This is a genomic window from Schaedlerella arabinosiphila (genome assembly GCF_003885045.1).
In the GTDB taxonomy this organism is placed as follows: Bacteria; Bacillota; Clostridia; order Lachnospirales; family Lachnospiraceae; genus Schaedlerella; species Schaedlerella arabinosiphila.
Window position 1 is genome coordinate 5,016,652 of sequence record NZ_RHJS01000002.1, and the last position, 461,373, is coordinate 5,478,024.

A 461,373-nucleotide genomic window follows, 5' to 3' on the forward strand; every position below is an offset into this window, starting at 1 on the left:
ATAGTTTTTTACTTTATCCTCGAAGTAAATAAATGTTTCACGTGAAACATTTCAAATACTCCTTTCTAAATTATAATATTATTTGTTGGTCAGTGTTCTACTACTCATCATTTAACGTTACAAAAGATTAATAAAAGTAGCTTATGCCTTCACATTTTCATATTGGAATAGATTAATTATAAAAAATACAGTATCAGATTTACCAACTCCTTATATTATTGATATGCATATGCACCTTTCCGTTTAGCTAAGTATATTCTTAAAATATTCACTATATAATCTTGATTTTTCTCCCCCAATCCACATCTTTGGTATAATTTATTTTTTTGCAATATTCCCTTAAAAAATAGTTTTGTTATACTATTTATAATCACATAACATAAAGAGCAATTATATATATAATATAATTCAATTTAATATAGATATAATTATCAATCTAAAATTCATATAGGTATTATAATTTAATTATTGTTCAAAACTAATACTACTTATTAAAATTTCTCAAATACTTTAATTACTCAATAAAATTTTAACAAAACACAAATAAAATCATCAATTTAAAATTATATTAATAAGAAATATTATTATTTAATCAGATTATACTTGTAGATAATATTTTTAATAATTAAATTGCCTATAAACGGATAAAACATATATCATTTATATATTCATACTACTTAACCAAATCTTCATAACTCACTTATTAGTCCGCACAAAAAATCAGCTCATATTTTTTAATTTACTAATATGCAATTATAATTATATATTATGTATTATATATTTTTTAACTGCCACTACTCATTTTATAAATTCATAAATATTTTAATACATCTAATATATTTCCTTATAATTGGTTATAAATTATTATTTATACTTTTTTAATAATAGAAATACACATCCATTTCATATTATCTGAATATCTATATTTTTAATAAAATTTCCATTCCATTATAATATTACTTCTCCTTCCCCTATAATGTATCAAAAAGGAACCCCTAATGTGTGTTTTCTCCCCTTACCAGAGCGAAAAATTTTATGATAAATACTTATGCTTTTCAAAACATAAAATCTATACCATATTTAATGAGATAAATAAGTTTTTAATGTTTCACGTGAAACATTTTTTAATACGTATATTTTTTTGTAGATTATATCTTAGAATATTTACATTATAGAACTTAAGCTCTATACTTTTTAGTTTTCAATCATTAATCCAAAAATTTAATATCTTAGAAAAAAATAAAATTAATAATTATTTTATATCCAGATATTTTAACTCATAGAGTCGTTTCTATTTTTATAATATATACTTTTATAACTATATATCAATTTAATCATCAATCCAAAAATGAATCAAACTAATTCTATCAAAAAGTGGAATAACAAATAGTCAATTTTTTTCAACAAAAATAATTAAGTATCTAATATCTAATAATCTTTATTCTTTTATTTAATTATATTGTAGTTACGCCTGGTTTTCAAAAAAATATCTCAAAATAAAATATAAGCAAATTATATTATTATTTTCTATATTTGCAAAACTAATAAAGTATTTAGATAAAATGTTTCACGTGAAACATTCATTATTTCAAAATGTATAATACTATTACAGATTACAAAAAACCATGAGAAATCTAACGAGAACTAAAAAAGACAACATAAATCTACTAAAAAAGATTTATAAAAAGGACTGTAATGCAAATATCATATTGCTAAATACAAAGTTCAGAATCACCAATTTGTGGAAACTAATTGTAAATAAATGAACCTCAAATAAAAAGTAACTCCATGTAGAACATGAGTTACCCCAGATAGGATAAAAATTGATATGCATGGGCAGGAGTACAGATTTTCTCCTGCTTTTGCCTGTATTCAGGCTGTTTGTAGATTGGTACGCTGCATATATTACCGTTCCATTGCCCACATTTCCTCGCCGGTGAAAACATCCAAAATCCCGACATAGGAATAGTAAATATCAACTGCCTGCGTCCGTTTCCCGTCCTGCTTCACACGCTCATAAATTACAATTTAATCCACAAAGGCATTATGGATTTCGGGCGTCAGTTCCTCAATGCGGGTATACTTCTTAGTAACGGCTATCAGCTTGGCAACATTGGTCACTTCCGTATCTGCTTCGCCAACCTGGGCAGTCAGCATTTCGATTTCCTGATCCAGTTGCTTCTGCTCTGCTTCATACCCGTCGGACAGCTTGTAAAAGCGTTCATCACTCAACTTCACGTTGACATTATCCTCATAGATTTTACGGAACAGGCGGTCAAACTCTTTCATCCGCTTTTCCAGTAATTTTCTTTGTATAAAACAGACAAGTTAAAGGAACTTGCTTTTTATCCAAATCAAGCACAACTTGTCGTTCTTCTGTTCGTTCAAAGCCTCTATGCTCATAAAATTGATAAGTGCAAGCATTATCGGTGTATAAATAAACAAGCTTTCCGCTTTCGCCTTTTTCAAATGCAGACAATAATGCTGTTCCAATACCTTTAATTTTACAATCAGGGTCAGCAGCAAGAAAAATTATCTCTCCATCAGGATTATTCTTTTGGCAAAAAGACTTATACATATCTTTATTCGCTTCATCATATTCTTCAACACCTTTTCCAGCCACAAGATGTTGAAGCCAGTCAAATATCTTCACATAAATTGCTTTTGACACGCTGTGATAACGTTTTGGCTCGTTCTTCATTTCTGCAAGTAAAACACACACAAAAATATCATCAACATAAGCGCCATAAACTTTTGTTGCACGATTTAATTCCATATACCAAAAATATTTTGCATACAAATCTAAAATAACTTTGCTATCCATATACCAATCTAAGTGCATTCCTTGGATTGCGAATTTCTGTGCTTTTTTATAATCTTGCCTGCGAATTTCTTTTATCTCAATCAATAAATTCACCTCTACAACTTCCGATTTGTCGCTTTATTATTCAGCTATGTGATTTCGTTCCAAATAACTGTTACCCTTAAATCCTTTGCATCAATCAAACTTTCCTGCATGCATTTCGGACAGTAGAGGAGATAATTCTTCAAAACCGTATCTTCTCTAAGCCTGTCACGGGTTTTATTACCGTAAACAGGACAATATATCCATTCTGATTTATTCAATTTATTACCTGTCCTTCTGCATTTCTGATAACTATTTTTTCAAAAAATCCATTAATGGGATTAAATATTTTTTATCTGTCCAGTCACAATCTTGTCCTACCGCACACATAAGAGCTTTCATCCACGGTTCGTATGTATTTGGGTCTTTTTTTGCTACAGATTTTTGTAACATTTTGCATAAAGTTCTGTCCATAAATTTCATTTTACTTTCGTTCCATGCACCTCGCCCATAAAAAAGTGGAATATCTCTTAAATTACCCGTCAAATTATGCTCTTTAATTGCTGTAAATGCACCCTCGTCATAAGGAGACGCACCTACACATAATATAGCAATTTTTTTGTTTTTCAGCTTATCTATATTCTTTTTCAAAAATGATAATCCAGCTATTCCAGAAGCATATATGCCGCCGCACAATATGATTGTTTCATACTGTGCCACTTCATTTACCGCTGCTTTTGATGTTTCTACACAATGATAATCCGTCATTGCTTGAAGCCACTCGGCATATTTTTTTGTTGCCCCATATTTTGACTGATAAACAATAATTCCTTTTTCCATAATAATTTCCTTTCAGTGTAACACTTATATTTTATTTGCTCCCACTTTGCAATGCGTTCTCGATAGCTTTTATAATACATTTACTGCTCACGGTAGCCCCAGATACCGCATCGACTTCTAATGATTGCCTGCTGATTACATCATCAACAATTTTTTCGACTTTACCACCTAACCCGTTTTCATGTTCGATAATTTTTATATTGGTTATCTTATGCTCTGTTACCGTTACTTCTACTTCGACATAAACAGGCGTAATAGAATATTTTCCCACATATATTCCGTCTGTAATATTAGCCATATTGAGATTTGAAACCGTAATACTATTAACATCATTAACTAACCTCTTTAAATAAAGACTTGCACCTATCAAAACAAACAGTATGGTACATAATAGTATTATGAGTATTTTCTTCTTCATCACTCCTCATTTCTCAATGCCTGTTTTAAAAACGCCTCATAAGCAACTTCCTGTTGTGTATATATTTCGTCCGTTGAAATTCCCGGCGTCGTTACTGAGAAAATAGTACCAATACCAATCGTATAAATTAGCATATTTAAATGTAACTGTTTTGCTCGCTCTACACTAATGTTTAACTCCTTAGCAATGACCTCAGCAGTATGTGGATTAGCTTCTGATTGATATAAATCATTTAGTGAAGAAATTCCCACACGCTGATGTAAAATAAAAATCCTAAATAAATGAGGTTCCTCTTGCGCTAATCGAATATAGGATTTGCCCGTACTGTGAAACAAGTCATCCTTGTTTATATGACTCACTACATACTCTTGTATAAAGTGATTAACCTGCTCAATTACATCTTGTCGTAAGCCATTCATATTTTTGCAATAACTATAAATCGGCTGTACGGAACATCCTATTTTATCTGCAATATTTTTTACCATAACCTGCTCCATACCGCTGTTTCTTGCAATTTCAAAAGCGGCATCAACAACCATTTCTTTTGTAATTCTTTGTTTTGGCATTGTACTCCTCCTTATAATCAGGTTATATAAACAGTTTATATAACCTGATTATAAATTTCGCAATGGATTTTGTCAATCACCATAATACAAAATGCGGCAAAGATTTTTCTTTTTCGGCGGGTAATGTAAGGCGTGAGATTAAATAGTCGCCCTGTCTTTCATATCTACCGCCCATTTCCTCAAATAATAATTTTGCAATTCCTCCAAATAAGATTATTCACTCCACCTTATTATATCTGCTGTCTTAAACACAATTTTAAGTTTACTCCTTATCTGGGCTCATTCATCAATTATAAAAAAATAAAACGATGTTATTTCTTTACACTACATATCTCTCCTCACCTAACATAAATATAAGGAGTAGGTAAATCTGATACTGATATAAAGAAAATTTTCCACTACCAACTTTTCTACACACGAAAATATACAAAAAGCCCCATGTAAAAACACAGGGCAAAAACTCTCTCAAAAATCAATAAAATGATTTAATACCATGAACAATCTAACAAAACCTAAAAACTCCGACTCAATAAACCACAAAATATCTAACCATCGAAGCATTCAAATTCCACATAATCACAACACTATTCTTCTGCTTCAAAAATAAACAATTCCCCTTCATCCACCCACTACAAAATAGGATTCTTCCCAGGAACTCCCGCCTTACGCGGATATTTATTCTTTGTACTGCTCTCCTTACATATCTTCACAAAAGACCTTTCAATCTCACTCTGAGGCAAGCAAAACTTTTCAACCGCCTCCAGATTCCCACCCAACACACGAATCGACGTTCCGGCCTGTTTGATTTCCTCATCTATATTCCCGCTCTTATAAGATACAAAATAACCTCCGACACAAACATAAGGAATACAGTACTCACTCAAAACTGCAAGATTCGCAACTGCCCTTGACACACACAGATCAAACTTCTCACGATACTCCGGCATCCTGGCATAATCTTCCGCACGGCCATGCAAAGTAGAAATCTTCTGAAGTCCCAGCTTCTGTATCACCTCATCCAGGAAATGAACCCTTTTCCGAAGGGAATCCAACAGCACCACTTCCAAATGAGGAAATACAATCTTCAAAGGAATCCCCGGAAACCCGGCACCCGTTCCAATATCTATAATCCGATCCACCCGGCGCAGATCCATCACCTTTGCAAGAGCCAGACTATCTACAAAATGCTTTTCATTCACTTCCTCATAATCCGTAATACCGGTCAGATTCATTACCTTATTCCACTCAACCAGCAACTCATAAAAATGAAAAAACTGCTCCTGCTGTTCTTCCTCTAACTGTACTCCCAATAAATCCAACTGCTTTAAAAATCTATCAGACAAAACATCTCCCCCTTCTATCAACCATCAAAAAAACCTATTCACCACATCACCTATTATTTCCCCTGCAAATAAACCAGCAGCACAGAAACATCCGCCGGCGACACACCGGCAATCCTGGAAGCCTGCCCAATAGATGAGGGTTTCATCTCCTTCAGCTTCTGCTTCGCCTCAATCCGGAGACTATGCACTTCATCATAATCAATATCCTCCGGTATCCTCTTATCCTCAAGCTTTTTAAACTGCTCAACCTGCCGCTGCTGTCTTTTAATATATCCCTCATACTTAATATTGATATTAACCTGCTCTGCCACATCATAGGGCAAACTCTTCCGCTTCGGATCAATAGGCGCAAGGCACTGATAATTCAATTCCGGCCTGCGTATCAATTCAGAAAGCTTTATCCCTGAGACAAGCGGCGTGCTCTTATAAATATCCAGCAGCATCTGAACCTCTTCCGACGTTCCGATATTCGTATGCTCTACCCTCTCAATCTCCTCCTGAATCTGCTTCTCTTTTATAAGTAGCTTCTGATACCTTTCCTCATCAATCAGCCCAATCTCATACCCCAACTTTGTCAGGCGAAGATCTGCATTATCCTGACGAAGCAAAAGCCTGTATTCCGCACGGGAAGTCATCATCCTGTAAGGCTCATGATTCTCTTTTGTCACAAGATCATCAATCAATACGCCAATATATGCCTGGGAACGGTCAATCACAATCCCTTCCTTCCCCTGAAGCTTTCTTGCCGCATTGATTCCGGCGATCAAACCCTGCGCCGCCGCCTCTTCATACCCGGAACTACCATTAAACTGTCCGCCGCTGAATAATCCTTCCACATTTTTAAATTCCAACGTACTCTTCAACTGTCTTGCATCAATACAATCATACTCAATTGCATACGCATTTCTTACTATCCGCGCATTTTCCAGACCCGGCACGCTGCGGTACATGGCATACTGCACATCCTCCGGCAGAGAACTGGACATACCTCCCACATACATCTCATTCGTATCAAGCCCTTCCGGTTCAATAAAAACCTGATGCCTGTTTTTATCTGAAAATTTAACCACTTTATCTTCAATTGACGGACAATACCTCGGTCCTGTCCCCTCAATGGCACCGGAAAACAAAGGCGACCGATCCAGATTATTTCTGATAATCTCATGTGTTTTTTCGTTTGTATAAGTAAGCCAACAAGAAACCTGTTCAATCTGTACATCCTCGATCTTTGTTGTAAACGAAAATGGTACAACAAATTCATCCCCTTTTTGTTCCTCCATTTTCGAAAAATCAATCGAATTTTTATCTATCCTTGCCGGAGTTCCGGTTTTAAATCTGTACATTCTGATCCCCAGGCTCTTCAGGCTGTCCGTCAGATAATTTGCGGCCTGCAGCCCATTCGGACCTGTCTGCGTACTCACATCACCATAGATACATCGGGAACAGAGGTATGTACCAGTGCACAGCACTACCGCGCTGCAGTGATAAATTGCACCGGAATAAGTCTTTACACCTGTTACCTTCCCGTTTTCCGCCAAAATATCCGTCACTTCCATCTGCCGGATCTCCAGATTTTCCTGATTCTGAAGTACTCCCCGCATCTTCCTGCCGTAATCCGCCTTATCCGCCTGAGCGCGGAGAGAATGTACCGCAGGCCCTTTGGACTGATTCAGCATCTTCGACTGAATAAATGCCCGGTCAATGACCTTGCCCATCTCGCCGCCCAAAGCATCCACTTCCCTCACCAGATGCCCCTTGGAACTTCCGCCGATATTCGGATTGCAGGGCATCATAGCGATGCTTTCAATATTAATTGTAAACAACAGCGTACGAAATCCAAGCCTGGCCGACGCCAACGCCGCTTCACATCCGGCATGTCCGGCGCCGACCACAACGATATCATAGCGATCCTTATTTTCCCATACAGAACTTGCTGAATATTTCATTTACCAAATCTTCTCCAATCGTTTCACCTGTAATACTTCCCAAAGCCTCATACGCATCCATCAGATCAATCGAATAAAAATCCTCCGGCATCTGATCGCGGATACTCTGCCGCACCCTCTGCAATGCATCATATGCGGCGGCCAGCGCTTCCTTCTGTCTCAGATTCGTAATATGAATCTCCTCGTTCGAAGAAATATCCCCTTCCAGAAACATTTCCTGCAAAACCAAACCAAATTCCCTAATTCCCTGCTCCATCTTCACGGAAATGTCAATCAGCGGGATACGCTCAACCAACCCTTCCGCACTTTCTTCCTCCGGCAGCCTGCCGCCGACTTTTGAAAAAATCTCTTTCAGGCAGTTCTTCAGATCCGTTTTGCTGACCACAGTAATCAAATCCGATTTATTCAATAAAATGATGCACTTTTTTCCATAGATCAGTTCCCCGATCCGCATATCATTTTCATCCAATTCTCTCGAAGCATCCGCCACATAGATGATCAGATCCGCCTGGTCCGCATATTCCTTCGCTTTCTCCACGCCCATTTTTTCTATCATATCATGGGTGTCCCGGATGCCGGCAGTGTCGATCACATTCAGATTCAGCCCCTGAATCTGCACCTGCTCCTCCAGAATGTCCCGGGTCGTCCCCGCAATGTCCGTCACAATCGCCCTCTCCCTGCCGGAAAGAATATTCAGGAGCGAAGATTTTCCCACATTCGGCTTTCCCAGGATGACTGTCTGGATTCCCTCCTTTATGATCCGCCCGCTGTCATAGGAACGAATCAGCTTTTCCAGCTTTGCCGTCAGCTCATCCAAAACCTGCTCCAGCTCTTCTCCGTATCCGTCTATGCTGATATGCTCCGGATCGTCCAGCGCACTTTCAATAAATGCAGTATGATAGAGGATCTTTTCCCGAATCCCGCCGATCTTCCTTTTCACATTTCCCCGAAGCTGCCCCACAGAGCTCTTCAGAGCATAGGAATTTTGAGAATGGATCACATCCATCACAGCCTCTGCCTGCGAAAGATCCATCCGCCCGTTCAAAAAAGCCCTTTTAGTAAATTCTCCCGGCTCCGCAAGTCTCGCCCCGTTCTCCAAAACAATTTCCAATACTTTTTTTACAACAAACATACCGCCGTGGCAATTGATCTCCACCGTGTTCTCACCGGTAAACGTCCTGGGCGAACGCATCACGGATACGAGAACCTCATCCGCCGTATCCTCTCCATCCATTATAAACCCATAGTGGATCGTGTGGCTTTTCGCCCCCGACAGCTTTTCTTTCCCATGAAAAATGCGGTCGATCACCTCAAAAGCCTGCTCTCCGCTGATCCGCACGATCCCGATCCCGGAGGCCGACATTCCCGTGGAAATCGCGGCAATCGTATCTCTATTCAACATTGACCTCTCCTCACCTGGATCAACCAGATATAAAACAGGACTGCCGCATTAAGGATACACTCTTACTTAATACGGCAGCCCCTGCCTGCAGGATTCATTTAAAAATCACTTTCGCAGATCAACCCATACCGTCCGCTCAAGTCATTTCCATCCTGTCCCTTATCTTTTTAATGTTACAACAACCTTCCTGTAAGGATCTTCCCCCTCGCTGTGCGTAGTTACATAAGGGTCTGACTGCAGGGAATAATGGATGATTCTTCTCTCATAAGGATTCATCGGCTCCAACGCAATCGGCTTTCTGTTCCTCTTCACCTTATGCGCAATATTCTTTGCCAGATGTCTGAGAGTCTCCTCTCTCCTTACACGATAATTCTCCGTGTCAAGCTTCACCCTGACATAACCCGCCTGATGCTTATTCGCAACACGGTTTGCCAGATACTGAAGGGAATCCAGAGTCTGTCCGCGCTTACCGATGATAATTCCCATATTGTCGCCTGCCATATCCACACAAAGCACGCCGTCCTTATCGATATCCGACTTGATCTGAACCTCCATTCCCATCACCTTGAATACATCTGTGAGAAATGTTTCGACAGCCTGCTTTGTCTCCTCCGTAACCTCGACAGGTTCTGAAGACCTTCTGGATGAATTCCCCTCTTTTGAAGAAGTCTCCTTCGAAGCATGATCATTCAGAGCAGCTTCCTTTTCTGTGGAAATAGTTTCCGCTGCTTTTTCTTTCGGCGCTTTCTTTTCATTCACTGCTGTTTTCTCTTTCGCGGCAGCGTTTTCCGCTTCTTTTTCAATAAAGCTTTCTTCCTTTGCAGCAGTGTCTTTAGAATCTTTTACATTTCCGGTTTCTTTTGTGTGTTTCTTAGTATCCTTTTTTGTTTCTTTTTTAGCTTCTTTCTTAAACTCATTCTTAAAGGATTTCTTTTCTTCTAATTTGGCTTCTTTTTTGATCTCTTCTAATATATCATGCTCTTTTTCTACACCTTTTTTTCTTCTGGCTTCGATCACAGCCTGCTTCATACCGATTCCAAGAAAGCCCGGGCTTCCTTTTTCAATTACTTCATATTCCAGCCTGTCACTGGTTACTCCCAACTGAATCATTGCTTCTGTGATCGCGTCATCCACAGTTTTTGCTGACACTCTGATACTGCCATCCATTTCCGACCCCTGCCTTTCTTCCATAAACCAACATTAAAAAATAATTATTACTGCTTTTTCTCTTTGTTTTTTCTTTTGCCGGAACTCCGGTTCTCACTGCTGTCATTGCTGCTGTCAGACTCATTGGCCGCAGGCTCATCCACCTGCCCGGTATTGTAGCGGCTGACCATATTTGCCATATCCGCCAGGCTTCCCTTCTTCGCATTTCTATTCAGCTCGGAAGCTCGGTCCAAAAGCCTTTGTCTCTCTTCCTCGGAGATATTGGACTTTCTCTCCACACGTCTGGTACTTGTCGCTGCCATCTGATTGATCTCTTTAGCTGAAGTCCCCTTCTTCTCCCGCTTCTTGGCAGCCTTTTTCTGATTCTCCGCAATCAGCTCTTCCGTAGATTTCTTATTCAGATATCTGTTGATCGCAATCTGCTGTACAGATCTGACTGCCGCGCTTGCCGCCCAATAAAGGCCAAGTCCTGCCGGAAGTGAAAATCCGATAAATACAGAAAACAGCGGCATCGTATAAATCATGGTCTTCATGGAGTTTGCCATCGGATTATCCGTATCAGCCTGGGGCTGCTGGGGCATCAGTTTCGCGCTGATAAACTGGGTCAAACCTGCCATCACCGGAATGATCACCGCCAGGATGATCCCGCCGATGGTAAAGTTTCGAATAGATTCCATCAGCATTGTCATGGGAGTCTCACCGATATTGATTCCCAAAAAACTGTTCATATGTCCGATTGTCTCCGTGGTGGAATTAGCCATGCTTTCCAGAGAAGGCATCTTATCCACAAGCGCATTCCATGTAGAATCCGGAAACTTGTACAATACATTGACCAATGTATCTGCCTGTGAATAATCATAAGACTTCGGATTCATCAAAATCGGAGACTCGGAACCAAACCCCTCCATGATCTTCTGAAAACCGTCAATGGACATAATCTTTTCCACAACCGGCATGTAGACATCTTTTACTCTCTGTACGTGATTGGGAATAAACTGAATCACAGGATACAGTCCAAAGAGTATCGCAGTTGAGGCAAACATCGGAAGACATCCGCTCGACATGCTGGTACCGTATTTTTCATACACAGCATTGGTTTCCTCCTGCTGCTTCATCATAGATGCCTGATCTTTTTTCCCTGCGTACTTTTTCGCAATCTTCTGAATCTCCGGGCTCATTACAGACTGCAGCCTGGACCATTTCTGCTGCTTGATTGTTAGAGGAAACATCAGCGTATAAGTCACAATTGTAAAAATAATGATGCAGACACCGATATTCTGTATACCTAATCCCCCGTCCATCACATTATATATTACATTCATTACCTTGCCAAGCAGCCATGAAATCTGCTTGATGATAGGCCAATCATATATTCCTGCAGCTAAAATACCATACATTTCTCATCCTCCTTAAGGTACCGGATCAAATCCGCCTTTTGCAAATGGATTGCACCGAAGAATCCTCCAGACAGCCAGAATCCCGCCTTTTATCGCACCGTACTTCTCGATTGCCTCGATCCCATACTGTGAACAGGTCGGTATATATTTACAGCAGGAACCTGCCTTCATCCCGGACAAATACTTTTGATAGAATCGGATCAATCCGATAAGGAGCTTCTTCAAACGCACCACTTCCTTTTTCAGCAAGCTTCATCCTCGCTGATATATATTTTATGAAGTTTTCCCAGGTGGATCAACGCACTTTTTATGTCTGCAAATGTACTATTCTTCGCATTGACTCTGACCACGGCAATAATGTCATATCCACAGAGGAAATGTTCTTCTTGAAGTCGATAGCCTTCCCGGATCAGTCTTGTGAGGTGGTGCCTTACAACACTGTTCCCTACTTTTTTACTTACGGAAATCCCCAACCGGTTCCGGTTCATGCAGTTCTTCCTTATATACATGACCAGAAACCTGTTGGCATAGGATTTTCCCGTACGATACACAATTTGAAAATCTTTATTCTTCTTTAAAGATTCGGAATACAACATAGATTCTCTTCCTATTATATCTCTTCCTATTATAATAGAAGAAAAGGCCACAATAAATGCGGCCTAAGCTGATAATTGCTTTCTTCCTTTTGCTCTTCTGGCAGCCAATACTTTTCTTCCGCCTGCTGTTCTCATTCTTGCCCTGAATCCATGAACTCTGGCTCTGGATTTCTTTTTCGGCTGAAATGTCATCTTCATGATCTATACACCTCCCTTATAAATACTATCCTGCCCCGGACAAACCGGAAAAGATGCCTCAGATAGAAACTATTATCTTTCTTATAATATAAAATCAATCAAAAACACCCTAATAACTATATATATTACAAAAAGATTCTCATAAATTATATGCAAAAAACCCCTTTAAGTCAAGCTTATCCAGCCATTTTATCACATTTTTTTCGATTTTTATTCTTTTCACAGAGTTATCCCCAAAATGTGAATAACTTGGTGAATATTTGTGGATAACTGCAAAATATCGTGTGGATAAAAACTTTTTTATTCAAAAAAGCATTCTCTACTCTTCTAAAAATCAATATGAATAATCTTTCCTTCAGTTATGCACATCTTTTATGATTGCGTACAATTCCTTTTTGATGTAGAATAGATAAGGAAGAGACTTTCTTTTCACGCTCTTTAAATTCAATTGATCAGGAGTTATTATTGATGAACATTGTAGAAGAAAACTGGCCCCAGATCCTGAAAAAGATGAAAACGGAATACTGCTCATCTAACATTGCTTACACAACATGGATCGAACCGCTTACCGTATACGAGCTTTCTGAAGATACCGTATACATACTTGTAAAACTGAAGGCAAGCCTGGAGCATATCGAAGAAAAATATATGCTTCCTTTTAAGGTCTGCATTGCGGAGGTGACAGGATATGAGTACGAGGTATCCTTTGTCACAGAGGACAATGCGGTGATCCACAGAAAAAAAGCAATAGCAGCCAAAAAGCAGAAAAGCAGCGCTGTTTTGGAATCGGCCAATCTGAATCCAAAATACACCTTCGACACCTTTGTGGTCGGAAGCAATAATAACTTTGCACATGCTGCATCCCTTGCAGTTGCGGAATCTCCCGGAGATATCTACAACCCGCTTTTTATATACGGAGGCGTAGGACTTGGAAAGACGCATCTGATGCATTCCATTGCCCATCACATCCTTGAGAAGGACTCCTCCAAAAAAGTTCTCTATGTAACCAGCGAGACGTTTACCAACGAACTGATCGACGCTCTGAAGATCGGTAAGAATGGAAATGAGCTTGCTATGACGACCTTCCGTGAGAAGTACCGCAACAATGACGTACTCCTCATCGACGATATTCAGTTTATTATAGGAAAAGAAAGTACCCAGGAAGAATTTTTCCATACCTTCAACCACCTTCACGTGTCCGGCCGGCAGATCATCATATCCAGTGATAAACCGCCCAAGGACATCGAGACGTTGGAGGCCCGCCTTCGGACAAGGTTTGAGTGGGGGCTGATCGCTGACATCTCCTCCCCGGACTATGAGACCAGAATGGCTATCCTCCGTAAAAAGGAAGAGCTGGACGGCCTGGAGCGCTACCACATTCCGGACGATGTTATGCAGTACATTGCCAACAACATCAAGTCCAACATCCGTGAGCTGGAAGGCTCCCTCAACAAATTGATCGCGCTTTCCAACCTGGAAAAGAAGCCTATTGATATCGCCCTTGCAGCAGAGGCTCTGAAGGATATGATCTCACCGGACAATATCCGTGAGATTACGCCGGAACTGATCATGGACATCGTTTCCGAGCATTTCAACGTATCCATCGCGGATCTGAAGGGCAGAAAGAGAAACGCGGAGATCGTACTTCCCCGTCAGATCATTATGTACCTCTGCAGGGAGATGACTGATACCCCCTTAAAGGCAGTCGGCGCCCTCCTTGGAGGGAAGGACCACGCGTCCATCAGCCACGGTGTAAAGAAGATCGCCGCGGATCTTGAGACAGACGAAGCGCTCAGCAACACAGTGAGCATCATCAGAAAGAAGCTGAACCCATTATAATGCTGTCTGAAGATAAGGGATCACTGTCTCTGTAAACTTTGTGAATAACCTTGTGAAAACAATGTAAACAGCATGTGGATATTGAGAAATACTACAGTTGACAGGAACAGGCGGATTGATTGGAAAGGAAATTTTTTCCCCACCACCCCCCTTCGCCTCCCTCCTGTTTCAACAGACTTATTCATACGGACAACCCGTGATGACGTCTGGGACGGACGCACTTTTAAACATATCTACAGCCCCTACTAAGACGAAGTCGGAAGTGAATTTATATATAGATACATAAAACGCGCATGGGGAAATCCTTTTCAACCATCCGATTCTCCATGACAGACGAAAGGAGTTTTCAACATGAAGATCATCTGCAGCAGAAACAATCTGGTAAAAGGAGTAAGTATCGTATCAAAAGCAGTTCCCTCCAAAACCACAATGCCGATCCTGGAATGTATCCTGATCGATGCATCCTTAGATACGATCAAGCTGACAGCAAATGACATGGAACTTGGCATAGAGACAACCATTGAAGGTGAGGTCGTTGAACATGGTATCCTTGCCCTCAATGCAAAGATATTTTCAGAGATCGTCAGAAAGCTGCCGGACAGCGATGTAGTCATCGACGCAGAATCAGACAATCAGGCTCTTATTACCTGTGAAAAAGCGAAGTTCAATATTGCGGCCCAGTCAGGAGAGGATTTTTCCTACCTTCCTGCCATCGAAAAAGAAAACTTTTTTACGATTTCCGAGTTTACGCTCAAAGAAGCGATCCGTCAGACCATCTTTTCCATTGCGGACAATGATTCCAACAAGATGATGACGGGAGAATTATTTGAGATCACGGATGATAAGCTCCGTGTTGTATCCCTGGACGGACACAGAATTTCAATCCGCAAGATTGAATTAAAGGATTCCTATGAACCGAGAAAAGTGATCGTTCCCGGAAAGACCCTGCAGGAGATCAGCAAGATCATAGGCGGGGAGGCTGAAGAAAATGTGGATATCTCGTTTACAAAGAATCACATTGTGTTCGAATTTGATAAAACCGTCGTTGTATCCCGCCTGATTGAGGGAGATTATTTTAAGATTGACCAGATGCTTTCCAGTGATTACGACACAAAAATCACTGTGAATAAGCGGGAACTGCTGGATTGTATTGACCGTGCCACGCTTCTGATCAAGGAAGGGGATAAAAAGCCGATCATCATTGATATCGGGGATGAATCCATGCAGCTCAAGATCAAATCACAGATCGGGTCCATGGATGAGGATATTTTTATTTCCAAAGAGGGAAAAGACCTTCTCATCGGCTTTAACCCGAAGTTTTTGATTGATGCTTTGCGGGTCATTGACGATGAAGAGGTGGAGCTGTACTTCATGAACGCAAAAGCTCCCTGCTTTATCAAAGACAAACAGCAGAGCTATATCTATCTGATTCTGCCTGTCAACTTCAATGCGGTGGTATAGTATTTCGGGAGCAAAGGCGGCGTATTGGCGCGGAAGCGCTAAATTTCGATAGGAGAAAGGACAGATGGAGACTTTTTATTTGAAAGATTCTGAAGATCATATCAAGCTTGGGCAGGCTCTGAAGGCAGCCGGCCTTGTGGAGTCCGGGGCTGACGCAAAACAGGCGGTGCAGGACGGAAGCGTGAAAGTCAATGGAGAGATTGACACCAGAAGGGGCAGGAAGCTCCGTGACGGAGATCTTGTGGAATACGGCGGTGAGACTGTCAGGATTGCTGTGGGAAAATAATCAAAAGACAGCAAAAAGCCCGCCGTTTGAAGCTTTTTTGTTTACGATAGGTAAGGGCCGCAGGTTATCCTGCGGCTTGTATGACATTTTTGATACAGTTTACGGACAAAAAGCATGAGAATTTTATGATTGTTTTTTCACACGTGTGATGGGAATCATAAAAAATAAATTGAAATATTGGACAAAACAGTGTAAAATATATACATTGGATATATTTTGGATGATGTTGATTTTGGAGAAGATATGATAATCAAGTCTTTGAAACTAAAGAATTACAGGAATTATGATCTGCTTGATCTGCATCTTGACGCGAATACCAATATCCTGTATGGGGATAACGCACAGGGAAAGACCAATGTTCTGGAGGCTTTATATCTGTCAGGAACTACAAAGTCACACAGGGGAACGAAGGACAGAGATTTGATTCGGCTTGGATATGACGAGTCCCACATAGAGACGGTCATCGAGAAGCAGGGCATGGAGTATCAGATTGATCTGCATCTGAAGAAGAACAGCCCGAAGGGGATTGCGGTAAATAAGATTCCCATACGGAAGGCAGTTGAGCTGTTCGGCATCGTCCATTTTGTATTTTTTTCTCCGGAAGACTTGAATATCATTAAAGAAGGGCCTGCTGGCAGAAGGAGATTCATTGACCTTGAGCTCTCGCAGCTTGATAAGGTATATCTGAGTGATCTTTCTAACTATAATCGTATTATTAATCAAAGAAATTCCTTGCTAAAAGAAATTGTATATCAAGAAAGCCTGATAGAGACATTGGATATCTGGGATATGCAATTAATTGAGTATGGAACAAAGATCATTGACCGGAGAAAAAAATTTGTTGACCAGGTCAATCAAATCATTTCAGGGATACATTTCCGGCTGACCGGAGGAAAGGAACATATATCCTTATCCTATGAGTCCTCTACCGGTGATCTGTCCCTGGAACAGGCGGTAAAGAGGTATCGGCAGAGGGATCTGAAGTTTAAGAGTACGTCCGTCGGTCCCCACAGAGATGATATGGGATTCCAGGAAGGAAGCCTGGATATCCGGAGATTCGGTTCCCAGGGACAGCAGAGGACAGCGGCATTATCCCTGAAAATGTCGGAGATCGAGCTGGTTCGATCAGTGACAGGGGATACCCCCGTGCTTTTGCTGGATGATGTTTTGTCTGAACTGGACAAAAACAGGCAAAACTATCTATTGGATAATATCCACGATATACAGACAATCGTGACCTGTACAGGGCTGGAAGAGCTGATCAGCCACAGGTTTGCTGTCAATAAAGTTTTTTATGTAAAAGATGGAAGCATTTCAGAAAAAAGAGCATGAATCCGGAAGGTTTTGTGTTGTTTTACAGTTTGAGGAGGTTATTGAATGAGTATGACTGGTACGGAATTTGATGCGGAATATGGAGCTGACCAGATACAGATCCTGGAAGGGCTGGAAGCGGTCCGAAAACGTCCGGGCATGTATATAGGCAGTACCTCTTTGAGAGGACTTCATCATCTTGTATATGAGATTGTGGATAATTCGGTAGATGAGGCATTGGCAGGGCATTGCGACACGATTGATGTGACGATCAACAAGGATAATTCGGTCACTGTGTCGGATAACGGAAGAGGAATCCCCGTAGGGATTAATCACAAATCAGGACTTCCGGCGGTAGAGGTTGTCTTTACCGTGCTCCATGCAGGCGGAAAGTTCGGCGGAGGAGGATACAAGGTATCCGGCGGACTTCACGGCGTGGGGGCTTCAGTCGTCAATGCGCTTTCCGAATGGCTGGAGGTGGAGATCTGCCACGAAGGCAAGATTTACAAACAGCGCTATGAGCGCGGCCAGGTGATCTACAAGCTGAAGGTGGTCGGAGATTGTGATCCGGAAAAAACAGGGACGAAAGTCATTTTTCTTCCCGATAAGAGTATATTTGAAGAGACAATATTTGACTACAGCATTTTAAAACAAAGATTCCGCGAGATGGCATTTCTCACAAAGGGGCTGAAGATCATCCTGAGAGACGTGCGGGAGGAGGAGGTCAAAGAGCAGACCTTCCACTACGAAGGCGGAATCAAGGAATTTGTCACATACCTGAATAAAAGCAAGACCCCCCTGTATGACCAGATCATATACTGCGAGGGGGAAAAGGACAATGTCTACGTGGAAGTGGCGATGCAGCATAACGATTCCTACAGTGACAACACTTATGGATTTGTGAATAACATCACCACGCCGGAGGGAGGAACCCACATCGTAGGATTCCGCAATTCCCTGACCAAGACATTTAATGATTATGCGAGAAAAAATAAACTGCTGAAGGACAACGAGCCGAACCTGTCCGGCGAGGATATCCGGGAGGGGCTGACCGCCATCATCAGCGTGAAGATCGAAGATCCCCAGTTTGAGGGCCAGACCAAGCAGAAGCTGGGCAACAGCGAAGCAAGGGGCGCTGTGGACAATATCGTCAGCAGCCAGTTGGAAGTCTTTCTGGAGCAGAACCCCAATGTGGCCAAGCTCACTGTGGAAAAATCCGTTATGGCACAGCGTGCCAGAGAGGCGGCCAGGAAGGCAAGGGATCTGACCAGAAGAAAGTCCGCGCTGGAGGGGCTTTCCCTTCCGGGAAAATTGGCGGACTGCTCCGACAAGGACCCGGTGAACTGTGAGATCTATATCGTAGAGGGAGATTCCGCCGGCGGATCTGCCAAGACGGCCAGGGACCGCGCGACCCAGGCGATTCTTCCCCTGCGCGGAAAGATTTTGAATGTGGAAAAGGCGCGGTTGGACAAGATCTATGCAAATGCGGAGATCAAGGCCATGATTACGGCGTTTGGTACCGGAATCCATGAGGATTTTGATATCAGCAAGCTGCGTTATCATAAGATCATCATTATGACGGATGCCGACGTGGACGGGGCGCATATCAGTACGCTGCTCCTGACATTTTTATACAGGTTCATGCCCGAGCTGATCAAGCAGGGATATGTATATCTGGCCCAGCCGCCGCTGTACAAGCTGGAAAAAAATAAAAAGATCTGGTATGCGTACAGTGACGAGGAATTGAACGATATTCTGACGGAGGTTGGAAGGGATACGAATAATAAGATCCAGCGTTATAAAGGTCTGGGCGAGATGGATGCGGACCAATTGTGGGATACGACCATGGATCCTGAGCACCGGATATTGTTAAAGGTTACCATGGATGAGGAGACATCCTCCGAGCTGGATCTGACATTTACCACTCTGATGGGAGACAAGGTAGAACCAAGGCGGGAGTTTATAGAAGCAAACGCGAGGTTTGTGAGAAATCTTGATATATAGCACTTTAGCAGCAAGAGGTAAAATAGAATTTAAAATTGTCTGCCGCAGACGATATATTTAAACTGGTTTACCCGTAACAAAAATGAAAAAGGAGACAGTATGGAAGATAATATTTTTGATAAAGTCCATGAAGTTGATCTGAAGAAGACCATGGAAAATTCTTACATCGACTATGCCATGAGCGTTATTGCCGCCCGTGCGCTGCCGGATGTAAGAGACGGCCTGAAACCAGTTCAGCGCAGAATTTTATATTCCATGATCGAACTGAACAACGGTCCGGACAAGCCGCATCGTAAATGTGCGCGTATTGTCGGTGATACGATGGGAAAATATCATCCCCACGGTGACAGTTCAATCTATGGCGCTCTGGTTAACCTTGCCCAGGAATGGTCTACCAGATATCCGCTGGTAGACGGCCATGGAAACTTCGGTTCTGTGGACGGCGACGGCGCGGCAGCCATGCGTTATACGGAAGCCCGCCTGAGCAAGATTTCCATGGAAATGACGGCGGATATCGGCAAAGACACGGTAGACTTTTCACCGAACTTTGACGAGACAGAAAAAGAACCGGATGTGCTTCCGGCTAGATTTCCGAATCTTCTGGTCAACGGAACAAACGGAATTGCCGTTGGGATGGCTACCAATATTCCTCCCCACAATCTGAAGGAGGTAATCGCCGCGGTCGTAAAGATCATAGACGATCAGATCGACGATAACGGCGAGACATCCTTAGAGGATGTCATGGAGATCATCAAAGGACCCGACTTTCCTACGGGCGCGGAGATTCTCGGCACAAGGGGCATCGAAGAATCCTACCGTACCGGCCGCGGAAAGATCCGGGTACGCGCGGTTTCCAATATCGAGCCCATGCAGAACGGAAAGAACAGGATCGTTGTGACAGAGCTGCCTTTCATGGTAAATAAAGCAAGGCTCATTGAAAAAATCGCGGATCTTGTAAAGGATAAAAGAATCGACGGGATCACAGAACTCAGCGACCAGTCCAGCAGGGAGGGGATGCGCATCTGCATCGAACTCCGGCGGGATGTGAACCCGAATATTATCTTAAACCAGCTCTATAAGCATACGCAGCTCCAGGATACATTTGGAGTGATTATGCTTGCACTGGTCAATAATGAACCGAAGGTCATGAACCTGCTGGATATGCTGAAGCATTATCTGAAGCACCAGGAGGAGGTCGTTACCAGACGGACAAAGTATGAGCTCAACAAAGCAGAGGAACGCGCCCATATCTTGCAGGGATTGCTGATCGCTCTGGATCACATTGACGAGGTCATTCAGATCATCCGCGGTTCCAAGACCGTCCAGATCGCAAAGGAAGAGCTGATAAAACGCTTTGAACTCTCAGAGGTACAGGCACAGGCAATCGTAGACATGCGTCTGCGCGCTCTGACAGGTCTGGAACGGGAGAAGCTGGAAGCAGAATACGCGGAGCTGATGAAAAGAATCGGCGAATTGAAGGCAATCCTTGCCGACCGGAAGCTTCTTCTGGGAGTGATTAAAAAAGAAATCCTGATCATTTCCGAAAAATATGGGGATGAGAGAAGGACAAGCATCGGATACGATGAATTTGATATTTCCATGGAAGATATGATTCCAAAGGAAGATGTAGTGGTCACCATGACAAAGCTTGGCTATATCAAGCGTATGACCATTGACAACTTCAAGAATCAGAACCGGGGCGGAAAAGGGATCAAGGGAATGCAGAAGCTGGATGACGACTTTATCCAGGAGATGTTCATCACCTTTACCCATAATTATATCATGTTCTTTACAAACAAAGGACGTGTATATCGGATGAAGGCCTACGAGATTCCAGAGGCCGGAAGAACCTCCAGGGGGACGGCCATCATCAACCTGCTTCAGTTGATGCCCGATGAAAAGATCACGGCCATGATCCCGATTAAGGTCTATGACGATAACCAGTATCTGTTCATGGCAACAGAGAACGGCCTTGTGAAAAAGACCCCTTTGTATGAGTACAACAACGTCCGCAAAAAAGGTCTGGCTGCAATCACGCTGCGCGAGGACGACAATCTGATCGAGGTCAAGATCACCGACAACGAGAAGGAGATCCTCCTTGTTACAAAATACGGCCAGTGTATCCGCTTTGATGAAAAGGATGTCCGCTCAACCGGAAGAACTTCTATGGGAGTCCGGGGAATCAACCTGTCCGACGGCGACGTTGTGATCGGTATGCAGGTTCACACCCAGGGCGACTGTCTGCTCATCGTATCGGAAAATGGAATCGGAAAACGCACCATCATGGGCGATTTCACCATACAGAACCGGGGCGGAAAAGGCGTAAAATGCTATAAGATCACAGAAAAGACCGGCGATGTAATCGGAATGAAGGCAGTCAATGAAGACGACGAGATCATGATGATCAACAGCGAAGGCATCATAATCAGAATGTCCTGCGCCGATATCTCCAAGCTCGGCAGGATCACTTCGGGCGTGAAGCTGATCAATCTGAAAGAGGATGAAAAGGTGGTAAGCCTTGCAAAGGTCAGGAAGGCATCCGCGGAGATTGATGGGGAAGAGATTGAGATTGAAGAGGATGAAGAAGAAGTAAGTGGTGAGATAGAGGAATAGTAATATCAAAATATAAGACCGATAATCTGTAAGAACAAACTTAGATTATCGGTCTGTTTCCTTCAGAATATCAGTTTGATTTTTTATTATGAAAAACTTCTGATTTATGTAATTGTGAATATTTCAGATAAGTGGTATAATATCTATGCAAAAAAAGCCTAAAAGTACAAGAACGAAGGAATTTGACTTTTTAGATAATAAAATATACAAAGACAGTATCTAGTGATAAAGTAAAGAGAATAGTTGCTTTAGAATCTTTCAGTGTTTTTTGTTTTCTAAAAAAGATTATTGTGACATAATTCTATAAAAAGTGACATAAGAAAATAATTCGTTTACAATAAACAATTTTTAATAGATTCATACTTATATCAATATTAAAACATTCGTATCTGTGAGTATTCTATATAGATACGAATATTTATAGTAAAAACAGCAAAGGATAAAGACGATATGAGACGAATTGTATTGATGGTAATCAGAAATATCTTATTAGTACCGATCATGTGGTTTAAGCTATGTTATTATGCCTCTCATGTAGATAAATATACTGAAGAAGAACGCTATAAGATGTTAAGATTCATAGATCACCGGGCAAATATAGGAGGGAATGTTGACATAGAGATCCATGGACTCGAAAACATTCCGAAAGAAAGCGGATTTATGTTCTTTCCAAACCATCAGGGGTTATATGATGTTCTTGCTATTATAGAAGCTTGTCCGGTTCCTTTTTCTGTTGTAGCCAAAAAGGAAGTGGAGAATATTCCATTCCTAAAGCAGGTATTTATATGTCTGAAAGCCTATATGCTGGACCGCAATGACGTGCGCCAGGCTCTTCAGATTATCAACAATGTAGCAAATGAGGTTCAGAATGGAAGGAATTATCTCATTTTTGCAGAAGGCACCCGGTCAAAAAATGGAAACCGTGTCGGAGAATTTAAAGGCGGCAGCTTCAAATCAGCCACCAAAGCAAAATGTCCGATTGTCCCGGTTGCCCTGATTGATTCATTCAAGCCATTTGATACAAAATCTATCAAACATGTAAAAGTGCAGGTACATTTTCTCAAGCCGTTATACTATAATGAATATAAAGAAATGAGAACGACTCAGATTGCCGCGCTGGTTCATGACAGAATCCAGGATACGATCGACAGACATGAGTATCAATAATAGAAGAATTTTGCTTATCATTTTACAAAGCATCAATAAAATTTAAGAAAAATAAAAAAAGCGTTGACATTCTTTATTTTGTTATGTATAATAAGCAATGCATTGTTGCGTATACCTTATTGAACAGAACTTCGATAAGCGTAGCATTTGAATAATATGAATAAGAACCTGTCCCATTGACAGGTCATAATTCAGAATCCGGAGAAATACTCAAGAGGCTGAAGAGGCGCCCCTGCTAAGGGTGTAGGTCGGGGAACCGGCGCGAGGGTTCAAATCCCTCTTTCTCCGTTCGATATTCAATCAACAAACTACTGGCCATCCAGTAGTTTTTACATTTGACTAGATGATGTAGTTATGATTGAATATCAAAAATTGCAGTAAATTATAGTATCAAAATGCGGCAGACGAAAAAAGTTGAAAAAAATCGAAAAAAACTATTGACATCTGATCAAGCAAGTGATATTATATGCAAGCTGACTCGTGAGAGCCAGCCAAGTAAAAAGGAGTTCGAAAAAAACTTCAAAAAACTTGAAAAAAGTTCTTGACAAGCGAAAAGCGATGTGATAATATATATAAGCTGTCGCTTGACAGAGAAAGAAAACGAACCTTGATAATTAAACAATAGACAACGATCCTTGAAAATTTCTTAAAGAGAGAAATTCAAAGAACGAGCATCAAGAGAGAAATCAAAGGATGCACCTCCGCTTCATAAGGAAGCGGGAGACAGTAAAAAAGGATGGATTAGCCAGAAAGGTTGATCCTGACGGAAAGAACTTATAACGAGAGTTTGATCCTGGCTCAGGATGAACGCTGGCGGCGTGCTTAACACATGCAAGTCGAGCGAAGCACTTTTTTAGAACTCTTCGGAGGGAAGAGAGGGTGACTTAGCGGCGGACGGGTGAGTAACGCGTGGGCAACCTGCCTTACACAGGGGGATAACAATTAGAAATGATTGCTAATACCGCATAAGACCCCAGTACCGCATGGTACAGAGGTAAAAACTGAGGTGGTGTAAGATGGGCCCGCGTCTGATTAGGTAGTTGGTGGGGTAGAAGCCTACCAAGCCGACGATCAGTAGCCGACCTGAGAGGGCGACCGGCCACATTGGGACTGAGACACGGCCCAAACTCCTACGGGAGGCAGCAGTGGGGAATATTGCACAATGGGGGAAACCCTGATGCAGCGACGCCGCGTGAGTGAGGAAGTATTTCGGTATGTAAAGCTCTATCAGCAGGGAAGAAAATGACGGTACCTGACTAAGAAGCCCCGGCTAACTACGTGCCAGCAGCCGCGGTAATACGTAGGGGGCAAGCGTTATCCGGATTTACTGGGTGTAAAGGGAGCGTAGACGGATAAGCAAGTCTGATGTGAAAATCCGGGGCCCAACCCCGGAATTGCATTGGAAACTGCATATCTAGAGTGTCGGAGAGGCAAGTGGAATTCCTGGTGTAGCGGTGAAATGCGTAGATATCAGGAGGAACACCAGTGGCGAAGGCGGCTTGCTGGACGATGACTGACGTTGAGGCTCGAAAGCGTGGGGAGCAAACAGGATTAGATACCCTGGTAGTCCACGCCGTAAACGATGACTACTAGGTGTCGGGAGGCAAAGCCTTTCGGTGCCGCAGCCAACGCAATAAGTAGTCCACCTGGGGAGTACGTTCGCAAGAATGAAACTCAAAGGAATTGACGGGGACCCGCACAAGCGGTGGAGCATGTGGTTTAATTCGAAGCAACGCGAAGAACCTTACCTGGCCTTGACATCCCGGTGACAGCGAAGTAATGTTCGTTTTCCTTCGGGACACTGGAGACAGGTGGTGCATGGTTGTCGTCAGCTCGTGTCGTGAGATGTTGGGTTAAGTCCCGCAACGAGCGCAACCCTTACCTTCAGTAGCCAGCATATTAGATGGGCACTCTGGAGGGACTGCCAGGGACAACCTGGAGGAAGGTGGGGATGACGTCAAATCATCATGCCCCTTATGGCCAGGGCTACACACGTGCTACAATGGCGTAAACAAAGAGAAGCGACCACGCGAGTGTGAGCGAATCTCAAAAATAACGTCTCAGTTCGGATTGTAGTCTGCAACTCGACTACATGAAGCTGGAATCGCTAGTAATCGCAGATCAGAATGCTGCGGTGAATACGTTCCCGGGTCTTGTACACACCGCCCGTCACACCATGGGAGTCAGTAACGCCCGAAGCCGGTGACCCAACCTAACCAGGAGGGAGCCGTCGAAGGCGGGACGGATGACTGGGGTGAAGTCGTAACAAGGTAGCCGTATCGGAAGGTGCGGCTGGATCACCTCCTTTCTAAGGAAGAAAGAAGTAAAGTGCGTTGTCTATTGTTTAGTTATCAATGAGCGAGTGCCAAAAGGCACAAGCGAAATACAACAGAAGATAACTAAGACATTTCTGGCGGCGATGCGCCCGGGGGCAACACCCGTACCCATCCCGAACACGATGGTTAAGGCCCGGGCGGCCGATGGTACTACACTGGCGACGGTGTGGGAGAGCAGGTGGCCGCCAGATTAAAAAAGAGAGCTGTGGAAGGGGAGAGCGGAAACAGCACTGATGCACCTTGAAAACTGCATACGAAGAAATAAAAAACTTATAGATAGAGATATCGATAAGAAAGAGCAGGATTAATATAGAGAGGAATTGATATATTGATCCACTCAAGACATCCGAGGTAATGTTAACAAACATGACCAGACCCGAAAGGGTCACTGGAAGACAACCAGGAAAAAAATGAGTCAACCACCAACGCATGCAACGCTATGCATGTGTAGCCCAGCGCCTCACCCGTAGGCGAGAGGGCGAGTTGGTTATGCTGATAAGAGCGTATGGCGGATGCCTTGGCACTAAGAGCCGATGAAAGACGTGATAAGCTGCGAAAAGCTTCGGGGAGGAGCAAATATCCATTGATCCGGAGATATCTGAATGGGGAAACCCACCTGAGCAGACCTCAGGTATCCCTGACCCAATCCATAAGTCAGGGAAGGGAACCCGGTGAACTGAAACATCTAAGTAGCCGGAGGAAGAGAAAACAACAGTGATTTCCAAAGTAGCGGCGAGCGAAATGGAAGGAGCCCAAACCGGGATGCGTGTCATCCCGGGGTTCGGACCGCGGAATTGATTCAGTGAGCTTAGCAGAATGGTTTTGGGAAAGCCAGCCAAAGAGGGTGAAAGCCCCGTAAGCGAAAGGTGAACTGACAAGGCGGTATCCAGAGTACCACGAGACACGTGGAACCTTGTGGGAACGTGCGGGGACCACCCCGTAAGGCTAAATACTACTTAGTGACCGATAGCGCATAGTACTGTGAAGGAAAGGTGAAAAGGACCCCGGGAGGGGAGTGAAAGAGAACCTGAAACCATACGTTTACAAGCTGTGGAACCACGATAGATGTGGAACCGCGTACTTTTTGTAGAACGGTCCGGCGAGTTGCGCTGGCTGGCAAGGTTAAGGACTAAAGGTCCGGAGCCGAAGGGAAACCGAGTCTTAATAGGGCCGGAGTCAGTCGGAGCAGACCCGAAACCGGGTGATCTATCCATGTCCAGGCTGAAGTTGCCGTAAAAGGCAATGGAGGGCCGAACCCACATCCGTTGAAAAGGGTGGGGATGAGGTGTGGATAGGGGAGAAATTCCAATCGAACCCGGAGATAGCTGGTTCTCCTCGAAATAGCTTTAGGGCTAGCCTCATACAAGTCTTGCGGAGGTAGAGCACTGAATTCCTAAGGGGGCGTCAAAGCTTACCAAGGGATATCAAACTCCGAATGCCGCGTAGATGGTGTATGGGAGTCAGACTGTACGAGATAAGTTGGACAGTCGAGAGGGAAAGAGCCCAGACCTGCGGCTAAGGCCCCAAAATGTGTGTTAAGTGGAAAAGGATGTGGGATTTCAAAGACAACTAGGATGTTGGCTCAGAAGCAGCCATACATTAAAAGAGTGCGTAATAGCTCACTAGTCGAGAGGTCCTGCGCCGAAAATGTCCGGGGCTGAAACACACTGCCGAAGCCTAGGAACCATCGAATGATGGCTGGTAGAGGAGCATTGGGTACGGGAAGAAGCAGTACCGAAAGGAGCTGTGGACTGTACCGAAGAGAGAATGCCGGAATGAGTAGCGAGAGGAAGGTGGGAATCCTTCCGGCCGAATATCTAAGGTTTCCAGGGTAAAGCTGATCTGCCCTGGGTAAGTCGGGGCCTAAGGCGAGGTCGGGAGACGTAGCCGATGGACAACAGGTTGAAATTCCTGTACTGCCATATGACAGAACTGTGGGGACGCAGAGAGGAGAGCACGAGCCGGGATTGGAAAGACCGGTGTAAGCGAAGTACCAGTACATCAGGCAAATCCGGTGTATAATGGGAGAGCGTGATACGGACCGAATTAAAGTAGGGAAGCGTGTGGCCGAGCTGCCGAGAAAAGCCGCTATTGTTCATATGGTACCCGTACCGTAAACCGACACAGGTGGATGAGGAGAGGATCCTAAGGCCGACGGGAGAAGCATTGTTAAGGAACTCGGCAAAATGACTCCGTAACTTCGGGAGAAGGAGTGCCATAGAGATGTGGCCGCAGAGAATTGGCCCAAGCAACTGTTTAGCAAAAACACAGGTCTATGCGAAACCGAAAGGTGAGGTATATGGGCTGACGCCTGCCCGGTGCTGGAAGGTTAAGGGGAGAGGTTAGCGCAAGCGAAGCTTTGAACTTAAGCCCCAGTAAACGGCGGCCGTAACTATAACGGTCCTAAGGTAGCGAAATTCCTTGTCGGGTAAGTTCCGACCCGCACGAAAGGCGTAATGATTTGGGCACTGTCTCAACAATGCACCCGGTGAAATTGAAATACCAGTGAAGATGCTGGTTACCCGCGCCAGGACGGAAAGACCCCATGGAGCTTTACTCCAGCTTGACACTGGGACTCGGTATTGCATGTACAGGATAGGTGGGAGGCAAAGAAGTGGCGACGCCAGTTGCCATGGAGCCGACGTTGGGATACCACCCTTGTAGTGCTGGGTTTCTAACCAGCGGCCGTGATCCGGCCGTGGGACAATGTCAGGTGGGGAGTTTGACTGGGGCGGTCGCCTCCGAAAGGGTATCGGAGGCGCTCAAAGGTTCCCTCAGAATGGTCGGAAACCATTCGAAGAGCGCAAAGGCATAAGGGAGCTTGACTGCGACACCGACGGGTGGAGCAGGTACGAAAGTAGGACTTAGTGATCCGGTGGTATAAAGTGGGATTGCCATCGCTCAACGGATAAAAGCTACCCTGGGGATAACAGGCTTATCACTCCCAAGAGTTCACATCGACGGAGTGGTTTGGCACCTCGATGTCGGCTCATCGCATCCTGGGGCTGGAGTAGGTCCCAAGGGTTGGGCTGTTCGCCCATTAAAGCGGTACGCGAGCTGGGTTCAGAACGTCGTGAGACAGTTCGGTCCCTATCCGGCGCGGGCGTAGGATATTTGAGAGGAGCTGTCCTTAGTACGAGAGGACCGGGATGGACCGGCCGCTGGTGAATCTGTTGTTCCACCAGGAGCATGGCAGAGTAGCCAAGCCGGGCGGGGATAAACGCTGAAGGCATCTAAGCGTGAAGCCCCCCTCAAGATGAGATATCCCATGAAGTTAATTCAGTAAGACCCCTTGAAGACGACGAGGTAGATAGGGCGGAGGTGGAAGTGCAGTAATGTATGCAGCTGACCGTCACTAATAGGTCGAGGGCATAACCAAGAGGTGGTTGATGCTTGAAAGAGCAGTAAGGATAGGATAAATGATTATTTCTTTCTTCGTGTGTAGTTTTGAAGGTGCATTTTCAAAATGAATAATATGGCCCAGTGGCTCAGTTGGTTAGAGCGCCGCCCTGTCACGGCGGAGGTCGAGAGTTCGAGTCTCTTCTGGGTCGTTTTATGGGGTCTTAGCTCAGCTGGGAGAGCATCTGCCTTACAAGCAGAGGGTCATAGGTTCGAGCCCTATAGGCCCCATTTAAAGAAAAAACGGATGGATTCCCGAGTGGCCAAAGGGGGCAGACTGTAAATCTGTTGCAAGTTGCTTCGGTGGTTCGAATCCACCTCCATCCATCAGCCGTGAGGCTTGTTTATAGATAATTTGCATGAGGAATTACATGTACCCATTTTGGGTACAATGTAATGACGTGCAAGCAGTTAGCTTGCCGATGTGGCTCAATTGGCAGAGCAGCTGATTTGTAATCAGCAGGTTATCGGTTCGAGTCCGATCATCGGCTTTGTTCCAAAAGGAACACATAATTGAATATCGCGGGGTGGAGCAGTCTGGAAGCTCGTCGGGCTCATAACCCGAAGGTCGCAGGTTCAAATCCTGCCCCCGCAACTCATGACGATAAGTCATATGCCCAGATAGCTCAGTTGGTAGAGCAGAGGACTGAAAATCCTCGTGTCACTGGTTCGATTCCGGTTCTGGGCATTTTTTGTTGTTTAAAATACCGATTTTTCGGTATTTTTTTATACCACGGAAATAGAGGGAAGTGAAAAATGAAGGGAGTATGATGTGGAAAACTTATATGAAAAATTAAGTTCATATGCGGAATCGGATTATTATGGTTTTCACATGCCGGGGCATAAAAGAAATCGGAACGTAACAGGTGTTAGCCTTCCATATGGGATTGATATAACGGAAATAGAGGGATTTGACGATCTGCACCATGCGAAAGGTTTTTTGAAGCAGGCTCAGGAACGGGCGGCAGAGGTATTTCATGGGGAGGAGACTTGCTTTTTAATCAATGGGAGTACGGTTGGAATCTTGAGCGCGGTTCTGGGCTGTACACAGCGGGGAGATAAAATTCTAATGGCAAGAAACTGCCATAAATCTGTGTATCATGCGGTATATATGAATGAACTGGAAGCGGAATATTTATATCCGGTGTTTGATCGGGAGCTGAACGGCGAGGTCAGACCTGAAGATGTGCAGCGCATTTTAGAGGAAGAGAGGATTATTGCTGAAAAAGGGAAGAGAACTAATTCTGAAATGAAGAAAAGAGTTAATTCTGAAAGGGAGAAGAGAACTGATTCTGAAATGAAGAAAAGAGTTAATTCTGAAAAGAAAACAAGAATTAGTTCTGAAAAGGAGAAAATCCGGGCGGTTGTGATCACATCTCCTACCTATGACGGTGTTGTTTCTGACGTGGCGCGGATTGCGGAAATCGTACATGCTTATGGGATTCCTTTGATTGTGGATGAAGCGCATGGGGCGCACTTTGGATTTCATCCGTATTTTCCGGAAAACTCGAATGTAAAGGGCGCGGATGTTGTAATTCACAGTATCCACAAAACGCTTCCGGCTTTGACACAGACAGCGTTGATCCACATGAATGGTATATTTGCGGACAGAGAGAAGATAAAAAAATATCTGCATATTCTTCAGACAAGCAGTCCTTCTTATATTCTGATGGCGGGAATAGACGCGTGTGTTGGCTGGCTTGGCAGTGAAAAAAAGGATGCTGCATTTGATGATTATGTTAAACTGCTTAAGGAAACCAGGAATCAGTTGAAAAAGCTGCGGCATCTTCAGATGATTGAGACAGAGAATTTTGATTTTTCGAAAATTGTGATTTCTGTGAAGGGGACAAGATATTCGGGCAGGGAATTATATAAGCTCCTTTTGGAAAAATATCATTTGCAGATGGAGATGGCCGCGGGGACTTATGTGCTGGCAATGACGTCGGTTGGGGATATAAGAGAAGGATTCCAGAGACTTGTACAGGCATTGCATGAGATTGACGGGAATCTGGAGAAAGAAAATGGGTTGCCATTAAGCGGGATTGATCGGAATTTGGAGAAAGAAAATGAGCCGATCTTAAGTGTGATTGTCAAGAAACTGAAGGAAGAAAATCCGTGGCCGTTAAGCGAAAGTGAACTTACGTTGGATTCGGAGAATGGCGGAATCGGATTGACTGCCGCCGGGATTCCCAGACTGGAACAGGTTTTTTCGAGTTCGAAGGCAGAACAAGCAGGGAAGCAGAATCCGGAAAGTGTAAGTGCATTGCCGTGGTCTTGCTGTTGTGGGAAAATTTCTATGGAATATGCATATATATATCCGCCAGGTATTCCTCTGATTGTTCCCGGCGAAAGGATTTCGGAGGAGGTTATTGCAAGGATTGAGGAATACAGCAGAATGGGATTTGACATTGAAGGGATGAATAAGAGCGGATATATAACGATCATGGATTCGACGTAATAGGTAAACTGCAATTCTTGTGTAAAATGGAAAGATTTCCACCTGTACAATTGGATGTTCTTTGAGCATCCAATCCACCTCATTCATTCGTAAAATCCGTGCTTCTCACATTTTACGAATGAATGAGGTGGGTTGCTAATCCAAAGTCGCATTTTCATTGCAATAGATTGCATAAAAATGTGACTTCGGATTGCAACCGTATAGATGGAAAAATTTTGGTTTCGGTTTATCCGGGTTAGGAAAAAGGAGATATGGGAAAAATTTACTATATTATGGGGAAAAGTGCATCGGGGAAGGATTCGATTTTTAAGGAAGTAAAAAAAAGGATGCCGGAATTGAAGGATATTGTTTTATATACTACAAGGCCGATTCGGGAAAATGAGACTGAAGGGGTGGAGTATCATTTTGTGGATGAAGAATTTTTGCGGGGGATGCAGGAGAAAAAGCGTGTGATTGAGCTGCGGTCGTATAATACGAGATGTGGAATCTGGAAGTATTTTACTGCGGATGACGGACAGATCGACCCGGAAAAATTTGATTATCTTACGATTGGTACGCTGGAATCTTATGCCGCGATGAAAACGTATTTTGGAGAGGAGCAGGTGGTGCCGCTTTATGTGGAAGTGGAGGATGGACTGAGGCTTGCCAGGGCTGTGGAGCGGGAACGGAGCCAGACAGATCCGAAGTATGCTGAGATGTGCAGAAGATTTCTGGCTGATTCTGAGGATTTTTCGGAGGAAAACCTGGAAAAGGCGGGAATAAAAAAAAGATTTGAAAATGTGGAATTTGGGGAATGTGTGGATAAAATCTGCCGATATATAAATTGAATATGCAGAACAGATTTTTTCATGGAAAATATATAAAAAAGTATGTTAATAAGAAATTATATGTTATACTTATAGAGCGAACAAAAGATCTGCCGTGTATTTTGCATGGTATCTGATCCGCAGCAATCAGTAAAGGGATGGAAGGTTATTTTTTACTTGAAAAGATAAAAGAGACAGCAGGTGATAAAAATGAGTGGGTTTAAGGAAATTATTGGACATAAGAATATCATCCAGTATATAGAAAAGGTTTCCGCTTCGGACATGGTTTCTCATGCGTATATTATGAATGGGGAGAAGGGCTCCGGGAAACGGCTTCTGGCGGATTTTTTTGCAATGGATCTGCAGTGCGAGAATAGAGATCCTGACGGGGAAGCCTGCGGGAGGTGCAGGTCCTGCAGCCAGGCTATGAGCGGCAACCATCCGGATATCATTTTTATCAGGCATGAGAAGTCGACGACCATCAGTGTGGATGAGATCAGAACGCAGTTGAATAATGATATTGTGATCAGACCATATTCCAGTAAGTATAAGGTTTATATTGTTCCACATGCAGATATGATGAGCGTACAGGCGCAGAATGCGCTTTTGAAAACGATAGAAGAACCGCCGGAGTACGCGGTGATCATTCTTTTGACGGAGAATGCGGAAGTGCTGCTCCCGACGATCCGTTCCAGGTGTGTGATCTTGAAGCTGCGCAATATCAAGGATCAGCTTATCAAAAAATATCTCATGGAGCAGATGGAGATTCCGGATTATAAAGCGGATATCTGCGCGGCATTTGCACAGGGGAATATGGGGAAGGCAATCTCACTTGCAAGCTCCGAGCATTTCAATGATATCAAAGAGGAGATTGTGCATTTGCTTCGGGATATCAATGAGATGGAGACGGCGGAGCTGATCGAGGCTGTGAAAAAATGTTCGGAATTTAAGCTGGATATCAATGATTATTTTGATATGATCGCGATCTGGTATCGGGATGTGCTGATTTATAAGGCGACGCTGAGCGTGGACAGGGTTGTTTTTTCGGATCAGCTTAAGTATATTAAGGAGCGGGCGAGCAAAAGTTCTTATGAGGGGATCGGGGTCATCATTAGTGCTCTCGAGACGGCAAAGGCACGTTTGAAAGCGAATGTAAACTTTGAACTGACGATAGAGCTGCTGCTGTTGACAATCAAAGAGAATTAATTCAGAACAGCAGGCCGCATGACCCGTTTTCAGTAAAAATCAGATTATTATACATTTTAAGGAGAATAGAAAGTATGGTAAAAGTAATTGGCGTGCGCTTCCGGACGGCGGGAAAGATTTATTTCTTTTCACCGGGAAAATTTCAGGTCGAGCAGGGGAGCCATGTGATCGTGGAGACTGCCCGCGGCGTGGAATATGGCTGGGTGGCCAGCGGTCCGATGGATGTCAAGGACGAGGAAGTGGTGCAGCCGCTCAAATCTGTGATCCGTATTGCGACGGAGCAGGACAGGCGAACCGTGGAAAAAAATAAGGAAAAAGAAAAGGAAGCATTTCGTATCTGCCAGGAGAAGATCCAGAAGCACGGGCTTGATATGAAGCTGATTGACGCGGAATATACGTTTGACAACAATAAGGTTTTGTTTTATTTTACGGCGGACGGGCGGATTGATTTCCGGGATCTGGTGAAGGATCTGGCTTCTGTGTTCCGTACCAGGATTGAGTTGAGACAGATCGGGGTGCGGGATGAGACGAAGATCAGGGGCGGTATCGGGATCTGCGGCAGATCATTGTGCTGCAGCACCTATTTGTCGGAATTTTCCGCGGTGTCGATTCGGATGGCAAAGGAGCAGAACCTGTCCCTGAATCCGACGAAAATTTCCGGGGTGTGCGGAAGGCTGATGTGCTGTCTGACAAATGAGCAGGAGATTTATGAGGAATTGAACCACCATCTTCCGTCTGTCGGGGATTCTGTGACGACCTCGGACGGGCTGAAGGGAACGGTGCATTCTCTGAGCGTACTGCGTAAACTGGTGAAGGTGATCGTGAATCTGGAAAATGACGAGAAGGAGATCCGGGAGTATCATGTGGACGACCTTCGTTTTAAACCGAGACGCAGGAAACAGAAGATATCCAAGGAAGAACTGAAGGAACTTGGGGAGTTGGAGAAGGAATGACGGATGCATATTTGAAGCCCGGGGAACGTCTGGATGATCTGCAGCTCAGCGGGTATATGATCATCCAAGATCCGGAGCGGTTCTGTTTTGGTGTGGACGCGGTGCTTTTGACGGATTTTGTGAAGGTGAAGACGGGGGAGCGTGTGCTGGATCTGGGTACGGGAACCGGGGTGATTCCTATTTTGCTGGAAGCGAAGACGAAAGGGGCGCATTTTACCGGGCTGGAGATCCAGGAGGAAAGCGCGGATATGGCGAGACGCAGCGTGCTGTACAACGGGATTTCGGAAAAAGTCGATATAGTGACGGGGGATATCAAAGAGGCGGCGGAGATTTTCAAAACGGCCTCTTTTGACGTCATTACGACAAATCCCCCGTATATGCGGGGGCAGCACGGCCTGGAAAATCTGTCGGATGCCAGAACCATCGCCAGACATGAGGTGCTCTGTACGCTGGAGGATATCCTGCGGGAGAGCGCCAGGATACTGCCGGAGAGCAAGGGCAGATTTTATATGATACATAAGCCGTTCCGGCTGGTGGAAATCCTGAATATGATGTGCCGGTACAAGATTGAACCGAAGCGGATTCAGTTTGTGCATCCCTATGTGGACAAGGAGCCGACCATGGTGCTGATCGAAGGCATGAAAGGCGGAAAATCGCGGGTTACGATTGAGCCGCCGGTGGTGATGTATTAGTGTAGTGACCGCATTATCTCGTTCAGCCCCCTTGCAGTCTGGAAATCCATTCTGCGTCATTTGACAGAAAGTAAATGTGTCAGTACACTAGACAATTGCCGAAAACGGGAGCTCTGACGGCATTTCCAGATCATGATACGGGAATTTTTTTCAGGCGGCTGTCCAACGGCAGATAGTTTATTTGATTGATAAGAGGGACGATTATGTCAGGAACGTTATATTTATGTGCGACTCCCATCGGGAATCTGGAGGATATTACTTTCCGGGTTGTGCGGACATTGAGGGAAGTGGATCTGATCGCGGCGGAGGATACACGCAACAGCATCAAGCTTCTGAATCATTTTGAAATACAGACGCCCATGACCAGTTATCACGAGTATAACAAGTTTGAGAAGGGCAGGAAGCTGGTGGAAAGGCTTCTGGGCGGGGAAAATATCGCGCTGGTGACGGATGCGGGGACACCGGGGATTTCTGATCCGGGGGAAGAGCTGGTGAAAATGTGTTACGACGCGGGGATTTCTGTGACTTCTCTTCCGGGGCCGGCTGCGTGTATCACGGCGCTGACCATTTCCGGACGGGAGACGAGACGGTTTGCATTTGAGGCATTTCTTCCCAGTGATAAGAAGGAAAGACTTCAGGTTCTGGAGGAATTGGAGCGGGAGACCCGGACGATGATTCTGTATGAAGCGCCCCACCGGCTGGTGAAAACGCTGAAGCTGCTGGCGGAACACCTGGGGGAAATGCGGCCGGCGACGGTGTGCAGGGAACTGACAAAACGGCATGAGACGGCATTTCTTACGACGCTGGGCGAGGCGGCGGCCTATTATGAGACAAATGAACCGAAGGGCGAATGTGTGCTGGTGGTGGCCGGAAAAACCAGGGAAGAGGTGGCCGAGGAGAAAAGATCCCGCTGGGAAGGAATGGGGATTGAGGAGCATATCCAGATGTACCTGGATCAGGGGATGGATCGGAAAGAGGCCATGAAACAGGCGGCTAAGGACCGGGGAGTGCCGAAGCGGGAGATTTACAATGCTTTGGTTCAGCGTTAGAGAAGGGACGCCGCAGGCGCGGCCAGCTTATTGATATGTAAAAACGTGCTGGCGCAGACGATTGTTTCATATCAATGAGCTGATGCAGGCGCTTTCTGCGGATAGATGCATTGTCGGATTGCTGCCGTACTGTTGGAATGTGTTTGTTCCGCTGGGATATGTAAGGGATATTTCGGCGGAGTTTTTTATGTTTTCCTGAATCAGACTTCGTATTCTTCTGCCGGGATGATTTCTCCGTCTTTCATGAATATGATTTTTTTCTTCAGGTTGATGGCCTCCTGATAGTCGTTGGTAATGTACAGGGTGGTGAGTTTTAATTCCTGGTTGATGCGCAGGACGTCCCGGAGCATTTCCGCGCGGCGGCGGGCATTTCCTTTGGAAAAATCTTCATCCACAAGAAATACTTTCGGATGGCATACGATGGCCCGGGCAAGGGCTGTTTTTTGTTTTTGCGCTTCTGTGATGGAGCGGATTTTTTTATTTAAAATATCTGGAATTTGTAAAAATTCTGCGGCCGACTGTACACGGCTGTCGATGATATTTCTCGGAAAATCCCGAAGGGTGAGGCCCAGACCAATGTTTTCGTAGACGTTGAGCCCGGGGTAGAGCGCGTAATTTTGAAATGCCATGGACAGACGGCGATCCCTGGGTAATACTTCGTTCAGCAGAACATCCCCGAGATAGATCTCGCCGGAGGTGATCTCTTCCAGACCGCCGATCATACGCAGTATTGTGGATTTGCCGCATCCGCTGGGGCCGTGGAATGTGACAAATTCTCCGTCTTCAATAGAAAGAGAAACATTTTTTACGGAAAGAAATCCGTTTGGGTAGGTCTTGTTGAGATTTTTGAGTGTTATGCCGGACATAGTGGGAGTCCTCCTTTTGTACGATTCTTTTGTCAGAATATCGTATCTTTAATAGATTCATTTTATCATATCAGACACTTTTAGACAAGATGGATTCAAATGGTTACTGTTTACGCTTCAATGGGCCGGATGGGTTGCAGTTCGCGGCCGGTCAGTACGTGAACCGCAACTTCAAGTGGGATACTGCATTGCCAGGAATACGCTGGCTGCCAGTCCGGCCAGGGTGGAAATCAGGGCGCCGGGCAGGGTGTAGCGGGTTTTTGTGACTTTTGCGGTCATGAAGTAGACGCTCATGGTATAAAAAATGGTCTCGGTACAGGACATGGAGATGGAGGCGATCCGTCCGCAAAGGGAATCTGTGCCGGAATCCTTGTAGATGTCCAGGAGCAGGCCGGTGGCTGCGGAGGAGGAAAACATTTTCACAATGGACAGGGGCACCAGTTCTCCGGGAAAACCGATTCGGGCGCTGAAATGTCCGATGATCTGGGAGATAAAGTCGAGAAATCCGGATGCGCGCAGGATTCCTACGGCTACCATCAGGCCGATGAGTGTGGGCATGATTTTGACAACGGTGAGAAAACCATTTCGAGCTCCGATGATGAAATTGTCGTATACATTGACTTCACGCAGAATGCCGTAGGCTACGATGGCGAGGATCAGGAAGGGGACGATAAAATCGGATATGTACAGGAATAGCTGCATGGGAAACCTCTTTATTTTGAAAGTCATTCTTTTATTTTTATGAGACTTTGGGGGAAATTTAGAACAGGGGGATATGGGGGTTACGGCAGATGATATCAGATTTGTCTGCTGGGCTGAAGGATTCTCAAAAATACAGTTTGTCTCAACAGAATAATCATTTTTTCGCGGGCATAGATATGAATTAAAGAAAAATCTCGGAGTGTCTATGTCGAAATTTCAAAAATACATATTTGATTGGGCGGAGTCTGCATGTCCTGTGTGGAAATCCACTATGGGGAGAAAATTTGTCAGGCTTGTTTTTGTCTTTTTTGCTGCATTTTTGATTTCATTTTTTTTGCAGGGATGCCGGAAACAGACGCCGGAAGAATCAAATCTGGCCTTTGAAAAATTTACAAACGAGTTATTTTGTCAGGAAACATCGTCGAATACGATCAGCCTGCACTATACTCTGCGGAATCCGGAGGACTACGGAATCCAGAAAATTCCGATTACATACGGGATGTATGAAACGGATGAAAATATGGTGAGGGCTTCGGTGGAAAATATTCAGCGTGCATTGGAAGCATTTGACCCTGAGGAATTGTTTGTCTCGAATCAGCTGACTTATGATGTCCTGGATTATTATATGGAACGGCTGAAGGAGGACGCGGAGTTTACTTTATATGAGGAACCTCTGGGGCTGGTCAGCGGGATACATACGCAGCTTCCGGTATTGCTGTCGGAATATCAGTTTTATGACCGGGAGGATGTGGATATTTATCTGGAGCTGATGAAAAAAACGCCGGATTATTTCCAGTCGCTGATCGAATTTGAGCAGGCAAAATCGGATGCGGGGCTGTTTATGTCGGACAATGCGGCAAATCAGGTCATTGAGCAGTGCAGAGTATTTATGAATATGGGGGAGAGTAATTATCTGATTTCTACATTCGTAGACCGGATTCAGCAGTTAAGCGGGATCAGCGAGGAGGAGAGGAGTACTTATATCCAGAGAAACGCGCTGATGCTCAGCAGTTATGTGCTTCCGGCGTATTCGAAGCTCAGCGCGGAGGTGCAGAGGATGATGGGGAGCGGAAAAAATGAACAGGGGCTTTGTTATTTTCCGGAGGGAAAGGAGTATTATGAGCAGGTCGTGAGGATGTCTACGGGATCCGAGAGGTCGGTAGCGGATATGAAAGAGCTGACGAAGAAGCAGATTGTAGAAGATTTGGAGGCCATGGAACGCGTCCTGGGAATTACGGAAAATGAAAAAATTGGGGATTTACCGCGGAGGGGGAATGCAGAGAACAGTGGAAGTGCAGCGCAGGGGGAAAGTGTGGATAATGACGGAAGTGCAGCACAGGGGGAAAGTGTGGATAATAGCGGAAGTGCGTCACAGGGGGAGAATACGGAGAACAGCGGAAATGCAGCACAGGGGGAAAGTGTGAATAATGGTGGAAGTGCGTCGCAGGGGGAACATGTGGATTTAAGGGAGCAGGTATCTCAGGAAGCGGCGGCCTTGATTGGGAATCCGGAATTGGCGCATGAGGCGGCGGCTATGGATACCGCGAATCCGATCAGTATTTTGAATGGACTGAAAAAGGAGATTGGGAAGGCATTTCCTGCGGCTCCGGATACTACGGTCAGTGTGAAATATGTGCCAGAGGCTCTGCAGGGAAATTTGAGCCCCGCGTTTTATATGATTCCGGCGATTGACAGCTATAAGGAAAATGTGATTTATGTCAACCAGGCCCACATGGGAAATCCGCTGATATTGTTTACCACACTTGCGCACGAAGGATTTCCGGGGCATTTGTATCAGAATGTGTATTATGCGGGGACGGACCCGGACCCGGTGCGCAGTATGTTCAGCATTGGAGGGTATATTGAGGGGTGGGCGACTTATGCGGAGATGTGCAGCTATTATTTGGCGCCGATCACGAAGGAGCAGGCGGTTATTTTACAGAAAAACAGTTCTATCATTCTTGGGCTGTATACGCTGGCTGATATCGGAATCCACTATGAGGGATGGAGCCGGACAGATCTTCTGGCATTTTTTTCCAATTATGGAATCCAGGATGTAAATACGGTGAACCGTGTCTATGACCTGATTCTTGGATCTCCGGGAAATTATGCAAAATATTATATTGGTTATGTGGAATTTCTGGAATTGAAAAAGAAGGCCGCGGCGGAAAAGGGGACGGATTTTTCACAGAAGCAATTTCATGAGGATGTACTCAAGACGGGGCCTGCGCCATTTGAGCTGGTGGAGAAATATATGGGGAAATGTGAGGATGGGGGAGAGTGAAAGAGATGGCTGATCGACGGTGGTCAGCCGTTTTTTTGTTGGAAAGCCTGCGATAGTGAACAGTTTAAAATTTGGGAAATATGATATATACGGATTCGGAAATCATGAATCTGCTGGCTAATGGAATTGAGAAGAAGCATTATATGGAAGACGGGACGTTCGGTTATTCGGAGGGAGTGGATGCGTTACAAGAAAAACAGGTGGTCAGGACGGAGATATAATACAGGATAAGCATATGGGACAGGCAGAAGGAAATATATTGATATAGGGCTGCAAAAAGAGCGGCTGCCGCGCCGGATATTACGGGGTGGATCTGTTCTGTATATGCGCGGCCATGACTATAACATTCGGGAGGGGCTATGAATTATCTTTGGGCTGGTATGATCATTGTGGGAATTATTTTCGGCGCGTTTAACGGGAAGATGCCGGAGGTTACCAATGAGGCGCTGGATTCCGCGAAGGAGGCGGTGACGCTGTGCATTACCATGATGGGAGTGATGTCGTTCTGGGTGGGGATGATGGAGATTGCCTCCAAGTCCGGGGTGATCGAGCTTGCTTCTAAAAAAATGGGGCCGCTGCTCAGGTTTTTATTTCCCGGGATTCCGGAGGGGCATCCGGCAAAGGAGCATATTGCGGTGAATTTTATCTCGAATTTCCTTGGGCTTGGGTGGGCGGCTACCCCTGCAGGATTGAAGGCTATGGAGGAATTGGAGAAGCTAGAGGAGGAACGGAGAAGGTATGACGGGAAGAGGACGGCAGGAAAAAGGCGGGCGGTTCCGAGAGGGGTGGCGAGCAATGAGATGTGTACGTTTTTGATACTGAATATCTCGTCGCTGCAGTTGATTCCGATGAATGTGATTGCTTATCGGTCACAATATGGGAGCGTGAATCCGACGGCAATCGTGGGGCCGGCGATCGCGGCGACGGCGGTGAGTACGGCGGCGGCGGTGGTGTTTTGTAAGGTCATGGAATGGAAGCGGAGGATATAAATTCTCCGCTTTTTTTGGTATGACACGCTATTGTTGGAAAAATCTATAAAGGATTATGGCACATAAAGCTAAATCTCACATGTTTCCTTTAAATGATATATTTCTGATAATGGCAGTTTGGTGATCTCCGCAATCTCTTCGGGTGTATCTTTTCCTCTGATAATTAGGCGGAGAGCAAATTCCTTTGTTGTTTTCAATGCTGTTTCCAATGCTGTTTCATTACGCATTTCTTCTAACATCCGGCACATAATCAACACTCCTTCCTCATCACTTTTAAAGTAGCGCACTCTGTAGGCCAATATCTTATAATTCATATCAGACGGGTCGGTACATGAGAAATCATGCATAAGCCGTCCTAAAGTAGTTTCATCCTGAATCTGTGAATTTACATAAATGATATGGGCATCATCCCAAAAATAATTCCCGGTTCCGTGACATTTACATCAATCAAACTAGAGTGGTATCTTGCCCGTTTTGGGATTGAACCCCGATCACTGCGCTGTATTTCGATGTTCAGTACATTTCCAGCACTGTCAATAGAAAGTATATCGAGCCTTGCGGAACGCCCTTGGAGATTTTTTATATTATATTAACTCTATTATCCATATAAAATTATCTATGTAATAGTGTTCGTATAACGATACTAAAAATACAGAAAAGGGGAAAGAAATTTTTGCGTTGAGTTTGTCTATGTTTTCCTGCCCCGTTCATTTTGCCCAATATTCTTTTTTCACCACTTTCCGTTCTGCTGGGGTGAGAAATCTATCTGGTGCAGATTTTCACGATGGCACATATCCATGACAGACTGCTTTAAATAAATCAGATAATTCTTTGTAAGGTGATGGAATGGAAGCGGAGGATATAACATCTTCCGAAAGTATATTGAGAGAAACTGCTTTTTAGGGTATACTAAGTAAAAGAGTATAGAAAGGTGGTAATGGAACTTGTCAATTTACAAAGACAAGTAATACAATCTCTTAATGGCTTGTCGGATAGATGAATGATAAACAATGAGGAGCGTGCAGGCATGGGTATATACTTAAATCCGGGAAATGAACAGTTTACGGCTTCTATCAACTCTGAATTGTATGTGGATAAGACGGAACTGATAAAATATACGAGCAGCCGTATCGGAAAAGACAGGCCATTGATCTGTTCCAGCAGACCGAGGAGGTTTGGAAAAACAATGGCGGTAACTATGTTGTCAGCATATTACAGCAAAGGATGTCATTCTGAAAGGTTGTTTGCTGGGCTTAAAATAAGTCGGAATGAATTTTTTAAAGTACATCTAAATAAGTATAATGTAATTTTTTTGGATATTCAGTGGATGTACGGGAATGCACTTGAGGAAATGAAAAGAAATTCTTCTGTTAAGGTGGTGAGTTATATTCAGGAACAGGTGATATCCGAGTTAAGAAAGGAATATCCAGAATGTGTCTTGGACACGGACATTTCATTGCCTTCTGTATTGGCTAAAATTAATGCTGAGACAAAGGAACAGTTTATCATTATGATTGATGAGTGGGACTGCCTGTTCCGAGAGGACAAAAATAATGAGAAGCTTCAAAAAGAATATATTAATCTATTAAGAGGTTTATTTAAAGGGACACCATCAGGGGCATTTTTAAAGCTTGCATATATTACGGGGATTTTGCCAATTAAGAAGTACGGCACACAGTCAGCTTTAAATAATTTCCGAGAGCATACAATGGTCAGTCCCAGACAGATGGCGGAATATGTTGGTTTTACAGAGACAGAAGTAAAGGCTATTTGTAAAGAACATGATATCCCATTTACAGAGATGCAAAGATGGTATGATGGATATTATTTTGAAAAGGCAGGACATATTTATAGCCCTAATTCTGTAATTGAAGCCGTAGACAGCGGGGAGTTCGGAAATTATTGGTCTGGAACAGAGACGTATGAGTCTTTGATGGCGTATATTGCAATGGATTTTGATGGACTAAGACAGATGATTGTAGATATGCTGGGAGGTCAGGGATGCAGTATTGATGTAGAATCATTTCAAAACGATATCACTTCATTTAACTCTGCAGATGATGTAATTACGCTGCTGATTCATCTGGGATATATGGCTTATGACGGTAAAACAAAAAAAGTTTTTATTCCGAATGATGAGGTAAGGAGTGTTTTTCTGCGGGCAATTAGAAATGATGGGTGGGAGGAGGTAATGAAGGCAGTCAGCGCATCAGAAGCCTTGCTTAAGGCGACTTTGGCGATGGACGAAAAAACTGTGGCGCAGATGATACAAGAAGTCCATATGCATAGTTCTTCCAGTTTGATATATAACAATGAGATTTCTTTGAGCAGCGTGATTGCGTTGGCATATTACAGTGCTTGCAGAGATTATACTCTTATAAGAGAACTGCCGGCAGGAAAGGGGTTTGCTGATATGGTATTCCTTCCTAAACGTACATCTTTAAATCCGGCGTTGGTTCTGGAACTAAAATGGGATAAAACTGCTGAGGGAGCGATAAGCCAGATTAAAAGTAAAGGATATGTGTCAGCCCTTAAAGAGTATAAGGGAAATATTTTGCTTGTTGGAATAAATTATGAAAAGAAAAATAAGAAGCATGAATGCAAAATAGAAAGGTTTAAAATGTAATCAGGCCGGGGATTAAGCAAATGGGCTTCCTGAGATTTTGTATATTGATCAGAATGGAAATGATAGAATAAAAAATAAACGGAGGTATGAAAATGGAATATAAGGAGTTTGTCAGCGAACTGCAAAAAAAAATTGAGGAAAAGAAACAGGAACTGGGTTATAACAAAATGGTCTTCATTGAGGATGGAGCCACATCGACGGATGAAAAGGAGCTTTCTATTATACGTGAAACAAACATCAAATATCACAAAACGGAGTCGGATGTGCTGATTGGTGATTATATCATCCTGTACCAATATAAGGATCAGAGAGAACAGATGTGCAGGTTTGACTGCGGGCAGTTGTATCAGAAGTATGAAAATGACAGTTGGGAGGCTGTGTGGGAACAGATTCTTTCTTCGATGGATTCCAGCAGAAAATTTATGGAACTGGGAATTATAAATCTGATCGAAAAAAATGAGTATGACCTGTTGAAAGACAAGCTTTTTATCCGACCGCTGAATTTCAATGACCACCGATATGAACTGAAAAACCATATTTACAGGCGCGTCGGCGATATGGTGCTGGTGCTCTATATTCTTGCAAGTGATGAAAATGACGGCAAAAGACATGATGTAATGTCTATTAAGATACCTAAATCTTCCATGCAGGCATGGGGGATAGCTGAAGAAGAAGTGTGGGAGAATGCGCTGAGCAATACATACATCATGGCGCCGCCGCGTATATACTTAAATGCGATGGACATCGTAAATCCACCTTATCACAGAGGCGCGTTCATGGCGTTGAACAGTGATATCACTTCACTTGCACCGAATGCAGTGCCGACTGTGACAACGACAGCGCAGATAAACGGCGCAATTGCCATGTTTTATCCCGGAGTAATGAAGCGTATAGCAGAGCTTTTCGGAGACGATTATTATATCGCTTTTACAGGCACCAGCGAAGCCAGACTTCATAAAAAAGGCACGATCCAGCCACGAAATATACTGATGCGGATCAAGCAGATGAACAAAGCCTTCGATCCGTCAGAAGTCCTGTCGAACAAGGTCTATTTGTACGAAACAGCGAATCAGGAGATGAGACAACTGGAGCTTTGATCAATCCGACGGCTATAGCGGTTCACAAAAAAATCACAAACCTGAGAAACGGTTCCATAAGAGGCAAATATTACAAGAAAAATTTTTGTTACAGCACTTGTATAACAGATCATCCGTCTGTATAATAAGATTCCGGCAGAGAAATGAATGCCGAAACAAAACAGACAGGAGAAAAAATGAATGACAAAATGGAAGAAAAATGCTAAAAAAGTACTGGTATTTTTTCTTGTTTTTGGATTCATCGGCGGAATGATGGATCATTTGCGGGTAACTGCGTCAGCAGCGGGAACAGAAGGAGAACAATTTCCAGGCACAGCAGCCGGCGTGACAGAAGATGAAACTGACAAATCCGAATGCGTATGCGTGCTTGCATGCACGGAAGAGGCAAAGTCGGCGGACTGCTCTCTGTGCAGGGAAGACGTTTCGGCCTGCAAAGGCCGGTCTCCGGAAGATCAGACGGGAAAACAGCCGGATGAAAACGGGGGCATGGAATCAGAAGATACAAAACCAGAGGATACGGATTCAAAAAACCCGGAATCAGAGGATACAGAGTCAGAGAATTTGGATTCAGCGGATCAAGATAAAAATGAGTCCGCAGGGATTTTGGCAGATTTGGAGGCGGCCCGGGTGGAAGAAATGATCAAAGAGCTTCCTTCACTGGAAGAGCTGAAAGCATTTGACCAGGAAGCGTTAAAGGCGGCTTATGAGCAGATCCAAAATGCGTTTGACGCATTTGAAAGTCTGGATGACAGCCAGAAAGCGATGCTCCCCGGAGCGGAGGAGCAGTTGAAAGAACTGCTGGAATATTTTACAACATTGATCATGCCGCTCTCAGCAACAGACGAAGATATAGAAAGAGCGCGGGACGCGATGACAGAGGCGATGGTCAACTGGGAGAGTGAAATTGATTTATCCGGCTATAACCTTACGGAAGAGGACATGAAAAAGATTTGCCCGGAGGTGATAGAGGATAACCCGGATCTCTTTTATGTGATGGATTACATTTACTTTACGGAACCAGGCACCGGGATTGTCCAGAATTGCAAGTTTACTTACAGTTCAGAGTATGACCGGAGCAGCGTTGCGGAGTACATGGCCGCTATCGACAAGGCATTTTCCGAGGTCATTGAAAATAATATGACCGATGAGCAGAAAGCCACGGCGCTGCATGATTATCTGGTGCAGCATATGGTTTACGACCAGAACGCGAACAACAATCTGGGGATTGAAAAGCGAAATGCATACGAAGCGCTGGTCAACGGCATAGGGGTCTGCCAGGGGTATACCCTTGCTTATGCCGCACTGCTGAACAAAGCAGGGATTGAGGTGGATTACTGCAAAAGCAAATCCATGAACCATATTTGGAATTACGTGAAACTGAACGGAAACTGGTATCATGCGGATCTTACATACGATGATGCAACTTCCGCCAGCCAGACCGGGGAGACCGGACATGTAAAGCATGATTATTTCCTGCTCAGCGATACAGCTATGAGCAGCAAAAACCATAGCTGGGATGCCAACGATATCACATGCGCGGATCCGTCCTATGACAATTCCTGGCATAAGACCGCGCCTATAAAGGAATCTGCGATTTATACGGTGAATGGCAGTTCCTATTATCTTAAAAAAGAAACGGTGGTCAACAACGCGGATATTTGCCGCGGCGCATCGTTGATCAAAAGAGACGCCAATGGAAATGAGACCCAGGTGGGAAGCTACGATATAGAAAATCTGGGAAATGGATGGCCCATGTTTCCGATGAGCTTTTCCAGACTTTCCTGCTCCAGAGGAATCTTATATTTTAATGTAGGAAATGCAGTCTATTCCTTCCAGCCATCCGTAGATGCGGAGCCGGTGAAAATTTACCAGTATGCGGATCAAGGCGGCCGGATCGTGACCGGACTGCTGGCGGAAGGAAACAGGATGACGCTGGAGATTTCTTCCAAGGCCGGAGCGATTGAGGAAAAGATCGTTGTATCTGCAGAAGGCGGGGAAGAACAGAAGGATTTTGGTTTCGCGGAAGATGCAAAGGCAGTCACTTACGGAGAACCGGAATTTACCATGACCGCCCAGGGAGCGGCGGAAGGAGCGGCTGTCAGCTACAGCAGTTCAGACCCTTCGGTGGCGTCGATTGATCCGGCATCTGGACTGGTCAGGATTCTGAAAGCAGGCAGCACAGTGATCACAGCCACGGCATCAGCCATCGGAAACAATCCGGAAGAAACGAGCACCTGCAGCCTGACAGTTTCCCCGAAGGCATTGGAGTGGGATACAGGCGCACTGGAAGCGGCGGACAGGCTGGATCTGATCAAAGACCTGAAAGCCACCCTTTACGGGGAACTGAGAGTGAAGGGAATCCTGGAAAAGGATGCTGAAGAGGTTTTATTCGACTGCCCGGCAGATAAGCTGTCCGGCGTCTATGAGACCGCGGCGGCAGGCAGCCAAAAAGTAACGCTTTCCTGGAAGAGCGCCCAGGACGAAGCGTCCCTCCAGGGAAATGGAAAAGAAAATTATACCATGCCTGTGGCTCTGCCGGAGATCACCGGCAGGATCAGCGCGTCCCAGGAGTTTCCCATGGATCCCGTGGATGGAAATGATTTCAAGATAGACGTGGAGAGCAGCATTACCCAGGTTCCGGATTCTTTTCAGAATAAAGAACATCTGAATACGCCCGGCAAGATCGAGCAGGGGATGAAGCTGAAGATCCGGGAGAAGGACAGCGGCATTGCGGAAAAGGATATAGCAGTTTACGATGTGGAGCTTCTTGTAAATATCAACGGAGCAGGATGGGAGAAGGTGACGAAAGACAATTTCCCGTCAGAGGGATTGACAATGACACTTCCTTATCCGTCCGGTACGGGAGAAAATACACATGATTTCATGGTAACCCATATGTTTACTGAGGATATGAATGGATTTCTCGCGGGGGATGTGGAATATCCTGCAGCGGATAAGACAGAGAAAGGAATTACATTTAAGGTAAACGGACTCTCACCGATTGCCCTAGGATGGAAGGCGGCGGACAATGGTTCTTCAGATGGAAGCGGAGACGGTGAAGGAGAAGGAAGCGGCGGCAGCGGTAACGGAAATGGAAACGGCAGCAGTGGAAATGGAAGTGGAAACGGCAGCAGTGGAAATGGAAGTGGAAGCGGCAGCAGCGGGAATGGAAGCGGAAGCAGTGGAAATGGAAGTGGAAACAGCGGGAATGGAAGTGGAAACAGCGGCAACGGCAATGCGTCCAATACGCCCGCAGTTCCCGGTACGCAGATAAACAGTCCTGTGACAGGCGATACTTCCCCGATGATGTTCTATGTCCTGCTGGCGGCAGCGGCATTCAGCGTGATACTTGGACTGTATATTAGAAAGAAAACGAACAAATAGGAAAATAGTTTTCCTTCTATTTGATGATGGTGTTGAGGCAGCAGAAGCGTTTTAAAAGAGAATGGAAGAAAAGCGGAGAGTGTGGAGGGCTCTCTGCTTTTTTTACTGGCCGGATGCTTTGCAGCAAAGTGCAAGGCACCGTGAACAGTAACCAGTTGCTTCTGTCTGAGACTGCAGAGATTTTCTATAAGCGCCCCTCCATCAGATCCTCCAATGTAATCCCATAGAAAAAATCATGGATCAGCGTATCATATTTTTTCCATAACGGCAAAGTGATGCAGTCCCCGCTTCTGGGGCAGGCTTCCGCCTCCGGCATAAGACAGGCAACCGGGGCGAGGGTACTCTCTGTCAGTTCTATAATTTCGCCCACGGTATATTCTCCGGGTAAGCGGGTCAGCCTGTACCCGCCGCCCTTTCCGCAGAGTCCCTTCAAAATATTGCCCTTCACAAGGATTTTTAAAATGATTTCCAGGTATTTTTCGGAGATTTCCTGCCGCTTCGCGATTTCCTTCAGCGGAATATACTCCTCTTCCTGGTGCTGCGCAAGATCAATCATGACCCTGAGCGCATAGCGTGCTTTTGTTGAGATCATAAAAAAATACCTCCAGCCTTTTTCTAATTATATGGTTAATTGGAAAAAATTTCAATAAAAATATATAAACCTATTGACATAGTAGGTAAATGGTAGTAATATACATTCGATGATTGATAAAGTAGAAATGGAATGTATGCTTATCACTTCATTCTGGTAAAGTGACAGAGTATGAAGAAATCCTTCTGAACAGGAAAAGGAGAATAAAATGGCAAAATATTACAAAGGTTCATTAGGGCTGATTGGACACACTCCGCTGGTAGAGATTGTGAATATTGAGAAGGAGCTAAGCCTGAAGGCATCTGTTCTGGTGAAGCTGGAATATTTGAACCCGGCAGGAAGCGTAAAGGACAGGATTGCGAAGGCAATGCTGGAGGATGCCGAGGATAGGGGACTCTTAAAAAAGGGTTCTGTGATTATTGAGCCTACGTCAGGAAATACGGGTATTGGTCTGGCTTCGATCGCGGCGGCAAAGGGTTATCGGATCATCCTCACCATGCCGGAGACCATGAGTGTAGAACGGAGAAATATTTTAAAGGCATATGGCGCGGAGGTTGTCTTGACGGAAGCAGCGAAGGGAATGAAGGGGGCGATTGAAAAGGCGGATGAGCTGGCGAAGGAGATTCCGAATAGCTTTATCCCCGGGCAGTTCGTCAATCCGGCAAACCCGGCAGTCCACAGGGCGGCGACAGGACCGGAGATCTGGGAGGATACGGATGGGAAGGTAGATATCTTTATCGCGGGTGTGGGCACCGGCGGTACGGTTACAGGAGTCGGCGAGTATTTGAAAGAACAGAACCCGGATGTAAGGGTCGTGGCGCTTGAACCGGCAGATTCTCCTGTATTGTCGGAAGGAAAAGCCGGAGCACATAAGATCCAGGGGATCGGAGCGGGATTTATACCGGACGTATTGAATACCTCAGTATACGACGAGGTATTCCAGGCGAAAAATGAAGATGCTTTTGCAGCGGCAAAGCTGCTTGCCAAAAAGGAAGGCATTCTGGTCGGGATTTCTTCTGGAGCCGCGCTGCACGGCGCGATCGAGCTGGCAAAGCGCCCGGAGAATGAAGGCAAACTGATCGTGGCATTATTGCCGGATTCCGGTGACAGATATTATTCAACGCCCTTGTTCTCATGACATTTTCGTGGCAGAATAAGAAGGCAGGACAAATAAAACATAGTGTGTAAAAAGGAATCCAACTGTGCGGCTGCATGCAGGTGAGCTGTCGGATTATCCAGCCGGTCAGTTGGAAATGATTATCGAAATGGATGAAGGAGGACAATCAAGATGGCAGATATTAAAGATTCTAAAAACTGGGGATTTGAGACAAGGCAGTTACATATCGGGCAGGAGCAGGCGGACCCGGTGACAGACGCCAGGGCGGTTCCAATCTATGCGACGACTTCCTACGTATTCCATGATTCACAGCACGCGGCAGACCGCTTCGGACTCCGTGACGCAGGGAATATTTATGGAAGGCTGACCAATCCGACCCAGGATATCTTTGAACAGCGCATCGCGTCCCTGGAGGGCGGCGTGGCAGCGCTTGCGGCGGCGTCGGGCGCGGCAGCGATCAGCTATACATTTCAGGCACTGGCAAAATCAGGGGAGCATATTGTGGCGTCCAAGACGATCTACGGAGGAACCTACAATCTGCTGGCGCATACGCTCCCGCTGACCAACGGTGTGACCACGACCTTTGTGGATCCGGAAGAGGAGGGTTCCTTTGAGGCGGCGATCCAGGAGAATACAAAAGCAATCTTTGTGGAAACGCTGGGGAATCCGAATTCCAACCTGGTTGATCTGGAAAAGCTGGCTCAGACCGCGCATAAGCACCAGATCCCGCTGGTCGTAGATTCTACATTCGCGACGCCGTACCTGATCCGCCCGATTGAGTATGGAGCTGATATTGTGATCCATTCCGCGACAAAATTTATCGGGGGCCATGGGACAGCAATTGGCGGCGTGATCATTGACAGCGGCAATTTTGACTGGAAGGCATCCGGCAGATATCCCTGGATTTCGGAAGCAAATCCAAGTTATCATGGGGTATCCTTCTCCGAAGCGGCGGGGGCGGCAGCCTTCGTGACCTATATCCGTGCGGTGCTCCTGCGGGATACCGGCGCCACCCTTTCCCCGTTCCATGCGTTTCTTTTCCTGCAGGGACTGGAGACATTGTCACTGCGTGTAGAGCGCCATGTGAGCAACGCGCTGAAGATTGTTGAGTACCTCGCAAACCATCCTCAGGTGGAGGCGGTGCATCATCCGTCGCTGGCAAGTGAGCCAAGCCACGATTTATATAAGAAGTATCTACCCAATGGGGGCGGCTCGATCTTTACGTTTGAGATCAAAGGCGATGCCAAGACAGCCCAGAAATTTATCGACAACCTTGCCATCTTCTCATTACTGGCAAATGTGGCGGACGTGAAGTCGCTGGTGATCCACCCGGCAACCACCACCCACAGCCAGAGCACGGAGGAGGAGCTTGTGGAACAGGGAATCCGGCCGAATACGATCAGGCTTTCCATCGGGATTGAAAAGGCAGAGGATCTGATCGCTGCGTTGGAGGCGGCGTTTGAAGCGGTGAAGTGAAATAGCAGAAGTATATGACGAAAACGGAGAGCTTGGGCGCCCTCCGTTTTTTTCTGCAAAAAAATGAATCTGTTGATTGGAACGTAGGGCTTCGCAGCCGGATGCCCTTGGGTATATTCAATGAAACACTTTTCCACTCTCATTTGTCTATCTTATAGAAAAGGAGGTAGACAAATGAGTAAAAAGATCACAAAGTTCATCTGTTTTCTGGTCACGGCGGTTATGCTGTGTTCCTGCTCCGCGAAAGGCGGGGATGATGTGGAAAAAGGAAAGGACCCTGCAAAATCCGGAGAAAAAACAGAAGCAGCTGCTGAGGGACAGGCATCGTCCGGGAAGCTGTCCTGGCGGAAGACGGAGATTCAGATTCCTGAGGGCGCTGCATATATCAATTCGCTGAATTATCTGGCGGACGGAGCCATTCGGATCAATTCGACAGATCAGGACGGCCAGAATGCGGCGGTGTGGGACAGCCGGGACAATGGGGGAACCTGGGAAAATGCGGATGCGGACATGAGCCTGACCTCGGAATACGGTTATCATTATTCCGCGGAAGGGAACCTGTATATATTTGACAATGAAAGGCTGGCCATATCCGCAGGCGACGGTACGGAATCCCAATCCATCCATGCGGGCGAGAAAGAGATGCTCTTTGATGCGGCGATGGCGGGCAACACATTGGCGGTACTGGTTTCTGATCAAAATAACCGGCTCCGTCTGGATATCTACGATCTGGACACAATGTCCTGCAGGACGCTGGAGAACGGGGAACTTTCCCAGTACCTGAACTCACAGTCCGTAGGAGGTATTGCGCTGGACAGCTCGGGAGAAATCCTGTATCTGAAGATCGAAGAAATCAAAGGGATAAAGCTTGCACGGTATGACCTGAAACAGGATCAGCTTGAAAGCCTGGCAGACCAGGATACAATGAACCGGCTGCTGAACCGGGAAGAAAAAAACGGACTGCCCAATCCGAGGGAAGAGGTTTTTCTCTCCTTTGCGGTAAATGACGCGGAGGACAGGATGGTTGTGTGCATGATGGACTTGGTGAGCAACCAGACAAAGCTTTATCTGTGCGAAAAGGGAACCTGGGAGGAGGAGAGGAAAACCGCTTCCGAGGGAGGTCTGCGGATCTACAGCTTAGATTTACGCGGAGGAACCTCGGTTCGCCAGGCGGCTGCACTGTTTCAGGAAATGCACCCGGAGCTGGAGGTCAGCTATGAGACAGGATATACCGGGGAAGACGGGGTGACCCTTTCGGATGCGATCAGGACGCTGAACACGGAGCTGATGGCTGGGGAAGGGCCGGATCTTTTGATATTGGACGGACTTCCTGCGGACAGCTATGCGGAAAAAGGGATTCTGGAGGATTTGACGGATATCGTGGAGCCGGAGAAGGAAAAGTATTTTTACAATATTATTTCCGCCTATAACGGCGGGGGAAAGATCTATAAGGTGCCGACCGCCTTCAGTGTGCCGGTGCTCCTGGGAGACGGGGAGATTTTGGCCGCAGAAAATATGGATCAACTGATGGATGTATTTGAAAAGAAGGCAGACACCGGAATCCCCTTTATCACCCCGGAAAACTTTGCCGGGACGGCAGGCAGCCTCTTTATCACCTCTGATATTCTGCAGGAGACTGTGGACGAAGGAAAGCTGGCGGATTTTTATAAGGATCTGGAAAAGCTGGCCGCTCAGAGCATGACGGACGGGGAACGGCAGGAATTGGAGGAGTATAACCGGATGACCTATTGGGCAGAAAATTATCCCATATGTTCACAGCCGGAGCTGGAGTTATATTATGGAGAGGCCCAGGCCGGGGCAGACAAGCTTTCTATATATGAGGATTATATAAGGATTCTTGCCCTGCGCCGGGACAAAGGGCTGACATACCAGTACCTGAACAGGGAAAAAGGAAATTACTTTATAGCGGAATCTGTGCTTGGAATCAACAGCGCCGGAAAAAATCCTGAAGCGGCCAGGCAGTTCCTGACATATTATCTGTCAGGTGAAGCCCAGAGAACCGACCTTTTTTCAAGCTTTTCCGTCATCCGCAGTGTGATGGAAGGCAGGGATTATGACAAGTACATTTCAGAAAGCGGGGAGTCTACCGGATCAATATCCAGAAAAGATACCCCGGATAAGATGATGTACCTCAATAAGATAAGGCCCGCGGAACTGCAGGAGCTGACCGCCTTTTTCGAGGGCTGCAGCCTGCCGGTCAGGGACGATTCGGTGGTGCTGCGAAAGGTGATGGAGCAGGCGGACGCCTGCCTGTTCGAAGGAAAAGATCCGGAGAGCGCGGCAAAAGAAGTGTGCAGCGAGGTGAATCTGTATTTGAGCGAATAGCGTTATAACCATTATGGAAAAAGGAGCGCCCTTTTTAGGCGGAAGCCCATAAGGAAGTATATCAAGTCTCCGGCAAAACCGGCGTGGCATAGGTCATGCCGGTTTTTCTGTGCCGCTGACTGGCTCCGGTTTGTGAATCAGCTCATTCACTGTGGAAGTATTCAGTTCCTGCAAATCAGAATATCTGTCTGCTAACTGGAGGAAACGCCCTACATCGGTAATCTGTCCGGCCTCGTTCTCAATGTAAATAAGCTGCATATAAGTCCGGGCGCATGGATACAGCCTGCGACATAGTTTCTCCGCCAGGGGAATATCCGGCAGCATATACTTTGTCGCAATCCACCGGAAAATTATCAAGAAAACAATCTGTTAGTTCAATAGCTTGTCTAGCGAATGTTTCACCCCAATCGGCAAGCTGCACTGAAACAACAATCATATCTTTTGCGTTACTGTTCACACCCTCGCCGGGTGCTCACAGCAACTCTTTTGTTACATTGTCAAGTGGTGAATTCAATTATTAGGACAGGTTTTCTCAACTTCCTGAAATTAATTCAATATCTCAAAGGAATGATGTTATTCGGGATTTAGCAAAAATCCGGTATAGAATGATTTCAGCGGAAAGTTCCGCCTGATTTGACAATTCCGTATAAATCTGCTAAGATATATTTACATAAAGGTACTGCCGATAGACGGCTAGTCCGAATTTAAGCAAACAAAAATAGTCGCCTTAGTTTTGCGGACTGGGGGCGGCTATTTTTGTGGTTTATTATTATCCTTGCTTCCGATGGCGTATCCGAGACCGAAGCAGGTCAGGCATAAGCCAAGCACTGAAATCAATCCTTCAATCGTCAACATCCACTCAGCCCTCCTTTCCCAGATTCCTGCAAGCAGGTTTCTATGTAATCGGAGGGTCACAGTCCCTCCGTAGAAGAACTAGCCGCCTACCGTTATGGCAGTACCCGTATGAATATTTTATCAGAAAATGTCGGACGCTACAAGATGGTTTTCCGGCTTTTTTATTTTCCCACTTGCCAACCCGCCAAAACAGAGAAATCCGGCTGCTGATTGACCGGTACGTCAGCGAGCAGAACGCGCTGGGCTCCCGGTTTGGGATGTCGCCTACCTGTTGGGGTTTTCCGACTGCAAGGCCATGTTTTTGGGGAAATGCCTGCCGACAGAAGTAAAAGAAATGACCGCAGAACTTAACTGAAAAAAGTGCCAGACAGGACGGAAAGGCTGCCATGCAGCCCTTCCGCCCTGTCTCTTTCGTTTAAATGAATATCCATGCCTCCAGATCCGCTTCTGTATAAGGTTCCTCCGGGACAATCTCATAAAGGTCTGCCGTTCAGACCATCCTCACATTTGTTGGGCTACTGCTTTTACTGCGGCACTCCTTTTTCTATGCAAATTTTTCTGGAAAATTAATCTTTTTTGAAACGCTTTTGGCCCTCGGGTTGTCTATCATATATAATAGATAAAAAAGGTAAAAAAGAGGAAGGCAGAGAGAATGGAAAGGGATCTGATCAAGCGTGCAAAGCAGGGGGATCAGGACGCGTTTTTAAAACTGATGGATTCCCAGATGCAGACCATGTATAAGCTTGCGTGGACTTATCTGAAAAATGAGGACAATGTGGCGGACATTGTTCAGGACACGATCCTGACTTGCTTCGAAAAGCTGCCCACATTGCGGGATGAAAAATATTTTAAAACTTGGATGATGAAGATCGTGATCAACCACTGCAAAAATGTATTAAAGAAAGAGAAGAGGATTGTGCATATGGAATCGCTGCCAGAAGAGGCGTTTGTGGAGCGGGAGTACAGCAACAGGGAGTGGAACGAGATGCTTGATTCGCTGGGCGAGAAGTATCGGACAATCCTGCTGCTTTATTATCTGGAAAATTTTAATACGCGGGAGATCAGCCAGATCCTGGATATGAACGAAAGTACGGTAAGGGTCCGGCTGAAACGGGGACGGGACAAGCTGGTGAAGGAGTACAGCTTCGTGTCTCCGGCAGTCAGTGTTTTATGAAAGGGGGCTGAGAGAAGATGTCTGATTTTCGCAGAATCCATTTTGGAAAAAAAGGGAAGATAGAGGAGCAGATCCGGGCGCAGATTCAAAAGGATGCAAAGATCCCGGATCAGGTATATAAAAGCGCCGAAAATGCGTACCGGATGATACTGGAAGGCGCGGTTCGCCAGGAACGGCTGGAGGAGAAGGCAAATGCGGAGCATGTCTCAAAAAGCCTTTCGACCGTGTGCCGCCGAACCGGAGAGGATGCGCTGCATGATAATAGGAAGAAGGTTTCTCCATTGCTCCACAGGCTCGCATACGGGATGGCGGCGGTTCTGGCAGTCTGCGTGCTTGCAGGCGCGGCATTTCCGATGCAGGTTCGGGCGCTGCCTGTTGTGGGCAGTATTTTTGAGCGGATACAGAAAGCGGTGGGATATGAAAACCTGTCGGAGTACGCCAAACCGCTGACAGGGGATGGAGAACCGGATGAGGCGGATTCTGATGCAGAGGGCCATAAGAACACAAGAACAAAAGACCGAGCAGAGCCGGATGCAGAGAACGTTCCAGGTGCGGGCACAAAGAACCGCACAGAACCGGATGCAGAGAACGTTCCGGGTGCGGGTACAAAGGATCGCACGGATTCCGCCACGCAGGGCTATACGCAGACAAACGGAGACATGACCGTGTCCGTTTCCGAGGTATATGCAGATCCGGAGGTCATCTATCTGTCCATGATGTTCAAGAGCAGGGAACCATTTCCGAAGAGCTTCTACTATTCGGGCGGCGATGAAAAGATTGACGGAAAAGTGGCTATGACTTTATATGCAAATAAGAAATACAGCTTTATGAAGGATGTGGATATGGAATTTTGGTGCGGCCGCAATATTGAGACAATTGTAGAGGGGCTCATGGTCAATGAAAACACATACGAATTTTTGTGGCGGATTGATCTGGCCAACGATCTGGGACAATACCGGAGAAATGTGGACAAAGATGCCGCCGTACCCGAAGAATTTTCACTGGACATAGAAATCGACCAGATTGATTCACTGCGTTCTATGGAAAAATCGTACTTCGGGCCATGGAATTTTAAAATTCCAGTCCAGGTGGACGACAGCTCCAGGGAAACCATGGAGGTTCATGAAACCGGTGAGACGGGAGCGGGCCTGATCTCGGTTGAAAAGACGCCCTTTGAGATTACCACGCGGGCCGTGAAACCGACGAAGGCAGGATATAAGGTAGTAGTCCTGGACGCAAAGGGAAATAAGCTGCCCAATGTTCTGCAAAATGAGTTCTGGTCTGATCAGGCAGCGGACGAGATGCGTGAAAAATGGAGAATAGAGGGGCATGACGTTTCTTCGGTGGAGGTATTTGTCCTGGGAAAAGATTTTTATGAAAATGTGTACTCGACAGGCATCTGGAGCCGGGCCGACTGGGAGGGCAATGAGAAGAAACCGAAGGAAGAAAAGCTGGGAACCCTTCTGAAGCAGTATGCGGAGTACCATAAGGTGATCCGGTTTGGTTCCTGACAAAGCGCATGAGCAGGCAATCATCTGCTGCGCAGATGGTTACAAAGGAGGAATTAGTTTGAAGAGGAAAATATCAGGACTTTTGGTATTTTTTATAGCGGCTTTTATATGTTCTTGTTCCTTAAAAGGCAGCACCGGTGCAGGAAAAGACGGGGCTGCGGGGGAACAGGGGCAGGAAGGCGGGGCTGCGGAGGATGGGGTGTCCGGAGAGGAGGCCTGGAATCGGACGGAGCTTCAAAACCTGGACGGTGCGGCGTGGAGCGGCGCGTTAAAATATCTGGCGGACGGGACGCTGCGGCTTTCGGTGATGGATCAGGAATATGAGAATGCACAGGTATTGGACAGCAGGGACAACGGGGAAAGCTGGCAGGCGGCGGATGCCGATATGAGTCTGACAACGGGACAGGAATATGAATATACCGGGAAATATTATTCCGCAGAGGGAATCCAGTATGCCTATAGTGAAACGAAACTGATTTTACAGGGCGGGAAGGGAACAGAAACAAAAGAAATCCATGCGGAGAAAGGCGAAAGATTTTACAACGCAGCCGTTTCGGCAAATACATTGGCGGTTACGGTTTTCAACGATGAATACCAGCAGTTACGTGCAGAGTTCTATGACCTGACGGAAATGGAGCGCAGGCAGCCGGACAACCCGGAGCTTTTGGAATACATGAAAACTGCGGCGGATTTTGCAGGGGGAGAGATCGCGCTGGACAGCAGCGGGACAGTCCTTTATATCTATGGGGACGGGATTGGACGCTATGATCTGGTGGAGGACAAGTTCAGCCTTCTGATCGAGAGAGACTTGTATGATAAACTGATGAATCCGAATGAAAAAAACGGTCTGATCCATGATGTTGGGTTACTGACTTCATTTGCGGTAAATGATTCGGAAGATAAAATTGTCATGACCGTTTGGGACTCCATATCACAAAAACCGAGACTATATCGGTTTGACAGGGGAATCCGGAAGCAGGAGAAGCAGGCTTCAAAGGACAAACTGCGAATCTACAGCCTGAAGCCAAGTTCCATCCGGTATGCGGCTACCTTTTTTCAGGAAAAATATCCGGAGCTGGAGGTCATTTATGAAACAGGCTGTACCGGGGAGGACAGTGTGACGCTCACGGATGCGGTTCGGACTCTGAATACGGAGCTGATGGCAGGAGAAGGACCGGATATTCTGATTCTGGACGGACTGCCCGGGGACAGCTACCGGGAAAAAGGGATATTGGAGGATGTGACGGAAATCGTGGAGCCGGAGAAAGAAAAATATTTTTACAATGTGATTTCTGCCTGCAACGAAGGAAATACAATTTACCAGATACCTACGTATTTCAACGTGCCGGTGATCCTGGGAGACGCGGATGTGCTGGAAGCAAAAAACCGGGACGAGCTGATGGAGATTTTGCGGACGAAGTCTGGTGTTGGAATCCCGTTTTTGTCATCGGAAAATCTTGCGGAAGCTGCAGTTCAATTGTTTGCTGTATCCGGTATTCTGGAGGAAACGGCGGACGAGGAGAAGCTTTCGGATTATTACCGCGACCTGGAAACCATCGCCGGGCTGTGCTTTTCAGACGGGGAGAGGGAAATTTTCAGCGCATATGACAAAATGACCTATTGGGCGAAACAGTATCCGGACGCGCTATTTGACCCGGAGCTGGATATTTATTTTGATAAGGCGCAGGCGGGGATCGGCAGGATCAGAGATCTTGGAAATTATATGAAAACCCTCTCCGTATGTAAGGAAAAAAATCTGTCATACCAATATTTGAACCGGGAAAAAGGAAATCATTTTATAGCGAGGGACGTGATCGGAATCAACCGCGGCGGAAAAAATCCAGATGCGGCCAGGCAGTTTCTTCAATATTGTTTGTCCGGGGAGGTACAGAAAAAGCAGGAGCTTCCGGATATTTCCATTGTCCGGGATGTACTGGGAGGAGAAAGGTATGTTTCGGAAAATGGTGAATATGCGGGCCGGGTATCCAGAAAATATACCCCGGATGAGATCATGGACCTGTACAAGCTGACGCCTGCGGAGCTGGAGGAATTGATCACATTTTTCGAGGGGCTTGATACCCGGGTGAAGGACGACGCGGTGGTGATGCAGAAGGTGATGGAGCAGGCGGATGCCTGTGTGTTCGATGGGAAAGATCCGAAGAGCGCGGCGGCGGATGTCTGCAGAGAGGTGAACCTGTACTTAAATGAGTAGAAAGAGAAAATAAATGAGTAGAAAGAGAAAAGGATGCCGCAGGGCTGCGCCGGGGGTTGGAGAGCGGTGGGGACTGGTGTTTGTCCTTCCCAGCCTTATGGGGGTGCTGGTATTTTATGCAGTCCCGTATCTGGATGTGATCCGCAGGTCATTTGTCCGGACACTGACGGGAGAATTTACCGGAATCGAAAATTTCCGCCTGGTGCTGGGCAACCCGGCATTTCGGCTTGCGGCGGCGAATACGGGAAAAATGATGGCGGTCAGCGTTCCGGTTTTGGTTGTATTTTCACTGATGCTGGCGGTGCCCCTGCAGAAAGGGGTCCCGGGGGGAAGGTGGTTTAAGAGCGGACTACTGATCCCTATGGCAATTCCGGTGGCGTCGGTGGTACTGCTCTGGCAGTGCATTTTTGCGAAACAAGGGTTTTTGAACGGGTTTCTGAACCTGTTTGGAATCCCGGGGACGGACTGGATGAATACAAAGTATGCCTTTGCAGTCCTGGTGTTCAGCTATGTATGGAAAAACCTGGGCTACAGCGTCATACTCTGGATCGCGGCGCTGGAAGGGATTCCGGCGGAGATCAACGAGGCGGCGCGGATGGACGGGGCGGGGGAATGGGTGATATTTTTCCGGATTACAATCCCCAACCTGTTCTCTGCACTTTTTACGATCACGGTGCTGTCGCTGATCAATTCCTTTAAGGTGTTCCGGGAGGCGTATCTGGTGGCAGGAGATTATCCGGATGAGAGCATTTATATGCTGCAGCATTTGTTTAATAACTGGTATCGGAACCTGGATGTGGATAAGATGGCAGCAGGCGCGGTGCTCAGCGGGACGGTGCTGCTTATTCTGGTGTGTCTGTTTTGGAGGAAATGGGAAGGGGAGGAAGTGTGATGCTGTCATTTTTTCTGGGGGCGCTGGCTTTTGTCTGCTGCTATCCGATTATTTTTTTGCTGACAGGGGCTTTGATGGGACAGGGGGAGGCGGCGGAAAATCTGAGGGCGATATTTGCAGGGGGCGGGGGCTTTGCGTCCTGGTCATGGATTCCGTTTCAGCCGACGCTTCGATCCTATGTGGAACTGATCTTTGATACTCCGGATTTTTTTGTGATGTTCTGGAGTTCCATGAAGATTACAGTCGGAATCCTGCTTGGGCAGGTGTTATTTAGTATTCCGGCGGCATGGGGATTTGCCAGGTACCGGTTCCGGTTTCACAGAGGGCTGTTCTTTTTATATATCGTTATGATGATGATGCCGTTTCAGGTGATGATGCTTTCGGATTATCTGGTGATCCGGCAGATGCAGCTTATGAATACGATGGGGGCGGTCATCCTTCCGGGGATTTTTTCCACCCTTCCGGTGTTTATCATCTGCCAGTTTTTCAGGGAGATACCGGAGGAGCTGCTGGAGGCGGCGCGGATTGACGGAGCCGGGGAAGGGGCGATTTTTTTCCGGATCGGTCTGCCCCTTGGAAAGGCCGGGATCATCTCGGCGCTGGTGCTGCAGTTTCTGGAATGCTGGAATATGCTGGAACAGCCAATGGCATTTTTAAAAACGCCGTCCTTGTGGCCCTTGTCTATGTTTCAGCCACAGATTACGTCGGAGACAGCGGGGGCGGCATTTGCGGCGTCGGTGTTTGCGCTGCTTCCTGCAATCTGGGTATTTTTGGCCGGATATGATTTTTTGGAGCAGGGGATTCAGGCGTATTATGGGAATTGCCCGCACGAGAAAGCTGCTCAGGATGGGTGAGGTGGAGAGATGAGACAGAGGATGATGAAGGCAGGTGTTTTACTTTTGGGATTGATGATCCTGTTTACAATCATTTCCAGAACTGCCTACAATATGAGTACTGCCCAGGTTTCTACGAAAAAACCGGAGCCTCAGACATTTACCCCGGATGTGTCGGCCCGGGGGACTGTGACCGGCCGGGAGGAAATCGCCGTATCTGCGGAGGAAAGCCTGCGGGTGAAAACGGTGCATGTCACGGAGGGCCAGGCTGTGGAGGCCGGGCAGCTCTTGTTTGAGGTGGATCTGCAGGATTTGATGGAGAAAATGAAAGAGAAGCAACAGGAGTTGTATTCTCTTGACCTGCAGATCCAGGGGGCTGCGGAGTCAGTAGCATTTTCAGAGAAAAGCCGTCAGTTGATATTGTCCCAGGCACAGGAGGATTATAACCGTACTGCGGCCAGGGAAAATGCGGCGGTGGACGGGGCGCAGGCTGAACTGCGGCAGGCACAGGAGGTATATCAGAATTTTATTGCAGGTTCCTCGCAGACAGGCGCTGCCGAGCTGTACAGCGGTTCGTCAAACTCGGATCAGGCGGGCGTTGTCCAGCCGGATTCCAATCAGACAGCGGAGGAACTTCTCGCCGCCGTGCAGGAGAAGCAGGCGGCGTTTGACCAGGCCGTGCAAACCAGGGACGAGTCTTTGTATCAGGCGCAGAAGGCGTTGGATTCGGCGAATCTGGGAGAGGCAAAGGATTATTCCGTGGAGCAAAGCCGGATTACACGCGGGCAGAAGGAGGAGGAGATTGCCAGGCTGCAGGCTCTGATGGATGTCCAGGGCAGAGTGACGGCTCCGTCAAAGGGAATGGTGACGGAAGTAGGCGTGAAGGCGGGCAGCACGACGTCGGGAGGGGGAGATATCCTGCTGTCGGATCTTTCAGGCGGAGCAAGCCTGACCGTGACATTTTCCGAAGATATGCGGAAATATATCCGGGAGGGCACGCAGGCGGTTGTGACGGCTGAAAACGCTCTGCCCGGGCAGCAGGCCGCCGCAGAGCGGGTAACCATTCAGACGATAGCGGACAGCAATATGTCCGGCAGCGCAGCAGGCGGCATGGAAGCAGGAGCCGCAGCCACGCAGCAGCCGGGAGGCAGTTTTAGGGTGACGGTTCATTTATCATCGGAGCTTTTTTCGGCCGGGGAACCGGCAGTTTTGAAGGTGGAAGCACAGGTAAGCGATTATGATTCCTGTGTTTTGGCAGAGGCGCTTCATCTGATGTCAGGAGATCAGTATTATGTAAATGTGGCTGAGAAAAGGTCTACGATTCTGGGGGAAGAATGGGTGGTGCGCCAGGTCAGTGTGAAATTGCTGGAGAAAAATGAAACGTATGCTGCGGTGGAAGGGATTTCATCCGGGCAGGAGGTGATAACAGAATCCTCCCGTACCCTGGAGGAAGGGAGCAGGGTGAAGGTGGACCATGAAACGGATTGAAACCGGGGGCGGAAAAAAATGGAGAGAATGGTGTCTGTTTTTCTTTTTCGGCGTCGTCACTCTGCTGTGTTTTGCAAATGCGGTCCGCTCTGCAGAGTTCGTAAAGCTGCAGATGTCTGAATTGGAGTTTGTGTCTCCCGGCCAGAAGGGTGCGTTGGACTACGCAGGAGCCAGGTCTGTCTGGGAAGAGAACCAGAAACGGGAGCATCCCCTGGAATATGTGAACTGGACGCAGACAGACGGGGTGCAGGTATCTGCGCCAGGCCTTGGAACGGCGGAAGAGTGCAGCGCGCTGTTTCTCTGCGGACGGTCGGATCTGCTGTTTCCGGGCTATGCCGTGCTGGATGCGGAGTCCCGGTACGGCTGCCTGCTCAGCAGTGCATTGTCCGGTAAGCTGTTCGGCGGGAAGGATACCCGGGGACTTACGGTAGAAGCGCAGGGGAGGACACTGGAAGTACTGGATGTGATCGAGAGCAGGGAGGTATTTCTGGTCTGTGAAGCAGGAGAAAATGATCCATGCAATTTTGACCGCGCGGCAGTGAACTGCAGGTCGGGAGAAATCGGTAAGACGGAGGAAAGCTATCAGCAGTTATGCGGCGGCTGGAAACGAATGGAGAGCAGGGTGCTTGTCTGGGTCACCCAAAGTGCCTGTTTTTTGATTCCTTGTATATTGTGGATCTATCTGGCGTATTATTGCGCGGAAATGCTGCGGACAGCCAGGCGGTCCGAGCGGGCTGACAGGATGGAAAAAATAATCTGGACATTTCTGCTGTATCTGGTGCTGGCCGGGGGAATCCTGGTGCTGATCCGGGGAGTGCAGATTCCTGAGGATATGATTCCCACAAAATGGTCGGACTTTGAATTTTGGACGGAATACGGAAAAAAGCTGGGGGCGTCGTGTCGGCTTTTGATTTGGTCAGAGAAAAAAATACCGGATTTCCCGATATGGAAAGAATTTGCCCGGACACTGCAGTGGGCGGCGGGGGCAGCTGCGGGGGAGACGGTATTTCTGCGGGGATTTTGGAGAATGCAGCGGAGTAAAAAGAGTTAGATGCTCAAAGAGCATCTAACTGCGAAGCTGGAAAGTCTTTCGTCGAAATTCCTGGTTACAGAGACTCCCTCAGCACTTCGATTTTGCACCCATGCACCTTTGTCTTTCTGTCATAAGCAATCCCAACCCCGAGGATTCTTCCTGTATACCTGCTTTCTTCTCCAAGCGTTCCTTCAAATTTTAACGCATATTTTTTATCCCTGATTTGCTGGATCGCCTCTTCCGGCGTACGATCTACCTTCAATTCCAGAATGATCCCATCCGCATGTCTGTCAATCTCCGGATAAAAAATGTAATCCACGTACCCGATCCCTGATTTATCCTCACGTTCAATCCGGTAAAAATCTCTGGCGGCAAGGTATACAAGATTCACTATGGCAGTCAGATCCGTTTCATGATTATACGTCAGTAAAGGGACTTCTGTATTATGCGCAAATTCCAGGATTTCAAGCACAGTTCTACGTAAGGCTGGTCTTTCAGCAGGTTGCTCAGAAAATCAATGTATTCCGCCCGATTTTTGTCTGTTACAAAATCCCTGTGAAAAATGACAGCAATGAATATCTTTGCTGCATAAAAATGGTGATTGCATTTTATATGGAGATTCGTATACAATGGATATATATTGCAAAGGAAGTTGATGAATCTAATTATATGCGGAAGGGGCAGGAATATGGGCATTGGAATGAAACAAAAGAATGTGCTGCCGATAGGAATAGAAAACTTTGAAGAAATGCTGAAAAGCGGATATTATTACGTCGATAAAACAATGTTCATAAAAGAACTGTTAGATTTAAAAGGAAAAGTGAACTTGTTTACCCGTCCCAGACGATTTGGAAAAACATTGAATCTGAGCATGCTCCGCTACTTTTTTGAGGATACCGGGGACGCAGGAAAAAACGTGCGGAATAAAGAGCTTTTCCGGAATTTGAAGATCATGGATGCCGGAGAAAAGTATACCGGTCAGATGGGAATGTATCCGGTGATCAACCTGACCTTGAAATCAGCAAAGCAGCCGGTTTTTGAATCTGCATACAGCAAGATGAAACTTGAAATTGCCGATGAATTTAAAAGGCATTCCTATATACTGGAAAGCGATAAAATAGACGATGATGCGAAAAGTTTATATCATAAAATCGCAAACGGAACGGCAGAATATGACGACTATTCCGGCGCATTGAAATTTTTGAGTAAATGTCTTTATGAAGCAGCCGGGAAGAAGACGGTTATTTTGCTTGATGAATATGATGTTCCGCTGGAAAATGCTTATTTCAGAGGATTCTATGACCAGATGGCAGATTTTATCCGCTCTTTGTTTGAATCAGCTTTAAAAACAAATGATTTCCTGCGGTTTGCCGTGATTACCGGGTGTCTGCGGATTTCAAAGGAAAGCATATTTACAGGATTGAATCATTTGAATATCATTTCCGTACTTGACAAAAAATATAGTGAACATTTCGGATTCACGGAGCCGGAAGTATTACAGATGATGAAGTATTATCAGGTAGAAAAGCGTTTTTCGGCAATGAAAGAATGGTACGATGGCTATAGATTTGGATCTGTTGAGGTTTACAATCCCTGGAGTGTCATAAAGTTCCTGTATGATTTGTGTTCGGATATCAATGCCTTTCCTCACCCTTACTGGATCAATACCAGCTCGAATGATATTATAAAGGATCTGATCGTAAGGGCAGACAGGGAAACGAAGGGGCAGATTGAAGTACTTTTGAGCGGAAAGACGCTGGATATTCAGGTGCATGAAGAGGTAACCTATGAAGATATGCGTGGCAGCAGTGAAAATTTATGGAATTTCCTTTATTTTACAGGGTATCTGACAAAGGAAAGCGAGTATTTTAAGGATAAGTATATTTTCCTGAAGGTTCGCATCCCCAATACGGAAGTAATGACGATTTATGAAAATACCATTCTCAACTGGATGAAGGAAATGATAAAGAAAGAGAATTATCATGAGCTGTACCGCGCGATGGAAGAGGGAAATGCAGAGAGGGTAAGGGATATTTTAAACGGGCAGCTTTTTAGTACGATTAGTTTCTTCGATAACGCAGAAAATTATTATCATGGTTTTTTGACCGGTATTTTGAGTCAAAGCGAGAATTATTTTGTAAAGTCGAACCGGGAATCCGGAAAGGGCCGTTCTGATATAATGGTAAAAAGCCCGTCCCTGCGGGGCAGGTCATTTGTCGTGGAGGTAAAAGTGTCCGCATGTATTGATGATCTGGAAGACGATGCGGAAAAAGCGTTGCAGCAAATATATGAAAAGGACTACAAGGAAGAGCTGCGTTCGGAGGGGTATAAAAAAATTGACTGCTATGGAATCTCTTTCTTCCGGAAAGACTGTGAAGTGCGGTTCGGAGCTGACTGAGCGCAGCAGACGGGTTTGCGGACTGCCGTTCTGAACAGTTATAAATAATGATTTTGAGGGTATAACGGCGAAGAACTGTGAGCCGTGTTAGAGAAGCAAGGCTTCAGGGAGGTGAAAATGATGAAAAAACCGTTGCCTGTAGGTGTTGATAATTTCGAAAAAATAATAACAGAGGGCTATTGTTACATCGATAAGACGATGATGATTAAAGAACTGCTGGATCTGAAAGGGGAAGTGAACTTGTTTACCCGTCCCAGACGATTTGGAAAAACATTGAATCTGAGCATGCTCCGCTACTTTTTTGAGGATACCGGGGACGCAGGAAAAAACGTGCGGAATAAAGAGCTTTTCCGGAATTTGAAGATCATGGATGCCGGAGAAAAGTATACCGGTCAGATGGGAATGTATCCGGTGATCAACCTGACCTTGAAATCAGCAAAGCAGCCGGTTTTTGAATCTGCATACAGCAAGATGAAACTTGAAATCGCCGATGAATTTAAAAGGCATTCCTATATACTGGAAAGCGATAAAATAGACGATGATGCGAAAAGCTTATATCATAAAATCGCAAACGGAACGGCAGAATATGACGACTATTCCGGCGCATTGAAATTTTTGAGTAAATGTCTTTATGAAGCAGCCGGGAAGAAGACGGTTATTTTGCTTGATGAATATGATGTTCCGCTGGAAAATGCTTATTTCAGAGGATTCTATGAACAGATGGCAGATTTTATCCGCTCTTTGTTTGAATCAGCTTTAAAAACAAATGATTTCCTGCGGTTTGCCGTGATTACCGGGTGTCTGCGGATTTCAAAGGAAAGCATATTTACAGGATTGAATCATTTGAATATCATTTCTGTACTTGACAAAAAATATAGTGAACATTTTGGATTCACGGAGCCGGAAGTATTACAGATGATGAAGTATTATCAGGTAGAAAAGCGTTTTTCGGCAATGAAAGAATGGTACGATGGCTATAGATTTGGATCTGTTGAGGTTTACAATCCCTGGAGTGTCATAAAGTTCCTGTATGATTTGTGTTCGGATATCAATGCCTTTCCTCACCCTTACTGGATCAATACCAGCTCGAATGATATTATAAAGGATCTGATCGTAAGGGCAGACAGGGAAACGAAGGGGCAGATTGAAGTACTTTTGAGCGGAAAGACGCTGGATATTCAGGTGCATGAAGAGGTAACCTATGAAGATATGCGCGGCAGCAGTGAAAATTTATGGAATTTCCTTTATTTTACAGGGTATCTGACAAAGGAAAGCGAGTATTTTAAGGATAAGTATATTTTCTTGAAGGTTCGCATCCCCAATACGGAAGTAATGACGATTTATGAAAATACCATTCTCAACTGGATGAAGGAAATGATAAAGAAAGAGAATTATCATGACCTGTACCGCGCGATGGAAGAGGGAAATGCAGAGAGGGTAAGGGATATTTTAAACGGGCAGCTTTTTAGTACGATTAGTTTTTTCGATAACGCAGAAAATTATTATCATGGTTTTTTGACCGGTATTTTGAGTCAAAGCGAGAATTATTTTGTAAAGTCGAACCGGGAATCCGGAAAGGGCCGTTCTGATATAATGGTAAAAAGCCCGTCCCTGCGGGGCAGGTCGTTTGTCGTGGAGGTAAAAGTGTCCGCATGTATCGATGATCTGGAAGACGATGCGGAAAAAGCGTTGCAGCAAATATATGAAAAGGACTACAAGGAAGAGCTGCGTTCGGAGGGGTATAAAAAGATTGACTGCTATGGAATCGCTTTCTTCCGGAAAGACTGTGAAGTGCGGTTCGGAGCTGACTGAGCGCAGATATTCACCGGGATTTTATACCTTATGACCGGCCGAATGGCCATGATGGGGTGCCCTTGGGTATAATTTTCAAAATGGAGCGATTTGATAATATGTATTTAGATGGGACAAAAGAATATGGTGATCAGGTTTGCAGAAAACAAAGATTTAGATCTGCTCATTCAATATGACAGACATATTTCAGATGAAGAAATCAAAAATTCCATATTGCGGGATCATATTTATATTGCGGAAGAAAACGATCAGTTTATGGGATGGCTCAGATACAATCTGTTCTGGGACAGTATCCCCTTTATGAACATGCTGTATGTTTTGGAAAATTACAGAGGAAGGGGAATCGGCAGGCAGATCGTCATATTTTGGGAGGAGGAAATGAAACGGCAGAGATATAAAACGCTTCTGACTTCAACCCAGGCAAACGAATATGCACAGCATTTTTATTTCAAACTTGGGTATGAGGCCGTGGGCGGCTTTCGGCTGGGCAGCGATCCTTATGAAATGATATTTTCGAAGAGTATGTCCAGGGAAGCGGAGAATTTAGGGCAAGTTAATAAATTATAGACCGTATAGATGAAAGGATTTTATATGGGAAAACTAAATGTTGACGGAACAGAGATACAAGTCTTACAGATTGAAGAAGATGATTATATCTCTTTAACCAATATGGTGGAACATATGCATATAAAGATATTGCGTTTGAATTTGCAAGCTGGGTATCTCCGCAGTTTAAATTGTACCTTATCAAGGAATTTGAGAGGTTAAAGAAAGAAGAACAGGCTTTACTTGGATGGAGTGCTAAGAGGGAATTGGCAAAAATAAACTATTGGATACATACTGATGCAATCAAAGTTAATCTTATTCCGTCAGAACTTACGCCACAGCAGACTTCTATCATTTATGCATCAGAAGCTGATGTGCTCAATATGGCATTATTTGGCATGACAGCGAAACAATGGCGGGATAAGAATCCTGACAAAAAGGGTAATATCAGAGATTATGCGAGCATAAATGAATTGATATGCCTTTCAAATATGGAAAACATCAATGCAGTACTGATTGAAGATGGGGTGAACCAAAAAGAACGTTTAATAAAACTTAACAAAATTGCCATACATCAGATGTCTATTTTAGAAGAGCAAATTACAAAGGTCTTAAAGTGATTTAATTCCCCCGAATTCGGGGGAATTAAAATTACTACAGTTCAAGGCTGTCTCCTGCTGTATGGAACAGTATTGGCATAATAGCTATACAGCCGAAGTGACTGATTCCAGTCAGATAAAAACTGTTAATCAGCTTCTTACAAGCTTCGCTTGACGAATCTGACTGTGAATAGTAACAGATGGAGGAAAAAATGAAGAATCATAATTTGGAATTTGAATGTACAGGACTGGAACACGGGGGAAGATTTCCTGTAGAAAATACAGGACGGGGCGAAGATATTTCACCGGAATTTGTGATAAAAAATTTGTCTGCGCACGCGGTTACTCTCATGATCACCCTTGAGGATCTGAGCCATCCGATCAAAGATTTTACCCATTGGGTTATCTGGAATATTCCGGCGGCAGATAAAATCGGCAAAGCGATTCCGGCGGGGAGAACGATCCCTTCCCTGCAGGGGGCGGTACAAGGGATCGGGTACGGATTTCACCGCTATGCGGGCCCAAAACCGCCGAAAGGAAAAAAACACCAATATCGTTTTACAGTGTATGCGTTGGACTGCAGGCTGGACTTGAAAGCGTCCTCTTTCAAACGAAAGGTTCTCAGGAAAGCAAGAACCCATATCATTCAGCAGGGAAGTATCTGCGGATATTTTGAATGAAATATATGATACAGTGCACACCCTGACCGGACGTGCACTGTATTAGAATCCGGCTTGTGTGAAGGTTATCTGCGGGAAGGAGCCGGATGTATCCGCGGAATTTCAAAAACAGTGTCTATGCTTCAATTTTTCAGACACGCGATAGGAATGATTTTCACCCCGTCCTCTCTGGTATAGGCCATATTGCCCCCAGTTATAATCATCAATAAATCAGGCTCCCGGAGCTTACATTGCTGTTCTTTTTCGTTATATTTTCGGATCAGTTCCTTTAACTGCAGCAAATGTGCAGCACCTTCTTCAATTTCCCGGCTTCCAAGCTTAAATTCAATCAGCGCGTATTTTCCATTGTCCAAATGGAGCACTGCATCAGCCTCCAACCCATAGCGGTCATGATAATAGGATATCCGCCCTCCCAAAGCCTGAGAATATATTTTCAGGTCGCGAATGCAGAGACATTCAAAAAGGAAGCCAAACGTCTTTAAATCCAGCTGCAGTGCATCCGGAGTCAGGCCCAATACCGCGATTGCGATAGAAGGATCGACAAACTCCCGCTTTTTGCCCGCACGGATTACCGTTGCCGATCTGATTGCCGGGCACCATGCTTCCAAATCTTCCAGCACAAATAAACGTTCCATAGCATTGATATAACTATCCATTGTTGCCATGGACATGCTGTCTGCATTTGCGGAAACGTCTTTGTATATGTTTGTTTTTTTAGCCAGCGTTGAAATGTTTCTGGCATAGGAACGCAGGATGATCCGTGCCCATTCGGGATTTCTCTGTATTCCGTCTACGGTAGAAATATCAGATTCGCAAATATTATTTACATAATCTTTCGCCGTAAGTAATGCGATCGCTTCGCTTTTTTTTCGGAGTGTTGCCGGCCAGCCGCCTCTGGAAGCCGCATAGATTAAATCTTCGATTTTCATATCGGACATGATTCCATCAATGTCAAGAGAAGGATCTTCGAATAATTCACTGACGGATATCTGCCCATTGGATTCCCCGGATTCATACAGGCTCATGGGGTACATTTTTAACCTGGTGATCCTCCCGGTTCCTGTATGCAGAATCTGGCTGTTATCTACGGAAGTTGAGCCTGTCAAAATAAATAATCCTTCCTGTTTCTGTCTGTCCACTTCCATTCTGACCGAGTCCCAGAGGACAGGTGCATCCTGCCACTCATCAATCAGCCGGGGCTTTTCACCCTTTAACAATAAAGAGGGCTTTGTATTTGCAGTTACAAGATATCCCTCACGCATGTCAGGGTCCTGCATCCGAATAACGCTTTTTGCCTTTTGTTCTCCTGTTGTCGTTTTCCCGCACCATTTTGGGCCAACGATCAAGGTGGCTCCAAATGCCTCCAAACGTAAGCCTAATTCTGCATCCACGATTCGATTGATATAATTCTCCATGCGATCCCTCGTTTTCTATTATTTTTCTCAGACAGACATATTATTTTATATTTTTATAATACCACCTGCCTTTTATTCAGTCAATTCTGTTTTGCGTTTTTGAGGTGTTTTGTTTTATGTTTTTGAGATATTTTGATTTGTGTCTTTGTTATGTTCTGTTTTGCGCTTTTGATATATATGAATTTATGTTTTTGAGGTATTTTGCTTTGCATTTTTGATATAACCTGCTTTGTGTTTTTGAAGCTGTTTCATTTATGTGTTTGATAGAGATTTATTTGCGTTTTTGATATGTGTTTTACAGGAAGCTGCCGGAATCTATAACGATTCATTTATCTCTGGCTGCCGTTAATATGAACTCACGGTCAGGGTGTCAACAGCGACACCGATCTGGTTACTGTTCACACGGCATCGTGAACCCTGCTGCACGGCGTCCGGCAAATAAAGTAACATTTTGCCATAATATCTGGATAAAAAAATATGGTTGTCAGCACATCATGTTGTAAAATCAGTTTAGTTATGTTAATTTATTCATTGAGGCAGCCTTATGTAAAAATGAGGGAAAGATATAATAATGAAGCATGTTGAGATAATCATGCAGACGGGAGACGGATAAAATGCCTATTACTGAATTGATTGAAAAAGTTGCCGCAATATGTAAAGCAAACTCTGCTGGAGGATATAAAAGCATATGGAAAACAAATTTATTAACCGCTATCGTACATTTTGCAAAAGCCTGAGCAATCTGGAGAAGAGTCTGAGAGCCGATCCGAAAGCCGATTTTGTGCTGGAAGGTACCGTACTGAATTTTAACCTGACCTTCGATATTGCATGGAAGGTGATGAAAGATATTTTGATAAAGAAGCTTGAAATTCTCGACTTTGCAGTTGGATCACCGAGGGAAACCCTGCAGCAGGCATTTACAAACCGTATCATTGCGGATGACCTATGGATGCAGATGCTCCGGGTTAGAAACCAGCTTGCTCACGATTATGACGGGACATTTGCGGCTGAAAAATTTCAGGATATAATAAAGGTATATTACCCATTATTTGAGGAATTAAGGGAGAACATCAAGAAATATTATGAATGAGGAGCGGACGGAAAATGGACATGTGTCACGAAGAGGACTTCAAAGGAAAAATCCTGATTGCCGACGACGAGCCGGGTATCATCCGGCTGATCCGGGATTTTTTTGAAATACAGGGATACCAGGTCATCGAGGCGGCCAATGGGCTTGAAGCGCTGGAAAAGCTTTCCTCAAAACCGGATCTGATCCTTCTGGATGTGGGGATGCCGATGTTGGACGGATTTGAGGTGTGCGAACGCATCCGCGCCCATGTGTCCTGCCCCATTCTTTTTCTGACCGCGAAGATCGAAGAGAAAGACCGGATCAGGGGCCTTCTGTCCGGCGGGGACGATTATATCCTGAAACCGTTCAGCATTGACGAGCTGGGGGCAAGGGTGGAAGCCCATCTAAGGCGGGAACGCCGCAAAAAATCCGAAGGCACCGTAAAAATATTTGACCGGCTTGCCATTCATTATGAAGAGACCGGCGTATATTTTGGAGAGCAGCCGATCACATTTACAAAGACGGAATTTGGGATTCTGGCATTTTTGTCACTGCATCCGATGCAGGTATTCAGCAAGGAACAGCTCTATGAAAATGTCAGGGGCCTGGAGGGGACCGCGGACAGCAGCATTGTCATGGAGCACATCCGCAGAATCCGAAAAAAACTTGCGGGATACACGGACAGGGCCTATATTGAAACCGTATGGGGGGTGGGATACCGATGGATTGGGTAGAAGAAAAAGCACAAAATCTGTTTGCGTATATCCGGAATCTTTCTTTTAGAAAAGCGATGATTGCGTATATCCTGGTGGTTGCCGCCGTTGTGTGGGGACTGTCTTATCTGACGATGAACTTCTGCCTGCAGTGGGAGGCCGGGATCTGGGAAAAGCTGGGGGAAACGAAAATCGCGGAGGCTATGCTTTATGAAAAAGATTTGCTGCACATATACTGGGACATTACATTCATTGAGCCGGAGACAGCCATTCTGCTGTTTGTCAAATTCTTACGGGCATGGTGCCCATTTCTTTATGCGTTTCCCGGTATTATCCTGGCTATTTTCCTGTTTTACAAAAAACGGCTTGCCCGCCCGCTTTCCATCCTGGAAGGCAGCGTAGAAAAAATAGGCGGCAATGACCTGAATTTCCACGTTGCCTATGAAAGCCGCGACGAATTGGGAAAGCTCTGCGATTCGGTGGAAGAGATGCGGACGGAGCTGCTCCGTGACAAGAAAGAAATGTGGCGGCTCATTGAACGGCAGAAGGAATTAAACGCCGCCTTTGCCCACGATCTGCGGACTCCTCTGACCGTACTTCGCGGCTACACGGATTTTCTGGCAAGATATATTCCGGAGGGAAAGATCAGCCAGGAAAAGCTGCAGGCCACGCTGGAGCTGATGGCGGAGCACCTGAAACGCCTGGAAGAATACAGCCGCACCATGAAAGGAATCCGCAGCATCGAGGAGGTTCCGTTCGTACCGGAGAAAACTTCATTTGAGAGCATGGACCGGAAAATAGAAGCGGTTGTTTTTGCTTTGAACCAGGTGCGGGACGTGGAGATCCTTTATAAAAAAAATATGCGCTGCAGAAACGATCGGGATTGGACAGAGGAAACGGGATTTCGCGGGGCCGGCACTCTTGCTGAAAAAGTCGGGGAACCCCTTGGCGGACCTGGCGCTCCTGCCGGGGAAGAATCTTCTTCAGACTGTCCGTATATGGACGACAATTTAGTCATGGAAGTATTGGAAAATCTGCTTTCCAACGCCATACGCTACGCCGGAAAACGGATCGAAGTCTTGTCCGACTATGATCCCCGGCGGCAGGAATGGTCCCTGGCTGTGCGGGATGACGGCCCGGGATTTTCCGAAGCGCAGTTGGACAGGGCAACAAAGCCCTATTACAAAGAGCCGGAAGCCGGCGGGCCGGACGAGCATTTCGGCATCGGTCTCCACATCTGCCGGGAATTATGCAAAAAGCATGGCGGAACCCTGGACGTGGCAAACAGTATACAGGGGGGCGGGATTGTTACCGCTTCGTTTCGGGTGTCATCCATTGAAACAAAAAAAGAAAGTTGAGGTGATTTTAGATATGAAAGCACAACGTGGTGAATTTATTGGGTTGGTATTGATGAGGTCATAATAGACATCGGTAAGAAGCTTGTGGTATACTGAAAACAGCCATTTTATTGTGCAGTTTCAGTATCCACTCCAGTAAAAGCGGCTTGAAAAGAGGTGTGTAATATGTTGTATTCGTCGAAGCAGTGCTTTAATGAAATAAGTAAGCTGAGATTTGAGGGCAATCTACCTGCGGCAATTGAATGCTGTCATGATGCCATACTTGCCTATTCGGAAGATAATTTTTTCTATAAAGTATTGGGCGATTTGTACTTTCAAGAAAAAAACTATGTGGCTGCTTCCCAAGCGTATTTAGACCACTTAAAACGTCTATCAAAGAAGCCTGAGCATTTTAAAGCATTTGCTCGTTTTTACAGGCAATTTAACTCTGAAGCTGCCGCAGACGTATGCGTTCAGTTTAACGAGAAAATCATCAATGCAATCAAAAATAAAGAAGTAGCGCCTAACATTCATCAACTATTGGTGGAGACATTTGGTGATATGTTTGTTGTTGACGATTATTTGAAATCTATACTGCACAAAAGTGAAAGTGATTATAATCTTGGTGAGATAAAAAGGTTTATTAAGTCGGCTTCTACTAACGACGTGTGTTCCATCATTTTTCATCAAATACGCCAAGAGAGTTACTATGCAAATCCAAAAACAAAAGAATATCTTATTTCGGTGGCAGAAAAGAAATCACTATATTTAGAAGCACAAAAGCTTGTGGAAAAAATAATTGCAAGGCAGGAGTCACCCAATCCAACTTTGATCCGTACTCTCTTACGGATGAGCCGTAAGCAGCAGAATTATCATTATGCTGAACAGACCCTTGTGATTGATGAAGAACTTATCGAAAAAAGCGATTTCAACATTCAATATGAACTTGTGCATTACTTTGACAGCATTGGTAACATCGAGTTATTGGATAAAACGCTCAAGAAAATGCGTAATAGCGCAGAGAGTAGCATCCCTATTGCAAGAACTCTTTATAATTTTTATCTCACGTTTGACCGTTTTGAGGATGCGCAAATTCTATCTGAACATATACAAAATCTCCTTGATCGAAAACGTACAGAGGAAAAAAAACATCAACGTCAAGATCGCAGCGAGGAGCAGCTTGAATCTGAACAGATTGTGTGGCAGCGGGTAAAAGACCTTGTTTCTGAAAAAGAGCATAACCGTCAGATGCTGGCTCTACGAGATTTGCTTAAAGGTTTTTCGCATGAATTAGGGCAGCCAATCACAAATATCCGCTATAAAGTACAGCTGCAACAGTTACGTATAGAACGCGGACTAGGAACTATGGATGAAATACAGGAGCTGTTTGTTACGATCCTGGCTCAAACTGAGCGTATTGGCTCTATGCTTGACCGCTTCAGGCCAATTGTATCAAGTAAAAGCGTACAAGAGTTTTTCAGTGTCAACGATTGTATTAAACAAGTATTTACTGACTTATCAGATCGCCTAATCCAAAGCAGGATTACGTATAGCTTCCGAGAGGACTCCAAAGTCAGCTTGTTTGGCGATAGAATTCAGTTTTCCCAGATATTTTATAATTTGGTGCTGAACTCTATGCAGTCTATTTTAAGCAAAGGAAAAATTGACATCAGAATTTCAATAGTCAAGAATACTATATGGATAGTTTTTTCTGATAATGGTTCCGGAATACCAGAGAAATACAGAAAAAAGATATTTGAACCCTTTTTCTCCACAAAAGATCCTACTTCTGGAAATGGTGGTGAGGGTCTTGGATTATTTGTCGTATGGAATATTTTGAAAATGTATAAGGGTACAATACAGTTAAATCATAAGTTTAAAGAGGGCGCAGAATTCATAATCAGAATACCTATTGAGGAGGAAAATCATGAACCGAGTTCTAATAATCGAAGATGAGACTGCTACAGCAGAAGCCGTAAAAGAAGCGTTGGCTTTAGATGATATTTCAGCGGATATTGCATCCGATGGCGAGTCTGGATTGGAAAAATTAAAATCCAATAACTACGACTTAATTCTTCTTGATTTAAAAATGCCGGGACTTTCCGGAGATGAGGTACTTAGCGAAATCCGAAAACAAGATCCTTTTATTGATGTAATTATCTATACTAATTATACAGAATTTGCCGATATAAAGAAATTGGCAAATATTGGAATAGATGGCTATATCAACAAAGGGCCAAAAGCTGACTTGGCGGAATTAATCAGTGCAATTAAAGAGAAAATAGCACCCCTTAATGATGAAACGATTTCAGCATTATTAAAGGATATTCCTAATGCAGAAGAATAAATTGTGTAAAAAATACAGAGGTAAACTATGAATCAAGAATTTTTACTGGACACAAATGCTTTTTATAATTTGCTGAAAGCTATGAACCCTGAGGCACGTGAACAAGGTGTGTCAGTTGATTTGGTTACTACGCTGAAAAATACAAAGCTGATTGTTTCTTCTATTACTGAAGTTGAAATTATTTCAGTATTAGGAAAATATGCGAGAGGGTCTAGTGGAAGCGTTTCTCAATGCAATTGTCAAATTTCTCCGGAAGGGCATATTTGTCAAAACAACAGATATACAGCGCCTCGAAAAAAATGGAATAAAAAGCGAATTAAGGCATGGCTGCAACTCATTGATGATATTTTTGAAGGGAGATCACAACTTCTTACTGTGGGTATCGAGCCATTCGATTTAACAACAGTTGCGGAGGCAAAAAATGTAATAACACATGCCTTGATACATAATTTTGCTTCTATGGATGCCATGATAGCTGCGACTGCAAAACTGGCACGTGACAATAGCCGTGATGTAACAGTTGTAACTTCAGACAAAGGGCTAAAGGCATGCCTTTCAAAAATAGATGTTCCCTACAATGATATTTTTGCTGTGAATTAATAAAACTATAAAAAATCTTAATTTTTTATAGGGAAAATATAGAGATTTGCGTTGTATCCTATCCTTACCAGGCAGGAAACTGCGGCCGCGGTCCGCGCCTGAGAAACAAAGAACAGGAGGACGGCTGCGGGCGCCGGGGTGCAAGCAGCACAGGAAGGATTATGACTGCAAGAATCGAGATAGAGAATCTCAATCAATTTTATGGAAAAAAGCAGGCTCTAAAGGAGATCAACCTTACCATTGAGACCGGGATGTTTGGGCTTTTGGGGAGAAACGGGGCCGGGAAGACGACGCTTATGAAGGTGCTTTCAACCCTGCTTCCGAAATCAGAGGGGCAGATCACGGTCTGCAAAAGGAAGGTGGAGCATGCCCAGGCGGTGAGGAATATCACGGGATATCTGCCCCAGGAATTTTCCATGTACCCCAATATGTCGGTTTATGAAGCCATGGATTATCTGGGCGTGCTCTCCGGCCTGCCGAAATCACAGCGGAAGCAGCGGATTCCGGAGCTTCTGGAACGGGTAAACCTGCAGGACAGCCGGAGGAAAAAGGTGAAACAGCTTTCCGGTGGAATGAAGCGGCGGCTGGGGATTGCGCAGGCCATCCTCCACGATCCGAAGGTGCTCATTGTAGATGAGCCGACAGCCGGGCTGGACCCGGAGGAACGGGTGCGGTTCCGCAATCTTCTGTGTGAGATCGCGGAGAACCGGATCGTGATCCTTTCCACTCACATTGTCGGGGATATTGAGGCAACCTGTGAACATATCGCCGTTCTGGACCGGGGCGAGATCATTTACCAGGGAACGGTATCGGAGCTGATCGGACAGGCGGAGGGCAGGGTATACCAGGCGGAGATCAGCAAGAGCGAGCTGGAAGACCTGAAACAACGATGTATCGTGACCAGTATGCTGACGCTGGGCAACAACGTCATGGTGCGGTTTCTCTCGGAGGAAAAGCCCTTTGCGTCCGCCAGGCCCTGCGACGCGGGCGTTGAGGATGCGTATATGTATCTGATGCAGGGAAGGGGAGGTGAAACCGGATGTTCGGACAGTTATTGATCAAGGAATGCCGTCAGACCGCCCGGAGCCTGATCTACTGGCTCATTGTACTGGTTTTGATATTCGACTATACCTCCCAGCTTGGAAGCACGAAAATGGAGCCAGAGCCGGAAAAAGGGCTGGAGAGCTACGGGTATAAGCCCAGTGACGATGAAAATATCATTATGGAAGCCACTCTGGGAATGCTGACGCAGGAATATGGCGGGGGCGGCTTTGCCACCTATCCCATTGGTTTCTATAAAAGAGTCACATTGAATGAAAAAGAAGAACAGAGGATCGAAGAGATCCTGCGGGAAACCACCGGGATTTCCGGCCGGGATGAGGCAGGGAAGCTTCTGATGGAATGGTATGAGGCCCAAAATGCTGCCTCGGGGGAGAACCAGATGTACTATGCCATGTCTCTGACTGTAAAACCGGCGCAGGGCCTGTCCTATGACCGTTTCTGTGAATTGATGGATGAGACGGACCGCATTCTGGGCGGCGGTTCCAGCTATGGAGAACACCGTCGGGGAGGTTCGGAACCCAAGACATATGAAGACGCTCTGAAGGAATATCAGGATCTGACAGAGAAAGACCGGCTGACCGGAGGATATGCAAGGCTTTTTTGCGATTATATGGTGATTTTCCTGGGGATTCTGCCCGTATTCCTGGCAGTCACAAGGGGGATGCGGGACCGGCGCTGCGGGATGCAGGAGCTGGTCTATTCCAGAAAAGGCTCCTCCGCCGTGATTATTTTCAGTCGTTTTGCAGCTATGCTGCTGATGCTGCTCATCCCGGTGCTGCTGCTTTCTGTCCCCCTGCTCACGGAGTGTCTCAGACATGCTTCCGCGATCGGCATTTCCGTGGATCTATGGGCTTTTGCAATATATACCCTGGGCTGGATTATGCCGACTGTCATGGCGGTGACTGCCGTGGGAATGTTTTTTACAGAGCTTACCGATACGGCGCTGGGGGTACTTGTGCAGGGCGTGTGGTGGTTTGTCTCCGCCCTTACCGGAGCTGATGCTGCCATCCGCGGCGGTATGTACGGCTGGAACCTGATTCCGCGGCACAATACGGAGCTGAACCGGGCAGGATTTGAGGAGGGCTTCGCGCAGCTTGCGGCAAACAGGATTCTGTATGTGGTGCTCGCATTGGCGCTTGTCGCCCTGACCACCTTTATTTATAGTCAGAAGCGGAAAGGACGGTATCGTTTGGCATGGAAAAATACTTCCAGATTGAAAAAGTAAATTTAAAATACCACATTCCCATACATGTTTTCGTATGCATCCTTCTGCTCGCCGTTTCGCCGCTGCTTATGGGCGTGGCAAACCTTTCGGCGGAGGATACGGCAAAGGTGCTGGAGCGGTATGCGGCGCTGACCGGCATCATTATGCTCACTCCCGTATTTCTTCCGGAGCAGGATCAAAACCTGCGGGAGCTGGTCTGCGCCAAATATGTGAGCAGCACTTCCGTTTATCTGGTGCGCCTTCTGGGAAATGTGATCCTTCTGGCGTTCCTTCTGGGAATTTATATGTGTATGCTGTACGCCGGAGGATGCGCCTTCCCGGCTGTAAAATATTTCCTGGGGACTCTGGCGGAAATGCTGTTTTTCGGCGGGCTTGGAGTTTGTTTTTACGGTGCGGCAGATAATCTTGTGGCAGGATATATGGCGCCTATGGTCTATTACATCGCCGCCATCGGAAGCGGGCCGAAATATCTGAAGCTTTTGTATCCGTTTTCCATGTCGATGGGAAGCTTCAAAGAGAAATGCTGCCTGTTTGCGGCTGCGGTCCTGCTGGTCATGGCCGGAATATTGTTCCGCTGCAGAAGAAAATAGAAAAGGCGGCCTACACCGATGCCGTGTATATGCTCCGCGGCATCGGTGTGAAAGGGCGGCGGAGCAGAAAAAATACGCCGGATTCGGTTTCTGAAAAAATCTTATTCTTTCGACTATCTTTTTATCATTCCCATTCGTTATAAATTATAGAAAGTATGCAGCGGTTTGAAACGGCAGACGGATTTGAGGTCTGCGGTTTGAAAGCGCTGACGGGCAGGCGATCAGTTTGCCGTGCAAATTAGTTACAGAAAACGGAGGAAATGCAGATGAATCAGTATGCCAGGCGGAGAGTGAGAGGACACAGAAGGTCATATTACGGGAATTTACTTATGGCGGCCCTTATTTTTTTGATTGTGGCGGTGATCGTATTGGCCGCGAAAATGTTTTCAGCTACCATTTCAATGGGGGGCTTTTCCAGGTTGGAAAGGTTTGAGCTGCCGTCCCTGCTGTCGGAGGCGGAAACGGCCGATCTGGAACGCGGATGGAATCTGATCCTGGTAAATTCCAAACACCGTATTCCGAAGAGGTATGAGGTGGAGCTGATACGGCTGTCAAACGGAAAGCAGGTTGATGAGCGGATCTACCCTGAACTGCAGGAAATGTTTGACGCGGCGAGGGCGAACGGGCTCCACCTGTTTGTAGCGGAGGGTTACCGTACCCAGAAGGAACAGCAGCAATTGCTGGACGAAAAAATCGAGGAATATAAAAACGAGGGATACCCGGGGGCAGAGGCGGAAGAGCTTGCCAGGCAATGGGTGGCTGTTCCTGGGACAAGCGAGCATCAGCTGGGGATCGCGGTGGATATCAATGCGGACAACGCGGGAAGCTCCGATGATGAGGTCTATACATGGTTGGCCGAGAACAGTTGGCAGTACGGATTTATCAGACGCTATCCGCCGGACAAGACGGAGATCACAGGGACGATCTATGAGCCGTGGCATTACAGATATGTGGGAAAAGAAGCCGCCCGGGAAATTGCTTCGAGCGGGGTCTGCCTGGAGGAATATCTGGAAAATCTGAGGTAGAAGGCGGGGGGATTCGGAATTTGCTGTAATTGGCTTATGGGCAGGCGGTCGAAACAGCAGGCATGCCCGCCGCCTGCTGTTTCAACCAAATCAGAAGTTGTTTCAAACTTTTTCTATAATACAATTTTCTCTGCCACTTTATCGGAATCCAAAGCCCATGTTGCTTCCAACAATTCTCTGGAATCGGAAAATATATTCACGATTTTCTCCCATCCGCTGTTTCTTACGGCCCGGATAAATTCTTCCCGAATCTCTTCATTCGGAATATACACTTCCTTACAGCATTTATCATATGCCAGATAACCTAAATGCACCAGAAGCGTAAGTATATCGTCTTTACTCCGAAAAGAAGTCATATCATTTTGAAATGCTCCTGTGTCAATTTCGCATCGTCCTCCCCCTATCATATATATGATTGCATCCTTTAAACCATCAAAATTCAAATCTATATAAGATTTCAAACCCTCGTAGGTCTCAGTCTGCGTCCAATAATTTTCAAATTCGCCATTAACCATCGCCTGTACAATCGATTTGGGATTATAAATATGAATTTTTCTCTTGAAAAAATATCCGTCATACCAATGTTTTGCTTCAGAAAAATCCATCTCATACTTCCTGCAAAGTCCTTCTACCTCAGCTTCTGTAAAACCAAAATAATCCGTCAGCCCTTTTGGATGAATCATGGTATATTCATCAAAATTGTTTAATGCCGATTCCGTCCCATACTTTTTGATAGGCAAAATTCCTGTAATATATGCCAGATGAATACATTCCTCTGCAGCGGCCCCTTTAAAGAGACTTCGAAGAAAAGTAATATATTCTTCCTGTAATTCCCGATTTTCTTTTTCCTCCCGGAAGATGCAGTCCCATTCATCAATGATAACAATAAATTTTTTGCCGCCTGATGCATGGAGCTGCTGAAAAGCGCCTGCTAAGGATTTTTCTTTTCCTGTCAAAAATTCTCCATATACCTGCGTCAGTTCTTCTATCACTTTTTCCTGCAGATAAAAAAGCAGTTTATCCCGGCATCCTTCGTTCATTGCCGTACTGCGGATCAACTGCATGTCCAGCCGAATTACATCATATTTATTCAAATTCTGCAGAAAGGAATCCTTTTCTGCAATTTCATAATTTTGAAACAGCTCATGAGAATTGCAGCCACGGCTATAATACGCGATCAACATCTTTGCTGCCATTGATTTTCCAAAGCGCCTGGGACGGCTGACACTGATAAATTTATCCTCCGTATCAAGAATCTGATTCATATAATCAATCAGACCTGTTTTATCTATATAAATTTTAGACCTTACAGAAGTAGAAAAACCTTCATTATCCGGATTCAAATATATTCCCATAGCTGTTCCTCCTGCGAAATATTATGTTTACAGTATATCTGCTTCCATAAATAAAATCAACCTGATCATATTTTCCGCAAATCATCCACACAAATAGAATAAAAACACAACATTGCGGGATATTGATGCATTGCACAGTGGAAAAAATAATATTTATAAAAGATTGTTGAGAAGCAAAGTTTTTTGGGATATACTTATAAAAAGAGATGGATGTTAGCATTTAAGAATTATATTTCAAGTCCTTTAAAGGAGAAAAATCATGGCAATTGAGCAAAAATGGAAAAAGTATGCACAGGAGACCATGTTTAATTTTTTTATCCTTCCGGAGTATATACAACAGAAGGGAAAAGAAATGACTTTCCAGCAGAAACAGTTTATTGTGTTCAGAGGAGATCCGCTTCAGTATGTCTATTTTATCAAAAGCGGTTCTGCATTGGGAACCAGAAATTATGCGGATGGAAATGAATATAACTATTTTATGATTGACAGTAAGAATGGAAGTATCGGTTTACTGGAACTGTTTGCGCGTGAGGCGGAATATATTGCCTCCATTTTGTGTATAACGGAGGTCAGGACAATTCGGATAGACGCGGAGATCATCTATGATTATGTAATGGGGAATCAGGAAATGCTGCGCCGCTGTATTACGCTGATTGCACAGGATCTCTATAAACGTTCGGCAAATGACGGGAGATTCTATTATCTCGACGGAATAAACCGCGTCCGGCATTATTTTGTCGATTATTACAATGAGCATTTGAAAGAAAACAGAAAGAAGATTACGGTTTATGCGGAATACCGGGATATTGCTGCAAGTGTGGGGATCAGCGTCCGGACAGTGGGAAGAAGTATCCGGCAATTAAAGGATAACGGTGAAATACAATCAAAGGATAAAAAGGTAGTCATTGATGAGAATAATTACAAATTGCTGCTGTCATCAATGACTTTATAACAGAGGCCGGAAACGGCTTCTTTTTTTTGGGCATTCTTTGGAGGAAAGGCCAAATGACCTTTTCTGTTTCGTGTGGAAAGAATATAATCAATATACAAATCAAACAAAAATATTTTTGTGAGCAAAGGAAAAGGAGGCAAAATGACGAAGGTATCACCAAAAAAAATTTTGATCGATACAGATCTGGGCGATGATATAGATGATTCCGCGGCTCTTATCATGGCTCTGAACTCACCGGAACTGGAAATTGTAGGAATTACAACTGTCTATCTGGATACAGTAAAAAGGGCAGAAATGGTGTTGGAACTGTGCAGTAAATATGGAAGAAATGATATTCCTGTCTGTGCAGGCTTTGGGCGGCCGATCATCGAACGCCCGGATTCCGGGGCTTTTCCGCTGCAGTATGAAATTCTGGAAGAAGACAGGAAGGACAAGGTCATTACAGAAACTGACGGGGCAGATTTTATCATTCAAAAGGTAAAAGAATATCCGGATCTGACAATCGTTGAGATGGGCTGCATGACAAATCTGGGAATTGCTTTTTACAGGGAACCGGATTTGATGAAAGACATTCCGGTGGTTGCTATGGGAGGTGTTTTTTCAGGAAGCTTTCCTGAATGGAATCTGAAATGTGACCCGGAGGCAGCACGAATGGTCATGAATTATGCAGAGCATCTGAAAATGTTTGGACTGGAAGTAACGAAGCACTGCCTGATACAGGATGCTTTGGCAGAAATACTGTGTCCGGAAAATAATGAAAGGATGCAGTATTACAAAACCGGCCTTCAGATTTTTCGGAAAAAGATGGGATATGTATACACATTTCACGATGTACTGCTGATCGCATATCTGCTTGATCCGACAGTTGCGGAAATGGAACAAAGCGACTTCACGGTAGAGCTGTGCGGATATCATACCAGAGGTGCCATCGTTTTGAAAACAAACGCATATGATCTCAATGCAGATGTGGAAAAAGATTTTTATTATGCGAAATCAATGGATGAACAGAGATTTAGAAAACTTATAGAAGAACGTATATTTTGAAGAGGAGGTACAAAATGAAAAAAAGAATCGCTTTATGGGTAATGTGTCTGGCTATGGGTACTGTATTTTACGGTTGTTCCGCACCGGAACCGGAGGAAAGTACGGATACAGGGGCCGCGTCGGAGGAAACTGCTGAGACGGAGCGGTATGAAGGCAATGCAGAGGATTATAAGGCTGCGCTTTTGATTCCGGGAAGTCTTGGAGATAAATCATTTTTCGACGCTTCATATCAGGCAGTCGGACTTCTGGAAGAGGAATACGGCATGGACGTAGATTATGTAGAATGCGGGACAGACGCATCCAAATATTATCCGGCTTATGTGGATCTTTGCCAGGGAGGATATGATTTGATCCTGACGGTTTCCAGCAACGGGGATGATGCTTTGATTCAGATTGCAGAAGAATATCCGGATCAGAAGTTTATCAGCCTGGATGGAGAACTGGACGACATCCCTTCCAATGTCTATATTATTGCGCCGAAGAACAATGAAATGAGTTATCTGGCAGGCGCTGTCGCAGCTTTGAAAGCACAGGAGCTTGGAGACAAAACAATTGGATTTGTCGGTGGCATGGATATTCCCGGTATCAATGAATTTCTGGTTGGATATATTGAAGGAGCCCAGCAGATCATGCCGGACATTCAAGTACAGAGCTCGTATGTGGGGAGTTTTACGGATACTGCAAAGGGTAAGGAAAACGGCCTTCTTCTGTACAATTCAGGAATCTCAGTTGTATTTACCGCCGCGGGACAGTCAGGAATCGGAGTTTTGGATGCAGCAGTACAGACAGGAAATTATGTGATCGGGGTGGATTCAGACCAGGCAGAGGCATTAAAAGATTCCCAGCCGGAAATGGCAAATGTAGTGATTACCTCCGCAATCAAGAATATCCCTGAAAATGCGCTGCATATCGTTCAGAAAGCAATGGATGGCGAAGTGAACTATGGAAAGAAAGAGTATTATGGGCTGAAGGAAGGGGCTGTCGGACTTGCAGAGAATGAATTTTATCAAAAACTGATGTCTGAAGAGGATCGTCAGACCATTTCGGACTTAAAAGAGAAGGTTATGAACGGAGAGGTGGAACTTACGGAAACCATGGGGCTTTCGACAGAAGAATTGTCAGAAATCAGAGACAAGGTTCGTCCATAGGTTTATACAGAGATAAAGGGGCCGGATTCTTATGAGTGATTATATATTGGAGATGAATCATATTGCTAAAATTTACGGAAATGGCGTGGTTGCCAATTCAGATGTAAATTTTAATCTGAAAAAGGGAGAGATTCATGCGTTGGTGGGCGAGAACGGGGCCGGCAAATCCACGCTGATGAAAATCCTTTTTGGAATGGAACAGCCATCCAGAGGTGAAATCGTACTGAGGGGAAAGAAAACCGTTTTTTCAGGATCAAAAGAAGCCATTGCAAGCGGGATCGGAATGGTGCATCAGCACTTTATGCTGGTTGAATCATTTTCAGTGGCACAGAATATCGTGCTCGGGATGGAACCGAAAAAGGGGCTGTTTATAAATCATGAAGAGGCTGTCCGTTTCACGAGGGAAATGGGGGAAAAGTACAATCTTCCGGTTGAGCCGGAAGAGATTACGAAAAACCTGCCTGTGGGACTGAAACAAAAAGTGGAAATTTTGAAAGCCCTGGCACGGGGGGCGGAGATTTTGATTTTAGATGAACCTACGGCTGTATTGACACCCCAGGAGATCGACCAGTTATTTGAAGAGTTAGAACAGCTAAAAGCTCAGGGACATACCATCGTATTTATTTCTCATAAAATACCGGAGATAAAGCAGATCTGCGACCGGATCACAGTTATGAGAAGCGGCAGGACAATAGATACCTACCTGTGCGATGAAGTCACAGAACAGCAGATATCCAATGCCATTATGGGATGTGAACTGAATACATCAATTGAACGCAGAAAAAAGGAGTATGGGGAGGCAAATATTCAGGTGGCAAATCTTTTCTATACGGATAAAAGCGGTGTTCAGGTTTTGAAAAATATTTCTTTTTGCGTAAGAAAAGGGATGATTTTCGGAATAGCGGGAGTACAGGGAAACGGGCAGGTAGAGCTGATCGACATTTTAACAAGGCGCAGGGCCGTGCAAAACGGAGAAGTCCGGTTTTATGGACAGGATATTTCCGGAACAGATCAGAAGGGGATTCGGGGAATTTCTTTCGGATATATTCCGGAGGACCGCTTGGAGCAAGGGGTTGCGGCATCGGTCTCCATCAGCGAAAACATGATTTCCAATAACCTGGAAAATCAAGATTTTCAGAAATGCGGGATGCTGGATTTCAAGAAAATAGATGAATTTGTAGACAAAAATATCAAGGGCTATGAAATACGGTGTGCGGGCGGTTCCCAGCCAACAGGTATGCTGTCAGGCGGAAATATGCAGAAGGTTGTCGTGGCAAGGGAGTGCGAGCATCATCCCGGTATTTTAATTGCGGAACAGCCGACCAGAGGGGTGGATGTGGGCGCTGCCTATATCATCCACAAGAAGCTCGTACAGCTTTGTGAGCAGGGAAGCTCTGTGCTCCTTGTATCGGCAGATTTGGCTGAGATACTGAAGCTCTCCGATGTGCTTGCCGTGATGTATGAAGGTGAGATCGTGGCATTTTTTGAAAGCACGGAAGGGCTCAACGAAGAAAAACTGGGGCTCTATATGCTTGGAATTGAGCGGCATACGCCGGAGCAGATCAGAAAGGCGGTGAACTGGTGTGAATAGAGAAAGATCATTTAATATCCTTCGGACGGCGACAGCGATGCTGGCAGCAATTTTAGTTGCGTTTATTATAATTATCCTGATCAGTGACCAGCCGGTGCAGTCCATCTTAATTTTTCTGCTGCAGCCGTTTTCATCAGGACGTTATATAGGAAATATTGCGGAGACGGCAATTCCGCTGATTTTTTCGGGGCTTTCCATGGCAGTACTTTTTCAGGCAGGGCTGTTTAACCTGGGCGGGGAAGGCGTGTATTTTATGGCAGGGATCGCAGGCTCTATTGCGGCAATCTGGCTGAAGCTTCCCATATTTATTTTTCCGCTGCTGTGTCTGGCTGTCGGAGCAGGAACCGGGATTCTGGTTATGCTGGTACCGGGGGTTTTAAGAGCCAAATTCAATGCAAATGAAATGGTTACGTCACTGATGATGAATAATATATGTTATGGGGTCGGATGCTATATTCTCAATAATATGATGCGTGATCCAACGGTTTCTACACTGGTTTCATATAAATACCGTTCTGCGGCACTGCTTCCGACCATCATCAAAGGGACAAGGGTACATGCGGGCATTTTGGCGGCCATTCTCTGTGCGGTTCTGGTGTATATCTTCCTGTATAAGACAAAATGGGGACTGCAGGTAAGGGCAACCGGCGCAAATTCAAAATTTGCAAAATATTCTGGAATGAGCGTTACGAAGGTGATTATTCTGGTTCACGTGATCGCCGGCGCAATAGCGGGATGCGGCGGTATTGTGGAATGCCTGGGATTACATAAGAGATTTGAGTGGACAGCCCTCCCGGGATATGGTTTTGACGGGGCGATGATTGCAATGCTGGCAAATAATAATCCTCTGGGGGTGATCGGAGCGGCGGCTTTTGTGGCATACCTCCGGGTAGGCGCTGATTTGGTAAACCGCTTTGCAGATGTTCCGACAGAAATGATTTCCATTTTGCAGACATTGATCATTCTGCTGATTTCTGCTGAAAAGTTTTTGCATAAATATAAGCAGAAATGGATTGAAAAAGACATTTACATTGGGGAGGTACAAAATGAAGGAGTTCATTAATCTTATATTTTCGACGGATTTCGTATACTCGATTTTTCGCGTAATGACACCGCTTTTATTTGCCTCTATGGGTGCTGTTATCTCTGACATTGCGGGCACTCCCAATATTGCTCTGGAAGGTCTGATGCTTATGGCTGCATTTTCAGGCATGTATTTCAGCTATTTGACTCAAAGCGCGCTGATCGGACTGGTGATGGCATTGCTGACCGCAGTCCTGTTTGCAGGAGTACTTGCTTTTTTTACATTGTATTATAAGACAAATATCATTCTCGGCGGTATCGCTTTAAATAGCCTGGCAAGCGGCGGAACTGTGTTTTTGCTGTATCTGGCTGCAAAGGATAAAGGAACCAGCGTTTCCCTCGCAAGTAAGACGCTGCCCAATATCCACATCCCGATTATTGAAAATATACCGGTGCTTGGAGGCATTGTATCAGGGCATAATATATTAACCTATGTATCTGTTTTGGCTGTTGCTTTTACATATTACTTGTTAAAATCCACAGATCTGGGATTTCATATCCGGGCTGTGGGAGAAAAGAAAGCGGCTGCGGAGTCTGTGGGAATCAGTACAACGAAGATACAGGCGGTCGCGCTGCTGTTAAGCGGGGTAATGTGCGGATTTGGCGGAGCATTCATGTCCATGGGATATGTGTCCTGGTTTTCCAGGGACATGCTGAGCAGCCGGGGGTGGATTGCCCTGGCGGCAGAAGCAATGGGGCGGCAGACAGCGCTTGGTTCAGCAGCGGCTTCCTTCCTGTTCGGAGTGGCAGACGCGGTGTCAAATGCGGCCGCGGCGCAGGGGCTTCCGTCTGATTTGGTAAAAACGATCCCATATGTGGCAACGCTCGCCGGCCTTACCATTTTCTCTGTAAGGTTATATAGAAAGCAGAAGGAAGTATAAAATATCAAAATGACGGGGCAAGAAAAGAGTCTGCGAAACGGCAGGCTCTTCTTTCCAATTGTCTTGAACATCTACTTTCTTTTATGTGATTTTGCGAATTAATAATTTTTCAAAACATATGTGAGAGAGCCGGGTGGTTCGTTTGGCAATTATTTTTATATCTTCCTCACAATTGTGAGATAACCATTTTTTATAAATTGCGTAATATCCTGAAACGAGAAACAATATCAAATCATTAAATTCTTCTTCGTCCATGTATTTTGGCAATTGATAAATCTGCAGAGTTTTCATTTTAAAAAGCCGGATTATTTTTTGATTAATCTCTTCCCAAATTGTATGTTCATTCATTTTAAAGATAAAGAGAGTCAGCAGCTCTTTTGTATTATAAATATATGAAAGAATCATTTCTGTAACTTGTTCAGGCTCAAGCGTATGGTTGGCAATATATTCTATATGTTCATCCATTTCCTGAAGGCAGCTTTTTTCTATATCATCCAATAGTTCGTAAATATCACAATAATGGGAATAAAAAGTGGAGCGGTTAATATCCGCCAATTCACATAATTCTGTTACCATGATTTTCTCAAGTTCCTTTTGCTTTAATAAATGAATGAGTATCTGCTTAATAGAACTTTGTGTTTTTTTTGCTCTGCGGTCTGATTTGTTCATTTCAGGTATCCTCGTAAGTTAATCGACATTTCGAAAAAAAATGTTGTTTAAGCAACAATACAAAAATAATTGCGGGTTGTCTTTGCTGCCTGATTGACATAATATTAACATAAGGTGAAAACGATGACAATGAAATAAGGAGAAAGATATTATGAAAAATTATATGGACTTAACAGGAAGAATTGCAATCGTTACTGGCGCTTCATCTGGTCTGGGTTATGAATACTGCAAAGCTTTTGCAGAAAATGGGGCTAAGGTTGCCGCATTTGCGAGACGTAAAGAAAGATTGGAAAAGCTAAAAGAGGAAATTGAGTCAATGGGCGGGACATGTCTGCCGGTTCAGTGTGATGTCGGCAAAGAAGAACAGGTTACCGCAGGAGTACAGCAGGTAATTGACAATTTTGGAAAGGTTGATATTCTGGTAAATAACGCAGGCATGATGGCTTATTGTCCAACGGTTGAGTTATCATTGGAGCAATGGCAGAAAGTAGTAGATGTCAGCCTGACAGGGTACTTTTTGATGGCGCGGGAATGTGCGAAGAATATGATTCAGAATCAATATGGACGTATTATCAATACCGCTTCCATGTATGGACACATTGCAGCTTTTCACCATCCGATTCTTGCATATAACGCGACAAAAGGAGCGGTTCCTAATTTCACAAGATCACTGGCACAGGAGTGGGCAAAGTATAATATCACAGTCAATGCGATCGGTCCGGGGGAATTTCCATCGGAGATGATGCAATTTGATGAAACTGCATTGGAGGAACTCAAAAAACGCTGTCCGTTGGGAAGACCCGGAAAAATAGATGAATTATGTGGACAATTGCTTCTGTTTGCTTCAGAGAATTGTTCTTACACAACAGGTCAGACCATTTACATTGACGGCGGGTGGACAGCGGTTTGATAAGGCGGATATATAGATTTACCTGCCGGTATTTATGGACAGCAGTAAATAGCGATACCTCAAATTTATTTAATAAAAGCAAACGAGGAATATCCATTACTGCTGTCCTTCAGCAAATGTAAAGATGATATAATATAACATTTTGTCTCTTGTTACTGTTCACACCCTACGGGTACTCCAGTAACAGTATCCAGCCCATTTTAAGTCGCCTTCGGCGAGGGGCTGGATGCACGCAACCGCTATTTTACTGGCCGGATGCCTTGCAGCAGAGTGCAAGGCACCGTGAACAGTAACTGTCTCTTTTCAATCTCTTCTCAATGCGGCAAAAATAAGTTTACATTTTCCATATTGTCTGATATACTAGACAAGTGAATACAATTCGGAGAATGCCTTTCTGGCTGTCCGGCAATTCTGGCGTCTCGCCATAGTTCACAGGAATTATAACCCATTAACCCACATTTTACGAAAGAAAGGATTTCTATTTTATGACAAAGAACCCAGAATTCAATGACAAAAACTTATGGGATGAGATCTTCAATACGATTGTGGATGTCATGCCGGAGCAGTTGTTTCCGCTCTTCAAGGAGGTGTACGGGAAGGAATACCCGAAGGGAGCGCCTGTGGTGCGGCTTAACACGGTATCCTCAACCTACCTTGAGGATACCAATACACCGCCCAGTTCCCGGCGTTCCGATATAGCGGTTCTGGTAAACGGCACGGATTATTATCATCTGGAATGCCAGATGAATAATGATGAGGATATGGTCATACGCATGATTATGTATGACATACATTTTGCGGTGCAGCATTTGACTTCCATGGATGAAAAGGGAGGCGGGTTTATGATGCATTTTCCGCGTTCCGCAGTGATCTATCCGGAAAAGAACCAAAAGCTTCCGGAAAAACTAAGGTGCCGGATCATTTTTCAGGATGGCAGTGAGCACATTTACCAGATTCCGACGGTCAGGATTCAGTCTTATTCCATGCGGGAAATTTGTGACAAACATCTGTTGATCTTTATACCTTATGTACTGCTTCGATTACGTCCCAAATTAAATCCGAATCGGAAACATCCGCTGACAAAAAAGGAATTGACAGGACTTGTGAAGGAAACTATATTAATATTAAAGCAGGAACTGAAACAGGGATATCTGACGCAGCAGGAATATGAGGACTATTTCAACCTTTTCCGATTTGCTGCCGATAAGATATTTAATAAAAAGTACTCCAAATTCCGAAAGGAGGTAGACCAAATGATGAGTTTATATGACCAGATGCCCAGCGTTCGTGAGAAAAGGCTGCGTGCTGAGATGGAAGAGCTGCGCATCCAAAAGGATGAGGCTCTTGCTGAGAAAGATGCTGAGCTTGTCCGGCTGAAAGAATTATTGGAAAGACACCATATTGCACTGACACCGTAAAAACGTCTGATACATTAAAGGAGAACAACAACTGACTTTCGGTTAGCTGCTGTTCTCCTTTCATATTTAACCCTGCAAAGCTGGGTCATCTGCATAAGTTATTGAAACCATTGAATTGTCCCCTCAGGTGGAATATAATAGCAGCAAAGAATCTCCACTAAATAGACGGCAGATAAGGAGCAATGCGGCAATGAATGGAAAAAATATATACGGGTTTACCTCCCCGGAAGAGCAAAAACAGGTTCTCGCCCGGCTTCGGGCGGCGGCATGGATGAATCAGGCCGATTCACAGGGCCTGGAGGCGGTGGAGGAACGGAGAAAGAAGAAAAACACAGAAATAGAAAAGCAGCTTGCAAAAGGCGAAACCGTGTATGGCCTGACCCACTATACGCCTGCCATGTACCTGCAATATGAACTGACCCGTTTTAAACTGGACTATACGGTTTCTGCGGAAATATGTCTGGATCATTTTTCGAAAAAGATATCCCGCATCCCGGCTTTTTGCGGTGCAGGCCAAAACCCGTCGGCGCGGTATTCCTTCCGGGAGATCACAGAGGAAGAAAAACAGGCTTTTTACGAGGAAAACAGGGATATGTTTACCAGGTATTCAGGGGACAGCTTTTCCTGCGGCGAGGTAAGCATGATTATTGAAAAGAGACTGCGGGAGCAGGAATATGAAAAGATTGTGCAGGCCTGTGACTCTGTGCAGGGTTGTGACTCTGTGCAGGGTTGTGATTCTGTACAGGCCTGTGACTCTGCGCAGGACGGTCGTTCCGTACAGAGTGATGCCTTTCCAAAGCCGCGGGCAGAGAAGTACGGGAATTTAAAAAGTGAACAGGCTCCCCGGGCCTGCAGCCAAACGGATGAACATACAGGACAGATCCACAGGATTTATTATGTCAGTTCCTTAAACGGAAACGACGATAACGACGGAAGCCGGGATATGCCTTTTGCAACACTTTTTGCGGTCAGCCGGCTGCAGTTAAATCCGGGCGACCAGGTACTGCTGGAGCGGGGCTCCGTATTCCGGGGGCAGTTTCTGCACCTGTCGGCATGCGGCACAGAGGACGCACCCATTCTGATCGGGGCTTACGGTGATGGGCTGCCGCCGAGGATCGAAGCCATGGGGCAGGGAATCTGGTATCAGGATTACGGGACGGAACTGGATTCCAAAACCCACACCAGAGAAGGATACGTGTCCTCCGCAGTGCTTCTCTACGACTGCGCCTGGCTGACGCTGCGGGATCTGGCGGTCACCAATCAGGGAAGCATCATCGGTGAAACCTACGAGGCCCCCCGCAAAATGAACCGCACCGGTGTAGCGGCAGCGGCAAAAAACAAAGGCACCCTGCGGGGGCTCTGCCTGGAAAATCTGGAGATCCGGGACGTAAACGGAAATGTCTATGACAAGCACATGAACAACGGAGGAATCTATTTTACCTGCCTCAAGCCGGACAACGAGGAAGCCACCGGAGTGGCCAGGTACGAAGGAGTCACCATCAGGGGATGCTTTGTACACCGGGTGAGCCGCTGGGGCATCGCCGTGGGCTACACCTACAAATGCAGGGAATTTATGAAGGCGGAGCTGGAGGAAGAGCTGTTTGAAAAATACGGCCATCCGGACATCCGGATCACGGACAATTATGTGAAAGAGGCTGGCGGGGACGGCATTACGGTGATGTACGCCCTGCGTCCTTTGGTGGAGCATAACACGGCAGACTCCTGCGCGGGAGAGATGAACGACCGCATTTATCGATATCCGGAGAACCGGGGCGGAAAGGTAGCCGCGGGGATCTGGCCCTGGAAATGCAAAGACGCGTTATTTCAGTATAATGAGGCGGCAGACACGCGGCTTAACCAGGACGGTATGGCCTGGGACGCGGATTCCGGCGACGGCACGATTTACCAATACAATTACAGCCGGTTAAATGAGGGCGGCTGCGTGATGTTCTGCCTGGAAGAATCCATCCACAATACATTCCGCAATAATGTGAGCCATGACGACCTGGGTGGAACGATCAGCCCGTCCGGAAATCCGGATGCCTATATCCATCACAATACATTTATGAAACGAAAAGGCGTGCCGTTTGTGCGGGAACATATGGACGGCGGACATTTTACGGAAGAGGAAAATGAGTTCCTGGAGATATAGATACAGCCCTCACGGACTGCAGTAAAAACAGGCATATAAAAGTAACAAAAAAGTATACCCAAGGGCACCCCATTATGGCCATCCGGCCGTTTCACAATGTATACCCAAGGGCACCCCATTATGGCCATCCGGCTGTTTCACAAGGTATAATTTTATGACAAAAATATTAAGATCGGTCTTGTAATATTTCAGATTCTGTATATAATCAGAATAGAGATATTTTTATTTTAAAGATTCGTCTCCTTTAAGATAAAAACCCTCCGGGGGATCGCACTGCGGCGGAAAGGAATGATGCCGTTTATGCGGCCCGCCGCAGGCGGAAAATCCTGCTGTGCAGGATTATTATCATCCTGCCGACGGCTGCGGAGAGGGAAAAAATGAGTCTGTGGCAGGATGATATAAACTGTGTTGTGAGGGGGATCATCATGAAAATGCTTATCAATCAAAAGCTTGCTACACGAATCAGTATTATTACTACAGCAATTACCCTGGCGGGGATGTTGCTGCTATGGCTTATAGTATCTACCAACGCAGCGTCTATGGTCAAGAACGATATCACGAACCAGATGACAGACGCCGTAGAATCCAGGGCGGCCATTATCAATGACTATGTGACCTCTGCGGAGGAATATATGACTGCCTTTGCTCTGGGCAGTGAGGTTCGTGATCTTCTGGAAGATCCGGAGGATCCGGAGCTGCTGAAAAAGGCTCAGAAGTATACGGAAGAATTTGCCGCGGTCAAGGGCATTTTTGAAGGGCTGTATATTGCCACACCGGATACTTACGTCCTGACTCATACCTCAGAGGGCGCCATCGGGATTACGACACGGAAAGGCGATTCGCTGAAAACCTTCCGTGATACCATCCTGGCAAAGGAGGAGCTGACCAATCTGGGGATTATGGAATCCCCGGGAACCGGGAGCATGATCCTGTCCATGTACTATCCCATCTTTAACGGGCAGGAGTGCATCGGCTATGTGGGAGCCGGAGTATATGCCAGCCATCTGATGGATGCGCTGCTGAATCTGAATATTATGGGTTTGCCAGACAGTGAATATGTATTCCTGAACGTGGAGACCGGAGTGTACCTTTATCATGCGGACGAAGAACTGCTGAATACCAAGACGGAAGACGCCGGCTATCAGGAGATCATCAGCCGGATTCAGAAGGACGGCAGCACCGAGGCCGGTACATATTCCTATAAAGACGAAAACGGCGTGAAGCAGCTTGCCGTTTACAAATATCTGAAAGACAGGGGCTGGGTATTTATGGTTCGTGACAGCGAATCGGATGTCTACGGCTCCGTAGGACAGGTGCGCGCAGTCGTGGGTCTGCTGTGTGCCATCGTGGCTATAACCGTTATTTTCGTTACAGTATTGATTCTGCGCCAGGTGGGGCGGGAGCTTATGGCTATGGAAAATGCCATCGGACACCTGGGCAATCTGGATCTCTCGGCGGACCGGGAGCTGGAATCATTTTACGGAAGGACGGATGAGATCGGCATGATCGCGCAGACGATCCACCATGTCTGCGGCTGCCTGCGCAAGACCATTGAGGACGTGGGACGGATACTTAGGGAGATGGCGGACGGCAATCTTGCGGTAGACGTGGTTAAAAATGAAGATTATTATATCGGTGATTTCACAGTATTGGCGGACAGCTTAAAGACCATCCGCGCAGATCTGACCAATGTAATGCGCAACATTTCCCAGATCGCGGGCCAGGTTGATTCCAGCGCGGATCAGGTGTCTACGGGTGCGCAGACACTTTCCCAGGGGACGCTGGAGCAGTCCGTCTCCATCGAAGGGCTTGTGTCAAATGTAACCACCATTACGTCCCAGATTCAGAACAGCGCCGTGCGCTGCGGTGATGCCAGCGAGCTGGTGGATAAGGCGACGGGCTTCGCGGACGAGGCGGACGCGAAGATGCAGCAATTGACGGAGGCGACCAGGAACATTGACAGGTCATCCACCCAGATCGGCACGATCATAAAGACCATCGAGGACATTGCATTTCAGACGAATATCCTGTCCCTGAACGCATCCATTGAAGCCGCCCACGCGGGAGACGCGGGGAAGGGCTTTGCCGTAGTAGCGGATGAGGTTCGGGATCTTGCGGCGAAGTCTTCGGAGGCAGCGAAGAATACAGGCAGCCTGATCGGCCGTTCCATTGAGGATGTGAAAAACGGAACAGAGTCTACAAATGATGCCGTGTCCGCAATGAAAGTCATTCACGACTGTATTCAGTCGATCAAAGCGCTGATGGACGAGATCGCCGCTGCCAGCGTGCAGCAGTCCGAGATGATTGCTTCTGTGGAAAAGGGAATCCGGGAGATTTCCGGGGTGGTGCAGACCAATTCCGCAGCCGCGGAGAAGAGCGCCGCGGTATCCGAAGAATTGTCCACTCAGGCAAAGACGCTGAACAGCCTGCTGGGGCAGTTCCGAATCGAGTAAAATACTTCCAACCGCATGGCTGCTGATGGGGCTGTCGGGAAATAGCTGAGTTTTCACAATATATTGTGTATAAATTCTATTTCCCGGCAGCCCCTTTGTAATATCATCGTATACAGAAAAGCAGTTGGCGGCAAGTTTTCTGTATACCATCGTATGCAGAAAAGCTGCCAGTGGCAGGTTTTTTGTATTGTACAGTTGAAATATTTCAGGAAGTTACTATGTTAAAGTCACTTCAGAAAGGAGATTTTTGATTTATGAAATTTACATCAGGTTATTGGCTGATCCGCAGGGAGATTACTCCTCTGTACGCCGTGGAATATGCGGATCACCGCACGGAAGGAAATGTATTGACGGTCTATGCGCCCGGAAAGCAGATTGAAGGCCGGGGGGATACACTCAATATCGGGATGCTGACAATCTGTCTGAGCAGTCCCATGGAGGATGTGATCAAGGTTTCCATCCGTCATTTTGAAGGGGCGGCTTACCGGGGGCCTTTTGCGGAGGTACGGCAGACAGATCCGCAGGTGCAGATCGAAGAAACGGATACACAGATCATTTACCGGAGCGGGCGCACCAGTGCGGTGATTGACAAGCGGCCCGGTTCCTGGGGAATCCGTTTTCTGGACGGGGAACGGGAACTGACAGAGACCAGCTACCGCAATATGGCATATATGCAGAACAGCGACACGGGCAGAAATTATATGGTGGAGCAGCTTGCGCTGGATGTGGATGAGTCCATTTACGGCCTGGGCGAGCGGTTCACCCCATTTGTCAAAAACGGACAGGTGGTGGATATGTGGAATGAGGACGGCGGGACGGCCAGCGAGATCGCTTACAAAAATATCCCCTTCTACATTTCCAATAAGGGTTACGGCGTACTGGTGGACAACGAAGGGGATGTTTCTTTTGAGATTGCCAGCGAAAAGGTGGAGCGGCTGCAGTTTTCCGCGGAAGGGGAGCGGTTGGATTATTATGTGATCAACGGCTCCGACCCGAAACAGACGGTGAGCAGGTACACGGAGCTGACCGGAAAGCCCGCGCTTCCTCCGGCCTGGTCTTTCGGGCTTTGGCTGACCACATCATTTACGACAAATTATGATGAGGAGACGACCTCCGGTTTTATCCAGGGAATGGCGGACCGGGATATCCCGCTGCATGTATTTCACTTTGACTGCTACTGGATGGAAGCATACGAGTGGTGCAATTTTACCTGGGATGCGAAAACATTTCCGGAGCCGAAGGAAATGCTGAAGCGGTATCATGACAGAGGGCTTAAGATCTGCGTCTGGATCAATCCGTACATCGGCCAGAAATCCCCGCTCTTCCGGGAAGGCATGGAGCATGGATATCTGCTGAAAAAATCCAACGGCGATGTGTGGCAGAGCGACCTGTGGCAGGCGGGAATGGGGATCGTGGACTTTACCAACCCGGCGGCCGCCGCCTGGTATCAGGAAAAGCTGAAAACCCTGCTGGATATGGGCGTGGACTGTTTTAAGACAGATTTTGGCGAACGGATTCCGGTAAAGGATATCGTTTATTATGACGGTTCAGACCCGGTGAAGATGCATAATTATTATCCGTTCCTTTATAATAAAGCGGTCTTTGAACTGCTGGAGCAGGAACGGGGCGTAGGAGAGGCGGTTCTGTTTGCCCGCTCCGCGGCGGTGGGCGGACAGCAGTTTCCGGCACACTGGGGCGGCGACTGTACCGCGTCCTATCCGTCCATGGCGGAAACGCTGCGGGCAGGTTTGTCCCTGTCCTGCGCGGGATTTGCTTTCTGGAGCCATGATATGGGCGGATTTGAAAATACGGCTTCCGCGGATGTGTATAAACGCTGGTGCCAGTTCGGGATGCTCAGCTCCCACAGCCGTCTCCACGGTTCCGGCTCTTACCGCGTGCCGTGGCTGTTTGACGAGGAAGCCTGCGATGTGCTCCGAAAATTTGTGAAAGTAAAATGTGCCCTGATGCCCTACCTTTACCGCCAGGCAGTGAGGGCCCACCAGGAAGGCATCCCCATGATGCGGCCCATGTTTCTGGAATTTCCCGGGGACCGAACCTGCGAAACTCTGGATCGGCAGTATATGCTGGGGGATTCCCTGCTGGTGGCGCCGGTATTCAAGGAATCCGGCGAGGTGGAATATTATCTGCCGGAGGGAACATGGTACAACCTTCTGACCGAAGCCCAGGCGGAGGGCGGCAGATGGCATAAGGAGCGGTTCGATTATTTTTCCCTTCCGCTGATGCTGCGCCCGGGAACGATCCTCCCGGTGGGAGCCCATACGGAACGCCCGGATTATGCCTTTTACGAGGGCGTGAAGCTGTTGGTGTATCTGCCCGAGGATCGAGGGAAAGCGCAGACAGAAGTCACCGATCAGAGCGGAAATGTGGTGATGCGCGTGTATGCTGAACGGGAAGGCAGTACGGTGAAGGTCCGGGTGGACAGTGAATACCGGGATTATCAGATTCAGGTGCTTGGGAAGGAAGCGCTGCGTGTGACGGAGATGGAGTAGAAGAGGATAAGCAGGGTGAATTTATGAAAAAAGACTGGCCGCTCTGGAGGGATATCCGGGGCGGACAGTCTTTTTGGATTTCATATTTTCCGTTCATGGATATTCAGCCTCCAGCAGATCCTGCATGATTACTTCACGGACAAACTCGGTCTGGTTTCTGACGACTTTTCCAGTGTTCACAATGTCAACCTCAAAAGGATCATTGCCCAAGTGCATCAGATATCCCAAACGGACAGTGATATCCTTCATCGCGCCCAGTTTTAAAAGCCATGGAGCACAATTTTCACCGCAGGCAGATGCGTTAAAAATATGCTCCGGGTCATTTCCGATCAAAATCAATGTCTTTACGCCGTCGGACAGACGGCTCGGCGGAATTGCCCCGAGTACAGGACTTTGAACCAGGTTTGGGCCGACCAGCTCCGAACGGTCAATATTTCGAACTATTTCTTGCTGAGAGGATCTGTCAGCCATTCGTCTTCATATGCATTATCAAAATAGGTGTTCGGGTCAAAGATATAATTTTTTCCTTTGTAATCACCCAAAATTATATGCAGCATTGTCGCTTCCTCCGATATCTATTCCCTGCTGCTTCATCGAACGGATGCCTTGCAGGAAGGCACAAGGCACCGTGAACAGCACCGGGAATCTGCAACAACTATAGCAGATTTGCCGGATGATTTCAAGGGTATTGGAATAGGAGCAGTGGGTTTAAAGCAGCCCCAGCAATTCCCCATGTATCTTTCCATTTGTGGAGACGATGCTTCCGCCCTTTTTCGTGCTTGGCAGATTGCCTTCAAAATTACTGACCCTTCCGCCGGCCTCACAGACAAGGAGAAGACCTGCCGCATAATCCCACGGATTCAGATAAGGCTCAAAGAAGCCGCCCTGCCGTCCGCAGGCTGTGTATGCCAGCTCCAGCGCGGCGGAGCCGATCCTGCGGATATCCTGGCACTGGTCGAACACGCGGCGGAACCTGGCAAAGTTGGCATCGGCCAGCTCCCTCCGATAAGCATATGTCCCGAAAGCAATGATGGTCTCGGAAAGGGTTTCTGACTCCGATACATGGATGGGCTGTCCGTTGAGAAAGCTGCCCTTTCCCTTTTCAGCCGAAAATAATTCTTCGTGATAGGGATCGTAGATGATGCCCATTACGATCTCATCCCGACAGCAGAGCCCCAGGGAAATCGCGCTGTGCCTGTAGTCATGGATCAGATTGGTGGTTCCATCCACCGGATCCAGAATCCAGCAGCGGTCGCCGCTTATTTCCTGCAGCCCGGTCTCCTCCCCGAGAAACTGGATATCCGGGGCAAGGGAATACAGTTCCTTCTTCAGATAATCCTGTACCGCAACGTCTACCTGGGTCACATAGTCTGACCGGCCCTTTTCCTTTACGTGGCCGGCCATTTCACGGTTTTCAATCAGATCCTTCGCGGATCTTACCAGGTCGATGACCTGTCTTATGTCCAATGCGGAATGCTTTTGCTCGCTCATGTTCTGTCTCCTTTCAGCTTTTCATTTTGGGTTGCTCCGAATGACAGCCCAAAATCCCGGGGGGCTGTGCATCCTGTTATCGTGCGGATGATCTGCAGCAGGCTTGTGAGTGATTCAAAAGAGCGTAAAAGCAGTTGTGTAGAATAGCTGCTTTTACGCCCTTTGAGTTTTCAGGATAAATTCTATAGTTCAGTTCCTTTCAAAGGAAACCCATACAATGCCTGCAGATATTCAAACGAAAGCACATACAAGGATTTTATTTTGCCTTATCCTTTTCTACCGGAAATTCGATACCTAAAATTTCCATAAGATTTCTATATGCTTCAAGTTCTGCAGTTCCTCTCTGTGCTTCTTTAATTAAAAATCTCTGCATTTCTTCTTTCGTCATCCTGATCTATCTCCTTTCTTACCCTGTCCTCCTATAATCAGACATTTCTTCGGACAGTTTCTTATAAAGCAAATAACTGTATTGTTAAATATATAGTACAATAAACCGGCGCGGGACGTCAATACTATCTTTTTGCCAAACTGCGAGGAGACTGATGCTGTGCGGCAAGTGCCCGGCACCGTATGAACAGCATCTACCCTGTTACGACTCCGGAGCCCTTTTATGATATTTCCAGAAATCAATCGTTTCCTGGAGATCCGCTTCATCCTCGAAGAGATCCAGCTCCTTTGCCGTCTCAACCGCAAAATCCACATATGCATTTGCCCGCGCGGTGATGACATGGCGGTCATTTACCACATCCAAGTCCTCCGAACGGATGGATTTCCGCCCGTCCAGGGAACAGAAGGCCATCTCACAATCGGTCAGGCTCATAAAATAATTCAAGATTGTTTATAGTAATTCAGGAATTATGGATATATTGTATACTATAAAAAGAGAAGATATGAGGGCGTTTGAAATAATATTATAAAGGGAGATAAGGCTAGAACAGTATAGTTCTTTATACATTCGGAGTAGCGGATACGGAACATGGCGATAACAGATACGATAAACGAGTTGTAAATGAGGCGATAAAAAACTGCGGTACAGTAGAAAGAAAAGGCTGCTGTACCGCAGAGTGTTTTATATACTTTTTTAGGATTGGATGTGGAACATGAAAGATAAGACTTCTATTTGTATTTTGGGAGGAACCATTCAGAGGGTAAAGGAAATGGTAGGAATGGGAATCCTGTGTGCTTTTATCATCCTGTTGTGTATGCTGTTTGCCGTTGTTGGCATTGTATGGCTTTTGGCAGATTGTACGGTCAGGGAATTGGAGAAGGTTGGATGCCTATGAGGAGAAAGCTGAGGAATCCGGATTTGATCCGGACGGTGGCTGGTGGAGGTTATCGGTTTGTGGGATGAATAAGAGCCGGTAGCATAGTATCTGGAAACAGATGGGGCTATTGACTATACAGATTTTAAGATAGCAATCACGAAATAAGACCTTATTTTTCATCCTTTTCTGGAGTATAATATTGCAAAAGTTTTCAAACAGGAGATTTTAAGGTAATGGATATAGAACGAACGGTGCTTTGCGAGAATCTGAAAAAATTTCGTCTTGCAAAAAATTTTACGCAGGAACAAGTAGCTGATATTTTAAATGTTAATACGCAGACTGTTTCAAGATGGGAATGCGGGACAACTTTACCGGATGTTTTATCACTTCCGGTTTTAGCGGGGATTTATGGGGTAACGATTGATGATTTTTATAAAAAGAACCCGGAAGCCTATGATAATTATGCGCAACGTCTGGCGGCTGTCTATGAAAAGACAAGAAACCCCGATGATTTTATGAACTGCCTTTATGAGTATAAAAAGCTCATAAAGGAAGGAACACTTTCTATAGAAGATAAGTGGAATTATGCGGCCATTCATCAGTGGATGCTTGAATACTGCCAAAATGAAGCAATGAAGTGGTATGACAACATTCTGAATGGAGGCCCTGATTTGGATGAACATTCCTTTTACAGAGCCTGTGCCTGCCGGATATCTTTACTTTCTACACTGGGGAAAGGGGAAGAAGCAATTCTTCAGCAGAAAGCACGGGCAGACGCAGATCCTGAAAATCCCCAGGAGATGGATTTGCTGCTTGATGCATATATTTGTGCGGGAAAAATTCAGGAAGCGTATGACTGCTTTTTGCGGGCAATCGAAAAATTCCCTGATGCCTGGACACTGTATATTAATGGCGGAGAGGTTTGCGAGAAACTTAAAAAATATGAGGAAGCGATCTGGTGCTATGACAAGGCGGGGGAAATAGGAACCTTTTTCTTCGATGAATTATATAGTAAGGCAATGCTGTATGAGAAAACAGGAGATTATGGAAAAGCGTGTGAACTGTATGGGGAAATTGCGGAAAAACTCCGTCGGAAAGGGTTCGATGTTGAAGCTGACATGGCACAGAGAAGCGCAGAAAAAGATGGATTCATGGCTAAAGAGAAAGAAGATCATGAATCAGAAGAATAAAAGTATTTTTTGGATGGATTCAAAGCGGGTATGTTATGAAAGTATTGTGATAAAGACCGTGTCCATACCTGTGGCTTTTCTTCATGCACAGATGCTGGCGATGGTAGTCAGCCAGGCAACTTCTGGAAACGTAGAGGGGGTTGTCCGGTATGCATTTATCCTGATCATTTTGGTGGTGTTATATGCCCTTTTCCAATTGGCAGCAAATATTGATCTGCGGAAAAAAGCGGCGCATGCGGTGCATTGCTCCAAAATTCATTTTCTGGAAAGCTTTCTGGAAAATACGCCCGATCAGTTGTTCAGAACAGATTATGGAGAGTTAATCGAAAACATTACCAGAGATATGGATCAGGTGACTGGAAGATATATTGAATTGTATCCAGGCATTGTTTCCGGAACGATGGAGGCAGTTGGATACTTTTTATTCTTGTTCATCCAAAGCCCCGCCGTAGCTGCAACTTTGGCTGTTATTTCGTTGACCCAGCTGCTTCCTCCGATGATCGTAAAGAAGTATATGCAGATCAGCTATGAGAAATGCGAGGAAATAGAAGCTGAGATCACGAATCATGTGGTTGAGGCAGTAGAAGGTTTTGAGACGATAAAACTGTACGATTTAAAAGCATGGTGGCAGCAGAAACTGTCCGATTATCATAGAAAATATGTGTTGATTGGGAGAAAAGCGGATGCTGCTGCGGCGGCACAGAGATCCATGTATCGGTTGATGGATCATATTTTGCAGTTTGGAACTTATGCGCTGATTGGATTTTACGTGATAGCAGGTTACTGTTCGACTGATCTTGCAGTTCAGGCAGTCTATCTCTCCAAAGGTTTTTTCCGTTCAGTCCAGGGTATATTTGCTGCCCTTCCCCAAATGGCGGTATCAGAGAATGCAGAAAAACGGATCAGAAAATGGATCTGTCAGGATGAGAAGCAGAAGAGCCCGGTGAGCCATTACAAAATAAAGGGAATACGGATGGAGCGTGTATCCTGTCGTTGTGGGGACAAAGAGATATTGAACAGAATCTGCTACCAGTTTGAGCCTGACAAAAATTATCTGTTAATAGGAAACAATGGCGCAGGAAAGACCACTTTGCTAAACCTTTTGGCCGGGCTTATCCTTCCGGATGACGGTGAAATCTGTATGAAAGGAAAAACAGCTTTTTCGGAGACAAATCCGGATATTCTGTTTTATATTCTGCAGCATGATCCCCGGTACCACTATGATGCGGATACTTTGTTTCAGATGTTTGGAAAAGAGAAACAGGAAAAGATCGTCCGGATTGCTGAAAGGTTTGGCCTGACAGAAGAGATCAGGAGCTGCAAAGCGATTTGTGACCTTTCTGGAGGAGAAAGAAAAAAAGTATTTCTGTCAATCGGCTTTGCCATGGAGCCGGTCTGGCTGCTGCTGGATGAACCATCCAATAACCTTGACAAAAAAGGCAGGGAGACACTTTTTGAATTGATCAGAGAGAGAAAAGGAACGGTTCTGGTCAGTCATGATCCTTTATTTCGTGATGCGGCGGACCGTATGATTAGAATTGAGAATGGACAGATCTATGATGAGGAGAAAGAATTACAGGATTAAGAGAACAGTCATGCAGGAAGTCATCCGGGAATGCGCATATGCAGTGAGGATCCCCCTGCTGATGAATGTACTTACGGCAATCCTGACGGGAACTCTGGGGGTGATTACTGCGGATACGCTGGGAAAATTCGCAGATTCCGCTTTTGATTTAAACTTTTCCATGGGGATAAAACATGCGGCAGCTCTGCTCCTGTGTCTGTTTTTCGTAGTATTTGCCGTACCGTTTACGGGAATGCTTTCAGATTTCGTGATGTTTAAAGAATCACTGCGTCACGATCAGGTTATTTTTGGGCATTATCTGAATAAAGAAATCCAGAAAGGAGTGTCATTAGGCAGCGGCAATCTGCAGTATGAACTGGAAGATGCGCCGAACCTTCTGCGTATTCAGTGGGTAAGGCTTTTGGGGAAAGCTGTTTCTCTGCCTTTTTGCCTGGGATATTTCCTGTATTATGTCGGAAAAATCAGTTGGGGTATGGCAGGATTACTGTTTGCCATAGCGGCAGCAAAACTTACCGTACTTTTTTTCTTTAAAGAAAAGCTGGCTGAATATGACAGACAGGAAAAAACTTATCAGGCAAAGCGTAGAGATTATGAGGCGGATATTGTAAGCCTGCCGTACATCATAAAAATGTGGGAGATCTGGCAGGGAACCAGAAGCCGCGTAGAGGAGCTGTTTTGGGAATATTATCATAAAAGCGCGGTTCATCAGATTGCCTGTAAGGTGTCTTCGGAGCAGGCACAGGAACTGACGAACCAGGTCACCATGGTACTGCTTCTTTTGGCAGGGGCCGTAATGGTGGCTGGGGGAAGCGTGACTCCAGGTGAATTTGCCTCTTTGTTTATCTATCTTACGGTTGCTCAGGGGTTTTTAAATGATCTTGGAGAAATCATTCAGAATTATCCGTTACTGAAGAATGCGGCAGAACGGGTATGCGGGTTTTATCAGGATGAAGAAATAACAGGAGGAGAACCAGTGAAGCATTTCCTGGGTATTTCGGGAGAGAAGATCAGTTTTTCTTATCCTGGGAAAAAAGTTTTTGAAAATTTGGATTTTCAAATCATGGCAGGAGAAAAGATCCGCATCTGCGGGGAGAATGGCAGGGGAAAATCTACCTGGATGAAAATTCTTTGCACTTCATTGGAAAGCTATGAGGGCAGGGTCGAGATATCAGGCCATGATTTTTGCGTCATTAATAAAACGGATTGGAGAAAGCTGATTGCCTGTGCGCCGCAGACGCCATTTTTGTTCCACGAAACAGTGCGGGAAAATATCCTTATGGGCAATAACAAGGCGGGGGAAGAAGATGCGGATTGTCTGATGCGGGAGTTTGGAATTTGGCATCTTGCCGACCGGAGAATGGAAGAAGATACCAGCTTTTCCGGTGGTGAAAAGCAGAAGATATCGTTGATCCGCGCATTGCTGAAAGATTCGGAAGTTCTGCTCCTGGATGAACCTACAAACCATTTGGATCAGGAGAGCATCCGTGTTTTGAAGAAATATCTGCGGGAAACAAAGAAAACAGTAATTTTGATCACGCATGATACGATTTTGTTTGATGTGGCAAGTCGGTGTATCCAGATAGGATGAAAAAAATAAGGAACTGGCTTTACAACGGGTAGAGCAAGCGTTACGAAGCATAGTAAGAAATAAAATAATCACACAGGAAGAAACCGACAGGATAGAGTTAGGCAATTAAGACGGTTTGGTAAAGAGGCGGGAAATTTTTTCTTCGCACTCAGGATAAAAGAGCCGTTGGATGGAACAAAAAGATGAGCCATGAAACACCAGGGGCTGTTTCATATGTTGCTCTTTGGAAACTGGTGTACCGCCTGCCGCGGAGCAAGGCGTTCCAAGGGGCGCGAATTGTATCGTATACAAGGTTGCGGGAGGGAATACAACGATTCTTTCATGTAAAGATCATTATGACGATAAATAATGCTGATTGAATGGCGGGGAGAAATCTCCGCTTATCTTTTTAAAAAAAGGTATTGACTTTTTGGAACGCAAAAAGTGAGGTGAGAAGAGTGTCGCCACGCACAGGAAGACCGAAAAGCGAAAATCCCAAAAATATTGATGTGAAAGTTCGATTTGATGAAGAAAGCAATAAAAAACTGTTGGAGTATTGTGAGTATCATCATATAACACGAACAGAAGCAATAAGAAAGGCGGTTGATTTGCTTTTACAACAAAAGTAAGGATTGCTCCCCTACCACGGTTCGCAACCCTTACTGGTCACCAATACAGAAAAGTATTGATAAATCTGCCCTGTTACGATTCCGGAGCCCTTTTATGATATTTCCAGAAATCAATTGTCTCCCGGAGATCCGCTTCATCCTCGAAGAGATCCAGCTCCTTTGCCGTCTCAACCGCAAAATCCACATATGCATTTGCACGCGCGGTGATGACATGGCGGTCATTTACCACATCCAAGTCCTCCGAACGGATGGATTTCCGTCCGTCCAGGACCCCGGCATGTTCCAGCAGATCGACCCCCGCGCAGATCCCGCCGATCAGGACATGCCTGCGTTTCAATTCCTGCAGACAGGTGTGCACCTGGTCAGTATCAATATGGGAAATATCTCCGCCGGGGACAATGAAGCAGCGAACCTGTTCCGGATCTACGTCTTTGAGAGCCATGTCCACATTCACGGAATACCCTTCCATCGCCCGGATGGGCTGCCCGTCCAGGGAACAGAAGGCCATCTCACAATCGGTCAGGCTCATAAAATAATTCAAGATTACAATTTCAAAAAAACAGCTTGTATCATACAATAGAAAGATGTGTTTCATTGGGGGCACCTCCTGATTATTTGACTGTTGATTTATATTTTTGGTTTCGGCTATTGGGTTTATCTGGCTATGTCATCTGTAGCTGCTTCTTTTTTTGTGTTACTAACTTGGTCAGTGACTAAGCCGGTAACTTGGTCAGTGACTAAGTCAATTTGAGAAGGTCTTACTTTTCCAACAGAAACAGCAGTTAACGGAATCATGGTTTTAAACACATTTCCTTGTCTCAGTATACCATTATTTTATAAAGCTGAAAAGAAGCATTTTTATACACTCCGCATAACCTGTAACCAATTTGCGAAGCAAATTGATTGCCTTCTGAATGCAACCACTTACACAGCAAGTGATTGCTTGCCCGCCATCTGCGAAGCAGATTTTAAATGCGGGCAATACCCGTATCATTTTTTCATACGATACTTTACACTACCTATTCAAAAATTCCCAAAATTTCAAAAAAATGTCGCAGAGTGTTCTACTCTGCGACAGGGCCCCAACCTTCTTATTTGAGTAAATATTAACACAGATTTCGCTGGTTTTCAATACCAATCTATGCATTCCGCTTGATTCCTGATATTCAAAATGCAGAAAATAATCCGTTTTTTTGCGAAAATCCACTCTTACGCAGTCAGCCCGGCAGTCAGAGACACATACCGGAGCATAAACATTCGCATTTCGGCCTGCTTCGCGGCAAATGAGCCGTGTGCCGGGAACGTGTGTGGGCGTGGGAAACCTCTTTTTTAAACAGTCAGATTTTAGTAATCAAGTCCGGCAAACATCCGACAGGCTTGCATTTTTTTCTGGGTTATCGTTGAGTAGAACACTTTATGTCAGTCAACCTTCTTTCGGAAATTCGATTTTTACGCAATTTAACAGCAGTTTTCGTTACTGTATTGGCTGGATGCCGTGCAGCGAGTGTACGACACCGTAAGAACAGTAACCATTTTTCACCTCATTCATTCGTAAAATCCGTGCTTCGCACTTTTGTGCCTGCTAACGCAGTCACATTTTACTCATTAATGAGGTAGGTTGCTAATCCGAAGCCGCACTTTCATTGCAATAAATTGCATAAAAATGTGACTTCGGATTGCAACCGTACAGGTGGAATAAATTCCGGTTTATCCGGGCCAGGGAGGTCGGTGAAGCAGTGCGGAACAGACAATGGAATGACAACAATACAATAGAACCCAGACTCAGCCTGGAAAAAGCAGAAGAAATCTTAAGAAATGTATACCAGGCGGTCGGTATATCCCAGCCTGAGAACTGTGCGGAGATACTCCGCCGGGGGGCAGAAAAGAACGTGTAAAACACAGTTCCGGCAGTTTTTACGCGGTTTTGAGAGGAGGTGTTATGATGCATCCGGAAATTCAGGCGGAGCCGTGTCCGCCGTACAGCAAAGCCCTGCAGTCTTTTCCATCGGGTCCGCAGGGCAGAAGCGTATGCGGGAAGGCACGCAGACAGTACGATGGGCAAACAATGATTTAGCAAACTATCGGAAACGATGGGACGCAAAGCAAGGGGGCTAAGGCGCCGAAGTGCTAAGCCAGCCCAGCCGCCGGATACTTTGCATCCGAATTAACCGCAAAGAAAGGAATGGTTATATGAAAAAGAGTAAGATCAAGGGCAGAAGGGCTATGGCCCTGGTACTCGCCCTGATGCTGTGTCTCAATCCTCTGATCGCATATGCCGAAGAGGGGATGGACGGCATAACGGAAGAAATATTGATACAGGAACAGTCGGAAGCAGCTGAGCCGGCTGCCGAACCTGTGCAGGAACAGCCGGAAGTATCCGAAGCAGCAGCCGGGTTTGCGCAGGAACAGCCGGAAGTATCCGAACCGGCCGCTGAACCTGTTCAGGAAACATCGACGATACCTCAGCCGGAAGAATCCGGGCTGACGGAGATTCAGGCGGAAGCGTCCTCAGAGGACGTACAGGAATTTACGGAGGACACCGCAGACCAGGAAATGATACCGGAGCAGGTGAATAATACGTTCGCCGTCAGCTTCCAGGTCAATGGAACCGGAAGCGGAACAATCCTGGTTGACGGCCAGCCCGTCAATGCAGCTTCCTTTGTAAAATATGTGCAGGAAGGCAGCAGCTTTTCCTTCAGCGCAGTTGCCGATGAAGGCAGCCAGGTTGCCGGAGTCAGTGCAGGCAGCACAGGCGGGAATGGATACAGTATCCCTTATGTTGCCGCTGATACCATGATTTCGGTTACGTTTCAGGCTGTTGAGATTGTAACGGCCGATCCGGCGGAACCGGAAGATACAACGAATGAGGCGGACGACCCGAATGCAGAGAATGCCGAAAATGGGGCAGACGATGCAGACCAGGAAGCGCCCGTGAAGGAAAACGCAGACCAAGAATCATCGCCGAACGGCGCCGCGGACCAGGAAACACCCGTGAAAGACGCCGCGGATCAGGAATCACCAGCAAACAGCGCCGCGGATCAGGAGCCGCCGGCGAAGGGCGAGCCTGCAGGCGATCCGGTCTCCAAAGCCCCGACGAAAGCCGAGCTTGAAGAAAAGACCGTGAAAGACTCTGCACTCAAGGCTCCCGCAGCCGCGAAAGAAGCGGACAGCAAGCCGGCCGCAAAGAATGAGAAAAGCGCAAAGACAAAAAAATCTGTAAAAGCAGCCGCTGATAAAGCGCCGTCTGCAGTACAGAAATTTTTGGATGCGGTTCGAAAGCTGGAAGATTTTGGTGAGATCACCGAAAAAAACATGGAAGAATTTATGGCATTAGGCCAGAAGGCAATGGATGCCTATGAAGCAGTACAGGATGCAGACCTTGAGGACTATGAAGGCGTAGAAGCTGCGCTGATGGTTCTTATGGGAATGATCGACGATATCACCGGCGGCGCAGATTTGACAGCGGCAAAATGGCATACCATTACGCTTGTCCCGGCAAGCACAAATAGCTATAGTTCAAAAATAACCAGCGCTAAAGTCAGAATCGGCCAGAGAGTAAATGGTTATGAAGTTACTTCTGTTTCCGGTACGACCATTAAGGTTAAAGCATGGGGCGATTTATATGGTGACTTCTTTCTTCCAAAGGCAGCGGATCTTTGGAACGGAGCCGTGAAGTCGGATTATGTTATTTGGGCTGGAGTTGGAAGTTCAAATAAAACAGAGGGTGCTTCGGCAATGCTGCCTCAAAGTAATGCGTCAGCCTACTACTATTTTAATACCCCCGGGAGCGTAAATACGGATGGATATTTTTGGAAATTTACGCTAAAGTATGATGCAAATGGAGGAACAGGTGCTCCTGAAGATCAAACGTATGGAACAGATAGTAAATATACAAAAAGCCACACGTTTACTATTCCAACGGATGTACCTACTCGTGAAGGCTATACTTTCAAAGGATGGGCTGATAAGCGATCGGCAACTGTACCAGATTATGCTCCTGAAGACTTTTGTTTGGTAAAACAAACCGTATCTGGTTATAATGGTGGATCAGTTACAAAAACACTCTATGCCGTATGGGAAAAGAATACCAGGAAAAAGGTAACTTTAACCTATATAGATAGAGGAGAACAATGCGGTGAGGTAGAAAAATATGATTATGGCGAGGATGCCGAGATAAAGAAGTGTGATCATGAGAATCCCGGCTATACATTTAAAGGCTGGGATGAAGATTCATCAGCAGATGTCGACATGGTAGCACCAGGAGACACGCTAACGATGAGAGAAGACACGATCCTCTACGCAGTATGGGAAAAAGATGAATCCGTAAGTCCCGATCCGGTTGAAACCAGCTATCAAGTGAAGTGGCTTGATACCGATGATAAAGAACTTGCAGATCCGGAAAGCCGAAACGGCTATGTAGGAGAGCCGGCAGAAGTGACTTCGGAGGATGAAGAGAAATATATTCCGGGCTATACATTTGATAAAGAATACTACCGCAACGTTTTATCTCTGGATTCTTTAGACGAAGACCCATCCAAAAATGTGCTGAAGCTCTATTATACAAGGGATGCTGAACCGGAAAAACCTGCTTCTTTGGAGATCATCGGAAACTACACTTATACGCTGAATAACGGGAACAAGCCTGAGACAACGGAGAAGACAGATGTCTCCCTGCAGGGCAGTTACGAAATCAGCGGCGGGAAGCCGATCACGATTGATGCGGCCTCATTTACAGACTACACGATCAACGATACGATTGGCGGCAAAACATATGATATTACAGAAAAGGCAGTAATAGAACCCGTAGGCGGAGAAGGAAAAGATGCGCCGGAGTATACATTTACTGGCGGCAAACTGACTTTCACGCCGGAGAAAGGCGTATCCTATAAAGTAACGCTGTATTTCGAACTGGAAGAGAAGGTGGAAGAGAAACCGGAAAGCCGAAAGATCACTATCCTGTATGTTGATGAAAACGGCGATACAATCCATACGAAAGCGGTCATTGAAGAAAAAGAAGACGGTACGCCCTATATAGACGGAGACAGCTACGATGTAACTGACGTGGTCAGGGATGATGATACCTTTGATTATAATGGAACCCATTATATCCGAAAATCCGAACCAAAAGATATAGAAGGAATAAAGGGCGAAATAGATGGAGATATCGTAGTGATCGTACCCTATATTCTGCCTGATCCCGATCCAACCCCGGATCCCGATCCTGATCCGACCCCCGATCCTGATCCGACCCCGAACCCCGATCCGACGCCCGATCCCGATCCAACTCCGGACCCTGATCCGACGCCTGATCCCGATCCAACTCCGGATCCTGATCCGACGCCTGATCCCGATCCAACTCCGGACCCTGATCCGACGCCCGATCCCGATCCAACTCCGGATCCCGATCCGACGCCCGATCCCGATCCAACTCCGGATCCCGATCTGACGCCCGATCCTGTACCGACCCCGGAACGGACTCCGTCTGAGACACGGACCCCGGCACCGGATGATCCGGCGCCGACACCGGAGACTATGCTGGTGCCGCCGATTCTCGTTCCGCCGACAATTCCGGACACGCCGACAACACCAATGGCGCCGGTTCCGCCGACGACACCTGCAGCTCTGCCTGTACCGACGCCGACGCTGGTGCAGACACCGCAGGTACCGTTGGCAGATACGCCGGCAGTTACGGATACACCTGTGGTAAACCTGGCAGACAATGACGTACCGTTAGCGCACGGAGACCAGGGGCACAAGTGCTGTATCCTGCATTTCCTGATCCTCCAGATTGCTCTTCTTGTAGAACTGATCTACACCAAGAGTATGAAGAACCGTCAGAAAAAAATCTTCAGGATCAGAACCAAGATTGCCGACTATGACATAGAACAGGCACGGCAGAACGAACAGGAAAAAGCGGCATAATAACCCGGTGAAGGAAGGAGAAAAAATATGTTAGATTCATTGTTTTCATACAGATTTCTGGATTATATATTTACACATAGCTTCTTTGGGTTGTGCGCATGGGATTTACCGGCGCTGATTGTGCTGGCTGCGATGATCACCGTATTTGCGGTTCATCGCCACAATATGAAAAAGAGGGAAAAGGATTTTGAAAAGGAACTGGCAGACAGATTGGAAAATGAACCTGTAAGCGCCGCGGATGCCGACAAGGCGCCAGGTCTTCGGGTCGTCCAATAAGACTGTCGTCCGGCAGGGTGCACGGCCCCGTGTAAACGGTAACGGGCAAAGCACGACAGCACCCGGACGGATACGGAAAGCCCGCTTCCGGCAGTCTTTCTGTTACTGTCACTCCCTGAGCGGGGCTCACAGTAACGTCTTTCTGCATATATGATTCAAACACGGACCGGGATGTAAAAACTGCATCCCGGTTTTACATGCTGTAATATACAGAAAACCCGCCGGCACGGTTTTTCTGTATGTGCAAAAAGAAAGGAATGAGAAAAGTGAACATACATTTACTTCTAAGCCAAATAGTTTCAAAGGGCTTCGGCCCGGTTGGAGCGCATGGAATTGCGGTGCACGCCCAGTCTGTTGATCCGGGCGCCATGGAGCCGGATGCATTTTTGAGGTATCTCCGGAACGCGGATTTTGCAGCAATGCTCCGGCAGATTCTGGAGTCCTGCGGGCTGACAGGGGCCGCCGCGCTTACGCTGCCTGCCATAATCCTGCTGGGAATCCTCTGGTGCTTTTTTGGACTAAAGCTGATCCGCATATGGTCGGCCATGACAGGTCTGGCGGTGGGACTGGCAATCGGGCTCTGGGACGCGGAGATCTTCGGCCTGGAAACTTCGACAGGCTGGGTACTCGGTATCATCCTGGGCGGACTTCTGGCGCTCATTGCCGTCAGGCTTTACCTGGCAGGTGTATTTCTGGCCGCATGGTGCGCAGGCAGTATACTTGCTGCCGCCTTCCTGCATCCGGCTGACTGGATCAAAGCCCTGATCTGCGTAGGGATTGGACTGCTCATTGCCCTGGTCGCGCTGCGTTTTGCAGAAATAACCACGATCCTGCTGACAGCGGCGCTGGGAGGGGCCTGCGCTGTATCCGGTATCGCTGCCCTTATGCCCTCTGCCGGCCGGACAGCCCGGATCGCAATGACGGTTTTGCTTGCCGCCGCCGGAATCGCCGTACAAATTGTGATGGAATATAAGAAACGTAAAAAGATGGCGTGTGATCAGATCGGTAAGCCCCAGGGAGGGGAAGGCGGTGTGGCAGGAGAAGCAGAGCCATCCTTGGCACCGGAAATTGTGTCGGATGAAGCAGGGGCAACTGCCGCACCGAAAGCTGTGTCGGATGAAGCAGGTTCGGCCGCCGCAATGGACGCTGTTTCCGCCGAACCGGAAGCCGTACAAACCGAACCAGAACAATTTTCATAAGCTGTATTCAGCGAATCTGTCAGTTCATTTGTATTTGTAAAAAGTATTGACAAGAAAACTTGGCTATGATATGATGATATGCAAATAAAACTTGGCGAAAAGGAGACAGAATATCAATGAATAAAGAAGAAATTTTATCGAAGAGCAAAAAAGAAAATATCTATGGGGATGAATACGAAAGAATTGTACGCACAAGAAGAGACGCCTTTTCCGTATGGGGATTTCTTATTTTAGGAATTGCAATCATGACGATCAAATTGTTTCGGACTCAATCGCCGGCAGATATAATCTGCATGATGTTCTGCACGTCCGGCCTTGGTTTTGCTTACGAAGGCATACATTTGAAAAAGAAATGGCAGATCATTGCCGGCAGCGTGCTGCTGCTGTGCGCGGCTTACTTTTTTTACAAGTTCTGCATGGGAGTATTTTGACTGAATAATAGACGGATACGAATATACTGATTCATAAAGAAGGATTATATTTTCTGAGGGAAATCTGATCCTGATCCATGCGCCGCAGTTTCACAAAAAAGTAATGATTTGGTGCTGCGGGGGTTTTCCAAACCGAAAAATCTGCCGATAAATTTTATATGGAAAAAATAGAGAGGCGCAGCCTTGACAGACAGCTTTGCCGGCTGTTTTTGCGCATGTGTGTGAAGTGGCTGTGAAATAGTAACAATAGATGGCTGCCGTTTATGAGCAGGCAGCCGAGTTCATGTAAATACAGATGTTTGGCAGAAGGAGGATTCGGTGATGTTAGAAAGCTTGAACTATAATATGTTTTTTCAGCAGATGTTGGGCTCGTCCGCGAACAGCGCGGGAATCGGAGGGAACATGGTTCCCATGTCAGACCTGTCAAGTCCGGCTGTGCAGTCACAGTTAAAGGCGGCAGGGATTGATACAGGAAGCAAGCAGTATCAAACGGTTGTAAAAAGCATGATGGATGCCGGCTCCGGCGGCGGATATGTCAGCATCAGTGCATTGAAAAACAGGATGCGCCGTTATGATAAGGACGGCGATTATATCAGCCCATTCTCAGGTATGGCCGGTCTGGTTGTAACAGACAAAAACCGTGCGGAAAAGAACCGGATTATTTCCATACCGGAGAGCAGCCGGGAGGAAATGTTCGAACTGACCAAGAGAGAATTTCTAAGGGAAAACGGTGTCGGCAATGGCGACACTACAAAGCGTACAGATGTATATTTGAATCTTTACCGAAAAATGCCCAAGAAAGACAGACTGGCAGCCGGGAATACATTGGATCAATATGAACGTGCCTACACACAGGCGTTTGTCGATGCAGTGAAAGCCGCTGATCCCAAATGGGAACCGGGAAAACAGATCCCCTTCGGGGCGCTGGACGGCATCACGAGAGAATCTGTTGAAAGCACGCTTGTGAAGTCAGGAAATTCTCTCGTGAGAAAGAGTTCTGCATCTGGAAGCGCATTGGACCTACACGCATAAAATAGGAAAAGTACAAAAATAGCGGTCAGCCAATGAAGTGATAGTTGTGAAATAATAAGGAAACAAAAAAATTTCAGAAGAAATAAATAATGATTGTATATTTTCAAAAAATATAGTAAACTATACCCAAGGGCATCCCATTATGGCCATGCGGCCGTTTCACAAGGTATGCCAGAGCAGCAAATTCAATATTTTACTGACCCGATATTATGATTCGCCCGTCAAAAGGTTTTACTTCCTTTGCTGGCTGATTTTACGAACCTTCGTGCCATAATATATGTCAACAATGCAATTTATTGCAGCACGAACCTTCAAAAACCAACCTGAGCATCGGAAACAAGACCCTTGACGGGCGAATTTTATACGGTATAAAAAAGTGCTGCTTGACAATATTGCCAGGTGAGCCGAAGGAGCAGGTCACATACAAAATGATTAAAGAGTACATAGAAGCGAAATATGAACTGTTTTCTGAAGTCTTAAAAGAGAAAGTAAATGTAATTAAATCGTGATATGAAATTTTGAGAAAATATCAATTAATGGTTTGGAATGATAGGATGGTAAAAAAATGAATAGATCAGGAGACAGATTGCATACGGTAGAGAACGAAATCCTCATCTATCAAACTGAAGATGGGCAGACGAAAATAGATGTTCAATTTGAGGGGGAGACTGTTTGGCTTACACAGGCACAATTATGTGAGCTTTATCAAACCAGTAAATCTAATATCAGTGAGCATATTAAGCACATCTTTGAAGAAGGCGAGTTAGAGGAAAATGCAGTTGTTCGGAAATTCCGAACAACTGCTGCTGACGGAAAAAGCTATAATACAACGCATTATAATCTTGATATGATTATTTCTCTTGGATATAGAGTGAAATCCAAGATTGCCACAAATTTCCGGCGTTGGGCTACTGAACGATTAAAAGAGTACATGATAAAAGGCTTTACAATGGATGATGAGCGTCTGAAAAATCTGGGCGGTGGTAATTACTGGAAAGAGTTATTAGACCGTATCCGGGATATCCGTTCATCTGAAAAAGTTATGTACCGACAGGTACTGGATCTTTATGCAACAAGTGTTGACTATAATCCCAAGAGTAGTGAATCCATTGCGTTTTTTAAAATGGTACAAAATAAGTTACACTATGCAGCGCACGGACATACAGCAGCAGAAGTTATATATAAGCGTGCGGATGCCAGTCAGCCTTTTATGGGACTAAAAAGTTTTTCTGGTGATTTTCCTATATTGAAAGATATCAGTATTGCAAAAAATTATCTCAATGATGAGACAAATAAGAGATTTTTAAGATGTTGGTGAAAATATGAGTTTGGACAATGATGGGCATGTGGACCAGATGTTACCTGCTAAAAAAAGTACAGTATGTGAAAGGATCGGAAGTATGGGAACAAAGAAAAAGATAGTTTACACGTTTCTGGCGGTTTGCTTTATGTGGATAGTTCAGCCGGAGACAGCAGCGGCGGCTGGGGAGATCAAGGTAAAAGGAATCGACATCCTTCAGGAGCAGGATCATACCGTGCAGTGCGGCAGCGGGACGGCCAAATATGAACCGGATACAAACACACTGACGCTGAATCAGGCAGTCATAGCTGATAATGGAAACGCACTTGCATTTGGGATTGAGATTGGGAAAGAGGGAGTGACGGTCGAACTGGTCGGACAAAATACCATTGACGCCCATATAGGAATCAGCAGCGAAAGTCCGTTACATATAAAAGGGACGAACGGCGGCAGCCTTGCCATTCATGCATACAAAAATCAGAGCCTGGGAACAAACGCCTGCTGTGGAATCAAGGTTCATGGAGGCGGGCTGACCGTTCAGGATGCGGACATCCAGATTCGAGTCAGCGATTTAACCGCGGCGGTCGGTGGTTTAAATACAGTGGTCAGCGGCTATGCGATAGATATTTGCGGGGGTGAAAACCAGATCAGCAATTCCAACATAGTGATTGATATGCCAAATAATTTTGACACTGATGAGAGATGTACAGGAATAAATGCAACCGATGCAGTTTCACTTACAATATCAGACAATTCCAGCGTGACCATGAACTCAGTGGATGCCGGGATCGGTATGTATGGCGGGAAACTGGTCATTTCCGGCAGCAGTCTGACGATTGCCAATGCAGATCAATATGGAGTCTCCTGTAAAAGTGTGGAAATTCTGAACGGATCGGATGTATCAGTGCTTGCAAACAGGTATTCGGCACTTCAGGCAAATGATAATATGACCATTTCCAATTCCACTGTCAATGCGGAATCAGAGAAGAACAACAGTATAATCTGTCAGAACCTTGCAGCCACAGATTCTGCGAAACTGACAGCCAAAGGCTACTGGCCGGCTCTTTATGTGAAGGACAGCGTAATCAAGGACTCTGCTGTGGAGGCGGAATCCAGTACAAGTGTAGGGATTTTCTGCGAAGGAGGAAACATAGAAATCGCAGGTTCAGAAGTGAAATCTACGTCGAAGAACAGCAATCAGGGCGGAATGCTTATCGAGGGAAATCTGACTATGACGGATTCAAATATCATTTCTCCCGGCAGCGCCGGCGTGAACGGTATCCGCGCCACGGGAGATATCTCAGTGACCGGAGGCAGTATAGAGATCGGGGAGGGAAAAATTTCCTCGGGAAATCAAATGCTCATCGGCGGCACCATCACATCCAACGGCGTACCGTCCTACGATAATGTAGAGAGCGGCCAGTCAGGCGGACAGGTTACTTTTTTAGGTGCGGATTACAGCGCGGTGGACGAAGCCATCGCCAAGGCAGAAGCATTGAACAAAGCGGATTATACCAATTTTGATGCGGTAGAAGCGGCGGTAAATGCAGTTGTCAGAGGAAAGGATATCAGGGAGCAGGCCATCGTGGACGGATATGCCGCAGAGATCCAGGCTGCAATCGCGGCTCTGAAGCCTGTGGAAAAGCCGGAAGAGCCCGGGGAGAAGCCGGAAGAACCTGGGGAAAAACCAGATGATCCTGCAGAGAAACCGGATGATCCTGTGGATAAGCCAGAGGAAAAACCAGAAAAACCCGGGGGAAAGCCTACGGGAAAACCGGATGGCTCGTCAAATGAAACCGGACAGAAACCATCCGTCAACCCATCGCAAGACCAGACGCAGAATCCGGCCCAGACCCCGACGCAGAACCAGGGAGATGGGGAGAAGTCCCCAAAGACAGGCGACAATATACCGCTGCTGGGGTGGCTGACGGTTCTTGCGGTGATCTCCGCTGCGGGAATTTCGGTGGGAAAGCTTTGGAAGCGGTGACGCGGCGAATGCTCCGGTAATATCATAATGCCTGATGAAAATAACGCGGATAGATCCGGATCGGTTTTATCTGCGTTATTTTTGCGTCTCCTCAGGTTGCGGATGCATTCTGCCGTATGCTATAATGAATTACGCTGAAGCGCAGGCAGGTCATCAGTTTTCTTAGGAAAACGAGTGACAACTTATCATTTTCATAACTACTCAGAACGGGACAGTATGAAAAAAGAGAAAGGGGCGAAACAGGATGGCAAGACCAATAGGTATTGGGAAGCAGGATTTTGAAAAAATCATTTTGGCCAAAAGCTTTTACGTAGATAAAACAATGTTTATCAAGGAATGGTGGGAGAATCAGGACGATGTTACATTGCTCACCCGGCCCCGGAGATTTGGCAAGACACTTACGATGAATATGGTGGAGAAGTTTTTCTCCGTGGAATATGCAGGAAGAGGAGACCTGTTTGGGGGGCTTTCCATATGGCAGGAGGAGAAGTACCGTAAGCTCCAGGGAACATATCCTGTGATCAGTCTGTCTTTTGCAAATATAAAACAAAGGGATTGTAAGTCTTCCATACAGAGAACCTGCCAGCTTCTGACAGATCTTTACCGTAAAAATTCGTTCCTTCTGAAAGGAGACTTATTGTCAGAGAAGGAAAAGGAAGAATACAGTAAGATTTCGATGGATATGCCGGAAATAGTTGCCGGGATGGCAGTTCATAAGATGTCAGAGTACCTGTTCCGTTACTATGGTAAGAAGGTGATCATTCTTTTGGATGAGTATGATACGCCGCTTCAGGAAGCCTATGTGCATGGATACTGGGAAGAACTGGTGGGCTTTACCAGAGATTTGTTCAGCGCCACATTTAAGACAAACCCTTATTTGGAAAGCGCGGTTATGACGGGGATAACCAGAGTCAGTAAGGAATCCATTTTCTCAGATTTAAATAATTTGGAAGTGGTGACGATTACTTCGGAAAAATACCAGGATTGTTTTGGTTTTACCCAGCAGGAGGTATCAGATGCATTAAAAGAATATGGGCTGGCGGATAAGGAAGAAGAGGTAAGAGCATGGTATGATGGATTTACTTTTGGAAATCAGACAGACATTTATAATCCATGGTCTATTATTAATTATTTGGATAAGAGGATATTTAACACATACTGGGCGAATACCAGCAGCAACGGACTGGTGGGAAAGCTGATCCGTGAAGGAAGTACGAACATGAAGATGGTCATGGAGGATCTCCTGAAAGGCGGAAGCCTTCATACGTATGTCGATGAGCAGATTGTATTCAACCGTCTGGACAGCAGAGAAAGCGCAGTATGGAGTCTGATGCTGGCAAGCGGATATCTGAAGATGGAGCGGTTTATACAAAATGAAAAGAGGGGGAAGCATGGATATGACCTTGTACTGACAAATCAGGAAGTCCGCATCATGTTCGAACAGATGATAGAAGAATGGTTTTCGGAAGCTACTCCGGCATACAATGATTTTATCCGGGCGCTGCTTAAGGGTGACATCAAGAGTATGAACGGATATATGAATAAAGTCGCTCTGGATACGATCAGCTATTTCGATACAGGAAAGAGGCCGTCAGAGACAGCGGAACCAGAAAAGTTTTATCACGGTTTCGTCCTTGGACTGATCGTAGATCTGGCAGATAGATACACGGTCACTTCGAACCGGGAAAGCGGTTTTGGACGCTATGATGTAGTACTGGAACCATGCCGCAGGGAAGACGATGCCATGATTCTGGAATTTAAAGTGCATGATCCCGAGGAGGAAGGGACGCTGGCAGATACGGTGAAGTCGGCATTGGTACAGATTGAAGAGATGCAATATGCGGCAGATTTAAAAGCCAGGGGGATTGCTCCGGAACGAATCAGGAAGTATGGATTTGCATTTGAGGGAAAAAAGATTTTGATAGAAAAAGGATGACTGCCGTTCATCCTTTTTTTGTTGACATAGATACACTACTGTGGTAGTATAAAAGAAAAACTACTACAGTAGTGTGAAAGGGGCTGTGGATATGGACATAAAATTATTCGATTCGGAACTAAAGGTAATGGACGTGCTGTGGCGGGAGGGAGATTCCACGGCCAAGAACATTTCCAACGTATTAAAAGAAGAGGTCGGCTGGAATATGAACACCACCTATACGCTGATCAAACGCTGCATCAAGAAAGGCGCCATTGAGCGGTCGGAGCCGAACTTCATGTGCCATGCGCTGATCCCCAAGGAGGAGGTGCAGGAGGCGGAGACCAATGAACTGATCAACAAGATTTACGATGGCTCGGCGGATAAGCTGTTCGCGGCCCTGCTGGGGAGGAAAAAGCTCTCCCCCGAGCAGATCTCGCAGCTAAAACAGATCGTAGGCGAATTGGAGTGAGGTGAGAGAGATGAGTCTAATGGCAATGAGTATTTCCGGCGCGGTATTGATCCTGGTAATCCTGGCAGTCAGGGCGGCCCTGAAAGACCGGCTGCCGAAAAGGACATTTGCGGTGCTCTGGACAGCCGCCCTGCTCCGGCTGCTGATCCCGTTTTCCGTGCCCTTCTCATGGAGCGCATATACCCTGCTTCAAAATGCGGCATCCGATACAAGAGCAGTCTTGGAGAGCCACTCCGCCGGGAACCCGCAGTCAGAATCGGGAACTGGCTCACAGGGCAGTTCCGCCCGTAATCTGCATTTAGAATCGGAACCTGACTCACAGGACAGTTCCGCCCGTACCCCGCAGTCAGGATCAGAAGCCGGCGCGCAGAGTATTTTCGGGCAGAGCCGGCAGACAGATCCAGGAGCCGAATCCCCGGGCAATTTGGCATCCGATGCCCAGGTCGGCGGGCAATTGGATTTGCCAATATCCTCCGAAAGCATTTCAGAAGAAGCGCTTCCCCTTGCGGAGCAGCTTGCAAAAATACTTCCGGCTTTAAAGGGAATCTGGGCAGCAGGCTTCCTGGCCTGTGCAATCTTTTTCGGGTGGATGTATTTCCGGTGTTACCGGGAATTTCGGATGTCGCTGCCTTTCGAAGACCATTTCCTGGATATCTGGCATAACAGCCATCCTTTGTGGAGAAAGCTGTCCATACGCCAGTCAGACCAGATCGTGTCCCCGCTGTCATACGGAGTCTGGCATCCCGTCATTTTACTGCCGAAGTCCGCAAAATGCGGAGACAGATTCCGGCTCCGCTACGTGCTGGAACACGAATACGTGCATATCCGGTATTTTGACGCGGCGGTAAAGCTGCTGATGGCGGCGGTTCTGTGCATACACTGGTTCAATCCATGCGTGTACCTGATGTATAGATTCTTCAACCGGGATCTGGAATTAGCCTGCGACGAAGCCGTTGTACACCGATTCGGCGAAGAGCAGAAATCCGCATACGCCATGGCGTTGATCGAGATGGAAGAGGAAAAGAGCGGCCTGCTCCCCCTGGGAAACAGTTTCAGCAAAAACGCAATCGAAGAAAGGATTGGTGCGATTATGAAAATGAAAAAAACTCCGCCCTTTGTCCATGGACTGTCGGCGGCGCTGGTTTGCGGAATCATCCTGCTCTTTGCAACCTCCTGCGGTTCCTATGGAGAGGCGGAAAAAAGCAGGGAAACAACCCTCCGGGCGGAGGCGGTGGATGCAGAGGAAACAAATGCGGATAACCGTGTCGTTACGAAATCCCTCTCCGCCGCATTGAAAGAGTCAAAACAGAGCGGTGAGGCCATTCACGAGTCTGCACTGGATCTGACAGAGGAAAGCAAAGAAAGCACCGCTAAAAACGAGGAGGAAAATGTGAACAAGCTGGTTCAGGATACTTCCGCGATGGATGAAAGCGCACTGAGTTACAGCAGGAAAGAGCTTGCGGACCGGATTGCAGATCTGGATCAGTCCATAGAAGAAATAGAAAACGAACTGGACAGACTGGATTATCTGCATATAGATATCCTGGCATACAAGGCGATGTTAGATCAAACCACAGAACGGAATCAGGAGATTCAGGATATCAGGGCGAATGCAGGACAGAACACGGATCAGGAGAAGCTGCGCCGGGAACAGGAAGAGAACACAAAGCAGATCGAGACGTGGAAAAGGATGATCGAGGAAAAAGAAAAGGAAGTGGAACAGTTCCGAAGCAATGCAGACGACCTTACCCGGGAGATCGAGCAGATGCAGGAGGAGAGAGAACGCCTGCTGCAGATCGAATCAGTCCTGGAGCTGGAGACCTTTTTTGAGGAGCATTACGGAAAATACGGAATCAGCTTCAGCCAGTCCGAAGGCAGGCTTTATAAGGGAAAGACTCCGGTCCGCTTTTTCATAGACGAGAAAGAAGGCGGCGTACTGTGGGCCGACAATGATGGTGAGGTCGTGGTTCGGGCTGTCTACGATAAAGAAGGAAAGGTCAGCGGGGTATCCGTGAGAGAAGCAGACGAGGATAAGATCGGAGTGCATTTTGCGGAGGACACGGAAGAAACCGCAGCGAAAACCTACGCCGGCAATCAAGAAACCCACACCGGGGACAATTCATACCGCAGCGCAGCCTACGTCATTTCCAAGGGAGAGGAATTTGAGGAATATAAGAAATTCGGCCTGTCCTACGATGAAAAAACGGATTTCCTGATGTATAAGAACCAGACTGTAGGATACTTTAAAGATGAGACAAAGCCAAACGTTTATACAAGGCTGGCAGAAGGTTCCGGAAAACTGGGGATCACCGTGAACCGGGACAAAAACGGGAAGATCACCGACTTTTCCGTATTTCCGTTCGATGAAAGCAGCGTGCCGGATTCGTCTGTAAGCGAAGGCGTCGATGTCAAAGAAGGCTCCGGCCTTATCAGGTGGGACGACTCAGGGAATATAGTCAGCATGGTTACATTTCCTGCCGCGGAACGGGGCGATTTGGAAGCGTATGCCGCGGAACAGGGAGACACAGATGAGGCGGAAGGGGAAGCCACATCTGGCGAAGGCGCCTATTCCGAGGGAGATCCGAATGAAACAGAAACCAGCCTGCCAAAGGAATATGAAAAGCTGGGCATAAAGGCTTCCAAGGAAAAAAACAGCGGATGGATCTATCAGGGCAAAGAGGTCGCCGTCATCTACGACAAGGATCATTGGATCTATACAAATGGCACCATCCCGGAAAAGAAAGCGGTCTACCTTGAAGTGGTGCGGGACAAAAAAGACCGCGTGACCGAACTGAAAGAAGTCTCGAAAAAGGAAATGCAGAAGCTGATAGATGAGAATTAAGGGGCCGGGCAGACATACCCCGCAAGGGAAATGTTTACTCGACCAAGTAAGGAGCAGCATGTTCACCGCAAAAAAGATGTTCATAAATATCGCAAGAAACAAAGCCAGGAGCCTGATCCTGGCTGCGTTTTCCTTCCTGGCGGTTCTGTTTGCCGGGATCTGTTTTGGAAATCTGGAACAGAACGAAAGCCTGCTGGCCGCGCTGGGGGAAAAGATCCCTGTGACGGCAGCCATTGCAAATTCCACCGGAGACAGGCTGACAGGGCTTGACATTACGGAAAAACGAATCGAATTGTTTCTGGATCTGGGGCTGGAAGACTATACGGTCACGGCAGAAAGCTACGGAAACATCGGATTCGGCCCGGAAAATACGGAGCAGAGGGCCAGCGTCCATCTGATGGGAACCAATACAGTATCGGCCATGGATGCATGGAAGCCGGAACCACCTATATCACATACATGGGTATGAATCCCGTAAATGCAGATAGGCATGAAGGCTTTGAAGGAATCGAATATATGCCCCTGCGGATTTATGAAAACCAGACCCGGCTCTGGTATGAGGCAGGCGACGGCTTCTATGATACCGCGGAAGGTGCAGTCTGGGAACGCATCGCCGAAATGCTGGAAACCTGCAAGGAGAAAATGATGCCCGTGACGCCGGTCAGCGACCTGCAGCTTCTGCGGCCATTTCATGACGGGGAGGCGGCGCTTGCAGAGGGACGCAGGATCACCCCGGAGGAATATGAAAAGGGCGGCAGGGTGTGCCTGATCCCGCAGACATTTGCGCAGAAAAACGATCTGCAGGTAGGGGATACGCTCCCGCTGCAGTTTTATTTCGCTGATTATAAATATCCCCTGTGCCAGGTGGCCTTCGTCACGGGAGGGATGGATATGGAGGCAATAGACGCCGACGGAAATATTCTGAACCCGTTTTGGGAAGGCGGATATGAGATCGTCGGTATCTACTCCTATTCGGTTACCCTGACAAATGATCCTCACGCATTTGCAGAAAACCAGATCTTTGTCCCGGAACGCTCCGTTTCGAAGGATTTCAAAGACCATGTGACAGCTCGCGGGCCGATGCAGGTATACAACACTTCCTTCCGCATCAAAAACGGCTCTATCGGCAGATTCATGGAAGAATTTTCGAAGCTTCCCGAAAGCAGTCTCCTGGAGATCGAATTTGACGACGGCGGATACGAAACATTTGCATCCAAAATGAAAAATACCCGCATCGTGGCAGCCGCCCTCTTTTTTGCGGGACTCGCGCTGCTGCTTGCGACCATTGCGTTTCTCATGTATTTTATGATCCTCAAACAGAGACGGCGCACCGCCGTGGAGCAGGCCCTTGGCATGACAAAACGGCAGTGCGTCATATCCCTGCTGGGCGGAATCCTGGTGCTGACGGCAGTCTGCTCCGCAGCCGGCGCGGCCGCCGGAATGCAGATGAGCCAGGCGGTGCGGGAAGCGGCGGAGAGCAAGGATGAAGGATTCAGCACGGCTTATACAAAGGGGATGCCGGATAGCCGCGGGGAAGAAGAGGCTTCGCCGGATGATGCGGGCGGGGTGAAAAATGAGGATGGAGTAGAAAACGAAGCCATATCGGAGAATCCCAGTGTGGATCAGCGGATACTGGTCTGCCTGACTGCCCTGTGTGAAACTGGGGTTGTCAGCCTTCTGTCGCTCTTTTTTATCAGCCGGAATCTGTGCGCGGCGCCGATATTGGTGTTGTCTGAGAAGGAGTAAAAACATGGCGGGATTACGGATGTGAAAGCTGCCGCGGTATATCATGAGGTGACTTTTTTCACACAAATTTGTAACGTTCCAGCATATAAATCGGCAGAGTTTCAATTTTACCATCAATGCCGCCCTTCGTATCTCCCTTTAGATAAAGCAGTTTATGTGCTTTCCCCTGTTCCAGCGCTTTCAATGCGGTGGCAGCCGTTCCTTTGCCGGATTTTACTTCTACCAGATAGCGGGTAGATGAATGGACGCTCTGCGCAATGAAATCAATCTCGCCGCCCCGGTATGTGGCAAATGCCGGTGTTTCAAAAACAATCTCTTCCGGAAAATCCTGCCTTTTTTTCAGGTTGATGTAAACATAGTTTTCATTCAGCGTACCTGAGATGGACCTGGAATCTATACCAGTCCGGGACAGATAATAGTTAGCCAGTCCGGGGTCCATAAAATAGCAGCGGCTTGCCGGTTTGAAATCAAGGACATCCATTTCCGTGATCTTGGCGCAGAAACCAATGATGCCCGAGAAATACAGCCAGCTGATCGCCCGGTTGCAGGCAGCTTTTGAAAGATTACTGGAATAATCCCTGGTTACCAGCTTCTGCAGTTCTTCGCTGATACTGCCCTCTGCCAGTCCCCTGCTCTCCCGGCATAAAATACGGCTGACAGAAAGAAAAATCTGGGTAAACACCCTGGTATCCAGGATATCCGTAAAATACCGGGTAGATTCATTCGTGAAGGTATCAATGATTTTTACAAGAGCTCCCCTGGCTTTTTCAATATCCTTTGTTTCCAGATAGGTTTTGACTACATTTGGATATCCGCCGATCTGAAGATAGATGTCATATGCCGTTTTTAACAGCTCGTATACATCGCTATCCTGTGGAGAATCTGACTTCAGACTGAGATATTGTGTATACAGGTTCCCGTCAAATGCCTGGAGGAACTCACCAAATGACAGGGTATAAATGGAAATCCGCGTCATATCCCCGCTGGAATATCGGAATTCCGGCTCTAAAATCTGCCCCAGATAGCTTCCGGTTACAATAAAATGCGCCTGAAAGTGCCGGGTAAATTCCCGGATGCAGTTATAGATTTCGGCAGACTCCTGTATTTCGTCAATAATGATTACGGTATCGTCAGAATCAGAAAAGTCAGGTTCAAAAAGCCGGAATGCGTCATGAAGGGGGTGCTCCGGACGTTTTGTGCCGGGTATCCATGACGTAGCCTGTTTATAGCATTCCAGGAACTGTTTTCCGCTCTGTTCAAAAAAGTTGATATAAATTTTATATTTAAAATGTTCATCTGCAAATTTATTGATGATATATGTTTTTCCTACCTGCCTGGCGCCGTTTACTTCTAAAGTGCTTCGGTTTTGTTCACTTTTCCATTCCAAAAGTTTATCATAAACGGTTCGTTTGAGATACATTGCTCTGGCTCCTTTCATAATAAGGTTTGTCCGGATATTGAATTACCAGTTACTATTCACAGCCATATAAAAATCAGCAGACAGATTCGTCAAGCGCAGCTTGTAAGAAGCTGTTTGATGATTTTTATATGACTGAAATCAGTCACTTCACCCACATAAGCAAAAAATTAAGATGCGCAGCATCGGCAGACGGCTTTACCGGCTGTTTTTGCGCATGTGGGTGAAGTGGCTGTGAATAGTAACAATTACCAGCCTTGCCCAAAATGCACGGCTGGTAATCATATGGATTGTTTCCTTTTCTATTTTATCATGCTTTTTATAGTTACTCAATTCTTATTCAAACTATTTTATTCCTGTGAACAGTTCACACGGTCCCGGTTTAAAATGGCAGATAGACGAAAAGGAAGGAGTGTGATATATTAGTTTATATAGCCTGGAAGCAATGATTTTTTGGAAGGAAATATGACATGTATTTATCAAATATTCATATTGAGAATTTTAAAGGTATAAAAAATGCGGATTTTGATTTTGACAGAACAGTCAATATTATAATTGGAGATAACGGAACAGGAAAGACATCTGTCCTTGAAGCAATTGTAGTTGCTCTGGGCGGTTTTCTTTCCGGGATTGACGGTGTAAATACAATTCATTTTTCAAAAGATGAAATCAGGCGGGAAAATCAGCTTACAGGAAGAGGTTCTAATAACATTGTGTATAAAACGCCAATCCGGGTAGATGTTTGTCTCGAGTTGTGTGTTCATAATCATGGGAAGACGGAACTTCATCCATTCAAATTTACCAGACAGAAGAAGAGTATCAAAAGCGTACGTTCCACAGTAGAGCCCAGGGACATTTGCAGAGAAGCTCAGTGGATGGCAGAAGACAGGCAGGCCGTACTGCCGGTCATCAGCTACCAGAGCTTTTCCAGAGTATCGAATCAGAAGAAGGATAAATGGGAAAATCCATTTTCAAAGGAGGACTATTCCAGGGCGGTGGGGTATGTAGACTGCCTGGAAGAGGCGGCGAACGAGAAAATGCTTGCCAACTGGTGCAAAAAAATGGAACAAGTCGCATGGCAGCAGGAAGAAACGATTCCGGAATATGAGATTGTAAAAAAGACAGTATCAAAATTTATGCAGCTTATGCAGGAGGATGAACGCATCCGGGTTTATTATGACAAACGTACGGAAGAATTGGTATACACAAATGAAGAAGAAATTCTGCCGGTACGTATGTTGAGCTCAGGTTTCAGGAATTTGCTCGGGATGGTATTTGACATTGCTTACAGAATGGCAGTTTTAAATCCGGATTTATTGGAAAATGTTGTGGAGATGACCCCGGGAATCGTTCTGATTGATGAAATAGACCTGCATCTGCATCCCAGGTGGCAGTGGAAGATAATAGATGCTTTAAAAAATACATTTCCCAGGGTACAGTTCATCGTCACTACCCATTCGCCGGTGATTATTGCTTCGTGTAAGGAGGAAAAACTGATCACGCTGCAATTGGAGGATATTTTTTTAGACAAACCGTCGGAGATCATGCATGGAAAAACCGTAAAGGGCTGGATGGTGGACCGGGTTTTGACAGAGCATATGCGCACAGAAAACCGCGACCCGGAAACTACTGAAAAATTAAAGCATTTATCTTTGCTTGCCAAAAAGAAAATTTCAGGATACATGTCGGATGGGGAAAAAGAAGAGTACAGAAGGCTGATCCGGGAGCTGAGCAGTTTACTGCCGGAAGACGATATTGCAGTGGAAGAGGCTGCTTTTATGTCGGTGGATGAGATATTGGGGAACAAAGAATGAGTTTGTTAAGACTAAGATTACTTGCAGATGTATTCAACAGGCTCGGATATATGGAGCGAAAAGGCAGCGGATTTGGAAAGATTATCAGTGGATATGAATTTCAAATCAATTATAATGAGAGCAAAACACCATCATTCCGTTCGGACAGATATCAGTTTACTGTGGTGATGCCGAACCTGAATTCTAATGTCCCTTAAGGTGTCCCCCAAGATGTCCCTTAAGGTGTCCCCCAAGATGTCCCTTAAGGTGTCCCCCAAGATGTCCCTCAAGGTGTCCCTCAAGACAAACTGGATGCCCAGATTATGGATTTGATTCGTAAGGACAGCAAAATTAGTACAGAGAAAATGGCGATTGCGTTAGGCGTAAGTTCTATCATAGAAAAGATATTTTACCGATACGGTTTTTGGATGAGGAGTGACCCTTTAAATAGGAGGAAATAATGATGTTGAAATGGAAACGGGCGTTGATATTTTCCCAATCGTAAAGAATGAGGAGCATTATATGTATTGGGCGGATACATTGCCTTTTTATAAAAATATTAAAGATGAAGGGGTACTGATTGGTGAATAAAAAAGAAAGAGATTTGTGTATTTATAGATACCGTGATGCGATGGAGACATTTGAAGCAGCAAGCCTTTGTTTTCGAAATAATCATTTTAAGGATGCCATTAATAGAAGTGATTATGATGCATTTTATATTGCTTCAAGAGAGGAGGCGCAAGAACAAATATGCGCTGCACACGCTGAAAAGACAATTATAAAAGGTGGTAAGGTAAATCCTTGCCACCATTGTACTATTATCTGCTGGCAGGTATATTCCTAAAAAATTCTTCGTATTCTACATTAAAGATTTCTTTCAATCCGACCAAATCGCTAATATAGATATTCCCTCTGCCAAGCTCAATCAATGAATATGTGCTGCGACTCAATGGCGATCCTAAAACCTGTAGTTTGGCAACGGTCTGTTCCTGGGTTAACTGACAGGAATTACGGATGCGCTGTAGATTTTGTCCAAATAATTCATTACATAATATCTTCATGGCTATAAATCACCTTTCTAATTTCAATGGAGTTGAAATTTGTCGTTAAGGTTTTTCCATGCCGTATTTATTTATAGGTTTGCCAATAAGTACAAGCAATAAACTGTACTATATCAAACAACAAAAAGAAAAATGCTTATAGATATAAGCGAAAACAAATAAAAACTTCCCTTGCTATCTTGATACAGAAATATCTTTAAAAAAATCGGAATAATTCGTTTTAAAAATTTGTTTTAGACCAACTAAGTCACTAACAAAAATATTTCCACGTCCCAGTTCAATTAAAGAGTATGTACTACGACTAAGAGGCGAACCAAGCAGCTGTAGTTTAGCAACAGTCTGTTCTTGTGAGAAATTGCATGAAAGACGAATCTGTTGCAGGTTACGTCCAAATGTTTCATTGCATAATAATTTCAAGACTATGCCCCCCCCTTTTTTTGCTTATATCTGTAAGCTATATCTTGATTTTACCAATATAAAAAGCTATAATTGCTTATGGATATAAGCAAAATAAATATTGAAAAATGGAGGTATAAATATAAGAAAGATAATGGCTTGTTAAGTGAAAAGTGGAGGTGTTAGAGATAAGAGGATTGTGGAAAAAAATAAGGATAAAATGGGATGATTTCTGGATAGGGGATGAACACGATGATTCTAAGAAGAATTTAAGCCATTCAGATAAGCGTTCCCTTTTATATGGCTATTTTATAATAGGAACTCTTACGGTTGCCTTCGTGATATTCCTTATCAAAATGAATGACTTTCGGATAAACCGCCGGAATGACGCTGCTATGGAAGAACTTCTAAACATGGTTATATCTTACGTGGAATCTGCCACACAAGATGAATATGATGAGATTGCTCAGACCATAAGGAATGACTTAGTATTTCGCAAATATGAAAAGGATATAGAGAAATACATCCGGTATATTCCGAACACATCTGAGAAATGTCGTGCCTGTAAGGGGAGTTATCCAGCCCAGGCAGTTCTTATCAGCTTAAATACCGGAGAATCTTATTCGTTGGACTTGTTTGAACGAGGAATAGATCCAGAGGATTATCAGGGAAATACGCTGTTGACATTTGGTTATGATGAAATAAGCCAGACAAGTATTCACATTTCCAAAAGTCCGGGTGAAAACAAAGGTCTGGCAGAAATAGAGCGAGGAAACGGGATTGTCAGCATCCACAGGATGAAAAAATTATTTTGTGATGACTGTATCAAAGCGATGTTGGATACAGTTGAGAATCAGATTATAGGAGAAGTTGTCATTTGTGATACGAAAACGAATACTTTTTATCCCTTGGAAGATGAAAGCAAGGCGCAGATTGAAGATTATGCATTAGAAACAGAATATAAAGATGGAAATTACGAGATAGCAGTTAAGTCTGTCAATGAAACGGAGTGATTCAGGAATTGAGAACAGGAAGGAGAGCAAAGTAATATGTAGCCGAATTATATATAATTACGGCCAATGCCGTCTGATGGATAATGGGACAAGTACTCTATAATCAGTACTAGTCTCATTTTTTGTATATATTACACAAATTTACTTTCCCGCACAAACCAAAACACCATAAAAATTATGCGCTATGCTGAAAGTCAAAGAGCATATTGACATTCCATTGTCTGGAATTTATAATACATGTTGTAATAACAAGTTGATATGGAAGGAGAGAAAAATGAGGAACAGAATTGCAGGAGCGCTGTATGGAATGGCGCTGGGCGACGCGATGGGGATGCCGGCAGAGCTGTGGGCAAAGGAGCGGGCCCGCAGATTCTTCAGAAAAAAGATCGACCGTTTTCTGGACGGCCCGAAAGAAAACGAGGTTGCCTTTAATTACAAGTACGGACAGTTTACAGACGACACAGGACAGGCCTTGGTTCTTCTGGATTCCATTGCGTCCACCGATTACGTGCCGGACGTCAGGGACATTGCCCAGAGGATGATCGCATGGGCCGAAAAAGAAAACGCATGGGAAAACAACATTCTGGGCCCCACCTCCAAGATTGCGCTGGCCAATTTCCGGGACGGGATCGAGGATACCAGACCCACGGACAAGGCGCTTTCCAACGGCAGCGCCATGAGGATACCGCCCATTGGCTGTCTGTTTACCCCGGATCAGAAGCAGGAACTTGTGAATTATGTATACGGCGTATCCCGGGCCACCCATACCAGCGACGTGACCATTGCCGGGGCAGCCATGATCGCCATGGGGGTCAGCTCCGCAATTGTAAATGACGATTTTGAACAGGTCATAGAAGACATTCTCGGAATCGAAGAAATGGGCTACCAAAAAGGCTGCGAAAGCTACAGCCCGAGACTGGCGGAGCGCACGAAGATCGGCCTGCAGTTAGCGAAACAATTTGCGGACGACGAGGATACGTTCACCCAGAAGATCTACGACATTGTAGGGACTGGAGTATGCATCATCGAATCCGTTCCGGCGGCGGTTTCCGTAGCCTATTATACACAGGATCCCAACCGGGCATGTCTGATGTGCGCGAATCTGGGCGGGGACACGGATACCATCGGAGCAATGGCTTCAGCCATCTGCGGCGCGTTCAAAGGAGCGGATTCTATCAGGCCGGAATATATCGAAACACTGCAAAAACAGAATGATACGGATTTTGACGCATACATCGAGATTCTTCTGAAAGGAAGGGAAAAGCTGAAATGAAAACGCTGGTAGTCGGAGCAGCGATGATCGACATGCTCATGAAAATTGAAGCCCTGCCAAAAAGCGGCGAGGACGTGCTGTGCAGCGAGTCAGGGATCGTGATCGGCGGCTGTGCCTACAACGCGGCAAATACCCTGCGGAATCTGGAGAGCGCCGCAGACCTGTGCGTCCCCGTGGGAAAGGGCCCCTACGCCGATATGATCCGTTCGGAGCTGGAGCGGTGCGGTTATGACATTCTGATCCAGGACGACAGCCAGGACAACGGATACTGCCTGGATCTGGTTGAGGCAACCGGGGAGCGGACCTTCATTACCGCCCAGGGGATTGAGGGGGCTTTTCAGAAAAAATGGCTGGATTCCCTGGACATGGATCAATATGACAGCATTTATGTGGCGGGCTATCAGGTCTGCGGCCAGGGCGGCCAGGCAATCGGAGAATGGCTTTGCGGACATGGGGACAAACAGATTTTCTTCGCCCCCGGCCCTGTGATCTGCAGCATTGACGCAGCGGTGATGGAACAGATTTTTTCCGTACATCCCATTCTCCATCTCAACGAAAAAGAAGCGATGGACTTTACCCGGGCATCCCATCAACCAGATCCGGGAAACAGCGGCGGTGCGGACGGATACGTCCCGGCGGAAGATATTTTGGACGCGGTACGGGAGTTGTACAGCCGCACAGGCAATCTGGTGATCGTCACTCTGGGCGAAAAAGGAACCGTTTATTATGAGGGAGACGAGCTTCACACAGTACCCTCTGTAAAAACAACGGTGGTGGATACGATCGGCGCAGGGGACAGCCATATCGGGGCCGTGATCGGCGGGCTGAAAAAAGGGCTTGGCCGGGAAGAGAGCATCCGGCTTGCAAACCGTGTGGCCGCCGCAGTCGTAAGCGTACAGGGCCCGGTTATAGACAAAGAAACATTTGAGAAAAGGATGGAGGAGCACTTATGAATAAGATCAAAGAATTTTTTAAGGACTGGAGCATCTATGAAAAAGCATGGCTGGCATTTGTACTGATCTTTCAGACGGCGGCATGGTTTATCAACAGGCAGGACCTGTTTATGCTGGTGCTGACCTTATCCAGCAGCCTGAACCTGGTTCTCGGCGCAAAAGGAAAGGTTGCGGGTCTGTATTTCGCGATCATCAACAGCGCGCTGTATGCGATTAACTGTTTCAGCATTCCGCTGTACGGGGAAATCATGTACAACCTGCTGTATTCCATTCCGGTCAGCGCCACAGCCATTTTCATGTGGAAAAAGAACTCTGCTGACAGCGGGGAAGTAAAATTCCGAATCATGACGCCCCGGTTTGCAGCCGGCACGGTTGTCGTAACGATCGCCGGAACCCTGATCTACGCGAAAATCCTCGTATGGCTCGGCGGAAACTTTGCGTTCATGGATTCTCTGACAACGGTTGTATCTGTGATTGCAAGTATGTTATACTTATTACGTTATTCAGAGCAATGGCTCATGTGGGTGATCGTCAATGCACTGTCTATCGTAATGTGGATCATGGTATTTATGTCCGGAGACAAGAGCGCCATCCTGATCATTATTATGAAATGCGTGAACCTGTGCAATTCTTCTTACGGATACTGGAACTGGAGAAAGATTGCGAAGAAGGTACGGACAGAGGACAGGTAAGGCTGCTGTTTTGTACCCCGGCCGGACCGGACAGTGTACATAGAACCCCACAGGAACAGGGGGACATATGGGAAACAATGTTTCAAAATATGAAGTGATAAAAAGGGAGCTTCTTCAGAAGATAGACTCAATGGAATATAAGCCGAACCAGGTACTGCCTTCTGAGAGCGAGCTCTGTGAAATGTATCAGGTAAGCCGCATCACGGTGAGAAGGGCGGTTGATGAATTGGTAAAAGAAAATAAGCTGTATAAGATCAAGGGAAAAGGCTGCTTCGTGAGGGAACATTCCGTGGAAAGCCTCTCCCGCATCCACAGCTTTACCGAGGCGATCGTGCATGAGGGAAAAAAACCCGGAAGAAAGCAGCTTTATTTTTCCCGGGAACAGGCCGGGGAAGAGAGCGCGAAGCTGCTGGAGCTTGCGCCGGAGGACGAGGTATACAGGCTGAAATGCCTGTATATGGCTGACGAAAATGTATGCTGCGTCAATACTTCCATTCTGCCTGCAGCCATGTTTTCCAAGCTGGAATCCTTCAATTTTAACGTATGCTCCTTATACGATATCCTGAAATCCTTCTATGCACTGAATATCTCCCGGGTAAAGCAGAACATCGTCGCAACCATGGGAAGCGAAGAGATCCGAAAGACCCTGGGACTGCAGGAGGCACAGCCGCTGCTGCGGATTCACGCAACCTCCTACTGCCTGCACGAGAACCAGGAAAAGCCCTTTGAGATATATGAGAGCTATATCCTGACCGATATCCTAAGCTACACGGTGGAGAAGTATAATGTTATGTAGAAATTCTGCAACAGCAGCAATATAAAAAACTATCCCTGCGCAAGTTTACTTGTGTAGGGATAGTTTTTTATATTGATATTGGTCGGAACGACCAAAAGCCAGAGACAGGAGCTGCGCAGCAACGGTTATCCTTTTGCCGTACTCAGATATTCTTTCATCTGCAGATATTCCTCTATCCCATATGTAATCTTCCCTTTTACCAGAGAAAAATATCCATCCTTATGCATGGAGCGGATCGTCCGGTCCAGTGTCTTGGTGTTCATCCCCAGCTCTTCCCCCAGCCGTTCCCTGGTCTTCTGCAGCGTAATCGGGCGGGGAGCTTTTGATTTTCCAGAAATGTTTTCGCTTTCCGGAAAAACCTGCTCATAGAGACGCACAAGATAATCCGCCACAAGGAACATGGGCGGATAGTAAAGCTTCAGGCCGTTATTATAGGAAGAACGGTACAGCTTAAAGGCGGTACGTTCTGCCATCTTGCGGAGAATATGCGTATCGGAATTGACCCACTTTTCCGCGTCCTTCCGCGGAATATAGACGATCGTGTTGGCGGTCAGGGCTTCAATGGTGACGGAAGCCTCCGGTTTATTGGCCAGAAGCGCCACCTCTCCGATAAAATCAATGGCTTTGTTGGTCTCGATCATATAGATCTTGCCGTTTTCAAATTCGTTGATCACCCGGTTTTCACCCTTGGCCACTATCCCAAGGTATCTAAGTTCGCTGTCCTTCTGGTGGATCAGTCCGCCAGGGGGATGGACTTTTACACGGGCGAGCCGCCGAAGTTCAGCAGGCATGGTTTCGGTATAGTCTGCTAACTCCGGCACTTCTTTTTCCAGTTCACTTAATGTCATGAATTGGTACCTCCCGCGTATGCCTTTTGGGCATGTTCTATGTTCAGAAAGAACCAGGAAAATCATATTTCATAACAATCAGCAGAAACTGCGTTCCAGAACTGCTGATCAAATATTTTCTGAAGCAGGCGGCTTAGAACTGGAGCAGCCCCATTGTCTGCTGTCCCTTCTGCGCCATGTTCCGCTTCTGCAGCATCATGGAAACACTCTGCAGCGTCTGCTGGTGCTGAAGCTGCATCAATGCCTTCGCGATATCCGTATCTCCCATGCGGCTCTTAGATGCCGTCAGATTCTCGGATGCATATCCGTTGTAATCAATCGCGTATTCCAGCTTATTGTACTGAGCCCCCAGAGTACTGCGGTCTCCGGTTACTTTTTCCAGGGCCTTGTCAATATCCTGGATATTAAAATTCTTCGTAACATCAAAATCTGCCAGTCCCAGCGCGTCCAGCGTGGAATTGATGGAGTTGTTGACGTTGATGGAGCTGCCGTCGGCATCCCCTACCAGCTCAATCCCATTGGTCTGGCTTCCGTCAAGCAGGCTGCGGCCATTGAAGTTGGTCTGCTTTGCAACCTGGTTGATCTGATTCTTCAATTGGTCAACCTCTCTCTGGATATCCGCGCGGTTCGCGTCGTTCAAAATACCGCTGGAAGCACGGACTGCCAGCTCACGCATCCGCTGCAGGGCGCTTGTAACGCTGCCCAGTGCAGAATCAGAGGTCTTCAGCAGACTGACACCGTCGCTGAGGTTCTTTGTACCGGTGTTGATCCCGGTGATCTGCGCATTCTCCTTCTCGGTGATCGCCAGTTCAGCAGCACCGTCAGCCGCGGACATCAGCCGATTTCCGCTTGCGATATGCCCATACAAATAAGGGGATGTGGTACTAATTCCAGAAATTGCGCTCATAATAGATTCCTCCTTTTAAGATAAAAATATATAACGCCTGTAAAGGCTTCCGGTCTATGAGACTCGTAATAATCAAGGTAAACAATATCTGAAAAATTTTTCCCATCGGAAAAACCAGTAAATTTCAAAATAGATTCTTTCAAAGTAAATTTTAAAGTGACTGACAGAGAAAGTAATTCTCTTCTCTTATATATCATATCGTTCAAACTTTAAAAATGATTACAATAAATTGCAAAATTTATGAAAAAATTTCCAAAACACCTCATTTGTCCTGTTTTTAAAATTTGTTTTTCGGTAGAATCACATTATCAACAAAAACGGACACTCAATTTTCAGGCCGGCCCCGCATCCACAGGGGAAACTGGTCACAGGAACGGGAGGTAATCAAGGATGAAGAAACAAAAAGAAAACTTTGCCTACGAATCGCTGGGGCAGAGGATCAAGGTGGAATGGAAGGTGTATCTGCTGGCATTTGTATTTATTCTGATCGCGGACACGATCGGACAGATCCAGATTCCGGTGGGGAAAGGGATGTTTATTCTGTTTCCGATATTTTATGCCATTATCTTAGGTGTGCTCAGCGGGCCGGAAGTGCTCAAAATCGTGAAAAATGAGCAGGTCAGGGCAGCGTCAAAGCTGGTGGTAGTCGGAATCGCGCCGTTTATCGCAAAGCTGGGAATCACGGCAGGAGCGAATATCGAGACCATCCTGAGCGCAGGCCCGGCGGTGCTGCTCCACGGATTCGGAAATTTATTTGCCATTGTGCTGGCTCTGCCGGTGGCCATCCTGCTGGGTATGAAGCGGGAAGCCGTGGGAGCATGTTTCTCCATCAACCGGGAATACCACATGGCTCTGATTAACAACATTTACGGGTCAGATTCGGCGGAGGCGAGAGGAAGTCTTTCTATTTATATAGTAGGCGGAATGATCGGAACCATTTACTTCGGAATCCTGGCTTCCGCAGTGGCCATGACAGGGCTTTTCCATCCGGAAGCACTGGGGCTGGCGTCCGGCGTGGGCGCGGGAATCATGATGGCAAGCTCCAGCGCGTCGCTCTGCGCCATGTATCCGGAATCGGCGGAGACCATCAAAACACTGGCGAGCGTTGGTGAGACCATGGCGGGAATCACCGGAATCTACATCAATATGTTTCTGGCAATCCCGCTCTGCGACAGGCTTTACCGCATATTAGAGCCCAGGCTGGGAAGGTTTGCAAGATCAGGAAAAACGGAAGCATGACGGCAGGTACGCGAAATGGATGAAATGAAGGAGGATTTGGAATGAGATATATAGAATGGTTGTTTTTATTAGTGATCGGCGCCTGTGGAACAGGGCTGGCAAATTTTATCGGGCATGATGTAGGGTTTTTGGATTCTCTTCCGGGACTGGTGGTTCTCGTGGCGATCTCCATGCTGGCGGTTGTCTGCATCAAGCTGATTCCTTTGAAGCTTCCCATCGTGGCGTACTGCGCGATCATCGGCCTGCTCCTTGCATGCCCGCTGTCCCCGATCCGCACCTTCGTGATCGACGCGGCGGCAAAGATCAACTTTACGGCGCCGTTTACCATGGTCGGGGCGTATGCCGGGCTGGCCATCGGCGACCAACTGAAAGCATTTATCAAACAGGGGCCGAAGATCCTGGTGGTCGGACTGCTGGTAATGACGGGAACATTTCTCGGCTCCTGTATGTGGGATTCCCTGATTCTGACGCTGACCGGAGCTATCTGAGGCAGCAGCTTCGGCGGAAATGCAGGGATACAGATGGTGTACATATGAAATAGCAGGCTGAAAATTGTTGGAATCATCAAAGAGGAGAAAATATCATGGAAAAATGTGATTTGTTGATCAAAAATGCAGTTGTTATGACAGACTATGAAACGGTAGAATATGGAATGGACATCGCGGTATCAGACGGCAGAATCACGGCGGTGGCAAAAAGCGGCGCCAGGGAATTTTGCGCGGAGAAAACCATTTCCGGAGAGGAAAAACTGTTCATGCCGGGGCTCATTGACAGCCATATGCATACCGGACAGCAGCTTTTGAAGGGGCTTGTGCTGGATGCGAAGCCGATCATCTGGACCCGGGTGATGCTCCCCTTTGAGAGTACGCTGACCCCGGAAAAAATGAAGCTGTCCGCCCAGGCGGCGGCCCTGGAAATGATCAAGTCCGGTACAACGGCGTTTATAGACGCAGGCAGCTACTACATGGACGCGGCTGCGGAGGTCTATGAGAAAAGCGGCCTGCGGGGATGCCTTTCCTATTCTACCATGGACGAGGACGGTCTGCCGGAGAGCATTGCCATGGACGCGGCGCAGGCTGTGACGGAAACAGACCGTCTATATGATGGATGGAACGGAAAAGGGAATCTGAAGGTGTATTATTCCCTGCGCGCGTTAAATTCCTGTTCCCATGAGCTGACCGAGCTGGCGGCCGGCCATGCACGGGAGCGGGGGGCGATGCTGCAGGCCCACATGAACGAGTACCAGGGCGAGGTTGACGGGATCATAAAGCGGGAAAATATGCGGCCTTATGAATTTTTGGAAAAAATGGGCGTCCTCTCGGATCGTTTTCTGGGAGCACACAGCCTGATCCTCTCCGAAACGGAGAAGGAACTGATCAAAAAGCGGGGCGTGAAGCTCTGCCACTGTCCATTCAGCAACTGTGGAAAGGCCGTGCCGGACACGCCGGATCTGGCGGAGCGCGGAATCATTCCCGGCTTTGGAACGGACGGGGCGGCCCACGGTGGGCTGAGCCTGTGGAACGAGATGCGGATTTTCCGGTCGCTGATGAACATTTACCACGGAGTCCCCAACCGCAACCCCAAGGTTATGCCTGCGGAACTGCTGTTTCGGATGCTCTGGGAAGGCGGCGCGGCGGCGGTCGATGAGGCGGGGCAGTGCGGAAAGATCGCGGAAGGCTGTAAGGCCGACTTTGTCAGCATTTATCTGGATGCCGGACGGCTGATTCCCAGCGGAAATCTGCTGCATACGATGTTTGAGTGCGCGGAATCCGGGGATGTGCGGGATATGGTCGTGGGCGGAAAAGTCCTGATGGAAAACCGGGAGGTTCAGACGCTGGATGAGGAGAAAATCCGGTTTGAAATGAAGGAATATATGAAGCGGATGTAGAAGGAGTTTTATCATGATCGTGTGTTTGATGACTGCTGCGGCCAACCTGGTGGTCGGCGGCCTGGTGGGGCTGTGCGGCGTGGCGGGGTTTTTGCTCCCCATGTTCTACACGGCCGGCCTGGGGATGAACGTTTCCGAAGGATTGGCGCTGAGCTTCGCCGCATTTATCGTGTCGGGGGCGCTGGGCTCCTGGAATTATAAAAAGGCCGGAAACCTGGATCTGGCCTTTGGGCTGCGGCTCAGCGCCGGAAGTCTGGCCGGGGCGATTCTGGGAGTTGTTTTGAACCTGGTCATTCCGGAGGAGCAGGTGAAAATGCTGCTGTATCTGGTGGTGCTGCTCTCCGGGATCTCCATTTTACTTCGGAAGGACAGCAAAAGAGGAACCCAATTCGGGGCGGCAAAATTTTCCATTGAAAAAAATCTGCCTATGACCCTTTTGCTGGGCTTTTTGACCGGAGCGGTCTGCTCCATGTCCGGAGCCGGAGGTCCCGTACTGGTTATGCCGCTTCTGGTGGTGTTCGGGATCTCCATCCGAACGGCGGTGGGCGTGGCCCTGTTCAATTCCATTTTCATCGGAATCCCGGCAGTAGCGGGCTACCTGGTGCAGTGCGACATGAAAAAAATCCTGCCTGTGCTGCTGGCCGCGCTGGCGGCCCATGCAGTGGGGGTATACTATGGAAGCAAGAACGCGGAACGGATCAACCAGGGGATACTGAAAAAAGGTGTGGCGGTGTTCTCCATTGTGATTGCGGGATGCCGGCTGACCGGGATAATGTAGGGAATGCAGGAAGTTGTGATTCAGTCATAATCCGTCACGAAACTGTAACTTTTTTCCACCTGTACGGTTGCAATCCGGAATCTCAGTTTTATGCAATTTATTGCAATAAAACTGAGATTATGGATTAGCAACCTACTCATGAATGAGCAAAAAGCGGCTGCGTTAGCAGACGTAAGAGTGCGTTAGCACGGTTTTTGCGAATGGATGAGTCGGTTGGAGGCTCTTTAGAGCATCCAACTGTACAGGTGGAATTTTTTCTGATACAATAAAAAGAAAAAAGGCGGAGACGGATTATGACTGATTTATATTATATCGAAGACGATCCCGACATTGCATGTACCGTAAAAGAATATCTGGAACAAAAAGGCTTCGCGGTGACAATCTGCGCAACCCTCGCACAGGCGAAGCATGCCTTAAAAATGCATGTGCCCGTGCTTGTCCTGCTGGACTGGAACATGCCGGACGGCCGCGGGGACAGCATGTGCCGGTGGATTCGCGGGGGCTGGAAGGAGCTGCCGATTATGTTTCTGACTGTCCGGGGCGATTCCAGCGATATCGTTTTCGGCTTTGAAAACGGCGCAGACGACTATGTGGTGAAGCCCTTCGCGCTGGAAGTACTGTATTCCCGAATCCTTGCGCTGCTGCGCAGGGCCGGCAATGTGTCAGAACAATATCTTTCCTGCGGCGGATTTCGGATTGACCAGAACCGCCGGAGCGTTTTCGGCAGTTCCGGGGAAATCAGCCTGAGCGCAGCCGAATATCAACTGCTTCTGTACCTGATGGAAAACAAGGGAAAGACCGTGACCAGAGAAAAAATCTTAGAGCAGGTATGGGATGTAAACGGCAATTATGTTAACGACAATACCCTGACGGTTACGATGAAGCGGCTGCGGGACAAGCTGAACCAGCCGTCTTGTCTGAAAACGGTCAGAAGCGTGGGGTACCGTATGGAGGACACAATATGAGCAGAAGGCACAACGGAATCGTTACTTTGGGGATTGTATTGTCCGTCAGCCTGATTGCGGCCGCGGCTTCGTTTATGCTCGCTTCCTGCCGTTACAGCCGGATGCAGTATAACCTGTTAAATGCGGTCTGCGGGGAAGTGCTGGGGCGCGAGCCGGAAGCCAGAAACATCCTTTTGTCTGCGCTCAAAGAATACAAAGACGGAAATGCCGGGGAGAAAACCGGGGAAAAAGCAGAGGAGGATGTTTTATTCGCATTGGGATACCGCAGATCTGATTTTTCAGATCCATTTGCCGGGCAGAACGCGGCTCTTGCGGCAGCAGGGGCTTTGCCGGGCTTTTTTCTTTTTATTATGACTTTTTTCTATCGGAACCAGAAGGAAACCCAGCGGATTCAGGCTCTGGCGGATTATCTGGAACAGGTGAACACCCAAAAGGCAGCCATTCTCTGTGCTTCCGGGGAGGATGATTTTTCAAAGCTGGAAGACGAGATATACAAGACGGTGACATTTCTCTACCAGACAAGAGATGCGGCGGTGCAGGCAAAAAATGATTTTGCGGAAAACCTGTCCAATATTGCCCATCAGATCAAGACGCCGATCACAGCCCTTTCCCTGTCTGTCCAGATGATGAAGCAGGATCTTGCCGGTCGGCCTGGCTGCGGCGCGGTATGTAATGCGGTGGGTTCGATGGATGTCAGGAGGCGGGAGGGCGGAAGTTTCCGAGCGCCAACGTCCGTTTCGGAGCAAGAAAGTGAAAACTTTCAGAGCTCTGCGTCCAGATCTCCGGGCCGCCATTTGGAACAGGCTGAGAAGCAGATTTTGCGTCTGACGCATTTGGAGGAGGCCCTGCTCGTATTGTCCCGGATTGATGCCGGAACGATTCTTTTGCAAAGAAAAGAAATAGATGTCTTTACTGTGCTTGTCCTTGCGGCAGATAATCTGCAGGAACTATTTGCCGGTTCCGGGGCTTCCGTTGATATCCCGGAGCTGGGGGAAATGATGATCACCGCAGATCTGGACTGGACGATGGAAGCCATTATGAACCTGATGAAAAACTGTATGGAGCACAGCGATGGAGGAACCGTCCGCTGTTCCTATGCGCAGAATCCCTTATATACGGAAATTCTGATCTGGGATGACGGAGAAGGGTTTGCAAAAGAGGACCTCCCGCATCTTTTCGAACGATTCTACCGCGGGCAGAATGCCGGGGAGGGCGGAATCGGAATCGGTCTGGCCCTGGCAAAAGAAATGATCGAGCGTCAAAACGGGACAATACGGGCAAAAAACAGGCTCGACGGCGGCGCCCTTTTTGAAATTCGTTTCTATAGTCACTGAGTTGTAACTTTCATCTGCTATAATTGTATAAGAACAAATGGCAGGAAAGGAGAATCTCAGGATGGAGATTTTAAGATGCGAAGGAGTCAGGAAGGTATACGGTTCAGGCAGTAATCAGGTAACGGCGCTGGACGGAATTGATCTGTCCGTCAGCAAAGGGGAATTTGCTGCAATTGTGGGGGCGTCCGGTTCAGGCAAATCCACCCTTTTGCATATTCTCGGCAGTGTAGATAAACCCACAGAAGGAAAGGTGATCGTAGACGGAACCGACCTTTCCACGTTAAACCAGACACAGGCGGCAATTTTCCGGCGCAGGAAGGTTGGATTGGTCTATCAGTTTTACAATCTGATTCCCACCCTCACCGTGCGGAAAAATATACTTCTGCCTCTCGCGCTGGATCATAAAAAACCGAATCAAGAATATTTTGAAAAAGTGGTCAGTTCCCTCGGCCTTTCGGAAAAGCTGGAAGCGCTGCCGAGTCATCTCTCAGGCGGGCAGCAGCAAAGGGCCGCGATAGCGCGTTCTCTGATTTACCGTCCGGCGCTGCTTCTGGCAGACGAGCCTACCGGTAACCTGGATCAGAAAAATTCCAGGGAGATCATAGATATGCTGAAAATCTCCAACCGCAGCCTGGAGCAGACGATTTTACTGATTACCCATGACGAAAAGGCCGCTTTGGAGGCGGAACGGATCATTACGATTGAGGATGGACGCATCGTCCGCGACGAGCGGAGGAGGTGAGGGGCATGTGGAGAGACTATTCATCGGGCTTGCTTAAAAACAACCATACCTCCGTTTTATCCGTCAGGGTGTCCGCATTTATTTCCGCACTGCTGTTATCGCTGCTGTGCGGATTGTTTTACAATATGTGGAAGTATGAGGTGGAAAGGATCGAGCGGGAGGAAGGCGGCTGGCACAGCCGGCTGATCGGCGAGATCAGCGATAAAGACCTGGAAGTGATAAAAAATTTCGGCAATGTAAAGGATGCAGTGAGAAACGAAAGCGGGAAGGCAGGAATATCAACGGATATCGGGGATGCAGAAGCGTTAACAGATATAGAAGGGGCAGAAGCGTTAACAGTGAACGAGGGCGCGGAAAACTCGGCGGATCTTTATTTTTATGATCTGAGGAATGTTTTCTCTGATACCCCGCGAATTGCGGAGCTGGTCGGGATTTCTCCGGAAAAAGCAGTTTACAACTACCCGCTTCTGGCAATGTACCTGATCCGCGATTCCCGGGATACGGCTCCAAGGCTGGTGTTTCCGATGTTTATTATAATCATGGCAATGGCGTCGATGTCGCTGGTCGTGATCATACACAATGCTTTTGCGGTATCCATGAACGCACGGGTTCACCAGTTCGGTATTTTTTCCAGTATCGGAGCTACGCCGAGACAAATCCGGACGTGCCTTCTGCAGGAAGCCGCCGCCCTTTGCGCCGTACCGGTCATAGCCGGGAATCTGCTGGGGATCGCAGGAGCCATGGGACTTCTGCATATGACAAATGTTCTGTTGGCAGGCGGAGCCGCAGGGCGGCACAAAGCGGTTTTCGGCGTTCACCCCCTGGTTTTGGCAGGGGCATTAGGTGTGACTGTTGTCACGATCTGGATTTCCGCATGGCTGCCGGCCAAAAAATTAAGCAGGCTGACACCGCTTGAAGCAATCAGGAGCACGGATGAATTACAGCTAAAGCGCAGGAAAAATTCTCCCATACTCGCGCGGCTGTTCGGCGTGGAAGGAGAGCTGGCCGGAAATGCATTAAAAGCGCAGAAAAAAGCCCTGCGGACCGCGTCGTTTTCCCTGGCCCTTGCATTCATGGCATATACGATGATGCAGTGCTTCTTTTCCCTTTCCGGAATCAGCACAAGGGAGACCTATTTCGAAAGATACCAGAATGTATGGGATATTATGGTTACGGTAAAGGACGCCGGGGCAGATATTTTTGAGGAAACAAAAGCCGTCCGAAATCTTGCCGGGGTAAAAGATGCCGCTGCATATCAAAAAGCATCCGCCAAGAGAATCATCACAGAGGAAGAAATGAGCGAAGATATGAAGGCTTTCGGCGGATTTTCCCATGCTTCCGGGGAGTTTGTGACGAAGGTCGATAGCGGCTGGCTGGTAAATGCACCGATTCTGGTTATGGATGACGAGAGCTTTTTGGATTATTGTAAGCAGATCGGTATTGCACCGCGGCTTGACGGGGCCGTGATTCGAAACCAGATCCGCGATGTGACAAACCCCGATTTCCGGCACCCGGATTTTATGCCTTATCTAAAGCAAGATGATCTGGAAAAAGAATCTGTCAGCATTTTAAGGCAGTCAGGGAATGAACAGGTGACTGCAGAAATCCCGGTTCTGTCCTATGCGGAGGAGGTTCCTGCCTTACGGGAAGAGTACGCAGCCCTGGACTACTATGAGCTGGTGCATTTTATCCCGGTTTCTTTATGGGAAGAAATCAAAGGGCAGACAGGGGGCGGGGAGAGCGATTTTTACATTCGTGTCATTGGGAAGGAAAATGCTGCGTTAGAAGAATTGAACGCACTGCAGGATCAGATCGAACAGCTGCTCAGTCGAAAATATACCGTAGAATGCGAAAACCGTATTCAGGAATATGAAACGAACCGCAGCCAGATCTGGGGAGTGATGACCTTTTTCGGAGCTTTATGCGTTCTGCTTGCGCTGATCGGCATTGGCAATATCTTTTCCAATACACTGGGATTTGTGCGCCAAAGAAAAAGAGAATTTGCAAGATATATGTCTATCGGGCTGACTCCGGAAGAACTCCGCAAAATGTTCTGCATTGAGGCGCTGGCCATCGCCGGCCGGCCGATCCTGATCACCCTCCCGCCGGCGGTCCTTGCGGCAGGGTATATGCTGAAGCTGAGTTATGTCGATGCAGGAGAATTTTTAGCAGAGGCGCCGCTGATGCCAATTATTGCTTTCATGCTGGCGATCCTGGGGGCTGTGGGGCTGGCGTACTTTCTGGCCTGGCGGAATGTACGCAGGATCAGTCTGGCGGAGGTGCTCAGGGATGATACGATGATGTAAAAAATGGGGCGTAAAAAGGTTCTTAAGTATTTTTTCTGATCAGTAAAAAAGTGATTGCACATAATAACGATATATCGTATAATAAAAACGATATAATGAACTAAATATAATTTATGAAAGGAAGTAGTTACAATGAGAAAGTGGAAAGGGCCTGGGAAAGGCCTGGGTGTCCTGCTTTTGACTGCGGCGCTTGTATGCGGCTCAGTTCAGCCTGTATTTGCGGACGGGGATGGAGCAGACAGCCCAAGTACAGAAGTACAGGAGAAAAAAGCGGACGGTGAGATAACACCCGGCGGAGACCTTACGGGTGGGACAAACCCAAATGCGGAAGTCGTAGCTGCGGAAGCAGCAGGAGAAAACAAGGACAAAAAAGATCTGGGTAATGTCCTTTCGGATGGAGAAAATCCAGATGCGGGAACAACAGATCAGAAAAAAACAGATGCAGATACTCCGGAGGATGATGCATCAAAAAAAGAAGCAACTGAAGTGAATGCTGCAGGTACAAAAACAAATACTATGGAAGGTACAGAAAAAGCATCTTCAGAATTGACAAAAGATGTCAAGGACAACGATTCGGAGACGAAGCCTTTAGCAGCGAATAACGCAGATCCAGTTGTAGCGGCAGATTCGGTTACATGGGAGGGCGGTCTGTTGAAGGTGCCGGTGGATTTAGGTGGTTATACTGCAGACGAGATATTACCGGTACTGCGTTTTGCGCCGGAGAATACGGATACCCAAAGTATGTGGCGTTATCCGACTTTAGAAGGAGACTATGTGGTATATTCTCCATTGCGAGATTATGAATCGTGTGATATAGAAACATTTTGGACAAAAAAAGGAACCTATGATGTGACAATGGAGTTCCATTTATCCGATAGCTCTGAGGATTTGATCTGTACAGATACATTTACACTAACGATTCCTCTCGACAGTAAGATGTGGCAGACAGAGGAAAAAGTGGTAAAATTTGACGGAAGTCAGGATCTTACATTTCATTTTACAAATGGAACGAATTATTGTCAATTGGAGTCAATCAATTATGTTCAGTTATTTATGTTTAAAGGAAATTTTGAAAATGTTAGCCTAGGGGATGGAGGATATACATATGATATGGCGGCAGGTACTTTGACACTTGACAAAGATTTGGCTAGCGCAGCCCTGCGGGAAACTATACGGGATGCTCTGCAGGCAGGATTACCTGAACCGCCTGAAAAAGCATTTGTTAATGTGGATGCAGTAGCTGTATCGGGAGAAGAAGTAATAAGGTTTAATCGTATAGAGAAGAATGGATATAGATCGTATCCGGCATGGGAACTTGACCTCACCAACTTCGACTGGACAGCAGAAGAATTAAAAATCGTACCGGAAGCGACAGACTATACATATATGAAAGGCGACCAGGACGGCGCTACGATCAAATGTACCGGCGCACTGGAAGATTTTGTAAGTGTAGAGGTGGACGGTGTTCTGGTAGATCATAATAATTACACTCTGAAGAGTGGTTCCACGATCCTGACATTTACGGCAAAATATCTGAGTACCCTTTCGGTTGGCAAGCATGAGGTTACTATGAATTATACCTACGGCTCAGTAGATACGAATCTGACGGTACGTGCCCGCACAAACCCAGGCGGCAGTTCATCGAGCGGCTCAGGATCAAGTTCAACAGGCAAACCGGTGACCCCTGTCAATCCGACTGAGCCTGCGGCTCCCGCGCCGTCCAATCCGGCAGGAGCAACGACTGCGGTTTCGGCAAATGGAAGCAATACTTCAGGAAATATAACCAGTGTCCAGACAGGAGACAATACGGCAGTGATGCTTTGGGTACTGGCCGCTGTGTTTGCGGCGGGAACATGTGGAGTATTGGGATGGAAACGCTATTCAGGTAAACTCTGATACGTTTCTTAACGCACAGATGGAAAAATATTATGGGGCAGAAATAAAAGGTTTCTGTTCCATAATATTTTTTTGCCCGAACATAAAAAAATAATTGTGCCTGATTACGATTTATAGTATAATAATAACGATTATACGAAGCGTAAGGAGAAGATTCGATTGATGGATTGGCTGACAAATGAAGCTTTATTTTATGGCGGGTTGAGTGTATTGGTATGTTCACTGGTATTAGGAATTGTGTACTACGCATTTTCGTATATTAGAAAAGTACGCTTGAATATACAGCTTGATGAGGAATACGGGAAAGAACTTTAACAGGAGACAGACATGCAGCAAATGATTGCCTCAACATACGAAATTATTGAAAAACTAGGTTCCGGCGGAGGAGGAACCGTTTATCTGGCAAGGCATCTCCGTCTGAAAAAGAAAGTAGTCCTGAAAGCAGATAAGCGGAAACTGAGTGTGGATCAGGAACTGCTGCGCCGGGAGGTAGATATTCTAAAGGATCTGAGCCATCCGCATATTCCAAAAGTATACGATTTCTTCGTAGAAGGAGAAGAGGTCTATACTGTTATGGATTATATTGAAGGAGAGAGTCTTGATAAAGCTTTAAAAAGGGGAGAAATATTTTCACAGCCCCAGGTGATTCGATGGGCCAATCAGCTTCTGGACGCACTCAATTACCTCCACAGCCCAATCCATGGAAATCCGCCGAGAGGATTCGTGCACAGTGATATCAAACCGGCGAATCTCATGCGGACCATACAAGGCGGCATTTGTCTGATTGATTTTAACATTGCGCTTGCTCTTGGCGAGGAAAATGTGATCGGATGCAGCGCAGGATATGCATCCCCGGAACATTACGGACTGGATTTCTCCATTGAGGATGAAGAAGAGGACGAAACAGATATTACGGTTACATTACCAATAGGGGGCAGATATTGTTCAGACACTTCCGGAAAGCGAATCAAAACTCCGGATGTCCGTTCGGATATATACAGTACAGGAGCGACTCTGTACCACCTGCTGAACGGCAGCCGTCCATCAAGAAACGCGAAAGAGGTAGTGCGGCTTTCCAATAAAAAATTCAGTCCCCAGGTAGTAAGAATCATTTCCAAAGCAATGAACCCTAACCCGGATCGAAGGTATCAGACCGCCGAAGAGATGAGAAAGGATTTTCTGGATCTGCGGAAAAATGATTCCAGGATGCGCCGGTGGAAAAGGCAGCGTCTGTTTGCATCCATATTATTCTCGTTCTTTTTCGTAACAGGCGGGGCTGCCGCTTTCATCGGACTGAAAAGAATGCAAAGGATGGAGATCTGGCTGAATCATACGGAAGCATCACAAAAAGTATTAGATCAGGGAGATGCAGAGTCAGCAGTAAAAAGCACTCTTGAAATATTATCAAAATCAACAGGTCAGATGATACCGGAGCATGTGCCGGGAGTACAGAACGTACTGACGGAGGCGCTTGGAGTATACGACCTTTCTGACGGATACAAGCGATATAAAACTGTGGATCTGCCGTCACCTCCCCTGTATCTGTCGATTGCGCCGGATGGAAGAAACGGATCGGCCCTGTGCGGGCAGTCTGTACTCATATTTGATACGGCCAGCGGAGAGATCACGGCAGAATTACCAGCCGAAGCAACGGCCCTGTCAGAGATAAAATATCTGGATAACAAAGTAATTTTATATGCGGGAAAAGGCGGCATCAAAGCATACGATACAGATGCAGGCCGGGAATTATGGACAGGAGCGCCCGCGGTATCCATCTGCGTTTCCGGAGACGGCAGATATGCGGCAGGAATCTATGATGGGGATTCATTTGCAACGATTTATGATACCGGGACAGGGGAAGTGAAAGGCAAGGCTGATTTTGGCGGCAGGCAGCAGGACATTGCAATCAGAAACAATCTGTTTGCCCTAAACCACGACGGCTCCTGGCTGGGCGCAAGCTTCGATGACGGTTCTGTCCATATGTATGATCTGGAAAATCCGGACAATGAGATCATTGTTTTTGACAAAGGCTCTGAGTACACACATTTTGAAGGTGGGTTTTACAAGAAATATTTTGCTTTTTCGGCATCCAATGAAGAGAAATCAACATTCGCCGTGATCGATCTGGAAAATAAAGAAGAAAAAGGCGGTTTTCAGTCAGAATCAGCTTTCCGGGTACAGACGGATGAAAGTGGAATCTATGTACAGTCGGATCATATTCTGGTGAGGATAGATCCGAATACAGGGGAGCAGACGCCGCTGGTTACGATGACAGAAAAGATACTCTGCTTTGCCCGATGTAAAAACCGGACTGTCGCAGCTTCTGAAAATGGGATTTATTTTTTTGATGAAACCGGACAGATGATATCTTCCTGGGGAGAAGAATACAGAAGCGATTTTGCCGGTATTACAGATGGGACGGCTGTTACAGGATGTATGGATAAGCCTGTGATCCGGATTATGCAGTATGAAGAAAATCAGGATACGGAAATGTTCGTATACAACCCTGATTATGAACATGACGAAGCAAGGATCAGTGCCGATGAAAAGACGCTGATGCTCTTTTCATATGACCGATTCCGCATCTGCGGCAGAGACGGCACTTTGATCCGGGACGTAGACCTGCCGGATTCGGCCCATGTATCAGATCAGCAGTTTATCAGGGATGGGGAAGACTCATTTCTGGAAGTAATCTATGATAATGGAAAGAAATCTGTTTACTCGGCAAGAGATGGAGAGCTGATTTCGGGAGAAAGCGATGGAAAATCTGCCGGGAACTTTTGGGAAAAATTAGACGAGGAGTTTTTAATCAATGATTTTCGGATCGAATCACCGCTTCATGGAACGCCAATTGTATATGACGCGGAAACAGGGGAAGAGATTGCCAGGCTGAAGGAAGATGCATATCTGACCTATGTAACAAAATCCGGAGATTATCTTGCTGCCCAGTTTATAACGGCAGACGGGAAATGCTCAGGTCAGCTTCTGGATGAAACCTGTGAGGTGCTGGCAGAGCTTCCATATCTATGCGATGTGATCGGAGATTACCTGGTTTTTGACTACCCGTCAGGTACAATCCGGAAATCAAAGATCTACAGTTTGGATGAACTGATGGAAATGGCTGCCATGACCCGTACAAACGCATCATGGCAGGCAGAGTGACAGCCACATCACTTAAAGAAGCTTCAGAAACTGAATCAGTGCTTCGTACTGCTGAGAATCCAACTTTGCGGCATAGTGGAGCAATTGGACCTGCTGGTCATTAAGAAGGGTGGCATTATCATTGTCTTCCAGGAAAAATTGAGACAACGTAATTCCAAAGGCATCGCAGATCTTGCTGAGAGAAGGGATCGTAGGAAGCATATTTTTACGATACCAGGAAGAAATCGTAGACTGCGTGAGCCCTGATTTTTCGGCCAGTTGATATTCAGACCAATTGCGTTCCAGACGGTATTGAACGATCTTGCCTAATATATCCATAGCAGGGTTTCACCTCCTGAATAAATATTAGTCACAGTTCACACTCTGCCATTTTCTATATGTTTTTACGGATGTTAATACAGTGTTTTTAATATTTATATCTTCTGCAAAAAAGCCTGTATCATTTGCCTGCGGTTTCGAAATGAAACCGGCAGACCGAGCGCCCATTAGTATTATCAGTGTGACCTGCAACAACCCGCGTTACAGAATTACAGGTATACTTGCTAATTATAAGTGAATTAGTATTGCAATTTACTACGCTAAAACATATAATAAAAACGATAAAACATAGTGTTAAAGCATATGTTCTTCAGAGAGGAAACTACAATGAAAATAAAAGTGGCCGTATTGGATCATGATATAGAGTTTATGGACAGGCTGGCAAAAATATTCCAGCAAAAATATGCGGACAGAATCAGCCTTTCTCTGTTTTCAAATGAAGATACATTGTATGAAGGGCTGAAAACCTTTCATGCCGATATCGTGCTGTTTGATGAATTTATCCAAATAAAAGAAGCGTGCATACCGGATGGAGTGACCGCCGGATATTTCAGTGCGATACCAGATGTGGATGAAATCGGGGGAATGCCAGCTATATGCAGATATCAGAAGGCAGAGATGATTTATAAAATGATCCTCGGTTTGTATGCGGAGAACCTTTCGGATGTAAAGCTGAAGAAAAGTAAAACAGAGGTTCAGACCGTATTGTTTACCTCGGTTCAGGGAGGGGCAGGAACATCGGCAGCCGCAGCCGCGTATGCGCTGAGTCAGGCTGAGAAGAAAAAGAAGCTGTTTTATTTATGCCTGCAGAAATTCGGGAATCCGGAGCTTTATTTTCATGGGGAAGGAAAGCTGAGTTTTTCGGATGTTATATATTCCCTGAAGAGCAGAAAGGGCAATCTCCTGATCAAGCTGGAAAGTGCGGCGCAGACTGACCCGTCGGGGGTAGATTTTTTCAGTTCCTGTAAAAATGCCTATGACATGTTCGAATTGTCCGATGATGAGGTGCGGATGCTTATTCAGGGACTTATGCAGTCTGCAAAATATGAGGAGATAGTCATAGACCTGTCTGGTGAAATGACGGAACGGATGGTTATGTTGATGCAGGATTATGCGGACCGGATCATATATGTATCAGATGGGAGTACTGCAGGAAATCAGAAATTTGAGAGTTTCTGTGAAACAGCGGGTGTGATGGAGCAGAGACAGGAATGTGAGATATTGAGTAAAACCTGTCTTCTGTACAGCCGTTTCAGCTCGAAAAGCAGCGTACGGCTTGAAAAAACGGCGGTTCCTGTTTTGGGAGGAATCCATCGGTTCGAAGGAATCGACGGGAGGAAGCTGGCGGAAAAAATCTCGGATGCGCTTCGGACAGTTTCAATACCTCTATAAATGGATTTTTTTACCGGATATACACGGAGGAAATGATGAAGGAAGAAAAAAAGTCTCAGATTGTAAAAAATCTCAGAACCAGAATTTTCGAAAAATACAATTTGAACCAGATTGATAATGACGCGCTGGAAGATGCGATTAAACAGCTTGTAGTCGAAGAGGTGAAAGATGAGTATATTACGATTGAAGAACGGATAGATATTACGGAGCGTATCTTTGACTCAATCCGCGGTCTGGGGCTTTTGGATTCCATTATAAAGGATGATGAAATTACGGAGGTTATGATCAACGGACCGGACGATATTTTTGTAGAGAAGTCGGGTGCGCTGTATAAACTGGATCAGGTATTTGATGATGAAAAGCAGCTGGAGGATATTGTGCAGAAGATCGTGGGACAGGCAGGAAGGGAAGTAAACCAGGCAAATCCCATTGTTGACACAAGACTGCCGGACGGTTCCCGTGTCAATGTGGTTTTGCCTCCGATTTCCCTGAATGGGGCGACGGTTACCATCCGAAAGTTTTCCAAGACTCCAATGACGATTCGGCAGCTTCTAAAATATGGTTCGATTACCCAGGAAGTCGCGCATGTTCTGGAGCTTCTTGTAAAAGCAAAGTATAACATTTTCATCTCCGGCGGAACGGGCTCCGGAAAGACTACATTTTTAAATGCAGTGTCCCACTTCATACCCCATGATGAGCGTGTCATTACGATTGAAGATTCGGCGGAACTCCAGATAGAAGGGATTGACAATCTGGTGAGGATGGAAACGAGAAACGCCAATGCATCGGGAAGCGGCGCAATTGCCATCCGCGACCTGATTAAGGCTTCACTGCGAATGCGTCCGGAGAGGATCATCGTGGGGGAGGTGCGCGGCGAGGAGGCGTTGGACATGCTCCAGGCCATGAACACGGGGCATGACGGATCTTTAAGCACCGGTCATGCCAACAGTACCAGAGATATGCTGAGCCGATTGGAGACAATGGTACTCCAGGGGTCCGAGGGACTGCCGCTGGAAGCAGTCAGGCAGCAGATCGCGTCTGCGGTGGATGTGGTTATCCATTTGTCCCGTCTTCGGGATAAGACAAGAAGAACTATGGAAATCAGCGAGATCACCGGATATGAGAAGGGCAGAATCCAGGTCAATCCCATTTACCGGTTTGTAGAAGATGAGGATTCCACCCTGGAAAAGGTCTCCGGTAGACTGATGCGGACGGAAAACCCGTTTCAAAATGATTATAAATTGAGATTATCTGGGATAAACGAGGTTATATGAGTATGGCCCTATGGAAGAAAAAACAAACGGAAAAGACGAAGCAGGCAGAAAAGAAAAAACAGGCAAAGGAAATAAAACAGACTGAAAAAAAGAAAAAGAAGAATAAGAAAAAGCCGGCAGAAGAATATGTGGAGCAGCATGGGCTGATGGGCAGCGGGAAAGACTATCATGTATATCACATGAAAAAAACAGACTTTTTGATTGCCTGGATTCTGGGATTCACAGCGGCGCTTATTGTACTGCTTGCATTTTTTGACAATGTAGTTTTAGCCCTGGCAGGAGGGGTGGTTTGTGCGAAGCTCATGCCGAACTATTATTGCGGATTTCGTAAAAAAAGACAGCTCAATGAGCTGCGAACGCAGTTTAAGGATCTGATGGAGTCGCTGACTTCCTCCTATTCCGCGGGACAGAACACGGTAGAAGCATTTAAGGATGCAATCAGCGACATGACGTCCATCTATGGGGAGGATGCGGATATAGTCCGGGAGGTGCAGATGATTTGTACCGGTCTGGAAAATAATATAAATATAGAAGAGCTTCTATTGGACTTTGCGAAGCGCAGCAGTCTGGACGATGTGATGAGCTTTGCGAATGTATTTGAAATCTGCAACCGCCAGGGAAGCGACCTGAAGCGGATCGTATCAGACACCCGGGAGATCATCAATGATAAGATCGAGGTGGAGATGGAGATTGAGACTATGATCGCGGGCTCGAAAAACGAACTGAATATTATGATGGTCATGCCGGTGATCGTGGTGGTCATGCTCCGGGGAATGGGTTCCGGTATGGCCGGTTCCAATACCGCTGCGTCAGTCATTGTGAAGATCATCTGCATGGGAATTTTCGGGCTGGCATATGTGATAGGGCGGAAGATCATTGATATTAAGATTTGAATCGCCGAAGATCCCCATCGCAGGAATGAAAGATAATCAAAAAGATTTGTCGATAAGGTTTTTAATCAGGAAGATATGAGAGGAAGAGGCTGCGGAAAATGGATATTGGCAGAATATGGATACTGGGTATTGCAACAATTCTGGTTCTTTTTTGGATGATACTGGCAGAAAAGTATGAGGGCACATATGCCGCGCTGGTCAATTCAATAGACCCGGAACAGTACAAATATCCGGAATTGTTCTGCATAGGATTTGCACTGATGAAATTTTTGAAAATTGACAGCAAGAGTAAAAACGCAAGGAAAAGGATCAAAGAGATTGCGGAGGTGCAGGGCAAAAGATATGCAGAATATTATTTTTATGTAATCAACGCCGCAAAATGGACTTACGGGTTTACGGTGCTGGTGCTTCTGGTATTGCTCGGGGCGTTGGGCAATGAACCGATGGCTGTCCTGATGGGGATTGTGCTGGCAGGTCTGGTCATGTGGTATGTGGAAGAACTGCTGAACGACAAGCTGGAAGCCAGGCGGGATGAACTTCTGGCCGATATGCCGCAGATGCTTTCTAAACTGACTTTGCTGGTCAATTCCGGCATGGTCGTGCGGGAAGCATGGAAAAAGGTGGCATATGGCAGCGACAGGGAGCTTTACAGGGAGATGCAGCTAACCGTAACGGAGGTGCAGAATGGGATTACGGAGATAGACGCGTACAGGAACTTTGCGGAGAGGTGTTCGATCAAACAGATCCGAAGATTTACCTCCACTATGATTCAGAATATGCAGAAAGGCAACTCGGAAATTTCTTATTTTTTAAAGGAGCTGTCAGATGAAATGTGGGAGGAAAAAAAGCACCTGGTAAAGAGAAAGGGGGAGGCGGCAAATTCCAAGCTGATGATCCCTACGACCATGATCTTTATCGGGATATTGATTATGATCATGGTTCCGGCATTTTTAAATATGTAAGCAAATGGTTTCTGCCGTTCTGCCTGACTGCCGAATGATACTGTATGGTTAGATGGGGAACGGGAAACCAGTTGACTTAAATACATTATGAAGAGAAAGAGGAGAGAGAACGATAATGAAAACATTGGATAACCTGTATTGGAGAGTGAAGTTTGGGCTGATGAATTGGGTGGAGAACTTTTTGATGGATGAGGAAGGGGACTCGAATTTGGTATCAGTGATTGTGCTTATTGTAATTGTACTTGCAGCAGCTGCTATCTTTAGAAAACAACTAATTTTAGCGGTAGAAACCATTATGGCAAATCTGATGGGGTTTATTAATGAAAAATAAGAACTTGGGGCAGATAAAACACAATGGGCAAACTTTGAGAACAATGAGCAAAGCTTTGCCGTAGAAAAATAAACAATTATGAAAAAAATAAAAAACGAATCCGGCTCCATCATAGTAGAAGCGAGCATCTACTTCCCCCTCGTACTATGCACCGTAATGGCCCTGCTATACCTTGCATTATTTAATATGCAGGAATATTTACTGATGTTCCAGGTTCAGAAGACCGCAGCGGTTGCTGCCCGTGAGGAAGCATATCTGGGATATGAACAGTTCGGCATGGGCGGCGGCAATGAGATCGACTTCTCCTGGGGAGAGGACTCGGTACCCTCCGTTACAGAGGTAACAGCCTATTACAAGGCGCACCATGACAGCTTCAAAAGCCTTTACCGTGAGATTACAGGTTTCTTTTCGGGCGGCAGCGGTTCAGGCTATGCTTCCCGGTTTGCAGACACAGTGAGAGAATCTACGATTGTCGTACTGGGAACCATCAGCGCTCCGGAAGTTCAGGTAGAGCGGGGGCTTTTGGGAACTGGAGTCACGGTGACGATCACCCACTCCCTCCCTATACCGGGGGTGCTGCGATATCTCGGCTACGAAGGAGGCACCACGATCCGGGCCGCAGCCTATAGCTGCTCTATCAATCCGGGGGAATTTGTCAGAAATGTGGATGTGGCCTGTGATCTCATAAATTATATTTTGAAAAAATTCGGGTTGGATGAAAAATTTAACGTATTTCTTAAAAAAACAAATACAGTTTTAAATTACATATTCTAGGAGTCATAGGTTTGAAGATTTTTTACAAAAATAACGGGGCCATATCCGTATTCCTGTCGCTGATCCTTCTTCCGGTACTGGTGTTTGGGGGAATGACGGTGGATGCCTCTCGCATCTATATGTCTAAAGTGGTCATCTCAGATGCGGGAGAAATGGCGATGAACGCGGGGCTGGCCCAATATAATGAGAAGCTCCATGATGAATACGGTTTTCTGGTTATGGATCAATCTCCGGAGGATATGGAGGAAGATCTGGAAGCATTTTTTAACGGATCACTCAACGGGACAGGGATTCCAGACACAGAGGATTATAACAAAATCCTGGATCTGCTGACTAAGAGCTTTGACGCGATTGACGTACCAGGCTCCGAGATATACCGGACAGAGGTGGAGAAGCAGCAGATTTTGGAATATATGAAATACAGGGCTCCGGTCTGCATAGCAGAACTGCTGACACAGAAATTGGATCAACTGCGTGACACAAAGAAAATGACCGAAGCCATGGAAGCGCAGATGGAATTTAGTGAAGCCATGGAAGAATGCCAGGATGAATTTGAGAAGGCAAAGGAAACGCTGGATGCGCTGGACCGTATTGTCACAACATTTCCTGATACTGCGGGAATCAGAAAAGAACTGTCAGATACAGAAAAGGACTATAAGGAGGTTGCTGCAAAATGCCTTCTGATGCGGGAGGCAATCCAGAATTACGATCACCGCTCCAATCACCAAAGCGGTGATTTAAAGGAAATGGCGGAAAGATTTATTGATTCTGCAAAGAAGGTGAGTCTGAGTGCACCGGACATTTATCAGGAAAAGAATTTTAACAGCTATATCGAATGCCTGGATTATAAGAAAGCCGTAGAAGATCTGGGCGGGATACAAAAATTATCAGAGCAGGGTCAGGACTTAGAAGATGAGATGGATTCGGAAACCGGAGCGGATTCAGAAGAAGGATCAGATTCGGAAAATGGGGATGTTTCCGGGGCAGGAGACAATCCTTCGGAAAATGCCGCTGTGTCCGAAGAAGACCGCAGGGAACTGGAAGAAATCACCGAAAAATATAAGGCAGAGACGGAAAGGCTGATGGGAAATTCAGCTTCTTATTCGAATGCCCTCCTGGAGACGGCCAAGCAGATCGTCTCCGCTCATTCTGAAAAGCTTCAATCCTACCGAAGCGCTGCGGAAACCGCGGCACAGACGGCAAAGGTGGCCAGTCGTCAGCTGAAAGAGGTGGAAAAAAAGCTGAAAAACGCGGCAGATACATTTTCCAAATGGGATGATAAGACCGAGAAACTGAAAGCAGTCGGTAAAGCAGGCCAAATGGAAAACAATGTAAAGGGGTACAGAGATTTTTTTTCTAATGGGGAAGGAAAATCCAACCTGCAGAAGCTTGAAAAACTGATGTCCAAGGTGGAGGAGGATGAGAAGTATTTCAGTGAATGGAAAAGCGTACTGAAAAAAGAACAATTTTTCCGGCAGTCCATCGCTGAGGTATCATACGCATCTCAGCTCAGTACATACATGAGGGAAGCGAAGACTGCAGTATCCGGCGCGGAGGTGCGGTATGCGTCCCTGGAACAGGTCAGGAAGAATTATATTGCGAACTACGATCATATCGAGGCATCCAATTCCTACAGCCTGCGGCTGATCGGCAATGATCCGTTTTATATCAAGCTTCAGGAATACTGCAATAAGGAAACCGAAGATTCCCAGCAGGAGCAGGACGAGGCAAACCAGAGGCTGGAAGAGGGCAAGGCGGCAAGTGAAGAAGCCAATAAAGAGGACGCATATCCCACCTATAACTGGAATCAGGCAGGCGTTAAGCTTCCGTCTGCAATGGCCGGCGCGGGGGGCAGGGATGCCGACGGGAAGCTGACAGACCTGAATGCTTCAAGCGATGTCAATAACAGTTCTGCCCGCAAAGGTACCATCCAGAAGTTCAAAAATTCCATAAGCGAGGCAAATTCTTTTCTGGACAAGCTGGAACAGATTTTAAAAAGCGGAATTGAGAAATTGTATATTGCGGAATATGCCATGCAGATGTTTTCTTATTATACGGTGGATCAGGAGAACGGACAAACACGGCCGGATTCAGAGATCATCAGTCTCAGTGGCTATAGCTTGAAAGAGCATGAGGCATATAGGGCGGAGTGTGAATATATCCTGTGGGGGAATCCGGAATCCCGGAAAAATGTGAAAAATACGGTTATGGTCATTTTTGGAATCCGGCTGCTGTTCAATTCCTTTTTTGCTTTTACGGACTCTGAGATTGATGGAACGGCAAAAGCAGCGGCAACCGCAATCACAGGAGCAGCGCCTTATCTGAAGCCTATTGTAGAGGTCGTGATCAAACTGGGCTTTGCCGGAGTCGAGACGGCAAGTGATATATCGAAGATCAGGCAGGGATATGGGGTTGCTGCTATAAAAAATAAGAATACCTGGGCGACTTTTCCTCATTTTGGTTCAAATACGAAAGATACAGAAACCTTTACCCTGGACTATTCAGAATATATGCGGATTTTCCTATGCATTTCACTGCTGGGGGGGAATGAAGCGGCCGTGCTCGGAAGAATCGCGGACTGCATCCAGGTCAATACGCCGGACACGGATCTGCTGACCAGCTATACCATGCTTTCCATTCAAGCAGAAGTCAGCTCCAGGACGACCTTTATGCGAAAAATATCCGAACTGGGAGAAGGCGGGGCATGGGGGTTTCCGGATGACCGCTACACCATTTCCTATCAGAGTATACTCGGGTATTGAGATACCGTGAAGAAATGGAGGAGAAAGATGAAGAAGAGACATTCACATTATGACGGCAGCAGGGGCTCCCTGACTGTAGAGGCGCTTTTATTTCTGATTCCGTTTATGATGGCGTTTTGTACCCTGATCAATGCAGCCAGATTTGTACAGGCGGAAATGCTGATCCACCATGCAATCACCCAGACCGCAAAGCAGGTTTCCACATACAGCTATGTGCTGACAAAAGCAGAGATCAGCTCCCGGATACAGGAGACGAACCGGAAGAGCGAGAAGTTTCAGGTGACTGTGGAGGAAGCCGCAAGCTCCATCCAGGGATTTACAAACGCCCTCAGCAATACGGATGAACTGTTTGACGAAATGCTCAGCCTCATAAAATCAGAGGGAAGAAACGCGGTTCTGACAAAAATGATCGGCAGTTTTTCGAAGCGAAATATCGAAAATTCTATTTCTCTGATTTCCGGAGATCCGGACCGGTTCCTGGAAAATATCGGGATCGTGGGAGGAATGGAAGGGCTGGATTTTGAGAAATCGAAATGGCTTTCTAATGGAGAAGGAAAGGGAAATGTCGAAATCATTGTGGACTATACGATGGAAAATTTGCTGTTCCCGGATTTTAAATTCGGACAGAAAAGATTTTGTCAATGCGCATATACTTCGATCTGGTAAAGGCGCCGGGAATAGATGGATTTTACAGAAAGGCGGAAAAAAATATTGGACCAGAACAGGAAATATCCGAAGAGACTCCTTATTTTGGAAGGGATACTGGGAATCGGGCTGACGGCGGAATTTTGTATGCTTTCATACGGCCCGCCTAAAATTGTCCGTTATCTGATCCTGCTTGTGGCAATGTTTGCGATTGCCTGGATTGACTGGCACGACAGACGTATCCCAAATAAAATCTTGGTCCTGCTGCTTGCGGCAAGGGGAATATTGCTGTGTATAGAGTGGGCGGCATATCCGGAATACGGGTTTTCACTGTTTCTCTCCGTGCTGTTCGGGCTGCTGACGGGCGGCGGGATGTTTCTGCTTGCCGGCGTAATTTCCCGGGGCGGTATTGGGATGGGCGATATAAAGTTATTTGCCGTGACGGGAAGCTACATGGGGAGCGGGAGCATTCTGGCCGTTATTTTTTTGACCGTCATGGCATCCGCGGTTTACAGCGTGGTTATGCTGCTCTTAAAAAAGGTAAAATTGAAGGAGGAAATACCATTTGCACCGTTTATATTGATCGGCACGATCCTGACAATGGCGCTTGGTATGTAATGCACGTATGAAAAAAAATATCATGCTCCTGTTCATAGCCATGCTGGGATTGTCATGGTATACGGCTGTATCAGAAGCGGTAAATAATCCCAAAAAAGTACAGGAGCATCTGCAGAAGGCGGCAGAACTGGAAGAAAAAGGAATTTATGTGGATGCGGTGACGGAGTATGAGCAGGCATTAGAGTATGCCCCGGAGGATTCGGACATCTATATCCGGATGGCAGATGCTTACCGAAACGGCGGAGACAGCAGGAAATTTGCATCCACCTGTGAAAAAGCCGCGGAAGCTTTTCAGGAAGATACAAAAGCCATGGACCTGCTCATGGAATATTATATGGAAAACGATTATGAAAGCAAGGCTGTAAAATATCTGACCAATTTTTTGGAAGCATATCCAGACAATGAAAATGCGCAGAAATGGTTTTTGGAGTTAAAGGGCAGCTATACGGAGCTGTATTGCCGTTATGAAAAAATGAGTGATATTGTAAATGATTCCATGGTGGTCATGGAGGACGGGCTATACGGGATTGCGGATGCAGAAGGACGGGAGATCATTGCAGCTGAGTATGAGGAGCTGCAGCCTTTTTCCAAAGATGGATTCGCTCTGGCGAAAAATGACGGCGGGGATTATCTCTATATTGACCGGGACGGACAGACCCGCAAGGTTCCTGATGAGATTTACCAGGCGCCGGGGATGATCAGCGAGGATCGGGCAGCAGTATGCCGGGATGGAAAGTATGGTTATCTGGATGAAGAAATGGAACCGGCCGGGGAGTTCGTCTGGGAGGAACTGACCGGGATCAAAAACAGTACCGGGGCAGGAAAGAGAGATGGAAAATGGGTTCTCGTCAATAAGAATGGCGAGCCAAAAACCGAAGAGCGGTATGAAGATGTGGTCATGGATAAAAGTGGTTTTTGTTCCAACCAAGAGCGTATTTTTGTCAAAACGGGAAAAGCGTATTTCCTGATAGACCGGAAGGGAAAGAGGATCGGCGAGCTGACATTTGATGATGCGAAAGCATTTACGGAAAACGGATATGCGGCGGTGTGCCGCGGCGATAAATGGGGATTTGTCAATCAGGACGGCGAGTTAGTGACAGAGTATCAGTATGAAGAGGCCGAATCCTTTCAGAACGGGTACGCGGCGGTATGCATAGGCGGATTGTGGGGATATATTGATGCGGATGGACAGCAGATCATAGACTGCCGGTTTACCGGGGCATCACATTTTTCAAAATCCGGTACGGCGGCTGTGAAGATAGAAAACGACGACGGGGAGGAAGAATGGAAACTGATCCGGTTAAATATATTTTCATAATCCAGGTGTTAAAAAGGTATTTTATTGCTGCGGAACGGAAAATGAAAAAGTTTGACGGAGAATTGATTTTTGCAGGAACTGTGTAAACGGAGGGATATACAAAAATGACAGCATTTACATATGAAGAACAGGGGGACAGAAGATATCTGGTATATGAAAAAAAGCCGGAAGATACACTGGACACTCTGACTCTGGAAATGATATCCAACAATCAGATCGAGGGGCTTGCCCCTGCAAACCATATCCAGATGGATGATCATTTTTATATGAAATATGATATTACCGGATGTAAGAGCCTTCGGGAATATATGCAGGGAACTATAAACAGGCAGCAGCTTTTACATATTATGGAGTCGATTGTGGATACAGCTATGGAAGCGGAGGACTATATGCTGAGGTTTTCCTCCTTTGTGTTGGACACGGATTATATGTATATGGACGGGGCGGGCAGAAAAGTGTTTTGCATCGTCCTTCCGGTTGTGCGTGAAGAAGCTCCGCTGGAGCTTTTTTTGAAGGAACTGCTTATGGGGGCGCAGTATAATCAGGCGGAGGACTGCAGCTATGTAGCCGCACTGATTAATTTTTTCAGCAGCCCGGGCTCTTTTTCCGTACATGGGCTGAAGGGACAGATTGCCGGACTTAAGAAGGAAAAGACCAGCCGAAAGAAGATAGAAGAGCAAAAAAGAGTACTGCCGGAGCCACCAGCTTCTCCGAAAAGAAGGGGGCACAGCGATGCACCCAATGATCCGGAAAAACAGAACTGTCTGGATATTTTATTTTCCGATGAGGAAGAGAAAACGCTTCGGGAAAAAATCGGACAATTCTTTAAAAGAGACCGATCAGAAAAAGACGAGTATGAGGAAGAGGAAATAGAGGACAGGAAAGAAAAGCGGGGCTTTTTTGGAAAAAGATCTGAAAAAAAGAAAAAGGATCAGGTGAAAGAACAGTCCGGGGACTCCATCCTGGGGGGAATTGCGATTCCCGGGATGGAGGTTCCGGTACGCCCGCAGAAAGAACGTCGTCCAGAAGATCAGGAACAGCAGCCTCATTTTGAGAAATATGAAAAACGGGAGATTCCGATCCCGGCCCAGAAAATCCCGCTGAAACAGTTGGAGACGGGTGGGAGCGATTTTGGAGAAACTGTATATCTTCAGGAAGAGGATGACGATGAGACTGCATTTCTTGGACAGGAGAAGGGAGGCGGTCCGGAGTTTTCCCTGTACCGTTTCAGTACAAAGGAAACATTTCGAATTACAGGGGACGTATCCAGGATTGGAAGAAGCCCTTCCATTGCGGAAATCAGCATAACAGGAAATAAATGTATCGGAAGGATTCACGCAATCTTGTATGTCCGCGGCCAGGATGTATTTATCGAGGACAACCATTCAAAAAACCATACGTATGTGGATGGAATCCGGTTAGATCCCGAGGACCCGCCTGTTCTGCTGAACCAGGGTTCAAAGATCCGGCTGGGAGATGAAGAGCTGGAATTTATAATTGAAGAGCGGTAGCTGTTTGGAGCAGAGCTGAGAATGGAAGGAAGGATATGAATTATTTAACTGCGTATTATACAGATCAGGGAAAACGTAAGGGGATCAATCAGGACTCCCTGCTGGTTACCCGGACAGAATATGAAGGACAGGAGGTTCTGCTTGCGGCTGTGTGCGACGGTATGGGGGGCTTAAGCAAGGGAGAAGTGGCAAGTGCCGAGGCCATACGATCTCTTGAAGAATGGTTCCGCAGGGATTTTGAAGCGTTGGCAGGCCAGGAAGAATTTGAAGATGCGCTGTATGATTCCTGGGAGGAACTTTTTCAGAATGTTCACACCAGGCTTTTGGATTACGGACAGCATCTGGGGGCGCGTGTCGGGACAACCCTTACCGCAATTCTGTTTCGGGAGAAAAATTATTATATTGCCCATGTGGGGGATACACGGATTTATGAGATTAAGGACCAGGTGGTACAACTGACACGGGATCAGGTTGCGGCGCAGTTGGATGCGGCGTACAGGAAAAAAGAAATTAGAGGTTCAGGCGGAGTGAATACGCAGGAAAAAGGGGATGCTGGAAAAGAGACGGAATGCGGAAAACCGGAGTATGGAAAGGGACAGCATATCCTGCTTCAGGGAATCGGATGCGCCCCGGTTCTGCGCCCGGTGTACCATAGCGGAAAAGTTGAGAGGGATGCCGTATATCTGCTTTGTACGGATGGATTTCGGCATAAGCTCCACAGACAGGAGATGCGGGAGGCATTCCATTCCGGGAACTGCCGGGATGAAGAAAAACTTTCAGAACAGGGCAGGATGCTGGCACGGCTGGCGCTGGACAGAGGGGAGAAAGATAATCTGACGGTGATTTTGATCCGCACATTGGAAGATTAGTAAAAACTTCCGGATCTGGCGGACGCTTTAAATAGAAATGTAGAACATTGCATATTGATTTTCATATCCAGAATTTATATAATCTTTTTGAACATTTCAATTAGTAAAATATATATTTCCAGCAATACGCAATAAAGCCAAACAGGAGGACACCCCCCCATGATTTCTTTTGAAAATGACTACAACACAGGCGCCCACCCCCAGATCCTGGCCCGTCTGGCAGAGACCAACTTAGAGCCCCTCACCGGCTACGGTGCGGACCACTTCTGCGAAAGCGCAAAGAACAAGATCCGCGAAGCCTGCGGCTGCCCGGACGCAGAGGTCGAATTTCTGGTGGGCGGCACCCAGACAAACGCGGCGGTCATTTCTACCATGCTCAAAGACTATGAAGGCGTGATCGCGGCAGACACCGGCCACGTGAACGTCCACGAAGCCGGGGCAATCGAATATACCGGACACAAGGTTCTTGCGCTGCCCCAGAAGGAGGGCAAGCTCTCTGCGGCAGACCTGAGCTCCTACATAGCCGGTTTCTACGCCGACGAAACATATGAGCACATGGTATTTCCGGGAATGGTCTACATTTCCCACCCGACGGAATACGGCACGCTCTACACAAAGGCAGAGCTGGAAGCACTTGCAGAGGTCTGCCGCTCCCGCAGCATCCCCCTGTTTCTGGACGGCGCACGTCTCGGCTACGGACTTATGAGCCGCCATACGGACGTGACACTGCAGGACATTGCCCGTCTGTGCGATGTATTTTACATCGGAGGAACCAAGGTGGGCGCGTTATGCGGGGAAGCCGTGGTTTTCACGAAACAGAACCGCCCGCCTCATTTTATCAATTCCATCAAAAAGAGAGGAGCCCTGCTGGCCAAGGGAAGGCTGCTGGGCATCCAGTTCGATACTCTTTTTACGGATAACCTGTATTTTGAGATCAGCCGCCATGCGATCAATATGGCAGAAGGATTGAAGAAGGTTCTGGAGGGCAGGCAGATTGAATTTTACCTGAAATCTCCTACCAACCAGCAGTTTGTGATCCTGGAAAATGAGCGGATCAGCGAGCTGAAAAAGGATGTGATGTTCAGCTTCTGGGAAAAGTACGACGAGAACCATACGGTGATCCGGTTTGTGACAAGCTGGGCCACTGCAGAGGAAGACCTGGCGGCGCTGGACCGGGCGCTGGAAGAGTATTCCTCCTGAAGCCGAACCATACTGTGGAAAGAATGTTCTGCATAAAGAGCCGGCTTTTTTGATCAATGAAGCTTATGAGTATCAGATCCTGCCAAGTATCGCTGTGGCTCAAAAACTGCATATCATGCCGCGGTTTTGTAAAAACAGGCATATGAAAAAGTAGAAAGGCGCATATACACCGCCTTTCTTTTTCTTTTATAATGAACATACCGCAATGATTCAGAGCGGCAGGCGCAGGCATATCTGAGGCTGTTGGGCGTTCCGACCCATTTCAGTATGAAAGATCAGTCTTTAACAAGTAAACTAACTCAGTCCGTTTTTTCATACTGCTGCCGTTCTGAAGAGTTACATCAAACTTTAAAACCAGGAGGAAAAGAAATGAAAGCGAAAAGATTGGCAGCAGTGCTCATGAGCGGGGCTCTGGCAGCAGGAACACTTGCCGGGTGCGGCGGGGGAGGTAATAGCAGCGGAGGAGAAGGAGGGGACAGCGGTTCGGGAAAGATCGAACTGGAATTTTTTACCCAGAAAAGGGAAGCGGCCGATACTTTTGAAAAAATCATCACGCAGTTCAACGAGAGCCAGGATGAAATCAAAGTGACCCAGAATATCGTACCGGATTCTACCAGCGTTCTCATGTCCCGGGCGGCGACAGGGGATCTGCCGGATATTATCCAGGTGGGCGGCATGCAGGATTCCAACACGATGCAGTTCATGAAAGAAGGACATTTCCTTGACATAAGCGGCATGGAATGCCTGGGACAGGTGGTTGACGATTACCAGGAGGCCATCAAATTCAAAGGGAAAAACTATGTAGTTCCAATCTCAGCCAATTTCAGCGGCGTATACTATAATAAAGACAAATTCGAGGATAAAGGCTATCAGGTGCCGGAGACCTACGACGAGCTCATGGAGCTTGCGGAAAAAATGAAAAAGGATGGGGAGACACCATTCCTTTTCCCAGACAAGGATCCATGGACTCTGGTGCAGTGCTGGGAGGACAATATTGACGGTTCCGCCAGGGGCGGCAGGAAGCCGGTATATATGGACATTGCAAATGGAGAAACCACGTTCCAGGATGACGAGCTGTTTGCAGAGACCCTGCAGAAGGTGGTCGATATCCATGAATACGGCCAGGGAGATACGCTGGCATTGGGATATGATCAGGCCATCAGCGACTTTGCGACCGGGAAAGCATGCATGTTCATGCAGGGAATCTGGGCGCTTCCTTCTATTAAAAAAGCAAACCCAGATATGAATGTCGGGATGTTCTCGTTCCCAAGCAACAGCGGCGATACAAAAGTGAGCATGGGCATTGACGTAAACCTGGCGATTTCTGCAAAATGCGCCAATGCGGAGGCGGCAAAAAAATTTGTAGAGTTTGCGGCTTCCAAGGACATGGTGCAGCTATATGTAGATAATGATTATTCTCTGCCGTGTATGAAGGATGTGACGGCTAAGATTCCGGATGCGCAGGAAATTGTAGATCTGGTAGAGGACGGCAGGGGAGCGCTGCAGGTTACGGCACTGCCGAAAGCGGTGTCTGATGAAAGGCAGAATACGATCCAGAAAGTGATTATGCCGGATGAAGGAGAGGATATTGATACATTCCTGACAAATCTGACAGAGACATTTATGGAAAATAAAGATGAATTTCTGGAGCTTTATGGAGAATGAAGGCTGCAGGCCGCTGCTGCTGACAAGAAAGGAGAACGGCTTTCTACATGAAAAGGACAAAGCTTTTACAAAGAAACCAAATATTATTTTTGTTTACACTGCCGATTCTTTTAATGTACTGCATATTTTTTATAGTTCCTCTTCTGATGGGGATGAAAAACAGCTTTACAGACTGGTCTGGGACGAGTCCGGATTACAACTTTATCGGCATCGAAAATTACATAGGGATTTTCGGGGATGAACGTTTTCGAAACGCATTATGGTTTAACTTCAAATATACATTTTTGCTGACCGCCGCGACCATGGTGATCTCCCTGGCCCTTGCGCTGATCCTGAACCAGAAGATCAAGGCAAGAGGATTATTTCGTTCGATCTATTTCCTTCCGGCAGTCCTGAGTCTTGTAACCGTAGGACTGATATGGAATGAATTATTTTACCGGATGATTCCTGCCATTGGAGAGGCTACCGGATGGGGGCTCTTCCAGTCCAGCTGGCTGGGAAGCCCGAAGCTGGCCATGTATGCCATCCTGATCGTAAATTTGTGGCAGGGATGCGCGACGCCGATCGTACTGCTGATTGCCGGATTGCAGAGTGTGCCGGAAGATCTGTATGAAGCGGCTTCCATTGACGGCGCGACCGCCTGGGATAAGTTCCGGGCCATAACGATCCCATATCTGATCCCGGTGCTGAATATGGTATTTGTTACCTGCGTGAAGGGCGGGCTTACCACATTTGACTATATCAAGGCGATGACCGACGGCGGCCCGATGCAGTCTACGGAATCGGTGGGCATCCTGATCTACAACCATGCCATGCAGGAAGGAAAATTCGGCTATTCCGTGGCAGAGTCCATGATCCTGTTTGTGATCATCGCGCTGGTATCTGTTGCTACCATGCGGATGTCCAACGGTAAGAAAGTAGGTGACTGATATGACAAAAGGAAAAAAGATATTCAGCAGATCCATATCCTATATCATAGCGGCGGCAGGCGTGCTCGTGATTCTCCTTCCGTTCTATGTAACCCTGATCACGGCATTTAAAACGCCGCAGGAATCAGCGCAGAACTTCTTCGCGTTTCCGAAAACCCTGTATCTGGAGAATTTTAAGACGGTTTTTGCCAAAGCAGGGTATTTCAAATATTTTATGAACTCAGTGGTTGTTACGGTAAGCTCCCTGATTCTGATATATGTTCTGGTCACGATGATATCTTACTCCATTGCGCGGAACATGAAGCGGCATATTTATTATAAGATTATCTACGGAGTGATCGTGCTGGGGATGTTTGTACCGTTTCAGGTTATCATGGTTCCGCTTGTACAGTTCATGGGCAGCCTTGGGCTTTCCAATAAATTCGGCCTGATCCTGCTTCATGTGACCTATGCGGCAATGCAGGGGGTATTCCTGCTGGTAAGCTACATCCAGAACGTACCGGTTGACCTGGAAGAGGCAGCATATATCGACGGATGCACCACGATGCAGGCATATGTCAAGGTAGTCCTGCCGCTGCTCAAGCCGATGACATCAACGGTGCTTGTGCTGAATGCTCTGTGGATCTGGAATGATTTCCAGATGCCGCTGATGATCCTGAACAAGCTGCCGGATACATGGACGCTTCCGCTGTTCCAGTATAATTTTAAGTCGCAGTATTCCTTCGACTATAATATGGCGTTCGCATCTTATCTGATCGCCATGGTACCTGTGCTGATCGCATATTTTGCGGCGCAGAAGAACATCGTGGAAGGCCTCACGGCAGGCGCGGTAAAATCATAGTGTAAATAAAGGCTGTGCAAAACGGCTTGCCCCTTGAAGGCATATATAGTAAAGTTGTAGTAAAAAAGGGGGGAGCCGGATGCCAGCTTTTTTTAAAAAACTATCATTCAGAAAGAAAATACTCAGTTCCTATATTCTGTTTATCAGCATATCCTGCCTGCTCATAGCAGTCTATTTTGTCAGAAATATGGAGACTGCCAGAGAAGAAAGCTATAGCTATATGTATCAGTACGGGGAGCAGGTGAGTATGAGCACGGACGTGATTGTGTCTAATATGGACAGAATCCGTTTTTTGCATTTTATAGATGACGATATCCGGCAGATGTTTAGAAAAAGCATGGAAGATAAAACAACAGAGAAGGTGCTGGAGGAAGATAAATATATCAAGCAGGCTCTGAACCATATGACAAATATGAACCAGTATGTGCTGCGCGCTACGGTGATCAATGAATATGGAGAGATCTTTTCCAATGTAGAAACAAATGACAAGGCATATCTGAAAAGAATGGCGCAAATCGATAAGAAGCAGGATTGGAGCGATAAAAATAAAGTATACTATACCGGAGTCTATGAAGAAGAAATCTATCTGATCCCCTGTCAACTGGTGACCAGCATCAGTAAGATCTATGATATTGACCAGGAGGAACCTGTCGGAACCGTGTATATTGACTTGAACTTTTCCAGTATACGGCTGATGCTGGAGCAGTTATCCGCATCAGGGGATACGGGAACCAATCTGCTGATCTTTGATGAAGAGAGGGAACTGCTTTATGATTCCGGAGGGCAGGAAGAGGAATTCCTCAGTCAGCTCAGCCGGAACGAGCAGGCGGAGCTCGAAAATTTTTTGAAGGAAGACTCGGATAAGAGCGAGCTCATGATACATGGAGAAAAATGTCTGGCGGCAGGCACGCGGAATCAGACAACGAACTGGAAGATCCTTGCCTGGATGCCGCTGTCCCAGATTTATGCTTCGGGGTGGAAAAGTATGGTGGGAATCTTCAGCGCCATGCTGCTGCTCCTTGCGGCGGCGGTTCTGATCGGGATTTACCTGGCAGACCAGATCAGCTGTCCGGTCACTGTACTCGCAAAAGCGATGGGGAAGGTGGAGCAGGGAAAGGTAGACCTTCTGGAAGAGGAAAAATACAGCTGGCAGGATGAGATGGGGCTGCTCCTGAGAAGCTATAATGAGATGGGAGAGCGGATCAACGACAGCATTGAAAAGATTTATATTTACCAGATCAATCAAAAGCAGACGGAGCTGAAAATGCTGCAGTTCCAGATCAATCCTCATTTTCTATATAATACGTTAAATACGATCAGTTCTATTGCGGCGCTTTCGGATATGGAGGAAATCGTGAAGATCGCAGATAATCTTTCCAATATGTTTCAGTATAACATCAAAGGGGAGGATATTGTGCCGGTGGAAAAGGAGATCCGGCATGTAAAGAATTATCTGGAGATCCAGGCCATCCGTTTTCCCGGGAAGTACCGGTTCATCTACCGGATCGCGCCGGAAACAGAAGGCCGGCGGATGCTGAAATTTCTGCTGCAGCCTCTGGCAGAAAATTCCATGCACCATGCGTTCGGGCGGATGAAGGAGATCAATGAGATCTGTCTGACCGCAAAGATACAGGGGGACGATATGATATTCCTGCTCAGGGACAACGGCATAGGCATGGACAGGGAACAGGTTCTTAAGCTGAATCGGGAACTGGCGGATACAGATACGGGGACGCTGGTGAACCATGTGGACCGGGGAATCGGCTTAAGGAATGTGAACGCGCGTATCAAAAATTTATACGGAAAAGGATATGGGGTGCAGATATGCAGCGAGGAAGGCTGCTATACGGAGATACAGATCAGGATACGCAGGATAAAAGAGGAGGGCGGGCTTTGAAGGTTTTAATTTCAGATGATGAATATTATGCAAGAAAGGCTATGGCAAAAAAAGTGTTTCAGGCGGATCCGGACGCAGAGATTATGGGGGATTTTGAAAATGGGGTACAGGTGCTGGAATACCTGGAAGATCATCCGGGAGAGATTGACGTGATACTAACGGATGTAAAGATGCCGGAGATGGACGGGCTGCATCTGGCGCAGTATCTGTTTGAGCAGGAATCCCCGATTGAGGTCATTATTGTATCTGGGTATAATGAGTTCGAATATGCAAAAAAAGCCATCAGCTTTGGAGTGAGCAACTACCTGGTAAAACCGGTGCAGAAGGAGGAATTGAAAGAAGCGCTGGACAAGATTATCAGAAAACGAAAAAAATATGAAGACCGGATGCTCAGCATTACGGCAAAAAAGACGCAGCAATACCTTAGCATAGAAGAAATCGCTGCTCATGAGGAATGGAGAAGTATATTTCTGGAGCCTGTTTTCCGAAAAAAAGAAGGGAATCCTTTTTATCTTCTGGTAATCCAGAGCCGGAAAAAAGAAAAATGGACAGAGAATCCGGAAGAGGAAAGACTGCTGTTAAAGCTGAAAGAGGAATTTTCTGGGGAGTGGTTTTACTTTGAACGTTTTCAGGAAAATGTACTGCTGCTGTTCGGAGAGCGCAGGGAGATCCTGAAAAGCCTGAAACATTTTTTGAATAGGATGGGAATCCTGGGATTCAGTGAAGTGACCGTAGGGATGAGCCTGGCCCATACACAGGTTGGACACTGTGCGAAAGCATACCAGGAAGCAGTGTATGCAATCAATCAAAGGCTGGTGGACGGTTGGGGAAGGATATTTGAATTTTCCACGGATTTCAAACCGGAAAATATGCTGAGCAAGAAAAAAGAGAGCCTTCTGGAGGAAGCCATTGCGGAGAAACGGTGTGCGCAGGCGGAGGAAATAACCAGGGATATTTTGAAAAGCTGTCAGAATACCTACACCCTGTATGTGACGATCAGCAGTATTTTTAACCTGCTGTATCATTTCTTTTGCAGAAATGGCGGTGGGGAAAGGGCGGAAGGAAGTGAAAACCATGGATATATGCTGTTTTCCTTCCGCACGGATTTATACCGTTACAGCACGCTTTCCGAAGTAGAAGATTATGTGCTGAATATCGTAAGGACCATGTGCGAAGAACAGGAGACAAAGAGGTATCATTATATTGTATCGGAACTCCTTGCTTATGTGGCGCAGAATTACCAAAGCAATATTTCCATTGGAGAATTGGCAGAGCACAAATATTTTATGAACAGCAGTTATCTGAGCAGGCTGTTTAAGAGTGAGACAGGGCAGACATTTTCCAGCTATCTGATGGAATTCCGTATGCGGAAAGCGAAGGAACTTCTGGAAAGCGAATTGCTGAAGATCAGTGATGTGGCGGCCCTGTCGGGGTACAACGACGTGTCCCGTTTTATCCAGTATTTTAAGAAAATGTATGGTATGACGCCGGAGGAGTACAGGGGGAAACGATAAGCGGAAAAATGAAAGGAGAATGAGATGGAAAAAGATTGCAGGAAAGAAGCCGCGGAAAAGAAGATGGAAGCGCGGGAATAAAGAAATCCCGCGCGTCGTTTCCTCCTATACCAGCGAATGCTCCAGATAATGATCGATCAAAAATGAGTACTGCAGCAAAAACCTGGTATCCGGATTTTCAAAGTTTAGACCCGTCAGATCTTCAATCTTCTGCCTCCGGTAATTCATCGTATTCCGATGCAGAAACAACTGCTCCGACGCGATATTCTGATTGAACCCGCACATCGTATAGGCCCTCAGCGTATCATAAAGCCGGGTTCCCTTCTGCTGGTCGTATTCCCGCAGCACCGCCAGCGCGGGATGGCAGAACTGGGGCAGGCGCTGCTCCCTGGAGAGCCGTTCCATCATATCATAAAACGCCAGATCCTTGTAATAATGGATATACCCCTTCACATCCATCTGCTGGGACAGGCTGCAGGCCTTCGTCGCCTGGAGATAATATTCCCGCAGCCTGGCCGGGTTGGTGAACGGGTTGCTGATCCCGGCCAGAAGCCGTTCCCGGCCGCAGGCCTCCTGAAAGCAGGATAACTCCTCAGTCAGTGTCAGGGCGGTATCCTGGGGAAGCACCACCACCGCATTGTGGTGGTAGAGAACATATAGGCTGGTCGGGAAAATGCGGGTGAGCATGGGCAGCAGTGTGGATTTCAAATAGGTTTTCCCATGATAATACAGGGGCCGCACGACCATCACGCACATATGGTCCGGAAAATGGATCCCGCTGGTATGGATCCGCGCGCCGGCCTGCTCTGCGGGGATGCCGTCCAGGATATCGGTGAGCGTATTGTCCTGGAGACGGGAACGCAGTGTCAGGCTGTCCTGGCTGCGCAGGGCGGAATCCGCCACGATCCGGCCGATCAGCGGCAGGAATTTCCGGTATTGGGGGGCAAAATTCGGGGACTCCTGTATCATGAATACATAGCCGAACAGCGTATTGTCCACGATGATGCGGCTCAGCAGGTAGTAAAGGGCCTCATCCTCACAGCGGTGTATCTGCGGGCCCTGCTGATTGGAAAAGCCGCTGCTGCGCCGGATATCCCGGATATGCTCGATAAAGTCCGGGGGACAGAAGCCCTGCTCCACACTTTCCAGCCACAGGCTGTTCTGCAGGCGGACCGGGACAGAATTTGCCAGGAGCTTTCCGCTCATGTCGATGATCACAAGGGTGCTTTCCGCTTTTTCCGCAATGTCGCTGAGCACATTGGAAATATTCTGGCCGCTCAAAAGGGCCTGCAGCAGAGAGATATAAAGAGCCTGTGCCTGGCAGGATTCCACGAGGATATCCCGGATGCACTGCAGGATCGGGCCTGGTTCGCGGGTTTCGATTTGTGCCCAGTTCACAAAAGCATTTTCACACACAGAAGGCTTCCTCCCTCCCGTCCAGACCAGATTCAGCCCGTTTTCCGAAAGCCCGGAAAATGCGGCCTCGTCACAGGTATCTGTATCGGCAAAATAAAGGACATTCTGCACCGGGGCTTTCGGCTCCGGGCGCGGGCCGGACAGCTCCTGCACATGGAAGATCTCCGTGTTTTCCGCAATATAGGAATCCGGCACAGGATAATCCTCTGACAGCCGGCTTAAAAAATCTGCAAAATTCATAGCATTTCCTCCGATATTTGTGCTTTATTACTAATATACCACATAAATGCAACTCTGATATATGCATCATGAACAAAAATCACAATCTTTTTCATTCCTCTCACACATGTTAAACCAGAGCCGCCTGTATTATCATTTACTGTAAACGGAGCGTTCCGGATACAGAACTCTGCAGGGCCTGCCGGGCCAAAACGGGGCTGGGGTTTCGTTTATCTGCGGACGGATAGGCTCTTCCGCTATCTGGTACAGGAACGCATGGGCGAAGAAAGGAGAAAATATGTTATGAGTTATCCAAAATTATTTGAAAAGGGCAGGATCGGCCGTCTGGAATTGAAGAACCGGATCGTGATGCCTGCCATGGGAACCGGATTTGCCAGTTCCACGGGGGAGGCTTCGGATGAGATTATCCGCTATTATGCAGACCGGGCAAGGGGAGGCGCCGGCCTGATCATTACGGAGATCACAAGGATCGATGAGGAAACCGGGATCGGGACGAGCAATCAGCTCTGTGCTACGGACAGCAAGCACATTCCGAGGCTGGTGCGTCTTGCGGAAGCGGTACACGCTTACGATTCGAAAATTTTTGTACAGCTCCATCATCCGGGAAATGAGACTCCGGGACGTCTTTTGAAAGGAAAACAGATCGTGTCTGCGTCCGAAGTCGTGTGCGCGACCATAGGAGAAAAGCCGCGGGCCCTGACAACGGAGGAAGTGGGCGCCATGGCACAGAAATTTGTAAAAGGCGCGTACATCGCGATGGCAGCAGGCATTGACGGGGTGGAGATCCACGCGGCCCACGGCTATCTGGTGAACCAGTTCTTATCTCCGCACACCAACAAGCGTACGGATAAATATGGCGGGGACTTCTTCAACCGTATGCGGTTTATTACGGAGATCATCAAGGGAATCCAGTTTACATGCGGCCCCGGATTCCCGATTTCTGTCCGGATGGACGGCAATGAATATATCCCGGACGGGCTGACGGAGGAGGAATGCATCCATATCGCCCGCTATCTGGAAAGCCTGGGAATTACCTGCCTGAACATCAGCTGCGGAACTTACGAATCCGGCGCGACGATCATTGAACCGGCCTGCTACGCGGAGGGCTGGAAAAAGCATCTTGCGAAAAATATCAAGGCAAATGTGAAAATTCCGGTGATCGCGGTCAACACCGTGAAGCATCCGGCATTTGCGGAATCCCTGCTGGAAGAAGGAGTATCCGATTTTGTAGGGATCGGCCGCGGCTTCCTGGCAGACCCGGAATGGGGCAAGAAGGCGAAGGAAGGAAAAGACGATTCCATCCGGAAATGCATCGGCTGTATGGAATGCTTCCGTATCGCGAATATGGGCCGGCCTATTGAGTGTACCGTGAATCCTATCCTGGGCCGGGAGCTGCATTTCGGAGACGGGCAGCTTAAGAAAAACGGAGCGGGCCGCGCGGTGGCAATCGCAGGCGGCGGACCGGCAGGAATGCAGGCGGCGGCAGTGCTGGCAAAACGCGGATTTAAGCCGGTCCTGTTTGAAAAGAGCGGAGTTCTCGGTGGCAGCCTGAACTTGGCGGACAAACCGCCCCACAAGGAATTGATCACCGAATTGATCAAAGCCCAGGAAGAAGAGCTGAAAGAACTGGGCGTGGAAATCCGTCTGAACACGGAAGCTACCGTGGAAGCCTGCAGAGAGATCGGCGCGGCAGGTGTATTTATTGCGGTGGGCGGCACTCCCATCGTTCCTCCGCTTCCGGGAATCGAGAAGGCTGTGAAGGCAGAAGATGTGCTGTCCGGGAAAGTCAGCCTGTCCGGAAAGAAGGCTGCTGTAATCGGCGGCGGAGTGACCGGGCTTGAGACGGCAGAGTTCCTGAGTGGGGACAATGAGGTGACCGTGGTGGAAATGTTGAATGCCGTGGGAACGACGCTTTATCCCAGCGTTTCCAAATTGATGCTGAAACGGATCGCAGACAACGGCGGAAAGATTCTGACCGGCCATGCGCTGAAAGCGATTGGGGACGGAGAGATCGAACTGAGCGTATCTGCGACTGCATTTGACACCAGTATGAAGGCCGACGCGGTGGTGCTGGCACTCGGAGTCAGGCCGAACCGGGCGCTGGCGGCGGAGTTTGAGAAGGAATTTGAGCATGTGCTCCTGGTTGGCGACGCGTCTGCCGGCGGAACGATCCGGGAAGCGATGCATGCGGCGTATGATAAGGCATTTGTATTTCTCGATTGATGCGGGAAGTGAAAAAATGGTTTGAGAAAAGATAACGATTCAGAATAGAAGGCCGGTTCATCGTGTGCCGTTCTGAATCGCTGAAAAAAATCATGGAATCTGGTTACATATAAAAGGAGAATGGAAGGATGAAAGATTTTAAAGATAAAGTTCTGGTTGTGACCGGCGGAAGCAGCGGCATTGGAAAGGCCATTGCCCGGGAGGGCGCGCTCCGCGGCATGAAAATTGTGATCAACGGAATTACGAAGGAACATGTGGAGGCGGCGGAAGCCGAATTGAAGGAGATGGGCGCCGAGGTGGTGAGCCAGCTTGCCGATATCTCCAAACTGGAAAACGTACAGGCGTTATTTGACCTGACTATGGAAAAATTCGGGCGCGTGGATATGCTGGTGAACAACGCGGGCGTGGCGGTATCCGGGCCGATCTGGGAGATTCCGGTGCAGGATATCCACTGGATCACAGAGGTGAACCTGATGAGCCATCTGTACGGCATGCACATTTTTATCCCCCAGATGATCCGGCAGGGGTCGGAGGCCGTAGTCGTCAATACGGCGTCCACCGCGGGCCTGATGACCTCCGGAAACGCGATCATGTATCACACGACGAAACACGCGGATCTGGCGGCAAGCGAGAGCTGCTATCTGGCTTTGAAGCAGAGGGGCCTGGAGCGGATTCAGGTGCACTGTCTGGTTCCGGCGTTCGTGCAGACCCTGATCCACAAATCGGACGACCGCCGTCCGGAGCGTTATGCCATCAATGACGATCCCTATTACCAGGGGCAGGAGTTCAAGTCCGGATATATCCGCAGCGAGCGCCAGGTGGTTTCCAGCATGCCCATCGACTATGTGGGCAAATGCGTATTCACTGCGGTGGAGGATCAGAAGTTCTACATCTATACCCATCCGGAGTCCCAGGTGGTAGCCGGAGCACGGGTACAGAATATGGTAAATGGGCTGAATCCGCAGTGACCGGAATGACAGGCGGATCGGACCCGCAGTGACCGGAATGGCAGGCAGACCGGATCCGCAGTGACCGGAACAACAGGCGGATCGGGCCCGCAGTAAATGGAATGATAAATGGGCCGAAAAAGGAGGTTGAGAGGATGATCAAGGATTTTAAAGATAAAAAAGTGGTGGTAACAGGCGCCGCAAACGGCATCGGACGGGAGCTGGCGCTGGGCTGTGCGAAACGGGGCGCCGACGTATTGGCAGTGGACATCCACGAGGACGAGGCGGATGCCGTGGCCGCGGAGATCAAAGCGCTTGGCAGGGACGGGATCGCGCTGCAGGCGGATGTCTCCCTTCCAGAGGAATGCCAGAAAATATTTGACTGTGCGATGGAAGTATTCGGCCGCTGCGATATGCTGATCAACAATGCGGGTGTCAGCACAGGCGCCGACGTGTGGGACATCAAGGAGGACGATATCAAATGGGTGACAGAGGTGAATGTATATTCCCACTGGTACATGATGAAACGCTTTGTGCCCCAGATGAGAAAGCAGGGAACCCATTGCCAGATCTTAAATGTGTGTTCCATCGCAGGACTGATCACGCTCGGTTCCGCACCTGCGTATTTCAGCACGAAGCACGCGGCAGTTGCGCTGTCGGAGGTGGTTTACAAATCGCTGAGGGCGGCAGGCGATGATATTGACGTATCCGTATTCTGTCCGGGATTTGTCCAGACGGAAATGCATTTGACAGACCGGCATCGTCCGGCACGCTACGCCATCGACCCGGAAGATCCATACTACAATTCCGAGGCGTATCAGAAATTTATCGCCTTCAACAAGCAGATCCTGGATAACGGGGCTCCGCTGGTACCTACGATCGAAAAGGTATTTGAAGAGCTTGAGGATGACCGGTTTTTCATTCTCACTCATGACCAGTACGACCGTCTGCTGCGTGAACAGGGCGTTTACCAGGCCGATATGGTACGGCCCATTGATCCGTCGCTTTTGAAATGAAAGGATAGAGAGTTATGGAAGATGCTCAGAAAAAATTTTTGTTATATTTTCGGCTTTCCCTGCTTGTATGGATCTTGATCGCCAATGCATTTCTGCATGTGATTCATTTTGAATACGGATGGCTGATCTTCATAAGCAATATCATGCTGTTCACTATGGAGGGGGACATCAAAGACCGGTTTATTTCCGTAGAAGCAGGCGGCTTTGCGGGGCTGGTATTGACTGTGATCACGCTGCTGGCCGTTACGGCGCTGACCCCGGTCCTGGGCGATCTGTTCGGCTTCCTGATTCCGCTGGCAGTGGTGCTGTTCGTACTGATCGTTATTCATCCGTATGCGCCGAAGATCCTGAACAATGTGGGATTTGCATATCTCACCTGCGCTTGTATCGACACGGAAGCATTTGCATCGCATATCGGGCTGTTTCTTGCCACGTTTGTGATCGGAAGCCTGGTATTCAACGGAGGATGCCTGCTGATTATGAGTACGGTGAAGAAAATTGTATTTCAGAAATAGAATGGGAAAACCGTTCCTGCTGGTTTGGGGACGGTTTTTTGTTGGTTAAACCTTATTTTCAGCAGTTATGATTGAATTTTACTTTCCTGAATGGATGTTTCATGTTATGATGATTTTTTCAATGGGAAAAGCAAGGAGGAATTTGAGCGTATGGCAAAGACGAGCGAATATCTGGGAGAGGCGTATGAGGCGCTGCAGAAATTGAGTGCGGATGACATCAAACGCCTGGAATATGAAGAACGGGAAAAGGCATTGAAGGATTACAATACGCAGATGGGAAGCGCCGAAAGGCGTGGTATAAAAAAGGGAATCCATTTGGCAAAGCAGGTGCTCAGCCTGCACGTTCTGGGAAAATCGGAGCAGGAGATTGCAGCCGAATGCGGGTGTACAGTTGAGGAAGTCAGGGAGATTTTAGAATAGACAGCTGTATTCTGCCATGAATGGGAAGCGACAGGCAGACACAGCCATCTATTCAAATTTTTGAAACGCCCGGCGGTACAAAAAGGAACCCAGATACGCGAGCCCGGAAAACCCAATGACAAACCACACAAATCCGACAATTCGAAAATCAATAAACATCGTAAATGCTGCAGCCGCAGCCAGAAGGAGCAGGAGCAGCACGGTATAGGGAAGCTGCGCAATGCTGATAATGAACGCATTTTTCAGAGAATTTTTTATGGTATTTTCAAACCGGGCAATATAGGGAAAAATATATATTGCGGGAAATAAAAATATGATGCATAGGAAAAACAGCAGAAAGGAAAAAATCTGCTGAAAAGAGCCGCCCATGATCCCTACGGCCCGGTAATCCATCGCAAGGACAATGCCTGCGAGCAGCAGGATCAGCCAGGAGACGGTACTGTGTTTGAAATTGCTCTTAAAAGCGCGGAAAAAGGAGGAAAAGATGTAGCTTTCCTCATTCTTTGCCATTTTCAGCGTGACGGAATACAGGGCGGTTGCCGCCGCCCCGATGGTGACGATGGGAATGGAGCAGATCAGGAAGAGGAAATTCAGAATAAACAGGTCGGTTATTCTGGATAAAAACTGCATGATTGGACTGTCATAATTGAAAAATTTCATTGGTTGGCCTCCTTTTATGGTTACACTTTCTATCTTAAAAACAGAGCTTCGATTCGAAGCTCTGTTCAGACTGTTTCTGCCTGCTGACTTAGACAGCATTATATCATGATATTTTCTTTTTTGCTATCAGTTTATAGAGATTTTATAAGCAGGCCGAAGCTTCATGTTACAGGTCACACCTTGACCAGGCGTGCCCTGTAACTCAGGCCGCCATTTAAAATTGCCTTCGGCAATGGGCGGCCTGAATACCAGCTTTTATGTGCATCCTCCCGACCAATCAGCGTGGTGATTGGTCGGGGTGTGACATGTAACAGCTTCATGCCGCCGACAGATCACGAATCTGCCAAAATCTTCCTGTTCATCGGCCGTCCGGAAAATCAGAAAATTTACAAAGCAACTTTCACCACAATCTTTTTCACCCGGCAGTTCTCCCCAGCCATACACCGAGGCTTATGCGCGTCCTCCGGTGACACGACGGCAAGGTCGCCGGCTTCCAGAAGAATCTGCCCGCTGTCTCCGGGATCATCAAAAAATACCAGATCCTTTTCCTGATCATAGAGGGCCTTTTCTTTCAGGCCCTCCCGTTTCACATATCCAAACATTTCCCTTCCATAGACCACGTACTGGATATCGAAGTACCGGTCATGCGCTTCGAACGCACACTCTTCCCACGGCATCGTGGTATATTCCTGGACATTCGCGAAAATCTCGTTTCCGTCGATCTGCGTAATTCCCACCGGAAGGGCTTCCAGATCTTCCGTCCTTAAAAAATGATATGCCTTTGTAAATTTCTCTGACAGGTAGTTGTATTTGTCAGCAAGCTTCAGATTTGTTGTGAGCATGATTTTTCCTCCGTTTATTCCCTAAAAGTTCATTTCTGTTAGATTCTTGTTATCAGCTGCCGTTCGTTCTGCTATGATTCACAGTTTGCCAGCCGGAATATCCATCTGCGGCGGCCGTACTTAGAATATCCATCTGCAACGGCGGCCGTACTTTAAAACAGATTCGGGAACAACGCCGTCGGTATTGCCAGAAATACATCGGAGAACACGATCATCAGTGCCAGCACCGCGATGGATGACAGGAAGTAGGGCAGCACTCCCTTGAACGAATCCTCAATACTGATCCCGCTGATAGACCCGGCCAGCAGCAGGCACAGGCCGTAGGGCGGTGTGACCAGTCCAAGGGCCAGTGTCACGACTACGATCAGCCCAAGGATGATGGGGCTGACGCCCAGTGCGGTGGCGGAGGGCAGGATGATCGGCACAAACAGGATCATGGCCGGAACCGCGTCCATAAAGGTTCCCACGAACATGAAGAACAATACCACCACGATCAGGAATACCAGCTTTCCGCCGGGCATTCCGACGAAGATTCCCTGCACCTTTTCATTGAGCTGGTAGTAGCTCATCAGCTCTCCCAGGGCATTGGCAGCGGCCAGGGCGAAGAGGGAGAGGGAGGAAAGCTTCATGGTCTCGATCAGGATCGCCGGGATGCGGCTGATCTTGATGGTGTGGTAGAAAAAGATTCCGATGATCAGCGCGTAGACACAGGCAACCGCCGCGGATTCCGTGGGGGTAAACAGCCCGGACACGATACCGCCGATCAGGATGATGGGGGTCAGAAGCGCCGGAAGCGAGGTCCAGATCTGTTTCAGCACTTCCTTGGTGGGTACCTTTTCCCCTTTTGGGAAATTCTTTTTCTTGGAGTACAATACAACCACAAGCATCATGGCCAGGCCCAGCATGATTCCGGGGATCAGTCCGGTCATGAACAGGGCGCCGGTGCCGACGTTGGCAATTCCCGCATAGACCACCATGGTGATGCTGGGCGGGATGATGGAGCCCAGAGTGGAGGACGCGGCGGTGACGCCCACGGCCGTTCCCTTGTCATAGCCCTGTTTTTCCATGGCAGGAATCAGGATCTTTCCGATACCCGCGGTGTCCGCCTGGGAGGAACCGGAGATTCCGGCAAATATCATGGATACCAGGATATTTGCATGGGCCAGGCCGCCCCGCACATGACCCACAGAGGACTTGCACACATCGATCAGACGGTCGGAAATGGAACCTTCGTTCATTAGGTTGGCCGCCAGGATAAACAGCGGCACGGCCAGCAGGGTGAAGCTGTTCAGCCCGTTGAACATTTTTGTAAATACGACACTGTTGGGGATGATCGGAAGGGCCGCGATTCCCGCGAAGGACACGAAGCCGAGGGCATAGGAAATGGGCACGCCGATCACGACAAACAGTACAAAAAGTACGATCAATAAAATCTGCATATTTTTATCCTCCCCATTATTTTTTCAGTAAATCTTTCACATCCTCGGCGATCTGTCCGATCAGGTACAGAGCGGAGGTCGCGCCGCAGACCGGAATGCACAGCCAGGTCGGCCCCCGTTTGAAATCCGGAATGCTTACCCACCGGTAATTCCAGAACTGGATCGTAACCCGGAATCCGTAATAGAACATCAGGATTGACACCACCAGCATGATCAGCGCGATCACGATTCCCAGGATTTTTTTCAGCTTTTCGTTGGTGAGCTTGTCGCTGACCGATGTAAACGCAAAATGCTGTTTTTCATAGACCATGGCCGCGGCTCCCATAAATGCCGCCCAGATAAATGCGTACATGGACACGTCTTCGGTCCAGATGGCGGCGATGCCTGCGTACCGGCAGCCCATTTGGATCACAACGCTTCCCAAAAAGATACACAAAAAGATTCCGCCCACTGCAATTTGGATTTTCTGCAGATAACTCAATGCTTTCTTCATTGTTACTCTCCTTCCTTGCGCACCATATCCAGATACCCCTGCATTCCGTATTTTTCTGCAAATTCATCCTGGATCGGGATGGCGATCTCCTGAAATGCTTCGATATCCACGTCCTCAAATTCTGTAATGTCCGCGCCGTCAGCCGCCACCTGGGCCTTGGATTCCTCGTACATATCATAGGTCACCTGACGGTTTTCCTCGGTGGCAACGCGGCAGGCTTCGTTAAACCATCCCCTTTGTTCCTCGGTCAATGCATCGTAAAACTGTCCTGTGGTCAGGAATAAACGGGTAGTGTAGTCGTGATGCGTTTCGCTGACATATTTTCCATTGTCCGTCTTGTGGTGCTCCTTTAAACGGAAGCTGGTATAGTCATTTTCCGCGGAGTCCACGACGCCCTGGCTCAGCGCCTGGTACAGCTCGCCCCATGCCACAGAGGTGGGGATCGCCTGGCAGTTTTTCCAAAATTCCTGAACCACCGGGGTGCTCTGGGTACGGATGGTCATGCCCTTCAGGTCGGAAGGCGCAGTCACCGGCTTCTTTCCATAATAATCGCGGACGGAGCAGGTCCAGTAGCCCATGATCTTAAAGCGGTCGTTCATTTTTTCGCTCAGCAGATCGCTCATCCCCTGCCCAAATTCGCCGTCTACGCAGGCTTCCCAGTGGTCGAAGCTGTCAAACAGATACAGCAGGGAAAACATATCGATCTCGTTTACGCCCAGCAGAGTCATGAATCCGGGGGATGCGACGGTCAGGTGGATGGCGCCCAGCTCCAGCTTTTCCACCAGTTCGGATTCATTTTCACCGAGAGTCCCGTGGTGCAGGGTAGCCGTTGCCCTTCCCCCGGAAACCTCCTCCAGCACTTCCTTGAAGCGGATTGCCGCTTTGGTATAGGGATTTTCCAGGGAGGTCTGGTTGTGGGCCAGGATGATGTTCAGCTCCGGCGCGGGCTTGCCGTCCTCGGAACCGCCGGAGGACCCGCATCCGGTCAGGCCGGTCAAGCCGGTCAGCAGCAACAGCGCTGCCAGACAGAAGCAGCAGATTTTTTTCATGATGGTTTACCTTTCCTTTCTATTAATGAACGATGAACTTTCTATAATTAGCAATGTTCTTTCTATAATGAACGATGTTCTTTCTATAATGAACGATGTCCTTTCTATAATGAACGATATCTTTTCTATATGAACGATATCCTTTGCTTACATGTTCAGAACGGATTGCCAGACTTCCTCGATCACCGGGATTCCGTTTTTCATATTGTCCAGGATGTTCTGCGACTCCATCTCGCCCGGGTATAATACGTCTTTGCCTTCCTCAATGGGCTGGGAGGATTTTATGTCGGCAATGATCTCATTCACGATCCCGTCGGTCAGCTCCGTGCTGTTTGCCTTGGAGGGGTCAATGGCGATCATGACCTGGGAAAGGCCGACCTCATCCCCGAAGGTTCCAATCTTATTCACCGAATTGCCGTTTGTGAGGACGGTTGCGATCAGATCCAGGGCGATGGAAATTCCGCTGCCCTTCCAGTAGCCCATGGGGAGCACCCGCCAGGTCTTCTCAATCTCCGCAGGATCGGTGGTGAGATTGCCGTTTGTATCATAACCTCCGGGCACCGGAAGCTGGATTCCTTTCAGCTTGCAGTCTTCGATCTTTCCATAGGAGAACTGGGAAACGGCGCAGTCGATGACTACATGGCGGCCGTCGCTTCTCGGAACGGCGAAGATCAGGGGGTTGTTGCCGATCTTCCGATCCATGCCTCCCCAGGCCGGCATATTCGGCATGGTGTTGGACCAGCAGATCCCGATGCATCCCTGGTCCGCCGCCTGGAAACCGTAGCTGCCGCCCCGCATCCAGTGGTTGTTATTTCCCAGGGAAACGATTCCGATGCCGTATTCCTTCGCAAGCTCGCAGGCCCTGTCCATAGCCAGCTTTGCGTTCAGCGGGCCGAACCCTCTGTGGCCGTTCCAGCGTTCCATTGCGCCCAACTGCAGCTCACAGGTGGCTGCGATGTCCGGGTCGATCTCGCCTTTTTCCAGGTAGCTCACCACTCTGGGAAAACGGTTCAGTCCGTGGGAATACACTCCCGCCAGGCTGTTCTGAGCAAAGATTTCCGCCGCCGCTTCGCCACGCTTCTCGCTGAATCCTTTCTTTACCAGTACTCGTTTAAATTCCTTTACCATGGTCTCATAAGGTACACGCTTCATATCTCAAATCCTCCTGTAATAAAATGATTGTTTGCAATCGGTTTCGATACTATTACTTTTATTGTGCCATTGTTACTATGATTCTAATATTGCAATCGATTGCTTTTCTTGAAAGTATAGTAACACATGGAGGAAAAGTTTTCAATAAGAATCTAAACGTCATTTTTCACATTATTTCATGGTAAAAATTGTGCATATTTAACAAATGATAAATAAAAAAAAGGGTTTTCGTGTGTTTTAAGATATGGGTGGAAGAAAGTGATTTTGCAATCGATTGAAATGGTGGGCTGATTGCAGAAAGAAGAAAGTCAGTGATGAGATGACGTACAAATGAACGAGAATATAAGTGGTTTGTATGCAAAGATGCAGTTGATTGAAAATCATTTCTATAAGAAATCGGCTTCGGAAGAATCCGCAAGCTTGATATCCCATATAGATTCTTCGATGGACTGAATGCATTCATCAGTATGTTTTAATATATCCTTTCCCCAGAAATGAATAACAGTGTATCCGAGAAAAAGGAGTTTTTTATCATTTTCCCAGTCTCTGGAACGATTGCGTTCAATTTTCTTTATCCAATAATCAGGATTTTTTCCTTTTTCAAGGCGGAGTTTTAAAACATCCCAATCTTTGCCATGAAAAAATTCGCTGTCACAGAAAATAGCGATTTTGTATTTTGTAAGAACGATATCCGGCGAACCGGGAAGTGCTTTATAGTTTTTGCGGTATCGATACCCTTTATGCCAGAGCGCTTTGCGTAGCTCAAGTTCTATAGAAGTGTCTTTGCTATGGATTTTACTCATGTTTTTGGATACAGTAGCAGCATCACGTGCCATACGAATCACCACCTTTGGGAAATATAAATTATTTTACCAGGAAGGCTGAGAATGTACAAGTACCCGAAAGCAAAAAGCGTGGATTATCTAATTGACGTTGTAAAGCCTATGATTTATACTGGTAAGGTAAAAGTTGATTTGAAAAAGAGGTACCCAAAATGACGATTTCCGAGCAAATTAAGGTGTTATGTGTCCGATCCGATATCAGTGTGGCGGAGCTTGCCCGGCGATTAGGCACAACACCTCAGAATCTAAGTGGAAAAATGAAAAGGGAAAGTTTTACAGTGGCAGAGTTGGAAAATATTGCGAAAGCTGTAAACAGTTCTTTTGAAAGAAAATTCGTATTAGAAAACGGAGAGAAAATTTGATGAATATTAAAAGCAGGCAGAATGATGATAGTATATATGCTGATAATAGGGATGTTATTTCTTTGTTCTCCGGGGCGATGGGGTTAGATATAGGGTTAGGAAAAGCTGGACTGAATATAGTAATAGGACAGGATTTTGATGCTTCTTGTGTAAAAACCATGAGGGAAAATGGACATAAAGTATTAGGCGGTGATATAAGAGAAATTGAGCCGCAGCAACTATTGGAATTGACAGGACTAAATATCGGCGAGCCATTTTTGATTTGCGGGGGGCCGCCGTGCCAGCCTTTTTCTACAGCGGGAAAAAGATTAGGAATCAATGACCCACGGGGAAGTTTGTTTATGGATTTCATCCGTATGATAGATTATATCAGACCTCGTTTTTTTGTTATGGAGAATGTAAAAGGCATTATGTCAGCACCCTTAAAACATGTACCTTTGTCCGAGAGAGATGAAAGTGATCCAGAACAGAAGTTAGGAACAGTATTGGATGTAATATTGGCTGAATTTGATAAATTAGGATATAAAACAGTCTATGGGGTGTTAGATGCTGTAAATTATGGTGTCCCACAGTTTAGAGAACGGTTTGTGTTGATTGGAAGCCGTGATAATGAAGATATATTTCTTCCAATGCCTACGCATTTTCAAATGCACCAAAATAAAGAATACCAATGGCAAGTTGTGAGAAGCGCAATTGGCGATTTGGAATTTACACATGGAGAATGTGCAGCATTAAGTGACGAACGTCTGAAATTTTTGAAGATGATTCCAGAAGGAGGCAATTGGCGGGATTTACCCGAAGATATCATACCCATAGCAATGGGAGGGGCATATAAGTCTGGCGGGGGTAAAGTGGGATTTTATAGGAGGCTATCATATGATGAGCCTTCCCCGACAGTTGTCACGTCTCCAGTTCAGAAAGCAACGATGATGTGCCACCCTACACAAAACAGGCCATTGAGCGTGAAAGAATATGCAAGGATTCAACAGTTCCCGGACGATTGGGTTTTTACAGGAACTACGGCGGCAAAATACAGGCAGATCGGAAATGCTGTACCAATTGGCTTGGCGGAAGCAATAGGAAAAGCAGTTCTATCAGTCGCAGATCAAACATCTTTGGTTCGGACAAAACGGTTTAGAGGGACAAATGTGCATAACAAAATCAGAAATGCAATAGAGTTGGGAGGAAATCTATATGCCGTTAAATAATTCATATGATGAACAGGCAGTAATCCAGGCAATAGCAACGGCTTTGGAAACTTTTTATGGAACATTAATTGAAAAGATAGATGGCTTAAATATACAGAAGGTAATGAAACGGAAAAATCCATATTTGTATCGTGCAAAAGCTATGCAAAGTGCATCAGAAATTGTGGATTCTGTTCTTACTGCGTTTGTGAGTTCCAGTGAAGAAACTATTTTTGGCAACTGTTTTTTTGAACCAATAGCGATAGCTGCCAGTGGCGGGAACAAAGCGTTGGCAGAAGGTATTGACATTATGATTCAAAATAATGAAACAAACACGATTTCTGCAATAGCGGTAAAAAGTGGACCGTCGGTATTTAATGCGGATAGCAAAAAGCGGCAGGAACAGAATTTTACAGCAGCATCTAAGTTGGCAAAGCAGGCGAAAGCAAGGTATGAGGCATATATTGGCTATTGCTATGGAAAGAAGAAAGATTCCGGCAGAGGAAAACCGAAAATGTATCAGGAACTTGCGGGGAAGCGTTTCTGGGCAGAATTGACGGGCGACGAGGAGTTTTACATAAAAATCATAGGATATATGGGAACAATGCCGGAAAAGTATGTCGCTGATTATAAAGAAAGCTACAATCGAGCGGCTAATAGACTGATAAGAGAATTTTCCAATAGTTTTTGTCGAGAAGATGGAAGTATTGACTGGGAAAAACTGGTGGAATTTAATTCGGGAGATTGAAATGGCGATAGAAAAAATCCTAAATTTACGAGTTTGATTTATCGTTTATGACAAAATGGAGCCTTTCAACATGAAAGACTCCGATTCCAAAGTAAGATTTTATAACAATTCGTGGATCGTATGAAGCAGCATATGTGCCTTATGGGAATTTGGATTTCCAAAGAAGCGTTCATACATGGTCCGGACGTCTGGATTTTCGTGTGAAAAGCGCAGCTCTGCCTGCTGATCCAGATCGTAGAGGTTTTTCCCACGCTCAAATGCCCGCTCTTCCCCGTCGTGGATGGGCTGGCCGCCGCCGCCCACGCATCCGCCCGGACAGGCCATCACTTCTACAAAATCATACTGGACTTCCCCACGCAGGATTCTGTCGAGCAGCGAGCGGGTATTGCCAAGACCGCTGACCACGGCGGTCCGGACGGTGATGTCGTCAATCTGGAAATCGGCTTCCTGCACGCCGTTGTTTTGGTTGAAGCCCTGGCTGCGTACTTTTGAAAATGCGTCTGCCGGGGGATTCTTTCCTTTGAGCAGGAAGTAGGCGCTCCGAAGGGCCGCTTCCATCACGCCGCCTGTGGCTCCGAAGATAACGCCTGCTCCGGTGCCTTCCTGCATGGGCCGGTCTCCGGGGATGTCCTCCAAAGTCTTCGGATTGATGTGGGCTGAGCGGATCATTTTCACCAGTTCTCTTGTCGTAATCACCGCGTCCACGTCATGTCCCGCATATTCCTCATAGAACAGCTCCATTTCCCGTTCGGCCTTTTTGGCCACGCAGGGCATTACGGATACGGTGTAAATCCGTTCCGGGGCAACTTTGAGCTGCTCTGCAAAATATGTTTTCATCACCGACCCGAACATCTGCTGGGGGGATTTGGCGGTGGAAAGATATTTTACCAGGCCGGGATACTGGGTCTTGATAAAACGAATCCAGCCGGGGCAGCAGGAGGTGAACATGGGCAGATCTTTCAGCTCCCCGGATGTGAACCGTTTGATAAATTCCGTGCCTTCCTCCATGATTGTCAGGTCTGCGGAAAATGTGGTGTCAAAGGCATAGTCTACGCCCATTTTTTTCAGAGAATCCAGGATTTTTCCGATGGTGGCTTCGCCGCGCGTTAATCCCAGCTGTTCTCCCCATGCGGCACGCACCGCAGGGGCTACCTGGACCGCCACGATCTTGTCGGGATCGGCAATGGCATCCCACACCGTTTCCGTATCGTCCCGTTCACGCAGCGCGCCCACCGGACAATGGGTAATGCACTGGCCGCAGAGGGCGCAGTCCGCCTCCTCGATGCTGCGCAGCCGAGATACGTTGACTGTGGTCCGGGAGCCGGTGCCCTCCACATCCCAGACGCCCAGCCCCTGTACTTTTTCGCAGATCTGCACGCAGCGCATACATTTGATACATTTGGCGGAGTCGCGGATGAGCGGGAACGACTGGTTCCATTTTTGATGTTCCAATGTCTGCTTATAAGGGATCTGTAAAATGTTCAGGTCGTTGGCCGTTTTCTGCAGGCTGCAGTTTCCGCTTCTTGCGCAGGTCACGCACCGGCAGTCGTGCTGGGAGAGGATCAGCTCCACGGTGGTTTTTCTGTGCTTCCGAACCTTGGGGCTGTTGGTGTAAATGACCATGCCGTCCTCTGCCGGGTTGTTGCAGGAGGTGATCAGCTTTTCCTTCCCCTCCAGCTCCACCACGCACACGCGGCAGGCCGCGATCTCATTGATATCTTTCAAATAGCACAGCTTCGGGATATGGATTCCGTTTTGTGCGGCAGCCTCCATGATGGTGGTATTCTCCTGTACCGAAATCTGTTTTCCGTCAATTGTAAGATTTACCATATTTTTTCTCTGCCTCCTTTGAAGATTCCATATCCAAAATGATCGCACCGCAGGCAGCGGGATGCCTCCTGCTTTGCTTCCTGCTCCGTCATGCAGTTTTCCACGCCGTCAAAATCACGAACCCTTTCGCAGGCTTCCCGCTCCGTAAGGTTTACGCGGCCGCAGGGAGTCCGGTCCCGGAGGTTCGCTTCCGGGATTTCCACATCGCAGGAAATCTGGTGATGGAAGCCCAGGTATTCGTCGATATTTGCAGCCACCACCTTTGCGGCCGCGATGGCTTTGATCACGGACGCCGGGCCGCTGGCACAGTCCCCGCCTGCAAAGACGCCGGGCATATGCTCAAATGTTCCCGTATTTCTGGTCACGATCTTGCCCCGTTCTACCGGGATTCCGGCTTCTTCAAAATGCCGGGTTTCAATGTTCTGGCCGATGGCAATGACCAGGATGTCGCAGGGTATGTAAACGTCCGGCTCTCCTGTGGGACGGATGCCTGCCCGCCCGTTCTTGATGGAGCTGACCATCTGGGGCGTCACATAGATTCCCCGGATTTGGTTCTTATCATCAATATCCAGGGATGCGGGCGCTTTCAGGGTCTGCAGCTCGATGCCCTCGGCCACCGCGCCTTCGATCTCGTCGGGAAGCGCCGTCATGTCCGCAGTCCGCCTTCTGTAAACGATGCTGACTTTTTTTGCGCCCAGCCGTTTGGCGGTGCGCACCGCATCCATGGAAACATTCCCGCCGCCGATCACGGCCACTTCTTTTCCGGTCAGATCCATGATTTTGCTGCTGCCCACATCCCGGAGAAATTGAACCGCGGACAGGACGCCTTCTGCGTCTTCCCCTTCCAGCCCCAGCTTTTTGTCCGTGCTCGCCCCGATGGTGATCAGTACGGCGTCATATTCCTCCCGGAGCTGCTGGATGGTGATATCCCGGCCGATCTTCAGGCCGTGCCTGACTTCCACTCCGGTCTTTAATACGGCCTGGATGTCCTGGTCGAGACGGTCTTTGGGAAGCCGGTAATTGGGGATTCCGTAACGAAGCATTCCTCCCAGCTTGGGAAGCATTTCGTAGATCACGGCCTGATGCCCCATGAGCTGTAAATAATAAGCCGCGCTCAATCCGCCCGGGCCGCCGCCCAGGATGGCGATCCGTTTTCCGGTGGAAGGAGCCCGCTCCGGCGGATCGACCTCTCCCGCAAAATCTGCCGCAACCCGTTTCAGGCCGCGGATGCTGACGGAATCATCCATCATATTCCTGCGGCACCTGGCTTCGCAGGGGTGCTCGCAGATAAAACCGCAGGTTGTGGGGAACGGGTTGTCCTTTCGGATCAGCCGGATGGCGTCCGCATACCTTCCCTCGCTCACCAGCGCAATGTACCCGGGAATGTCCACGTGTGCGGGACACAGGGAAACGCAGGGGACGGGCTGGCTGTAGGTGCAGGTGCAGCGGCCGTTTTGGATGTGCTCCACATAGTCGTCGCGGTAGCCGATCAATCCCTTGTAAACCATGTTCGCGGCTTCATAACCGATGGCGCAGTCCGCGGATTCCATAATGGAAAGGGCGGTCTGCTCCATGATTTCCAAAGTCTCCATTGCCGCGTTGCCGTCCAGTACATCCCGGATCAGTTGATTCAGTTGTCCGAGACCGATCCGGCAGGGCGTGCATTTTCCGCAGGTCTGGGCATGGCACAATTCCAGAAATGCCCTGGCCATATCTACCGGGCACAGTCCCGGAGGGCTGGATTCGATTCTTCGCTCCAGATCTTTGTAAAGCTCTTCTATGACAAGCCTTGCTCTCTTGGGCGAAGCGATTTCTAGTCTGCTCATATTACTACTCATCCTTTCTGTTGTGATAAATTATTTTTGTAATAATAAATTATCACACGAAAAATAGTCTGTCAACATTTGTTATTATTAAGACAATGCTGATAAATAATTAACTATAAACTGTCTTTTTCGTGAAATATTTGCCATAATTCGGGAGTTTTTGCGAAAGTGTAAAAAAATGATCTGTAAAAAATGAATAAAGATTGATAAAAATTTATTTTATTGACAAAAATTTTGAAATTTGATATGATCGGTCGCAAGACATCAGGAAACAAAAATGGAATGGAGGTAATTTTATGCAGCATTTACGAAGGATGGAAGACAGAGTGGTTATGCTGACCGGAGGAGGCGGCGGGATCGCCAGAGGGGTGGCCCGTGCATTTGCAGATGAAGGGGCAAGCCTGATCCTGACCGATATTTTCCCGGACGGGATGGAACGGACGAAGCGGGAGCAGGAGGAGGATTATGGGGCAAAGGTGCTCATCCTCCTGGCGGACGGCTCCAAGGAGAATGAGATAAAGGCGGCTGTGGAAGCCGTGCCGCCTTCTGAACGGCCTTATGTGCTTTCGCGTTCTACAATGTCTGACAGCAGCATGATCTTCCGCGGGTTCTGCCGCCCTTCGATGGCGTCGATCAGGATTCTTGCCGCTTCGGATGCCATTTCCGTCATCTTGTTATCCAGTGAGGTGAAACGGGGGCAGCTCAATTCTCCGTAGATGGTATTGTCGATCCCGATGACTGCCATTTCATCCGGAATCCGGACGCCTGCGTCCCAGAAGGCGCGCATCCCGCCTGCAGCAACCAGGTCTTCAGAATAGATCACGCTCTGAATGTCCGGATGCCGGCTTAATAACTGCCGGGTCAGTTCATATCCGCTTTCCCTGGAGGGCTCTCCGCCCAGGATTACCAGGGAGTCTTCGGAACGGCCGCAGCGGAGCATGGCGCGCTTGAACCCTTTGAGCTTTTCATGGCTGCTGGGGGTGTCCAGTTCTCCGATAAACGCGGCATTTCCTTTTCCTTTTTTGACCAGCAGGTCTACGCAGTGCTCCACACCGTCGCATTCGTCTACCAGGACGCAGTATACGTTTGGCAGGTCGAAGCGTCCGTTGGCAAACACCACGGGGATATTTGCAAAATGCTCCCGGATGCCGTTTTCCACCTCCTCATTCTGAAAGACGGAGCCTACCATCAGGACACCGTCCACCCGGCGCTGCTCCAGGATGCGGATGGCTTCGAGCATTTCCCCGGCATGGGAACCGGCGTTCAGGATAATGCCGCAGTAGCCTTTCCCGCGGAGATATTTTTCCACGGCATAGGTCAGGTCGGTGTGGTGCGCGCTTCGGATATCCGCCAGCAGGATGCCGATCAGCCGGGTATTCTTATTGACCAGACCCCGGGCGTTCTCGTCGGGGGTGTAGTTGTGCTCTTTCAGCAGGGCTTTCACTTTTTCCCGCGTGGCTTCCCGGATTCCCGGCTTGTTGTTGATCACGCGTGATACGGTGCTTGCGGATACGCCGGCAAGCTCGGCAATATCGTAGATTGTCATGATGCTCTCCTTGTTATTGAGTTACAGGGTACATCTGGTCATGGTGTGCTCTGTAACCCTGCTGTTCTGTGAAACTGCTCTTTGTCCAGGGGCTGGATGCGTTCGCTTTCTGCCAGGTAAATGTGCTTTTTGTACAGCTCGGCAATGACAGATGCGAGCTGCGCGTATGCGCCGGAAAAGTTCAGCCCGTCCACACTTCGAAAGGACAGAAACAGTGTGGGATATTGATTCATCCATTGCCTGCAGAGCTCTTTATTTTTCATAACAGACAGCCCCTCGAATAAAGCGCGGCTGTTTTTCTGTATGTCAAAAAATTCTGACAGCATACTCATACCAAGTGTTTTTCCGAAACGGCGGGGCCGTGTGATCAATGTAACTTTTGTACTTTGTGTTTTCAATAATTGCTCAATCAGAGAGGACTTATCAATGAAGTAGCTGCCTTTTCTTCTGATCTCGGCAAAGTTAGAGGTCCCGACAGGGATATTTATGGTATTCATAGGCGTTCTCCTTCTGCTGTCATCAGGATAAAACAGGGGCGGTGCGTATATGGGTATGCCACACCCGCATTTTTAATGATCGTGTCACACACTTTCCATACAGTATGATATTCGGCATGTTTTTTTATAACATGCGATACCGTATTTGTGGATCGTCTGCATTCCATCCTGCTTCAGAACCTCGATATACCCGCCCTTTCCAATCTGCTCCATTGCTTTGGAGCAGGCCGGATCATACTGTCCGTTTTCTGCATATTTTACCTCAATTACGCAGCCGACCCTGGCTGCTGGGATTTCCAGCCGAATATCTGTGTAGCCTATACCGGATTCCGCATTCGACTTGATACTCCAACTGCCTTCCGCGCGCAATAGTCCAAGCAGCATTCCGTGATAAAAGCAGACACTTGGGTTCTGTTTTTTGGAACCCTTAGTGATCGCTTTCCCTGTGGGCAAGTTTTCTTTCATTTCCTTCTTCACATAAGTATCCCGGATGCTGATAGAATCGGACATAAATTCATTAAATAATCTCTGCACTTCCTTATATTCTCCGGTTTTTACCGCATCGCAGAAAGCCTTCCACCGGGTTGTATCACTTACGATCTTTACTTTAAACCAGGAGCGAATCCGCTTTTCATAGATCCCCAGCACTTCCCGATTCGGAATTATAAGCTTGTGAACTCCGTTTTCCGGCAGTTCGGCATCGGTCAGATATCCTGCCGCAAGCAGCACGCTCCACAGATAGGTCTGGCGCACCTCCTGATCTTCGCTGTCCAGATCCGTATAGGTCAGCTCAGGGACCAGAACTTTTTCCACAGACTCACCGGAAATCAGGGCTTCGATCTCACTTTTTGTTGTTTCCGTTGCGGTTTCGAGGATGTTCTGTACGATTGCGTTGCTGCTGCTGTTTTCCCAGTGGGCTTCCATAGGGGCATTGGCACGTGCCCGAAGTTTATCACATTGGTTAATGACATCCCATGGGCAGTACACGTCTGTATTTCCAAAACGATATCCGTCATACCATTCCTTAATTTGTGCGAAAGAAGCTTCCAGTCCATAGTAACACAGCATATCCTTTACTTCATCATCAGTAAAACCGAAATATTCCGCAAAGTCTACGTCGGAAATGGCTCGCACCTTAAAATTATTCAGCCCTGTAAATATACTCTCCCTGGCGATTCGAAGGCATCCTGTAATGACGGCAAAATACAGATTCCCATTTGTCTTAAACACCTGGCTGAACAGGGAGCGGATTAGATTGACCATCTCCGGGTAATAGCCGTATTGGTAAGCTTTATCCAGAGGAACGTCGTACTCGTCGATTAAAACGATCACGGATAAAGCCTGTTTTGTCTACATAGTAGAAACCATCCCTCTGAAAATCTTTAAAAAATTCAATTCCGATGGGGAGTTTTTTCTTCAATTCCATGCTGGCTTCACCTCCAAAGCAATTCTGTTTCTGCTGGGATACCCAAAGTGCATTTTACTATAACTATGCTTATTTTATAAAGTATAACAACTCCGGGCAGATGATTCAATAGTAATCTTTCATTTGGAAATTGCCGGCTGTTTATAATTTAAACGAAACAGAGTTGAAACCTTCGGCCGTTTTTACTATAATGAAACATATTTATAGACAGTTGTTCAGGCAGAGTTTTCGTATTCGGAGTTTCATATGCGTGAATCGTTCATGCATGTTTCCGAAAAGAACAGAGGTGTTGATTGTGAAGATAAAAATGGCAGATGTGGCGAGGTATCTTGGAATATCGAAGGCAACGGTATCCCTGGCTGTCAACGGCAAGCCGGGGGTGAACGAGCAGACAAGGCAGAGGATACTCCAGTGCATTGAGGAAATGGAAAAAAATGAGGGAGCCATGCCGGAGAAGGCAGCGCCGGAACCGGCGCGGGCCTTCCGGATCATAAAGGTTGTGATCATCAATCATAGAAAGCAGGTGGTCTGCGATCCGGAGCTGGATCTCTGGTCGGAGGTGCTCAGCACGTTTGACTCGGAGGCCCGGAAGAGGGGGTATCTGTACGGGCTCACATATTTAAACGAAACGGACGGCAACCTCCAGGATATCATAGAGGAGTGCAACCTGGATATGGTGGCAGGCGTGATCCTGTTCGGGACGGAGATGAACGCGGCGGATCATGAGATCATCCGCCGGATCTGCAAGCCTCTGGTTATCTATGATTACGAGATGCCGGACGGCTCCTATAGTTCGGTCTGCATCGACAATGCAAGGGCCGTGGAAATGGGGCTGGAGCTTTTGAAAACGGCCGGGGCCTCGGATATCCGTTATTTCGGAACAGGAAAGGACATTTATAATTTTCAGAAACGCAGGGAGGCATTCCGGAACACCCTGCTCAAATGGGAGGAATTTCCGAAGAAGGATGCTCTGGTTCTGCTGGGAAATTCGGTGGGCGAGATCACGGAGCGGGCCGCGGAGCATCTAAGTTCCCATAAGGTGCCGGACGGGATTATTACGGAAAATTATCAGGTATCGATCGGCGTACTGACAGCCCTGCGGAAGCTGGGAATCCGGGTGCCGAAAGAACTAAAGCTTGTAGGGATCGACGAGGTGCCGGAGTATGCCGTGCCGGATGTCAGGCTGACCCAGGTGAAGATCCCCCATGTAGAGCGGGCGGCAGTAGCCATGAGCCTGCTGGATCGGGAAATAAGGGGAGAGTGGGCTACCTGCATCCGGGTATTTGCCGTGCCGGAATTGCTTCCGGGGAAGAGTGTATAAACGTATTCCCAAGGGCACCCCATTATGGCCATTCGGCCGTTTCACAAGGTATACCCAAGGGCATCCCATTATGGCCATACGGCTGTTTCATAATGTATGCTTCGTGTCCATTCTGCGGTCTGTAAAATCGGCTTTTAAACATAATTAAACGAAAAATGTTTAAAAGCTGATTTATTTTTGTAATATTATCATAAAATAAACGAAACTTTATTATAAAATACGCTGAAAAGTTTAAAAATAAACAAAAGTGGTTGAAAAATAAGTTTAAAACAAATATAATATGTTTATAAAGTTTAGCCGGTTAAACAAATAAAATTTTGAACAGTCATTAGCAACAGCAGAAGAAGGAAAGAGAAAGGATAAAACAGATGAAAACAAATTTAAATGCCTATGAAGGCGAGAATCGTTCTCTTCATATGAAAGAGCGGATTGGCTATGGTGTCGGTGATTTTGCCAACAATATGATGTACACCCCGGTAAACTCATTTTTCACCTATTTCCTGACAAATGTGGCAGGTCTTGGTGCGGGAGTTGTGGGAACTCTGCTTCTAGCTTCCCGTTTGATGGACGGCGTCAGTGACCTGATTGTGGGAACTTTTATGGAAAAGATCCACAGCAGGCATGGAAAAGCACGTCCCTGGCTTCTCTGGTGGTGCATCCCCTTTGCTGTTTCACTGGTACTGATGTTCAGCGCCCCCGATTTTGGGACGACGGGAAAGATTGTATATGCTTTTTTGACCTACAATCTGGCAGTCACGATCGTGTATACGGCTATCAATCTTCCATTCGGTTCCCTGGCGGCATTGATGACCAAGAACCAGACGGAACGGGGCTATCTGAACATTTCCAAGATGATCTTTGCCTTTGGGGGCGGTATGGTGGTCAATGCGGCGACCCTCCCGCTGGTTGCTTTTTTCGGAAATGATTCCGCCGCGTGGCAGAAAACATTTCTGGTATACGGCGCGGCAGCGATCGTACTTTTCCTGGTCGTGTTCTTCACAACGAAAGAAGCAGTGACGGAGACAGCCGAGGAAAACGGCAAGGTGGAAAAGGTCAGCATCAGAGATGCGCTGCTGAGCCTGCTGAAAAATAAATACTGGATTCAGCTTCTGGCAATCTTCTTTTTGAACAGTACGGTCAATGCATTTATCGGTGTCAATGTATATTACGCGCAGTATATCATGGATGATACTACGCTGGTAGGAACCCTGTCATTGTTCCAGAATATCGCTTCCTTCGTGGCATTTGCGGCCTGCACAATGATTATCCGCAAGGTGGGCAAGCAGCGGATTGCCGTCGGCGGCGTGGCAATTTCCTTCATCGGATATGCGATGGTATTGCTGAATCCTACCAGCTATGCGATCTTGTATACGGCCGCTGTAGTCAAAGGGATCGGAAATGCGGCTCTGTCCGGCGTCATGTATGGTATGCTGGCAGATACGGTGGAATACAACGACTGGCATTCCGGCATCCGGGCGGAGGGCCTGGTATTCAGCGCCAATTCCATCGGACAGAAGGTTGGCTCCGGTATCGGCTCCGCCGTACTTGGCTGGGTGCTTGCGGCATTCGGATTTGTGAGCTCCTCGGTATCCCAGCCGGCATCCGCAATCAGCGGGATTCGGGTGATCTTCCTGTACGTTCCGCTGGCAGTATTTGCGGCAATGTTTGTAATCCTGCTATTCTATAAATTGGATAAGGAATATGACGGAATCGTGAAAGATCTGGAAAAACGCGGATGATCTGCCGGATTGCAGACGCGCAGTCGGAAAAATTTTCAGCAGAATTTATATTAAAGGAGACAGAGAACATGACAGAGCAATATAAAATTTTTGAAGAAAATCTGACAGGAACCGCCCAGGGCAATCCCTATACGGATATTTGGCTGAAGGCTGCATTTAAAAATGATTCGGAAACAGTCGAAGTGAATGGTTTTTACTGCGGGGACGGCAATTACAGAGTGCGCTTTATGCCTGCAGAGCCGGGTACATGGACGGCAGTCACGCGATCCAATGATCCCATGCTGAACGGCCGCAGGCTGGTCTGTGAATGTACTCCTGCGTCGGAGGGCAATCACGGCCGGGTTCTGCGGAAAGATGAGGTGTATCCCCAGAGTGCCTGTACAGAGGAAGACCGGTTTCACTTTTCATACGAGGACGGCTCCAGGTTCCAGCCCTTCGGCACGACCTGCTATGCATGGATCAACCAGCCCGGGGATATCCAGGAGCAGACGCTGGAAACGCTGAAAAGCTCCTGCTTTAACAAAGTGCGGATGTGTATTTTCCCGAAGTTTTACACGTACAACACTGCCGATCCGGAATTTTATGCCTTTGAAGGCAATGAAGCGGAAGGCTTCGATCATACCCGGTTTAACCCGGTTTTCTGGGACAATCTGGAGAAACGGATCAGGCAGCTTGACGAGCTGGGAATTGAAGCGGATCTCATTCTGCTGCACCCCTATGACAAATGGGGATTTGCGAAAATGGACCGGGAGACGGATGTGTTTTACCTGAAATACGCGGTGGACCGGCTGTGCCATTTTAAGAATGTATGGTGGGCGCTGGCAAATGAGTTTGACCTGCTTCCCTGGAAATCCGTGGAGGACTGGGAACTGTACGCGCGGACCGTTATGTGCAGGGATTCATACGGCCATCTGCGTTCTATCCACAACTGTGTGAAGCTTTACGACCATACCCGGCCGTGGATCACCCATGTGAGTATTCAGAGGATTGATGTCTACAAGACGGCGGAAGCGGTGAGCGAGTGGCGTCAGGAATATCAGAAGCCTGTTGTGGTGGATGAATGTGCTTATGAGGGAAACATTAATTTCGGCTGGGGAAATATCACGGGCGAGGAAATGACCCGGCGGTTTTGGGAGGGATGTATCCGGGGCGGATACCTGTCCCACGGCGAGGTTTATGTACAGCATGAGCAGATCTGGTGGTCCCACGGCGGAAAGCTGCACGGCACCTGCCCGGAGCGGATCGCGTTCTTAAAGGGAATCATGGAGGATGTGCCGGAAGGGGCCGCGCCCTTGAAGCTGACGCCGGAAAACCATGAGGCCAACTGGGATGTGCCGTGCCTGTGCAGGGAAGAAGACCACTCCTACTATCTGTATTATTTCGGATTTTTCCAGCCGGCATTCCGTACCTATGAGCTGCCGGAGGGCTGCAGCTACGAGATTGAACTGATCGATACCTGGGACATGACCGTGGAAAAGCTGCCGGGAACCTATGCGGGAAGCGTGCGGATTGAGCTGCCCCAGAAGCAGTATATGGCAGTGCGGATGAGGAAAGTTTGTTAAGGAGATAATGTGCCGGTACCGGGGATATCCAGGAGCAGACGCTGGAAACTCTGAAAAGTGTCTGCTTTAACAAAGTACGGATGTATTTTACCTGAAATTCGTGGAGGACTGGAAGCTGTACGCGGCAGACTGTTGTGTGCGGGGGTTCCATAGGAATAAGGTGGAAGGATGGGATACAGACATTTCCTCGACTCTGCGTATTCTTTTCATGCACATTGAAATTATATGCATTATAGAGTAATATATATTTTAAGAAGAAACGGTTTTGCAGAGCTTGGGAACAGGAGGACATATGCTGAAAATTATTTTTGGAGATATCGAAAATTCTATATACCATCCGCCAACATATTTTGACAACCAATATGAGGATGAGTGGATCACAGATCCCTTGTCCGTAGAAATGGTAAGGGATATTGATAAATCCGAGGTGATCAGTGCGCATCTGATCGAAAGCCCGGTGCTGGGGCCCATTTCCCCGAAAGAGATATCCGGTGGGGTAAAGACTCTGATCCTGATGATGTTTGATGATACGGGGAAAATTTTTAACGCGTCGTCCTGCGGGGATAACTGTGCAAAATGGATCGTGGAGATTGGAAAAAGGAAGGATCTGACGATTAATCTGCACCATGTATTGGATTTCAGTTCAGGGGTGGAGGTACAGTGTGAGAAGAAATGCCGCGTACTGGAGGAGCTTGACTGGAAGCTGGTATTGCAGAACCTGCATGATCAGATTATTTTTCTGGACGAGGATAACCTGTTTCTGAAAACAACAGATTTTGCGGGGATGGTAAAGGAATCAGATAACTATTTTGTGATCATTACCAGAGAAGATTTAGCGAATCTGCCATATTCCGTGGAGGAAGTTTACGGAATACACACGGCCGGGAAGTACCATGATATGAAGCAGGTCTATAATAAATTTTACCATATATATGGAGAAAATCATATTTGAATAGAAATTTCAGGCGGCTTTGGCCGCATTCACGCGATATTGTTCACACCCTTTGAGTGCTCTAGCAACATTCACGCACCAGATGGATCGTCCCCTCCTCCTCTCAGGTCACACCGAGGAGAAGGGGGCTTTTTTCTTGTTCCCGAAAATAAAAAGAAGGAATATGAAACTTTTTTCTATATACATTGGTACATATTTATATGAAAGGACATTATGCAATGCATGGCCGTATGGCCATTTTATCAGGAAGGAGGGCACGGAATGGATGATTCGAAAACAATGGAACTGTTAAGAAAAAGAGAACAAAAAGCATTGGAAGAAATCATAAAAAAGTATAATCCGTATGTTTCGATAATCGTATATAAAATTTTGTGCGGATATTCGGCGGAAATAGATATGCAGGGGGTAGTCAACGAGATTTTTTTCCGGATGTGGGAAAATGCGGACAAGCTCGATATACAGAATTATACGGATCTAAAACCTTATCTGGGAGCGATTGCGAGAAATACCGCGATCAATGAAAAAAATAGAATCGTACAGAATCTGCCTTTGGATGAACATATTTTAGGCGAGATGAATGATTCCTTTTCACAGATTGAAAAAAGCCAGATTCTTCAATCCGCCATGGCGCAGTTAAGTAAAAAAAATCAGATTTTACTGTTGAAATATTATTTCCAGGGTAAAAAAATAAAAGAAATCGCAGAAGAAGAAAACATGCCCCTGTCAACTGTCAAAATCAATTTAAAAAGAAGCAGGAGCAAATTGAAAAAAATTTTAGAGGAGGAGGGATTTATCTATGAAGATTAGTTTTTACGAGCTTTTTGATCTCATGGCTGAAGACGCATTGGAACTGCTGTCAGAGGATATGGCAGAGAGTACTGCATCCCCTGAGGATACGGAAGATACTACAGACAGAGACGGCACATTCTTTTCGGCAGAGACTACAATAAACGGTGTTTTGAAAATGATAAGCCAGAAAGAAAGCCCTCACGTCCTGAAAAAGAAAAAAGCAAAATTCAGGCTGTTATTGGCTGCTGTAATAGGAGCCGGATTGTCTGCCGCCGTTGCGCTTGCGGATCAGCCTATTATCATAGACGGTATTTTCCAGAAAGCCGGGGCGGAAGAAATCAATGACAGCAACCGGGATTATGTGGGAAAGCGTTTGATGGCCCCCGATGTGACAGTCAAAAGTCTGGAGGAATTTCGCAAGGAACAGGCATCCAGACTAAATAAACAAATAAAACCGGAAATACAGTATGAGATACCCGGCTTAATCAAAAGCATAGAATCGGAAGAGCATCTCCCATATGCAATGGATCTCTTTGAAGCGGAGAAGGAGGATGGGTATTACACGACTCCGGAAGTGATATTTACGCATAACGCGATGGTGATTTTCACAAAAGAGGGGAATAAAGGTTGGAAATTAAAAAAGGGGCAGACACTTCATTTTGAAGCGGAGGAGTACCCCTTCGAACAAAGCTGGGGACGGGGTCAGCCTATCATATATACGTATATTCTGGATGGAAAATTGATGAATAAGGATTATGATTTTGACGGTCTCAGCAATGAATTGCTTCAGAAATATGATCTCCAGGTCAAAAAGGATGGGGAATATTATCTGTGCCTGCTTGGGGTGCACAGCGATTCTACCTCGATAAAGAAAGGGCGGCTGTATGTGGACTGAATACAAAAACTACAGCAGCAATTTGAATATCTGTATTGAATGAAGAACAAAAAATATGAACATTTTTGTTGATTGATTAAGACGCGAAACGATGCTATGATGATTATACAAAAAGATTAAATACGGAATTACGAGGAAATGCTATATGCAATACCTTGTGAAAGAAAGCGGATGGCCATAAGGGAATACACTTGGGCAAATTTGAGAATGGAGAGAAATATGGGTAAAATAGAAGGAATAAAAATTCAGAATTATGGAGTTTTAAAAGATATTGTACTTGGAAAGACAAGAACGAATCAGAGAGCCAGGGCGCTTGGAAATCTGGTTGCTGTGATCGGGCAGAGCGGGAATGGAAAAAGCACTCTGGCGGATGCTTTTGGATTCATAGCAGACTGTTTGGAAGTAGGAGTGGAGGCGGCCTGCGACGCGAATAACCGGGGAGGATTTGAAAGACTGATCACACAGGGAGCCGCAGAACCGATTCTATTTGAACTATACTACCGGGAATCAAGCAAAACACGCCCGATTACGTATGAACTGGAAATCGATTTAGATAAAACTGGCCGCCCTTATGTCAAAAGGGAGAGACTTCGCCAGCGGGTAGAAAAGCATGGATGTCCGAGAACTTTTATGTATCTGCAGGAGGGGGCGGGATATGCGTTTGAGGGAAACGATGACGGAGGCCAGGATGATGACGGCAGCATCACCGGAAAAAAAGTAGAGGTACAGCTTTCAGATATTCGGCGTCTTGGAATTGTTACTTTGGGAGCCATGAAGCAGTACGACCGGATCGAAAAATTCCTGAATTTTTTGAAAAGCTGGTATCTTTGTTATTTTTCACCTGATGCGGCAAGAAGGCTGCAGAATGCGGCGCCGCAGGCATATTTAGACAGGATCGGAAGCAACATCAACAATGTTGCGCAGTATATGTATCGGGAAAATAAGAGAGAATTTGAGAAAATTTTACATGAAATTCAATCCAAACTTCCTGGAATTGAAAAGATAGAGCCGCAGAAATTTGAAAATGGCCAAATGATGCTTCGCTTTTATGAAAAAGGTTTTGAACGTCCGTTCTATTCTCAGAGAATGTCTGACGGGACCTTGAAGCTTTTTGCCTATTATTTGCTGCTGCATGAAAAAAATCCGCGGCAGCTCGTATTTATAGAAGAGCCGGAGAATGGTTTATATCACCATTATCTGGGCGAGCTTGCGGAAGAAATGAAAAACAATGTTGGAAATGGTTTTTCAAAGCAATTATTTATTACAACCCACAGCCCGTTTTTTGTAAATGCTTTGGGGCCGGATGATGTATGGGTTTTGACAAAGAACAATGACGGCTGCTCAGAGATAAGACGGGCCTCAGACTATGTGTTTGTCAGAGAATTGGCAGAAGAAGGAGTAGCGGTTGGTGACATGTGGTACAGCAAATATTTTGAAAGCACGGAGGAATAGATGTTTTTTCAGTTTCTTATAGAGGACAGATCCACAAATATATTAGTGGATCATGTAATGCAAAAGTTAACAAAGCAGCATATGGAAAAAGAAATTGTCTGGAATGTAAAGCATTTTGGCGGAATTGGGCATTTGAGCAAAAAAGGAAGCGTATTGGAGAGGAAGACAGGGAAACTATTGAATGACCTCCCAATGTTTCTGAGGGCATTTGGCAAGGTACTGCAGAGCATGGAAGACTCTGCGTTGATCATTGTGTTAGATAATGATCAAAGGGATGTGCGGAAGTTCAGACAGGAGCTGGAGAATACGGCGATTTCAAATATCGTATTGTGCGATTATGTGTTCTGTGTGGCGGTTAAAGAGATGGAAGCCTGGCTCTTAGGTGATCCCGGAGCAATCAGGGAAGCATACCCTGATGCAAAAATACAGTTTTTGAAAAGATATGAGCAGGATGGTATTTGCGATACGTGGGAGGTATTGGCAGATATTGTGTATCCTCATGGTTATCAAAAACTTAAAAAGAAGGCCGGCGGAAACTATACAGAGATCGGAAAGGCGAAATGTGAATGGGCTGATAAAATCGGAAAGTGCTTACATTTATATGAAAACAGATCTCCCAGCTATCAATACTTTATCAGAGAATTAGAAAACAGATTGATTCCCGACTGCCCCCAATTATAAATAAGAAACAAGCCGTATTTCACACTCACAAAAACAAAAAGTATGGGAGATCAATTTGAAAATAGGTATTGTCAACGTCTATAGAAAAGTGTATAATTTCAAAAGAAATCATCAATAAACATAAATGTTTTTTTGGAGAGAGGTGGTTGACGTTGGATGACACCAAAACCCGGATTATTTCCGCGGCGATGAAGGCTGTGCGGGAGTATGGACTGGAAGGGGTGCGAATCCAGAATGTCAGCGATTTGGCGGGGATTTCTCCCGGGGCACTGTACCGTTATTTCGACAGTAAGGATCAGTTGATCGTGGAGTGCTTTACCTATGTGGATCAGCAGGCAGCAGAGATTTTCGAAGACATTAAGTTCAATCCAATAACCCTGCTCACTGATCCGGTGAGAACAGTGAAAAGGCTGTGGCTGCCGTATTTTCGTTTTTGGGTGGCGCATCCGGATGAGACGGTATTTTATCATCGATTCCGGGACAGCACATTTTTCCCGAAGTACCATGAGACACGGGACACCAGTTATTTCAGCACATTTGTTGGTATGGTTGATACATTCAAAACGATGTTTCCAAGTCTGAAGCGGATGAATCAGGATTTGCTTTGGCTGCATATACTTACGTGTACGGTGCTGTACGCAAAGTATGTGGTAGAGGGAGTGCTTCCTGATACCCAGGAGACGGAGGATACTGTATTTCAGCTGCTTTGCACCGGCCTGAGCGGTTACATGAAGCCGGAGAAGCACAAAAAGGTAAGGAAGAAATGAATCATAAGACACTGCCAAAAAAGCCCTTCTGAAATGGTAGAGGGGTATTTTTTTGAAAAATAAAGTAAATGAACATTTACTCACCGATATGAGGAAAAGCAAGGAGAGAATCGTTATGGAAAAAATTTTAATTGTTGATGACAGCATTTTACAGGCAGCGCAATTAAAAAAGATTTTGGATGATGAGTATGAGGTCACCACTGCCCATACGGCAGAGGAAGGGCTCCGGCTTGCCAGTGCCGACAACTATTCCCTGATCCTGCTGGATGTAGTGATGCCGGGGATGGATGGCTTTACGCTGCTGAAAAAACTGCAGGAGGAGATCATCACCCAAAATGTCCCGGTTATTCTGATCACCAGCCTTTCTGATATTGAAAATGAGCAGTATGGGCTGATCTTAGGGGCAGTGGACTACATTACAAAACCGTTTCATCCCTTGATCATAAAAGCAAGGGTCAACACGCATGTCAAGCTGTACAATTATCGGAGACAGATTGAGCTTCAGTCGAGGACCGACCAGCTGACCGGAATTGCAAACAGGCGGCAGCATGACAGCTACAGCATTTCAAAATGGAACGAAGCGGTTCGGCTGCAGACCCCGTTTACAATCTGCATGTTTGATATTGACCGTTTCAAAGTCTATAACGACACGTTCGGTCATCCTGCCGGGGATAAAGTCATTGCCGCAGTGGCAAAAACAGCGGCTTCCAGCTTAAAGCGCAGCACGGATTTTCTGGCCCGCTATGGGGGCGAGGAATTTGTGGGGATTCTGCTGGGCGACAGTTCGGAGAAGGCATTTGCCCATCTGAAAAAAATCCGGCAGGATGTAGAGGATCTCCATATTGCACACGATCCTTCCGTTTCCCAATGGGTTACGGTCAGTATCGGAGGCGTGACCGTCATTCCGCAGAAGGGGAGTTCCTATGCTTCTTATTTAAAAATCGCGGATACGATGCTGTATGATGCGAAAAAAAGCGGGCGCAACAGGGTAATCTGGGCTGACGAAAAGATGAAAATACTGTGTGAAAAATAATACGTGAAGAATGAAGCTGGCCTGGACGGGGCGTGCGTTTGACGATTGAGAACCAGGAGGTAAAACCATGTGGCTATTTGATTTGTTTGGCAAGGGCGGCAAAGAGCAGCAATCAGAAAATGAAAAGGATCAAGAGGCAGGCAGCCATGAAGAACTCAGAGCCTATTCCGGTATGCGGGTTGAGGTCACAACCTTTGACGGCCGCCTGCTGTTTGTCGCAAAGCTGACAAATTTGTGGAAAAATCAGGCAAATCTGGAACAGTTTTCCGAAATGGAACTTTCCCAGGAGGAGCTGGTGCAATATTCAAAAATGGAGTTCCCCCAGGAGGATTCGGAGCAGCCTTTAGAAGCAGAGACATCCGAGAAAGAAGTTGAGCAGACCTTAGAAACGGGAGCATCCCGGACGGATTCGGGACAGATTTCAGAAATGGGAGCATCCCGGACAGATTCGGAGCAGCCCTCAGAAGCGGTGGAATCTGAGAAAGAGGGCGGGCAGCCTTCTGAGACGGAGGATTCCCAGAAAGTGGAAATGATCCATGTCAGGATTCGCGGATACAGCGACCATGAAAGAAAGGCTGTTTATATGGAGGGGCTCATTACGCCCGGAGATAAGCGCATATGGAATGTTGAGGATTTAAAGGTCGCACATATTGGGAATGACCGCGCGTTCTTTCGGCTGGATACGGATATTGAGGCGGTGGTTACCACGTTCGGCGGATTTTCGGCCGGGGAGGAGACCTGCAGAATGCTGAATATCAGCGTAGGGGGCGCCCGTATTCTCTCAGAGCAGAAGTACAATGAAGGGGACAAATTCCTGCTGAAAGTAAAACTGCTTGAGGACAGGCCCATGTCCGTGATGTTCTGCGAGGTGCTGCGCATCATAGAGCGGGAAGATTCAAAATATGAATACGGATGCAGGTTTTTAGAACTGAACGAAGAGGATCAGGAGAAAATCACGCAGAATATATTTGCTGCCCAGCTTGCGGAACGCCGTAAAAAGCGGGGCGCATCCTGAGCCTGCGTTCATTCCAGACAGGGAGGGACTTTACTGAGTCCCTCCCTGTCATCATGAATTGCCAGGCCGAAGCGGCTTTCTTTCCCCAGCAGAACAACGCTGCTGACGACATATTTTCTATATAACATTTCAAAATGTTTATTGCCAGTTTTCCTTTAAAAACTCCACAATATCCCGTGCCTTCGGAGGACACCCGGGCAAATGCTTCCGGCAGCCGTGAGTGCAGTTTCCGACACCAATTCCGCTCCCGTCCCATTTGTCCAGCCCCGTCGCTTCCGGTTCGCTCCCACTCCCATCATTCTCCTTCTTCCAACCCTGTCCGATCCGGATTTTCTCATATTTCCCGCGGGCTTCCCCGGCAGATTCCAGGCGTTCCAGTGCGAAGATCAGCGAGCCATAGCAGGCGCTGCAGGCATCCCGGGCGTCGGTATATGCTTCCAGTTTCTGAATCCGTCTGGAAGCGCGCATGTTCGGAAGCGTCCCGGAGGGCTGGTTCAGCATAACCAGTTCCGCCCCGGAGGTATCCGCATTTCCGGCGCCAAGCCGGGCGGCCATGGGGATATAGGGAACCTCGTCCACGGAATAGCCGATGCATTCACAGACATAGGCATCGCACAGTACAGGATCCAGACAGGCGAAGATCCGGTTCATGACAACCGGATTTCCGCCTTCCTCAAAATTCAGATCCCCGCAGATGTTGTCCACCAGAACAAGCTGGGGCGGCAGAACCGTATTCAGATGGGCGATCGGTTTGTGCAGGCCGAGCGTGTGAAAACGCCGCTTTTCGCTGTTGGGGATTACGCCCTTTGCATTTTTCATGGCGCAGGTAATCCGGGTCTGACAGTGCCCTTTGAGGACAGGCAGATTGATGAGAAAATCCGTTTTTGCCACCTCGCTGCAGAGCTTTAGCTGCATCCCGCAGGCATCGCAGACGTAGGAGGAATCCTTTTGCAGGTCGAGAAAAGGAACCTGATATTTCCGGCATATGTCCGCCACGCCGGAGACCTCCACCGCCTGGCTGGTGCGGGCGCCCACCCACGCGCCCTCCATGACGCAAACGTTGGAAAAATGATGCTCTCCCAGGTACCGCAGCACGCCCTCCACCAGTTCCGGATGGGTGACGGCGCCGTTTTCCGCCTTGTCAGGATGGAGCAGGTTGGGCTTCAAGGCAACCCGCCTGCTGTGCGCACCGATGATCTCGTCCAAATGGATTGCTTCCAAAAGATCGACGGTCATTTGTACATAATCTGTTCCGTGGATCATTACGATCTGATTTTTGTTCATAAGAGGTTACCTCGTTTCCTTCATACTGCCGCTGTTCCGGGGCGTTTATAAAAGTATAACACAGATCCGGCCTGTATTGTCTTATTTTTTCTTCCCGGCCCGGTACAGGTATTCCCCTACGGCCGCGCACAGGATCGTTCCGATGATTTTCACCGATAACGCGAACATGTTTCCTGCGGCGATGTCGTCCGCAAACATATAGTACAGGCAGATGCAGATACAGCCGAAGCAAAGGATTCCGCAGACCCACATCCCCGCATTGCCGCCGGGCACCCTGTAGACCCGTTTCCTCCCGGCGTCGCTGTAGCGCAGTTTGACCGCCGCCGCAAACATCACCAGGTATGGGATCATGAAGATGACAAGGCTGAAGGAAAAAATATCCCAGAAAATCGCGTTTGCCTCTTCGCTTCCCAGCAGGAAATTCAGGATCAGGAGCACGGTGGAAAGGACGCCCATTACAATGTATAGATTTCCTGCGGTACCGTATTTGCTTCTTGCGCCGAGAAATGCATTCCGTTTGTCCAGCTCGGCCGCGATCAGGCTTTCATTTGCCCCCAGCGTCCAGGAGATCATATTGGAAACCAGAGTCAGGCAGGACACGATCACCAAAATTCCCAGAACCCATTTCTGGCCGCTTCCGAATACGGAGCACAGCTCTTCCAGCGCATAATAGAATCCGTCCATGGTGTCGATATTTTCAGCCGGAAGCGCCGCCAGCATACCGAAGGTGCCGATCACATAGAGGATGGTGATCGCGACACCGGCCAGGATGGACATTTTCGGAATCGTCTTTTCCGGATGATCGATCTTATCCCCGATGGAGCCGATCAGCTCAAAACCCAGCAGGTTGTAGACGATGATCGCAAGCCCGGAGGACATATCGCCCATAGAGGTGATTTTAAAATCATCGATGGTAAAAGAATTTGCCGGCCCGTTTTTCAGAATATAGGCGACGCCCAGAACTCCGAAGATCACAAGCATGGTCATCTTGCAGATCGACGCGATGGATGTAAGCGCCACGGAAAGCTCCACGCCGCGATAGCCGATCCATACGATCAGCCAGCTCATCGCCAGGGAAATGGCCGCGATGACCCATACGGGCGCATCCGGAAAAAATGTATAACTGAGCCAGTAGGCAAAGGTCAGAAAGACCGCCGGCATCCAAAATGCTACATTGATCCAGTAAAACCAGCCTACCTGCACGCCCGTATGTTCCCCAAAGGCGCGGGTACACCAGGATGTAATCCCGCCCGCATCCGGGTAGGTGCTTCCAAGCTCCGCGTTCAGCAGGCCGTATGGGATGAAAAAGATCACCGCGAAGATGAGCCACATGGTAATGGACCTTACCCCTGCAAATGCAGGCGCCCCTGCCAGGGAATCCAGTACAAGAACGCTGCATATTGTAAATAAGATCGTCTGGACCAGACTTACTTTTTTCTCCTGTGTTTCACTCATGAGTTTCCACCTCCTTATGTTAGAGAGCACTCTTAGAGAGCGCTCTCAGAAACTGATTGGAAACGGCCTGTGCATCAGACGCTTCCTCAACTCTTTTTTAAGGCCGCGATTGCTGCCGGGTCCGGCTGCTGCAGCGCCATACAGTGGATATTTCCGCCGCACATAGACCATTCGCGGGTATAGATCTTGATGATCTCCCGTTCCGGCATGAGCTCCTTGAACATCCGGCATGCCACCTCGTCCATGGGATCATCGTACTGCGGTACAAGCAGCCCGCCGTTTACAAAGTAGCTGTTGATATAGGTGACTGCCAGCGGAAGTCCGTCTTCCCGGGACGACGCGCTTTCAGAAATGTCAACGCCTTCGCTCTGTTCCTTGGAAATGTGCAGGACTGCCGGGATGGGGATCTTGTGGATCTCAAATTTGCGCCCTTTCGCATCGGTGGCTTCACTCAGAATGTCATAGGCGGCTTTCAGATTGGGATACTGCGGATTTTCCGGATCGTCCGTCCAGGAAAGGGCAAGTACGCCGGGCCTGATAAAGAAACATACGTCGTCGATGTGCCCGTCCGTCTCATCAAAGGCCATCCCGTCCTTCAGCCAGATGACTTTTTCCAGTCCCATATATTCTTTGAAATATTCCTCGATCTCCTCTTTTGTCAGCTTCGGATTCCGGTTGTGGTTGAGCACGCTGTTCTCTGTTACGATCAGGGTGCCTTCGCCGTCAATCTGCATGGCCCCGCCTTCGAATACCACGTTTCTCGCGTCGTAGCGGTCGTAATTTTCCAAATCAAGAAGCTTGGACGCAAATTCCTGGTCGCGTTTCCATGGGAAATACAATCCGCCTTCCAGTCCGCCGTAAGCGTTCCAGCCCCAGGTAACCCCGCGCATCTCGCCTTCATCATTGATTACATAAAAAGGTCCTTTATCCTGCGCCCACGCGTCGTCCACTGTCATTTCCACCACACGCACCTCTTCGGGAAGGCGCGCCCTTGCGTTCTCATACTGATCCGCAGAACAGAATACGGTCAGCGCTTCGTGCTTGATGATTTCTTTTGCCACTTCCACCAATACCCGCTGGCCGGGCTTTCCGCCGTCACGCCATGTATCCTGCCTCTCCGGCCAGATCAGAAAATCCTGTTTCCGCGGTAAAAATTCTGCCGGCATGTAAAAGCCGTCTTTTTTGGGGGTGCTTTTGATTGTTTTCATAACGTTTTTGCTCCTTTCGGTCTGCTTATTTGCTTTCATTATACTTGGATTTTTTTCTTTCACCATTACCCGGAGGCATCTTTCTGGAAAGTGGTACGTCTGAGTTTTTGGGGTACCCGAAAGGTTACTGTTCACACGGCGTCGTGCACCCTGCTGCACGGCGTCCGGCCAATAAAGTAACATTTGCCATCATATCCAGCCCGTCTACACTCCGTTCCGGTCCGTCCTAAACAAGCGTCGCTGGCGCTTAGGACCGCCGAAGGCGACTTAAAATGGGCTGGATACTGTTACTGGAGCACCCAAAGGGTGTGAACAGTAACCCCGAAAGGTTACATGTCACACCCCGACCAATCACCACGCTGATTGGTCGGGAGGATGCACATAAAAGCTGGTATTCCGGCGGTTTACTATTTTTGCAGAAAATGTTATACTGACGTCAGATGCTGCTGATGAACAGGGGGGTGAAGCGCGATGATTACTTTGGACAACAGCCAGTGGAATCAATTGGACGAGATCATTTTGAATTTACACATACAGAAGGACGTGACGATTCTGCAGACGCAGATTCTGGAACAGCTTGCCGGGCTCATCCCGCACCGGCGTTCTTTTTTTGATCTGTGTACCACACAAAACGGGCAGCGTGTCTTTTTTGCTCCGGTTTCATTGAATATGTCAAAGGAAGAGCTTGCCGATTACTACAAAAATTACCAGTACTCGGATTATGTGGTATGGAGTTTTTCCAATCACAGCTCCACGATCTACCGCGATTCCGATATGATCGGGCGGCCTGTCCGGGAAAATTCCGACATTTACAGACAATGGATGAAGCCCATGGATATTTACTACAGTCTGGGGTGTACGATTTTCAGCGGCAATCAGCTTTTGGGCTCCATCACGCTGTTCCGCAGCGAGCAGGAGGGTGACTTTACCGATTCGGAGCTGGCCATGCTGGAAGTGATCAGCAGGCACCTGTCGGCACATTTTTCTTTTTTGTGGCCTTACGGCACGGTTCCAAATCTGGCTGCCAATGCTGCCAAAGCAGCCGGGAGGGAAGGGCTGAGCTCCAGGGAAAGCGAGATTGCCGAACTGATCGCGGCCGGACACTCCAATTCCGAGATCAGCCAGATCCTTTTCATCAGCGAGAACACGGTGAAAAAGCATGTGAACAGCCTGTACCGGAAGCTGCATATCACTAGCAGGACGCAGCTTCTGCGGAGGCTCTACGATCAGATGAGTATAGGTACTCCTCGTGAAGAGTAGTAAAATGAAAAGTTTTCAAGCTGTGCGGTTGGAAAATTCCTCAGAGAAAAAGGTGTTTACGATTCAACTGCGATGAAGCAGCAACAGGAGGAAAAAGATGAAGACAGCAGCAATATTTCAGGACGGTATGATTTTACAGAGGAACAAACCCGCAGTCATCTGGGGAACCGGGGCGCAGGGGGAGACGATCCGCGGAGAGATTCAGGGAAAGGAAGCCGCGGCCGCCGTTGACGCGGACGGGAACTGGACGCTGACACTGCCCGCGCTGGCGGCCTCTGAGGAGGAGGAGCTGGTGCTGCGGTCGGTCTCCCCGGCAGGCTTGGAGGAGACAAAGGTATTCCGGCAGGTTGCGGTGGGGGAGGTCTGGGTTGCCGGCGGACAGTCCAACATGGAGTTCCACATGCGCTATGAGAAGCATATGGCAGAGGCAATGAAACACTGCGCCAATCCACGGGTGCGTTTTTTCGACGTGCCGGAGGTCTGCTATGACGGCCAGTCCGAAGAATTTGACTACAGCAGGATGGGGATCTGGAGAAAAGCGGATCGGGAAAATCTGGAATATTTCAGCGCGGTGGGGTATTATTTTGAACGGGATCTGGAGAAGATACTGGATGTACCGGTAGGAATCATAGGATGCAATTGGGGCGGCACCAGATCCTGTGCCTGGATGTCAGCGGAGAGCGTGGAACGCGTGGGAAAACCGTGGATGCAGATGTACAGGGAGCGGACGGCCGAAATGGACCTGGATGCATTTTGGAAAAATCAGCACGGCAATCCAATGAACCACCGGGGAGACCCGTTTGCGGACCCATTTGGAGAGGCCGTACTGCCAAGGACGCTCAGCGCCGAGGAAATGGAGGAACTCTTTCGGCAGATGCCGGATGATGGGAAAACATTTCTGCAGGAGATGCAGCCCACGGAGATTCCGGGATGTCTCTACGAGCACATGCTTAAGACCATCGCACCCTACGGAATCCGCGGATTTCTCTGGTATCAGGGGGAAAGCGACGATGAACCGGGAAAACAGGGACTGTATCAGGACATGCTGACCGCGCTGATCGGAGACTGGCGCGCCCTCTGGAATGATCCCAGGCTCCCCTTCTTGTTTGTACAGCTTCCGGGATGGGAAACCTGGCTGGACGGCCCGGGAAACAGGGATTACATGACGATCCGCAGCTGCCAGGAGTACGTTGCAAAAAACGTAGATGACGCATATTTGTGCTCTATTTCCGATGCGGGAGAACAGAGGGACATCCATCCAAAGGACAAAAAGGTAGTCGGGGAACGCCTTGCGCTTCTGGCAAGGGGGCACGTATATGGGGAAGCTCTGCTGTGCGATCCGCCCACGGCAGAGAAGATCCGGCGGGACGGCGGCCGTGCGGAGATCACTTTTGCAAATGCAGAAGGCGGTCTGACCGTAAAAGGGGATAGGGTAGAAGCGCTGCACATCTACTCGGCGCAGAAAACCGGGGGTGAAAAGGATGCTTCAGAAAAATCAGAAAATGAAACGAGCCGGAGGACAGAAATCCCGTTTACGGCGGATGCGGAAGGCGAAAAGCTGGTGATCCGGCTTCCGGAAGGGACGGGGAGGGTCAGTATAGAATTTGCCCGAACCAGATGGTATCTTGTAAATCTGTATAATCAGGCAGGGATTCCGGCAATCCCGTTTGAATTTACCTGCTGAGATGCAAAGGAGCATAGTCAGTGTAATAATCTGATGTATTAACACAAAGTAAAGGAGACTGTTTATGGACAAGAAAGCAATGTACAAGTTAACCTACGGGTTATTCGTTCTGACCGCGAAGGCGGACGGCAAGGACAACGGCTGCATTATCAACACGGCGATTCAGGCGGCGTCGGAGCCGAATCAGATGAGCATTGCCGTAAACAAAGCAAATTTCACCCATGACATGATCAAACAGACCGGGGAATTTACAGTGTCGGTGATCAGCCAGGACGCGGGATTCGAGCTGTTCAAGAGATTTGGATTCCAGTCGGGCAGGGACGCGGACAAGTTTGCAGGCTTCGCGGCATATGAGACCGGGGCGAACGGCATCCGGTACATCACAGAGGGAACCAACGCGTATATCTCCGTGAAGGTAGAGAAGACGCAGGATCTGGGCTCTCATACGATGTTCATCGGGACGATCACGGATATGGAGGTTTTGAGCCAGACGCCGTCGGTTACTTACGAATATTATCAGAACAATATCAAACCCAGGCCCCAGGCATCGGCTGCGGCAAAGGAAGGCAAGACCGTATGGCACTGCCGGATCTGCGGCTATGAATACGTGGGCGCGGAGATTCCGGAGGACTTTATCTGTCCGCTGTGCAAGCATCCGGCATCGGATTTTGAGAAGGTGGTCTCATAGAGTGAATGTCTCTTGCACTGCATATAAAAAAGAGCGGTTATCCCGCTCTTTTTTTACTGACTGCCGAAAAGCTGTTCTTTACTTCAGCACATCCTTGAGATCCATTGTCTTTGTCCCATCCTCCAGGATAAAGCAGGGAATCCCGATACCGCCGCCTGCTTTAACCTTCTCATACATCGGCTCTGTGTCGCGAAGACCGAGGTAAACCTTCAGATCCGGCAGTGATGCGGACAGGTTCTTGAAATCCATCTCAATTCCTGCTTCTGTCAGCTTGTTCAGGGCATAAAGGGTATCCGGGCATAAGTGGCTTCCTACTACTGTTACTTTCATGTTCATAATCTCCTTTTTCTTCTAATAAATTTTGTGTTCCTGCATCAGCATTCTCCGGCTACGCTTCCAGTTCCCCGCCGGCCATCCGTTTTTCCAGCCAGTCCTTTCCTTCCACAAGGCGGGCAATGATCATAGAAGCAATGGTATCTCCGCTGGCATTTAAACAGGTTGCCGCCGGGTCAACCAGGAATCCGATGGTGGCGATCAGCGGAAATGCTTCCGCCGGAAAACCGAACAGGCTGACGATCAGCATTTCACCGACCAGGCCGCCGCCGGGCGCGCCGGACAGCACGAAAGCGCTTAAGATCGCGACTACAACGGACATGGCATAAGTGCCCGCGCCGGTATACGGCATCTGGAACACGCCGAACAGGAATGCGATCTTAGTGATTGCGGACAATACAGAACCGTCCATATGCATGGTTGCGCCCATGGGAAGTACGATATTGCTGATATCCTCCGGAACGCCGATTTTTTTGCAGGCATCCATGTTGACCGGGAGGGTTGCCACGGAGCTCTGTGTCGCGAATGCGGTCACAGCCGGATTGAAAATATGTTTCAGCATACGTTTGATTCCAAGCTTTCCTGCCGCAAAATAACTGTACAGCGGGAAAAATATAAGCACATAGACAGCGCACATCGGATAGTAAACCAACATGGTACGTCCGTAATCACCAATCAGTTTCGGCCCAAATTCACCGACCAGGTTTGCAAAATACGCGCCCAGGCCGATGGGAGCCAGTTTCATGATCATATCCACCATCAGCATGATGATATTGTTCAGGCTGTTGAGAAGTTTTCCTGTCCAGCAATCCTCGCCGCCGCATTTTGCCACTGCAAAACCGGACATGATGGCAAAGACGATGATCGGCAGCATATTGCTCCGGCTCATAAGGCCGCTGAAATCATCCACAGTCAGCGCGCCGACAATCATTTCACTGATGCTGGAGGCTTCCGCCATCTCCGAGGAACCCATGGAGATGGCCGTGTTTGCCGCCGGCGGCCAGATGTTGACCACAATAAGGACCAGAACCGCGGCGAAGGCTCCGGTTACCACGAAGGTGCATACCAGGCTTCCCAGGATCTTGCCGAGCCGTTTCATATTGACCATATTTCCAACGGCGGTGGTGATGGAGACATAGACCATGGGTACGACGATGGTAAACATCAGGTTCAGGAAAATATCGCCCAGCGGAGCCAGGACTTTTGCTTTTTCTCCGAAAATGATTCCAATGACTGCGCCTGTAAAAATGCCGGCCAGCAGCAACAGAGGAAATTTATAGCTGTCCCATATTTTTTTCGCGTTCATAAGTAACCCCTTTCATCATTTGTAAGAATCTACCGCATCCCTTAACTGCTTCATTGCCTGCTGCAGAATACTTCTGGGACAGGCTGCGTTGAGCCGCATATAACCCGTCAGGCTTCTGCCGAAGGTGTATCCTTCATTCAGCCCCAGCCCGGCCTTTTCGATCATAAATTTTCTCAGTGTCTCGTTGTCCATGCCCAATCCGCGGCAGTCCAGCCACATCAGGTAAGTGGCGTCCGGGACGTTGACTTTGATCTGGGGGATGTGCTCCTCACAGAAAGATTTTACATATTCAAAATTGCCGTCCAGGTATTCCAGGAGCTGCTCCAGCCATTCCTCGCCTTCGTTAAACGCGGCTTCCATTGCCACGGAGCTGAACGCGTTGTTTCTGTGTACGTCCATATTCATCCAGAACCTGTCAAATTTTGCTTTCATTTCCGCATTCGGAAATATGGTAGCGGACGCCTGGAGCCCGGCCAGGTTAAACGTCTTTGTTCCGGAGATGCAGCTTATGATTTTTCCGGCAATTTCCTGAGATACCGTTGCCGTGGGAATATGCTTTTTCCCGTGGAAAATCAGGTCGGAGTGGATCTCGTCGGAAACCAGGAGTACATCGTTTGCAATACAGATGTCCGCCATTTTCTGAAGCTCTTCCCGGATCCAGACGATGCCCAGCGGATTGTGGGGGCTGCAGAGCAGGAAAATCTTCACTTCCCGGGCCTTTTTTTCGAAATCTTCAAAATCAACCGTCCAGCGCCCGTCCTTTTCTACAAGCTGGTTTTCTACCACTACCCGTTCCCAGGCTTCTGTCACGTCGTAAAATTCAGAGTAGACAGGGGTCTGGATCATCACCTTGTCCCCGGGCTGGCTGAAAATCTTTACGATGGAGGACAGGGCGGGAACCACTCCCAGAGACCAACTGATCAGGTTTCGGTCGATCTTCCAGCCGTTGCGGCGCTCCTGCCACCCGCAGATGGCTTCAAAATAGCTGTCCGGGCGGGAGGTGTAGCCCCAGATCCCTTCCTCCGCCTTTTTCTTTGCGGCGTCAATGATCGGCTGGGCCGTGCGGAAATCCATATCCGCAACCCAGAGCGGGATCACGTCGCTGGTTCCAAACTTTTTTATCCTTTCGTCATACTTTGCCGCGCGGTTTGCACTGCGGTCAATTACCTGGTCAAAATCATATTTCATGTTTTTAAGCTCCTCTCATTGTATTTATAAACATTTCTGCCGGCCGGCATGTTTTTGTGCTGATACTTTTATAATTAGCAAAAGACGTGCCAATCGATGCAGAAACAGGAAAAAAATCGGGAAAATATTTTTTGAAACGGGTTTTCTTCCTTATTTAATATAGAAAAAAATACCTGCAAAAAAAAGAGAGACAGGATCGGCGGATGCGGTTCGGCACAGTGCTGCAGATGGAGCATTTGAAGTCAGGCGCAAAAAGAGTTGCACATTTTAACCAATTAAAACAATTGTTTGACCAAATAAAGGTTTCCAACTGTGCGGCTGCAATGCCGGGAAGGAAGAAGAAGGGAAAAATATCTGGCACATTTTTTGCTGTAATATCAGGTAATGTACGATGAAGAAAGGAGATCATTTCATGAAAAGAAGAATCATTATTGTAGGCGGTGTGGCAGGAGGGGCCTCTGCGGCGGCCCGGATCAGAAGGCTGGATGCCGATGCCCAGATCGTAATGTTTGAGCGGGGGGAGCATGTGTCCTTTTCCAATTGCTGCCTGCCTTATCATTTAAGCGGGACGGTGGAGAACAGCGATTCCCTTGTACTGATGACCCCGGAGCGGTTTTGGAAGCAGTATGGGATAGAAGTACGGGTGCAAAGCGAGGTTACCGCTGTTCATCCCGGGAAAAAGCAGGTGACGGTTCGGAATCTGGAAACAGGGGAGAGCTATACGGAAACCTATGACAAGCTGATCCTGGCGCCGGGCGCGAATCCGATCATGCCCCGGAGTATAGCCGGGATCGACAGGGAGCATGTATTTTCCATAAGAAATGTGACCGATATCAAGGCGTTAAAGCATTACATCGACACCAGGAACGTAAAAAAAGCCGCGGTGATCGGGGGCGGATTTATCGGCGTTGAAACCGCGGAAAACCTGAAGATGGCGGGGCTTACGGTGGCTCTGGTGGAGGGGACGGAGCAGATCATGCTGCCCTTTGACTACGATATGGTTCAGATCCTTCACAAAGAAATGCTGGATTCCGGTGTGGAAATGCATCTCTCAAGCATGCTGACGGAGATCCGGGAGCACAGCATCCTGATCCAATGCGGCGATGAGATCAAAGAGATCGAGGCGGACGCGGTGGTCATGGCCATCGGTGTGTCGCCGGAGACCACGCTGGCCCGGGAAGCAGGGCTTGCTATCGGGGAAACGGGCGGAATCCTGGTGAACAAGAACTTCCAGACCTCAGACCCGGACATTTACGCGGTGGGGGACGCGGCGGAAAGCTTCAACCGCCTTCTGGGACGGCCCGGACGGCTGGCGCTTGCAGGGCCGGCACAGAGACAGGCTCGGGGCGCGGCAGATCACATTTACGGCAGTTCCGGGGCAAACCGGGGATTTATCGGCTCATCCTGTATCCGGATTTTCGGACTGAATGCGGCCTGTACGGGGCTGAACGAAAAAAACGCAGAGAGCGCGGGCATTTCCTGCGATATCGCCTATGTGCTGGCGGCGGATAAGGTGGGGCTGATGCCGGGCAGCAGCTATATGAATTTTAAACTGGTCTTTGAGGTGCCTACGGGCCGGATTCTTGGGGCGCAGGCTATAGGAAAGGGAAATACGGACAAGCGGATTGACGTGATCGCTGCCATGATCACCATGGGCGGAACGCTGGCGGATCTGAAAGACCTGGAGCTGTGCTATTCTCCGGTATTCGGCACGGCCAGGGATGTGGTGAACCAGGCCGCCCTTGTGGGGCAGAACCTGCTGGACTGCCGTTACCGCCAGGTGCCGGTGAGCGAAGTGCGGGGGCTTGTGGAATCCGGGGCCTTTATCGTGGATGTGCGGGAGGAGCAGGAGTTCCAGGCGGGACATTTGAAAAATGCTCATAACATTCCGTTAAGCCAGCTCAGGCAGCGGATGCAGGAGATCCCCAGGGATATCCCGGTCTACGTCCACTGCCGGACGGGACAGCGCAGCTATAACGCGGTCTGCTGTCTCCAGGGGCATGGCTATCAAAATCTGTGGAATATATCCGGCTCCTTCCTGGGAGTCAGCCTGTATGAATACTTTAACGACCGGACAAAAGGAAGGGAGCCCGTGGTGACGGAATATAACTTTAAATGATCCGCCCGGTGCGGCGGCTTCCGACTGGGCCGGCTGTTCCTGCCCGGTGCGGCGTCTTCCAATAGGGACAGCTACTTCCAGCCATCCCGACGGCTTTCCCACAGGCCGCGTCCTTCCAGGGTCAGGCGGCTGCCGCCCCGGCCCCGGCTGACCCTGGCAAGGCCCTGTTCGGACATTTCGGTGAGAATGGCGCGGATCTCCTGCTGGGATGTGGGAATGTGGGATTCCCTGGCTTTTGAGAGCAGTTTTTCCCGCCCCACAAAGCTGCCTTCCTCCGACGCCGCATACAGTTCGCCCAGGACAAACCAGAATGTATCCGTGCGGGGACGGCCACCGGGGCTGCCATAAGGCCCGGGCTCCTCCTGTTCATGGCCTGCAGGGGGGCAGGGGGACACTGGGGACAGGGGCGCCATAACCGGGCGGAGCTTTGGCTGCCGGTGGTTCCATACGGTGGGCGGCAGATCCTCCATGGTGATCTGCCTGTGTCCGGTATAGATAAAATATTCTACCACATTGCGCAGCTCCCGGATATTTCCGGGCCAGGAATAATTTTTCAGAAAATCCCGTATGGGTTCTGTCAGCGCAAACTGCCCGCCCAGCTCGTCTTTAAAATGGTCGATCAGCAGAAAAAGGTCATCGTCCCGCCGGCATAGGGGCGGGATCATGATGGGCAGCGTGTTCAGGCGGTAATACAGATCCCGGCGGAAGCTTCCCTCATCCACTTTCTGTTCCAGCGATTCGTTGGTGGCGGCCACGATGCGCACGTCAATGCTGATGACGCGGCTGCCGCCAACCCGCATCAGTTCCCGCTCCTGCAGCACCCGGAGGAGCTTCACCTGGAGCATGGGGCTCATGCCTTCTACCTCGTCCAAAAATAAGGTTCCCTTGTGGGCCGCTTCTAGCAGTCCCGGCCTTCCGCCTTTTCTGGCCCCGGTAAAGGCGCCCTCCTCGTAGCCGAACAGCTCGCTTTCCAGGAGGTTTTCCGGAAAAGCGGCCACATTGATTGCCACAAAGGGCTCCTTTTTCCGGCGGGAAGCCTGATGCAAGGCGTGTGCAAACAGCTCCTTTCCGGTTCCGGTCTCACCGATCAGGAGCACAGGGCTCTCGCTTGCGGCCATCCGCTTTAGGATCTCCTTTGCATGGAGGATGGCCCGGGAGGTGCCGACAATATCGTCAAAATTGTATTTGGCATAGTGGCCTTTATGCTGCAGTTGTTTTCTCAATTCATCCTGCCGCACTTCCATATCGTGATATCGCTGCAGGATGGCAAAGGCACCCACACATGCGTCCTGCCGCAGCACCGGGACGATCTCCACGCTGACATTGACGCCGTTGATCTTTTTCATCTGGACTTTCGTCCGGCTTTTTTCCCGCAGGCATTTGGAAAAATCAAGATACGGAAATACTTTTTCGCACCGTTTTCCCATGATCAGAGGGCCGCTCACCCTTGTGATCTCTTCCGCATGGTGGCTGCAGGCAAAGATTTCCCCCCGTTCATTGACGCCGATTACACCCTCCTCCAGAATTTCCATGAGGATATGGAACTGGCTTTCCAGGCGGATGGATTTGGCAAACATTTGGTCAAAGCTGTAATTATTGGTGGCAATGCTTCGAAAATATTCCTGAAAGGGTTTGGTTTCCAGCAGAAATTCCAGCTCCAGGCGCAGCGCGATCTCGATCATCATGCCGGAGGTACAAGGGCGCTGCCCCAGGTTGATCCGGGTCTCGATCTCTTCCGGCACATAGCGCATTTCGTCGGGGGTCACTGCCATATGTACGTCTTCCTCCAGCACCGCGCCCGGATAAAAGGGAATCAGGTGTATATGGTTGATCCCGAACTGGTTTAGCTGGGTGATGGCTTCCCGGGCCATGGTCTGGGTCATGTTGACGAACAGCACCTTGCTGCCGGCCGGGAGCTCTTTGAGCTTGCGCAGCTCGCTCCACCGAAAGGACACCTCCACGGCCATGGTCTGGCAGTCCATGGGAACATGGCGGGCCACCTCCTCCGCGGAGCCGTAAGCATCCGTAGACACGACAAACAGGTCGGCCCTGGGGAGAACGCCCATGGCGGAGCCGTCCTGCACATTGTATACCGAGATTTCCGCATAGTCCCCGAACAGGCTTTTCACTTCCCGGCCGTAAGATTTTCCCGCCCTGGCGTCCAGGCTGACCACTGAAATACGTTTTTTATTCATAACTTTCTCCAATTCAACCATTTATTTCAACCATTTTCCCATAAAATGAAGCGGAAAGCAAGAGGAAATTTCCAACTGTGCGGTTAAACTTATTACCTATGAGCCGCGCAAATCTGTTATAATATACCTTGTGAAACGGCCGAATGGCCATAACGGGGTGCCCTCGGGTATACCTTGTGAAACGGCCGGGAAATATTTTTGGCACAATATTTGCTTAATATTATGTATGAAGAGGTAAAGAAACTATGGCTGCCATCGGCCGCAGTCCGGGCGTATGTTTCGTCAGCAGGATTCGGCGGCAGTTTCAGAGTAAACATAAGAGAGGAGATATACAGATGATCAGCAAAACAGAATTATTAGAGTTACTCCAGCAGGAAGTGGTGCCGGCCCTGGGCTGTACCGAGCCCGTATGCGTTGCCCTTGCGGCGGCGGACGCTTACCACGCAATCGGCGGGGACATCGTATCGATCAAGGTGGAGGTGAACCCGGGCATTTACAAAAACGGCATGAGCGTCGGGATTCCGGGATTTGACCGCGTGGGACTGAAATACGCGGCGGCTCTGGGAGCCTGTCTGGGAAATCCGGAAAAGAGTCTGCAGCTTTTGGAGGACATCAATGAAGAAACGGCGAAAAAAGCGGTGGAGCTTGCGGAGGCCCATCATGTGATCGTCATGATCAACCACGACGAGACGCAGCTTTACGCCCATGCGGAGATCATCACTACGGCCGGGATCGGGATCAGCGAGATCAGAAATACCCATGCCAACATTATTTTGACCAAGAGGAATCATGAAATCCTTCTGGAAAAGGAATATGCGGTCAGCTCCAACGACGAGATCCACAAAAAGCTGACCGAGATGACCATTGCGGAGGTTCGGGCGTTGGTGGATGCGTGCAGCGAAGAAGAGCTGGCCTATATGTCGGAGGGAATAGAAATGAACGGGAAGCTGGCGGACTACGGGCTGGAGCACTCCGTCGGCATCGGCATTGCCTCCGCGCTCAAAAAGCAGCTTGAGACAGATACCATGGGGGACAACCTGTTCAGCCGGACCATGGTGCGGGTGGCGAGCAGCGCGGAGGGGCGTATGAGCGGCTGCCCCTATGCGGTCATGAGCAGCGCGGGAAGCGGTAACCACGGACTCACCGCCATCCTGCCGGTAGTGGAAATGGCCGATTATGTACACGCGTCCAATGAACAGCTTGTAAAGGCGCTTGCATTTTCACATACCCTGAATGTGTATATCAAGGCATTTACCGGAAAGCTTTCCGCAACGTGCGGCTGCGGGGTATCTGCGGCCACCGCTGCATCCGCGGCCATGGTCTGGCTCCTGGGCGGAAATGACACCCAGATCGGAAACGCAGTGATCAATATGAGCGGAAACCTTACGGGAATGGTCTGCGACGGCGGCAAGATCGGATGCGCCCTGAAGCTGGCGACGGCGGCAAATGCGGCCATGATGTGCGCATATCTTGCCATATCGGATGTGGTTCTTCAGGGAACGGACGGAATCTGCGGATTTACACCGGAGGAAGCGATACACAATATGGGAAAAGTGAGCAACCCGGGAATGCTCCAGACCGACCACACGATTCTGGATATCATGATGGAAAAAGGCAATTGACAGGGGGAACGGCTTCCGGAAAATCCGGAAAGCCTGACGCTGGCATTCTTTCCGCATATGAGGGAGCCGCTGGGTACACAAAGAGGGCTGGATGTTACAATCTCAGCCCTCTCTGTCTGGAATCCGGAATGTTCATCTGGATTCTGTATTTTGCCACGGCCCTTCTGGAAACGGTGATCCCTTCCTCCGCCAGCTTTTCCGCCAGCTTCTGATCGCTCAGGGGCTTTTTTTCTTCCCCGGCGATAAGGGCGCGGATTCGTTCCTTGATCTTGCCGGAAGAAACGCCTTCTCTTTCTCCATCCCTGGACAGAGCGGATGTGAACAGGGATTTCAACGGCTCCGTCTTTTTGTATTGGACATATTTCCCCTTGACGGCCCGGCTGACAGTGGATACGTGGATTCCCAGATCCGCCGCGATATCCTCCATGCCCATCGGTTTCAAAGAATCCCGATGCTCAAAATAATCTTCCTGCCGCAGGAGGATGGCTTCCATAATGCGGGTGATGGTTTTTCTACGCTGCTCCACACAACTGACCACAAACCGGGCTCTCTCCAGCCGTTCCTTGAAGTAGGCGGTGAGCTCGGGGTCTGTCGCGTCCTTCATCATCTGGATATAATAATCGCTGAACCGGTATTCTCCTGTCCACTGGTCGTTGATCTCCACGCTCCATTTTCCGCCCGGGCGGGAGACGATGATATCCGGCACCACGTAAGACGATTCCTCTGCCTGGATGTCCATGATCGGCCGGGGGTTCAGGCTTCCGATCAGATGGATATACTCCTTGACCCGGATCGTGGAAATGCCCAGGCTCCGGGAGATCGTTCCGATCTGTCCGCTTACCAGCTCGGTCAGGTAATTCCGCAGAAGCACGCATACTGTTTCGTCCGCGAGATCCTTTTCTTCCAGCTGCTTAATCAGGCATTCTTCCAGATTCGGCGCAAAGATTCCGGCAGGCTCCAGCTCCCGCAGGACGGCAAGGCACCGGTCCAGTTCTTCCTTCGGATAGCCGGATCCGGCGGAAAGCTCACCGGTGTCATGGGTAAAAAATCCTTTTTCATCCAGACAGTCCACAAGATAGCTCATGATCTTCATCTGCTGTTTGGTGTAGTCCTTCCAGTTCAATTGCCCCAGAAGAAGCTCCTTTAACGGGTCTCCGGATCTGGCGGAAAATTCTTTTTCGAAATGTTCCCGGTCATCAGGATTGCCGGGATGCTGATCCGCATAAGAAGTTCCGGCATCGGAATCAGAGAACTTTTCGATGCTTGTCATGATATCGTTTTCCTTCTGCTCCGTACGCTCCAGCAGCGGGTTTTCCAGATATTCATTCACCATAAAATCTTCCAGCTCCTGGTTGGTGAGGGCAAGAATATTCAGGGCCTGCACCTGGCTGGCGGAAAGGGCCTGCTTCTGCTCGGGGGCGATGTGATTGGTTAAATCCATAGGCTTCCTCCTTTGTTCGTATTTTTTCCGTTCTTTTTCTGAAATGCATCTGAAGTAAGTATACGAAAAAATCCGGTTATTTACAATACAGTAACGAGAAAAGTTTTTGGGGGGCGCTTTGCGGCGCAGGATGAAAAAAGATGGATTAAGTTAAGTTATCATGTGAAAAATTGTGATAGATATTGTTTATAAATCATGATAAAATAAATAAAAAAGAATATGGGAGTTGATTTTATGCTGGTCAGTACAGATAAAAAATGGGATTATGCATTAGGCATGATTAAAGTAGACGGATTAGAGCCATCCCCAGAATTTAAAAAATTAATTGAAAAAGAAAGTCGTGGAGAAATGACCACAGAGGATATGCGTAAAGTTTTAGACAAAAAATATAAGATGAAAGAATAAGGATAATATTATGAAAGATCCATATTTATATCCACATACAGATATTCTGAAGAATCTTGCTGATATACGGGACAGGGAAATGTTATCGTGCATGGAAGCAGAATATACGAGCATACGGCTTGCGGAACTCGTGACAGGAGAATCCGTCAGCCGTTTTGATTTTGCAGCGCTTTGTGATATGCATCATTATATTTTTCAGGATATTTATGAATGGGCAGGAAAAATCAGAATTATAAATATTGAAAAATCAGAGCCAGCGTTAGGAGGTATTTCAATTGAGTATTCTGATTGTTTTGACATTATAAAGGATGCCACATATGTCTTAGATAAAATGAACCACTACACTTGGGAAAAGGCATCTCTTGATGAAGTGGCAGAAATATTTTCAAAATATTTAGCTGAGCTTTGGAAAGTACATCCATATCGGGAGGGCAACACACGCACGGTAATTACATTTTGCAGCCAATTTATAGAGAGCAAAGGGTTTTATATAGATAGTGATTTATTCAAAGATCATGCACAATATATGAGGACTGCTTTGGTTGCGGCAAGCGCATTGTTTTCAGATTTAGGAGATAAACGAAAACAGGAGTATTTAGAGAAGATAGTTTTGGATGCTTTGGAAAGAGGTCAGGAAATGAAACAAAGGGTTTCAGATATTATAAAAGAAGCAGGATTTAGAGTGACAGAAAGAAGAATTCGTAAAATTATATATTGGAATCGTTTAGAGCGGCATGAGCATGGAGAATGGGATGTTAGATTATATTTATTACAAAATGAGGAAAGCGAATAAATGACTTATTAAAAAATCAGATATTACAGAATAATGCGCTTGAGGCATGGAAAATATATTGAATGATTTACAGGCCCCTGATTTGCGCGGGGCCTGCAGTGATTGTTTATACCATTGAAAAAATATCTTGTTTACTTTTCTTTTACATAATCAATTTCAGTCAGATTCACACCAGAAGCAGTTAAAATTGCTTTTAATGTCATATAACGCCGCTTCATCTTCTGATACAAAACAGAATCCTTATCCTCACAGGACATCATATAATCCTGAATCCTGTCAAATTCTTCGATGGCTTCTTTCGCAATTTGGGTATTATTAGGCATGCTTGCCTCCTGTTTTATTTATGAAAGTCAAATACCTTGCAGCAAGCTGACGGAGCACTCAAAGGGTGTAAACGGTAACTGCTCGTTATCTGACAAGCTGCGGATATTTTTCCTTGTTCCTGCGTTTGCATTCATACATGATCTCGTCGGCTTTCTGGAGGATCTCATCGTAGGACATGTGATTCTCTGAACCTTCGATATTGACGACGCCATAGCTGAAGCTGCACTGGTATTCGGCATAGTCCCCGGTCTGGAAATCGCGGAGGATCTCCGCCATCTTCCGTTCGATCAGCTCACCGATACTGCCGCTGAGTACAAGGCAAAATTCGTCTCCGCCGATCCGGGCAAAGGTGTCCTCGCTTCGGAAATTGGTTTTGATCAGTTCTACAAAATTCTGAATATAGATATCGCCTTCCAGATGTCCGTACTTGTCGTTTACATATTTGAGGCCGTCCAGGTCGAGATAGCAGAGCGTGGTGTCCTGCTCCTCACGGAGAACCATTTCCATATATTCCTCGAAAAACAGACGGTTTTTGATTCCGGTCCCCGGATCGTGGTACGCTTTGCTGGCAAGATTGTGGGCAGCGCGCTTTTCGTCCGTGATGTCAACGATAATGTGTACGTAGGAATCCCGCTCCCTCCATTCAATTGGAAAGGAAGTGATTCGGTAGTAGGTGTCGGCCTCGCCGGCCATTTCCCACACCTTGTATTGCTCCTCGCTGTCCCATTTCACAATCTCGCTGTGGAATGGAAGACGCTTTTTACAAGCGGAACAGAAAGCAGAGTCCACGCGTTCTTCCTGCTTTTTCTTGTTGCAGTACATGATTTCCTTCGTACTCACGTCAATGACCAGAAGCCATTCTTTCCGTTTGCTGAGCATTTGGATCATAAGCTCGTTGTAGCCCTCAATCATTTCCGCCCGGTTCTGGGATTTGATGACTTCTTCCTTCAACTGGGATTCGTGGGCCCGGAACTTTTCAAGTTCCTCTTTCAGTTGGGTCTCGCAGGCCCGGAATTTTTCAAGTTCCTCCTTCATCCCGGCTTCGCGGGTGCGTAAAGCTACGATCTCTTCTTGCAGTTGGGTTTCCCGTACCTGGAAGGCTTCGAGCTGCTCCCTGAGCTGGGATTCGCGCACCCGGAAACCTTCGAGTTCTTCTTCCAACCGGGCTTCACGGATCCGAAGCTCGTCCGCTTCTGTTTGCAGTGACTGATAGTCGCGCTTCAGGGAGCGGTAAAGCTCTTCCGGATTCGGATCTATCGGAGTATTTGTTATAGTTTTATCTTCCACGGTTCAATCACCTCTTTTGATGTCCATAATTTATTTTAGCATAATTTCAATATACTTACAATTCATCAGAGGGAAAAAAGTTGTGGCAATATTATGAATTTTGATTATGGAATAAGAGATTTACACTCAAATCTACATTTGGTACAATGAAGATAACTTAGATGTTACCTATATTCTAAAAAAGGGAGGCGATCACATGAGCGAAAAAGAAATGCTCAAAATTTCGGTTGAGGAATTTTCACGATTACAGGATTATATGATAGACTCAGAAAAAGAGTCTGCCGCATATAAAAAGATGAAGAGGAGATACATGGAATTAAAAATTATTTTATCAGTTTATGGAATCGATATTTCTGTACTTGACTTCATAAAAGAATAAGAAAAGCGGTGTAAAGCTTATATCGGATGATAAGGGCTTTACACCTTTTTCGCTTAAGGGAGAACATTTGCCGGCGTGCTAACGATTCCGCCAGTCCAGCGGGCTCACCCCCGTATTCTTTTTGAACAGCCTGCTGAAATACCCCTGATCCTGATACCCGATCATCTCGCTGACCTGCTTCACGGACAGCTCCGGGTTGTGGGACAGGTAATGCTTCGCCTGGGACAAACGTATCTGCGTGATGAATTTCAGCGGGGACATCTGGTACTGCTGCTGGAAGATCTTCGTTAAATAGCTGGGGCTGTAGTGCATGCTGCCCGCGATCAGGTTCAGGTTGATATCCATATTATAATTTTGGACCAGGTAATCCCGCAGGGTGGCGGCGATCTGCTCCGGGGAGTTCCGGGTCATGGATTCGTTGAAAATGTCTTCGTAAGCCTTCTGCTCGATCTGATACTGCTTACGGATGTTCCCAAGGGCCAGGGCCAGCTCCTCAGGATCTACAGGTTTCAGCAGATATTCGGACACATGCAGGCGGATGGCGCTCTGGGCGTATTCAAAATCGGAATATCCGCTGATGATGATAAATTTTGTCAGAGGACAGTGGTTGTAGACTTTTTTCAGAAGCTCAATCCCGTTCATGACCGGCATCCGGATATCCGTGATCAGGAGGTCCGGGTTATGTTCTTTTACAAGCCGGTAGGCTTCGTCCCCGGTCTGTGCCTTCCCCGCGACTTCAAAATCGGGGGCGCACGCTTCGATCTTTTCCGCCAAATGGTCTAAAAGCAGGCGCTCATCCTCTGCCACAATGACTGAATATTTTGTAGTTCCCATAATGTTTTCTCCTAAGTAAAATATGCTCCCGGCCGATTGATACGGCAATCCGCATAATCAGGTCTGCGGCCGCAGCCTCCGAACCGATAAAGCTGCGGCTTGCTGCGTTGTCTCCGGGCCGATAACGCCGTGTTTTTCGGAACCTACGGAGCCTTCGTGCATCTCCCGATGGTCACGATCCCGTGGTGCTGCCCGGTATTTCCATATTCAAAAATGATCTGTTCCCCGCAGTGCAGGCGCCAGCGTATGTACACATTGAGCAGCCCCAGGCCGTCGATGTTCAGCTCCGGCAGGCCGGGCTGTTCATCCGCGGTTTGGATGCGCTCCCGGATCTGCTCAAGGGCTTTTTCGGAAAATCCGGTGCCCGAATCCTCCACCTCAATCCGCCAGGCATCTTCGCTGACCACACTCCGAATGGAAATGTCCCATGGAGGCTTGCAGTCAATCCCGTATTTCAGCGCATTTTCCACAATGGGCTGAATGATCAGCTTGGGCACAGGCACATCCAGGATGGACTCGTCCACCTCAATGGTGTAATTCAGATTTTCCTGAAAACGCACCTTCATGCAGTACAGATATTTCCGCACGTAATCCATTTCCTCCCGAAGGGTGACGGGAGCGTTGGAACTGCCTGTGATGTACCGCATCATCCGGGTCAGGTTCCGGCAGATCGTGATGACCTCCTCTTTCCGCTCCTTCTCCGCAAGCACAATGATGCTGGCCAGCGTATTGTAATAAAAATGCGGATTGATCTGGGACTGCAGGGCCAGGCTCCGGGACTTCAATTCCTGGGCGCGGGAATCCAGCAGCGCGTTCATGGAATTTTTCAGGTTTACGTTCATATCGGCAAATTCCTGGTTCAGCTCTTCCAGCTCTGCGAAGGAATTGCTCAGCTCCGCCTTGTTGTTTTCATCCAGCGTATCCAGCACGGTACTGCGGATGACCCTCTTTAGCTTCCGGATCGGTTTGATGAGCTGGCGGGAAGTCATATAGGAAAAGACCAGGCAGAGGCCAACCATCAGAAATACAACCATAATCAGAAAGTCCAGCATATTTCGGACCGGAAGAAGAACCTGGGCTTCGTCCTGGACGATTACATGAGTCCAATGGGTGTAGGAGGACGTTTTGTGGATCACCAGCTCCCGCTCCCCTTCGGCACCCCAGGTTTTCAGGGACTCACTCTCCGGCTGTCCGCTCACCAGGGAATAATAGTCCGACGGGATATGGGATTCCTCAGACTCCACGTAAGGATAGACCTGGCGGCCGTCGGAATCGTAAATATAGACTTCCGGGGCATTTTTGGTCCGTTTCTTGTAAGTGATGATGCTCTTGAAAACAGAGGAGCATTTTTTCATGGTCTCAATTACGCCGATCTCTTCCTTGGAACTGTCCTGCAGTGTACGGTAAAGGGAAATATACCAGGTGGGCGGCGTGCTGGAGGTGCCGCTTGTCTTTAAGTCGTTTGTGGCATAGGGCAGGCTGATGGTCTTTTTTCCGGCGTTTTTTGAAACCTCATCCATCCAGTCCAGGGTGCTCAGATCTATGGGATAAATGTTCGTCTTGGTTCCCACCCGCAGGAGATAGCCGTTGTAATCGTAGAGGTTGATCTGATCCGCGTTCAGGTTCGTCCCGTTGATGGACATGAAAAGCGTGGTCAGATTCCGAAATTCATCGGAGGCAGCGGGCACGTCCATCCACTCGGACAGCTGTTTTTTGATCCTGCTGCTGTATGCAATGTTGATGGAAACGTTGTCCAGCTCGCGCAGCTCCGCATCGGTCCGGGAGAGGAAAGAGTTGTTGAGCTCCTGCAGGTTTTTGGTCTCCCGCTCGATCAGGATCTCGGAGGTGTACTGGAAGAAAAAGATCGAGAAGAGGAGGACGACGATCATGGCCATGAAAAAATAGGTCAGGAAAAAATGGGTCTGGAGTTTGTGCTTCATATGAAAATGTCCTTTGTGCAGTTTTAAGAATTACTTCTTTTTTAAATATTTGATGGCACATATTATTATCAGAATCGCGGCGGTTATTTCGATCATTGATTTAAAAATACTGAAAAATATCGATAAATAAGCAAGATACATGGCGAACCTCCTTTGTTGTTTGAATATTCATATGTTTAAGATGATTATAACATATAATTACACAAAAGGAAAAGAAAAGGAAAAAGATATTCTTGCAATTGCATTAGTTCGATACACCCTTTAGCGCACTGTCTTGTACAGATCTATCCGCAGTATACGGGAATGTCAAAAAATCCAGCCAAAATCAGAAAATCAATGAGAGAATGCACAACATGAACTCCCTGAAAAAAACAAAAATGTATAAAATATATAAACAAAAGTGAAAAATGCACAAAAAACTGTGAAAACTGTAAAAAATGTCCTAATTTAAAAGCGGAAAGTACATAGACTGAACCGGGAAAAGGAGGTAGGATTAGTGTAACAAAAAACACAGGACTTTAGAAGCAGTCAAGGGAGGATGAAAAGTAATGAAGAAAAAAATGATCAGTGCGTTGTTGTGTACGGCTATGGTGGTTACGATGATTGCCGGGTGTTCGGGGGGATCTACGGACGGCGGAAGCCAGGGCGGAGACTCCGGCGGAAGCACGGAAGCCGACGGCGGCAGTGACAGCGGGGAAGACGCAGGCAGCGCAGATTTCGCAGGGGAGGAATTGAGCATCCTGGTATCTGCGGGGTGGATGGACAACCGGTATGACGATACCATTGCAAGATTTGAGGAAACCTATGATGTGACCGTGGATCTGCAGACGATTCCGGCGGATCAGTACAGCGATATCCTGCAGTCCAAGCTTTCCACGGATTCCTGCGCGGACATCTTCTGGATTCAGTCCAATCCGTTTGCGATCAGCTCCGTGATCGTGGATCCGGAAAAATACTGCATTGATTTTTCAGACGCAGGCTGGAAGGACATTATGCCGGAAGCAAGGCTGTCCTCCTGCGAATATGAGGACAAGCTGTACGGACTGCAGATCTGGCACAATTCACCGGAATATGTCATGGTCTACAACAAGACGTTATTTGATGAACTGAAGCTGGACATTCCGACGACTTACGATGAACTGCTGGAGGTATGCGAAAAGATCGCGGCAGAGGACATCACACCGTGGTTCCTGCCCGGAGCGGACGGATGGCAGCATCAGCTCGCGTTTTTCCAGATCGGCGGCGTGTATGAGGAGGCAGAGCCGGGACTGTATGACGCGCTGAACGAAAATACGGCTACCTTTGCGGACAACGAAAAGATGCTGGAAGTGCTGGGACAGTTCAAGGAATTATCTGACAAAGGATATTTCGGAGAGGACTGGATCGGAACCGACAGCGCCAACATGGCAAATGAATTCGGCGACAGGAACTGTGCGATGGCAATGGCAAATTCCAGCTATATCAAGCAGATCCAGGAAGAAACCGGCACAGAGGATGAATTTGGTCTGTTCCTGATCCCGCTGGGCGACAACAGCAGCTTCCCCACCAATCCGGCCGGCCCCACCATGTTCGGCTATAAGGGAACAGAGCATGAAGAACTGGTTAAGACATTCTTTGATTTTGTGACAACCACAGAGAGCCTGCAGGAAATCCTGGACAATTCGCCGGCGTATACCAACCTGGACGTGAACGACGACGAACTGGAACAGCACTGGCTGCCGGAGGAAGAGGAGTTCATGGGAACTGTGGATGAGGACAAGATGGGTACGGCAGTGCTCCAGACCGGAACCAAGTACACCAACGACTACTGGGGTGACTTCGGCGCGGATATGATCTCCTTCTGTCAGGATCAGAGCGAAGCAAACGACGTCCTGAAAAATATGGATTCCAACCGGGCAGAGGCGGCGAAGATCGCCGGCGACAGCGCCTGGAAATAAATAAAACTGTAAAGACGCGGTTCACGGCAATCCAGCAGTTCCTTATGTGAGCCGCGGTAAGAGAAGCAGAGAAGGTAAAGTGCCGGAGGGGAGGCGCGCGGCATTCCCCCGGCGCTTTTTCAGGAATTATGAAAAAAAGAACAAGCCGGTTTTTCATGGTTCCGTAACTGGAAAGTGGTGGTTTTTTGAAAAAAAATAAAATTTATCCCATGTGGTTCCTGCTTGTTCCGCTTGCGCTTTACAGTGTATTTTTCCTACTGCCCAGTATCCTGGGAATCGGATATTCGTTTACGGACTGGAACTCCCGCAGCATGGGGGAAGTCAATTTTGTGGGACTTGAGAACTACATCGAAATATTTACATCAGACAAGGATTACCTGTCAGGGATCGGGCATACCCTGATGTTTACGGTCATTTCCAATATCGTAAAGCTGATTCCGGCCCTGTTTCTGGCAATCATGCTGAACGAGGGCATACGGGGGAAGGGGCTGTACAGGACGCTTCTGTACCTGCCGTCCATTCTGCCCTATGTGATCATCGGTATTTTGTTTACGTCGATTCTGAATTACAACAACGGCATGCTCAACAGCGTGCTGGAATTTCTGCATCTGGATTTCCTGAAACAGAAATGGCTTTCGGACCTGAATGTGGTGTGGAAATCCATTTTCGGGGTGGATGCATGGCGGGGAGTCGGTTATGTCATGACCATCTTCATCGCGGGACTGAGCACCATTCCAAGATCCTACTACGAGGCGGCGCAGATCGACGGGGCCAACTTCTGGCAGAGACTCCGGTATGTGACGCTGCCCATGATTTCAGGCTCGGTCATGATCAACCTGGTATTCGGCATTACCTACGGACTCAAAGTATTTGACATCATCTACGTGCTGACCAACGGCGGGCCGGGGCATGCCACGGAAGTGATCACGACCTATTCCTACCAGCTCTATTCATCCGGGCAGTACGGAATGTCCACGGCGCTGAATACGATCCTGTTGCTGATCACGGCGGTGGTGGGTGTCCTGATCGTGAAAAATATGAGTAAGCAGGAGGTGCAGCAATGACGAAAAAAAGAATACTTGCGGTTTTGAAGCATGTGCTGATGATCCTGCTGTGCCTTGCGGTGGTGCTCCCGTTTTACCTTGTGGTGATCAACTCCTTTAAGACCAAGGGAGAGGCGGCCAGGATGAATCTGTCGCTTCCGACGGAGTGGCAGTTTTCCAACTACACGGAGGTCATTCGGAAGGGGAAGCTGATCCAGGGATTTCTCAACAGCCTGATCTATGCCGGCGTGTCCACATTGATCGGCGTGATCAGCTCCGCTATGGCATCCTTCGTGATGAGCCGGAGACGGACAAGGGTAAATTCATTTTTGTATTATTTTGTGCTCTGCGGGCTGTTTTTCCCGGTAAACTATGTCACCCTTTCCAGAGTGCTCGGCACCTTCCAGCTTACCAATACCAAGGCCGGGATCATCATCGTATTTACCAGCGCCATGATTCCGTTCTGTGTATTTACGATCCGGAACTTTATCTCGTCCGTGCCGGTGGAGCTGGATGAGGCGGCGGTGTTGGACGGGGCAGGGCCCTTGTCCCTGTTTTTCCGGGTGATCATGCCCATGCTCAAGCCGGTGCTCTTTACCTGCTTTATCCTGCAGTTTATGGGCGTGTGGAGCGACTTTTTGACGCCCTTGTATCTGTCGTCCAAGAGCAAGCTCTTCCCGATGACCATGGCGGTGTACCAGTTCTTCGGGAAAAATACGAACTATTGGAATTACATATTCGCGGATATCGTGCTGACCTGTATCCCGGTGATTCTCGTGTACCTGATCGGGCAGAAATACATCATCGGAGGGCTGACCTCCGGAGCGGTGAAAGAATAGAAGAAAATTGGTTACAAAAAAAGGAGGAAAAATATCATGAAAGATTTAGCAATGAACACGAAACTGATCGTACGTCCCATCATCGGATGCCTGACCCACTCCCATTTCTGGGAGGGCCCGTGCCGTGCAGGGTACAGGGAGGAAATGACCGTGGAGGCGGAGTCGGCTGCGGCTGACCAGGCATTTGAAGCGGCGAAGAAGGTGCTGGAAGGCGCCGCGGAGGAAATCCATTTCCTAGAAGCGGTGGACGCCCGCTATGATGAAAAATTTATCGTGGGAAAGGATGTTTTCGCGAAAATCGAGGAGGACATGGATCAGGTAGACTTTTTCCTCTGCATGAACTGGCGGATTCCGAAGCTGGAGCGTTACAAAAAGCCCATCGTCATTTTGCAGAATGGAAATGAAGGAATTGATTTTGCGGCGTACTGCAGAAACATCGGTGTGGAAGCGTATGTGGCAATGGATATTCAGGATCTGAATGAGATCGCGCACCTGTTATGGGTAAGGAAGGCCGTGTCCGAGACCCGGGCGCTTGTGCTCACCGCAGGCGGACAGCCCACCTTCGGTATCCAGAGCCTGATCCGCGATCCGGAAGTGCTGCGTCAGAGGTATGGTTTCGAAGTGATCAAGCTTCCCTTCCGTGAAATTTTCAAATATATGGATCAGATCACCGACGAGGAGGCAAAGCCGATTGCGGACCGGATCATCAACGGCTCCAAGGAAACGAAGGTGAATACGGACTGGTTTATCAATGATGTGAAATATTATCTGGCGGCGAAGAAAATGATGGACATCTACGACTGCAACGCATTTTCCACGGCGTGCCATGAGCTCTGCACCTCCGAGATTCCCCAGGAGCGGAAGTTCACGCCCTGCATGTGCCATTCCCTGATGAAGGACGAGGGGATTCCAAGCGGCTGTGAGGAAGATCTGAACGCACTGCTGGCCATGACCATTCTGCAGTACGCTGCCCACCGTCCGGCATTTATGGGAAATCCGAACCACGAGACGGACGAGCTGCTGCGCATCCACCACGCGGTTCCGGCGCTGTGCATGAACGGATACGGCACGAAGCCTTTGGAATACAAGCTGTGGGCATTTACCGGGCAGGGCTTCGGCGGAAAGCTGCAGGTTGATTTTACGGAAAATGAACAGGATCATGTGACGCTGGCCCGGTTCAACCCGGCAGGGGATACGGTCTGCGTGAAGGTGGGACAGGTGCTCCGCTCCGAGTATGACGAGGTTTACTGCAGCCCCTACTATTATATCCAGATGGACGACGCGAGAAGGTATATGCATCATCTGGCGGGCTTCGGCCATCACCAGGTGCTGGTGTTCGGAGACTATATGCAGGAGCTGAAAGACCTGGCAGAGATCATGAACTTCAAGGTGCTGGAGGGCTGACCGGATATGATGTATTTGAATAATGCAGCAACGACATATCCCAAGCCGCAGTGTGTGACAGACGCGCACACTGCGGCTTTATCTGCACCTCCCGCCGGGCAGTTCCGCAGCAGCGGGCAGGGCAGGGGGAAGGATGTGTTTACAGGCTGCCGGGAAAATCTGGGCAGGCTGCTGGGGATCGGCAGCCCGGAGCGGATTTATTTTACATCAGGGGCAACGGATTCGCTGAACCAGTTGTTCCATGGAATGGAAAGAAGGGGAAAAAAGATCCTGGTCACCCAGACCGAGCACAACAGCGTCCTGCGCCCTTTGTATAACGGGATGGCGGCGGGGGCAGAGGTGGAGATCCTGCCCTGCGACAAATACGGACAGGTCAGCCCGGAGGTATTTGAGGAACGGATCAGCCCGGAGGCAGGGCTTTTAGTTCTGAACCACTGCTCCAATGTGACCGGCATGATTCAGGACGCCGCCCGGTTCGGGGAAATTGCAGAAAAGCACGGGGTTTTATTTATGCTGGACGCTTCCCAGAGCGCGGGATGCATTCCCATAGATTGTGATGGCTGGCATGTGGACGCATTGGTATTTACCGGTCACAAGGGGCTGTTCGGCCCCCAGGGGACGGGCGGATTTTTCCTGCGAAAGGGCGTGGGGCTGCGGCCTTACCGGTACGGCGGTACGGGAAAGGACAGCAGCAGGCTGGTCTACAGGGACGGCGATTATGAGTACGAGACAGGCACCCAGAACGGGCACGGGATTCAGGCTTTGGGGGCCGGGGTGGAATACATTCTGGACTGCGGCGTGGAGCGGATCGCGGAAGCAGAGAAAAGGCTGATGGGAATTTTATATGACGGACTCTCGGAAATACAAGGCGTGACAGTTTACGGAGAGAAGGGGCGCAACCTGGGGCCGGTGCTGAGCATGAACCTGAAAGGGCTGCGGCCGTCGGAGCTGGCATATATCCTGCAGAACGGATACGAAACGGTGGTCCGGGCGGGGCTCCACTGTGCGCCGCTGATCCATCAGGCCATGGGAACGGAGGAGCAGGGCACGGTGCGGGTCAGTGTTTCGGCGCTGACAGAAGAGCAGGAAGTCCTGCAATTTCTGGAGATCCTGCGGGAGATTGCGGCAGCGGCGGAAAATTGACGGAGCATGCGCTGCGGCCAGGCAGGGAACAGGAGGTAAAGCATGAATATATTGGAGATCATCCCATCCCGGGAGCGGTGCGCGGAGGCGGGATGGCATGCGTATGATTTTATATTGGAGCGCCCCATGGATGACGATTTCATCAGATCACTGCGCCCGCTGGGGAGCTTTTTGTACATGCAGATGCTGAAAAAACCATTTTTTAAGATTGAATCGGAGCATTATTTATTGAAGGGAATCCGGGGGGATGAATTTTTCCGGATGGCGGTTCATGGGGATTATCTGGAAGAACTGAAAAAGGTAGAGAATATGATTTTAAATGGATGAGCAGGATGAAGCATTTCCCAAAAGGCCGACCGATGATAAGGGAATGCATCATGGATGAAGTATTCATGGATGACAGCCCTGCATCACTCAATAAGAAATGGGAATGAAACAGGTGGGATTAAGAACAGGAAGGAATGATATTATGAAATGTATACAGACAGAGCATTATGCGGAATTAGCACGGGAAATGTTTTTCCTGCGTCTGATTCCCATGGAGGAAGATGTGTTCCGGTGTGTGTTCAGCCAGGAGCCGGTTATGGAAACGGAATCGGCGTTTATCGAGCAGACAGATTTTGAGCCGGTGCCGTATTCTATGGAAGAAACGGAATCGAGTTTTCGGATTCGTACAAAGGCGGTACAGGCGGAGGTTCTCAAGGAGGACGGGCGGATTATCTGGACGCGGCTGGGCGGGGGCGCGAACGGCGCAGGCAGTCCGGAGGGAGGCCGGATGTCTGGAAAGTGCGCCGGAACGAGCAGTCCGGAGGGAGGCCAGGCATCTGGAAATTGCGGAGATATAAGCGGTTCGGAAGCTGCCAGCATCCTCCTGGAAGAGGGCCCAAAAGAACTGGAAAAAATCGATGTTATGCGCTACACCACAGGCGGCGAAGCGCCCGTCATCAACCGGGTGAAAACGGTGGACGGGGAGCGGAATTTTATCCAGAACCTGAAACAGGTGGCGGACCACCAGGCTTACAAGGGGCGGCTGCATTTCCGGTGGAAGCCGGAGGAGGGGATCTACGGCCTGGGGCAGGCAGAGGAAGGGATCTACAATTACAGGGGACATGACCAATATCTGTACCAGCACAATATGCGGATTCCCATGCCGGTTCTCTTGTCGGATCAGGGCTACGGGATGCTGTTCAACTGCGGCAGCCTGATGACCTTCCACGACGGCCCGGACGATTCTTACCTGTTTTTCGATACCATTTCCCAAATGGATTATTTTTTCATTGCAAAAAGGACGCCTGATGAGATCATCGGGACGATCCGGTCCCTGACCGGGCGCGCGTCCATGCTGCCCAAATGGGCGTTCGGCTATATCCAGTCCAAGGAGCAGTATTACACGGCAAAGGAGCTGGCCGACGTGGTGAGAACATACCGGGAGCTGGGGGTGCCGCTGGACTGTGTGGTGCAGGACTGGAACACCTGGGAGCCGGGCAACTGGGGGGAAAAGCTGGTGGACAAATCCCGTTACGGGGATCTGAAGGAGCGTATGGAGGAGATTCACGGCATGCACGCCCATTCCATGGTGTCCGTGTGGCCCAACATGAATACAGGGGGCAAAAATCATACGGAGCTGTTCCAGGCGGGGCATCTGCTTCATGACTATGCCACGTACGACGCATTTTCCGAGGAGGCCCGGGAAATGTACTGGCAGCAGGCGAAAAAGGAGCTGTTTGACGGGGGATTTGATTCCTGGTGGTGCGATTCCACGGAGCCGTTCAGCGGCCCGGACTGGGGCGGGGCCATGAAGCGGGAGCCCTGGGAGCGTTTTGTGCTGGTGGGAAATGAGCATAAAAAATATCTGCCCCCCGAGCAGGCCAACCTGTTCGCCCTGATGCACGCGAAAGGCATCTATGAAAACCAGCGGAAGGACCGGGAGGATATCCGCGTCCTGAACCTGACCCGCTCCGGGTACGCGTCGGGGCAGAAGTACGGGGCGGTGCTCTGGTCCGGGGACACTTACGCGTCTTGGGACACGCTGAAAAAACAGATCGCGGAGGGGCTGAACATGGGCCTGTCCGGGTATCCCTACTGGACCCTGGATATCGGCGGATTTTTCACGGTGGGCAGCAAATGGCAGAACCGGGGCTGCGGCTGCAATACGGATCCTTCGCCGAAATGGTTCTGGCAGGGGGATTACAACGAGGGCGTATCGGATTACGGCTACCGGGAGCTGTATGTCAGATGGCTGGAGATGGGCACATTTCTCCCCATGTTCCGTTCCCACGGCACCGACACGCCCCGGGAGATCTGGAACTTCGGAAAAAAGGGCGAGCCGTTTTATGACGCCATTGAGAAATACATCCGTCTGCGGTACGATTTGATGCCGTATATCTATTCCCTGGCCGGGGACGTGTGCCTGAACCACGGGACGATGATGCGCAGTCTCTTGTTTGATTATATGGAGGACGAGCAGGCGAGAAAAACGGATCAGGAATTTTTGTTCGGGAAAAGCATGCTCATCTGCCCGGTGACCGCGCCTATGTATTATGGAAAGGATAATCAGGAACTGCGGACGGAAAAGGTGTGGACCTGCTACCTGCCTGCGGGAGACGACTGGTATCATTACTGGACAGATCGGAAATATGAGGGCGGGCAGTTCGTGACTGTGGATGCGCCGCTGGATGAGATGCCGATTTTTGTAAAAGCAGGCTCGATCATCCCGATGAGACTGGGAATCATGTACGCGGATGAGAAAAATGGGAACCCCCTGGAAATTCATGTATATCCGGGGAAGGACGGGGTGTTTACGCTGTACGAGGATGAAGGGAATAATTACCATTACGAGGACGGACGGTATGCGCTGACGGAATTTACCTGGGACGAAGCAAAGCGGAAGCTGACCATTGGCGATACGGCCGGGGAATTTGACGGGATGGAACATGGGTGGAGAGAAAATCTGAAAGTCTGCATCCATGGGTGACTCATCCTTCCTGCGGAACTAGGAGATCAATTGTAACGATTCACAGACAAATCAAAAAAGGGAAAGGATGCAATGAATAAACTATTTTATAAAACATATGCGAAGGAATGGCTGGAAGCACTGCCCCTGGGCAACGGCAGGCTGGGAGCCATGGTTTACGGGGAGCCTTTCGAGGGCAGGATTCAGATGAACGAGGAAAGTGTCGTTTACGGCGGCCCTATTGATCGGATCAACCCGGACGCGGCAAAGCATTTCCAAAAAATCCGCAGCCTGATAAAGGATGGAAAGATTGAGGAAGCCGAAGAACTGAGCGTGTACGCATTGTCGGGGACGCCCCAGAGCCAGCGGCCGTTTCAGACATTGGGGGAATTTTCCTATCGTATCCGGCACGGAGAAGGTGAAATTTCGGATTACCGGCGGGAGCTGGATCTGGAATCCGGAATCGTGACGGTCAGCTTCAAACAGGATGGGATCACATATGGGATGCAGGCATTTATTTCTCTGGAAGAGGACGTTTTGGCGGTGGAATTTTCGGCGGACAAGCCGGGCTGCATCTCCATGTCGGGGCTTTTGACCAGGGGAAGATACTATAACTGCGCGGGAAGCGCGGCGGAGGATGCTATTTACATCGACGGGGATCTGGGAAAAGGCGGGAGCGAATTTCGGGTGCAGGCCAAGGCGTGCACCCAGGGCGGCAGTATCCGCACCATCGGGGAGCACCTGGTGATCCAAAATGCCGACCAGGCGGTGGTCTATGTGAACGGCGTTACCACCTATCCCCTGCGGGAAAAGAAGGTTACCGACTGCGGCGGGTATCTGCGGCGGCAGCTGTCCGGGCTGACGCTGGAAGGCTTTGAGGAAATTCGGGAGAACCACATCCGCAGGCATTCGGAAATGTTTGGGAGGTCGGTGTTGGTGATTGAGGATGGGACTGTGGAGCCGGGGCGGCCGTCAGCGGAAGAGGGGCTGGCGTGGTCTCTTGGGCCGGAGCAGATGTCAGCGGAACATGAGGAACATCTGCGGCCCCTCGCGGCGCTGGAGCAGCTTCCCACGGATGAACGTCTGCGCCGGATCGCGGAGGGCGGTACGGATCATGGAATGGCGGCTCTTTACTATGCGTATGGGCGGTATCTGCTGATGTCCTGCAGCCAGCCGGGCGGTCTTCCGGCCAACCTTCAGGGGGGCTGGTGTGAAAAGCTGGAACCGATCTGGGATTCCAAGTATACCATCAACATCAATACCCAGATGAATTACTGGCCCGCGGAGATCTGCAACCTTTCGGAGTGCCATATGCCGTTGTTCGACCACTTGGAGCGGATGCTGGAAAACGGGAAGCGCACGGCTTCGGAAATGTACGGCTGCCGCGGGTTTACGGCACATCACAATACGGACGTGTGGGCGGACACGGCGCCCCAGGATCTGGCCATTCCGGCATCCTACTGGGTGATGGGCGGCGCGTGGCTTGCGACCCACATCTGGAAACACTACCGGTATACTATGGATCAGGATTTCCTGGAGCGGATGTATCCCCTGCTGTATGAATGCGTACAGTTTTATGCGGATTTTCTGATGGAGGACGGGGAGGAACTGGTGATCTGTCCCTCCGTTTCACCGGAAAATACATACATCATGGAAAATGGAAGGACCGGAAGGCTCTGTATGAGTTCCACCATGGACACGGCAATCCTGCGGGATATTCTGATCCAGTTTCTGGAAAGCGAGCGGGTTCTGGGCCGGCAGTCCGAGCTGGGAGAACAGGCAATGGGGATTCTGGAAAGACTGCCTGGTTTCGGCGTCGGCAGGCACGGACAACTGATGGAATGGCGGGAGGATTATGAGGAGTGGGAGATCGGCCATCGGCATTTTTCGCATCTGTATCCCATTTTTCCGTCCAATCAGATCAATGCATATGAGAATCCAAAACTGCTGGAGGCCGGAAAAAAGGCTCTGGAACGGCGCATGGAACACGGCGGCGGGCATACGGGATGGAGCTGTGCGTGGCTGATCAACCTGTACGCGCGTTTCGGCGACGGGGACAGCGCGGTAAAATACATCCATGACCTTTTAGGAAAACTGACCGCGCCCAACCTGTTCGACATGCATCCGCCGCTGGACCGGATTCCCGGAATCCCCTGGGTATTTCAGATCGACGGCAATCTGGGCGGCGCCTGCGGGATCGCACAAATGCTGCTGCAGAGCCATTTGGACGAGATATTCCTGCTTCCTGCGCTTCCGTCGTCCTGGAAGAAGGGGAGCGTGAAAGGACTGTGCGCGGAGGGCGGATTTGAAGCGGATATTTTCTGGGAGGAAGGGAAGCTGAAAGAAGCGGTTCTCTATTCGAAGAAAGGCGGAAGGGCTGTGATCCGCTGCAGTGAGAAGATTTTGGTGCGGATCGACGAGAAAACGGAGGGCGGATTCGGGAAAAATGCGGCATTCTGCAGAGGACAGGAGGCGGTTTCGAAAGACGGGAAAAATGCGGCGTTTTGCGGAGAAGCATCTGCGGCTTCGAAAGACAGGAAAGATGTCCCGGCGGTTTTGGATGAAAAGGGACGTTATGTATGGGAGACACGGGCCGGTGGGGTTTATCGGATTGAAGCAGTTTTAAACATGTGAAAGCTTAGAAGGAAGATTGAGGGCTGAGCAGCCCGGCTGGATACTACAATAAAATATCGCAGAAAAACGGCATTCCCCGGCAGTTCCGCTTTGGCGCTTAACGCCGGGGAAGCTATCGGGGAATAATGCCGGCAGCTTTCGGTTTTCAGAAGAAGTCCGGAATCGAAAACGGATTGATTTCATCCGGGTCGTTATAGAAACTGCACCTGTCCTGCCATTCTTCCATATTATCTCTGATGACCTCGCAGAGCAAGGCGTATGCATCCTTCTCAACCAGATTTTTTTCGACCATGCATTTATAAAATTTTTTGATGCTGGCTGCCGTGCTTTTAATCGTGCCCGGAGTGGACCACATACATTTTCTGATAAAAAATTCGCCGAGAAATGCATCAACCATTCCGCAGCCATGCTTCATTGGGATCAGATCACCATAAAGCAGAAAATGGTTTAAATAGAAATCAATATTATTGATATGTCTGTTGACCGTTTTTGCAGAAAGACCTTTTTCCAGCAGATCCGATTCAAAAATCTTCACGTATTCTTCGTTTTCTTTTTGCAATTTTTCATATAAATTGTCCTCGTCTTCTTCGTAGTTATAATTGTTTTCCGTATCCATAAGAACCTCCCATGCTGTTTTTGTTCTTATTATACTTTCTTTTTTCAGAAAGCGCCATACATAATTTTCGGAAATTGAGCTGTTGTTACAACTGTGGTTACAGTTCACGGCCTAACCGGCCGCGAACTGTAACACGTTTTCAACAGATCCTGTATTTTTTAACATTGGGGGTTGCCTGCCGGGCTATGATATGCTATCATTTGCAGGAAGAATTCAAAAAGATATTCATCTTTTTTGTTCTTGCCGGTGTATCACCGGATTACTCAATAACAGTTTTTTTACAAAGCAGGCTTTTGGGTTGTGCCGTGGATTTCAAGGAGGATTTTAGACGGATGGCGAAGGAGAGCATATTTTTGGAGGAGGCATATGAGACGCTGCAGAGACTGAGTGCGGACGATATCAAACGTCTGGAATACGAAGCGCGGGAGAAGGCTCTGCGGGATCATAATTCCTTTGTCGGCAGCGCAAGAAGGCAGGGGGAGAGGAATGGGATCGAATTAGCTAAGAAAGTCTTTAAGCTGCAAGCCCAGGGAAAGACGGAGGAGGAGATCGCGTCAGAATGCAGAATGGATGTTGAAAAGGTGCGGGAAATCCTGGAATAAATAAGCGCGGCAGTTTCCGGTTTGCTTCGGATGCGGAACTTCTGCCCGGCGGACGGGGCTGCGGTCCGCCGGGCAGTACAGATTACATATTTTCAAGATATTCTTCCAGGCAAAGTCCCTGCTCATACATCTCGGCAGCGGCTTCCTTCCCTACATAACGATAATGCCATACCTCTTCCGACACCCCGGTAATGTCCGTTTTATTTCCGGGGTATCGAAAAATAAAACCGTATTTGTAGCTGTTTTCCTGGAGCCACAGATAAACATCATAGGTGGCTCCGTTAATATCTACCGCAAAACCGAGCTGATGTTCGCTGTATCCCGGTACGGCCACCCATTGCTCTGCTAATTCTGTTGCTTCGCTTTCAGAGTATCCTTCTTTTTCATATTCCCGGATTTTGTCGTCATAAAGCTTCTGCTGCACTTTTGCTGTGCGGTAACCGGATACCACGCTCGGCAATTCCCCCCAGTTTCCTTCCCTGGCATCCTCCAGCATCTGCATCAATGAATCATAAATGCGCGCATCTACAGATTCTCCGCCAGGTACTTTTACCAGATCCGGCTCATAATCCTGAGGAATGGGAGTCTGTTTGTTTACTAAAGTCAGGTACCAGGCGGTATCTCTGCCGGAAGCCTGCGAACTGTTTCCCTGTATAGCAGATTTCTGGGCGGCAGAATCCTGGATAGAGGAATCTGTTGCGGAAGTCCCCTGCATGGAGGAATCCGGTGCGGAATCCCCCTGTATGGCAGAAGCTCCCTGCCCCGTTTGGTTTACCTGGTTCCCGTCTGCAGACGTATGCTTTGCAAAGGAAAGGGACGGGGCGTTGGAAGGATTTCCGCTTTTAAGGCTTGCCTTCCAGAAAAATCCCAAAATCACAATGGAACCCAAACACAGAAAAAGCAAGGCGGTCAGGCCGGCGATCTTCATTTTCTCCGCTCGTTTTTGCCTCCTGGCCAGATACACTTGTTTCTTAAATTCCCGCGGGATATATTTTTTACTCATAATAAAAGCTCCTTTCATTTTGTAAAATCATGCCTTTGTTTCATATCCATTATACGAAACAAAGGCATTGGGAACTTTAATATGAGATTGTTTAATTCCTAAGAAAATCCTAATGAGGTTTGTATTTTTGTTAAACCATTTTGGGCAGGCGGACGGTAATGGTAATCGTGTCGTGTTCGCTGCAGGCATCGATGGAGCCGCCGTGCAGAAGGATGATTTCCTTCGCGATGGCCAGCCCAAGGCCGGTGCCGCCGGTATCGGAGATGCGGGCTTTGTCCAGACGGTAAAATTTGTCAAAGAGTGAAGATAAGTTTTCCTTAGAAATGTGATTTCCTTTATTTCGAAAGGAGATGACAACCTGCTCCTTTGTCTCCGCGGCGGAAATCGTGATTTCTGTGTCAGCATAGCTGTATGCGGCCGCATTTCTCAAAATATTTCCGAAAACCCGTACTAATTTATCCGGGTCGGCGCAGACGGTCAGATCTTCATCGGCGTCCAGAACGACGGAATTGCCCCGGAGCGCGAAGACCGGGGAAAGCTCGTCGGATAACTGGACAAGCAGGTAGTAAAGGTCAACGGGTTCTTTTGACAGACGGATCTGTCCGGAATTATACCGGGTGATTTCAAAAAACTCATTGATCATCGATTCCAGCCGATACGCCTTATCCAGTGTGATGTGAATGCTTTTGGCGCGTTTGGCGGCAGGCATGTCCGGTTCCTCATCTAAAAGGTTCAGATAACCGATCACAGATGTAAGGGGGGTGCGTATGTCATGGGCAAGGTACATGACCAGCTCATCCTTTCGCTGTTCTGCAAGCGCGGTCTCCTGCTTCTGCCTTTTCAGCGTATTCTTTACGGCGTTTAGCTTTAATTCGAAAGGAAGCATTTCCGCCGATAAACGAACCTGCTTTGTATCTTCTGCAAGAAGGGCGTCGATCCCCTGGTTGACCTCGTTGAAATACCGGGTGATCCACCGGAATAAACGCCAGAGCAGTACAATAAAAACAAGCAGGATTGCCGCCCCGAAAAATATTTCTTTGTAGCCTCTGAAATAATTGTGATAGACCAGGAAAGCCTGTTCGTGCGGGTAATGCAGAAAACGTACCAATATCCAGACTACCAGATTGCCGCCCCGCTGTTTCCACAGGAACAGGTACAGCAGGATGACGGCGGCGACAGATAGAACGGCGTTGGTGCAGAAACGCAGCATGACTTTTTTTTGAAATTCTGAGTATTCGGCTTTTTGGTTATCCTTCAATTTTGTACCCCACTCCCCATATTGTTTTTATATATTTCGGCTGGCTTAAGGTGTCGTTCATTTTTTCACGCAGGTGACGGATATGAACGGTGATTGTGTTGTTTGATTTGCTGTAATATTCGTCCTTCCAGATCTTGTGGAACAATTCCTCCGCACTGATCACCCGCCCCTTATTTTCCAGAAGAATGCGCAGAATGGAAAATTCCGTAGGGGTCAATGTAAGAGGCTTCTCATTTAAAAAGCATTCATAGGTGCTCAGCTTCATGGTCAAACCGGAATGGGTGAGCAGATCCTGTTCGTCTTCCGAATGAGCGGGGTTGTATTTTTTGTACCGGCGAAGCTGGGATTTTACCCTCGCGACCAGCTCCAGCGGACGAAATGGTTTCGTAATATAGTCATCCGCTCCGAGCGTAAGACCTTTGATCTGATCCAGTTCTCCGTCTTTGGCCGTCAGCATGATGATCGGATAAGTATGCTTTGCCCGGATCTTCTGACACAGTGTAAATCCGTCGATCTCCGGAAGCATGATATCCAAAATTGCCAGATCCAGTTCGGTGGTGTTTATACATTCAAGCGCTTCCTTTGAAGAGTAAAATTTAAAAACAGTGTAGTCCTCGTTGTTCAAATAAAGTTCGATCAGATCTGCAATCTCAACCTCGTCGTCAACGATCAGTATTTTGTCAGACATGAGATGCCGCTCCTTTCCGCAGGGGATTTTTTTACTGTGTATCAGCGCAATTCATTATAACATACAAAAGAGGGTTTTTTATTATTTTTTTAGTGAGAAGATATTAAGAAATTTCTAAATTAGTAAGTATGTTTCATGCCCGCTCCTTTTGCTCATGTGAGATAAAGTAGTAAAAGAAGCATAAAAAATTTTGCCGTTCCCTATCCGGCTGACTGCCGGACGGGTCGGGCTTTAGTCGGGTAACTCTACCTTGCCGACAAAAGAGTAATAGATTTCGATTTCCTGTCTGCGGAGCTTCCCCGGCGTTTCCCGTTAAGAGCTTCCGATTCGTGGATTACGATTTTCTCCACAAACTCCCGCAACAGGGCAGGGGTGAGTTACCAAAAGGATTTTACATAATTTAGAGATAAGCCACCGTTACATATCTTTAGCTTTCATCTTGTTTATTTCTGCTTGCTGCAATTTCTTGTATTTATCCCTGCCTGTTCCCCAATCTCCAAAAAACAGTGTATTCACTACTACGAATGGAAACAGATTTTTTGTTGTAAATGGGATTTTGCCACTTGCAAAAATAAATATCGTTCCAATCAAAATGAATATGGGAATAATCCCGCCCCAAAGTGGATTTTTTAATTTTGTACATAGAATGTATTCCGTCATGAAAAGTACACCAGCAACAGCAAATCCTATAATCAAATCAATCATTTGTTATCCCTCCCATTACTCTATGTCCTTTGCTTTCATACGTTTCAAATCCTTTTGTCTATATTCATACCGTCCTACAATCCAAAGTAAAATAGTGACAATAAAGAAAACAGCATAAGCAATAATAAGTTGTGTTGAAAAATAGGTTTTAGATATTATAAGTTGATAAACCATTGCTGCAATGCCAGCCAATGTAAGCACACCTCCTAAAAACCAAAATTTTGTTGTACTTAACCGTTCATGCAAAACCATCAACGTAATTGCAACTATAACAATAATCCAGTGTTTCATAAAATTAGTTCTCCTTTTCTTGCTTATATTTCTCAATAATGATTTTTGCGGTTTCTAAATCTATTCGAGAGTCAACCGCTAAACCTTTAATAAAAGTTGGGAACGGTTCATCTTCTTTTTGGTCATTCAATTCAATTTTTTGAATGAGCTTATCTAACCGCAATCGGACAGTAGGGTATGAAACTCCATATAGTTTTGCTATCTCTTTCAAAGAACCAGATTTCAATACAAAATTTTTGAGAAAAGCAGCATCCTCCTGTTCTAAAGCGAATATCCACGGTGGTATCTTGTCAATCTCCAATTCAATTCTCCTTTCATATTGTATTTAATAAAATTAAGTATAACATAAATAATATTAAAGTCAAGAGAAAGGTTTGCATAAAAGATTTTTACTAATGAATATATGAGATTATTGCGGAAATGAATTTCCCGGCGGCACATCCTTAGAACGTTGCTTTTTGAGACCGTATTCCGGTGCGGCTATGTGCGTGTATGTTTGCTGCCGCGGCAGAGGATTTCCGAACAGTTCTCGGGAGGAGCGATGCCTGCGGACTGGTAGACTCTCCTTAGAATTTCTTCTGCATCTTCCAGGCTGAGCGCGGAAGAAGCGGGGGCAGCTTGGCTCGAATGAAATTCTCCTGCTTCGCCGGAGACCGGATGGGAGGAGATACTCTGACGGGATTTGCTTTGGCTGGTATCGTTTGCATTGCTGTTTTGCATGGTTTTCATGTCCTCCTTCAAAATCATAGATAAAAAATGTCAACTTTCATGTGTCGCAGAGTGTCCGGCTCTGCGACAAAATAGGAAAAACGCACGGTTTTCTGGGTGTTTTTGAGGAACAATTGTAAATTTTGACTGCGCAGTGCGGGGCGGAATATACAGACTCTCGGCACCGCAGGACGCAGAACCCTCCGCAGCGCAGGACGGATGCTGTACAAAATACAGCAGATAAAGCTGCTGCAAAGCATCAATCAGGACACACCAGCGGGGTTTCTTGTTTCAAGATCCGACTGCTAGGCAGACTGCTGAGACGGGAAAAAGCACAGATTTTATACCTGCTGTGAAATAGATTTTTAAATAGATTTTTATTTGATTTTTTTGTCCATATTGAAAAATGCCTGGATTCATGGTATTATTTCCAGAAAATGCAGGAAGATTCCTGTCGCAGAGCCGGACACTTTATGAATGGGGTGGATACTTTTTAGCGTATCCAACCGCATAGCTGAAATTTTTTTCAACTGTACGAACAGGCTGGGTGCTCCTTGGTGCATCCAAACGTACAGGTGGAACTTCTCCCGGTAAGACATCAGCTTTGTGCTGTGCAGAGAGGTCGGATATGCTGTACGATAAAGATATCCGTGAGCCGCTTTTTGATTTTCTGGAAGCGTATTACGGAAAGATCAGGATTTTGGAAGAGAAGCAGATGGGGAGGTCGCGGGCGGATATCGTCATGGTCCTGCCTTCTTCTGTTGTGGGGATTGAGATCAAAAGCGACGCGGATACCTATGCGCGCCTGCAGCGGCAGGTGAAAGACTATAACCAGTACTTTGATTACAACTATGTGGTGGCGGGCTCCAGCCACGCCATGCACATTGAGGAGCATGTTCCGGAGTGGTGGGGTATCATCACCGTGGAGCAGGTCGATGGGGAAGCAGATTTTTACATATTGAGAAAACCGAAGGAGAACCCCGGGGTAAGCCAGAAGAAAAAACTGAGCCTTCTGTGGCGGCCGGAACTGGCGCATATCCAGGAACTGAACCGGCTGCCGAAGTACCGGCAGAGGAGCAAGCAGTTTGTGATGGAAAAAATCCTTCTTAGCGTCCCGGGGGATATTTTACGGGAACAGGTCAGCCAGGAATTATTCGAGCGCGATTATACCCGGATTGAGGAAATTATAAGGGAATATAAAAAGCGGTAAGAGCCGGGGCCGCTCAATAAGTCATATTTTTCGCACGGATGATATTATACTTAATAATCGAAGTATTGATATACTCATTGGCGTACATGATGGGGCTGTCGCTGGTGTCGTAGTTGACACCCTTTAAGTACAGAAGCGGCATGTCCGGCAGTTCCCGGGTCTCTTCGTATCCGGGCAGCCCTTCGATCTCGGAGGACATGATCGTGTCGATCTCGACCTTATCCCATTCGCATTTTTTCCCGGACTGATGGTAAATGTATTTGAAAACGGAATCTTCATACCTGCTAAATTCCTGGAAGGATGCCTCGTCCCCCACTTGGGCGGCGCTGAAATAGTCCCGGCAGAATGCGCAGAACTGCCCGTCCGCCAGAAATATTTTCTCGGAGACCACAAGCTCCTCATCCTTTCCCATATGAAGAAGGCTGCAGACCGCCTCGTCACGGGGGATTTTTTTGATATCCCCAAGCTTTACCGACGGCTCGTAACCGCTGTTTTTGATCATTTGTGAAAATTCCATGCAGGGGTTGAAATGAACCTTAATGTTCAGGGAATCCACATTGACAAAGGTTCCCCGCCCTTGTCTGCGGAAAATGAGCCCCTCCGCCGCCAGGTCATTCAGAGCCTGCCGGATCGTAATGCGGCTGACGCCGATGATCTCTGCGAGCCGTTCCTCTCTCGGGAGTTTGTTGTCTTTCTGCAGATCCATGGTGCCGATATACTTCTGAATCTCAAATCTTGCCTGGTCGGACAGAGAAAACGCGTTTAACTTGTGGCTGGACATATCAAAGTCTCCTTTTCGATTACGATACACACCCCAATTTTGCGAATGTATGAACAGAGACCGCACAAATGGTATTTTTTGCGGTTGGATTCGCGGAAGTGTATTTACTGTCTTTAGAATAAGTGATTGGCGTGAATCTGTCAATATACAGTAACTGAACCGCAATGAAATGCGCACCCGTTTGATTACTGTTCACACGGTGCCGTGCACTTGCTGCACGTCATCCGGCCAATTCAGTGATGGGGCGGGCATCCAGCCAGTAGACAATGGTATGTTGACGCAATCCATTTTTTACTATATCATATAGATATGAAAGGGGCTGATCATATGGCAGTAGCAAACATGTGGGATTTTCCTGTCATGGAAGGAATTTCGTTTGAAAATGCAAATCATGTGCATCCGTTGATGCAGGGCAGGGTAGAAAAACTGCTCCGTGGAATTTTTGGGGATCAGAATATCCGAAGAGCGATATTGTTCGGAAGCTCTCTGGAGTTCCGATGCAGCAGTACCAGCGATATAGATCTTTATATTGAAAAATATGATCCGGAAAAAAAGCTGGATTCCCTTCCGGATATAGATTGTGAATTGGATATTATTACGAACCTGCGGCCTGATAATAAGCTATATCAGAGGATAAAGGAAACGGGCCTGCTGTTATTGGAGAGGTGAAAAACAATGTGTGATATCAGGCTGTTCCGAAGCGCAAAAGCAGATTACGATACGGCGGTGATGATCTGGAAAAATCCATACAATGATGAGATGATCCTGAATAATGCCGCATATCATCTGCAGCAGGCTGTCGAGAAGACATTAAAAGGAGCTTTAGAATGCGTAGGGGTGACCGTTCCGAATACGCATAAGGTATCTAAGCTGGTAAAAATGATTTCAGACAATGGGGCAAATCTTACTGTTACGGAATGGGTGGACGACCATTCGGAAATGCTGGGGGAATGGGAGGCACAGTCACGTTATGATATGGACTTTCTGGTAGAAAAGAGAAAGCTGGACGCGGCGGTCAGGGAAGTGAAAGCATTTCTTGATGTAAATGGGATTCATAAGGAACTGCGTAATGAACTCCAGGATTCGGCAGTTAAAAAAAGATTATTGAAATGCCTGCCCGAAAATAAAAGAGACAGCAGTGATTTTGAACTGAACTGCTACTATATTATGTTTAAAAAGAAGATTGAAGGCTAAGCTTTGCCAGACATGGGAAAAACCTTCCTTTCTGTGTTTTTTCAGCGCAATTCATTTTAACACACAAAAGAAGGTTTTCCTTGCTTTTTTGATTATAAATATCTTAATGCATCCGGCCGATCAAGCTGTGGTTTATGGCTGCCATGAAGAAAATGCGTATGTCATGACAAACAGGCTGACGATCAGCAATATATTTCCTGTCATGATCAGCGCCGGCACGGAGCAGAGACAGGCCATAAAGGAGCCGATCCCCATGATGATGATTCCCACCAGAGCTGCCAGTTTATATTTTCCCATAATAATCCTTCCTCCAATCATTCGAGTGACGCAGTCGGCGTTTTCCTACTCAGCGACTTGTTTTTTCGTTACGTTCATCAGGATCGGATAGAGCGCGCCGCCGATGATCAGACCTTTAAGCGCGGGCAGTCCGAACGGGATCAGGTATACGCCGGCAAGGGCGATGCCCCATGTCAGCCATGAAACCGCGTTAAACTGTGCAAATTTTACACTGCCCAGATCCTTGTACTCCCCTTTGTGGATGATGAAGTAATCCGCCAGGATGATACCCGGAAGCGGGGGTACGATGGTGCCCAGCAGATCCAGGAAGGAAAACAGAAAATCGACCTGGTAGGGCCTGCACAGTGTTGCAAGGGCGGAGATGGCAAGCAGCACCACAATGATTTTCTGACGGTCCATGTGAAATGCATTGGACAGATTCAGGGAGGTCGAGTACAGGTTCGACGCGTTTGTGGTGAAAATGTTTGTCGTCATCAGGATCAGGCAGGGAACCAGGAGGCCCATGGACAGCAGAACATTGGTCAGGTCGCTGTCACCCACCGCAACGGAGGTGATGGTTCCGCAGAGGATCATGAAAATGTTGCCCCCCAGAAGTCCGGTCAGGGTTGCGGCAATGGCTTCCTTTGTGGACTTTGCGTAGCGCATGATGTCCGCGATGCAGGTGGATGTGGACAAAATCCAGGTGCCGATCACGACGGTGATTCCGCTGGACAATGTGATGTGCCCCTCCGGGGTATAGTTCCACAGCCCGTCCAGCCCGATCATGCCTACGGCCCGGATGGAGGTAGCCAGCGACAGGAAAATGATCGCGGGGATGGCAATGTATCCCAGAATACTGATGGCACGGATTCCCTTCATGGCGAAAATTCCCATAACCACCGCGCTGACTGCCATGCAGATCAGCTCCGCAATGTCTCCGAAGCCGAATGCCTGGGCGATAAAATGTCCGTAGGTAGCGGCCTGAATGGTATACCAGCCGATATTGACGATGGGCACGAACATGGACGCGATGCGGGAGCCTTTTTCTCCGAAGCTGTAGCGTGTCATCAGGGCAAATGTCAATCCGGTTTTGCTGGCTATGATGCTGACCAGGATTGCGATAACGCTTAAGAAGACATTACCCAGCAGCACCGCAACGAGGATCATTTTAAAATCCAGTCCGGCGGAGAGTCCGCCCCCTGCCATCATGCTGGTGATGACAAATACAAAACCGGTCCAGACGATGGTCAGGCTGAAATAACTTTTCCGCTCGCTTTCCGGTACGGCGCTGAGCGAAAATTCTGTATCATGTTCTTGTGTATGATTCTTTTCCATATGTATCTCCTTATTCATGCATGGATTCCTGCGTAAACAGAACACTCCGGGGAAAGCTCTGCGGGACGGAGTGCTTACTTATTCCAGTAGCCTTTGTGGACTTCAGCGGCCAGGGGCGCGATCTCCGGAAACGGCCCTACCACTTGAATATCCTTCTGGCCTTTTGCAAACACTTCTCTGCAGGGGAGGTCAAAGGTGGGATTCTGCTCGTCGGAACCGGTCAGGGAGAGCAGCTCCCGCTCCGTCATGGCATAAACGACCCGGCCGATATTGCCCCAGTAAATGGCTCCGGAGCACATAGCGCAGGGCTCTGCGGTGGAGTACAGCGTGCAGTTCCATAAGAAATCTTTTTCATACAGGACAGAAGCCCGTTCCACCAACTGCGTTTCCGCGTGGCCGGTGCATTTTTTTGTGGAGATCTCAACGTTTTCCTGTTCCAGAAGGATATTGCCCTCCGCGTCTACCAGGATTGCGCCGAAAGGAGTATTGCCCCCTTCACGGGATTTTTTTGAAATTTCGATGCAGCGTTTCAGATAATATTCGTGTTCTTTGTACATGATCGGGTCCTTTCTTTTTTGTGCCGCGGCTTCGTCTCTGCGCGGCGGCCTGTGTTTTTCCCTGCCTTATGGATGCCCGTCGGCATATACGGCAGGATGTGTCAAATAATCGTTCGGTGTCTGTCATACGTATGAAAAAGATAATATGTAATAGGTATTACCTTTATAAAATTGTAACATAATAATAAATTATTGTAAATGCGGCAATATAGACAATAAAAACATGGAAAAATCAGCAGATTGCACAAAAAAATGCCGCTGCTTCCGTTAAACAGTTTCATAAGCCCGTAGAATGTGGCGCTGGACGGAAGAAGAAAGGCTAGTGCACGGAGGATTCCGCGGGCCGGGAGGGGCAGATAAAATAAGATGGTCGGGGCGAGGAAGAAAATCCGTGTGAAGACGGTGTAATGCGGAAGTGAAAATATGTGTCTCTACCAGTTCTTTATAATAAAAGTAAGCATAATTCTTTTTCATATTTTTCAAAAAAAGTAAGCGCACTATTTCCATTTATGGAAATAATACGCTTTCCCTTTGCATCCGATATCACCCAATTTACTGAGCATCATCAGAAAGTCCAAGCCATCCCCTTACCGTTTCCGCAGCATAATCAACCGCCTGTGCTATCTTTTCAATATCAAGTCCCATTTTATACAAGTTTTCAGCCACTTCCTGAGCTTTTTTCAGCTCAGATTCTTTCCTCATTTCCTGAATCGCCTGGCACACATTAACCACCTCTTCGCCTTCATCATATTTTATTCCCGAATTTGTGATTGCCTCAATCACATCCGCCGCCCTACGCTCCACTTCCCGAAAACGTGCTTCATTAGCCGCCAGTACCTTGATCAGGTTTTCCTTGTCCTTCGAATATTTGATGAACAGCATAACCTCCCGCAAACTGGACTGAAACTTCATGATCTCCTCATCCGGCATATGTGCCGGGGCAATCAGTCGCACTTGGTAATTGTCCATGCAGGCAAGCACATCCGGGTCTGACACATCCATCATGTCAAACAGGCTTAATGGCCCATCCCACTCTTCTGAGCTGAAAAATATGGTCACCGTGATGGAGGGTATCAGTCTGTCCTCTGCCCAAAAGCCGCTTAAAAATTCACCTGTGTTTGGAGCTTTCCTATCTTCATCAGCAGATGTTTCCGCCTGCTCCTTTTTCCGTTTCATTTCCTTCCGGTGTGATTTTGCTGCTTCTTCCACCTGCCCTGCATACTCCAGTGCATCATAGAGATTGTTCTTTACAGCCATAGCATAATGGATTTCCGCCTGGTTCTCTGTGCCATAAAGGACATACTCCATCTTTCCATCCGTCATTGCGGCATACAGCTTCTGTACATCACGGAATTTCTGAACGGGAACCGCAGCACCATCCGCACCATATGGCAGTGCAATTTTAGTGGAATCACGCTCCGTAAGCAGCTCCGGCAGGATCACCTGCCGACCGCCGTAAATATAATAATTGAAGATGTCAGCAAAGACGTCTGCATCTTTTACATAATCCTTTGTAATTGTATCTGCCTTCAACGGTATCTACCGCCTTTCTTTATGAATATCTGGCGGACATTTCGCCAGATTCTCACCTCTGCCACGATCCCATTATACTAAAGAAAATGCTTTTTTTCAAGCGTATGTGACCTGGCTCTCCAAAGTGACCATGGAGGGGGACAGGTCACACCTTGACCAGGTGTGCCTGAATACCAACTTTTATGTCCATCCTCCCGACTTATCAATATAAATGCTATTCTCTGTCTGCCATTGATGATAGAAACTATCCTTTACATACTTAACTCTCGTGAAAAAATGCTGTTGCATATGGTCAGGATGGTGTTATAATGAATTGCGCTGATGCGCAAGCAGGTCATCAATTTTTTACAAAAATTGGTGACAAACTATAATGAATTGCGCTGATGCGCAAGCAGGTCATCAATTTTTTACAAAAATTGGTGATAAATTACAACGCGTAAAATACATTTTAAGGAGTACTGGCTATGAATGTCAAATATCAGAAAACGATCTATGCGTGTTTTGTGGGATACGTCGTACAGGCGATTATCAATAATTTCGTTCCGCTTCTGTTCCTGACCTTTGAGAGTACATATGGGATTCCGCTCAGAAGGATTACCATGCTGATCACCTTCAACTTTGGAATCCAGCTTTTGATTGATCTTTTGTCGGCGGGATTTGTGGACAGGATCGGATACAGGGCCTCGATCATGCTTGCGCATATTTTTGCGGCGGCCGGTCTGCTGGGGCTTGCCGTGCTGCCGGAAATTCTGCCCAGCGCTTATGCGGGGCTTTTGATTTCTGTGATGGTCTATGCGGTTGGGGGCGGGCTGCTGGAGGTGCTGGTCAGCCCCATTATGGAAAGCTGCCCGACGGACAATAAGGAAAAGGCCATGAGCCTGCTCCACTCGTTCTATTGCTGGGGGCATGTGGGAGTGGTGCTGCTTTCGACCTTGTTTTTCCGGGTGTTCGGGATTGAAAACTGGAAGCTTTTGACGGTGATCTGGGTGCTCATTCCCGTTGCCAACGCATGTGTTTTCGCAAAAGCGCCTATGGCGCCGCTTGTGGCAGAGGGCGAAAACGGAATGACGATGGCGGAGCTTTTCCGTAATAAAGTATTCTGGGTGATGATGGTGATGATGACGTGCGCGGGAGCAAGCGAGCAGGCCGTGAGCCAGTGGGCGTCTACATTTGCAGAGAGAGGGCTGGGAGTGAGCAAGACGCTGGGAGACCTTGCGGGCCCCATGTCCTTTGCCGTACTGATGGGCAGCGCAAGAGCCTTCTATGGAAAACTGGGAGACCGGATCGACCTGGATCATTTTATGGTCGGAAGCGGGATTCTCTGCGTGCTCTCTTATCTGTGCATTTCCCTTTCTCCATCCCCGGTATTTTCCCTTGTGGGCTGCGCAGTCTGCGGCCTGTCCGTGGGGATCATGTGGCCGGGCAGCTTTAGTAAGGGGGCCGCGCTCATCAAAAACGGCGGGACAGCCATGTTTGCCCTGTTTGCGCTGGCGGGGGATCTGGGCTGCTCCGGAGGCCCGACACTGGTGGGATATGTATCGAGCATGGCCTCTGATGATTTGAAAAAAGGAATCCTGGCGGCAGTGATCTTTCCGGTGCTGCTGGTGGCAGGGGTGCTTTTTTCCGGGAGATTTAAAGTGCATCATGTAACGGGTATGGAAAAATAAAACACAACGCCGTCCGGAGTATTTTTTACACCATAATCTAGGTCCTGCATGGAAAGGACCTGGGCAACGATGGACAGGCCCAGGCCGGAGCCGCGATATCCGATATCCTGGCTCCGGTAAAATTTTGTCCAGATTTTGGGCTGGATTTCTTCTGGGATGGGTGCGCCCTGGTTGTAGACGGAAAAACGCAGGGTATCCCCCTGTCGTGTCAGGGACAGCTTCAGTCTGCCGCCGGGACATACATTTTTTCGGGCGTTCAGGATCAGGTTGTCCAGAACCTGCTCCATCCGTTTCCGGTCTGTTTTCACATAGATCCTTTCTTCAGGCAGTTCGTATTCCAATTGGAAACGGGCATCCGGGATGTCCGACAACAGGCGGCCTGCCGCAGTCTCCGTAAATTCCACAAAATCAAATACGTCCATGTGCAGTGTGGTGGCGCCTGTCTCCAGCGCTGAGAGATCCAGCAGGGTGGTGATGAGTCCGGTCATGCGCTCAGTTTCCTCAATAATGATCCCGGCGTATTTTTGCCGTTTTTCCTCGTCGGCTTCGTCCTGGATTCCCTCCGCATATGCGCGGATGACTCCGACAGGGGTTTTCATTTCATGGGAAAGGCTGTCGGTCAGTTCTTTCCGTTCTGTCAGAAGCCGCTGCTTTTCGGTTACATCCGCTGCAAGCCGGTTATTGGCATGCTCGAGCTGAGAGTTGGTATCTTCCAGCCGTATATTTGCGGTTTCCAGGCGGGACAGGGCCTGCTGCAGGTTATCGGACATCTGGCCGAGACTGTCGGAGAGCTCTCCAAATTCGTCGTTCGAGGAAATGGTGCATGGCTCTGAAAAATCCAGTTCCGCCAGTTTTTTTGCCGCGGCGTTCAGACGGGAGAGGGGCTCGGAGATAAACCATTTCATCAGGAAATCAACCGCCAGAATCAGCGGCACCATAAATGCAAACCAGACCAGAAGGGATACATCCGGATCATCGGATACATGTGTGGAAAACAGATAGGACAGGATCAGTACGGCGCCGGCCAGCTTGGAGGTAATGAGGATTTTTTTGCGGACCGTGCGGAGGGAAAACAGTTCTTTCAGATTCATGCGGACACCTCGAATTTGTAGCCGGAGCGTATCAGGGTAACGATATGTTTTCCTTCGCCGCCCAGCTTTTGACGGAGATTTTTGATGTGGGTATCGACCGTGCGGGTGGTTCCCTCAAAGTCATAGCCCCAGATTCGGTTCAGAAGCTGATCCCGGCTGAATACCTGCCCGGGATTTGCCATGAGAAAATGGAGCAGCTCGTATTCCATATGGGTGAGCGCGACCTCCTTCCCGTCTGCGTATACTTTGCGAGAAGCCGGTATGAGCGTGATCTTGCCGGCGCATAAAGTGTCCACAGGGGAGGAGGCGGTGCGGCGCAGCAGGGCGTTGACCTTTGCCAGCAGAACCCTGGGGCTGAAAGGCTTGGTCATATAATCATCCGCGCCGTATTCGTAGCCTTTCAGCTTATCCTCCTCGCTGCTTTTGGCGGTCAGCAGGATCACAGGAATATTGCCCATCTCGCGGGCCAGCCTGCATACCGAAAAACCGTCCAGATGGGGCATCATGACATCCAGGATCAGCAGGTCGAAGGGCGTGTTTTTCAGAAGCATCAGGGCGTCCACCCCGTCGTCCGCGGTCTGGCAGGTGTGGCCGCCTTTTTGCATGTATTCTGCGATAATGTCCTGCATGTGTTTTTCGTCCTCTGCGATCAAAATGGATGCCATATGGGGTTCCTCCTTTTCCGGCGGCAGCGGAAATAAAATCGAATTTGAATAAGACCGATCGGGAACTGCGTTCTACAGCCTGCATTCCAACTGCCGGTCAAAAGGCTCTGCTTCAACGTGTTTCTGCTGATAGCTTTCAGCGTCAACACATCCCATTTTTTTATAAAATACCTGGGTTTCCACGGCGGAATGGGCGGAGATATACAACTTTTCCGCCCCGTTTTTCTTTGCCCAGTCCTTTGCCGCACAGAAAAGGGCCGTCCCGATGCCGGAGCCGCGCATATCTTCCGAGACATGGAGACTTGTCAGATCCAGATATTTTTGCGCGCCGCCGAACAGGCCGGATTCCACGGAAACAAAGCCTTTCAGGGCATTGCCGCAGAAAGCCGCATATACAAATCCGCCGGCGGATAGGGTGTGCTTCAGGCAGGAAACCAGAAAATCGTAATCGCTTTCCGTCCAGTTGTCAATAAAGGGCGCGTCCTTGATCAGCCATTCATTGTGTTCCTTTCTCCAGCATTTTGTGACAACCTGGTGCCGGATAAAATCGCGGAATAAACCGCGGCAGAGTTCGTGTTCAGATAGGGTTCTGTATTGGATCATGGATATAAAATCTCCTTTTTTATCATTCTGTTTTACAAGGTAACCCCGAGGGCATCCCATTATGGCCATACGGCCATTTTACAAGGTAACCCCGAGGGCACCCCATTATGGCCATACGGCCATTTTGCAAGGTATGATTTATTATAAGGCTTTCCGGGCGAGTTTACAAGAGCGGAGATATGCAGATATGCGGCATAAAAGCCGAACGGTTATTGTTTACATGGTGTCTTGCACACGCTGCACGGCATCCGGCTAATACAGTGATTGGGTACCTTGTGGATACCTTGTAGATAATATGGAAATATAATGGTAAAAAAGCGGTTGAAAAATGGAAAATAAACTGCTATAATAAAGAAAAAGATAAGAAAGAAGTGAATACCATGACCATCGAAGAAATGCGTCAGCGCAAAAGAGAACTTGGCTATTCCTATGAACAGATTGCGGAGCTTTCGGGTCTGCCTCTCGGTACGGTGCAGAAAGTGCTGGGCGGGGTCACGAAGTCCCCCCGTTATGATACATTGAAGGCGCTGGAGAGCGTATTCGGAGATAAGAAGGAGATGATGATCCGGGAAGCACGGGCGGCCTATATGGAGGAACAGGATTATGAGAAGTCGCAGCAGGGCAGGTATACATTGGACGACTATTACGCGCTGCCGGAAGAGTACCGCGCGGAGCTGATAGACGGGGTATTTTACGATATGGCTGCGCCGACCAGCATCCACCAGGCATTTGTGGGGCAGGTATACAGGAAGCTGGCGGACTATATTGATAAGAAGAAGGGGACATGCGTGCCGATGTCTTCTCCCCTGGACGTGCAGCTCGACTGTGATCACAAGACGATGCTTCAGCCGGATGTCATGGTGGTCTGCGACCGGAGCAAGTTCCGAAAGGGTGTAGTGTATGGCGCGCCGGATCTGGTAGCGGAGGTCCTCTCGAATTCTACCAGACGGAAGGATATGATGCTGAAGCTGGCCAAGTACGAGGCGGCAGGCGTACGCGAGTACTGGCTGGTAGACCCGGACAAGAGGAAAGTGATTGTCTACGATTTTCAGAGCGACCTCAACGTCAGGCTGTACGATTTTACACAGAAGGTACCGGTGGGGATTTTTCGCGGCAAGTGTGTGATTGATTTCCAAAAGATCTATGAATCGGTCAGTTTTTTGTATGATGAGGAATAAAAGGCCGGCACCCTGGGGAAAGATGTCCCCGGGGCGCCGGTTTGCACTTGAAGCACTATAGTCAAAAAATCAGTAATTTGCCGCATTGACCTCAAAATATGCCTGCGGATGGGCACATACCGGGCAGACCTCGGGGGCGTCAGTTCCTACAAGGATATGCCCGCAGTTCCGGCATTCCCACACTTTGACCTCGCTCTTTTTAAAGACCTCCTGCATCTTGATGTTTTTCAAAAGCGCACGGTAACGCTCTTCATGATGCTTTTCAATGGCGGCAACCATACGGAATTTTTCAGCAAGCTCCGGGAAGCCTTCCTTTTCAGCGGTCTCAGCAAATTCTGCATACATATCCGTCCATTCGTAATTCTCACCATTTGCGGCCTGGGTCAGATTTTCAGCGGTATCGCCAAGTCCGCTGAGCTCCTTGAACCACATCTTTGCATGCTCTTTTTCATTGTCCGCCGTTTTTAAGAAAAGGGCTGCGATCTGTTCAAAGCCTTCCTTTTTTGCCTTAGACGCGAAATAAGTATACTTGTTTCTTGCCTGGGATTCACCGGCAAAAGCGGCCTCCAGGTTTTTCTCTGTTTGTGTTCCGGAATATTTATTGTTCGCCATGTTTTTTCCTCCTGTAAAAAGTAATATTAGTAGCTATTACTAATATAGAGTAAATATTTCCAAAAGTCAATACCTGAAATGGTTGACTTTCAGGAAATACAGCGTTACAATTCGAGACGGATATACATTTTCAAAAACAGTTTCAAGTTCTACAAAATCAGAGGAAAAAACAAATGAAAACGAAAATTCACAGCTTTTTTATGATGACAGCGGCCACCGTGATCATGGCCGTAGGGATTTACTTTTTTAAGTTTACCAATCACTTTACATTTGGCGGGATTACCGGTCTCGCTGTCCTTGTTGCAAAATCCGGGCTGATTTCCGCATCGGATTTTTCTTTTGCGGCAAATATGGTTTTGCTGGTCCTGGGGGCTGTGATCCTTGGGCGGAAGTTCGTGGCAAAGACCGCTTACTGTAGTGTGCTGCTCTCAATCCTGCTGTCGCTGTTTGAAAGAATCTGGCCTATGAACCGCCCGTTTACGAGCGAGCCGCTTTTGGAGGTGATCTTCGCGATTGTGCTTCCGGCCTTTGGCTCCGCAGTACTGTTCAATATCGGGGCCTCCAGCGGGGGCACGGATATTGTGGCAATGATCCTGAAAAAATATTCCAGCATTGACATCGGCCGCGCATTGATGCTGTCTGACGTGGCGATCACGGTTGCCGGATTTTTCGTGTTTGACGTGGAGGTGGGGCTGTACTCCTGCCTGGGGCTTGCGTTCCGCTCCGTGCTGGTGGACAACTTTATTGAAAGTCTGAACCTTTCCAAGTATTTTAATGTTTTCTGCAGCAGGCCGGAGCCGATCTGCGATTTTATCGTACACGAACTGAACCGGAGCGCAACGATCTGCGACGGGCAGGGGGCGTTTACCGGATCTCAGAAATACATCATATTTACTGCGCTGAATCGGCATCAGGCGGTGCTGCTGAGGAATTTTATCAGAAAAGAAGACCCTTCCGCCTTTATTTTGATCTCCAATACAAGTGAGATTATCGGGAAAGGGTTTCATAGTGTGTGATCTGTGCGGCTAAAGGCATTTTCAGCCGTTTTCTAAAATGTATACGGGGAGGTGGAGACCATCAGGATCTTCGCCTCTTTGTCTGTCAGGTTGCTCCAGCGGTGCCCGATGTAGTTCGGATAGTACAGCGTGTCATGTTCATTCAATTCATAAGTGCCTTTATTTTCCAGATCAAAAATTATGCTTCCGTACAGCACATATACAAATTCTTCTCCGCCGTGGTGGGCATACTCACCGGAATCAGTATGGGAGGGGACGGTGACTGTAGCGGCGTACATTTCATTTTTTCCATGGATGATCAGGGATTCGGTCAGGGCTTTTCCGTTGCTTGTATTGCGGACAAAGGACTTCTGATCCGTATGGCGTACAAATTGAACCTGCTCGTCATCCTCCTCCAGAAACAGGGAGAAGACGGGAAGGTCGAGGGCATCGCATATGGACTTTAAGGTGAGCAGGTTGGGAGAGGTTTTGCCTGTTTCGATCTGGCTGATGGTACTTGCCGCCACATTCGACACGTTGGACAGATCGCGGATCGACAAGTTCTGTTCCAGACGGTGTTCTTTGAGTGTTTTTCCTATTTTGTTCAAATCCATGTACGGACCTCCTGGTAAAATTTTATGTAGATGGATTGGCGTGTATCATAGTAATAAGCGGTAGATATAGTGCAGATGACTGGCGTATGATGTCTGCTGCATCCTGCTTTTGATGCAGTATTGCGAAATGGTCATGTGTAAAGCAATTTCAAGTATACCAATGTTCGGGGAAAATTGGAAGTAAAAAAAAGAAATTTTCTTTGTATTAAAAATGGCGGAAAAGACCGCCTGCATAAGTATATCGCTGTGAGGATGTCCCACAAGCACTTGATATAATATACGAAGGCGGTCTTTTTCGGCAGTACTGCTTTGCTGTAAGATTTGGATTGGACGCTCCTTACTGTAAAAGCAGAGTTAAGCATTTACCGGGATGTGATATTGTTCTAGTAATGCTTTCATGCGGGAAAGCTCTGCAGTGAGAGCTTCATTATCAGCGATCAATGCCTCATTATCCGCATTCAAACTGTCAATCTCCGCGTACAGACGTTTTTGAAGGACGCTGGGCAGTTCAATCATTGGTTTCGTCATACGATCCACCTCTCTTCCAAAATCGGGATGCTTCTCAAATATGTTTTCTGCGGCACGGCGGAACAGGTTCACATAATCGTTATATTCCCGCTCTGTCAAATATCCCTGTTCCACTTCATCTTTTAGTATTATCATAACCTTGTCAACAAAGGCTGTCAATTCATTTTTTGTCAAAGGAAACTTCCTTTCCGGATTCAACCGGGGACGCAGCCGGAGCAGTACATAGGGCAGAAAAAGGTTCAGGTGCTTTTCCTGGATCTCCTCCAGGGAGTAGGACTGGATTCTGACAGTGGGGATCTGGTAAATGTGTTCGCTTCCGTCCTGAAAAATGATGCGGCAGATGTCATCGCCCCATCACTTTTGCAAAACTTTACCTATTTTATATCTTCACCTTGATACACTATTTTTCCGCCCGCAATCGTATAGAGAACGGGTGTCTCGGAGATTTCTTCCGGGTCGCAGGTCAGGATATTCTGTCCCAATACTGCAAGGTCTGCCTTCTTTCCAACTTCAATGGTTCCAAGCTTTTCGTCCCAGAAGTTTTCATATGCTACATTTTTGGTATAGGCTTCCAAAACGGTATAGGCGCTGACGGCCTGCTCCGGGTTGCGGAACATAACCTCTGTATCTTCTTCGTAAGGGCTGTTGCGTGTGACTCCGGTCTCAATCTCGTCCAGTACGTCATAAGGGGATACAGAATAATCGCTTGCTCCGGAAATGATACATCCCTGTTCCTGCATTTCCTTGACAGGATACATTGCCAGGGCACGTTCTTCCCCGATCATCGCTTTTTCCAGTTCAAACAGCGGATCGGCATACATCCATAAAAATTGCAGCGCGGATACCACTTCCATATCTGCCAGACGCTGGATATCATCCGGGGTAACAGCACAGACATGGGTAATCGTAAATCTGGCATCCCGCTTTCCGTTTTGCTCTTCTGCATATTCATAAGCGTTTAAAGTCTGATTTACAGCTCCGTCACCAATTGCATGCGTATGTAACTGGATACCTTCTTTGTCCAGCGCAGCAGCCATCTCATTGAACTGCTCGTCTGTCCAGACCGGATTTCCCTTATAATCCGTTCCCTTTCCGGCGCTTTCCAGATAAGGCTCCAGAAATACACCAGTTTTGCCTTCTGTAACGCCGTCTGCAAAGATTTTCACCACATTGGTATCAATCCATTCCGAATCTTTATAGGTCTCCCCATGCTTTTTTACAATGTCGATCATTTCCTCGGGGGAGATCTCCGGAGCCGCAACCTTGGCGGATTTCAGTCTCAGAGATAATTCTCCGGATTCCTCCAGTTTGTAAAAGCCGGAGATTGCGTCGTCATTGCCGGACGGACAGGAGGTCATTCCGGTAATTCCCATGGAATGTGCCTCTTCCTGAAATTTTTCTGCCGCTTCCATGTACATTTCATCTGTGTACTGCACCTGTTCCGCCAGATCTGCCACCAGATCCTTTGCAGTATCCGTCAGCATTCCCCTTGGCGTCCCATCTTCATTTCGGGAAATCACTCCGGCTTTGGGATCTTTCGTATCCTTTGTAATCTTTGCCAGCTCCAGCGCCTTGGAGTTGACCCAGTAAGAATGGCCGTCTACGGATTTCAGGATGACCGGGCGGTCGCTGCATGCCTGGTCCAGATCTTCTTTTGCCGGACCGGGATTGGTTCCGTCATCCTGGGCATAGTTGTTCAGATCAAACCTTCCGCCAGTGATCACGTCCACATCCGGGTTTTCCTCCGCAAATGTCCTGACGGCTTCTATGTAATCGTCATTGGTCTTACAGCCTGAAAATGATACCGCAAAAAGCTTTGTAACCCATCCGTTTGCCGCATGCATATGCCCATCCATAAAACCAGGAGTGACCATTGCGCCGTCCAGATCGATGACTTCCGTTGAATCACCGATATAGGCTTCTGCGCCATCGGAATCCCCCACATAAATGATTTCGTCTCCATTGATTGCAATGGCTTCCGCGGTATTTTCCTCCGATACCATGGTCTGGATGATACCGTTTTTCAATACCAGTGAAGCGGAAGCTTCTTGCTCTGCTTCTGGCGCTTCTGATTTTGGCGGCTGTGCCTCCGGCTCCGTGCCGGCCTTTTCCACGCTGTTCTGGCTGCATCCGGCCGCTGCGGAAGCTGTCACTACAGCCGCAAGGGTGATGGCAGTGTACCTTTTTACCCGATTCCATTTTTTCATAATGTTGTTCCTTCCTTTCTTAAAAGTACAGGCGCTTCCCTCTTTTGGGAATGCTGCAACAGTTGTTAAGCAGACTATAGCAGAAAGTGGGGAATCGGGATATGGCACACCGGTACTAAAAATATAGCACCGCGGTAGAAAAAATGTAATTCCCGGGTATTAAAAAGGGATAGCACCCAGGTGCCATCCCCCAAAATACGGGTGTTTTCACATTTATCTCAGATTGCCGAGCTTTTGTAACAGCTGCATCCGGCCGTTGGTTTCTGTCTTTTTATAAATACTGCTCATATGGTGCTTTACCGTGTTATTTGAAATGCATAACTGTTCGGCGATCTCCTGGTTGCTTCTCCCTTTTAAAACAAGCTGGAGAAGTTCGCGTTCACGCCCGGTCAGGAGATAGTCCTTGAGCATATCATCGGTGATATGCTCCGCGGGCTTTGCTTCAAAAAGCGGTTTGCAGTAGACCTGAATCATCAGTGTGACATTGATCAGGAAATAAAGAAGGATCACAAGGTTAAAAGGCTTGATCATATGCGTAAAAAGGAACAGGGGTACTGCCACTGCGGTATCATACATGATCTCCCACAGGGCCATTATAAGAAAGGCTGCCATAAAAAACAGGGAACGCCTGTCTTTTCGGCAGGATTCCCACTGCTCTCTTGCGAACAGAAGAATTGTGCACAGCAGTATGACCTCAGTTCCCACGATCAGAACTCTTCCCAGGGTGCCGTCTACATAGCTCATGGAACGGTCCCGGATAAATACCGCCACTACAAACCATACGGCTATGTATGCAATACAGCCCTTCCTCAATATTTTACAGCCGATTGTACGCTCCCGGCCGTTCAGGCATCCGATGACATCTGCATAAGATATAAACAGGAATGCCAGGGTAATATTTCCAAGATAGCTGGTTACAACGGCAGCGCTGTTTCCAAGAATAAAAAGCTCTTCATAATAATAGAAGAAAACGATCAGTGTGTAAAAGAAAAAAAGCAAATGGAATTTTCTCAATACGGGATAGAGCGGATCTTCTTCTTTTTTGCACAGGATCTGATTCATTGTCAGGACAACGATCCCGGAAAAGAAGGAGATCATGCTGACAAATATGCCCAGATGCTTCAGAAATTCATACATTGCACATCCTCCCGGAGTAACTCTTTGGAACATTCCCGGCCCAAGTCCTCCTGATTCCATGATACGGCGCCAATTTAGATACTGTTTCCATTATACGGAATCCCTGTCAGGAAATCAACATATTTCAGATGCAACGGGTTGGATTGACAAATTGAACAATGTTCGATACAATGAACAAAAGAACTCAGGAAGGCAGATGCCTTCCGGCAGCATGCCGTCTGGCCTTTGGTGGGACGGTGCAATTTGATTCGACAAGGAGGTGGCATGAATTTGGGAGAATCGGGACAGATTTATTTTAAAAATGGTTATATTCTGACCATGAATGCAGTGAACCAGGTGTATGCCTGCGGAAGCCTGCTGGTAGAAGGGGACAAGATCCTGGCGGTGGGAGAGGTGGATGAGCGGCAGCTTTGCAGGGACGCGGAGGTGATCGACCTGCACGGAAAATACCTGCTTCCGGGATTTGTAAACACCCATGTACATACGTCCCAGCAGATCAGCCGCGGGGTCGGGGACGACGTGGACTTTATCACCTGGCTGCACAAGCGGATGTGGCCTTTCGAGAGCAGCATGACAGAGGAAGATTCCTATGTATCCACGCTGATGTGCTGTCTGGAGCAGATCCGGGCAGGGGTGACCAGCTTTGCGGAGCCGGGCGGGCAGTTTGTCAACGGCATGGCAAGGGCGGTGACGGAGGCCGGGCTTCGCGCAAAACTGGCAAAATCCGTGATGGACTGCGGGGAAGGACTTCCCGAGATCTGGCAGCGGACCACGGAGGAAGAACTGGAGCAGCAGATCGACGATCTGAACAAATACCACAATACCGCGGACGGAAGGGTACAGGTGTGGTTCGGGCTGCGCACCATTTTCAACAATACCGATGAACTGATCGTGAAAACCAAGGAGCTGGCCGACAAATACGGCGTGGGCGTGCATATGCACGTGGCTGAAGCCAAGTCCGAGATCGAATATACCCAGGCCGTTTATGGAGAGCCTACGGTCACCCACCTCCATAAGCTGGGCGTGCTGGACAAAAACCTGCTGGCGGTTCACACGGTCTGGCTGACCAACGAGGAAATCGACCTGTTTAAAAAGTATGACGTAAAGGTTTCCCACAACCCGGCGTCGGCAATGCGCGTCCTTGGATTTGCGAAAATCCCGCAGATGCTGAAAAAGAAAGTCTGCGTTTCCATCGGCACGGACGGCGCGTCTTCCAGCAACCGCATGGACATGGTGGATGAAATGTGGCTGACCTCGCTGATTCATAAGGGATGGAGGCTGGATTCCACAGTAGTGCCGTCGGAAGACATTTTGTGCATGGCCACGAAAAACGGCGCCCGGGCGCTGCTGGACGAGGAGGTCTATGGAAGCCTGGAGCCGGGCAAAAAAGCGGATTTGATCGTGATCGACCCCCACGGCCCGTCCATGATGCCGGTCAACGACCGGATCGCCGCGCTTGTGACGGCGATGCATTCCTCCAACATCGAGAGCACGATGTGCAATGGAAAATGGCTGATGAAGGAACGGAAGATCCTGACCCTGGATGAAGAGGCAATATTGAAAGAAGCACAGGAACGAAGCGAAGCGATCTACAAGAGGGCGGGCATCGTACTGCCGGATCGTTTCCCGGTGATCTATTAGAACTGTACACCCAAATGAAACAAGTTTCAGAAAAAAGGAGAACGAACATTCAATGGATAAAAAATTATTGGCGGCAGCAGGCGGACAGGCCCCGGCAGATATAGTCGTAAAAAACGGTAAACTGGTCAACGTGTATACAAAGGAGATTTACGAAGGCGGCGTGGCGATCAGCGGGGATAAGATCGCGGCAGTGGGAGACGTGGAGTATGCCATCGGTGAAGGCACAGAAGTGATTGATGCGGGAGGCAACTATATTACGCCCGGATTCATAGACGGGCACATCCACCCCGAGAGCAGCAGCCTGTCTATCCGCTCCTTTGCGGAACTGGTCTTAAAGCACGGTACCACCGCAGTCATGACAGACCTTCATGAGATCGGTGTAGTGGCCGGGCTGGAAGGGATCGAGGCGGTTCTGGAGGAAGCGGAGGCGACGGATCTGAAGCTGTATTTTGTGGTTCCGTCCCATGTGCCGTTTGCGCCGAACCTGGAAACCAGCGGCGGACATTTTAACCCGGAGATCATCAAAAAAGCCCTGGAGAGAAAGGACGCGGTGGGAATTTCCGAAGTGGTCGGGCCCTACATACTGAACGGTTTTCCGGAACTCATGGAATCCATGGACCATGTGAACCATATGCCGGGAAAAACCTGTCAGGGACATTTGCCGGATATGGAAGGGGCGGCGCTGAATACCTGTCTGGCGGCAGGGGTGACCACGGATCATGAATCGCTGTCCGGCGAAGACGCCCTTGCCCGGCTTCGAAACGGCTGCCATCTGATGATCCGGGAAGGCTCCGCGGCCCGCAATATGGCGGACTGCTTAAAGCCGATCCTGGAGCAGAAGCTGGATACGTCCAGAGTCAGCATCGTGACAGACGACTTACACACCGTAGATGCGGTTGACCGGGGGCATTTGGACGACGCGGTGCGCACCGCCCTGAAAAATGGAGTTGATTTTCCGACGGCGATCCAGATGGTATCCTTAAACGCGGCGCGCGCATTTCATCTGGATGATGAGATCGGCGGACTGGCGCCGGGAAAACGCGCGGATCTCAACATTACCACCGGGGAGGAAGCATTTGAAGTGCTGAGCGTCATTTCCGGCGGAAAACAGATCGTGGACCATAAGAAGTGCCTTGTTTCCTATCCAAAGGCCGAACATAAGCCGTGCCTGCTGAATACGACCCGTTTGAAAAATCCGATTACGCCGGACAGCTTCAAGATCTATGCGCCGGAAGGGGCGAAGAAGGTCCGGGTACAGGTGATGGATACGCTTCCGTGGATTCCCATTACCCAGGGCCGTGAGGCGGTGCTGGACGTGAAAGACGGCGTGGTGCAGTGCGACATTTCCCAGGATGTGCTTTACATCGCGCAGGTAGAGCGGTACGGGATCAACGGAAACGTCGGAAAAGCATTTATGGGAGGGTTCCATCTGCAGGCAGGGGCGATCGCGTCTTCTGTAGGGCATGACAACCACAATGTGATCGTCATGGGAACCAATTTCGAGGATATGGCAAAGGCCGTGAATTACCTCATCGATATCGGCGGCGGCCAGGTGGTTGTAAAGGACGGGGAAATCCTGGGCGCGGTGGAATATCCGGTCTGCGGACTGCTCTCCGACCTGTCCGGGGAAGAATTGGCGGATGAAAAACGGAAGCTGAACGGCATCATTCACGAACTGGGATGCCCGATCACCATTCCGTTTATGTTCCTTTCCTTCATCTGCCTTGCGGCAATCCCGGTGTATGCCATTACGGATGTGGGATTCATCAATGTGCTGACCCAGGAAGTAGTGGATCCGGTGATTGAAGCGGCGGAGTAATGCTCATGTACGGTGAAGAAGCAAGCAACTGAAAACAAGAGACATGGGTAAATCAAGTTTAGGAGGAATACTTATGGAGCGTTTTGAGAAAGTCTATACACAAGGTAAGATAAATTTAATTGAAATATGGGTTGATACAGAAACGGGAGTAAATTATATTTTCCGTAAAGACGGATACGCAGGAGGATTGACACCCTTACTTGATGAGGAGGGGAAGCCAGTCATAACGCCATAATTTACTATTTGTAGAATGATAGTCAGAAGAAAACGGAATCATTTTCCTACATATGAAAAGGCACACAAAGACAGGAAATCAAGAAAAGATTTCCTGTTTTTTTGCGCCCATCCTGGTATTTTGAAAAATCTCGGTAAAAAAGCTGCCAACAGCACAGTTTGAAAAAAATCCAATTGTGCGGCAGCACGGATTTTGCGAATGGATGAATGGGTTGGATTATTTTTTGCAGAAAAGGACATAATAGAATTAAAACAGTTTAATAAATTACAAAAATTAGATAAAGAATAAAAAGTAGTTAATAGAATATTGAAAATATGTAATAGAATTAAATGGATTTAATTCTATTGAAATATAAAGGGAAATATGCTATTATAGATGGAAACCAGAGTTACTGTGAATAGTAACAAACCAGAATGAACCAGGAGGCGGTGAAAATGGTAAAAAGGGAGTTATATCTGAAAGAGATCCGGCCATTTTATGAGTCGGAGATGGTGAAAGTCATTACCGGAATCCGCCGCTGCGGCAAATCGACTCTGCTGCGGCAGATCATTGATGAGGTCAGGGATGCCCAGGTGCCCGAGGAACGCATCCTGTATCTGAATTTTGAGGATTATAAGTTTAAGGCGTACTGCGAGCCGGGCGCATTTTATGAATATGTTGAGTCAAAGCTGACCCGTCAGGAAAAATATTACCTGTTTTTTGACGAGATCCAAAATGTGGACGAATTTGAGCTGGTGGTCAATTCGTTCCGGGCGACGCATGATGTCAGCATCTTCATAACGGGTTCCAATTCCCGATTGCTTTCCGGGGAGCTGGCGACGCATTTGAGCGGGCGGACGGTTTCATTCCGGATACTGCCTTTCAATTTCAAAGAGTTCTGCCAGTTTCATGAAGACCGGTCGGATTATGACCAGCTTCTGGCGGAGTATATGAAGTGGGGCGGTTTTCCACTTGTCTGCAAGGAGAAAGAGGAGCGAAGCAAGGAGATTCTTCTGTCCAATATTTACGATTCCGTTGTACTCAAGGATATCGTGATGCGCAACAAGGTCACGTCCCCGCAGGCGTTGGAGCGGGTGCTGGATTATCTGGTGGGTAATTCTTCCGTCACGGTATCCGGCAATAAGATCTCCGAAGCGATTTCCGATAAGCATCAAAAGGTGTCGGCGCCGACGGTGTACGATTACATCAAATATGTGGAGGAAGCCTGTATCTGCGACAAGATTCCGAGGTACGACATCCGCGGAAAAAAACAGCTTGCGTTTGAGGAAAAGGTCTATGTATGCGACCTGGGATTTTTCTATCTGAAAAAGAACCGTGTAAAGGACGAATACAATTACATTGTGGAAACCATTTGCTACAATGAGCTGATCACAAGGGGTTATAAGGTCTATGTGGGCAAGACGTACCGCGGCGAAGTGGATTTTATCGCCCAGCGGGGGCAGGAGAAGATCTATGTCCAGGCAGCCTATTATCTGACGGATGAGTCGGCGGTCGAGCGGGAATTTGGGGCGTACCGCGTGATTGAGGACAATTATCCGAAATATGTGGTGTCCATGGATAAAGTGCCGCTTAGCAGGGACGGGATCATCCATAAAAATCTGATTGATTTTCTGCTGGAAAGGTGAGTTCCTTTACACTCCGTTTACGGCATGTTATACTAGGAAAGCAGAAACAGTTACCGAACAGAGAGAGGGCTGCAGTTTACGGCAAGGCCGCGGACGGCGCCGAAAGAGGGACAGAAGAGATTATGACATTAAAGGAACTGCCGATCGGCAAAAAGGCGACCATCACCACGGTAGGAGGCGAGGGTGCGCTGAGACAGCATTTTTTGGATATGGGGGTCATTCCGGGGACAGAGATTGTACTGATCAAGTATGCCCCGCTGGGCGATCCGATGGAATTTATGATCCACGGGTACGAGCTTACGCTGCGCCTGGCGGACGCGGAAAAAATAGAGATCCGGGATGTCCGGGACCAGGAACCGGAGACAGAGGAGAGAACCCGCAAGAAGCCTCGTATCGAGCATCCCGGCCTGGGTGAAGGCGGGCGGTATCATGAGAAAGGGACGGAACATCCGCTGCCGGACAGTGCGCTTTTGACCTTTGCGCTGGCAGGCAACCAGAACTGCGGGAAGACCACGCTTTTCAACCAGCTTACAGGCTCCAACCAGCATGTGGGCAATTTTCCGGGGGTGACGGTGGATCGGAAGGACGGGGTGATCAAGGGGCACTGCAATACGCTGATCACGGATTTGCCGGGCATTTATTCCATGTCGCCTTATTCCGGCGAGGAGATGGTGACCCGGGAATTTGTGCTGAAGGAACATCCCAAGGGGATTATCAATATAGTAGATGCCACCAACATTGAGCGCAACCTGTACCTGACCATGCAGCTTATGGAACTGGATATTCCCATTGTACTGGCTTTGAATATGATGGACGAGGTTCGGGGAAACGGCGGCTCCATCCAGATCAACGAGATGGAGGCCATGCTGGGAATCTCGGTGGTGCCGGTGTCGGCGGTCAAGAATGAAGGAACCGACGAGCTGGTGAACCATGCCCTTCATGTGGCAAAATACCAGGAACGCCCGGGCAGGATCGACTTCTGCCGGGAGGATCAGCGGGGCGGGGCAGTCCACAGATGCCTGCACGGGATCATGCATCTGATCGAGGATCATGCCCGGCAGGCAGAGATTCCGGTTCGTTTCGCGGCGAGCAAGCTGGCGGAGGGGGATGCACAGATTCAGGACAGTCTGGGACTGGATCAGAATGAGAAGGAGATGCTGGAGCACATCATCTGCCAGATGGAGAAGGAGAGCGGGATGGATCGGGCGGCGGCCATTGCGGATATGCGGTTTTCCTTTATCCAGGAGGTCTGCGACGCCACGGTGATCAAGCCCCGGGAAAGTAAGGAGCACGCCCGGAGCGCAAAGCTTGATAAAGTTCTGACGGGAAAATATACGGCGCTGCCGGTATTTATCGGGATCATGGGGCTGGTGTTCTGGCTCACCTTCAACGTCATCGGCGCATGGCTGCAGGACATACTGGATCAGGGGATCACCTGGCTGGCGGAACTGGCGGAAAGCGCGCTTACGGCGGCGGATGTGAACGAGGTGCTGCATTCCCTCATCATTGACGGGATTTTCAACGGGGTGGGCAGCGTGCTCAGCTTCCTGCCGATCATCGTGATCCTGTTTTTCTTCCTTTCCATGATGGAGGACAGCGGCTACATCGCCAGGGTGGCCTTTGTGATGGACAAGCTGCTGCGGAAAATGGGGCTCTCCGGGCGGAGCATCGTCCCCATGCTGGTGGGCTTCGGCTGTACGGTGCCCGGGGTCATGGCGACCAGAACCCTGCCGTCGGAGCGGGATCGGAAGATGACGATCTTGCTGACGCCGTTTATGAGCTGCTCGGCAAAACTGCCGATCTATGGATTTTTTACCGCGGTGTTTTTTCCGGAGCATGCGGCGCTGGTGATGATCGGGCTGTATGTGCTGGGTATCCTGCTTGGGATCGTGTCCGCGCTTCTGCTGAAAAAAACGATGTTCAAAGGGGAGCCGGTGCCCTTTGTGATGGAGCTGCCCAATTACAGGATGCCGGGGATGAAAAATGTGGGGCATCTCCTGTGGGACAAGGCAAAAGACTTCCTGCAGAGGGCTTTCACGGTGATTTTCATAGCGACGATTGTGATCTGGTTTTTGCAGACCTTTGATTTTGGGCTGAATATCGTGGATAATTCCCACGACAGTATGCTGGCGGCGCTGGCCGGCCTTCTTGCGCCGGTGCTGCGCCCGCTGGGAATTGGGGACTGGCGGATCTCCACCGCATTGATTACTGGATTTATGGCGAAGGAAAGTGTGGTGGCGACCCTGTCCGTGCTGTTCGGTTCTACGGAAGCCATTGCCGGGGCTCTGACGCCCCTCGCCGCCGCCAGCCTGCTGGTGTTCTGCCTGTTGTATACGCCCTGTGTGGCGGCCATCGCTTCGGTAAAGCGGGAGCTGGGCGGAAAATGGGCGGCCGGCGTGGTGCTGGGCCAGTGTGCAGTTGCATGGGCGGCGGCCGGTGTGGTGCGGCTGATTGGGGTTGTACTGGGGCTGGGCTGACAGAGGCTGGAAAAGCGCGTGCAGCGTTTGAAAATGGAGGGGCGATGCTGATTGCCCCTCCATTTTCAAAATGACCGCTATTAGAGGCGGCCGCTCACTCGAGTCGGACTCTTTCGATCTTACAGGTGTGTGTCCGTCCACTGCCGTTTTCGGCTTTACCATAAGCGATACCGACCAGTATCATATCGCCGCCGTATCCCAGGAGCGCGTCAGGATACCGTTTCTTTTTGATCTGGCTGACGGCGCCTTCTGCAGACTGGTTCCATTTCAATTCGATCACCAGGGCGGGCACAAAAGCCGTTTTCTTTGGAAAGTATACAATATCAGCATATCCGTCCCCGGACGGCAATTCCTCAAATTTTAAATAATAATCTTTGTAGCTGAAATATGCCAGCTTAATGACACTGCGGAGCGACTGTTCATTGTTATAAAAAAGGGGAGCCGTTTCTTCTGCATGGATTTTCTCTATCTGTGCGGCAACGGCTTCGGAATTTCCATGGATCGTATCATAGATCAGTTGGGTACTCTCCCGGACACGGCGGATCGTTTCATCGTGCCTGACCTCCCGGACAGCCCTGAAAAATTCCAGCCGGATTTCTTCATTCGGGATGCGTGCTGTCTGGGTTTCTTCATTATAAGAAAGATAGCCCAGATGGATCAGCAGCGTCAGGACGTCATCCCGGTTACGGAAAGTGATCAGATCATTGGAGAAACCATTGGTATCTACGCCGACTTCAACGCCGCCCAGAAGCCGGGCGATGGTCTTGGACAGGCCGTCAAAATTCAGACCAATGTATCCCATCAGGCTCTCGGCGGCAGAGGTCTCAGTCCAGTAGGAATGAAACCGGCGGTTATACACGGCTTTCATTACCGAATTGGGATTGTAGACGGAACCGGCTCCATTCAGCGTATATCCGTCATACCAATGTTTCATTTCGGAAAAATTACAATCGTATTCCTGGCAGAGCTGGCCGATTTCGCTTTCTGTAAATCCCACATATCTTGCAAACTCTCCGGGGAAAACCATGGAATACTCCTGAAAATCTGAGATTGCCGACTGTGATCCGTCTTTTTTGATTGGAAGGATACCTGTCATATAAGCGGCCGCGAAAATTCTGGATGTGGAGCCGCTGCCCTTGAACAAGGTGCGCAGAAATTCCAGATATTCGTTCCGGATTTCCGGTGTCTCACGGATAGGGGCATCCCATTCGTCAATGATCATGATAAACTTATGCCCGGTAAGTTCCACGGTACGGAGCATGGTGGAAGGAAGTTCATTGCTTGTTTTCAGAGCAGGGTAAGCCTCGGCCAATTCTTCCATGATTTTTTCACTGAGATAGGAAACCGTATTTCGAAAGCCATCGGTAAATGGCTTTATATACGTCATATCCAGATAGATTACGTCATATTTGTTTAAATGCTGCTCATAACTGGCATTCATCTTTGGATCTTCTGCAATCATGAGGTCATGGAATAACGCTCTGGAGTCACAGGTTTTATCATAATAGGCGCACAGCATTTGAGCGGCAAAAGATTTTCCAAATCTCCGGGGCCTGCTGATACAGATGAGCTTTTGTTTTGTCCCGATCACGCGGTTGACCAGGCTGATCATGCCGGACTTATCCACATACCGGCTGTTTCTTATCTCTTCAAATCCACTGTTTCCAGGATTTAGATACATTCCCATGCTTCCAACACCTCCGTGCTTTTGTCTATCAAAAAGTATATCATTCTGCCGCAATGGAAGCAAGCATATTCATTGCAGGCAGGATTTTGCAAATGGATAGGGTTACCGCACAGACGAAATTATTTTTATAAAAAAACGATCTGAGTGTAATGTAGAACATTTCCAGCGTGTCTAAGAAATAAAAGGGGAGAAAAAATGCCGGCAGATCAAAATTTAGAGAGAATGATGAAGGAATATGGCGACGCCATACTGCGCATGTGCTTTTTGTACCTGAAAGACTACCAGCTCGCGGAGGATGCCGTTCAGGAGACATTTATCAAAGCCATGAAATCCTATGACGCGTTTGAACATAGATCAAGCGAAAAAACGTGGCTGATCCGCATTGCGATCAACTGCTGTAAAAATATCATGAGAAGCCGTTGGTTTCAGATTGCCGGAAATGACCTGGGCGGAGAGCGGGAAAAAGCACATGACGATCCAATCGAAGCATTTTTGGAAAAAAACAGCATTTCACGGGCTGTCATGAAACTGAATGCAAATGACCGACAGATTATTGTGCTGTATTATTACCAGGATTTATCTGTGCGGGAAATCGCAGAGGCAATCGGTAAAACGGAAAATGCCGTATTACAGCGCTTAAAGAGGGCGCGGGACAGACTGAAAACAGTTTTAGAGGAGGCAGGATATGGATATTAATATGAAGGATATGATTGACAGGGAACTGGAGCGGATGGTATTAAGCGAGGAAATGAAAAATCGGATCAGAGAGAGGGCGGTTCCCCGGCGAAGGAAGGGGCGGCTGAAATGGGCTGCGGTTTTGGCAGCAGCGGTGATTTTGGGAGGAACCGGAGCCGCGGCCGGGTATCGTATGCTGATTACGCATTCGGTCAATGGAGAGGTACTGCCTGCATTGGATTCTATGCGGGTCGTACAGATTCATTTCCCCACAGGGAATCCCGAACTGCGTGTCCCTGCGGAACAGGAGGTTTCTGCCCGGCAGGGCGGACACTTGTGGACTCAGGATGAATATGGTATGTTTCATAAGGACTTTCACGATTACGGAGAGATTCAGGAAGAACTGGGAATCCATCTGCTGGATACGGAATTGTCTGAAAATAATCCCTGCATGCTGGGGCATATTATGACGGACGGAAAAGATTTTGCGGTCATTACGGTGGAAAATTATATTTTGGGGGACACCGGCAGATATCAGTTTCTGGAAGAGGAAAACAGATATTCCTATGAGAGCGGAAGTGTGTTCCTGTCCCCGATTTCATTGACTGTAAGGCTGGTCCTCAGCGAAGAGCAACTGCGTCAGGGCTGGGATTGGGAATACCTGGGAATGTACCGGCTTGCGGAAAGCTATACCTCTGCCCAGGGCTACAAAGTCAATCTTGTGGAGCGTACACTGGAAAATGGAGACACGGGGGACGCGGTGCTGGAAAAAAATGCGGTTTTTGCGGCGGATGGAATCGAGTATTCTCTGAGAGGAAGGGTTTCTATGGAAACTATGAAGTTGATTGTGGACATGATGAAGTAGGCTGGAAAAGTGGTTACTGTTCACACGGCGTCGTGCACTCTGCTGCACGACGTCCGGCCAATAAAGTAACATTTGCCAAAAGTGCGGCTTGAAGATTTAGTGGAAATGGTGCTGTTTCATTGTTATAATAGAAGTTATATACCCACGGGTACCCCATTATGGCCATGCGGCCGTGATCCAGAGGATCAAATAAAACCAGAAATACCAATTGCGGAAGGAATGTAAAAATATGTGTAAGCATTTTAACACCACCGGCCTGTGCTTCCCGGAGGAGCACTATATGGTCAATATAGACGGACGTCTGGAAGAGATCAGGCAGATGGTTGACCGGGGAGAATATTTTGCGATCAACAGGGCGCGTCAATATGGAAAAACAACGACTCTCAGCCGGCTGGCCGGGCAGCTTTCAAGTGAATACATTGTCTTTTCAATCAGCTTTGAAGGAATGGAGGATGCCGTCTATGAAACTGCGTCATCCTTCTGCCAGCGTTTCTGCCGCCTTTTATACCGTTTTCTGCGGTATAATGAACGCATGACGGACGGAATTTCTGGTCTTTTAAAAGAAGAGCTGCGCCGGATGCAGTCGGATGATTCCGCTGATCTGGAGGACTTATCCGATTTTATATCGGAGCTGTGCGGCCAGTCAGATAAACTGGTTGTCATCATGATTGATGAAGTGGATCAGGCAGGAAATCAGAAAATATTCCTTTCTTTTCTGGGAATGCTCCGCAGGAAGTTTCTGACAAGAAAAACGGAGCCCACGTTTCATTCTGTAATACTGGCCGGAGTATACGATATAAAAAATTTAAAATTAAAGGTTCGTCCTATGGAGGAGCATCAGTATAACAGTCCGTGGAATATCGCGGCTGAATTTCAGGTGGATATGAGTTTTTCCAGAGAGGATATTGCCGGGATGCTCAGAGACTATGAGCAGGATCATCATACCCGAATGGACATCATGAAAATTTCTGAGTTCATATACGATTATACCTCCGGGTATCCGTTTCTGGTATCCAGGCTTTGCCAGATTCTGGATGAACAGATTTTAGGGAAAGAAGGATTTCCGGATTTGACGGCTGTCTGGACGGCGGACGGAGCGGCAAAAGCCGTAAAAAAACTGCTGGCAGAATCAAATACCTTGTTTGATGATATGGTGAAAAAGCTGAATGATTTTCCGGAATTAAGACAGGCGGTTTATGCGATTTTATTCAAAGGGGAAAAGATTTCCTTTAGCGTTTATAATCATGTGTTCAATCTGGGCGTCATGTTTGGCTTTATGAAAGAAGAGAATGACAACATTGTAATCTCGAACCGGATCTTTGAGATGCAGTTGTATAATCTTTTTATTTCAGAGGAATTGCTGGACAGCGTCATGTATAAGTCTGCGGCCAGGGACAAGGACAGAAATCTGTTTATTCGAGATGGCCGGCTGGATATGGAACAGGTGTTGGTCAGATTTACAGAGACATTTACAGATATTTATGGAGATGCAGAGGAGCGTTTCCTGGAAGAAAACGGGCGTCGCTTCTTTTTGCTTTACTGGAAACCTATCATCAATGGTGCAGGCAATTATTATATAGAGTCGCGGACGCGGAATATGCGCAGGACGGATGTGATCGTTGATTTCCGCGGAGAGCAGTTTGTCTGTGAATTAAAGATCTGGCACGGGGAGGAGTATAATAAGCGGGGAGAGGAACAGCTGCTTCAATATCTGGACGACTATCATCTTACGACAGGGTATATGCTTAGCTTTAATTTTAATCAAAAGAAAAACGTAGGAGTACGTAAAATGAAATTTGGAAAGCGGACGATTATTGAAGCGGTAGTCTGAGGACTCCCTGGCGCATCCAGTCATCCAGTTGGAAAGGGTTTCAGGCGTAAGCCTGCATGGCAGACGGTGGAGCGAGGCCGCATTTATTTTGCAAATCTATGCTGATTTTAAAATAATCGTTCGACACAATCCGACAGCATCCGGGAGGAACATGAAGTTGAGAATGCCCTGCTTTCTCAGGTTGAGAATCCGCCTTCGAAACATTCAAGTTGATTAGAAAACGCCTGATTTACGGGCGTTTTTCTTAATTTGAGAATGAAAATAGATTTTTCCGCCGCGCCCTCCGAATGTAGAATTATGTAGAACGTTTTTTAAGGCAAGCCGGCAAAAGTAGAGCTATAATAGGTTCAAACACAAACCGGCATGCGATGGATGCATATTTCCCAGACGGTACATACCGGCAGACGAAAAGGAGCGTTTCCCGGGGCGGGCGGTGGGCCTGCCTGCGGATGCGGCCGCTTCTATGGTCAGCCATTTTCAGCAGCTGCGGTGCTGACTGAGGAAAAAGACACCCGGTGTACGGATGTGTACTATATAAATGAATAGAGGAGGGCTTCGTTATGTTTAATGAAGTAGTGACGGGCACCAATATCGTTTACTATATGATGATAGCGATAGGGGCCATCGGGGTGCTGGCAAAGGCAGTCAACCAGATCACTCTTCGCCGTCTGGTCAGGGCGGCGGGCAATATGCCCAAAAGTACACACAAACTGATAAAGCTGGTGCGGGCGAAATACGAGCATGCACTGATGCTGCACGACCGGGTAGAAAATGCGGAAGCATTTGTAGAAAAATACATATATGAATACAGAGGTTTTTTGCTCAGAATCCATACATGGAGACAGCTTGAGCTGCAGTCCATCTGGTTTTCCGGGATTCTGGCGGCCTTTGGGGGAATTGTCTGGTATATGGAAAATGGATTTTGCGAGCAGGTGTATCGTTATATCAGTCTCGGGGCGGCGGAAATGGTTCTTTTGTTTGTTGTCAGCCAGCTCTCGGACGAGCAGTACAAGATTGAAGCGGCAAAAAATTACATGGTGGATTATCTGGAAAATGTATGCGCCATGCGCCGCCGCAAAGCCCGCCAGTCGGAGAAAGACCAGATCAATATTATTCAGCCGGAAACCTCCCAGGCGCTCCGTGCAAATGGACGTGAGGAGGGAAACGGCGCAGGCGGCGGGAAGGAAACTGCCGCTGGAAACGGATTTGTGAAGGGAAAAAAAACGGCAGGTGGAAGCCGGGCGGCGTTGGGGCGGAGCGATTCTCACGCAAAGCAGGGGGCAGAGTCCAGAGAAGCCCAGGAGGCGCCGGGCTTGTCCATCAGTATCGAAGGTGAGCCGCGCAGAGCCAGGGCGGGGGTATCAGGAGATACGGAACCGCTGTACGAAAGCGCGGAGGAGCTTGCCAGGGTAGCGGGTATATACGAGGAGGAGATCGGATCAGATTCGGAAACCCCGCCTGCATATGGAAATGTAACCGCAATGAGGACGGAGCCTGCTTCTGAATATGAAGGCAGTGCGGCAAAAAGCCAGTCTGTTTCCGGCTATGGGGGAGCCGCGGCGAAAGGGGGCAATGCGTCCCCGGCATATGGATCGGCTGCCGGAAGGGGGGTGAGCGCTTCCGGGGCCCCAGGCACAACCCAGATGAAACGGATTCCCGGCAGATTCCAGGATGTGGTGCAGAGGATGATCGAGGACACTTCCGAATACGAGGAAGTTCTGGAAGGGCCGCCCTTGCCGGATGAATCGTCCCGTCCCGCAGGCCATCCGGATATGGTCCGGGCTGAAGGGGAGAGCATCCCGGACAAGCTCCGCCAGGCCGCGGATTACCTGGAAGCGGACGCCTCTTATGGAGAGGGGGACGAGGACGATATGAGAGAATATGACAGGGTAAGGCGCAAAAACCGGAAGAAAGGGGACGCGGCAAGGCAGGTGATCCGCCGCACCATGAAAGGAAACCCGGAACTTCTGGAGCGGGAGGATTCGACTCTGAAGGAAGAAGCAATCCGCCAGATCCTGGAGGAATTTCTGGCATAAACGAAAGCTTTTATCTTGAATAACAATGCTATATTTGGTAAAATATGTATAGCGTGGTACCAAAGGATTACTGTTTGCGGCATCCTGCACTTTGCTGCAGGACATCCGGCCGGCAGAACAGCGGCCGCCCGGAGATTTTCAGAGGACAGGCAGTAATACCGCAGAGTACGGAAGCAGAAAGGAAGGGTAACGATGGCTAACAAAGTAACATTTGATTATTCAAAGGCAACAGGTTTTATTCAGGAACATGAGATGCAGTATATGAGCGAGCTGGCGGCACAGGCGAAGGACAAGCTTGTATCCAAGAGCGGCGCGGGGAATGACTTTGTAGGATGGGTCGATCTTCCGGTGGACTATGATAAGGAAGAGTTTGCCCGCATTCAGAAGGCGGCAGACAAGATCCGTGAGGATTCCGAAGTACTTCTGGTGATCGGGATCGGCGGCTCCTATCTTGGGGCGAGGGCCGCAATCGAGTTTTTAGGACATTCCTTTGCAAATGTGGTTTCCAAAGACGTCAGAAAATCTCCGGAGATCTATTTCGTAGGAAACAGCATCAGCAGCACATACATCAGCGACCTGATCGAAGTTGTGGGAGACAGAGATTTCTCAATCAATATGATATCCAAGTCGGGAACAACGACAGAGCCGGCGATTGCCTTCCGTGTATTTAAAGAGATCCTTGAAAAGAAATATGGAAAAGAAGAAGCGTCAAAGAGAATTTACGCGACCACCGATAAAGCAAGAGGAGCTTTGAAGAATCTTGCAACAGAAGAGGGGTATGAGTCCTTTGTCGTGCCGGACGACGTCGGCGGACGTTTTTCCGTACTGACGGCAGTCGGCCTGCTCCCCATCGCAGTCAGCGGTGTGGACATCAACGAGCTGATGGAAGGCGCGGCAGCAGGAAGAAAGGCCGCTTTGGAAAATGATTTCGCAGAAAATGATGCAATGCAGTACGCGGCAGTCCGCAACATCCTCCTTCGTAAAGGAAAAACAGTAGAAGTTCTGGCGAACTATGAGCCAAGCCTGCATTATGTATCAGAGTGGTGGAAGCAGCTCTATGGAGAGAGCGAGGGCAAGGACCAGAAGGGAATCTTCCCGGCATCTGTTGACCTGACAACAGACCTGCACTCCATGGGACAGTTTATTCAGGACGGCAACAGAATCCTGTTTGAGACCGTATTAAATGTGGAAAAATCCAGGGCGGAGATCGTGATGAACGAGGAACCGGTTGATCTGGACGGCCTCAATTATCTGAAAGGAAAGACCGTTGATTTTATAAATAAGAGCGCCATGAACGGAACCATTCTTGCCCACACAGACGGCAATGTTCCGAACCTCATGGTGAAGATTCCGGAGCAGAGCGCATTTTATCTGGGACAGTTGTTCTACTTCTTTGAGTTCGCCTGCGGCGTGAGCGGATACTTACTCGGCGTGAATCCGTTCAACCAGCCGGGCGTGGAGAGCTACAAGCGGAACATGTTCGCACTGCTCGGAAAACCAGGATATGAAGAAGAAAGAGAAGCATTGTTGAAAAGATTGTAAGAGGTTGTAGGAAGTTCTAAGATAGAGGGTGGATGATTCCACCCTCTTTTAGGGATAGCTGCAGGCCGCTCCCGGTCAGGGGGCGGCCTGAGTTACAGGTACATCTGGTCAGGTGATCTGTAACCTGTAACCACCACCAGTAACGATGATCCAGAAGATCATTTTATTTTATCTTGGTTTCTACGGAAAATTATGATAGAATAGAAAAAAGCATATTTTCTAAAAGTTCTTTTTATCTCAGACATATCATGCAAGGGATTTCATCCCCTGTCCTTTCAGAAAATTCGTGCTTTTATCCAGATGAGCAGGAGGTTTTCTGAAACAGAAGCGAAAATCTCCTGACAAAAACAGAATAAGGAGGTTTTCTATGGAGCTGAAGAAAAAAGAAACCGATGCGACGTATTGGCATCCCGCGTTTTTTGCCGGAATCCAGATTGAACTGGAAGAGGACGCGGACAACCTGGTGTTTGAAAATGAGCACCAATTGGGGACAAAACCGATGGAGATTGATGTGCTGATCATCAAAAAAGAGACGGACAGGCCCGTGAAGAAAAATATCGGAAGGATCTTCAAAAAGCATAATATCATCGAATATAAAAGTCCTGATGATTCTCTCAATGTGGATGATTTTTACAAGGTCTACGGATACACCTGCTTTTATAAAGCAGATGCCCGGTATGTAAACAGCATTCCCGCGGACGAGCTGACCATCACTTTCGTGGCGGAAAAATATCCCCGGAAGCTGATCGAGCATTTGAAGAATGTTAAAAAATATCGGGTCGAAGAAAAAGAAAAGGGAATTTATTATGTGTACGGAGATTTGATTCCCATCCAGATCCTGATCACGAAAAAATTATCCGCAGAGGAAAATCTCTGGCTGAAAAGTCTTACCAATAAGCTGAATGAGACTGCGGCAGCTGAGAAGCTGATCGAGAACTATATGGATCATAAAGAAAGCAGCCTGCATCGGTCGATGATTGAGACGATCATGCGTGCTAATCAGAAATTATTTCAGGAGGTAAATGGTATGAGCGATATTTTTATGGAAATCGTACAGGAGAAATTTGATCGGAAGCTGAAGGAAGAAGTGGACAAAGCTGTGGAGGCTGCCGTAGAGGAGGCTGTAGAGGTTGCCGTAGAGGAAGCTGTGGCTGTTGCTGTAGATGCTGCCGTAGAGGAAGCTACAGAAAAAGCCGTAAAAGAAAAGCTGACCGAACGAATTTCCCTGATTCGGAAAAAATGCGCCAGAAATAAATCGCTTGTACGTATCGCCGACGATCTGGAGACGGATACAGATGAAATACGTTCCCTCTATGAAGTCATTTCTAAGAACCCTGAAAAAACAGTGGAAGAACTATATCAGATCATTTCCGGGAAAGCACAGAAATAGCATGGGGTGTACAGAGCCACGGAAATTATAATGAAAATCAACAGAATGTTTTATCACACATTGTTGGTTACTGCTCACACCCTTTCCGGGTGCTCACAGCAACGAATCCGGCCTATTTAAAGTTGCCTTACGGCAAGAGGCCGGATTCCAGCCCCAGTACTGTACTGCCTGTGACCGTGCAGTGTAGTGCACGGTCCAGGAGTGAACAGTAAGTGTTGTGTGCATTTTCGACAAAATTTAAAATTAGATTGACATAAAATTGTATATTGTGGTAAGATATTATTAACAAAAAATAAAAAGAATAAAATTTTAATGCATAAGTATTTTGGAAACTTATATATGTCCGAGATTGGTCGGACGTTTCTACTAACTACCGTAATAGTTAACTATAAGTTTTCATATCGGGAACGGATTTGGGTATGCATGTCGGGTTGCAGGTAAACCAGGTCGGACAGATATGAAACTTTGGGAGGACGGCGGTAGTTTTTTGTTTTTGCGGAATACGGTGATGCATGAAAATTTTATCGGGGGGTGAGGGAACTTCTGAAATACGACAGCTTTGCGGTGGAAATTTTGACTTGATAATGATACGGGAATTGCCCGCATTAAAAATCTGCTTCGCAGATAGCGGACAAGAAGGCAATCAATTTGCTGCGCAAATTGGTTACATAACAGGAGGTATGAACTATGGAAAAAAATGTGAATCAGGGATTTTTGGAAAAGGTCTTTCATTTGTCGGAGCATAACACGGATGTGAAGACGGAGGTGATCGCGGGTGTCACCACGTTTATGACGATGGCTTATATTCTGGCGGTTAATCCGAATATTCTGAGCGCGTCCGGGATGGATGCGGGGGCTGTATTTACCGCCACCGCCCTGGCGTCCCTTGTGGCGACTCTTTTGATGGCGGCTTTTGCCAACTACCCGTTTGTACTGGCGCCCGGCATGGGATTGAATGCGTATTTTGCGTATACGGTGGTTCTGCAGATGGGGTATACGTGGCAGATGGCTCTGGCGGCTGTATTTGTAGAAGGAATTATTTTTATCGTGCTGTCGCTGACCAACGTGCGGGAAGCTATTTTCAACGCCATCCCCATGAACTTAAAGCATGCGGTATCTGTGGGCATCGGCCTGTTTATTGCGTTTATCGGACTGCAGAATGCCAAGATCGTAGTGGACAGCGCGACCCTGGTATCTGTGTACTCTTTCAGCGCATCCATTGAGAACGGGACATTTTTGGCAGAGGGCATCACGGTTTTGCTGGCTCTGATCGGGATTCTGCTGACAGCGGTGCTTGTTGTGAAAAATGTAAAGGGCAATATCCTGTGGGGAATCCTGGGCACATGGATTTTGGGAATCGTATGCGAGCTGGTGGGCCTGTACCGTCCGAACCCGGAACTGGGAATGTTCAGCGTGCTGCCGGATTTCAGCTCAGGCTTCGGGATTCCGAGCATGGCGCCGACGTTTTTCAAAATGGATTTCAGCGGGGTGCTGTCTCTGAATTTCCTCACCATCATGTTCGCGTTTTTATTCGTAGATATGTTTGATACGCTGGGAACATTGATCGGTGTGGCTTCCAAGGCGGACATGCTGGATCAGGAAGGAAAGCTTCCTAAGATCAAAGGCGCGCTGATGGCGGACGCGGTAGGAACCTCCCTGGGTGCAGTATTCGGGACTTCTACGACAACGACCTTTGTTGAGAGCGCGTCCGGCGTGGCAGAAGGCGGAAGAACGGGTCTTACGGCTGTAGTATCGGCCGCTCTGTTCGGACTGGCGCTGTTCCTGTCGCCGATCTTCCTGGCAATTCCTTCCTTTGCTACGGCTCCGGCATTGATCGTGGTTGGATTTTTGATGATCACATCCATCACGAAAATAGATTTTCAGGATTATACCGAAGCGCTTCCGTGCTATATCAGTATGATCGCAATGCCGTTCATGTACAGCATTTCCGAAGGAATCGCAATGGGAGTAATCTCCTATGTAGTGATCAACCTGCTGACAGGACGGGCGAAGGAAAAGAAAATCAGCCTGCTCATGTATGTGCTTGCAGTTCTGTTTGTTTTGAAATATATTCTCATCTGATCATTTGAGCGGCAGCGGAAAAAAGCCGCCGGATGTGTGCGGTTCGCGGTTGTTTTTCCCGCAGGCGGAAGTATCTGCCTGCGGGAACGTCTGTACGTCTGGAAATCTCTGATCCATAAAGCGTATACTTCTTCAAATTGGTTCCATTCTTATATTTTTCACTCGTGTAAAAAGAGATCCCGCCGGAAGACGGGACTAAAGCCACAATCTCCGGCGAAGGCCGGGGGGGGACGGGAGATTACCCTGCGTATTTCCGCAGCGTCCTGCGCACGGCCCCTTTTCCTGCCGACAGTTCCTGAAAATATCCGCAGACCTTCTCCGCCAGCCCAAGCCCGTACAGGTCTGCGCCGAAGATCTTCTGATTCTCCAGAACCGGCCGCAGTACGGCCTCTGCCTCTGCCGAGGTTCCGGGCGCTTCCAGACTCCAGCCTGCCACATACGGGCACACCGTCTCAAGAAACGGGTCTGGGTTGAGCTGGAAAGAATTTCCCTCATCGTCCACGGCCATCAGGTACCGCAGCCATCCTGCAAATACAAGGGGAATCAGCTTCAGCGAAGCCACGTCCAGCGTCTCGGATGCCGCATAAGCTTTGACGGTTTCACCAAAACGGATGGCCAGCTTCTGGGACGTATCCGTGGCGATCCGCTGGGGGGTATCCGGCATAAACGGATTCGGGATGCGGATCTTGAGCACCCTGTCGATAAATTCCTTCGGATTCAGGATGCCCGGATCTGTGACCACCGGAAGCCCTTCGGTGTATCCGACAGCCTCCACCAGTTTTTTCAGCTCAGGATCATTCATTTCATCGGAAATCTTCCGATATCCCAGAAGGCATCCAAAGATGGCCAGGCAGGTATGCAGCGGATTCAGGCAGGTGCAGACCTTCATCCGCTCCACTTTGTCTACCGTTTCCCGGTTCGTGAACATCAGCCCGCCCTTTTCCAGTTCAGGCCGACCGTTGGGAAATGCATCCTCAATGACCAGGTACTCGGTTTCTTCTGCGTTTACAAAGGGGGCAACATAGGTGTTTTTGGAGGTGACGGCCGGGTCAAGATCCTCCACCCCGTCCTTTCTCAAAAGCTCTTCTACGGAAGCGTCTGGCCGGGGCGTGATTTTGTCGATCATGCTCCAGGTAAAGGATACCTGTCCGGAGCGGATGTATGCTGCGAATCCCGCCTCGGCCTTACCGTTTTTTTCCCACTTCTCTGCAAATGCCGCAACCGCCGCGTACAGTTTGTCTCCGTTATGTGAACAGTTGTCCGTGCTTACCATGGCGATCGGCAGCCTGCCGGCCTGAAATCTTGCATAGAGCAGTGAAGCCACCTTTCCCATGTAGCTGGCAGGCTTCTCTGGTCCGGCAGCAAAGTCTGCGGCGGCATCCGGCAGGGGTTCCCCTTTTCCGTCTGTCAGGCTGTAGCCTTTTTCTGTAATGGTAAATGTGGCCATCTGCAGGGAATTTTTTTGGAAAATTTCTTTGAGCCTGCGGTAGGAAGTCTCCCGGGATGTGTCCAGGGGAATTGCCTCCGCCACACTTCCTACCACTGTTTTTGCAATGGTGCCGTCCGATTTTAAGGTCACGGCAATTCCCAGGTTGTCGTGGGGGACATACATTTTTTCAATGATCTCAGGATCAAAGCCTTCGGCGACAATCAGTCCACGGTCCAGCTCACCGCGGTCCAGCATACCCTGTACCACATTTGCATGGAATGCGCGGAACAGGTTTCCTGCACCGAAATGAATCCAGAACGGATTGGCCTTCGTTGCTTCGGCCATCTTTTTTACATCGTACTGCGGGAGATGATACCCTTTTTCTTCCCATTTCTGTCTGTCGGCAATGCCCTGTAAGTTTAATTTCATAGTGTTGCTGCTCCTTTCTTGATATTGGATACTGCCTATTATACTCCGGTACCGGCAATATTCGATAGGAGGAGTTGTTGTGTACATTGCAAAAATTGCGGTATTGTGCTATTCTCAAAGACAGGTGGAATATCCGGAACAAAACAGGAAAGAAGGCGCCCTCCTTTGAAAAAGAAATTACAGACTGCATTCAGCCCCCGTCAGTACATGCTGTCAGGGGATTTTGAAATCTACTATTATTCTGACCGCCATTCTTATAATGTAAAGAGCCATGTTCATGATTACTATGAGTTTTATTTTTTCCTGGAGGGAGATGTGTCGATTCATATTCATGGGGAGGAACATGCCCTGAGCGCCGGAGACATGCTTCTGATCCCGCCGGGTGTTCCGCACTTTGCCAAGGTACACAGCCTGGACGTTCCTTACAGACGCTTTGTATTCTGGATCAGCCGTACATACTGCCGTGCACTGTCCGGGATCTCCCCTGATTATACGTATCTGATGCGTCTGGCAGATGAGACAGAATGGTATCTTTTCCATTATGACCTGCTTGCGTTCAAGGCGGTGCAGGCCAAAGTGTTCCGGCTGATTGAAGAGATCCATTCGGAACGGTTTGGAAAGGCGGTACAGATCTCAGTGTGTGTCAATGACCTGATCCTGCACCTGAACCGCACGGTTTATGAAGAGCAGCACACCAAAATGCCCTGTGAGGAACAGGGACTGTATCCGAATCTGCTGCGGTATATCGAGGAACACATAGAAGAGGACCTTTCTCTTGAAAGGCTGTCCCGGGAATTTTATGTCAGCAAATACCATATTGCCCATATATTTAAGGCAAATCTGGGGCTTTCCGTCCACCAGTTCATCCTGAAAAAACGGATTCGGATGTGCCGGGACGCGATCTGCAGCCGCACGGGTATCGGCGAAGCCTGTTTTATGTACGGGTTTCAGGATTATTCCAGCTTTTTCCGGGCGTTTAAGAAAGAGTTCGGGATGTCTCCGAAGGAGTACCAGGAGTTCTATACCAAAAAGGAGTAAGAAATACATTGTGACAGGGAAATTTACCGGGGGATTGACAAGCATGAGAAGGGGAAGATCCTGATTGATCCGCTGTGACCGCGGCGACCGTCCCATGGCAAATGCGGCAGGTCACACATCGCCCAGGTGTGCCCCTGGTTTACTGGTTTCTGTCTCTTTTTCCCATTACATGCTTGCTTGAATCGTAAAAATATAGTACGATAGAAAGCACAATACATCTGATAAAAAGTAAGTAGCTGTCCGGCGATCTGTCCCGAACAGCTATAAAGGCGTTTCAGACAGCAGTAATGCGCGGGATGCCGTCGATATACAAAGGAGTGAATACATATGCAGTATCTGGTTATAATGGGAATATTGATCGCCGTCGCGGTGATTTTGATCATAATCATCATCGCGGCCCTGATGAAAAACCGGCAGGATGACGGGGAAGATTATGAGGACGACGATGAAGATTATGATTATGATGAAGGATACGGGGAGGAAGCCGGGGAAGCGCCGCAGGATATGGACGGGGCTTACGATGAGCAGGAGGAACCGGAACATGAGGAAGGCCCGGTGATCGTAGGGCAGGGCAGGAGACCCAGGGAGGGCGCTCCCGGACGGGACGGACAGAACCGGCCGGGCGAAGCGCGGGGCGCAAACCGTCCTTCCGGGAAAAAATTATGGAAGCTGTCCATAGAGAATCTCAGCACCTGGCAGAAGTCTACATTTGTTTTTTATGAAAATCTCGGGATCGGGAGAGGGCGGAGTTTTCCGCAGTTTGAAAAGTTCATGTCCATTGGGGATGATCCGAGGGTGTCCAAGCTGCACTGCGCGATCATTCAGAAGGACGATAAGCTGTATCTGAAGGATATGGGCTCCCGGAACGGCACGTATCTGAACGGAAAACGGGTCACCCAGCCTGTACTGATCCAGAGGGACGACGTGATCGGCATGGGCGAGACGGAGATCGAAGTACAGAGCATGATGCGGGAAAAATAGGAACGCTGTATTTGGACAGGGAGGTTGCATATGACAGGAAAAAGGGTCTTGGCAGGGGTTCTGGCGGCCGCGCTTTTGGCAGTCAGCCCTGGATTTACGGCTTTTGCAGAAGAAGGGCAGGAGACTCCCGCGGCGGACGGCGCGGAAGCACCCCAGCCGGAAAAGACACCGGAGGAACTGGCGGCGGAGGAAGAAGCCAGAAAAAATGCGATTTATGAGACGATACCGGATTCCAACCAACTGCCCGGGTGGCCCGAGGGGCCGAAGGTGCACGCGGCATCGGCCATCGTCATGGATATGGAAAGCGGCGCGGTGCTGTACGCAAAGGCCGCGGAGGAACAGCATTTTCCGGCCAGCATCACGAAGCTGCTGACAACGCTTGTGGCGCTGGAGACGGGAGAGCCTGACGATACGGTGACATTTACGGAGGACAGCATCAGCTTTCTGGAGCCGGGGGACGCCAGCATCGGGATGCTTGCGGGAGAGCAGCTCAGCCTGAATGACGCGCTGCACGCGGTGCTTCTCGCATCGGCAAATGAAGTTTCCTACGCGGTGGCGGAGAATATGGGGATCAAGATGGGCGGAACCTACCAGACGTTCATCGACCGGATGAACGAGCGCTCTGCGGAACTGGGATGTACGGGGTCGCACTGGGTCAATGCCAACGGGCTGCATGACGACCAGCATTATACAACGGCCCATGATATGGCACGGATCGCTTCGGCTGTGTATCAGTACGAGCCGTTCCACCATTTTATGGGGGCGCTGGAGTATACCATCGCGCCTACCAGCCTGAAAAACGAGGCCCGTACCTGCTGGCAGAATCATCGGATGCTCTGGCCGGAAAATGAATTTTATTACGAATTTTGCCGGGGCGGAAAGACCGGATATACAGACCAGTCAGGAACTACGCTGGTGACCATGGCCGATAACGGGCAGATGCGCCTGGCGGCGGTGGTGATGGCGGATTATGGAATACAGGCTTATGAGGATACCCGGGCCATGCTGGATTATGCGTTCGGGAATTTTACAAAAGTCACCATTGCGGACAAGGAAACCTCCGGGGACATTGAGACCTTCCAGGATGAGGGCGCGTACGTGGTGCTTCCTGCGGGGGTGGATTTTACACAGTTGGAATGTCAGATTTCTGCGGCGGAAGCGCCTGCGGGCACAGGGGCGGTTTCCTTTGACCGATGGATTGAAGTGCTGACCGCGCCGCCGGCACCTCCGGCCGAGACACCGGCGGATGGAGCGGACGGAACCCAGCCGGGGGCAGAAGGAACGCCTGAAGCGCCGGCGGATGGAGCGGACGGAGCGCAGCCGGGAGCGGACGGAACGCCCGAAGCTCAGACGGATGGTTCGCAGCCGGGAGCCGATGGAACGCCCGAAGCTCAGGCGGATGGTGCCGACGGTACGCAGCCGGGAGAGGAAGGGACACCCGAAGCTCAGGCAGGCACAACACCGGTTTCGGCAGACGGAACCCAGCCGGAAGCGGATGAAACTGCAGGAGAAGGATCGTCCGGCTCAGACGGAGACAGCGGAACATTCGGGAACGCAGCCGGAGAGGATGATGCCCTGTTCGGCAGTGAGAGAGCCGGGACAATCGTATATACCTATGCGGGCCAGGAAGCCGGACATGCGGCTGTAGTTCTGAACCAGTCCTACTTTGGCCAGGAGTCGGAAATGGAATGGACGCCGGCGGACGGAAGTAAAAGAAAAAGCGGGGAAAGCTCCCCGGCAAAATTGGGCAGGTTTTCTACCCGGCAGATGATCGTGGCAGGCGGGGCGGCAGTCCTGCTGATTGTAGTCCTGTGCATCAGCCTGAATCGCCGTAAGAGGGCGCAGGAGAGAAAAAGACGGAATCGGAAAAATGAGAAAACCTCTTGACTAATCCGCAGGTTCTACTTATAATATCCCTGTGGTAAAGAGAATTTAAGAAATCAGGAAAGGCCATGACGGAGACAGTAGGAAGAATACCGAAGCTACAAGCGAGCCGGAGATGGTGAGAGCCCGGTACAAGTAAGTTTTTTCCGAAGATCACTCCCGAGTTGCAGCTTCCGAACCCCGGCACTCCACCCGCGGCGGCATCTCATGACAGCCCTGCGCGTACGGTGGGACACTTAAGCAGCGGGCAGTACCCCGATTTCATGCCGGACAGTAAGAGCTGACGGTTTTCCGCCGTTACCGGAACACATAAATGACAGAGAGGTCAGAGCACCGTGTTTTCATCTAAAAGGAGCACTGCATCTGAACATGTTGTAACAGGTGGTTTCAACGGAGCATACGCTTCCGTCCTATTACAGGACGGGAGCATTTTTATTCTATTGAGATGTGCACTGCGCGCATGAGACTGCCCATGCAGCCGCGCTCCGGCGCAAGGCGCGTTGGGACGCACACTTTTTTCCGCTGCAGACCGCCGGACAAAACCATACCAGAAAACAAAAAAAGAAGAGAGAAAGGAAGGGAAGCAATGTATAAGAAAGTATCTACGGATATGAATTTCGTAGAGCGAGAAAAAGAAGTCGAAAAATTTTGGGCTGACAATGACATTTTCCGCAAGAGCATGAAGGAGCGGGAAGGCAGCCCCATGTATACGTTTTATGACGGCCCCCCGACGGCCAACGGCAAGCCCCACATCGGGCATGTGCTGACCCGTGTGATCAAGGACATGATCCCGCGTTACCGCACCATGAAGGGGTACGAGGTTCCCAGGAAAGCAGGCTGGGACACCCACGGGCTTCCGGTGGAGCTGGAAGTGGAGCGGGCTCTGGGCCTGGACGGTAAAGAGCAGATCGAGGAATACGGTCTGGAACCGTTCATTGACAAATGTAAAGAAAGCGTCTGGAAATACAAAGGCATGTGGGAGGATTTCTCCGGCACCGTCGGATTCTGGGCGGATATGGACAATCCCTATGTCACCTACCACAATGACTTCATCGAGTCCGAATGGTGGGCGTTAAAGCAGATCTGGGACAAGGGCCTTCTGTACAAGGGCTTCAAGATCGTGCCCTACTGCCCGCGCTGCGGAACCCCGCTTTCCGCACAGGAAGTAGCTCAGGGGTACAAGGATATCAAGGAACGCTCCGCCATCGTCCGCTTCAAAGTCAAAGACGAGGACGCGTATTTCCTGGCATGGACCACCACGCCGTGGACACTGCCCTCTAATCTGGGGCTCTGTATCAATCCCAAGGAGACCTATGCAAAGGTATCCTGCGCGGACGGCTATACCTATTATATGGCGGAAGCCCTGCTGGATACAGTATTAGGGCCTCTGGCGAAGGACGGAAAGCCGGCCTATGAGATTCTGGAGACCTATGTCGGAAAAGACTTGGAATATAAAGAATACGAACCACTCTACCAGTGTGCGGCGGACGGCATCAAAGGCCAGCATAAGAAAGCATTTTATGTCACCTGCGACGGATACGTGACGCTGACAGACGGTACCGGCGTGGTACACATCGCCCCCGCTTTCGGTGAGGACGACGCAAACGTATGCCGGAAATACGACATGCCGTTCGTACAGCTTGTAGATGAAAAGGGAAATATGGCGGAATCCACCCCCTTTGCCGGATTATTTGTGAAAAAGGCAGACCCGGAGGTGCTCAAGGAACTGGATGCAAGAGGGCTTCTCTTCGACGCGCCCAAGTTCGAACACAGCTATCCCCACTGCTGGCGCTGCGATACCCCGCTGATCTACTACGCGCGGGAATCCTGGTTCATCAAGATGACTGCTGTAAAAGACGATCTGATCGCCAACAACAACACCATCAACTGGATTCCGGAGAGCATCGGCAAGGGCCGTTTCGGGGATTGGCTGGAAAATGTCCAGGACTGGGGCATCAGCCGCAACCGTTACTGGGGAACCCCGCTGAATATCTGGGAATGCGAGTGCGGGCACATGCATTCGATCGGAAGCATCGAAGAGCTGAAATCCATGTCCGATAACTGTCCGGACAACATTGAGCTGCACCGCCCCTACATTGATGAAGTTACGATAAAATGTCCGCACTGCGGCAAAGAGATGCACCGTGTGCCGGAAGTGATCGACTGCTGGTTTGACAGCGGATCCATGCCTTTCGCACAGCATCACTATCCGTTTGAAAATAAGGAGATCTTCGAGCAGCAGTTCCCGGCCCAGTTCATTTCCGAAGCCGTGGACCAGACCCGCGGGTGGTTTTACTCCCTGCTTGCGATCTCCACGCTGATCTTCAATAAGTCGCCCTACGAAAATGTCATCGTTCTGGGACATATCCAGGATGAAAAGGGCCAGAAGATGAGCAAATCAAAGGGAAATGCGGTAGACCCCTTTGACGCCCTGGAAAAATACGGCGCAGACGCGATCCGCTGGTATTTCTACGTGAACAGCGCGCCCTGGCTGCCAAATCGTTTCCACGGCAAGGCCGTCATGGAAGGCCAGCGCAAGTTCATGGGAACCCTCTGGAACACCTATGCGTTCTATGTGCTGTATGCCAACATTGACGGGTTCAATCCCTATGAGCACGGACTGTCCAAAACACAGGACGGGAAGATCACGGTTCCGAACTATGACACCCTGACCGTGATGGACAAATGGCTCCTCTCCAAGCTGAACACGCTGGTAAAGACCGTGGACAGCAATCTGGAGAATTACCGGATTCCGGAAAGCGCCCGCGCGCTCCAGGAATTTGTAGAGGACATGAGCAACTGGTATGTGCGCAGAAGCCGGGAGCGTTTCTGGGCAAAGGGCATGGAACAGGATAAGGTCAACGCCTATATGACCTTGTATACCGCCCTTGTGACCGTGGCAAAGGCAGCCGCGCCGCTGATCCCGTTTATGACGGAGCAGATCTATCGGAACCTGGTGTGCGGCATCAATCCGGAAGCGCCGGAGAGCATCCATCTGTGCGATTTTCCGCGGGCGGATGAGACGTACATTGATTCCGGGCTGGAAAGCAACATGGAACATGTATTGAAGCTGGTGGTTATGGGCCGTGCGTGCCGCAATACCTCCAACATCAAGAACCGCCAGCCCATCGGACAGATGTTCGTGAAAGCAGAATTTGAGCTGCCCGAATATTACCAGGAGATCGCGGCAGACGAGCTCAATGTAAAGAACATGAAGTTTACCCAGGATGTTAGGGACTTTACTTCTTATAATTTTAAGCCTCAATTAAAGACAATTGGACCAAAGTATGGTAAAATGTTAGGTGGAATCCGAAAAGCGCTGGACAATCTGGACGGCAATGCCGCTATGGATGAGGTCAATGCCGAAGGATCATTAAAGCTGGATGTGGACGGACAGGAGATCACCCTGTTTCGGGAAGATCTGCTGATCGAGGCCGCGCAGGTAGAGGGATTCGTCTCAGAGAACGACGGCGGAATCACAGTCGTACTGGACACGAACCTGACGGAAGAGCTGCTGGAAGAAGGCTTTGTCCGGGAGATCATCAGCAAGATCCAGACGATGAGGAAAGAAGCGGACTTCGAGGTTATGGATAAGATCCGGGTGACCTATGAAGGAAGCGCGAAAGCCGAAGCAGTGTTTGCCGGATACGCAGAATCCATCGGAAGCGACGTACTTGCGGACAGCGTCGCAAAGGCGGCTCCCGAGGGGTATGTAAAAGCATGGAAGATCAACGGGGAGGACGTTTCCATCGGCGTTCAAAAGGTGTAAAAAGCCGCATGGGGCAGCCCTGGCGAGAAAGAGAAAAGATAAGCAATGAGACTTATAAGGGAGGCAACGAGAAACCAATGAACAGTAAAAGATTTGATAAGGAAACATTCAAGGAAGCAGTAAAGGACAATGTAAAGACACTTTACAGGAAAAAGATCGAAGAAGCATCTCAGCAGCAGATTTTTCAGGCGGTCTCTTACGCGGTGAAGGAACAGATCATTGATGACTGGCTGGCGACACAGGAAGCATATTACCAGAAAAAAGAAGCAAAGATGGTATACTATATGTCCATGGAGTTCCTGATGGGACGCGCCCTTGGCAATAACCTGATCAATCTGACCGCGTACACAGAGGTCAAGGAGGCGTTGGACGAGATGGGGCTGGACCTCAATGCGATTGAGGATCAGGAACCAGATCCGGCTCTTGGAAACGGAGGACTCGGAAGGCTTGCCGCATGTTTCCTGGATTCCCTGGCAACCCTGAACTATCCGGCTTATGGATGCGGAATCCGTTATCGTTACGGGATGTTCAAACAGAGGATCAAGGACGGCTACCAGGTAGAAGCGCCGGACAACTGGCTGAAGGAGGGCTACCCCTTTGAACTGCGCCGTCCGGAATACGCGAAAGAAGTCCGTTTCGGAGGAAGCGTACGCTTTGAAAAGGACCCGGAGACCGGAAGGGATAAGTTCGTCCAGGAAGGCTACGAATCCGTACGTGCGGTTCCTTATGACATGCCCATCGTAGGCTACGGCAACCATGTGGTCAATACACTGCGTATCTGGGATGCGGAAGCGATCACCGATTTCCAGCTCGATTCCTTTGACCGGGGCGATTACCACAAGGCCGTGGAGCAGGAGAACCTGGCAAAAAATATCGTCGAGGTGCTGTACCCCAACGACAACCACTATGCCGGAAAAGAACTGCGCCTGAAACAGCAGTATTTCTTCATTTCCGCCAGCCTCCAGGCATTGCTGGCGAAGTTTAAGAGGGAGCATGGCAATGACTTAAGCAAGCTTCCTGACAAGGTGGTCATCCAGATGAATGATACCCATCCGACCATCGCTGTTCCGGAGCTGATGCATCTTTTGATTGACGAGGAATATCTTAGCTGGGAGGATGCATGGGAGATCACCAGCAAGACCTGTGCGTATACCAACCATACGATCATGGCAGAAGCATTGGAAAAATGGCCCATTGACCTGTTTTCCAAACTGCTTCCCCGTATTTACCAGATCATCCAGGAGATCGACCGCCGTTTCGTAGAGAAGGTACGCGCAAAATACCCGGGCAATGACGAAAAGCTGAAGAAGATGGCGATCCTCTGGGACGGACAGGTGCGCATGGCGAATATGGCGATTATTTCCGGATTTTCCGTAAACGGCGTTGCACAGCTCCATACCGAAATCCTGAAAAACCAGGAACTGAAAGATTTCTATGAGATGATGCCGGAGAAGTTCAACAACAAGACCAACGGCATTACCCAGAGACGTTTCCTGGCTCACGGCAATCCGCTCCTTGCAGACTGGATCACCGCACGGATCGGGGACGGCTGGATCACCGACCTGTCCCAGATCGCACGGCTGAAGCCATTGGTGAATGACGAACAGGCACGGCGGGAATTTATGCAGATCAAGCATAAAAACAAAATCCGCCTGGCAAAATATATCAAAGAGCATAACGGGATCGAAGTTGACCCCCACTCCATTTTCGACGTACAGGTGAAGCGTCTGCACGAATACAAGCGCCAGCTTCTGAACATCCTCCATGTGATGTATCTGTACAACCAGATCAAGGAGCATCCGGAGATGTCCTTCTATCCCAGGACATTTATCTTCGGCGCAAAGGCGGCTGCAGGCTACCAGCGCGCGAAGGAGACCATCAAGCTGATCAACTCCGTTGCAGAGGTGATCAACAACGACCGGAGCATCAACGGCAAGATTAAGGTGGTATTTATTGAGGACTACCGGGTATCCAATGCGGAGATGATCTTTGCGGCGGCAGACGTCAGCGAACAGATCTCTACCGCATCCAAGGAAGCGTCCGGTACCGGAAACATGAAGTTCATGCTCAACGGCGCGCCCACACTTGGAACCATGGACGGCGCAAACGTGGAGATCGTGGAAGAAGTAGGCATGGACAATGCATTCATCTTCGGTATGAGATCCGAGGAAGTCATCCGCTATGAGAACCACGGCGGCTACAACCCGATTGATATCTATTTCAGCGATTGGGAATTAAAACGTGTGATCGACCAGCTCATGGACGGCACTTACGCTCACGGCGACCACAACATGTACAAGAACCTGTACAATTCACTGCTCAATACACAGTGTACGCCCCGGGCTGACATGTACTTTATCCTGAAGGACTTCCGGCCCTATGCGGAAGCGCAGAAGCGTGTGGAAGAAGCATACCGCGACGAACACCGCTGGTCCAGGATGGCGATGATGAACACCGCATGCTGCGGCAAGTTCACATCCGACCGGACCATCGAAGAGTATGTAAGAGATATCTGGAAGCTGCATAAGGTAGAAGTGACAGTGGAAGAAGAATAAAAAAGATACAGGCAGATAAAAACGGATGTTAAAAAATCTGCCGTATGAAGAAAGACGGGTAAGAAGCGATTGCTTTTTGCCCGTCTTTTTTCATATAGCAGTTATTTTGTTTCTTATGAAATAAATGGAAAGTCCTCCAGTGTCGTACGGAGCTTTTCATATCCCCTGCTGAGATAACGCTTGACGGAACTTTTGCTGCACCCCATGGCGAAAGCAATCTCGTCGAGCTTCATATCATGGTAATATTTCATAAGGATTGCCTGGCATTCCCTCTCCGGGAGCGCTTTGATCTGATCAAAAATCTCCAGCCTGCGGCTGTAGCGGTCGATGGGGTCTTCGGAATCAGAAGCAGAGCCGGAGAGTGCGGGAGCGGCTTCCTCCAGACAGAGCTCCTTTTGATTTCGTTTGTTTTTCCTGCTCATATCAAAGCACAGGCGGAAATTGATCTGATTCAGCCAGGATACGAACAGCCTGGGGTTCCGAAGCTGCTTAATATGCTTCAAGGCGTGGATATAAAGCTCCTGCAGGATATCCTGGGCCAGATAGGGGTCCCTTACGAATTGGCAGGCAAAGGAGTATTGCCTTTGATATGTAACGGAATAAAGCTCTGCAAAGCTGTCCGTATCACCGTCCTGAATTTTTTGTACCAGCGAAGCGAGATAATCATAATCTAATTCTGTCATAAAAGCCACCTACCATAAAGGAGAGCGAAACTCGCTCTCCTTTCAGCATTATAAACGGTTACTGTTCACACCCTGACCGGGTGCTCGCAGCAACGGCATCCAATCCTTTGGATTTCCGTAAATTATTTCCTTCTGATACGAATCTGTTTTACATATACAGTTCCCATTACCGCGGCAGCGAAAATCATCAGAACCATATACAGTAAGATCGTTGTGTGATCCCCGGTCTTGGGGCTTACATTCGCGGATGCATTGCTGTTGACAGCGGTTTTGCTCCAACCTACGGAGATAGGAGACAGTCCGTGTACGGTAAAGGAAATACCTGCCGGTGATGTCTTGATTGTACCGCTCTCCGGGAATGTCTCAATATGTCCCGCAGAATATCCATTCATACTCTTTGTAAACAAATGGCTTGCTACAAAGTTATATGTGCTGTCTGTCCCTGCCGGATAAGGTACGGTAACCGTAACGCCTTCAGCCGGGAAATTTTCCGCGCTTACATTTTGCCATGCACCGTTTACATAAACCTGCAACGCAACATCATAAACCCTGATATTGTCATTGGAAATGCCTTTTGCTGTAAGGCTGTTTCTGATCTGGCTTTCAATCTTTTCCGGTGTGTTCAGCGTGTCATTTCCTGCAAGCTCTGCAGAAACCTCAATTGCGCTGCGCACCTCCAGGCGGTATGTATTCTGATCGGAAGAGTTGGTTTCCGCCGCCCAGGTCGTTGTCTGGGTGCTTGTATTATTTCCGCTCTGATTGCTGGAGCTGCTTCCGGAAGAACTGCTGCCTGAGCTGCTGCTTCCGGGTTTGCTTGGCTTGGAAGGTTTGCTGGGTTTGTTCGGCTTGTCTGGCTTGTCTGTTCCGGGCTTGTCAGTATCGGGTTTATCTGTATCGTCTTCAACTGGTTCCTTGGTCGGATCGTAGGGGGTGGTTGCAAGCTTTAAGATACTTTCACCGTAATACCCGATCTGATCAGGATCATAAGTATAATTGATGTTGCTGGCCGCTGAAAACGTATATGTACCGTTCCAGGCACCGCTGGAAGGAATCGCCATGAACAGCTTATCGGGAGAGCCAACTGCGCCGTCATCACAGTTGGTAACGTCTACCAGGTAATTGCTGCTGCCGATGGAAACAATATTCCACATATGTCCGCCGGCTCCGGTTCCGCCGGCCATGTTGCCGGAAACAGTGTAGCACTTTGCGCTCTTAAACGTGGACAGGTCACAAAGATACTGGAACGCTTTAGCGTATCCCTCGCATACAACCTTTGTATCCGGATTGCCGTCAAATACGGAAACCATTGTCCAGGGCGCCTTTGACCCGCTGTAGCCGGGCTCGGCAGCTTCGTGATCATAACTTGTCAATGCACAGATCTCATTTTTGTATGCAAGCAGCTTTTCATAATCTGACTTGCCGGCATTGGCATTGACAATTTCCTGCGCTTTATTTAAAGCGGTATTGGCAGAATTGATCTTTGTGTTGTCAAGAGTATAAAGATTGTCAGCACTTACGCGATACTCTGGTGAAACTACAAAGCTGAAAACTGCGGATATTGCAGATACAGTTTTTTCTGTTCCTATAGTGGTTGTCTGAAGCTGGAATGAAAAATCAAATGCTTTGTCATGAGATTTATCAAACCAAAATAAGTTGTTTTGGCAACTCAGATTCAATGACTGCAAAAGCTCATTGCCCTTTGCGTTTAATTCATAACAAGCAGCTTCATCATTACCATATGTACGAACAATATCTAATACGTCAAACTGCGTGCTTTGCAGAGTACCTGCGGCTACTTCTTTAATTTTTGCTGCAAGGCGGTCGGTTACTGCTTTAACAAGATTTGCCTTATCTTCTTCAGATAACTCTTTTAAAGCTGTATTCTCTTCAGCAACCTGGATGTCTGATTCCGCCATTGATTTAAAATAATTCTCTATTTCTTCAAATGTATTTGCTGTATCTCCAAGCAATTCTTTTTGCTCGGGACTCAAAAAGCGAATTTTCTCAGAAATGTCCGTTACCTGATTCCCAATAGTTGTCAGCTCCTCCAATGACAGTTCTTTGACAGCGTCAAGTGAAGGAAGGCTGCTCATAGCATCCAATACAGCTTGTACCGCGGGATCTGCGGATGTAGTAATTTCCTGTGTTGGATCTCCCTCCGTTGCAGACACAGGCAGCACAGCAAAATTCATATTACTGACAATCATTCCTGCCGCCAGAATGATTCCCAGCTTCTGCCTGAATCCACATATTCGTTTTTTCATGAATACCTACTCCTCCTCTGTTATTTTTTAGGATAATATTTCATTTTTAATAGTACCATTTTCTGGGATTATGTCAAGTAAAATCGGGCCAATTCTAACATTTTTATAGATAAAAAGCTTCAACTGTGATAAAATAAAAAAATGCTATTGGGGGACAGAATTTAAAATGCTGTTAAACCGGCAGACAGGAGGAATAGTATGAGTTATTACGATATGAATGAGTATTATGATTACAGCAGTCCATACATGGAGACGACGATGATCGGCATTATGATGATCTGCTTCATTGTGCTGCTTGTATGCGCCATTTTTGCACTGCTCAGTTACATATTGATGGGCGTCGGTATGTATACAATGGCCAAGAGACAGGGGATGGACAATGCGTGGCTTGCATTTATTCCGTTTGCAAGGACATATCTGCACGGAGAACTCTCCGGCAGTATCCGCCTGAAAAACAGAAGTATCGAGAATCCAGGGATCTGGCTGCTTGCGCTTCCGTTTCTCTACGGAGCGGTCTCTTCCTTATTTAATGGGATCGTGTGGTTTGTCGGATTCGGTTCCATCACGAAGATTCTTCAATACGATCTTCTGTACGGCCGGGTAGACATGGCTCCGGGATCTGTGATGGGCCTGGTGATCCTGTTCATTATCATAGCAGTGATCGGCGTATTATACACGGCTGTTTATAAGACGTTCTGTATTTTGGTAAATCATCAGATTCTGGGACGTTATACATCAAAAAATATGTCCATTGTACATGCGGTATTAAGTACCCTGATTCCGCTATATGAATCAATCTGCTTTTTCGTGATGCGCAACCACCCGTTTAATCCGGGGATGGAACCGCCCACACCGCCGCCGTTCATGCAGTCTCCGCCACCGGGATCATATTACGGCGGACCTGTACCGCCCCCGGAACCTCCGGTTCCCCCGGTTCCGCCCGCACCGCCGAAGCAGGAGCCTTACGGATTCGGCACAGCAGATTTTGGAAATGGCGGAAGCATATACGGCAGGTCTGACTCCGGAAACAGTGGGAATACTGAGAACACCGGGAGCGTATCAGGCAGTGGGAGTTTCGGAAGCATATTAGATGCTGGAGATCAGGAAAACGCTGGGAGCATACTGGGCGCCGGAGATCACGAAAGCCACAGAAGCATATTGGATGCAGGGGATCGGGATCACGAAAGCGCCGGGAGCATACTGGACGCAGGCGCTTCCGCAAGTATACTCAGCACACCGCCTGCGCAGGAGCAGCAAAACGGAGATTCTTCAGATGCAAAGTCAGAATCCCCGGTGAACTTTGTACTGCCGGAAAGTGAAAATAAAGAGCTGTAAAACAGCGGGCAGTCTGCGCCAGATATGTCTGCGGCCTGTTTTTGGGAAAAGTTACACTTTTTTAATAAAATTGGAATATTTTGGGACGGTCCTTCATATCATATGATATGGAGGACTGTTTTTATGAGACAAAGAGCAACGTGGCAAAAATTCAAAACATTCGGTTCCTTTTGTCTGATTATGCTTCTGCTCCCTTACATTGTCACGGTATTTGTCCATGGAAAGGACTTTGAGGCTCTGGGAAATAAGGACAAGGTATTTATTAATGTAAGAAAGCCGAAGGCCGGGTCCAGCCTGGCCCAGATGGAAAGCATATCCGATACGGTAGAAGCGAACTCCGAGGAAAATAGAGCCGGCATATGGAACGGCCTGTCCGATCAGGAAAAAGAGACCCAGATTGTACAGGTTCCGTGGGAGGAATATTTTGTCGGCATTATGGGAAGGGAGGTTCCCGTAAACGCAGAAATGGAATTTCTAAAAGCCCAGGCCGTACTGCTCCGTACAAAACTATATCAGGAGCTGGACGCCCAGGAACCCGCAGCCACCCAGCCTGCAGATGCCCCGGAGAATACCGGACAGCAGCCCGCGGCCGCCCCGGAGAATACCGGACAGCAACCCGCAGATGCCCCGGAGAATACTGGCCAACAGCCTGCAGATGCCCCGGAGAATACTGGTCAGCATCCTGCGGCCGCCCCGGAGAATACTGGCCAGCAGCCCGCGGACGCTTCGGGAAACACAACTCAGCAGCCCGCAGACGCCCCGGGAAACGCATCTCAGCAGCCCACGGACACCCCGGCTTCCGGCCCTTCGGAAAAAAAGGTTTTGGATGAGGAATATCTGACCAGGGAAGAATTGGAAAAAAAAGCAGGCTCATCAGAGGTCGAGTCGTACTACAACAACCTGCTCCAGGCCATGCGCGATACAGAAAACCAGGTTCTTCTTTATCAGGACGACTATGCATTTCTGCCATTTCATCAATCCAGCAACGGAACGACCAGAAGCGCCCAGGAGGTTATGGGGACAGACGCATACCCCTACCTGGCCGCGCGGGAATGTCCGCTGGACAAAGACGCGGACGACGAAATGCTGATCACATCCTTTGATTACAAAGACGTACAGGCAAAGTGCCGGTCATTTCTTGTGGCAGTGGCAGAGGATCAGGCAAATAAAACATACCAGTTCTCCGATTTCGAGATCATTTCCCACGATTCTGCAGGATACGTGCAGGAAATGCGCATCGGGGAGACTGTCTGCACCGGGGATCAGTTTCGGGACGCAATGTCCCTGGCATCCAGCGCATTTTCCATAAAAGATACGAACGGGAAGCTGCAGGTCACCACCACGGGAAAAGGACACGGGCTGGGGCTGAGCCAGTGGACGGCACAGCAGATGGCAAAGTCCGGAAAAAACTATGAGGAAATCCTGCAGTTTTTCTTTGAAGGCACTACTCTGACAGACGGCGGGCCGGTGAAAGAAAAAATAGAATAAGAAATCCGTTTAAAATAGAATAAGGCGTCACATTTCTGGTAAAAATATAAGCCAGAGGTGATGAATATGAATAACAATGAAAAGCCTGCATTCCTGAAAGGAAAAGGCGCAGCAGTAGCCCTGGTGCTTTGCTTTGCAGCAGTTATTGCGATGGTTGGGGCATTTACCTACAACAATTATCAGAGCAGTATGGAACAGCAGTTGGCAGAAGCAGAGGAGCAGACTGAAGATCTTACAAAAGAAGAAAGCGAAGCAACGACAACCAATGATATCGTGCTTCCGAAAGCAGAACGTAATACATCCGATACAGAAGAAGAGGATGAGAAAGAGGAAGATGCTGAGGAGAAAGTAGCAGAAAACGAGGAAACAGAACAGGACAATACAGGAGATGTGTCTACAGCAGGAAACACGGCGGATATCTGGTTTGGGGAAGAAAGCCTTCTGAACTGGCCCGCAAGCGGCGCGGTGCTGATCAACTACAGCATGGACCAGACCGTATACTTTTCCACACTGGAACAGTATAAATACAATCCCGCGCTGGTCATCGGCGGTGAAGTCGGAGAAACAATCTCAGCCTCCGCTCCCGGAATCGTGACAAATGTAGAGCAGGACGCACAGACCGGCCTGACCGTCACGCTGGATATGGGAAATGGATACTCTGCGGTATACGGACAGCTCAAAGAAGTGCCGGTACAGATTGGCGACTATGTGGATACCGGAGCAACGGTCGGCTATTTAAGCGAACCGACCAAATACTATTCCATGGAAGGTCCGAACCTTTACTTTAAGATCCTCAAAGACGAAGTGCCGGTCAATCCGCTGGACTTCATAGAAGGCTGATAAAAAAATCCCATTTGTGCGACAGCACGAATTTTGCGAATGGATAAATGGGTTGGAAAAATTTATTCATGCGAAGCAGGGAGAAAGATGTGCTGCATGTACATCTGACTCAGACCGGCAGACCGCAGACACGGCTGTCGGCCAGGCTGCCGCTGTTTACAGTAATATTTCACAGGGCCGGTAAACTATGCCGGCTCTTTTTGCTGCTGAAATACAGATATTGTATTTCGGCTAAAAATCAACTATACTGGCAAAAGAAAGACTGTGCTGCAGCCCGGACGCTGATCCGGCATGTGCAATGCGCAGGGAAAGCAGATGGGAAATACAGGAAGTACGAGGGGGACACTTCAGTGGGCAACAATTATACATATATTCTGAAATGCCGGGACGGCAGCCTGTATACCGGCTGGACCAACGACCTGGAGCGGCGTATCCGGGAACACAACGCAGGAAAAGGCGCAAAATATACAAAGACCAGAAGGCCCGTAACACTCGCCTATTTTGAAAAATTTGACACAAAAGAAGAGGCCATGAGCCGGGAATACGCCATCAAACGCCTGAAAAGAAAGGACAAGCTCAAGCTGGTAAACTCAGACGACAATCCCGTAGGGTGCGCATAGAAATGCTTGAATTGAAAAAGGGAACAAACCATTTCCAGTTCATTCCCCTGATCTTCATAATCCTTTAAAATCCGGTATTCTTCTTAGCCGAAGTACCTCTTAATCATCAGGCTATGCAACCTTTGTATAATTGATTACTGAGATCTCCTGCATAAGCTGTTTGGCTGTGTTCACTAACTTCTCTAACTGTCGTGCTGTTTCATCTGAATAATATTTTGCGCCGCACTGCTCACACTCCTCACAGGGGACATTTTTCACGATAATCACACATCCCTTATAATTTACTACATGAGTCGCGGTGGATTCGATTAAATCATTACATTTACAATACATACACATCTATTTATTCCTCCTTGTCTTTAAATCTTCCATAAACTTTATAGTGCTTGGATAATATGCTGTTATAATATGAAGGACTTCACCATCAGAGCCAACAACAGTGTGCAATACTTTATGACGAATAGTATAGCCAAATATTAAACAACTTGGATGTGGAAAATCATCAGGATAATCTTCTATGATTTCACCAGACATAATACAGTCACCGATATCATCTATGCTTATATCTCTTTCCTGCATACGTTCAAGGCAATGTGTAGACCATTTTATTTTTGCAGTACGGTATAGGCTCTGGATAATTTCTATATTCATGTTGTTCCTCCTCTTTTATTAGGAATTAGGAGATACTCCTTTTTGCGCCTTACGCTTTTTTGAATATTCTCATAAAATGGGCAGGTAAATGCTCAATATAGGAAATGTTCTATATTATTAACGATTGCTACTATTTATATTTATTATATTGGTCTTCACAGCAAAAAACAAGGTAAAATACACTTTCTAATAATAAAACCAGTTATTTTGCCTTTTCAATTTTTTCTAATACTTATAAATGGATAAGAAGTTTACCGTTTGAACTTTCGAAAGAGGGCTCTTTTCTTACCTTTTGGTTACACAGTTTTTTATTACACAGCTTATCCAATTCGCCCAGAACCTTACACAGCTATTTGCACAGCCGCTGAAGCTAAAAAAGGAGATTTGCCCAAAAGAGCCAATCCCCTTAAAATGTCATCTTTCTTTGATTTTATGGTTTTTAATTAGCCGAAGTATCTCTTAAGAAGTCCCTCGAACGCCTTACCATGTCTAGCCTCGTCTCTTGCCATCTCATGAACTGTATCATGGATCGCATCCAGGTTCGCAGCCTTCGCTCTCTTAGCAAGATCAAACTTACCAGCAGTTGCGCCGTTCTCAGCGTCAACTCTCATCTCCAGGTTCTTCTTGGTGCTGTCAGTTACAACTTCGCCCAACAGTTCAGCGAACTTTGCAGCATGCTCAGCTTCCTCGTAAGCAGCCTTCTCCCAGTACAGGCCGATCTCCGGATAGCCTTCTCTGTGAGCAACTCTAGCCATTGCAAGATACATACCAACCTCAGAACATTCTCCCTCGAAGTTTGCTCTCAGATCCTTGATGATATCCTCGCTTACGCCCTTTGCAACACCTACTACGTGCTCAGCAGCCCATTCTCTTCCGCCGCTCTGCTCTTTGAACTTCTCAGCCCCAACGTGACACTGCGGACACTCAGCCGGTGCAGAATCTCCCTCATGAACATAACCACATACTGTACATACAAATTTTTTCATTTTTAAAATCTCCTTCTCTTAAAAGATGTTTTTCGCCTCTTGCGGCATTCCGCAGATTAAGAACTGCGGGCTTGTGACACTTTAGAGCAGTCACCGCATGTCCCATAAAAAATGGTGTTGCTGGATTCTATCAGGCCGTCAAAGTTCTCTGCGGCCGATTGATTCAGCCTGGTAATTTCTGCCATGTCCAGATCCAGATCCAGAATCCGTCTGCAGCATGTGCAGAAAAAATGATTGTGCGGCAGAACAAAACCATCAAACCTGTCTACTCCGTCAGGGGAAGTGATCTTGACAGCCTCCCCGATCTCGGTCAGCAGCCTCAGATTCCGGTATACGGTGCCAAGGCTGATATTCGGAAAATCTTCCCGCACATGCTGATAAACAATATCGGCTGACGGGTGCTCATTCGTAGATAACAGGTAAGTTTTGATGGATTCTCGCTGTCGGCTGTACTTTAACGCTGCCAAAGAAATCCTCCTTCAAAATTAATAATAGTAATAATTACTACAATTAAGACTATATATCATTTTCCGGAAAAAGTCAAGAGTAAAAATGATTTTTTTTAAAAATAAAATTACTATTCACGGTCAGATAAAAAATGGCAGATATATTCGTCAAACAAAGCTTGTAAGAAGCTGACTCATATTTTTATCTGACTGTGAAGATCTGAAAGAGCAATTATAAATGACAACAATTTATATTATGACAAAATGTTAGCTGAAAATGTATATAATATAGAAGGAATTGTTATAATATGTCAGAGTTTGCATGTGAAAAAACTGTTAAAAGGATTGACATGCAATTGATATACTGTTAAAATAACACCGTAATAAAATTTAACATTTGTGTAACATTTAGAACTTCCTACAAAAGATAAAGTCATAGATTTCTTAAGGAGGTTTTATATGAAGGTAACACATGTGAGGCGAAAAGTGATGCTCTCTGCGCTGGCAGGGGCAATCATGATTCCGGGGAGTGCAATCCGGGCAAAGGCGGCTGACGGGAAGACGGACAGCACATCGCTGGTGCCGGTTGCAGGAATCGAATCTGTGCTGACAGAGTGCCTTGAGACAAATGTAAAGGACAACATTGATCTTTATTTGATACCAACAAACGAGGGCGAGTATTTAAACAGGGCATTTTCTAATGTAAAGAATTATTCTTATATTAGAAATGCCCCCAACGAGGAAAGCGAGTGGACAGGAAAGCTTTACGACGATTCCACGGTCACGGTTCTGGAATACAGGGGAGACTGGACAAAGATCCGCTCCGGGAGCGTAGAAGGCTATGTACCTGCCGATGCATTATATACAGGAGACGAAGCAAAAAAACGAGCGAAAGACTACGAGACGAATGTAGTCACGGTCCTGGCAGATGTTTTGAATGTAAGAAGCGGCCAGGGAACAGAAAACGAAATATTGACACAGGTGATGTTCAAACAGCAGTACGAAGCTGCCGGAGAGCCGGTAAACGGCTGGTATCCGGTGAAAGTCGATGGATTTGACGGCTGGGTCTGCGGGGAATATGTGGAAGCCGAGACTACATTTTCCTATGCGGAATCCAAGCAGGAGGAACAGCACCGCCTTGCACAGGGAGACACACAGACCCGGGGAACGATACGGACTGCCGGGACATCTGACGGGGAGCGGACCCGGAAAAATAAAACCGCAGAAACACGGAACAAGACTGACGGCATCCAGACCGGAACCGCTGTCGGAAGCCAGGCCAATGGAAGCCGGACAGACACAGTCGCCGGAAGCCAGGCAGACGTAAACCAGGCAAACGGGGCGCAGACAGGCGCATCATCCGCAGCTCAGGCAAATGGAACTCAGGCCGCAGCCGAAATCCAGACCAATGGGACACAGACAGTCGCAGCGTCCGGGAACCAGTCCAACGGAACCCAGGCAAATGGAACCCAGATAAACGGAGCGCAGACCGGCACTACATCCGGCAGCCAGTCCAACGAAGCTCAGGCAAACGGAACCCAGACAGTCGCAGCGTCCGGAAACCAGTCCAACGTAGTCCAGGCAAACGGAACCCAGACCGGCGCCGCATCCGGCAGCCAGTCCAACGAAGCCCAGGCAAACGGAACCCAGACCGGCGCCGCATCCGGAAGCCAGTCCAACGGAGCCCAGGCAAATGGAGCCCAGGCCGGCAGCATCAGCGTAGACAGCATGGGCAGACCCCAGTTTGACGGGGCCCAGACAGCAGAACAGGGAGCAGCCGGAACAGGAAATCCGGCCGGAGAAAACACACAGCAGGCAGACGGCACGGCCGAGGTGCAGGAAACCGCAGTGGTGGATTCTCAGGAATATGCCGGACAGGCAGTCATCAATTTTGCCTGCCAGTTTATCGGAAATCCCTATGTATGGGGCGGCACCAGCCTGACAAACGGTGCGGACTGCTCCGGATTTGTACAATCTGTTTACGCAAACTTCGGAATTGCCCTTCCGCGTACCACCTATGAAATGGTAAACGCAGGGTATGAAGTCAGCTATGACCAGGCGCTTCCGGGCGATCTTGTATTATATGACGGACATGTTGGCCTGTACATGGGCGACGGAACCATCGTCAATGCCATGAATGAAGCACAGGGCATTGGAATCTGCACAGCCACATATGCACCGATCATTACAGTCCGCCGTGTCCTATAGCAGAAAGCCGAAAAAGGCAGGACAGACGGCGGCTCACGGGTTTGCCGTCGAATCAGATCATAATTTGCTGAAAACAGTGCGGGAATTGTCTGTAAAAAAACAGACCCCATCCTATAGAGACCAGGATCATATCCGCCGAATCCGGGGATAGATCCTGGTTTTTCACATCTTTTCATATTTCGGAAGAAACTTTTTCGAGGACAAAAGTATACGGAAAAGTTTCCGCAGTCAGAGTTTTGACGGCTTCCGCAGTGGAAAACTAAGAAAACAGCATATTCAGGCGCTTTTTTTTAAATAGACAGGCAATTTAAACAAGGTTTTTCTCCCGCGCAGACTGGAAAAACGCGGAAATTGTAGATATATGATATACAAAATGCACAAAAATGTAAAAAATTGTCGAATGCATAAAAAGAGAAGTTTTCAACTTATCCACACTCAAATCATTCAAAAACGTGGAAAAACGAAGAAATTCAAAAAGTTATCCACATTATCCACATTGAGAAACCCCTTTTTTGTGAATTACTTTGGAATAAAAAAGAACGAATGTTTTGGTGAGTTATGATGAAATTAGGAATTTGTCGAAAAAAAGAGAAAAAAATGTTGACTTTTAAGTAGTCAAAAAAGAATCTTCAGCAGGAACACAATTCTGAAAATTTTCTGCACTTTTCAGTAAACGGCTGGCTGCTTTGCGGTTCATATCCGGCCGGGGCGTTTTTTCCTATAATAAGAATAAAAAATCCATTTACACCGGTTGATAAATTAGAAATTTGGGATTATAATAAGAAACACTGTAACTGTTCAGTACAGATACGTGATATTGAAAATAAAAGGAGGATAAGAGAAATGGCACAGATTTCTAAAGATACAACGATCGGAGAACTGCTGAATGTATTTCCGGGAGCGGCTCCCATTCTGATGGAGATCGGTATGCACTGCCTTGGATGTCCGTCCGCACAGGGAGAATCCCTTGCAGAAGCAGCAATGGTTCATGGGATCGACTCAGACCTGCTGGTAGAAAAGATCAACGCGGCAATCACAGCGGCTGCAAAATAAACAAACAAAAATCCGTCCGGACATCTGGAATCCCGGACGGAATTTTTTTGCTTAAACCTCTGTCAGCCGCTGTACGGCATCTGTCGAAATGACAGTCTCACAATGTTCTTCCAAAAATGCAAGCACGGAGCCGGAAACTCTTTCGAGAGTGCCGTATTCTGAAAGCATATTGCAGATCTTGTTAAATTCGTTACTCGTATGTTTTGATTGTGTGAGGGCCAGGATATAGATATCATTCCCGGGATCTCGGTATAATGTATTTCGTCCCTGGTACATCTGGGCGATCAGCCGTGCTGCCTGTATCACGCGGTCGATATTCTCAAATGAGAACAGCTTTGCGGGGGCTGGTTCCGGAGCCTTCTTTTCTTCCACGGCCTGAGCTGCGCCTGCCGCAGCCTCCTTGACCTTGTTCAGCAGATCAAGGAACTCTTCGGCACCTTCCAGCTTGCTGAATGGGGATTCATGAACAGCATCCGATTCGCCGAAAGGAGTAAACTTGGAAAATCTCGTATCCAGTTCTTCCGGGTCCTCTACCTTTGTAATGATCAACACAATAGAATCCGCAGAAGCCGGAATTGCCTCGATCATCAAAGGAATATCATCAGCTTCGAAGCCAAAGTCAAATGATGCCTGCTGCATCATGTCACGAAAAAGAGACTTTGCGTTCTCCGTACCATAAGCCAGTTCACTCAATTTTAGATGGCGGGCCGCCAGATCAGCATGTGTCAAAGTGCAACGAATTTGATTTTCATTCAGTTTTTCGATTTTCATATGATCACATCCTTCTGATATTGATATATAACAATGTATGCAGGTTCTCCCCACTTACATATACCCAAAGGGCAACCCATATATCATTCTCAACCTTAGTATAAACAATATCTGTGGATATGTAAAGAAAAATAATCATAAAATATTTGGAAATACACGGGTTATAAACAAATTAACACCGCTTATGCACAACAAACACATTGAAATTACGTTTAAGGCTCCGTATAATGGCGAAACAGAAGATAGTATTCCACGATAAATAAATCATGCTCACGAAAGGAGGGCGGAGAACATGAGGCCGAAAGGGCGTCCTGCACACGTCCGGACAGGCAGCATCTTAATCGAATGATCTTATAATCTATTCTGACGGTCATATTGGTCAAGGTTCCGATTCAGGAACAGATTCTGAGAGAGAAGGAAAAATCCCTGTGCGGTTCGTACTATCTTCCGTTTGCATAAGCAGCGGTATGTCACATGCACCTTCGTCTGGCAGCAAACGACAGCCTGTTTATCAGAACCCGCAGAGAGAGGAGCGGAACAAATGAGGAAGAAAAAGATATCATATCAAAATTTGTACACAGAATTGGAGGGCTTTGAACGGAATGGGGTATGCATTCTGATCGACGGCAGCCATGCAAGCCCGCTTCAGGTAGTGAGGGCGCATATGGTCCGGGAAGAAGGAGCCTATATGCGGGATTACGAAGTGGACAAGAACGGACACATAGAGACGCTTTCATTTATCAACATCAATCACACAGGAAAAAAGAAGAAAGGAAAGGAAGACCAATCAAAACCCCGAGATCGGACTGAGATATAAGAATTTTGGTAAAACTTAAGATCCGTATATGATAAAACATAGGCAAAACATAAAATTTTGCCAATTTCCTAAAATACTGATGACGTATAAAAAAAATGTGGTATAATGGTCAGGTGAAATGCCGGGCGGCGCAGGAGATACACTTTCTTATATGGCAAAGTCCGGACAGGAGGTAAGGAATGGACGAAAGACAAGGAACAGGATTAGATACCACAAATCAATGGTCCGGTCAGAATCAGGACAGGCCGCCAAGGGGCACGGATAAAAACGGTGCACCGGCGGACCCGGTACGTTTACGGAGAATCAAAAAATTGGAGATCGAAAGCCTGCGCAAAGCAGGCAGAGCCCATATTGGTGATATGCGCAGAGCAGGAGCAGACAAAACCGCAGCCGGATATGAAGCGAGAGTTTCCGGAACTGACGAGAATCGGAGCGCAAGGCCATCCGGAGCCGCAGGTACACAGGGCGGCAGGATGCCTGGAAGCGGCGTTTCGCATAACGGCAGAGTATCCGGGGCTGACGGTGCGCCGGGCAGGAGGACATATGCCGGCGACGGCGCCCAGGGCAGAAGGATATCCGGGTCTGATGACGTACGAAGGCCCGGCGGTGCGGATTCTGAAGGCAGGCGGGAAGGCAAGGCTCCAGGAGGCGGCTCCGTTCAGGATAAAGGAAGGCAGCGGGCGGACGAACCGAAGAATGCAAGAATGGCAGGGACTCCAGGCAGACAGCGCCCGGGCGGACGCGGGATGAGAAGAGGCAACCGCGCCAGAAGAAGGCGCAGGAATCTGATCTTACGTCTGGTATCACTTGTGGTATTATTGGTCATAGCAGCAGGAGGCGCTCTTTTCTGGCAAAAGTACGGTCCATCAAAAGAGGAAGCAGATTTGAAAGAATATTATGGGCTGGAAAATGAGAACGATATTGCGGTGGTCATTAATAATGAAGTGATCAGAAAGGAAGAAGGAGGCGCGCCAGTCGGCAAATTAATCGACGGGCAGCCGTATGTAGAATATTCCGTTGTCAGACATTATATTAATGAAAGATTTTACTGGGACCCCAACGAAAGTATCATGCTTTACACACTGCCCGGCGGCAACGTATCCGTGACGGTTGGCAGCAAAGAATATACGGAGATTAACGAAAAGAAAAGTGAAAATTATGTGATCCTGAAAACAGAAGGCAGAACGGCATATATCGCACTCCCGTTTATCAAGGAGTATACAGGCATGGATTTCAGCGTTTATGAAAATCCAGGCAGAGCTGCAATCACATGCAGGTGGGGCGAGATTCAGACCGCTGCCTTGAAGAAAAATACGGAAGTGCGCTATCAGGGCGGGGTAAAAAGCCCCATCCTGACAGAGGTGAAGAAGTCGGATAAGGTAACCGTACTGGAAGACGAAGGAGACTGGAAAAAGGTCGCTACCGCGGACGGATTCGTAGGGTATGTAAAGACGAATGCGCTGAGAAAGCAGGTCGCGGAAACCACAACAGGCAGCTTTATCGAACCGGAATATACCAACATTTCGGTGAACCATACGATCAATATGGCGTGGCACAATGTGTCGCACCCCGATGCCAACAACTATATGCTGGAGACGATCGCAAGCACGAAGGGGCTGACCACGCTGGCGCCTACATGGTTCAGCATTTCCGATACAGACGGCAACATGGACTCCATCGCTTCCTCCGATTACGTGAATTTTGCACACCAGCAAAATCTGGAGGTGTGGGGCGTATTAAGAGATTTCCATGGAGAGATCAGTTCTTATGAACAGACCTATGAGGTGCTGAGCTATACATCCAAAAGGGAGAACCTGATCAACCAGGTGATTGCGGAGGCGATCCAGTTCAACCTGGACGGGATCAATCTGGATTTTGAGCTGATTTCTACAGAATGCGGGGAGCACTATATCCAGTTCGTACGTGAATTGTCTGTAAAATGCAGACAGAACGGGCTTGTATTTTCAATTGATAACTATGTTCCGCAGCCTTACAACGAACATCGCGACCTGAAAGAGCAGGGCATTGTGGCCGATTATGTCGTTCTCATGGGATATGACGAGCATACGGAAGGCTCCTATGAGGCGGGCTCCGTATCATCTTACGGATATGTGAAGTCAGGTATCGAAGACGCCCTGGAAGTCGTCCCGAAGGAAAAGCTGGTAATGGGTATTCCATTTTACACCAGGCTCTGGCAGGAGACAGACAAGACGCCGGAGCAGATCGCCGCGGACGAGGGCACAGAGGCGGCGCTGTATTCCAAGAGCATAACCAGCACGGCCCTGAGCATGGACGAGGCACAGCAGACGCTGACGCAAAACGGCGTCGAAACAAGCTGGGACAACAATACAAAACAGAACTATGCGCAGTGGGAAGTAGACGGCACGGTCTACAAGATCTGGCTGGAGGATTCGGCATCCCTGGAAGAAAAGATGAAGCTGATCAAAGGCGCGAATCTGGCCGGCGTTGCAGAGTGGGCGCTGGGCATGGAAAATTCCGGAATATGGGATATGATCCTTCAATATGTGAATTGATCTGAAGCATGAACAGGTCTAATGCATGAACAGGTCTGATATGCGAACAGATTTAATGCATGACAGATCTTAATGCATGAACTGCTCCAGGGGAAAATCTGTCATTGACAGTTTTCCATATACTAAGGCGAAAGAGACATCCTCTTTTTGCATATATATGAAAATATATGCGAAAGGGGATGTTTTTTTGCGGAAAAAATTTATCATTCTTCTAATGATTGCAATGCTGGGAGGCATTGCGGCCGGAAGTCAGATGCTGGGTGAACGCCTTTATGCCCGGGTAGATGAAAATTCTGAGGACAAAACCGGGGAAAGCGAATCAGTCGGTAAGCCGGATACAGATACAGAGGGAGGTTCAGAGTCGGGAGCTGCGCAGGAGGGAGCCGCGGCAGCGGGAGAAGGCAAAGAGGGAATATCGGAACCAGGAACAGCGCCGGATGGAACGGTGAACCCGGGAGAGACGCCGGATGGAACTCCAGGAGCGCAGACAGCGGAAAATTCAGGTATATCGGAAAACGAAACAGGAGCTGCGGAAACCGCGGGAAATGCGGAGAAATCCGGAAAAGACACTCAGAAGGCAGAAGGTGCGCTGGTGATCCTGGATGCAGGCCACGGCGGCTTTGATCCGGGCAAGATCGGGATCAACGGCGCGTTGGAGAAGGATGTCAATCTGGTGCTTTCGCAGAAAATAAAGAAACATCTGGAAGATATGGGCTATCGCGTTCTCATGACAAGAGAAAATGAGGATGCGCTTGCCGGTTCCAAAGTAGAAGACCTGAAAACAAGAGTCACGCTGATCAACGAAAACAATCCGGCCATTGCCGTGAGCATCCATCAGAACAGCTATTCCCAGGAAAATGTCCACGGTGCCCAGGTGTTTTATTATACCCACTCAAAGGGCGGGGAGCAGGCTGCAAAAATACTGCAGGAGGCCATGCTTGAGGTAGAACCGGAGAATCACAGGCAGGCAAAGGCAAATGATACATATTACCTGCTGAAAAAGACAAAAGGAACAACCGTCATTGTGGAATGCGGATTTTTAAGCAATCAGGAGGAGGCAAACCTGCTGGTTACGGAGGATTATCAGGAAAAAATGGCTGCCGCGGTGGCAAAAGGAATACAAGAATATGTTACATCTTTCACTTTGTGACATTTGGTGGTATAATAAGATTCACTTAGAAGAAAAATTTTCCATTCAATGGAGTGATACCTGTGAAGACAATAATAAAAAAGATTGATGCGAATAAAATAGATATGCGGTTCATCCTGGAAGCAGGGTCTATTTTGAAAAAAGGGGGCCTTGTGGCATTCCCCACAGAGACCGTATATGGATTGGGAGCAAATGCCCTGGACGAGGAAGCCGCGAAAAAGACCTATGCGGCAAAAGGCAGGCCCTCGGATAACCCTCTGATCATACACATTGCGGATGTTCAGGCGCTGGAAGAGATTGCAGTCAATATTCCGGCGGAGGTAGAGGATCTGGCAGAACATTTCTGGCCCGGGCCATTGACGCTTATATTGGAAAAAAGTCCCGTGGTTCCGTATGGAACTACGGGGGGCCTGGATACGGTTGCGGTCCGGATGCCCAGCAATCTGGTCGCGAGGGAGCTGATCCTGGCTTCCGGCGGCTATGTGTCCGCACCCAGCGCCAATATATCAGGGCGTCCCAGCCCCACAACCGCCGAGCATGTCCGCCAGGATCTGGAAGGCAAGATTCCCATGATCCTGGACGGGGGCAGTGTAGAGATCGGCCTGGAATCCACGATCCTTGACATGACCGTAAGCCCGCCGATGATCCTCCGGCCGGGGGCCATTACGCTGGACATGCTGGAGGAGGTGATCGGGGACGTCAGTGTGGATCAGACAATCCTGGGCAATGAAAGCGACATTCCTCCGAAGGCTCCGGGCATGAAGTACCGGCATTACGCGCCGAAAGCCAAGCTGGTCATCGTAGAGGGCAATATCCGGGAGGAGACTCTGGCCATACGCCAGCTTGCCTATGAGGCGGCCAGGGAAGGAAGAAAGATCGGAATTATTGCTTCTGGTGAAACGGTAGATTTTTACACCCATGGATTGGTGAAAAATATAGGTTCCCGGGAAAATGAAAAGACGATTGCAAAAAATCTTTACGCTATACTGAGGGAATTTGACGAGGAAGAGGTGGACGAGATCTACAGTGAGTCGTTCAGCCGCCGGGGGATGGGAAGGGCCATTATGAACCGCCTGGAAAAAGCAGCCGGCCATCTGAGAATTTCCGCGGCAGCGGTTGTGAAGCGGCAGCGTTTTCACAGAATTGTATTCGTCAGCCAGTCAGATACCTGCAGGGGGCCGATGGCAGCGGAGCTGCTCCGCCAAAAGGAGCTGAAGCAGGAATATGTCATTGATTCCCGCGGCATGGTGGTTCTGTTTCCCGAGCCTGCCAACCAAAAGGCAGAGGCCGTGATGAAGAGCGTGCAGCTTACATTGGAAAAGCATACTGCCCATGCATTATCAGAGACGGAGATTGGCGAGGATATCCTGATCCTGACATTTGAAAAGAAGCAGAAGGAAAAGATCATCGCAGAGTACGGCAATCCGGAAAATGTCTATACATTATACGAATTTATCGGAGAAGAAGCAGAATTTGAAAGTCCATACGGTAAGCCGCTGCAGGCATATGGCGAATGCCTGGAAAAAATATCGGAGTCAATTGAAAAGTTGACAGAAGAATTAAATTCGTTTACAGAATAGGAGGTAGAAAAATGTCTGAAAAAAGAAAGGACTATCTTTCATGGGATGAGTATTTCATGGGAGTGGCAATGCTTTCCGGAATGCGTTCCAAAGATCCCAGTACACAAGTTGGATGCTGCATCGTCAGCCAGGAGAATAAGATCTTATCCATGGGCTACAACGGTTTCCCGACTGGCTGCTCTGATGACGAATTTCCATGGGCCAGGGAAGGAGACGATCCTTTAGAGACAAAATATGTATATTCTACCCACAGCGAGCTGAATGCGATTTTGAATTACAGCGGAGGAAGCCTTGTGGGGGCGCGGCTGTATGTCTCCCTGTTTCCCTGCAACGAGTGTGCCAAGGCGATTATACAGTGCGGAATCCGCGAAGTGATCTATGCCAATGATAAATATTCCGATACCCCCAGCGTGATCGCTTCCAAGCGAATGATGGACGCGGCCGGAGTAAAATATCACCAATACCGGAAGACAGAGCGCGAAGTTACGATCTGCCTGTAAAGGGAAAGGGACTGAAGACGGCAACATATCCTCCGGGACTTAAGCCGTCAGTATGACCTGCCCCGGAGAAAACAAATGGAATATATTCATAAAAAAGATACCGGTCGAATAGAATGTACCATACGGACGGAGGGATGAAGTATGGAGCAGAAGCCGGTATCTTTTTTAGTAAAATTTATTATGCGCGCGATTTTAGGAATGGGATTGATCTTTTTCATCAACCAGTATATCATTCCCCAGGAGACCGCATGGAAGGTAGGGCTGAACGCTGTTTCCTTTTTGACAAGTGGAACCCTTGGTATTCCTGGGGTCTGCCTGCTTTACGGCATTTTGATCTATCAAAATTTGTGAATGTTGCACAAAATTCTGCAAATTTGAAATTTGCTATGGACATTCTGGATAAGTGTGTTTATAATACAACCTACGCAGCAGAGTTCATGTCTGCTGTAATATCCTGCATCAATTCTGGATGGGGATATATCTGTAGATTGGGTAGTCTAAATTCTCAATCATCAAGTTTTTCACGCTGCATATTCGCAGCAAAGTTTTCAAACCGTGGGACAACACGATTAGAAAGCAAATATTTTTTACTGCCATGAGCAGTGCCGTATACCCTTTTGGCACATAACAGTGTGATTTTTACAGATGTGCTTCCGTATGTACGGGCCAGGGATCAGGTGTCGCTTATATGGCATTCGAAAAAGGAGGGATACGTTGTATGAAGGAAACCTTGTAATTTGTGACCAGGAACAGCAATATTCGAGAAATCTCCTGCAAATGTTTGCACGTAACAGAGAGACCGATATCCAGATGTACCTTTTCCACACCATAGAAGAAGTGGAAAAGTTCGCGGAACAGAAGCCGGTGCACACTCTGCTGATCGGCAAAGAATATCCGCCTGAGCAGAGAGCGCAGATCCCGGCTACAGAGAAGTTTGTACTGGTCAAGAGCAGACAGGATCAACTGGAAGAAAATGAAGCCGGCATTTATCGGTATCAATCGGCAGAAGATATCTGGTCTCAGATGTGCTATGAACCGACGGTGCCGCAGCCCGGAAAACTGGCGAAGCCGCAGAGCGAACGTTTCACGTCGTCGCAGCCCGGAAAACTGACGAAGCCGCAGAGCGAACGTCTCACGCCGTCACAGAACAGAATGGTACGGCCACCGGAGGATTCGAACACAGGTATACGGAGGAAACGGCCGCAGAAACCAGGAGCAGATGAGTGCCGGGAAACTCTAAAAAACTCGGCAGCACGTGATCAAAGGCAGAGACAGCAGGAGTTCAGACCAGAGGAAAGGAGACGGGGCTCGCGAAAAGCGAACCCAGAAGAAAGAAAAGAAGCGCCGTATATTTCGGAAACGGATGAAATTCCGGATCGGAGATCGGAACCGAAAGCAGACGGAAGAGGACAGAAGACATCAGCCAGATACCGCACGAACACAAGGGGAGAGCTGATCGGAGTATATTCACCGGTTCATCGGATCGGAAAGACCAGATTCGCAATGGAACTGGGCAGGGAAATGGCCAAAAAAGAACCGGTTTTATATCTCAACATGGAAGAATACGCCGGAGGCAGCTATTATTTTCCGGATCAGACGGGCCAGACACTGGCAGATCTGCTCTACTATTCGAGACAGGAAAAAGGCAATCTGGGGCTGCGCATCAGCACAATGGCAGGGCAGGATGAGGCGCTGGACTATATTCTCCCGATCCCCTGCGTGCAGGACTTGCAGGGTGTATCCGGGGAAGAATGGCTGAGGTTGTTTGAGCAGATCCGGGAGAACTGCATTTATCAGAAAGTGATTCTGGATCTGGGAGACAGTGTAAACGGATTGTTTCAGATACTGGAGGAATGCCACACTGTGTATACGCCCTACATTGAGGACGAGGTGGCCCGCGCAAAGCTTAACCAGTATGCGGAAAACCTCAGAAGGACGGGCAGAGAAAAGGTGCTGGAAAAAACCATACAGAAAAAATTGAAGCAGAGATATTAAAGCAGAGATAGGAGGGAATGTCCAATGGCAGGAAAATGAAAGCAGAACAGCTATATGAGATCGTAATGGACAAGATGGATCTGACCAGAGATATTGGGGACGAGGAATTGATGGAACTGATTCACCAGGTCATACGCGAAGCGGCAGAAGAGGAATACATGCCGCTTAAGGAACAGATCCGTTTAAGCAGGCAGTTATTCCACTCGTTCCGTAAACTGGATGTACTGCAGGAATTGGTGGAGGACGAAACCATCACAGAGATCATGATCAACGGAACAGATGAAATCTTTTTGGAACGGGAGGGGCGCATCATTCAGTCGGACAGAAAATTCATGTCAATCGAAAAACTGGAAGATGTGATCCAGCAGATCGTAGCCGGGACAAACCGTTATGTAAATGAATTGTCGCCCATTGTGGACGCCAGGCTGGAGGACGGATCGAGAGTAAACGTAGTACTCAAGCCTGTAGCGCTGAACGGGCCGATTATGACCATCCGTAAATTCCCGAAGGATACGGTTACAATGGATCAGCTTATTTCCTGGGGAAGCGTCACGGAAGAGGTGGTAGAGTTTGTGAAAATGATCGTAAAAGCAAAGTATAACATTTTTGTCAGCGGCGGTACGGGCTCCGGAAAAACTACGTTTCTCAATGCCATGTCCGATTACATCCCCAAGGATGAAAGGATAATCACCATCGAAGACAACGCGGAGCTGCAGATCAGAGGGGTGCCGAACCTGGTTCGTCTGGAAGCGCGCAACGCCAACCTGGAAGGGGAAGGCGCAGTGACCATCCGGGATCTCATCAAGTCGGCCCTGCGAATGCGCCCGGACCGGATTATCGTCGGAGAAGTACGCGGCGATGAGACCGTCGATATGATCTCGTCAGCCATGCTCAACGGCCACAGCGGTTCCATGTCTACCGGGCATTCAAACAACCCGGCGGATATGTTGCACCGTATAGAAACCATGATGATGATGGGGATTGATCTGCCGCTTGTGGCAATCCAGCGGCAGGTTGCCTCCGCAATTGATATCATCATCCATCTGGGGCGGCTTCGGGATAAGACGAGAAAACTGCTGGCGATCGTGGAAGTACTGGGATTTGAAGAAGGGAAGATACAGATGCAGACACTTTATGAGTTTAGAGAGGAGGGATGCAAGAATGAAAAAGTACAAGGAGCAATTGTGAAGGTGGAAGAACTGGTTCATCGGGACAAGCTGCTGGCAGCAGGATATCCGGCGTAAAGAATATGCAGCCGCGGTTTTGAAGGCCGTTCTGCTGGATGCGATGCTGGCGTACCTGTTTTATAATACCTGGGCAGCGGCAATCGTGTTGATTCCGGTAGGGATTTTTTACCTGCACCAGTGGCGGGAAGATTACTGCCGCAAAAAAGAGCAGGAATTTAGAGAGCAGTTTCAAAACGGAATGCAGATTTTGGCGTCAGCCTTAAAAGCCGGATATTCTGTAGAGAATGCGGTCAGGGAAACGGAAAAGGACCTGCGTCCGCTTTATCCGAAAGACAGCCGGATCAGAAGGGAATTTATCCGAATGATCCATGAACTGGACATGAATCTGACTGCGGAGCAGGTGCTCAAAGACATGGCAGGGCGTATTCAGCAGGAGGATGTGGACAACTTTGTGACTGTATTTGCAACGGCAAAGCGCACAGGCGGAGACAGCATTTCCATTCTGAAAAATACGGTGCAGATGATTGGAGAAAAGATTGAGGTAGAGCGGGAGATCCAGACTCTGCTTGCGGCAAAAAAGCTGGAATTTAACGTTATGTGCATCATTCCGCTGGGGATGGTCCTGTACATGAGAATGGCATTTCCCGAATTTCTATCAGTATTGTATGGAAGCCTTGTAGGAGTGATCATGATGAGCGTCTGCCTGGGAGTGTATGCATTTGCCTGGAGGCTGGGCACAAAAATGGTACAGATTGAAGTATAAAAAGACAGACGGATAAAAAGGCAGAAGAAATGAATCGGAGAAGAAGAAAAGAAACAAAAAAGCAGGGAATCCTGTCCCGGGCAGAAGAAAAATGGAATCCATTATATGTGAAAATGGGACTTGTGTTTCTTGCAGTCAGCGCGGCGGCATTGCTGGTATTCTGGATGGACAATACACAGCCGTTTCCCCAGGATGAAAACGGGAGCAGCGTGGTAAGTCGGAACAGCCAGGGCCAGGGCGAGCGGGAAGAAAAGCTGAAGGTTCAGATCGGCGATACGGAAGAAATGATGACCGTAACGGTCGGGGAGCAGGAGTATACCCAGGAGCAGTTGGACAAGGTTTTTCGGGAAGCAGGCGAACAACTGGAAAAGCTTGTGCTCGGAGAAAATGAAAGCCTGGATGAAGTACGGAGCAGCCTCAATCTGGTCAGTTCCATCCCGGATACGGGAATCAGCGTGTCCTGGGAGGTGGATGAGCATGAAACGATGAACCTGCAGGGAGAATTGAAGACGGAGAACCTGACAGATGAAGGAACACTGGTAAAGCTGACGGCAGTATTGAGCTACAAGGAGGAGACGGCAGAGACTGCATTTTTCGCAAGGCTCTATCCGCCCAGACTGAATCAGACGGAAAAGCTGTTAAAGAGGCTGGATGAGGAGATCGGTCGAATGGACGAGGAGACGAAGGAGGACGAGTATCTTTCGCTTCCGTCAAACGTGGACGGTATTCCGGTTATCTGGAAATACGGAAGAAACTTCCGGGCGCTCGGGCTTATGCTGATGGGTGCGGCCGCGGCATTATTTCTCTATGCAGCGGAGCTGGAAAAGCAGAAGAACAGGAAAAAGGAGCGGGAGGTACAGATGGCTCTGGACTATCCGCAGATGGTCAGCAAGCTGACACTCTACCTGGGCGCCGGCATGACGGTAAGAAAGGCATGGTATCGAATTGCAGAAGATTATGAGCTTCAGAAGGAAGAAAAAGGAAAAAGAGAGGTGTATGAAGAAATGCTCTATACCATGCATGAAATCCAGGGCGGCGGCTCGGAAGGTGAATGCTATGAAAAATTTGGTGAAAGGTGCGCGCTTCCGGCATACAAGAAGTTCGGCGCCATGCTTTCCCAAAATCTGAAAAAGGGAACAAAGGGACTGGCGCCTTTGCTGAAACAGGAGGCTGATAATGCATTTGAAGAACGGAAAAGCCTTGCAAAGCGCCTGGGAGAAGAAGCGGGAACGAGGATGCTGCTTCCCATGTTTTTGATGCTGGCAGTTGTACTTGTGATCATCGTAGTTCCGGCCTTCTTCTCTATCCAGATATGACACGCGAAGATGCCTGCAGGGGCAAATCATCCGAATTTGGCTAAAATTAAGCAGGATGCGGAAAGCCCCGCATTGAAATTCTGTTTTGCAGGCGGCAGGAAAACAACCGAAAAGGAGAATAGGATGAATAAATTAAACAGAATAAAAAACTTTGCAGTAACGATCACCAGAAAAGTGAAACAGAAAATGTACTATGGAATCCAGATGCTGAAGGATAATTCTGGAATGTCCGTAATCGAATTGCTGCTGATCTTAGTTGTACTGATAGCGCTGATCATGATTTTTAAGGATCAGCTTACAGAGCTGGTAAAATCTATTTTCGATAAGATTACCAGTGAGAGCGGCAAAATCTAAAATGAAACGGACGAAAAAAGGGGAGATCACGGCATTTCTGAGCTTGATCTTTGTGCTTCTGGTATCATTTATACTGGCAATGCTGGAAAGCGCAGTGATCCAGACGGCGAAAAACCAAAAACGGCTGGATGCGGATCGGGCGGTATTTTCCCTTTTTGGAGAATACCAGAAAGGACTGACGGAAGAATACAATGTATTTGCCATTGACGGCACATACGAAACAGGCCAGTACGAAGAAGAACTGCTCCTGGACAGAATGTCCTATTACGGAAGCATGGGGATCACGCAGGAGATTACGGATATCCAGCTTTTGACAGACAACGACGGACAGGCATTCAGGGAGCAGGTGCTGCAGTATATGGAATCCCGCACGGGGATTACGCTGGTGCAGAACCTGACAGGGCTGGCGTCAAGCTGGGAAGAGCGGGAGATACGGGGCGAGGAAGTGACCGGGGAACTGGAGGATGTGCTTGCGGATAATGGGGAGATGCTTATGGCAGAGGCAGGCGGGCTGCTCCAGGCAAAAAAGGGCGGTATTTTATCTCTGATCCTGCCGAAGGACTTTCGTCTTTCCGGCAAAACCATCCGCCCGGAGGAACAGGTATCCGGGCGGACATGCCGGACAGGGCGGGGCAGCTTCCCGGAACGCAAAAGCGCAGGCCGCGCAGACGCAAAGGTGCTGTTTGAACAGTATATTATGGAAAAGTTTGGTTCTGCCCTGGAACCCAAAGGAGAAAACCGGAATCTGGATTACGAGGTGGAGTATATATTATGCGGCAAGGACAGCGATGCAGAAAATTTGAAAAGTGTCGTAACTCAATTGCTGATGGTCCGGTTTGGCACCAATTATGCCTATCTGTTGTCGGATACAAAGCGGCAGGGAGAGGCGGAGGCCGTGGCGGCAGCGCTGGCAGCGGCATTTATGAATCCGGCATTGGAGCCGGTACTAAAGCAGTCTCTGATAGCCTTGTGGAGCCTAGGAGAAAGCATTGTAGATCTGCGTGCACTGCTCGCAGGAAAACGGGTTCCCTATACAAAAAATGAAGAGAACTGGCAGCTTCAGCTGAGCAATCTGTCGAAGCTGGGAAAGGAAGAAGACACGCAGGAAGGGCAGGATTCGGAAAAAGGGATGACATATCAGCAGTATCTCCATGTCCTTACATTTGTAAAAAGCAATGCAAAGCTGACCATGCGGACGCTGGATCGGGTGGAACAGAACCTGATCCAGGAAAAGGAACAGACATTTTTCCGGGCAGACGCCTGCGTAACCAAGATCAAGCTGTACAATACGGCGGATATCTGGAACGGTACGACCTATTCATTCCCGCTGTATTATGGATATTTGTAACATTTAAGTAACATATCATTCTTTTGGGGCCTGCCATAGATGCCTGCTCATCCTGGAACCGCCTGCGTTCACACAGGCAGAATCCGATAAAAAAGATGCAAGGGACAGTTGGAGCTGTCATGGAAGCTCCGTTTGATCTGCTGACGGGGAAAGCGTTCTCATGGCAGGGCGTGGAAAAAAGAGGAAAGGAAGAGATGGAAGATGGCGTATCCGCAGGAACATACTCATATTGCACATTCTGATCAGGAACAGGCATCTATGGCAGGCCCAAAAGGAAGTATGACGGTAGAAGCAGCGCTTACGATCCCGGTTTTCTTATTTGCCGTACTTTGCCTCATATATCTGCTGGAAGTACAGGCGATCCGGATCAGCGTCCATTCTGCAGCCCAGGGAGCGGCGAAAAATGCGGCGACGGATATTGTTACGGTTCCGGTGCTGAATGTGTTTAAATTTAAAAGCGATATGGTCAGGATGATCGGTGCCGAACGGTTGGAAGGAAGTATCATACAAGGAGGAAAATCAGGACTTTCATGCCTGGGGTCTCTGTACTATCCAAGTACAGGCGAGATCCATGTCAGGATCTCTTATAAGATCAGGCTGCCGTTTCCCGGATTTACGGACATTGGGGTACGGCAGAAGGATACCTTTATAGTAAAAGCCTGGACAGGCTATACAAAACCGGATGTTGAAGATGAAGACGGAGAGATCGTCTACGTCACGGACAGCGGGGCCGTATACCATACAAACTATCAGTGCTCCTATCTGCAGTTGTCGATTCGGTTTCTCCCGTCTACCGGTCTGTCCGGGATACGAAACCTGAGCGGGGCAAGATACCGGTCCTGTGAAAAATGTGTCCACGGAAGCGCCATGGCGGGCGTCTATGTGACGGACAGCGGGAACCGGTACCATAATTCCCTGAACTGCAGCGGATTGAAACGGTCAATCCGCGCGGTAAAAAAATCGAAAATATATGGAAAGGCGGCCTGCAGCAGATGCGGCAATTAGCTGTTAAACTGCCGGCCAAAGCTTCTGAACAAAAGTAAAGGACGAAAAGCAGAGAATGAAGCGAAAAGCAATGTGTTAAGTGAAATGTGAAGTATTATACAAAAAGTAAAGTATCAGCCAAGAAGTAAAGTATCAGCCAAGAAGTAAAATATCGACCGAAACGTAAAGTATCAATCAAAAAAATTAGAACCAAGAGAGGAGAAATCGATATGTATTCATTTAGTCAATTATGTTGTGTGGGGTATCTGTGTTACCTGTCTGTGCTGGATATTCAGAAACGCAGGCTGCCGGAAGGGCTTTTGGCCGCCGGGGTCGGAGTGGCGGCAGCTGTGGCAGTATTGAAAATATTCCTGGGATTTGGGCCGCTTTTATTAAGCCTGGCAGGGGCAGCGGTGGGCATCGCTTTTTTGTGGATCAGTAAGATAACAGACGAGGCATTCGGGTATGGGGACAGTATTCTGATCATTGCCCTGGGGCTGTTTCTGGGGCTATGGAAACTGCTCTATCTGCTGATGGCCGCATTCGGTCTGTCTGCAATCTATTCCATGGTAATGATGAAGAAACAGAACTTTCAGAGGACAACCACGCTGCCCTTCGTCCCCTTTTTTGGAGCCGCATACGTTATACTGCTGCTGGCAAGATTATTTTAGACGGAAAGGAAGCCCCGGGATGAGACGGAAACGGATATCGGCCTGCGGCGGGCGGGGACTCAAGGGCGTGATCACGGTAGAGCTGTCTTATCTGTTTCCGATAATACTTATGATATTTCTGGTGATAGTTTATACGACCTTCTACTTTCATGATAAAAACATTTTGATCGGGGCGGCCAGTGAAACGGCTGTGGTGGGAGCACAATTGGAGCGCAGGCCCGGCGAAAACGGGCGGGCGGATCTGGCTGGCTTTTACCAGGAACGGATTCGGGGGAAGCTGATCTTATTTTCCGGGGCAGAGGCATCTGTGGATACCACAAGGAGATGGGTGGAGGTCAGCGCGTATGCGGAACGGAAGTGGATGCGGCTTCACGTAGTCCAGCGCGCGGCACTGGCACAGCCGGAAACTGCGATACGAAGACTGTGGCTGCTGGACAGGCTTCAGGAAGCCGGGAAAAAGGAAACAACGGAGGAGGGAAGCTCTGCTGATCAAATCGAAGGGAGCAAAACAGATCAGAAGGCAATCGGACAGACAGGATCGGGCACTGCCGTAGAGAGTCAGAAAAAGTGAATTGCAGGAAAGAGGAGGTGCTTAAAATGCAGCGGGCAGAATTTGAAACCAAGCTGAACAGGAGCTGTCTGCATATATATAAGGAAGCGCATTATGAAGAAGACTATCAGATGCCGATGCTGCGGCAGAACCGGCTGGATGGGATTCTGGAGGTGGAAGGCTGCGAGATGGACGGAAGGGCCAGATATACGTATGAGATCAGCGGTTTGACTTCTATGAAAACCATGTACGAAAACGCCAGCATAAAAAAGCGGGAGATTGAGGCGGTGATAGCCCGGATTCTGGAGGTGACCGATACATTACAAAGATATATGCTGGACCCCAACTGCCTGGTTTTAAAACCAGAGTACATATTTCATAAAGAAGGGCAATGGTTTTTCTGCTATTTTCCGGGAATGGAAGAGGATCTCTGCAAAATATTTCATGAACTGACGGAATATTTTGTCAAGATGCTGGACTATGAGGATACGGAAGGAATTTTTCTGGCTTATGAGCTGCATAAAGCAACTCTCCAGGAGCATTATGACCTGGAACTGATTATGAAAGAATATAAGGGCAGGGAATCGGAACGGAAGAAGCTTATCATGGATAAGCCGAAGCCTGCGGGAGCAAAGCGGGAAAATAAAGGGACTATACGGAGAATACCTGCTCCGCCCGATGAAGATGAAAAGGAGGAATTTAGTTATGGAAGTCATGGAAATATCTTCAGTGTGACAGACGAGGAGGAACCTAAATCAGAACAGAGCCGTTTTACATATGGAAAGAGTGAAGAATTGTATTCTGCGAATATGATCTGCGAGGAAAAAACGGGAGGGTGGTGGAAATACTGGAGGAAAGCGGCAAACGGCATACGGAGGAAACGCTGGGGAAGCTGGGACGATTTGATATTAGAAACCGATGGACAGGAGGAGGAAAGCTGATTATAATAGGATTAGCGGCGGATAGTCTGCGCAGCAGGCTTTTGCATAGTAATTAAGATTGTATAAATAAAGACTGGGAGTTTGAGAAGAAAATTCCGGGAAAAAGAAAAGCGGGAGTGATTATGGAGCAGAAAAAAGAGCAGAGAGCAGTCTGTACGACCGGGCTCATTGTAGTGAATATAGGAATATTTTTGGTATTCATGCTGTTGGGAAAATCCGAGGATGTGCTGTTTATGCAGCAATACGGTGCAATGTATGAACCGTATGTGACGGATGGGCATGAGTATTACCGGCTGCTGACCAGTATATTCCTGCACTTTGGAATCGAGCATCTGCTTAATAATATGGTAATGCTTGGGGCGCTTGGTTTCAACCTGGAGCCGGAGATTGGGAAGCTGCGTTTTCTGCTGGTGTACTTTGTAAGCGGCATCGGCGGAAATATATGCTCGCTTCTGCATAACATCAGCGTTGGCGAAAATGTAATATCCGCAGGCGCGTCCGGCGCAGTGTTCGGACTGATGGGAGCGCTGCTCTGCGCGGTGATCCGGAATAAGGGATGCATTGGCCGTCTGAATAAGAAAGGATTGGTGATACTTGTAATATTAAGTGTTTACCTCGGGCTGTCGGAGTCGGGGGTAGATAATGCCGCGCATATCGGAGGACTGGTCTGCGGCTTTGCTTTGGAAGCGCTTCTGGGCAGCTTTAAGTATAGGAAGTCTTCGGAACAGCGCTGAGTGCGGCAGTTCGGAAACCGTAAATATTTATAGCAGCAATATCTATATAGGAAGCTTTACGGTGAAAGCAGTACCGTTTCCTTCTTTGGAAGTTACGGAGATTGAACCGCCGTGTGCTTCTATGATTCGCTTGGACAGGGAAAGGCCCAGACCAGTACCGCCCTGTTTGTATGTTTTGAAAGGCTCGAAGATGGATTCCAAACGTTCGGAAGGGATTCCGCAGCCATTGTCTTTTACCTGTATGGACAGGATATCATTCTTCCGGCTGACAGAGAGCCGAATGCTGCCCTTATCTGAAATTGCTTCCTTTGCGTTTTTGAGGAGGTTCAGGAGAACTTCTTCAATCTTGATCTTATCGCCTGTAAATTTGCCGAGGCTGTCCGGGATGGAGGATGAAAATTCGATTTCGGACTCTTCTTCATCCAGCGAAATCGCAAAGGATATGGCAATATTTTTCAGAAGATGTTCGATGGAAAATACGGAGTAATGCAGGGTGTTTCCGTTGTTGAAGGTGGAAAGCTCTTCCAGAAGCTGGCGCATAAAATCAATATCATCCATAGTCTGCTTCCAGTGGGAAAACTCTTTTACCTCCGGATGCTGGACCTGAATGATCTGAAGAGCCGAGGATACAAGCGTCAGAGGGTTGCGGATCTCATGTGCGATGGTGGATACTGTAACCTGATGGTTTTCCAGCAGTTGGCTGATGATCTGCTTTGCTTCTTTATTTTCTTCCATCAGCCGATTCATTTTGTTAATATCAATATTGTGCATCATTGATCTGTTCCCTCCTGGTTTTTATTTGTAGTCTAACACGTCCGAAAGATGCATTCAATAAATTCAATATGACATTTTTCGACAGTTTTCCACTATTATAGTCTCTTGAAGGGAAAAAAGCAATTTATAAAAACATATGCAAAACATATTTTCAGGCATTTTGTAATTTTCATGTTCTCTTTTCAGTAAAAATGCGTTATACTACATACAATAACTGGCACACAGAAGAAAAGGAGAAAGAGGGCAAAAGTTATGAAAGATGAGAACTGTATTTTTTGTAAGATTGCAGCAGGCGAGATTCCGTCAGCTACATTGTATGAGGACGACGATTTTCGGGTGATCCTGGATATAAGTCCTGCATCCAAAGGGCATGCTTTAATCATTCCGAAGGAGCATTTTCGGAATCTGTATGACCTGTATGACGAACTTGCGTCAAAGGTTCTGGTGCTGGCAAGGAAGATGACGGTCAGGCTGAAGGAAATATTGGGGTGTGACGGTTATAATATTGTACAAAACAATGAAGAGGTGGCTGGACAGACAGTCTTCCATTTTCATATGCATATGATTCCCCGTTATCGGGGAGATAAAGTTGGGATTGGATGGCATATGGGGGAACTGAAAGAGAAAGATAAGGAAGAGATCCTGAACGGGTTAAAGTAATCACCGGAGAAAGAACATTGACTAAGAAGCTAGCATTTAATGAGATTTACAGCAACTATAAAAATCTTGTTCTGAAGGCAGCGCACATATATGTGGATGATCTGGACACGGCGGAAGATATTATGCAAGATACGTTTCTGGCATTGTACAGGGACATGACAGAAAAAGAGTTTGAAAGTGAGAAGGAATATTCCAATATCAAATCCTGGTTATACACCACTGCAAAGCATTTGGCTTTGAACTATGGCAAAAAAGCGGCACGGACAGTTTCGGCAGATGCATTGGAAGGAACCGATGCGGTAGAAGAGCCTTTTACTGAAAGTCTGGAATCAGAGTATCTTGGCAGGATAACGGAAGAGAAGCGCGCGGATCTGCATGAACGCATTTTCGCAGCATTGATGAAGAAGAACCCCAGATGGCATGAAGCTATTATGATGGTGGGATACCTGGAGATTCCGACAGCAGAGGCGGCCGAGAGACTTGGCATATCTGAAAATGCATTTTATGCGATGATGCACAGAGCAAGAAAATGGATCTACAAGAAGTTTGGCGTAGAGTATGAAGAGCTGAAACGACTTTGAAGATGCATCTGTGAAGATACTGAAGAGAAAAGAAAGCACATGCAAACCTGAGGTTGATGTGCTTTCTTGAAAGATTTGAACGGCGGTCTGCTTTTTGCTTGAGCAGCGGGAGGTGTTTACGCTGTCACGATTTACTTACTCCTTCAATTAATTGAATGATCGTGCGGATGGAATCCTGCTGGCCGGAGTTGTGCATGGCATCAATATAGGCCGTCCGGTCCTGATAAAGCTTATGGATCGAATCAAGGAGTGATTCTTTTGTGACATCCTCCTCTTCCAGGACGGTACTGAAGCCCTGGCGTTCAAAAGAGCGGGCATTTAAAATCTGGTCGCCCCGGCTTGCGTTTGCAGAGAGAGGAATGAGAAGATTCGGTTTTCTCAGTGCAAGAAGTTCGCAGATCGCATTGGCGCCGGCCCGGGAAATGACCAGGGTGGACATTGCAAAGATGTCGCGGAGCTCATTTTTTACATATTCAAACTGCTTGTAGCCTTTGGTATTGACCAGGGATTCATCCAGTTTTCCCTTTCCGCAGAGATGAACAACCTGGAAGTCTTCCAGAAGTTCCGGAAGGGCGGCGCGGACCGCGGTATTCACGGCAACGGAACCAAGGCTTCCACCGATCACAAGGATCACGGGCTTATCAGCAGAAAAACCGCACATTTCCATTGCGGCGATCTTATTGCCTGATAACAATTCCTGGCGGATGGGAGAACCGGTAAGAATCGCTTTTTCTTTCGGAAGATTCTCCAGAGTCTCCGGGAAATTGCAGCAAACCTTTGTCGCGGAAGGGATCGCAAGCTTGTTGGCAAGACCGGGAGTCATGTCGGATTCGTGGATGATGACCGGTACCTTTGCCCGCTTTCCGGCGAGGACTACAGGGACAGAGACAAAACCGCCTTTCGAAAAGATAACATCGGGCTTTAGTTCCCGAACCAGCTTTTTCGCTTCACCCAGACCTTTTAAGACACGGAATGGGTCGGTAAAATTCTGAAGACTGAAGTAGCGGCGGAGCTTCCCGGAAGAGATTCCGTGGTAGGGAATGTGAAAGGCTTCGATCAGTTCCTTTTCGATGCCGGTGTAGGAGCCGATATATTGGATATCATAACCGAGCTCCTGCAGTCGGGGGATCAAGGCAATATTGGGAGTGACATGCCCGGCGGTGCCTCCGCCGGTGAGTATGATTCGTTTCATAAAAAACCTCCAGATGAAAAATATTCCGTCACAGGTATACGGCTCATGGCCGATCATCCGCAAAACATATTTATTAGATAACTGTTAAGCGCTGCGATATATCCGGTGGTTGAAAAAAACCGAATATATACTATAGATTCATATTAAACTTATTTAAAGAAAAGTCAAGTAAAAAGTAATTATGAGCTGCTGTCGAAGGTTACGATTGCTGCAGGTCACTACACTAGGTGTACCTGTAACTTACTGTGAATAGTAACTGTCGAAGTGCTTTTCGATTAACAGGCAGCAAAGTTCGATCCTAAACGGATATGGGGAGGATATTTTTGTCCGAAACGGGGATTAGAGCCCAGGTGTGTTTTAGAAAATGAACGATGAATAAAATAATATAAGGGGCAGAAGAATGCAAAAACAGAATGAGTCATCAATAACACTATCATTACACCAGGAAATAGAACGAGAAGTACGAGAGATAGAAAAAGAAATGGAACGGCATCCGGAACTTGATGAGCTCAAGGTGACAGAAGAGATGGACAGAGCCCTTCTGGAAGAAATCCAGGCATATGAAGCAGAGATGGAAGAGAGAAGACTGTTCGCTGAAAAAGCGGATGAGGATGTTCGGAGCTTGGAGGAGCGTTCCGAGGGAAGCGGGAACCCCGGCAACGCGGATAGACATAGCGGAGAAAATGTATCCGGTAGGTCTGGTGAGTTCAGGAAGGCAGAAGATTCCGTGGAATTTTCTGCGGAACTTATGCCAGATCTGGCGAAATTGTCCCGGATCTCCCGGGGAACTGTAGGAGACGATGGGAAAGGGCGGAAGTATACTGGATTTGGTGAAGAAGGGGTGAGAGAGGAAAAAGAGGGAAAGGTATGCTATCGGCGGAAGAAGAGAAAATACTGGGTGGTTTCTCTGGTGGCGGTGCTTGTGATTGTATTGGGAGTTGGTGTGAATAGTGTGGGGAGTAAGCCGTATTGGAAGACACTGTGGGACAGATTACTGGGAACGGACCCTGTGAAAATTATGAACGTCGAAGATATGGAAATACAAGAGACAGAAGATGGTGATGAATTAACGGCATATAAAGAGATAAAAGAAAAACTAAATATACAACCGGTAAGAATGTTTTACAAACCGAATGGCATGAAGCTATCGGATTATAAAATTTATGAAGAAATGTTAATGGTTAGGTTAGTATATAAGTATCAGGATGAGATTATCAGATATATACTATATGTGAATGATGCGGATTCGTCTTGGGGAGAAAAAGAAGAGGACCTTAAAGTAGAGGAATACCAGATTTTTGTAAATGAAATAGAAATTAGTGTGGAAGAGTATCAAGTTCCTAATAATTTAATAAATCGACAGGTAGCTAACTTTGAATATCAAGGGGTTCATTATCAGCTAACTGGAGTAATGGAAAAGTCAGAATTTAAAAAAATTTTGGAAAATTTCTATTTTTTTTAAAAAAGGTGTAAGATTTTTGGATTTGGGTTGTTTACTTAATAAAGAAAGAGAGTATTGTTTGATATGAAGAGAAAAATTGTAGTTATGGCATGCTTTATTTTTGCCTTATGTGGTATGCTCTTAACTATACCAATAAATGTAGACGCAGAAGAGGTTGTGAAGGAGGAAAAAATAATAGATGGTTCTTACCTTACATTTGAAGATTATTCCTATGGTACAACTGTAAACCCGACGCTTAGGGGTGAACATTTAATGACCGGAGATAGTATTATAACGAAGACTGGAATCGGGAAGATTTATACATATGGTGAAACAACGGCAAATCATGATGTGGATTTCGTAGCTGTATTGGTATATGTTGATAGATATGATGAATCTGACGGATTATGGGGGCAGATAGATGCACATGTTAAAGATGCTCGTGATACATATTATGCCATTTCAACGAAAACCTTAAAGGTAGATAGAGGATATTTCTATCGGGTGCATTGTGATCACTTTGCAGGAAACGATGATGAAGAATTTTACGATGAAGCAATTTCTGCAACCGATGGAATCTGGATTCCATAACCCCTGCTAATTCACCAGCACCTTTTGAGCAATGAGAGCAGCCACCGTGTTGTATTTTTGCAGAGTAACCCATTAACTTTAAAATAAAATAAGAAAGAGAATAGGTTTGCCTGTACCATAGAAGCGCCACTAACTTAAATGCGATACATAGCGGTGGCTGCTCTCATTGCTCAAGGGGATATGTAGTTATTACAAAACAGAAAAGTGCGCTGATGCGCACAGCGGTCATCAGGCGGATACTGGTGGAACAAAATCTTATAAAACCAAATTGGAAATAAAATCTAAAGGCATTCAATACAGAAAACCTGCCGCCGGCAGCTTTTCTGCATACAATGGGTTCAAAAGCAGCCGGAAATTATTTTCCGGTTGCTTCTTTTAACGCTTTTGCAAGCTGATCCGGGCAGGATGTGGATTTGTAGCCACAGTGGATTCCTTCAATACGGGAGATCGCTTCGTCTACGTCCATGCCTTCAACCAGGCGGGAGATTCCCTGCAGATTCCCACTGCATCCGCCGACGAAATCCACGTTTCGTATTATATTGTTCTCAATATCAAACTGAATCAACTTCGAACACACTCCCTGGGGTTTGAACTGCATATCTTTCATCCTCCTTTATATTCAATCATTTTAGTGTCCGCTCATGCGGATTAGATAAAAAGTACCATGACCCTATTATAACAGATATTTTCTGTTTGAAAAGTCTAAAAAATTTTTACGGCAAAAAAACTGATTTTGGTGGTTACTGTTCACACGGTGTCGTGCACCTGCTGCACGGCATCCGCCCTATCACACTGGCCCGGCAGCAAAAGAAAAATGTTTTGCTATTGTAAAGTGCATCATATATAATGATATTAATATAATGCATTATTCATGACAATTTTACGTTGACGGTTAAAGGCAATGAATTTGCTATTCAGCCGGGATATGTATGAAACCATTAGCTTAAGGATTAGACCCGCTGATATAGCGTAGATTTGTGCAGGCTTTCTGTATGGATAGGCTGTGAGAACAGGAGGAATTGGAGAATGAAATATGCGGATCGTATTTCAGAAATGATAAATGCATTTTCACCGGAACCGCTGAAGGCGGAGCAAATGGAGCAGTTTTACTACAGTGATACGATGGAGTACCGTATGAGCGACAAATATAGCTCTCCCATCGAGGATATTTTTGACGCATGCCAGGAACCGGGAGGGCATAATGCGTTTTTGCTGCTTGGACACAGGGGATGCGGCAAAAGTACGGAGCTGAACCGGATGTCTGCGGAATTTGCGGGAAAAGGTTATCAGGTGAGGACGATTACATGCAGTATGGATTTGGATTTATTTAATATCGTGTATTCGGATCTGTTTATTTTGATGGGAGAAGCGCTGTTGAAAATCGCGGAAGAATCCGGATGCAGTATCAATATGGAAATTCTGGATGATATTATGAACTTTTGGGATGAAGGGGTGGAAACCGTGATGTCTCAGGAGGTGGAAACGGCATCTCTGGAGACAGGGATATCTGCGGAAACACCGGGGATTCTGACAAAACTTCTAAAACTGTTTGCAAAAATTAAAGCGGATTTGAAATTTAATGAGGAGATAAGAAGGGAGTACCGGAAAAAAATAAGTGTGCGTTCCAGTGAGTGGGTCAGGCTGCTAAGCCATGTGTCAGCGGAAATTGCAGAAAAGGCGGAGGGAAAATGGCCGATCATCATTTTTGAGGATCTGGATAAACTAAACCCGGAGGATGCCTGGAAGATTTTTTATAATTATGCAGCGATTTTGTCCGGCATGCCTTTTCCGGTAATCTATACATTTCCGATCGGACTTTCTTATGATACCAGATTTTCAGCAATGGAAAGTTATTTTGTTACAAAAACACTGCCTATGATTAAGATTGAAACGCTTGATGGAGAACTATTTCATGATGGAATCGACGTGATACGGGAAATTGTGAAAAGAAGGGCGGATTTGAAGCTGTTTGAAAAGAAGGTACTGGAGCATTTGATCCAATATACCGGAGGCTCTCTGCGTGATCTGTTCCATGCGGTCAATGCATCGTCAAAAAGGGCCGAACGCAGGGAAAGCGATGCTATTTCCATGGAAGATGCCGAGCGGGCGTTGGAAGAACTGAAAACGTCTTTGACCAGACGGATTGAGAAAAGGGATTATTCATTTTTGCTGAATATTTATGAGGGCAGTAAAGAGATGATTGAGGATAAGGAGATGCTGCTGAAAATGCTTCAGGCATCGGTTGTGCTCGAGTATAATGGAACCCGCTGGCATAATGTCCATCCTCTGGTAGTGCGTTTTTTTAAAGAGCAGGGGTTGATTCAGGATGTCAGAAAGTAAACAGGATGGATTTAAGACGTTGGGATGGATCTTGAACAAATCTGAATCGGGGCTGTTTCTGGCAGTTGCAGGAGAAAAACAGCAAACGGAGATCAGAGAGGTTTATCAGGCGGGGCGGGTGGGGATCTATGACTATAGACAGCATCCGGAAAGATATGCATTCCAAAGGCTGAATGAATGGTTTGATTCTTTGCCGACGGGTCGGACATTTTTGATTTTCAATTTTCAATTTGCGGTTCAGGGCCCGGAGGACTTGAAACGTTTAAATTTCAGCCGTGATATGCTGGCCGGACTGGGGAAAAATCTGATTTTCTTTACGACTGGCTATGGGGATGAACAATTATCCCGCGGGGCCTACGATTTTTATTCATTTATAAAAATAAAAATTATTTTCCCGGAACATGAAATGCCCATGAAGCAGGAACCGCTTGATAACAGTGAGAAATTATTGCTTCGCGCAGAGAAAATCCGAAAAGAGTTGTTTGGGGAGGATCATCCGCAGACAGGAAAGGCTTATTATGAGCTGGCCTGCATGTATCAGAAGAAAGGAATCTATACAAACGCTGAGAAATTTTATAAAAGAGCATTGGATATACGGAAAACAGTATTTGGAGAAAATCATCCGGACACTGCGGCCTGCTGTGCCGGTTTGGCTTTTGTATTTGGCAGGGAAGGAAAATATAGGGATTCGGAAGAATTGTATAAACGTGCTCTTGCCGTATATGAAATTGTGCCGGGGGAGGAGTGTCGGGATCTGGTGAAAGCCTATAAAGGTCTATGCTGTATATACAACAGGCAGGGACGATTTAAAGAATCGGAAGAACTGCTGAGAAAGGCTGTATCTGTGCAGGAGAAATATCTGGGAGAGAGGCACCTGGATACGTTGAAGAGCTATTGCGATCTTGCATCCGTATGCGATAAAACGGGCAAATATGCAGAAGCTGAAGAGTTCTATCAGAAAGCGCTGTCTGCAGGCGAAGAAGTCCTTGGAGAGGGATCTGCAATTATGGCAAAATGTTATTGCGGCCTTGCCGATGTATATGAAGGGCAGGAACAATATCAGACAGCGGAAGAATTTTATAAAAAGGCGTTTGAGATTGAGGAAAAGGCGCTGCCGGAAAATTATGTGGACAGAAGAAAATGCTGCAGCAGTCTGGCGCAAATGTACAAAAAGCAGGGAAGATATCAGGAAGCAGAAAAATTTTATAAAAAAATCGTGGAAATAGATGAAAATTCAGTGGGCAAAAATGACATGGCAACGGCAGGGAGTTATTATGATCTGGCGCATATATATGAAAAGCAGGGATTGTACACTGAGGCCGAGGAGTGGTACAGAAAGGCATTGAACTTCAGCGAAAGCGTATCAGGGGAATATGATCCGTTTACCATATCCATCTATCATAACCTTGCTGCTGTGTGTACGGAATTGGGAAAATATACCGAAGCAGAAAGATTGTTTGAAAAATTACTGCCTTTGTGTGAAAAGATATTCGGTGAAGCGCACGATTTGACTGCAGCCTCTTACAGGCTTCTGTTTCGTTTATATGACAGGACAGGAAAGCCCGAAGAAGTAAAAAGGATTTCTGAAAGAATAAACATAAAATAAACATAAAATCAAAGAAAAAGGAGAAAAATATGGATTTTGTACAATATAAGTGCCCCTGCTGCGGGGCAGCGCTCCAGTTTTCGCCGGGGACGCAAAAGCTCTCCTGCGCAAGCTGCGGCAATGAGTATGAGCTTGAGACGCTTCGGAAATTTGAGCAGGAGGAGCAGAGGGAAAAAGGGAGAGATCGTGAACAGGAGCTGAACTGGGAATATCAGAAGGAGGCCCAGGGGGCCAGGCGGACGGCTGAAGGGCTGTATATCTGTCCGTCCTGCGGGGCGGAGATCGAGGCGGATGAGAACACGGTGAGTACGACCTGCCCTTATTGCGACAACGTGGTCGTGATACGGGCGGCGGCATCAGGGGCGTATGAACCGGACGTGATGATCCCGTTTCAGATCAAGGGAGATCAGGCGAAGCAGATGCTGGAGAATTTCTGCAGGGGAAAGCGCCTGCTTCCGAGAAATTTCCGGGATAGGAGTTATTTGAAAAATCTGAAAGGGTACTATGTTCCGTACTGGCTGTTTGACTGCGATGCAAGCGCGGAGATGAGCTTCAATGCGACCCGGACCCGTGCGTGGAGTGATTCGGAATATGATTATCTGGAGACTTCCTATTATCTGGTGAACCGGGCAGGGGGAATGGAGTTTTATCATGTGCCGGTGGACGGAAGCAAGGAGATGGACGACGATACCACGGAATCCATTGAGCCGTTTGACTATGGCGCGCTGACGGAATTTAATCCGGCATATCTGGCGGGTTATGAGACGGATAAATATGATGTGGATGCGAAATCCGCCGAGGGAAGGGCGAAGGAACGGCTTTACCAGAGCGCGGAGCAGGTGCTGCGCAGCACGGTCAATGGGTATAACACGGTGACGGTGAAGCATCGGTATCTGAACGCAAAAAATGGGAAGGTGCATTATGCTCTGCTTCCGGTCTGGATGTTCGAGACGGTTTATAATGGAAAGAAGTACCAGTTTGCGATAAACGGGCAGACGGGAAAGATGGTAGGGGAACTGCCTGTGGATCAAGGGGCGTTCTGGAAATATTTATGCGGATTTACGGCGGTCGGAACGGTGGTATGTTCGATCCTTGGAATTTTATTGTTCGGGGGTGTGCTGTGATGAAACGATATCATGAGAATGAAACGGGAATAGAGAGGGGAACTGTGGGAAAAATCGGAAGAAAATGGTGTAAGGCTGCGGTGATTCTGCTGGTAAGCCTGATTTGCCTGAATGCAGGCAGCATTCTTGCGGCCGGTGCGGAAACGCAGTTTGACGGCTGGGTGCAGGACGATGCGGGGCTTTTGGCTGCAGATGAAGAAGAGGCATTGGAGACGGAGTGCCGGCGGCTGTTTCAAACGTATGGCACAGGGGTATACATTGTAACGACCCCCAATTTTGGCGGGGGTGATATCAAGGACTGGCAGAGAAGGATATTTTCCCAATATGACCTGGGAGCGGACAGCGCGGGCAGCGGTGTGATGCTGGCGATCAGCATGGCGGAGCGTGACTGGGGGCTGGTCGGATTTGGCTCGGCGCAGGAAGCATTTTCTACATATGCAAGGGAAAGGCTGGGCAGTCTGATTCTGGACGATCTGTCGGACGGAGAGTTCTACGAGGCGTTTTCCGGATATCTGTCGATCGCGGATGATTATCTGAAGGCCGCGGAAAATGGAAAGCCCTATACGGAACAGCACCGATATCGGGAAGGCTGGCGGTTTCCGGTTATTTTCGGAGTGTCATTTTTGCTGTCGTTGGGAATATCCGTGGCTGTTGTGATGGTCTGGAAGAAGGGGATGAATACCAGAGTGCGCCAAAATGGGGCTATGGAATATCTGAAGTCCGGGAGCTTTTATCTGTCGAACCAGTCGGATTTATTCCTGTATCATACGGTCAGCCGGACGAAGCGGCCGAAAAATAATTCTTCCGGCGGAAGCGGAAGTATGCGCTCGGACAGTTCGGGGACGAGCGGGAAATTTTAAAGGATTAAAGAAGCAAAAAAAATTCGACAGGATTACAGAGTGGAGAAAATCAACAGATTTACGAAGCAGAAAAATTCAAAGTTTTACAAAATGTAGATAATTTAACAGTTTTATGAAGCAGAAAATTCCATACAATTTGCGAAGCAGAAAAATATAACGGATTTGCGGAAAGGAGAACATTATGGGATTAATAAGAGCAGCATCGAATGCGGTCAGAGGAACACTTGCGGATCAGTGGAAGGAATATTTTTACTGTGATGCCCTGGATGCGGATGTGTTGGTGGCGAGAGGCGTGCGGAATGTGTCGGGGCGTTCTTCCAACAGAAAGGGCGACGACAATATCATTACCGACGGTTCCCACATAGCGGTGGCAGACGGACAGTGTATGATCATCGTGGAGGACGGCCGGGTGATGGACGCCTGTGCGGAGCCGGGGGCTTACACTTACGATATGGGCAGCAGCCCTTCGGTGTTTGGCGGTTCTTTGATGGAAGGGCTGAAAGGGATCGCCAGGGAAGCCTGGGAGCGTTTTCAGTTCGGCGGGGGCGCAGGGAAAAACCAGCGGATCTATTATGTGAACATTAAGGAAATTCCGGGAAATAAATATGGCACGCCGAATCCGGTGCCCTTCCGTGTGGTGGACCGCAACATCGGTCTGGACGTGGATATTTCCATCCGATGCAACGGGGAGTATTCTTACCGGATCGTGAATCCCATGGCGTTTTATGCAAATGTGTGCGGAAATGTCGGAAATGTGTATACCAGGGATCAGATTGATTCCATGCTGAAATCGGAGCTTTTGACCGCTCTGCAGCCTGCGTTTGCGAGAATTTCGGAGATGGGTATCCGCTACAGCGCCCTGCCGGGGCATACGATGGAGCTGTCGGATGCGCTGAATGAAGTGCTGTCTAAGAAATGGACGGATCTTCGGGGGATACAGATCTACTCCTTTGGAATGAACAGTGTGACTGCATCCAAAGAGGATGAGGATATGATCAAACAGCTTCAGAAATCTGCGGTTATGCGCGATCCTGGGATGGCTGCGGCAACACTGGCCGGGGCTCAGGCGGACGCCATGCGTACCGCCGCGGCAAATTCTGCCGGCGCAATGACCGGATTCATGGGAATGGGGATGGCGCAGCAGGCCGGCGGCGCTGGACTTCAGGGGCTGTACGAGATGGGAAGGCAGGCGCAGGGCACATATGCAGGCCAGCCCGGGCAGCCGCAGCCCGGCGGGGCATATGCAGGCCAGCCCAGCCAGCCGCAGCCTGGAGGTGCATACAGAGGACAATCGGGTTTGCAGCAAAACGGTATGTATGCGGGCCAAGCGAATCAGCAGCAGGGCGGTGCATATGCAGCCCAGCCGAACCAAAAGCACCAGGGTTCCGAGCCATCCGGCTGGGCCTGCACCTGCGGGAAAGCCGGGAATACCGGGAAATTCTGTACGGAATGCGGAGCGCCGAAACCGGCGGCAGAGGGCTGGACCTGTACCTGCGGCGCGGTCAATAAAGGGAAATTCTGCTCCGAGTGCGGCAAGCCGAAGCCGGCGGAAGCTTTGCTATACAAATGTGACAAATGCGGATGGGAGCCGGAGGACCCGGCAAAGCCGCCCAAGTTCTGCCCGGAATGCGGAGATCCATTTGATGACGGAGACATCAAAGCATAAAAATATTCCACCTGTTGTGCGGTTCCAATGAATTTGCCCAGGCCGTTTCCACAATGTATACCCAAGGGCACCCCATCATAGCCATACGGCCATTTCTCAATGCTTTGGTGCGATACCCTGTCTCACCCCCTGGAATATTTGCTCGGATTCTGTCCAAATTCCCGCTTGAAGGCTTTCAGGAAGTTTGAGTAATCTCCAAAGCCGCAGCAGAGACAGGCGTCCATCACGGGACTGCCGGCCCGCAGCATATTGCGGGCCGAGATCAGGCGTTTTTTCATAATATACTGGTACAGGGACAGACCTGTAAACTGTTTAAACTGCCTGCTGAGGTAATACTTGCTGATATAAAATCTGTCGGCAAGCTGGTCTAAAGACAACTCTTCGGAAAGATTTTCGTTGATATAGGAAATGATCTGGTTGATCTTGTCATTTTCTGTGATGTCATTTTTTACGGAATCAGGGGCGTCGTAGTAGGCGCGGCTGACGTACACCAAAAATTCGGTCAGGTATGCGGAGGCCAGGGCCCTGCAGCCCATCCCGGTGCTGTGCCTGGCCTTTGACATCTGTGTACAGAGCTGCATTAAGTGAGCGATATTTTCACTGTCGGGCCGGATCAGCCGGTAATCCTTCAATGCGGCGTCCGTAAAGCAGGCGGTAAAGTCTTCATCAAAAAAATCCTGCAGGTGTTCGAAAAAATCATCTGCCAGCCAGATCACGATCCGCTCATAGGGCCTGCCGGGGCGGATATCGGGGCGGTGGATGTCGGAACTGCTGGTCAGCAGGATATCACCCGGGCGGAGCTTGTAGCTGCGGCCCTCAATGATATACGTTACGTCCCCGGACAAAAAGAAAAAAATCTCATAGAAAGGATGCTGATGAAATTCGACCACAGGAGGGATCTCATTGTAAGAGTGGTGAAATTCGTAGTATCGTTCTGTCATAATCTGGCTTGGATTAAATTGTTCTTTGTACATTGTTCACAAAAAAACCTTTCTTGAGTTGGTAAATATATATAAAAATGTGTTTTTGCATCTATATTATATAGCAATATTTGCCATATTTCAAGCAGTAACTACCACGTAAAAAAATCATTTCCCTGATATACTAAGTTTAACAACAGAAGAGTTGTAAAAAAAGAAAAAAGGAGGAAGTAAAAACATGAAACAATGTCGCAGAGTGCTTGCAGTGCTTGTCAGTACGGGACTCGTGGCAGCAGTACTTTCCGGCTGCGGTGCAGGAGGGGGAGACAAAAGGCAGATCATCCGGATTGGGCACAATCAGGCAACAGATCACCCGACAAATATTGCACTGATGGCTTTTGAGGAGTATATCGAGGAAAAACTGGGAGATAAATATAACGTAGAAGTCTACCCAAGTGAGCTGCTCGGTTCCCAGACAGACATGGTTCAATTGACACAGACCGGTGCTATTGATTTTTGTGTGGCGAGTAATTCCATATTAGAAACATTTTCACAGAATTACACGTTATTCAATCTGCCGTATTTGTTTGCTTCCGCGGAGGCTTACCACAAATCCATGGACGACCCGGAGATCGTGGAACCGATTTTTGAATCGACAAAGCAGGCGGGATTTGAGGCGGTCACCTGGATTGACGCGGGTACCCGAAACTTTTATACGGTTTCGACACAGATTGAAGCGCCGGCTGATTTGAAGGGGCTGAAGATCCGTGTGCAGCAGTCGCCCACGAACGTGGAAATGATGAGTCTGCTGGGCGGTTCGGCCACCCCTATGGGATTCGGAGATGTGTACACTGCGCTGCAGTCCAAAGTCATTGACGGGGCGGAAAATAATGAGATGGCGCTGACCTCCAACGGGCATGGGGATGTCTGCAAATATTATTCCTATGACATGCACCAGATGATACCGGACATTTTGATCGGAAACTGTGCGTTTCTGGATGAGCTGCCGGAGGAGGAGAGGGAGATTTTTGAAGAAGGCTTCCTTCTGGTCAACAGCGTGGAGCGTGAGGAATGGGTAAAGGCCGTAGAAGCTGCGAAGGATAAAGCGCAAAACGAGCAGGGAGTTACGTTCCTGTACCCAGACACGAAGCCGTTCCAGGAAATATGTGAACCCATGCATGCGGACATGCTGGCAAAGTACCCGGATCTGTCTCCGATCTATGATAAGATCCAGGAATACAATGCCGAATACCCGTCAGAAGCAGAGTAGGAGGTGCAGATAAATGAATACATTTCGCAATGGAATTACCCGTATATTAAACGGCCTGGCAGGGATTAGCTTTCTTGCAATGGTGATTCTGACCTGCTGGCAGGTATTGACAAGGTATGTCCTGCAGAATCCGTCCACATGGTCGGAGGAGCTGGTGGGATATCTGTTCGCATGGATGAGTTTGCTTGGGGCGTCTCTGGTGACCTGTGAGCGCGGACATATGAATATTCCGATCATCGTGGAACGGTTCAGTGCGCCGGTGCAGAAGCTGCTGAACTGCCTGGGGGAAGTGATTGCGTTTCTGTTCTCGGCAGTCATCCTTGTATTCGGCGGAGTCCAGATCACGACGCTGGCCATGGGGCAGATGACCTCTTCTCTGGGCGTTCCGATCGGTATCTTTTACATCGTGCTCCCGCTCTGCGGAGTATTAAACATGATTTATACGGTTCTGAATATCATTGATATCCTGCAGGGCCGTACGGAAGAAAAGGAGGCGGTATAAATGGCTATTCAATCGCTGGTTATCATTCTTGTTGTACTGCTGCTGCTTCTCGCACTGGGCGTTCCGATCGCGTATTCCATCGGAATCTCGGCGTTGGTGGCGATCCTGCAGACGGTGCCGCTGGACGTGTCGGTGGTCACTGCGGCGCAGAGAACTTTTGTAGGTATGAGTAAATTCAGCCTGACGGCGATTCCGTTTTTTATTCTGGCGGGCAACCTGATGAATCAGGGGGGAATTGCCAAGAGGCTGGTGGATTTTGTGATGGCGATCCTGGGCAAGCTGCCTGGAGCCCTCCTGGTAACCAATGCCGGAGCCAATGCACTGTTCGGCGCTATCTCCGGTTCTGCGTCCGCGGCGGCGGCAGCGGTGGGAAGCATGGTAAAAGAAGGGGAAGAGGAGCTGGGATATGACCCGGCGCTGTGCGCGGCCACCAATGGGGCATCGGCTCCTTCCGGCCTGCTGATTCCGCCCTCGAATGCATTGATTACATATTCTCTCGCATCCGGAGGAACGTCCGTGGCGGCGCTGTTCCTGGGGGGATATGTACCTGGATTTTTATGGGCGCTGTGCTGTATCGTTGTTGGCGTGATTCTTGCGAAACGCAAAGGCTATAAAGGCTCAGAGGGAAAATATGACTGGAAAAATCTTGGTTCGGCGACTGTCCGTGCGCTTCCGGCCCTGTCTCTGATCGTGATCGTAATCGGCGGAATCGTGGCAGGCGTCTTTACCGCGACGGAAGGCTCAGCGATCGCAGTGGTCTACGCCCTGATACTTGGGATTTTTTACCGCAACATCACGCTGAAATCCTTCTGGGAGATTGTGGTGAGCAGCGCGAAAATGAGCGGCATGGTGGTATTTTTGATCGGAGTATCCAATATTCTTGGCTGGGTAATGGCATTTATGCAGATCCCGCAGGCGGTTTCCGCGGCATTGCTGGGACTGACGGACAACTATTTCCTGATCCTGCTGATCATGAATGTGATCCTTCTGATCGCCGGAACTTTTATGGATGTAACGCCGGCAATCCTGATCTTTACACCGCTGTTCCTGCCGATCGTAAAGACATTCGGTATGCATCCGGTACATTTCGGACTGATACTCGTATACAACCTTTGTATCGGAAATATCACTCCGCCGGTTGGAAATACGCTGTTTGTATCAATTAAGGTTGGAAATACCACGCTGGCAAAGACGATACCGTATATGCTCTGGTATTATGCCGCGATTCTGATAGGGCTGCTTTTGGTAACGTATATTCCGGCTTTGAGCATCGGGCTGCCGGCGGCCGCAGGACTGATCTGATAACTGTAGATCTCAAAAATATGTTTTATAAAAAAGGAGGACAAGAAGATGCAAATGACATTTCGCTGGTACGGCGAGGGAAACGACAGTATTACACCGGAGATGATCAAACAGATTCCGGGAGTGACAGGGCTGGTATGGGCGCTGCACGACAAGCAGGCCGGAGAGGTCTGGGAAGTGGAGGAAATTGAGGAGGCAAGACGTCAGATTGAGGGCGCAGGCTTCAACATGGACGTGGTGGAGAGCGTGAACGTACATGACGATATCAAGATCGGGCTTCCAACCAGGGATCAGTATATCGAGAATTACAAGACGACGCTCCGCAACCTGGCGAAATTCGGCGTGAAGGTTGTGACCTACAATTTCATGCCGATCTTTGACTGGACCAGAACCGACCTGTTCCACCCGCTGGAGGACGGCTCCACTGCACTTTTCTACGAGAAGGACCGGATTCAGGATGATTATAAGGAAATGGCGGATTATATCCTGAACAACCTGCATGGAATGACATTTCCGGGATGGGAGCCGGAGAGGATGGCGAAGCTGGATGAACTGTTTGAAGCATACCGTCCGGTGACCAAGGAAAAATTGTGGGAAAATCTGAAATATTTCCTGGAAGCGATTATGCCGACCTGCCATGAGACGGGAATCAAGATGGCGATTCATCAGGATGACCCGCCGTGGGATATTTTCGGGATTCCGCGTCTGCTCTGCGACAAGGAAGCCATCGGGCGGTTTTTGAGCATGGTGGATGACGAGTACAACTGTCTCTGCCTGTGCTCCGGTTCCCTGGGCGCGAATAAGGAAAATAATGTGGCGGATATTGTGCGTACTTACTGCGACCGGATCGCATTTGCGCATATCCGCAACGTACGCCACTATCCAAACGGAGACTTTACCGAGGCTTCCCACCGCGACTGCGACGGGGACACGGGAATCCTGGAGATCGTAAAGGCTTATCATGACTGCGGCTATACCGGTTATGTGCGTCCGGACCATGGACGGCATATCTGGGGCGAAAAGTGCCGTCCCGGATACGGGCTGTACGACCGGGCCCTGGGGATCATGTACCTGTGGGGCTGCTGGGATATGCTGGAAAGGACCGAGGGGAAGGTTGCGAAGTAACCGGAAGCCGGTATAACAAGGAGCTGCAATTTATGGCCTGGCCGGATGCGGAAAGTAACGTATCTGGCCGGTAATTAAAAGGAGAACATGATGGAAAAATTTATGGATAAGGATTTTCTGCTGTCTACGGATACTGCAAAATGGCTTTACCATGAGGTGGCGGAGCAAATGCCGATCATTGACTACCACTGCCATATCAATCCTCAGGAGATTGCGGAGGACAGAAAGTTTGAAAATATCACGCAGGTCTGGCTGGGCGGAGACCATTACAAATGGAGACAAATGCGGTTTGGCGGGATTCCGGAAGAGATCATAACAGGAGATGCGGACCCGAGGGAAAAATTTCGGGCGTTCGCATCAATTCTGCCGAAGCTGATCGGGAATCCTATGTATCACTGGAGCCATCTGGAGCTGCAGCGTGTGTTCGGCATCACGGAGCCTTTGACGGAAGAAAACGCGGACAAGATCTATGATCAATGCAATGAGGTTTTGGCGCAGTATACGGCAAGGGGGCTGATGCGCAAATTTGATGTGAAAGCAGTCTGCACCACGGATGATCCCTGCGACGACCTGCACTGGCATGATGCGATCGCGGCGGATGAGACGATGGAGATCCGGGTGCTGCCCGCTTTTCGCCCGGATAAGGGTGTCAACATTGAAAAGGCGGGATTTGCGGAGTATATCGAAAAATTGTCCCAGGTGTGCGGCTTTGGGATCGGAAGCACAGAGGATGCGGTGAAGGCGCTTCTGGCACGGATTGATTATTTTGCGGAGCATGGCTGCCTGTGCGCGGATCATGGGCTGGATTACTGCATGTACGCACAGCCGGATATGGCACGGGCTGACGCGGCATTTGCAGAGGCAATGAAGGGCGGGCGTCCGGCGAAGGAGGACGCGGATGCCTATAAGACACTGGTGACCCTTGCGTGCGCGAAGAAATATGCGGAGCTGGGCTGGGTGATGCAGATCCATTTCGGATGCCTGCGTGACAACAACAAGCCGCAGTTTGCAAAATTGGGGCCGGACACCGGATATGACGCGGTGAACAGCAAGTCCTGTGTGGAAAATGTGGCTCCGCTTCTGAATGCATGTTTGGAAAATGAGGGACTGCCGAAGACGATTTTGTATTCGCTGAATCCCAATGACAATACCGCCCTTGTGACAATCGCGGGATGCTTCCAGGGAGGAGGCGTCGTGGGACGGGTGCAGCAGGGAAGCGGCTGGTGGTTCAACGACAACCGCAGCGGCATGCGCAGCCAGATGACGGAGCTTGCCAACAACGGAATGCTGGGATGTTTTGTAGGTATGCTGACGGACTCCCGGTCGTTTTTAAGCTATACGAGACATGAATATTTCCGGCGCATTCTCTGTGAAATGATAGGGGAATGGGTGGAAAGCGGACAGTATCCGGAGGACAGGAAGCAGCTTGCAGGTCTGGTGGAGGACATCTGTTTTCATAATACGAATGCATTCTTTGGATTTGGGGTATAGATATAGAGCAAGGTTAGGAGGAGTAATAAAATGAATTTACCTTTAAATATTGATTTTACCGGAAAAGTTGTAGTTGTGACAGGGGCAGGCGGCGTGCTCTGCGGTACGATGGCGAAAGCATTTGCACAGGCGGGAGCGAAGGTGGCTGCGCTGGATCTGAATGAGGAAGCGGTGAAGAAGCTGGCTGATGAATGCAAAGCAGAGGGATTGATCTGCGAGGGCTATAAGGCGAACGTGCTGGAGCCGGAGGCGCTGGAGGCGGTTCATGGGCAGGTGCTCAAGGATCTGGGGCCCTGCGACATCCTGGTAAATGGGGCAGGCGGCAATAATCCGAGGGCGACCACGGACAATGAGTACCAGCATGAGGCACAGGAAGGGCAGAAAACCTTCTTTGACCTGGACGCGGGCGGCGTGGACTTCGTGTTTAAGCTGAATTTCCAGGGAACACTGCTTCCCACCCAGGCGTTTGCGAAGGACATGGTGGAGAAAAAATCCGGGTGTATCCTGAATATTTCTTCCATGAACGCGTATATTCCGCTGACCAAGATCCCGGCGTATTCCGGGGCAAAGGCGGCGATCTCCAATTTTACCCAGTGGCTGGCCACCCATTTTGCGGGAACAGGAATCCGCTGCAACGCGATTGCGCCGGGCTTCCTGGTGTCCAACCAGAACCGGGCATTGCTGTTCAACGAGGATGGGACGCCTACGGCAAGGTCTGAAAAAATCCTGAACGGAACGCCTACCAGACGGTTTGTGGACAGCGAGGAATTGCTGGGCGGTGTGTTCTTCCTCTGCGACGATAGGGCTGCAAGTGCAATCACAGGCGTGGTGCTGCCGATTGACGCGGGATTTGCGGCGTATTCCGGGGTCTGATCAGGGCTGGTTAATTTTAGCGGCAGCGGCATGTCATGCATGGTTAAGGCGGGGCATGTCACTGCATGTATGGAACTTGAGTTTGAAGAGAGTGTGGAGAGGAGCGGCTAATGGAACATAGGAATCCGTTGCTTGTTGGAAATGATACGGAAAACAGGTTTATGACGATCGGCGAGGTGATGCTCCGCCTGACGCCGCCGAATTATGAGAAAATCCGGATGGCCACCAGCTTTGAGGCGAGCTATGGGGGCAGCGAGGCAAATATTGCGCTGGCCCTGGCGAACCTGGGGATTGACAGTACATTTTTTACGGTGGTGCCGGACAACAGTCTGGGAAAAAGTGCGGTTCGTATGCTCAGAAGCAGCGACGTACACTGCACTCCGGTGATATTGAGCACACCGGAGCAGACGCCCACCCACCGGCTGGGGACGTATTATCTGGAGACTGGATTTGGAATCCGCGCCAGCAAGGTGACTTATGACAGGAAACACAGCGCCATGTCGGAATTTGATTTTGATACGGTGGATCTGGAGGAACTGCTGGAAGGAATTACGTGGCTTCATCTGAGCGGGATCACGCCGGCTTTGTCCAAGGGCTGCGGGGAGCTGATCATGAACAGCCTGAAAACGGCGAAGGAGAAAGGGATCACCGTCAGCTTTGACGGGAATTTCCGGAGTACGCTGTGGAGTTGGGAGGAGGCCAGGGATTTTTGTACCCGGTGTCTTCCGTATGTGGATGTGCTGTTTGGGATTGAGCCTTATCATCTGTGGAAGGATGAGGCGGATCATACAAAAGGGGATGTGAAGGACGGCCTGGCGCTGCAGCCGGGATATGAGCAGCAGGATGAGGTTTTCCGGGTGTTTATCCAGCGCTATCCGAACCTGAAATGCATTGCCAGGCATGTGCGGTACGCGCACAGTGGAAGCGAGAACAGCCTTAAGGCTTATATGTGGTACGAAGGGCATACGTTTGAAAGCAAGCTGTTTACGTTTAATATTCTGGACCGCGTGGGCGGGGGCGATGCGTTTGCCAGCGGCCTGATCTATGCAATGATGAACGGGTATAAGCCGATGGATGTGGTCAACTTTGCGGTGGCAAGCAGCGCAATCAAGCATACGATCCGTGGTGACGCGAATATCACCGATGAGGTGTCGGCGATTCGGAATCTGATGAATATGAATTATGATATCAAACGGTGAATCCCGTATTTCCAGAGGATGACATATTGAGAAGGCCGGAAAAATCGGCTATAATCTTATATAGACAATGACTGAGGACGGATATATAAGATGAAAGAGAAAAAGAAGCGGGGAACGGCGGAAAAAAGGCTCCTTGCCGCATGTGTCTTTCTTGCGGGGGCTGGGATTTTGATGGTGTGCGCAAGGCAGGTACCGGGCTTTGCGGAGTGGTATGCGGTACATATTTATCAAAAGCTGACGGCAGTGACAGGAAGGGTGACAGGATTGGCACCTTTTTCTGTCGTGGAGATCGGATTATATGTGCTGTTGATCCTGCTCCCTGTGACGGGGATAGGCGCTGTTGTGAAGTCTGTGCGTTTCGGGCAGGGTGGCGAGAACGCGCTTTGCTGGGCGTCTGGATTGTTTCTTACGGCTTCGGCGCTGCTGTTTTTGTATGCGGCCAACTGCGGGGTGAATTACCAGAGGGAATCTTTTTCCGAAAAGACCGGGCTGGCAGCAAAGCAGTATACGGCGGAGGAATTGAAGCAAGTCTGCCTGTGGCTGACAGAGGAAGTCAACGCCCTGGCCGGGCAAGTGGAGCGAGGCGGCAGCGGGGAGATGATTCTGGCAGCGCCTGCGGAGGAAAAGAAGGATGCGGCAGCGGCGGAATATGAGGAAATGCCGCTGCAGGTATTGGGCGATACGGCCGTGCAGGCCATGACGGATCTGGCGGAAGAATATCCGGACATGAAGGGGTATTATCCCCATCCGAAGCCGGTCTGTGTGTCAGAGATCCTGTCTTATCAAAATCTGAGCGGGGTGTATTCTCCGTTCACGATAGAAGCGAATTATAACGCGGACATGGTGGATTATAATATTCCTTTTACATTGTGCCATGAACTGTCCCATCTGCGGGGATTTATGCAGGAGGAAGAAGCCAACTTCATTGCATTTCTGGCGTGTATCGGCTCGAAAAACCGGGATTTTGAGTACAGCGGATATCTGACAGGGTGGGTATACTGTATGAACGCGCTGCGCCGGGCGGACGGGGAGGAATGGCAGCAGGTACGGGAATGGCTGGACGAAGCGGCAGAAGCGGACCTGCGGGAAAATTCCAGGTTTTGGGAGTATTACGACGGGGCAGTGGCGGAGGTTTCCGATAAAGTCAATGATACATATCTCAAGGCCAACGGGCAGAGCGAAGGAGTGCAGAGCTATGGGCGGATGGTAGATCTGATCATTGCGTATGCAGAGAGGGAGGATGGGGAGAAGCAGGATTGATCTGCGAACTTTTTCATTTTGTAAGGCTTTTTTAGAAATCATTTATGTTACTGTTCACACGATGTCGTGCACTTGCTGCACGGCATCCGGCCAATTCAGTGATGGGGGCGGGCATCCAGACCCTCGCCGTCAGGCGACTTAAAATGGGCTGGATGCGCTACAGTTCTCGGCCGGTCAGGCCGTGAACTGTAACTCATTTATAAATATCTGTTAAAAGCTTCTTGCTTTTTGGCGGGGACTCTGTTATCCTGTAAACAGTCTGGATAACAGCGTTCTTGCTACTATCGTATGCAGAAAAGCTGCCGGCGGCAGTTTTCTGTATGCTAGACAATTCTTGCCGTAAGGCGTTCATTTTCGGCTCTTTTGATGTCTCTATGATACAGGAGGACTTCGATCGGCAGGTTTTCCGTATTCAAAGAAAAATCCGATGATGAAAAGCAGTATAAAAAACAGAATACAGGAGGTATTGCAGAGTGAATACTGGATTACAGAAGTATTTTCCAATGATCCGTACACGGGCAGAGGTGCTGGCGGAGATTCAGAATCAGCCGAAGCTGTCAGGGAACTTTCAGAATTGGAAAAAAGAACAGCAGGAAGAGTTTTTAGATTGCGTTACCGGCGCAAAAGGGGTAAAGATTTTATACGATGCCTTTTTCAAAGAAATTATGAATCCGGAGACTACGCCGGAAAGGCTGGAGCAATTTCTCTCACTTGTTTTGGGGGAGAGTGTGAAGATCAAATGTGTTCTTCCTACGGACAACAGCAGGATTGCCGATGAGAGCAGCCTTTTAATCATGGACATTCTGATCGAGTTGGAGGACGGGAGTCTGGCGAATCTGGAAGCACAGAAGGTTGGGTATATGTTTCCCGGGCAGCGTATGGCCTGCTACTCCGCGGACCTGCTTCTGCGTCAGTACAAGCGGGTGCGGGGAGAAAAAGGAGAGGCGTTCAGCTACAAGGATATTAAAAAGGTCTACACCCTGATATTGTACGAAAAGAGCAGTAAGGAATTTCATCGGTTCCCGGACGAGTATCTTCATTGGATTCGTCCGGTATCCAATACCGGAATTAGGCTGGAATGGCTGCAGGAACACCTGTTAATTCCGCTTGACATTTTCAGGTTAAACCTGCAAAATAAAGGTATTAATAACGAATTGGATGCATGGCTGACATTTTTGAGTGCGGATGAACCGGAAATGATTGAACAGCTCATAAAAACATATCCGCAGTTCAAACCCATGTACCAGCAAATATATGAGATTTGCAGGAATACAGAAAGGGTGATGGAATTGTATTCGGAAGAGTTGAAAATACTGGACAAAAATACGGTGCAGTTGATGATCGACGAGATGCAGGATGAAATTGACGGGCAGAAGAGAAGACTGATCCAGAAAGATGAGCAGTTGATTCAGAAAGATGAGCAGTTGTTCCAGAAGGACAAACGAATCGACCATTTGTCTCTGGAAAACGAGCAATTGTCCCGGCAGTATAAACAACAGATGCAGGAAATAGAGCGTTTAAAAAGAGAACTTGCAGGCCAAAAACAGTAACCTGCGTTCCATGGATTTTCCGACTTTACAAAGATATTTCCGCATGATAAAATAACCACCGTAGTATGATTTATAAGAAATAGTGTAACTGTTTATATCCCGCAGGACCTTCGGCCGGAACCGGCGGATTTCAGGGTGCGGAGGCAGGGGGATGCATCTGATAAAGGAGGAGCATGATATCATGATGAAACTGTATGACAATGGAGTTTTTCTGCTCAACGGCACGGAAATTTTAGAAGACACGGGCGGCGTGCAGGCGCCGCTTTCGAAGGAGGAGGCGGCACAGCAGACCATGGCCTACGGCATATTGCAGGAGCACAATACCTCCGGCAATATGGAAAACCTGCAGATCAAGTTTGACAAGCTGACCTCCCATGATATCACGTTCGTGGGAATCATCCAGACGGCGCGGGCTTCCGGGCTGGAGAAATTTCCGATTCCCTATGTGCTGACCAACTGCCACAATTCCCTGTGTGCGGTAGGCGGCACCATCAATGAGGATGACCACATGTTCGGGCTGACCTGTGCGAAAAAGTACGGCGGCGTCTATGTGCCCCCTCATCAGGCGGTCATCCATCAGTACGCGCGGGAGATGCTCGCAGGCGGCGGCAGGATGATCCTGGGTTCGGACAGCCATACCCGGTACGGTGCGCTGGGCACCATGGCCATGGGAGAGGGCGGACCGGAGCTGGTGAAACAGCTTCTCAACAAGACCTATGACATCAAGATGCCGGGTGTGATCGGCATTTATCTGGACGGCGAGCCGATGAAGGGCGTCGGCCCCCAGGACGTGGCTCTGGCGATCATCGGCGCCACCTTTGGAAACGGCTATGTCAACAATAAAGTTATGGAATTTGTAGGACCGGGTGTCCGCAAGCTGAGCGCGGACTTCAGGATCGGAGTGGATGTCATGACCACGGAGACTACCTGCCTGTCCTCCATCTGGACGACGGACGAGAAGATCCGGGAATTTTACGAGATCCATGGAAGAAGCGAAGACTATAAGGAGCTGAATCCAGGAGCATGCGCATATTATGACGGCATGGTTTATGTCAACTTAAGCGAGATCAAGCCTATGATCGCAATGCCCTTCCACCCAAGCAACGTATATACCATCGAAGAACTGAACGCCAACCTGAAGGACATCCTTCACGATGTGGAGCAGAAAGCGCTGGTGAGCCTGGGCGGCGCGGTGGATTACAGCCTGCAGGACAAGGTGGTTGACGGAAAGCTATATGTAGAGCAGGGGATCATCGCCGGATGCGCGGGCGGCGGATTTGAAAACATCTGCGCGGCGGCGGACATTATCCGGGGAAAGAATATCGGTTCCGGGGCATTTACATTCAGCGTATATCCGGCCAGCACGCCGGTTTACATGGAGCTTGTGAAAAACGGCGCGGTGGCGGATCTGATCGGCGCGGGAACGATCGTAAAGACGGCGTTCTGCGGGCCTTGCTTCGGAGCAGGCGACACGCCGGCCAACAATGCACTGTCCATCCGCCATTCCACCAGGAATTTCCCGAACCGGGAAGGCTCCAAGCTGCAGAGCGGACAGATTTCCTCCGTGGCGCTGATGGATGCCCGTTCCATAGCGGCAACGGCGGCGAACCAGGGCTTCCTGACACCGGCAACTGCAATGGACGTGGAGTACAAAGGACAGAAATACCATTTTGATCAGAGTATCTACGAAAACAGGGTATTTGACAGTAAGGGTGCGGCGGACCCATCCGTGGAGATCCAGTTCGGGCCGAACATCAAGGACTGGCCGGCTATGTCCGCACTGCCGGAGAACCTGATCCTGAAAGTGGTATCGGAGATCCATGACCCGGTAACCACCACGGATGAGCTGATCCCGTCCGGCGAGACTTCTTCCTACCGTTCCAATCCTCTGGGTCTGGCAGAATTTGCACTGTCCAGAAAAGATCCGGCTTATGTGGGACGCGCCAAGGAAGTACAGGCGGCTCAGAAAGCCATCGAGGCAGATACCTGCCCGCTGGATGCGCTGGAAGAATTAAAGCCGGTAATGGCTGTGATCCAGAAGGATTTCCCGGAAGTAGGCAGAGGAAATATCGGCGTGGGAAGCACGATCTTTGCAGTGAAGCCGGGAGACGGTTCCGCCCGGGAGCAGGCGGCGTCCTGCCAGAAGGTGCTGGGCGGCTGGGCAAATATCGCCAACGAATATGCCACCAAGCGTTATCGCTCGAACCTGATCAACTGGGGGATGCTTCCATTCCTGACAGAGGCAGACCACGAAGCGCTGCCGTTTAAAAACGGCGACTATCTGTTTATTCCGCAGGTGCGTAAAGTGATCGAGGAAAAACAGACTGTGGTGAAAGCATTTGTGGCAGGGGAAGGCTTGCAGGAGATAGAACTGAAGCTCGGAGAAATGACCGACGCGGAGAGGGAGATCATCCTGAAAGGATGTCTGATCAATTACTATAGAGGTTAAAATAAAATCAGGGGACGGTCGAATCTGACCGTCCCCTGGTGTTTTTCTTATGAGCGTTTTAATTTAAACTTCTCTGTCTGCTGCTCCAGCCTGTGAACCTGTTCAAAAAGTTCTGCGCTGACAGCCGCGGACTCTTCACTGCTGGCAGAATTGGACTGGACAACAGTGGAAATCTGTCCGATCCCTTCGGTTACCTGTGAAATGGAATCCGCTTCGCCCTGGATGGCGTCTGCAATCGTATGTATTGCTTCGTTGGACTGCTCCACCAGCTCCAGCGTCCTTTTCAGTGATGCGGAAACCTTTCCTACAATCTCGGTTCCGCGTGCCGTAGTCTGTACGGAATTTTCAATCAGATCCTTGGTAGCTTTTGCCGCTTCATCGGATTTTGCCGCCAGGTTGCGGACTTCATCGGATACTACGGCGAATCCCTTGCCGGCTTCTCCTGCGCGGGCTGCTTCCACTGCGGCATTCAGGGCAAGGATGTTGGTCTGGAATGCGATATTTTCAATGGTAGCAATAATATTGCCGATCTGCTGTGAGGAAGCGCTGATATCTTCCATTGCCTGAACCATCTGCTCCATCTGCTGGCTGCTGACGGATACCTGCTCGCCGGTGAGACGGGCATTTTCCTGTGCTTCCTGTGCTACGCCCACATTGCGGTCCGCGTTGCGGGAAAGCTCTTCCAGAGTAGCATAGAGCTCTTCCACGGCACTGGCCTGCTGGGTAGCACCCTGGGACAGCGTCTGGGAACTGCTGGATAACTGTTCGGCATTGCCGGATACCATCTGCTCCGCCCGGAGGATATTGGACATGGTTCCGGACAATGTGGAGGTCAGGCTGTTCAGCGACATCTCAATGGAGCGGAAATCTCCAATGAAAGGAGCCGTCGTAGCTACGTCAAAGTTGCCCCGGGAGAGCTGTTCCATGATACGGTTCAGGTCCTCCACATAATCGTGGATCAGGCCCATGGACTTCCTCAGGGTCTCTGCCAGGTCGCCAAGTTCATTTTCCGCATGGTAATCCAGCTCAAAATTCAGATCCCCATCCTGGAGAGGACGGCTCTGGCTGGTAATGTGTATGATCGGCTTTACAATGTGCTTCAGAACATACATAACCAGGCTGAGCAGACATACCAGAGCAAGGGTCAGACAAACGGCACATAAAACATTCATGGTCAGAATCATCTGCCGCATCTCTGTGGTGCTTGCCTGGCTTTTCAGGGTACAGTCCTCAACAATCTGATCCAGCAGCCCAACCAGTGTGGAGAGGTTGGCGAGGATGGTGTTCTGATAATAGGACTGGGCCTGGGTCTTACTGGACTTCATCTGATCCAGTACCTGGATGGCAGACTCGTGGAGCTCTTTGTGAAGAGGCTCGATCTGGTCTCTCAGGGCCAGGATTTCGGCATCCTCTGTGTCCGTCTCACCGTAGATCCACTGTCCGAGGACACAGGTGGTCGGGTCCGTACTGCCGGTAAATTCAGTGTCAGCGTAGAGAGCGTTACTCAGATTGCTGGACCATTTGTAATGAGCTGTCTCAGCGTTCTGCACGGTGTGCAGCAATGAGTTGACATCTGCGTTATCGGCCTGCATATTTTTTATGCGGAAAATGTTCACGGACATAACGCCGCTGAACAGTATTACGGAAGCGAGTGCCGCAATCACCCGGATTCCGACGTTTGTTTTGATACTTTTACGCATAATGTACATCCTTTCGTTAGTTAAGTATGGGAAGTGTTCTCTGGCTCTCTTCGATTTTATTCCCTTTGGATTTAGTATAACACGAGAGTCAATGGATTTTCAATACTTTCATAAAACTTCATGGATTATTATAAATTATTACTGGTTTATATTCAGGAATAAGACGGAGCCTGCGCAGGTGAGGGCGCAGACCTCGGCAAAAATTGGGAGCCTTCCCTGTATTAAGGTATTCAAGAAGGGCATTTTGTGTTATACTTCATCTATTGGCATATGTGCCGGCGGCAATATACCATTTTGGAGGATACCGGAAAATGCAGATGACGGATATCCGCAAAAAGTCATACAAATTTAAAAATCACTGCAACAGTTTCTCATGTTTCATACTCTTATTTATATCACCGACATTTGGTGAGACAGCAGACGGGCAGTCTGCACACATATATGTGTTTTTTCAAGCAAGCAGGGTATCCTATGATATATGTCCCTGCAAAGGGGACAGATTTTTGTTTGTCAAGGCATGCCGGATTAGAAGGAGGGGGAGCGGATGTATGATTACAATGACAGTTCGGAGCTGGTTTTGATCCGAAAGGCGCAGCGCGGGGATGTGAAAGCATTTTCAGAGCTGTATGCGCGGATCTACCGGGAGCTCTACCGGTTTGCGCTGTATACGATGAAGCATCCACAGGACGCGGAGGACGCGGTCAGTGAGACGGTCATCGCGGCGTATGAGAATATCCATAAGCTGAAAAAGGAGGAATCCTTCCGGAGCTGGATATTTACGATTCTGGCAAACCGGTGCAGGAGAAAATTAAAAACCGTACAAAAGATGGAAGAACTGCCGGAAAGCCTGGCGGCTGCGGAGCAGGATCACGCGGAAAGCTGCGACGTTCGGAAGGCGTTTATGAAGCTGGACGAGGAGGACAGAATCATCGTGGCCTGTTCTGTGCTGGAGGGTTATGCCAGCGCGGAGATCGGCAGGATGCTTGGGATGAACCCGGCCACGGTACGTTCACGGAAGGCACGCGCCATAGACAGGCTCCGCCGGATTCTGGCATGATTATTTTTAGAAAGGGGACACAGAATATGAGTATGGATGAGAAAGATTTGACAAAGCTTGCCAGGGAGCAGAGCGAAGATATACAAATCCCGGATTCCTTGCAGCCGGAGCAGATTGAGCACCTGCTGGAATCCAGGGGAAAGAAGAAAAAGAAGCAGTATTATGGAAAGCTTATGGCAGCCGCGGCCTGCGGCCTGCTGGTCATCGGCGTTGCCGCAGTCGGGGCAAACGGGCTGGGACTTGATACAGGAGCAAAGTCGGATAGCATAGAATATCAGACCGCAGCCGAAAGCGGAGCAGTCTCCGAAGAAAAGACGGAGGAGAATCAAGCTTCCGGCGCCGCTCAGCCTTTTGAGGTGACGGAGATCAAAACCGCGGAGAATTATGATGAGGTTTATGCATATATTGAAGCGGAAAACAAAAGGCTGCAGGAAATGCAGAAAAACGCAGAGGAAAGTTATGCCGTCATGGACGACGCGGCGGATACCGGAATGAGCGGCGGAAGCGCAAGAACGGAAAGCGCGTTGAAGGAAAGTGCGTCGGCGGATACCGCCAAGCAGGAGAGCGGCGTTTCGGATTATTCGGATACCAATATCCGTGAGGAAGGCGTGGGGGAAGCGGATATCGTGAAGACAGACGGGAAACGCCTGTATATCGTGAATGGCCGGCAGATTCAGATCGTGGGCATTGAGCAGGAGGAGATGGAGCACCTGAGCACGATCCGCCTGGACTCGGAGCCGGAATCCAGCGTGTATGAGATTTTTGTAAAGGGCGACCGGCTCATTGTGATGTACAGCCAGTCGGAATACCGGGACCAGGGCGATGTGTCCACGGGAGAATATGGCGGGATCTACCTGCAGTATGCTGTTGCGGAAACATTTGATATCAGCAGCCCCAGGAAACCAAAGTCATTGGGTAAGGTTTCCCAGAGCGGAAATTACAATACCATGCGGGTGTCCGGGGATTATGTGTACCTGTTCAGCGATTTTTATACGGAGATCTATGGGGCAAAATCGGAACTGGACGGCTATATCCCGACGGTTCAGGGAAAACGGATCGCAAGCGGAGACATCCTGATGCCCATGGGCTCCCGGGCGACCAAATACACGATCATCTCCGCATTTTCCATCAAGGATCCGGAGAAAAAGGTGGATACCAAGGCCGTCTTCGGAAGCGCGGGAATGTGCTATGTAAGCAGGGAAAATATTTACATCTGCGAGAGCGATTACGGTGATTACGGCATCATGCCCCTGGCGGGGCAGGGCGGCAGCGGTTCCGCCCAGGATGTGGCCCGGACCAGCATCCGGAAGATTTCTTATAAAAACGGAAAGCTGAAGGCCGTGGGACAGACGGAGGTGGACGGAACGCTCAACGATTCGTTCAGCATCGATGAATATGAGGGAAATCTGCGTCTGGTCGTGACGGTGACCCCGCTTTACTCCAACAATGGCATCCAGCCGAGGCTGTTCGGGCTGACGGATGAAGCAGAGTCGGAGCCGGAACGCAAAGAGAGCAATTCTCTTTATATCCTGGATGAAAAGCTGGAAGAGCTGTCCCGGATCGAAGGGCTGGCTGAGGACGAGATCGTGTATTCCGCGAGATTTATGGGCGATACCGGATATTTTGTCACATTCCGGCAGATGGACCCGCTGTTCTCTGTGGATCTGTCAGACCCTGAGAAACCGGAGATCCTGGGAGAACTGAAGATCCCGGGCTTCTCAGAATACCTTCATCCTTACGGGGAAGGGAAGCTTCTGGGAATCGGCATGGACGTGGACGAGACCGGGACTACGACGGGAGGCGTGAAGCTTTCTATGTTCGACATCTCAGATCCGGAAAATGTCACGGAGACGCAGAAGTGTGTACTGGAAAACACTTACTCCTCGGATGTATTTTATGATTATAAAGCTGCGCTTGTGGATGTAGAGAAGAACCTGATCGGCTTCCGGGTGGACGGTGACACGATGCGCTATGTCGTATACTCCTATGACGAGAAAGACGGATTTGAATGCATTTTCGAGCGGGAACTGAGCGGCTATGCGTGGAACGCACGCGCCATGTATTCCGGCAGCAGGCTGTACCTGGCGGCAGGCAATACGGTGGAATCCTACGACATGAAGACATTTAAGAAAATCGACGATATCGTGCTGTAATGGCTGCGGTTCACAGCCAAAGCCTGTCGGAATGGAGGAAAACATGATTTTTGATACACATGCACATTATGATGATCACCAGTTCGATCCGGACCGGGAGACGCTTCTGGGGCAGATGGAGGCCGGCGGGATCGGAACCATCGTGAATGCCAGCGCTTCGGTGGAATCCTGGGACCGGGTTCTGGAGCTGACCCGGAAGTATCCGTTTCTCTACGGGATGATCGGGGTGCATCCGGACGAGGTGGGAGATCTGGACGAGAAAACATTTGCCAGGATGGAGCATTTATTAAAGGAAGAAAAGATCGTGGCAGTGGGTGAAATCGGGCTGGACTATTACTGGGACAAGGAAAAGCATGACCTGCAGAAGCACTGGTTTCTCCGGCAGCTTGAGCTTGCACGAAAACTGCAGCTTCCGGTGAACGTCCACAGCCGGGAGGCCGCGGCGGATACGATGGAGCTTCTCAGGGAGCATGGACAGGGAATGGATGTGATTGTACACTGTTATTCCTATTCCCGGGAGATGGCGGAGGAATATGTGAAGATGGGGTATTTCGTCGGGGTCGGCGGCGTGGTTACATTCAAAAACGCGAAGAAGCTCAAGGAAGCGGTACAGGCTGTGCCGCTTTCCCATATTGTATTGGAGACGGACTGTCCCTACCTTGCGCCCGAGCCTTACCGGGGGAAACGCAACTCCTCGCTGAACCTGCCCTATGTAGCCCGGGCGATCGGGGAGCTAAAGGGTGTGACGGAGGAGGAAGTGATCCGGGCAACAGAGGAAAATGCGCGGACATTTTACAGGATACCGGTTAGAAAGGATACTGCGATATGAAAGAACCAACCCTTGGAAATCCGCAGAACACGATTGCGGTTCTCCAAAAACATCAGTTTACATTTCAGAAAAAATTTGGGCAGAATTTTCTGATCGATACCCATGTGCTGGATAAGATCATACGCTCTGCAGAGATTTCACGGGACGATATGGTGCTGGAGATCGGCCCGGGAATCGGAACCATGACCCAGTATCTGGCCTGCGCCGCGGGGAAGGTGATCGCGGTGGAGATCGACCGGGCGCTGATCCCGATCCTGGAGGATACGCTGGAGGGCTATGACAATGTGCGTGTGATCAACGGCGATATTTTGAAAATAGACCTGCCGAAGCTTGTGGAAGAGGAAAACGGGGGACGCCCCATCAAGGTGGTGGCAAACCTTCCTTATTATATTACGACGCCGATCATCATGGGCCTGTTCGAGGGGGATGTGCCGCTAAAGAGTATTACGGTGATGGTGCAGAAGGAAGTGGCGGACCGGATGCAGGCGGCGCCGGGCAGCAAGGATTACGGGGCGCTTTCCCTGGCGGTTCAGTACTATGCGAAACCGTATATTGCGGCAAATGTCCCGCAGAACTGCTTTATGCCCCGGCCCCGGATCGGGTCTGCGGTGATCCGGCTGGAACGTTATGAGACCCCGCCTGTGGAGGTGAAGGACGAAAAGCTGCTCTTCTCGATCATCCGGGCGTCCTTCAACCAGAGGAGGAAAACCCTGGCAAACGGGCTGAAAAACTCGGCGGAGCTGGATTTTGCGAAGGAAGAGATCGAGGCGGCCATTGAGAAGCTGGGAAAGGGGGCTTCGGTCAGAGGGGAAACGCTGACGCTGGAGGAATTTGCGGAATTGAGCAACCGGCTTTGCAGGGAGTAAAAACGGAGGAAAATATGCTGATTCAGATTGTAGAGGATGACCGGGCTTTGAGCGACGGTGTCCGCCTGGCGCTGCGGGAGCCGGAACTTACTTTTATCCAGAATACAAATATCAGGCAGGCGAAACAGACCTTTGAGCAGGAAAAGCCGGAGCTGATGATCCTGGACGTGAATCTGCCGGACGGCAGCGGGTACGAGTATCTGGAATGGGTGCGGGCGCGTTCCGGAATTCCGGTGCTCATGCTGACCGCCAATGATATGGAGATAGACGAGGTGACGGGCCTGTCCCTGGGAGCCGACGACTACATGACCAAGCCGTTCAGCATTGCCGTGTTAAGGGCCAGGATTCAGGCGCTGCGCCGGCGGCTGGGAGAGAATAATAAGAACGCCTATGCCGGGGATGGTTTCTCATTTGATTTTGAAAAGCTGAAATTTTTCGCAAACGGGCAGGAAATTTTTCTGAGCGTCAATGAACAGCGCCTGCTCCGTCTGCTGGTGGACAATCCCGGCCGGATTCTGACCCGGGAAGTGCTGGTGGACCGGATCTGGGGAGACGGGGAATATGTGGATGAAAACGCATTGTCTGTGACGGTCAGACGGCTGCGGGCGAAGCTGGAGGATGAGGGGACGCACGGGAGCTGCATTCAGACGGTGTACGGGCAGGGATATATGTGGAAAAATGGATGAGTATATATGAAGAATGAATTGACTTTTCGCCACACATAAACTACAATGGATTTACAGCCGGAGAAATCCGGTGAGTAAGGCGGCAGGTGCCGGAAAGGATAACATGATGGATGAAGAAATGAGTGTAGCTGAGCTTTTAGTACAGAAGGCTGAGGAAAATCAGACTCGAAAAATTATTGACATCCTCAATGAAGCTGAAGACCTTGAGGATGCCAAAGAAACTGTAAAAGCCCTGCTTATTAAATAGGCAGAGCCCAACAGAAACCAAACCTATGGGGGAGCGGTACTTGCCACTGCTCTCCACAAAGGTATATTTATTATACCATGAGAGATTAAAAATGGCAAGGACAGAGGAGTTGATACAGTTGAAGAAAATGGGCAGGCCCAAAGCAGAAAAGCCAAAAGAGATCAAGTACAGTATTCGGACAGATGAAGAAACGGAGCGCAGGCTCAGAGCATACTGCGAGGCCATGGGCATTTCAAGGGGCGAAGCATACCGGGAGGGTATCAAACTCCTTTTAGAGCAATCAGAGGAAAAGAAGTAAGAAGGCGGATGCCGTGCAGCAAAGTGCACGGCATCTTAAACACCACCTTAAATATCATCTATAACAGCCCCACATCAGGATCAAAAAACAATCTCCGTATGATGCACGGCAATTTCCTTGATAAAGTCCGCAGGCTCGCCTTCGGCCAGCTTCTCCTGAATCGCCATCCAGTCCTCCTCTGAAGTAATCGGGAAGTAGTATACGTCGATTTTGGAAACGTTGAAATCCCCGATGGGCAGCATACCGGCTTTATTCAGCATATAGTTTCCATCGGCATCCAAAATGACACTCTGGATGGAGTCTACCTCATATTCCGCATAGCTTTCATCGTAGCCGTAATTGAGCAGAATTTCAAATTCCCGCTTTTCTGCCGTGGTGATTCCCATGCCGTTGGGGGCGTAATCATTGACTTCCCGGACGATCCGTTCCGTCTGCTTTGCTGTTACGTCCGCATCAAATGACCAGGGGCCGTTTTTGGTGAAGGTTTCCTGGGAATCCGAGGAATTTCCATAGTACGTGTAAATTTTTTTGACATCCATATTCCAGCGGAAGGATTCCGGAATCGTGCCAGGAAATACAAAGTCGATTTCTTCGCCGTTTTCATCTAAGCCGCCATAGCCGAAAGTAAAATCAACCCGGGTACTTCCGACAAAGGTATGGTCATCCATATATTCCCCATTTACCTGCAGAGGAAATACCAGCGGCTGGTCTACAAAGTCAAAATTTTCTACGGCATCCAGTAAGAAAAAGTCCATGTCGTGCATAAGCTGATTATCCAGGAGATAATCAGGAAACGCATCCTCGGATTCGATGATGACCGACAGATACAGAGCCTCGGTATTGCAGTATATTTCGGACAGGGAGATCTTCAGGCCGTCAGCTACATTTGCGGTTTCCTCAGTTTCAGGCATGGTCTGCACCGTCTTTTCGTCTATATCCCGGTAGTAGGGCTGCTTATCCTCCACCTGTCTGAACAAATGCCCGATCAGCGGAAGCTGTGCCGCCAGTACGGGATTGGAAACAGAGAATACAGCCAGGGCGGTTATGCAGGCTGCAGCCGCGGTAAAGCCGCAGAAAAACTTCGTCCGTTTCATTTTGCGGGAGTCTTTTCGGATCATGTCCAGCTTTTCATTTACCATATTTTCCAGTTCCTCCTGGGGAACTTTGATCTCTTCAAACAGATTCTGCATACATATAATCCTCCTTCAGATATTTTTTCAATTCATCTCGTCCCCGGCTTAAGTAGGCTTTTACACTTCCTGCCGGGATTTCCAGGACGTAGGCGATCTCCTGCACGGACAGCTCACAGAAATATTTCAGAATGATTACGCTCCGATATTTTTCAGGAAGAAGCTCGATGGCATTTCTAAGATCCCAGGTCTCTTCCAGGGAAATTCCTTCGTAACGTTCGGGGATCTCCACCTCGTCAATGCTGTTGAAATAAACAATTTTTTTATTGGCATCCTGTGCGCACCGGATCAGGATACGGGTGATCCAGGTTCGGAACCACTGGGGATTTTTAAGCGACCGGATATGCTGGTAGCCTTTCAGGATGGCCGTCCCGACGACATCCAGGGCATCCTGCTGATTTTCCGTATAGATGAAAGCCATCTTGTAGAGATATTCCTGATTCTGGCGGATCAGTTCCCCGTAAGCATCGGCGTTTCCACGGATCGCCTTTCTGGCAAGTTTTATAGCTGCATCGTTTTTGTCCACGTAAAACCACCTCTCTCTGTGTTTGAGCACTCTCGGAAACTCCCTTGCACCCATCTTTGTGGCTGATTTTCCGAGAGTACTCTGTTTGAACGGTTTCGGAAGGCACGCTGTCCCGGCCTCGGCCGCCCGTATTGCTTCCGAAATGTGTTTCGGTGATAACCGGTTATACCTGTTAGACACGTTCCAAAGGAGTTTGGTTACAATTATTTCAGTTTTTTTATAAAAAGGCAAGGCGATTGGAATTTCTTTTCTCTTGAAGTAAAAAGCGTATTCCTGTATAATTTAAGAAAAGGTTTGAAAAGAAACGAAAGAACATTTCTGCAAAATAGAAGTCCTGTAAGGAACTGTCATAAAATAGCCTGCATCTGGCAAATGCAGTGTGTAGGAATCGGAGGCAGATCATGCTGGAAGTATCGAACATAAAAAAAAGCTATGGAAGAAAAACCGTGCTGGAGCATATCAGCTTTCATGCGGAAAGCGGAGAGTGCGTGGCGATCGTGGGCAGGAACGGATGCGGAAAGACGACGCTGATGCAGATCCTGGCAGGCGTTATCCGGCCCAATGAAGGGGAACTGCGCTATTTTGGGAAGGACCCTCTGAGTAAGAAGAAGTATTTTCATAAGCTGTGCGGTTATGTGCCCCAGGAGCTTCCGCTGATGGAGGAACTATCCGTGAAGGATAATCTGAGGCTGTGGGGAGTGGGCACAAGGAAAGAGGATCAGGAGCTGATCCGTGAGTTTCAGTTGGAAGAGCTGATGCGGGTCACGGTTGCGAAGCTCTCAGGCGGAATGAAGCGCAGGCTCAGTATCGCGTGCGCGCTGGCCGAATGGCCGGCAATATTGTTCATGGACGAACCCAGCACCGCCCTGGATTTATATTATAAGGAAAGCATCGGGAACTGGATAAAAACGTATTGCGGGATGAACGGCATCGTTGTGATGGCGACCCACGACGAGAAAGAAATCCTGTCCTGCGACAGATGCCTGTTGATGAAGGAAGGGAAGCTCTGCGAGCTGTCAAAGGAAGAAATGAATATAGATTTTATAAAAGAAATGCTGGCATGAAGGCAATCAATTTGCTGTGCAAATTGGTTACAAAAGGGAGGAGAAAAAGATGGACATGAAATTTGACCCGGTAACAGGAGAACGGATTCAGGAGGACGGCGCGGCACAGCAGGAACAGGCTGCGTCCTCGGCAGCCGCCCAGGGGACAGGCGATCCCGGACAGTCTCAGCAGGCGTATTTTTATCAGCAGTTCGGGGATGCAGGACAGCCGAAAAAGAAGAAAAGAGGCGTTATATTTGCCGTTCTGGCCATTTTGCTGGTGCTGGCGGCGGGCGCGGCAGTGTGGGCCATGAAAAGCGGGATTTTTTCCAGCAATTCCGCGAAAGTCATAGAGGCGTTTACAAACACGGTCAGCGATATGGATTATCTGGCAGGGGCTTTTAAGTTTGGAGATATCCTGCTGGCGAACGAGTCCACGGTTGCGTTTCACAGCGATTCCCAGGATTTTGACATGGAACTGCAGTTCCTGTACGGAAAACCGCGGAAGCAGATGCTGGGCAGCCTGGACGTGTCCGGTTATATGGACGTGGATTTCCAGGCGGAGCTGACAGAGGAACAGCTAATGGTTCAGGTTCCTTCGGTAACGGATTATATTTTTACCTACCATTATAAAGAACCCAAAAACGGTTATCTGAAGGACTACTATGGAGACAGCCTGGACGACATCGACGAACTGCTGGAAGCCCTGTATTCGTCCGGGAGCCAGGCAGAGCCGGATCTGGATCTGGCAAAGACGATCGCGGAGGAGTGCGGTAAGCTGGAATTTGAGAAAACAGACTCCGAAGAATTTGAGGTGGATCAGGAAAAGAGAAAATGTACGGCGATTTCCACGACTGTGACCCGTGAAAGCCTGCAGAAGATATTTGATGAATTTGAGGACTCCGTGATGGACAGCATCATGGAGAGCGGTTATGGATATTACGGCTATATGGAGTACTATTTCGACGACATGGAAGAAAGCATTTCGGAGATGGAAGATGTGGATCTGACATTTTTTATCTATAAAAAGAAGCTGGCATGTATCCGCGCGGAGATCCAGGAGGAAGAGGCAGAACTTCGGTTCCTCGGCGGAGACACACGGATGCAGAATATGCAGTTTATGATCGACGGGGAGGAAATGCTCAGGATTGAGGGAGATATCGTGGATTCCACGGAAGTGAAGAAGGTATTTTCGGAAGGGGAAGAGACGGCCAGGCTGGAATATAACCGAAAAACAGGGGATTTGGATATCAGCGCCGACGGCGGAAGGACGGTCATTTCAGGAAATGTATTTCTGGATAAAGACAGTTTTGAGGCGACTCTGGACAAAATCATGCTGGACGGCCAGTTTGCGGATATGACCTTTGGCATGACCATCAAAAAAGGAGCTTCCTTTCAAGAATTTGACGGAAATGAGTTTGACCTGGGGGAGGCGTCCATCGAAGATATACAGTCTTTGTTCATGGAATTGAATGAGCTATGAAAACATGTGTTGTATATTTCATTCTCGAATATAAAAAGAGCGTAAAGGTATTGCTGAAATCCGCGGCAAGCCTGCTTTTCATGGCGGTTCTGCTCCTGGCGGGGGCCGTCGTGTTAAGCCATGTATTTTTCAGCGCGCGGATGTTTCAGGCCATCGACGTGGGAGTGGCCGTCCCGGAGGGAGAGAAGGAGACAAAGGCGGTGGTGCGTTTCCTCTCTGCCATGGAGAGCGTGGAGTCCGTCTGTAATTTTCAGTATTTCCCGCGGGATGAGGCGATGGAAAAGCTTTATGAAGGAGAGGTTCAGGCAGTCATTGTACTGCCTGAAAGCCTTTATGAGGACATGTACAGCGGACAAAAGGGCCGGATTTTTGTGTATCTGCCGGAAAATCCGCCCTTTCGTGTGCAGGTTTTCCGGGAACTTCTGTCAGACGGGCTCTCTCTGCTCATGACGGCAGAGGCGGGGGCGCTGGCATCCAGCGATATGGCAGAGGAGGGATTTTCAAAAATGAAGCCCTATGAAGCGGCAAACTATATCTCCTACGCTTATATCAGGTGTGCCCTGGAACGGAGTAAAATGTTTGGCAAATATGTGCATTCCCCCCTGGGGCAAATGGAGCTGTACCCCTATTATTTTGCCGCGGCCATTTCTGTGCTCCTGCTGATGAGCGGGCTGAATTACAGCTTTTTATATCAGGGTAACAGCAGGGCGGTGGAACAGAAGCTGCGCGTGATGGGGATGGGTGCGGTCAAGGTTTCTGCAGTCAAGATTCTGGTCATGGCGAATGCGTCCTGGTTTCTGGTGTCGGCTGCGTATCTCCTGGGCTGCCTGTTTTCCAAGTTCGGAAGGCTCTATTTTCTGTGGTTTCACGGGCCGGTGCTGCTCTGGCTGATTCCGGTGAGCATCGGGGCTGCGGTGTATTTTCACGGAGTATATTCCATATTTGGGAAAGGGATGCAGGGGGCGGTGTTCCTGCTCTCGGCAAATGTGCTGATGGTGCTGTGCTCCGGCGTGGTCATTCCCTCGGCGTACCTGCCGGAATGGGCTGCGCGGCTTGGACAGTATCTGCCGCTGAATTTTCTGCACAGATATTGTGCGGAATTGTTTTTCGGGCGTGTGCAGTGAAGGAAAGACTGCTGCTGGGTCTGCAGATATTTCCGGTGTTTTTTAGTTAAAGGTAAGGATACAAGATACAGGGATATTTTCTTATGAAACAATACATCATATGGTATACATTGCAGTTCAAGGCATGGGTAAGGCGGAAAACGTCGTGGATGCAGGTTCTGGGCATGATCCTGCTGGTGGTTCTGACCGCGCAGGTTCAACTGCCTGACGCGGAAAATACAAGGGTCGGCGTCTGCAGCGCGCCGGACGAATACGCGGGCAGGGTTTTGGAGCGTCTCAGGGCAGGGGACAGCATGTTTGATTTTATCGAATATCCGCAGGAAACGGCCATGCGTCAGGATCTGGTGGCGGGCAGGATCGAATGCGGGTTTATTTTTTCAGAAAACTTTCAAGAACTGGTTCAGGAGGGGCGTATCAAGGACTCCGTAACATATATCTGCACGCCCTTTTCCGCAAAGGGGATGGTGGTCCAGGAGACATTTTATGCGGCATTTTTTGAAGGATACAGCGAAAAAATCCTGATCGACAGCGAGAAGGAGATCTACGGCAGAAGCGATGAAAGCCTGACGGAAGCGCTTTTGGAAAAAAGGCGGGGCTACCTGCAGAGCAGCGAAATGTTTCAGATGGATATCATAGAGTCGGAACAGAAACCGGGGAAACCAGGGGTGTCCGGGGAAGCACGGCCGGTTCAGGGGATGGCGGGGCTGTTTGTCTTTGCGGTTTTGTGGATGGCCCAGGCAAGGAAGTTTGGCGGAAATGGAAACGGCATACTGTCTGCTCTGGATCGGGGGCGGCGGTGGAAGTTCCAATATCTGGGCTGTCTGGCGGAGGCCACCATCCCGGCGGCGGTGGGAGTGATTCTCGTCCTTCTGTCACCGGGGCACAGAGGGGCAGAAAGGGAGATCGCCAGCATGGTTGTCTTTGTTCTGGTTTGCAGCTTCTGGGTGCTGGCCGTGGGCAGGCTGTTTCGCAGCAGTACGGCATTTGCGGGATGGACGCTGACCATGCTGCTGGTTCAGATGGCAGTCTGCCCGGTGTTTGCCGACCTGGCGGCGTATGTGCCGGCAGTAAAGGTAATCAGGTGGGGATTCCCGCTGGGGTGGCTGAGGTGAATTTTTTCCAACTGTACGGCTGCAGGTTTTCTGTATCAGCAGCCTGCCCAGGGACGCTCCATTCGGAAAATGTAATGAATTTTAAAAGAGTCGTGCAGACAATGTGTGCGGTAAAAGAAAAAGTCGTGACCAAAATGTGGTTGAAACAAGAAAAAGACGTGCCTAAAATGTGATTGAAGCAAGAAAAAGTCGTGCCGAAAATGTGATTGAAACAAGAAAAAGTCGTGCCGAAAAATGTGTATAAAATATTGAAAAACGGCATAAAATGTGGTATGTATAGTATAAACGTTCCAAACGGGATTATGGATGCGTCTGCAAGGGGAGCGGGCGGATGAAGAATCGTCCGGAATGAAAGTCAGGAGAGGTGGCGAAAATATGTACCGCAGATTGCTTGAACGATTAAAACGATGGAAAGAGGACGAGAACCGGAAGCCGATGATCATACGGGGCGCGAGACAGGTTGGGAAGACATGGCTCATGAAGGAATTTGGGCGGACATGTTATGAGAGCTGCGCGTATATTTCCATGGATGAGAACGAGATTATGGAAAATGTATTTCGGGATGCGTTTGACATCGGCCGTATCATTTCGGCACTGGAGATTTCAGTCGGATTCAAAATCATCCCCGGGAAGACCCTGCTGATCTTTGACGAGGTTCAGGAGATTCCCAGGGCGCTCAAAGCGCTCAAATATTTTTATGAGGAGGCTCCGGAGTATCATGTGGTTGCTGCCGGTTCCCTGCTTGGGGTGGCGCTTCATGAGGGTACCTCGTTTCCGGTGGGGAAGGTGGATTTCTGCGATTTGTACCCATTGGATTACCAGGAATTTTTATGCGCCTGCGGAGAGGAAAAACTGGCAGAGCTGCTGAACTCGAAGGATTACGGCTTCATTACCAATTTTAAAAATAAATACATCGATTATCTGAAGTTTTACTATTATGTGGGCGGTATGCCGGAGGCGGTGGTCACGTATCTGAACAGCAAAGACCTGAAACGTGTCCGGAGCGTGCAGAACCGTCTCCTTTCCGCCTATGAAAATGATTTTTCAAAGCATGCCCCGTCGGAGATCGTGACGCGGATTCGGATGCTTTGGAATTCTGTTCCGACACAGCTTGCGAAGGAAAATAAGAAGTTTTTGTACGGCCTGATCCGTGAAGGGGCCAGGGCAAGGGAGTACGAGGTGGCCATTACATGGCTGATCGACTGCGGGCTCATCCACAAGATTCATCGTGTGAAAAAGCCGGATTACCCTCTGCGGGCGTATCAGGATTTTCAGGCATTTAAGCTGTTTATACTGGACGTCGGGCTTCTGGGCGCCATGGCCAGGCTGAATGCAAAACTGATCCTGGAAGGAAACCGGCTGTTTGAGGAATTTAAAGGGGCGTTGACGGAGCAGTACGTATTGCAGCAATTGGTAACGGATGAAGAAAATGATATTTTTTACTGGACTTCGGATACGGCAAAGGCGGAGATCGATTTCCTGATTCAAAATGAAGAGGGGATTGTGCCGATTGAGGTGAAGGCAGAGGAAAATCTGCAGGCCAAAAGCTTGAAGTCATTTTATAATAAATACCATCCCGGACTGGCGGTACGCACTTCTATGTCCGACTACAGGGAGCAGGATTGGATGGTGAATATTCCGCTGTACTTGATTGGGAGCGGGCTGCAGTAGGGCAACGTGCGGCGGAATAGAAGTTCTTCGTAAATTCGGTAAAAAACGTTCATATATATTTCGTAAATCCATGATATAATCAAAATACTTACAGACAATGATGATTTCATGATAAGACCTCTGGTAAAAAGGAGCTGACTTATGTTCGGAAACAAGACACTGGAGCGGCTGGGCCGGATGCTGGACGATGCCATTGCCGGGACATTTCAGGAGGGGGATTATGACGAGACGAAGCTCTCCCGGCTGGAATCCAGGTGGAAGCAGTACCTGGCCGCATCGGCGCTGTCCGGGGAAAACCTGCGCCGGGAGAAGGAGAATGTAAAAAGTCTTGTCTCCGACATTTCCCATCAGACCAAGACACCGATGACAAATCTGAAAATGTACACAGCCCTGTTAGAGGAAAACCTGCGGGCCGAGATGCATATGGAAAGCCGTGAGGAAAGCATGGAGATGCTGCAGGAGATTCTGCGGCAGACGGAAAAAATGGAATTTCTGATCCAGTCGCTGACCAAGATATCCCGGCTGGAAACCAATATTGTGGAGGTGCGTCCCGCATTTCAGGAGATTTCGGTGCTGCTGGCAGAAGCGGAGGCCGGAATCCGGCAGCGGGCGGCAAATAAGGAGATCCGTATACGGAACATTTACACCGGAAACGGCAGTGCGTGTTATGATCTGAAATGGACGAAGGAAGCGCTGGAAAATATTCTGGACAACGCGGTGAAATATTCGCCCTGCGGTTCGGAGATCCTTATGTCGGTGACAGAATATGAAATGTACGTGGCCGTTTCGGTGAAGGACCGGGGGCGGGGAATCCGGGAGGAGGATGTGCCGAAGATCTTCGGGCGATTTTACCGGGCTGAGGATGTGCAGCAGGAGGAGGGCGTCGGCATCGGGCTGTACCTGGCCCGGGAAATATTGAAAAAAGAGAATGGGTATATTAAGGTAAAATCTGCGGAGGGGGAAGGGGCGGAGTTTATACTGTACCTTCCGCGGAATAAATGAGGGGATAAAAGAGATGAACATTAACGAATGGGAAGCACGTGCTTCCCATATTTTTTTGGAGAGAACATGTTTTTACTAAAAGGTAAATTGAAATTCATCAAACTACCGGCAGCAGCGGCAAATCTTTCACAACTGTTAGATTTGTGAAAGATTGTGGTAAGAACCCTGTGATAAAATAAGGAAAGTGAAATATAGAACTCACCAAATAATCAGTGAAAGAAGGCTAAAGCATGAACGTCTTATGTACGGAAAACCTAAAAAAATATTATGGAAGCGGAGAAAACCAGGTGAAAGCCCTGGACGGGATCAGCCTGGATGTGGAGCGGGGCGAATTTGCCGCCATCGTAGGCAGCTCGGGCTCCGGAAAATCCACCCTGCTCCACATGTTGGGCGGCCTGGACCGCCCCACAGCGGGAAAAGTCTATGTAGATGAAAAGGACATCTCGGACTTAAAAGACGACGCACTTTGCGTATTCCGCAGGCGGAAGATCGGATTTGTATTTCAGAGCTACAACCTGGTTCCGGTGCTGAATGTATATGAAAATATCGTGCTGCCCATCGAGCTGGACGGAAACACCGTGGACAAAAATTATGTAAAACAGGTCATTGAAATCCTGGGGCTTTCCGACCGGATACACCGCCTGCCGGGCCAGCTTTCCGGCGGCCAGCAGCAGAGGGTTGCCATTGCAAGGGCACTGGCCGCCAAACCGGCGATCCTTCTGGCAGATGAGCCCACCGGAAACCTGGATTCCCGCACCAGCCAGGATGTTCTGGGGCTTTTAAAGGTGACGGGGGAGCGGTTCGGGCAGACCATGGTGATGATCACCCACAACGAGGAGATTGCCCAGATGGCCGACCGGATCATTCGGATCGAAGACGGACGGATCAGGGCGGACAGCGCAGGAGGAGCAGAAAAATCCATACAAAAAGGCGGTGGCTGTCATGCGTAATGTAAACAACAAGAAAGCCATCCGACGCCTGGCGGACAAAAGTTTTCGCGCCGCCCGCACCAGAAATATTATTGCCGTGACAGCCATAGCACTGACTGCCATGCTGTTTACCGCCCTGTTTACCCTCGGCATCGGCACCGTAGAAAATTTTCAGCAGGCCACCATGCGGCAGAGCGGCGGCGACAGCCATGGAGTGATCAAGAACCTCAGCCCCGAGCAGTATGAAAAATTAAGCCGGGATCCGTCCATTGAGGAAACCGCAGACTGCATGCTGATGGCGGAAACCGTTACCAATCCGGAATTTTTGAAACGCCATGCGGAGCTGTGGTACATTCCGGAATACCATTATCCCCATTGTTTTATTGAGATCATAGAGGGGAAAGCTCCTGAATCGGCCGATGAAATCCTGATGGACCAGGTATCCATGGAGCTCCTTGGCCTGGAAGCAAAAGCCGGACAGCAGGTGACCCTTGGGCTTCAGATCAAGCCTCGGGACACAGAAACCGTGGAGCGGAAGTTTACCGTTTCCGGCGTTATCAAGGCAGATCCGGCGCTGAACGTGGGATTTGGAATCGTGAGCGGCGGATATCGGGAAGCCCATGCAGACGAACTGACCTATACCTACCATGAGGATTTTGCAAATACAGGCTCCGTTCGGATGGATGTAAATTTTTCCAATTCCTTTTCCATTCAGAAAAAACTGGAAAAAGTGATCGCAAACGGAGGATATTCGACAGACGAGATAGAAGCCAATGCAAACTGGGCCTATATTTCCGATGGGGCAGACAGCGATCCGATCACCACAGGAGCGGTGCTGGGCGGGCTGCTGCTGATCATGCTGACCGGATATCTGATCATTTACAACATTTTTCAGATTTCCGTTATACGGGATATACGCTATTACGGGCTTCTGAAAACCATCGGCGCCACAAGCCGCCAGGTGAAAAAAATCCTGCGCAGGCAGGCTCTGTTCCTGGGACTGATGGGGATTCCACTGGGGCTGGTCCTTGGATTTCTGATCGGGACGGGGATCACGCCGAAAATAGTGGAAATATCCAGCTATGAATATACGGAAATGGAAGTTTCTGCCAATCCGTGGATTTTTCTGGGGGCAGCCGTATTTACCATGCTGACGCTGTGGATTTCCACGGGAAATCCAGCAAGGATCGCGGCAAAGGTTTCGCCGGTGGAAGCAGTCCGCTACACAGACGGCGGCGAGCCGAAGCAAAAACGGAGCAGACGGACAGCCGACAGAAAGGGTGCAGCCGGCGGAATGGCTGCGGCAGGCAGGGAGAAGAAAACCACGGATGGCGGCAAGCTGTGGCGGATGGCATTTTCCAATCTGGGAAGAAATAAAAAACGAACCGTGCTGGTGCTCTGTTCCCTGTCCCTGGCGGTGGTGCTGCTCAACAGCGTATTCACGGTGACCCATGCCTTTGATATGGACCGATATCTGAGGAAATTCGTCTCATCCGATTTTCTGATCGCAAATGCGGTCTATTATCAAAGCCTGTACACCGGCAGCTCCGAGGAAACGGTGCAGGAGGAAAAGCTGACGGAATCCTTTATCAAGGTATGCGAAGGACTGGACGGTTTCCAAAAAGGCGGGCGGCTCTATTTCAGCGTGACGGCCGCCGCGTTAAAAGGTGACAGATGGACTCCGCCGGAAACGGTGCCGAAGGATGACAACGGGATTGTAGGCAGATATGTGCAGGGGAAATTTTATCCGCTGAATAGGCGGGGAAATAATTATCTGGCAAGTCTCTGCGGAATGGAGGATTTCTTCTATGATAAACTGGAGATCTGGAAAGGGGAGTCTGACCTGCAGGTCATCCGGGAAAAGCTGGCCTCCGGAAAGTATCTTCTGTGCTCGGTTTTCACGGATGACAACGCGGCTGTAGAGGAAGATACGGTTATGCACCAGCCGGGGGATAAGATTGTCCTTGTCTGCGGGGATGGACAGGAAAGGGAGTTTGAGGTGCTTTCCCTGATCAAGGAAAATTATTACGGAATGACGAACCGCCGAAAGTCAGAATTTCTGTACTATGTGCCTGCGGATGTATTTCAGGAAATGGCTTCCGACCAGTACCTGATGAGCTACTCCTTCGATGTGGAGGACGGCCGGGGGGATGAAATTGCACGCAGACTGGAATCCTACACAAAAACGGAGGAACCGATGATGCACTACGAATCCAAAGGGACGTGGGAGGACCAGTTCCACCAGCTCTCCGGACTGTTTACCCTGGTTGGCGGGGTTATGACACTTGTGGTAGGCCTGATCGGAATCCTGAACTTCTCCAATTCCGTGCTTACCGGGATCGTGACCCGGCAGCAGGAATTTGCCATGCTGGAAGCCATCGGCATGACAAAAAAGCAGATTCGGAAAATGGTGGTGCTGGAAGGGCTGTATTACGCCGGCGGAACGATTGTATTTTCCCTGGTGTTTGGATGTGCATTTTCAGCCACGATCCTGCGGATGCTGACAAACGGCATGTGGTTCATGCAGTATCAGTTCGTGATCTGGCCCATGCTGGCTGTATTCCCGGTGCTGCTGCTTTTGGGGTACGCTGTGCCGGAGATGGCGATACGGCTGGGGAAGAAGGAAAGCGTAGTGGAAAGGCTGCGTAGACCGGAATAAAAAAACTATTTTCCACAAAAGATGATTGAAAAAAGCTGAGTAAAAGGATATAATCTATTTTAGAAAAATTGCAAAACATGCAAAAATCTAAAATGGGAGATGGGGCATGGAAATACAAAGAAATGAATATCTTGAGAAATTAATAAATAAAAAGCATAATGGCCTCATTAAGATCATAACCGGGGTAAGGAGATGTGGAAAATCATATTTGCTTTTTAAACTGTTTAAGCAGTATCTGCTGAAGGAGAATATAGCTCCTGACCATATTATTGAGATTGCCTTTGATGACAGAAGGAATAAAAAACTGAGAGACCCGGACAACTGTCTTGAATATGTGGATTCCAAGATTCTGGACCAGGATATGCATTATATTCTTCTGGATGAAGTGCAGCTTATGGCTGAATTTGAGGATGTATTAAATTCTTTCCTTCATATGGAGTGTGTGGACGTATATGTTACCGGAAGCAATTCGAAATTTTTGTCCTCAGATATTATAACAGAATTCCGGGGCCGGGGGGATGAGATTCGTGTTTATTCTTTGAGCTTTTCCGAGTTTTATGCAGCACGGAAATTTGAATCCTGGGAGGAAGCCTGGAATCAGTACTATACCTATGGTGGGTTGCCGTATATTTTACATCTGGACAAAGAGGAGGATAAAGCGGCATATTTAAAAAGATTGTTTGCGGAAACCTACCTTAAGGATATTATTGAACGGCATCGAATTCAAAATGATGTTCAGTTAGACGAGCTTGTCAACATCATTTCTTCCGCTGTGGGTTCACTGACAAATGCCAATAAGCTGGCAAATACCTTTAAAAGCAACGAACATGCAGAGTTATCTGCTCCGACGATTAAGCAGTATCTGGAATATTTAGAAGATGCGTTTATTATTGAAAAAGCAGTGCGTTATGACATCAAAGGGAAAAAATATATTAATACGCCGTACAAATATTATTTTGTAGATGTGGGACTCAGAAATGCCCGGCTGAACTTCAGACAACAGGAAGAAACACACATCATGGAGAATATTATTTTTAATGAGCTTAGAATACGGGGATTTTCTGTCGATGTAGGAATTGTTGAGGTAAGTGAGCCAAATGAGAAGGGTTTTTATGTACGGAAACAGACAGAGGTTGACTTTGTGATAAATAAAGGAAACAGAAGATATTATATCCAGTCGGCATTTCGGCTGCCGACAGAAGAAAAGGAATGGCAGGAAAAAAGGCCCCTTCATACTATTGCAGATTCATTCAAGAAGATCATTGTTGTAAAGGATAACATGATGCTCAAGAGAGATGAGAGCGGAATTGTGACAATGGGACTGAAAGAATTCCTGATGGATAAAAACAGCCTGGATAAGTAAGGGGCTGTTGCAACAGCTCCTTGATACTTCTGATTTTCCGCTCCCCATGCCCCCGGATATTGCACATCTATCACTGTGCATTCTGGTTCCTACTCATATAGTTACAGCATGGCAGCAAAGCCGCCATGAAGAATCACCTATAAGTATGCACCCTTATAGGCAAAGCACATAACAGAAAGGGTAGGAATATGGCAAGACCAAAGAAAGAAAAAGAATTAAGACACCCAAACAGGGTATATGTCCGTTTTACAGACACGGAATATGATTGCTTCAGCAGTATGCGAGAAGACAAATCAGCAGATGTTCTTTTACGGTAGTTAATTCATACGAAAGCAACCGGAAACATCTTCACTTTCATGATGTTTCTGGTCGCTTTTCAGTATATCATATCAGAAAAAATTGAAAAGCTGGATATATTTCACATGATCCGATACAGAATACCTTTCATTAAATGGCGCAAATCCATTATTTTCATTCTGATAAAAATCCAACAGTTTAGGCTTATCCTCGCACTCAAGAAAAACGACACCGCCGCCGATCTCATGCTGGACTTTTTCCAATACCTCAAATGTCAGATCCATTAACTCGTTTCCACTTAATCTTTTTTCTGCACTTAACGCATAATTTTTTCCAAACTGTGCAATCAGAAACGCCGAAACTGTATAACTGCTCGTTTCAGAATCTAGAACAGCATATCTGCTAATTTTTTTACGTTTTGAATTAGATAAGCTTGCATCCCCTATCTCTATAGCCTTATGTGCCAGCGTAAAAATTGCAGCTATGTAATTATCTTCATTTACTACTAAATAGGTAACTGACAGCTTTTTCCTTGCAAACTCATAAGCATTCACTCTCACAAACTGTTGTATTTCTTCATTCTTTGGACAGCAAAAATCGGAGAGAAGCTCTTTTAAATTTGTCTCTCCGATTGCTTCCACCATATCCAAAATATTGAATACTTTATATTCGTTCATTATCCGGGAAACCTCTTTGTCATAAATTTTTTGATTTCGTCTATATCTGTCACCGGCGGCTTAACTGGTATCGACGACTTTCGCCTCGGCTTGTTCTCGGATGCTTCAAGAGCATCAATAAAAGCCTCCGCTTTCTTGGGATCATCAATCCTGACCTTCGCAAAAATACTTGACGTAGCCATAAAAGCACCTCCTTGCTTCGCTGCTCCTCATTTATAGTATATGCCAAAACTTTGCATGAGCATACTTTCTTTTCATTTATAACTTTTTTTACCTATATTTTACTGCAAGTTGAGACTTTGGTCAACTGACAATTAAATTAAAGGGTTGAAATATCGGTAAACGATGGCAAAAATCTTTTCCCATTTACTTTTGTATATGGTTCATCACTTTCTATCCCCCTTTTTGATTTTTTCTGATGTTTTGACATATATCTGACCATTCAACCCTCCTATAGCATACCATTACAATAGAGGTTAAATGCTATTCTGACTACTTTCACGCTGCCATTTGTCTGCGCTTTATTTATCTAATTGGATAAAAACAGCCTGGATAAGTAAGGGACTGTATGATAGCTAAGCAGTAAATAAGTAAAATTAAAAGGTTTAAAGTCTTTAATGAATGATCAAGGGCTTTATACCTTTTTTGTTTTCAGCACCATGATGACAGATCAATTTTGAATGGCTCCGCGAACCCCCATTGGCCCGACAAAAATGCAAGCGGCTGTGTCATCCTTAATTTCTCAGCGTCTGATACACCCATCTCCCGGCGTCACTGAGATCCTCCTGCACAAACCCGCTGGTCTTGCCGCAGCCGCTCTTGAGCATGGCCGAAGTTTCCTCCTTGTTGGAAAGATTCCATGCCATATAACTGATTCCGTATTTATCAAGAGTTTCTATCCAAAGGTCTGCCTGGGCCTGGTCGATGGCTCCGCTGCCGCCGGCATCGCAGATGCCGTATTCCGAAACAAAGACAGGAAGACCGCCGTCCACGGCTTCAGACAGCTTTGCACGCAGGTCGTCGGTGTGAGTTGCCGCGTAAAAGTGAAGCGTATACATGATATTTTCATAGCTTGCTATGGGATCTGCGGCAGCCTGTTCTACAGACTGAGACCAGTTTGGGGTGCCCACAAGAATCACGGCATCCTCATCCCTGGCACGGATGACGGGGATCACCTGTTCCGCATAGCTCTTGACCTCGCTCCAGGATGTACTGCCGTTCGGTTCGTTGCAGATCTCATACAAGACATGGTCAGAGTCCGCATATTTTCCCGCCATTTCATCAAAAAATATTTTCGCGTCCTCCAGGTAAATATTGGGATTGGAATCGGATAGGATATGCCAGTCAATGACCGCGTACATGTCCTGATTTTCGGCAAAGGACACACCGTCGTCTATCAATTGTTTCAAGGCTTCCCGATCCCCGCCCGTACAATAGCCGCCGTACTCCGCGGTATACATGGCAAGGCGGATGACATTGGCCTGCCACTCCTCATGAAGCTGCTGAAAACAAGCTTCATTCACATAATCCGGAAACCATGCCAGCCCATGGGTGCTGATGCCCCGAAGCTGAACCGGGCTGCCGTTTTTATCAACAAGCTGCGTCCCCTCGACCCGGAGCGCACCGTTCACAGAAGGACAGGCCAGATCGGAGGAGGTGTTTTCACCATTGGACGGCTTGCCTTGTGCACGGCTGCCAGAAGTATCGACGTCATTGTCCACCGTTGTGCCGTCTTCGGCGCTGCCGCCGCAGCCCTGTGACAGGAGCACGGCTCCGGATAAGAGGGCGGTGTATAATAAGATTCGGATTGATTTTTTCATGTCTCTTCTCCTCGTAAAAGATTGAGCAATTCATACAAAACTTTATTCCTGCAGCGGCCAATCGGCTATATCATGAATTTCAATTCCCTCATAACTGTATTTCGGATGTCTGGTTCTTGCAATAATCATTTTGGGATAAAATTCACACGCGAGATATACAAAGTCTTTTATGTGAGGGCCCTCAAAAGAACTTGAATGAGAATTAAAGCATAGAAATTGACGATAATTCTGCTTTGAATTATAATAAAACAAACGAAGAATAGGGGGGTATTGCTTATGGCTGAGTATTTTGATATATGCGGAACACGCATTGCCATTTCTGCAATCAAGGACTTTCGGACAATTAAAGTGGAATTTATTTTTCGACCAGTGTTTCGTGAATCGAAGAAGCTATTGATGTCGGCAATCTCGAGAAAGAAATATGAATTTGCTTATATGGAGCCTTATGCTGCAATTATTGGACAACAGGGGCACAAGTCTGAGTTAGGTGAATATAAGCCGAAAACTTTCAAAGAAGCATTGGGAAAAGAGATCAGCGGTGCTGTTATTTATACAATTGCTGATAAATTGAAATTAAAAGCTTTTAAGAGGCAAAAGTATCAATGCGTTAATCTTGCGGGGAGGGCATTTACGGCGTATCTGGATGATATACCAGCTAAGATGATGTGGGCTGATGGGAGAATAGCGGAAGTCTATAAAGAGGATAAGCTGTATACAGAATTGAACGAAATAACGACTCCTGGAGTTGAATACATTACAGCACTTGTTATCAAAGCAAATGATGTATTTTGTTTCTATGGCAATGGAGTACAAGTCGCAGATGCTGCTTATGAGTTTGAGAGACTAAGTTGGCAACAGGAGACATTTTTGAATGATAAGAAATCAAAAAAAATAGGGAGTTCAGAAAAGAAAGAATTGTCACTTTTTCATGAATTACATCTCCCGAAAAAGATTAATAGAGAAAAAAGAGGCTGACTTTTCATTCACCCTATTGCAGTCTATTATGGAAGTTAATAAAGAATATTGATATATTATACCAAGAAAGGATGCTATGATTAGATGGATTCATGTTTTTATAACGAAATCAAAGAAATTTTAATTTCAGCAAGAAACAAAGTCTATAAAACCGCTAATTTTGCAATGGTTGAAGCATATTGGAATATAGGAAAATCCATTATAGAGGAACAGGGAGGCTATGGAAAGGCAGAGTATGGAACAGGTTTGTTAAAAGAATTGTCAAAACAAATGACACAGGATTTCGGTAAAGGGTTTACAGTGACAAATTTGAAGTATATGAGGCGGTTTCATTTGATGTTTCCAAATGGTCACGCACTGCGTGACGAATTGAGCTGGACACATTATAGGCTTTTACTAAAAGTAGAAAATGATCATGCACGAGAATTTTATATGCAGGAAGCTGTAAAATCACATTGGAGTACCAGACAGCTTGAAAGGCAGATAAATTCTTTCTTTTATGAAAGATTATTATCCAGTAAAAACAAAGAACAGGTTGCGGAAGAAATTCAGTCATTAGAGCCTGCTAAGAAACCAGAAGATATAATTCGTGACCCATATGTTTTGGAATTTCTTGGTTTAAGTTCAAATGATGATTTTTATGAAAGTGATTTGGAGCAGGCATTAATTACTCATTTGCAAAAATTCCTTTTAGAGCTTGGGAGAGGATTTTCGTTTGTTGCTAGACAGAAACGTATTACTTTTGACGGGCGGCATTTTAGGATTGACCTTGTATTCTATAATTATATTTTGAAATGTTTTGTTTTGATAGATTTAAAGGTTGGGGATTTAACTCATCAGGATTTGGGACAGATGCAGATGTATGTTCACTATTACGAACGGGAGCTTATGAATGAAGGAGATAATCCGCCGATTGGTATTGTGCTTTGTGCAGATAAAAGTGAATCCGTGGTTAAGTATACGCTGCCTGAAAATGAAACACAGATTTTTGCCTCAAAATATAAGTTATATTTGCCAAGTGAGGAAGAACTGCTTAGGGAATTGAATCAGGAATATCAGGCATTGGAATCTTGCAAAGTAGAGGAAGAAAATTGATCACATAAATTTACCTTAAGAACAGCGGGCCGCAGATATATCTGATGTGCGGACGATCCGCCGAAATACCTGCCGGATTGCAGCTCCGCAGTCGGGCAAATTTGGAGGGAAAAACCATGGTAAAAATAGCGATTGTGGATGATGAGAAAAAGACCCTGGAATGGGAATGCGATTGCATTGGAAAGGTGGTGTATGAAAAAGGGGAGGCGGAAATATTTCCATACTCAAGTGCAGAGGAAGTGGCAGGACAGATCAGCCAGGGCGAGGAATATGACGTAGTGATCACGGATATCGAATTATCCGGCATGAGCGGCCTGGAGCTGGGAAAACTTGTCTGCAGGAAGCTGCACAGATGCTATCTGGTGTTTTTGACATCACATTCGGAATTTGCGGTGGAAAGCTACCGGCTGGAAGCATACCAGTATATCTTAAAAGCAGAGATGGAAGAACGGCTGCCCCGCATTGTGGAACGGCTGATTGAAAAGGTCAAAAAGGAGCGAAATAATTTTATCCTGCTTGGTTCGGAAACGGAGAGACAAAAAGTATATTTCCGTGATATTATATATGTACAGAAGGACAAAGGGATGAAGTACGTATTATACATTACCAAGCTGGGAAATTTCCGGGAGCGGGAAGTGCTGAGAAAGGTCAGGGACAAGCTGGACAGTAAAATGTTTCTTCCGGCGGACCGGGGCTATATCATCAATATGAAATATATTGAAAGGATCAGCGGCGACACCATATACCTGGAAGGCGGCTATAAGCTTATCATATCCCGGTCAAGAGTCAAAAAGGTGAAAGAAGATATAAACCGATATTGGGGATGTGATTAGATGCAGAGGATTCTTTTATTTATACAGATATTGATATCTTGTTGGGAAGTATGGATCTGCTATGAACTGATGTACAGCACGATCCTGGAAAAAGAATATTTGCGGAAAAAAGACAAGGCTCTCATATATGGGAATATCCTGATATGGGGAGGACTGCTGGCGTATAATCATAGCTTTGCATTCTTTTCGCGGGGGATATTATATACTTCCATTGCAGTGACAGGGCTGTGTGTATGTGCTGTTGTGAAAAGAAATAGAATATTGGTCATCGGAATGGTGACGCTGTATTATTCGCTGGTGGCGGCACTGGATTTTTTTGTGGCTTTTTCCAGCATGTACTATCTAAGGGAATCAGGGATAGATTTTGAGAAAAATGTTTATTCATCGTCAACGTATATCCAGGCAATTCTCTTATTTATGGCACGATGGATCATGTTCATGGCAGTTATGCTGATAAAAAGACGATTAAATTTACATAAAAGAGAGCTGGAAAGGTATGCATATCCAATTCTGGCTATGAGCATGATACTTCTTCTTATTATAAAGAGATATCAATTTGATTTGAGTGGGATGGCAAGTGGAATTCAGGAAGCAAAAGGAGGCTTTACCGGAACTTCACTGATTTTTCTGGTGTCCATGGTACTCCTGGTGTCTATAGGACTATTGATCAATGATTCTGTCCGAAAGCAGAATGAGATTTTAACACTGCGTGATGAGATGCAGAATAACTGGTATCAGAGTATACAGGATGAACTGGATCTGGAACGGATACGGGTTCATGATGTAAAACAGCATTTTATAGTCTTACAGGCATATGAAAAGGAAAAGGACTGGGGGCAGCTTCATCAATATCTGGAAAAGATAGCAGGGCAGTTTTCGGAAACAAAGATGCCGGTATGTACAGGAAACAGGATTATGGATCTGGTGCTTTATCATAAAAAGCAGGAAGCTGAACAGAAGAATATTGAATGGAAGCTTCATGCTGTAAAGCTGCAGAATCTGCCGATGGAAGAGCATGAGATTGTTTCTTTCATGGGAAATTTACTGGACAATGCGATAGAAGCCTGTGAACGGATGGAAGGTGGCAAAAAATGGATATTGATTCGAATCAGCAGACAAAAACAGATCCTGAATATAGAAATTTCGAACAGCATTGGACAGGCTCCGAAGGAAAAAGATGGAGAATTGATTTCCTCAAAGGAAAATAAGAAAAGGCATGGCTACGGATCGAAAAGTGTACGGCGTATTGTAGACAGGCATGAGGGGGAAATTTTTTATCGGATTCAGGAGGGGCAGTTTTGCGTCAGAGTTACTTTTTTTGATATGGATTTAAAGCAGTAAAATTATTGGGAAGGAAGAGTGAGAATATGGGACAAGAAAAAATTGAATATGCAGGTGACCTGCTTGAAGAGATTCAGGAGATGGATAAAGTAATATGTAGTGATACAGGATGTTACGTTGAAAATACTCAGACAAAATTATGTATGGTATATTTCACGATTTATTGTTGCTAATACAATTGAAGATATCAGGAAAGAATTTACAGTTCTTATTGTTCATTAAGGATGCATAGCAAAAAGCAGAATGTAAAGTACGTTCTGCTTTTTGCGCTGTTATGATCGAAAATATAAGGAGCAATACAATGGGAAAAAACCGAAGCTATTTATCAGAAAGAAGATATCAAAATAGCATAGAGCGAAAATATGATGATAAAAAATTGAAATATTGGGAGCAGGTATTTGGTAAAGATACGTTTTCTCGTTTACTTGAAAATGATGAGAAATTCCGCTGTTATCTGAATGCAGACAAATATGAGGTGGAAGAAGACATCGCAGAGGAGCTTCCGGTATTTCTCAGGAATAACTCAGCAGTGAAGCATGGCAGAGCAAAATGGACGGAAGGCGGAGCAGAAAGAGCGCTTTTTTTCGCTGAGTTTTATGACCAGATTCTGGAGTACGGGATTGATAAACTCAAGAAATCGCTGAAAAAGAGGGGAATAGAAGGAAATGATTCGCTGGAGCATGATTTCGGTATCCATTTAGTTTTCCAGCTGCAGAATATCTGCCTGCGTACACTGATCTCGGAAATGCATTCTTATAAACAAAAAGGCTTGCTGCTCGGCAAGAATGAAAAAGAAGAGTATAACTATTTTTGCAGTCAGATTGCAGGGAATGTTTCTTTTGGAGAAAGTTTGTTTGCACGCTTTCCGGTTTTATGCCGCTGTGTGGAGGAAAAGGTGGGATTCCTGGCCTCCTATTATGCGGAAGTATTGGCGTATTTCGAAAAGGACAGGGAAGTACTGCGGGAGATGTGCGGCAAAGCAGCCGAACAATATGAAGCTTTTAAAATATCAAAAATATCCGGTGATTTTTCGGATCTGCATCAAAAAGGGAAACAGGTATTAAAGATTCAGCTTGAGGATGGAATGGAACTTTTCTATAAGCCACGTTCGATGGAAAATGAAAAAAGCTACCAAAAGCTGCTGGATTGGATCAGCATGCGTACAGGCACAATGCAGCGCTCGTATCCATTTCTGTCCTTCCCGGACCATAGCTGGAGTTCGGCTGTGGAGTATAAATCCTGCAGGACCGAAGAGCAGTTAAAGCAATATTATATCCGGCTGGGAGAGCAGCTTTTTCTGGCGTATCTTTTGGGAACAAAGGATCTGCATTATGAAAATATTGTTGCGTCAGGGGAGTATCCTATGATGATCGACCTGGAAAATCTGGTGAATATCCAGCACAACCGAAAGAGAACGACAGCAAATGATGAGGTGTATTATCAGTTATCGCAATCGGTGCTTTTTATGGGGATACTTCCCTTCTATTTTCGAAGCCTGGAATGGCAGGGGGTAGATACCAGTGCGGTAAGCGGGAGGGGAGGGCAGGTGTATCCATTCAGGATTCCATCGGTCATGGAAGCTGGAACATCGGAGATGTATATCAGCTATAAAAATCCAGTTTCTGAGGATGCCCGGAACAGAGCTATGCTGAACGGCGAATTTTGTCCGCCCTATTTGTACGAAAAAGAATTGGTCCATGGATTTTCTATGGCATATGAGACCGTTATGAAAGAAAAACAGGCTTTCTCCAAAGAACTTCGGAAATTGCAGAAGATTATAAGCCGCTTTCTGACTGCAGATACACAACGCTACAGTATGGTACTCTCCAGTTCCTACCACCCGGAACTGCTTTTGGACGGAGCAGACAGGGAACTTTTCATGTATACCATGTGGAAAGGGCGTAAACCGTGTGAAGAACCGATGATAAAAAGTGAAGTAGAATGTCTGCTGGATGGGGATATCCCATATTTTTATTATGCATTAGACAGCACGGCGCTGTGTACAGTCCAGGGGGAAACGATAGAGCGTTATTTTTCCGAACCGGCAATAGATATCCTGTTCCGCCGGCTTGCGCTGCTGGATCGGAAGGATCTGGAAAAACAATGCACCTATATCCAGATGTCGCTTGCATTGATGCCGGGCAGGAAGGAGGGATATAAAAACCTCGTTTATCCGGTCCGTACATGGCGTCTGCGCCATCGTAAAAGACTGGATATCAAATTGTGGATTCAGCGCTTCACGGACAGGGTTCTGCAGTATGCGGTATGGAATGAGGCACATACGGAAGTGGGCTGGGCGGTCATGCAGATAGATCCGTATGGCAGCCCGGCATGGAATATGAAAGGGATGGATATGTATCTGTATTGCGGCCTTTCGGGGATGCTGCTATTATTTTACCAATTGGATTCTGCGGAAGCGCCTGAAGAAAAAAGTGAAGAAATCCATAGTATTTTCCAGGCGCTGAAACGCCAGATGTTTCATTATACCGATGCAGGATGTGTTTCTCAGGCGAATCTGCAGTCAAAAAATACAGGGGCTTACGAAGGTGAGAGCTCCATCCTGTATGTATACCTGGCGCTATACAGTATGAGCGGAGAAAACAGTTATCTGGATTATGCCGTAAAGCATGCGGGAATCGTATGCGGACTCCTGGATGAAGATGTCAAATATGACCTGCTGTATGGAAATGCAGGCGAGGCTCAGGTGCTGCTGTATATGTTTGAGCTGACAAAAGATGATACATATCTGCGCATGGCAGAGCGGGCAGTCACAATACTGGCAGGAGCGGCACAGAAACAGGATGCAGGGATTGGATGGATCACAGACAGGAATATGCCGCCGTTGGGCGGAATGGCTCATGGAAATGCAGGGATTCTGATGCCGGTGATGCAGTTGTGGAAGCTGACCGGAAAAAGTGAATATGAAAGACTTGCGGAGGAGATCTGGCAATATGAAAATTCCCTGTACGATTCGGAATTGAAAAATTGGACAGATATACGGGGAATAGACGCGGCTTCTGTTCCGGGAGAGGTGGGGACAGTAGCATGGTGCCATGGAGCGGCGGGGATTTTGCTGTCCAGGTTGTTTTGCTGCAGCTTATTAAGCGAAGTCCGGCCATTTTGCAGGGATATGGGAGATGGGGAGGAGATGGCAGAGAAGTGGCAGAAGCGGTTACGGAAGGAGATAAAGAACGCTTATCAAACATCAGTCCAATATTGGGCAAGGGAGAGCTGGAGCCTGTGCCATGGGATCTGCGGTAATCTGTGGATTTTGGAATGGATGGAACTGCAAGAGCCGGAGAACTTCGGAATCAGGAAAGAAGATATCATGCAGGGAGAAGGAATCCTTTATGGAGACGAAATAAGATTGCTTCCGCAGGAATTGGTAAATCCAGGGGTGATGAATGGGTATGGGGGGATATTATATTTTCTTTTACATCAAGATATGATGGGAAAATCGGGTGTCAACAGGAAAAATAAAAAAATGGAGGACAGGAAACACAGCATTCATGTCCAGATGCTTGTTTTGAGATAAACATAGAAATATAATAAGTGTAATATTAAGAAAGAAGGAGAGGGGTGATGTGAATGGGTTATGCTATAGAAAATCCAGATAAGGCAATTAAAGCGGCTGACTTAGGTTTTCCATGAGGAAGAGGTGAAGAGGACAAATATGTATCAATGGAAATGAAAGATGTATGGAGGTATTTACGTATAAAAAGATTGAACAGAGTATTCACTGTATTATTAGCGGCAGCGATGCTGCTAGGGATGTCTGTAACGTCATCTGCATCGAAGAATCCTGATATGGAGAATCACAGTCTATACTCAGAGGGCCGGCCAGACTCTTGTATTCTTCGAAGTAGTAGTAAACCTGATAGCGTCAGCTACTATAGAAGTGGGTTTGATTGTAAAGTGCGGAGTGGATGATAACATATACGAGACAGGTATCAAGATTGGAGACAACGAACTTGAGCATATAAATATAGTAGGATATCCTTTTCATAGCGAATGGAATTATATTATTGCTTCATACGGAGAAAATGTTGTATTTATTTACAGTTTTTAAAATTGCATAATTTATATTGACATACTTAATAAATATGTATACTTGACTTAAGGTACTATAGTCCAATCAAAAAAAGTAAATATAAACTAAAGGAGGAAAAATTTATGAGTAAGCGTATCGAAAAAATTTTAGTAATTGTATCCGTTTTTTCACTTGTATTTGGTTTTAGTGCATTCCCCTCCAATGCAGAATCTACTTCCGAATATATTTCACTAAAAACATTTGAAAAAGCAATGAATGAAATATATACGGAGTATGGTTCAAGCTTTAAAGTAGTTGATGATAATGGTGTAGAATATATCCCAAAAGAGTATGCTAATGAAATGTATCAAAAAGCAGAAATGGGACTAAAAAAAGACCGAGTAATAACCCCAACTCCCGTAAATACTACTTTAAGAAGGGTTATGCCTGTTAACTACTACAACTGCCAGACTTTTGTTGTTGCTGCAACAATAGGATTAGGACGTGCTTCTTTTGCTCATGAATGTCGGGGAACTGTAAATGCGCAATATAACACATTTATGAGTCTTACTTATTCAGGCGTCTATCAAAGTGGTTTTGCGGTAGATTTTGAGTCTTATAATATTTCTAATCTCCAACATAGATATATAAATGGTAATACAAATTATCACGTATCTTTTAATATTGATGTTACATTCTCATATACTGATCCTTTGGGTATCAAATATAGTGAAACTGTAAGAAATTATGTTTCAAGTTATTTTCCTGCATCTGCATATTGATTTTTATAAATATATTTGTCTTAAAAACATAATTTGGGGGCGCGCATCGGATGGATGTGCGCTCCTCTGTTTTCTTTTTGAATCCGGCTTCATTTGGATCTGGAAAAGATAGCAGGGGAGTCTTGCATCAGAGTTATTTTTTTGATACGGATTAAAAGCAGGAAACTTATTAGGAGATGGGGGAATAGAGTGAAGCGTCTTATAAAAACAGTGACTTTTGACCTGCATAAAAGTATGTTTCGTAAAACCTATCTGTTTCAGTGTGTGCTGATCGCATGTGTATGTATGATCAGCCAGGTAGATATTCTGAGAAATATGTATATGGGATTTTCCATGCAGGGATATGATCTGATCGGGGTATACAATTTTATCATCCATTATGACAGGTTTAAAATATTACTGTTAGTCATTGTGGCGTCTGTTTACAGCGGCAGCTTTTGCAGGGAATACCATAGTAACAGCCTGCGGTACATTCTGCAGAGGAGCGGGATAAAGTTTTATGTGCTTTCAAAATATATTTCCATCCTCGTTTCAGGGCTGACAGCTTATATAGCGGGACTCATCTGCGCGCTGATGATATGGCGTACAAAAATTCCGTTTGTAGAGCCTGGCATGGCATTCTTTGGGACAGACCAGTATTTTTCGTTTGAAAGTCTGACACCACGGGAGCATCCGTTCCTCTGGCTGACAGCTACAGCGGTATTATCAGCATTGTCCATGCTGCTCCTGTGCTGCGCGGGCTTCTACATATCGTTATACCTGAAGGATATCTTCATTATTATTTGTATGCCTGCCGTATTATATTTTTGTTTCACCGGTTTATCTTCTTTATTTCCGGAACTGTTTTTTCTGCCTTCCTATGGAAATAACGTGGCACTGATATCAGGCCACATGTGGTTGAATTATGGATATAAAGTGTGCGTGAGTATACGGGAAGCATTCGTGTGATGTGCCGGATGACAGGAGAGAATATCAGTCCATATTTCTTCCCGTTTCTTTTGGGGGATTACATTGTCGCAACGGGCCTTTCGAAGATACTGATTTTGTTGATCTTCATCATAATCGTATGCAATGTATCCTGCAAACAGGAAGAAATTTACTATTACGCGATCCGCACAGGATATCGGGCAATGGTATATGGAGATATCCTGTTTATAGGAATCCTGGCCCTGGGATATTGTATGTATGTTTATTTATGCAGTATATTGTGTTTCCTTCCATATGTGACAATACAAGGCGATTGGGGAAGGATCATAGGGACGCTTGCTTATACAAATGCGGCTGGCCAATATGGATATATGTTTGTCATTCCAACCGGAATAATGGAAATGTATTCGGCGCCGAACGGGGTGCTCTTGTCATTCGTACTGCTGTTTGCGGGATGTTTTATGCTGGGGCTGACCGTGTATATGCTGAACTTGTTTTTTCAATCAAAATATTACGGCATTGGAATATCCTGTTTTCTCATCCTGCTCAGTCCCATCGTCTCATACAGCAGGATTCCAGGATTATACTGGTTTTCCCCCATGTCCTGGATCAGCGCGGAAAACCTGTATCCGGTACAGAATACGCAGTATCCCTCTGTATCCTATGCGGCCGGGATGCTTATGGCAATCATTTGCTGCATAACGTCAGTGCTTTCCATACATTGCAGGAAATTAGAGATCGGGGGTGTTCAAAATGGATGGACGGCAGATTGAGGTCGTGGATGTATCAAAAACATTTGGAAAGCAGGAGGTGCTGCGTCATGTTTCTTTATCCATGAAATCCGGCAATATATATGGCCTTATTGGGAGAAATGGCTCGGGCAAAACTGTGCTGATGAAGTGCATATGCGGGTTGCTGCGGCCAACCTCCGGACAGATTCTGATGGATGGAAGATATTTGGAAGAAGAGGAGCGTTTATTAGAGGACTTTGGAATCATCATTGGAAACCCGGGATTTCTGCCCCATTATTCAGGGCGGAAAAATCTGAGAATGCTGGCAATGATCAGAGGAAAGTGCGGTAAGGAAAAAATTGATCTGGCCATGCACCAGGTAGGATTAGATCCGGAAATGTCCAGGAAAGTATCAGAATATTCGATGGGAATGAAGCAAAGGCTGGGAATTGCGCAGGCAATCATGGAGGAGAACAGCATCCTGATATTAGACGAACCTATGAATGGGCTGGATAATCAGGGGGTTGAGGATATGAGGAAGCTTTTTCAGAAGCTGAAGGAAGAAGGCAGGCTGATTCTTTTGGCAAGCCACAGTTCAGAAGATATAGAAGTACTTTGTGATCAAGTATTTGAAATGGATGCAGGAATATTGGGGGGAAGGGTTTAGAACCTCTGATAAAAGGAGTACAATATTATGAAAAAAGAAAGACGAGAATGGAGACGCCGCATAAAAAAATCTATTTTCACACTATTATTCCTTATGGGGATTGCAGGATGCTCGAAGCAGAATCAGGTTGAAAAAAATAAAGTTAAAAAAGGCGAAACAATATCCATATCAGTCTCGGAAGAAATCTCACCGGAAATAAAGGTGGACATCGACGGGGAATTTAAAACAGAGGATTTAAAAAAATATACGGTTACTCCTGAACCATTGCCCGTAGAAAAAGACTGGGTAGAAGGTGTTGCTAAATATTTGCCTTTTCAGGAAAAAACGGCTGTTGAGGATGAATCCTATGGAGAGGAATATAATACGAGGCTCTTTTACCTGAAAGGTCAGGAGAATCGCTTTTCCGCACAGAAAAGTGGAATCCATGTTTCCATTGATCCTGATTTTTATGAAAATTGTGAATTATATTATCATGGTGAGGGAGTCTATCCTTTTTTCAATGATGAAATGGATATATATTATGACAAAAAGGATTTGCCTTTTATGACTTATCAGGAAGCAGAGACATTGAGCAAATCGCTGTTAAAGCAGGCTGGATTTACTTACAGCCAGGAGAGAAGCGTAGGATATTCACTGAATGAAGATTCATTGGAGTCTTACCGCAGCAGCCATTTAGAAAAATTCGAATCTATCAGGAGCTGGTGGGAAGAGAACCAGATTGCGGACTATATTGAGAACTGGAGAGGAACAGGGGGATTTTATGTGTTCTATTATCCGCTGCAGATCGGTTCGCTGCAGATCGACGAAGGGTCAATGCGTGGTATGACGTACGCGCATGTTGTAATCAACCGCGATGGGATCGTAAGGGCAAATATTCCATGTAACTATAAGGTGGTTGAGGAGGCGGATACCGAAGTTGTGCATCCCGATATAGCATTAGAACGTTTATTGCAAATGTATGAAAATACCATTTTGACAGGAAAAATCCGTATATCTGGAATCGATCTTATTTTTGGTGAAACAGAAATGAAAGTCATAGGAAAAAGTGATCTCGATATATTACAGGTGATTTCTCCGTGCTGGAGGTTCCTGGTACAAATGGAGGAAAATGGGGAAATGGTAGATGGAGAGGTCTTATATGATGCTGTGACTGGAAAGCAAATCAGATAAAGGGAGGAGAAAATCAATGAGAAGAAAAATGGAGGAAAATGTGTAATGACATTAGAGTTTTTCAATATCAAAAAAAGCTATAAAAATATTATGGCTGTGGAAGATATCAATTTACAATTCAAAGAAGGAATATATGGATTATTAGGAGAAAACGGAGCTGGAAAAACCACTTTGCTGAATATGATGGCTATTGCAGTAATATTTTCATTCATGCTAATAATGGGCACAGGAATTTTTGGACAACTTTTTGATAATGATATTTCAGGAAAAATAATAGATTTTTTTCCTGATAAGTTGTTCGGAGGAAATATTTTACTGAACCAGTATAATATATTGGAAGTATTGGATTGTAATATTGATTTTATTGCAATGTTATTATTTATTTATTTGATACTTACGGTATTGCTCTTATTAATGACATATAGAAAAAATCTTAATGTAAAGGAAATAAAGGTGCTCTGATTCCGAAAGGGGCAATACAGCCCCTTTTTTAGAGTCTATTCCAGACCATACTCTATTCTGCAACTCTTCTTATAGCATGCAATCCCGTACTTATGAATCGTTTGTATTCCATCCTGCCTGAGAATCTGAATATATCCTGCATCCTCAATCTGTTTCATGGCTTCGGCACATGCCTGATCATACCGTCCCTTTTCTGCATATTTAACTTCAATGATACACCCTGTTTTTGCCGACGGGATCTCCAGCCGGATGTCCGTATACCCTACTCCCGATTCCACATTCGATCTAACACTCCAACTGCCTTCGGCTTGCAACAGGCCTAATAACATACCATGGTAAAAGTTTTCTTTCATCTCTTTTTTGGCAAACGTATCCCGTATGCTGATAGAATCAGACATAAATTCATTAAATAATTCCTGCACGTCTTCCGCATCGCCTGACTTTATTGCCTCGCAAAATTTTTTCCATCTACCTGTGTCGCTTATAATCTTCTTTTTAAACCAGGAACGAATGCGTTTTTCATAAATCCCCAACACTTCCCTTTTCTATCACTTCTCCAGAAATCAATGCTTCTATCTGACTCTTTGTCGTTTCCGTTGCCGTCGCAAGAATATCCTGTATGATCGCATTACTGCTGCTGTTCTCCCAATGTGATTCCATTGGTGCCCCTTTCCACGCCCGCAGTTTATCACATTGGTTGATCACATCCCACGGACAATACACATCCACATGCCCAAAATGATATCCATCATACCACTCTTTGATTTTTGCAAAAGAATCTTCTACTCCATAATATGACAGCATATCCCGTACTTCATTGTCCGTAAACCCAAAATATTCCGCAAAGTCTACATCTGAAATTGTTCTTACTTTAAAATTATTAAGCCCTGTAAAGATACTTTCTTTTGCAATACGCAAACACCCCGTAATAACTGCAAAATATAACTTTTCATTCGTCTTAAACACCTGGCTGAACAGAGACCGGATGAGCCGCACCATCTCCGAATAAAAGCCATCCTGATATGCTTTATCCAACGGTACATCATATTCGTCTATCAAAACGATTGCCGGAATTTCATAATGCGCGAAAAGAAACTCCGTTAAAAGCCTCAGGCTATTTTGAAGATACACTGTTTTCCCAAAATCACCTCTCATCAGACATACCAGCTGCTCTTTTTCATACTCCATCAGTCTATTACTTTCCAGCAGAAATTTAAAACGCCTTGCTTCCTCACTGACCACACTTCCCAACATATCATACGCCGTCTGGTAATCCATTCCTTCCACATCTTTCAGGCTGATGAAAATCACCGGATACTTCCCCATATACTGCTCACAAAGTTCCGTTTCCTTTGATATTTCCATTCCGTCAAATAAAGATGGATCTGTCCCAATTTCAAAAAATGTCTTCAGCATATTCATATTTAGGCTCTTTCCAAACCGCCGTGGCCTTGTAAACAGATTTATACTTCCCCTCAAATCAATCAGATCACGGATAAATGCTGTTTTATCGACATAGTAAAAATTATCTCTTCTAAAATCTTTAAAATATTCAATTCCTATCGGAAGTTTTTTCTTTTTTTCCATACCAATTATGCCCTCTTTCATTTCACGATCCACACTCTTAATGACCTGTTTTGGCTGCCTTATGCTGTTGTTCATAGTATAACAATTCCAAGCCATTGATTCCAATCCAAAATGATTTTATGTTTACACGGATCAAGGGCTTTGCGTATGGTTTTATCAAGTTCCCGCCGCCGGGCATAGAGTCCATAATATCGGGTCATCTTGAAATGCTTTTCCGGGATGTGCTGGATCAGAAGTTGTATAAAATCCAACACGGGAAGCGTTTTTTCCACATAAGAGTCATCTTCATGAAGGATATATTGAATTTCTTCAAAATGCTCTGTGAATATTTTCTTTAAATCAATTATGCGTTTCCTCCATAGTCAAAGTGATCCGGGAGGCTTTCCGCTCGGCCCCGTCCTTTTCCATAGAGATCATTCCGTTTGCGGCTGCGGCCGGATCACCCGCAGAGGTTTTTATCACCGCAGAAAACTGATAGCATTCCGGTTCATCAGAAGATTTCGTAAGCTCCACTTCATCGACATGAATGTCGGAGTTCAAATCTTTGGCCAATGCAGCGCTTTTGTAAAACGTACGGCTCGCCGCAAGCGTTTCAATACATGCATCTGTCATGGAGTCCCCAAAACGTTCCAGAAAATACTCTCTCAGTCGGCCGTCGTCCTGGGTCAGTCCAATTTCTTCATTCGCCATGGCTTCTTCGGAAGACAGGGCGAATTCTGCGTCAAAATCCTCCGCCTGCTGCAGGGTGCAGGAGAGAAGCTGCTCCAGAGCAAGCTGCGGCCGTTGTTCCGTGCTGCTGTCGATCTTCCCGCTCTTTCCGCATCCGATTGCCGCGGCCGCCGCCGCAAGGGCCAGAACGCCCGTAAGAACATGGCGGAGTGGTTTTACAAAGTTTCTCTTTTCATCGGTTTTCCTCGAGTACATGTTTAAATGCAGCATATTTAAGTTTAACATATGGGTCTCCTTTCCGCCGTATTGAAAACGGCAATTTTTCCAAATGGATGAGTCAGTTGAAGGCTCTTTAGAGCATCCAACCGTACAGGTTGCAATTGTTTGTTGATTCTATTTTACTCCATCCGGCCGGCCGATACAATGCCTTTTGCGTGAATGCAGTGTTTTCCTGTTTCAATGGAAAATCTGTTCCTGTTCATTTTATAAAATAACTGTAAATACCACAAAAACCTGTTGAAAACATAGAACATATGTGCTAAAATCGGTTACAGTTCACCGAATATCCGGTGAACTGCAGCCTGAACTCTTGCAGGTATTGATAAATAGGAGAATCAATATGGGTGATCATTATATGGAAGACTGGATTGGTATAGAGGCGGCATCGAAGTACCTGGATGTGACCAAGGATACAGTCAGGAATTGGATAAAGAAGACGGATATTCCGGCGCACAAGATCGGAAAGCTATGGAAGTTTAAGAGAATAGAATTAGACGCCTGGGTAAAGAGCGGGCACAGCGCGATTGATTGACGATATGAACGGATAGGCCGGATGAGGGGAACATATGAGTATTGAAAAACTGAAGCAGCTTACAGCAAAGTATAAAAAAAGTATGAATTATTATCACGATTCAAAGAATGCGTACAATGAGACGGAATGCCGGGATGAGTATATCAGCCCGCTGTTGGAGTGCTTCGGTTGGGATGTGCATAACCAGAAGGGAAAGCTGCCGCAGTACAAGGAAGTCATTGTAGAGCGGTTTTCCAGCAGCGCGGAGAGACCGGACTACACATTGACCCTGAACGGCGTATCCAAGATATTCGTTGAGGCAAAGAAGCCCGGAGTCGATATAACGGCCGACCGGGAGCCGGCTATGCAGACCAGAAAATACGGCTGGAATGCCAACCATGCCCTGGCGGTTTTGACGAATTTTGAGGATCTTCTCATCTACGATACAACCAACCGGCCCGAGGAGGGGGATGACGCGAATACCTCCTTATACCGTAAGTACCATTTTGAAGACTACGTGGCCAAATACCAGGAAATCGCGGACCTGATTTCCAGAGACACCGTATATTCGGGACGATATGACGAGATCGTGAAGACCGATTTTCAGAGCGACAACCGGTTCAGCACGAAGATCGACGAGACATTCCTAAAGCAGATCAATCAATGGCGTCTGGAAATCGGCCGGTACTTGTATGAAAATAAAGCGGATTACAGGGATATCCATGTCCTCAACGATACGGTGCAGGACTTTATCAACCAGATTATTTTCCTGAGAATATGCGAGGACAGGAAGCTGCCCTTATACATGAGATTATATGAGACCGCGGAGGATCAGGCGGATTTGCAGGAAGTGCTGACCGCTGTTTTCCGGGATGCGGACAAAAGATACAATTCCGGACTGTTCAAAAATGAAAGCCCCATTTTTGACCTGAACTGCGGGATGATCTATGATATGATAGAATCACTGTATTATCCGAAAACCCCGTATATGTTCACGATCATCGAACCGGGGATTTTAGGAAAAATATACGAATCCTTTTTGACAGAGAGCCTTGTGCTGGAGGACGGCAGAATCGCATTGGCTCACAAAAAGGAATACATATACAAATCCGTAGTCAGCACCCCGTTGGAAATCGTAAAATACATGGTAAAGAATACATTGGAGCCATTGTGCCGGGGAAAGTCCCCAAAAGAGATCCTGCATGTGAAAATCGCAGACATTGCATGCGGTTCCGGCGTATTTTTGGAAGAGGCGTACCAATACCTGGTTGACTATTGTACGCAGTGGTATGTACAGAACGACCCGGCCCATTTATTCACGATAGACAATGGGGCCGTAAAGCTGCCGCTGTCTGACAAAAAAGAACTCCTGACAAACTGCATTTACGGCGTTGACATTGATATCCATGCGGTGGAAGTCAGCAAATTTTCTCTTTTACTGAAGCTGATCGAGGATGAAACCGAGCCTTCTGTAAAGGACAACCAGCCGATTCTGCCGGAATTAGATGAAAATATAAAATGCGGAAATTCTTTGGTGTCCAGAGACGATGTGGAAGGAATGGACATTTCATCCGACGACCTGATCAGAACCGCGCCCTTCGACTGGGAGAGCATCAACGGCGGAGAACCCTTTGACGTCGTGATCGGAAACCCGCCGTATGTTAAGACAGAAGATATCAAAAAGCTGCACACGGCGGCAGAGACCGCGGTTTATAAAAAGTACGAAAGTTCCTACAAACAGTATGACAAGTACTACCTGTTCCTGGAAAAAGCAATGGGGCTGATCAAGGAAAACGGGCTGGTCTGTTATATTGTTCCAAATAAATTTCTGCATACAGAGTCGGCGGAGAAGATCCGCCTGATGCTCAAAGACAGGATCTCCAGGCTGGACGATTTCGGAGCCGCGCAGTTGTTCCGGGATAAGACGGTCTACAGCTCCATTGTGACCATCAAAGGGGCCGGGACAGAGCAGTTATCCTATAGTGTAGTACACAGTGCGGCGGAGTTGTGGAACGGGGAATCCGAACCGGATCATTTCATCCCGAAGAAGCAGCTTAACTGTATGCCCTGGAAGGGCTCTGAGGATGCCGCCGACGGCTCGCCCTGGTTTCTCTGTGAGGATACCGGGTATGTCGATATGCTCAGCCGCGCAGGGGAGAAGATCGTACCTCTGTCCGAGATCGCGGATATCTACAATGGCATCCAGACCAGCGCCGAAAAGATCTACAAGATCGAAGGAAAGAATATTCTGTCCGATGACGCGGCTTACGTGACGTTTCGAAGCGGGGAAAAGCAATACCGGATCGAAAAGGGAGTGGTAAGGCCCTACTTCAAGCCTTCCAGAAGTGAGCAGGGGGCGTTGAATACATACAGCAGCATCCATCAGGTGAAGATGAATTATAATATTTTTCCATATGACCATAAGGGCAATTTTATTACAAAGGACATGATGGAACATCAATACCCCTGTGCGTGGCAGTATCTGCTGGAGCATAAGGCGAAGCTGCTCCCAAAATCACTGGGCGGAAGCAGGGACGTGCAGCCGCCGGTCTCCTGTGAAGATGAATGGTACCGCTATGGGAGAAGCCAGGCAATCACAAGCCTGAACAATAAGGACAAAATCATTGTAGGCGTGAACCGCAGCAAGGGCAATCCCCTCTATCTGCTGGATCAGGACAACTATCTGATCGCGTCCGGCGGAACGGCGGGCTACGTGGGAATCTCCTTAAAGGACGGCAGCGAATATCAGTTGGAATACATACATGCGTGGCTGTCCCATCCGTGGACAGACTTATATCTGCAGTTGATCGGCAGCGACTTTGAAGGCGGATTTATCGCCCGTGGAACCTATACATTGCCGATGGTTCCGTTTATTAAGATCGATTTTACAGACGAAAAGCAAAAGGCTTTGTATGATAATGTCGTGTCCGGTACACGGAAGATCCGCCAGCTCAATGAGGATCTGATGCATAAGGCAGACAAGGCCGCGCGGAATGTATTGGAACAGGAAAAAAGCAGGCTGATAAAAAATCTGGAAGGAATGATAACGAAGGTTTATCAGCAGAAATTTTAGGTGATCATATGAAATTAAAGGCAGATAGTTCTGCGCGGAAACTGAGGGGGGCCTATTATACTCCGCTGCCGCTGGCAGAGATGATGGTAAAGCTGTTTGCGGACAATCCGGAATATAAACGCGTTTTGGAGCCGAGCTGCGGTGACGGCGTATTTCTGGAGGCGCTCATCAGTACAGACAAAATTTCCAAATGCAGGAAGATAGAAGCTGTCGAGATTGACGGCATGGAGGCCCAAAAGGCCGGGGAAAAAGCGGCGTCCTATAAGAATGTGGAAGTCATCCGCAGCGATTTCTTTGACTTTTATGAACAGAAAAAGGACTGTGCCCAATATGATCTGATTCTGGGAAATCCGCCCTATATCAGGTATCAGTACCTGGAAGACAACCAGCGGGAGCTGATGTCCGGCATTTTGACATCCCAGGGCATGAAGGCGAATAAGCTGGTCAATACCTGGGTTGGCTTTATTGTTTCATGTGTCAACCTGTTAAGCGAACACGGAAAAATAGCATTTGTGATTCCTGCGGAGATCATGCAGGTGGCTTATGCGGAAGATCTCAGGCTGTTTTTGGCGGATCATCTTTCCAAGATTACGCTCCTTACATTTAAAGAGCTGGTTTTTCCGGATATAGAACAGGAGATCGTAGTGTTTATCGGGGAAAAGGGGGAGGAGGAAAAGGGAATCCGCATTGCGGAGCTTAATAATCTGGATGACCTGAAAACATATGACATCGAAAAAAACGATTTCCAGAAATTGCAGCATGTTCATGAAAAATGGACAAAGTATTTTACGGATCTGGAAGAAAATATGCTTGTGAAAAGGATCAGGGAGGATCACAGGTTTCAAAAGCTGTCGGATATGGCGCTGATCAATATCGGTATTACGACAGGCAACAACAAATACTTTTCCGTAACTCACGGCCAGGTTGTGCAGTACGCTCTGCAGGACGTGGTAAGGCCGCTGATCGGACGAAGCTCCCATGCGAACAGCGTTTACTTCAAAAAGGAGGACTGGCTGAAAAATGTAAAAGAAAACCGGGCCGCGTACCTGATCGATTTTCCGGATATTGCGTATGCAAAATACCCGAAGAAGCATAAGGAATATATCAAAGAGGGAGAAAAAAACGGCGAGAACAAAGGGTATAAATGTTCCATCCGGGAACGATGGTACCGCGTTCCGTCGATCTGGGTTCCGGACGCCTTTTTTCTGAGAAGAAATAATCTGTACCCAAAATTCGTACTAAACCAGTGCGACGCGGTTTCCACGGATACCATGCACCGAATCAAATTTCATGACGGAATTGAGCCGGAACGGGCGATTCTTTCATATTACAACAGCATTTCCTTCGCATTTACCGAGCTTTGCGGAAGAAGCTACGGAGGGGGCGTGCTGGAAGTCCTTCCGGGCGAGATGGGGGAGATCCTCGTCCCAAAGCTGGATTCGGTTCCCATGGAACGGGTAAGGGAATTGCTGAAGCAGGTGGATTTGATCATAAGGAACAACGGCGACATTGAGGAGGCGCTGGATCTCGTGGACGCGCAGATCCTGGTTGCGGAACTCGGATTTGAGCCGGATGTGTGCGCAGATATCAGATGTATATGGAAGAAGCTGCAGAGAAGAAGACTGAACAGAGGATAAAAAGAAAGGATACCTGAAAAAAAGAAAGGGATGCCTGAAACCGCTGCCCAAACGGCACAGCGCCGTGCAGCGGGAGTGCACGGCGCGTGTGAATACGACCTTTAGCAGCATTTCAGCGTACGGTAATTCTCTTTATTTTCATAGTCTTTGCCTATACCGTCATCCTCATACAGCGTATATTCTGCCCCCGGATATCCAAGCATGGTCAGATGCTTTGTATCCAGCGCTTCCACATACTCTGCGGACTCTGCCAGCGGGATGCATTTTCCGCTGCGGATGAACAGCGGCACTTCGTTCAGTGCGATTTCCACATAATGATGTCCCTTCGGGAGGGTTTCTTCGGAGACAGATCCGTCGGGCAGGAACTTCACAAACTTCATCTCCTCCGGCAGGTATACATAACGTCCCCGGGCATTCTGTGTGTAGACCGGCGCGATCATGACCTCATTGCCAAGCATCATCTGATCTTCCACCTGCACGGCCATGGAATCCTCCGGATATGCGAACGCCAGCGGTTTGAAATACAGGTCGTCATTCAGCGCAGCCTTCATATACTCGCTGTACAGATAGGGAATCAGCCGGTAGCGCACGCCTACCACATGGCGGAAGTCGTCCAGGTTTTCAAACTGATAGCATTCCTGATCCCGTGTCCCCGCTGCGGCATGATCCCGCATCAGCGGAGTAAATACGCCCAATGCCAGCCAGCGCAGCAGCAGATCCCTTGTGGCATCCGCTCCGAATCCGCCCAGATCCGCGCCGGTATACAAAAATCCGCACATGTTCAGAGAAGGCAGCATTTTCAGGTTCAGCAGGATGTGTGACCACCAGGACTTGTTGTCGCCCATCCAGATGCCGCCGTAGCGGTGCATTCCGATATAGGAGGAACGGGAGAACATCAGGAAACGTTTCTCCGGATCGATCCGCTCAAATGCCTCGCCTGCCGCGCGGGTCATATTATACCCAAACAGGTTATGTACCTTGTCATGGCGGATACGCTCACCGTTTACCGTATGATAAAAGCGGCGGTAATCCTCTTTGCTGTTTGCCAATGCATTGATCTTTCCCATCAGCGGCCAGATGGAAGCACCGGCATTTTCTGTTTCGGCGCTGTCGTTGGTATCGGATGTGGGGGCAACAGCCAATGTGCCTGCGTTTATCCCGCTGTTGTAGTTTTCATTTTCCAGAAACTGCTTCAGCATTCCTTTGAGTTCGTCGATGCCTTCCGGAGAGTAGAAGATGGCAGGCTCGTTCATGTCGTTCCAGAAGCCTTCGATCCCCTGATCTGTCAGAACCCGGTATTTATCCCCGAACCAGGCGCGTGCCTCGGCATTGAGCACATCCGGAAAATGGGTATTTCCCGGCCAGACCGCGGCCACAAAGTCGCTTCCGTCCTCGCGCTGGCAGAAGTAGCGGTTTTTAACCCCTTCCTCGTACACATCGTAGCCGTCCTCCACCTTGACGCCCGCGTCAATGATGGGGATCAGCCGGAGATTGCGGTCCTTCATTTCCCGGACAAATTCCGCAAAATCCGGGAAGTTTTCCTCGTGCAGTGTGAAATCCTTAAAATCCTGCATATAGTCGATGTCCATGTAGACCATATCCAGCGGGATCTTGTTTTCACGATAACCGTCCGCTACTTTGCGGAAATCCTCCTTCGTCTTGTAACCCCAACGGCTCTGTCCGAAGCCGAAGGCGTATTTCGGCGGAATGTAGCTTCTGCCGATGATCTTCCGGAACTGCTTTACAATATCATAGGGCGAATCCCCTTCAATGACAAACAGGTTTAGATCCGCATCTGCGCAGGACACCTGCAGCGTATCCATCTTTGTATATCCGATGTCAAATGTCATGGCAGAGGGATAGTCGAAGAACAGCCCGAAGGTCTCACGGCCGTATATCACGATAAAATTGTGGGCTCCATACAGGGAACGCTTGTCCTCTGTGTGGTTTGGATCATCCGTACAGTCGCTGATATAGCAGTAGCCCCGCTTGTTCAGCCCCCGGTTGGCCTCGCCGAGCCCGTATACGATATCCGTTTCTTCCATAATATAAGTAAAACAAAATCCCTTTTCGGTATCGATTTTGCCGTAAGCCGGTGTACCTTCCCCGGCGGGAACCTCCGTTACCACGGCTTCAGTTGAAAATGGTTTTCCATACACATACTTCTGAATCATCACGCATCCTCCTGGTAAAATAGTGTAGTCTATATAATAACTGCATTATAATATACCTTTTTTAAAAATACTTACACTATTTTATGAGAAAACTACGAAATTATGACTTTTTTGATGCGCGTAAGGAGTATTTTTCTAATGTTTTTATAGGCAATGAATAAAAATTATGATATGATGTAATTGTTTGATGCGATTCACAGTCAGATAAAAAATGTCAGAAGGATGAGAGTAAAAAAGAGATGAATCAGAGAGAAATGAATCGAAAGGAACCTTCCTTTTACAGACAATTTTTTTCGCTATACATTGCTCTGGTGCTGCAGAATGTGGTGACGCTGAGCGTCAACCTGACAGACAATGTGATGCTGGGGGCGTACAGCGAGACCTCCCTTGCAGGGGTGGCGGCGGCAAACCAGATCCAGTTCGTGTACCAGATGCTGCTGGCTGCGTTCGGGGAGGGCATGGTGATCCTTGGAAGCCAGTATTGGGGAAAACAGCAGACAAAGCCTATGAAAAAAATCGCGGCCATGATGATGCAGCACGGACTGGCGGTCATGGCGGTGCTGTTTGTGCTGATCAGCCTGCTTCCGGAATGGGCAATCGGGCTGTTTACCACGGACGGGCCTATCATTGCGGAAGGGGCAGGATATCTTCGGCTGATCCGGTTTACATATCTGTTCTTTGCGGTGACCCAGCTTTTGCTGGCCGTACTGCGGAGCATGCAGATCGTGAAGATCGCGCTGTACCTGTCGGCTATGACATTTTTTGTCAACTGCGGGATCAACTATGTGCTGATCTTCGGAAAGTTCGGGATGCCTGAGATGGGGACTGCGGGAGCGGCGGTGGGGACGTTGACTGCCCGCGTTCTGGAGACTGCCGTGCTGATTTTTTATATTGCCAAAACAGAAAAAAGCCTTTGCCTGCGGGTGCGGGATTTCTTCCAGTTTGACCGGCTGCTCTGGAAGGATTACATGAAAGTGACGCTGCCGATTTTGGTGACAAACGGACTGTGGGGCGTGAACACGGCGCTGCAGACCGCCATCCTGGGACATATGACCGCGGCGGCAATCGCGGCAAACAGCGCCGCTTCCAATCTCTTCCTCCTGGTAAAATCCACGGCTGTCGGCGCGGCTTCGGCTGCAGGCGTGGTGATCGGAAAGGTGATCGGCGGCGGGGATATGGAGCAGGTGAAGCGGTATGCCAGACGGCTGCAGAAAGTATTTCTCGGAATCGGGATCTGCTCCGGGATCGCGCTGTTTTTCCTGCGGATTCCGGTGCTCGCCCTGTACGACCTGCGCCCGGAGACCAAAGCCATGGCAAATACATTTCTCATGATCCTGAGCGCCGTGGATGTAGGGATGTCCTACCAGATGCCCACCAATACGGGAATCATCCGGGGCGGCGGGGACGTCATGTTCGTGGTGAAGATGGATTTGATCAGCATCTGGATGATCGTGCTGCCGCTGTCATTTTTTATGGCATTCGTGGTGAAGGCGTCTCCGGCGGTGGTGGTGTGGTGCCTCAACGCGGATCAGTTCTTTAAGTGCGTGCCGGCCTTTGTGCGGTGCAATTCATGGAAATGGATACGGAAGCTGACGAGGGAGTAGGATATTGCTTGCTCCCGGGCCGTACACTCCCGGAGCAGCAGGGATAATCTGTAATTTTAACATTTTATCTTGTGCTTCTCCGGATAGATGTGCTAGAATAAGAAAAAGCATATTTTCTAAAAGTTCCATTATTTCGGAAATTCAAATTCCGTTATATCTTAGACATATCAATACAAGGGATTCATCCCCTGTCCTTTCAGAAAATTCGTGCTTTTATCCAGATAAGCAGGAGGTTTTCTGAAAAGGTAACAGAAGATCTCCTGAAAAAAACAGAATAAGGAGGTTTTCTATGGAGCCGAAGAAAAAAGAAACCGATGCGACTTACTGGCATTCTGCATTTTATGCCGGTATTCAGATTGAACTGGAAGATGAAGCGGACAATCTGGTATTTGAAAATGAGCATCAACTGAGTACACAGCCAATGGAAATTGATGTACTGATCATTAAAAAAGAGACGGACAGACCTGTAAAGAAAAATATCGGGAGGATATTCAAAAAGTATAACATTATCGAGTATAAAAGCCCGGATGATTCTCTAAGCGTAGATGATTTTTATAAAGTATATGGATATACATGCTTTTATAAATCTGATGTCCGGTATGTAGACAGTATTTCCGCGGAGGAATTGACCATCACATTCGTATCGGAAAAGTATCCGCGGAAGATGATCGAGCATTTGAAGAAGGTCAAAAATTATAAGATCGCAGAGAAGGAAAAAGGAATCTATTATGTAAATGGAGATTTGATTCCGATCCAAATCCTGATCACGCAAAGATTATCTGAAGAAGAAAATCTTTGGCTGAAAAGCCTTACTAATAAGCTGAAAGAAAATATAACAGCCGAAAAGCTGATTGAAAACTACATGGACCATAAGGACAGCAGTCTGCACCGGTCGATTATAGAGACAATCATGCGCGCAAATCAGAAATTATTCGAGGAGGTAAATGGTATGAGCGATATTTTTATGGAAATCGTACAGGAGAAGTTTGACCGTAAGCTCAAGGAAGAAGTGGAAAAGGCTACGGAAAAAGCCGTAAACAAAGCGGTACAAGAGGCGGTGCAAGAGGCGGTAAAAGAGGCAGTAAAAGAAACTACAGTAAAAAATACAGTAAAAACAAAACTAACCGAACGTATTTCTTTAATCCAGAAAAAATGTGCCAAAAACAAGCCGCTTTCTGTTATCGCTGAAGAGTTAGAAACCAATGTGGATGAACTTTCTTGCCTCTACGATATCATTTCTAAGAATCCTGAAAAAACGACGGACGAAATCTACCAGATGGTGTCCAGCTGAAAATAGTACTCATTCTGAAATCAGAGCATCTGAGCCAACCGGTTCAGGTGCTTTCTTTTGAATTTCTTTAGAATATCCCTATTGACAAAACATATTATACAGAATATAATATAAACAAATAAAATATATAACTCAAAAAGATATATATTTTAAATATACACATAGAAAGGACTGATATCATGACATTTCCGTTGAATGCCCCTATGTTCGACCTGCTTGTCCTATCGGTCATCGCGGAGTCTGACGCCTACGGCTACCAGATCAGCCAGATCATCAAGCGGGCGGCCAATACCAAGGACTCCACGCTCTACCCGGTGCTGAGGCGCCTGCAGGAGCAGCATTTCCTGGAGACCTACGACGAGCAGTTCCAGGGTCGGAACCGGAAGTATTATACCATCACGGATTCCGGCAGATATTATCAGGAAGAGCTGTCAAAGGAATGGGACCGTTACAAGACGATCATCGACGACATCGTGAAGGGAGGAATTGAAAAATGACCAGAGGGGATTATATGACGATACTTTCCCACAACCTGCGGCATCTGCCGAAGGAAGACTACGACAGGGCCATGGAATATTTTGAAGAGTACTTTAATGAAGCCGGCCCGGCACATGAACAGGACGCGATTCAGGATCTGGGCGCGCCCGAGGATGCTTCCCGGGAGCTGATCATGAACCTGGCGGAGAAGAACATCGGGGAGCAGCCGAAGACTGTCCGGCACGGTGTCCATGCGGTCTGGGTGGGAATCCTGGGCGTGTGCGCCGCACCCATTGCGCTTCCGCTGCTGCTGGCATTAGTCTGCGTGATCTTCGCGCTGGTGATCACCCTGTTTGCCGTACTGGGAAGCCTTGCCCTGGCGGCGGTGTGCGTGGCGGCAGGCGGAGTGGTGGGACTGATAGGCGGATTTGTCCTGACATTCCGTGCATTTGCAGACGGGATTGCGACCATCGGGATGAGCCTCCTCACACTGGGGATTGGGATTCTGTTTGTATACGGTTCCTTCCGCCTGTGCCGCTGGGCATTGGGAAAGGTATCGCAATCTTTGGGAAATATCACAAAAGGAGGACGCAGACATGAAAATAAACACTAAAAAGCTGATCATGGCATCCCTCGTTTTGATCGCCGCCGGTGCGGTTCTGATGGGAGTCGGGTATCTGTTCGGCGGACGGGCAGGAGTCGCGTTTTCACGAGAGGGTGTGATTTCCCCTTATGGCGATCAGGACGCATATATGATGAAAAAAACAAAGATCGATCCTTTTTCCGACGCGGAGATCAAGATCGAATCCTATGCGGACATCCGTATCCGGCCCTCCGGGGATGACCATTTCTATGCAGAATACAAACTGGACGGTTATTACAGCGAGCCGGTCTGCCAGGTCAGGGATGATATGCTGGTTGTGACACATACGGGCAAGCCGCGGCAGTACGGGATGATGGTGAATTATTTCTCTTTCGGAGTTCAGAATGAACTGCAAAATGCAGGTCTGACCCTGTATATCCCGAAAGGGGAGGAGATGGGCCGTCTGGATGTGCGGAATGATTCGGGAGATCTTTCCATAGAAGGAATCGCCTTTGAGGACGGGAAGCTGAAGGTCAGCTATGGCGGCACGGAACTTCGGAACGTAAGCTTCCAGGATCTGGAGCTGGACATGGAATCCGGCAATCTGGATATGGAAGACGTGACTGCGGAGAATCTGGTGCTGAAAAATGAGTATGGAAATGTTACAATGAAAAAGACGTCTTTCCAAAAGGTGGAGGCAGAGCTGGAATCCGGCAGACTTCGGGCAGACGATTTTACCTGCGGTACCCTGTCGGCACAGGTGGATTACGGGGATATTGACCTGGACGACGCTTCTTTGGAGACGGCAGAGTTTGTGCTGGAAACCGGGAACCTGGACCTGAATGCCGGAAAGCTCACGGACATGACCTGTAAAAACGATTACGGCAATGTGAATATCCGTCTACCGGAGGATGTTTCCGAATATTCCATCAATGCCCGCAGTGAATATGGCAGCATCAACCTTCCCGACAGCGCTTCGGGCCATTGGTTCACGGAAGACGATGAGTCGGTGTATGTGTCGAAGGGAAAAACGAAGGGCACCATCACGGTTAAAGTGGAATCAGGTGATATTGATATCAGGTAATATGGACATCAGGCAATATGGACATCAGCTAATATGGATATGAGGGAATAAAAACATACAATGGAATTTCACGAGGTTACAGCCGGATCAGGAACTGTAACCTCATTTTTTAATACGGCAGATCCGGTGAGGCAGATAGTGACCTTATCCGATAAAGGGACAGGAACAAGAATCGCGAAAAATCTCAAATTTTAATTGACGTTGAACAGGTATTTCACTTATAATATATATGTTATCCATCTTTTGATGGGATGAACGATTTTAAAAGAACTATATAACATACATGTCTGGTAAAACGGATGTCACTATTCTATATGAAGGAAAGAGAGAGGCTGCATAATGAAACAGTTTTTTGGAATGAGCCAGCACGGAGACCTGAAGGAAGCGGTCCGCGGGGTGAGCAGGCCGCAGTTTATCATGCTGCTCTCGAACGGGGATCAGTTCGAGGCGCATGTAAAGGAGCTGGAAGCGCTTTTCCCGGGCGTGCCCAGTATCGGATGTATCGGCATGAGCTATGATACCAGGGTGGTTGAAAAAGGCGTCGGCGTCATCGCATTTTCCGAAGGAGTCAGTGCCGCGGCAAATGTACTCGAAGAAGTATCGGTCATGCCGGTAAAATACATCGACCGGCTGGAGCAGGATGTGAAGTCGGTCAACGGCACCGAGCGCGATACGGTCTGCATTGATTTCTGCACCGGCAACGATGCCTGCGTACTGACCACGATCTACAGCGTCTTAAAGCGCAGAAATATTTCACTGGTGGGCGGAACCGGCGACGCGGGCAAGGTCTCTGCCAACGGAAGAGTCTATGAAGACGCCGTGGTCTATGGGATCATCAAAAACCAGAACGGCAGGGTTAAAGCATATAAGGAAAATATCTATCACCAGATGCAGAACCACCGCTTTATCGCCTCCGGGACAGATAAGGCAAAATACATACTGGGAACCCTCAACGGCCGTCCGGCCAGACAGGTTTACCAGGACATCCTCAAGATCTCGGAGCAGGAGATCACCACACAGACGTTCAAGAACCCCTTTGGAAAGCTGAACGGGGACGACACCTGTATCGTATCGATCAAGGAGGTGCAGGGCGACGCGCTCTGCTGCTTCAGGCAGGTCAACGACTCGGACGTCCTGCTGCTGCTGGAACTGGGGGATTACAGGGCCATTGTAAAAAATACAATCGGCAAGATCAAACACGACTTTCCAAATATTTCAGCCGTATTTTCCGTGAACTGCCTGTTCCGGTATCTGCTGTTCACCCAGGAACATTATATGCAGGAATATCTGAACGAGATGAGCGTATTGGGCAGACATGCAGGTCTGGTAGGATATGGAGAGCATTATAACAACCGGTTCGTAAACCAGTCCATGACCTGCGTTGTATTTGAATAGGAGGGAAAAATAATATGGCATTTTGGAAAAAGAACAGGCAGGATACGAAGATGCCTGTACACGATAAAAGCCTGAATCCGGTTCTGCACGTGATGAAGACTCTGAAAGACTATCACTCGGAGCTGGTGAAGAAGGAGGTAGACTCTCTGTGGGAGCTGGACCGGATCGGCAGTTCCTTCGGCCACGTACTCTCAGAGGCGGAGGGCTTTCAGGGCCGTCTGCAGGAGTTCGGGCAGAATTTCATGAGCATTGAACAGGTGTCCAGCGAATTTTCGGAAGTGAAGGAGAGCATTTCACAGTCCGTAATCAGCGCCCAGGGCGGCGTGGAGGAGTTAAAGACCAGTTCCATGCAGGTGGATTCTTATTTTAAAGAAATGGAGACCACGTTTGAAAATCTGCAGACCGCAGTGGAGAAGATCAAGCGGTGTACGGATAAGATCGTCTCCATCGCAGAGCAGACCAACCTTCTGGCCCTCAATGCCTCCATCGAGGCTGCCCGTGCCGGCGAGCAGGGAAAAGGCTTTGCGGTGGTTGCGGTGGAAGTCAAGAAGCTGGCGGACGAGATCAAGGAGCTGACCGGCGAGGTGGATTCCGGCATCCAGGATGTGGAGCAGGGAACAGAGCACCTCAATGTGAATATCAATGCGTCGCAGCAGGCATTGGGAGAGAGCCTGGACAAAGTCAACGAGACCTATGACATGTTTGACAAGATCACCCAGTCTGCGGAGGGCGCTACAGCCGTACATAACGAGATCTCAAATGTCATCAATGAATCCAAGGGCGCGCTGGATATGCTGTGCGGATTCTTTGAACAGATCAAGAACCTGAACCAGGATGTAATGAAGCATATCCGGCAGGCAGGAAGGCTCGGAACTACCAAGAGCGCCATGTTCGAGGACATCGACAACATGATGGCCCAGATCCCGCCGATCATAAATGAATACACCTCCGAGGAAAAATAAGCAAGGCGGCAGCTTTGTTGTATAAAGGGGCAGAGGGGAAATAATCGGATTTCCCCTCTGCCCCTTTCTCATGCAGTCCGATACAGGTCTGTCCGGTCCGCGGCCGTTTAAAGCTCCCGGCCTGCGCAATTCCGCCGATCAGCAGGTTGCGCCGCCGACCACATGCTTTTCCAGTATCTGTTTTTTATCTATTTTGCTGTTCAGCAGCTTATCCTCCACATATGCAAATCCCAGCCTTGCGATGGTATCCGCAAAGCGTTCTCCGGACTGTCCCTCGTCCCGGAAAAACAGGATGGCCCGTTCCACCACGTCGATCACCTCTTCTTCAGTGGCAAAAAGCCTGTCCAGCGCGCGGCCTTCCGCAACTTTCTTGCCCCAGCGTCCGCCGATGTATACCTTGTAGCCGGTCAGCGATTCGGTGACGGCGCCGAAGGGACATTTGCCGATGCAGCGTCCGCAGTGGTTGCATTTGTCCGGGGCAATCCGGATTTTTCCGTCTTCCAGCTCTGCGATCTTGATGGGGCAGACGTTTTGTACCTGGCAGGTCTTGCAGCCCTTGCATTTGGACAGGTCGATCTCCGGCCGGCGCTGGCCGATGATCCCCAGGTCATTCAGGTCCGGCTTGACGCAGTTGTTGGGACAGCCGCCCACTGCAATCTTGAATTTGTGGGGCAGAGATACATCATGGTATCCGATGTAATACAGCTCATGCAGTTTTTCGGAAAGCGCAAAGGTGTCGATCAGCCCGTACTGGCAGGTCGTCCCCTTGCAGGATACCACCGGGCGTACCTTGGAGCCGGTACCGCCGGTTTTCAGCCCGGCCTCTGCCAGGAAGTCAAAGAGGGCGTCCAGGTTGTCATAGTTTACGCCCTGGATTTCAAGCGTCAGGCGGGTGGTCATGGTGACTTCACCGGAGCCGAATTTTTCCGCCGCTTCCGCCACCTTGACCTGCTCTTCGGAGGTCAGCTTCCCGTTCCGGGTGATGACGCGCACGTTGAATACATCGTCGTACCTCTTATCCTGCAGGCATCCCAGCCCTTTCACACGCTTGATCTCCTCCGCGGAGAGCTTGCTTTCGCTGCGCGCGACTTTCACGTCGTTGAAGAAGGCTCCGCCTTCCAGCACCATCGTGTTGGTATAACCGAAGGATTTCAGAAGGTTCTGCAGGAAATATCCTCTCTTGCCCTTCACACATACGAGCAGGAGCCGGGCATCCTTTTCCAGTCCGTCAATAGGCCCGTTGACGGAAACCAGGTCGATCCAGCGCGCGTTGGGGATGCCGGGGGAAGGCTGTACATCCAGAACCGTGTATCCTTTGGCTGCGCCGGCTATGTACTCGGCAGGCGTCATGGAATTGAAACTGCCGTCGATCTTGTTTTCCAGAATATAGCATGCGGTCACAAAGGGATGGATTGCCGTGGAAAACGGCGGTGCATACGCGAAATCCAGGGTGTCAAAATCATCCAGCTTCATGCCCTGGGAGGTTCCCACAACGGCGATATCCGTGATTTTATCCACAGCGCCCGGACCGAATACCTGCAGTCCGAGCAGCGTCTTTGTGTCGGTCTCCGCCACCAGCTTGATGACAAATGAGGATGCGCCCGGATAGTAGTGGGCTTTGTCGTCTACCACGCAGAGCGCGGACGTTACCTTGTAACCGGCGGCCTTTGCCTGGGCTTCGGTCAGGCCGGTGCGCCCTCCGTTCAAAGTGGGGAGCAGGCGGACGACGCCGGTTCCCAGACACCCGCCGTAGCCCTTTCCGATTCCATTCAGGGATTTTGCCATTGCCCGGGCTGCCAGGTTGGCGGTGGAGCCCATGGCAGACCACTGGGGCTGTCCGGTCAATGCATTTTTTACTATGGCGCAGTCACCCACCGCATAGATATCCGGCAGGTTGGTCTTCATCTGCCCATCCACAAGGATTGTTCCTTTCAGCATCTCCAGGCCGGAATCCGCCAGAAATGCGGTGGCCGGGCGTACGCCAATGGCCAGGATCACGAGATCCGCTGCCAGAGGGCCGTTGTCGGTCAGGACCCGTGTGGCTTTTCCCTCTCCTTCGATTCCCTTCAGGCTGGTGGAGGTAAGTACACGCATTCCGGCTGCCTTGAGCTGCTTTTTCGCATAATCGGCCATTTCCTCGTCATAGGCATTGGGCATGATCTGGGGAGCCGCGTCAATGACCGTAACCTCCAGCCCAAGCGCCATCAGGTTTTCCGCCACCTCCAGGCCGATGAAGCCTGCGCCGCATACCACCGCTTTGCGGCATTTCTGTTCCTCCACATAGGTTCGCGCGGATACCGCGTCGTCGGGGGTACGCACACAGAAAACGCCGGGAAGGCTGACACCCTCCACCGGAGGTACAAAGGGAACCGCGCCGGTGGCAATGATCAGCTTGTCATAGCTTTCCGTAAATGCCTCTCCGGAAGCATTTTTCAATGAGACTGTCTTCGACGCACTGTCGATGGAGACCGCCTCACAGCCGGTAAAGATGTCTGCGCCGGTCAATCCGGAATACTTCTTCGGCGTGTTGACGATGAGCGCCTCCCGGGTGGGGATATCGCCTCCGATATAGTAGGGAAGCCCGCACCCCGCATAGGAAATGTCCGTCCCTTTTGTATAGACTTTCACCTCCGCGCTCCGGTCGCAGCGTTTCAGCTTTGCGGCCGCCTTGGTTCCGGCAGCTACGCCGCCGAGAATAACATACTTCAAAATGATCCTCTCCTTTCATTTGTAATGGATTCAGAACAGCAGGCCGTCAGGCGGTTTGCTGTTTTGCACGTTTTCCAGTCACTTCTTTTGGTAGTGGTCCAGCAAAATATCCAGGATTCTCAATGATTTTTCGGATAATACATAGGAGCCTTCATGCAGGCACCAGTCATAGATCAGTCCCCGGGTCGTGCCGAGGATGTCCTCGGTGATCACCGCGGCATCGCCTGCCAGGATGCCGGAAGCGACAGCCTCATCAATGATTCGGTAAAGTGTCCGGTAGAAAAAACGATCCGGATTTAAAATATATTTTTCGCTGGAAGAAAGCTGGTTTTTAAAATACTGCAGGGCAGCCATGACGCCCATATTTTCCATAGAATGCGCCTGTTCGGCGATCAAAAACCGGACTGCCTCCCTGGGGGAGTCTGGATGCCCGTTGTTCCAGACATCTTCGGACTCGTGGTCAAACAGGCGGTAGCCTTCATCCAGAATATTTTCCTTGCTTTTAAAATGATGGTAAAATGCGCCTACGGATACATCAGCCTCCGCACAGATATCCTGTACGGTTACATTTTCATAAGACTGCCGCGCAAACAGTGAAATTGCGCAGGAGAAGATCTTCTGCTTGGTTGCCAGCGCCTGTTTCTGCCGGTTCGTCTGTGTGTTCATAAATGCTGAGCCTCCAATCATTACATACCGCACCCCGGCCGATTACTACTCTCATTGGCCGGGAGGATGCGCATAAAAGCTGTAACCTTCCATCTGCTTCCGGTCTATACGGATATCCCGCGGCTTCTGATGTTCGCGGTTACTATTATAGAATATCACGTTTTTCACATGTTTTGCAATCTGGTTTTGGTGATATTTTACAAAATATTATTCGCCGAATTGTATTCTGTGTCAATGGAAAATAAAAGGATTCTGTGTTAAAATAAATACAGCTTATAATCTATAGAAGTCTCCGGCCAGAAGGACGCGGAGCAGAAGGAGGTTTACAATGCCTGCAAAGTACAAAAATTTATTTTCACCGGTAAAGATCGGCGGTGTAGAAGTGCCCAACCGGCTTGCCATGATGCCCATGGGAGTATTTTCTCCCAGACTGATGAACCCAAAGACCGGCGCTTACACGAAGGACGGGGCGGATTATTACATTGCGCGCGCAAAAGGGGGAACCGGGCTGATCGTGACCGGGCTGGTTCCAATTATACCGATGCCTTACCTGAATCCGGTGAATTTTCCGGAGGAGTATGTGGCGGAGATGAAGTACCTGACCGATGGGATACACGAGCAGGGCTCGAAAATATTTATCCAGCTCACAGCCATGACCGGACGCGCGGCTCATCTGGAAAAGGAGGCGGACTGGAAGCTGCTTCCCGCTCCTGCGCCGATTCAGAACGTCTGGGACCCGACCGTGAAAAACCGGGGGATCACGAAGGAGGAGATCCAACAGTATGTGAAAAATTTTGCCCAGGCGGCGTATCTGGTGAAGCGGGCAGGCGGCGATGGCGTAGAGATCCACGCGGTTCACGAGGGCTATCTGCTGGATCAGTTTGCCATCGGATTTTACAACCGGCGTACCGATGAATACGGCGGAAGCCTGGAAAACCGCCTGCGTTTCCCGAGAGAGATCGTGGAGGCCATCAAGGAAAAATGCGGAAAGGACTTTCCGGTGTCCGTGCGCTACAGCGTGCGCAGTTATGTGAAGGACTTCAACCGGGGCGCGCTTCCGGGAGAAGAATTTGAAGAAATGGGACGTAACCTGGAGGAAGGCGTTGCGGCTGCAAAGCTTCTGGAGGAATACGGCTTTGACATGCTCAACTGCGATAACGGAAGCTACGATTCCTGGTTCTGGGCGCATCCGCCGGTATACATGCCGAAAGCATGCAACCTGAAGGATGTGGCGGAAGTGAAGAGGGCCGTGAATATCCCGGTGGTGTGCGCAGGGCGTTTTGATGATCCTGAGCTGGCGGAGGAAGCCATTGCCAAAGGGCTGATCGACCTGATGGGTATGGGCAGGCCGCTTCTGGCGGACCCGGAGCTTGGAAAGAAATTTTACGAGGGCAGGCTGGAGGATGTCCGTCCGTGTATTGCCTGCCATCAGGGCTGCCTGGGACGCATTTTCCAGGGAAAGGACATTAGCTGTGCGGTCAATCCGGCCTGCGGGCGTGAGTTGAGCTACGCCCTGGCTCCGGCAGAGACGAAAAAGAAGATCCTGGTCGCAGGCGGCGGCTTAGGCGGTATGGAGGCGGCAAGAGTCTGCTCCCTGCGCGGCCACGAGGTGGATCTGTATGAAAAATCAGACCGTCTGGGCGGCGTATTCGTGGCAGCTTCGGCTCCGGATTTTAAAGGGGAGGACAGACAGCTCCTGGCATGGTACGAAAAACAGATGAAGGACTTAGGCATTCACGTCCATCTGAACTCGGAAGTGACGGAGGAGATGATTCACGGTTATGATGAAATCTTTGTGGCTACGGGTGCAAAAGAGCGCAGGCTTGACACACCCGGATTTGACGCGCCCAATGTGACCTATGCGGTGGATACCCTTCTGAGCGAAAAGATAGAAGGAGAGCATGTGGTTGTTGTAGGCGGCGGACTGACCGGCTGCGAGATCGCCTATATGCTGGGCAGGGAAGGCAAGAAAGTCACCCTTGTGGAAATGACGGAAACCATCCTCAATGCATTCGGCCTGTCCGCGGCAAACTACAATATGCTGATGGAATTGCTGGATCATTACCAGGTAAAGGTGATCAAAAACGCGGTGGTGGAGAGCTATGAAAACGGGACTGCCGTTGTGGTTGAGACGGAAAAGAATTACCCCAATACGGCGAACCGGGCAAAGCGGATGTTCGCGCTGGGATCCCAGGGAATGAAGGTGAAGCACGAGATTCCGGCGGATCATGTGGTGGTATCGGTTGGCTACATCCCGGAAAACAGCCTGTATGAAAAGATCAGGGGCGACCATGTGCATCTGATCGGTGACGCGAAACAGCCGACCAACATTATGGACGCGATCTGGGCGGCTTATGAGACGGCCATGAACCTGTAAGGGATGTAAGGAGAAATCCGATGAAATGAATTACAGCGGCGGCTTTAGTCCATTTAAGCTGATTTCTAGTGTGCTGACCGCATTATATCCGGTAAAACTCCGCAGGATCATTTTTCATCGGCAAGGCGGCTGAATGAGGCGTAGCCGGTAGCTACGTCGATTGAAGCCAACGCAGTCCGATGGAAAATTAGACAAGGAGGTTTGTTGGAATATAATGCGGCCAGTACACTAGTTACTGCTTGCGCGGTGCCGTGCACTTGCTGCGCGGCATCCGGCCAATGCGGCGATGGGGCGGGTATAGCCCCACGCTGCATGATATTAAATGACATGCAGATCGTGCTGTAAACGTTCTGCCAGCGTTCCGATATGAACCCCGTCTACAAAAGAATGATGCACCTGAACGGAAAAAGGAAGCATGATCTTTCCGTCTTTTCGGCTGCCGATATCACATATTCTTCCAGCGTATCCGTCATTTCCACATTCACAACTTTAAATAGCCCGGTCTCCTGATTTAAGTATGTAAATGCAGTATGGATTTGCTCATACAGCACCGGTTCTCCCTCTGCAAAACGGCAGCGAAATTCTTCCAACTGTACGGTTGGATGCTCTAAAGAGCCTCCAACCGACTCATCCATTCGCAAAAACCGTGCTAACGCACTCTTACGTCTGCTTTCGGACCATTTCCAGAAAATGCGTGATGTCTAATTCGAACGTGACGCAATACTGCGGCTGGACGTAGTTTCTGAAGATCTCATAGTGTTGGGTTCGGCCCCAGGTGGATAAATCAATTTTCATTACGGTTCCCCTCCTTTGGGTGTTCTAGTGTGGCGTCTGCTTTATACCCGGCCAAGCAATAAGTAATGGGTCAGGAGGATCTGTCTGTATGTACATTCGGCTTTCGGGCATATACCATGAGTCTGCGAAAGGTTTCAAAGCAGGTTCCGTCCGGCTGCCGGGTTCTGCGCAGCATTTCCTCCACCACTTCCCGGCGGAAATCTGCCTTTATTCTGTACGGAAGGTGTTCCGTAAACGGCACAATGCATGGCTGGTCAATCCATTGAACCATTTCAGAAGCATTGGAAAAATATCTGTCCCGATTGATTTCTTTTACAGCATAATCCGGGAAGCCAAGCTCTGCAATCAGCTCTGTATACTGTGATTTGGAAGGCATAAACCAGGGCCATTGGAAATTTGCGAAATAGTTCATATAGCGGGGCTCCTTTATTTTTTCCTGAACTACATCACAGAAATTAGAACAATTGCCGAATCCCCCGAAATCCCATAGCAGTTCGCCGCCTGGCCTTAATGCTCTGTAAGAATTTCTTAAAAGCCGTTTGTGGTCTTTGACCCAATGCAGCGCTGCGTTAGAGAAAATCAGGTCAAATTCATGTTCGAACGGAATCTCATTGATGTCCATGTGCACAAATTCCAGATTTTCTCGATGCAGTGTTTGGGCGGTACTTATCATGCTTGCGGAAGCATCTATTCCGATTACCCTTCCATTCGGCACGAGCAATGACAACTGCTCTGTCAGCACGCCGTCCCCGCATCCCAAATCTAAAACGGATTCATTTCCTTTCAATGCCAATCCGGCAATTAAATCCCGCCCCCATTCTTTTTGATGTCTGGAAGCTGACTTGTATTTTTCTCCGTCAAATGCATACATATTATTGTAAAACCTCCTCCTGATGCTTTATTCCCGTGAAGCAGCGAGCCAAGCAGCCATGCCTGCATGGATATTTGGCTTGATGCTGGGTATTTGATTGCATTATAAGGTCCGCAATGATATAATTCAAATATATGATTTTTATAAAAAGTATAAATTCAACTTATGGATAGATGGGATATGGATACATTCGAGAATCTCACAAAGTATAAAATTTTTCTCTCTGTCGCTGAAAACAAGAGCATATCCAAAGCCGCCGCGCAGCTTTATATTTCCCAGCCAGCGGTCAGCATTACGATCAGAAAGCTTGAAGAAAACCTGAACACCACGCTTTTCATCAGAAAATCAAAGGGCGTCGAGCTTACGGAAAAAGGAAGGCTGCTCTACGACCAGGCCAAAAAAGCGCTTGGTATGCTTTCGGATATAGAAAAAAGCCTCAGATTTCCGCTTTACACAGGATATTTGCGGATCGCCTCCAGCAGCGTACTGTGCAAGCATTTTCTCATGCCCTACTTAAAAGCATTTTCCGGTTCATATCCGAACACGGATCTGGCGGTCACCTGTACCTCTTCTGCGGAGGCGTATTCCATGATAGAAGCGTGCAGCATTGACCTGGCGCTGGTGGTAAAACCGGAGAACGCGGGAGCGGCAGTCTATCACTCCCTGGGTGTGATCGACTATACATTTGTCTGCAGTCCGGCATACAGGGAAAAGCTGAATTGTAAGAATGATGAAATATTTGAATACGCGAATATTATGCTTCTCGATCAAGATAATGTATCCCGTAAACACATCAATCGATACTACGCCAAAAACAACATCATTCCATTGCATATCCTGGAAGTGAATGAAATGGATATGCTGATTGAATTTGCCAAAATGAGCATAGGGGTGTCCTGCGTTGTAAAGCAATTCGTAGAACAGGAATTAGAAGCCGGAACACTGATGGAAATTGTACTGTCAAATCCAATCCCGCCCCGCGAAATCGGATTTTTGTACAATGATATCCAGCCGTTCAACGAAAATATTCTGAGATTTCTAAATGTTACTATTCACAGTCTGGTTAAAGTATAAAATCCAATTATAATAGAGAGCCTCAAACCTAGTGTTTATCTATGGTTTGGGGCCCTCTTTGGCTTATTAAACCAGCATCCCTGTTAGTTTATTGGTATTTTTTGAAAAACATACCAATAACATATTGATATTTTTATTGGTATGTGTTATAATATATAGTACCAATATGTAGAAAGGGGAAGATAAAATGTCAATCGTAAGATATGTGAATAAAAAAACAGGTCGGGTTGCCCTCTATGAATCAACTTCCCATTATGACCCGGAAACAAAACAATCCAGGCCGATCCGGAAATATCTTGGCACAGAAGATCCGGAGACAGGTGAACTGATCCCGTCGTCAGGAAAGCGCGGCAGAAAAAAGGAACCGGATGACAATTCCAGCCATAGCAAAAAGAAAAAACCAGAAACCGACTACCGGTTCCTTGCTGAAACATTAAAAAAGGAATGCGCGGAAAAAGATGCCAGGATCAAAGTTTTAGAACACCGCAACCAGTTGCTGCGTTCCAGTTTGGAACGTATAAAAGAAATCGCTTCCCATATACCGGAAGCGTAAACAGGATACCTATAGGAGGCAGCCATGGACCGTCTGTTTTCAGAATATACCACACTCCAATACCAGAATAAGGCCATGCGCCGGGAATTAGAAGCTTTCCGGAACGGGGAAAGATATAAAAAGCTGCAGGCAGACCACCACAAGGTGGTTGCCGGGTATATCAAGGAGATTGAACGGTTAAAAAAAGAATTGGCAAAGGCCCATGCCGCCACGGTTACCATCCGGAACATCTGGTTTGGGGAATGTGACTCAGACTGGGAAAAATACCAGGCCGAATTGAATAAGAAAGAACAGAAGATCCAAAAACTGATGGATAAAAACTGGGAGATCCTGAAAGCATCCGATGATAAGATTGCCGCCATCATCCAGGATTATGAGGGGCAGCTTGCGGAAAAGGATGCCGTGATCCATGGGCTGGCGGCAGAGCTCGCCCATGCGGCAGCCCTGCTCGGCAGGGATAGCACAAATACTTCCACCCCAACCGGCCAGACACCCCCGTGGAAAGACAGGCATATCCCGAACAGCCGCAGGAATACAGGGAAGCCGAAAGGCGGGCAGCGCGGACACGAGCGCCATACCCTGGAAAAGCCTGGGCCGGAAGAGGTGGACGAGGAAGTAAGCCATCCGGTGGGCGACGGGGAATTCTGTCCGGAATGCGGCTGCGGGGATTTTACCTTTACCGGTGAATGTGAGGAAAAATACGAGATTGATATCGAGGTCAAAGTCATAAAGCGGCTCCATAAATTTTGGGTGTACCAGTGCAGAAACTGCGGGCAGATTGTCCGTACTGGGATTGACCCGGCCTTACGGGCCGAGTGCCAGTATGGGGCGTTTCTCCAGGCGCTGTCCCTCTCGCTGATGAACACCACAAACGCGGCCATCAACAAGGTTCCCCTCCTGATCAGCGGCCTGACGGATGGGGAGGTATGTCCCAGTGAAGGGTATATCGCGAAACTCCAGCCAAGGGCGGCCAGGGGCTTAAAACAATTCAGGGAGGATCTTTTCCGGCTCCTGGTCACACGCCCCATCCTCTATTGGGATGACACTGTGGTGATGGCTGACAAGTCCAGGATATGCCTGCGCTTTTACGGGGATGAGACAGCCGCCTATTATGTTGCCCATAACAAAAAGGACATGGATGGCATACTGGCAGACGGGATATTGGAGGCGCTCACAGAAATGACAAGTGTCATGCATGACCACAATTCCATCAATTACAACAGCAGGTTTGTATTCATGAATCTGGAATGCAATGCACACCTGCAGAGGGGCCTCCAAAAGAGTGCGGACGAAACAGGGTATAAGGTATTACTTGAGATCAAACAGCTGGTCTCCGGCACGATCAGGGACAGAAATGACCGGATCCTGTCGGGGGAGGAAAGCTTTGGGGAGGCGTATATAGAAAACTTTAACAAAAAGATGACGGAACTGCTGGGGAAAGCAGAGGGGGAGGCCGCAGCCAATACATCCGATTATTCCGGGCCATTTGAGCGTGCCCTTATTGCGAGGATTATAGATTACCGGGAAAATTTTTTTGCATGGGTGGAAGATTTTTCGTTGCCCACAACCAACAATTTGAGTGAGAGGGCGTTGTGTGGTGTGAAGACAAAAATGAAGGTGTCAGGCCAGTTCGCTTCAGCTAGGACAGCAGACAATTATGCGGCAATCCGAACTTATATAGAAACATGCAGAAGGAATGGGATCAATGAGATGAGCGCATTGACGAGGTTGTGTAACGGGAATCCTTATACTATAGAAGAAATATTCTCTCAAACATCCCAGCCATAAAAGCATTCAGCCTGTTTGAAACAAATGGCCGGCGAAATACCGGTTCATTTGTGTTGCAAAAAAGCCATTTGGACTGTGAATAGTAACTTCTAAATATCGATGGATGCAAAAAATGAGTGTTTATCTGATGCAAATGCGCTTTGACTGTGTTATGATTCTATTATGCCGCAGTTTGAATCAAAAAAAGAAAGGATGAAAAAATGATGAGCAGATTATTTGAGGAGTTCAGACAGTATTTAACAAAAATGCAGCAATATGACCATGTGACAAACCTGCTGTATTGGGACATGAGGACGAAGGCGCCGAAGCTGGGACAGGCCGCGCACATCGAGGCGCTGACACATTTTTCGGCAGAGAGCTTCGCGCTGTCCACGTCCGGGGAGCTGGGAGAGATGCTGGACAAGCTGGCAGAGCCCGGGGAATACGATGCTCTGGACGACACCTGGAAGTTCATCGTTGGCCGTATGAAACGGGACTTTGACCGGAACCGTCGGATTCCGGCGGACGTGTACGAGGCGTTTGTCCGGGCTCAGGCGGAATCCGGAACAGCCTGGGAGGAGGCAAAGCGGTCTTCGGATTTTTCCATCTATGCTCCCCATCTGAAGAAAATGATCGACATGCGCAGGGAGATCACGGGCTATACCGATCCGGGCAAAGAACTGTATGACGCCATGCTGGATGAATTTGAGGAAGGCATGGATTCCGCTACCATCGACCGGCTGTTCCAAGACCTGAAGCAGGAATTGATCCCGCTGGTTCAGAAGATTGCCGCAAAAAACCAGCCGGAGGATCCGAGATTTCATGTGTACTCCGACCCGGATGCCCAGAAAAAGGTACAGTGGATGCTGTTGGATTATATCGGATTCCGCAGGGACGCCGGGGCCGTGGACGAGACGGAGCATCCCTTTACCACCAGCTTTTCCTCAAAGGATGTGCGGGTGACCAACCATTACTATGAGCACGATCCGCTGTCTGCCATCTTTTCCGCAATCCATGAGGGCGGCCACGGGATCTTTGACCAGAACGTCAATCCTGACTACGACAAGACGGTGGCGGGAAGCTGCAATTATATGGGAATCCACGAGAGCCAGTCCCGGTTTTATGAAAATATCCTGGGCCGGAATAAAAATTTCTGGCTTCCTATTTATGACAGGCTGGGAGAGCTGCTTCCCCAGTTCCGGGAGATTTCTCTGGACGATTTTTACCGTGAGATCAACCATGTAAAAAACAGCTATATCCGTATTGAAGCCGATGAGCTGACCTACTGCTTCCATATTATACTGCGCTATGAAATGGAGCAGGCCATCTTCCGCGGCCAGGTTCCGGTTGAGGAGCTTCCTGCGCTCTGGAATCAGAAAATGAAGGAATATCTGCAGATCACCCCTGAAAATGACAGTCAGGGCATTCTCCAGGACGTGCACTGGTCGGACGCGTCCTTTGGATATTTTCCGTCTTACCTGCTGGGGAGTATTTACGACGGAATGTTCCTGGATACGATTGAGCAGGAGCTTGGGTCTGTGGATGAACTGCTGGCAGCAGGAAAAATTTCCGAGATCACGAAATGGCTCAACGAAAAGATTCACCGGTACGGAAACACGCGGAAACCGAAAGAAGTCATCCAGGCAGTCTGCGGCAGGGAGGTGTCGGCAGAACCGCTGATCCGGCATTTTAAAAAGAAATACGGAGAACTCTACGGACTGATGGATTAGAATGGGCAGAGGAAAAGGGGCAGCAGCAGAGTGCGCAACTGCCGAAGGGACTGCAACAGGGTATGCAGCTGCCGTAGGGGCCGCAAAGTGTCAGCAGTACTTGCCCGGAAATGTCTGAAACCAAACGTAGGTAAAGTCAAAGACCCCGCAGCCGGCTGTGATTGATCAGCTTGCTGCGGGGCATATAATCCGTTTTTATGGGGTCAGTACAATATGGTGTTGATGCAGTAATTCCTTTAGCCGTACAAGTTCGGCTTCATTTTTTTCGCATTCGGCTTCTCTTTTTGCGTACTCAGCTTCTTTTTCTGCAAGTTCCGCTTCCTTTCTGGCAAGAGCGTCAAGCGCATTCTCCTTTTCGAGACGCATCTCTTCCAGCATCCCTTCCAGCTTGGCGCGCAGTCTCTTTTCGCGCACACTGGGCAGTTGGTCATATAAGCTCGTCATTTGGTGTACCCCCTTTCGGAATTTGGAGTGCTTTTTATCCTTAAAAATCTTATCGGCAGCAAATCGGAAAAGATTGAGATAATCACTGTACTCCTGCTGTGTCAGATTTCTCTGTTCCAGTTCCTTTTGGATATTCCTTTCCATACACCTCTTTGAAGAGCGGAAACAACTGCTCCGGCATGACATCCACAATCGTATTGAAGATCTCATCCCATAAATTTTTGTCTTTAGGTCTAAAGTTTTTTACCATAAATAAAAATCCTTTCTTCTGTAAATATAGAAATCAATGGGCTGCAATTACTGTGAAATATGGCGAGACGCCAGAATTGCCGGACAGCCAGAAAAGCACGATCCGATTTGTATTCACCTGTTCAGTATAGCAGACAAGGCTGTGAATGTAAATGCTTTTTGAAGCTATATTTTTTACGTTGTTACTATTCGTTACTGTTCACAGTCAGATAAAAACTTTTCATATTGACAGCTATATTCTTATACTGCTATACTGTATAACATAAGTATAACACTATAACGATGCGGCAATATACAGAAGGAGGCGATCACAGATTATGGAATTTGATAACGAAAAGCCGATTTATATCCAGATTGCCTCCCTCTTGAAGGAACAGATCGCCAGCGGCCGGCGAAGGGCCGGGGATAAGCTGCCGTCCGTGCGGGAGGGCTCGGTTTTATTCGAGGTTTCCGCGTTGACGATGCAGCGGGTGATGCAGCAATTGGAATCCGAAGGAATCATCATTTCCAAAAAAGGAATCGGATATTTCATACGGGAGGAACACGCGGGCGGCCTGCAGGCAAGGCTTGCCAGAGAGAAAACAGGGGAATTTGTCCGGACAATGAAAAACTGCGGCCTGTCCCTGGAAGAGATTCAATGCCTGATCGAAGCAGAATGGGAGGGGACGTCAGATGAGAGATCATGATTTTCTATTTCGGGGAAGCGGTGACTCCGGGCAGCTTCTAATGGAGCTGAAAGGCGTGAGCAAGTCATTGGATGAAAAACTCATTCTGCACCGCCTGAATGTGCAGCTCCCGCGAAACCGCATCATCGGACTGGCAGGCAGAAACGGCAGTGGGAAAAGCACGCTCCTGAAATTGATGGCGGGAATCTGGAAGCCGGATGAGGGGAGAATCTTCCGTTATACAAAAAGGATCTCCTATCTGATGCCCAGGGATATTTTTTATAGCTGGATGCGTGTCAGGGATGCGGTACAGTTTTACCAATCCCACTATCAGAATTTTGCGTCCGAAAAAGCCTGCGGTTTGATTGAAAATATGGGCTTTGACAGGAAGACGCTGCTCAGGAAGCTGTCGGATGGGCAGCGGGAACTTCTGATGCTGATTCTGGTGATCTGCGTAGAGTCCGAACTGTATCTGCTGGACGAACCGCTGACCGGAGCAGACGCGGCATTTAAAAGGGATGTCCGGAGGTTTTTGATGGAATATCTGCCCGAGGGTGCGTCAATCGTCATGGCAACCCACCTGCTTCGTGACTTTGAGCAGCTATTCGATCAGATCCTTTTTCTGGATCATGGAAAAATTGTGGAGAAAGATACGGAGGAACTCAGAGAAACCTGCGGAATGTCCGTGGAACAGTATTACCTGGAACGGTTTCGGAAATAAACCTGCATTTCGAAAAAATATGAACCCCGTGTCTGTGTCAGAACAGGGCGGAGAAAGGAGGCATATGATGACCTGTGAACAAAGAGAATGGAGCATGGCAGAACAAATAAAGCGGGCATTGGGATGGGAGTCAAGGAAGCTTTTTTATAAGCTGTACATTCCAGCCGGTACATTCCTGGCGGTACTACTGCTGATTGCGCTGCTCCCGGAGGCTGCCTGTGATTTCCTGCGGGTTCATGCTTACTGGGCAATTGCGTTTGTCAACATGGGTCTTGTGGTCATGCTGATTCTGGGATTGATACAGCCGATGGTTGTCCTCATGACCCCTTATGAAGATCGGCTGCATCCAATGGAACGCTCAGGAGACTTATCGGAAAGCGCCAGACTTCTGGCAAGGCTGCTGCTTGGCGTGTCGCTGCTGGCCGCAATGATCCTGGCCGGGCAGCTGGCAAGTACCCTGATGGAAAAGTTTGCAACCGAATCCATGCGCTGGTTCTACTTGAACGTGACACCGGACTTCTGGAAAGTGCTGATCATCGGCGGCCTGGTGCAGCCCCTTGCGTCTCTGTGGATCTTTCTGCGCCGTTTGGGCCGGCATCAGGAATATCAATATGTAAGATCCTTTTTCCTGGGCCTGTTTTTGAGCGAGCTCATTCAGGCGGCTGCGGAACTGCAATTCCTGCATTTCGATCCGGAGAAAGTGCCGCCTGTGTGGATACTGGAAGGGGTGTGGTATCTGGTCATGCTGGGAAGCGCGGGACTGTTATTCCGGCTCAGCCTGAATTTTTCCCGCGCCTTGTTTGATGAGGAAGCCTGAGTATTTCCAGCTCCAAAATGCCGGCCCGGCCTCATAATTTGCCATGCTGTTTTCTTGCGCAGCCTCCTGCTTCCTGCATCGTATCCTGCAGCAAAGCCTGCATATTCGAAGCAGGATTTGCTGCGGAAGTCTGCCGGTAATTACATTCAGCCTTTTACGGTATGCTTTTAGACGGAGGTCTGCCGAGATATCAGATTCAGTCCTTGCAGCAAGCTTTCATGCGGAAGCCTGTCTATGAATCAGGTTCAGCGCCTTAGTGACAGGCGGCAGGGAAATGATGACCAGCGTCACGATCCCCTCCGTGCCCAGGTAGGTGCCCTGATACAGGGAAGAATACACCCACGGATTCATGCCTTCCGGCGCGTAGGCGGCAAAGAAAATCACCCCGGACAGCGTGGAGAAGGCAAACCGGCCCAGCACTCCGACCGCATATCCGATCTGAAGCCCATATTTCCGATTGCTGAAAAAGCCTGACAATCCCAGTGCGCCGAACGCAAACGGATAATCAAAAAGCACCTGGGGGATCGAAAGTACATACGGATCAACAACAAATTGAAGGAGTCCGTATGCGGCTCCGGTAATAATCCCATATTTTGCGCCGAACCAGTATCCGATCAGGCAGATAAACAGCATGGATAACAGTGTGACAGAACCGCCCATCGGCATCTCCCATACTTTGATGTAGGAAGTGACCATCGCAAGAGCGATCCCCATTGCAGAAAAAACGAGTTTCCTGACGGCAGAAGACGTACTTCCGCCTGTGACAGAATGAATTTGTGACATTATGAAATTCTCCTTTCCTTACGCCGGCATTACCCGGATCAAGTTAAAAGGGTCTGTATGAAAACACATACATCTCAGCCGTTTTGAAACTGTCCCGCAGTTCCTGTTCCCGCGGTAAACCTCTCCGGAACAGTTTCACAGCGCCCCTGTGTACATTATTCAGAATAAGTCCATGGGAAGAAAAAGTCAAGAGGAAATATCTGATTCCGAAGCTTCTTCACGTTGCTGTTCACCCGTTTTTCCCCAGACCATCATCACAGCCAGCAAAATCACGACTGCCAGCGCCGCTGCCAAAGGACTCCTGGTAAATCCAGCGAAGATAAATGCCGCAAATGTAATCACCCCGTTCACGCAGGCATACGGCAGCTGGGTTTTTACATGGTCGATCAGATTGCACTCTGCCCCTGTAGAGGAGAGGATAGTGGTATCCGAAATAGGCGAGCAATGGTCTCCAAACAGTCCTCCTGACAAAACAGCCCCCACGGCTATCGCATAAGGAATACCAAACGCATGGGCCATCGGAATCGCAAGCGGCATCATGATTGCGAAAGTCCCCCAGGAGCTTCCTGTCGAGAAGGATACAAAGGCTCCGAAGATAAAGATGGCCGCAGGCACCAGTCCTGCCGAGAAATTCATACTCTTTAATCCGTTTACAATAAATTCTGCCGTACCGAGGGCGCTGATCATGCTTCCAAGAGACCAGGCAAGCACCAGTGTCACCGCCACATCTGTCATTCCCTTCATTCCGTCCACATAAATCTTAAAAGTATCGCGGAATGTTTTCACCTTAAAGATGCCGATAAACGCCATCAGAACAAGGGCGCCATAAAAGTACCCCATCGTCAGCGCGACACGGAATTCGTTTCCGTCTACCTTTTTAAAAGGAAATCCCAGGGGGGCCAGCGTAATAAAAAGGGTTGCAAATACTACAATAATCGGTACGATCACCATAACAGGCTTTGCGTTTGAGGTACCGTAAACCTGTCCGTCTTTTCCGGTCTGCCCCTGCATATCGTTCTCAAAGGAGTACTCCTGGGAAGCCGCCTCTGTTTCCGCTTTTTTCATCTGTGAAAAATCCTTTTTCGTGAAAGCAACCAGCGGAATCATTACAATTGCCAGAATCGCGTAGACCTGGAACGGGATCGCCTCCACAAACGTGGTGTAATCCGACTGGGATACATTCAGATTGTCAAACTCTGCCTGGATCAGCCCCATAATATAGACGCCCCAGCCGATAAACGGAATCAGGATCGCCACAGGCGATGAGGTCGAATCCAGAATCCATGCCAGCTTTTCCCTGGAAATTTTCAATTTGTCAAACAGCGGCCTGAAAACCGGCCCTACCAGAAGAGGGGTTCCCAGGTCGGAGAAGAAAATCAGTATTCCTCCCAGCCAGGCGCAAAGCTGGGCCTTCAGCTTTGTATTTACAAATTTATACACACTTTTGCTGAACGCCTGTGCGCCGCCGGATTTCTCCATGAGCTTGATAAATCCACCGATAAAGATGACCAGCACGATAACGCCCGCATTATAGGAATCCGTCAGCTGGACAAAAAAATAATCTCCTATGATAGATTTTGTTGCTGAAAACGGATTTCCGCCGGAAAAAATCAAGGTTCCCACAAACCCTCCGCAAAACAGCGACATAATAACATTTTTACTTTTAATGGCCATGACTACGGCCACAATAGGCGGCAGCATACTTAAAAAACCATAATCCATATATTCATCCCCCTGAAAGTATATTTCTTTCTATGATACGGATTATTCAGGTTTTCGTCAATAGAATTTGTATAATTATTCATAAAAATGCATTTTGTTTCATGCTTTGTTTTGCCGCCCTTCTCCAAGAGCAGCTTGATACATGTCGATTAATGTAAAATTATATATTATTCGTGTGTTTTAGTGTAAAAATAGAGAGAAATTCCATTGATTTTTACACGAATATATCATATACTAGTAATACAACTACAAAACCAATCAGACATGATACGGAAATACAGGGGGTTCTGCCATGTATCGAAAAATGATGGAGTATTTAGAAAAATGGAAAGAAAGCGAACACCGGAAACCACTGATCCTGCAGGGGGCAAGGCAGGTTGGAAAGACATACGCTGTTTTGGAATTTGGACGGAAATGCTATGAGAATGTGGCATATTTTAATTTTGAGACCAATCCAAAGCTGAATGAAACCTTTGAAGAAAATATCAGCCCGGAATATCTGATCCCGATCTTATCCCATATTGCGGGCCAGACCATCATCCGGGAAAAGACACTGATCATATTTGACGAGGTGCAGCTTTGTGAAAGGGCGCTGACTTCGCTGAAATATTTCTGCGAAGACGCTCCCGACCATCATATCATCGTGGCAGGCAGTCTGCTCGGCGTGGCGGTGAGCAGGTCACAGTTCTCTTTTCCGGTCGGTAAGGTGGATATGAAGACCATGTATCCGATGGACCTGGAGGAATTTATGCTTGCGATGGGTGAAGGAGATCTGGTGGAACAGATCAAAAATTGTTTTGCTGCCGACACGCCGATGCCTTCTGCACTGCATGACGCCGCGATGCAGCTGTACCGCCAGTACCTTATAGTCGGCGGTATGCCCGAATGTGTGATGCAGTTCGTAAATACAAGGGATTACATCTTGATCCGTCACACACAGGATACGATACTTTTAATTTATCTGAACGATATGAGCAAGTACAACAATCTAAACGAAATCAAAAAAACACGGCTTGCCTATGATAATATTACCGTCCAGCTTTCCAAGAAGAACACTCGTTTCCAGTATAAGCTGATCAAAAAGGGAGGGCGGGCTTCCGAATTTGAGAACGCGATCGAATGGCTCTGCCTGTCCGGGATCGTATCACAGGTCTATAAGGTGGAACAGATCAAAAAGCCGCTTGAGAATTACCGGGATATCGACGCGTTTAAGATTTATGTATCAGACTTAGGGCTGCTCTGCGCGAAAAAGGATCTGGCCGCGAACGATATCCTCTATATGGTGGAGGAATTGAACGATTTTAAGGGCGGGATGGTTGAAAATTATGTGAACTCGCAGCTTATAATGAACGAATATAAGACTTACTACTGGGAATCCGAGCGCGGGGCGGAAATTGATTTTGTGATCCAGAGAAATGGGAAATTGATCCCCATAGAGGTAAAGTCAGCAGACAATACGAAGGCAAAGAGCCTGAAGATTTACATGTCCGCTTACAAGCCTGCCTATGCGATCAAGCTTTCTGTGAAAAATTTTGGATTTGAAGACGGGAAAAAGACGGTTCCGCTGTATGCGGCGTTTTGCATTTAAAAGTGTGTGGGGGTGTCGAATCATTCTTCTGTTTTATTCATAAAGTGTACCGGCCGTGCTGCCGCATTTTGGATAGCCGGCTTATAGAGTCTATCTATAAGCCGGCTGCCCTTATGTTATTTTGCAATTAGACGCAACCGTAAATAGAAGATATACTTAGAACCAGGGAAATCCGGCTCTTCCGCCGGACGACTGAAATACGCGAACGGCAATTACAAAAGAACAAAAGGAGAAGAACAATGGCAAATTATGCAGAAATGTGGAAAGACTTAGGAATGGATTTAGAGGCCCACGACGCGCTCTGTGCGGTGCTCCCCACGGCATTCGGCGACGTATACCTTTCCCAGGAGAACCGCCCGGAGGGCATGGGCTTCTGGGATATGGTGGTGGCGGACATCCACGGTATCCGTCCGGCGGAGCTGATCGAGGCGCAGAAAAAAGGGCAGAAGGTATTTGGTACGTTCTGCGTCTATGTACCGGACGAGGTGGTGATCGCGGCAGACGGCATTGTGACCGGGCTGTGCGGCGGTTCTCAGTTCTGGGTTCCGGGCGGGGAAAAGGTTCTGCCGAAAAGCACCTGTCCTCTGATCAAGGCATCTGTAGGCGCGCGCCTGGAACGAACCTGCCCATTTTTCAGGATTGCGGATATGTATGTAGGGGAGACCACCTGCGACGGCAAGAAAAAAGCCTGGGAAATTCTGGGCCAGGACGTTCCCATGCACATCATGGACATGCCCCAGATGAAGCGGCCCCAGGATGTGAAGAAATGGGAAGACGAGATCAAAGCATTTGCCCATGTTGTCGAAGAATTTACCGGAAATCAGATCACCCCGGAGAAGCTGGGCGATGCGATCCATATTATCAATGAAAAGAGGAAAGCACTGGCTCGTCTGTACGAGGCGAGAAAGGCAAAGAATATCCCCATCAGCGGAAGAGATGCGCTTCTGGTGATGCAGATCGCGTTTTTCGACGATCCGGTGCGCTGCGCGCAGATGACAAACAAGCTGGCGGACGAGCTGGAGCAGCGGATTGCCGACGGCGTGTCCGTATTCCCCGCAGGGACGAAGCGTATCTTGCTCTCCGGAACCCCGATGGCGATTCCCAACTGGAAGCTGCATCAGATCATCGAGACCAGCGGCGCCGCGGTGGTATGCGAGGAGAACTGCACCGGCACGCGCTATTTCGAAAATCTGGTGGACGAGACAAAGAACACTCTGGAAGAGCAGTACGCGGCCATTGCCCAGCGGTATATGGGAGTGAACTGCGCCTGCTTTACGCCCAATACCGGACGGGTGGACGATATTCTCCGCCTGGCAAAGGAGTACGATGTGGACGGCGTCATTGACGTGAACTTAAAGTTCTGCTGTCTGTACGATACGGAAGGCTATACGGTGGAAAAGGCATTGAAGGATGCAGGCATCCCGGTTCTGGGGCTTGAGACGGATTATACGGATGCAGACGCGGAACAACTCCGCACCAGGATTCAGGCGTTTGTGGAGATGCTGGGATAAGATGGGAGAGGAAAGCAGAATCAATTATTATATCTTGTTTCAAAATTACACACAGGGAATGCTGCTGCATGAACTATTACGGGAAGAACACATTTCTTCCCGTATTTCGCCTGCGCCCCGTTCCATCCAGGGAGAGCTCGGCTGCGGCATGTCCCTGCTGATCCAGCCGGAGGACATCGACCGTGTACGGGAATGCATTGAGAAACATCATGCAGAGTATTACGACATCGCAGCCCTCCCCTGCCAGATCAATCCGCGCAGAAATAAATTTTGCTGAATGAGGAGATTAAAAAAATAAGAGCTTGTCTGCGAAAAGGTTCTTTGCTATAGTTACATTATAATACCGCGCTGAATAGACAGAAGGAGGGATGCCGAATGGGAAGCTATCTAAATCCTGGTAATGAAAAGTTTGCACAATGTATCAATTCAGAAATATATGTAGACAAAACCGGTCTGATCCGATATTGCAGCAAGGTGATGGGTTCACTTCAAAAATACATCAGCATGAGCAGGCCGCGCAGATTTGGAAAATCTGTAACCGCGGATATGCTGACGGCATATTACAGCCGGGGATGCGATTCCGCGGATCTGTTTGCAGGTCTTGAGATTGCTGGGGACGAGCATTATACAGAAAACTTGAACCGGTATAATGTGCTGTTTTTAAATATGCAGGAGTTCCTGAGCCGCACGGATTCCATGGAAAAAATGCTGGAACTGCTGAAAAAACGGGTGATCCGGGATATGATGAATGAATATCCGCAGGTAGATTATTTTGACCCGCAGGATTTGATCGGATGTATGCAGGACCTATATGATGAAACGAAAAGCCCTTTCGTCATCATCATCGACGAGTGGGACTGCATTTTCCGTGAGTACAGGCAGGAGGGGGAGGCCCAGAAGCTGTACCTGGATTTCCTGCGGGATATGCTCAAGGACAAGGGATACATTGCGCTGTGCTATATGACCGGGATTCTTCCGATTAAGAAATACGGAACCCACAGCGCCCTGAATATGTTTGACGAATTTTCCATGGTTTTTCAGGGGGCGCTGGCAGAGTATGCGGGTTTCACAGAAGCCGAGGTCAGGGAGCTGTGCCTGCGGTATGGCATGGATTTTGAGGAAACGAAAAAATGGTATGACGGATATTGCCTGGAAGGCGCAGGCTCTGTCTATAACCCTCGTTCCGTAGTCAGTGCAATGCGCTTTGGAAAATTTCAGTTTTACTGGAATCAAACAGAGACGTTCGAAGCCCTTCGCTCCTATATCGACATGAATTTTGAAGGGCTGAAGGATGCGGTTCTCCAGATGATGGACGGGAAAAACGGAGTTCCGGTGGATATCCGCAGCTTTACCAACGACATGGTGACGTTTCATTCCAGAGATGATGTGCTGACCCTGCTCGTGCATCTGGGATACCTGGGATACCGAAGTGACAGGGGCGAGGTCTTTATTCCGAATGAAGAAATTTTAAATGAATATACTACGTCCATCAGCAATTCTGATTGGGGAGAGGTATCGAAGGCGCTCAAAAATTCAAGGATTGCCCTGGATGCGGTCTGGAATCAGGATGAGGCCCTGGTGGCAAAGGCGGTGGAAGAAGCCCATTTCGAATCTTCCTATCTGCAGTATAACGACGAGAATGCGCTTAGCTATACCATTTCACTGGCATTTTATGTGGCACGCAACTATTATACGGTCATCAAGGAGCTTCCGGCTGGAAAAGGAAGGGCGGATATTGTGTATATCCCAAGAAAACAACACGGAGATAAGCCGGCGCTGCTGGTGGAATTAAAGTGGAATAGAACCGCAGAAAGCGCCATCGTGCAGATTAAGGATAAATGTTATCCGAGGGCTTTGGAAGATTATAAAGGAAGCCTGCTTCTGGTAGGGCTTTGCTATGATGAAAAAACCAAGGAGCATACCTGCCGGATTGAATCATATACCTTGTAGAAGAATCGAGAAGCACAATGGCAAAAATTTTATTATTAGAGGACGACACAAGCCTGAATCGCGGCATCAGCCTGAAGCTGGAAAAGGAAGGCTACGAGGTGCTGAGCGCCGCCGGAGTTTCCCGGGCGGAGGAGATGTTTCGGGAAAATGAAGTCGCCCTGATCATCAGCGACATTACCATGGAGGATGGCGACGGGCTGGAATTTTGCCGGAACATCCGCAGAACCAGCGACGTCCATCTGATTTTCCTGACCGCTCTCGACCAGGAAGTGGATATTGTAAACGGCTACGACGCCGGAGCCGACGACTACATCACCAAACCGTTCAGCCTGATGGTTCTGATCTCAAAGGTGAACGCGCTGATGCGCAGGATCGGGCAGGATCAGGAGGAACACGGGCAGATACTGGTTTCCGGGAGCATCCGGGTACAGTGCCGGGAGATGCGGGTATACAAAGAGGAGACGGAAATTCTTCTGAGCAAAAAGGAAATGCAGCTCCTGTTGCATTTTCTGGAATATCCGAAGCAGATCATTTCAAAAGAGCAGATTCTGGAGGCCGTATGGGATATGGACGGACAGTTTGTGGATGACAACACGGTTCCGGTCACGATCAGCCGCCTGAAAAAGAAGATCGCCGGGGAGGAAGATTACGAGTATATCAAAAATGTCAGGGGGCTGGGATATCTATGGACGGCAGAGGTGGCGAAAAAATGATCAAAATTTGTATTTTTTTGAATCAGGGCATACTGATGTCAAAAAAGTGTTTACATTCATTCGTTAAATAAGTATAATATAAAGAAAGAATGTAACATGATGTAAAGAGGCGGTGTCTATGGATGAAATTTATAATAAGATTGAGTCAATAGCTGCTGAAAGCAACGGCTTTGTAAAGACTTCGCAGATTGAAGCTGCTGGAATCAACCGCGGTGTCATAAAAAAATATGTTGACAGCGGCTTACTGGAACGGATCCGAAAGGGCATTTTTGTTCCGGCAGATGCTGACATTGATGAATTTGCATTGCTTCAGGTTCAGTGTTCCAGCCTTGTTTTTTCATATGGTACGGCTCTTTATGTTTGGGGATTGACGGACATTATTCCGCATAGATTCGATATCTCAGTTCCACAGGGAGAAAATATTTCAAGATTGCTTCGAGATAATCAAAAAATAAAGGCTCATTATGTTATGAAGGGCCTTTATGATTTCGGTATTACGGAAACACAGTCTCCGCAGGGAGCGGTCATCCGTCTGTATGACAAAGAGCGCTGCATTTGCGATCTGATCAAAGACAGAAATCAAATAGAAAAGCAGCTATACGTCCAGGCAATCAAGGATTATTTCAAAGGCCGGCCGGATATTCGTAAATTGCTGAAATATGGGAAAGTTTTCGGAATTGAAGAAAAAATAAGGATTTACACAGAGGTATTGTAATGAAAACACCAGAACAGCTAAAGGGAGCAATCCGAAATTTTGCATCAAAGAATCATCTGAGGGCTTTGGATGTTCAGCATATGTTAATGTTTGAACGTATTTTAGAGAGGCTTGCCGTATCGCCCTATGCACAGAATTTTATACTGAAAGGCGGCCTGCTGATATCCTCAATGATTGGGATTGGAGCCAGAACCACAATGGATATGGATACAACCGTAAGCGGGATACAGTTGGAGGAAGATGAAATTGTCAAAATCTTCAAGGAGATTCTGGCGATTGATATAGGCGATGGAATAATTTTTGAATATCAGCGTATAGAGCCAATCCGTGAAGAGGATGCCTATAATAATTTCCGTATCCATATAGCCGCAAAATATGGGAAGATCAACAGCCCTATGAAGGTGGATGTTACGACTGGAGATAAAATTACGCCGGCGGCTGTTCAATACAATTATCCTTTTATATTTGAGGATAAAACAGTTCCGATTATGGCCTATACCGTCGAAACAGTGCTGGCTGAGAAGTATGAAACCATTATTCGCAGGAATATAGGAAATACGAGAGCCAGGGATTTTTATGATTTGCATATTCTCTATCGAGAACATAAGGACAAAGTCGGGACGGATATCTTAAAAATCGCAATCGAGCATACCGCGGTCAAACGAGGCTCCATGGATATGCTGAAAGATTGGAAGGATATCATGCGGGATATGCGTGAGGAAACTGCGCTTTACAGGCTGTGGCGGAACTATGCGGCGGAGAACAGTTATGCAGAAGGACTGGAATTCCATGTGCTCTTGGATACGGTTGAGGAAATTGCTGAACGGATTGATATAGAAGCGTGAGATGCTGTCAGCCGTTATTTTTATAATAAGCCTGCCTGTACTGGTTGAGTAACAAGGCAGGTTTATTTTCTTAATATATTCATATTATGAGTTACTGCCTGAGAAAGAAGATTATGAGTATACAGTATATCAAAAATGTCAGGGGGCTGGGATATCTATGGACGGCAGAGGTGTCGAAAAAATGATCAAAACCCAGGAGCGCGGCTACATTTGGCTGGAACAGGAGCTGCGGAAATATCTGGGAATCAGCACTGCAGGAATTGCAGTCTTTTTCTTGTTTCTGCTGCCTGCCGGTCTGCCGCTTCCGTACTATGCCGCGCTTTTCGCCGTAGCAATCCTGGCAAACGGAATCTGGTGCTATCTGACATACCGCCGGAAATACCGGGATTACCTGGAAATCTCGGACTGTCTGGAAGCGCTGGAAACGGGCAGTTACAGGCAGAAGCCGGAGGCGGACGCCCTGAAAACCGGAATCCGGTCCCAAATGCAGGAGCAGATGGAGCGGGTCGGACGTGCGGCAGAGGTATACAAAAAACAACTGGAGGAGGAGAAGGAAAATACAAAGGCAATGATCACAGACATTTCCCACCAGTTGAAAACTCCGGTAGCGGCGTTGGGACTGAGCCTGGAGCTGTTAGGAGACGCACAGGTAACGGAGGCGGAAAAACAGGAATTTCTGGAACGGGGAAAACGGGAGGTGGAAAAGCTGAACCACCTTATGGGTACGCTGGTGAACCTGTCCCGCTTAGAAGCAGACATGATCCGCTTAGAGCCCAGGAAAGCCGGTCTCAAGGCAACCCTGGTACGGGCGGTGAACGGCGTTTACCTTAAGGCGGAGGAAAAAAAGATTGAGATAGAAATGAAAGAATTTTCCGATATGGAGATCGTACATGACCCCCGGTGGACGGCAGAAGCGATCTCCAATGTTCTGGACAATTCGGTAAAATATTCTCCCGGCGGGAGCACGATTTCGATTCGCGTGGAGCCCATGGTTTCCTATATATTTATTGAGGTGGAGGATGAAGGGATCGGGATTGAAAAATCCGAATACCAGAACATTTTCAAACGATTTTACAGGGGAAAAAGGCCGGAGGTGGAAGGCCAGGAAGGGGCAGGCGTGGGACTCTACCTGGTGCGGAAAATCTTCGAGGAACAGGGCGGAAATGTGTGCGCAGTCCCGGCGCACCGGCGGGGCACGGTGATCCGGATGATGCTTCCGAAGAAATACAGCGCAGAATTCGCAGTATAACAAAATTGTTATCTTATCTGAAAGGCTTTTGTAAGGTTTCCGAAGTATGATACATAGAGAACAGAACAAAGGTATTCAGAAAGGAGCTTTCACATATGCAGCCCATTTTAGAAACAATCGACCTTGTAAAATACTACGGCGACGGCGACAGCCAGATCAAAGCCATCGACCATACGAGCATCACAGTCAGCCACGGTGAATTTGTCGCGGTGGTGGGACGTTCCGGATCGGGAAAATCCACCCTCCTTCACATGCTGGGCGGACTGGACCGTCCGGACAGCGGGCAGGTGATCATCAGCGGACAGGATCTGTTTTCCCTGCAGGATGAGCAGCTCGCGGTATTTCGGAGACGGAAGATCGGATTCATTTTCCAGGATTTCAACCTGATCCCGGCGCTGAATGTATGGGAAAATATCGTGCTCCCCATCGGCCTGGACGGAAAACGGGTGAACAAGGATTATGTGATGGACATCATTCAGAGCATCGGCATGGAAGACCGTTTAAAAGCGCTGCCCAGCACGCTTTCCGGGGGACAAAAGCAGCGGACGGCCATTGCCAGGGCGCTGGCTTCACGCCCCGCCATCATCCTGGCTGACGAGCCTACGGGCAATCTGGATTCCCACACCGAGATGGAGGTGGTCGCCATGCTGAAAAGCTGCGTCGCGAAATACGGGCAGACGCTGGTTATGATCACCCACGACGAGACCATTGCACAGATGGCGGACCGCACCCTCATCATTGAGGACGGAAAGGTGGTGGGCTGAATGAATATGATCAGCAGGACGGCGCTTTCCAATTTCAGGAAAAATAAAAGCAGGAATCTATTGATCGGGGCTGCCATCGCACTGACCACGTTTTTGCTTACCGCGGCGCCTACAGCCATTTTCGGATTTGTCACGATTCAGAGCGAGGCAGTGAACCGGTACTATCCCACATTTCACGCCATGTTCCGGAATGCGGACAGGCAGACGGCCCAAAAGCTTTTGGAGGATGCCAGGGTCGAGCAGGCGGGGCTTCGGGAGGACGTGGCAGCCATGTACTGTGATCAAAATTCCGATATACGGATTGCCATGCTGTACATTGACCAGGAAGCGGCGGAGCTTTCCAGACAGGAATTGTCAGAAGGCAGATTTCCGGAAAAAGCGGATGAGATCGTCGTGTCAAAAGGGATTTTGGAAGCCATGGGGCTGAAAGGGGCAGTGGGAGAACGGATTCTGATTCCATTCCGGCCTGACACCGAAAGCGGAACCCGGGAGAGCCGGGAATTTACCATCGTGGGAATGTTCGAGGACTCCGAGATTTCCGTGAGGGAGAAAATGTATTTTTCCTTCGTTTCGGATGCATTTTCCAGGGAAATGCTGGAAGCGGATGAGCACAGATACCGGATCTATCTTCGGCTGGCCGGCACAGAGGGGATGCTCACCGACGGCATCGGGGAACGGGTCGAACTGCTCGGCGGGGAATATGGGATTACGAAAAGAGACATTGACCTGAACCGGGAATACCTTTTTGCAAACTATGTGGACCCGGCTTTGTACAGCGGCCTTGGGATGGTTCTGGCCATGATTGCGCTTGCAGGGGCGCTGACGATTTATGGAATTTACTATGTGTCTATGCTGGATAAAGTACAGGAGTACGGAAGGCTGCGCGCGGTAGGCGCCACAAAACGGCAGATCCGCCAGTTGGTTTTCCGGGAAGGGCTTGCGGTCGCGGCGTTTGCGATTCCGCTGGGGATACTTCCGGGCCTTGCCGCAGGCGTGCAGATGATCCGCGTGTCGGCCAGATACAGTGTGAGCAGCGATCCTGCTTTAGCCGAACAGATGAAATGGATTGCAGAAAGCGGCGAAGTAAATCTGATCCGGCCATGGATTATCGGGTTTGGCATCCTGATCAGCCTGGCCACGGTATCCATTTCCCTGCAAAAGCCCATGCGCACGGCGGCCGGAATTTCCGCCATAGAGGCGCTCCGCTATCAGGGAAATGAACACAATGCCGCAGCAGCCAGGAAGCGGATTTCACGGCTTTGGCACCGCAGGCGCAAACCCGCGCAAACGTCGGGAAAGTGCAGAAAGGGTTATGAGGAGATCAATACGCGCAAGCTTACCATTACAAACCTGACCAGGAACAAAAAGCGCACAGTCATGACGATTTTTACACTTGGGGCAACGGGAATCCTGTTTATGGTGGTGGCCGCGCTCTGCAGCTGCATGGACCCGGAGGACATGGCAAGAGCGAGGCTGCGGGAAGATATTCGGGTATCTGTGGATTCGTGGTCACATCCGATGTATCCGGAGCGCGCCCTGAATCGAATCCAGCAGAATAACCCGATGACAGAGGAACTCAAGGAACAGATCCTTCGGATTGACGGAGTCACGGACATTGATGTGGACAGGGCTGTTTCCGTCCGGCTGGAAGGCCCGGTGGAAGACGACGGCAGTCCGCTGCAGAGTGACATTACAGGAATCAGCAGCAAGGCGCTTGCGGCGCTTTCGGACTATGTAGCGGAAGGGTCTTTGGAGGATCCGTCACTGGCGGAGGGAAACGGAATCATTTTGGGAGAGCGGTTCCGGGACCGGTTCGAAGAGATGAAGGACTGGAAGCCCGGCAAAACGATCCGCATGGAAATTCTGGACGGAGAGAACATATTGTCTAAGGAGTTTCGCATTGCGGCAGTCACAAACGGCCCCACAAGCCTTGGCGGAACCTGGCTTGCCATGCCGGCTGACGCGCTTCAAAGCATTTGCGAAACCGATCTGACAGACTGCTTTGAGATCACGGTGGAATCCGGAATGGAACAGACCGCCGAAGAAGCAGTCCGGCAATTGATCGGGAATCTGGAATATGTGGAAATGGACACTTATACGCAAGACTATGAGGAGGCCGGGAGGACCATCGGAATGGTGCTCTATATCTGCTACGGAATGCTGCTGATTTTCGGCCTGATCGGAATCCTGAACCTGATCAATACCATGATCAACAGCGTGTATGTCAGACGCCGGGAACTGGGAATGCTGCAGGCCATCGGGATGTCCGGGCGGCAGACCGTGAATATGCTGCAAATGGAAGGGCTGTTCTACACGCTGGGGACACTGGCGCTGTCCCTGGGGATTGGCAGCCTGCTTGGATACGCCGCATTTCTATGGGCGAGGGAGACCGGAATGTGGTCTATCATGAACTACCGGTATCCGGTGGTTCCGGCGGTGGTGCTGACCCTGGCGGTGCTGGCAGTGCAGCTGTTGGTGACGTACCTTGTGGATCACAGCTTCAAGAAACAGAGCCTGATCGACCGGATTCGGTTTTCAGAATGAAAAAGGTGTGCGTCCCAACGCGCACCCGCGCTGGAGCGCGGCTGCATCGGCAGCTATTTTCCCCATGCGCGCAGTGCGCATGAGGAAAATGGCTGCTGTTATTTTTTTAACTGCAGGCCGTCTTTGAAGGCTTACCCTACTCTTTCAGCCACCCTGTAATAGCCATGTGTATAGGGATCAAAAGCGATTGCGTTTACCAGGGACATATCCACCTTGCCGCCGGCCATGACACGTTCGTCCGCTGTGACATTTACAACCTTGCCGATGACACCGCATCCTTATTTCACGTTCTGATATCTTGATATTCTTTACCGCTTTATGCGTTTCCGTCAGATTGAGCATTACATTGTCCCTTTCCAGCATGGTACTTCAGGCGGCATTCATAACATTAACACTGCTCTCTTCATTGTAGGTAGCTGCCATTAGAAGCGGCATCGGGAAGGTGCCTTCTGTTATGATGATTTTTTTCTTACTATTTACAGTTTATGTAAATAGATTGTTTTAGAAGAGAAAAGCTATTTGTGGATTGTGACAACCTTTGAAAAATAAGGGCTTTTGAGAATTGACACATGGAGAATTGCTCTATAAAAGTAGACCTCCATTTTTGTGGTGGTATTTTAAACCTGATATACCAATACCTATATTGATATTTTGTTGGTATATGTTGTGATATATAGTACCAACGATGGATGGGAGGAAGAAATCCAATGTCAATCGTAAGATACGTAAACAAGAAGAATGGTGCCGTGGCTCTATATGAATCTACCTCACATCATGATCCGGAAATGAAGCAGTCGAGGCCAAAAAGAAAATATTTAGAGACGGAAGATCCAGAGACAGGTGGGTTGATCCCATCGTCGAGGAAATGCGGGAGAAAAAAGGCGGCAGATGGGAAAGAAAAAAGCAAGAAGATTGGGGAAAGCTTTCGGGCAAAATATAATCAACTCCTGTAGGAGTGCAGCAACAAGGATGCAAGGATAAAACGTAAGCGATATAGAACACACCGTAATGAAAAGAAGCGCATGTCGTGATATACTTTATCTAAACATACACTTCTTATTTGTTCTATGATCCCTGAGTCGGCAGCTTTCTGGCAATGTTTCAGACCAGGGAAGATATGCTTCCGGTAATTCAGGATGGTTTCGGTGATCGAGATCCGGCAGACTTTCTAATAAATAACATAGATAGCCAAATACATCCAGATGATTCAGTTTCGCTGTTTCTACCAATATATATACGATGCCGCTGGCTCTTGCCCCTGCCAGTGAGTCTGCGAACAGCCATGACTTGCGTCTGGTTGCAAATGGACGGATACTGGCTTCAAAGTCATTGCTTGAGATCGGAATGCGCCCGTCTTCCAGAAATGTCTCCAGATATTTTCTCTGATTTGTTGTATAAATATGGGCTGTTTTGAGAGATTCATTGGCAGTATACTTTGCATTAGTCTCTTCTACCCAGGCCCCAAATCCTTCCAGGACAGGCCTGATCAGTTTCTGACGCTTTTGCAGATGCTTCTCGGAAGGTAATGCTTTCAAGTGTTTTTCAATCTGAAACAGGCGGTCACACCATTCACGTCCCTCAGCACCCTTGGAGCCGCTGATCTCCTTTACGTGGGAATCTAAAAGTATGCTGTCAATGTAATACCTGCGTACATGCGACTTATCTAAGAACTCGAATAAGTCGCATCTGTGCCACTACTATTATAGAGAGCATCCCGCTGGATTCTGCCGGAAAGGAACTAAAGGGGGCCGAGGCACGGGAACTGTGCGGCTAGCTCTTTAAGATTGAAAAGAAGATTCAGAACTTAGCCCAGCAGGAGTGGCTGGAGAAACGCAGAGAACTTAGCCAGCCGGTACTTGAGGCTTTTTGGTCATGGGTAGAAGAAACCAGTGAAAAATACACCGCGAGCGAATCACTGAAAAAAGCACTGCAGTACAGCCGGAACCAGAAAAAATATCTAAATACTTTTATGGAAGATGGAAGACTGCCGATCTCGAACAATGAATGTGAAGCCTGTATCCATCCATTTGCAACCGGATACAAATCCAGGCTGTTTGCGGATACGCTAGAAGGAGCGAGAGCCAGCGGGATCATTTATTCGCAGTTGGAATCAGCAAAACTGAATCAACTGGATGTATTCCGTTATCTGTCTTATCTTCTAGAAAAGATGCAGGGGATCGATTACCAGTATCAGAATGAGCCCCATACCTGCCGTGGTTCAGGGAACTTCCTGAATGCTGCAGGGATCAGAAAAAGAAAAATGAGCTGTTAAGGAAGTATTACCATAGCTGTTCATTTTTTCAATACGGTTTCTTTTGCATCGTTTACTTTAGAATCAGGGGAGTGAAATTAACCTTATTGGGGAGATATGCGATGCCTGCCTGAAAGTCAGGAATTTGTGCAGCCAATTAAAGACCTCGGTTTTCAAGTAGGGAAATGATATAAACAATGATTAAAAGTCAAATGTCCTCTCCGGCGTTTTGGCTCTCAAAACTGCCATAAAATAATTCTGCCGGACTCCTATATTTTCCGTATCAAATAAAATGCAGAATAACACAGATTTTCCGTCCGAGACAGGAGGGGCTATTTGGTATGAGCAAATTTAAACTGTGAATAGTAAGTGCGCCAGCTAAGGGTACAATGTTTAGCAGGTGGAAATCCTGTCCGATAAGATGCGAACCACATCATCGGTAGCAAACCTTGGATACGCAGTGGTAACACTGCGGGTCAAGCGTAGGAAGTTAGGCAGTAGGGTCATAAGGCATGTTAGCGCCGAAATCACGGAAAACCTGTGTGCTGACACTGTTTACTAAGTGGAAGGCAACACATGTATCATCGTAAAGGTGAGAGGGTACATGGCACAGCGGCGTTGGGAGTCAGCTATGCTGTACAATGACATTGTATCAACTGTGGGAGAGCCTATATGATCCGTAAACACAAAAGTGGAACGGTATATCGGACAAGTAACGGAGGAAGATGAAGTCATATAGGCAGTCGGACAGCTGCATAGTACTAAGGCTGGCGGGTAATGCCGTCAGGGGGAAGGCGGCTGCGCAAGGCAATATTTTATAGAGAAACCACTGCCGTACACAGTGACGGAAGAACAGTGGAAAAGTGTTTCATAGAAGAATGCCATACGAACACAGAGTCGTATAGGTCATGAGCCTTGCGAGGAGCCGGATGCGGGAAAGCCGCACGTCCGGATCTGTAGAGGGGGCTGTTGCACTAATATAGTGCTTCAGTCCTATTTTTAATAAAAAATTTTCTTTATCTACATATAAAAAATAGAGCCAGATACTTGAAAAATCTGGCTCCTGTTGTAAAATAAAAATTATGCGAATTAATACTTTTATTTTACATAAAGATTATACTCGTTTTCCTCAAAATTATCAACTAGTTCTTCCACTGGATATTGAACATTTGATTCCAGATGATGATTCGGTTCGTTTGTTAAGTCAATTTATAGAAAGGATGTTTTTAGGAGATTTATATCGGACTTACTGCCGGGAGGGGCACACAAACGAACCGACACCGCGTCAACTGCTCAAGATCTTGGTTTATGGTTACATGAATCATCTCTATTCCAGTCGGGAGATTGCCGCGGCCTGTCTCCGGGATATTAATTTCATGTGGCTTCTGGAAGGGGCAAAAGCGCCCCATTATTCCACCATTGCCAGGTTTCGTACCCTGCATTTCGGTTCCTGCGCAGAGCCGATCATGGCAGAAGTGTCCCAGTTCCTGTATCAACTGGGAGAATTGTCCGGAGAAACCATTTTCATAGACGGTACAAAGATCGAAGCATGCGCCAACAAGTATACCTTTGTATGGAAGAAAGCGGTCAGTAAGAACCTGGGAAAATTATTGGAGAAACTGGCTGTTTTTGTAGAACTCTGCGAGGAGACTTACGGGATCAAGGCGGTGTATCAGAATCAGGTGAAAATGAAGCATATAAAAAAGCTACGGAAAAAATTATATGCATTGAAAGCAGTGGAAGGAATTGAATTCGTCCATGGCACTGGGAAACGAAAACATATCCTGCAAAAAAAGCATTGAGACTTTGGAAGGACATCTGAAAAAACTGAAAGAATATACGAAAAAGCTGCATATTTGCGGAACACGCAACAGTTATTCCAAAACCGACCATGACGCGACTTTTATGAGGATGAAAGAAGACGCTATGGGGAACGGACAGCTCAAGGCCGGATATAATCTCCAGCATGGCGTAGACAGTGAATATATTTCATGGCTGACCCTGGGACCACAGCCAGCGGATACCACAACATTGATTCCATTTTTGAAATCTATGGAAAGGAATCTTGGCTTTTCTTATTCAAAAGTAGTGACGGATTCCGGATATGAAAGCGAAGAAAATTATGGGTATCTGGACGGCAGTGGGATATTGCCATACATCAAACCAGCAAATTATGAGATTTCAAAAACAAGGAAATATAAAAAAGACATCGGCCGGGTAGAAAACATGGAGTATGACGAAGCAACGGATACCTACACGTGCCATAATGGGAAAAAATTACATAAGGAAAGCATCAAAAAAGAGAAAACCCGGACTGGATATGAACGGGAGACAACAGTTTATACCTGCCAGGAATGCGGCGGATGTCCATATAAGAAGGAATGCATCAAGGGGAACCACTGTAAGACCCCCTTGGAGGATCGGAACAAGAACCTGTATGTATCAAAAAAGTTGCTCGAATACCGGGAAGCAGACCTGGAGCGGATCGAAAGCGAAGAAGGGATAAAACTCCGGATGAATCGAAGTATCCAGGTGGAAGGATCCTTCGGGGAACTAAAACAGAACAGTGGATTCCGTAGATTTTTGTGCCGTGGGAGCCAGAATGTGAAAGCAGAAGCGATACTTTTGGCATTTGCACATAACATCAATAAGCTGCACCATAAGATTCAGGGAGACAGAACCGGGAATCACCTGTTTCCTTTAAAGAAAAGCGCATAAAAATAGACCAGTCAAAAGACTCAGGCCCTGTCTGGTGACAGGGCCTGGGAAAGTGCGTCCATCTAAAAAAACAACGGGGAGTACATCTCTAATTTCAATAAAAAAACTACTCTTTTTAGAAGAAGGGGCTGTTACATCCGAGATTTTTTGAACTCTGGTGCAACAGCCCCTACTCGACCCATTTCTTAGGGTAACATTTTTACATCTTTTGCGGTAGTTGACGTTTATATTGACCTTGTGTTAAAATGCCTAATAGGTGTTGTTACAGAATGTCTAATTGTATCAATTGGGATTTGAAATGAAAATAAGCTACAAAAAGTTATGAATTAGAATTGTCCATATCTGTTATTTTGATGACTTGTGAATATTTGGATTGTAAAATGGGAGATATCTGTGATGCGGTAATGACCGAATAGATATTAGAGAGTATATGATAGAAAGAATTTGCCCTAAGTGTAGGGTTCCTATGAATGGAGAAAAATGCATAAAGCCTAACTGTGGTTGCGTTACCAAAATGTCTTCTACAATTTACTGGTGTGATAAATGCAACATACCTATCTTTGACAATGTTTGTCCTATCTGTGGTACTGATGGAAAATATGTTACAACGGACTTACGCCCTGTCTTTCCAGAAGAGAACGCATTAATTTCCATCATTCTGGAAAACAATCCTGCAAGATACCAAGCCTCATCAGTTTGGCATGGAAGCGGAGTTTATATAGTAGATGGGAAAAAGATTAGACTTCCTATTACAAAAATAAACAATTTATCGATTGAACAAATAAAGCAGATTAAGGAAAAATATGAACTATTTGCTGAGAAAATAGAGTACCATTTTTTTGATAAGTTTGTGGAAAAGTTTATTCAAGCAAACGCCGATAGATATAACTATATAACAGAAGAAGCTGTTCATTTTGTTCAACAGTATAAGGAACGATATACAGTCGATGATATGATGGTCTCGTTTAGTGGAGGAAAGGATTCTACAGTTACTTCTCATGTTGTCAATAGAGCATTGGGGACAAACAAAGTGTTGCATGTATTTGGGGATACAACACTGGAATTTCCGTATACGCTTGAATATAAGAAGCGATTTAGCAAAAATGAAGAGTCACAAGGGGTTAGAGTTCTTACAGCGAAGAACAGGGAAAAAAATTTCGAGAGACTTTGCGAAGTAGTAGGCCCCCCAAGTAGAGTTATGCGGTGGTGCTGTACAGTATTTAAGACCGGAGCAATTCAGAAAACAATTTCATCTGCATTTAAAGATAAGAGTAATATTTTAAGCTTCCAGGGTATCCGTCATAGTGAATCTGTGAGTAGAAGTAAGTATGAAAGAGAAAGCGAAAGTCCTAAAATTTCGAAACAAACTGTCGTCTCACCAATTATTGAGTGGATTGATTATGATGTTTGGTTATATATATTAACCACAAAGATAGATTTTAATTATGCATATAGGCTCGGATGGACACGAGTTGGTTGCTGGTGTTGCCCCAATAATGGAGGTTGGTCGGAATTTCTTGCCAAGATTCATATGTATGACAAGTATGCTCATTGGCATGACATACTTGTGGATTTTGCAAAACAAGTTGGAAAGCCGGATCCGGAAACATATGTGAATGAAGGGGGATGGAAAGCAAGGCAGGGGGGGAATGGGCTTATCGCTGCTCAGTCATCGGTTGTTTCATTCGAGCCATGCGCAACAGATGAGAGGGCATTCAACTATGCCTTACAAAGACCGATTACAGAAGAGCTATATGAATTGTTTAAGCCGTTTGGTTATATAAATATGGAATTAGGAAATAAGCGCCTTGGCGAAGTTTTTGTTGTGGATAAGGCTAATAAAGTATTATTGATACTTCAAGGCCGAATTGGTGGCACAAAGTTAAAAGTGATAATAAAAGATATACACATTGCAAAAGCAAGAACATTGTCAGCAGCAGAGGGAAAAGTTCAATGCCAGCTTACAAAATATCAGATGTGCCTGGGATGTAAGGCATGTGAAAGTGTATGTAGGTTTGACGCTATTCATGTTAAAGATGATGGGAATGGTAAAATTTCTTATTCAATAGATGACGATAAGTGTAAGAGATGTACAGAATGTGTAGGACATTTCGATGCAGGATGTTATATGAGGAAAGTATTATGTATAAAGAGGTTGTAGTATGGCAGTGAAAAAGGTTAAATTTAAATTACAAGGCCATGAAAAGTTTGCTTTGAGAGAAGGATGGGTTAACAAGGCGCTTATCATAATTCCCGATGCGCCAGAAGTTTTTTTGAGAAAAGATGCAACAGACATGTTTGGCATCGGAAGTAACATGGTTAAATCACTTAGGTATTGGATGAGAGCTTTTGGGCTGACAATTGAAAAGAGATCGGCAGGGGTTGAACTGACAGAAAGAGGAAAACTTATTGCTAAATATGATCCGTATTTGGAAGACCCATTTACTTTGTGGATTATGCATTCTTATATTTCTAAAAATAAGGAAGAGGCGACAACTTGGTTTATGTATTTTAACCATTGTGATGCAGATGAACTGAAAAAAAGCGAGATTGAAGCTATTTTATTAAGAGAAGTAAAGAAATATGTTGCGGGTCAAAATTTTTCTGAAAAATCATTAAGTAATGATGTGGATGTATTGCTTAATATGTACAGTAAAAATAAAGAAAAATCAGATCCGGAAGATAAAGGTATTTCTCCATTTTCTCAGTTGGCATTAATAAAAAATATAGATGGAAAATATATTAAAAATCACCCTAACAAGAAGAGTTTATCGGAAATGATAGTGTTGTATGAGTTGATTCTTATGTCAAAAGATTCAGAAGGGGTTTCTATTGAAAAAGCGGTTTATGGAGAAAATGGATTGGCTAATATTTATAATTTGACAAGCGTAATGGCCAATGATTATTTTGATAGATTAGATGCTGCGGGATATATACATGTTAACAGAACGGCTGGTCTTGATATGATTTATTTTATGCAAAAAAAGCAGGAACTAAATATATTGGAAGACTATTATAAAAACCGCTAGTAGGTGATGGCATGGAAAAGATAGATTCGTTAAAGAATATTATAGAGTTTAATAGTAATTTTAAGATGGCGATAAATCTATATTTAAGTCTAAATAAGACGAATAAAGTACTGGGATATATACCAACAAAACCGTCTGTTAGCCTTATGAGTGAATATGCTAAGGCTGTATTAGAAAACAAAGAACAGGCTACATTATTGGTGGGACCATATGGCAAAGGAAAATCTCATTTACTTTTGGTCTTTCTTGCTGTACTGTCTCTTGAGAGAACATCAGAGAATACAGAAGTAATCGATAAACTCATTGAAAAGATAAGAAAAGTTGACGAAATAGGAGAGACAGCTGCTAAACAAATTGAGAGGATATGGAGTCAGGATAAGTTTCTTCCGGTATTGATTACAGATACTACGGGTGATCTGAAACAAGCGTTTTTATATGGACTGAACGACGCGTTAAAGCGCGAAAAATTATTAGATTTGATTCCAGATACATATTATTCAATTGCATTAGAAAGAATCGATGACTGGGAAAAAAATTATCTTGATACTTATGAAGTATTTGAGCAAGAAATTTCAATGTGTGGAATAAGTATGTCTGGGTTCAAGACGGATTTAAAAAAGTATTCAAAGGAAGCTCTGGAACTTTTCAAAACCATTTATCCAAAGATCACAGCAGGTAGCGAGTTTAATCCGATGGTTGTATCTGATGTGTTGCCCTTATACAAAAGTATAAGTGAAAAACTCGTAGAAGAGCATAAATACAAGGGGATTTATATTGTTTTTGACGAGTTTAGCAAATTCATAGAAAGCCAAAATGGAATGGCTGTAGGGGCAAATATGAAATTAATTCAGGATCTTTGCGAGTTGGCAACAGATTCACGAAATGCTCAAATGTATTTTACGATGGTCACACACAAAAGTATAAAAGAATATGGAAAATATCTTTCGCAGGATATTATTAATTCATTCGTCGGAATTGAAGGAAGGATTATTGAAAAATATTTTATTACTTCGTCTAAAAATAATTATGAGTTGATTAAGAATGCAATTATAAAAAAAGAAGATGAGCTTAGTAGCATTCCTCATTATGAGAATATTCTTGGAGCGACTGCGTGTCAGGAATATTATCAATTACCAGCGTTTAGAAGTAAGTTTGTTGAAAGTGAATTTGATAACATTATTCTAAAGGGATGTTATCCATTAAATCCAATTGCAACATATTTATTATTGAATATAAGTGAAAAAATTGCTCAGAATGAGAGGACACTATTTACCTTTATTTCAAATGATGAGCCTCATAGTATGGCCAGGTTTGTATCAGAACACTCTAAAGAAATGGGATGGAGTATCGGAGCAGATCTTATCTATGATTATTTTAGTTTTTTGCTAAAAAAAGAAGTTTCTAATGAATATATTCACAATATTTGGCTGAGCGCAGAATATGCAATTGAAAAATGCGAGTCGGTAGATCAAGAAAAGATCATTAAAGCCTTAGCGATTATTTTGATTGTAAATAAAGAGGATGAAATCCCAGCAACAGAAAAATATCTTAGACTATGCACAAATGTAGCAGATAGCGCTCAAACTATTAACGAACTCGAAAAAAAACAACTTATTTATGTAAAAAGTGCTACAGGTAGTTTTGTATTCAAGACAAGAGCTGGTTCAGAACTAAGATCAGAGATCAAACGACAAAGAGAGATTAAAGGGGATAATGTTAATTATTCAAAGGTATTATTGGATGTTACGGGAAAATATCATGTAATTCCTCGTAAATATAATACGGTACACATGATGACGAGGTTTTTTGTGAATCAATATATGAATGTTGATGACTTTTTAAATATTGATTCCACTGAAGCTTTGCTTAGAGGCTGTACTGGAGACGGTAAAGTTATTACATTATTTAGTTTTGTAGAAATAAAGCAGGAGATAGTAAAACAACATATTCTTGATCTCGCAGAACCACGGCTGGTTGTTGTTTGTCCTAAGAAAGGATTAAAGATTCAGAAAAAATTAAAAGAATATGAAATTATCCAAGAGTTAAGAAATAATCAGGCATTTACATCTGACAATGAGATACTGAAAAAAGAACTCCCTTTGATGATAGAAGATCTGACAACTGAATTGGAATTGTCATTAGAGGAAGTATATGAAGATGATACTGATACGAGAATTTTGTTCTTTGACGGAAAAGGGGTAAAAACTACAAAAATAGGAAATGAAGAGTTAGCAGTAAATGAATGCTGTGAAAATGTATTTACAAAGACACCGGTAATCAATAATGAGATGGTTAATCGTTTCGTTATAGGCACGGCGCAGACCAGAAAAGCAAGAATAAATATTATACATGCACTGTTATCCCATACAGATACAAAAGAATTTTATGAAGGCTCCAGTCAGGAGGCGAGTATTTACAGAGCCCTTTTTTGCGTAACAAATATTGTTAATAGTTCACCAGATGATAATATAAAGGATATGTTGCAGGAGATAAATTGCTTTTTGGATTCTTGCTCTGATACAAAGGTTTTGATGTCAGAATTGATTATACAATTGACATCGGCACCGTATGGAATGAGACTTGGATTGATTCCATTTTATTTGGCATATGTTTTGGCAAACAGGCGCGAGGATATTATTGTTTATTTTTCTGATAAAGAAGTGCAGTTAACTGCAGATATTATTGTCAATATGTGCAAGCAGCCCGAGGATTACGCAATTTATATTTCGAAAGAAGATTTGCAAAAGGAGAAATATATAAGAGAATTAAACATACTTTTTCAAGTAGAGGATAATAGAAACTTATCAGCAAATAGGATAAAAAACATTTTTATTTGTATGCAGAGATGGTTTAGAGCCTTGCCGCAGGCATCAAGAAATGCAATAGACCTTGAACGTTATGTTAAAACTGATGGCATGATTCGTGCGATGAGAGAAATTAAAAAGTCAATGCAAAAAGTAGAATTTAATCCATTTGAGAGCTTGTTTGTAGAATTTCCTGAGGCGTTTAAATCAGAGTCTTTAGAGGAAACGTTTAGGGTAATAGATGAATGTAAAACATATTATGACGACTATTTTGATTGGGTTCAGGCTGAGGCTATATCAAAAATATATGAAGCATGGGGAGGAAAAAGAAAGAAAGATTTGTTTCATAACCTGAAGGAATGGTATGGAAATCAAAGTAAAAGATCCAGACAGGGATTATACAATGGTCGGGTAACTAATTTTATGTCAGCGATTGAAACAATGGACGTATATAGTGATACTGAAATTGCAAGAAAAGTAGTTAAATCTGTAACAGACGTATACATTGAAAACTGGAATACTGGATCAATTGAAGAATTTGTAGAGGAACTGAATTCCGTAAAGAAAAAAATTGAATCTATACAAGATGAAGTGGTAGAAGGAGAGATGACACTTTCTTTTACGCGAAGAAATGGAGAACTATTTGAAAAAACATATAGTTATGCTAATGAAAGTACAGGAAGTGTGCTTAGAAATATTATTGAAGATACATTAGAGGAATATGATGACCTAAGTGTGAATGATAGAGTTTCCATTTTATTGGAGATGATTGAGAAAATTACAAAGTAAGGACTGATGGACGCTATGGTTTATTTAGATAATGCTGCAACGACATTTCCAAAACCAAGTGTCGTGTATGATGCTATGGATAAAATGAATAGAGAAGGGGCTGTTAATGCAGGGCGAGGATCATATAAGCTTGCGCAAGATGCAAGTAGACTTATTGCAGAAACGAAGGACTTACTTCGTAGACTGATATATGTGGATATATCTGCGGCTGTGATTTTTGCGCCATCTATAACGATTGCAATGAATCAGATAGTTAACGGATTGAGATTAAGAAATAAAGCAGTCGTCTATTTATCACCCTATGAGCATAATGCGGTTGCTAGAAGTATTTATGAACTTGCAAAGAAGAAAGGAATTATTGTTAAAGAGATTCCAATCAATTCTGATTTGGAAATTGATTTAGAGAAAATGAAGTATGAATTTGCAAAAGATAGACCGGAAGCAGTTTTTTGTACGCATGTAAGCAATGTTACCGGTTATATTTTGCCAGTGAAAGAGATATTTGAGGAATCAAAAAAATATAACTGTGTCAATATTCTTGATTCTGCCCAATCAATGGGATTGGTAGAAATTCGGGCAAGTTTGATGAAGGTAGATATAATAGCATTTACAGGTCACAAGACTCTTTATGGTCCGTTAGGGATAGGCGGTTTTATTAACATTTCAGGGGTTCCGCTAGATGTTTTTATTAGTGGAGGGACGGGAAGTGATTCTCTCAATCTCGAAATGCCAGACGGAAAAGAGTCAAGGTATGAATCATCCAGTTGTAATATTGTTGCTGTTGCCGGATTGAATGCTGCGCTTAAGGATATAGATCCGGTGTTTTGTATGAAACGTGAGAAGGAATTATCGGATTATCTGATAGACAAGTTGTCTTCTGTGAAAGAAATTAAAATGTATTTACCTGAAAATCTTAAGCGGCATGTTGGGATTGTTTCATTTGTAGTTAAGGGATTTAATTCAGAGGACATCGGAACAATTCTTGATGAGGATTTTGATATAGCAGTAAGAACAGGTTACCATTGTGCGCCATTTATCCATAAATATTTAAAAGATACTGGAACTCTAGGAACGGTGAGGGTCGGGTTGGGACAGTTTTCTACGATGGATGACATAGATAAACTTGTAGCGGGGATGAAGGAGATTATAGATGCGTAAATATACCGATTATATGTTAAAATTTAGTCAATCGGATTTACGTAGATATCTGGGACAGGATATGATTGACTTGTTGATTGAGTGGCTGCCTAAAGGAGACACATTGCTCACAAAACAGCGGATGGTGAGTATGATTGATTCTCTTTATGGAACATCGATCTTAAAAGAAAAGCAATTCAGAAAAGACCTACTTCAGTGTATGAGGACAACAGAGATTTTGGGGATAAGGGATGAATGTCTTTCTGGCTTTGAAAAAGCGGAAACAGATCCGTTACGTATAATTGATATTGTAGCGAATAAGCCTTGGAACAGAAATGCAGTAAGTGCATATCTGCTAAAATTGTGGGATGTTCCAGATTCTGTGTTTGATAAAGAAAAAGATGATACCATAATTGAAAACGTGATTGCTTCCCCGGAAGAGCAATTTTATGAGCTGTTGGACTATCAATATTATATAAAGCAAAGAGTACTCAATAATCTGAATTCTGGACATTTACTTGAGCGGATGTTGGTGCATATGCCAACGGGGACCGGTAAGACAAAAACATCGATGCATATAATAACAAACTACATAAATTTCACGTTAGAGAAAAATGGTGTGGTGATTTGGGTTGCGCATACAATTGAACTTTTGCAGCAGGCATACGATACATTTGTATCTGTCTGGAGTCATTTAGGAGATGGACAGATAAATACCTATAAATTGTGGGGAAATAAAAATATAAGCAATACGAATACTCCACTGAGCGGAATTGTATTCTGTGGATTATCAAAATTAATGTCAATTGTGTCTTCATATCAGGATTTATATGAAAGATTAAAGAAGGACTGTAGATTAATTGTTTTTGATGAAGCGCATAAGGCAGCAGCAACGCAGACGCAAAAAGTAATTGAGGGATTAATGCGAATGCCTTCTGGATATGAGAATAGAGCATTGATAGGCTTAACTGCTACTCCGGGTAGAACTACCGAAGATTCCTATGATAATAACTTGTTGACTAACATGTTTGGTAATAAATTGATTTATATTGATTCCGATATATTAAATCAAATAAATTATGGAAAACTAAAGGCATTAAATATTGTTGCTGAAACAAATATTATCAAGTATTTTCAGGATAGACACATACTAGCTAAAATGCATCCTTGGAGATTATCATATCATAAAGATTTTTCTGAACAGGAACTCAAAATTTTAGGTGGAGCTCTCAGAGACTTGGGTTATGATGATAAAGAGTATACTGCTGATCAGCTGAAGGTTCTGGCAAGGAATAAGGAACGAAATCTGGAAATTATGAGGCAGTTGCGGCAACTTCGGCTTGACAAAAAACCAACGATCGTCTTTGCTTGTTCGGTTGATCATGCCAAAATGTTATCAGCAATGTTAATGCTTGAAGGGATTCCTAATAGCCTGGTTTTAGGAGAGATGGCTCCAATGGATCGGAAACGTGCAATAGAGGCTTTTAAAAAGAAGGATTCCGGTGTGGACATTATCATTAATTATGAAGTGTTAACTACGGGTTTTGACTCAAAGAATATTAAATGTGTTTTTATTACTCGGCCGACACATTCAATTGTTCTTTATAGCCAAATGCTAGGGAGAGGACTTAGAGGGCCGCTTATGGGCGGCAATGAGGAATGCACACTTATAGATATAGATGATAATTTGCAAATGTTTGATAATGAGACTGCATTTTCTCACTTTAATGATTACTGGAGAGTTTAGGAGGAAGACATGGGAAAAAGCATTGTGGATATTAGAAATATGGGTGACGCGCTTAGAAATACTGGCTATAAAAACATTGAGAGCGCTGTGTCTGAAATAATTGATAATTCCGTAGAAGCAGGGGCAGAAAATATTTTTGTTATTTTGCGGGAAGGAGTTGCCGCTTCTGGAAGAAAAGTTGTTACAGAGATCGGTTTTTTGGACAATGGGGAGGGTATGAACTCCGATGTTTTGGGAAGCTGCTTAGGTATTGGAGCATCGACACGTCAGGCAAGAAAAGGGATGGGGAGATTTGGAGTCGGATTGCCACAGGCTTCATTATATGCTTGTCCTGAAATTGAAGTGTATTCTTGGCAGGGAGGCGTAGAAAATGCTCAGAAAGTATATCTTGATATCAATAAAATAAAAGATGGAGAGCAGACGGAAATTGAAGATCCTATACAGGAAGCAATTCCTGAACCATACGCTTCCTATATCAGATATCAAACAATGCTTGAAGCATATGATTTTTCACAATCGGGAACATTGGTTATCTGGAAGAAATGTGATCGAATTAATCCTAAGACACGTGGCCCATTAACAGAAAGATTAGAATTTAGTTTGGGACAAAAATTCCGGTATTTTATACATGATGAAGTAAGCAAAATAAAAATAGTTTGTGATGAAAATCCAGATGCCGCAATTGATATAGTGCCTAACGATCCATTATTTTTGATGGAGGATAATTGCGTGCTTTGTGATCCTGAGGAACCAAAACATATATATAAGGCGGGACAGAAAACGAATATAGAGGCACCTTTTGAATTATATACAGCAAAAGGAACTGGAACAGGAGAGGTAGAGATTCCAATCAAATATATTAATAAGAATGGGCATTTAGCGACATCGCCTGTAACAATAAGATTTTCAATTGTAAAAAATAAGTTTTATGATAAAACAGCATTTCCTAATGGAGATCCTGGCAATTATAGATTAGGGAAGCATGCTGCAAAAATGGAGGGCATTTCTGTAGTAAGAGCAAGGAGAGAAATCGATTTTAGGCGTTTTGATTTTTATAGTGTAATTAATAAACCACAGCATAGATGGTGGGGATGTGAAATTATTTTTGAGCCAGAGCTGGATGAGGTATTTGGAGTTTCAAACAACAAACAGTATGTTGAACTAAAGAAAGTGGATGTTAATGATTTGGATTCTGATGAGGTTGATATTTCACCTATTTGGGATCAATTGGCGGCAACGATTATTCCCACAATAAAAGCCATGTATGCTCAAAATGAAGAGACTAGAAAAAATACAAGAACTTTTGATGGAAATAATAACCCTAGTACTGAAATAATAAATACAGTAGAAAATGATCCGGCAACTACAGATTTTGATGAAGAAGACGAGGATGTAGATGTACCTTCGGCAGAAGAAGTTGCGGAGACAGGTAAAGAGGAATTAAAAGAGCTAGGGTATGAAAATCCGACAGATGAACAGGGGACTGCGTTTATCAATAATTCTGTTAATTTTGTTTACGCTGATAAGGGAGAAAGAAGTCCAGCATTTGATTATAAAGCTGTTCTTAAAACAACAGTTATTACAATAAATACAAGCCATAAATTTTATACATCGTTCTTAAGTAAAATATATTCAAATGCAGAGGTAAAGATAACATTTGAATTATTCCTGGCTTCTTTAATTCAATCAGTGCGAAAGACGGACTCATATCAACTGGTTGAGAATGACAGGCTTATGACAACTTGGTATAATCGTTTGAATAATTATATTTCAGAGCAGCTTAACCCAAGAAATACACAGTAGAGGATGAATTTTATGTCTATACTTATTTCAGATGAGATATTAGATTCGGTAAGAAGAGAATTAAAGGGTGCATTATCTTCTGTACAGATAATTACAGCTTATTGTAAAGAACCTTCTTTTTTGCATTTAGATGGCTACATAAATGATGGAGTTAAGGAAAAACGTCTGCTTGTCAGATTCAGAATGGATGATATTCTGAAAGGAAGTACCGATTTCTCTATAATAGAATGTGGAATAAGAGCAGGCTGGCAAGTTTATATTTGTTTTGACTTGCACGCCAAGACATATATTATTGATAATAAGAGAGGATTAATTGGCAGCGCAAACGCAACTAACTCAGGGCTGAGTATTGGAAAAAATAGAAATATGGAAATAGCGACTTTGGTTGATATAGAACCAAAGGATGTTGAAAAGATCAATAAGTTGTTTGATGATGCTATTTTAATAGATAGTGCGCTGTTAAGAAAGCTAAAATCTCAAATAAATGCAGTAGGGAAAAACGGACAACAAGAAATTTATAGTTGGGATGCGTCGATAACGACTATGTTTAATCCTCATATTGATACTTTATTTTCATATGAACTACCTGAGGACTTTAACTTAAGAAATGGTGAATATTTTTCTTTTTTAGATGAAACATATAATGGAGATATTGTAAAATTTAAGGAATTATTTAGATGGAGCAATGCATATTTATGGTTATTAGCTATATTAAAAGAAAACAAAGGGTGTTTATATTTTGGCACATTAGCTGAGAAATTACATAATATACTTATTTCCGATCCTAAGCCATATAGAAGAGATGTGAAACAGATGTTAGCAAATCTTTTGAGTTTGATAGATAAATTAGGTATGGAGGAAATCGTGATTGACCGGCCTAATTATTCTCAAAGAATAAGTTTGAGAAAATAGACAATTGTGAAAGCACTTATGGATATTTAAAATCCTGAGGTGGTACAAGAAGAACAAATTGTCAAAAGTAATTGTAAAATTGAAGGGGGGATATTTCATTTTGGTAATTGAGAGCGTTATGTTTATGTGATTATAGTAGTTTGAGAAATGATTGTAAATGGTAAGTAGAAAAGGAGATATAAGTATATGAAATGGGAATCATATTCGCATCCGATTTCGGATGTACGTGATTGGGCGGACAATGAACGTCTTGAATTAAGACCAGATTTTCAAAGAAATGAGGTATGGACACAGGCGGCACAGATTATGTTGATTGACACAATTTTGAAGGGGATACCTATTCCAAAGATATATATTAAGTCAATTGTGAAGAATGAAAAGACATATAGAATTGTGGTAGACGGACAACAACGCTTGACGGCTATTTTAAAGTTTATTCGTGATGACTTTCCATTAAAAAAGCCATATCAAGGCGCATATTTTAATATGAAATATAGCGAATTGCCAGAAAGCGTTCATGACGATTTTATTCGTTATAAGATTGATATTAACGAGATATTTAATCCATCGGACGAAGAAATCAGAGATCTCTATTCAAGAGTGAATAAATATACGGTGCAATTGAATAAGCAGGAGCTTAGAAAAGCAGATTTTCCGGGAGATTTTATTTCACTTGCGGAAAAAATATCTGAAAATTCGTTTTTTGATACTTCAAAAATTTTTAGTGTAAAGCAAAGAAGAAGAATGTTGGATGTTGAGTTTATTGAAGAACTATTAGCGATAACATTAGAAGGAGTACAGGATAAAAAGGACTATTTAGATAAAGTATGCGAAAAGTATATTATTTTGGATAATAAGGAAGATATTGAACAAAAATTTCTTGGAGTAATAGAAGACATTTCGCAGATTTTTGATTTGGAAAAATTCCCGATATGCGATACCAGATTTAAACAGAAATCAGATTTTTACTCTCTGTTTGCATGTGTTTTGCAGTTGAGAGAAGGAAAAGAACTGCGGATTGAAAAACTAGAAGAAGTACGTAATGAATTAAGAGTAATGGATGAATACATCGGTCCTCAGTCAGACAATGACGAGTATAGGGAATACGCTACGCGTTGTCTAAGTGATGCTAATTCTATTGCTAATAGAAATTGGAGAACGGAATTTATGAGAAAAAGAATGGCTATTCTTTACGAGGGATGATTATGGAACTTTACTTAAAGGAAAATAGAGTGTTCTTTTTTGAGGGAGAGGAAGTTGTAGCAAATTCAGGACATAGCTATGAAATTAGTGATAGATTAGGTGCAGGTGGAAATGGGGTTGTTTATGAATGTATTGACCAAAATGGTTTACTTTATGCGATAAAGTTTTTACTTCATTTTACAGAAAAAAGTAAAAAAAGGTTTAGGCAAGAAATTTCATTGATGAAACGATTACATCATCCACATATTATAAAATATATTGATGATGGATTCATACAACTAAAACAACTTAAAAAAAATGGACGATCTTCCCAAGAACAACAAGCATTGTTTGTAATTATGGAAAAAGCAGATTTGAATTTAAAAGATTTTTTGTCTCAAGCATCTAAAATACCCTATGATATCTATGCGCCACAATTTCGTGGATTATGTGAAGCTTTAACGGAAATACACCAATTTGCTATACACAGGGATATTAAGCCGGAAAATATTCTGGTAAAAGGCGAAACGTGGGTTTTAAGTGATTTTGGGTTGTGTGA

390 protein-coding genes, 7 tRNA genes, 3 rRNA genes, 16 pseudogenes and 3 riboswitches (1 of these 419 only partly in view) are annotated in these 461,373 nt (G+C 47.5%); of the genes and pseudogenes, 296 read left to right on the forward strand and 120 right to left on the reverse strand.

Features of this window, described 5'->3' with window-relative positions; translation table 11 throughout:
• Nucleotides 1–1,905: 1,905 nt before the first annotated feature.
• The 15 genes and pseudogenes from EBB54_RS31425 to rpmH form a co-directional block, all read right to left on the reverse strand.
• Nucleotides 1,906–2,289, reverse strand: a pseudogene (locus EBB54_RS31425) (DUF4368 domain-containing protein).
• Nucleotides 2,276–2,908, reverse strand: a complete 633-nt coding sequence (locus tag EBB54_RS23780) for a GNAT family N-acetyltransferase (RefSeq protein WP_125131002.1) — start codon at nt 2,906–2,908, stop codon at nt 2,276–2,278. The pseudogene EBB54_RS31425 and the gene EBB54_RS23780 overlap by 14 nt, the downstream one beginning before the upstream one ends.
• A gap of 44 nt (nt 2,909–2,952) precedes the next feature.
• Complete coding sequence (locus tag EBB54_RS23785) at nt 2,953–3,126, reverse strand: cysteine-rich KTR domain-containing protein (RefSeq protein ID WP_125129259.1); 174 nt, start codon at nt 3,124–3,126, stop codon at nt 2,953–2,955.
• A 31-nt stretch (nt 3,127–3,157) separates the two neighbouring features.
• Entirely contained in the window at nt 3,158–3,685 is a 528-nt protein-coding gene (locus tag EBB54_RS23790) for a flavodoxin domain-containing protein (protein WP_125129260.1), read from the reverse strand.
• Nucleotides 3,686–3,716: 31 nt separating this feature from the next.
• Nucleotides 3,717–4,103 carry an FMN-binding protein gene (locus EBB54_RS23795; RefSeq protein WP_125129261.1) on the reverse strand — a complete coding sequence of 129 codons (387 nt, stop codon included), beginning with the start codon at nt 4,101–4,103 and terminating at the stop codon, nt 3,717–3,719.
• Nucleotides 4,103–4,669 (reverse strand): TetR/AcrR family transcriptional regulator, encoded by a 567-nt coding sequence (locus EBB54_RS23800; RefSeq protein WP_125129262.1) that lies wholly within the window; start codon nt 4,667–4,669, stop codon nt 4,103–4,105. Before EBB54_RS23800 ends, EBB54_RS23795 begins: the two co-directional genes overlap by 1 nt.
• A 97-nt stretch (nt 4,670–4,766) precedes the next feature.
• Nucleotides 4,767–4,868 (reverse strand): annotated as a pseudogene (locus EBB54_RS32665) (TnpV protein); the annotation flags it as partial.
• A 430-nt stretch (nt 4,869–5,298) separates the two neighbouring features.
• Nucleotides 5,299–6,012: a 16S rRNA (guanine(527)-N(7))-methyltransferase RsmG gene (gene rsmG / locus EBB54_RS23805; protein WP_125129263.1), complete on the reverse strand. Its 714-nt coding sequence runs from the start codon at nt 6,010–6,012 to the stop codon at nt 5,299–5,301.
• Between the two features lie 53 nt (nt 6,013–6,065).
• Nucleotides 6,066–7,958 carry a tRNA uridine-5-carboxymethylaminomethyl(34) synthesis enzyme MnmG gene (gene mnmG, locus EBB54_RS23810; RefSeq protein WP_125129264.1) on the reverse strand — a complete coding sequence of 631 codons (1,893 nt, stop codon included), beginning with the start codon at nt 7,956–7,958 and terminating at the stop codon, nt 6,066–6,068.
• Entirely contained in the window at nt 7,924–9,360 is a 1,437-nt protein-coding gene (mnmE, locus tag EBB54_RS23815; RefSeq protein WP_193554385.1) for a tRNA uridine-5-carboxymethylaminomethyl(34) synthesis GTPase MnmE, read from the reverse strand. The genes mnmG and mnmE overlap by 35 nt, the downstream gene beginning before the upstream one ends.
• Nucleotides 9,361–9,519: 159 nt before the next feature.
• The gene (gene jag / locus EBB54_RS23820; protein WP_125129265.1) at nt 9,520–10,527 is read right to left on the reverse strand and encodes an RNA-binding cell elongation regulator Jag/EloR; all 1,008 of its coding nucleotides are present in this window, start codon (nt 10,525–10,527) and stop codon (nt 9,520–9,522) included.
• Nucleotides 10,528–10,574: 47 nt separating this feature from the next.
• Nucleotides 10,575–11,924, reverse strand: coding sequence for a YidC/Oxa1 family membrane protein insertase (locus EBB54_RS23825; protein WP_125129266.1), 1,350 nt, complete (start codon nt 11,922–11,924; stop codon nt 10,575–10,577).
• 12 nt (nt 11,925–11,936) lie between these two features.
• Nucleotides 11,937–12,149 carry a membrane protein insertion efficiency factor YidD gene (gene yidD, locus EBB54_RS23830; protein ID WP_044990037.1) on the reverse strand — a complete coding sequence of 71 codons (213 nt, stop codon included), beginning with the start codon at nt 12,147–12,149 and terminating at the stop codon, nt 11,937–11,939.
• A gap of 17 nt (nt 12,150–12,166) precedes the next feature.
• On the reverse strand, nt 12,167–12,520 hold the full coding sequence (gene rnpA, locus EBB54_RS23835) for a ribonuclease P protein component (protein WP_125129267.1): 354 nt from the start codon (nt 12,518–12,520) through the stop codon (nt 12,167–12,169).
• A gap of 63 nt (nt 12,521–12,583) precedes the next feature.
• The gene (gene rpmH / locus EBB54_RS23840) at nt 12,584–12,718 is read right to left on the reverse strand and encodes a 50S ribosomal protein L34 (protein ID WP_044985266.1); all 135 of its coding nucleotides are present in this window, start codon (nt 12,716–12,718) and stop codon (nt 12,584–12,586) included.
• Nucleotides 12,719–13,186: 468 nt separating this feature from the next.
• Here rpmH and dnaA point away from each other — a divergent pair, with 468 nt between their 5' ends.
• The 23 genes from dnaA to rsmI all read left to right on the forward strand — a co-directional run bounded on the left by dnaA (nt 13,187) and on the right by rsmI (nt 36,298).
• Nucleotides 13,187–14,557: a chromosomal replication initiator protein DnaA gene (gene dnaA / locus EBB54_RS23845; RefSeq protein ID WP_004071717.1), complete on the forward strand. Its 1,371-nt coding sequence runs from the start codon at nt 13,187–13,189 to the stop codon at nt 14,555–14,557.
• 351 nt (nt 14,558–14,908) lie between these two features.
• On the forward strand, nt 14,909–16,018 hold the full coding sequence (gene dnaN / locus EBB54_RS23850) for a DNA polymerase III subunit beta (protein ID WP_004071718.1): 1,110 nt from the start codon (nt 14,909–14,911) through the stop codon (nt 16,016–16,018).
• Between the two features lie 64 nt (nt 16,019–16,082).
• Nucleotides 16,083–16,304, forward strand: coding sequence for an RNA-binding S4 domain-containing protein (locus tag EBB54_RS23855; protein WP_125129268.1), 222 nt, complete (start codon nt 16,083–16,085; stop codon nt 16,302–16,304).
• Nucleotides 16,305–16,547: 243 nt separating this feature from the next.
• On the forward strand, nt 16,548–17,636 hold the full coding sequence (recF, locus tag EBB54_RS23860; protein ID WP_004071720.1) for a DNA replication/repair protein RecF: 1,089 nt from the start codon (nt 16,548–16,550) through the stop codon (nt 17,634–17,636).
• A gap of 45 nt (nt 17,637–17,681) precedes the next feature.
• On the forward strand, nt 17,682–19,619 hold the full coding sequence (gene gyrB, locus EBB54_RS23865) for a DNA topoisomerase (ATP-hydrolyzing) subunit B (RefSeq protein ID WP_125129269.1): 1,938 nt from the start codon (nt 17,682–17,684) through the stop codon (nt 19,617–19,619).
• Nucleotides 19,620–19,718: 99 nt separating this feature from the next.
• Nucleotides 19,719–22,232 (forward strand): DNA gyrase subunit A, encoded by a 2,514-nt coding sequence (gene gyrA / locus EBB54_RS23870; RefSeq protein WP_125129270.1) that lies wholly within the window; start codon nt 19,719–19,721, stop codon nt 22,230–22,232.
• Nucleotides 22,233–22,682: 450 nt separating this feature from the next.
• Entirely contained in the window at nt 22,683–23,399 is a 717-nt protein-coding gene (locus tag EBB54_RS23875; RefSeq protein WP_125129271.1) for a lysophospholipid acyltransferase family protein, read from the forward strand.
• A 200-nt stretch (nt 23,400–23,599) separates the two neighbouring features.
• Nucleotides 23,600–23,687: transfer RNA gene (locus EBB54_RS23880), tRNA-Ser, on the forward strand.
• A 487-nt stretch (nt 23,688–24,174) separates the two neighbouring features.
• Nucleotides 24,175–25,707: ribosomal RNA gene (locus tag EBB54_RS23885) — 16S ribosomal RNA — on the forward strand.
• Between the two features lie 101 nt (nt 25,708–25,808).
• A 5S ribosomal RNA gene (rrf, locus tag EBB54_RS23890) occupies nt 25,809–25,926 on the forward strand.
• A gap of 294 nt (nt 25,927–26,220) precedes the next feature.
• Nucleotides 26,221–29,114: ribosomal RNA gene (locus tag EBB54_RS23895) — 23S ribosomal RNA — on the forward strand.
• Together the 16S, 23S and 5S rRNA genes with 7 tRNA genes alongside form the textbook arrangement of a ribosomal RNA operon.
• Before the next feature lie 98 nt (nt 29,115–29,212).
• Nucleotides 29,213–29,286 (forward strand) — tRNA-Asp (locus EBB54_RS23900).
• 6 nt (nt 29,287–29,292) lie between these two features.
• A tRNA-Val gene (locus EBB54_RS23905) sits at nt 29,293–29,365 on the forward strand.
• Between the two features lie 14 nt (nt 29,366–29,379).
• Nucleotides 29,380–29,461 (forward strand) — tRNA-Tyr (locus EBB54_RS23910).
• A 91-nt stretch (nt 29,462–29,552) separates the two neighbouring features.
• Nucleotides 29,553–29,625, forward strand: a tRNA-Thr gene (locus tag EBB54_RS23915).
• Between the two features lie 30 nt (nt 29,626–29,655).
• Nucleotides 29,656–29,729, forward strand: a tRNA-Met gene (locus EBB54_RS23920).
• A gap of 20 nt (nt 29,730–29,749) precedes the next feature.
• Nucleotides 29,750–29,822, forward strand: a tRNA-Phe gene (locus EBB54_RS23925).
• A gap of 84 nt (nt 29,823–29,906) precedes the next feature.
• On the forward strand, nt 29,907–31,592 hold the full coding sequence (locus EBB54_RS23930; protein WP_125129272.1) for an aminotransferase class I/II-fold pyridoxal phosphate-dependent enzyme: 1,686 nt from the start codon (nt 29,907–29,909) through the stop codon (nt 31,590–31,592).
• Nucleotides 31,593–31,843: 251 nt separating this feature from the next.
• Nucleotides 31,844–32,419, forward strand: coding sequence for a guanylate kinase (locus EBB54_RS23935; protein ID WP_125129273.1), 576 nt, complete (start codon nt 31,844–31,846; stop codon nt 32,417–32,419).
• 189 nt (nt 32,420–32,608) lie between these two features.
• Nucleotides 32,609–33,604, forward strand: a complete 996-nt coding sequence (holB, locus tag EBB54_RS23940; RefSeq protein ID WP_125129274.1) for a DNA polymerase III subunit delta' — start codon at nt 32,609–32,611, stop codon at nt 33,602–33,604.
• A 74-nt stretch (nt 33,605–33,678) separates the two neighbouring features.
• Nucleotides 33,679–34,557, forward strand: a complete 879-nt coding sequence (locus EBB54_RS23945) for a PSP1 domain-containing protein (RefSeq protein WP_125129275.1) — start codon at nt 33,679–33,681, stop codon at nt 34,555–34,557.
• On the forward strand, nt 34,554–35,249 hold the full coding sequence (locus EBB54_RS23950; protein ID WP_125129276.1) for a tRNA1(Val) (adenine(37)-N6)-methyltransferase: 696 nt from the start codon (nt 34,554–34,556) through the stop codon (nt 35,247–35,249). The genes EBB54_RS23945 and EBB54_RS23950 overlap by 4 nt, the downstream gene beginning before the upstream one ends.
• A 203-nt stretch (nt 35,250–35,452) precedes the next feature.
• Entirely contained in the window at nt 35,453–36,298 is an 846-nt protein-coding gene (gene rsmI / locus EBB54_RS23955; protein WP_125129277.1) for a 16S rRNA (cytidine(1402)-2'-O)-methyltransferase, read from the forward strand.
• 200 nt (nt 36,299–36,498) lie between these two features.
• Here rsmI and EBB54_RS23960 read toward each other — a convergent pair whose 3' ends face one another.
• Complete coding sequence (locus tag EBB54_RS23960) at nt 36,499–37,164, reverse strand: ABC transporter ATP-binding protein (RefSeq protein ID WP_125129278.1); 666 nt, start codon at nt 37,162–37,164, stop codon at nt 36,499–36,501.
• Between the two features lie 171 nt (nt 37,165–37,335).
• Nucleotides 37,336–37,866: a spore maturation protein gene (locus EBB54_RS23965; RefSeq protein WP_125129279.1), complete on the reverse strand. Its 531-nt coding sequence runs from the start codon at nt 37,864–37,866 to the stop codon at nt 37,336–37,338.
• 205 nt (nt 37,867–38,071) lie between these two features.
• Here EBB54_RS23965 and EBB54_RS23970 point away from each other — a divergent pair, with 205 nt between their 5' ends.
• The 3 genes from EBB54_RS23970 to EBB54_RS23975 all read left to right on the forward strand — a co-directional run bounded on the left by EBB54_RS23970 (nt 38,072) and on the right by EBB54_RS23975 (nt 41,139).
• Entirely contained in the window at nt 38,072–40,150 is a 2,079-nt protein-coding gene (locus EBB54_RS23970) for a DUF885 domain-containing protein (protein ID WP_125129280.1), read from the forward strand.
• Between the two features lie 71 nt (nt 40,151–40,221).
• Nucleotides 40,222–40,371 (forward strand): hypothetical protein, encoded by a 150-nt coding sequence (locus EBB54_RS30265; RefSeq protein ID WP_162307191.1) that lies wholly within the window; start codon nt 40,222–40,224, stop codon nt 40,369–40,371.
• A gap of 138 nt (nt 40,372–40,509) precedes the next feature.
• Nucleotides 40,510–41,139 carry a nucleoside recognition domain-containing protein gene (locus EBB54_RS23975; protein ID WP_125129281.1) on the forward strand — a complete coding sequence of 210 codons (630 nt, stop codon included), beginning with the start codon at nt 40,510–40,512 and terminating at the stop codon, nt 41,137–41,139.
• 68 nt (nt 41,140–41,207) lie between these two features.
• Here EBB54_RS23975 and EBB54_RS30725 read toward each other — a convergent pair whose 3' ends face one another.
• A complete protein-coding gene (locus tag EBB54_RS30725) occupies nt 41,208–41,453 on the reverse strand; it encodes a hypothetical protein (RefSeq protein WP_193554386.1) in 246 nt (81 codons plus the stop codon).
• Between the two features lie 686 nt (nt 41,454–42,139).
• Between EBB54_RS30725 and EBB54_RS23985 the strand changes: the two genes are divergently transcribed.
• The 3 genes from EBB54_RS23985 (at nt 42,140) to EBB54_RS23995 (ending at nt 48,246) form a co-directional block, all read left to right on the forward strand.
• Entirely contained in the window at nt 42,140–43,765 is a 1,626-nt protein-coding gene (locus tag EBB54_RS23985) for an AAA family ATPase (RefSeq protein WP_330554598.1), read from the forward strand.
• Nucleotides 43,766–43,857: 92 nt separating this feature from the next.
• A complete protein-coding gene (locus EBB54_RS23990) occupies nt 43,858–44,862 on the forward strand; it encodes a DUF5688 family protein (RefSeq protein ID WP_125129282.1) in 1,005 nt (334 codons plus the stop codon).
• Nucleotides 44,863–45,042: 180 nt separating this feature from the next.
• On the forward strand, nt 45,043–48,246 hold the full coding sequence (locus tag EBB54_RS23995) for an Ig-like domain-containing protein (protein WP_125129283.1): 3,204 nt from the start codon (nt 45,043–45,045) through the stop codon (nt 48,244–48,246).
• 184 nt (nt 48,247–48,430) lie between these two features.
• Here the strand turns inward: EBB54_RS23995 and EBB54_RS24000 are convergent, their stop codons facing one another.
• Nucleotides 48,431–48,838, reverse strand: a complete 408-nt coding sequence (locus EBB54_RS24000) for an RrF2 family transcriptional regulator (protein WP_004073488.1) — start codon at nt 48,836–48,838, stop codon at nt 48,431–48,433.
• 208 nt (nt 48,839–49,046) lie between these two features.
• Here EBB54_RS24000 and cysK point away from each other — a divergent pair, with 208 nt between their 5' ends.
• From cysK to EBB54_RS24015, 3 genes are all read left to right on the forward strand, one after another.
• On the forward strand, nt 49,047–49,976 hold the full coding sequence (gene cysK / locus EBB54_RS24005) for a cysteine synthase A (protein WP_125129284.1): 930 nt from the start codon (nt 49,047–49,049) through the stop codon (nt 49,974–49,976).
• A gap of 150 nt (nt 49,977–50,126) precedes the next feature.
• On the forward strand, nt 50,127–51,431 hold the full coding sequence (locus EBB54_RS24010) for an O-acetylhomoserine aminocarboxypropyltransferase/cysteine synthase family protein (RefSeq protein WP_125129285.1): 1,305 nt from the start codon (nt 50,127–50,129) through the stop codon (nt 51,429–51,431).
• Between the two features lie 174 nt (nt 51,432–51,605).
• Nucleotides 51,606–53,777, forward strand: coding sequence for an extracellular solute-binding protein (locus EBB54_RS24015; RefSeq protein WP_125129286.1), 2,172 nt, complete (start codon nt 51,606–51,608; stop codon nt 53,775–53,777).
• A gap of 93 nt (nt 53,778–53,870) precedes the next feature.
• On the opposite strand, the gene EBB54_RS24020 is transcribed toward EBB54_RS24015, so the two are convergent.
• The 3 genes and pseudogenes from EBB54_RS24020 to EBB54_RS32555 all read right to left on the reverse strand — a co-directional run.
• Nucleotides 53,871–54,035 (reverse strand): DUF4368 domain-containing protein, encoded by a 165-nt coding sequence (locus tag EBB54_RS24020; RefSeq protein WP_243127792.1) that lies wholly within the window; start codon nt 54,033–54,035, stop codon nt 53,871–53,873.
• A complete protein-coding gene (locus EBB54_RS24025) occupies nt 54,016–54,234 on the reverse strand; it encodes a prolyl oligopeptidase family serine peptidase (RefSeq protein WP_243127793.1) in 219 nt (72 codons plus the stop codon). The genes EBB54_RS24020 and EBB54_RS24025 overlap by 20 nt, the downstream gene beginning before the upstream one ends.
• Before the next feature lie 813 nt (nt 54,235–55,047).
• Nucleotides 55,048–55,119, reverse strand: a pseudogene (locus EBB54_RS32555) (hypothetical protein); the annotation flags it as partial.
• A gap of 165 nt (nt 55,120–55,284) precedes the next feature.
• On the opposite strand from EBB54_RS32555, the gene EBB54_RS24035 reads away from it, so the two are divergent.
• The 7 genes from EBB54_RS24035 to EBB54_RS24065 are packed head-to-tail and all read left to right on the forward strand — an operon-like array spanning nt 55,285 to nt 63,793.
• Nucleotides 55,285–55,806: an RNA polymerase sigma factor gene (locus EBB54_RS24035; RefSeq protein ID WP_004073504.1), complete on the forward strand. Its 522-nt coding sequence runs from the start codon at nt 55,285–55,287 to the stop codon at nt 55,804–55,806.
• A gap of 17 nt (nt 55,807–55,823) precedes the next feature.
• Complete coding sequence (locus EBB54_RS24040; RefSeq protein ID WP_125129287.1) at nt 55,824–57,317, forward strand: DUF4179 domain-containing protein; 1,494 nt, start codon at nt 55,824–55,826, stop codon at nt 57,315–57,317.
• Nucleotides 57,318–57,375: 58 nt separating this feature from the next.
• Nucleotides 57,376–59,529 carry an extracellular solute-binding protein gene (locus EBB54_RS24045; RefSeq protein ID WP_125129288.1) on the forward strand — a complete coding sequence of 718 codons (2,154 nt, stop codon included), beginning with the start codon at nt 57,376–57,378 and terminating at the stop codon, nt 59,527–59,529.
• 13 nt (nt 59,530–59,542) lie between these two features.
• Nucleotides 59,543–60,421: a carbohydrate ABC transporter permease gene (locus EBB54_RS24050; protein WP_125129289.1), complete on the forward strand. Its 879-nt coding sequence runs from the start codon at nt 59,543–59,545 to the stop codon at nt 60,419–60,421.
• Nucleotides 60,421–61,275: a carbohydrate ABC transporter permease gene (locus tag EBB54_RS24055; RefSeq protein ID WP_125129290.1), complete on the forward strand. Its 855-nt coding sequence runs from the start codon at nt 60,421–60,423 to the stop codon at nt 61,273–61,275. Before EBB54_RS24050 ends, EBB54_RS24055 begins: the two co-directional genes overlap by 1 nt.
• Before the next feature lie 9 nt (nt 61,276–61,284).
• Nucleotides 61,285–62,742 carry an efflux RND transporter periplasmic adaptor subunit gene (locus EBB54_RS24060; RefSeq protein ID WP_125129291.1) on the forward strand — a complete coding sequence of 486 codons (1,458 nt, stop codon included), beginning with the start codon at nt 61,285–61,287 and terminating at the stop codon, nt 62,740–62,742.
• Nucleotides 62,729–63,793, forward strand: a complete 1,065-nt coding sequence (locus EBB54_RS24065) for a hypothetical protein (protein WP_125129292.1) — start codon at nt 62,729–62,731, stop codon at nt 63,791–63,793. The genes EBB54_RS24060 and EBB54_RS24065 overlap by 14 nt, the downstream gene beginning before the upstream one ends.
• A 55-nt stretch (nt 63,794–63,848) precedes the next feature.
• On the opposite strand, the gene EBB54_RS24070 is transcribed toward EBB54_RS24065, so the two are convergent.
• Complete coding sequence (locus tag EBB54_RS24070) at nt 63,849–64,166, reverse strand: PD-(D/E)XK nuclease domain-containing protein (RefSeq protein ID WP_330554599.1); 318 nt, start codon at nt 64,164–64,166, stop codon at nt 63,849–63,851.
• 309 nt (nt 64,167–64,475) lie between these two features.
• On the opposite strand from EBB54_RS24070, the gene EBB54_RS24075 reads away from it, so the two are divergent.
• From EBB54_RS24075 to EBB54_RS24095, 5 genes and pseudogenes are all read left to right on the forward strand, one after another.
• Nucleotides 64,476–66,173, forward strand: a complete 1,698-nt coding sequence (locus EBB54_RS24075) for an AAA family ATPase (RefSeq protein ID WP_125131010.1) — start codon at nt 64,476–64,478, stop codon at nt 66,171–66,173.
• Nucleotides 66,174–66,293: 120 nt separating this feature from the next.
• Nucleotides 66,294–67,985: an AAA family ATPase gene (locus EBB54_RS24080; RefSeq protein WP_193554410.1), complete on the forward strand. Its 1,692-nt coding sequence runs from the start codon at nt 66,294–66,296 to the stop codon at nt 67,983–67,985.
• 108 nt (nt 67,986–68,093) lie between these two features.
• Entirely contained in the window at nt 68,094–68,552 is a 459-nt protein-coding gene (locus tag EBB54_RS24085) for a GNAT family N-acetyltransferase (RefSeq protein ID WP_243127794.1), read from the forward strand.
• 98 nt (nt 68,553–68,650) lie between these two features.
• Nucleotides 68,651–69,151: pseudogene (locus tag EBB54_RS24090) on the forward strand (KilA-N domain-containing protein); the annotation flags it as partial.
• A gap of 191 nt (nt 69,152–69,342) precedes the next feature.
• The gene (locus tag EBB54_RS24095; RefSeq protein ID WP_125129296.1) at nt 69,343–69,810 is read left to right on the forward strand and encodes a YbhB/YbcL family Raf kinase inhibitor-like protein; all 468 of its coding nucleotides are present in this window, start codon (nt 69,343–69,345) and stop codon (nt 69,808–69,810) included.
• A 122-nt stretch (nt 69,811–69,932) separates the two neighbouring features.
• Here the strand turns inward: EBB54_RS24095 and EBB54_RS24100 are convergent, their stop codons facing one another.
• A complete protein-coding gene (locus tag EBB54_RS24100) occupies nt 69,933–71,225 on the reverse strand; it encodes an ATP-binding protein (protein WP_004073516.1) in 1,293 nt (430 codons plus the stop codon).
• Between the two features lie 688 nt (nt 71,226–71,913).
• Here EBB54_RS24100 and EBB54_RS24105 point away from each other — a divergent pair.
• The 10 genes from EBB54_RS24105 (at nt 71,914) to EBB54_RS24150 (ending at nt 81,193) form a co-directional block, all read left to right on the forward strand.
• Nucleotides 71,914–72,315, forward strand: a complete 402-nt coding sequence (locus tag EBB54_RS24105) for an HI0074 family nucleotidyltransferase substrate-binding subunit (RefSeq protein WP_004073518.1) — start codon at nt 71,914–71,916, stop codon at nt 72,313–72,315.
• A 14-nt stretch (nt 72,316–72,329) separates the two neighbouring features.
• Entirely contained in the window at nt 72,330–73,028 is a 699-nt protein-coding gene (locus EBB54_RS24110; protein ID WP_125129297.1) for a response regulator transcription factor, read from the forward strand.
• Nucleotides 73,016–74,365, forward strand: a complete 1,350-nt coding sequence (locus EBB54_RS24115; RefSeq protein WP_125129298.1) for a sensor histidine kinase — start codon at nt 73,016–73,018, stop codon at nt 74,363–74,365. The genes EBB54_RS24110 and EBB54_RS24115 overlap by 13 nt, the downstream gene beginning before the upstream one ends.
• Nucleotides 74,366–74,530: 165 nt before the next feature.
• The gene (locus EBB54_RS24120; protein WP_125129299.1) at nt 74,531–76,300 is read left to right on the forward strand and encodes a sensor histidine kinase; all 1,770 of its coding nucleotides are present in this window, start codon (nt 74,531–74,533) and stop codon (nt 76,298–76,300) included.
• Nucleotides 76,272–76,691 carry a response regulator transcription factor gene (locus tag EBB54_RS24125; RefSeq protein WP_125129300.1) on the forward strand — a complete coding sequence of 140 codons (420 nt, stop codon included), beginning with the start codon at nt 76,272–76,274 and terminating at the stop codon, nt 76,689–76,691. The genes EBB54_RS24120 and EBB54_RS24125 overlap by 29 nt, the downstream gene beginning before the upstream one ends.
• Before the next feature lie 27 nt (nt 76,692–76,718).
• Complete coding sequence (locus tag EBB54_RS24130) at nt 76,719–77,291, forward strand: PIN domain-containing protein (RefSeq protein WP_004073526.1); 573 nt, start codon at nt 76,719–76,721, stop codon at nt 77,289–77,291.
• A gap of 161 nt (nt 77,292–77,452) precedes the next feature.
• Nucleotides 77,453–78,349, forward strand: a complete 897-nt coding sequence (locus EBB54_RS24135) for an ABC transporter ATP-binding protein (RefSeq protein WP_125129301.1) — start codon at nt 77,453–77,455, stop codon at nt 78,347–78,349.
• Nucleotides 78,331–79,578, forward strand: a complete 1,248-nt coding sequence (locus EBB54_RS24140; RefSeq protein ID WP_125129302.1) for an ABC transporter permease — start codon at nt 78,331–78,333, stop codon at nt 79,576–79,578. The genes EBB54_RS24135 and EBB54_RS24140 overlap by 19 nt, the downstream gene beginning before the upstream one ends.
• Nucleotides 79,548–80,168, forward strand: a complete 621-nt coding sequence (locus EBB54_RS24145) for a hypothetical protein (protein ID WP_125129303.1) — start codon at nt 79,548–79,550, stop codon at nt 80,166–80,168. Before EBB54_RS24140 ends, EBB54_RS24145 begins: the two co-directional genes overlap by 31 nt.
• A gap of 380 nt (nt 80,169–80,548) precedes the next feature.
• On the forward strand, nt 80,549–81,193 hold the full coding sequence (locus EBB54_RS24150; RefSeq protein WP_408640808.1) for a M15 family metallopeptidase: 645 nt from the start codon (nt 80,549–80,551) through the stop codon (nt 81,191–81,193).
• Nucleotides 81,194–81,306: 113 nt separating this feature from the next.
• Here EBB54_RS24150 and EBB54_RS24155 read toward each other — a convergent pair whose 3' ends face one another.
• On the reverse strand, nt 81,307–82,548 hold the full coding sequence (locus tag EBB54_RS24155) for an AAA family ATPase (protein WP_125129305.1): 1,242 nt from the start codon (nt 82,546–82,548) through the stop codon (nt 81,307–81,309).
• A gap of 259 nt (nt 82,549–82,807) precedes the next feature.
• Here EBB54_RS24155 and EBB54_RS24160 point away from each other — a divergent pair, with 259 nt between their 5' ends.
• The 6 genes from EBB54_RS24160 to EBB54_RS24185 all read left to right on the forward strand — a co-directional run bounded on the left by EBB54_RS24160 (nt 82,808) and on the right by EBB54_RS24185 (nt 89,247).
• Complete coding sequence (locus tag EBB54_RS24160) at nt 82,808–83,500, forward strand: Crp/Fnr family transcriptional regulator (RefSeq protein WP_125129306.1); 693 nt, start codon at nt 82,808–82,810, stop codon at nt 83,498–83,500.
• Nucleotides 83,501–83,641: 141 nt separating this feature from the next.
• A complete protein-coding gene (locus EBB54_RS24165) occupies nt 83,642–84,544 on the forward strand; it encodes a nucleoside hydrolase (protein WP_125129307.1) in 903 nt (300 codons plus the stop codon).
• Nucleotides 84,545–84,558: 14 nt separating this feature from the next.
• Nucleotides 84,559–85,692: a BMP family ABC transporter substrate-binding protein gene (locus EBB54_RS24170; RefSeq protein WP_125129308.1), complete on the forward strand. Its 1,134-nt coding sequence runs from the start codon at nt 84,559–84,561 to the stop codon at nt 85,690–85,692.
• 31 nt (nt 85,693–85,723) lie between these two features.
• On the forward strand, nt 85,724–87,283 hold the full coding sequence (locus EBB54_RS24175; protein WP_125129309.1) for an ABC transporter ATP-binding protein: 1,560 nt from the start codon (nt 85,724–85,726) through the stop codon (nt 87,281–87,283).
• Nucleotides 87,276–88,346, forward strand: a complete 1,071-nt coding sequence (locus EBB54_RS24180) for an ABC transporter permease (protein ID WP_125129310.1) — start codon at nt 87,276–87,278, stop codon at nt 88,344–88,346. Before EBB54_RS24175 ends, EBB54_RS24180 begins: the two co-directional genes overlap by 8 nt.
• Nucleotides 88,330–89,247: an ABC transporter permease gene (locus tag EBB54_RS24185; RefSeq protein WP_125129311.1), complete on the forward strand. Its 918-nt coding sequence runs from the start codon at nt 88,330–88,332 to the stop codon at nt 89,245–89,247. Before EBB54_RS24180 ends, EBB54_RS24185 begins: the two co-directional genes overlap by 17 nt.
• Nucleotides 89,248–89,328: 81 nt before the next feature.
• Here the strand turns inward: EBB54_RS24185 and EBB54_RS24190 are convergent, their stop codons facing one another.
• Complete coding sequence (locus EBB54_RS24190; RefSeq protein ID WP_125129312.1) at nt 89,329–89,916, reverse strand: TetR/AcrR family transcriptional regulator; 588 nt, start codon at nt 89,914–89,916, stop codon at nt 89,329–89,331.
• 151 nt (nt 89,917–90,067) lie between these two features.
• On the opposite strand from EBB54_RS24190, the gene EBB54_RS24195 reads away from it, so the two are divergent.
• From EBB54_RS24195 to yicI, 5 genes are all read left to right on the forward strand, one after another.
• Nucleotides 90,068–90,826 carry an SDR family NAD(P)-dependent oxidoreductase gene (locus EBB54_RS24195; RefSeq protein WP_125129313.1) on the forward strand — a complete coding sequence of 253 codons (759 nt, stop codon included), beginning with the start codon at nt 90,068–90,070 and terminating at the stop codon, nt 90,824–90,826.
• Between the two features lie 485 nt (nt 90,827–91,311).
• On the forward strand, nt 91,312–92,244 hold the full coding sequence (locus tag EBB54_RS24200; protein ID WP_125129314.1) for a hypothetical protein: 933 nt from the start codon (nt 91,312–91,314) through the stop codon (nt 92,242–92,244).
• 190 nt (nt 92,245–92,434) lie between these two features.
• Nucleotides 92,435–94,396, forward strand: a complete 1,962-nt coding sequence (locus EBB54_RS31430) for a right-handed parallel beta-helix repeat-containing protein (protein WP_243127796.1) — start codon at nt 92,435–92,437, stop codon at nt 94,394–94,396.
• A 425-nt stretch (nt 94,397–94,821) separates the two neighbouring features.
• Nucleotides 94,822–96,849: a methyl-accepting chemotaxis protein gene (locus tag EBB54_RS24210; RefSeq protein WP_125129315.1), complete on the forward strand. Its 2,028-nt coding sequence runs from the start codon at nt 94,822–94,824 to the stop codon at nt 96,847–96,849.
• 254 nt (nt 96,850–97,103) lie between these two features.
• Nucleotides 97,104–99,359, forward strand: coding sequence for an alpha-xylosidase (yicI, locus tag EBB54_RS24215; protein ID WP_125129316.1), 2,256 nt, complete (start codon nt 97,104–97,106; stop codon nt 99,357–99,359).
• A gap of 93 nt (nt 99,360–99,452) precedes the next feature.
• Here yicI and EBB54_RS24220 read toward each other — a convergent pair whose 3' ends face one another.
• The 4 genes from EBB54_RS24220 to EBB54_RS24230 all read right to left on the reverse strand — a co-directional run bounded on the left by EBB54_RS24220 (nt 99,453) and on the right by EBB54_RS24230 (nt 101,682).
• Complete coding sequence (locus tag EBB54_RS24220; protein ID WP_330554600.1) at nt 99,453–99,830, reverse strand: DUF4869 domain-containing protein; 378 nt, start codon at nt 99,828–99,830, stop codon at nt 99,453–99,455.
• 237 nt (nt 99,831–100,067) lie between these two features.
• A complete protein-coding gene (locus EBB54_RS24225) occupies nt 100,068–100,850 on the reverse strand; it encodes an inositol monophosphatase family protein (protein WP_243127797.1) in 783 nt (260 codons plus the stop codon).
• A 256-nt stretch (nt 100,851–101,106) separates the two neighbouring features.
• Complete coding sequence (locus EBB54_RS31680) at nt 101,107–101,238, reverse strand: hypothetical protein (RefSeq protein WP_004073571.1); 132 nt, start codon at nt 101,236–101,238, stop codon at nt 101,107–101,109.
• A 201-nt stretch (nt 101,239–101,439) separates the two neighbouring features.
• Nucleotides 101,440–101,682, reverse strand: coding sequence for a hypothetical protein (locus EBB54_RS24230; protein WP_207710673.1), 243 nt, complete (start codon nt 101,680–101,682; stop codon nt 101,440–101,442).
• A gap of 268 nt (nt 101,683–101,950) precedes the next feature.
• On the opposite strand from EBB54_RS24230, the gene EBB54_RS24235 reads away from it, so the two are divergent.
• From EBB54_RS24235 to EBB54_RS30440, 5 genes are all read left to right on the forward strand, one after another.
• Nucleotides 101,951–102,133, forward strand: a complete 183-nt coding sequence (locus tag EBB54_RS24235; protein ID WP_243127798.1) for a hypothetical protein — start codon at nt 101,951–101,953, stop codon at nt 102,131–102,133.
• A 215-nt stretch (nt 102,134–102,348) separates the two neighbouring features.
• Nucleotides 102,349–103,305, forward strand: a complete 957-nt coding sequence (locus EBB54_RS24240) for a helix-turn-helix domain-containing protein (protein WP_016297015.1) — start codon at nt 102,349–102,351, stop codon at nt 103,303–103,305.
• Nucleotides 103,289–104,890, forward strand: a complete 1,602-nt coding sequence (locus EBB54_RS24245; protein ID WP_125129317.1) for an ABC transporter ATP-binding protein — start codon at nt 103,289–103,291, stop codon at nt 104,888–104,890. The genes EBB54_RS24240 and EBB54_RS24245 overlap by 17 nt, the downstream gene beginning before the upstream one ends.
• Entirely contained in the window at nt 104,862–106,478 is a 1,617-nt protein-coding gene (locus tag EBB54_RS24250) for an ATP-binding cassette domain-containing protein (protein WP_243127799.1), read from the forward strand. The genes EBB54_RS24245 and EBB54_RS24250 overlap by 29 nt, the downstream gene beginning before the upstream one ends.
• Nucleotides 106,479–106,906: 428 nt before the next feature.
• Nucleotides 106,907–107,086 (forward strand): CopG family transcriptional regulator, encoded by a 180-nt coding sequence (locus tag EBB54_RS30440; RefSeq protein ID WP_330554601.1) that lies wholly within the window; start codon nt 106,907–106,909, stop codon nt 107,084–107,086.
• A 73-nt stretch (nt 107,087–107,159) separates the two neighbouring features.
• On the opposite strand, the gene EBB54_RS24265 is transcribed toward EBB54_RS30440, so the two are convergent.
• Entirely contained in the window at nt 107,160–107,681 is a 522-nt protein-coding gene (locus tag EBB54_RS24265) for a DJ-1/PfpI family protein (RefSeq protein WP_125129319.1), read from the reverse strand.
• Nucleotides 107,682–108,822: 1,141 nt separating this feature from the next.
• On the opposite strand from EBB54_RS24265, the gene EBB54_RS30270 reads away from it, so the two are divergent.
• The 13 genes and pseudogenes from EBB54_RS30270 (at nt 108,823) to EBB54_RS24325 (ending at nt 126,208) form a co-directional block, all read left to right on the forward strand.
• Entirely contained in the window at nt 108,823–108,981 is a 159-nt protein-coding gene (locus tag EBB54_RS30270) for a hypothetical protein (RefSeq protein ID WP_154677811.1), read from the forward strand.
• Between the two features lie 167 nt (nt 108,982–109,148).
• A riboswitch (cyclic di-GMP riboswitch) is annotated at nt 109,149–109,235 on the forward strand.
• A gap of 41 nt (nt 109,236–109,276) precedes the next feature.
• Entirely contained in the window at nt 109,277–113,008 is a 3,732-nt protein-coding gene (locus EBB54_RS24270; protein ID WP_125129320.1) for an InlB B-repeat-containing protein, read from the forward strand.
• Between the two features lie 27 nt (nt 113,009–113,035).
• Nucleotides 113,036–113,284: a hypothetical protein gene (locus EBB54_RS24275; RefSeq protein ID WP_193554387.1), complete on the forward strand. Its 249-nt coding sequence runs from the start codon at nt 113,036–113,038 to the stop codon at nt 113,282–113,284.
• Between the two features lie 257 nt (nt 113,285–113,541).
• The gene (locus tag EBB54_RS24280) at nt 113,542–114,483 is read left to right on the forward strand and encodes a TMEM198/TM7SF3 family protein (RefSeq protein ID WP_148099402.1); all 942 of its coding nucleotides are present in this window, start codon (nt 113,542–113,544) and stop codon (nt 114,481–114,483) included.
• Between the two features lie 116 nt (nt 114,484–114,599).
• A complete protein-coding gene (locus EBB54_RS24285) occupies nt 114,600–114,914 on the forward strand; it encodes a DUF6442 family protein (RefSeq protein ID WP_125129322.1) in 315 nt (104 codons plus the stop codon).
• Between the two features lie 321 nt (nt 114,915–115,235).
• On the forward strand, nt 115,236–115,946 hold the full coding sequence (locus EBB54_RS24290; protein WP_004076226.1) for a DUF3879 family protein: 711 nt from the start codon (nt 115,236–115,238) through the stop codon (nt 115,944–115,946).
• 565 nt (nt 115,947–116,511) lie between these two features.
• Nucleotides 116,512–117,243: pseudogene (gene rhuM / locus EBB54_RS24295) on the forward strand (RhuM family protein); the annotation flags it as partial.
• A 151-nt stretch (nt 117,244–117,394) separates the two neighbouring features.
• Complete coding sequence (locus EBB54_RS24300; RefSeq protein WP_125129323.1) at nt 117,395–119,233, forward strand: hypothetical protein; 1,839 nt, start codon at nt 117,395–117,397, stop codon at nt 119,231–119,233.
• 244 nt (nt 119,234–119,477) lie between these two features.
• On the forward strand, nt 119,478–121,169 hold the full coding sequence (locus EBB54_RS24305; RefSeq protein ID WP_125129324.1) for an AAA family ATPase: 1,692 nt from the start codon (nt 119,478–119,480) through the stop codon (nt 121,167–121,169).
• Nucleotides 121,170–121,260: 91 nt separating this feature from the next.
• The gene (locus EBB54_RS24310) at nt 121,261–121,620 is read left to right on the forward strand and encodes a BlaI/MecI/CopY family transcriptional regulator (RefSeq protein WP_004076237.1); all 360 of its coding nucleotides are present in this window, start codon (nt 121,261–121,263) and stop codon (nt 121,618–121,620) included.
• 10 nt (nt 121,621–121,630) lie between these two features.
• Nucleotides 121,631–124,462 (forward strand): M56 family metallopeptidase, encoded by a 2,832-nt coding sequence (locus EBB54_RS24315; protein WP_125129325.1) that lies wholly within the window; start codon nt 121,631–121,633, stop codon nt 124,460–124,462.
• A 58-nt stretch (nt 124,463–124,520) separates the two neighbouring features.
• Nucleotides 124,521–124,931, forward strand: a complete 411-nt coding sequence (locus EBB54_RS24320; RefSeq protein ID WP_125129326.1) for a hypothetical protein — start codon at nt 124,521–124,523, stop codon at nt 124,929–124,931.
• On the forward strand, nt 124,928–126,208 hold the full coding sequence (locus EBB54_RS24325; protein WP_162307192.1) for an FtsX-like permease family protein: 1,281 nt from the start codon (nt 124,928–124,930) through the stop codon (nt 126,206–126,208). Before EBB54_RS24320 ends, EBB54_RS24325 begins: the two co-directional genes overlap by 4 nt.
• Before the next feature lie 58 nt (nt 126,209–126,266).
• Here EBB54_RS24325 and EBB54_RS24330 read toward each other — a convergent pair whose 3' ends face one another.
• Nucleotides 126,267–127,628 carry an ATP-binding protein gene (locus EBB54_RS24330; RefSeq protein WP_125129328.1) on the reverse strand — a complete coding sequence of 454 codons (1,362 nt, stop codon included), beginning with the start codon at nt 127,626–127,628 and terminating at the stop codon, nt 126,267–126,269.
• A 467-nt stretch (nt 127,629–128,095) separates the two neighbouring features.
• Here EBB54_RS24330 and EBB54_RS24335 point away from each other — a divergent pair, with 467 nt between their 5' ends.
• The 3 genes from EBB54_RS24335 to EBB54_RS24350 all read left to right on the forward strand — a co-directional run bounded on the left by EBB54_RS24335 (nt 128,096) and on the right by EBB54_RS24350 (nt 130,262).
• Entirely contained in the window at nt 128,096–129,439 is a 1,344-nt protein-coding gene (locus EBB54_RS24335) for an AAA family ATPase (protein ID WP_125129329.1), read from the forward strand.
• Nucleotides 129,436–129,636 carry an ATP-binding protein gene (locus EBB54_RS24340; RefSeq protein ID WP_243127800.1) on the forward strand — a complete coding sequence of 67 codons (201 nt, stop codon included), beginning with the start codon at nt 129,436–129,438 and terminating at the stop codon, nt 129,634–129,636. The genes EBB54_RS24335 and EBB54_RS24340 overlap by 4 nt, the downstream gene beginning before the upstream one ends.
• A gap of 365 nt (nt 129,637–130,001) precedes the next feature.
• On the forward strand, nt 130,002–130,262 hold the full coding sequence (locus EBB54_RS24350) for a hypothetical protein (RefSeq protein WP_125129330.1): 261 nt from the start codon (nt 130,002–130,004) through the stop codon (nt 130,260–130,262).
• Nucleotides 130,263–130,653: 391 nt separating this feature from the next.
• On the opposite strand, the gene EBB54_RS24360 is transcribed toward EBB54_RS24350, so the two are convergent.
• Entirely contained in the window at nt 130,654–130,896 is a 243-nt protein-coding gene (locus tag EBB54_RS24360) for a helix-turn-helix domain-containing protein (RefSeq protein WP_125129331.1), read from the reverse strand.
• Between the two features lie 152 nt (nt 130,897–131,048).
• Between EBB54_RS24360 and EBB54_RS24365 the strand changes: the two genes are divergently transcribed.
• The 5 genes from EBB54_RS24365 to EBB54_RS24385 all read left to right on the forward strand — a co-directional run bounded on the left by EBB54_RS24365 (nt 131,049) and on the right by EBB54_RS24385 (nt 135,602).
• Nucleotides 131,049–131,888 (forward strand): hypothetical protein, encoded by an 840-nt coding sequence (locus EBB54_RS24365; RefSeq protein ID WP_243127801.1) that lies wholly within the window; start codon nt 131,049–131,051, stop codon nt 131,886–131,888.
• A 274-nt stretch (nt 131,889–132,162) separates the two neighbouring features.
• On the forward strand, nt 132,163–133,161 hold the full coding sequence (locus tag EBB54_RS24370) for an ADP-ribosylglycohydrolase family protein (RefSeq protein WP_125129332.1): 999 nt from the start codon (nt 132,163–132,165) through the stop codon (nt 133,159–133,161).
• Nucleotides 133,158–134,114: a PfkB family carbohydrate kinase gene (locus EBB54_RS24375; RefSeq protein WP_125129333.1), complete on the forward strand. Its 957-nt coding sequence runs from the start codon at nt 133,158–133,160 to the stop codon at nt 134,112–134,114. The genes EBB54_RS24370 and EBB54_RS24375 overlap by 4 nt, the downstream gene beginning before the upstream one ends.
• The gene (gene pnuC / locus EBB54_RS24380) at nt 134,111–134,806 is read left to right on the forward strand and encodes a nicotinamide riboside transporter PnuC (protein ID WP_125129334.1); all 696 of its coding nucleotides are present in this window, start codon (nt 134,111–134,113) and stop codon (nt 134,804–134,806) included. The genes EBB54_RS24375 and pnuC overlap by 4 nt, the downstream gene beginning before the upstream one ends.
• Nucleotides 134,807–134,873: 67 nt before the next feature.
• Complete coding sequence (locus EBB54_RS24385) at nt 134,874–135,602, forward strand: GntR family transcriptional regulator (protein WP_125129335.1); 729 nt, start codon at nt 134,874–134,876, stop codon at nt 135,600–135,602.
• 125 nt (nt 135,603–135,727) lie between these two features.
• Here the strand turns inward: EBB54_RS24385 and EBB54_RS24390 are convergent, their stop codons facing one another.
• Nucleotides 135,728–136,450, reverse strand: coding sequence for a Crp/Fnr family transcriptional regulator (locus EBB54_RS24390; protein WP_125129336.1), 723 nt, complete (start codon nt 136,448–136,450; stop codon nt 135,728–135,730).
• A gap of 133 nt (nt 136,451–136,583) precedes the next feature.
• The gene (locus EBB54_RS24395) at nt 136,584–137,357 is read right to left on the reverse strand and encodes a flagellin (protein WP_125129337.1); all 774 of its coding nucleotides are present in this window, start codon (nt 137,355–137,357) and stop codon (nt 136,584–136,586) included.
• 390 nt (nt 137,358–137,747) lie between these two features.
• On the opposite strand from EBB54_RS24395, the gene EBB54_RS24400 reads away from it, so the two are divergent.
• The 10 genes from EBB54_RS24400 (at nt 137,748) to EBB54_RS24445 (ending at nt 151,667) form a co-directional block, all read left to right on the forward strand.
• Nucleotides 137,748–138,596, forward strand: a complete 849-nt coding sequence (locus EBB54_RS24400) for a DUF3100 domain-containing protein (RefSeq protein WP_125129338.1) — start codon at nt 137,748–137,750, stop codon at nt 138,594–138,596.
• Nucleotides 138,597–138,637: 41 nt separating this feature from the next.
• Nucleotides 138,638–139,084, forward strand: a complete 447-nt coding sequence (locus EBB54_RS24405; RefSeq protein ID WP_125129339.1) for a hypothetical protein — start codon at nt 138,638–138,640, stop codon at nt 139,082–139,084.
• Nucleotides 139,085–139,179: 95 nt separating this feature from the next.
• On the forward strand, nt 139,180–140,484 hold the full coding sequence (locus EBB54_RS24410) for an amidohydrolase family protein (protein WP_125129340.1): 1,305 nt from the start codon (nt 139,180–139,182) through the stop codon (nt 140,482–140,484).
• A gap of 13 nt (nt 140,485–140,497) precedes the next feature.
• A complete protein-coding gene (locus EBB54_RS24415; RefSeq protein WP_125129341.1) occupies nt 140,498–141,262 on the forward strand; it encodes a sulfite exporter TauE/SafE family protein in 765 nt (254 codons plus the stop codon).
• Nucleotides 141,263–141,555: 293 nt separating this feature from the next.
• Nucleotides 141,556–142,227, forward strand: coding sequence for a response regulator transcription factor (locus EBB54_RS24420; RefSeq protein WP_125129342.1), 672 nt, complete (start codon nt 141,556–141,558; stop codon nt 142,225–142,227).
• Nucleotides 142,224–143,561: a sensor histidine kinase gene (locus EBB54_RS24425; protein WP_125129343.1), complete on the forward strand. Its 1,338-nt coding sequence runs from the start codon at nt 142,224–142,226 to the stop codon at nt 143,559–143,561. Before EBB54_RS24420 ends, EBB54_RS24425 begins: the two co-directional genes overlap by 4 nt.
• A 61-nt stretch (nt 143,562–143,622) precedes the next feature.
• Nucleotides 143,623–144,303, forward strand: a complete 681-nt coding sequence (locus EBB54_RS24430) for an ABC transporter ATP-binding protein (RefSeq protein WP_125129344.1) — start codon at nt 143,623–143,625, stop codon at nt 144,301–144,303.
• 5 nt (nt 144,304–144,308) lie between these two features.
• Nucleotides 144,309–146,609, forward strand: coding sequence for an ABC transporter permease (locus EBB54_RS24435; RefSeq protein WP_125129345.1), 2,301 nt, complete (start codon nt 144,309–144,311; stop codon nt 146,607–146,609).
• A gap of 132 nt (nt 146,610–146,741) precedes the next feature.
• Nucleotides 146,742–148,505 (forward strand): hypothetical protein, encoded by a 1,764-nt coding sequence (locus tag EBB54_RS24440; RefSeq protein ID WP_125129346.1) that lies wholly within the window; start codon nt 146,742–146,744, stop codon nt 148,503–148,505.
• Between the two features lie 327 nt (nt 148,506–148,832).
• Nucleotides 148,833–151,667: a serine/threonine-protein kinase gene (locus EBB54_RS24445; RefSeq protein ID WP_125129347.1), complete on the forward strand. Its 2,835-nt coding sequence runs from the start codon at nt 148,833–148,835 to the stop codon at nt 151,665–151,667.
• Nucleotides 151,668–151,679: 12 nt separating this feature from the next.
• On the opposite strand, the gene EBB54_RS24450 is transcribed toward EBB54_RS24445, so the two are convergent.
• Nucleotides 151,680–151,985, reverse strand: a complete 306-nt coding sequence (locus EBB54_RS24450; protein ID WP_004075683.1) for a helix-turn-helix domain-containing protein — start codon at nt 151,983–151,985, stop codon at nt 151,680–151,682.
• A 327-nt stretch (nt 151,986–152,312) separates the two neighbouring features.
• On the opposite strand from EBB54_RS24450, the gene EBB54_RS24455 reads away from it, so the two are divergent.
• From EBB54_RS24455 to EBB54_RS24540, 18 genes are all read left to right on the forward strand, one after another.
• The gene (locus EBB54_RS24455; protein WP_125129348.1) at nt 152,313–153,377 is read left to right on the forward strand and encodes a P-loop NTPase family protein; all 1,065 of its coding nucleotides are present in this window, start codon (nt 152,313–152,315) and stop codon (nt 153,375–153,377) included.
• A gap of 32 nt (nt 153,378–153,409) precedes the next feature.
• A complete protein-coding gene (locus tag EBB54_RS24460) occupies nt 153,410–154,651 on the forward strand; it encodes a CpaF family protein (protein WP_330554604.1) in 1,242 nt (413 codons plus the stop codon).
• Nucleotides 154,648–155,544 (forward strand): type II secretion system F family protein, encoded by an 897-nt coding sequence (locus tag EBB54_RS24465; protein WP_125129349.1) that lies wholly within the window; start codon nt 154,648–154,650, stop codon nt 155,542–155,544. The genes EBB54_RS24460 and EBB54_RS24465 overlap by 4 nt, the downstream gene beginning before the upstream one ends.
• A gap of 98 nt (nt 155,545–155,642) precedes the next feature.
• A complete protein-coding gene (locus EBB54_RS24470; protein ID WP_125129350.1) occupies nt 155,643–156,506 on the forward strand; it encodes a type II secretion system F family protein in 864 nt (287 codons plus the stop codon).
• A gap of 115 nt (nt 156,507–156,621) precedes the next feature.
• Nucleotides 156,622–156,837 (forward strand): archaellin/type IV pilin N-terminal domain-containing protein, encoded by a 216-nt coding sequence (locus tag EBB54_RS24475; protein ID WP_125129351.1) that lies wholly within the window; start codon nt 156,622–156,624, stop codon nt 156,835–156,837.
• 78 nt (nt 156,838–156,915) lie between these two features.
• Nucleotides 156,916–157,611 (forward strand): hypothetical protein, encoded by a 696-nt coding sequence (locus EBB54_RS24480; RefSeq protein ID WP_125129352.1) that lies wholly within the window; start codon nt 156,916–156,918, stop codon nt 157,609–157,611.
• Nucleotides 157,612–157,622: 11 nt separating this feature from the next.
• Nucleotides 157,623–160,373, forward strand: coding sequence for a DUF5702 domain-containing protein (locus tag EBB54_RS24485; RefSeq protein WP_125129353.1), 2,751 nt, complete (start codon nt 157,623–157,625; stop codon nt 160,371–160,373).
• A gap of 27 nt (nt 160,374–160,400) precedes the next feature.
• Nucleotides 160,401–161,039: a hypothetical protein gene (locus EBB54_RS24490; RefSeq protein ID WP_125129354.1), complete on the forward strand. Its 639-nt coding sequence runs from the start codon at nt 160,401–160,403 to the stop codon at nt 161,037–161,039.
• Nucleotides 161,040–161,054: 15 nt separating this feature from the next.
• Entirely contained in the window at nt 161,055–161,636 is a 582-nt protein-coding gene (locus EBB54_RS24495) for a prepilin peptidase (RefSeq protein WP_125129355.1), read from the forward strand.
• A 7-nt stretch (nt 161,637–161,643) separates the two neighbouring features.
• Nucleotides 161,644–162,954, forward strand: a complete 1,311-nt coding sequence (locus EBB54_RS24500) for a WG repeat-containing protein (RefSeq protein WP_125129356.1) — start codon at nt 161,644–161,646, stop codon at nt 162,952–162,954.
• A gap of 104 nt (nt 162,955–163,058) precedes the next feature.
• Nucleotides 163,059–164,465: a DUF6382 domain-containing protein gene (locus tag EBB54_RS24505; RefSeq protein ID WP_125129357.1), complete on the forward strand. Its 1,407-nt coding sequence runs from the start codon at nt 163,059–163,061 to the stop codon at nt 164,463–164,465.
• A gap of 35 nt (nt 164,466–164,500) precedes the next feature.
• The gene (locus EBB54_RS24510) at nt 164,501–165,334 is read left to right on the forward strand and encodes a PP2C family protein-serine/threonine phosphatase (RefSeq protein WP_125129358.1); all 834 of its coding nucleotides are present in this window, start codon (nt 164,501–164,503) and stop codon (nt 165,332–165,334) included.
• Nucleotides 165,335–165,493: 159 nt separating this feature from the next.
• Nucleotides 165,494–166,534, forward strand: coding sequence for a threonine aldolase family protein (locus tag EBB54_RS24515; protein WP_125129359.1), 1,041 nt, complete (start codon nt 165,494–165,496; stop codon nt 166,532–166,534).
• 369 nt (nt 166,535–166,903) lie between these two features.
• Nucleotides 166,904–168,199: an ABC transporter substrate-binding protein gene (locus EBB54_RS24520; protein ID WP_162307193.1), complete on the forward strand. Its 1,296-nt coding sequence runs from the start codon at nt 166,904–166,906 to the stop codon at nt 168,197–168,199.
• Between the two features lie 47 nt (nt 168,200–168,246).
• Nucleotides 168,247–169,128: a carbohydrate ABC transporter permease gene (locus EBB54_RS24525; RefSeq protein ID WP_125129361.1), complete on the forward strand. Its 882-nt coding sequence runs from the start codon at nt 168,247–168,249 to the stop codon at nt 169,126–169,128.
• Nucleotide 169,129: 1 nt separating this feature from the next.
• Nucleotides 169,130–169,969, forward strand: a complete 840-nt coding sequence (locus EBB54_RS24530) for a carbohydrate ABC transporter permease (protein ID WP_125129362.1) — start codon at nt 169,130–169,132, stop codon at nt 169,967–169,969.
• 79 nt (nt 169,970–170,048) lie between these two features.
• Nucleotides 170,049–171,866 carry a sensor histidine kinase gene (locus EBB54_RS24535; RefSeq protein ID WP_125129363.1) on the forward strand — a complete coding sequence of 606 codons (1,818 nt, stop codon included), beginning with the start codon at nt 170,049–170,051 and terminating at the stop codon, nt 171,864–171,866.
• Nucleotides 171,863–173,380, forward strand: a complete 1,518-nt coding sequence (locus EBB54_RS24540) for a response regulator transcription factor (RefSeq protein ID WP_162307194.1) — start codon at nt 171,863–171,865, stop codon at nt 173,378–173,380. Before EBB54_RS24535 ends, EBB54_RS24540 begins: the two co-directional genes overlap by 4 nt.
• Before the next feature lie 105 nt (nt 173,381–173,485).
• On the opposite strand, the gene EBB54_RS24545 is transcribed toward EBB54_RS24540, so the two are convergent.
• Nucleotides 173,486–175,036 carry a PucR family transcriptional regulator gene (locus EBB54_RS24545; protein ID WP_125129365.1) on the reverse strand — a complete coding sequence of 517 codons (1,551 nt, stop codon included), beginning with the start codon at nt 175,034–175,036 and terminating at the stop codon, nt 173,486–173,488.
• Nucleotides 175,037–175,318: 282 nt separating this feature from the next.
• Between EBB54_RS24545 and EBB54_RS24550 the strand changes: the two genes are divergently transcribed.
• The 5 genes from EBB54_RS24550 (at nt 175,319) to EBB54_RS24570 (ending at nt 180,157) form a co-directional block, all read left to right on the forward strand.
• Nucleotides 175,319–177,259, forward strand: a complete 1,941-nt coding sequence (locus EBB54_RS24550) for an NAD(P)/FAD-dependent oxidoreductase (protein ID WP_125129366.1) — start codon at nt 175,319–175,321, stop codon at nt 177,257–177,259.
• Between the two features lie 128 nt (nt 177,260–177,387).
• Nucleotides 177,388–178,227: an SDR family NAD(P)-dependent oxidoreductase gene (locus EBB54_RS24555; protein WP_125129367.1), complete on the forward strand. Its 840-nt coding sequence runs from the start codon at nt 177,388–177,390 to the stop codon at nt 178,225–178,227.
• 134 nt (nt 178,228–178,361) lie between these two features.
• The gene (locus EBB54_RS24560; RefSeq protein ID WP_162307195.1) at nt 178,362–179,222 is read left to right on the forward strand and encodes an SDR family NAD(P)-dependent oxidoreductase; all 861 of its coding nucleotides are present in this window, start codon (nt 178,362–178,364) and stop codon (nt 179,220–179,222) included.
• Between the two features lie 14 nt (nt 179,223–179,236).
• A complete protein-coding gene (locus EBB54_RS24565; protein WP_125129369.1) occupies nt 179,237–179,737 on the forward strand; it encodes a hypothetical protein in 501 nt (166 codons plus the stop codon).
• Nucleotides 179,738–179,887: 150 nt separating this feature from the next.
• A complete protein-coding gene (locus tag EBB54_RS24570) occupies nt 179,888–180,157 on the forward strand; it encodes a hypothetical protein (protein WP_193554388.1) in 270 nt (89 codons plus the stop codon).
• Nucleotides 180,158–180,205: 48 nt separating this feature from the next.
• On the opposite strand, the gene EBB54_RS24575 is transcribed toward EBB54_RS24570, so the two are convergent.
• The 7 genes from EBB54_RS24575 to EBB54_RS24605 all read right to left on the reverse strand — a co-directional run bounded on the left by EBB54_RS24575 (nt 180,206) and on the right by EBB54_RS24605 (nt 186,628).
• On the reverse strand, nt 180,206–180,817 hold the full coding sequence (locus tag EBB54_RS24575) for a YesL family protein (protein ID WP_125129370.1): 612 nt from the start codon (nt 180,815–180,817) through the stop codon (nt 180,206–180,208).
• A gap of 386 nt (nt 180,818–181,203) precedes the next feature.
• Nucleotides 181,204–181,659 (reverse strand): YhcH/YjgK/YiaL family protein, encoded by a 456-nt coding sequence (locus EBB54_RS24580; RefSeq protein WP_125129371.1) that lies wholly within the window; start codon nt 181,657–181,659, stop codon nt 181,204–181,206.
• A 152-nt stretch (nt 181,660–181,811) separates the two neighbouring features.
• A complete protein-coding gene (locus EBB54_RS24585) occupies nt 181,812–183,098 on the reverse strand; it encodes a TRAP transporter large permease (protein ID WP_125129372.1) in 1,287 nt (428 codons plus the stop codon).
• A 16-nt stretch (nt 183,099–183,114) separates the two neighbouring features.
• On the reverse strand, nt 183,115–183,591 hold the full coding sequence (locus tag EBB54_RS24590) for a TRAP transporter small permease (protein WP_125129373.1): 477 nt from the start codon (nt 183,589–183,591) through the stop codon (nt 183,115–183,117).
• Nucleotides 183,592–183,593: 2 nt separating this feature from the next.
• Nucleotides 183,594–184,640, reverse strand: coding sequence for a TRAP transporter substrate-binding protein (locus EBB54_RS24595; protein WP_125129374.1), 1,047 nt, complete (start codon nt 184,638–184,640; stop codon nt 183,594–183,596).
• Between the two features lie 147 nt (nt 184,641–184,787).
• Entirely contained in the window at nt 184,788–185,792 is a 1,005-nt protein-coding gene (yiaK, locus tag EBB54_RS24600; RefSeq protein ID WP_125129375.1) for a 3-dehydro-L-gulonate 2-dehydrogenase, read from the reverse strand.
• 386 nt (nt 185,793–186,178) lie between these two features.
• A complete protein-coding gene (locus tag EBB54_RS24605) occupies nt 186,179–186,628 on the reverse strand; it encodes a very short patch repair endonuclease (RefSeq protein ID WP_125129376.1) in 450 nt (149 codons plus the stop codon).
• A gap of 158 nt (nt 186,629–186,786) precedes the next feature.
• On the opposite strand from EBB54_RS24605, the gene EBB54_RS24610 reads away from it, so the two are divergent.
• The 3 genes from EBB54_RS24610 to EBB54_RS24620 are packed head-to-tail and all read left to right on the forward strand — an operon-like array spanning nt 186,787 to nt 188,931.
• The gene (locus tag EBB54_RS24610; protein WP_125129377.1) at nt 186,787–186,996 is read left to right on the forward strand and encodes a helix-turn-helix domain-containing protein; all 210 of its coding nucleotides are present in this window, start codon (nt 186,787–186,789) and stop codon (nt 186,994–186,996) included.
• Nucleotides 186,996–188,204 carry a DNA cytosine methyltransferase gene (locus EBB54_RS24615; protein ID WP_125129378.1) on the forward strand — a complete coding sequence of 403 codons (1,209 nt, stop codon included), beginning with the start codon at nt 186,996–186,998 and terminating at the stop codon, nt 188,202–188,204. Before EBB54_RS24610 ends, EBB54_RS24615 begins: the two co-directional genes overlap by 1 nt.
• A complete protein-coding gene (locus EBB54_RS24620) occupies nt 188,191–188,931 on the forward strand; it encodes a PmeII family type II restriction endonuclease (protein ID WP_125129379.1) in 741 nt (246 codons plus the stop codon). The genes EBB54_RS24615 and EBB54_RS24620 overlap by 14 nt, the downstream gene beginning before the upstream one ends.
• A 99-nt stretch (nt 188,932–189,030) precedes the next feature.
• Here EBB54_RS24620 and EBB54_RS24625 read toward each other — a convergent pair whose 3' ends face one another.
• Nucleotides 189,031–190,761 (reverse strand): [FeFe] hydrogenase, group A, encoded by a 1,731-nt coding sequence (locus EBB54_RS24625; protein ID WP_125129380.1) that lies wholly within the window; start codon nt 190,759–190,761, stop codon nt 189,031–189,033.
• Nucleotides 190,755–192,587 carry an NAD(P)-binding protein gene (locus EBB54_RS24630; RefSeq protein WP_125129381.1) on the reverse strand — a complete coding sequence of 611 codons (1,833 nt, stop codon included), beginning with the start codon at nt 192,585–192,587 and terminating at the stop codon, nt 190,755–190,757. Before EBB54_RS24630 ends, EBB54_RS24625 begins: the two co-directional genes overlap by 7 nt.
• Before the next feature lie 332 nt (nt 192,588–192,919).
• Between EBB54_RS24630 and EBB54_RS31440 the strand changes: the two are divergent.
• Nucleotides 192,920–193,114: pseudogene (locus tag EBB54_RS31440) on the forward strand (SDR family NAD(P)-dependent oxidoreductase); the annotation flags it as partial.
• A gap of 29 nt (nt 193,115–193,143) precedes the next feature.
• Here the strand turns inward: EBB54_RS31440 and EBB54_RS24640 are convergent.
• The 3 genes and pseudogenes from EBB54_RS24640 to EBB54_RS24650 all read right to left on the reverse strand — a co-directional run.
• The gene (locus EBB54_RS24640; RefSeq protein ID WP_004075632.1) at nt 193,144–194,133 is read right to left on the reverse strand and encodes a LacI family DNA-binding transcriptional regulator; all 990 of its coding nucleotides are present in this window, start codon (nt 194,131–194,133) and stop codon (nt 193,144–193,146) included.
• Nucleotides 194,134–194,171: 38 nt separating this feature from the next.
• Nucleotides 194,172–194,630 carry an AAA family ATPase gene (locus EBB54_RS24645; RefSeq protein ID WP_243127802.1) on the reverse strand — a complete coding sequence of 153 codons (459 nt, stop codon included), beginning with the start codon at nt 194,628–194,630 and terminating at the stop codon, nt 194,172–194,174.
• An 84-nt stretch (nt 194,631–194,714) separates the two neighbouring features.
• Nucleotides 194,715–195,962, reverse strand: a pseudogene (locus tag EBB54_RS24650) (PD-(D/E)XK nuclease domain-containing protein); the annotation flags it as partial.
• 389 nt (nt 195,963–196,351) lie between these two features.
• Here EBB54_RS24650 and EBB54_RS24655 point away from each other — a divergent pair.
• From EBB54_RS24655 to EBB54_RS24705, 11 genes and pseudogenes are all read left to right on the forward strand, one after another.
• Nucleotides 196,352–197,377: a LacI family DNA-binding transcriptional regulator gene (locus EBB54_RS24655; RefSeq protein WP_162307196.1), complete on the forward strand. Its 1,026-nt coding sequence runs from the start codon at nt 196,352–196,354 to the stop codon at nt 197,375–197,377.
• Nucleotides 197,378–197,745: 368 nt separating this feature from the next.
• Entirely contained in the window at nt 197,746–199,116 is a 1,371-nt protein-coding gene (locus EBB54_RS24660) for an MFS transporter (protein ID WP_125129383.1), read from the forward strand.
• A 68-nt stretch (nt 199,117–199,184) separates the two neighbouring features.
• Nucleotides 199,185–200,678, forward strand: a complete 1,494-nt coding sequence (locus EBB54_RS24665; RefSeq protein WP_125129384.1) for a DUF5605 domain-containing protein — start codon at nt 199,185–199,187, stop codon at nt 200,676–200,678.
• A 292-nt stretch (nt 200,679–200,970) separates the two neighbouring features.
• A pseudogene (locus EBB54_RS32335) lies at nt 200,971–201,324 on the forward strand (DUF4869 domain-containing protein); the annotation flags it as partial.
• Nucleotides 201,325–201,891: 567 nt separating this feature from the next.
• Entirely contained in the window at nt 201,892–202,437 is a 546-nt protein-coding gene (locus tag EBB54_RS24675; RefSeq protein WP_125129386.1) for an RNA polymerase sigma factor, read from the forward strand.
• Entirely contained in the window at nt 202,427–203,314 is an 888-nt protein-coding gene (locus EBB54_RS24680) for a hypothetical protein (protein WP_125129387.1), read from the forward strand. The genes EBB54_RS24675 and EBB54_RS24680 overlap by 11 nt, the downstream gene beginning before the upstream one ends.
• Nucleotides 203,315–203,533: 219 nt before the next feature.
• Nucleotides 203,534–204,766, forward strand: coding sequence for an AAA family ATPase (locus EBB54_RS24685; protein ID WP_170178107.1), 1,233 nt, complete (start codon nt 203,534–203,536; stop codon nt 204,764–204,766).
• Between the two features lie 81 nt (nt 204,767–204,847).
• A complete protein-coding gene (locus EBB54_RS24690; protein WP_205128766.1) occupies nt 204,848–205,447 on the forward strand; it encodes a hypothetical protein in 600 nt (199 codons plus the stop codon).
• A 152-nt stretch (nt 205,448–205,599) separates the two neighbouring features.
• Nucleotides 205,600–206,214, forward strand: coding sequence for a TetR/AcrR family transcriptional regulator (locus EBB54_RS24695; RefSeq protein ID WP_004075604.1), 615 nt, complete (start codon nt 205,600–205,602; stop codon nt 206,212–206,214).
• A 115-nt stretch (nt 206,215–206,329) separates the two neighbouring features.
• On the forward strand, nt 206,330–207,247 hold the full coding sequence (locus tag EBB54_RS24700) for a diguanylate cyclase (RefSeq protein WP_125129390.1): 918 nt from the start codon (nt 206,330–206,332) through the stop codon (nt 207,245–207,247).
• A 67-nt stretch (nt 207,248–207,314) separates the two neighbouring features.
• Nucleotides 207,315–208,262: a flagellar brake protein gene (locus EBB54_RS24705; protein ID WP_125129391.1), complete on the forward strand. Its 948-nt coding sequence runs from the start codon at nt 207,315–207,317 to the stop codon at nt 208,260–208,262.
• Between the two features lie 138 nt (nt 208,263–208,400).
• Here the strand turns inward: EBB54_RS24705 and EBB54_RS24710 are convergent, their stop codons facing one another.
• The 3 genes from EBB54_RS24710 to aguA form a co-directional block, all read right to left on the reverse strand.
• Nucleotides 208,401–209,546, reverse strand: coding sequence for a DUF362 domain-containing protein (locus tag EBB54_RS24710; RefSeq protein ID WP_125129392.1), 1,146 nt, complete (start codon nt 209,544–209,546; stop codon nt 208,401–208,403).
• Between the two features lie 81 nt (nt 209,547–209,627).
• Nucleotides 209,628–211,001, reverse strand: a complete 1,374-nt coding sequence (locus EBB54_RS24715; protein WP_125129393.1) for an APC family permease — start codon at nt 210,999–211,001, stop codon at nt 209,628–209,630.
• 86 nt (nt 211,002–211,087) lie between these two features.
• Nucleotides 211,088–212,209 (reverse strand): agmatine deiminase, encoded by a 1,122-nt coding sequence (gene aguA / locus EBB54_RS24720; RefSeq protein ID WP_125129394.1) that lies wholly within the window; start codon nt 212,207–212,209, stop codon nt 211,088–211,090.
• A gap of 471 nt (nt 212,210–212,680) precedes the next feature.
• Here aguA and EBB54_RS24725 point away from each other — a divergent pair, with 471 nt between their 5' ends.
• From EBB54_RS24725 to EBB54_RS24735, 3 genes are all read left to right on the forward strand, one after another.
• Complete coding sequence (locus EBB54_RS24725; protein WP_125129395.1) at nt 212,681–213,469, forward strand: helix-turn-helix transcriptional regulator; 789 nt, start codon at nt 212,681–212,683, stop codon at nt 213,467–213,469.
• 97 nt (nt 213,470–213,566) lie between these two features.
• Nucleotides 213,567–215,153 (forward strand): sialate O-acetylesterase, encoded by a 1,587-nt coding sequence (locus EBB54_RS24730; protein WP_125129396.1) that lies wholly within the window; start codon nt 213,567–213,569, stop codon nt 215,151–215,153.
• Nucleotides 215,154–215,217: 64 nt separating this feature from the next.
• A complete protein-coding gene (locus EBB54_RS24735; RefSeq protein ID WP_125129397.1) occupies nt 215,218–215,841 on the forward strand; it encodes a flavin reductase in 624 nt (207 codons plus the stop codon).
• Nucleotides 215,842–215,919: 78 nt separating this feature from the next.
• On the opposite strand, the gene EBB54_RS24740 is transcribed toward EBB54_RS24735, so the two are convergent.
• The 3 genes from EBB54_RS24740 to EBB54_RS24750 are packed head-to-tail and all read right to left on the reverse strand — an operon-like array spanning nt 215,920 to nt 218,668.
• Nucleotides 215,920–216,171, reverse strand: a complete 252-nt coding sequence (locus EBB54_RS24740) for a glutaredoxin (RefSeq protein ID WP_125129398.1) — start codon at nt 216,169–216,171, stop codon at nt 215,920–215,922.
• A gap of 58 nt (nt 216,172–216,229) precedes the next feature.
• A complete protein-coding gene (locus tag EBB54_RS24745) occupies nt 216,230–217,480 on the reverse strand; it encodes a dicarboxylate/amino acid:cation symporter (RefSeq protein WP_125129399.1) in 1,251 nt (416 codons plus the stop codon).
• A gap of 15 nt (nt 217,481–217,495) precedes the next feature.
• Nucleotides 217,496–218,668, reverse strand: a complete 1,173-nt coding sequence (locus tag EBB54_RS24750) for a MalY/PatB family protein (protein ID WP_125129400.1) — start codon at nt 218,666–218,668, stop codon at nt 217,496–217,498.
• 227 nt (nt 218,669–218,895) lie between these two features.
• Here EBB54_RS24750 and EBB54_RS30445 point away from each other — a divergent pair, with 227 nt between their 5' ends.
• Both EBB54_RS30445 and EBB54_RS24755 read left to right on the forward strand, forming a co-directional pair.
• Complete coding sequence (locus EBB54_RS30445) at nt 218,896–219,063, forward strand: hypothetical protein (protein ID WP_162307197.1); 168 nt, start codon at nt 218,896–218,898, stop codon at nt 219,061–219,063.
• Nucleotides 219,064–219,080: 17 nt separating this feature from the next.
• A complete protein-coding gene (locus tag EBB54_RS24755; RefSeq protein WP_125129401.1) occupies nt 219,081–220,787 on the forward strand; it encodes an FAD-dependent oxidoreductase in 1,707 nt (568 codons plus the stop codon).
• 71 nt (nt 220,788–220,858) lie between these two features.
• Here EBB54_RS24755 and EBB54_RS24760 read toward each other — a convergent pair whose 3' ends face one another.
• Nucleotides 220,859–222,982, reverse strand: coding sequence for a sigma-54 interaction domain-containing protein (locus EBB54_RS24760; RefSeq protein ID WP_125129402.1), 2,124 nt, complete (start codon nt 222,980–222,982; stop codon nt 220,859–220,861).
• 335 nt (nt 222,983–223,317) lie between these two features.
• Between EBB54_RS24760 and EBB54_RS24765 the strand changes: the two genes are divergently transcribed.
• Nucleotides 223,318–224,604: an L-cysteine desulfidase family protein gene (locus tag EBB54_RS24765; protein ID WP_004075574.1), complete on the forward strand. Its 1,287-nt coding sequence runs from the start codon at nt 223,318–223,320 to the stop codon at nt 224,602–224,604.
• Nucleotides 224,605–224,698: 94 nt separating this feature from the next.
• Here the strand turns inward: EBB54_RS24765 and rpoN are convergent, their stop codons facing one another.
• On the reverse strand, nt 224,699–226,045 hold the full coding sequence (rpoN, locus tag EBB54_RS24770) for an RNA polymerase factor sigma-54 (protein WP_004075572.1): 1,347 nt from the start codon (nt 226,043–226,045) through the stop codon (nt 224,699–224,701).
• A gap of 219 nt (nt 226,046–226,264) precedes the next feature.
• Between rpoN and EBB54_RS29960 the strand changes: the two genes are divergently transcribed.
• Together EBB54_RS29960 and EBB54_RS24775 are read left to right on the forward strand one after the other, a co-directional pair.
• Entirely contained in the window at nt 226,265–226,450 is a 186-nt protein-coding gene (locus EBB54_RS29960; RefSeq protein WP_148099403.1) for an antitoxin VbhA family protein, read from the forward strand.
• A 10-nt stretch (nt 226,451–226,460) separates the two neighbouring features.
• The gene (locus tag EBB54_RS24775) at nt 226,461–227,243 is read left to right on the forward strand and encodes a Fic/DOC family protein (protein WP_125129403.1); all 783 of its coding nucleotides are present in this window, start codon (nt 226,461–226,463) and stop codon (nt 227,241–227,243) included.
• A 131-nt stretch (nt 227,244–227,374) separates the two neighbouring features.
• On the opposite strand, the gene EBB54_RS24780 is transcribed toward EBB54_RS24775, so the two are convergent.
• The gene (locus EBB54_RS24780; protein WP_125129404.1) at nt 227,375–227,566 is read right to left on the reverse strand and encodes a hypothetical protein; all 192 of its coding nucleotides are present in this window, start codon (nt 227,564–227,566) and stop codon (nt 227,375–227,377) included.
• Between the two features lie 85 nt (nt 227,567–227,651).
• Nucleotides 227,652–228,854 (reverse strand): GGDEF domain-containing protein, encoded by a 1,203-nt coding sequence (locus tag EBB54_RS24785; RefSeq protein WP_125129405.1) that lies wholly within the window; start codon nt 228,852–228,854, stop codon nt 227,652–227,654.
• A 196-nt stretch (nt 228,855–229,050) separates the two neighbouring features.
• Between EBB54_RS24785 and EBB54_RS24790 the strand changes: the two genes are divergently transcribed.
• Entirely contained in the window at nt 229,051–229,233 is a 183-nt protein-coding gene (locus EBB54_RS24790) for a hypothetical protein (protein ID WP_125129406.1), read from the forward strand.
• A 78-nt stretch (nt 229,234–229,311) separates the two neighbouring features.
• Here EBB54_RS24790 and EBB54_RS24795 read toward each other — a convergent pair whose 3' ends face one another.
• The gene (locus EBB54_RS24795; RefSeq protein ID WP_125129407.1) at nt 229,312–230,067 is read right to left on the reverse strand and encodes a response regulator transcription factor; all 756 of its coding nucleotides are present in this window, start codon (nt 230,065–230,067) and stop codon (nt 229,312–229,314) included.
• A 143-nt stretch (nt 230,068–230,210) separates the two neighbouring features.
• Nucleotides 230,211–232,007 (reverse strand): sensor histidine kinase, encoded by a 1,797-nt coding sequence (locus EBB54_RS24800; RefSeq protein ID WP_125129408.1) that lies wholly within the window; start codon nt 232,005–232,007, stop codon nt 230,211–230,213.
• A gap of 548 nt (nt 232,008–232,555) precedes the next feature.
• On the opposite strand from EBB54_RS24800, the gene EBB54_RS24805 reads away from it, so the two are divergent.
• From EBB54_RS24805 to EBB54_RS24840, 8 genes are all read left to right on the forward strand, one after another.
• Nucleotides 232,556–233,944 carry an ABC transporter substrate-binding protein gene (locus tag EBB54_RS24805; protein ID WP_125129409.1) on the forward strand — a complete coding sequence of 463 codons (1,389 nt, stop codon included), beginning with the start codon at nt 232,556–232,558 and terminating at the stop codon, nt 233,942–233,944.
• Nucleotides 233,945–234,129: 185 nt separating this feature from the next.
• Nucleotides 234,130–235,008: a carbohydrate ABC transporter permease gene (locus EBB54_RS24810; protein ID WP_044990233.1), complete on the forward strand. Its 879-nt coding sequence runs from the start codon at nt 234,130–234,132 to the stop codon at nt 235,006–235,008.
• The gene (locus EBB54_RS24815) at nt 235,005–235,826 is read left to right on the forward strand and encodes a carbohydrate ABC transporter permease (RefSeq protein WP_125129411.1); all 822 of its coding nucleotides are present in this window, start codon (nt 235,005–235,007) and stop codon (nt 235,824–235,826) included. The genes EBB54_RS24810 and EBB54_RS24815 overlap by 4 nt, the downstream gene beginning before the upstream one ends.
• A 36-nt stretch (nt 235,827–235,862) precedes the next feature.
• Nucleotides 235,863–237,230 carry a hypothetical protein gene (locus EBB54_RS24820; RefSeq protein WP_125129412.1) on the forward strand — a complete coding sequence of 456 codons (1,368 nt, stop codon included), beginning with the start codon at nt 235,863–235,865 and terminating at the stop codon, nt 237,228–237,230.
• Nucleotides 237,231–237,236: 6 nt separating this feature from the next.
• The gene (locus EBB54_RS24825) at nt 237,237–238,373 is read left to right on the forward strand and encodes an aminotransferase class V-fold PLP-dependent enzyme (RefSeq protein ID WP_125129413.1); all 1,137 of its coding nucleotides are present in this window, start codon (nt 237,237–237,239) and stop codon (nt 238,371–238,373) included.
• 42 nt (nt 238,374–238,415) lie between these two features.
• A complete protein-coding gene (locus EBB54_RS24830; RefSeq protein WP_125129414.1) occupies nt 238,416–238,700 on the forward strand; it encodes a hypothetical protein in 285 nt (94 codons plus the stop codon).
• A gap of 142 nt (nt 238,701–238,842) precedes the next feature.
• Nucleotides 238,843–241,347, forward strand: coding sequence for a glycoside hydrolase family 31 protein (locus tag EBB54_RS24835; RefSeq protein WP_125129415.1), 2,505 nt, complete (start codon nt 238,843–238,845; stop codon nt 241,345–241,347).
• 72 nt (nt 241,348–241,419) lie between these two features.
• Nucleotides 241,420–243,960: a glycoside hydrolase family 95 protein gene (locus EBB54_RS24840; RefSeq protein WP_125129416.1), complete on the forward strand. Its 2,541-nt coding sequence runs from the start codon at nt 241,420–241,422 to the stop codon at nt 243,958–243,960.
• 145 nt (nt 243,961–244,105) lie between these two features.
• On the opposite strand, the gene EBB54_RS24845 is transcribed toward EBB54_RS24840, so the two are convergent.
• Nucleotides 244,106–244,576: a recombinase gene (locus EBB54_RS24845; RefSeq protein ID WP_125129417.1), complete on the reverse strand. Its 471-nt coding sequence runs from the start codon at nt 244,574–244,576 to the stop codon at nt 244,106–244,108.
• Between the two features lie 332 nt (nt 244,577–244,908).
• On the opposite strand from EBB54_RS24845, the gene EBB54_RS24850 reads away from it, so the two are divergent.
• Entirely contained in the window at nt 244,909–245,178 is a 270-nt protein-coding gene (locus EBB54_RS24850; RefSeq protein ID WP_004075537.1) for a hypothetical protein, read from the forward strand.
• Nucleotides 245,179–245,260: 82 nt separating this feature from the next.
• Here the strand turns inward: EBB54_RS24850 and EBB54_RS32340 are convergent, their stop codons facing one another.
• The 8 genes and pseudogenes from EBB54_RS32340 to EBB54_RS24890 form a co-directional block, all read right to left on the reverse strand.
• Complete coding sequence (locus tag EBB54_RS32340) at nt 245,261–246,181, reverse strand: M15 family metallopeptidase (protein ID WP_334295292.1); 921 nt, start codon at nt 246,179–246,181, stop codon at nt 245,261–245,263.
• Nucleotides 246,182–246,311: 130 nt separating this feature from the next.
• The gene (locus EBB54_RS24860; RefSeq protein WP_125131026.1) at nt 246,312–247,391 is read right to left on the reverse strand and encodes a sensor histidine kinase; all 1,080 of its coding nucleotides are present in this window, start codon (nt 247,389–247,391) and stop codon (nt 246,312–246,314) included.
• Between the two features lie 37 nt (nt 247,392–247,428).
• Nucleotides 247,429–248,127 carry a VanR-ABDEGLN family response regulator transcription factor gene (vanR, locus tag EBB54_RS24865; protein WP_125129418.1) on the reverse strand — a complete coding sequence of 233 codons (699 nt, stop codon included), beginning with the start codon at nt 248,125–248,127 and terminating at the stop codon, nt 247,429–247,431.
• A 231-nt stretch (nt 248,128–248,358) separates the two neighbouring features.
• A pseudogene (locus EBB54_RS32345) lies at nt 248,359–248,504 on the reverse strand (DUF4368 domain-containing protein); the annotation flags it as partial.
• Nucleotides 248,505–248,544: 40 nt separating this feature from the next.
• Entirely contained in the window at nt 248,545–248,832 is a 288-nt protein-coding gene (locus EBB54_RS24875) for a hypothetical protein (RefSeq protein WP_125129419.1), read from the reverse strand.
• 15 nt (nt 248,833–248,847) lie between these two features.
• On the reverse strand, nt 248,848–249,123 hold the full coding sequence (locus EBB54_RS24880) for a hypothetical protein (RefSeq protein WP_125129420.1): 276 nt from the start codon (nt 249,121–249,123) through the stop codon (nt 248,848–248,850).
• A 4-nt stretch (nt 249,124–249,127) separates the two neighbouring features.
• The gene (locus EBB54_RS24885; protein ID WP_125129421.1) at nt 249,128–249,424 is read right to left on the reverse strand and encodes a DUF2089 family protein; all 297 of its coding nucleotides are present in this window, start codon (nt 249,422–249,424) and stop codon (nt 249,128–249,130) included.
• A 179-nt stretch (nt 249,425–249,603) separates the two neighbouring features.
• Nucleotides 249,604–249,870 (reverse strand): hypothetical protein, encoded by a 267-nt coding sequence (locus EBB54_RS24890; RefSeq protein ID WP_148099404.1) that lies wholly within the window; start codon nt 249,868–249,870, stop codon nt 249,604–249,606.
• A gap of 589 nt (nt 249,871–250,459) precedes the next feature.
• Between EBB54_RS24890 and EBB54_RS24895 the strand changes: the two genes are divergently transcribed.
• A complete protein-coding gene (locus EBB54_RS24895; RefSeq protein WP_004081608.1) occupies nt 250,460–251,041 on the forward strand; it encodes a sce7726 family protein in 582 nt (193 codons plus the stop codon).
• 13 nt (nt 251,042–251,054) lie between these two features.
• On the opposite strand, the gene EBB54_RS24900 is transcribed toward EBB54_RS24895, so the two are convergent.
• A complete protein-coding gene (locus EBB54_RS24900; RefSeq protein ID WP_125129423.1) occupies nt 251,055–251,822 on the reverse strand; it encodes a GntR family transcriptional regulator in 768 nt (255 codons plus the stop codon).
• Between the two features lie 327 nt (nt 251,823–252,149).
• On the opposite strand from EBB54_RS24900, the gene EBB54_RS24905 reads away from it, so the two are divergent.
• Nucleotides 252,150–252,491, forward strand: a complete 342-nt coding sequence (locus EBB54_RS24905; protein WP_125129424.1) for a nucleotidyltransferase domain-containing protein — start codon at nt 252,150–252,152, stop codon at nt 252,489–252,491.
• A gap of 6 nt (nt 252,492–252,497) precedes the next feature.
• On the forward strand, nt 252,498–253,016 hold the full coding sequence (locus EBB54_RS24910; protein WP_125129425.1) for a HEPN domain-containing protein: 519 nt from the start codon (nt 252,498–252,500) through the stop codon (nt 253,014–253,016).
• Between the two features lie 132 nt (nt 253,017–253,148).
• Here EBB54_RS24910 and EBB54_RS30615 read toward each other — a convergent pair whose 3' ends face one another.
• From EBB54_RS30615 to EBB54_RS24930, 4 genes are all read right to left on the reverse strand, one after another.
• Nucleotides 253,149–253,313 (reverse strand): hypothetical protein, encoded by a 165-nt coding sequence (locus tag EBB54_RS30615; RefSeq protein ID WP_004081617.1) that lies wholly within the window; start codon nt 253,311–253,313, stop codon nt 253,149–253,151.
• A 45-nt stretch (nt 253,314–253,358) separates the two neighbouring features.
• Nucleotides 253,359–254,627: a cytosine permease gene (locus EBB54_RS24915; RefSeq protein ID WP_125129426.1), complete on the reverse strand. Its 1,269-nt coding sequence runs from the start codon at nt 254,625–254,627 to the stop codon at nt 253,359–253,361.
• Nucleotides 254,628–254,701: 74 nt separating this feature from the next.
• Nucleotides 254,702–255,184, reverse strand: a complete 483-nt coding sequence (locus EBB54_RS24920; RefSeq protein ID WP_004081621.1) for a nucleoside deaminase — start codon at nt 255,182–255,184, stop codon at nt 254,702–254,704.
• A gap of 552 nt (nt 255,185–255,736) precedes the next feature.
• Nucleotides 255,737–256,717 (reverse strand): transposase, encoded by a 981-nt coding sequence (locus EBB54_RS24930; RefSeq protein WP_243127804.1) that lies wholly within the window; start codon nt 256,715–256,717, stop codon nt 255,737–255,739.
• Nucleotides 256,718–257,181: 464 nt separating this feature from the next.
• Here EBB54_RS24930 and EBB54_RS24935 point away from each other — a divergent pair, with 464 nt between their 5' ends.
• Entirely contained in the window at nt 257,182–258,384 is a 1,203-nt protein-coding gene (locus tag EBB54_RS24935; protein WP_125129428.1) for an MFS transporter, read from the forward strand.
• On the opposite strand, the gene EBB54_RS24940 is transcribed toward EBB54_RS24935, so the two are convergent.
• From EBB54_RS24940 to EBB54_RS24950, 3 genes are all read right to left on the reverse strand, one after another.
• The gene (locus EBB54_RS24940; protein ID WP_125129429.1) at nt 258,360–259,475 is read right to left on the reverse strand and encodes a sensor histidine kinase; all 1,116 of its coding nucleotides are present in this window, start codon (nt 259,473–259,475) and stop codon (nt 258,360–258,362) included. The genes EBB54_RS24935 and EBB54_RS24940 overlap by 25 nt on opposite strands.
• Complete coding sequence (locus tag EBB54_RS24945) at nt 259,472–260,140, reverse strand: response regulator transcription factor (protein WP_125129430.1); 669 nt, start codon at nt 260,138–260,140, stop codon at nt 259,472–259,474. Before EBB54_RS24945 ends, EBB54_RS24940 begins: the two co-directional genes overlap by 4 nt.
• 72 nt (nt 260,141–260,212) lie before the next feature.
• Nucleotides 260,213–260,743, reverse strand: coding sequence for a GNAT family N-acetyltransferase (locus EBB54_RS24950; protein ID WP_125129431.1), 531 nt, complete (start codon nt 260,741–260,743; stop codon nt 260,213–260,215).
• Between the two features lie 380 nt (nt 260,744–261,123).
• Here EBB54_RS24950 and EBB54_RS24955 point away from each other — a divergent pair, with 380 nt between their 5' ends.
• On the forward strand, nt 261,124–261,921 hold the full coding sequence (locus tag EBB54_RS24955; RefSeq protein ID WP_125129432.1) for a Uma2 family endonuclease: 798 nt from the start codon (nt 261,124–261,126) through the stop codon (nt 261,919–261,921).
• Between the two features lie 69 nt (nt 261,922–261,990).
• Here EBB54_RS24955 and rbr read toward each other — a convergent pair whose 3' ends face one another.
• Nucleotides 261,991–262,533, reverse strand: a complete 543-nt coding sequence (gene rbr / locus EBB54_RS24960; protein ID WP_125129433.1) for a rubrerythrin — start codon at nt 262,531–262,533, stop codon at nt 261,991–261,993.
• A gap of 173 nt (nt 262,534–262,706) precedes the next feature.
• On the opposite strand from rbr, the gene EBB54_RS24965 reads away from it, so the two are divergent.
• Nucleotides 262,707–263,549 (forward strand): YitT family protein, encoded by an 843-nt coding sequence (locus EBB54_RS24965; RefSeq protein WP_125129434.1) that lies wholly within the window; start codon nt 262,707–262,709, stop codon nt 263,547–263,549.
• Between the two features lie 32 nt (nt 263,550–263,581).
• On the opposite strand, the gene EBB54_RS24970 is transcribed toward EBB54_RS24965, so the two are convergent.
• The 4 genes from EBB54_RS24970 to EBB54_RS31450 all read right to left on the reverse strand — a co-directional run bounded on the left by EBB54_RS24970 (nt 263,582) and on the right by EBB54_RS31450 (nt 268,014).
• Entirely contained in the window at nt 263,582–264,142 is a 561-nt protein-coding gene (locus tag EBB54_RS24970; protein WP_004081648.1) for a helix-turn-helix domain-containing protein, read from the reverse strand.
• Between the two features lie 354 nt (nt 264,143–264,496).
• Entirely contained in the window at nt 264,497–264,844 is a 348-nt protein-coding gene (locus EBB54_RS24975) for a hypothetical protein (protein ID WP_243127805.1), read from the reverse strand.
• 200 nt (nt 264,845–265,044) lie between these two features.
• Nucleotides 265,045–266,877 carry an amidohydrolase gene (locus EBB54_RS24980; protein WP_125129435.1) on the reverse strand — a complete coding sequence of 611 codons (1,833 nt, stop codon included), beginning with the start codon at nt 266,875–266,877 and terminating at the stop codon, nt 265,045–265,047.
• Nucleotides 266,878–267,090: 213 nt separating this feature from the next.
• Nucleotides 267,091–268,014, reverse strand: coding sequence for a helix-turn-helix transcriptional regulator (locus EBB54_RS31450; RefSeq protein WP_162307198.1), 924 nt, complete (start codon nt 268,012–268,014; stop codon nt 267,091–267,093).
• A gap of 264 nt (nt 268,015–268,278) precedes the next feature.
• Between EBB54_RS31450 and EBB54_RS24990 the strand changes: the two genes are divergently transcribed.
• The 5 genes from EBB54_RS24990 (at nt 268,279) to feoB (ending at nt 275,811) form a co-directional block, all read left to right on the forward strand.
• The gene (locus EBB54_RS24990; RefSeq protein ID WP_125129437.1) at nt 268,279–269,655 is read left to right on the forward strand and encodes an amidohydrolase; all 1,377 of its coding nucleotides are present in this window, start codon (nt 268,279–268,281) and stop codon (nt 269,653–269,655) included.
• Nucleotides 269,656–269,707: 52 nt separating this feature from the next.
• The gene (locus EBB54_RS24995; protein ID WP_125129438.1) at nt 269,708–271,474 is read left to right on the forward strand and encodes an adenine deaminase; all 1,767 of its coding nucleotides are present in this window, start codon (nt 269,708–269,710) and stop codon (nt 271,472–271,474) included.
• 73 nt (nt 271,475–271,547) lie between these two features.
• Nucleotides 271,548–271,709 (forward strand): DUF6440 family protein, encoded by a 162-nt coding sequence (locus tag EBB54_RS25000; RefSeq protein WP_125129439.1) that lies wholly within the window; start codon nt 271,548–271,550, stop codon nt 271,707–271,709.
• Between the two features lie 434 nt (nt 271,710–272,143).
• A complete protein-coding gene (locus EBB54_RS25005) occupies nt 272,144–273,334 on the forward strand; it encodes an ATP-binding protein (protein ID WP_004081656.1) in 1,191 nt (396 codons plus the stop codon).
• 122 nt (nt 273,335–273,456) lie between these two features.
• Nucleotides 273,457–275,811 carry a ferrous iron transport protein B gene (feoB, locus tag EBB54_RS25010; protein ID WP_193554389.1) on the forward strand — a complete coding sequence of 785 codons (2,355 nt, stop codon included), beginning with the start codon at nt 273,457–273,459 and terminating at the stop codon, nt 275,809–275,811.
• Between the two features lie 94 nt (nt 275,812–275,905).
• On the opposite strand, the gene EBB54_RS25015 is transcribed toward feoB, so the two are convergent.
• Complete coding sequence (locus EBB54_RS25015) at nt 275,906–277,498, reverse strand: AAA family ATPase (protein WP_125129441.1); 1,593 nt, start codon at nt 277,496–277,498, stop codon at nt 275,906–275,908.
• Between the two features lie 222 nt (nt 277,499–277,720).
• Here EBB54_RS25015 and EBB54_RS25020 point away from each other — a divergent pair, with 222 nt between their 5' ends.
• From EBB54_RS25020 to EBB54_RS25055, 8 genes are all read left to right on the forward strand, one after another.
• Nucleotides 277,721–278,194: a sigma-70 family RNA polymerase sigma factor gene (locus EBB54_RS25020; RefSeq protein ID WP_243127806.1), complete on the forward strand. Its 474-nt coding sequence runs from the start codon at nt 277,721–277,723 to the stop codon at nt 278,192–278,194.
• Complete coding sequence (locus tag EBB54_RS25025) at nt 278,184–279,038, forward strand: hypothetical protein (protein ID WP_125129443.1); 855 nt, start codon at nt 278,184–278,186, stop codon at nt 279,036–279,038. Before EBB54_RS25020 ends, EBB54_RS25025 begins: the two co-directional genes overlap by 11 nt.
• Before the next feature lie 229 nt (nt 279,039–279,267).
• Complete coding sequence (locus EBB54_RS25030) at nt 279,268–280,869, forward strand: AAA-like domain-containing protein (protein ID WP_125129444.1); 1,602 nt, start codon at nt 279,268–279,270, stop codon at nt 280,867–280,869.
• A gap of 560 nt (nt 280,870–281,429) precedes the next feature.
• Nucleotides 281,430–282,905 (forward strand): hypothetical protein, encoded by a 1,476-nt coding sequence (locus tag EBB54_RS25035; RefSeq protein ID WP_125129445.1) that lies wholly within the window; start codon nt 281,430–281,432, stop codon nt 282,903–282,905.
• A gap of 192 nt (nt 282,906–283,097) precedes the next feature.
• A complete protein-coding gene (locus EBB54_RS25040; protein ID WP_004081673.1) occupies nt 283,098–284,447 on the forward strand; it encodes a glucose-6-phosphate isomerase in 1,350 nt (449 codons plus the stop codon).
• Nucleotides 284,448–284,814: 367 nt separating this feature from the next.
• On the forward strand, nt 284,815–285,837 hold the full coding sequence (locus EBB54_RS25045) for a hypothetical protein (RefSeq protein ID WP_125129446.1): 1,023 nt from the start codon (nt 284,815–284,817) through the stop codon (nt 285,835–285,837).
• 313 nt (nt 285,838–286,150) lie between these two features.
• A riboswitch (purine riboswitch) is annotated at nt 286,151–286,246 on the forward strand.
• A gap of 103 nt (nt 286,247–286,349) precedes the next feature.
• Entirely contained in the window at nt 286,350–286,583 is a 234-nt protein-coding gene (locus EBB54_RS25050; protein ID WP_125129447.1) for a hypothetical protein, read from the forward strand.
• On the forward strand, nt 286,525–287,919 hold the full coding sequence (locus EBB54_RS25055; protein ID WP_125129448.1) for an NCS2 family permease: 1,395 nt from the start codon (nt 286,525–286,527) through the stop codon (nt 287,917–287,919). The genes EBB54_RS25050 and EBB54_RS25055 overlap by 59 nt, the downstream gene beginning before the upstream one ends.
• Before the next feature lie 238 nt (nt 287,920–288,157).
• Here the strand turns inward: EBB54_RS25055 and EBB54_RS25060 are convergent, their stop codons facing one another.
• Nucleotides 288,158–289,777 (reverse strand): mannitol dehydrogenase family protein, encoded by a 1,620-nt coding sequence (locus tag EBB54_RS25060; protein WP_125129449.1) that lies wholly within the window; start codon nt 289,775–289,777, stop codon nt 288,158–288,160.
• Nucleotides 289,778–289,942: 165 nt separating this feature from the next.
• Here EBB54_RS25060 and EBB54_RS25065 point away from each other — a divergent pair, with 165 nt between their 5' ends.
• The 5 genes from EBB54_RS25065 (at nt 289,943) to EBB54_RS25085 (ending at nt 300,004) form a co-directional block, all read left to right on the forward strand.
• The gene (locus tag EBB54_RS25065; RefSeq protein WP_125129450.1) at nt 289,943–290,815 is read left to right on the forward strand and encodes a helix-turn-helix domain-containing protein; all 873 of its coding nucleotides are present in this window, start codon (nt 289,943–289,945) and stop codon (nt 290,813–290,815) included.
• A gap of 327 nt (nt 290,816–291,142) precedes the next feature.
• A complete protein-coding gene (locus tag EBB54_RS25070) occupies nt 291,143–291,796 on the forward strand; it encodes an FHA domain-containing protein (RefSeq protein WP_125129451.1) in 654 nt (217 codons plus the stop codon).
• A gap of 30 nt (nt 291,797–291,826) precedes the next feature.
• Nucleotides 291,827–293,683 carry a serine hydrolase gene (locus EBB54_RS25075; RefSeq protein ID WP_125129452.1) on the forward strand — a complete coding sequence of 619 codons (1,857 nt, stop codon included), beginning with the start codon at nt 291,827–291,829 and terminating at the stop codon, nt 293,681–293,683.
• A 583-nt stretch (nt 293,684–294,266) separates the two neighbouring features.
• Nucleotides 294,267–297,449 carry an isoleucine--tRNA ligase gene (gene ileS, locus EBB54_RS25080; RefSeq protein ID WP_125129453.1) on the forward strand — a complete coding sequence of 1,061 codons (3,183 nt, stop codon included), beginning with the start codon at nt 294,267–294,269 and terminating at the stop codon, nt 297,447–297,449.
• A 77-nt stretch (nt 297,450–297,526) separates the two neighbouring features.
• Nucleotides 297,527–300,004, forward strand: coding sequence for a glycogen/starch/alpha-glucan phosphorylase (locus EBB54_RS25085; RefSeq protein ID WP_125129454.1), 2,478 nt, complete (start codon nt 297,527–297,529; stop codon nt 300,002–300,004).
• Between the two features lie 113 nt (nt 300,005–300,117).
• Here EBB54_RS25085 and EBB54_RS25090 read toward each other — a convergent pair whose 3' ends face one another.
• Both EBB54_RS25090 and EBB54_RS25095 read right to left on the reverse strand, forming a co-directional pair.
• Nucleotides 300,118–300,687 (reverse strand): RNA polymerase sigma factor, encoded by a 570-nt coding sequence (locus EBB54_RS25090; RefSeq protein WP_004081689.1) that lies wholly within the window; start codon nt 300,685–300,687, stop codon nt 300,118–300,120.
• Nucleotides 300,688–300,809: 122 nt separating this feature from the next.
• Nucleotides 300,810–302,951 carry a hypothetical protein gene (locus tag EBB54_RS25095; RefSeq protein ID WP_125129455.1) on the reverse strand — a complete coding sequence of 714 codons (2,142 nt, stop codon included), beginning with the start codon at nt 302,949–302,951 and terminating at the stop codon, nt 300,810–300,812.
• Nucleotides 302,952–303,149: 198 nt separating this feature from the next.
• On the opposite strand from EBB54_RS25095, the gene EBB54_RS25100 reads away from it, so the two are divergent.
• The 4 genes from EBB54_RS25100 to EBB54_RS32350 all read left to right on the forward strand — a co-directional run bounded on the left by EBB54_RS25100 (nt 303,150) and on the right by EBB54_RS32350 (nt 307,234).
• Nucleotides 303,150–304,286, forward strand: a complete 1,137-nt coding sequence (locus tag EBB54_RS25100; protein WP_125129456.1) for a hypothetical protein — start codon at nt 303,150–303,152, stop codon at nt 304,284–304,286.
• Between the two features lie 123 nt (nt 304,287–304,409).
• Nucleotides 304,410–305,774 (forward strand): SpoIID/LytB domain-containing protein, encoded by a 1,365-nt coding sequence (locus EBB54_RS25105; protein ID WP_125129457.1) that lies wholly within the window; start codon nt 304,410–304,412, stop codon nt 305,772–305,774.
• Between the two features lie 66 nt (nt 305,775–305,840).
• On the forward strand, nt 305,841–306,614 hold the full coding sequence (locus tag EBB54_RS25110; RefSeq protein ID WP_004081694.1) for a M23 family metallopeptidase: 774 nt from the start codon (nt 305,841–305,843) through the stop codon (nt 306,612–306,614).
• Between the two features lie 350 nt (nt 306,615–306,964).
• Complete coding sequence (locus EBB54_RS32350; protein ID WP_125131028.1) at nt 306,965–307,234, forward strand: GIY-YIG nuclease family protein; 270 nt, start codon at nt 306,965–306,967, stop codon at nt 307,232–307,234.
• 111 nt (nt 307,235–307,345) lie between these two features.
• Here the strand turns inward: EBB54_RS32350 and EBB54_RS25120 are convergent, their stop codons facing one another.
• From EBB54_RS25120 to EBB54_RS25135, 4 genes are all read right to left on the reverse strand, one after another.
• Nucleotides 307,346–307,573 (reverse strand): type II toxin-antitoxin system MqsA family antitoxin, encoded by a 228-nt coding sequence (locus EBB54_RS25120; RefSeq protein ID WP_125129458.1) that lies wholly within the window; start codon nt 307,571–307,573, stop codon nt 307,346–307,348.
• The gene (locus EBB54_RS25125) at nt 307,574–307,885 is read right to left on the reverse strand and encodes a DUF4258 domain-containing protein (protein ID WP_125129459.1); all 312 of its coding nucleotides are present in this window, start codon (nt 307,883–307,885) and stop codon (nt 307,574–307,576) included.
• Between the two features lie 443 nt (nt 307,886–308,328).
• The gene (locus tag EBB54_RS25130) at nt 308,329–308,871 is read right to left on the reverse strand and encodes a rubredoxin-like domain-containing protein (RefSeq protein WP_004081700.1); all 543 of its coding nucleotides are present in this window, start codon (nt 308,869–308,871) and stop codon (nt 308,329–308,331) included.
• A gap of 56 nt (nt 308,872–308,927) precedes the next feature.
• Nucleotides 308,928–309,338 carry a Fur family transcriptional regulator gene (locus EBB54_RS25135; RefSeq protein ID WP_125129460.1) on the reverse strand — a complete coding sequence of 137 codons (411 nt, stop codon included), beginning with the start codon at nt 309,336–309,338 and terminating at the stop codon, nt 308,928–308,930.
• Between the two features lie 495 nt (nt 309,339–309,833).
• Here EBB54_RS25135 and EBB54_RS32355 point away from each other — a divergent pair.
• The 3 genes and pseudogenes from EBB54_RS32355 to EBB54_RS25145 form a co-directional block, all read left to right on the forward strand.
• Nucleotides 309,834–310,343 (forward strand): annotated as a pseudogene (locus EBB54_RS32355) (SH3 domain-containing protein); the annotation flags it as partial.
• Between the two features lie 843 nt (nt 310,344–311,186).
• A pseudogene (locus tag EBB54_RS32360) lies at nt 311,187–311,525 on the forward strand (C40 family peptidase); the annotation flags it as partial.
• Between the two features lie 843 nt (nt 311,526–312,368).
• Nucleotides 312,369–312,578 carry a DUF1858 domain-containing protein gene (locus EBB54_RS25145; RefSeq protein WP_004081706.1) on the forward strand — a complete coding sequence of 70 codons (210 nt, stop codon included), beginning with the start codon at nt 312,369–312,371 and terminating at the stop codon, nt 312,576–312,578.
• Nucleotides 312,579–312,629: 51 nt separating this feature from the next.
• On the opposite strand, the gene EBB54_RS25150 is transcribed toward EBB54_RS25145, so the two are convergent.
• Nucleotides 312,630–313,349 carry an adaptor protein MecA gene (locus tag EBB54_RS25150; protein WP_125129462.1) on the reverse strand — a complete coding sequence of 240 codons (720 nt, stop codon included), beginning with the start codon at nt 313,347–313,349 and terminating at the stop codon, nt 312,630–312,632.
• 541 nt (nt 313,350–313,890) lie between these two features.
• On the opposite strand from EBB54_RS25150, the gene EBB54_RS25155 reads away from it, so the two are divergent.
• The 18 genes from EBB54_RS25155 to EBB54_RS25235 all read left to right on the forward strand — a co-directional run bounded on the left by EBB54_RS25155 (nt 313,891) and on the right by EBB54_RS25235 (nt 330,773).
• Nucleotides 313,891–314,166, forward strand: coding sequence for a hypothetical protein (locus EBB54_RS25155; RefSeq protein WP_004081710.1), 276 nt, complete (start codon nt 313,891–313,893; stop codon nt 314,164–314,166).
• 179 nt (nt 314,167–314,345) lie between these two features.
• Nucleotides 314,346–316,700: a glycosyl hydrolase family 18 protein gene (locus EBB54_RS25160; protein WP_125129463.1), complete on the forward strand. Its 2,355-nt coding sequence runs from the start codon at nt 314,346–314,348 to the stop codon at nt 316,698–316,700.
• 187 nt (nt 316,701–316,887) lie between these two features.
• Nucleotides 316,888–317,850: an N-acetylmuramoyl-L-alanine amidase gene (locus EBB54_RS25165; protein ID WP_125129464.1), complete on the forward strand. Its 963-nt coding sequence runs from the start codon at nt 316,888–316,890 to the stop codon at nt 317,848–317,850.
• A 62-nt stretch (nt 317,851–317,912) separates the two neighbouring features.
• On the forward strand, nt 317,913–319,430 hold the full coding sequence (locus EBB54_RS25170) for an L-threonylcarbamoyladenylate synthase (protein ID WP_125129465.1): 1,518 nt from the start codon (nt 317,913–317,915) through the stop codon (nt 319,428–319,430).
• Nucleotides 319,431–319,441: 11 nt separating this feature from the next.
• Nucleotides 319,442–319,930, forward strand: a complete 489-nt coding sequence (locus tag EBB54_RS25175; RefSeq protein WP_125129466.1) for a deoxycytidylate deaminase — start codon at nt 319,442–319,444, stop codon at nt 319,928–319,930.
• A gap of 141 nt (nt 319,931–320,071) precedes the next feature.
• Nucleotides 320,072–320,281, forward strand: coding sequence for a pro-sigmaK processing inhibitor BofA family protein (locus tag EBB54_RS25180; RefSeq protein ID WP_004081722.1), 210 nt, complete (start codon nt 320,072–320,074; stop codon nt 320,279–320,281).
• 426 nt (nt 320,282–320,707) lie between these two features.
• Nucleotides 320,708–321,925: a P-loop NTPase family protein gene (locus tag EBB54_RS25185; protein ID WP_148099405.1), complete on the forward strand. Its 1,218-nt coding sequence runs from the start codon at nt 320,708–320,710 to the stop codon at nt 321,923–321,925.
• Between the two features lie 35 nt (nt 321,926–321,960).
• Nucleotides 321,961–323,169 (forward strand): CpaF family protein, encoded by a 1,209-nt coding sequence (locus EBB54_RS25190; protein WP_125131031.1) that lies wholly within the window; start codon nt 321,961–321,963, stop codon nt 323,167–323,169.
• Nucleotides 323,170–323,188: 19 nt separating this feature from the next.
• Nucleotides 323,189–323,875, forward strand: coding sequence for a type II secretion system F family protein (locus EBB54_RS25195; RefSeq protein ID WP_004081831.1), 687 nt, complete (start codon nt 323,189–323,191; stop codon nt 323,873–323,875).
• A gap of 29 nt (nt 323,876–323,904) precedes the next feature.
• Entirely contained in the window at nt 323,905–325,191 is a 1,287-nt protein-coding gene (locus EBB54_RS25200) for a type II secretion system F family protein (protein ID WP_125129468.1), read from the forward strand.
• Between the two features lie 123 nt (nt 325,192–325,314).
• Nucleotides 325,315–325,545, forward strand: coding sequence for a Flp1 family type IVb pilin (locus tag EBB54_RS25205; RefSeq protein ID WP_193554390.1), 231 nt, complete (start codon nt 325,315–325,317; stop codon nt 325,543–325,545).
• A gap of 1 nt (nt 325,546) precedes the next feature.
• Nucleotides 325,547–326,893, forward strand: coding sequence for a DUF5702 domain-containing protein (locus EBB54_RS25210; RefSeq protein ID WP_125129469.1), 1,347 nt, complete (start codon nt 325,547–325,549; stop codon nt 326,891–326,893).
• A gap of 95 nt (nt 326,894–326,988) precedes the next feature.
• Complete coding sequence (locus tag EBB54_RS30450) at nt 326,989–327,135, forward strand: hypothetical protein (protein WP_162307199.1); 147 nt, start codon at nt 326,989–326,991, stop codon at nt 327,133–327,135.
• A 16-nt stretch (nt 327,136–327,151) separates the two neighbouring features.
• Complete coding sequence (locus tag EBB54_RS25215; RefSeq protein ID WP_125131035.1) at nt 327,152–327,898, forward strand: pilus assembly protein; 747 nt, start codon at nt 327,152–327,154, stop codon at nt 327,896–327,898.
• 209 nt (nt 327,899–328,107) lie between these two features.
• Entirely contained in the window at nt 328,108–328,548 is a 441-nt protein-coding gene (locus tag EBB54_RS25220; protein WP_004081844.1) for a prepilin peptidase, read from the forward strand.
• 19 nt (nt 328,549–328,567) lie between these two features.
• A complete protein-coding gene (locus EBB54_RS25225; protein ID WP_125129470.1) occupies nt 328,568–329,119 on the forward strand; it encodes a TadE family protein in 552 nt (183 codons plus the stop codon).
• A gap of 26 nt (nt 329,120–329,145) precedes the next feature.
• On the forward strand, nt 329,146–330,039 hold the full coding sequence (locus EBB54_RS25230; protein WP_125129471.1) for a DUF6382 domain-containing protein: 894 nt from the start codon (nt 329,146–329,148) through the stop codon (nt 330,037–330,039).
• A gap of 122 nt (nt 330,040–330,161) precedes the next feature.
• Nucleotides 330,162–330,773 (forward strand): rhomboid family intramembrane serine protease, encoded by a 612-nt coding sequence (locus tag EBB54_RS25235; RefSeq protein WP_125129472.1) that lies wholly within the window; start codon nt 330,162–330,164, stop codon nt 330,771–330,773.
• Between the two features lie 42 nt (nt 330,774–330,815).
• Here the strand turns inward: EBB54_RS25235 and EBB54_RS25240 are convergent, their stop codons facing one another.
• Complete coding sequence (locus EBB54_RS25240) at nt 330,816–331,547, reverse strand: sensor histidine kinase (protein ID WP_125129473.1); 732 nt, start codon at nt 331,545–331,547, stop codon at nt 330,816–330,818.
• Nucleotides 331,548–331,799: 252 nt separating this feature from the next.
• Between EBB54_RS25240 and EBB54_RS25245 the strand changes: the two genes are divergently transcribed.
• Both EBB54_RS25245 and EBB54_RS25250 read left to right on the forward strand, forming a co-directional pair.
• The gene (locus tag EBB54_RS25245; RefSeq protein ID WP_125129474.1) at nt 331,800–332,207 is read left to right on the forward strand and encodes an HIT family protein; all 408 of its coding nucleotides are present in this window, start codon (nt 331,800–331,802) and stop codon (nt 332,205–332,207) included.
• Nucleotides 332,208–332,224: 17 nt separating this feature from the next.
• On the forward strand, nt 332,225–332,788 hold the full coding sequence (locus EBB54_RS25250; RefSeq protein WP_004081855.1) for an RNA polymerase sigma factor: 564 nt from the start codon (nt 332,225–332,227) through the stop codon (nt 332,786–332,788).
• Between the two features lie 124 nt (nt 332,789–332,912).
• On the opposite strand, the gene EBB54_RS25255 is transcribed toward EBB54_RS25250, so the two are convergent.
• Nucleotides 332,913–333,980 carry an undecaprenyldiphospho-muramoylpentapeptide beta-N-acetylglucosaminyltransferase gene (locus tag EBB54_RS25255; protein ID WP_125129475.1) on the reverse strand — a complete coding sequence of 356 codons (1,068 nt, stop codon included), beginning with the start codon at nt 333,978–333,980 and terminating at the stop codon, nt 332,913–332,915.
• A 400-nt stretch (nt 333,981–334,380) separates the two neighbouring features.
• Here EBB54_RS25255 and EBB54_RS25260 point away from each other — a divergent pair, with 400 nt between their 5' ends.
• The gene (locus EBB54_RS25260) at nt 334,381–335,442 is read left to right on the forward strand and encodes a DUF4367 domain-containing protein (RefSeq protein ID WP_125129476.1); all 1,062 of its coding nucleotides are present in this window, start codon (nt 334,381–334,383) and stop codon (nt 335,440–335,442) included.
• A gap of 63 nt (nt 335,443–335,505) precedes the next feature.
• On the forward strand, nt 335,506–336,012 hold the full coding sequence (locus EBB54_RS25265) for a DUF6147 family protein (RefSeq protein WP_125129477.1): 507 nt from the start codon (nt 335,506–335,508) through the stop codon (nt 336,010–336,012).
• Nucleotides 336,013–336,367: 355 nt separating this feature from the next.
• Here EBB54_RS25265 and EBB54_RS25270 read toward each other — a convergent pair whose 3' ends face one another.
• Nucleotides 336,368–336,610, reverse strand: coding sequence for a TIGR03905 family TSCPD domain-containing protein (locus tag EBB54_RS25270; protein WP_004081863.1), 243 nt, complete (start codon nt 336,608–336,610; stop codon nt 336,368–336,370).
• 95 nt (nt 336,611–336,705) lie between these two features.
• Here EBB54_RS25270 and EBB54_RS30455 point away from each other — a divergent pair, with 95 nt between their 5' ends.
• The 6 genes from EBB54_RS30455 to EBB54_RS25295 all read left to right on the forward strand — a co-directional run bounded on the left by EBB54_RS30455 (nt 336,706) and on the right by EBB54_RS25295 (nt 343,608).
• A complete protein-coding gene (locus EBB54_RS30455) occupies nt 336,706–336,843 on the forward strand; it encodes a hypothetical protein (protein ID WP_162307200.1) in 138 nt (45 codons plus the stop codon).
• 195 nt (nt 336,844–337,038) lie between these two features.
• Nucleotides 337,039–338,352: a hypothetical protein gene (locus EBB54_RS25275; RefSeq protein ID WP_125129478.1), complete on the forward strand. Its 1,314-nt coding sequence runs from the start codon at nt 337,039–337,041 to the stop codon at nt 338,350–338,352.
• Complete coding sequence (locus tag EBB54_RS25280; RefSeq protein ID WP_125129479.1) at nt 338,339–339,958, forward strand: tetratricopeptide repeat protein; 1,620 nt, start codon at nt 338,339–338,341, stop codon at nt 339,956–339,958. The genes EBB54_RS25275 and EBB54_RS25280 overlap by 14 nt, the downstream gene beginning before the upstream one ends.
• Before the next feature lie 29 nt (nt 339,959–339,987).
• Nucleotides 339,988–341,082: a hypothetical protein gene (locus EBB54_RS25285; RefSeq protein ID WP_125129480.1), complete on the forward strand. Its 1,095-nt coding sequence runs from the start codon at nt 339,988–339,990 to the stop codon at nt 341,080–341,082.
• Nucleotides 341,082–341,942, forward strand: a complete 861-nt coding sequence (locus EBB54_RS25290) for a TPM domain-containing protein (RefSeq protein ID WP_162307201.1) — start codon at nt 341,082–341,084, stop codon at nt 341,940–341,942. The genes EBB54_RS25285 and EBB54_RS25290 overlap by 1 nt, the downstream gene beginning before the upstream one ends.
• A gap of 181 nt (nt 341,943–342,123) precedes the next feature.
• Nucleotides 342,124–343,608 carry an SPFH domain-containing protein gene (locus EBB54_RS25295; RefSeq protein ID WP_125129482.1) on the forward strand — a complete coding sequence of 495 codons (1,485 nt, stop codon included), beginning with the start codon at nt 342,124–342,126 and terminating at the stop codon, nt 343,606–343,608.
• Between the two features lie 122 nt (nt 343,609–343,730).
• On the opposite strand, the gene EBB54_RS25300 is transcribed toward EBB54_RS25295, so the two are convergent.
• Nucleotides 343,731–344,549 carry an AraC family transcriptional regulator gene (locus tag EBB54_RS25300; protein ID WP_243127809.1) on the reverse strand — a complete coding sequence of 273 codons (819 nt, stop codon included), beginning with the start codon at nt 344,547–344,549 and terminating at the stop codon, nt 343,731–343,733.
• Between the two features lie 217 nt (nt 344,550–344,766).
• Between EBB54_RS25300 and EBB54_RS25305 the strand changes: the two genes are divergently transcribed.
• The 10 genes from EBB54_RS25305 to EBB54_RS25350 all read left to right on the forward strand — a co-directional run bounded on the left by EBB54_RS25305 (nt 344,767) and on the right by EBB54_RS25350 (nt 357,549).
• Nucleotides 344,767–345,798: a TRAP transporter substrate-binding protein gene (locus EBB54_RS25305; RefSeq protein ID WP_125129484.1), complete on the forward strand. Its 1,032-nt coding sequence runs from the start codon at nt 344,767–344,769 to the stop codon at nt 345,796–345,798.
• Between the two features lie 13 nt (nt 345,799–345,811).
• On the forward strand, nt 345,812–346,300 hold the full coding sequence (locus EBB54_RS25310; RefSeq protein WP_125129485.1) for a TRAP transporter small permease: 489 nt from the start codon (nt 345,812–345,814) through the stop codon (nt 346,298–346,300).
• On the forward strand, nt 346,301–347,602 hold the full coding sequence (locus EBB54_RS25315) for a TRAP transporter large permease (RefSeq protein WP_004081876.1): 1,302 nt from the start codon (nt 346,301–346,303) through the stop codon (nt 347,600–347,602).
• A gap of 48 nt (nt 347,603–347,650) precedes the next feature.
• A complete protein-coding gene (gene uxuA / locus EBB54_RS25320) occupies nt 347,651–348,727 on the forward strand; it encodes a mannonate dehydratase (protein WP_004081878.1) in 1,077 nt (358 codons plus the stop codon).
• Between the two features lie 90 nt (nt 348,728–348,817).
• Nucleotides 348,818–350,218 carry a glucuronate isomerase gene (gene uxaC / locus EBB54_RS25325; RefSeq protein ID WP_125131037.1) on the forward strand — a complete coding sequence of 467 codons (1,401 nt, stop codon included), beginning with the start codon at nt 348,818–348,820 and terminating at the stop codon, nt 350,216–350,218.
• Between the two features lie 30 nt (nt 350,219–350,248).
• Entirely contained in the window at nt 350,249–351,091 is an 843-nt protein-coding gene (locus EBB54_RS25330; protein ID WP_125129486.1) for an SDR family oxidoreductase, read from the forward strand.
• Nucleotides 351,092–351,201: 110 nt separating this feature from the next.
• Entirely contained in the window at nt 351,202–352,290 is a 1,089-nt protein-coding gene (locus EBB54_RS25335; RefSeq protein ID WP_125129487.1) for a sugar kinase, read from the forward strand.
• A 90-nt stretch (nt 352,291–352,380) separates the two neighbouring features.
• A complete protein-coding gene (locus EBB54_RS25340) occupies nt 352,381–353,550 on the forward strand; it encodes a DUF3810 domain-containing protein (protein ID WP_125129488.1) in 1,170 nt (389 codons plus the stop codon).
• A gap of 473 nt (nt 353,551–354,023) precedes the next feature.
• A complete protein-coding gene (locus EBB54_RS25345; protein ID WP_125129489.1) occupies nt 354,024–355,100 on the forward strand; it encodes a PD-(D/E)XK nuclease family transposase in 1,077 nt (358 codons plus the stop codon).
• Between the two features lie 181 nt (nt 355,101–355,281).
• A complete protein-coding gene (locus tag EBB54_RS25350) occupies nt 355,282–357,549 on the forward strand; it encodes a hydratase (protein ID WP_125131039.1) in 2,268 nt (755 codons plus the stop codon).
• A gap of 47 nt (nt 357,550–357,596) precedes the next feature.
• On the opposite strand, the gene EBB54_RS25355 is transcribed toward EBB54_RS25350, so the two are convergent.
• Complete coding sequence (locus tag EBB54_RS25355) at nt 357,597–359,249, reverse strand: methyl-accepting chemotaxis protein (protein WP_125129490.1); 1,653 nt, start codon at nt 359,247–359,249, stop codon at nt 357,597–357,599.
• Nucleotides 359,250–359,793: 544 nt separating this feature from the next.
• Here EBB54_RS25355 and EBB54_RS25360 point away from each other — a divergent pair.
• From EBB54_RS25360 to EBB54_RS25390, 7 genes are all read left to right on the forward strand, one after another.
• Nucleotides 359,794–360,306 (forward strand): RNA polymerase sigma factor, encoded by a 513-nt coding sequence (locus EBB54_RS25360; protein WP_125129491.1) that lies wholly within the window; start codon nt 359,794–359,796, stop codon nt 360,304–360,306.
• A gap of 26 nt (nt 360,307–360,332) precedes the next feature.
• On the forward strand, nt 360,333–362,459 hold the full coding sequence (locus EBB54_RS25365; RefSeq protein ID WP_125129492.1) for a beta-propeller domain-containing protein: 2,127 nt from the start codon (nt 360,333–360,335) through the stop codon (nt 362,457–362,459).
• A gap of 43 nt (nt 362,460–362,502) precedes the next feature.
• Nucleotides 362,503–363,288: a TatD family hydrolase gene (locus EBB54_RS25370; protein ID WP_125129493.1), complete on the forward strand. Its 786-nt coding sequence runs from the start codon at nt 362,503–362,505 to the stop codon at nt 363,286–363,288.
• Nucleotides 363,285–364,154, forward strand: coding sequence for a 16S rRNA (adenine(1518)-N(6)/adenine(1519)-N(6))-dimethyltransferase RsmA (gene rsmA, locus EBB54_RS25375; protein WP_125129494.1), 870 nt, complete (start codon nt 363,285–363,287; stop codon nt 364,152–364,154). Before EBB54_RS25370 ends, rsmA begins: the two co-directional genes overlap by 4 nt.
• 14 nt (nt 364,155–364,168) lie before the next feature.
• Nucleotides 364,169–364,840, forward strand: a complete 672-nt coding sequence (locus EBB54_RS25380) for a response regulator transcription factor (protein ID WP_125129495.1) — start codon at nt 364,169–364,171, stop codon at nt 364,838–364,840.
• Nucleotides 364,841–364,910: 70 nt separating this feature from the next.
• Nucleotides 364,911–365,087, forward strand: a complete 177-nt coding sequence (locus EBB54_RS25385; protein WP_243127810.1) for a protein phosphatase — start codon at nt 364,911–364,913, stop codon at nt 365,085–365,087.
• Between the two features lie 91 nt (nt 365,088–365,178).
• Entirely contained in the window at nt 365,179–365,385 is a 207-nt protein-coding gene (locus tag EBB54_RS25390) for a CopG family transcriptional regulator (protein WP_125129496.1), read from the forward strand.
• 80 nt (nt 365,386–365,465) lie between these two features.
• Here EBB54_RS25390 and EBB54_RS25395 read toward each other — a convergent pair whose 3' ends face one another.
• Nucleotides 365,466–366,575, reverse strand: a complete 1,110-nt coding sequence (locus tag EBB54_RS25395) for a DUF4179 domain-containing protein (protein WP_125129497.1) — start codon at nt 366,573–366,575, stop codon at nt 365,466–365,468.
• Nucleotides 366,559–367,155 carry a sigma-70 family RNA polymerase sigma factor gene (locus tag EBB54_RS25400; RefSeq protein WP_243127811.1) on the reverse strand — a complete coding sequence of 199 codons (597 nt, stop codon included), beginning with the start codon at nt 367,153–367,155 and terminating at the stop codon, nt 366,559–366,561. The genes EBB54_RS25395 and EBB54_RS25400 overlap by 17 nt, the downstream gene beginning before the upstream one ends.
• A 347-nt stretch (nt 367,156–367,502) precedes the next feature.
• Between EBB54_RS25400 and EBB54_RS25405 the strand changes: the two genes are divergently transcribed.
• The 10 genes from EBB54_RS25405 to EBB54_RS25445 all read left to right on the forward strand — a co-directional run bounded on the left by EBB54_RS25405 (nt 367,503) and on the right by EBB54_RS25445 (nt 379,487).
• Entirely contained in the window at nt 367,503–368,165 is a 663-nt protein-coding gene (locus tag EBB54_RS25405; protein ID WP_004081908.1) for an ABC transporter ATP-binding protein, read from the forward strand.
• A gap of 49 nt (nt 368,166–368,214) precedes the next feature.
• Complete coding sequence (locus tag EBB54_RS25410; protein WP_125129499.1) at nt 368,215–369,627, forward strand: flagellar basal body-associated FliL family protein; 1,413 nt, start codon at nt 368,215–368,217, stop codon at nt 369,625–369,627.
• On the forward strand, nt 369,624–370,751 hold the full coding sequence (locus tag EBB54_RS25415; RefSeq protein WP_125129500.1) for an ABC transporter permease: 1,128 nt from the start codon (nt 369,624–369,626) through the stop codon (nt 370,749–370,751). The genes EBB54_RS25410 and EBB54_RS25415 overlap by 4 nt, the downstream gene beginning before the upstream one ends.
• Before the next feature lie 83 nt (nt 370,752–370,834).
• Nucleotides 370,835–371,863: a hypothetical protein gene (locus tag EBB54_RS25420; RefSeq protein WP_125129501.1), complete on the forward strand. Its 1,029-nt coding sequence runs from the start codon at nt 370,835–370,837 to the stop codon at nt 371,861–371,863.
• Nucleotides 371,864–372,069: 206 nt separating this feature from the next.
• On the forward strand, nt 372,070–372,198 hold the full coding sequence (locus tag EBB54_RS31685; RefSeq protein WP_279229981.1) for a hypothetical protein: 129 nt from the start codon (nt 372,070–372,072) through the stop codon (nt 372,196–372,198).
• Between the two features lie 40 nt (nt 372,199–372,238).
• Entirely contained in the window at nt 372,239–373,534 is a 1,296-nt protein-coding gene (locus EBB54_RS25425; RefSeq protein WP_125129502.1) for an ATP-binding protein, read from the forward strand.
• A gap of 141 nt (nt 373,535–373,675) precedes the next feature.
• A complete protein-coding gene (locus EBB54_RS25430; RefSeq protein WP_125129503.1) occupies nt 373,676–374,536 on the forward strand; it encodes a sensor histidine kinase in 861 nt (286 codons plus the stop codon).
• A gap of 230 nt (nt 374,537–374,766) precedes the next feature.
• On the forward strand, nt 374,767–375,486 hold the full coding sequence (locus tag EBB54_RS25435; RefSeq protein WP_125129504.1) for an ABC transporter ATP-binding protein: 720 nt from the start codon (nt 374,767–374,769) through the stop codon (nt 375,484–375,486).
• Complete coding sequence (locus EBB54_RS25440; RefSeq protein WP_125129505.1) at nt 375,479–378,124, forward strand: FtsX-like permease family protein; 2,646 nt, start codon at nt 375,479–375,481, stop codon at nt 378,122–378,124. The genes EBB54_RS25435 and EBB54_RS25440 overlap by 8 nt, the downstream gene beginning before the upstream one ends.
• Before the next feature lie 106 nt (nt 378,125–378,230).
• Nucleotides 378,231–379,487, forward strand: coding sequence for an ATP-binding protein (locus tag EBB54_RS25445; RefSeq protein WP_125129506.1), 1,257 nt, complete (start codon nt 378,231–378,233; stop codon nt 379,485–379,487).
• 389 nt (nt 379,488–379,876) lie between these two features.
• On the opposite strand, the gene EBB54_RS25450 is transcribed toward EBB54_RS25445, so the two are convergent.
• The 6 genes and pseudogenes from EBB54_RS25450 to EBB54_RS32365 all read right to left on the reverse strand — a co-directional run.
• Nucleotides 379,877–380,461, reverse strand: coding sequence for a GNAT family acetyltransferase (locus tag EBB54_RS25450; RefSeq protein WP_125129507.1), 585 nt, complete (start codon nt 380,459–380,461; stop codon nt 379,877–379,879).
• Entirely contained in the window at nt 380,461–380,643 is a 183-nt protein-coding gene (locus EBB54_RS25455; protein ID WP_004082032.1) for a hypothetical protein, read from the reverse strand. The genes EBB54_RS25450 and EBB54_RS25455 overlap by 1 nt, the downstream gene beginning before the upstream one ends.
• Nucleotides 380,644–380,780: 137 nt before the next feature.
• Entirely contained in the window at nt 380,781–380,903 is a 123-nt protein-coding gene (locus EBB54_RS31690) for a hypothetical protein (RefSeq protein WP_279229982.1), read from the reverse strand.
• A gap of 9 nt (nt 380,904–380,912) precedes the next feature.
• On the reverse strand, nt 380,913–380,990 hold the full coding sequence (locus EBB54_RS32560) for a DUF6075 family protein (protein WP_369123255.1): 78 nt from the start codon (nt 380,988–380,990) through the stop codon (nt 380,913–380,915).
• Between the two features lie 205 nt (nt 380,991–381,195).
• Nucleotides 381,196–382,281, reverse strand: coding sequence for a glycoside hydrolase family 5 protein (locus EBB54_RS25460; RefSeq protein WP_125129508.1), 1,086 nt, complete (start codon nt 382,279–382,281; stop codon nt 381,196–381,198).
• Between the two features lie 42 nt (nt 382,282–382,323).
• Nucleotides 382,324–382,419: pseudogene (locus tag EBB54_RS32365) on the reverse strand (ATP-binding protein); the annotation flags it as partial.
• A gap of 138 nt (nt 382,420–382,557) precedes the next feature.
• On the opposite strand from EBB54_RS32365, the gene EBB54_RS25470 reads away from it, so the two are divergent.
• The 13 genes from EBB54_RS25470 to EBB54_RS25525 all read left to right on the forward strand — a co-directional run bounded on the left by EBB54_RS25470 (nt 382,558) and on the right by EBB54_RS25525 (nt 395,294).
• Entirely contained in the window at nt 382,558–383,256 is a 699-nt protein-coding gene (locus tag EBB54_RS25470; RefSeq protein ID WP_125129509.1) for a hypothetical protein, read from the forward strand.
• Between the two features lie 84 nt (nt 383,257–383,340).
• Nucleotides 383,341–384,351, forward strand: coding sequence for a PDDEXK nuclease domain-containing protein (locus EBB54_RS25475; RefSeq protein ID WP_125129510.1), 1,011 nt, complete (start codon nt 383,341–383,343; stop codon nt 384,349–384,351).
• A gap of 116 nt (nt 384,352–384,467) precedes the next feature.
• Nucleotides 384,468–385,184: a LytR/AlgR family response regulator transcription factor gene (locus tag EBB54_RS25480; RefSeq protein WP_162307202.1), complete on the forward strand. Its 717-nt coding sequence runs from the start codon at nt 384,468–384,470 to the stop codon at nt 385,182–385,184.
• Nucleotides 385,185–386,525 (forward strand): sensor histidine kinase, encoded by a 1,341-nt coding sequence (locus EBB54_RS25485; RefSeq protein ID WP_125129512.1) that lies wholly within the window; start codon nt 385,185–385,187, stop codon nt 386,523–386,525. It abuts the gene before it with no gap.
• A 26-nt stretch (nt 386,526–386,551) separates the two neighbouring features.
• Nucleotides 386,552–386,698, forward strand: coding sequence for a hypothetical protein (locus tag EBB54_RS30275; protein ID WP_154677812.1), 147 nt, complete (start codon nt 386,552–386,554; stop codon nt 386,696–386,698).
• A gap of 128 nt (nt 386,699–386,826) precedes the next feature.
• Complete coding sequence (gene lanM, locus EBB54_RS25490; RefSeq protein WP_162307203.1) at nt 386,827–390,060, forward strand: type 2 lanthipeptide synthetase LanM; 3,234 nt, start codon at nt 386,827–386,829, stop codon at nt 390,058–390,060.
• A 279-nt stretch (nt 390,061–390,339) separates the two neighbouring features.
• Entirely contained in the window at nt 390,340–390,594 is a 255-nt protein-coding gene (locus tag EBB54_RS32370; RefSeq protein WP_408640809.1) for an ISAzo13-like element transposase-related protein, read from the forward strand.
• A 104-nt stretch (nt 390,595–390,698) separates the two neighbouring features.
• Entirely contained in the window at nt 390,699–391,337 is a 639-nt protein-coding gene (locus EBB54_RS25500) for a hypothetical protein (protein WP_125129514.1), read from the forward strand.
• Between the two features lie 189 nt (nt 391,338–391,526).
• Nucleotides 391,527–392,285 carry a hypothetical protein gene (locus tag EBB54_RS25505; protein WP_125129515.1) on the forward strand — a complete coding sequence of 253 codons (759 nt, stop codon included), beginning with the start codon at nt 391,527–391,529 and terminating at the stop codon, nt 392,283–392,285.
• A complete protein-coding gene (locus EBB54_RS25510; protein WP_162307204.1) occupies nt 392,285–393,037 on the forward strand; it encodes a hypothetical protein in 753 nt (250 codons plus the stop codon). Before EBB54_RS25505 ends, EBB54_RS25510 begins: the two co-directional genes overlap by 1 nt.
• On the forward strand, nt 393,018–393,662 hold the full coding sequence (locus EBB54_RS25515) for an ABC transporter ATP-binding protein (protein WP_193554391.1): 645 nt from the start codon (nt 393,018–393,020) through the stop codon (nt 393,660–393,662). The genes EBB54_RS25510 and EBB54_RS25515 overlap by 20 nt, the downstream gene beginning before the upstream one ends.
• 27 nt (nt 393,663–393,689) lie before the next feature.
• Nucleotides 393,690–394,832 (forward strand): hypothetical protein, encoded by a 1,143-nt coding sequence (locus EBB54_RS25520; protein WP_125129517.1) that lies wholly within the window; start codon nt 393,690–393,692, stop codon nt 394,830–394,832.
• Between the two features lie 45 nt (nt 394,833–394,877).
• Entirely contained in the window at nt 394,878–395,294 is a 417-nt protein-coding gene (locus EBB54_RS25525; RefSeq protein ID WP_125129518.1) for an AAA family ATPase, read from the forward strand.
• A 35-nt stretch (nt 395,295–395,329) separates the two neighbouring features.
• Here EBB54_RS25525 and EBB54_RS25530 read toward each other — a convergent pair.
• From EBB54_RS25530 to EBB54_RS25540, 3 genes and pseudogenes are all read right to left on the reverse strand, one after another.
• Nucleotides 395,330–396,881 (reverse strand): annotated as a pseudogene (locus EBB54_RS25530) (AAA family ATPase).
• A 74-nt stretch (nt 396,882–396,955) separates the two neighbouring features.
• Nucleotides 396,956–397,180 (reverse strand): annotated as a pseudogene (locus EBB54_RS32375) (transposase); the annotation flags it as partial.
• 40 nt (nt 397,181–397,220) lie between these two features.
• A complete protein-coding gene (locus EBB54_RS25540; RefSeq protein ID WP_125129519.1) occupies nt 397,221–397,835 on the reverse strand; it encodes a hypothetical protein in 615 nt (204 codons plus the stop codon).
• A 334-nt stretch (nt 397,836–398,169) separates the two neighbouring features.
• Between EBB54_RS25540 and EBB54_RS25545 the strand changes: the two genes are divergently transcribed.
• From EBB54_RS25545 to EBB54_RS25555, 3 genes are read left to right on the forward strand one after another with little or no spacing between them, the layout of a single operon-like run.
• On the forward strand, nt 398,170–398,361 hold the full coding sequence (locus EBB54_RS25545; RefSeq protein WP_004082070.1) for a helix-turn-helix domain-containing protein: 192 nt from the start codon (nt 398,170–398,172) through the stop codon (nt 398,359–398,361).
• Between the two features lie 34 nt (nt 398,362–398,395).
• The gene (locus tag EBB54_RS25550) at nt 398,396–401,413 is read left to right on the forward strand and encodes an Eco57I restriction-modification methylase domain-containing protein (RefSeq protein ID WP_125129520.1); all 3,018 of its coding nucleotides are present in this window, start codon (nt 398,396–398,398) and stop codon (nt 401,411–401,413) included.
• An 8-nt stretch (nt 401,414–401,421) separates the two neighbouring features.
• Complete coding sequence (locus EBB54_RS25555; protein ID WP_125129521.1) at nt 401,422–403,050, forward strand: Eco57I restriction-modification methylase domain-containing protein; 1,629 nt, start codon at nt 401,422–401,424, stop codon at nt 403,048–403,050.
• Nucleotides 403,051–403,151: 101 nt separating this feature from the next.
• Here the strand turns inward: EBB54_RS25555 and EBB54_RS25560 are convergent, their stop codons facing one another.
• Nucleotides 403,152–405,224: a TIM-barrel domain-containing protein gene (locus EBB54_RS25560; RefSeq protein ID WP_125129522.1), complete on the reverse strand. Its 2,073-nt coding sequence runs from the start codon at nt 405,222–405,224 to the stop codon at nt 403,152–403,154.
• A gap of 239 nt (nt 405,225–405,463) precedes the next feature.
• Between EBB54_RS25560 and EBB54_RS25565 the strand changes: the two genes are divergently transcribed.
• From EBB54_RS25565 to EBB54_RS25595, 7 genes are all read left to right on the forward strand, one after another.
• Nucleotides 405,464–406,828, forward strand: a complete 1,365-nt coding sequence (locus EBB54_RS25565) for an MATE family efflux transporter (RefSeq protein WP_125129523.1) — start codon at nt 405,464–405,466, stop codon at nt 406,826–406,828.
• A gap of 289 nt (nt 406,829–407,117) precedes the next feature.
• On the forward strand, nt 407,118–408,119 hold the full coding sequence (locus EBB54_RS25570) for an HK97 gp10 family phage protein (protein WP_125129524.1): 1,002 nt from the start codon (nt 407,118–407,120) through the stop codon (nt 408,117–408,119).
• Between the two features lie 179 nt (nt 408,120–408,298).
• Nucleotides 408,299–408,616, forward strand: coding sequence for a PadR family transcriptional regulator (locus EBB54_RS25575; RefSeq protein ID WP_004082081.1), 318 nt, complete (start codon nt 408,299–408,301; stop codon nt 408,614–408,616).
• Nucleotides 408,613–409,209, forward strand: a complete 597-nt coding sequence (locus EBB54_RS25580; RefSeq protein WP_125129525.1) for a DUF1700 domain-containing protein — start codon at nt 408,613–408,615, stop codon at nt 409,207–409,209. The genes EBB54_RS25575 and EBB54_RS25580 overlap by 4 nt, the downstream gene beginning before the upstream one ends.
• Nucleotides 409,193–410,263, forward strand: a complete 1,071-nt coding sequence (locus EBB54_RS25585; protein WP_125129526.1) for a DUF4097 family beta strand repeat-containing protein — start codon at nt 409,193–409,195, stop codon at nt 410,261–410,263. The genes EBB54_RS25580 and EBB54_RS25585 overlap by 17 nt, the downstream gene beginning before the upstream one ends.
• 339 nt (nt 410,264–410,602) lie before the next feature.
• Entirely contained in the window at nt 410,603–411,658 is a 1,056-nt protein-coding gene (locus EBB54_RS25590; protein ID WP_125129527.1) for an FIST signal transduction protein, read from the forward strand.
• Nucleotides 411,659–411,672: 14 nt separating this feature from the next.
• On the forward strand, nt 411,673–412,620 hold the full coding sequence (locus EBB54_RS25595; RefSeq protein WP_125129528.1) for a methyl-accepting chemotaxis protein: 948 nt from the start codon (nt 411,673–411,675) through the stop codon (nt 412,618–412,620).
• Nucleotides 412,621–412,758: 138 nt separating this feature from the next.
• On the opposite strand, the gene EBB54_RS25600 is transcribed toward EBB54_RS25595, so the two are convergent.
• Entirely contained in the window at nt 412,759–415,329 is a 2,571-nt protein-coding gene (locus tag EBB54_RS25600) for an FAD-dependent oxidoreductase (RefSeq protein WP_125129529.1), read from the reverse strand.
• Between the two features lie 78 nt (nt 415,330–415,407).
• On the reverse strand, nt 415,408–415,995 hold the full coding sequence (locus tag EBB54_RS25605) for a TetR/AcrR family transcriptional regulator (RefSeq protein ID WP_162307205.1): 588 nt from the start codon (nt 415,993–415,995) through the stop codon (nt 415,408–415,410).
• A gap of 328 nt (nt 415,996–416,323) precedes the next feature.
• On the opposite strand from EBB54_RS25605, the gene EBB54_RS25610 reads away from it, so the two are divergent.
• A complete protein-coding gene (locus EBB54_RS25610; protein WP_125129531.1) occupies nt 416,324–418,372 on the forward strand; it encodes an FAD-dependent oxidoreductase in 2,049 nt (682 codons plus the stop codon).
• A gap of 318 nt (nt 418,373–418,690) precedes the next feature.
• Here the strand turns inward: EBB54_RS25610 and EBB54_RS32020 are convergent, their stop codons facing one another.
• The 4 genes from EBB54_RS32020 to EBB54_RS25620 form a co-directional block, all read right to left on the reverse strand.
• On the reverse strand, nt 418,691–418,789 hold the full coding sequence (locus EBB54_RS32020; RefSeq protein WP_330554614.1) for a CatA-like O-acetyltransferase: 99 nt from the start codon (nt 418,787–418,789) through the stop codon (nt 418,691–418,693).
• Nucleotides 418,750–419,007, reverse strand: a complete 258-nt coding sequence (locus tag EBB54_RS32025; protein ID WP_330554713.1) for a hypothetical protein — start codon at nt 419,005–419,007, stop codon at nt 418,750–418,752. The genes EBB54_RS32020 and EBB54_RS32025 overlap by 40 nt, the downstream gene beginning before the upstream one ends.
• 25 nt (nt 419,008–419,032) lie before the next feature.
• Complete coding sequence (locus EBB54_RS32030; RefSeq protein WP_330554615.1) at nt 419,033–419,167, reverse strand: CatA-like O-acetyltransferase; 135 nt, start codon at nt 419,165–419,167, stop codon at nt 419,033–419,035.
• Nucleotides 419,168–419,237: 70 nt separating this feature from the next.
• Nucleotides 419,238–420,038 carry a class I SAM-dependent methyltransferase gene (locus EBB54_RS25620; protein ID WP_125129532.1) on the reverse strand — a complete coding sequence of 267 codons (801 nt, stop codon included), beginning with the start codon at nt 420,036–420,038 and terminating at the stop codon, nt 419,238–419,240.
• A gap of 165 nt (nt 420,039–420,203) precedes the next feature.
• Between EBB54_RS25620 and EBB54_RS25625 the strand changes: the two genes are divergently transcribed.
• From EBB54_RS25625 to EBB54_RS25640, 4 genes are all read left to right on the forward strand, one after another.
• Complete coding sequence (locus EBB54_RS25625) at nt 420,204–421,112, forward strand: LysR family transcriptional regulator (protein ID WP_125129533.1); 909 nt, start codon at nt 420,204–420,206, stop codon at nt 421,110–421,112.
• A 187-nt stretch (nt 421,113–421,299) separates the two neighbouring features.
• Nucleotides 421,300–421,665 (forward strand): hypothetical protein, encoded by a 366-nt coding sequence (locus EBB54_RS25630; RefSeq protein ID WP_125126563.1) that lies wholly within the window; start codon nt 421,300–421,302, stop codon nt 421,663–421,665.
• Between the two features lie 24 nt (nt 421,666–421,689).
• Nucleotides 421,690–423,453: an IS66 family transposase gene (locus tag EBB54_RS25635; RefSeq protein WP_125129534.1), complete on the forward strand. Its 1,764-nt coding sequence runs from the start codon at nt 421,690–421,692 to the stop codon at nt 423,451–423,453.
• A 203-nt stretch (nt 423,454–423,656) separates the two neighbouring features.
• Entirely contained in the window at nt 423,657–425,162 is a 1,506-nt protein-coding gene (locus EBB54_RS25640) for a carboxypeptidase M32 (protein WP_125131047.1), read from the forward strand.
• Nucleotides 425,163–425,357: 195 nt separating this feature from the next.
• On the opposite strand, the gene EBB54_RS25645 is transcribed toward EBB54_RS25640, so the two are convergent.
• Together EBB54_RS25645 and EBB54_RS30280 are read right to left on the reverse strand one after the other, a co-directional pair.
• Nucleotides 425,358–425,606, reverse strand: a complete 249-nt coding sequence (locus EBB54_RS25645) for a hypothetical protein (RefSeq protein WP_125129535.1) — start codon at nt 425,604–425,606, stop codon at nt 425,358–425,360.
• An 82-nt stretch (nt 425,607–425,688) separates the two neighbouring features.
• Entirely contained in the window at nt 425,689–425,856 is a 168-nt protein-coding gene (locus EBB54_RS30280) for a hypothetical protein (protein WP_154677813.1), read from the reverse strand.
• A gap of 316 nt (nt 425,857–426,172) precedes the next feature.
• On the opposite strand from EBB54_RS30280, the gene EBB54_RS25650 reads away from it, so the two are divergent.
• The 3 genes from EBB54_RS25650 to EBB54_RS25660 all read left to right on the forward strand — a co-directional run bounded on the left by EBB54_RS25650 (nt 426,173) and on the right by EBB54_RS25660 (nt 428,058).
• Nucleotides 426,173–426,541 carry a GntR family transcriptional regulator gene (locus tag EBB54_RS25650; RefSeq protein ID WP_125129536.1) on the forward strand — a complete coding sequence of 123 codons (369 nt, stop codon included), beginning with the start codon at nt 426,173–426,175 and terminating at the stop codon, nt 426,539–426,541.
• Nucleotides 426,528–427,241 (forward strand): ATP-binding cassette domain-containing protein, encoded by a 714-nt coding sequence (locus EBB54_RS25655; protein WP_125129537.1) that lies wholly within the window; start codon nt 426,528–426,530, stop codon nt 427,239–427,241. Before EBB54_RS25650 ends, EBB54_RS25655 begins: the two co-directional genes overlap by 14 nt.
• A 94-nt stretch (nt 427,242–427,335) precedes the next feature.
• On the forward strand, nt 427,336–428,058 hold the full coding sequence (locus tag EBB54_RS25660; protein ID WP_243127812.1) for a hypothetical protein: 723 nt from the start codon (nt 427,336–427,338) through the stop codon (nt 428,056–428,058).
• A 216-nt stretch (nt 428,059–428,274) separates the two neighbouring features.
• Here the strand turns inward: EBB54_RS25660 and thiT are convergent, their stop codons facing one another.
• Complete coding sequence (thiT, locus tag EBB54_RS25665; RefSeq protein ID WP_125129538.1) at nt 428,275–428,841, reverse strand: energy-coupled thiamine transporter ThiT; 567 nt, start codon at nt 428,839–428,841, stop codon at nt 428,275–428,277.
• Nucleotides 428,840–428,999, reverse strand: a riboswitch (TPP riboswitch). Its footprint overlaps the gene before it by 2 nt.
• A gap of 28 nt (nt 429,000–429,027) precedes the next feature.
• On the reverse strand, nt 429,028–430,563 hold the full coding sequence (locus EBB54_RS25670; RefSeq protein ID WP_125129539.1) for a Na+/H+ antiporter NhaC family protein: 1,536 nt from the start codon (nt 430,561–430,563) through the stop codon (nt 429,028–429,030).
• 292 nt (nt 430,564–430,855) lie between these two features.
• Between EBB54_RS25670 and EBB54_RS25675 the strand changes: the two genes are divergently transcribed.
• The 11 genes from EBB54_RS25675 (at nt 430,856) to EBB54_RS25730 (ending at nt 443,395) form a co-directional block, all read left to right on the forward strand.
• Nucleotides 430,856–432,151, forward strand: coding sequence for an ATP-binding protein (locus tag EBB54_RS25675; protein ID WP_125129540.1), 1,296 nt, complete (start codon nt 430,856–430,858; stop codon nt 432,149–432,151).
• 239 nt (nt 432,152–432,390) lie between these two features.
• Entirely contained in the window at nt 432,391–433,662 is a 1,272-nt protein-coding gene (locus tag EBB54_RS25680) for a double-cubane-cluster-containing anaerobic reductase (RefSeq protein ID WP_004082124.1), read from the forward strand.
• A 1-nt stretch (nt 433,663) separates the two neighbouring features.
• Nucleotides 433,664–433,939 (forward strand): DUF3343 domain-containing protein, encoded by a 276-nt coding sequence (locus tag EBB54_RS25685; RefSeq protein WP_125129541.1) that lies wholly within the window; start codon nt 433,664–433,666, stop codon nt 433,937–433,939.
• Nucleotides 433,940–434,037: 98 nt separating this feature from the next.
• A complete protein-coding gene (locus EBB54_RS25690; RefSeq protein ID WP_125129542.1) occupies nt 434,038–435,612 on the forward strand; it encodes an AAA family ATPase in 1,575 nt (524 codons plus the stop codon).
• 17 nt (nt 435,613–435,629) lie between these two features.
• Nucleotides 435,630–436,325, forward strand: a complete 696-nt coding sequence (locus EBB54_RS25695) for a response regulator transcription factor (RefSeq protein ID WP_125129543.1) — start codon at nt 435,630–435,632, stop codon at nt 436,323–436,325.
• Between the two features lie 118 nt (nt 436,326–436,443).
• Nucleotides 436,444–437,040 carry a type IV toxin-antitoxin system AbiEi family antitoxin domain-containing protein gene (locus tag EBB54_RS25700; RefSeq protein ID WP_125129544.1) on the forward strand — a complete coding sequence of 199 codons (597 nt, stop codon included), beginning with the start codon at nt 436,444–436,446 and terminating at the stop codon, nt 437,038–437,040.
• Complete coding sequence (locus EBB54_RS25705) at nt 437,040–437,885, forward strand: nucleotidyl transferase AbiEii/AbiGii toxin family protein (protein ID WP_125129545.1); 846 nt, start codon at nt 437,040–437,042, stop codon at nt 437,883–437,885. Before EBB54_RS25700 ends, EBB54_RS25705 begins: the two co-directional genes overlap by 1 nt.
• 157 nt (nt 437,886–438,042) lie before the next feature.
• Nucleotides 438,043–439,134, forward strand: coding sequence for a sensor histidine kinase (locus EBB54_RS25710; RefSeq protein ID WP_243127813.1), 1,092 nt, complete (start codon nt 438,043–438,045; stop codon nt 439,132–439,134).
• A gap of 95 nt (nt 439,135–439,229) precedes the next feature.
• Nucleotides 439,230–439,898, forward strand: a complete 669-nt coding sequence (locus tag EBB54_RS25715; protein ID WP_125129546.1) for an ABC transporter ATP-binding protein — start codon at nt 439,230–439,232, stop codon at nt 439,896–439,898.
• The gene (locus tag EBB54_RS25720; RefSeq protein WP_125129547.1) at nt 439,899–442,442 is read left to right on the forward strand and encodes an ABC transporter permease; all 2,544 of its coding nucleotides are present in this window, start codon (nt 439,899–439,901) and stop codon (nt 442,440–442,442) included.
• 707 nt (nt 442,443–443,149) lie between these two features.
• Nucleotides 443,150–443,395, forward strand: coding sequence for a hypothetical protein (locus EBB54_RS25730; RefSeq protein ID WP_125129548.1), 246 nt, complete (start codon nt 443,150–443,152; stop codon nt 443,393–443,395).
• A gap of 84 nt (nt 443,396–443,479) precedes the next feature.
• On the opposite strand, the pseudogene EBB54_RS32565 reads toward EBB54_RS25730, so the two are convergent.
• Nucleotides 443,480–444,088: pseudogene (locus EBB54_RS32565) on the reverse strand (IS66 family transposase); the annotation flags it as partial.
• Between the two features lie 137 nt (nt 444,089–444,225).
• On the opposite strand from EBB54_RS32565, the gene EBB54_RS25740 reads away from it, so the two are divergent.
• The 11 genes and pseudogenes from EBB54_RS25740 to EBB54_RS25790 all read left to right on the forward strand — a co-directional run.
• Nucleotides 444,226–444,714 carry an IS66 family transposase gene (locus EBB54_RS25740; protein WP_125129550.1) on the forward strand — a complete coding sequence of 163 codons (489 nt, stop codon included), beginning with the start codon at nt 444,226–444,228 and terminating at the stop codon, nt 444,712–444,714.
• Between the two features lie 1,061 nt (nt 444,715–445,775).
• Nucleotides 445,776–447,411 (forward strand): annotated as a pseudogene (locus EBB54_RS32570) (IS1182 family transposase).
• A 466-nt stretch (nt 447,412–447,877) separates the two neighbouring features.
• Entirely contained in the window at nt 447,878–449,572 is a 1,695-nt protein-coding gene (locus tag EBB54_RS25750; protein WP_125129551.1) for a phosphoadenosine phosphosulfate reductase domain-containing protein, read from the forward strand.
• 1 nt (nt 449,573) lies between these two features.
• The gene (locus tag EBB54_RS25755) at nt 449,574–450,440 is read left to right on the forward strand and encodes a DUF4007 family protein (RefSeq protein WP_125129552.1); all 867 of its coding nucleotides are present in this window, start codon (nt 449,574–449,576) and stop codon (nt 450,438–450,440) included.
• Between the two features lie 11 nt (nt 450,441–450,451).
• Nucleotides 450,452–454,033: a hypothetical protein gene (locus EBB54_RS25760; protein WP_125129553.1), complete on the forward strand. Its 3,582-nt coding sequence runs from the start codon at nt 450,452–450,454 to the stop codon at nt 454,031–454,033.
• 15 nt (nt 454,034–454,048) lie between these two features.
• Nucleotides 454,049–455,191 (forward strand): aminotransferase class V-fold PLP-dependent enzyme, encoded by a 1,143-nt coding sequence (locus EBB54_RS25765; protein ID WP_162307206.1) that lies wholly within the window; start codon nt 454,049–454,051, stop codon nt 455,189–455,191.
• Entirely contained in the window at nt 455,184–456,917 is a 1,734-nt protein-coding gene (locus tag EBB54_RS25770; RefSeq protein ID WP_125129555.1) for a DEAD/DEAH box helicase, read from the forward strand. The genes EBB54_RS25765 and EBB54_RS25770 overlap by 8 nt, the downstream gene beginning before the upstream one ends.
• Nucleotides 456,918–456,926: 9 nt before the next feature.
• The gene (locus EBB54_RS25775; RefSeq protein WP_125129556.1) at nt 456,927–458,720 is read left to right on the forward strand and encodes an ATP-binding protein; all 1,794 of its coding nucleotides are present in this window, start codon (nt 456,927–456,929) and stop codon (nt 458,718–458,720) included.
• A 12-nt stretch (nt 458,721–458,732) separates the two neighbouring features.
• On the forward strand, nt 458,733–459,632 hold the full coding sequence (locus tag EBB54_RS25780; RefSeq protein ID WP_125129557.1) for a phospholipase D-like domain-containing protein: 900 nt from the start codon (nt 458,733–458,735) through the stop codon (nt 459,630–459,632).
• Nucleotides 459,633–459,818: 186 nt separating this feature from the next.
• Nucleotides 459,819–460,835, forward strand: a complete 1,017-nt coding sequence (locus EBB54_RS25785; protein WP_125129558.1) for a DUF262 domain-containing protein — start codon at nt 459,819–459,821, stop codon at nt 460,833–460,835.
• 2 nt (nt 460,836–460,837) lie between these two features.
• Nucleotides 460,838–461,373 carry the 5' portion of a serine/threonine-protein kinase gene (locus EBB54_RS25790; RefSeq protein ID WP_125129559.1) on the forward strand. It continues 331 nt past the right edge of the window, so only the first 536 of its 867 coding nucleotides appear in the window; its start codon is at nt 460,838–460,840; the stop codon falls past the right edge of the window.

Coding starts and splice junctions, on each gene's coding strand:
- EBB54_RS23790 (WP_125129260.1), bottom strand. CDS start 3,685: ATGGAAAAAGGAATTATTGTTTATCAGTCAAAATATGGGGCAACAAAA.
- EBB54_RS23795 (WP_125129261.1), bottom strand. CDS start 4,103: ATGAAGAAGAAAATACTCATAATACTATTATGTACCATACTGTTTGTT.
- EBB54_RS23800 (WP_125129262.1), bottom strand. CDS start 4,669: ATGCCAAAACAAAGAATTACAAAAGAAATGGTTGTTGATGCCGCTTTT.
- mnmG (WP_125129264.1), bottom strand. CDS start 7,958: ATGAAATATTCAGCAAGTTCTGTATGGGAAAATAAGGATCGCTATGAT.
- mnmE (WP_193554385.1), bottom strand. CDS start 9,360: ATGTTGAATAGAGATACGATTGCCGCGATTTCCACGGGAATGTCGGCC.
- jag (WP_125129265.1), bottom strand. CDS start 10,527: ATGGATGGCAGTATCAGAGTGTCAGCAAAAACTGTGGATGACGCGATC.
- EBB54_RS23825 (WP_125129266.1), bottom strand. CDS start 11,924: ATGTATGGTATTTTAGCTGCAGGAATATATGATTGGCCTATCATCAAG.
- rnpA (WP_125129267.1), bottom strand. CDS start 12,520: ATGTTGTATTCCGAATCTTTAAAGAAGAATAAAGATTTTCAAATTGTG.
- rpmH (WP_044985266.1), bottom strand. CDS start 12,718: ATGAAGATGACATTTCAGCCGAAAAAGAAATCCAGAGCCAGAGTTCAT.
- dnaA (WP_004071717.1), top strand. CDS start 13,187: ATGAACATTGTAGAAGAAAACTGGCCCCAGATCCTGAAAAAGATGAAA.
- dnaN (WP_004071718.1), top strand. CDS start 14,909: ATGAAGATCATCTGCAGCAGAAACAATCTGGTAAAAGGAGTAAGTATC.
- EBB54_RS23855 (WP_125129268.1), top strand. CDS start 16,083: ATGGAGACTTTTTATTTGAAAGATTCTGAAGATCATATCAAGCTTGGG.
- recF (WP_004071720.1), top strand. CDS start 16,548: ATGATAATCAAGTCTTTGAAACTAAAGAATTACAGGAATTATGATCTG.
- gyrB (WP_125129269.1), top strand. CDS start 17,682: ATGAGTATGACTGGTACGGAATTTGATGCGGAATATGGAGCTGACCAG.
- gyrA (WP_125129270.1), top strand. CDS start 19,719: ATGGAAGATAATATTTTTGATAAAGTCCATGAAGTTGATCTGAAGAAG.
- EBB54_RS23875 (WP_125129271.1), top strand. CDS start 22,683: ATGAGACGAATTGTATTGATGGTAATCAGAAATATCTTATTAGTACCG.
- EBB54_RS23935 (WP_125129273.1), top strand. CDS start 31,844: ATGGGAAAAATTTACTATATTATGGGGAAAAGTGCATCGGGGAAGGAT.
- holB (WP_125129274.1), top strand. CDS start 32,609: ATGAGTGGGTTTAAGGAAATTATTGGACATAAGAATATCATCCAGTAT.
- EBB54_RS23945 (WP_125129275.1), top strand. CDS start 33,679: ATGGTAAAAGTAATTGGCGTGCGCTTCCGGACGGCGGGAAAGATTTAT.
- EBB54_RS23950 (WP_125129276.1), top strand. CDS start 34,554: ATGACGGATGCATATTTGAAGCCCGGGGAACGTCTGGATGATCTGCAG.
- rsmI (WP_125129277.1), top strand. CDS start 35,453: ATGTCAGGAACGTTATATTTATGTGCGACTCCCATCGGGAATCTGGAG.
- EBB54_RS23960 (WP_125129278.1), bottom strand. CDS start 37,164: ATGTCCGGCATAACACTCAAAAATCTCAACAAGACCTACCCAAACGGA.
- EBB54_RS23965 (WP_125129279.1), bottom strand. CDS start 37,866: ATGCAGCTATTCCTGTACATATCCGATTTTATCGTCCCCTTCCTGATC.
- EBB54_RS23970 (WP_125129280.1), top strand. CDS start 38,072: ATGTCGAAATTTCAAAAATACATATTTGATTGGGCGGAGTCTGCATGT.
- EBB54_RS23975 (WP_125129281.1), top strand. CDS start 40,510: ATGAATTATCTTTGGGCTGGTATGATCATTGTGGGAATTATTTTCGGC.
- EBB54_RS30725 (WP_193554386.1), bottom strand. CDS start 41,453: ATGAATTATAAGATATTGGCCTACAGAGTGCGCTACTTTAAAAGTGAT.
- EBB54_RS23985 (WP_330554598.1), top strand. CDS start 42,140: ATGATAAACAATGAGGAGCGTGCAGGCATGGGTATATACTTAAATCCG.
- EBB54_RS23990 (WP_125129282.1), top strand. CDS start 43,858: ATGGAATATAAGGAGTTTGTCAGCGAACTGCAAAAAAAAATTGAGGAA.
- EBB54_RS23995 (WP_125129283.1), top strand. CDS start 45,043: ATGACAAAATGGAAGAAAAATGCTAAAAAAGTACTGGTATTTTTTCTT.
- EBB54_RS24000 (WP_004073488.1), bottom strand. CDS start 48,838: ATGATCTCAACAAAAGCACGCTATGCGCTCAGGGTCATGATTGATCTT.
- cysK (WP_125129284.1), top strand. CDS start 49,047: ATGGCAAAATATTACAAAGGTTCATTAGGGCTGATTGGACACACTCCG.
- EBB54_RS24010 (WP_125129285.1), top strand. CDS start 50,127: ATGGCAGATATTAAAGATTCTAAAAACTGGGGATTTGAGACAAGGCAG.
- EBB54_RS24015 (WP_125129286.1), top strand. CDS start 51,606: ATGAGTAAAAAGATCACAAAGTTCATCTGTTTTCTGGTCACGGCGGTT.
- EBB54_RS24020 (WP_243127792.1), bottom strand. CDS start 54,035: ATGCAGCTTATTTACATTGAGAACGAGGCCGGACAGATTACCGATGTA.
- EBB54_RS24035 (WP_004073504.1), top strand. CDS start 55,285: ATGGAAAGGGATCTGATCAAGCGTGCAAAGCAGGGGGATCAGGACGCG.
- EBB54_RS24040 (WP_125129287.1), top strand. CDS start 55,824: ATGTCTGATTTTCGCAGAATCCATTTTGGAAAAAAAGGGAAGATAGAG.
- EBB54_RS24050 (WP_125129289.1), top strand. CDS start 59,543: ATGAGTAGAAAGAGAAAAGGATGCCGCAGGGCTGCGCCGGGGGTTGGA.
- EBB54_RS24055 (WP_125129290.1), top strand. CDS start 60,421: ATGCTGTCATTTTTTCTGGGGGCGCTGGCTTTTGTCTGCTGCTATCCG.
- EBB54_RS24060 (WP_125129291.1), top strand. CDS start 61,285: ATGAGACAGAGGATGATGAAGGCAGGTGTTTTACTTTTGGGATTGATG.
- EBB54_RS24065 (WP_125129292.1), top strand. CDS start 62,729: ATGAAACGGATTGAAACCGGGGGCGGAAAAAAATGGAGAGAATGGTGT.
- EBB54_RS24075 (WP_125131010.1), top strand. CDS start 64,476: ATGAAACAAAAGAATGTGCTGCCGATAGGAATAGAAAACTTTGAAGAA.
- EBB54_RS24080 (WP_193554410.1), top strand. CDS start 66,294: ATGAAAAAACCGTTGCCTGTAGGTGTTGATAATTTCGAAAAAATAATA.
- EBB54_RS24085 (WP_243127794.1), top strand. CDS start 68,094: ATGGGACAAAAGAATATGGTGATCAGGTTTGCAGAAAACAAAGATTTA.
- EBB54_RS24095 (WP_125129296.1), top strand. CDS start 69,343: ATGAAGAATCATAATTTGGAATTTGAATGTACAGGACTGGAACACGGG.
- EBB54_RS24100 (WP_004073516.1), bottom strand. CDS start 71,225: ATGGAGAATTATATCAATCGAATCGTGGATGCAGAATTAGGCTTACGT.
- EBB54_RS24105 (WP_004073518.1), top strand. CDS start 71,914: ATGGAAAACAAATTTATTAACCGCTATCGTACATTTTGCAAAAGCCTG.
- EBB54_RS24110 (WP_125129297.1), top strand. CDS start 72,330: ATGGACATGTGTCACGAAGAGGACTTCAAAGGAAAAATCCTGATTGCC.
- EBB54_RS24115 (WP_125129298.1), top strand. CDS start 73,016: ATGGATTGGGTAGAAGAAAAAGCACAAAATCTGTTTGCGTATATCCGG.
- EBB54_RS24120 (WP_125129299.1), top strand. CDS start 74,531: ATGTTGTATTCGTCGAAGCAGTGCTTTAATGAAATAAGTAAGCTGAGA.
- EBB54_RS24125 (WP_125129300.1), top strand. CDS start 76,272: ATGAACCGAGTTCTAATAATCGAAGATGAGACTGCTACAGCAGAAGCC.
- EBB54_RS24130 (WP_004073526.1), top strand. CDS start 76,719: ATGAATCAAGAATTTTTACTGGACACAAATGCTTTTTATAATTTGCTG.
- EBB54_RS24135 (WP_125129301.1), top strand. CDS start 77,453: ATGACTGCAAGAATCGAGATAGAGAATCTCAATCAATTTTATGGAAAA.
- EBB54_RS24140 (WP_125129302.1), top strand. CDS start 78,331: ATGTTCGGACAGTTATTGATCAAGGAATGCCGTCAGACCGCCCGGAGC.
- EBB54_RS24145 (WP_125129303.1), top strand. CDS start 79,548: ATGGAAAAATACTTCCAGATTGAAAAAGTAAATTTAAAATACCACATT.
- EBB54_RS24150 (WP_408640808.1), top strand. CDS start 80,549: ATGTTTTCAGCTACCATTTCAATGGGGGGCTTTTCCAGGTTGGAAAGG.
- EBB54_RS24155 (WP_125129305.1), bottom strand. CDS start 82,548: ATGGGAATATATTTGAATCCGGATAATGAAGGTTTTTCTACTTCTGTA.
- EBB54_RS24160 (WP_125129306.1), top strand. CDS start 82,808: ATGGCAATTGAGCAAAAATGGAAAAAGTATGCACAGGAGACCATGTTT.
- EBB54_RS24165 (WP_125129307.1), top strand. CDS start 83,642: ATGACGAAGGTATCACCAAAAAAAATTTTGATCGATACAGATCTGGGC.
- EBB54_RS24170 (WP_125129308.1), top strand. CDS start 84,559: ATGAAAAAAAGAATCGCTTTATGGGTAATGTGTCTGGCTATGGGTACT.
- EBB54_RS24175 (WP_125129309.1), top strand. CDS start 85,724: ATGAGTGATTATATATTGGAGATGAATCATATTGCTAAAATTTACGGA.
- EBB54_RS24185 (WP_125129311.1), top strand. CDS start 88,330: ATGAAGGAGTTCATTAATCTTATATTTTCGACGGATTTCGTATACTCG.
- EBB54_RS24190 (WP_125129312.1), bottom strand. CDS start 89,916: ATGAACAAATCAGACCGCAGAGCAAAAAAAACACAAAGTTCTATTAAG.
- EBB54_RS24195 (WP_125129313.1), top strand. CDS start 90,068: ATGAAAAATTATATGGACTTAACAGGAAGAATTGCAATCGTTACTGGC.
- EBB54_RS24200 (WP_125129314.1), top strand. CDS start 91,312: ATGACAAAGAACCCAGAATTCAATGACAAAAACTTATGGGATGAGATC.
- EBB54_RS31430 (WP_243127796.1), top strand. CDS start 92,435: ATGAATGGAAAAAATATATACGGGTTTACCTCCCCGGAAGAGCAAAAA.
- EBB54_RS24210 (WP_125129315.1), top strand. CDS start 94,822: ATGAAAATGCTTATCAATCAAAAGCTTGCTACACGAATCAGTATTATT.
- yicI (WP_125129316.1), top strand. CDS start 97,104: ATGAAATTTACATCAGGTTATTGGCTGATCCGCAGGGAGATTACTCCT.
- EBB54_RS24220 (WP_330554600.1), bottom strand. CDS start 99,830: ATGGCTGACAGATCCTCTCAGCAAGAAATAGTTCGAAATATTGACCGT.
- EBB54_RS24225 (WP_243127797.1), bottom strand. CDS start 100,850: ATGAGCGAGCAAAAGCATTCCGCATTGGACATAAGACAGGTCATCGAC.
- EBB54_RS31680 (WP_004073571.1), bottom strand. CDS start 101,238: ATGACGAAAGAAGAAATGCAGAGATTTTTAATTAAAGAAGCACAGAGA.
- EBB54_RS24235 (WP_243127798.1), top strand. CDS start 101,951: ATGAAAGATAAGACTTCTATTTGTATTTTGGGAGGAACCATTCAGAGG.
- EBB54_RS24240 (WP_016297015.1), top strand. CDS start 102,349: ATGGATATAGAACGAACGGTGCTTTGCGAGAATCTGAAAAAATTTCGT.
- EBB54_RS24245 (WP_125129317.1), top strand. CDS start 103,289: ATGAATCAGAAGAATAAAAGTATTTTTTGGATGGATTCAAAGCGGGTA.
- EBB54_RS24250 (WP_243127799.1), top strand. CDS start 104,862: ATGATGAGGAGAAAGAATTACAGGATTAAGAGAACAGTCATGCAGGAA.
- EBB54_RS24265 (WP_125129319.1), bottom strand. CDS start 107,681: ATGAAACACATCTTTCTATTGTATGATACAAGCTGTTTTTTTGAAATT.
- EBB54_RS24270 (WP_125129320.1), top strand. CDS start 109,277: ATGAAAAAGAGTAAGATCAAGGGCAGAAGGGCTATGGCCCTGGTACTC.
- EBB54_RS24275 (WP_193554387.1), top strand. CDS start 113,036: ATGTTAGATTCATTGTTTTCATACAGATTTCTGGATTATATATTTACA.
- EBB54_RS24280 (WP_148099402.1), top strand. CDS start 113,542: ATGAGAAAAGTGAACATACATTTACTTCTAAGCCAAATAGTTTCAAAG.
- EBB54_RS24285 (WP_125129322.1), top strand. CDS start 114,600: ATGAATAAAGAAGAAATTTTATCGAAGAGCAAAAAAGAAAATATCTAT.
- EBB54_RS24290 (WP_004076226.1), top strand. CDS start 115,236: ATGTTAGAAAGCTTGAACTATAATATGTTTTTTCAGCAGATGTTGGGC.
- EBB54_RS24300 (WP_125129323.1), top strand. CDS start 117,395: ATGTGGATAGTTCAGCCGGAGACAGCAGCGGCGGCTGGGGAGATCAAG.
- EBB54_RS24305 (WP_125129324.1), top strand. CDS start 119,478: ATGGCAAGACCAATAGGTATTGGGAAGCAGGATTTTGAAAAAATCATT.
- EBB54_RS24310 (WP_004076237.1), top strand. CDS start 121,261: ATGGACATAAAATTATTCGATTCGGAACTAAAGGTAATGGACGTGCTG.
- EBB54_RS24315 (WP_125129325.1), top strand. CDS start 121,631: ATGAGTCTAATGGCAATGAGTATTTCCGGCGCGGTATTGATCCTGGTA.
- EBB54_RS24320 (WP_125129326.1), top strand. CDS start 124,521: ATGTTCACCGCAAAAAAGATGTTCATAAATATCGCAAGAAACAAAGCC.
- EBB54_RS24325 (WP_162307192.1), top strand. CDS start 124,928: ATGAATCCCGTAAATGCAGATAGGCATGAAGGCTTTGAAGGAATCGAA.
- EBB54_RS24330 (WP_125129328.1), bottom strand. CDS start 127,628: ATGTATCTCAAACGAACCGTTTATGATAAACTTTTGGAATGGAAAAGT.
- EBB54_RS24335 (WP_125129329.1), top strand. CDS start 128,096: ATGTATTTATCAAATATTCATATTGAGAATTTTAAAGGTATAAAAAAT.
- EBB54_RS24340 (WP_243127800.1), top strand. CDS start 129,436: ATGAGTTTGTTAAGACTAAGATTACTTGCAGATGTATTCAACAGGCTC.
- EBB54_RS24370 (WP_125129332.1), top strand. CDS start 132,163: ATGAGGAACAGAATTGCAGGAGCGCTGTATGGAATGGCGCTGGGCGAC.
- EBB54_RS24375 (WP_125129333.1), top strand. CDS start 133,158: ATGAAAACGCTGGTAGTCGGAGCAGCGATGATCGACATGCTCATGAAA.
- pnuC (WP_125129334.1), top strand. CDS start 134,111: ATGAATAAGATCAAAGAATTTTTTAAGGACTGGAGCATCTATGAAAAA.
- EBB54_RS24385 (WP_125129335.1), top strand. CDS start 134,874: ATGGGAAACAATGTTTCAAAATATGAAGTGATAAAAAGGGAGCTTCTT.
- EBB54_RS24390 (WP_125129336.1), bottom strand. CDS start 136,450: ATGACATTAAGTGAACTGGAAAAAGAAGTGCCGGAGTTAGCAGACTAT.
- EBB54_RS24395 (WP_125129337.1), bottom strand. CDS start 137,357: ATGAGCGCAATTTCTGGAATTAGTACCACATCCCCTTATTTGTATGGG.
- EBB54_RS24400 (WP_125129338.1), top strand. CDS start 137,748: ATGAAGAAACAAAAAGAAAACTTTGCCTACGAATCGCTGGGGCAGAGG.
- EBB54_RS24405 (WP_125129339.1), top strand. CDS start 138,638: ATGAGATATATAGAATGGTTGTTTTTATTAGTGATCGGCGCCTGTGGA.
- EBB54_RS24410 (WP_125129340.1), top strand. CDS start 139,180: ATGGAAAAATGTGATTTGTTGATCAAAAATGCAGTTGTTATGACAGAC.
- EBB54_RS24415 (WP_125129341.1), top strand. CDS start 140,498: ATGATCGTGTGTTTGATGACTGCTGCGGCCAACCTGGTGGTCGGCGGC.
- EBB54_RS24420 (WP_125129342.1), top strand. CDS start 141,556: ATGACTGATTTATATTATATCGAAGACGATCCCGACATTGCATGTACC.
- EBB54_RS24425 (WP_125129343.1), top strand. CDS start 142,224: ATGAGCAGAAGGCACAACGGAATCGTTACTTTGGGGATTGTATTGTCC.
- EBB54_RS24430 (WP_125129344.1), top strand. CDS start 143,623: ATGGAGATTTTAAGATGCGAAGGAGTCAGGAAGGTATACGGTTCAGGC.
- EBB54_RS24435 (WP_125129345.1), top strand. CDS start 144,309: ATGTGGAGAGACTATTCATCGGGCTTGCTTAAAAACAACCATACCTCC.
- EBB54_RS24440 (WP_125129346.1), top strand. CDS start 146,742: ATGAGAAAGTGGAAAGGGCCTGGGAAAGGCCTGGGTGTCCTGCTTTTG.
- EBB54_RS24445 (WP_125129347.1), top strand. CDS start 148,833: ATGCAGCAAATGATTGCCTCAACATACGAAATTATTGAAAAACTAGGT.
- EBB54_RS24450 (WP_004075683.1), bottom strand. CDS start 151,985: ATGGATATATTAGGCAAGATCGTTCAATACCGTCTGGAACGCAATTGG.
- EBB54_RS24455 (WP_125129348.1), top strand. CDS start 152,313: ATGAAAATAAAAGTGGCCGTATTGGATCATGATATAGAGTTTATGGAC.
- EBB54_RS24460 (WP_330554604.1), top strand. CDS start 153,410: ATGATGAAGGAAGAAAAAAAGTCTCAGATTGTAAAAAATCTCAGAACC.
- EBB54_RS24465 (WP_125129349.1), top strand. CDS start 154,648: ATGAGTATGGCCCTATGGAAGAAAAAACAAACGGAAAAGACGAAGCAG.
- EBB54_RS24470 (WP_125129350.1), top strand. CDS start 155,643: ATGGATATTGGCAGAATATGGATACTGGGTATTGCAACAATTCTGGTT.
- EBB54_RS24475 (WP_125129351.1), top strand. CDS start 156,622: ATGAAAACATTGGATAACCTGTATTGGAGAGTGAAGTTTGGGCTGATG.
- EBB54_RS24480 (WP_125129352.1), top strand. CDS start 156,916: ATGAAAAAAATAAAAAACGAATCCGGCTCCATCATAGTAGAAGCGAGC.
- EBB54_RS24490 (WP_125129354.1), top strand. CDS start 160,401: ATGAAGAAGAGACATTCACATTATGACGGCAGCAGGGGCTCCCTGACT.
- EBB54_RS24495 (WP_125129355.1), top strand. CDS start 161,055: ATGGATTTTACAGAAAGGCGGAAAAAAATATTGGACCAGAACAGGAAA.
- EBB54_RS24500 (WP_125129356.1), top strand. CDS start 161,644: ATGAAAAAAAATATCATGCTCCTGTTCATAGCCATGCTGGGATTGTCA.
- EBB54_RS24505 (WP_125129357.1), top strand. CDS start 163,059: ATGACAGCATTTACATATGAAGAACAGGGGGACAGAAGATATCTGGTA.
- EBB54_RS24510 (WP_125129358.1), top strand. CDS start 164,501: ATGAATTATTTAACTGCGTATTATACAGATCAGGGAAAACGTAAGGGG.
- EBB54_RS24515 (WP_125129359.1), top strand. CDS start 165,494: ATGATTTCTTTTGAAAATGACTACAACACAGGCGCCCACCCCCAGATC.
- EBB54_RS24520 (WP_162307193.1), top strand. CDS start 166,904: ATGAAAGCGAAAAGATTGGCAGCAGTGCTCATGAGCGGGGCTCTGGCA.
- EBB54_RS24525 (WP_125129361.1), top strand. CDS start 168,247: ATGAAAAGGACAAAGCTTTTACAAAGAAACCAAATATTATTTTTGTTT.
- EBB54_RS24530 (WP_125129362.1), top strand. CDS start 169,130: ATGACAAAAGGAAAAAAGATATTCAGCAGATCCATATCCTATATCATA.
- EBB54_RS24535 (WP_125129363.1), top strand. CDS start 170,049: ATGCCAGCTTTTTTTAAAAAACTATCATTCAGAAAGAAAATACTCAGT.
- EBB54_RS24545 (WP_125129365.1), bottom strand. CDS start 175,036: ATGAATTTTGCAGATTTTTTAAGCCGGCTGTCAGAGGATTATCCTGTG.
- EBB54_RS24550 (WP_125129366.1), top strand. CDS start 175,319: ATGAGTTATCCAAAATTATTTGAAAAGGGCAGGATCGGCCGTCTGGAA.
- EBB54_RS24555 (WP_125129367.1), top strand. CDS start 177,388: ATGAAAGATTTTAAAGATAAAGTTCTGGTTGTGACCGGCGGAAGCAGC.
- EBB54_RS24560 (WP_162307195.1), top strand. CDS start 178,362: ATGATCAAGGATTTTAAAGATAAAAAAGTGGTGGTAACAGGCGCCGCA.
- EBB54_RS24565 (WP_125129369.1), top strand. CDS start 179,237: ATGGAAGATGCTCAGAAAAAATTTTTGTTATATTTTCGGCTTTCCCTG.
- EBB54_RS24570 (WP_193554388.1), top strand. CDS start 179,888: ATGGCAAAGACGAGCGAATATCTGGGAGAGGCGTATGAGGCGCTGCAG.
- EBB54_RS24575 (WP_125129370.1), bottom strand. CDS start 180,817: ATGAAATTTTTCAATTATGACAGTCCAATCATGCAGTTTTTATCCAGA.
- EBB54_RS24580 (WP_125129371.1), bottom strand. CDS start 181,659: ATGCTCACAACAAATCTGAAGCTTGCTGACAAATACAACTACCTGTCA.
- EBB54_RS24585 (WP_125129372.1), bottom strand. CDS start 183,098: ATGCAGATTTTATTGATCGTACTTTTTGTACTGTTTGTCGTGATCGGC.
- EBB54_RS24590 (WP_125129373.1), bottom strand. CDS start 183,591: ATGAAGAAAGCATTGAGTTATCTGCAGAAAATCCAAATTGCAGTGGGC.
- EBB54_RS24595 (WP_125129374.1), bottom strand. CDS start 184,640: ATGAAAAAAATCTGCTGCTTCTGTCTGGCAGCGCTGTTGCTGCTGACC.
- yiaK (WP_125129375.1), bottom strand. CDS start 185,792: ATGAAGCGTGTACCTTATGAGACCATGGTAAAGGAATTTAAACGAGTA.
- EBB54_RS24605 (WP_125129376.1), bottom strand. CDS start 186,628: ATGGCACGTGATGCTGCTACTGTATCCAAAAACATGAGTAAAATCCAT.
- EBB54_RS24610 (WP_125129377.1), top strand. CDS start 186,787: ATGACGATTTCCGAGCAAATTAAGGTGTTATGTGTCCGATCCGATATC.
- EBB54_RS24615 (WP_125129378.1), top strand. CDS start 186,996: ATGAATATTAAAAGCAGGCAGAATGATGATAGTATATATGCTGATAAT.
- EBB54_RS24620 (WP_125129379.1), top strand. CDS start 188,191: ATGCCGTTAAATAATTCATATGATGAACAGGCAGTAATCCAGGCAATA.
- EBB54_RS24625 (WP_125129380.1), bottom strand. CDS start 190,761: ATGGTAAATCTTACAATTGACGGAAAACAGATTTCGGTACAGGAGAAT.
- EBB54_RS24630 (WP_125129381.1), bottom strand. CDS start 192,587: ATGAGCAGACTAGAAATCGCTTCGCCCAAGAGAGCAAGGCTTGTCATA.
- EBB54_RS24640 (WP_004075632.1), bottom strand. CDS start 194,133: ATGACAATCTACGATATTGCCGAGCTTGCCGGCGTATCCGCAAGCACC.
- EBB54_RS24645 (WP_243127802.1), bottom strand. CDS start 194,630: ATGAATACCATAAATATCCCTGTCGGGACCTCTAACTTTGCCGAGATC.
- EBB54_RS24660 (WP_125129383.1), top strand. CDS start 197,746: ATGAAAACAAATTTAAATGCCTATGAAGGCGAGAATCGTTCTCTTCAT.
- EBB54_RS24665 (WP_125129384.1), top strand. CDS start 199,185: ATGACAGAGCAATATAAAATTTTTGAAGAAAATCTGACAGGAACCGCC.
- EBB54_RS24675 (WP_125129386.1), top strand. CDS start 201,892: ATGGATGATTCGAAAACAATGGAACTGTTAAGAAAAAGAGAACAAAAA.
- EBB54_RS24680 (WP_125129387.1), top strand. CDS start 202,427: ATGAAGATTAGTTTTTACGAGCTTTTTGATCTCATGGCTGAAGACGCA.
- EBB54_RS24685 (WP_170178107.1), top strand. CDS start 203,534: ATGGGTAAAATAGAAGGAATAAAAATTCAGAATTATGGAGTTTTAAAA.
- EBB54_RS24690 (WP_205128766.1), top strand. CDS start 204,848: ATGGAAAAAGAAATTGTCTGGAATGTAAAGCATTTTGGCGGAATTGGG.
- EBB54_RS24700 (WP_125129390.1), top strand. CDS start 206,330: ATGGAAAAAATTTTAATTGTTGATGACAGCATTTTACAGGCAGCGCAA.
- EBB54_RS24705 (WP_125129391.1), top strand. CDS start 207,315: ATGTGGCTATTTGATTTGTTTGGCAAGGGCGGCAAAGAGCAGCAATCA.
- EBB54_RS24710 (WP_125129392.1), bottom strand. CDS start 209,546: ATGAACAAAAATCAGATCGTAATGATCCACGGAACAGATTATGTACAA.
- EBB54_RS24715 (WP_125129393.1), bottom strand. CDS start 211,001: ATGAGTGAAACACAGGAGAAAAAAGTAAGTCTGGTCCAGACGATCTTA.
- aguA (WP_125129394.1), bottom strand. CDS start 212,209: ATGAAAACAATCAAAAGCACCCCCAAAAAAGACGGCTTTTACATGCCG.
- EBB54_RS24725 (WP_125129395.1), top strand. CDS start 212,681: ATGATTACTTTGGACAACAGCCAGTGGAATCAATTGGACGAGATCATT.
- EBB54_RS24730 (WP_125129396.1), top strand. CDS start 213,567: ATGAAGACAGCAGCAATATTTCAGGACGGTATGATTTTACAGAGGAAC.
- EBB54_RS24735 (WP_125129397.1), top strand. CDS start 215,218: ATGGACAAGAAAGCAATGTACAAGTTAACCTACGGGTTATTCGTTCTG.
- EBB54_RS24740 (WP_125129398.1), bottom strand. CDS start 216,171: ATGAAAGTAACAGTAGTAGGAAGCCACTTATGCCCGGATACCCTTTAT.
- EBB54_RS24745 (WP_125129399.1), bottom strand. CDS start 217,480: ATGAACGCGAAAAAAATATGGGACAGCTATAAATTTCCTCTGTTGCTG.
- EBB54_RS24750 (WP_125129400.1), bottom strand. CDS start 218,668: ATGAAATATGATTTTGACCAGGTAATTGACCGCAGTGCAAACCGCGCG.
- EBB54_RS30445 (WP_162307197.1), top strand. CDS start 218,896: ATGGAGCATTTGAAGTCAGGCGCAAAAAGAGTTGCACATTTTAACCAA.
- EBB54_RS24755 (WP_125129401.1), top strand. CDS start 219,081: ATGAAAAGAAGAATCATTATTGTAGGCGGTGTGGCAGGAGGGGCCTCT.
- EBB54_RS24760 (WP_125129402.1), bottom strand. CDS start 222,982: ATGAATAAAAAACGTATTTCAGTGGTCAGCCTGGACGCCAGGGCGGGA.
- EBB54_RS24765 (WP_004075574.1), top strand. CDS start 223,318: ATGATCAGCAAAACAGAATTATTAGAGTTACTCCAGCAGGAAGTGGTG.
- rpoN (WP_004075572.1), bottom strand. CDS start 226,045: ATGGATTTAACCAATCACATCGCCCCCGAGCAGAAGCAGGCCCTTTCC.
- EBB54_RS29960 (WP_148099403.1), top strand. CDS start 226,265: ATGGGAGTTGATTTTATGCTGGTCAGTACAGATAAAAAATGGGATTAT.
- EBB54_RS24775 (WP_125129403.1), top strand. CDS start 226,461: ATGAAAGATCCATATTTATATCCACATACAGATATTCTGAAGAATCTT.
- EBB54_RS24780 (WP_125129404.1), bottom strand. CDS start 227,566: ATGCCTAATAATACCCAAATTGCGAAAGAAGCCATCGAAGAATTTGAC.
- EBB54_RS24790 (WP_125129406.1), top strand. CDS start 229,051: ATGAGCGAAAAAGAAATGCTCAAAATTTCGGTTGAGGAATTTTCACGA.
- EBB54_RS24795 (WP_125129407.1), bottom strand. CDS start 230,067: ATGGGAACTACAAAATATTCAGTCATTGTGGCAGAGGATGAGCGCCTG.
- EBB54_RS24800 (WP_125129408.1), bottom strand. CDS start 232,007: ATGAAGCACAAACTCCAGACCCATTTTTTCCTGACCTATTTTTTCATG.
- EBB54_RS24805 (WP_125129409.1), top strand. CDS start 232,556: ATGAAGAAAAAAATGATCAGTGCGTTGTTGTGTACGGCTATGGTGGTT.
- EBB54_RS24815 (WP_125129411.1), top strand. CDS start 235,005: ATGACGAAAAAAAGAATACTTGCGGTTTTGAAGCATGTGCTGATGATC.
- EBB54_RS24820 (WP_125129412.1), top strand. CDS start 235,863: ATGAAAGATTTAGCAATGAACACGAAACTGATCGTACGTCCCATCATC.
- EBB54_RS24825 (WP_125129413.1), top strand. CDS start 237,237: ATGATGTATTTGAATAATGCAGCAACGACATATCCCAAGCCGCAGTGT.
- EBB54_RS24830 (WP_125129414.1), top strand. CDS start 238,416: ATGAATATATTGGAGATCATCCCATCCCGGGAGCGGTGCGCGGAGGCG.
- EBB54_RS24835 (WP_125129415.1), top strand. CDS start 238,843: ATGAAATGTATACAGACAGAGCATTATGCGGAATTAGCACGGGAAATG.
- EBB54_RS24840 (WP_125129416.1), top strand. CDS start 241,420: ATGAATAAACTATTTTATAAAACATATGCGAAGGAATGGCTGGAAGCA.
- EBB54_RS24845 (WP_125129417.1), bottom strand. CDS start 244,576: ATGGATACGGAAAACAATTATAACTACGAAGAAGACGAGGACAATTTA.
- EBB54_RS24850 (WP_004075537.1), top strand. CDS start 244,909: ATGGCGAAGGAGAGCATATTTTTGGAGGAGGCATATGAGACGCTGCAG.
- EBB54_RS32340 (WP_334295292.1), bottom strand. CDS start 246,181: ATGAGTAAAAAATATATCCCGCGGGAATTTAAGAAACAAGTGTATCTG.
- EBB54_RS24860 (WP_125131026.1), bottom strand. CDS start 247,391: ATGCTGCGTTTCTGCACCAACGCCGTTCTATCTGTCGCCGCCGTCATC.
- vanR (WP_125129418.1), bottom strand. CDS start 248,127: ATGTCTGACAAAATACTGATCGTTGACGACGAGGTTGAGATTGCAGAT.
- EBB54_RS24875 (WP_125129419.1), bottom strand. CDS start 248,832: ATGATTGATTTGATTATAGGATTTGCTGTTGCTGGTGTACTTTTCATG.
- EBB54_RS24880 (WP_125129420.1), bottom strand. CDS start 249,123: ATGAAACACTGGATTATTGTTATAGTTGCAATTACGTTGATGGTTTTG.
- EBB54_RS24890 (WP_148099404.1), bottom strand. CDS start 249,870: ATGATTTTGAAGGAGGACATGAAAACCATGCAAAACAGCAATGCAAAC.
- EBB54_RS24895 (WP_004081608.1), top strand. CDS start 250,460: ATGCTGTACGATAAAGATATCCGTGAGCCGCTTTTTGATTTTCTGGAA.
- EBB54_RS24900 (WP_125129423.1), bottom strand. CDS start 251,822: ATGTCCAGCCACAAGTTAAACGCGTTTTCTCTGTCCGACCAGGCAAGA.
- EBB54_RS24905 (WP_125129424.1), top strand. CDS start 252,150: ATGGCAGTAGCAAACATGTGGGATTTTCCTGTCATGGAAGGAATTTCG.
- EBB54_RS24910 (WP_125129425.1), top strand. CDS start 252,498: ATGTGTGATATCAGGCTGTTCCGAAGCGCAAAAGCAGATTACGATACG.
- EBB54_RS30615 (WP_004081617.1), bottom strand. CDS start 253,313: ATGGGAAAATATAAACTGGCAGCTCTGGTGGGAATCATCATCATGGGG.
- EBB54_RS24915 (WP_125129426.1), bottom strand. CDS start 254,627: ATGGAAAAGAATCATACACAAGAACATGATACAGAATTTTCGCTCAGC.
- EBB54_RS24920 (WP_004081621.1), bottom strand. CDS start 255,184: ATGTACAAAGAACACGAATATTATCTGAAACGCTGCATCGAAATTTCA.
- EBB54_RS24935 (WP_125129428.1), top strand. CDS start 257,182: ATGAATGTCAAATATCAGAAAACGATCTATGCGTGTTTTGTGGGATAC.
- EBB54_RS24940 (WP_125129429.1), bottom strand. CDS start 259,475: ATGAATCTGAAAGAACTGTTTTCCCTCCGCACGGTCCGCAAAAAAATC.
- EBB54_RS24945 (WP_125129430.1), bottom strand. CDS start 260,140: ATGGCATCCATTTTGATCGCAGAGGACGAAAAACACATGCAGGACATT.
- EBB54_RS24950 (WP_125129431.1), bottom strand. CDS start 260,743: ATGATCCAATACAGAACCCTATCTGAACACGAACTCTGCCGCGGTTTA.
- EBB54_RS24955 (WP_125129432.1), top strand. CDS start 261,124: ATGACCATCGAAGAAATGCGTCAGCGCAAAAGAGAACTTGGCTATTCC.
- rbr (WP_125129433.1), bottom strand. CDS start 262,533: ATGGCGAACAATAAATATTCCGGAACACAAACAGAGAAAAACCTGGAG.
- EBB54_RS24965 (WP_125129434.1), top strand. CDS start 262,707: ATGAAAACGAAAATTCACAGCTTTTTTATGATGACAGCGGCCACCGTG.
- EBB54_RS24970 (WP_004081648.1), bottom strand. CDS start 264,142: ATGGATTTGAACAAAATAGGAAAAACACTCAAAGAACACCGTCTGGAA.
- EBB54_RS24980 (WP_125129435.1), bottom strand. CDS start 266,877: ATGAAAAAATGGAATCGGGTAAAAAGGTACACTGCCATCACCCTTGCG.
- EBB54_RS31450 (WP_162307198.1), bottom strand. CDS start 268,014: ATGTATGAATTTCTGAAGCATCTGGGCATATTTGTCAGCATGATCTCC.
- EBB54_RS24990 (WP_125129437.1), top strand. CDS start 268,279: ATGAATTTGGGAGAATCGGGACAGATTTATTTTAAAAATGGTTATATT.
- EBB54_RS24995 (WP_125129438.1), top strand. CDS start 269,708: ATGGATAAAAAATTATTGGCGGCAGCAGGCGGACAGGCCCCGGCAGAT.
- EBB54_RS25000 (WP_125129439.1), top strand. CDS start 271,548: ATGGAGCGTTTTGAGAAAGTCTATACACAAGGTAAGATAAATTTAATT.
- EBB54_RS25005 (WP_004081656.1), top strand. CDS start 272,144: ATGGTAAAAAGGGAGTTATATCTGAAAGAGATCCGGCCATTTTATGAG.
- feoB (WP_193554389.1), top strand. CDS start 273,457: ATGACATTAAAGGAACTGCCGATCGGCAAAAAGGCGACCATCACCACG.
- EBB54_RS25015 (WP_125129441.1), bottom strand. CDS start 277,498: ATGGGAATGTATCTAAATCCTGGAAACAGTGGATTTGAAGAGATAAGA.
- EBB54_RS25020 (WP_243127806.1), top strand. CDS start 277,721: ATGATGAAGGAATATGGCGACGCCATACTGCGCATGTGCTTTTTGTAC.
- EBB54_RS25025 (WP_125129443.1), top strand. CDS start 278,184: ATGGATATTAATATGAAGGATATGATTGACAGGGAACTGGAGCGGATG.
- EBB54_RS25030 (WP_125129444.1), top strand. CDS start 279,268: ATGTGTAAGCATTTTAACACCACCGGCCTGTGCTTCCCGGAGGAGCAC.
- EBB54_RS25035 (WP_125129445.1), top strand. CDS start 281,430: ATGTTTAATGAAGTAGTGACGGGCACCAATATCGTTTACTATATGATG.
- EBB54_RS25040 (WP_004081673.1), top strand. CDS start 283,098: ATGGCTAACAAAGTAACATTTGATTATTCAAAGGCAACAGGTTTTATT.
- EBB54_RS25045 (WP_125129446.1), top strand. CDS start 284,815: ATGGAGCTGAAGAAAAAAGAAACCGATGCGACGTATTGGCATCCCGCG.
- EBB54_RS25050 (WP_125129447.1), top strand. CDS start 286,350: ATGAAAATTTTATCGGGGGGTGAGGGAACTTCTGAAATACGACAGCTT.
- EBB54_RS25055 (WP_125129448.1), top strand. CDS start 286,525: ATGGAAAAAAATGTGAATCAGGGATTTTTGGAAAAGGTCTTTCATTTG.
- EBB54_RS25060 (WP_125129449.1), bottom strand. CDS start 289,777: ATGAAATTAAACTTACAGGGCATTGCCGACAGACAGAAATGGGAAGAA.
- EBB54_RS25070 (WP_125129451.1), top strand. CDS start 291,143: ATGCAGTATCTGGTTATAATGGGAATATTGATCGCCGTCGCGGTGATT.
- EBB54_RS25075 (WP_125129452.1), top strand. CDS start 291,827: ATGACAGGAAAAAGGGTCTTGGCAGGGGTTCTGGCGGCCGCGCTTTTG.
- ileS (WP_125129453.1), top strand. CDS start 294,267: ATGTATAAGAAAGTATCTACGGATATGAATTTCGTAGAGCGAGAAAAA.
- EBB54_RS25085 (WP_125129454.1), top strand. CDS start 297,527: ATGAACAGTAAAAGATTTGATAAGGAAACATTCAAGGAAGCAGTAAAG.
- EBB54_RS25090 (WP_004081689.1), bottom strand. CDS start 300,687: ATGACAGAATTAGATTATGATTATCTCGCTTCGCTGGTACAAAAAATT.
- EBB54_RS25095 (WP_125129455.1), bottom strand. CDS start 302,951: ATGAAAAAACGAATATGTGGATTCAGGCAGAAGCTGGGAATCATTCTG.
- EBB54_RS25100 (WP_125129456.1), top strand. CDS start 303,150: ATGAGTTATTACGATATGAATGAGTATTATGATTACAGCAGTCCATAC.
- EBB54_RS25105 (WP_125129457.1), top strand. CDS start 304,410: ATGAGACAAAGAGCAACGTGGCAAAAATTCAAAACATTCGGTTCCTTT.
- EBB54_RS25110 (WP_004081694.1), top strand. CDS start 305,841: ATGAATAACAATGAAAAGCCTGCATTCCTGAAAGGAAAAGGCGCAGCA.
- EBB54_RS25120 (WP_125129458.1), bottom strand. CDS start 307,573: ATGTGTATGTATTGTAAATGTAATGATTTAATCGAATCCACCGCGACT.
- EBB54_RS25125 (WP_125129459.1), bottom strand. CDS start 307,885: ATGAATATAGAAATTATCCAGAGCCTATACCGTACTGCAAAAATAAAA.
- EBB54_RS25130 (WP_004081700.1), bottom strand. CDS start 308,871: ATGAAAAAATTTGTATGTACAGTATGTGGTTATGTTCATGAGGGAGAT.
- EBB54_RS25145 (WP_004081706.1), top strand. CDS start 312,369: ATGGCACAGATTTCTAAAGATACAACGATCGGAGAACTGCTGAATGTA.
- EBB54_RS25150 (WP_125129462.1), bottom strand. CDS start 313,349: ATGAAAATCGAAAAACTGAATGAAAATCAAATTCGTTGCACTTTGACA.
- EBB54_RS25155 (WP_004081710.1), top strand. CDS start 313,891: ATGAGGAAGAAAAAGATATCATATCAAAATTTGTACACAGAATTGGAG.
- EBB54_RS25160 (WP_125129463.1), top strand. CDS start 314,346: ATGGACGAAAGACAAGGAACAGGATTAGATACCACAAATCAATGGTCC.
- EBB54_RS25175 (WP_125129466.1), top strand. CDS start 319,442: ATGTCTGAAAAAAGAAAGGACTATCTTTCATGGGATGAGTATTTCATG.
- EBB54_RS25180 (WP_004081722.1), top strand. CDS start 320,072: ATGGAGCAGAAGCCGGTATCTTTTTTAGTAAAATTTATTATGCGCGCG.
- EBB54_RS25185 (WP_148099405.1), top strand. CDS start 320,708: ATGTTTGCACGTAACAGAGAGACCGATATCCAGATGTACCTTTTCCAC.
- EBB54_RS25190 (WP_125131031.1), top strand. CDS start 321,961: ATGAAAGCAGAACAGCTATATGAGATCGTAATGGACAAGATGGATCTG.
- EBB54_RS25200 (WP_125129468.1), top strand. CDS start 323,905: ATGAATCGGAGAAGAAGAAAAGAAACAAAAAAGCAGGGAATCCTGTCC.
- EBB54_RS25205 (WP_193554390.1), top strand. CDS start 325,315: ATGAATAAATTAAACAGAATAAAAAACTTTGCAGTAACGATCACCAGA.
- EBB54_RS25210 (WP_125129469.1), top strand. CDS start 325,547: ATGAAACGGACGAAAAAAGGGGAGATCACGGCATTTCTGAGCTTGATC.
- EBB54_RS30450 (WP_162307199.1), top strand. CDS start 326,989: ATGCAAGGGACAGTTGGAGCTGTCATGGAAGCTCCGTTTGATCTGCTG.
- EBB54_RS25215 (WP_125131035.1), top strand. CDS start 327,152: ATGGCAGGCCCAAAAGGAAGTATGACGGTAGAAGCAGCGCTTACGATC.
- EBB54_RS25220 (WP_004081844.1), top strand. CDS start 328,108: ATGTATTCATTTAGTCAATTATGTTGTGTGGGGTATCTGTGTTACCTG.
- EBB54_RS25225 (WP_125129470.1), top strand. CDS start 328,568: ATGAGACGGAAACGGATATCGGCCTGCGGCGGGCGGGGACTCAAGGGC.
- EBB54_RS25230 (WP_125129471.1), top strand. CDS start 329,146: ATGCAGCGGGCAGAATTTGAAACCAAGCTGAACAGGAGCTGTCTGCAT.
- EBB54_RS25235 (WP_125129472.1), top strand. CDS start 330,162: ATGGAGCAGAAAAAAGAGCAGAGAGCAGTCTGTACGACCGGGCTCATT.
- EBB54_RS25240 (WP_125129473.1), bottom strand. CDS start 331,547: ATGATGCACAATATTGATATTAACAAAATGAATCGGCTGATGGAAGAA.
- EBB54_RS25245 (WP_125129474.1), top strand. CDS start 331,800: ATGAAAGATGAGAACTGTATTTTTTGTAAGATTGCAGCAGGCGAGATT.
- EBB54_RS25255 (WP_125129475.1), bottom strand. CDS start 333,980: ATGAAACGAATCATACTCACCGGCGGAGGCACCGCCGGGCATGTCACT.
- EBB54_RS25260 (WP_125129476.1), top strand. CDS start 334,381: ATGCAAAAACAGAATGAGTCATCAATAACACTATCATTACACCAGGAA.
- EBB54_RS25265 (WP_125129477.1), top strand. CDS start 335,506: ATGAAGAGAAAAATTGTAGTTATGGCATGCTTTATTTTTGCCTTATGT.
- EBB54_RS25270 (WP_004081863.1), bottom strand. CDS start 336,610: ATGCAGTTCAAACCCCAGGGAGTGTGTTCGAAGTTGATTCAGTTTGAT.
- EBB54_RS25275 (WP_125129478.1), top strand. CDS start 337,039: ATGAAATATGCGGATCGTATTTCAGAAATGATAAATGCATTTTCACCG.
- EBB54_RS25280 (WP_125129479.1), top strand. CDS start 338,339: ATGTCAGAAAGTAAACAGGATGGATTTAAGACGTTGGGATGGATCTTG.
- EBB54_RS25285 (WP_125129480.1), top strand. CDS start 339,988: ATGGATTTTGTACAATATAAGTGCCCCTGCTGCGGGGCAGCGCTCCAG.
- EBB54_RS25290 (WP_162307201.1), top strand. CDS start 341,082: ATGAAACGATATCATGAGAATGAAACGGGAATAGAGAGGGGAACTGTG.
- EBB54_RS25295 (WP_125129482.1), top strand. CDS start 342,124: ATGGGATTAATAAGAGCAGCATCGAATGCGGTCAGAGGAACACTTGCG.
- EBB54_RS25300 (WP_243127809.1), bottom strand. CDS start 344,549: ATGACAGAACGATACTACGAATTTCACCACTCTTACAATGAGATCCCT.
- EBB54_RS25305 (WP_125129484.1), top strand. CDS start 344,767: ATGAAACAATGTCGCAGAGTGCTTGCAGTGCTTGTCAGTACGGGACTC.
- EBB54_RS25310 (WP_125129485.1), top strand. CDS start 345,812: ATGAATACATTTCGCAATGGAATTACCCGTATATTAAACGGCCTGGCA.
- EBB54_RS25315 (WP_004081876.1), top strand. CDS start 346,301: ATGGCTATTCAATCGCTGGTTATCATTCTTGTTGTACTGCTGCTGCTT.
- uxuA (WP_004081878.1), top strand. CDS start 347,651: ATGCAAATGACATTTCGCTGGTACGGCGAGGGAAACGACAGTATTACA.
- uxaC (WP_125131037.1), top strand. CDS start 348,818: ATGGAAAAATTTATGGATAAGGATTTTCTGCTGTCTACGGATACTGCA.
- EBB54_RS25330 (WP_125129486.1), top strand. CDS start 350,249: ATGAATTTACCTTTAAATATTGATTTTACCGGAAAAGTTGTAGTTGTG.
- EBB54_RS25335 (WP_125129487.1), top strand. CDS start 351,202: ATGGAACATAGGAATCCGTTGCTTGTTGGAAATGATACGGAAAACAGG.
- EBB54_RS25340 (WP_125129488.1), top strand. CDS start 352,381: ATGAAAGAGAAAAAGAAGCGGGGAACGGCGGAAAAAAGGCTCCTTGCC.
- EBB54_RS25350 (WP_125131039.1), top strand. CDS start 355,282: ATGATGAAACTGTATGACAATGGAGTTTTTCTGCTCAACGGCACGGAA.
- EBB54_RS25355 (WP_125129490.1), bottom strand. CDS start 359,249: ATGCGTAAAAGTATCAAAACAAACGTCGGAATCCGGGTGATTGCGGCA.
- EBB54_RS25360 (WP_125129491.1), top strand. CDS start 359,794: ATGTATGATTACAATGACAGTTCGGAGCTGGTTTTGATCCGAAAGGCG.
- EBB54_RS25365 (WP_125129492.1), top strand. CDS start 360,333: ATGAGTATGGATGAGAAAGATTTGACAAAGCTTGCCAGGGAGCAGAGC.
- EBB54_RS25370 (WP_125129493.1), top strand. CDS start 362,503: ATGATTTTTGATACACATGCACATTATGATGATCACCAGTTCGATCCG.
- rsmA (WP_125129494.1), top strand. CDS start 363,285: ATGAAAGAACCAACCCTTGGAAATCCGCAGAACACGATTGCGGTTCTC.
- EBB54_RS25380 (WP_125129495.1), top strand. CDS start 364,169: ATGCTGATTCAGATTGTAGAGGATGACCGGGCTTTGAGCGACGGTGTC.
- EBB54_RS25390 (WP_125129496.1), top strand. CDS start 365,179: ATGGCAAGGACAGAGGAGTTGATACAGTTGAAGAAAATGGGCAGGCCC.
- EBB54_RS25395 (WP_125129497.1), bottom strand. CDS start 366,575: ATGCAGAATCTGTTTGAAGAGATCAAAGTTCCCCAGGAGGAACTGGAA.
- EBB54_RS25400 (WP_243127811.1), bottom strand. CDS start 367,155: ATGGGTGCAAGGGAGTTTCCGAGAGTGCTCAAACACAGAGAGAGGTGG.
- EBB54_RS25405 (WP_004081908.1), top strand. CDS start 367,503: ATGCTGGAAGTATCGAACATAAAAAAAAGCTATGGAAGAAAAACCGTG.
- EBB54_RS25410 (WP_125129499.1), top strand. CDS start 368,215: ATGGACATGAAATTTGACCCGGTAACAGGAGAACGGATTCAGGAGGAC.
- EBB54_RS25415 (WP_125129500.1), top strand. CDS start 369,624: ATGAAAACATGTGTTGTATATTTCATTCTCGAATATAAAAAGAGCGTA.
- EBB54_RS25420 (WP_125129501.1), top strand. CDS start 370,835: ATGAAACAATACATCATATGGTATACATTGCAGTTCAAGGCATGGGTA.
- EBB54_RS25425 (WP_125129502.1), top strand. CDS start 372,239: ATGTACCGCAGATTGCTTGAACGATTAAAACGATGGAAAGAGGACGAG.
- EBB54_RS25430 (WP_125129503.1), top strand. CDS start 373,676: ATGTTCGGAAACAAGACACTGGAGCGGCTGGGCCGGATGCTGGACGAT.
- EBB54_RS25435 (WP_125129504.1), top strand. CDS start 374,767: ATGAACGTCTTATGTACGGAAAACCTAAAAAAATATTATGGAAGCGGA.
- EBB54_RS25440 (WP_125129505.1), top strand. CDS start 375,479: ATGCGTAATGTAAACAACAAGAAAGCCATCCGACGCCTGGCGGACAAA.
- EBB54_RS25445 (WP_125129506.1), top strand. CDS start 378,231: ATGGAAATACAAAGAAATGAATATCTTGAGAAATTAATAAATAAAAAG.
- EBB54_RS25450 (WP_125129507.1), bottom strand. CDS start 380,461: ATGAACGAATATAAAGTATTCAATATTTTGGATATGGTGGAAGCAATC.
- EBB54_RS25455 (WP_004082032.1), bottom strand. CDS start 380,643: ATGGCTACGTCAAGTATTTTTGCGAAGGTCAGGATTGATGATCCCAAG.
- EBB54_RS31690 (WP_279229982.1), bottom strand. CDS start 380,903: ATGGTCAGATATATGTCAAAACATCAGAAAAAATCAAAAAGGGGGATA.
- EBB54_RS25460 (WP_125129508.1), bottom strand. CDS start 382,281: ATGAAAAAATCAATCCGAATCTTATTATACACCGCCCTCTTATCCGGA.
- EBB54_RS25470 (WP_125129509.1), top strand. CDS start 382,558: ATGGCTGAGTATTTTGATATATGCGGAACACGCATTGCCATTTCTGCA.
- EBB54_RS25475 (WP_125129510.1), top strand. CDS start 383,341: ATGGATTCATGTTTTTATAACGAAATCAAAGAAATTTTAATTTCAGCA.
- EBB54_RS25480 (WP_162307202.1), top strand. CDS start 384,468: ATGGTAAAAATAGCGATTGTGGATGATGAGAAAAAGACCCTGGAATGG.
- EBB54_RS25485 (WP_125129512.1), top strand. CDS start 385,185: ATGCAGAGGATTCTTTTATTTATACAGATATTGATATCTTGTTGGGAA.
- EBB54_RS30275 (WP_154677812.1), top strand. CDS start 386,552: ATGGGACAAGAAAAAATTGAATATGCAGGTGACCTGCTTGAAGAGATT.
- lanM (WP_162307203.1), top strand. CDS start 386,827: ATGGGAAAAAACCGAAGCTATTTATCAGAAAGAAGATATCAAAATAGC.
- EBB54_RS25500 (WP_125129514.1), top strand. CDS start 390,699: ATGAGTAAGCGTATCGAAAAAATTTTAGTAATTGTATCCGTTTTTTCA.
- EBB54_RS25510 (WP_162307204.1), top strand. CDS start 392,285: ATGTGCCGGATGACAGGAGAGAATATCAGTCCATATTTCTTCCCGTTT.
- EBB54_RS25515 (WP_193554391.1), top strand. CDS start 393,018: ATGGATGGACGGCAGATTGAGGTCGTGGATGTATCAAAAACATTTGGA.
- EBB54_RS25520 (WP_125129517.1), top strand. CDS start 393,690: ATGAAAAAAGAAAGACGAGAATGGAGACGCCGCATAAAAAAATCTATT.
- EBB54_RS25525 (WP_125129518.1), top strand. CDS start 394,878: ATGACATTAGAGTTTTTCAATATCAAAAAAAGCTATAAAAATATTATG.
- EBB54_RS25540 (WP_125129519.1), bottom strand. CDS start 397,835: ATGTTAAACTTAAATATGCTGCATTTAAACATGTACTCGAGGAAAACC.
- EBB54_RS25545 (WP_004082070.1), top strand. CDS start 398,170: ATGGGTGATCATTATATGGAAGACTGGATTGGTATAGAGGCGGCATCG.
- EBB54_RS25550 (WP_125129520.1), top strand. CDS start 398,396: ATGAGTATTGAAAAACTGAAGCAGCTTACAGCAAAGTATAAAAAAAGT.
- EBB54_RS25555 (WP_125129521.1), top strand. CDS start 401,422: ATGAAATTAAAGGCAGATAGTTCTGCGCGGAAACTGAGGGGGGCCTAT.
- EBB54_RS25560 (WP_125129522.1), bottom strand. CDS start 405,224: ATGATTCAGAAGTATGTGTATGGAAAACCATTTTCAACTGAAGCCGTG.
- EBB54_RS25565 (WP_125129523.1), top strand. CDS start 405,464: ATGAATCAGAGAGAAATGAATCGAAAGGAACCTTCCTTTTACAGACAA.
- EBB54_RS25570 (WP_125129524.1), top strand. CDS start 407,118: ATGGAGCCGAAGAAAAAAGAAACCGATGCGACTTACTGGCATTCTGCA.
- EBB54_RS25575 (WP_004082081.1), top strand. CDS start 408,299: ATGACATTTCCGTTGAATGCCCCTATGTTCGACCTGCTTGTCCTATCG.
- EBB54_RS25580 (WP_125129525.1), top strand. CDS start 408,613: ATGACCAGAGGGGATTATATGACGATACTTTCCCACAACCTGCGGCAT.
- EBB54_RS25585 (WP_125129526.1), top strand. CDS start 409,193: ATGAAAATAAACACTAAAAAGCTGATCATGGCATCCCTCGTTTTGATC.
- EBB54_RS25590 (WP_125129527.1), top strand. CDS start 410,603: ATGAAACAGTTTTTTGGAATGAGCCAGCACGGAGACCTGAAGGAAGCG.
- EBB54_RS25595 (WP_125129528.1), top strand. CDS start 411,673: ATGGCATTTTGGAAAAAGAACAGGCAGGATACGAAGATGCCTGTACAC.
- EBB54_RS25605 (WP_162307205.1), bottom strand. CDS start 415,995: ATGAACACACAGACGAACCGGCAGAAACAGGCGCTGGCAACCAAGCAG.
- EBB54_RS25610 (WP_125129531.1), top strand. CDS start 416,324: ATGCCTGCAAAGTACAAAAATTTATTTTCACCGGTAAAGATCGGCGGT.
- EBB54_RS32020 (WP_330554614.1), bottom strand. CDS start 418,789: ATGCTTCCTTTTTCCGTTCAGGTGCATCATTCTTTTGTAGACGGGGTT.
- EBB54_RS32025 (WP_330554713.1), bottom strand. CDS start 419,007: ATGGATGAGTCGGTTGGAGGCTCTTTAGAGCATCCAACCGTACAGTTG.
- EBB54_RS32030 (WP_330554615.1), bottom strand. CDS start 419,167: ATGAAAATTGATTTATCCACCTGGGGCCGAACCCAACACTATGAGATC.
- EBB54_RS25620 (WP_125129532.1), bottom strand. CDS start 420,038: ATGTATGCATTTGACGGAGAAAAATACAAGTCAGCTTCCAGACATCAA.
- EBB54_RS25625 (WP_125129533.1), top strand. CDS start 420,204: ATGGATAGATGGGATATGGATACATTCGAGAATCTCACAAAGTATAAA.
- EBB54_RS25630 (WP_125126563.1), top strand. CDS start 421,300: ATGTCAATCGTAAGATATGTGAATAAAAAAACAGGTCGGGTTGCCCTC.
- EBB54_RS25635 (WP_125129534.1), top strand. CDS start 421,690: ATGGACCGTCTGTTTTCAGAATATACCACACTCCAATACCAGAATAAG.
- EBB54_RS25640 (WP_125131047.1), top strand. CDS start 423,657: ATGAGCAGATTATTTGAGGAGTTCAGACAGTATTTAACAAAAATGCAG.
- EBB54_RS25645 (WP_125129535.1), bottom strand. CDS start 425,606: ATGACGAGCTTATATGACCAACTGCCCAGTGTGCGCGAAAAGAGACTG.
- EBB54_RS30280 (WP_154677813.1), bottom strand. CDS start 425,856: ATGGTAAAAAACTTTAGACCTAAAGACAAAAATTTATGGGATGAGATC.
- EBB54_RS25650 (WP_125129536.1), top strand. CDS start 426,173: ATGGAATTTGATAACGAAAAGCCGATTTATATCCAGATTGCCTCCCTC.
- EBB54_RS25655 (WP_125129537.1), top strand. CDS start 426,528: ATGAGAGATCATGATTTTCTATTTCGGGGAAGCGGTGACTCCGGGCAG.
- EBB54_RS25660 (WP_243127812.1), top strand. CDS start 427,336: ATGGCAGAACAAATAAAGCGGGCATTGGGATGGGAGTCAAGGAAGCTT.
- thiT (WP_125129538.1), bottom strand. CDS start 428,841: ATGTCACAAATTCATTCTGTCACAGGCGGAAGTACGTCTTCTGCCGTC.
- EBB54_RS25670 (WP_125129539.1), bottom strand. CDS start 430,563: ATGGATTATGGTTTTTTAAGTATGCTGCCGCCTATTGTGGCCGTAGTC.
- EBB54_RS25675 (WP_125129540.1), top strand. CDS start 430,856: ATGTATCGAAAAATGATGGAGTATTTAGAAAAATGGAAAGAAAGCGAA.
- EBB54_RS25680 (WP_004082124.1), top strand. CDS start 432,391: ATGGCAAATTATGCAGAAATGTGGAAAGACTTAGGAATGGATTTAGAG.
- EBB54_RS25685 (WP_125129541.1), top strand. CDS start 433,664: ATGGGAGAGGAAAGCAGAATCAATTATTATATCTTGTTTCAAAATTAC.
- EBB54_RS25690 (WP_125129542.1), top strand. CDS start 434,038: ATGGGAAGCTATCTAAATCCTGGTAATGAAAAGTTTGCACAATGTATC.
- EBB54_RS25695 (WP_125129543.1), top strand. CDS start 435,630: ATGGCAAAAATTTTATTATTAGAGGACGACACAAGCCTGAATCGCGGC.
- EBB54_RS25700 (WP_125129544.1), top strand. CDS start 436,444: ATGGATGAAATTTATAATAAGATTGAGTCAATAGCTGCTGAAAGCAAC.
- EBB54_RS25705 (WP_125129545.1), top strand. CDS start 437,040: ATGAAAACACCAGAACAGCTAAAGGGAGCAATCCGAAATTTTGCATCA.
- EBB54_RS25710 (WP_243127813.1), top strand. CDS start 438,043: ATGGACGGCAGAGGTGTCGAAAAAATGATCAAAACCCAGGAGCGCGGC.
- EBB54_RS25715 (WP_125129546.1), top strand. CDS start 439,230: ATGCAGCCCATTTTAGAAACAATCGACCTTGTAAAATACTACGGCGAC.
- EBB54_RS25720 (WP_125129547.1), top strand. CDS start 439,899: ATGAATATGATCAGCAGGACGGCGCTTTCCAATTTCAGGAAAAATAAA.
- EBB54_RS25730 (WP_125129548.1), top strand. CDS start 443,150: ATGTCAATCGTAAGATACGTAAACAAGAAGAATGGTGCCGTGGCTCTA.
- EBB54_RS25750 (WP_125129551.1), top strand. CDS start 447,878: ATGAATGGAGAAAAATGCATAAAGCCTAACTGTGGTTGCGTTACCAAA.
- EBB54_RS25755 (WP_125129552.1), top strand. CDS start 449,574: ATGGCAGTGAAAAAGGTTAAATTTAAATTACAAGGCCATGAAAAGTTT.
- EBB54_RS25760 (WP_125129553.1), top strand. CDS start 450,452: ATGGAAAAGATAGATTCGTTAAAGAATATTATAGAGTTTAATAGTAAT.
- EBB54_RS25765 (WP_162307206.1), top strand. CDS start 454,049: ATGGTTTATTTAGATAATGCTGCAACGACATTTCCAAAACCAAGTGTC.
- EBB54_RS25770 (WP_125129555.1), top strand. CDS start 455,184: ATGCGTAAATATACCGATTATATGTTAAAATTTAGTCAATCGGATTTA.
- EBB54_RS25775 (WP_125129556.1), top strand. CDS start 456,927: ATGGGAAAAAGCATTGTGGATATTAGAAATATGGGTGACGCGCTTAGA.
- EBB54_RS25780 (WP_125129557.1), top strand. CDS start 458,733: ATGTCTATACTTATTTCAGATGAGATATTAGATTCGGTAAGAAGAGAA.
- EBB54_RS25785 (WP_125129558.1), top strand. CDS start 459,819: ATGAAATGGGAATCATATTCGCATCCGATTTCGGATGTACGTGATTGG.